This is a genomic window from Desulfosediminicola ganghwensis (assembly GCF_005116675.2).
In the GTDB taxonomy this organism is placed as follows: domain Bacteria; phylum Desulfobacterota; class Desulfobulbia; order Desulfobulbales; family Desulfocapsaceae; genus Desulfopila; species Desulfopila ganghwensis.
In genome coordinates, this window is sequence record NZ_CP050699.1 from 1,015,001 (window position 1) to 1,476,373 (window position 461,373).

Annotated in this window: 380 protein-coding genes, 5 tRNA genes, 1 pseudogene and 4 riboswitches (2 of these 390 only partly in view); of the genes and pseudogenes, 216 read left to right on the forward strand and 170 right to left on the reverse strand. The window is 48.9% G+C overall.

Going from position 1 to position 461,373, the window contains the following annotated elements:
- From FCL45_RS04400 to def, 4 genes are all read right to left on the reverse strand, one after another.
- Positions 1-1,276, reverse strand: partial view of an NAD-binding protein gene (locus tag FCL45_RS04400; RefSeq protein ID WP_136799131.1) — the 5' portion only. It extends 98 nt beyond the left edge of the window; only the first 1,276 of its 1,374 coding nucleotides appear in the window; the start codon lies at positions 1,274-1,276; its stop codon lies off the left edge, out of view.
- Between the two features lie 177 nt (positions 1,277-1,453).
- Positions 1,454-1,960: a phosphatidylglycerophosphatase A family protein gene (locus FCL45_RS04405; RefSeq protein ID WP_228721490.1), complete on the reverse strand. Its 507-nt coding sequence runs from the start codon at positions 1,958-1,960 to the stop codon at positions 1,454-1,456.
- Complete coding sequence (gene fmt / locus FCL45_RS04410) at positions 1,941-2,888, reverse strand: methionyl-tRNA formyltransferase (RefSeq protein ID WP_136799132.1); 948 nt, start codon at positions 2,886-2,888, stop codon at positions 1,941-1,943. The genes FCL45_RS04405 and fmt overlap by 20 nt, the downstream gene beginning before the upstream one ends.
- The gene (gene def, locus FCL45_RS04415; RefSeq protein WP_136799133.1) at positions 2,885-3,415 is read right to left on the reverse strand and encodes a peptide deformylase; all 531 of its coding nucleotides are present in this window, start codon (positions 3,413-3,415) and stop codon (positions 2,885-2,887) included. Before def ends, fmt begins: the two co-directional genes overlap by 4 nt.
- Positions 3,416-4,077: 662 nt before the next feature.
- On the opposite strand from def, the gene FCL45_RS04420 reads away from it, so the two are divergent.
- The 5 genes from FCL45_RS04420 (at position 4,078) to FCL45_RS04440 (ending at position 10,704) form a co-directional block, all read left to right on the forward strand.
- Positions 4,078-5,061: a TAXI family TRAP transporter solute-binding subunit gene (locus FCL45_RS04420; RefSeq protein ID WP_136799134.1), complete on the forward strand. Its 984-nt coding sequence runs from the start codon at positions 4,078-4,080 to the stop codon at positions 5,059-5,061.
- A 446-nt stretch (positions 5,062-5,507) separates the two neighbouring features.
- Positions 5,508-8,084 carry a TRAP transporter permease gene (locus FCL45_RS04425; protein WP_136799135.1) on the forward strand — a complete coding sequence of 859 codons (2,577 nt, stop codon included), beginning with the start codon at positions 5,508-5,510 and terminating at the stop codon, positions 8,082-8,084.
- Positions 8,085-8,187: 103 nt separating this feature from the next.
- Positions 8,188-8,685, forward strand: a complete 498-nt coding sequence (locus FCL45_RS04430; protein WP_136799136.1) for a universal stress protein — start codon at positions 8,188-8,190, stop codon at positions 8,683-8,685.
- A gap of 211 nt (positions 8,686-8,896) precedes the next feature.
- A complete protein-coding gene (gene plsY, locus FCL45_RS04435; protein ID WP_136799137.1) occupies positions 8,897-9,493 on the forward strand; it encodes a glycerol-3-phosphate 1-O-acyltransferase PlsY in 597 nt (198 codons plus the stop codon).
- A gap of 251 nt (positions 9,494-9,744) precedes the next feature.
- Positions 9,745-10,704, forward strand: a complete 960-nt coding sequence (locus FCL45_RS04440) for an NADPH:quinone reductase (RefSeq protein WP_136799138.1) — start codon at positions 9,745-9,747, stop codon at positions 10,702-10,704.
- A gap of 493 nt (positions 10,705-11,197) precedes the next feature.
- Here FCL45_RS04440 and FCL45_RS04445 read toward each other — a convergent pair whose 3' ends face one another.
- From FCL45_RS04445 to FCL45_RS04465, 5 genes are all read right to left on the reverse strand, one after another.
- The gene (locus tag FCL45_RS04445) at positions 11,198-12,253 is read right to left on the reverse strand and encodes a prolipoprotein diacylglyceryl transferase family protein (RefSeq protein WP_136799139.1); all 1,056 of its coding nucleotides are present in this window, start codon (positions 12,251-12,253) and stop codon (positions 11,198-11,200) included.
- Between the two features lie 24 nt (positions 12,254-12,277).
- Positions 12,278-13,297 (reverse strand): phosphatidylserine decarboxylase, encoded by a 1,020-nt coding sequence (locus FCL45_RS04450; protein WP_136799140.1) that lies wholly within the window; start codon positions 13,295-13,297, stop codon positions 12,278-12,280.
- Between the two features lie 142 nt (positions 13,298-13,439).
- Positions 13,440-15,797 carry a hypothetical protein gene (locus tag FCL45_RS04455; RefSeq protein ID WP_136799141.1) on the reverse strand — a complete coding sequence of 786 codons (2,358 nt, stop codon included), beginning with the start codon at positions 15,795-15,797 and terminating at the stop codon, positions 13,440-13,442.
- A 59-nt stretch (positions 15,798-15,856) separates the two neighbouring features.
- Positions 15,857-16,897, reverse strand: coding sequence for a glycosyltransferase family 4 protein (locus FCL45_RS04460; protein ID WP_136799142.1), 1,041 nt, complete (start codon positions 16,895-16,897; stop codon positions 15,857-15,859).
- On the reverse strand, positions 16,851-17,669 hold the full coding sequence (locus FCL45_RS04465; protein ID WP_136799143.1) for a UDP-2,3-diacylglucosamine diphosphatase: 819 nt from the start codon (positions 17,667-17,669) through the stop codon (positions 16,851-16,853). Before FCL45_RS04465 ends, FCL45_RS04460 begins: the two co-directional genes overlap by 47 nt.
- Before the next feature lie 162 nt (positions 17,670-17,831).
- On the opposite strand from FCL45_RS04465, the gene FCL45_RS04470 reads away from it, so the two are divergent.
- The 6 genes from FCL45_RS04470 (at position 17,832) to FCL45_RS04495 (ending at position 22,518) form a co-directional block, all read left to right on the forward strand.
- Positions 17,832-18,341 carry a rhodanese-like domain-containing protein gene (locus tag FCL45_RS04470; RefSeq protein ID WP_136799144.1) on the forward strand — a complete coding sequence of 170 codons (510 nt, stop codon included), beginning with the start codon at positions 17,832-17,834 and terminating at the stop codon, positions 18,339-18,341.
- Between the two features lie 689 nt (positions 18,342-19,030).
- Positions 19,031-19,606 (forward strand): rubrerythrin, encoded by a 576-nt coding sequence (gene rbr / locus FCL45_RS04475; RefSeq protein WP_136799145.1) that lies wholly within the window; start codon positions 19,031-19,033, stop codon positions 19,604-19,606.
- 280 nt (positions 19,607-19,886) lie between these two features.
- Positions 19,887-20,465, forward strand: a complete 579-nt coding sequence (locus FCL45_RS04480) for a hypothetical protein (protein WP_136799146.1) — start codon at positions 19,887-19,889, stop codon at positions 20,463-20,465.
- Between the two features lie 87 nt (positions 20,466-20,552).
- Positions 20,553-21,101: a lipocalin family protein gene (locus tag FCL45_RS04485; RefSeq protein WP_167495867.1), complete on the forward strand. Its 549-nt coding sequence runs from the start codon at positions 20,553-20,555 to the stop codon at positions 21,099-21,101.
- Positions 21,101-21,739 (forward strand): methyltransferase family protein, encoded by a 639-nt coding sequence (locus FCL45_RS04490; RefSeq protein ID WP_136799148.1) that lies wholly within the window; start codon positions 21,101-21,103, stop codon positions 21,737-21,739. The genes FCL45_RS04485 and FCL45_RS04490 overlap by 1 nt, the downstream gene beginning before the upstream one ends.
- On the forward strand, positions 21,739-22,518 hold the full coding sequence (locus FCL45_RS04495; RefSeq protein WP_136799149.1) for an FkbM family methyltransferase: 780 nt from the start codon (positions 21,739-21,741) through the stop codon (positions 22,516-22,518). The genes FCL45_RS04490 and FCL45_RS04495 overlap by 1 nt, the downstream gene beginning before the upstream one ends.
- A 3-nt stretch (positions 22,519-22,521) precedes the next feature.
- Here the strand turns inward: FCL45_RS04495 and FCL45_RS04500 are convergent, their stop codons facing one another.
- The 15 genes from FCL45_RS04500 to FCL45_RS04570 all read right to left on the reverse strand — a co-directional run bounded on the left by FCL45_RS04500 (position 22,522) and on the right by FCL45_RS04570 (position 44,756).
- The gene (locus FCL45_RS04500) at positions 22,522-23,802 is read right to left on the reverse strand and encodes a (Fe-S)-binding protein (RefSeq protein ID WP_136799150.1); all 1,281 of its coding nucleotides are present in this window, start codon (positions 23,800-23,802) and stop codon (positions 22,522-22,524) included.
- A 48-nt stretch (positions 23,803-23,850) separates the two neighbouring features.
- Positions 23,851-25,137: a glycerol-3-phosphate dehydrogenase subunit GlpB gene (glpB, locus tag FCL45_RS04505; protein WP_136799151.1), complete on the reverse strand. Its 1,287-nt coding sequence runs from the start codon at positions 25,135-25,137 to the stop codon at positions 23,851-23,853.
- Entirely contained in the window at positions 25,134-26,795 is a 1,662-nt protein-coding gene (gene glpA / locus FCL45_RS04510; RefSeq protein WP_136799152.1) for an anaerobic glycerol-3-phosphate dehydrogenase subunit A, read from the reverse strand. The genes glpB and glpA overlap by 4 nt, the downstream gene beginning before the upstream one ends.
- A 929-nt stretch (positions 26,796-27,724) precedes the next feature.
- Positions 27,725-29,329, reverse strand: coding sequence for an L-lactate permease (locus FCL45_RS04515; RefSeq protein WP_136799153.1), 1,605 nt, complete (start codon positions 29,327-29,329; stop codon positions 27,725-27,727).
- A 1,368-nt stretch (positions 29,330-30,697) separates the two neighbouring features.
- A complete protein-coding gene (locus tag FCL45_RS04520; RefSeq protein ID WP_136799154.1) occupies positions 30,698-31,105 on the reverse strand; it encodes a DUF3592 domain-containing protein in 408 nt (135 codons plus the stop codon).
- Positions 31,106-31,205: 100 nt separating this feature from the next.
- A complete protein-coding gene (locus FCL45_RS04525; protein ID WP_136799155.1) occupies positions 31,206-32,897 on the reverse strand; it encodes an L-lactate permease in 1,692 nt (563 codons plus the stop codon).
- Positions 32,898-34,110: 1,213 nt separating this feature from the next.
- On the reverse strand, positions 34,111-35,595 hold the full coding sequence (gene glpK, locus FCL45_RS04530; protein ID WP_136799156.1) for a glycerol kinase GlpK: 1,485 nt from the start codon (positions 35,593-35,595) through the stop codon (positions 34,111-34,113).
- Between the two features lie 392 nt (positions 35,596-35,987).
- On the reverse strand, positions 35,988-37,700 hold the full coding sequence (locus FCL45_RS04535; RefSeq protein ID WP_136799157.1) for an ABC transporter substrate-binding protein: 1,713 nt from the start codon (positions 37,698-37,700) through the stop codon (positions 35,988-35,990).
- Positions 37,701-37,852: 152 nt separating this feature from the next.
- Positions 37,853-38,134, reverse strand: coding sequence for a DUF2160 domain-containing protein (locus FCL45_RS04540; RefSeq protein ID WP_136799158.1), 282 nt, complete (start codon positions 38,132-38,134; stop codon positions 37,853-37,855).
- A 15-nt stretch (positions 38,135-38,149) separates the two neighbouring features.
- Complete coding sequence (locus FCL45_RS04545; RefSeq protein ID WP_136799159.1) at positions 38,150-38,956, reverse strand: carbohydrate ABC transporter permease; 807 nt, start codon at positions 38,954-38,956, stop codon at positions 38,150-38,152.
- A gap of 1 nt (position 38,957) precedes the next feature.
- Positions 38,958-39,836 carry a carbohydrate ABC transporter permease gene (locus tag FCL45_RS04550; protein WP_136799182.1) on the reverse strand — a complete coding sequence of 293 codons (879 nt, stop codon included), beginning with the start codon at positions 39,834-39,836 and terminating at the stop codon, positions 38,958-38,960.
- Entirely contained in the window at positions 39,836-40,921 is a 1,086-nt protein-coding gene (locus FCL45_RS04555) for an ABC transporter ATP-binding protein (protein WP_136799160.1), read from the reverse strand. Before FCL45_RS04555 ends, FCL45_RS04550 begins: the two co-directional genes overlap by 1 nt.
- Before the next feature lie 11 nt (positions 40,922-40,932).
- The gene (locus tag FCL45_RS04560; protein WP_136799161.1) at positions 40,933-42,030 is read right to left on the reverse strand and encodes an ABC transporter ATP-binding protein; all 1,098 of its coding nucleotides are present in this window, start codon (positions 42,028-42,030) and stop codon (positions 40,933-40,935) included.
- 112 nt (positions 42,031-42,142) lie between these two features.
- Positions 42,143-43,648, reverse strand: coding sequence for a glycerol-3-phosphate dehydrogenase (gene glpD, locus FCL45_RS04565; RefSeq protein WP_136799162.1), 1,506 nt, complete (start codon positions 43,646-43,648; stop codon positions 42,143-42,145).
- Between the two features lie 340 nt (positions 43,649-43,988).
- Positions 43,989-44,756 carry a DeoR/GlpR family DNA-binding transcription regulator gene (locus FCL45_RS04570; protein ID WP_136799163.1) on the reverse strand — a complete coding sequence of 256 codons (768 nt, stop codon included), beginning with the start codon at positions 44,754-44,756 and terminating at the stop codon, positions 43,989-43,991.
- A gap of 287 nt (positions 44,757-45,043) precedes the next feature.
- Between FCL45_RS04570 and FCL45_RS04575 the strand changes: the two genes are divergently transcribed.
- From FCL45_RS04575 to FCL45_RS04640, 14 genes are all read left to right on the forward strand, one after another.
- Positions 45,044-45,946, forward strand: a complete 903-nt coding sequence (locus tag FCL45_RS04575; RefSeq protein ID WP_136799164.1) for a DMT family transporter — start codon at positions 45,044-45,046, stop codon at positions 45,944-45,946.
- A 221-nt stretch (positions 45,947-46,167) separates the two neighbouring features.
- On the forward strand, positions 46,168-46,794 hold the full coding sequence (upp, locus tag FCL45_RS04580; protein WP_136799165.1) for a uracil phosphoribosyltransferase: 627 nt from the start codon (positions 46,168-46,170) through the stop codon (positions 46,792-46,794).
- A gap of 193 nt (positions 46,795-46,987) precedes the next feature.
- Complete coding sequence (locus FCL45_RS04585; protein ID WP_136799166.1) at positions 46,988-48,310, forward strand: uracil-xanthine permease family protein; 1,323 nt, start codon at positions 46,988-46,990, stop codon at positions 48,308-48,310.
- Between the two features lie 518 nt (positions 48,311-48,828).
- A complete protein-coding gene (locus tag FCL45_RS04590) occupies positions 48,829-50,424 on the forward strand; it encodes an ABC transporter substrate-binding protein (protein WP_136799167.1) in 1,596 nt (531 codons plus the stop codon).
- 89 nt (positions 50,425-50,513) lie between these two features.
- Positions 50,514-51,524, forward strand: a complete 1,011-nt coding sequence (locus FCL45_RS04595; protein WP_136799168.1) for an ABC transporter permease subunit — start codon at positions 50,514-50,516, stop codon at positions 51,522-51,524.
- A gap of 2 nt (positions 51,525-51,526) precedes the next feature.
- Positions 51,527-52,444 (forward strand): ABC transporter permease subunit, encoded by a 918-nt coding sequence (locus tag FCL45_RS04600; protein WP_136799169.1) that lies wholly within the window; start codon positions 51,527-51,529, stop codon positions 52,442-52,444.
- A gap of 5 nt (positions 52,445-52,449) precedes the next feature.
- Positions 52,450-53,451 (forward strand): ABC transporter ATP-binding protein, encoded by a 1,002-nt coding sequence (locus tag FCL45_RS04605; RefSeq protein WP_136799170.1) that lies wholly within the window; start codon positions 52,450-52,452, stop codon positions 53,449-53,451.
- Positions 53,448-54,416: an ABC transporter ATP-binding protein gene (locus FCL45_RS04610; RefSeq protein WP_136799171.1), complete on the forward strand. Its 969-nt coding sequence runs from the start codon at positions 53,448-53,450 to the stop codon at positions 54,414-54,416. The genes FCL45_RS04605 and FCL45_RS04610 overlap by 4 nt, the downstream gene beginning before the upstream one ends.
- A 246-nt stretch (positions 54,417-54,662) precedes the next feature.
- Positions 54,663-55,442, forward strand: a complete 780-nt coding sequence (locus tag FCL45_RS04615; protein WP_136799172.1) for an IclR family transcriptional regulator — start codon at positions 54,663-54,665, stop codon at positions 55,440-55,442.
- Between the two features lie 254 nt (positions 55,443-55,696).
- Positions 55,697-57,583, forward strand: a complete 1,887-nt coding sequence (locus FCL45_RS04620) for a transketolase C-terminal domain-containing protein (protein ID WP_136799173.1) — start codon at positions 55,697-55,699, stop codon at positions 57,581-57,583.
- A 211-nt stretch (positions 57,584-57,794) separates the two neighbouring features.
- Positions 57,795-58,421, forward strand: a complete 627-nt coding sequence (locus FCL45_RS04625; protein WP_136799174.1) for a LysE family translocator — start codon at positions 57,795-57,797, stop codon at positions 58,419-58,421.
- Between the two features lie 83 nt (positions 58,422-58,504).
- Entirely contained in the window at positions 58,505-59,191 is a 687-nt protein-coding gene (locus FCL45_RS04630; RefSeq protein WP_136799175.1) for a DUF2293 domain-containing protein, read from the forward strand.
- A gap of 351 nt (positions 59,192-59,542) precedes the next feature.
- Complete coding sequence (locus FCL45_RS04635; protein ID WP_136799176.1) at positions 59,543-60,949, forward strand: MFS transporter; 1,407 nt, start codon at positions 59,543-59,545, stop codon at positions 60,947-60,949.
- A 98-nt stretch (positions 60,950-61,047) separates the two neighbouring features.
- A complete protein-coding gene (locus FCL45_RS04640; RefSeq protein WP_136799177.1) occupies positions 61,048-61,602 on the forward strand; it encodes a nitroreductase family protein in 555 nt (184 codons plus the stop codon).
- Positions 61,603-61,677: 75 nt separating this feature from the next.
- On the opposite strand, the gene FCL45_RS04645 is transcribed toward FCL45_RS04640, so the two are convergent.
- Positions 61,678-62,673, reverse strand: a complete 996-nt coding sequence (locus tag FCL45_RS04645; protein ID WP_136799178.1) for a PA2778 family cysteine peptidase — start codon at positions 62,671-62,673, stop codon at positions 61,678-61,680.
- Positions 62,674-63,066 (reverse strand): PA2779 family protein, encoded by a 393-nt coding sequence (locus tag FCL45_RS04650; protein ID WP_136799179.1) that lies wholly within the window; start codon positions 63,064-63,066, stop codon positions 62,674-62,676.
- A gap of 489 nt (positions 63,067-63,555) precedes the next feature.
- Here FCL45_RS04650 and FCL45_RS04655 point away from each other — a divergent pair, with 489 nt between their 5' ends.
- The gene (locus tag FCL45_RS04655; protein WP_136799180.1) at positions 63,556-65,934 is read left to right on the forward strand and encodes an SLC13 family permease; all 2,379 of its coding nucleotides are present in this window, start codon (positions 63,556-63,558) and stop codon (positions 65,932-65,934) included.
- Positions 65,935-66,024: 90 nt separating this feature from the next.
- Here the strand turns inward: FCL45_RS04655 and FCL45_RS04660 are convergent, their stop codons facing one another.
- The 8 genes from FCL45_RS04660 to FCL45_RS04695 form a co-directional block, all read right to left on the reverse strand.
- The gene (locus tag FCL45_RS04660) at positions 66,025-66,972 is read right to left on the reverse strand and encodes an IS110 family RNA-guided transposase (protein WP_136800054.1); all 948 of its coding nucleotides are present in this window, start codon (positions 66,970-66,972) and stop codon (positions 66,025-66,027) included.
- A 221-nt stretch (positions 66,973-67,193) separates the two neighbouring features.
- Positions 67,194-68,438 (reverse strand): fumarylacetoacetase, encoded by a 1,245-nt coding sequence (gene fahA, locus FCL45_RS04665; protein WP_136797222.1) that lies wholly within the window; start codon positions 68,436-68,438, stop codon positions 67,194-67,196.
- Between the two features lie 70 nt (positions 68,439-68,508).
- On the reverse strand, positions 68,509-69,414 hold the full coding sequence (locus FCL45_RS04670) for a hypothetical protein (protein ID WP_136797220.1): 906 nt from the start codon (positions 69,412-69,414) through the stop codon (positions 68,509-68,511).
- Positions 69,411-70,577, reverse strand: coding sequence for a homogentisate 1,2-dioxygenase (locus FCL45_RS04675; RefSeq protein WP_136797219.1), 1,167 nt, complete (start codon positions 70,575-70,577; stop codon positions 69,411-69,413). The genes FCL45_RS04670 and FCL45_RS04675 overlap by 4 nt, the downstream gene beginning before the upstream one ends.
- A gap of 56 nt (positions 70,578-70,633) precedes the next feature.
- Entirely contained in the window at positions 70,634-71,716 is a 1,083-nt protein-coding gene (hppD, locus tag FCL45_RS04680) for a 4-hydroxyphenylpyruvate dioxygenase (protein ID WP_136797217.1), read from the reverse strand.
- A 259-nt stretch (positions 71,717-71,975) separates the two neighbouring features.
- A complete protein-coding gene (locus tag FCL45_RS04685; protein WP_136797215.1) occupies positions 71,976-72,767 on the reverse strand; it encodes a sulfite exporter TauE/SafE family protein in 792 nt (263 codons plus the stop codon).
- A gap of 30 nt (positions 72,768-72,797) precedes the next feature.
- Positions 72,798-73,805, reverse strand: coding sequence for an alpha-hydroxy-acid oxidizing protein (locus FCL45_RS04690; RefSeq protein ID WP_136797213.1), 1,008 nt, complete (start codon positions 73,803-73,805; stop codon positions 72,798-72,800).
- Positions 73,806-73,900: 95 nt separating this feature from the next.
- Positions 73,901-74,608, reverse strand: coding sequence for a FadR/GntR family transcriptional regulator (locus FCL45_RS04695; protein WP_136797211.1), 708 nt, complete (start codon positions 74,606-74,608; stop codon positions 73,901-73,903).
- A gap of 273 nt (positions 74,609-74,881) precedes the next feature.
- Here FCL45_RS04695 and FCL45_RS04700 point away from each other — a divergent pair, with 273 nt between their 5' ends.
- Complete coding sequence (locus tag FCL45_RS04700) at positions 74,882-75,934, forward strand: META domain-containing protein (RefSeq protein ID WP_167495754.1); 1,053 nt, start codon at positions 74,882-74,884, stop codon at positions 75,932-75,934.
- Between the two features lie 307 nt (positions 75,935-76,241).
- Here FCL45_RS04700 and FCL45_RS04705 read toward each other — a convergent pair whose 3' ends face one another.
- A complete protein-coding gene (locus FCL45_RS04705; protein WP_136797207.1) occupies positions 76,242-76,796 on the reverse strand; it encodes a DJ-1 family glyoxalase III in 555 nt (184 codons plus the stop codon).
- 361 nt (positions 76,797-77,157) lie between these two features.
- On the opposite strand from FCL45_RS04705, the gene FCL45_RS04710 reads away from it, so the two are divergent.
- The 3 genes from FCL45_RS04710 to FCL45_RS04720 all read left to right on the forward strand — a co-directional run bounded on the left by FCL45_RS04710 (position 77,158) and on the right by FCL45_RS04720 (position 80,567).
- Positions 77,158-77,892: a formylglycine-generating enzyme family protein gene (locus tag FCL45_RS04710; protein ID WP_136797205.1), complete on the forward strand. Its 735-nt coding sequence runs from the start codon at positions 77,158-77,160 to the stop codon at positions 77,890-77,892.
- 301 nt (positions 77,893-78,193) lie between these two features.
- Positions 78,194-78,628 (forward strand): flavodoxin domain-containing protein, encoded by a 435-nt coding sequence (locus FCL45_RS04715; protein WP_136797204.1) that lies wholly within the window; start codon positions 78,194-78,196, stop codon positions 78,626-78,628.
- Between the two features lie 328 nt (positions 78,629-78,956).
- The gene (locus FCL45_RS04720; protein ID WP_136797202.1) at positions 78,957-80,567 is read left to right on the forward strand and encodes a SulP family inorganic anion transporter; all 1,611 of its coding nucleotides are present in this window, start codon (positions 78,957-78,959) and stop codon (positions 80,565-80,567) included.
- 105 nt (positions 80,568-80,672) lie between these two features.
- Here the strand turns inward: FCL45_RS04720 and FCL45_RS04725 are convergent, their stop codons facing one another.
- Positions 80,673-80,927, reverse strand: coding sequence for a hypothetical protein (locus FCL45_RS04725; RefSeq protein WP_136797201.1), 255 nt, complete (start codon positions 80,925-80,927; stop codon positions 80,673-80,675).
- 296 nt (positions 80,928-81,223) lie between these two features.
- Here FCL45_RS04725 and FCL45_RS04730 point away from each other — a divergent pair, with 296 nt between their 5' ends.
- The gene (locus FCL45_RS04730; protein WP_136797199.1) at positions 81,224-81,784 is read left to right on the forward strand and encodes a CBS domain-containing protein; all 561 of its coding nucleotides are present in this window, start codon (positions 81,224-81,226) and stop codon (positions 81,782-81,784) included.
- A gap of 93 nt (positions 81,785-81,877) precedes the next feature.
- A complete protein-coding gene (locus FCL45_RS04735; protein WP_136797197.1) occupies positions 81,878-83,299 on the forward strand; it encodes a transferase in 1,422 nt (473 codons plus the stop codon).
- 81 nt (positions 83,300-83,380) lie between these two features.
- On the opposite strand, the gene FCL45_RS04740 is transcribed toward FCL45_RS04735, so the two are convergent.
- From FCL45_RS04740 to FCL45_RS04780, 10 genes and pseudogenes are all read right to left on the reverse strand, one after another.
- Positions 83,381-83,704, reverse strand: coding sequence for a DUF4369 domain-containing protein (locus FCL45_RS04740; protein WP_136797195.1), 324 nt, complete (start codon positions 83,702-83,704; stop codon positions 83,381-83,383).
- 520 nt (positions 83,705-84,224) lie between these two features.
- Complete coding sequence (katG, locus tag FCL45_RS04745) at positions 84,225-86,399, reverse strand: catalase/peroxidase HPI (protein WP_136797193.1); 2,175 nt, start codon at positions 86,397-86,399, stop codon at positions 84,225-84,227.
- 40 nt (positions 86,400-86,439) lie between these two features.
- Positions 86,440-86,895, reverse strand: coding sequence for a Fur family transcriptional regulator (locus tag FCL45_RS04750; RefSeq protein ID WP_228721441.1), 456 nt, complete (start codon positions 86,893-86,895; stop codon positions 86,440-86,442).
- A gap of 335 nt (positions 86,896-87,230) precedes the next feature.
- Entirely contained in the window at positions 87,231-89,084 is a 1,854-nt protein-coding gene (locus FCL45_RS04755; RefSeq protein ID WP_136797191.1) for a monovalent cation:proton antiporter-2 (CPA2) family protein, read from the reverse strand.
- A gap of 2 nt (positions 89,085-89,086) precedes the next feature.
- Complete coding sequence (locus FCL45_RS04760; RefSeq protein WP_136797190.1) at positions 89,087-89,689, reverse strand: NAD(P)H-dependent oxidoreductase; 603 nt, start codon at positions 89,687-89,689, stop codon at positions 89,087-89,089.
- Between the two features lie 243 nt (positions 89,690-89,932).
- Positions 89,933-90,316, reverse strand: a pseudogene (locus FCL45_RS24325) (peroxiredoxin-like family protein); the annotation flags it as partial.
- Between the two features lie 12 nt (positions 90,317-90,328).
- Positions 90,329-90,577 (reverse strand): thioredoxin domain-containing protein, encoded by a 249-nt coding sequence (locus tag FCL45_RS25065; RefSeq protein ID WP_217907670.1) that lies wholly within the window; start codon positions 90,575-90,577, stop codon positions 90,329-90,331.
- A 59-nt stretch (positions 90,578-90,636) separates the two neighbouring features.
- Positions 90,637-91,974 (reverse strand): aldehyde dehydrogenase family protein, encoded by a 1,338-nt coding sequence (locus FCL45_RS04770; RefSeq protein WP_136797186.1) that lies wholly within the window; start codon positions 91,972-91,974, stop codon positions 90,637-90,639.
- Between the two features lie 56 nt (positions 91,975-92,030).
- Complete coding sequence (locus FCL45_RS04775; RefSeq protein ID WP_136797185.1) at positions 92,031-92,624, reverse strand: NAD(P)H-dependent oxidoreductase; 594 nt, start codon at positions 92,622-92,624, stop codon at positions 92,031-92,033.
- 321 nt (positions 92,625-92,945) lie between these two features.
- Complete coding sequence (locus FCL45_RS04780) at positions 92,946-93,725, reverse strand: enoyl-CoA hydratase/isomerase family protein (protein ID WP_136797183.1); 780 nt, start codon at positions 93,723-93,725, stop codon at positions 92,946-92,948.
- 647 nt (positions 93,726-94,372) lie between these two features.
- Here FCL45_RS04780 and atpD point away from each other — a divergent pair.
- The 8 genes from atpD to FCL45_RS04820 all read left to right on the forward strand — a co-directional run bounded on the left by atpD (position 94,373) and on the right by FCL45_RS04820 (position 100,709).
- Positions 94,373-95,776, forward strand: coding sequence for a F0F1 ATP synthase subunit beta (atpD, locus tag FCL45_RS04785; protein ID WP_136797181.1), 1,404 nt, complete (start codon positions 94,373-94,375; stop codon positions 95,774-95,776).
- Positions 95,777-95,781: 5 nt separating this feature from the next.
- On the forward strand, positions 95,782-96,183 hold the full coding sequence (locus FCL45_RS04790) for a F0F1 ATP synthase subunit delta/epsilon (protein WP_136797228.1): 402 nt from the start codon (positions 95,782-95,784) through the stop codon (positions 96,181-96,183).
- Positions 96,180-96,452: an AtpZ/AtpI family protein gene (locus tag FCL45_RS04795; protein ID WP_136797179.1), complete on the forward strand. Its 273-nt coding sequence runs from the start codon at positions 96,180-96,182 to the stop codon at positions 96,450-96,452. Before FCL45_RS04790 ends, FCL45_RS04795 begins: the two co-directional genes overlap by 4 nt.
- Positions 96,453-97,139: a F0F1 ATP synthase subunit A gene (locus FCL45_RS04800; protein WP_136797177.1), complete on the forward strand. Its 687-nt coding sequence runs from the start codon at positions 96,453-96,455 to the stop codon at positions 97,137-97,139.
- Between the two features lie 30 nt (positions 97,140-97,169).
- Positions 97,170-97,439 (forward strand): ATP synthase subunit c family protein, encoded by a 270-nt coding sequence (locus tag FCL45_RS04805; RefSeq protein ID WP_136797175.1) that lies wholly within the window; start codon positions 97,170-97,172, stop codon positions 97,437-97,439.
- A gap of 11 nt (positions 97,440-97,450) precedes the next feature.
- The gene (locus FCL45_RS04810) at positions 97,451-98,215 is read left to right on the forward strand and encodes a F0F1 ATP synthase subunit delta (RefSeq protein ID WP_167495752.1); all 765 of its coding nucleotides are present in this window, start codon (positions 97,451-97,453) and stop codon (positions 98,213-98,215) included.
- Positions 98,216-98,373: 158 nt separating this feature from the next.
- A complete protein-coding gene (locus FCL45_RS04815) occupies positions 98,374-99,867 on the forward strand; it encodes a F0F1 ATP synthase subunit alpha (RefSeq protein ID WP_420811229.1) in 1,494 nt (497 codons plus the stop codon).
- Positions 99,864-100,709 (forward strand): F0F1 ATP synthase subunit gamma, encoded by an 846-nt coding sequence (locus FCL45_RS04820; RefSeq protein ID WP_136797170.1) that lies wholly within the window; start codon positions 99,864-99,866, stop codon positions 100,707-100,709. Before FCL45_RS04815 ends, FCL45_RS04820 begins: the two co-directional genes overlap by 4 nt.
- Positions 100,710-100,990: 281 nt before the next feature.
- Here the strand turns inward: FCL45_RS04820 and FCL45_RS04825 are convergent, their stop codons facing one another.
- From FCL45_RS04825 to mnmL, 4 genes are all read right to left on the reverse strand, one after another.
- Complete coding sequence (locus tag FCL45_RS04825) at positions 100,991-102,130, reverse strand: radical SAM protein (protein ID WP_136797168.1); 1,140 nt, start codon at positions 102,128-102,130, stop codon at positions 100,991-100,993.
- An 81-nt stretch (positions 102,131-102,211) separates the two neighbouring features.
- A complete protein-coding gene (locus FCL45_RS04830) occupies positions 102,212-102,775 on the reverse strand; it encodes a TetR/AcrR family transcriptional regulator (RefSeq protein WP_136797167.1) in 564 nt (187 codons plus the stop codon).
- A gap of 88 nt (positions 102,776-102,863) precedes the next feature.
- Positions 102,864-103,091, reverse strand: a complete 228-nt coding sequence (locus tag FCL45_RS04835; protein WP_136797165.1) for a MoaD/ThiS family protein — start codon at positions 103,089-103,091, stop codon at positions 102,864-102,866.
- A 121-nt stretch (positions 103,092-103,212) separates the two neighbouring features.
- A complete protein-coding gene (mnmL, locus tag FCL45_RS04840; protein WP_136797163.1) occupies positions 103,213-104,124 on the reverse strand; it encodes a tRNA modification radical SAM protein MnmL/YtqA in 912 nt (303 codons plus the stop codon).
- A 482-nt stretch (positions 104,125-104,606) separates the two neighbouring features.
- Here mnmL and FCL45_RS04845 point away from each other — a divergent pair, with 482 nt between their 5' ends.
- From FCL45_RS04845 to FCL45_RS04860, 4 genes are all read left to right on the forward strand, one after another.
- Positions 104,607-105,620 carry an SPFH domain-containing protein gene (locus FCL45_RS04845; protein ID WP_136797161.1) on the forward strand — a complete coding sequence of 338 codons (1,014 nt, stop codon included), beginning with the start codon at positions 104,607-104,609 and terminating at the stop codon, positions 105,618-105,620.
- A 37-nt stretch (positions 105,621-105,657) separates the two neighbouring features.
- Positions 105,658-109,116, forward strand: a complete 3,459-nt coding sequence (locus FCL45_RS04850) for an AAA family ATPase (protein ID WP_136797159.1) — start codon at positions 105,658-105,660, stop codon at positions 109,114-109,116.
- A 208-nt stretch (positions 109,117-109,324) separates the two neighbouring features.
- On the forward strand, positions 109,325-109,555 hold the full coding sequence (locus FCL45_RS04855; protein ID WP_136797157.1) for a hypothetical protein: 231 nt from the start codon (positions 109,325-109,327) through the stop codon (positions 109,553-109,555).
- Between the two features lie 40 nt (positions 109,556-109,595).
- Positions 109,596-109,766, forward strand: coding sequence for a hypothetical protein (locus FCL45_RS04860; RefSeq protein WP_153305546.1), 171 nt, complete (start codon positions 109,596-109,598; stop codon positions 109,764-109,766).
- 261 nt (positions 109,767-110,027) lie between these two features.
- Here FCL45_RS04860 and FCL45_RS04865 read toward each other — a convergent pair whose 3' ends face one another.
- The 9 genes from FCL45_RS04865 to FCL45_RS04905 all read right to left on the reverse strand — a co-directional run bounded on the left by FCL45_RS04865 (position 110,028) and on the right by FCL45_RS04905 (position 116,760).
- Positions 110,028-110,714, reverse strand: a complete 687-nt coding sequence (locus FCL45_RS04865) for an SIR2 family NAD-dependent protein deacylase (protein WP_136797155.1) — start codon at positions 110,712-110,714, stop codon at positions 110,028-110,030.
- 6 nt (positions 110,715-110,720) lie between these two features.
- Positions 110,721-111,323 (reverse strand): DUF3786 domain-containing protein, encoded by a 603-nt coding sequence (locus FCL45_RS04870; protein WP_136797153.1) that lies wholly within the window; start codon positions 111,321-111,323, stop codon positions 110,721-110,723.
- 34 nt (positions 111,324-111,357) lie between these two features.
- On the reverse strand, positions 111,358-111,777 hold the full coding sequence (locus FCL45_RS04875; RefSeq protein ID WP_136797152.1) for a GNAT family acetyltransferase: 420 nt from the start codon (positions 111,775-111,777) through the stop codon (positions 111,358-111,360).
- 176 nt (positions 111,778-111,953) lie between these two features.
- Positions 111,954-112,820, reverse strand: a complete 867-nt coding sequence (locus FCL45_RS04880; RefSeq protein ID WP_136797150.1) for an SAM-dependent methyltransferase — start codon at positions 112,818-112,820, stop codon at positions 111,954-111,956.
- A gap of 80 nt (positions 112,821-112,900) precedes the next feature.
- Positions 112,901-113,428 (reverse strand): hypothetical protein, encoded by a 528-nt coding sequence (locus tag FCL45_RS04885; RefSeq protein WP_136797148.1) that lies wholly within the window; start codon positions 113,426-113,428, stop codon positions 112,901-112,903.
- Positions 113,429-113,494: 66 nt separating this feature from the next.
- Entirely contained in the window at positions 113,495-114,097 is a 603-nt protein-coding gene (locus FCL45_RS04890; protein ID WP_136797146.1) for an NAD(P)H-dependent oxidoreductase, read from the reverse strand.
- Positions 114,098-114,115: 18 nt separating this feature from the next.
- Positions 114,116-114,691, reverse strand: a complete 576-nt coding sequence (locus FCL45_RS04895) for a PhnA domain-containing protein (protein ID WP_136797145.1) — start codon at positions 114,689-114,691, stop codon at positions 114,116-114,118.
- A 249-nt stretch (positions 114,692-114,940) separates the two neighbouring features.
- Positions 114,941-115,159: riboswitch (cobalamin riboswitch) on the forward strand.
- A gap of 266 nt (positions 115,160-115,425) precedes the next feature.
- Complete coding sequence (locus FCL45_RS04900) at positions 115,426-115,803, reverse strand: hypothetical protein (RefSeq protein ID WP_136797143.1); 378 nt, start codon at positions 115,801-115,803, stop codon at positions 115,426-115,428.
- A 15-nt stretch (positions 115,804-115,818) separates the two neighbouring features.
- The gene (locus FCL45_RS04905; protein WP_136797141.1) at positions 115,819-116,760 is read right to left on the reverse strand and encodes a DMT family transporter; all 942 of its coding nucleotides are present in this window, start codon (positions 116,758-116,760) and stop codon (positions 115,819-115,821) included.
- 508 nt (positions 116,761-117,268) lie between these two features.
- Between FCL45_RS04905 and FCL45_RS04910 the strand changes: the two genes are divergently transcribed.
- The 14 genes from FCL45_RS04910 to FCL45_RS04970 all read left to right on the forward strand — a co-directional run bounded on the left by FCL45_RS04910 (position 117,269) and on the right by FCL45_RS04970 (position 132,153).
- On the forward strand, positions 117,269-117,430 hold the full coding sequence (locus FCL45_RS04910; RefSeq protein WP_167495751.1) for a hypothetical protein: 162 nt from the start codon (positions 117,269-117,271) through the stop codon (positions 117,428-117,430).
- 76 nt (positions 117,431-117,506) lie between these two features.
- Positions 117,507-118,304 (forward strand): transporter substrate-binding domain-containing protein, encoded by a 798-nt coding sequence (locus FCL45_RS04915; protein WP_136797139.1) that lies wholly within the window; start codon positions 117,507-117,509, stop codon positions 118,302-118,304.
- A 78-nt stretch (positions 118,305-118,382) separates the two neighbouring features.
- Complete coding sequence (locus tag FCL45_RS04920) at positions 118,383-119,282, forward strand: amino acid ABC transporter permease (RefSeq protein ID WP_136797137.1); 900 nt, start codon at positions 118,383-118,385, stop codon at positions 119,280-119,282.
- Entirely contained in the window at positions 119,275-120,009 is a 735-nt protein-coding gene (locus FCL45_RS04925) for an ATP-binding cassette domain-containing protein (RefSeq protein WP_136797135.1), read from the forward strand. The genes FCL45_RS04920 and FCL45_RS04925 overlap by 8 nt, the downstream gene beginning before the upstream one ends.
- 243 nt (positions 120,010-120,252) lie before the next feature.
- The gene (locus FCL45_RS04930; protein ID WP_136797133.1) at positions 120,253-121,314 is read left to right on the forward strand and encodes a BMP family ABC transporter substrate-binding protein; all 1,062 of its coding nucleotides are present in this window, start codon (positions 120,253-120,255) and stop codon (positions 121,312-121,314) included.
- 39 nt (positions 121,315-121,353) lie between these two features.
- The gene (locus FCL45_RS04935) at positions 121,354-122,424 is read left to right on the forward strand and encodes an ABC transporter permease (RefSeq protein ID WP_136797132.1); all 1,071 of its coding nucleotides are present in this window, start codon (positions 121,354-121,356) and stop codon (positions 122,422-122,424) included.
- Complete coding sequence (locus FCL45_RS04940; protein WP_136797130.1) at positions 122,414-123,334, forward strand: ABC transporter permease; 921 nt, start codon at positions 122,414-122,416, stop codon at positions 123,332-123,334. The genes FCL45_RS04935 and FCL45_RS04940 overlap by 11 nt, the downstream gene beginning before the upstream one ends.
- 198 nt (positions 123,335-123,532) lie before the next feature.
- Positions 123,533-124,021 carry a xanthine phosphoribosyltransferase gene (gene gpt, locus FCL45_RS04945; RefSeq protein ID WP_136797128.1) on the forward strand — a complete coding sequence of 163 codons (489 nt, stop codon included), beginning with the start codon at positions 123,533-123,535 and terminating at the stop codon, positions 124,019-124,021.
- 2 nt (positions 124,022-124,023) lie between these two features.
- The gene (locus tag FCL45_RS04950) at positions 124,024-125,517 is read left to right on the forward strand and encodes an ABC transporter ATP-binding protein (RefSeq protein ID WP_136797126.1); all 1,494 of its coding nucleotides are present in this window, start codon (positions 124,024-124,026) and stop codon (positions 125,515-125,517) included.
- Between the two features lie 393 nt (positions 125,518-125,910).
- The gene (locus FCL45_RS04955) at positions 125,911-126,144 is read left to right on the forward strand and encodes a CBS domain-containing protein (RefSeq protein WP_136797125.1); all 234 of its coding nucleotides are present in this window, start codon (positions 125,911-125,913) and stop codon (positions 126,142-126,144) included.
- A gap of 87 nt (positions 126,145-126,231) precedes the next feature.
- Entirely contained in the window at positions 126,232-126,369 is a 138-nt protein-coding gene (locus tag FCL45_RS25215; RefSeq protein ID WP_419176428.1) for a CBS domain-containing protein, read from the forward strand.
- Between the two features lie 973 nt (positions 126,370-127,342).
- Positions 127,343-128,677 carry an L-lactate MFS transporter gene (locus FCL45_RS04960; protein ID WP_136797123.1) on the forward strand — a complete coding sequence of 445 codons (1,335 nt, stop codon included), beginning with the start codon at positions 127,343-127,345 and terminating at the stop codon, positions 128,675-128,677.
- Between the two features lie 111 nt (positions 128,678-128,788).
- Complete coding sequence (gene acs, locus FCL45_RS04965) at positions 128,789-130,825, forward strand: acetate--CoA ligase (RefSeq protein WP_136797121.1); 2,037 nt, start codon at positions 128,789-128,791, stop codon at positions 130,823-130,825.
- Between the two features lie 764 nt (positions 130,826-131,589).
- On the forward strand, positions 131,590-132,153 hold the full coding sequence (locus tag FCL45_RS04970; RefSeq protein ID WP_136797120.1) for an acyloxyacyl hydrolase: 564 nt from the start codon (positions 131,590-131,592) through the stop codon (positions 132,151-132,153).
- A gap of 202 nt (positions 132,154-132,355) precedes the next feature.
- On the opposite strand, the gene FCL45_RS04975 is transcribed toward FCL45_RS04970, so the two are convergent.
- From FCL45_RS04975 to FCL45_RS04985, 3 genes are all read right to left on the reverse strand, one after another.
- Positions 132,356-133,660, reverse strand: coding sequence for a (Fe-S)-binding protein (locus FCL45_RS04975; RefSeq protein ID WP_136797118.1), 1,305 nt, complete (start codon positions 133,658-133,660; stop codon positions 132,356-132,358).
- Positions 133,661-133,677: 17 nt separating this feature from the next.
- Complete coding sequence (locus FCL45_RS04980) at positions 133,678-135,069, reverse strand: FAD-binding oxidoreductase (protein ID WP_136797116.1); 1,392 nt, start codon at positions 135,067-135,069, stop codon at positions 133,678-133,680.
- A gap of 502 nt (positions 135,070-135,571) precedes the next feature.
- Positions 135,572-136,411, reverse strand: a complete 840-nt coding sequence (locus FCL45_RS04985; protein ID WP_136797115.1) for a hypothetical protein — start codon at positions 136,409-136,411, stop codon at positions 135,572-135,574.
- A 328-nt stretch (positions 136,412-136,739) separates the two neighbouring features.
- Between FCL45_RS04985 and FCL45_RS04990 the strand changes: the two genes are divergently transcribed.
- The 4 genes from FCL45_RS04990 to FCL45_RS05005 are packed head-to-tail and all read left to right on the forward strand — an operon-like array spanning position 136,740 to position 141,580.
- Positions 136,740-137,930, forward strand: coding sequence for an ATP-binding protein (locus FCL45_RS04990; RefSeq protein WP_167495750.1), 1,191 nt, complete (start codon positions 136,740-136,742; stop codon positions 137,928-137,930).
- Positions 137,931-137,967: 37 nt separating this feature from the next.
- Positions 137,968-139,344 (forward strand): deoxyribodipyrimidine photo-lyase, encoded by a 1,377-nt coding sequence (gene phrB, locus FCL45_RS04995; RefSeq protein WP_136797111.1) that lies wholly within the window; start codon positions 137,968-137,970, stop codon positions 139,342-139,344.
- Positions 139,345-139,403: 59 nt separating this feature from the next.
- On the forward strand, positions 139,404-139,826 hold the full coding sequence (locus FCL45_RS05000) for a 4Fe-4S binding protein (RefSeq protein ID WP_136797110.1): 423 nt from the start codon (positions 139,404-139,406) through the stop codon (positions 139,824-139,826).
- Complete coding sequence (locus tag FCL45_RS05005) at positions 139,823-141,580, forward strand: aldehyde ferredoxin oxidoreductase N-terminal domain-containing protein (protein WP_136797108.1); 1,758 nt, start codon at positions 139,823-139,825, stop codon at positions 141,578-141,580. The genes FCL45_RS05000 and FCL45_RS05005 overlap by 4 nt, the downstream gene beginning before the upstream one ends.
- A 112-nt stretch (positions 141,581-141,692) precedes the next feature.
- On the opposite strand, the gene FCL45_RS05010 is transcribed toward FCL45_RS05005, so the two are convergent.
- Positions 141,693-142,670 (reverse strand): malate dehydrogenase, encoded by a 978-nt coding sequence (locus tag FCL45_RS05010; protein ID WP_136797226.1) that lies wholly within the window; start codon positions 142,668-142,670, stop codon positions 141,693-141,695.
- Positions 142,671-142,899: 229 nt separating this feature from the next.
- Positions 142,900-146,511, reverse strand: a complete 3,612-nt coding sequence (locus FCL45_RS05015) for a hydantoinase B/oxoprolinase family protein (protein WP_136797107.1) — start codon at positions 146,509-146,511, stop codon at positions 142,900-142,902.
- Positions 146,512-146,754: 243 nt separating this feature from the next.
- Between FCL45_RS05015 and FCL45_RS05020 the strand changes: the two genes are divergently transcribed.
- The 3 genes from FCL45_RS05020 to FCL45_RS05030 all read left to right on the forward strand — a co-directional run bounded on the left by FCL45_RS05020 (position 146,755) and on the right by FCL45_RS05030 (position 149,904).
- Positions 146,755-147,738 (forward strand): TRAP transporter substrate-binding protein, encoded by a 984-nt coding sequence (locus FCL45_RS05020; RefSeq protein ID WP_420811230.1) that lies wholly within the window; start codon positions 146,755-146,757, stop codon positions 147,736-147,738.
- 231 nt (positions 147,739-147,969) lie between these two features.
- Positions 147,970-148,518 (forward strand): TRAP transporter small permease, encoded by a 549-nt coding sequence (locus FCL45_RS05025; protein WP_136797105.1) that lies wholly within the window; start codon positions 147,970-147,972, stop codon positions 148,516-148,518.
- Between the two features lie 78 nt (positions 148,519-148,596).
- Positions 148,597-149,904: a TRAP transporter large permease gene (locus FCL45_RS05030; RefSeq protein ID WP_136797104.1), complete on the forward strand. Its 1,308-nt coding sequence runs from the start codon at positions 148,597-148,599 to the stop codon at positions 149,902-149,904.
- A gap of 95 nt (positions 149,905-149,999) precedes the next feature.
- Here FCL45_RS05030 and FCL45_RS05035 read toward each other — a convergent pair whose 3' ends face one another.
- A complete protein-coding gene (locus FCL45_RS05035; RefSeq protein ID WP_136797103.1) occupies positions 150,000-150,527 on the reverse strand; it encodes a winged helix DNA-binding protein in 528 nt (175 codons plus the stop codon).
- A gap of 580 nt (positions 150,528-151,107) precedes the next feature.
- Here FCL45_RS05035 and FCL45_RS05040 point away from each other — a divergent pair.
- The 3 genes from FCL45_RS05040 to FCL45_RS05050 all read left to right on the forward strand — a co-directional run bounded on the left by FCL45_RS05040 (position 151,108) and on the right by FCL45_RS05050 (position 154,957).
- On the forward strand, positions 151,108-151,662 hold the full coding sequence (locus FCL45_RS05040; RefSeq protein ID WP_136797102.1) for a nuclear transport factor 2 family protein: 555 nt from the start codon (positions 151,108-151,110) through the stop codon (positions 151,660-151,662).
- Between the two features lie 597 nt (positions 151,663-152,259).
- Positions 152,260-152,733, forward strand: a complete 474-nt coding sequence (locus FCL45_RS05045; protein ID WP_136797101.1) for a pyridoxamine 5'-phosphate oxidase family protein — start codon at positions 152,260-152,262, stop codon at positions 152,731-152,733.
- A complete protein-coding gene (locus tag FCL45_RS05050; RefSeq protein ID WP_136797100.1) occupies positions 152,711-154,957 on the forward strand; it encodes a PEP/pyruvate-binding domain-containing protein in 2,247 nt (748 codons plus the stop codon). Before FCL45_RS05045 ends, FCL45_RS05050 begins: the two co-directional genes overlap by 23 nt.
- A gap of 102 nt (positions 154,958-155,059) precedes the next feature.
- Here FCL45_RS05050 and FCL45_RS05055 read toward each other — a convergent pair whose 3' ends face one another.
- The 5 genes from FCL45_RS05055 to FCL45_RS05075 all read right to left on the reverse strand — a co-directional run bounded on the left by FCL45_RS05055 (position 155,060) and on the right by FCL45_RS05075 (position 162,805).
- Positions 155,060-156,016, reverse strand: a complete 957-nt coding sequence (locus FCL45_RS05055) for a YbgA family protein (RefSeq protein ID WP_136797099.1) — start codon at positions 156,014-156,016, stop codon at positions 155,060-155,062.
- Positions 156,017-156,071: 55 nt separating this feature from the next.
- Complete coding sequence (cimA, locus tag FCL45_RS05060) at positions 156,072-157,664, reverse strand: citramalate synthase (protein ID WP_136797098.1); 1,593 nt, start codon at positions 157,662-157,664, stop codon at positions 156,072-156,074.
- Between the two features lie 385 nt (positions 157,665-158,049).
- A complete protein-coding gene (locus FCL45_RS05065) occupies positions 158,050-159,930 on the reverse strand; it encodes a bifunctional acetyl-CoA hydrolase/transferase family protein/GNAT family N-acetyltransferase (RefSeq protein WP_136797097.1) in 1,881 nt (626 codons plus the stop codon).
- Positions 159,927-162,065, reverse strand: coding sequence for an acetate--CoA ligase family protein (locus tag FCL45_RS05070; RefSeq protein ID WP_136797096.1), 2,139 nt, complete (start codon positions 162,063-162,065; stop codon positions 159,927-159,929). Before FCL45_RS05070 ends, FCL45_RS05065 begins: the two co-directional genes overlap by 4 nt.
- 227 nt (positions 162,066-162,292) lie before the next feature.
- Positions 162,293-162,805, reverse strand: coding sequence for a fasciclin domain-containing protein (locus FCL45_RS05075; protein ID WP_217907672.1), 513 nt, complete (start codon positions 162,803-162,805; stop codon positions 162,293-162,295).
- Between the two features lie 537 nt (positions 162,806-163,342).
- Here FCL45_RS05075 and FCL45_RS05080 point away from each other — a divergent pair.
- Positions 163,343-163,888, forward strand: coding sequence for a hemerythrin domain-containing protein (locus tag FCL45_RS05080; protein WP_136797094.1), 546 nt, complete (start codon positions 163,343-163,345; stop codon positions 163,886-163,888).
- A 61-nt stretch (positions 163,889-163,949) separates the two neighbouring features.
- Positions 163,950-164,768 (forward strand): family 1 encapsulin nanocompartment shell protein, encoded by an 819-nt coding sequence (locus tag FCL45_RS05085; RefSeq protein ID WP_136797093.1) that lies wholly within the window; start codon positions 163,950-163,952, stop codon positions 164,766-164,768.
- A gap of 58 nt (positions 164,769-164,826) precedes the next feature.
- Here FCL45_RS05085 and FCL45_RS05090 read toward each other — a convergent pair whose 3' ends face one another.
- Both FCL45_RS05090 and FCL45_RS25220 read right to left on the reverse strand, forming a co-directional pair.
- The gene (locus tag FCL45_RS05090; protein WP_136797092.1) at positions 164,827-166,365 is read right to left on the reverse strand and encodes a cryptochrome/photolyase family protein; all 1,539 of its coding nucleotides are present in this window, start codon (positions 166,363-166,365) and stop codon (positions 164,827-164,829) included.
- A complete protein-coding gene (locus tag FCL45_RS25220) occupies positions 166,352-166,522 on the reverse strand; it encodes a DUF2256 domain-containing protein (protein ID WP_136797091.1) in 171 nt (56 codons plus the stop codon). Before FCL45_RS25220 ends, FCL45_RS05090 begins: the two co-directional genes overlap by 14 nt.
- 65 nt (positions 166,523-166,587) lie before the next feature.
- On the opposite strand from FCL45_RS25220, the gene FCL45_RS05100 reads away from it, so the two are divergent.
- Positions 166,588-167,943: an FAD-binding domain-containing protein gene (locus FCL45_RS05100; protein WP_136797090.1), complete on the forward strand. Its 1,356-nt coding sequence runs from the start codon at positions 166,588-166,590 to the stop codon at positions 167,941-167,943.
- Positions 167,944-167,972: 29 nt separating this feature from the next.
- On the opposite strand, the gene nrfD is transcribed toward FCL45_RS05100, so the two are convergent.
- Genes nrfD through phsA form a run of 3 tightly spaced genes read right to left on the reverse strand, consistent with a single transcriptional unit; the run spans position 167,973 to position 171,799 of the window.
- Positions 167,973-168,935, reverse strand: a complete 963-nt coding sequence (gene nrfD, locus FCL45_RS05105; RefSeq protein ID WP_136797089.1) for an NrfD/PsrC family molybdoenzyme membrane anchor subunit — start codon at positions 168,933-168,935, stop codon at positions 167,973-167,975.
- On the reverse strand, positions 168,932-169,507 hold the full coding sequence (locus FCL45_RS05110; protein ID WP_136797088.1) for a 4Fe-4S dicluster domain-containing protein: 576 nt from the start codon (positions 169,505-169,507) through the stop codon (positions 168,932-168,934). Before FCL45_RS05110 ends, nrfD begins: the two co-directional genes overlap by 4 nt.
- Positions 169,508-169,516: 9 nt before the next feature.
- Entirely contained in the window at positions 169,517-171,799 is a 2,283-nt protein-coding gene (phsA, locus tag FCL45_RS05115; protein WP_136797087.1) for a thiosulfate reductase PhsA, read from the reverse strand.
- 803 nt (positions 171,800-172,602) lie between these two features.
- Here phsA and pstS point away from each other — a divergent pair.
- The 5 genes from pstS (at position 172,603) to FCL45_RS05140 (ending at position 178,789) form a co-directional block, all read left to right on the forward strand.
- Positions 172,603-173,631: a phosphate ABC transporter substrate-binding protein PstS gene (gene pstS / locus FCL45_RS05120; protein ID WP_136797086.1), complete on the forward strand. Its 1,029-nt coding sequence runs from the start codon at positions 172,603-172,605 to the stop codon at positions 173,629-173,631.
- 862 nt (positions 173,632-174,493) lie between these two features.
- The gene (locus tag FCL45_RS05125) at positions 174,494-175,195 is read left to right on the forward strand and encodes a FadR/GntR family transcriptional regulator (RefSeq protein WP_136797085.1); all 702 of its coding nucleotides are present in this window, start codon (positions 174,494-174,496) and stop codon (positions 175,193-175,195) included.
- Positions 175,196-175,629: 434 nt separating this feature from the next.
- Positions 175,630-176,703, forward strand: a complete 1,074-nt coding sequence (locus tag FCL45_RS05130; protein WP_136797084.1) for a TRAP transporter substrate-binding protein — start codon at positions 175,630-175,632, stop codon at positions 176,701-176,703.
- A 161-nt stretch (positions 176,704-176,864) separates the two neighbouring features.
- Positions 176,865-177,455 carry a TRAP transporter small permease subunit gene (locus FCL45_RS05135; RefSeq protein WP_217907674.1) on the forward strand — a complete coding sequence of 197 codons (591 nt, stop codon included), beginning with the start codon at positions 176,865-176,867 and terminating at the stop codon, positions 177,453-177,455.
- Positions 177,455-178,789, forward strand: a complete 1,335-nt coding sequence (locus tag FCL45_RS05140; RefSeq protein ID WP_136797083.1) for a TRAP transporter large permease — start codon at positions 177,455-177,457, stop codon at positions 178,787-178,789. The genes FCL45_RS05135 and FCL45_RS05140 overlap by 1 nt, the downstream gene beginning before the upstream one ends.
- 76 nt (positions 178,790-178,865) lie before the next feature.
- Here the strand turns inward: FCL45_RS05140 and rocF are convergent, their stop codons facing one another.
- Positions 178,866-179,759, reverse strand: a complete 894-nt coding sequence (gene rocF, locus FCL45_RS05145) for an arginase (RefSeq protein WP_136797082.1) — start codon at positions 179,757-179,759, stop codon at positions 178,866-178,868.
- Positions 179,760-179,903: 144 nt separating this feature from the next.
- Positions 179,904-180,995: a putative NPN-dependent ornithine cyclodeaminase gene (locus FCL45_RS05150; RefSeq protein ID WP_136797081.1), complete on the reverse strand. Its 1,092-nt coding sequence runs from the start codon at positions 180,993-180,995 to the stop codon at positions 179,904-179,906.
- Between the two features lie 357 nt (positions 180,996-181,352).
- Between FCL45_RS05150 and FCL45_RS05155 the strand changes: the two genes are divergently transcribed.
- Positions 181,353-183,533: an alpha/beta fold hydrolase gene (locus FCL45_RS05155; RefSeq protein WP_136797080.1), complete on the forward strand. Its 2,181-nt coding sequence runs from the start codon at positions 181,353-181,355 to the stop codon at positions 183,531-183,533.
- On the opposite strand, the gene FCL45_RS05160 is transcribed toward FCL45_RS05155, so the two are convergent.
- Positions 183,521-185,314, reverse strand: a complete 1,794-nt coding sequence (locus tag FCL45_RS05160; RefSeq protein ID WP_136797079.1) for an AMP-dependent synthetase/ligase — start codon at positions 185,312-185,314, stop codon at positions 183,521-183,523. The genes FCL45_RS05155 and FCL45_RS05160 overlap by 13 nt on opposite strands.
- 358 nt (positions 185,315-185,672) lie before the next feature.
- Here FCL45_RS05160 and FCL45_RS05165 point away from each other — a divergent pair, with 358 nt between their 5' ends.
- From FCL45_RS05165 to FCL45_RS05180, 4 genes are all read left to right on the forward strand, one after another.
- Entirely contained in the window at positions 185,673-186,839 is a 1,167-nt protein-coding gene (locus FCL45_RS05165; RefSeq protein ID WP_167495749.1) for an aminotransferase class V-fold PLP-dependent enzyme, read from the forward strand.
- Between the two features lie 170 nt (positions 186,840-187,009).
- The gene (locus tag FCL45_RS05170) at positions 187,010-187,873 is read left to right on the forward strand and encodes a hypothetical protein (protein ID WP_136797077.1); all 864 of its coding nucleotides are present in this window, start codon (positions 187,010-187,012) and stop codon (positions 187,871-187,873) included.
- A 340-nt stretch (positions 187,874-188,213) separates the two neighbouring features.
- Positions 188,214-188,289 (forward strand) — tRNA-Asn (locus tag FCL45_RS05175).
- Between the two features lie 54 nt (positions 188,290-188,343).
- Positions 188,344-188,421 (forward strand) — tRNA-Pro (locus FCL45_RS05180).
- An 821-nt stretch (positions 188,422-189,242) separates the two neighbouring features.
- Here FCL45_RS05180 and FCL45_RS05185 read toward each other — a convergent pair.
- Together FCL45_RS05185 and FCL45_RS05190 are read right to left on the reverse strand one after the other, a co-directional pair.
- Entirely contained in the window at positions 189,243-189,545 is a 303-nt protein-coding gene (locus FCL45_RS05185) for a hypothetical protein (protein WP_136797076.1), read from the reverse strand.
- A 207-nt stretch (positions 189,546-189,752) separates the two neighbouring features.
- Positions 189,753-190,313 (reverse strand): 3'-5' exonuclease, encoded by a 561-nt coding sequence (locus tag FCL45_RS05190; protein WP_136797075.1) that lies wholly within the window; start codon positions 190,311-190,313, stop codon positions 189,753-189,755.
- 563 nt (positions 190,314-190,876) lie between these two features.
- On the opposite strand from FCL45_RS05190, the gene FCL45_RS05195 reads away from it, so the two are divergent.
- The 6 genes from FCL45_RS05195 to FCL45_RS05220 all read left to right on the forward strand — a co-directional run bounded on the left by FCL45_RS05195 (position 190,877) and on the right by FCL45_RS05220 (position 211,513).
- Complete coding sequence (locus tag FCL45_RS05195; protein ID WP_136797074.1) at positions 190,877-193,714, forward strand: DEAD/DEAH box helicase; 2,838 nt, start codon at positions 190,877-190,879, stop codon at positions 193,712-193,714.
- Entirely contained in the window at positions 193,714-198,447 is a 4,734-nt protein-coding gene (locus FCL45_RS05200) for a class I SAM-dependent DNA methyltransferase (protein ID WP_136797073.1), read from the forward strand. The genes FCL45_RS05195 and FCL45_RS05200 overlap by 1 nt, the downstream gene beginning before the upstream one ends.
- Positions 198,448-198,479: 32 nt before the next feature.
- Positions 198,480-199,382, forward strand: coding sequence for a hypothetical protein (locus FCL45_RS05205; protein WP_136797072.1), 903 nt, complete (start codon positions 198,480-198,482; stop codon positions 199,380-199,382).
- Positions 199,375-202,893 (forward strand): DEAD/DEAH box helicase, encoded by a 3,519-nt coding sequence (locus tag FCL45_RS05210; protein WP_136797071.1) that lies wholly within the window; start codon positions 199,375-199,377, stop codon positions 202,891-202,893. The genes FCL45_RS05205 and FCL45_RS05210 overlap by 8 nt, the downstream gene beginning before the upstream one ends.
- 74 nt (positions 202,894-202,967) lie before the next feature.
- On the forward strand, positions 202,968-209,336 hold the full coding sequence (locus FCL45_RS05215) for a DEAD/DEAH box helicase (RefSeq protein WP_136797070.1): 6,369 nt from the start codon (positions 202,968-202,970) through the stop codon (positions 209,334-209,336).
- A gap of 5 nt (positions 209,337-209,341) precedes the next feature.
- Positions 209,342-211,513, forward strand: a complete 2,172-nt coding sequence (locus FCL45_RS05220; protein WP_136797069.1) for a UvrD-helicase domain-containing protein — start codon at positions 209,342-209,344, stop codon at positions 211,511-211,513.
- A 388-nt stretch (positions 211,514-211,901) separates the two neighbouring features.
- Here the strand turns inward: FCL45_RS05220 and FCL45_RS05225 are convergent, their stop codons facing one another.
- From FCL45_RS05225 to FCL45_RS05255, 7 genes are all read right to left on the reverse strand, one after another.
- Positions 211,902-212,477 carry a terminase small subunit gene (locus FCL45_RS05225; protein WP_136797068.1) on the reverse strand — a complete coding sequence of 192 codons (576 nt, stop codon included), beginning with the start codon at positions 212,475-212,477 and terminating at the stop codon, positions 211,902-211,904.
- Positions 212,478-212,818: 341 nt separating this feature from the next.
- Positions 212,819-214,111 carry a replicative DNA helicase gene (gene dnaB / locus FCL45_RS05230; protein ID WP_136797067.1) on the reverse strand — a complete coding sequence of 431 codons (1,293 nt, stop codon included), beginning with the start codon at positions 214,109-214,111 and terminating at the stop codon, positions 212,819-212,821.
- Entirely contained in the window at positions 214,108-214,800 is a 693-nt protein-coding gene (locus FCL45_RS05235) for a hypothetical protein (RefSeq protein ID WP_476700514.1), read from the reverse strand. Before FCL45_RS05235 ends, dnaB begins: the two co-directional genes overlap by 4 nt.
- 214 nt (positions 214,801-215,014) lie before the next feature.
- Entirely contained in the window at positions 215,015-215,326 is a 312-nt protein-coding gene (locus FCL45_RS05240; RefSeq protein ID WP_136797065.1) for a hypothetical protein, read from the reverse strand.
- A 219-nt stretch (positions 215,327-215,545) separates the two neighbouring features.
- Complete coding sequence (locus tag FCL45_RS05245; RefSeq protein ID WP_136797064.1) at positions 215,546-215,848, reverse strand: hypothetical protein; 303 nt, start codon at positions 215,846-215,848, stop codon at positions 215,546-215,548.
- A 282-nt stretch (positions 215,849-216,130) separates the two neighbouring features.
- The gene (locus FCL45_RS05250; RefSeq protein ID WP_136797063.1) at positions 216,131-217,015 is read right to left on the reverse strand and encodes a hypothetical protein; all 885 of its coding nucleotides are present in this window, start codon (positions 217,013-217,015) and stop codon (positions 216,131-216,133) included.
- A 62-nt stretch (positions 217,016-217,077) separates the two neighbouring features.
- Positions 217,078-218,337, reverse strand: coding sequence for a tyrosine-type recombinase/integrase (locus FCL45_RS05255; RefSeq protein ID WP_167495747.1), 1,260 nt, complete (start codon positions 218,335-218,337; stop codon positions 217,078-217,080).
- Positions 218,338-219,102: 765 nt separating this feature from the next.
- Between FCL45_RS05255 and FCL45_RS05260 the strand changes: the two genes are divergently transcribed.
- The 5 genes from FCL45_RS05260 to FCL45_RS05280 all read left to right on the forward strand — a co-directional run bounded on the left by FCL45_RS05260 (position 219,103) and on the right by FCL45_RS05280 (position 223,998).
- Positions 219,103-219,315: a hypothetical protein gene (locus tag FCL45_RS05260; protein ID WP_136797061.1), complete on the forward strand. Its 213-nt coding sequence runs from the start codon at positions 219,103-219,105 to the stop codon at positions 219,313-219,315.
- A gap of 890 nt (positions 219,316-220,205) precedes the next feature.
- Positions 220,206-220,904: a hypothetical protein gene (locus FCL45_RS05265; protein ID WP_136797060.1), complete on the forward strand. Its 699-nt coding sequence runs from the start codon at positions 220,206-220,208 to the stop codon at positions 220,902-220,904.
- Positions 220,905-221,083: 179 nt separating this feature from the next.
- Positions 221,084-222,634: a transposase gene (locus FCL45_RS05270; protein ID WP_176360001.1), complete on the forward strand. Its 1,551-nt coding sequence runs from the start codon at positions 221,084-221,086 to the stop codon at positions 222,632-222,634.
- Between the two features lie 208 nt (positions 222,635-222,842).
- The gene (locus FCL45_RS05275) at positions 222,843-223,466 is read left to right on the forward strand and encodes an HAD family hydrolase (protein ID WP_167495939.1); all 624 of its coding nucleotides are present in this window, start codon (positions 222,843-222,845) and stop codon (positions 223,464-223,466) included.
- 85 nt (positions 223,467-223,551) lie between these two features.
- A complete protein-coding gene (locus FCL45_RS05280; RefSeq protein WP_136800000.1) occupies positions 223,552-223,998 on the forward strand; it encodes a CGGC domain-containing protein in 447 nt (148 codons plus the stop codon).
- Between the two features lie 477 nt (positions 223,999-224,475).
- Here FCL45_RS05280 and FCL45_RS05285 read toward each other — a convergent pair whose 3' ends face one another.
- Positions 224,476-225,381, reverse strand: a complete 906-nt coding sequence (locus FCL45_RS05285; RefSeq protein WP_167495940.1) for a LysR family transcriptional regulator — start codon at positions 225,379-225,381, stop codon at positions 224,476-224,478.
- A 101-nt stretch (positions 225,382-225,482) separates the two neighbouring features.
- Between FCL45_RS05285 and FCL45_RS05290 the strand changes: the two genes are divergently transcribed.
- A complete protein-coding gene (locus tag FCL45_RS05290; protein WP_136800002.1) occupies positions 225,483-225,824 on the forward strand; it encodes a DUF4405 domain-containing protein in 342 nt (113 codons plus the stop codon).
- Between the two features lie 1,344 nt (positions 225,825-227,168).
- Here FCL45_RS05290 and FCL45_RS05295 read toward each other — a convergent pair.
- On the reverse strand, positions 227,169-227,765 hold the full coding sequence (locus FCL45_RS05295; protein WP_167495941.1) for an HD-GYP domain-containing protein: 597 nt from the start codon (positions 227,763-227,765) through the stop codon (positions 227,169-227,171).
- Between the two features lie 248 nt (positions 227,766-228,013).
- Here FCL45_RS05295 and FCL45_RS05300 point away from each other — a divergent pair, with 248 nt between their 5' ends.
- Positions 228,014-229,468: an IS4 family transposase gene (locus FCL45_RS05300; protein WP_217907577.1), complete on the forward strand. Its 1,455-nt coding sequence runs from the start codon at positions 228,014-228,016 to the stop codon at positions 229,466-229,468.
- 1 nt (position 229,469) lies between these two features.
- On the opposite strand, the gene FCL45_RS05305 is transcribed toward FCL45_RS05300, so the two are convergent.
- Positions 229,470-229,823, reverse strand: coding sequence for a hypothetical protein (locus FCL45_RS05305; protein WP_136798473.1), 354 nt, complete (start codon positions 229,821-229,823; stop codon positions 229,470-229,472).
- A gap of 444 nt (positions 229,824-230,267) precedes the next feature.
- On the opposite strand from FCL45_RS05305, the gene FCL45_RS05310 reads away from it, so the two are divergent.
- The 7 genes from FCL45_RS05310 to FCL45_RS05340 all read left to right on the forward strand — a co-directional run bounded on the left by FCL45_RS05310 (position 230,268) and on the right by FCL45_RS05340 (position 234,672).
- Positions 230,268-230,972 (forward strand): hypothetical protein, encoded by a 705-nt coding sequence (locus tag FCL45_RS05310; RefSeq protein WP_136798472.1) that lies wholly within the window; start codon positions 230,268-230,270, stop codon positions 230,970-230,972.
- 593 nt (positions 230,973-231,565) lie between these two features.
- On the forward strand, positions 231,566-231,805 hold the full coding sequence (locus tag FCL45_RS05315) for a hypothetical protein (RefSeq protein WP_136798471.1): 240 nt from the start codon (positions 231,566-231,568) through the stop codon (positions 231,803-231,805).
- Between the two features lie 214 nt (positions 231,806-232,019).
- Positions 232,020-232,334, forward strand: coding sequence for a hypothetical protein (locus tag FCL45_RS05320; protein ID WP_136798470.1), 315 nt, complete (start codon positions 232,020-232,022; stop codon positions 232,332-232,334).
- 160 nt (positions 232,335-232,494) lie between these two features.
- Positions 232,495-232,761, forward strand: a complete 267-nt coding sequence (locus FCL45_RS05325) for a DUF211 domain-containing protein (protein WP_136798469.1) — start codon at positions 232,495-232,497, stop codon at positions 232,759-232,761.
- An 80-nt stretch (positions 232,762-232,841) separates the two neighbouring features.
- Positions 232,842-233,426: a VIT1/CCC1 transporter family protein gene (locus FCL45_RS05330; RefSeq protein ID WP_228721443.1), complete on the forward strand. Its 585-nt coding sequence runs from the start codon at positions 232,842-232,844 to the stop codon at positions 233,424-233,426.
- A gap of 165 nt (positions 233,427-233,591) precedes the next feature.
- Positions 233,592-233,981, forward strand: a complete 390-nt coding sequence (locus tag FCL45_RS05335; protein WP_136798467.1) for a hypothetical protein — start codon at positions 233,592-233,594, stop codon at positions 233,979-233,981.
- 184 nt (positions 233,982-234,165) lie between these two features.
- Positions 234,166-234,672, forward strand: a complete 507-nt coding sequence (locus tag FCL45_RS05340) for a hypothetical protein (protein WP_136798466.1) — start codon at positions 234,166-234,168, stop codon at positions 234,670-234,672.
- Positions 234,673-234,876: 204 nt separating this feature from the next.
- On the opposite strand, the gene FCL45_RS05345 is transcribed toward FCL45_RS05340, so the two are convergent.
- Positions 234,877-237,066, reverse strand: a complete 2,190-nt coding sequence (locus FCL45_RS05345; RefSeq protein ID WP_136798465.1) for an acetyl-CoA hydrolase/transferase C-terminal domain-containing protein — start codon at positions 237,064-237,066, stop codon at positions 234,877-234,879.
- A 740-nt stretch (positions 237,067-237,806) separates the two neighbouring features.
- On the opposite strand from FCL45_RS05345, the gene FCL45_RS05350 reads away from it, so the two are divergent.
- Positions 237,807-238,526, forward strand: coding sequence for an enoyl-CoA hydratase/isomerase family protein (locus FCL45_RS05350; RefSeq protein ID WP_136798464.1), 720 nt, complete (start codon positions 237,807-237,809; stop codon positions 238,524-238,526).
- Positions 238,527-239,215: 689 nt separating this feature from the next.
- Complete coding sequence (locus FCL45_RS05355) at positions 239,216-240,049, forward strand: epoxyqueuosine reductase (RefSeq protein WP_136798463.1); 834 nt, start codon at positions 239,216-239,218, stop codon at positions 240,047-240,049.
- Positions 240,050-240,155: 106 nt separating this feature from the next.
- Here FCL45_RS05355 and FCL45_RS05360 read toward each other — a convergent pair whose 3' ends face one another.
- Positions 240,156-240,938, reverse strand: a complete 783-nt coding sequence (locus tag FCL45_RS05360) for a sugar phosphate isomerase/epimerase family protein (protein WP_217907675.1) — start codon at positions 240,936-240,938, stop codon at positions 240,156-240,158.
- Between the two features lie 479 nt (positions 240,939-241,417).
- On the opposite strand from FCL45_RS05360, the gene FCL45_RS05365 reads away from it, so the two are divergent.
- From FCL45_RS05365 to FCL45_RS05385, 5 genes are all read left to right on the forward strand, one after another.
- Positions 241,418-241,993 (forward strand): TetR/AcrR family transcriptional regulator, encoded by a 576-nt coding sequence (locus tag FCL45_RS05365; RefSeq protein ID WP_167495820.1) that lies wholly within the window; start codon positions 241,418-241,420, stop codon positions 241,991-241,993.
- A gap of 142 nt (positions 241,994-242,135) precedes the next feature.
- Positions 242,136-243,905, forward strand: a complete 1,770-nt coding sequence (locus FCL45_RS05370; RefSeq protein WP_136798460.1) for an acyl-CoA dehydrogenase family protein — start codon at positions 242,136-242,138, stop codon at positions 243,903-243,905.
- A 287-nt stretch (positions 243,906-244,192) separates the two neighbouring features.
- A riboswitch (TPP riboswitch) is annotated at positions 244,193-244,307 on the forward strand.
- Positions 244,308-244,362: 55 nt separating this feature from the next.
- Positions 244,363-245,691 carry a phosphomethylpyrimidine synthase ThiC gene (gene thiC / locus FCL45_RS05375; RefSeq protein WP_136798459.1) on the forward strand — a complete coding sequence of 443 codons (1,329 nt, stop codon included), beginning with the start codon at positions 244,363-244,365 and terminating at the stop codon, positions 245,689-245,691.
- Between the two features lie 372 nt (positions 245,692-246,063).
- Positions 246,064-246,139, forward strand: a tRNA-Asn gene (locus FCL45_RS05380).
- 394 nt (positions 246,140-246,533) lie between these two features.
- Positions 246,534-247,349 (forward strand): crotonase/enoyl-CoA hydratase family protein, encoded by an 816-nt coding sequence (locus FCL45_RS05385; RefSeq protein WP_136798458.1) that lies wholly within the window; start codon positions 246,534-246,536, stop codon positions 247,347-247,349.
- A gap of 319 nt (positions 247,350-247,668) precedes the next feature.
- Here the strand turns inward: FCL45_RS05385 and FCL45_RS05390 are convergent, their stop codons facing one another.
- The 4 genes from FCL45_RS05390 to FCL45_RS05405 form a co-directional block, all read right to left on the reverse strand.
- Complete coding sequence (locus FCL45_RS05390; RefSeq protein WP_136798457.1) at positions 247,669-248,241, reverse strand: OsmC family protein; 573 nt, start codon at positions 248,239-248,241, stop codon at positions 247,669-247,671.
- Positions 248,242-248,702: 461 nt separating this feature from the next.
- A complete protein-coding gene (locus tag FCL45_RS05395; RefSeq protein WP_136798456.1) occupies positions 248,703-249,455 on the reverse strand; it encodes a 4Fe-4S dicluster domain-containing protein in 753 nt (250 codons plus the stop codon).
- Positions 249,452-250,291 (reverse strand): 4Fe-4S binding protein, encoded by an 840-nt coding sequence (locus tag FCL45_RS05400; RefSeq protein WP_136798455.1) that lies wholly within the window; start codon positions 250,289-250,291, stop codon positions 249,452-249,454. Before FCL45_RS05400 ends, FCL45_RS05395 begins: the two co-directional genes overlap by 4 nt.
- Before the next feature lie 10 nt (positions 250,292-250,301).
- On the reverse strand, positions 250,302-251,228 hold the full coding sequence (locus tag FCL45_RS05405; RefSeq protein ID WP_136798454.1) for a DUF362 domain-containing protein: 927 nt from the start codon (positions 251,226-251,228) through the stop codon (positions 250,302-250,304).
- A 271-nt stretch (positions 251,229-251,499) separates the two neighbouring features.
- Between FCL45_RS05405 and FCL45_RS05410 the strand changes: the two genes are divergently transcribed.
- Both FCL45_RS05410 and FCL45_RS05415 read left to right on the forward strand, forming a co-directional pair.
- On the forward strand, positions 251,500-251,745 hold the full coding sequence (locus FCL45_RS05410; protein WP_136798453.1) for a DUF3179 domain-containing (seleno)protein: 246 nt from the start codon (positions 251,500-251,502) through the stop codon (positions 251,743-251,745).
- Positions 251,746-251,869: 124 nt separating this feature from the next.
- The gene (locus FCL45_RS05415; protein ID WP_217907676.1) at positions 251,870-252,103 is read left to right on the forward strand and encodes a response regulator; all 234 of its coding nucleotides are present in this window, start codon (positions 251,870-251,872) and stop codon (positions 252,101-252,103) included.
- A 120-nt stretch (positions 252,104-252,223) separates the two neighbouring features.
- Here FCL45_RS05415 and FCL45_RS05420 read toward each other — a convergent pair whose 3' ends face one another.
- Positions 252,224-252,874: a flavodoxin family protein gene (locus tag FCL45_RS05420; RefSeq protein ID WP_136798451.1), complete on the reverse strand. Its 651-nt coding sequence runs from the start codon at positions 252,872-252,874 to the stop codon at positions 252,224-252,226.
- 675 nt (positions 252,875-253,549) lie between these two features.
- On the opposite strand from FCL45_RS05420, the gene extKL reads away from it, so the two are divergent.
- Positions 253,550-254,893 (forward strand): multiheme c-type cytochrome (seleno)protein ExtKL, encoded by a 1,344-nt coding sequence (extKL, locus tag FCL45_RS05425; RefSeq protein WP_267314008.1) that lies wholly within the window; start codon positions 253,550-253,552, stop codon positions 254,891-254,893.
- A 139-nt stretch (positions 254,894-255,032) separates the two neighbouring features.
- On the forward strand, positions 255,033-255,479 hold the full coding sequence (locus FCL45_RS05435; protein WP_136798448.1) for a hypothetical protein: 447 nt from the start codon (positions 255,033-255,035) through the stop codon (positions 255,477-255,479).
- Positions 255,480-255,596: 117 nt separating this feature from the next.
- Here FCL45_RS05435 and FCL45_RS05440 read toward each other — a convergent pair whose 3' ends face one another.
- Positions 255,597-256,493, reverse strand: coding sequence for a YitT family protein (locus FCL45_RS05440; protein ID WP_136798447.1), 897 nt, complete (start codon positions 256,491-256,493; stop codon positions 255,597-255,599).
- Between the two features lie 983 nt (positions 256,494-257,476).
- On the opposite strand from FCL45_RS05440, the gene rsgA reads away from it, so the two are divergent.
- A complete protein-coding gene (gene rsgA / locus FCL45_RS05445; RefSeq protein ID WP_228721444.1) occupies positions 257,477-258,595 on the forward strand; it encodes a ribosome small subunit-dependent GTPase A in 1,119 nt (372 codons plus the stop codon).
- A 114-nt stretch (positions 258,596-258,709) separates the two neighbouring features.
- Here rsgA and FCL45_RS05450 read toward each other — a convergent pair whose 3' ends face one another.
- From FCL45_RS05450 to FCL45_RS05460, 3 genes are all read right to left on the reverse strand, one after another.
- A complete protein-coding gene (locus tag FCL45_RS05450) occupies positions 258,710-258,937 on the reverse strand; it encodes a hypothetical protein (protein ID WP_136798446.1) in 228 nt (75 codons plus the stop codon).
- Positions 258,938-259,475: 538 nt separating this feature from the next.
- Positions 259,476-260,807, reverse strand: coding sequence for a hemolysin family protein (locus tag FCL45_RS05455; RefSeq protein WP_136798445.1), 1,332 nt, complete (start codon positions 260,805-260,807; stop codon positions 259,476-259,478).
- 47 nt (positions 260,808-260,854) lie between these two features.
- Complete coding sequence (locus FCL45_RS05460) at positions 260,855-261,823, reverse strand: calcium/sodium antiporter (protein ID WP_136798444.1); 969 nt, start codon at positions 261,821-261,823, stop codon at positions 260,855-260,857.
- Positions 261,824-262,294: 471 nt separating this feature from the next.
- On the opposite strand from FCL45_RS05460, the gene FCL45_RS05465 reads away from it, so the two are divergent.
- On the forward strand, positions 262,295-262,999 hold the full coding sequence (locus tag FCL45_RS05465) for a TVP38/TMEM64 family protein (protein WP_136798443.1): 705 nt from the start codon (positions 262,295-262,297) through the stop codon (positions 262,997-262,999).
- The gene (locus FCL45_RS05470; RefSeq protein WP_136798442.1) at positions 262,992-263,657 is read left to right on the forward strand and encodes a VOC family protein; all 666 of its coding nucleotides are present in this window, start codon (positions 262,992-262,994) and stop codon (positions 263,655-263,657) included. Before FCL45_RS05465 ends, FCL45_RS05470 begins: the two co-directional genes overlap by 8 nt.
- 85 nt (positions 263,658-263,742) lie before the next feature.
- Here FCL45_RS05470 and FCL45_RS05475 read toward each other — a convergent pair whose 3' ends face one another.
- Entirely contained in the window at positions 263,743-264,312 is a 570-nt protein-coding gene (locus FCL45_RS05475; RefSeq protein WP_136798441.1) for a ferritin-like domain-containing protein, read from the reverse strand.
- Positions 264,313-264,801: 489 nt separating this feature from the next.
- Here FCL45_RS05475 and hypD point away from each other — a divergent pair, with 489 nt between their 5' ends.
- The 8 genes from hypD to FCL45_RS05515 all read left to right on the forward strand — a co-directional run bounded on the left by hypD (position 264,802) and on the right by FCL45_RS05515 (position 275,406).
- Positions 264,802-267,165 (forward strand): trans-4-hydroxy-L-proline dehydratase, encoded by a 2,364-nt coding sequence (hypD, locus tag FCL45_RS05480; RefSeq protein WP_167495821.1) that lies wholly within the window; start codon positions 264,802-264,804, stop codon positions 267,163-267,165.
- A gap of 185 nt (positions 267,166-267,350) precedes the next feature.
- Entirely contained in the window at positions 267,351-268,259 is a 909-nt protein-coding gene (locus FCL45_RS05485; RefSeq protein WP_136798439.1) for a glycyl-radical enzyme activating protein, read from the forward strand.
- 741 nt (positions 268,260-269,000) lie between these two features.
- Positions 269,001-270,215: an NAD(P)-dependent oxidoreductase gene (locus FCL45_RS05490; RefSeq protein WP_136798438.1), complete on the forward strand. Its 1,215-nt coding sequence runs from the start codon at positions 269,001-269,003 to the stop codon at positions 270,213-270,215.
- A gap of 132 nt (positions 270,216-270,347) precedes the next feature.
- On the forward strand, positions 270,348-271,367 hold the full coding sequence (locus tag FCL45_RS05495) for an amino acid ABC transporter substrate-binding protein (RefSeq protein WP_136798437.1): 1,020 nt from the start codon (positions 270,348-270,350) through the stop codon (positions 271,365-271,367).
- 175 nt (positions 271,368-271,542) lie between these two features.
- Positions 271,543-272,709, forward strand: coding sequence for an amino acid ABC transporter permease (locus tag FCL45_RS05500; protein ID WP_136798436.1), 1,167 nt, complete (start codon positions 271,543-271,545; stop codon positions 272,707-272,709).
- Positions 272,710-272,718: 9 nt separating this feature from the next.
- Positions 272,719-274,158, forward strand: coding sequence for an amino acid ABC transporter permease (locus tag FCL45_RS05505; protein ID WP_136798435.1), 1,440 nt, complete (start codon positions 272,719-272,721; stop codon positions 274,156-274,158).
- Positions 274,159-274,264: 106 nt separating this feature from the next.
- The gene (locus FCL45_RS05510; RefSeq protein ID WP_136798476.1) at positions 274,265-275,029 is read left to right on the forward strand and encodes an amino acid ABC transporter ATP-binding protein; all 765 of its coding nucleotides are present in this window, start codon (positions 274,265-274,267) and stop codon (positions 275,027-275,029) included.
- A gap of 170 nt (positions 275,030-275,199) precedes the next feature.
- Positions 275,200-275,406: a hypothetical protein gene (locus tag FCL45_RS05515; RefSeq protein WP_136798434.1), complete on the forward strand. Its 207-nt coding sequence runs from the start codon at positions 275,200-275,202 to the stop codon at positions 275,404-275,406.
- A gap of 97 nt (positions 275,407-275,503) precedes the next feature.
- On the opposite strand, the gene FCL45_RS05520 is transcribed toward FCL45_RS05515, so the two are convergent.
- Positions 275,504-276,841, reverse strand: coding sequence for a BamA/TamA family outer membrane protein (locus FCL45_RS05520; RefSeq protein WP_217907677.1), 1,338 nt, complete (start codon positions 276,839-276,841; stop codon positions 275,504-275,506).
- 478 nt (positions 276,842-277,319) lie between these two features.
- On the opposite strand from FCL45_RS05520, the gene FCL45_RS05525 reads away from it, so the two are divergent.
- Together FCL45_RS05525 and FCL45_RS05530 are read left to right on the forward strand one after the other, a co-directional pair.
- On the forward strand, positions 277,320-278,225 hold the full coding sequence (locus FCL45_RS05525; RefSeq protein WP_136798433.1) for an OmpA family protein: 906 nt from the start codon (positions 277,320-277,322) through the stop codon (positions 278,223-278,225).
- A 412-nt stretch (positions 278,226-278,637) separates the two neighbouring features.
- The gene (locus tag FCL45_RS05530; RefSeq protein ID WP_136798432.1) at positions 278,638-280,671 is read left to right on the forward strand and encodes an SLC13 family permease; all 2,034 of its coding nucleotides are present in this window, start codon (positions 278,638-278,640) and stop codon (positions 280,669-280,671) included.
- Between the two features lie 141 nt (positions 280,672-280,812).
- Here the strand turns inward: FCL45_RS05530 and FCL45_RS05535 are convergent, their stop codons facing one another.
- Entirely contained in the window at positions 280,813-281,814 is a 1,002-nt protein-coding gene (locus tag FCL45_RS05535) for a zinc-binding alcohol dehydrogenase family protein (RefSeq protein ID WP_136798431.1), read from the reverse strand.
- 144 nt (positions 281,815-281,958) lie between these two features.
- Between FCL45_RS05535 and FCL45_RS05540 the strand changes: the two genes are divergently transcribed.
- Positions 281,959-282,822, forward strand: coding sequence for a LysR family transcriptional regulator (locus tag FCL45_RS05540; protein WP_136798430.1), 864 nt, complete (start codon positions 281,959-281,961; stop codon positions 282,820-282,822).
- Between the two features lie 560 nt (positions 282,823-283,382).
- Positions 283,383-284,282: an OmpA family protein gene (locus tag FCL45_RS05545; protein WP_136798429.1), complete on the forward strand. Its 900-nt coding sequence runs from the start codon at positions 283,383-283,385 to the stop codon at positions 284,280-284,282.
- Positions 284,283-284,391: 109 nt separating this feature from the next.
- On the opposite strand, the gene ygiD is transcribed toward FCL45_RS05545, so the two are convergent.
- Together ygiD and FCL45_RS05555 are read right to left on the reverse strand one after the other, a co-directional pair.
- On the reverse strand, positions 284,392-285,216 hold the full coding sequence (ygiD, locus tag FCL45_RS05550) for a 4,5-DOPA-extradiol-dioxygenase (RefSeq protein WP_136798428.1): 825 nt from the start codon (positions 285,214-285,216) through the stop codon (positions 284,392-284,394).
- Between the two features lie 160 nt (positions 285,217-285,376).
- Complete coding sequence (locus FCL45_RS05555) at positions 285,377-285,973, reverse strand: YceI family protein (protein ID WP_136798427.1); 597 nt, start codon at positions 285,971-285,973, stop codon at positions 285,377-285,379.
- Between the two features lie 124 nt (positions 285,974-286,097).
- On the opposite strand from FCL45_RS05555, the gene FCL45_RS05560 reads away from it, so the two are divergent.
- The 11 genes from FCL45_RS05560 (at position 286,098) to FCL45_RS05610 (ending at position 297,452) form a co-directional block, all read left to right on the forward strand.
- Entirely contained in the window at positions 286,098-286,997 is a 900-nt protein-coding gene (locus FCL45_RS05560) for a LysR family transcriptional regulator (protein WP_167495817.1), read from the forward strand.
- A 319-nt stretch (positions 286,998-287,316) separates the two neighbouring features.
- A complete protein-coding gene (locus FCL45_RS05565) occupies positions 287,317-288,399 on the forward strand; it encodes a YeiH family protein (protein WP_136798425.1) in 1,083 nt (360 codons plus the stop codon).
- 272 nt (positions 288,400-288,671) lie between these two features.
- Positions 288,672-289,121 (forward strand): universal stress protein, encoded by a 450-nt coding sequence (locus FCL45_RS05570; protein WP_136798424.1) that lies wholly within the window; start codon positions 288,672-288,674, stop codon positions 289,119-289,121.
- A 45-nt stretch (positions 289,122-289,166) separates the two neighbouring features.
- Positions 289,167-290,039: a phosphate/phosphite/phosphonate ABC transporter substrate-binding protein gene (gene phnD, locus FCL45_RS05575; RefSeq protein WP_136798423.1), complete on the forward strand. Its 873-nt coding sequence runs from the start codon at positions 289,167-289,169 to the stop codon at positions 290,037-290,039.
- On the forward strand, positions 290,036-291,553 hold the full coding sequence (locus FCL45_RS05580; RefSeq protein WP_136798422.1) for a sensor histidine kinase: 1,518 nt from the start codon (positions 290,036-290,038) through the stop codon (positions 291,551-291,553). The genes phnD and FCL45_RS05580 overlap by 4 nt, the downstream gene beginning before the upstream one ends.
- A complete protein-coding gene (locus FCL45_RS05585) occupies positions 291,525-292,877 on the forward strand; it encodes a sigma-54-dependent transcriptional regulator (protein WP_136798421.1) in 1,353 nt (450 codons plus the stop codon). The genes FCL45_RS05580 and FCL45_RS05585 overlap by 29 nt, the downstream gene beginning before the upstream one ends.
- Before the next feature lie 149 nt (positions 292,878-293,026).
- Positions 293,027-293,692: an HAD family hydrolase gene (locus FCL45_RS05590; RefSeq protein ID WP_136798420.1), complete on the forward strand. Its 666-nt coding sequence runs from the start codon at positions 293,027-293,029 to the stop codon at positions 293,690-293,692.
- A gap of 268 nt (positions 293,693-293,960) precedes the next feature.
- Positions 293,961-294,290 (forward strand): hypothetical protein, encoded by a 330-nt coding sequence (locus tag FCL45_RS05595; protein ID WP_136798419.1) that lies wholly within the window; start codon positions 293,961-293,963, stop codon positions 294,288-294,290.
- A 554-nt stretch (positions 294,291-294,844) separates the two neighbouring features.
- Positions 294,845-296,248, forward strand: a complete 1,404-nt coding sequence (locus FCL45_RS05600; protein ID WP_136798418.1) for a sigma-54 interaction domain-containing protein — start codon at positions 294,845-294,847, stop codon at positions 296,246-296,248.
- Positions 296,249-296,517: 269 nt separating this feature from the next.
- Positions 296,518-296,742, forward strand: coding sequence for a hypothetical protein (locus FCL45_RS05605; RefSeq protein ID WP_136798417.1), 225 nt, complete (start codon positions 296,518-296,520; stop codon positions 296,740-296,742).
- A gap of 131 nt (positions 296,743-296,873) precedes the next feature.
- A complete protein-coding gene (locus tag FCL45_RS05610) occupies positions 296,874-297,452 on the forward strand; it encodes a DUF2179 domain-containing protein (RefSeq protein ID WP_136798416.1) in 579 nt (192 codons plus the stop codon).
- Positions 297,453-297,592: 140 nt separating this feature from the next.
- Here the strand turns inward: FCL45_RS05610 and FCL45_RS05615 are convergent, their stop codons facing one another.
- A complete protein-coding gene (locus FCL45_RS05615) occupies positions 297,593-298,087 on the reverse strand; it encodes a GNAT family N-acetyltransferase (protein ID WP_136798415.1) in 495 nt (164 codons plus the stop codon).
- Between the two features lie 580 nt (positions 298,088-298,667).
- Positions 298,668-298,814, reverse strand: coding sequence for a hypothetical protein (locus FCL45_RS05620; protein WP_153305558.1), 147 nt, complete (start codon positions 298,812-298,814; stop codon positions 298,668-298,670).
- Between the two features lie 444 nt (positions 298,815-299,258).
- On the opposite strand from FCL45_RS05620, the gene FCL45_RS05625 reads away from it, so the two are divergent.
- The 4 genes from FCL45_RS05625 (at position 299,259) to FCL45_RS05640 (ending at position 302,895) form a co-directional block, all read left to right on the forward strand.
- Positions 299,259-300,200, forward strand: coding sequence for a Bug family tripartite tricarboxylate transporter substrate binding protein (locus tag FCL45_RS05625; RefSeq protein WP_136798414.1), 942 nt, complete (start codon positions 299,259-299,261; stop codon positions 300,198-300,200).
- An 88-nt stretch (positions 300,201-300,288) separates the two neighbouring features.
- Positions 300,289-301,803 carry a tripartite tricarboxylate transporter permease gene (locus FCL45_RS05630; protein WP_167495816.1) on the forward strand — a complete coding sequence of 505 codons (1,515 nt, stop codon included), beginning with the start codon at positions 300,289-300,291 and terminating at the stop codon, positions 301,801-301,803.
- Complete coding sequence (locus FCL45_RS05635; RefSeq protein WP_136798412.1) at positions 301,803-302,282, forward strand: tripartite tricarboxylate transporter TctB family protein; 480 nt, start codon at positions 301,803-301,805, stop codon at positions 302,280-302,282. The genes FCL45_RS05630 and FCL45_RS05635 overlap by 1 nt, the downstream gene beginning before the upstream one ends.
- A gap of 262 nt (positions 302,283-302,544) precedes the next feature.
- Complete coding sequence (locus FCL45_RS05640) at positions 302,545-302,895, forward strand: hypothetical protein (RefSeq protein ID WP_136798411.1); 351 nt, start codon at positions 302,545-302,547, stop codon at positions 302,893-302,895.
- A 221-nt stretch (positions 302,896-303,116) separates the two neighbouring features.
- Here FCL45_RS05640 and FCL45_RS05645 read toward each other — a convergent pair whose 3' ends face one another.
- From FCL45_RS05645 to FCL45_RS05680, 8 genes are all read right to left on the reverse strand, one after another.
- Complete coding sequence (locus tag FCL45_RS05645; protein ID WP_136798410.1) at positions 303,117-304,130, reverse strand: alpha-hydroxy-acid oxidizing protein; 1,014 nt, start codon at positions 304,128-304,130, stop codon at positions 303,117-303,119.
- A 70-nt stretch (positions 304,131-304,200) separates the two neighbouring features.
- A complete protein-coding gene (locus tag FCL45_RS05650) occupies positions 304,201-305,559 on the reverse strand; it encodes a dihydroorotase (protein WP_136798409.1) in 1,359 nt (452 codons plus the stop codon).
- 260 nt (positions 305,560-305,819) lie between these two features.
- A complete protein-coding gene (locus tag FCL45_RS05655) occupies positions 305,820-306,680 on the reverse strand; it encodes a MurR/RpiR family transcriptional regulator (RefSeq protein ID WP_167495815.1) in 861 nt (286 codons plus the stop codon).
- A 46-nt stretch (positions 306,681-306,726) separates the two neighbouring features.
- Entirely contained in the window at positions 306,727-307,956 is a 1,230-nt protein-coding gene (locus tag FCL45_RS05660; protein ID WP_136798407.1) for a cysteine desulfurase-like protein, read from the reverse strand.
- Between the two features lie 52 nt (positions 307,957-308,008).
- Entirely contained in the window at positions 308,009-308,743 is a 735-nt protein-coding gene (locus tag FCL45_RS05665; protein WP_176360002.1) for an ATP-binding cassette domain-containing protein, read from the reverse strand.
- Complete coding sequence (locus FCL45_RS05670) at positions 308,740-309,414, reverse strand: amino acid ABC transporter permease (RefSeq protein WP_136798406.1); 675 nt, start codon at positions 309,412-309,414, stop codon at positions 308,740-308,742. The genes FCL45_RS05665 and FCL45_RS05670 overlap by 4 nt, the downstream gene beginning before the upstream one ends.
- Before the next feature lie 127 nt (positions 309,415-309,541).
- The gene (locus FCL45_RS05675) at positions 309,542-310,324 is read right to left on the reverse strand and encodes an ABC transporter substrate-binding protein (RefSeq protein ID WP_136798405.1); all 783 of its coding nucleotides are present in this window, start codon (positions 310,322-310,324) and stop codon (positions 309,542-309,544) included.
- Positions 310,325-310,836: 512 nt separating this feature from the next.
- Entirely contained in the window at positions 310,837-311,715 is an 879-nt protein-coding gene (locus FCL45_RS05680; RefSeq protein ID WP_136798404.1) for a radical SAM protein, read from the reverse strand.
- 131 nt (positions 311,716-311,846) lie between these two features.
- Between FCL45_RS05680 and FCL45_RS05685 the strand changes: the two genes are divergently transcribed.
- Positions 311,847-312,002: a hypothetical protein gene (locus FCL45_RS05685; protein ID WP_153305557.1), complete on the forward strand. Its 156-nt coding sequence runs from the start codon at positions 311,847-311,849 to the stop codon at positions 312,000-312,002.
- 96 nt (positions 312,003-312,098) lie between these two features.
- Here the strand turns inward: FCL45_RS05685 and FCL45_RS05690 are convergent, their stop codons facing one another.
- From FCL45_RS05690 to FCL45_RS05715, 6 genes are all read right to left on the reverse strand, one after another.
- Positions 312,099-312,485 (reverse strand): cytochrome c3 family protein, encoded by a 387-nt coding sequence (locus FCL45_RS05690; protein WP_136798403.1) that lies wholly within the window; start codon positions 312,483-312,485, stop codon positions 312,099-312,101.
- A gap of 22 nt (positions 312,486-312,507) precedes the next feature.
- Positions 312,508-314,034, reverse strand: a complete 1,527-nt coding sequence (locus FCL45_RS05695) for a flavocytochrome c (RefSeq protein ID WP_136798402.1) — start codon at positions 314,032-314,034, stop codon at positions 312,508-312,510.
- Positions 314,035-314,369: 335 nt separating this feature from the next.
- Positions 314,370-315,668, reverse strand: coding sequence for a PAS domain S-box protein (locus FCL45_RS05700; RefSeq protein WP_136798401.1), 1,299 nt, complete (start codon positions 315,666-315,668; stop codon positions 314,370-314,372).
- Positions 315,669-316,042: 374 nt separating this feature from the next.
- Complete coding sequence (locus tag FCL45_RS05705) at positions 316,043-316,252, reverse strand: hypothetical protein (protein WP_176360003.1); 210 nt, start codon at positions 316,250-316,252, stop codon at positions 316,043-316,045.
- 268 nt (positions 316,253-316,520) lie between these two features.
- Positions 316,521-318,023, reverse strand: a complete 1,503-nt coding sequence (locus FCL45_RS05710; RefSeq protein WP_136798400.1) for a methylenetetrahydrofolate reductase C-terminal domain-containing protein — start codon at positions 318,021-318,023, stop codon at positions 316,521-316,523.
- 343 nt (positions 318,024-318,366) lie between these two features.
- Positions 318,367-318,936 (reverse strand): lysophospholipid acyltransferase family protein, encoded by a 570-nt coding sequence (locus FCL45_RS05715; protein ID WP_217907678.1) that lies wholly within the window; start codon positions 318,934-318,936, stop codon positions 318,367-318,369.
- Between the two features lie 479 nt (positions 318,937-319,415).
- On the opposite strand from FCL45_RS05715, the gene FCL45_RS05720 reads away from it, so the two are divergent.
- Positions 319,416-319,871 (forward strand): nuclear transport factor 2 family protein, encoded by a 456-nt coding sequence (locus FCL45_RS05720; protein WP_136798398.1) that lies wholly within the window; start codon positions 319,416-319,418, stop codon positions 319,869-319,871.
- A 151-nt stretch (positions 319,872-320,022) separates the two neighbouring features.
- On the opposite strand, the gene FCL45_RS05725 is transcribed toward FCL45_RS05720, so the two are convergent.
- From FCL45_RS05725 to FCL45_RS05760, 8 genes are all read right to left on the reverse strand, one after another.
- Positions 320,023-320,688, reverse strand: a complete 666-nt coding sequence (locus FCL45_RS05725) for a DUF2459 domain-containing protein (RefSeq protein WP_136798397.1) — start codon at positions 320,686-320,688, stop codon at positions 320,023-320,025.
- A 68-nt stretch (positions 320,689-320,756) separates the two neighbouring features.
- Positions 320,757-322,784: a CocE/NonD family hydrolase gene (locus FCL45_RS05730; protein ID WP_136798396.1), complete on the reverse strand. Its 2,028-nt coding sequence runs from the start codon at positions 322,782-322,784 to the stop codon at positions 320,757-320,759.
- Entirely contained in the window at positions 322,771-324,066 is a 1,296-nt protein-coding gene (locus tag FCL45_RS05735; RefSeq protein WP_136798395.1) for an ATP-grasp domain-containing protein, read from the reverse strand. Before FCL45_RS05735 ends, FCL45_RS05730 begins: the two co-directional genes overlap by 14 nt.
- A gap of 87 nt (positions 324,067-324,153) precedes the next feature.
- Positions 324,154-324,228, reverse strand: a riboswitch (cyclic di-GMP riboswitch).
- 167 nt (positions 324,229-324,395) lie between these two features.
- Positions 324,396-324,836: a DUF1499 domain-containing protein gene (locus tag FCL45_RS05740; protein WP_136798394.1), complete on the reverse strand. Its 441-nt coding sequence runs from the start codon at positions 324,834-324,836 to the stop codon at positions 324,396-324,398.
- A gap of 140 nt (positions 324,837-324,976) precedes the next feature.
- Positions 324,977-326,401, reverse strand: a complete 1,425-nt coding sequence (nhaD, locus tag FCL45_RS05745) for a sodium:proton antiporter NhaD (protein ID WP_176360101.1) — start codon at positions 326,399-326,401, stop codon at positions 324,977-324,979.
- A gap of 802 nt (positions 326,402-327,203) precedes the next feature.
- The gene (locus tag FCL45_RS05750; protein ID WP_136800038.1) at positions 327,204-327,644 is read right to left on the reverse strand and encodes a DUF1499 domain-containing protein; all 441 of its coding nucleotides are present in this window, start codon (positions 327,642-327,644) and stop codon (positions 327,204-327,206) included.
- A gap of 208 nt (positions 327,645-327,852) precedes the next feature.
- Positions 327,853-329,277, reverse strand: a complete 1,425-nt coding sequence (gene nhaD, locus FCL45_RS05755) for a sodium:proton antiporter NhaD (protein WP_176360102.1) — start codon at positions 329,275-329,277, stop codon at positions 327,853-327,855.
- Between the two features lie 78 nt (positions 329,278-329,355).
- Complete coding sequence (locus FCL45_RS05760) at positions 329,356-330,843, reverse strand: SLC13 family permease (RefSeq protein ID WP_136799934.1); 1,488 nt, start codon at positions 330,841-330,843, stop codon at positions 329,356-329,358.
- Positions 330,844-331,535: 692 nt separating this feature from the next.
- Here FCL45_RS05760 and FCL45_RS05765 point away from each other — a divergent pair.
- From FCL45_RS05765 to FCL45_RS05795, 7 genes are all read left to right on the forward strand, one after another.
- Entirely contained in the window at positions 331,536-332,753 is a 1,218-nt protein-coding gene (locus tag FCL45_RS05765) for a response regulator (protein WP_136799933.1), read from the forward strand.
- 70 nt (positions 332,754-332,823) lie between these two features.
- Positions 332,824-333,264, forward strand: a complete 441-nt coding sequence (locus FCL45_RS05770; RefSeq protein ID WP_136799932.1) for a response regulator — start codon at positions 332,824-332,826, stop codon at positions 333,262-333,264.
- 229 nt (positions 333,265-333,493) lie between these two features.
- Complete coding sequence (locus tag FCL45_RS05775; RefSeq protein ID WP_136799931.1) at positions 333,494-334,885, forward strand: sigma-54 interaction domain-containing protein; 1,392 nt, start codon at positions 333,494-333,496, stop codon at positions 334,883-334,885.
- A 10-nt stretch (positions 334,886-334,895) separates the two neighbouring features.
- Positions 334,896-335,255 (forward strand): hypothetical protein, encoded by a 360-nt coding sequence (locus FCL45_RS05780; RefSeq protein ID WP_136799930.1) that lies wholly within the window; start codon positions 334,896-334,898, stop codon positions 335,253-335,255.
- A complete protein-coding gene (locus FCL45_RS05785; RefSeq protein WP_136799929.1) occupies positions 335,252-336,982 on the forward strand; it encodes a sensor histidine kinase in 1,731 nt (576 codons plus the stop codon). Before FCL45_RS05780 ends, FCL45_RS05785 begins: the two co-directional genes overlap by 4 nt.
- Entirely contained in the window at positions 336,963-337,349 is a 387-nt protein-coding gene (locus FCL45_RS05790) for a response regulator transcription factor (protein WP_136799928.1), read from the forward strand. Before FCL45_RS05785 ends, FCL45_RS05790 begins: the two co-directional genes overlap by 20 nt.
- A 500-nt stretch (positions 337,350-337,849) precedes the next feature.
- A complete protein-coding gene (locus FCL45_RS05795; RefSeq protein ID WP_136799927.1) occupies positions 337,850-339,055 on the forward strand; it encodes an outer membrane protein transport protein in 1,206 nt (401 codons plus the stop codon).
- Positions 339,056-339,144: 89 nt separating this feature from the next.
- Here FCL45_RS05795 and FCL45_RS05800 read toward each other — a convergent pair whose 3' ends face one another.
- On the reverse strand, positions 339,145-339,756 hold the full coding sequence (locus FCL45_RS05800) for a DUF6515 family protein (protein ID WP_167495930.1): 612 nt from the start codon (positions 339,754-339,756) through the stop codon (positions 339,145-339,147).
- 572 nt (positions 339,757-340,328) lie between these two features.
- Between FCL45_RS05800 and FCL45_RS05805 the strand changes: the two genes are divergently transcribed.
- On the forward strand, positions 340,329-340,781 hold the full coding sequence (locus FCL45_RS05805; RefSeq protein ID WP_167495929.1) for a universal stress protein: 453 nt from the start codon (positions 340,329-340,331) through the stop codon (positions 340,779-340,781).
- 450 nt (positions 340,782-341,231) lie between these two features.
- The gene (locus FCL45_RS05810) at positions 341,232-342,179 is read left to right on the forward strand and encodes an IS110 family RNA-guided transposase (protein WP_136800054.1); all 948 of its coding nucleotides are present in this window, start codon (positions 341,232-341,234) and stop codon (positions 342,177-342,179) included.
- 108 nt (positions 342,180-342,287) lie between these two features.
- On the opposite strand, the gene FCL45_RS05815 is transcribed toward FCL45_RS05810, so the two are convergent.
- The 4 genes from FCL45_RS05815 to FCL45_RS05830 all read right to left on the reverse strand — a co-directional run bounded on the left by FCL45_RS05815 (position 342,288) and on the right by FCL45_RS05830 (position 346,524).
- The gene (locus tag FCL45_RS05815) at positions 342,288-343,703 is read right to left on the reverse strand and encodes a sigma-54-dependent transcriptional regulator (RefSeq protein ID WP_136798833.1); all 1,416 of its coding nucleotides are present in this window, start codon (positions 343,701-343,703) and stop codon (positions 342,288-342,290) included.
- Between the two features lie 9 nt (positions 343,704-343,712).
- Positions 343,713-345,167, reverse strand: a complete 1,455-nt coding sequence (locus FCL45_RS05820; RefSeq protein WP_136798832.1) for an ATP-binding protein — start codon at positions 345,165-345,167, stop codon at positions 343,713-343,715.
- Positions 345,168-345,645: 478 nt separating this feature from the next.
- A complete protein-coding gene (locus FCL45_RS05825; RefSeq protein ID WP_136798831.1) occupies positions 345,646-346,032 on the reverse strand; it encodes an Hsp20/alpha crystallin family protein in 387 nt (128 codons plus the stop codon).
- Between the two features lie 45 nt (positions 346,033-346,077).
- On the reverse strand, positions 346,078-346,524 hold the full coding sequence (locus FCL45_RS05830; RefSeq protein WP_136798830.1) for an Hsp20/alpha crystallin family protein: 447 nt from the start codon (positions 346,522-346,524) through the stop codon (positions 346,078-346,080).
- 494 nt (positions 346,525-347,018) lie between these two features.
- Here FCL45_RS05830 and FCL45_RS05835 point away from each other — a divergent pair, with 494 nt between their 5' ends.
- The 3 genes from FCL45_RS05835 (at position 347,019) to FCL45_RS05845 (ending at position 349,968) form a co-directional block, all read left to right on the forward strand.
- On the forward strand, positions 347,019-347,711 hold the full coding sequence (locus FCL45_RS05835; protein WP_136798829.1) for a J domain-containing protein: 693 nt from the start codon (positions 347,019-347,021) through the stop codon (positions 347,709-347,711).
- 283 nt (positions 347,712-347,994) lie between these two features.
- Positions 347,995-348,765 (forward strand): acyl-CoA dehydratase activase, encoded by a 771-nt coding sequence (locus tag FCL45_RS05840; RefSeq protein ID WP_136798828.1) that lies wholly within the window; start codon positions 347,995-347,997, stop codon positions 348,763-348,765.
- 42 nt (positions 348,766-348,807) lie between these two features.
- The gene (locus tag FCL45_RS05845; protein ID WP_136798827.1) at positions 348,808-349,968 is read left to right on the forward strand and encodes a double-cubane-cluster-containing anaerobic reductase; all 1,161 of its coding nucleotides are present in this window, start codon (positions 348,808-348,810) and stop codon (positions 349,966-349,968) included.
- 81 nt (positions 349,969-350,049) lie between these two features.
- On the opposite strand, the gene FCL45_RS05850 is transcribed toward FCL45_RS05845, so the two are convergent.
- Positions 350,050-350,973: a 4Fe-4S binding protein gene (locus tag FCL45_RS05850; RefSeq protein ID WP_136798826.1), complete on the reverse strand. Its 924-nt coding sequence runs from the start codon at positions 350,971-350,973 to the stop codon at positions 350,050-350,052.
- A gap of 420 nt (positions 350,974-351,393) precedes the next feature.
- On the opposite strand from FCL45_RS05850, the gene FCL45_RS05855 reads away from it, so the two are divergent.
- From FCL45_RS05855 to FCL45_RS05870, 4 genes are all read left to right on the forward strand, one after another.
- Positions 351,394-351,876, forward strand: coding sequence for a hypothetical protein (locus FCL45_RS05855; protein WP_136798825.1), 483 nt, complete (start codon positions 351,394-351,396; stop codon positions 351,874-351,876).
- A gap of 305 nt (positions 351,877-352,181) precedes the next feature.
- Positions 352,182-352,508: a hypothetical protein gene (locus FCL45_RS05860; protein ID WP_136798824.1), complete on the forward strand. Its 327-nt coding sequence runs from the start codon at positions 352,182-352,184 to the stop codon at positions 352,506-352,508.
- Between the two features lie 118 nt (positions 352,509-352,626).
- Positions 352,627-352,857, forward strand: coding sequence for a dissimilatory sulfite reductase D family protein (locus FCL45_RS05865; RefSeq protein ID WP_136798823.1), 231 nt, complete (start codon positions 352,627-352,629; stop codon positions 352,855-352,857).
- A 181-nt stretch (positions 352,858-353,038) separates the two neighbouring features.
- Complete coding sequence (locus FCL45_RS05870) at positions 353,039-355,057, forward strand: hypothetical protein (protein ID WP_136798822.1); 2,019 nt, start codon at positions 353,039-353,041, stop codon at positions 355,055-355,057.
- 118 nt (positions 355,058-355,175) lie between these two features.
- On the opposite strand, the gene FCL45_RS05875 is transcribed toward FCL45_RS05870, so the two are convergent.
- Both FCL45_RS05875 and FCL45_RS05880 read right to left on the reverse strand, forming a co-directional pair.
- Positions 355,176-356,210 carry a TOBE domain-containing protein gene (locus tag FCL45_RS05875; RefSeq protein ID WP_136798821.1) on the reverse strand — a complete coding sequence of 345 codons (1,035 nt, stop codon included), beginning with the start codon at positions 356,208-356,210 and terminating at the stop codon, positions 355,176-355,178.
- A gap of 56 nt (positions 356,211-356,266) precedes the next feature.
- The gene (locus FCL45_RS05880) at positions 356,267-357,187 is read right to left on the reverse strand and encodes a sulfite exporter TauE/SafE family protein (protein ID WP_136798820.1); all 921 of its coding nucleotides are present in this window, start codon (positions 357,185-357,187) and stop codon (positions 356,267-356,269) included.
- Between the two features lie 151 nt (positions 357,188-357,338).
- On the opposite strand from FCL45_RS05880, the gene FCL45_RS05885 reads away from it, so the two are divergent.
- Together FCL45_RS05885 and FCL45_RS05890 are read left to right on the forward strand one after the other, a co-directional pair.
- Positions 357,339-358,691 (forward strand): radical SAM/SPASM family putative metalloenzyme maturase, encoded by a 1,353-nt coding sequence (locus FCL45_RS05885; RefSeq protein WP_136798819.1) that lies wholly within the window; start codon positions 357,339-357,341, stop codon positions 358,689-358,691.
- An 84-nt stretch (positions 358,692-358,775) separates the two neighbouring features.
- Positions 358,776-359,153 (forward strand): hypothetical protein, encoded by a 378-nt coding sequence (locus FCL45_RS05890; RefSeq protein WP_136798818.1) that lies wholly within the window; start codon positions 358,776-358,778, stop codon positions 359,151-359,153.
- A gap of 45 nt (positions 359,154-359,198) precedes the next feature.
- Here the strand turns inward: FCL45_RS05890 and FCL45_RS05895 are convergent, their stop codons facing one another.
- Positions 359,199-359,663, reverse strand: coding sequence for a hypothetical protein (locus FCL45_RS05895; protein ID WP_136798817.1), 465 nt, complete (start codon positions 359,661-359,663; stop codon positions 359,199-359,201).
- Between the two features lie 109 nt (positions 359,664-359,772).
- Complete coding sequence (locus FCL45_RS05900) at positions 359,773-360,591, reverse strand: SGNH/GDSL hydrolase family protein (protein ID WP_136798816.1); 819 nt, start codon at positions 360,589-360,591, stop codon at positions 359,773-359,775.
- A 594-nt stretch (positions 360,592-361,185) separates the two neighbouring features.
- Between FCL45_RS05900 and FCL45_RS05905 the strand changes: the two genes are divergently transcribed.
- A complete protein-coding gene (locus FCL45_RS05905; protein ID WP_136798815.1) occupies positions 361,186-361,557 on the forward strand; it encodes a DoxX family protein in 372 nt (123 codons plus the stop codon).
- A 156-nt stretch (positions 361,558-361,713) separates the two neighbouring features.
- Here the strand turns inward: FCL45_RS05905 and FCL45_RS05910 are convergent, their stop codons facing one another.
- The 6 genes from FCL45_RS05910 to FCL45_RS05940 form a co-directional block, all read right to left on the reverse strand.
- Positions 361,714-361,899, reverse strand: a complete 186-nt coding sequence (locus FCL45_RS05910; protein WP_136798814.1) for a hypothetical protein — start codon at positions 361,897-361,899, stop codon at positions 361,714-361,716.
- Between the two features lie 308 nt (positions 361,900-362,207).
- Positions 362,208-362,774 carry a dehydroquinate synthase/iron-containing alcohol dehydrogenase family protein gene (locus FCL45_RS25455; protein ID WP_136798813.1) on the reverse strand — a complete coding sequence of 189 codons (567 nt, stop codon included), beginning with the start codon at positions 362,772-362,774 and terminating at the stop codon, positions 362,208-362,210.
- 23 nt (positions 362,775-362,797) lie between these two features.
- Positions 362,798-364,264 (reverse strand): sulfotransferase, encoded by a 1,467-nt coding sequence (locus FCL45_RS05925; RefSeq protein ID WP_136798812.1) that lies wholly within the window; start codon positions 364,262-364,264, stop codon positions 362,798-362,800.
- Entirely contained in the window at positions 364,261-364,467 is a 207-nt protein-coding gene (locus FCL45_RS05930; protein WP_136798811.1) for a hypothetical protein, read from the reverse strand. Before FCL45_RS05930 ends, FCL45_RS05925 begins: the two co-directional genes overlap by 4 nt.
- The gene (locus FCL45_RS05935) at positions 364,458-365,747 is read right to left on the reverse strand and encodes an arylsulfotransferase family protein (protein WP_167495844.1); all 1,290 of its coding nucleotides are present in this window, start codon (positions 365,745-365,747) and stop codon (positions 364,458-364,460) included. The genes FCL45_RS05930 and FCL45_RS05935 overlap by 10 nt, the downstream gene beginning before the upstream one ends.
- A gap of 476 nt (positions 365,748-366,223) precedes the next feature.
- Positions 366,224-366,793, reverse strand: a complete 570-nt coding sequence (locus FCL45_RS05940; RefSeq protein ID WP_136798809.1) for a BPSL1445 family SYLF domain-containing lipoprotein — start codon at positions 366,791-366,793, stop codon at positions 366,224-366,226.
- A 503-nt stretch (positions 366,794-367,296) separates the two neighbouring features.
- Between FCL45_RS05940 and FCL45_RS05945 the strand changes: the two genes are divergently transcribed.
- The 10 genes from FCL45_RS05945 to FCL45_RS05990 all read left to right on the forward strand — a co-directional run bounded on the left by FCL45_RS05945 (position 367,297) and on the right by FCL45_RS05990 (position 376,946).
- Entirely contained in the window at positions 367,297-368,334 is a 1,038-nt protein-coding gene (locus FCL45_RS05945) for a TRAP transporter substrate-binding protein (RefSeq protein WP_217907680.1), read from the forward strand.
- A gap of 110 nt (positions 368,335-368,444) precedes the next feature.
- Entirely contained in the window at positions 368,445-368,951 is a 507-nt protein-coding gene (locus FCL45_RS05950; protein ID WP_136798808.1) for a TRAP transporter small permease, read from the forward strand.
- Complete coding sequence (locus FCL45_RS05955) at positions 368,945-370,225, forward strand: TRAP transporter large permease (protein WP_228721445.1); 1,281 nt, start codon at positions 368,945-368,947, stop codon at positions 370,223-370,225. The genes FCL45_RS05950 and FCL45_RS05955 overlap by 7 nt, the downstream gene beginning before the upstream one ends.
- Before the next feature lie 33 nt (positions 370,226-370,258).
- Positions 370,259-371,629, forward strand: coding sequence for an FAD-binding oxidoreductase (locus tag FCL45_RS05960; RefSeq protein WP_136798807.1), 1,371 nt, complete (start codon positions 370,259-370,261; stop codon positions 371,627-371,629).
- The gene (locus FCL45_RS05965; RefSeq protein ID WP_136798806.1) at positions 371,629-372,921 is read left to right on the forward strand and encodes a (Fe-S)-binding protein; all 1,293 of its coding nucleotides are present in this window, start codon (positions 371,629-371,631) and stop codon (positions 372,919-372,921) included. The genes FCL45_RS05960 and FCL45_RS05965 overlap by 1 nt, the downstream gene beginning before the upstream one ends.
- Before the next feature lie 58 nt (positions 372,922-372,979).
- A complete protein-coding gene (locus tag FCL45_RS05970) occupies positions 372,980-373,552 on the forward strand; it encodes a helix-turn-helix domain-containing protein (protein ID WP_136798805.1) in 573 nt (190 codons plus the stop codon).
- A 1,062-nt stretch (positions 373,553-374,614) separates the two neighbouring features.
- Complete coding sequence (locus FCL45_RS05975; protein WP_136798804.1) at positions 374,615-374,815, forward strand: cold-shock protein; 201 nt, start codon at positions 374,615-374,617, stop codon at positions 374,813-374,815.
- A gap of 207 nt (positions 374,816-375,022) precedes the next feature.
- Positions 375,023-375,796 (forward strand): DUF1538 domain-containing protein, encoded by a 774-nt coding sequence (locus FCL45_RS05980; protein WP_136798803.1) that lies wholly within the window; start codon positions 375,023-375,025, stop codon positions 375,794-375,796.
- Between the two features lie 11 nt (positions 375,797-375,807).
- Positions 375,808-376,608, forward strand: a complete 801-nt coding sequence (locus FCL45_RS05985; RefSeq protein ID WP_167495847.1) for a DUF1538 domain-containing protein — start codon at positions 375,808-375,810, stop codon at positions 376,606-376,608.
- Positions 376,605-376,946: a P-II family nitrogen regulator gene (locus tag FCL45_RS05990; protein WP_136798801.1), complete on the forward strand. Its 342-nt coding sequence runs from the start codon at positions 376,605-376,607 to the stop codon at positions 376,944-376,946. Before FCL45_RS05985 ends, FCL45_RS05990 begins: the two co-directional genes overlap by 4 nt.
- Before the next feature lie 96 nt (positions 376,947-377,042).
- Here FCL45_RS05990 and FCL45_RS05995 read toward each other — a convergent pair whose 3' ends face one another.
- The 5 genes from FCL45_RS05995 to FCL45_RS06015 form a co-directional block, all read right to left on the reverse strand.
- Positions 377,043-377,609, reverse strand: coding sequence for a flavodoxin family protein (locus FCL45_RS05995; protein WP_136798800.1), 567 nt, complete (start codon positions 377,607-377,609; stop codon positions 377,043-377,045).
- A gap of 324 nt (positions 377,610-377,933) precedes the next feature.
- Positions 377,934-378,908: a GGDEF domain-containing response regulator gene (locus tag FCL45_RS06000; protein ID WP_136798799.1), complete on the reverse strand. Its 975-nt coding sequence runs from the start codon at positions 378,906-378,908 to the stop codon at positions 377,934-377,936.
- Positions 378,909-378,912: 4 nt separating this feature from the next.
- On the reverse strand, positions 378,913-380,262 hold the full coding sequence (locus tag FCL45_RS06005) for a response regulator (RefSeq protein ID WP_136798798.1): 1,350 nt from the start codon (positions 380,260-380,262) through the stop codon (positions 378,913-378,915).
- Complete coding sequence (locus FCL45_RS06010; RefSeq protein ID WP_136798797.1) at positions 380,249-382,228, reverse strand: sensor histidine kinase; 1,980 nt, start codon at positions 382,226-382,228, stop codon at positions 380,249-380,251. Before FCL45_RS06010 ends, FCL45_RS06005 begins: the two co-directional genes overlap by 14 nt.
- A gap of 5 nt (positions 382,229-382,233) precedes the next feature.
- On the reverse strand, positions 382,234-382,458 hold the full coding sequence (locus FCL45_RS06015; protein WP_136798796.1) for a hypothetical protein: 225 nt from the start codon (positions 382,456-382,458) through the stop codon (positions 382,234-382,236).
- A gap of 493 nt (positions 382,459-382,951) precedes the next feature.
- Between FCL45_RS06015 and FCL45_RS06020 the strand changes: the two genes are divergently transcribed.
- From FCL45_RS06020 to FCL45_RS06050, 7 genes are all read left to right on the forward strand, one after another.
- On the forward strand, positions 382,952-383,761 hold the full coding sequence (locus tag FCL45_RS06020; RefSeq protein ID WP_391899371.1) for a methyltransferase domain-containing protein: 810 nt from the start codon (positions 382,952-382,954) through the stop codon (positions 383,759-383,761).
- 228 nt (positions 383,762-383,989) lie between these two features.
- Complete coding sequence (locus FCL45_RS06025; RefSeq protein WP_136798794.1) at positions 383,990-384,676, forward strand: outer membrane protein; 687 nt, start codon at positions 383,990-383,992, stop codon at positions 384,674-384,676.
- Positions 384,677-385,312: 636 nt separating this feature from the next.
- The gene (locus tag FCL45_RS06030) at positions 385,313-385,936 is read left to right on the forward strand and encodes an outer membrane protein (protein WP_136798793.1); all 624 of its coding nucleotides are present in this window, start codon (positions 385,313-385,315) and stop codon (positions 385,934-385,936) included.
- Between the two features lie 408 nt (positions 385,937-386,344).
- Positions 386,345-386,833 (forward strand): HPP family protein, encoded by a 489-nt coding sequence (locus tag FCL45_RS06035; protein ID WP_136798792.1) that lies wholly within the window; start codon positions 386,345-386,347, stop codon positions 386,831-386,833.
- A 41-nt stretch (positions 386,834-386,874) separates the two neighbouring features.
- Complete coding sequence (locus FCL45_RS06040; RefSeq protein ID WP_136798791.1) at positions 386,875-387,192, forward strand: hypothetical protein; 318 nt, start codon at positions 386,875-386,877, stop codon at positions 387,190-387,192.
- A 147-nt stretch (positions 387,193-387,339) separates the two neighbouring features.
- Positions 387,340-387,759, forward strand: a complete 420-nt coding sequence (locus FCL45_RS06045; protein ID WP_136798790.1) for a hypothetical protein — start codon at positions 387,340-387,342, stop codon at positions 387,757-387,759.
- Between the two features lie 2 nt (positions 387,760-387,761).
- Positions 387,762-388,286, forward strand: a complete 525-nt coding sequence (locus tag FCL45_RS06050; protein ID WP_136798789.1) for a hypothetical protein — start codon at positions 387,762-387,764, stop codon at positions 388,284-388,286.
- Between the two features lie 31 nt (positions 388,287-388,317).
- Here FCL45_RS06050 and FCL45_RS06055 read toward each other — a convergent pair whose 3' ends face one another.
- Positions 388,318-388,803: a cupin domain-containing protein gene (locus FCL45_RS06055; protein WP_136798788.1), complete on the reverse strand. Its 486-nt coding sequence runs from the start codon at positions 388,801-388,803 to the stop codon at positions 388,318-388,320.
- Positions 388,804-389,016: 213 nt separating this feature from the next.
- On the opposite strand from FCL45_RS06055, the gene FCL45_RS06060 reads away from it, so the two are divergent.
- The 8 genes from FCL45_RS06060 (at position 389,017) to FCL45_RS06095 (ending at position 397,910) form a co-directional block, all read left to right on the forward strand.
- Positions 389,017-390,240 (forward strand): amidohydrolase family protein, encoded by a 1,224-nt coding sequence (locus FCL45_RS06060; protein ID WP_136798787.1) that lies wholly within the window; start codon positions 389,017-389,019, stop codon positions 390,238-390,240.
- A 345-nt stretch (positions 390,241-390,585) separates the two neighbouring features.
- Positions 390,586-392,292 (forward strand): aldehyde ferredoxin oxidoreductase C-terminal domain-containing protein, encoded by a 1,707-nt coding sequence (locus FCL45_RS06065; protein WP_167495843.1) that lies wholly within the window; start codon positions 390,586-390,588, stop codon positions 392,290-392,292.
- A gap of 9 nt (positions 392,293-392,301) precedes the next feature.
- Positions 392,302-392,526, forward strand: a complete 225-nt coding sequence (locus FCL45_RS06070; protein ID WP_136798785.1) for a MoaD/ThiS family protein — start codon at positions 392,302-392,304, stop codon at positions 392,524-392,526.
- Between the two features lie 280 nt (positions 392,527-392,806).
- Positions 392,807-393,655 carry a rhomboid family intramembrane serine protease gene (locus FCL45_RS06075; protein ID WP_136798784.1) on the forward strand — a complete coding sequence of 283 codons (849 nt, stop codon included), beginning with the start codon at positions 392,807-392,809 and terminating at the stop codon, positions 393,653-393,655.
- Positions 393,656-393,771: 116 nt separating this feature from the next.
- A complete protein-coding gene (locus FCL45_RS06080) occupies positions 393,772-395,160 on the forward strand; it encodes a tryptophanase (protein WP_136798783.1) in 1,389 nt (462 codons plus the stop codon).
- A gap of 241 nt (positions 395,161-395,401) precedes the next feature.
- Positions 395,402-396,319, forward strand: coding sequence for a DMT family transporter (locus FCL45_RS06085; protein WP_167495842.1), 918 nt, complete (start codon positions 395,402-395,404; stop codon positions 396,317-396,319).
- 187 nt (positions 396,320-396,506) lie between these two features.
- On the forward strand, positions 396,507-396,968 hold the full coding sequence (locus tag FCL45_RS06090) for an Lrp/AsnC family transcriptional regulator (RefSeq protein ID WP_136798781.1): 462 nt from the start codon (positions 396,507-396,509) through the stop codon (positions 396,966-396,968).
- Between the two features lie 30 nt (positions 396,969-396,998).
- Positions 396,999-397,910: an AEC family transporter gene (locus FCL45_RS06095; protein ID WP_136798780.1), complete on the forward strand. Its 912-nt coding sequence runs from the start codon at positions 396,999-397,001 to the stop codon at positions 397,908-397,910.
- Positions 397,911-397,969: 59 nt separating this feature from the next.
- Here the strand turns inward: FCL45_RS06095 and FCL45_RS06100 are convergent, their stop codons facing one another.
- Both FCL45_RS06100 and FCL45_RS06105 read right to left on the reverse strand, forming a co-directional pair.
- Positions 397,970-399,577 (reverse strand): protein adenylyltransferase SelO, encoded by a 1,608-nt coding sequence (locus tag FCL45_RS06100; RefSeq protein ID WP_136798779.1) that lies wholly within the window; start codon positions 399,575-399,577, stop codon positions 397,970-397,972.
- A 343-nt stretch (positions 399,578-399,920) separates the two neighbouring features.
- Positions 399,921-400,775, reverse strand: coding sequence for a helix-turn-helix transcriptional regulator (locus FCL45_RS06105; protein WP_136798778.1), 855 nt, complete (start codon positions 400,773-400,775; stop codon positions 399,921-399,923).
- 276 nt (positions 400,776-401,051) lie between these two features.
- Here FCL45_RS06105 and uvsE point away from each other — a divergent pair, with 276 nt between their 5' ends.
- The 7 genes from uvsE to FCL45_RS06140 all read left to right on the forward strand — a co-directional run bounded on the left by uvsE (position 401,052) and on the right by FCL45_RS06140 (position 408,355).
- Positions 401,052-401,975 carry a UV DNA damage repair endonuclease UvsE gene (gene uvsE, locus FCL45_RS06110; protein WP_136798777.1) on the forward strand — a complete coding sequence of 308 codons (924 nt, stop codon included), beginning with the start codon at positions 401,052-401,054 and terminating at the stop codon, positions 401,973-401,975.
- Positions 401,976-402,282: 307 nt separating this feature from the next.
- Positions 402,283-403,068 (forward strand): DUF1295 domain-containing protein, encoded by a 786-nt coding sequence (locus tag FCL45_RS06115; protein ID WP_136798776.1) that lies wholly within the window; start codon positions 402,283-402,285, stop codon positions 403,066-403,068.
- Positions 403,069-403,076: 8 nt separating this feature from the next.
- Positions 403,077-403,490, forward strand: coding sequence for a DUF2177 family protein (locus FCL45_RS06120; RefSeq protein WP_136798775.1), 414 nt, complete (start codon positions 403,077-403,079; stop codon positions 403,488-403,490).
- 66 nt (positions 403,491-403,556) lie between these two features.
- Positions 403,557-404,798, forward strand: a complete 1,242-nt coding sequence (locus FCL45_RS06125) for an NAD(P)/FAD-dependent oxidoreductase (protein ID WP_136798774.1) — start codon at positions 403,557-403,559, stop codon at positions 404,796-404,798.
- Positions 404,798-405,541: a DUF1365 domain-containing protein gene (locus tag FCL45_RS06130; RefSeq protein ID WP_136798773.1), complete on the forward strand. Its 744-nt coding sequence runs from the start codon at positions 404,798-404,800 to the stop codon at positions 405,539-405,541. The genes FCL45_RS06125 and FCL45_RS06130 overlap by 1 nt, the downstream gene beginning before the upstream one ends.
- 37 nt (positions 405,542-405,578) lie before the next feature.
- On the forward strand, positions 405,579-406,850 hold the full coding sequence (locus FCL45_RS06135) for an SAM-dependent methyltransferase (RefSeq protein WP_136798772.1): 1,272 nt from the start codon (positions 405,579-405,581) through the stop codon (positions 406,848-406,850).
- Between the two features lie 182 nt (positions 406,851-407,032).
- Entirely contained in the window at positions 407,033-408,355 is a 1,323-nt protein-coding gene (locus FCL45_RS06140) for a putative sensor domain DACNV-containing protein (RefSeq protein WP_136798771.1), read from the forward strand.
- Positions 408,356-408,705: 350 nt separating this feature from the next.
- Here FCL45_RS06140 and amaB read toward each other — a convergent pair whose 3' ends face one another.
- Positions 408,706-410,241 carry an L-piperidine-6-carboxylate dehydrogenase gene (amaB, locus tag FCL45_RS06145; protein ID WP_136798770.1) on the reverse strand — a complete coding sequence of 512 codons (1,536 nt, stop codon included), beginning with the start codon at positions 410,239-410,241 and terminating at the stop codon, positions 408,706-408,708.
- A 335-nt stretch (positions 410,242-410,576) separates the two neighbouring features.
- A complete protein-coding gene (locus FCL45_RS06150) occupies positions 410,577-411,674 on the reverse strand; it encodes an AI-2E family transporter (RefSeq protein WP_228721446.1) in 1,098 nt (365 codons plus the stop codon).
- 362 nt (positions 411,675-412,036) lie between these two features.
- Between FCL45_RS06150 and FCL45_RS06155 the strand changes: the two genes are divergently transcribed.
- From FCL45_RS06155 to FCL45_RS06170, 4 genes are all read left to right on the forward strand, one after another.
- Positions 412,037-413,119 (forward strand): branched-chain amino acid aminotransferase, encoded by a 1,083-nt coding sequence (locus FCL45_RS06155; protein ID WP_136798769.1) that lies wholly within the window; start codon positions 412,037-412,039, stop codon positions 413,117-413,119.
- Positions 413,120-413,361: 242 nt separating this feature from the next.
- Positions 413,362-413,652 (forward strand): co-chaperone GroES, encoded by a 291-nt coding sequence (groES, locus tag FCL45_RS06160; RefSeq protein WP_136798768.1) that lies wholly within the window; start codon positions 413,362-413,364, stop codon positions 413,650-413,652.
- A 67-nt stretch (positions 413,653-413,719) separates the two neighbouring features.
- Positions 413,720-415,369 carry a chaperonin GroEL gene (gene groL, locus FCL45_RS06165; RefSeq protein ID WP_136798767.1) on the forward strand — a complete coding sequence of 550 codons (1,650 nt, stop codon included), beginning with the start codon at positions 413,720-413,722 and terminating at the stop codon, positions 415,367-415,369.
- A 175-nt stretch (positions 415,370-415,544) separates the two neighbouring features.
- A tRNA-Met gene (locus FCL45_RS06170) sits at positions 415,545-415,621 on the forward strand.
- A gap of 119 nt (positions 415,622-415,740) precedes the next feature.
- On the opposite strand, the gene FCL45_RS06175 is transcribed toward FCL45_RS06170, so the two are convergent.
- The gene (locus FCL45_RS06175) at positions 415,741-418,845 is read right to left on the reverse strand and encodes a DEAD/DEAH box helicase (protein ID WP_136798766.1); all 3,105 of its coding nucleotides are present in this window, start codon (positions 418,843-418,845) and stop codon (positions 415,741-415,743) included.
- Positions 418,846-419,096: 251 nt separating this feature from the next.
- A complete protein-coding gene (locus FCL45_RS06180; RefSeq protein ID WP_136798765.1) occupies positions 419,097-420,080 on the reverse strand; it encodes an HNH endonuclease in 984 nt (327 codons plus the stop codon).
- 986 nt (positions 420,081-421,066) lie between these two features.
- On the opposite strand from FCL45_RS06180, the gene FCL45_RS06185 reads away from it, so the two are divergent.
- The 4 genes from FCL45_RS06185 to FCL45_RS06200 all read left to right on the forward strand — a co-directional run bounded on the left by FCL45_RS06185 (position 421,067) and on the right by FCL45_RS06200 (position 425,256).
- Positions 421,067-421,324, forward strand: a complete 258-nt coding sequence (locus FCL45_RS06185; protein WP_176360004.1) for a hypothetical protein — start codon at positions 421,067-421,069, stop codon at positions 421,322-421,324.
- Positions 421,325-421,403: 79 nt separating this feature from the next.
- Positions 421,404-422,114 carry a GAF and ANTAR domain-containing protein gene (locus tag FCL45_RS06190; protein WP_136798764.1) on the forward strand — a complete coding sequence of 237 codons (711 nt, stop codon included), beginning with the start codon at positions 421,404-421,406 and terminating at the stop codon, positions 422,112-422,114.
- A 375-nt stretch (positions 422,115-422,489) separates the two neighbouring features.
- Entirely contained in the window at positions 422,490-424,130 is a 1,641-nt protein-coding gene (locus FCL45_RS06195; protein WP_136798763.1) for a glutamate synthase-related protein, read from the forward strand.
- A gap of 178 nt (positions 424,131-424,308) precedes the next feature.
- A complete protein-coding gene (locus FCL45_RS06200) occupies positions 424,309-425,256 on the forward strand; it encodes an IS1595 family transposase (protein WP_176360005.1) in 948 nt (315 codons plus the stop codon).
- Between the two features lie 31 nt (positions 425,257-425,287).
- Here FCL45_RS06200 and FCL45_RS06205 read toward each other — a convergent pair whose 3' ends face one another.
- Positions 425,288-426,538, reverse strand: coding sequence for a cupin domain-containing protein (locus FCL45_RS06205; protein ID WP_136799990.1), 1,251 nt, complete (start codon positions 426,536-426,538; stop codon positions 425,288-425,290).
- A 1,250-nt stretch (positions 426,539-427,788) separates the two neighbouring features.
- On the opposite strand from FCL45_RS06205, the gene FCL45_RS06210 reads away from it, so the two are divergent.
- On the forward strand, positions 427,789-428,811 hold the full coding sequence (locus FCL45_RS06210; protein ID WP_136799991.1) for an L-tyrosine/L-tryptophan isonitrile synthase family protein: 1,023 nt from the start codon (positions 427,789-427,791) through the stop codon (positions 428,809-428,811).
- Here FCL45_RS06210 and FCL45_RS06215 read toward each other — a convergent pair.
- Entirely contained in the window at positions 428,808-429,698 is an 891-nt protein-coding gene (locus FCL45_RS06215; RefSeq protein ID WP_136799992.1) for a hypothetical protein, read from the reverse strand. The two genes, FCL45_RS06210 and FCL45_RS06215, sit on opposite strands and share 4 nt — an antisense overlap.
- Before the next feature lie 1,345 nt (positions 429,699-431,043).
- On the opposite strand from FCL45_RS06215, the gene FCL45_RS06220 reads away from it, so the two are divergent.
- The 6 genes from FCL45_RS06220 to FCL45_RS06245 all read left to right on the forward strand — a co-directional run bounded on the left by FCL45_RS06220 (position 431,044) and on the right by FCL45_RS06245 (position 444,679).
- Entirely contained in the window at positions 431,044-432,498 is a 1,455-nt protein-coding gene (locus tag FCL45_RS06220) for an IS4 family transposase (RefSeq protein ID WP_217907577.1), read from the forward strand.
- Between the two features lie 775 nt (positions 432,499-433,273).
- Positions 433,274-438,463 carry a RecQ family ATP-dependent DNA helicase gene (locus tag FCL45_RS06225; RefSeq protein ID WP_136798559.1) on the forward strand — a complete coding sequence of 1,730 codons (5,190 nt, stop codon included), beginning with the start codon at positions 433,274-433,276 and terminating at the stop codon, positions 438,461-438,463.
- Between the two features lie 612 nt (positions 438,464-439,075).
- Positions 439,076-439,149, forward strand: a riboswitch (cyclic di-GMP riboswitch).
- A 240-nt stretch (positions 439,150-439,389) separates the two neighbouring features.
- Positions 439,390-439,917 carry a hypothetical protein gene (locus FCL45_RS06230; RefSeq protein WP_136798560.1) on the forward strand — a complete coding sequence of 176 codons (528 nt, stop codon included), beginning with the start codon at positions 439,390-439,392 and terminating at the stop codon, positions 439,915-439,917.
- A 767-nt stretch (positions 439,918-440,684) separates the two neighbouring features.
- Entirely contained in the window at positions 440,685-441,698 is a 1,014-nt protein-coding gene (locus FCL45_RS06235; RefSeq protein WP_136798561.1) for a histone deacetylase family protein, read from the forward strand.
- Between the two features lie 331 nt (positions 441,699-442,029).
- The gene (locus tag FCL45_RS06240; protein ID WP_136798562.1) at positions 442,030-442,467 is read left to right on the forward strand and encodes a hypothetical protein; all 438 of its coding nucleotides are present in this window, start codon (positions 442,030-442,032) and stop codon (positions 442,465-442,467) included.
- 364 nt (positions 442,468-442,831) lie between these two features.
- Complete coding sequence (locus FCL45_RS06245; protein WP_217907681.1) at positions 442,832-444,679, forward strand: SLC13 family permease; 1,848 nt, start codon at positions 442,832-442,834, stop codon at positions 444,677-444,679.
- 114 nt (positions 444,680-444,793) lie between these two features.
- On the opposite strand, the gene FCL45_RS06250 is transcribed toward FCL45_RS06245, so the two are convergent.
- Positions 444,794-445,639: a cytidylate kinase-like family protein gene (locus FCL45_RS06250; RefSeq protein ID WP_136798563.1), complete on the reverse strand. Its 846-nt coding sequence runs from the start codon at positions 445,637-445,639 to the stop codon at positions 444,794-444,796.
- A gap of 388 nt (positions 445,640-446,027) precedes the next feature.
- Here FCL45_RS06250 and FCL45_RS06255 point away from each other — a divergent pair, with 388 nt between their 5' ends.
- Positions 446,028-446,819, forward strand: a complete 792-nt coding sequence (locus FCL45_RS06255) for a lysophospholipid acyltransferase family protein (RefSeq protein ID WP_136798564.1) — start codon at positions 446,028-446,030, stop codon at positions 446,817-446,819.
- A gap of 74 nt (positions 446,820-446,893) precedes the next feature.
- On the opposite strand, the gene FCL45_RS06260 is transcribed toward FCL45_RS06255, so the two are convergent.
- Positions 446,894-447,181 carry a hypothetical protein gene (locus tag FCL45_RS06260; RefSeq protein ID WP_167495825.1) on the reverse strand — a complete coding sequence of 96 codons (288 nt, stop codon included), beginning with the start codon at positions 447,179-447,181 and terminating at the stop codon, positions 446,894-446,896.
- Positions 447,182-447,405: 224 nt separating this feature from the next.
- On the opposite strand from FCL45_RS06260, the gene FCL45_RS06265 reads away from it, so the two are divergent.
- Positions 447,406-447,503: transfer RNA gene (locus FCL45_RS06265), tRNA-Sec, on the forward strand.
- 414 nt (positions 447,504-447,917) lie between these two features.
- Here FCL45_RS06265 and glyQ read toward each other — a convergent pair.
- The gene (gene glyQ, locus FCL45_RS06270) at positions 447,918-448,784 is read right to left on the reverse strand and encodes a glycine--tRNA ligase subunit alpha (RefSeq protein ID WP_136798566.1); all 867 of its coding nucleotides are present in this window, start codon (positions 448,782-448,784) and stop codon (positions 447,918-447,920) included.
- Between the two features lie 265 nt (positions 448,785-449,049).
- On the opposite strand from glyQ, the gene FCL45_RS06275 reads away from it, so the two are divergent.
- The 3 genes from FCL45_RS06275 to secB all read left to right on the forward strand — a co-directional run bounded on the left by FCL45_RS06275 (position 449,050) and on the right by secB (position 452,988).
- Positions 449,050-449,472 (forward strand): CoA-binding protein, encoded by a 423-nt coding sequence (locus tag FCL45_RS06275; RefSeq protein WP_136798567.1) that lies wholly within the window; start codon positions 449,050-449,052, stop codon positions 449,470-449,472.
- A 41-nt stretch (positions 449,473-449,513) separates the two neighbouring features.
- Positions 449,514-452,375: an excinuclease ABC subunit UvrA gene (uvrA, locus tag FCL45_RS06280; RefSeq protein ID WP_136798568.1), complete on the forward strand. Its 2,862-nt coding sequence runs from the start codon at positions 449,514-449,516 to the stop codon at positions 452,373-452,375.
- Between the two features lie 133 nt (positions 452,376-452,508).
- Positions 452,509-452,988, forward strand: coding sequence for a protein-export chaperone SecB (secB, locus tag FCL45_RS06285; RefSeq protein ID WP_136798569.1), 480 nt, complete (start codon positions 452,509-452,511; stop codon positions 452,986-452,988).
- A gap of 92 nt (positions 452,989-453,080) precedes the next feature.
- Here the strand turns inward: secB and FCL45_RS06290 are convergent, their stop codons facing one another.
- The 7 genes from FCL45_RS06290 to pilM form a co-directional block, all read right to left on the reverse strand.
- Positions 453,081-454,097 carry a hypothetical protein gene (locus FCL45_RS06290; RefSeq protein ID WP_136798570.1) on the reverse strand — a complete coding sequence of 339 codons (1,017 nt, stop codon included), beginning with the start codon at positions 454,095-454,097 and terminating at the stop codon, positions 453,081-453,083.
- Between the two features lie 49 nt (positions 454,098-454,146).
- Positions 454,147-455,826, reverse strand: a complete 1,680-nt coding sequence (gene mshL / locus FCL45_RS06295; RefSeq protein ID WP_136798571.1) for a pilus (MSHA type) biogenesis protein MshL — start codon at positions 455,824-455,826, stop codon at positions 454,147-454,149.
- Positions 455,827-455,895: 69 nt separating this feature from the next.
- Positions 455,896-457,806 (reverse strand): tetratricopeptide repeat protein, encoded by a 1,911-nt coding sequence (locus tag FCL45_RS06300; protein ID WP_136798572.1) that lies wholly within the window; start codon positions 457,804-457,806, stop codon positions 455,896-455,898.
- Between the two features lie 3 nt (positions 457,807-457,809).
- Entirely contained in the window at positions 457,810-458,343 is a 534-nt protein-coding gene (locus tag FCL45_RS06305; RefSeq protein ID WP_167495826.1) for a pilus assembly protein PilP, read from the reverse strand.
- A 23-nt stretch (positions 458,344-458,366) separates the two neighbouring features.
- Entirely contained in the window at positions 458,367-458,987 is a 621-nt protein-coding gene (locus FCL45_RS06310; RefSeq protein ID WP_136798574.1) for a type IV pilus inner membrane component PilO, read from the reverse strand.
- A gap of 17 nt (positions 458,988-459,004) precedes the next feature.
- Positions 459,005-459,592, reverse strand: a complete 588-nt coding sequence (locus FCL45_RS06315) for a PilN domain-containing protein (protein WP_136798575.1) — start codon at positions 459,590-459,592, stop codon at positions 459,005-459,007.
- A gap of 29 nt (positions 459,593-459,621) precedes the next feature.
- Complete coding sequence (gene pilM / locus FCL45_RS06320) at positions 459,622-460,680, reverse strand: type IV pilus assembly protein PilM (RefSeq protein WP_136798576.1); 1,059 nt, start codon at positions 460,678-460,680, stop codon at positions 459,622-459,624.
- A 400-nt stretch (positions 460,681-461,080) separates the two neighbouring features.
- Here pilM and lepB point away from each other — a divergent pair, with 400 nt between their 5' ends.
- A protein-coding gene (gene lepB, locus FCL45_RS06325; RefSeq protein ID WP_136798577.1) for a signal peptidase I crosses the window boundary here: on the forward strand, positions 461,081-461,373 show its 5' portion. It continues 352 nt past the right edge of the window; the window shows 293 of its 645 coding nt (coding positions 1-293); the start codon lies at positions 461,081-461,083; its stop codon lies beyond the right edge, outside the window.

The window sequence follows — 461,373 nt, forward strand, 5'->3', positions numbered from 1 at the left end:
CAATGCCGATCTTCATTGCGGTTGTTTTTGTCTCTTCATCTTTATGCTTGGTGAAGAGGATAAGCTTTATAGAGTTTAAGTTCTTGTCAGCTCGCAATCTTTTGCAGAGGTCAAGGCCTGAGATATCAGGCAGGTCATGATCTATTATAGCGCCATCTGGTTTTTCAGTGATAATTCGTGCCAATCCATCTGTTCCATTTTTGGCCGTGAGTATGTGGAAGCCTGAACGTTGGAATATCCTGGTGTAAAGGCGGCGAATCACGGGGTTGTCATCCACGAGAATGATTTTTACTGCATCTTTAACGGTACATGATGACGGATTTTTTTGGCAGATGCTTACCGTTAACAGTCTATCCCCCAAGAGTATTTCCTCATCCGGGTGCGGCATAAGGATATTGCTTTCGTCTCTCTGGATTCCGACGATTTTAGATTCCAGAAAAGAATTGGCCGTATCTACTACATGGCCTGCAAGGTCAGATTGAGGTGTCACGTCAATCCAAGCGGGTTCCTGGTCAAGTTCGGTAATGGGGATCGGTTCTTCTTCCAGCTTGTCTGATAGCTTTAGAATTTTTTCTGCAACGCTCCTGCCTGCGGCTGCGTAGGGTGAAATTATTGAATCTGCCCCTGCTCTCAGCATTCGTGATTCGGAAGTCGCCATTTCTGTTCTGGCTATAATGTGCAGGGTTGGGTTGAGTTCTCGAGCGGTTAATACCGTGAACAGGTTTTCCGGATCTGAGTTGAGCAGGGCAAGGAGGCCGCTTGCCTGTTTGATGCTTGCGGCAAGAAGGGTGTCTTCTTTGGTTGCGTCGCCAGGCAGATAGTTGAAATGGTTCTCGGAGATCAGCTTAATCTGTTCATCATCGTTTTCAATAACAACGAATTCCGTGCCTGTTGAAGCAAGATGTTCTGTGGCTGATTCGCCAACTCTTCCGTAGCCGCAGATGATCACGTGATTCTTGAGCTCTTTTATCCGTTTCTGCATGGTGCGCTTCTCCATATTGCCGCTGGCCGCCCGCTCGACCAGTGCTTCTGTGAAAGTGTGTGCCAGAAAACCTATGGAGCCAAATCCGAACAGAATCAAAAGAATAGTGAAAACTCTCCCCGTTTCCGAGAGGGTATGAACTTCTCCAAAACCGACAGTGGTGATCGTGATAACTGTCATGTAGAAGGCATCCAGAAATGAATAGTCCTCTATAATGGCATACCCGGCTGTGCCTGTGAGCAGGAAGGTTACAGTAAGCAACAAACCGATAAAAAGTTTCCCGTGATAATTCATCCGGAACCTCTCTGCCAGCGGGCCAGCAACGGGTCGATTGGGTGGTTTTCTTTTAATCTTGTTTAATTATAGGAAAAGCAGGCTGGAAAGAAAAGAGAACAGCAGGTGGGGAATGAAGAGCAAATCTCTTATTCAGCGTAAGTTATTGGCAGGCTGAATAAGAGATGAATGTATCATTTATAGTATGGGCCCGATAAACAGCCAGATGATTTGCAGGCAGATAAGGGCATAGAGTCCGGCGATAACGTCGTCCATCATAATGCCGAAGCCGCCGTGAATTCGTTGGTCAAACCAGGAAACCGGGAATGGTTTGGCGATATCGAATATACGAAACAGGATAAAGGCGAGCGCCAGGGCTACCGGGTGATTGGGGCAGAGTAGCAAGGCGATGAACATGCCGAGAATCTCATCAATGACGATAGGCCCGGCATCTGCCCGGTCGAGAATCTTTTCGGCTGAGCCGGCAGCAAAGAAACCTATGATAAAAACACCAATCAACGTCAGCAGGTAAAAGGGCAGGGTGAGCCCTTTTATGAGCAACCAGGGTAAAAAAGCAAACAGTGAACCCCAGGTGCCGGGAGCTTTGGGGAGAAAGCCAACCCACAGGCCTGTGGCGATTGCCATGGTAAGAGTTTTCATTCGATAAATAGTGTGGTCGGGGATGTCAGGATGTGAAAACTGCACCGTTTTCAATGGATCTGCCGCAAAGCAGTGCTTCGACCGTCATGCGTTTTTTGCCCTCCGGTTGAACTTCCTTTATCAGCAGGCAGTTGTGGCCGGTGGCAATAAGCAGACCTCGTTTGTCTGCAGAAAGGATTGTGCCGGGTGCGGCTTCAGGGTCCTTATTGCTGATTTCGGGGGCAAAGAAGCGGAATCGGGTGCCTTCAAGAAAACTGTAGGCGGAGGGCCATGGATCGAGGCCCCTGATGAGGCAGTGAATCTCCCTGGCGGTCTTGCTCCAGTCGATTATGCCATCTTCTTTTTTCAGCATCGGGGCAACAGTTGCCAGGGATTCGTCTTGTGGAGTGGCCGTTAGTTTGCCTTCGCGCAGGAGGGCCAGTGCCTCAAGCAGCGTCTTGCCACCGAGTTCTGCAAGCTTTGGGTAGAGACTACCTGAAGTTTCGTTCTCGTCAGGTGTGATAGCCGCCTTCAGGAGGATATCACCTGTATCCATACCTTCGTTCATCTGTATAATGGTAATCCCTGTTTCAGGGTCTCCGTTTATGACAGACCATTGGATCGGTGCAGCTCCCCGGTGAGCCGGCAATAACGAACCATGAACGTTTATGCAGCCATGGGGTGCGAGGTTCAGGATATTAGTGGGGAGAATGCGACCGTATGCTGTCACCACGATAACATCAGGCTCAAATGCGGCAAGCTGATCGTGGAACTCCTGGGTTTTGATTTTCGTTGGCTGCAGTACGGGCAGTCCAGCCTGTTCGGCTAGCACCTTCACCGGTGGAGGGGTGAGTTTTTTACCTCGTCCCTTGGGTCTGTCGGGTTGAGTTACAACTGCTACCACAGAATCGGGGCCATCCAGCAAGGCTTGAAGAGTAACCTCGGCAAAGTCAGGGGTTCCCATGAAAATAATGCGAAAAGGGCGGTCTGTCATGCGGTCACCTTGGCTTTCGGGTTGTCAGCCAGCCATTTCTTTACTTTCTTTTTGTAGAGGTTGCGCTTGAGCGTGCTCAGGTGGTCGATGAAAAGGATGCCGTTCAGGTGGTCGATCTCGTGCTGAAGAACAACTGCAAAGCGATCTTCAGTCTCTACTTCGAGCTTGTTGCCCTCAAGGTCCTGGTAGGCGACAGTGATTTTTTTAAATCGCTTGACCTTGGAGGTGAGTTCCGGCACGGAAAGACAACCTTCTTCGTCGAGCTGGTGGCCCTCATGGGCGATGATTTCAGGATTGACCATGGCCATGTATTCCTGCCCTTCTTCGCGGTCCTGGGAAATGTCGACGACAATGAGTTTGCGCGATTCACCTATCTGTGGTGCGGCAAGGCCTATGCCGGGGGCGTCATACATCGTCTCTGCCATGTCTTCGACAAGCTTTTTCAGCTCATCATCAAACTGCTCTATCGGTCGTGTTTCCTGCCGGAGAACCGGCTCGGGGTATTGGTAAATTTTACGTATACTCATCGGTGTTCTTGTTCCGTTTCTGTTTTCTGTTTTCTGTTTGTACCGGGTTGCAATAAAGCAATATAGTATACCATAAGGTAGCCCTGATGGCTACGGAGCAAATATAAGCACATGCACAGCTAAAATACACCTAAGCATGTTTAAAAGACCTGTTCAGAGTAAAGCTGGGCATCTGGTACTCAGGGTGCGTGTGGGCTCAGAGCGTTAGGGCGAGAAGGGGTGTCGCTGGGAAAACTGGACTAAGCAAAGTGATAAATGGAGTATGTAAACCAGGGAATATCTCTCAAAAATGTAAAGATACCATAAAACAGAATGATGTTTTCGGCCAGTGATGTTGATGCTCTCACCTGAATCGAGCCGGAAGGCGTGGGGTGTGGCTACCCGCACTGTATCGAATGATTGTATACAATATCTGTTTAACTCTCTGGGGAAAAATGATTTTTAATCAGCAAAAGGGCTTGACTTATCGGGTCATATGTTGTGATTTAATAGCTTTAAATTTATCACAAAAATGTAATCGATATCGGGTGTTGCGCCTTAGTGGTTGTAGTTGGCGCAGGACCCTTGCATCGTTTGGAGGATTATGGCGTCAATGAATCTTCACTGCTCGTGCTAACGTTTGGTGGGGGGTTCTTAAACACAAAAAAGAGAGGAGAAGACGAATGAAAAAAAGTGCGTCCTTAATGGCGGCTGTTGCTTTTGGTTGCGTAACCGCTTTCAGTGTAATGAGTGGAGCAGCTTTTGCTCAGGATCAGAAATTTGTTACCATCGGAACCGGTGGTGTAACCGGTGTTTACTACCCGACTGGTGGTGCAATTGCCCGTCTGGTAAATAAAGGCAAAAAAGAGCATGGAATTCGAGCTACTGTAGAGAGTACTGGTGGTTCCATCTACAATCTCAATGCTATCAGATCCGGCGAACTCGATATGGGTGTTGCCCAGTCTGATTGGCAGTATCATGCATACCACGGTACCAGCAAATTCGAAGAAGCTGGCCCTAATAAAGATCTTCGCGCAGTATTTTCCGTACACCCAGAGCCTTTCACCGTTGTTGCCCGTGCAGACTCCGGTGTGAAGAACTTCACCGATCTCAAAGGCAAACGCGTAAACATTGGTAACCCTGGCTCCGGTCAGCGCGGAACCATGGATGTTGTCATGACCCAGCTCGGATGGACTCTTGATGACTTCAAACTGGCTTCCGAGCTCAAGCCTGCAGAGCAGTCCAAAGCTCTTTGTGACAACAAGGTAGATGCAATTATCTACACTGTTGGTCATCCAAACGGATCTATCCAGGAAGCTACCACCGCTTGTGATTCAGTTCTGGTAAATGTTGATGGTCCCAAAATTGAAGAACTGGTTGCTGAAAAGGATTACTACCGCATCGCTACCATTCCTGGCGGCATGTACCGTGGTTCAGATGAAGACACCACAACTTTTGGTGTTGGCGCTACCTTCGTTTCCTCTGCAAACGTACCTGAAGAAGTTATCTATAATGTAGTGAAGGCTGTATTCGAGAACTTCGACCAGTTCAAGAAACTGCATCCCGCTTTCGCCAATCTCAAGAAAGAAGAAATGATCAAGGATGGTCTTTCTGCTCCTCTGCACGATGGTGCTGCGAAATACTACAAAGAAGCAGGCCTGATGTAATTTGCTCCTTGTTGTTCAGATGTTGGAGCCAGATCGCTGTTTCGCTTTGAAGCAGCGATCTGGCTTTTTTGTGTAGGTGTACGCGACCGTGATTCTGATTGTCACCAGCTGGCACATACTAACTATTTGGACATTCCATCCTTATTGTCTCGGGTGGGATAGGTATAACCTGAGCCGTCTGACCTGCTGCGTTGTGTCTTTCCAAAGGCGTTCCCCTGGAGAAGTCTTTCACTACCAAATCGATCAGGGATCAGTAGGTTTTTTTTTGTTCGTGGAGTTTCCCGGCAGGCTCAGTGGGGCGCAGCTTTTCGCCTGTCGTGGGATCACAGATTGTGATCTGCCAATAAACTGCACTCTGTAAAATTCATAGTATGGACAGTTATAGATGCAGGGTGGGATGTCGGTAATTGCACTCGAGATTTATTAGCACAGGAGGAGTCAGAAGTATGACGAAGCCGAAAGAGAAACCGCTATCCGATGAGCGAATTCATGAAATGATCGCAGATGCGGATATCGGAGCGCGTATTCCAGAGGGAGCTATCTCCAAAAGAGTGCTCTTCTTCGTACCGCTTGCCTGGACATTGTTTCAGCTGTGGTATGCGTCACCGCTGCCATTCATGTTGAATCTTTTCGTTCTAAACGACACTGAGGCGCGGGCGATTCACCTTGCTTTTGCAATGTTTCTTGCATATACCGCCTTTCCAACCCTCAAGTCTTCCCCCAAACGATATGTTCCGATTCAGGATTGGGGGATAGCCTTGCTGGCGGCGTTTTGTGCTGCCTATATTTTCTTATTTTACGCCCAGCTTGCCGATAGGCCAGGAAACCCGACCACACCTGATCTTGTTATCGCGGTAATCGGTCTGGTGCTGCTTCTTGAAGCGACAAGAAGAGCCCTGGGGCCGCCGCTTATGATTGTGGCCATTGTGTTCATTACCTACACTTTTGCCGGGGCACACATGCCCGAAGTCATATCTCATAAGGGCGCCAGCCTGGTCAAGGGCATGACCCATTACTGGCTGACAACCGAGGGTGTCTACGGTGTTGCCCTGGGTGTTTCCACCAGTATGGTGTTCATGTTTGTTCTTTTCGGTTCACTGCTTGAAGCGGCCGGTGCTGGTAATTATTTCATTCGTACCGCATTTGCCGGTCTTGGCCATATGCGTGGGGGGCCGGCAAAAGCTGCAGTCGTTTCTTCGGCAATGACCGGCCTTGTGTCGGGCTCATCGATCGCCAACGTGGTAACCACCGGAACCTTCACTATTCCACTTATGAAAAAGGTGGGATTCCCAGCGGAAAAAGCGGGTGCGGTTGAGGTCGCGTCGTCAACCAATGGCCAGCTCACCCCGCCGGTCATGGGCGCCGCCGCGTTCCTCATGGTGGAGTACGTCGGTATTTCGTATATCGAAGTTATCAAGCACGCATTTCTGCCAGCGGTCATTTCGTACATTGCCCTGGTCTATATCGTACATCTTGAAGCGTGCAAACTGAATTTGAAGGGGATGAAGAAGAGGTACAAGAAGACTCTTGCCCAGAGTCTGTTAAGCTTTGTCAGCACCATGTTAGTGATGATTGTGATTGGTGCGGCCACATACTACGGATTGGGCTGGATAAAGTCGGTTGCTGGCGGTGCGACTCTCTGGATAGTGATAGCACTGTTGGTCGTGGCCTACTTGTTGCTGTTAGCTTTCGCCTGTAAGGTGCCCGAACTGGAAGTTGACCATGAGATCAAGGAACTCCCGGATCTTGGCTCGACCGCCCAGGCCGGTCTGTATTTCCTGCTGCCCATCGTGGTGCTGATGTGGTGCCTCACGGTTGAGCGGTTGTCGCCGTCACTTTCCGCTTTTTATGCGACTGTGCTGTTGATGGTGATCGTGATCACTCAGCGCCCGCTGAAAGGCTATTTTCGCAAAATGCACGGAGATGATTTCTCAATACGACGTGGGTTTGCTGACCTGATTGATGGTATGGTCTCCGGGGCACGAAATATGATCGGTATCGGTGTCGCCACAGCCGCCGCCGGTATTGTGGTTGGCACGGTAACCCTTACCGGGATCGGCCTGGTAATGACGGAGTTTGTCGAGTTGATCTCCGGTGGCAATCTGATGCTGATTCTCATTTTCACAGCAGTCATCAGCCTTATTCTTGGAATGGGATTGCCGACCACCGCCAATTACATTGTTGTTTCGACTCTGATGGCACCGGTTATCGTCAATCTTGGCGCCCAGAGCGGTTTGATTGTTCCCCTTATTGCCGTTCATCTCTTTGTGTTCTACTTTGGCATCCTGGCAGACGATACTCCCCCGGTAGGGCTTGCTGCTTTTGCGGCGGCAGGCATCTCGGGCGGTGATCCCATTCGAACAGGTATTCAGGGCTTCACCTATGATATTCGAACCGCGATTCTGCCATTCATCTTCATTTTTAATACCGAATTGCTGATGATCGGTATTGGCAGCCCCTTGCATTTTGTGGTTGTTGTTTCTGCGGCTGTCGTCGCCATGCTTGTTTTCGCTGCAGCTACCCAGGGCTATTTTCTTACCAAAAGCAGAATCTGGGAAACGGCAGCTTTGCTGCTGGTGGCGTTCATTCTCTTTAGACCTGGTTTTTTCTGGGATAAGGTGTATGCACCTATTGAAGAGCTGCCCGCCGCTCAGTTTGAGCAGGTGCTCGGTGATATGGAGGCTGGCAAGCAGTTCAAGATAGCACTGAAAGGTGAAAATCTGCGTGGAGATGAATATATTAAAACAATCATGCTGCCTGTTGGCGAAGGTGAAACTGGCGCCGATAAACTGATGGAGATTGGTATCGAGACTCGCGTGGAAGAGGGGAGAACCTTTATCGACATGGTTGGGTTTGGCAGTCCGGCCCAGCGGGCCGGTATTGATTTTGATCAGGAAATTCTCAATATTCAACTGGATGCCGACAGGCCACCGAAACAGTTGATGTTTATTCCTGCTTTGCTGTTGCTGGCAGGCGTATGGGTGTCGCAACGCAGGAGAATTACAAAACATGCTGCGGCTTAACCGAGAATCGGGTAGAAGTTGCTGTCAGTAATTGGTGCCGCTATCATAACAGATGATAGCGGCGTACTGATATGAGAAGGACGTCGCTCTTACGGAGTTGAAAATGATTAAAAAGATACTGGTCCCAATCGCATTTTCCCCATATTCCAAGGAAATACTTGAATACGCCGGTTCCATTGCCGGTCCTGTCGGCGCGGAGATGATTATCGTCAATGTCATCAATGAACGGGATCTTGAGGCTGTCGAGCGAATAGCTTCCTACGGGTATAAAGTTGATGGTGAACATTATGTGCACATCATTCAGGAGGAGCGCAGGAAAGAACTCGAGCAGCTTACCGACAATCTGACCCTTGCTGATGAGAAGGTTTCCTTTCAGTTTCTGGTTGGCGACCCTGCTACGGAACTATTGAAGATGGTCGTGGACGAGGAGATTGATATGGTCGTCATGGGAGTGAAGGCCAAGGACATCAAGCATATGTTTACCGGTTCGGTGGCGGAGCGGCTTTTTAGAAAATGCCCGTGCACGATTGTCTCTTACCGTGACACCGGTACTGCCGAGCGCTTGAGAAGACGTATCGAGAGACACCGTCATAAAGCGTGACCTCCGCTCATCGGTAGGATCTGTTGCAAAAGAACGACATCGCCTCACAGAGTGACTGCAAAATCGAGTTCTGTGGGGCGAATTGCGTTTAGGGAAAGTTAATAATGCATGAACATTGCCATTGCCTATAAAGTGCGGTAGGTTGCTGCAAAATCAGTAACCTGGTTCAATCTAACACATCGCAACATATCTATTTTTATAACGGTTTTCTATGTCATATCTTTTAATTATCTTGAGCTACCTGCTCGGAGCGGTTCCCTTCGGACTATTGATCGGCAAAATGGCCGGAAAGGATGTCAGAACCGAGGGAAGTAAAAATATCGGCGCGACCAATGTCAGTCGTCTTCTGGGGAAAAAACTGGGTTTTGTCACTTTGGTCTGCGACTGCCTGAAAGGTTATTTGCCGATGCTGTTGGCTGCGGCAATTTTAAAAGATGCGCCTAATAGTGAAATCATCGTTCCCCTTTGTGGTGTCGCTGCGGTGGTTGGGCATATGTTTCCTGTTTACCTGGGCTTTAAAGGTGGCAAAGGCGTCGCCACAGGACTGGGTGTTTTTCTCTACCTCTCTCCTGTTGCAATACTGATCAGCTTTGTGGTGTTTGCCGCGTCAGTCGCCTTGAGCGGTTTTGTTTCGGTGGGTTCACTGCTGGCATCGGCCTTGATGGTAATCTGGCTTTGGCTGCTGGGGCACTCAGCAATCCAGATATTGACGGCTGCCGTGGTCGCCGGTTTGATCTGGTTCAAGCATCATGAAAATATCGGCAGATTGCTTAAAGGCGAGGAAAAGAGCTGGAAAAAGAAAGCCTGATACTGAAGTCCTGAGCAACCCTTTCTAAGGGGTTCAGAGGGTATCTTTGGGGATGAACGTCATAACGTTCATCCCTTTTTTGTTTGCAGATATCTGCAAACAAGTCATCACAGCAATAGATTTCCCTTTAATGTTCATGGCCTAAGCTGAAAAATGATTATGATTGAGGTTAACTACCTATCAGCCAGCTATCTTCCGGCTGTGGATTAAACTGATGCGCGGGTTTCATAATCTGAAGAGTGAGGTGAAATATGCGGATAATAGAAGTGAGGCAATTTGGTGGGCCTGATGTACTTACCCTGGTAGATCGGGATATACCAGTTCCCGGCAAAGGGCAGGTTGTAATCAAGGTCGAGGCGATCGGGGTCAACCCGGTTGATACCTATATACGGGCCGGTACCTATCCCGTTTTGCCTGAACTCCCCTATATACCGGGTGGTAATGCGGCGGGCACGGTACAGAGTTGCGGTGAAGGTGTGACTGAACTGTCACAAGGTCAAAGAGTCTACACTGCCTGCACCTTCGGGGCTTATGGAGAATATTGCCTCTGCGATGCCACACAGGTTTATGATCTGCCGGAGGAGGCAAGCTTTGCGCAAGGGGCGACGCTCGGTGTGCCGGGAGCTACCGCCTGGCGAGGGCTTTTTATCAGGGGCTTGGGTAAGGCTGGCGAGAAGGTGCTGGTACATGGAGCCAGTGGGTCGGTCGGAGGTGCTGCATTGCAGCTTGGTCGTGCGGCGGGCATGGAGATGTATGGTACGGCGGGTAGCGAACAGGGGCTGAAAATTATTGATGAGCTGGGGGCCGTGAAGTCAATGCTGCATCAAGGTGATTATGTTGACAGGCTTCGCGCTGCTGTACCTGGAGGGTTTGATCTGATTCTTGAAATGCTGGCAAATGTGAACCTTGAAACAGATCTGTCATTGCTGGCACCTCATGGCAGGGTTGTTATCATTGGCAGCCGTGGCAGAATTGAGATCGATCCGCGCTTAACCATGGGCAAAGAAACGGACATCAGGGGGCTCGCCCTTGCCGCCGCGAGTTCCGTGGAACTCAAGCAGACCCATGCTGCACTGGCTGCCGCCGTGCGGGCAGGCGTGTTGAGGCCGTTAATCGCTGCGACTTTGCCCCTCGAAGATGCGCCCAGAGCTCATCAAAAAGTGCTTGAACCTGGCCTCAACGGTAAAATTATTCTTTCTCCAGGCCTTTGATTGGAATGTTTCATAATATGTTCAGCCAACTGTTAACTAGCCCCTGACCTACTCGTTGCGCGGTTTTTCGAAATCCGATGAGAAAAAGTTCTCATTCTGGACGACTCGTTCCAACACCCTGGATATTTATGCTATGGAGGCAGAGAAAAAGGTTTAAGAAGAAATCAAGGCTGTTGGTGGTCCGGAGCTTGTCCAGGTGGTTGAGAACCGGGTTAATGGATTTCTTTCAAAGTGGCACATACTCGTGCCGGGTGGAAGATGGTTTTTCTTGGGGTATCAGGCTGCGCATGGCCCGGTGGGAACCGGAGTGACAACTGTGCATGTCACTTCAGTTAACGAAACAAATACAATATGTGAACTTGAGCAGTGTTCTTTGGCAAAGCTGCGGCTGACAGGAAATTACTGATTCAGTGAGAGACAAGATGCAAACAGCCGGAAAAGGTCCTTCCAATTTCCGGCTGTTATTCAGATAAGAATACAATTCTGTTCAGATCTAAATTCTATCTTCAAGCAAGGTGAACGATACCGTTGAGCAGGTTACGGTGGAACGGCCGAAATAGATGAAAAAAACTACCCAGGCAAGCTGCAGGCCAATGATGACTCCCGGCGTCCAGACATTTTGCAACCCATGGCTGATGAGAGGCTGAACGTTTGTCACGCTTGTATTCAAGAGGGCAAGGCCAATGGTGTAGATAACAGCAATGGCGCCCATTTTCTGATAGACACTCACCTTGCCAAAACCTCGGAAATCAGCACGTAGCACCTCAGAAAGAAGGCGCCAGATCTGAGTTACAGCCATACAGAGTACCAGGGTTGCAGTAAAGAAACTGTTCAAAAAGAGCCAGCAACCCATCAATGCGGTAGCTGTATAAATGATACAGGTTATGGCCTGGATCGGGACCAATCTTTCGCCTGCAAGGTGGCTCTCGTACTCTGCTTTTTTGATGTTGCCGTAAAAAATTACTCCGGTACGTTTGAAGATGGATTGTATCAGTGCGCTGCAATCCTTAAGCGGCTTGCCGTAGCAGCAACCGTAACTGAGGCAGGCGAGTCTGCCAAGGCCCTCTCCCAGTGAATACGCAATCGCCATGGCGGCAAGAACCGGCATCATGGGCAGGTAGCAGTCGCCGAAATTGCTGCAGATGAGCCCTGCTGCCAGAATAGCGAATGGCGCCAGAACGATACCGACGAACGAGGCGCCGCCAATAGTAAAGGTATGTCGCTTTTTCTCGACGATCATGGCTACAATGCGGGCTGCCGGCAGGCAGACTGCAAGCAGCATTGCTGTTGCCAGCGCCGTTCCGGTGAGGGAGATCTCCATGGCGCCCAGCAGAATAAGGAGCAGGGTAATCGCCAGCAACTGACTGGTGGCAATGAAAAAGCCGTAATAGGTAAGGTTGGTCCCCTGCCAGTTGGCTGAGTCGCCATGTTTAACTTTGGGGACAATGGCCATCATCTGCCAGCGTTCACCCGGCAGGTATTTGAAACCCCAGAGCAGCAGACAGCCGAGGAGTATGCCGGTGATGATAATGAATAGTAGGTTTGTCATTGCTGCACTCCTTGTGAAGGGCTGTTAAGGCAGTTTGCCGGCCACTGTGGATCGAACTGATACCTCTGTTTCCACCAGCGGACGGCCGACTTTATTCGTAAATCTGCTCTGCACATCATTGCGTTTGGCATTGGCGAGAATATCAGGCGAAAAAGAGATCCTGTTCGGTTCAAAGACCAGAATATCGGTTGAACTCCCAGGTCGGTAGAGGCTTTTGGGACATCCTTTTTCCAAAAACATTCCGGCCTGGACAGGCTGTGGGTTGTGATATTGCAGTTCGCTGTAGGCCTGGACGATATCACCGATCATCAGGGCCACGACTTCAATCATGGCGACCCTACCAACCCCGGAGCCGCCCTCGACATCGGTGTCTATGATGGTGACCACCCGCTTGTTCCTGGCATACAGGGAAGCAAGTGCAATCTGGGCCGCAGGGTTGCAACTGTGGTAGGCGCCATCGATTTCGTAAATATCGAGGACAATGCCGCTAACCGGCACATGGTTATAGTGATATTTGTCTGGAGTGAGGCGGAACACACCGAAATCACCTTCAGAAAAAACATTATGCCACTTGCGATCAGTACCAAAGAGTTCTTCTGGCGAGAAAAACTTCTCCTTGATAAAAAGTTCTGAAATATCAGTGAAAGAGCCGACAAGCACCCTGGAATCTGCAGGTGAGACGATTGCCTTGCGGTCTTCCTCCATCGGGCGGAGTTGCCAATAGCGAATCTGACGTTCAAACACTTTTCGCGGGGTATCGTAGCAGTCCGGTGCGGCGACGCATTCTGTGAGGTCGACAGCTAGGCTCGCAATCATCCTGGCCGCTTTGAACTTCCTGGAATCGAGAAAATCGTAATGGTAGAGGCTCAGCAGGCTGGACATTCGGGCAGAGGTGAGGGCCCGGAAAAGTGCCGGAGCGTTCTCTCGCAAGGTGTTGTAGAGGAACGAAACCGATCTGTCCCCAAAGAGTTGCTCGGTGACGATGGCATTGGTGGCTCTTTCTATGTACTGGTGAGCGGTTGATGGTGTTACTGCCTGGGGCATAGGGAGTTACCTTGGAGTTGAAGCTGGTGCCGCATGGGTTGAGCCTGGGTGGACATTGTGCCAGAACCAGGACTATCCGTTTTCATGTTCAGCGGTTTGATTTCCTTTTTATTTTTTATTTAATGATCATGAGTAATTCAGGTCAGCGCTGGGTATTGAGGTCATGAACGACTGCGAGACCGAGATGCAGAAGCAGTACAAGATCTTCAGGTGCGGCGGTCTCTTCAAGAACATCGTTTCGTATTTGATCGAAAAAGCCGGTTACTGATCTCGCTCGCGCCTGTGTGTTTGTGCACATGATCTCTGCTATAATGGGATTGCCGCTCTGTTCAAGCCGCAGACAATCTTCTTCAAGTACTGCCAACCCTTCGCTGCATTGGGCTTTTTTCAGGTCGTTACGGTAATATTTTTCGCTGGCAGCATTAAAAATATCGGCTGGTATTTTAGTTGGCTTCCTCCTATCGCCACTGGTGGCAATTGAATTGTAAACAAGTCTCCCTGAGGCGGAATACTCCGGATCTGCCAATCTCTCATGAAGATTATCGAGCAGGGGAGTTGCCTGTAGCTGATCGGTCAATTCTGCCCCTTCGATTTTGAGAAAGCTGATCAGCGCCTGTTGGTAATCACTTACCTTGATGCGCAGGTAGTTGCGGTACCGTTTACTGTGCCGCTGTTGTTTTACATGTTTGAGGATTTTTACCAGAAACATGTTGCTGGTGTTGGTACGGATATAGACCGTCGGCACCCCGATTGCGGTAGCGAAAAACATTTGTCGTCGTTCACTTTCCACGGGTGGTAAATCAGGAATATCCTGATGCACAACTTTACCATCCAGCACCATCGAGTAGGCGACAGCGGTAACCAGGTTTTGCAGCTCAACGGCCTGGGCCATATCTTCGAGAAAACTCGGGAAAAGAGAATATATTCTGCCTTCAAACCCTGAGTAGCCCATCTGTGACTGGGCACGCATTCGATAAGGCAGGTAGATAGACATGCGGCTGTCGAAGATGCCGATCTCTGCGAGTTCTGCTTTCAGTCGTTCCTGGTTGCCGGGCATACCGTCGAGAGCAGGGCAACTTTCGGTGGAGAGTAAGGTGATAAAATAATCTATCAGCCTGAAGTCCGGGATCAGGTCACCGCTCAATCCCAGTACTTTCGACAGCATATTGTCGAGTTTACGTGGGCCAAACGGGGTGAATGAACGGCCGCAGAACTGAATATCAGCCTTTTTCTTCCAGCGTCTCCACAACATCCTGAGATGGGTGTAGTCGAGTTCGTGGGGGAGGAAACCGAGCACGCTTTCAGGGTGAAAATCGGCAAAATCAACCCTGTATGGAGCAGCAGTATAGGTGCCCGCGAAAAGTGGTAGAAAATGTTCGACAATCTTGATCACCAGATCCCCCATATACTTCTCAACCCCGGGCGTAAAACTTGAACCAGGATCGGTTGCCAGCCGGGTCAGTGCGGAACTCCCTAAAGAGACATGGGTTCCGTTATTGGCGAGGCAGGTGTTGGAGGTGTTTGGCAGCACGATCAGGTTGTTGGTGATGATGCCGGCATCTTTCAGCTTGCTGATAGTATTCAGCTGGCTGCGGGATAAGGTCCTGTGGCAGAGGGCCATGTATTTATGTTTTTCCTCGCCGCGCTCCCAGCCGGAGAGGCATGGGCTCATGAAAAGATGCCGGTAGTACCCGTCAGGGACCAGATCGTTGAGGCGTTTTTGCCGGTAAGGAGCGTGGGGTGCGTTGTAGATGATTGCCCGCTGGCCTGATTCCTTCAGCCCGTAATGACTGTTGGCAAACTGGCCCAGCAACTGGGTGAGAAGAAAGGTGCGTGCGGTTTCTCTAGCGGCCAGGGGACCTATTGCGCCAGCCTGTGCCGAGGGGATGGTAAATGAAAGAATTTCCGGTGAGGTATTATCACTTTGAAAATAACTGAACAGAGAATGGCCACAGCTCTCCAGCGACTCCGGCAAGGAATTCCGGTCGAGGATTTCTGCAAAGGCGAGTTTCAGCAGATAGCTGATCGGTATCCTGATATGGGAGCGGTCATTCTGCTGAAAATGAAAGCGTTGACTGTCACCCCGTTGTGGTCCTTTAGGGTATTGTTTGTCGGCAAGGAGATCTGTTGAGAAAACTCGGGATGCGAGAGCGCCGAGGCGCTCTTTTTTAATTCGTACCCAGCTGTTCTCCCAGACATTGGCACGGTTCTCATCGAGAAACTGCCTGATATCCTCAATAGAGCTTGGCGGCAGGTCTCCCCGGCCCACCCGTTTTTCAATATTGCGGAAGAAATTAGACTGGTAGATGGATATGGGCAGATCGACGTCAGCTGCTTTTCCCTCAACTGCGACCTGTAGTTCATATTCCATTCCTGCGCTACTGTCGCCAGAACCAAAAGGAGTAATGCCAAGGGCCTTAAGCTCCTGGCTGAATTGTATACTGCCAAGCCTCAGCGACTCGGCATTATTCGAAACCAAAACTGGTGGACAGGATGTCATGCTGGGGGTTGTCTCCGGAGCTGAAACAGCATTTTTAAATTACCTCACTCTGCCAGGCATCAGGCGTTGGCTGCTGAAGCGTGATTCGAACTGCCAAATGGCTCGACTATTTCCAGGTTATGGAAAAACTGTTCAGAGCATGCTTTCCACGAGTATTGTAACGCGGTATTTCTGCATGACTCCCTGGAAACCTCCATCGCTTTGTGCACTGCAATTTGCAGATCTTGATCAAGCCAGCCGTTCACACCATTTTTTACCACGTTGATCGGCCCGGTTACTGGATATGCCGCAACGGGCACACCGCAGCCGTTTGCCTCAAGCATTACGACTCCAAAGGTGTCAGTAAGGCTAGGGAAAACCATAACATCTGCGTTTGCGATATAGCCGGCCAGTTCTTTGCCTCGGCGATAACCGGCAAAGAGAGCCTCGGGGTATTTTCTCTCCAGCTCTTTTCGGGCAGGGCCGTCACCGACTATAACTTTGGTTCCGGGCAGGTCGAGTGAGAGAAATGCCTCAATGTTTTTTTCTACAGCGACCCTTCCTACATAGACCTGAACCGGTCCTTCTACCCCCAGGTCTATTCGGGTATCCGGTTGAAAGAGTTCGGTGTTGACCCCTCTGGACCATGGTGCAGTATTGGGAAAGTTGCGCTGGCTGAGTTCGTCCCTGAGTGCGGGGGTGGCGACCATCACCCGGGTAGCCTGTTTGTGAAATTTGCGAACCACCGTGTAGGACCAGGAAAGCGGGATAGGAATCCGTATTTTGATATATTCAGGGAACCTGGTGTGATATGAGGTCGTGTATGGAAACTTTTTATTTAGACAGGCCGAACGTGCCGCCCAGCCCAGTGGTCCTTCCGTGGCAATATGAACCGCGTTTGGAGCAAACTCGGCCAGCAGTTTTTTCAGTTGATGTGTCCACGCCAGTGCCAGCCGTATTTCAGGGTACGAGGGGCAGGGAATAGACCGGAAAAGCTGAGGATTAATAACTTTCACCCGGTGGCCCATATTCTCCAGATGCTTGACGGTCTGGGTCAGCGTGGTGACCACACCATTAATTTGGGGATGCCAGGCATCCGTCACTATAGCGATCTTGTTCATATTCTTCGTCGGTTGTCAGCTCTTTTACAGGATTCTGCTCAATCCATTGGATGATGCCAATGGTGCCATTGCTGTTTTCGGCCAGGGCGGTGCAACTTTCCACCCAGTCTCCTGAGTTGCTGTAGAGGAAATCACCCATCGCCTTGATTGATGCGTGGTGAATATGACCGCAGATAAGACCGTCCACCTGGTTTTTTTTGATTTCGCTTATCAGCACCTGTTCAAAATCACCAATGTAGTTGACAGCCTTTTTGCACTTATGTTTCAGCCAGGCGGAAATGGAGAAATAATCTTTGCCCCTGAAAGAGCGGTACGTGTTGACCCAGCGGTTGAGTATCAAAAGTGAATCGTAGAGGGTTGAGCCTATGTTGGCGAGCCATTCACTATTTTGCACTACACAGTCAAACTTATCGCCATGCAGCACGAGATAGCGTTTGCCGTCGACGGAGGTGTGCACAATTTCTTCGCAGATCTGTACACCATGAAAAGAAGTGCCGGTATAGCGACGGACGATATCGTCATGGTTACCGGGGAGGTAGTACACTTTGGTGCCATTTTGGGCCTTATTGATAATGAGGTTGACGATATGGTCATTAATTTCAGGCCAGTGCCAGTTGTTTCTGAGTTTCCACAGGTCGAAGATATCTCCCACAAGATAGAGATTGTCTGATTCGGTGCTTTTCAGAAACTCGTAGAGTTGGTTGCTTTTCAGGTTCCTGCCGCCTAGGTGGGTGTCGGAGATCCAGATACTCCTGAAGTGCAAATGCTGCATGTATACCTCGCATGTTGTATTGTTGTTGCCTGGAGAATAGGCTGGCAGTGTTACAGGTCAGTAAGATGATGATTATAATTGCATTCGTTTGTTGCTCAGGCTGAAGCGTGTGGCCTTCCAGCTTTAAGCATCGGTAGAGTGGACCTGGGAGAGGGCCAGAAAATGAGATTTTTGCCAATCAAAGCGGTAACTGTATTTGTGTTATTGATGCTCTGTGGCTTTCGTTTTTCCCTTCTTTTTGGCGAGCTGAGTTGGGAGAAGATTGACGCTGTGTTAAGCGAGGATTTCCCTGATGTTAAGATTATGGAAATTGATGAGTTATCCAATCGGCTGGAGGCAGGAGAAAAGCTTTATCTGGTGGATGTAAGGAGTCGCGAGGAGTATCTGGTAAGCCACATTCCCGGCGCTGTGCTGGTAGAAGAGTTTGCTGTCAACAGTCGTCTACCAGGGGTGGTCATTGTTGCTTATTGCTCGGTTGGATTGCGTTCTGCAGAGTATGTACGAAAACTGCAAAATGAAGGTGTCAAAAATGTCTACAACCTGCGAGGGTCTATTTTTATGTGGGCAAACAGGGGCCTGGCTCTTGATTCACCGAAAGGAACAGTTGACGAGGTACATCCGTTTAGTCCCAGGTGGGGAAAGCTACTCGACAAAACACTGCACGCCCGCTAGCCTGACACATTGAAAGGTCAATTTGCTTTTTGGATCGAAATATTTTGAGAGGGCCCAAAAGGCAGGTCCATTGTCAACAAAGGTCTGCTTCTGCTGTGGGGGAATTTCCGCAACACTTTGATGTGGCGGTGATTTATATGGAAAGGGAGCAGATTTATCTTGTGAATTCAATTTTTAGCTGAAAGATGAACCTGACTTTCAACAATCTGATGGAAGATGCTATCTGCAAGTGTATATATCCAGGAGCAGTGCCATAAACTATTATTGCCGTTCCCGCCAGTTGGTTGGAAGCTGCTACCATATCACTTGGGGCCATGTCTTGATGGTTGCGTTCTATTTATGTGCTCGGTATATCTTTTTGGGGCTAAAAGTCTGTCGCGTGCATCCAGCAAATTAATTATATCTAACAATGTCGACGATTGGACTAGGGTACTACTGTTGGCCCTGGTAATGCTGGCTGGGTGAGTACAGCCCTGTTGCATGACATTTGGGGGTTGAAACAAAATTCAGCCTTTTTCTATAGTCGCTAACTAGTTGCTATAGGGCAAATGCTGAAGGGTCTGTGATTGCAGTGTCTCGAGCTCTTTCGTTTTTTAGTGTGGTGTATTCTTGTGCTTGTATGCTAATATGGCGAAAAATTTACTGCCTGATTACAACAGTAAAACCCTAAAAAAAAGAGGAAAGAGATCATGGCTAGTTTGAAAGGAACTCAGACCGAAAAGAATATACTTACCGCTTTCTGCGGCGAATCACAGGCTCGCAATCGCTACACCTACTATGCATCCCAGGCCAAAAAAGATGGATATGTACAGATTCAGTCCATCTTCGAAGAGACAGCCAACCAGGAAAAGGAGCACGCCAAACGCCTGTTCAAGTTGCTTGAAGGTGGGGATGTTGAGGTATCCGCTTCGTTTCCTGCAGGTGTTGTCGGTACTACCGCAGAGAATCTTAAAGAGGCGGCAACGGGGGAGAACCACGAACATACTGTGATGTATCCGGAGTTTGCCGAGGTTGCCCGGGAGGAAGGGTTTGCCAATATCGCCGATATCTTTATGGCAATTGCCAATGCCGAGGCGCAGCATGAGAAGCGTTTCAAGGACCTGCTCGGCAACATCGAGAAAGGCTGTGTTTTCAAGCGTGACGAAAAAGTGGTCTGGAGATGCCGTAACTGCGGCTACCTGCACGACGACCATGAAGCTCCGGAGATTTGTCCGGCCTGTGCTCATGCCAAGGCCCATTTTGAGTTGCTCGGCGAAAACTGGTAGCTTAAGGCTTCTGTTTTTATAGCGTAAATTCTCTTTTCCCTGAATGATGATAAAAAATCAGAGCCTCCGGAGATGAGCAAATCTTCCGGGGGCCTTGTTTTTTCTACCTCAATTTGGTTTCACTTTTTTTTCGTACCTAATCAGGGTTGAAAAAAAAGAAGCGTCACTATTCTCTTTCAATTTCAAGTGATTACAGTGTTGACATGCCACAATGTGGGGGCGCATGGGGGAGAGCTGGTATACCAGGCGTGCTGGAGTTGCAGGAGAATGGGAGGACGTTATGGAAACAAATCGCAGAGATGTTACGATTCATGTACCGGATAAGGTGTATAGTGGTTATATCGACGTCCCTAACGAGACGCTTCGAACCATAGATATTTTTAACAGTACCAGTGGGTATTGGAAAGATCCCTCTGAAAAGGGGTTTGATGATGCATTATTGTTAAACAGTGCGACGGTGACCCTGGATAGCGATACCCCTTTGCTCGAACTGGACCGAATCCAGATCAGGCTCGCCGATATTCTGTTTTTTTTCGATGATGAACTGGGATGTGGAGACAGCAGTGAGAAAATCCGGGCAGAAGCTCTGAGCGCGAGAAATGGTGAGAAAATTTCAAAAGTTTATATCATTACGCATATGCAGGGGGATTCCTTTTTCTATATCTCCGGTCTCAGCCACGGTCGTTTCAGGAGTAAGACCAAGCATCGCTATATTCCACTGACCAACCCTACGATTACTGAAGTCCACAGGGCTGGCCAGGGCTGGAAACAGAAAAACATCCCGGTGCAGGGCGCATTTGTCGGTGTGAATACAGCTCATATCGAAGCATGCACGTTTTCAGGTGTCGGAAAGCATTGACGATTGGTGGCTTTGCTCTGAAGAAGTAAATTTGCCTGACCTTCAAAACAGGTTCAAGGAGGTGCGATGGGGGGGATTCATGACAGGTTGCGACTGTTACTTTGTTCGTTGTCTCTCACTGTTCTGACAGGTTGCGCCGGATTACCCAAGGGAATTGAGCCTGTTCAGGATTTTGAGCTGAACAGGTATCTTGGCAGGTGGTATGAGGTTGCCCGGCTGGATCACTCATTTGAACGGGGACTGACCAGGGTAATGACCGAGTACAGTATGCGTGATGACGGGGGCGTCAAGGTTGTCAACAGGGGCTATCAGGCTGAGAGCGGAAGTTGGAAAGAAGCTGTGGGCAGGGCGTACTTTGTGCGCTCACCCCGGGAAGGTTATCTGAAGGTAAGCTTTTTCCGGCCATTTTACGGCACCTATGTGATTATGGAACTTGATCAAGGGTATGAGTATGCTCTGGTTTGCGGGGCGAACCGAAAATATCTCTGGATTCTGGCCAGAGAGCCGGATCTGGATGAGGTGGTTAAGCAACGTTTGATCGCCAGGGCGAAAGAATTGGGGTTTGCTGTCGACAAACTGATTTATCCGCAGGTAGGTGATCCCCGAACTTCAGCTGCAGCTCAAGTCGATTTGTAATGAAACCTGATTTCCTGTTCTATCTTGGCATTGCCTGGGCTGCCTGGTGTTGTATGCATAGCCTGCTGATTAACCGATCAGTCCAGGATAATACGGAGAAGTTTTTCGTAAGGATGGGCTTTCCCGGTTTCAGGTATCGCCTGTTCTATACCATTGCAGCCTGCTTGAGTTTGCTTCCCCTGGTCGTGCTGACAGTTATGGTTCGAGGTGAGGTGGTTCTGGTTTGGCGCGGTCTCTGGCATCTGCTGGAGCTTGTGTTGGCAATCGGTGCGCTCGGGCTCTTTTGGTGCGGATCCAGGCAATATAATCTCCATGACATGGTGTACGGTAGAAAGACGGCTGCCGGGAAAAGGGATGACGTTGAATTTTCCAGGGACGGTGTGCATGGCGTGATACGTCATCCCTGGTATCTCGGATCCCTGCTTTTTTTGTGGTCCTGGCCGGTGTATCACGAGGCGACCATTCTCTCCGCGGTGATTCTCTCCTGTTATTTGCTGATCGGCGCCTTCATCGAGGAGAGGCGGCTGGTTGCGGAGTTTGGGGAAAAGTACCGACAATATCAACAGGAGGTTTCCATGCTGATTCCCTGGAAGTGGCTTTCGAAGAGAGTGTCACAAAAACTAAAAAGGCGCGATTGATGACACCATGGGAACGGCTTCAGGAAGCATGGTGCCGGGTGCGCGGCTGGTACCCTGCCCGGGTCGCAGGCCGACAGTTGCGATGCGATCCTGATCACATCAGCTTCTGGTCCAAGGTTGATAATGGCAGCTGGGAGCCGCAAACCTTTACGGTGCTCGATTCGATCCTGGCGCCAGGTGGGATCCATCTTGATGTCGGTGCCTGGATAGGGCCGACGGTGCTGCATGCGGCCCACTGTTCGAAAAAGGTATTTTGTTTCGAACCGGATAAAGTCGCCTATATGTACCTGCTCGCCAACCTGAAACTCAATAAGCTGGACAACGTTATCCCTTTTAATATGGCGGTTGCCGAAAAAAGCAGCATAAGCCGGATGGCCAGCCCCCGTGGTAAGCGAGGGGACTCCATGACCAGCCTGCTCTACCCGGACGGCAAGGCAGGTATGGAGGTGGTGGTGATAGCCTGGCAGCAATGGCTGGAGCTCGTTGGACGCCCGGTTTTTACGAGCATAAAGATGGATGTAGAGGGAGGCGAGTTTACCCTTCTTCCTGCTATGAAGAGTTACCTGCAGCAACAGAAACCAGCACTGTATCTTTCACTGCACCCGCATCTGCTGCCCGTCGATAAACGACAACAGCAGATGACCGCAATGGTCGATCTGCTGAGTCCTCTTTACGAGCTGGCAGATTCCGGCTCAGGTGAGAGGCAGCCTGTGGGAAATCTCCTGACAGCAGAAAGAGTGGACCGTGGGGGCTCGTACCTTCTGCTGCCGGTTGCTTAAAGACTAAAGACCGATGTTGGCCAGGTCCGGCCCAAGATAGGTCCTTTCGTTTTCGCCAAGAATTCCCAAAGAGAGACAGATAAGGGTCCAGAAGTGGACCACGTTATACGCCCCGCCATAATGATGGCCGATGTCTTCCATCTGGGAGTGGCAGTTGTGGCAGGGGGTGAGCACGTAATCCGCCTGGGTAGCCATTATCTGGTCAAACTTCCGCTTGCCGTAGGTGCGTCGATGCTCGGTCATGCCAGCCTGCAGGAAGCCACCGCCACCGCCACAGCAGTAGTTTGCGCTACGGTTCGGCTGCATGTCGATAAAGTTCTCTTCACCGACCAGCTTTTTGGCGACAAAACGTAGATCATCGGCGATAGAGTCCCCGTAGGCTTTTCGCACGATCTGGCAGGGGTCCTGCACCGTAAACTTGATATTGTTGGTGTTCCAGTCTGCGTTGACCGGCAGTTTTCCTTCGCGTATCCATTTCGCGTAGTAGCTCACCAGACTCTCAACCCGGAAGTTGGCTTCCATGCCGAAGCGGTTCACCGCGTTCCACATGGTGTAATAGGAGTGTCCGCACTCGGTGTTGAGCCAGACCGCGCACTCTAACTCGTTGGTGGCATCGACGCGGGTTTTGATGACGTCGTACCATGCCTCTTCATCACCGGAAAACATACAGAAATTTTCCGCAGCCCAGCCTTTGGAGGCGTAGGTCCAGTCGGCTCCGACCAGGTGAAAGATTTTCCAGAGTGGCACCATCTCATCGGGTTCGCTCATCGGCTCCCTTGAGTTCTGGTTAACGAAAAAATGTGCTCCTTTTTTATCGATCGGGGCAACCATGTCTTTGAATTGGGGTTGCTGCTCGCGAACTTCCTCAAGTACGTCGTTGACTACGAAAACAAAATCATCAGGCGGCAGACCCATGGCGCTCGTGGAATCGGTTGAGCGGGTCAGCTCGCATGATCGCACGATGCCGTTCGGTTTTTTCTCTTTCGGCCAGTTGCCACGGGCGAGAAAAACCAGTTGGGAAATATCGATGTTCATCGGACAGACATGTTGGCAGCGCTTGCACTGGGTACATGTCCAGACCCACGGGGTGGTGGAAAGCTCTTTGTTCATGCCGAGCATCGCCATGCGGATGAACTTGCGAGGGTCCATGTTCTCAATCCCCGAAGCCGGACAGCCCGATGAGCAGAGGCCGCAGGTAAGGCAGGCGTCAAAGCTGGCTCCCTCGGGCAGAAGTTCGATTGCCTTTTCCTTAAAATTTATAGTGGGTGTTATTGCATCAGACATATTCATTCCTTTGGCTGCGAAATGTATCGCTATAAGGCCTTACTCTACTCATGCTGCTTTGAGGAGTTTATGCGCTTCATTGACTGCTCTGTAGGCGGTTGCCAGGGCAACGCCTGCACCGCAACGGCCACGAATCCAATCTTGATGGGCAAGAATTACGCCGGCCGCAAAGAGCCGCTGGTCGATAACTTTCCCATCGGCATCGATAGGGTGGAACTGGTCATCCACTTCAATTCCTGAGAGATGAATGGAATGCCCGGCCTTGTCCAGGTAGTTGTGGCTGTACCAGTCGTCGCGGTTTTCCGGTTGGTTGACATGAAGTCCAAGCAGAGGCTCGGTGATACCATCATGGTGGGCCTGGAGACCACCGCTTAAAAAGCGACCGGTGGCAAGCAATACCGTCTTGGCAACTATGTCGATGGGACCGAAATTATCACGCAGCGAGAGTGTAATTCCATCCCGGCCGAATTCTACGTTGGTGACTTTCTGCTGGGGTACCAGTGTGAGCCCTTTTTCGGGAAATACCTGTTCGAACATTTCCCGCAGACGAATGCCTGGAACAGAGGGTGGCATAGTCGGAATTTCGAAGATCGGCACACCTATGAGTCTGGCAAGATCGGCCATGACCTGATCGGGTTTGTGCATGCCGAGTACCGCAGGCATGCCGATGACCTCACTGTCCCCGGCGACCTTTTTGATCTCTTCTGCCAGAGCCTCCCTATTGGCAGGCACTTCAAGAGCGCGGGCCATAACCTCAGCATAGATCTCGCCGTGCTCCATATTGGGAAAGGTGACCCGACGAGCCTTTAACAAAGGCCATTCCTTTTGCAGATTGGCAACGCACTGTCTGGCACTGAAACCGCGCAAGCCTTTGAAGTCAATTATAGTGCATTTGCTTTTAGCGGCAAAAGCCTCTACCCCGGCCTGCATTGTGGCCGGGACGCTGAAGGTCGGTTTGCTCGTTCCCGCAGGAGTCAGTGCCATCACATTGCGTTCCTGTGGTGTGCCGTATTTGATTCCGCAACTGCCTATAAAGGCGGTGAACTCGTCAAAGCCGGCGCGTATTTCCTCATCGGAAACCCTGCTCAAAGGGTGGCGCGGCTGACTTGACCGCAGGCTGGCAAGAGCATGCCAGGGGTCGTTGGAGAGCGGTGAGTTGCTATCAGCCTTACCCAGCAGATCGAGATAGCCTGTGGTATAAGCGATAGCACCGGTGTTTCCAGCAAGAGAAGTGGAGATGCCGCGGTTAATGGCAAAAATAGCGGCAGCCATACCGGTAAGGCCTGAGCCGATGACCGCAAACTCCGTGGTGAATAGTCGTTTATCCTCAATCATTTGGTTTTTCCTGTGCTGGTTGGGGCGATAGTGTTATCTGCCGCTGCATTCACATCTTCATCTAAGCAGTCAAGGCCCAGTAAGCCGCAGTGCAGGGCTTCTGCGAGTTCCATCTGGGCAGCCTGCTGGCCCCAGATCACTGTGCGCATACCTTTAAACCGCTCGCTGAAGAAGTCGCGCATGTGATTCAGGCCAGTCTGGTCTGTGTAATACCCTCTGTCGTACAGATATGAACCTATGCGAATGCCGCAGAATGAGCCCTGACAAGGCCCTTTGCCCGCCCTTGATCGAAGGGCGATGGCTTCAAGGGTCATCTCTTTTTCAGCACCGGGAGCGCACTGCACAATCTGATCGATGGCAGACTGCGGCACCATCTCACACTCGCAGAGAATCATGTCATCGGGGTTATTGGCTTCATACCAGTATTTAGGGGAAGCGCCGGGCTCTGTCCATTTGCATGAGGTGCCAGCCGGCATAGGGGTGACCCTGGTAAGGCAAGGGTTGGTATTGCCGAGTCGTTGCGCCACAAGGTCTGCGGTTTTTTCCGCCATCAGTCTGAAGGTGGTGAGTTTACCTCCAGTGATTGTGCAAAAATTCGAAAGATTCTGGTCTTCGTGATTTTTTAGGGAAAATGATCGGGTAACGCTTCGGTCATTGTTGTCATCACCTTCCTGTACCAAGGGGCGGACCCGGGCAAATGCCCTGATATAGCGGGCATTGCTCAATGCCGGAATCATGGCTGATCCCTCGGCAACGTTTTTATTGACCTCGTCTATGGTCGGCCGGGAGTTTTCGGGAGTATCGGTTCGCAGGGAGGTGGTGCCAAGAACTGAAACCGTACCGCCGGGGACAAGAATATCACCATCAGCAGGTGGGCGAAGACGATTGATGACCCTTTTGGTTAAACGGTCATTGGTGACGAGCAGAGTTCCTTTGGAATAGAGAAGGCTTACATCATTGCATCCAGCCATTTTGGCAATGTTCATGGCCCAGGCACCGCCTGCGTTTACATATTGCTTGGCAACGATTTTCAGCAGCTCACCGCTATGGTAATTTTTACAGATTGCAGCCTTGATTGTTCCATTTTCTATTTCAAAGTCTACAACTCCGGTGTGAGAGTGGTAGACGGACCCGCCCAGTTCATGAGCGTGGTTGACATTTTCTAAAGCGAGGCGGAATGGATCGACAGTTGCATCTGGAACCTCGAACGCTTTTATGGTGTCTCCGGACAGGTGCGGCTCAAGCTGGAGAGCTTCGTCGACGGTCAGTTCCTTGCAGGTGATTCCAGCGGCTTTACAGAGTTCCGGAAATTTGGCGGCGTACTTTTCATCATCTCCGGCAACGGCAACAAAAAGGCCGCCGGTTTCTTCTACGCATTGGGGAGCGAGGCGTTTGAGGAGATCTGCCTCCTCGCGACATTCAATTGCAGAGTGGGGATCACTGAAAACATAGCGAGCGCCCGAATGCAGGAGGCCATGGTTACCACCGGATGCACCGGCGCAGAGATCTTGTTTATCAATGAGGTGGGACTGGATAGATCGCAGAGCAAGATCACGCATGATCCCCGTTCCGGTAGCACCACCGCCAATTATGAGCACTTCAGTTTCAACGGTCCGGGAAACTGAAAGAGGCTGGCATGCTCTCTCTGGTGAGTTCATTTTAGATGTCCTGTGAATTCAATTAACGTGCTGTTTTTTTATAGTTAATATGCGAAAGAGATAAAAACGTAAAACTGGTAATGAATGGTATCCTACATCTCCCCTTTTGCGCAATTATACAAGAGAATAGATAAAAAGCTTGTCGAAAATCTTCAAATGAAAAGAAATTGAGCGATAAGTGAAACTGCGAAAGGTTTAAAGCGAAAGTCCTTAGGGTCTGTATTATAGTTATATGAAAGTTGTTGTGCCAGGTCTTGCACAACATGGAGGGCAGGATGCTGGGAAGCTGGCTTTGGTGTCAGGAGGTGTGGAACAGGTGTCTTTTTTGACCATGAGATTTGAATAATTTTAAATCTTCCAACTAGCAAAATTGTATTGGGCTCTTTTTATGACAATTCTGATAGTCGCCAAATTTAACCTGGCAAGCCGGGCAAGCCGCTGCTTACCACTAAGACTCAGCTTCAAGGCGTGGGGAGAAAGACGATAGGAGTATCAACTTAAAGCAAAGAAACACTTCTCCATAAGCCTATCGCTGAATTATTCCAGGGATTGGTCACCTGCTAATCCGTCGCGTCTCCCCTCTACGTCTATCACGTCACGTTTTCGAACTGAAAATTGGGGGGTAATCAGAATTATAAAAGAATCAGCTGCGATCACTGTTGTCGGGGGCGATCGAAGAAAGAGAATTCTGGTTGGAAGGATATGCATGACAGCAGGCCGGTATTGCCTTTGCTGAGCAATACAATGGCGAAGAGAAAATAGTGTCAATGCAGATTAGAAGCGGTGATTCAAGAGAGCGTGATTGGATGGAACTTTTAATCCGCCTGGGATTACAAGTGCTGATTCTGAAAAATATTAAAAAAAAGGCAGCTTCAACGGGCGGAAGCTGCCTTTTTTAAAGGACTGATGTTGAACGGATTATTCAATCATTAAGCAAAGCCAAGGAAAGCGATGAAACCTGCTACGAAGCAGTAGAATAGAGCCGGCAGTAAGGTGAAACGAATTATCTGTCCTTCCTTTCCTACCATGCCAACAACAGAGGCGGCTGCAACAACATTGAGCACGCATATCATATTACCAGCATTGGCACCAATAGCCTGAAGGGCGAGTGTTGTGGTCTGGGAGAAGCCTACGGTGTCTGCGGTGGCGTACTGCAGATTGCCAAACATCATGTTGGAAAACGTCGCACTACCAGCAATAAAGGAGCCGAGGCAACCGACCAGCGGGGCGAAAATTGGCCAGAAACCTGAGAAGGTTGCGGCAGCGAGTTGACCAAGTTCGATCGGCATACTCGCAAGAGCAGCAGTGTTCACATCGGAGTGCAGGAAGATACGGACCATTGGTACTGATGCACCGAGAGCGATAATAGAAGGTCCGAGTGCCTTGATGGATGTCATCCAGGCGGTCTTGATCTTGCGTGGTTCCTTCTTGTGGAGAAACGCGGTGAGGATTACCACGAATACGAATATGGTGCCTGGCAGGTACAGGGTGTGTGCAGTTACTGAAACAGAGGTGGAGAGAATGTTATTCCAGCTGACCTGGGCAGCAACCATCCATGCTTTGAAAGGGAGAAAGTCAAGCCTGGTGAGAACCAGAAAACAAACCACGAGAATGTACGGAGTCCAGGCAAGCCAGAGAGGCATGGACTTTTCTTGACAACCTTCTTTGGCTTTCATGCTCTCTGCCTGGGAATCGTTTTCGAAAAGCCAGGTTGTCTTTGGCATGAGGAAGCCTGATCGGGCAGCACTGATACAGATACCAAGAGCGATGAGTGCACCAAGTATAGAAGGGAATTCAGGTCCGAGAAAACGAGCGGTGAGGTAGGCGGAACCGGTGAACGAAATACCGCCCAGTAAGGCGAACTTCCAGGCACCGAGGCCTTCGGTCCAGGACTTATTCTTACCGAAGAAGCGGGTAAGGATGGCAACCATAATCAATGGGATGAAGGTTGCTACCATTACATCGAGAGTAATGGTTTTAACAGTAACAGTCAGCAAGTCTGCCGAGGAAATCCCCTGTACACCCTGGCCAATACCCACGAGGATCGGTGTGCCAACGGCCCCGGTAGATACTGCGGCACTATCAGCAATAAGCGCCAGTACAACAGCGGCGAGTGCAGGGAAACCGAGTGCAACAAGGAGAGGAGCAACAATTGCGGCTGGAGTGCCGAAACCAGCTGCACCTTCAAGGAAAGACACGAATAACCAGCCGATAATGACGACCTGGATACGACGATCAGTTGTTATTTGAGAAAATCCATCTCGAATAACTGAAATTGCGCCACTTACCTTAAGGGTGTTCAAGAGGAGCAGGGCGCCGAAGACAATCCATAGAATGGTTAGTGAGATGGCCCATCCCTGAAGAATCGAGGCGGCCACCTGAATGGGCGTTACCTTCCAGACAAAGACTGCCATTACTGCGGTAAGCAGCAGGCTGATGGGCATTGCCCGAGTCGCAGGAATGCGTAAAATAATGAGAAATAAGAATACTGCGATTACTGGAGTTAATGCAGCAAAGACTTGAAGTAATGTCATAATTCTCCCCAATACCCTGAGATTGATGGTGTGTATGTTGCTTTCAACTGGTTATGAGCGACAGGAGTACCTTTGGGCCAATGTCGTATAAAACCGAGGAAAGGCATTTCGCATGATTCCCGATTTGCATTGGTATTGGATACGTTCCATCATCGACGGGAGTTGGAACGAGCCTGAATGCGCACGGCGGTTTTCATCAGTGACTTGTACAAGTCTGCTTAAAGTGTGGCCAGCAGTTGCGGGTGGGGGGTACAACTATGACGCAGTTTTGTCTTTTCTGGGTTTTTTCCAGTCACATTGATTCCGGAAGGGGAGAATTCATCTGGCAAGACCTACTCTCTCCCGGCGTGCAAACATGGTTTCTGTTGCATTGAGCCGAAGCAAAACGTTACACCTCTGTGACTTCGAAAGCCTAACGTGCCAATGCTCTCGAAGAATGCATTTTCACGATAATTAACGCCCTGTTGTAAGGTTGTTATAGTGGTGTTTGATGCGGTCTATCCTGGTTTGCTCCTGAGCATGCAGCTGTGATTAACATCAAATATTGCAATGTGCAAGCAGAAATGAAGTCGGTGGTCTGACTAAGGGCTTTATGGCCTGTGTAATTTAAGGGGAACCATAAGGCTTATCCGGTGGGGTAAACGAAAAATATCACGAAGAAACTTGCCTAATGGGCCCTTCGGCTATTGCAGTAAAAAAAGAACGAAGAAAAAACTTTCCATATGGCTGGACAGACCAGGAAACCATGGTTCACGTTCAAGTCTTAAGGTGGCAGGTTCGCGGCAGATGGCAATGGGAAACAGATGGTGGTAGTTGCGTGACATATTGATACGTAACTGCACAGAATATAACACTAAATGAGGGGGGATGCTTTGTGTGATGATGGGCAGTGGTCGAATGCGGTTCGCTTTGAAAAACAGTTTATGCCGGAAGGGATACAGTCTGGCAAAAAGGCTGTTTTGTGAGTGGGCTGATCTGTAAGTTGTGTGGAAGGGGTTGGATGAGAACTGGGTTACGGTACAGGTTGTGGTTTGAAGTGCATACGCGTACCAGACAGTGACAGGACTGAAGGCAGGCGGCGGGGAAGCTGTGGGAGTACGGGAGATTGAGACAAAAAGGAGTATATACCCGGATGACTGATCTGGCTTGCTGCAATGTGAGGTTGTGCAAACAGGGACAACCCTGGGGTGCTCTGGCAGTTCAGGCTTCGAAGTTGCAGGTCAGGCAAAGAAAGATAAGTTTAGCACGACAGGGTCACGGGGGGAAACGGAAATGGCCCCTTTCCTGCTTGCTGAGGATAGGGGCCATTCTTGGGAAGTATCCCAAAGCTTGGGAAAAAAAGACTACTGGGCCAAGCTTTGGTTGTGGTTAAGCAGTGTATTTAACCAGTACGCAAAGAACTCCTACGGAAACCATTACAACTGGTGTTTTGAAGATGAGGGAATAGTTCTTAAGCATCGCTTTACCAGGATTTGTTCGGTCGTATAGGACAGATACTTGGTCCCCGATTTCGGCGTGAACATTCTGCTCTCCGGTATCGAGCCTGGCGCTGTGCTGCCTGCCATTGTGGTCAGAGAAGACAACTTTTGGATTGTTCACTACCTGCACGCGTCCTGCGTAATCACCAAAGCCCACGAGCGCATTCTCGGATTGTTCAAAATCAACAACTTCTGCGAAGGTTGATGTAGAACGTTGTGTCAGATGAATTTTGAGCATTAATACAATTAAGCCTACGCTCAATAAAACTTCTGGTAAATGAATAATTGCTCTTTCCATGTCGGCCTCCCCTTGATTGCATTAAACCCCCGGATGAAACAGGTTCAACCGGGGGGGGAATAGATGTTAATCCATCTTTAAAATGACCGTCGCTTGGCTATTAGCCCACAAGTGGGTCGGTGATACCGAGCATATAGATGGCGACCATGCCGATGGCGCCTGCTACAAATACGTAGTAGAGGGTCGGGATGATGGTCATACGCAGGGTTTTACCTTCCTGGCCAAGAAGACCAACAGTCGCAGAAGCGGCAACTACGTTGTGGATTGCGATCATGTTACCCGCAGCAGCACCAACAGCTTGAAGTGCAACCATCAGGCCGCCGGAGATGGTCAGTGCCTCAGCTACTTCAAACTGGAACTGGCTGAGCATCATGTTGGAAACGGTATTGGAGCCAGCGATAAAGGCACCAAGTGCACCAACACTGGAAGCGAACATCGGGTAGATGGAACCGAATGCATCAGCTACGAAGGAAGCCATGGCAACTGGCATGGATGCGAGTTCTGCACCGTTTACGCCAGAGTTGATCAGGATACGTACCATCGGGATGGTGAACATCAGAACAAAACCTGCAGAAACCAAGGTCTTACCAGCGTCAGCAGCAGCGCTTACCAACTGGGCAGGCTTCATTCTATGCAGGAACATGGTAAGGAAACATACGAAGAGCATGATTCCACCTGGTAGGTAAAGTGGCTGAATTGCAGCACTTACACCAGCCTCACCAAGAATATTCTTCATGCCGAAGGAAAGGCTTTTGGTAAAGCCTTTCAGTTCTGGGGATACACGGGTGAGAACCAGGATTGCAGCAACGAGCAGGTATGGGGCCCATGCCATTGGCAGGGAGATTTTTTTCTCATCAGCTGAAGGTGCTTTCGGAGTGATGGTGCCGAACCAGCCTTTTGGCCATTCGCTCTGTTCTGGGAAATCCCAGGTGGTCTTAGGCATGAGGAAACCGGCCTTGGCAGCAGGTACCACGATAGCCATACCAACCAGAGCACCGATCAGGGATGGGAATTCAGGTCCAAGGAATATACCGGTAAGTGCGTATGGAATGGTGAAAGCAAGACCTGCAAAAATTGCAAATGGAGTAATGGAAAGTCCTTCAGACCAGCTCTTGTTTTTACCGAAGAAGCGGCAAAGCATAACTACCATGAACAGCGGCATCAGGGTGCCGATGATGGCATGGATGATGGCTACTTCAGAGGTAATGAGCATGTAAAATGCATCCCAGCTGGAACCGGCAGCGGTAAGATCTGCGCTGATTCCGGTAAAGTCGAGACCATTTTTGACACCGATTACAATCGGGGTACCAACAGCACCGAAAGAAACCGGGGTGGACTGGATCATCATACCGATCATGACCGCGCCCAGTGCAGGGAAGCCGATGGCAACCAGCAGAGGTGCAGCGATAGCAGCAGGAGTACCAAAACCAGACGCGCCCTCAATGAAACAACCGAACAGCCATGCAATGATGATAGCCTGGATACGACGGTCAGGGCTGATGTCGGTAAAGCCTGCGCGAATTGAGGTGATTGCTCCGGAATTCTGGAGGGTGTTCAGCAGCATGATAGCGCCGAAAATAATCCAGAGAACCGATACCGTAATGATTGCGCCCTGGATGGTAGAGGCGAGGACACGGTTCATTCCCATATCCCAGACAAAGAGTCCGATAGCTGCAGCAACGAGAAAACAAATAGGCATTGCGCGTCTTGCCGGCCAGTTAAGACCTACAAGGAGTATGGCGGCAACGAAAATAGGCATCGCAGCCAGAAGGGCCAAAATGGATGTTGACATAACTTCCTCATTCTAAGAAAAATGATTGTTCCGCAAAATTAGTGGTGTTTCTTCCACTGATTTCGATACAGACAGCCTGACTATCCTGAAAGGTCTGCACAAACATCGTCAAAATCAATTACTCATTTGTGGCGCTAGGTAATCAATAGCATTCCCAGGCGGGGGACCATGGTAAAGCTTTTGATCAACAGGAACCACTGACCGTTTGAGTTGCTGGTTTCCGATATTGTTCCTTCAGGCAGGCTGAGCTGCGCTTTCAGTTCCTCCGAAAAACGACTTCGTGGCAACTTATCGCTCTGGCAAACGATGCATTGCAAAACTGATCGTGCAGTACACGTCTGGTGATTTGTAGACCTGGTTTCAGGAAGGTTGTCGAAGAGTCTGGTTTCTCATCTGGAACCACGGTTTCCTGGTCTGACCACAAATACCTAACGGGTGGGTAGTAATGCATAATCAACATTCGGAGCAACATTATTCTATCAGTATAAAGCTTGTCAAGTAGAAATAAATAGGCTGAAAGCTAGATAAATCAAGGATAAGAGTATATTTTGTCAGGACTCTGTGGCTAACAGCTTGTAGTAAAGTCAAAAAATATCAAAAGGTATTAAATGAAGACCAGCGGTAAAAAAAAATACCACGTCGTGGTTGGGCGAGTAAGGTTGGTTGGGTCGAAGGCATGGTGTTAACCGTTTGCCTTTGATCATAAGATCCCGATAAGGCATTAAAAGATCTGACGTTGGCGTCGTTTGGCAATTGAAGAACTGAATCAGCTCAATAGATTGGTTCATTGCGTGGTCCGTTGCCGGAATACAGTGATGCATTATAAACCACTATAAAAACAAGTATATATGGCGTTTAATCGTTTTGGTTGCAGTTGGAAGCTGGTCGCGTCTGAAAGTTAGAATTTTCGGAAGGGCGAGATGGTTGGCAGAATCTATTGGATTGTAATAAAAATCAGGAGGTAAATGCGGGTTATTGCCGTGTTGGTACATTCTGGATAAAAGGCAGTGGCGGTAATGGCAGAATGGGGTCTGTTGACTGTTTGATTCCGGTCTTTCGGGAAGTGAGCGAGGGAAGATTTGAAGTCTTTTGTCACGGGAAGCTGCCAGGTAATGTGTATAATCAATGGATTAGCACAATCCTGGCAGTTTCTCTTTTTTTGTGAACTCTGGTTTCCGGGGAGGGGCAAGTCCTCATGCTTCCTTAACAACCCCTAGGTCAACGTCCTGCGTACAGCATCCTTCCAGCCTTTGTATTTTCTGGCCCTGATTTCATCATCCAGAGCTGGGGCAAAACGGCACTGGCGTTTCCATCTCTCAGCGAACTCTTCAGGGGGAGGGAATATGCCTTCGTAAAGGCCGGCAAGGTAGGCTGCGCCAACCGCTGTTGTCTCAAGAATTGCAGGTCTGTCTACTGGTGCATCAAGAATGTCAGCCAGAAACTGCATGGTCCAGTTTGAGGCAACCATGCCGCCATCAACACGCATTATAGTGTCTCCTAAATCTGCACAGTCGCCGGCCATTGCTTCAAGCAGGTCGCGGGTCTGGTAGCAGACAGACTCAAGAGCAGCGCGAGAGAGCTCTGCAGGGCCGGTAGCGCGGGTGATACCGAAAATAGCACCCCGGGCTTCAGGATCCCAATGCGGGGCTCCAAGGCCGGTAAACGCAGGGACCAGATAGACATCCTGATTGATATCAGCCTTGCGGGCGAGTTTACCTGTTTCGTTGGCCGCTTCGATAAGGCCCATGGCATCTCGCATCCATTGCACGGCCGCGCCGGCGACAAAAATCGAGCCTTCAAGGGCGTAGGTGGTTTTGCCATTCAACCGGTAGCCGATAGTGGTTAGCAGGCGATTTTTTGATTGAACTGCAATATCACCTGTGTTCAGAACAATGAAGCTACCTGTGCCATAGGTTGATTTGATCATACCAGGTTCAAAACATGCCTGGCCGACCAGGGCAGCCTGCTGGTCACCTGCGATACCGCGAATGGGAATCGCCGCACCGAACAGGTTCACATCGGTTTCACCAAAATTGTCTGAAGAATCTTTAACTTCCGGCAGCAGGGAGGCGGGGATGTTGAGCAACTCGAGCAAATCGTCATCCCAGCGGTTTTCATGGATATTGTATACCATGGTGCGCGAGGCATTGGTGGCGTCAGTGGCATGGACTTTACCACCCGTGAGTCTCCACAGCAGGAAGGTGTCGACAGTGCCGAAGGCGAGTTTGCCAGCCTCTGCCTTTTCCCTGGCTCCTTCCACATTGTCCAGCAGCCAGCTGATTTTAGTGCCGGAGAAATAGGCGTCGAGCAAAAGGCCTGTCTTGGCGGTAATCATCGGATTGTGGCCGCCCTGGGAGAGGGTGTTGCAGTAGTCTGCTGTGCGGCGGTCCTGCCAGACGATGGCTTTGTGAATGGGTTCGCCTGTTTCACGATCCCAGATCAGGGTGGTTTCACGCTGATTGGTGATGCCGATTGCGGCAATCTGCTCAGCGTTCAGGCCAGCTTCTGAGAGTGCCTGCCGGCAGGTGGCGAGGGTTGAGTTCCAGAGATCTTCAGGAGCGTGTTCCACCCAACCAGATTTGGGGAAATACTGTTTAAACTCCTGCTGGGCCACAGAAACAATATCAAAATTCTCATTAAAGATAATTGCTCTGCTGGAGGTCGTTCCCTGGTCAATTGCCAGGATGTACTTGGTCATGGTCTTCTCCTTGATCAGGATCGGTTGTGCGATTGAGGCCGGGCTAATAATTTACTAAAATAACATGGGAATAATAATGTGGCTTATAAGCTTACGGGACAAAGCCCTTGCTGCTCATCCATTCATTTATTCATCGAAAATCATTCAGGTACTGTCAAGGCAAGCGGCTTTCCCCGTTTTCCTGATGATTCCTTCTTCTGAGACAAAGTGGCCTGATGGCTCGACTCCGACAGGCTACACAAAAACGTAGTAATAATCTGCTGAGATAGAGGTTAAGCGACTTGCGTCTTCTCTAGATAAAAAAACAGGCTGGAGATTGTCAAGTCTCCAGCCTGTTGTGAGGTCAATCAGTCTGCATCCGGCCAGAGTATGGCACAGCTGTCAGCTTTTGACTATTTCTTCGCTGCCTGCCAGCTTTTTACGAGCTCATCGTAATCGATGGTCATGCCCTGCGGCTTCTCGTTATCCAGCTTTGGCTTTGGAGAGCCTGGCTGATTAAGCCAGAAAGAAGGATCTTTTTTCTCGTTCAGCTTCGGACCGCATTCGCCCTGGATACCGGCACGCTCCAGACGCATCATCACTTTATCCTGCTGAGCGGCCAGAGAATCCATAGCCTCCTGTGGGGTCTTGTCGCCGGTTACTGCATCGGCTACGTTCTGCCACCAGAGTTGGGCCAGTTTCGGATAGTCAGGTACGTTGGTACCGGTCGGAGTCCATTGAACGCGTGCAGGACTGCGGTAGAATTCTACCAGACCACCAAGCTTTGGAGCACGCTCGGTGAAAGACTCATCCCAGATATCGGATTCACGAATCGGGGTAAGACCAACATGGGTCTTCTTGAGACTTACGGTTTTAGAGATTACGAACTGCGAGTAGAGCCATGCAGCTTTACGGCGATCAACCGGGGTAGACTTCATCAGGGTCCAGGAACCAGCATCCTGATAACCGAGTTTCATGCCCTCGGTCCAGTATGGGCCATGTGGGGACGGAGCCATACGCCATTTAGGATTGTCGTTTTCGTCAACAACCGGGGTGCCGGGCTTGGCCATATCGGCGGTGAAGGCGGTATACCAGAAGATCTGCTGAGCGATAGCGCCCTGGGCCGGAACGGGACCAGCCTCGGAGAAGGTCATGCCTGCTGCTTCAGGTGGCGCGTATTTCTTCAGCCAGTCAATGTACTTAGTGAGAGCATATACTGCTGCGGGGCCGTTGGTGGCACCGCCACGCTCAACAGAAGAACCGACAGGGGAACAACCTTCTACGCGGATGCCCCATTCGTCAACAGGCAGACCGTTGGGAATGCCTGCGTCACCGGCGCCGGCCATGGAGAGCCATGCATCGGTAAAACGCCAGCCGAGTGAAGGATCTTTTTTACCGTAATCCATGTGGCCGTAAACGCGCTCTCCGTCGATCTCTTTAACTTTTTCAGAGAAGAATTCGGCGATATCGGCGTAAGCGGACCAGTTTACAGGTACACCGAGGTCGTATCCGTAAATATCTTTGAACTTTTTCTGCAGATCAGGACGCTTGAACCAGTCGTAGCGGAACCAGTAGAGGTTCGCGAACTGCTGATCAGGAATCTGGTAAAGTTTGCCATCAGGACCGGTGGTGAATGATATGCCGATGAAGTCATCGAGATCAAGTCCCGGGTTTGTTACGTCCTTGCCTTCACCTTCCATCCAGTCGGTGAGTGGCACAACCTGCTGGTAGCGGAAGTGGGTACCGATCAGGTCGGAGTCGTTAATGAAGGCATCGTAAATGTTTTTGCCTGACTGCATCTGGGTCTGCAGTTTCTCAATAACATCACCCTCACCGATCAGGTCATGGGTTACCTTGATACCGGTGATCTCGGTAAATGCCTTGGCCAGAGTTTTAGATTCGTACTCATGGGTGGTGATAGTTTCGGAAACAACGTTAATTTCCATACCCTTGAATGGTTCAGCTGCCTTGATGAACCATTCCATCTCACTCATCTGCTCTTCTTGCGAAAGAGTAGATGGCTGGAATTCACCCTCGACCCACTTTTTAGCCGAATCCATGTCGGCTGAAGCGGGCCCTGCCATGAGAGCCAATACCGCTGCTGCTGTCGCAAGCTTTTTGATCATTTCTTTTCTCCTCAGTTGTTTTGCGAGTAAGCTGCCGTGTCTATTCGAAACGGCAGAACAAAAACAGCTATCTCCAACCTGCAGCCAGCGTGCTTAATTACGACGGTTGCAGGATTGAAAGTGATTACAACTCAAAGCGATACAGCAAAAAATTAGACAAAGGTAAAGACAAACAGCGCAAAAACTACTGCGATTGCCAATGCCCACCATAGGCTCAGGCTGGTAAACGCCAGCCAGAGTATGTTGATGTAAGCTGATCCAAGCAGCGAAATGAAAAGCCTGTCGCCGCGGGTAGTTTCAAAGCGCAAAAGCCCTTTGCGCGGTGCTCCGCCGGGCACGAGCAATTCCCAGACGGTGAGCGTGACCAGAAAGCACGCTATAATGATAAAGAATATTGCCGTGGGTTTGGTCCAGGCCATCCAGCTAAGATCCATGGCGATGCCTCCTTCTTAAACTCGTCCAAGAGCAAAGCCCTTGGCAATGTGGTTGCGGACAAACCAGATAACCAGCGCACCGGGTACGATGGTTAGAACACCAGCCGCTGCCAGTACTCCCCAGTCGAGACCTGAGGCGGAAACTGTTCTGGTCATGATGGCCGAAATTGGCTTGGCGTTTACCGAGGTGAGAGTTCGTGCCAGGAGCAGCTCAACCCAGGAAAACATGAAGCAGAAGAAGGCGGTGACACCGATGCCGGAGGCAATATTCGGGATGAATATCTTGACGAAAAAGCGGGGCCAGGAATAGCCGTCGATAAAGGCTGTTTCATCGACTTCCTTGGGCACGCCTGACATGAAACCTTCGAGAATCCAGACAGCGAGCGGCAGGTTGAACAGACAGTGGGCCAACGCTACTGCAAGATGGGTATCGAAGAGGCCTACGGACGAATAGAGCTGGAAGAACGGCAGCGCGAAAACGGCGGGCGGTGCCATTCTGTTGGTCAGCAACCAGAAAAAAAGGTGCTTGTCACCCACGAAACTGTAGCGGGAGAAGGCGTAGGCGGCAGGCAACGCGAAACTGACCGAGATGACCACGTTGATGGAAACGTAGATCATGGAATTGATATAGCCGGAGTACCAGCTGGGATCGTTGAAAATGACCCGGTAGTTGTCAAGGGTGAGGTCTTTGGGCCAGAGACTGAACACTGAAAGAATTTCGGTATTGGTCTTCAGGCTCATGTTTATAAGCCAGTAAATCGGCAGCAGTAAAAAAATGATATATACAGTTGGAACTATCCATTTTAAGCGTCTTTTACGCATCTTATGCACCTCCCTTGCTCTCTTCGCCGATATTGCTCATCACTGTGTAGAAAACCCATGAGAGAAGCAGGATAACGAGGAAGTAAATAAGTGACATCGCCGCGGCCGGACCGAGGTCGAACTGACCGATAGCCATCTTCACCAGATCGATGGAGAGGAAGGTGGTCGAGTTACCGGGTCCTCCGCCTGTGATGACAAAGGGTTCGGTGTAGATCATAAACGAGTCCATGAAGCGCAGCAGCACCGCGATCAGCAAGACACGCTGCATTTTAGGGAGCTGGATGTAGCGGAAGACGGACCAGCGTGAGGCGCTATCGATCTTCGCTGCCTGGTAGTAGGCGTCAGGAATGGAGCAGAGGCCTGCGTAACAGAGCAGTACCACCAGGCTGGTCCAGTGCCAGACATCCATTACTATTACAGTGATCCATGCAGCAAGCGGGTCCTGGGTGTAGTTATAGTCGATACCGAGAGCGGCAAGGGTGTGACCGAGCAGACCGATATCAACACGACCGAAAATCTGCCAGATGGTGCCTACTACGTTCCAGGGAATGAGCAGCGGCAGGGCCATGGTGACCAGGCAGACCGGCACTCCCCAGCCTTTCTTGGGCATGGCGAGGGCAATACAGATGCCGAGCGGAATCTCGATCGCCAGAATGATGCCGGAAAAGAGCAGCTGGCGCATAAAGGAAGAATGGAAACGATCGGAGTGAATTATTTCCTTGAACCAGTCGAGACCGACCCAGAAGAATTGGTTATTGCCGAAAGTATCCTGCACCGAATAGTTGACCACTGTCATCAGCGGTATGATGGCACTGAAAGCTACCAGCAGGAAAACCGGCAGAACCATAAACCATGCCTTTTGATTTACCTGTTTCTCAATCACTGCACTTCTCCTGTCACACGATGTTCATCAACGTAAATGTTGATATTTTCAGGGTTGATGATGAGCGAGGCTGTATCAGCAGTCATGGCGGCAAGTTCGGGCATGACCACGTTCATTTCGCTTTCGCCCAGTGCCACTCTGACGATCTTGTGGCGTCCGATATCATCCACTTTCAGAATTTTCACCGGCAAGCCCTCCTGGTCTGGTGGCACGATGGTGAGATGTTCCGGCCTGACACCCAGTTTGACATTGGCTGAGGCAGGTGTGGCATAGGATGAACCGAGTTGAATCTGATGGCCGTTGATACGGGCTTTGTCGCCTTCGAGTTTGCACTCCAGCAGGTTCATGCCGGGGGAGCCGATAAAGTAGCCGACAAAGGTGTGTTCCGGGCGCTCAAACAGATCCTTGGGAGTACCCACCTGAACGATTTCACCTTCGTACATCACCACAACTTCGTCGGCAAAGGTCAGGGCCTCGGTCTGGTCGTGGGTGACGTAGATCATGGTAAAGCCGAACTGTTTGTGCAGGTGCTTGAGCTGGGAACGGAGTTCCCACTTGAGCTGTGGGTCGATAACAGTCAGCGGCTCATCGAACAGGATGGCATTGACGCTCTGACGGATGAGGCCCCGGCCGAGGGAAATCTTCTGCTTGGCATCTGCGGTAAGATGTTGTGCCTTGGTATAGAGGCTCTCCTCCAGCCCAAGCATTCGGGCCAGTTCGATAACCCGCGGTTTGATCTCTTTTTTAGTACGACCCCGGTTTTTTAAGGGGAATGCCAGGTTCTCATACACCGTCATGGTGTCGTAGATTACCGGGAACTGGAAAATCTGGGCGATATTACGCTGTTCAGTGGGGAGCGAGGTGACATCCGCATCGTTGAACAGGATCTGGCCGCGGGTTGGTTTTAACAGCCCGGAAATAATATTTAAAAGGGTGGTCTTGCCGCAACCTGAAGGGCCGAGTAGGGCGTATGCACCGCCGTCACGCCAGGTGAGGTCCAGCCGTTTGAGCGCGAAATCATCCGGGTTGTCGGATTCTCCGGTGTAGGAGTGTGCAATCTCCTTTAAGGTGATATGTGCCATGGTGATCTCCTCTATGCCATTGCAATTGACTCTGGGGTTACAACGAGGCGATCACTGCTGTCGAAGACATAAAACCTTGCTGGATCAAGATAGACCTCGATATTGGTGTCGATGTCGATGTTGTGGATACCCTGGGCAAGAACTACCCAGCGCAGGCCAGCCAAATCAACATGAACAAAGCTCTCTGAACCGGTAATTTCAGTTACAGCGACCCGGGTTTGAACAGCGATATCATTTTCAGACTGTCTTTGCAGGGTGACATGGTTCGGTCGGAAAGCGACGGTGTAATTGCCGTTACCTAAATTGGCCAGCTCACTGCCGCAGGAATCAAGTGATACCTTGATATGCCCGTTGAACTTCAGGTCATCATTACTTTTGACCATTGGCAGCAGGTTCAGGGGTGGATCTGAGAAAATTTGGGCTGTTATGAGGTTGTCAGGCCGTTTGAAGACCTTGAGAGTTTCTCCAAACTGGGTTACCCGGCCCTCATGGAGGGGAGCGCTGTTGCCACCGAGTAGCAGCGCCTCGCTGGGCTCTGTGGTGGCGTAGACGAAAATCGCTCCGGTGGCGGCAAAGATTCGTGGAAACTCCTCGCGCAGTTCTTCCCTGAGTTTGTAGTCAAGGTTGGCCAGCGGTTCATCGAGCAGTACCAGGTCGGCACCTTTTACCAATGCCCTGGCAAGAGCTGTGCGCTGCTGCTGGCCGCCGGAGAGTTCCTGGGGAGTTCTCTGCAGCATTTCTGTCAGCTTGAGCAATTCCGCCATCTCCATTACTTTTTGTTGAATGATGGCTTTGGGAGTCTTGGCAATGCGCAGTGGTGATGCGATGTTTTCATATACCGTCAGGTTCGGATAGTTGATGAACTGCTGGTACACCATTGCCACGTTGCGTTTCTGCACCGGCACACCGGTTACATCCTTGCCATCGACCAGCACCTGACCGGAGGTGGGCTGTTCGAGACCGGCCATCAGCCGCATCAGGGTAGTCTTCCCTGATAACGTGGGGCCAAGCAGGATGTTGAGTGTCCCGGCTTCCAAGGTCAGGGAGACGTCACGGATGTGATGTTCCTTGCCGACCTTTTTGCAGACATTTTGTAACTCGAGCTGCATTGTTTCGCCTTTTATGGTTGTAGTTTATTGATATCTTAGTCGTATTCCTGACTAGCCGCACTTTATTTTGTTTATAAAGGGTCCCCTGCCGGGACGCCTGCTTTACCAGTTCTTATCGTTTAAACTCTTTCATCCAGTTTTCGAGCTTCGCTTTTTGTTCATCACTGAACTCCAGACCAAGTCTGGTTCGCCGCCAGAGAACATCGTCAGCACTTTTGGCCCACTCGTGCTTCATCAGGTATTGCACCTCAAACTGGTAGAGGTTGGAGCCGAAACATTCACCCATATCTTCTCTGGAAGTTATGCCGGCAACCATGGTTTTTGCTCTGGTGCCGTAATGACGCACAAGTCTTCTGGCATGTTCAGCATCGAGAACGGGGCAGCATGCTCGCAGTGAGTTCACTTCGTCCTCAAAGCCTGAATGGGGGAAGTCTCCTCCGGGCAGACTGGCTCCAGCGGTCCAGGGGGCACCCATCTGTGGGAAATATTCTTCCAGCTTTTCCAAAACTGATTCCGCCAGTTTGCGATAGGTAGTAATTTTTCCACCGTAAATGGAAAGCAAAGGGGCTCTGCCGTTTTCTTCATCGAGTTTCAGCACGTAGTCGCGAGTGATTGCCTTGGCATCGCTGGTGCCGTCATCGAAAAGAGGGCGGATTCCTGAATAGCTGCTGACCACTTCCTGGGGACTGATGTTTTTGGTGAAATACTCATTTGCCGCAGAGCAGAGATACTCTGTTTCTTCAGCGCTGATTTCGACGAGGTCGGGATCGCCCTGAAAATCGACATCCGTGGTTCCGATCAGGGTGTAGCGGTTGTTTTCATAGGGGATGGCGAAAATAATACGACCATCGCTATTTTGAAAAATATAGGCTTTTGAGTGGTCAAAGAGTTTATCAACTATAATATGGCTGCCCTTGACCATCCGGATGTGTTCCGTGCCGTGCTTGTACTCGATGCCGGCGAGTGTTGTATCCATCCAGGGGCCGCTGGCATTGATAAGGCACTTTGCCTGGATCTTGTGTTGCTCTTTTGTCTCATTGTTTTCAAGAGTAATGTTCCAGAGGTCGTTTTCACGATTTGCATGGATACAGCGGCTGCGGGTTTCCACCACAGCGCCTCGTTCGGCGGCATCCATGGCGTTCAACACCACCAGCCTGCTGTCATCAACCCAGCAGTCGGAGTACTCGAACCCCTTATGGTAGTCACCCTTGAGCGGGATGCCGGTCTCATCATTTGTCAGGTTGACTGTGGATGTGGCAGGCAGGATTTTTCGACCACCTATATGATCATAAAGAAACAAACCAAGACGTATCAGCCAGGAAGGGCGTAATCCCTTATGGTGTGGCAGGATAAAACGGAGTGGCCAGATGATATGCGGGCTATTTTTCAGGAGAACTTCACGTTCGGTCAAAGACTCTCTAACCAGTCGGAATTCATAGTACTCAAGGTAGCGCAGGCCACCGTGAATAAGTTTGGTTGAAGTAGACGAGGTGCCGTGGGCAAGATCGTGCTGTTCGCAGAGATAAACGGACAGGCCTCGGCCTGCGGCATCCCTCGCAATCCCACATCCATTAATTCCACCGCCGATGACGAAGATATCATATACCGGGCTATTCATGGTGCTTCTCTCAACGCATCAGTCCCAAAGTGCAGAAACCTGGTTTCGTCTTTAGCTATAAATACTTTCGATATTTGATTTAAATGTTACTTAATCGAAATAAAATATCTATTCAAGCGAAAATGTGACGGTTTTTTTAAATCCCGTGGGCAGGCAACAAAGGTGAGGTTAGGAAGAGTCTTTCGAGAGTGTTAACTACCCTTGCGAAAGTTGGCTTTGCACCCGTTTTCGACTTAACAGACTTTTGGGGGATGGAGCGAAGAAACAGTGAGATAAAATTTCACTTTAATCTTAGTCGAAACGTTCTGTGTAAAGATACATGCAACTCCTCGTTCTCATCCTATGGGGTGACCACAATGACTTCAACTCCATGGTCTCTGCAAATGGAACATAGTTTATCTGGGAGTTCCCCGTCCATTACTATAGTGTTGATTTGTGAGATGTGCCCTATACGAACCGGAGCGTTTCGCCCGAGTTTCATTTTATCTGCAACCAGGATCACATGCCGGGCATTGGCGATAATAGCCTGGGCGACACGTACCTCCCTGAAATCATAATCAAGAAGAGAGCCGTCCTCGTCAATGGCAGAAACACCTATGACTGCATAGTCGACCTTGAACTGGTTGATGAAGTCGACGGCAGCGACCCCGACAATACCACCATCGGAGCGCCGGACCAGTCCGCCTGCGATAATGAGTTCAATGCCCATGAAATTTTTCATGATATGGACAGCATTGACATTGTTGGTGATAACCAGCAGGCCGTGATGGTCCTTGAGAGCGTGGGCGACCTGTTCGGTAGTCGTGCCGATGTTTATCAGCATGGAGCTGTTGTCAGGAATAATCTGTGCAGCTTTGGCACCGATCGCCTTTTTGCTGGAGGGTGCCAGCAGGCGTCGAGCCTCGTAGCTGACGTTTTCTATCCCTGAGCCGACGATTGCCCCGCCATGTACGCGTTGGAGCAACTGCTTTTCGCAGAGCTCGTTCAGGTCTTTACGGATGGTCTGGGGAGAAACGCCAAAGGAGCGAGACAGTTCTTCGACGTCTACGCGGCCGTGTTCTCGAGCGATGGCCAGAATTTCATTTTGCCGGGTGGAGAGATATTCCATTCGTCTACCTAAGCTGGTTTCTGTCAAATGAGTTAATAGCGGCCATTATTGTGTAATTACCAGGCAATGTCAAATTGAATTTCGAATGAAACCGGGAAGGTGTTAAAGTGAGTGGTCGCGTTGCAAGAGAAGGGCTAAGTCGAAAGGTTTATGTCGGTTAAACTGGAATTCGGCGCCTTTTTTACAGCCATACTTGTAAATTCCGCTTTAGCCTGTATACTGCCTTGCGATTTTTTTCAGGGACCACAGTTGACAATTTCCCAGACATACTTTTTCCCGAGGTGGGTATGAACCGTATTCAAGCCAATTTATTACTTCTCCTTGCTGCGATGATTTGGGGTAGTGCCTTTGTCGCCCAGCAGGTTGGTACTGGCAGCCTCGGCACCATATCTTTTACTGGCGCCCGCTTTATGGTGGGAGCGCTCGTTGTGCTTCCTTTTGCGCTACTACAGTTCAGGCGGGTTCATAACACAGAGAGAACTTTCGTAAAGGGGGACTGGCTGATCCTGGCGGTAACAGGCATGGTGCTCTATCTGGCCGCGGCCCTGCAGCAGTATGGGATTCTTCATACCACCGTCACCAACGCCGGATTTCTTACCGCGATCTACGTACCCATGGTGCCGGTGATCGGCCTGCTGCTGCTCAGGAAAAAAGTGCATTGGTCAGTATGGCCTGCCTCCATCGGATGCGTTATCGGTACCTATATATTAAATGGCGGCAGGTATGCAGAGCTGCAGATGGGAGATTACTGGGTATTGACCAGTACTCTTTTCTGGGCCAGCCATGTACTGCTCGTCGGCTATATTGTTTCAAGAACCAGGGCACCACTAGTGGTGGCGACTACCCAGTTTTTTGTCTGTGGTTTCGTCGGACTGGGAGTGGGATTCATTGTTGAACAGCCTGCTCTTGCAGATTTTACTAGTGCTCTGTTCGGTATCGGTTATGTGGGGATTTTCTCCGTTGGCATGGCTTTTACCCTGCAGGTTGTTGGTCAACGCTACACCCCGGCGGCTGATGCCGCCATTATTCTTAGTTCGGAGACGGTCTTTGCCGCGATTGCCGGAGCTTTTTTTCTCGGTGAGAGACTTTCCCTGTTTCAGATGTCCGGTGCAGCACTTATTCTTTCAGGAATCGTTGCGGTCGAGCTTCTGCCGCTCACCCGCCTGGGAAAACCAAAGCCTCTTGAGTGAGGTTGGGTTGCGATTCCTAATGAAAACACTTGCTTTTTTCAGATAAGTCATTTATGTGATGACCAGTCATTACCGGAGAAAGCTTGAGAAAAGATTCAGGTAGGTGACCGAATCCGCGAGTATATATATGTGTTGCCGGCGGGAGCTGTTTTTAGCCGGTAAATGCTGTGGATGTCTCAGGTCATCACCGCAATCATTAAAGCAAAAATCAGGAGACTATTATGGCCGTTCATGTACCGGATCATCCGCTCATCAAACATAAGCTTGGTCTGATGCGCCAGCATGACATATCTACCAAGGATTTCCGTGATCTTTCCTCAGAGGTGGCTCGACTTCTCACCTATGAGGCCTCCAAAGATATGGAGACCCAGAAGAAGACCATTCAGGGCTGGGCCGGACCAGTCGAGGTTGATGAGATCAAGGGAAAGAAGATCACCATTGTACCGATCCTGCGTGCAGGTCTCGGCATGATGAATGGTGTGATCGACCTTATCCCGTCCGCCAAGGTCAGTGTTGTCGGTTACTACCGTAATGAAGAGACCCTGATGCCGGTTGAGTACTATGTGAAGACTGCATCACGCATGGAAGAACGTACCGCGCTTATTCTTGATCCGATGCTGGCCACCGGTGGAACCCTGCTTGCAACCATCGATACCCTGAAAAAGTCTGGTTGTAAAAAGATCAAAGGGCTTTTCCTGGTGGCGGCCCCGGAGGGGATCGCCAAGATAACCTCTGCTCATCCTGATGTAGACATATATGTTGCGGCAGTTGACGACAAGCTCAACGATGTCGGATACATACTACCAGGCCTAGGTGATGCCGGAGATAAGATCTTCGGCACTAAATAGCCAAAAAAGTCATTACAGTTTCTGTAATGACTTTTTTTTTGCCGGTTGTTCCGGAGGGAACCCGGTTTTTTCATGAATAGTGTTTCATCGTCATGCTGTTCATGGGATATGCGAACCAACGGAAAATCCCCCCTGTCAGGTAAACAGGGGTGTTGTAAGAAATTTGAAATACGTAATAATGGGAGGGAAATTTATGTCTGTAGAAACACCGAATACAGAGTACCAGTTCAGGCTTGGTGACAGTCTGCTAGGTGCCCAGATGTTGTTTGTGGCATTCGGCGCATTGGTGCTGGTTCCGATTCTGACCGGTCTGGATCCGAACGTCGCACTTTTTACCGCCGGTTTGGGTACACTTATCTTTCAGGTAATCACTAAAGGTAAGGTTCCGGTATTCCTGGCTTCATCTTTTGCTTTTATCGCACCGATTATTTACGGCGTGCAGACCTGGGGCATTCCGGCAACCATGTGTGGCCTGGCTGCCGCTGGTGTTTTCTATGTGATTTTGAGTTTCCTCATTCGCATTTTTGGCTCACAAATGCTGCACAGGCTGCTGCCTCCCATCGTTACCGGTCCCATCATCATGGTTATCGGTCTGGTGCTGGCCCCCGTTGCAGTGAATATGGCCATGGGTCTTACCGGAGATGGTTCTGCCTGGCTGGTGCCGGGGAAAACTGCTGCGATTGTTGCCGGTGTTTCTCTGACCGTGACCGCACTGGTCTCCCTGCTTGGCCGTGGCTGGATTAAGCTTATTCCTATTCTCTGCGGTATTATAGCAGGGTATGTAACTTCCCTGGCCCTTGATGTGACCGGCTTTACAGCCAGTGTTCAGGCATCGTTTGCGCCTGGTGATCTGGCAAATTATACCGCCCCTGCGCTTATCTCCATGGCGCCTGTCGGCGATAAAGCATGGTTTGCAATGCCTTCCTTTGTTTTTCCTGAGTGGAGCTGGGCGGCTATCCTCTTTATTGTTCCGGTTGCCATTGCCCCGGCTATTGAGCATTTCGGTGACGTACTGGCGGTGGGTTCTATTACCGGCAAGGACTATGTCAAGGATCCTGGGATCGAGAACACTATGCTCGGCGACGGTATCGCAACTTCTGTTGCTTCACTGCTCGGTGGGCCGCCAAATACCACCTATTCTGAGGTGAGTGGGGCCGTTGCGCTGACCAAGGCTTATAATCCTGCGATTATGACTTGGGCTGCGATCTGTGCTATCCTTCTTTCATTGGTCGGCAAGGTCGGTGCGCTTCTGGCGACCATTCCTGTGCCGGTTATGGGCGGTATCATGATTCTGTTGTTCGGTATGATCACCGTGGTCGGTATCAACACTTTGGTTAGATCCGGCAAAGATCTGACTACCCCGCGCAACCTGATCATCGTTGCTGTTATTCTGGTCTGCGGTATTGGTGGTATGAAGTTCACTGCAGGGAATTTTGCCATTGAAAAGATTGGTCTTGCAGCGATTCTGGGTCTTCTTCTCAATCTGATCCTGCCACAGGAGCGAAAGGAATCCTAACCCGTACTTCTCATCGGCTCAGGTAGTGTCAGGTTCGAAGTTTTGGTAGTAAGCCATCGGAACCCATGATCACACCTAAATAGTCGAGATGACGAGGTCGCATGGACCGTGGCCTAAAGGCTTCGAAGTCCATGCGTATCTCTTGCAGGGCAACTGCGGTGAGCATTTTGTCGAAAAAGCCGAGGACTCGTGTTGTGTAATCGTTGAAAATCAAGTGCTTTTATATGTCGACACATTGCTCCTGAAGAATTTGTCCTGGGCTTCCGATGGAGTGCTATCGAGGTGCTTTTTCCTGTGCTCAGCTGGAATGTTTTGCAAAGATTTTGGAATTGGACTAATTTCATCCTTTGGGAATTATAAGGATTTTGTTGCGGAATCCGTATTTTCCCCCTGTATTGAATGCTTAAACCGCGAAAGTATGGTCGAAAAACTGTCGCGGTTTGAACATGTTACATGATGAATATGTCACATATCGCGAAGTCATCTGTAAGAAACAACACAAAGAGGAGAGAAAGAACATGAAAAAGTCAAATTTGTTGGCCGCTTTTTGTGGTGTATCATTGTTGACCATGGGAGCACTCGGCGCCCAGGCAAAGACACTGGTATACTGCTCTGAAGGTAGTCCAGAGGGTTGGAACCCGTCCTTGTATACCGCAGGAACCACCTTTGACGCCACTTCCCGCCAGATTTTCAACAAGCTTGTGGAGTTCGAGCGTGGAGAGACCAAGATTGTTCCCGGCCTGGCAGAGAGCTGGGAGGTTTCTGAAGATGGTCTGGTTTACACCTTCAATCTGAGAAAAGGCGTAAAGTTCCATACTACCAAGGATTTCACCCCGACCCGTGATTTCAATGCCGATGACGTTGTTTTCAGTTTCATGCGTCAGCTTGACAAAGAACATCCATTCCATAAAATATCAGGTGGCTCTTACGAGTATTTTGAGAGTATGTCCATGCCTGATATCATCAAGTCTATCGAAAAAGTTGATGACTATACCGTCAAGTTTGTTCTCAACAAGCCTGAAGCTCCGATGATGGCCAACCTGGCTATGGATTTCGCCTCAATCTTCTCCGCAGAATATGCCGATAATCTGGTGGCTGCAGGTACCCCGGAAGCTATTGACCAGAATCCAGTAGGAACCGGTCCTTTCCAGCTGGTTGCGTACCAGAAAGACGCTGTTATCCGTTACAAGGCCAATCCTGACTACTGGGCGGGCAAAGCAGCTATCGATAACCTGGTATTTGCCATTACTCCTGACGCATCCGTACGGTACCAGAAGCTGAAAGCCGGCGAGTGTCATGTAATGCCTTACCCGAATCCTGCAGATCTGAAGGCGATGGCTGAAGATAAGGACATCAACCTGATGGAGAAAGAGGGACTGAACGTGGGTTATCTTGCGTACAACTCCCAGATGGCTCCTTTTGATAACCCGGTTGTCCGTAAGGCGCTGAACAAGGCTATCAATAAGCAGGCTATCCTCGACGCGGTATTCCAGGGTGCTGGTAAAATAGCCAAGAACCCGATTCCGCCGACCATCTGGTCGTACAACGACGCGGTTCAGGATGACAGTTATGATCCAGAGGCTGCTAAAAAGATGCTTGCTGATGCCGGTATCACCAGCATTGATACCAAGATCTGGGCAATGCCTGTACAGCGTCCATACAACCCGAATGCCCGCCGTATGGCAGAGATCATTCAGGCTGACTGGGCCAAGGTTGGTGTAAACGCAGAGATCGTTTCCTACGAGTGGGGTGAGTACCTCAAGCGCTCCAAGGATATGGATCGTGATGGTGCAGTACTGTTGGGCTGGACCGGTGATAATGGAGATCCAGACAACTTCCTGGCAGTTCTCCTCGGTTGTGATGGTGTTGGAAGCGCAAACCGTGCCCAGTGGTGTCATCAGCCTTTCGAGGACCTGATCCAGAAGGCGAAGGTTGTTTCCGACCCTGCCGAGCGTACCAAACTCTATGAAGAGGCGCAGGTTGTATTCAAGGAGCAGGCTCCTTGGGCTACCATCGCTCACTCAGTAGTATATGAGCCGATCCGTACAGAGGTTCAGAACTACAAGATCGATCCTTTTGGGGGTCACATCTTCTACGGTGTTGATCTGAAATAGTCCAGTCATATCTGGGTCGGGTACCTTAAACGGTATCCGACCCAAATCAATGGGCTGATATCCTGAATAATCATAAGAAGTAATTTCTGATGTTTACATTTCTATTAAGGAAACTGGGCGTAATACTGCCTACTTTTTTCGGGGTTACTCTGGTGGCGTTTGTCTTTATCCGTATGCTGCCGGGCGACCCCGTTATGCTGATGGCGGGCGAGCGCGGCATGTCTGAAGAACGGCATGCCCAGATGATGAAACAGTTCGGATTCGATCGCCCCATCTGGGAACAGTATCTCTCCTATGTTGGTGATCTTGCACAGGGTGACCTCGGTAATTCGATTATTACCAAGAAGCCGGTTGCGGAGGAGTTTTTTACGCTTTTCCCGGCGACTATGGAACTTTCCCTGTGTGCGATTATCATCGCGGTCTTTATTGGTTTGCCAGCGGGAATGCTAGCCGCGACCCGGCGAGGGTCGGTGTTTGACCACACGGTGATGGCCGGCGCCCTCACCGGGTATTCAATGCCGATCTTCTGGTGGGGTCTGCTGCTTATAATTTTCTTCTCAGGTATTCTCGGGTGGACTCCTGTTTCCGGTAGAATTTCGCTGATGTACTATTTTGAACCGGTGACCGGGCTGATGTTGATTGACAGTCTGCTCTCCGGCCAGAAAGGTGCATTTGCGTCCGCTATCTCACATCTGATTCTACCCTCTGTTGTTCTGGCCACAATCCCGATGGCAGTGATTGCCCGTCAGACCCGGTCAGCCATGCTGGAGGTCCTGGGTGAGGATTATGTGAGAACAGCCAGAGCGAAAGGACTTGGACCTGGTCGGGTCATTGGTCTGCATGCGCTTAGAAACGCGATGATCCCGGTAATTACTGTAATCGGTCTACAGGTTGGCGTACTCTTTGCCGGTGCGATTCTCACCGAGACTATCTTCTCATGGCCCGGTATCGGCAAATGGATGGTTGATTCTATTTTCAGAAGGGACTACCCGTCAGTACAGGGTGGTCTGCTTATGATTGCGGCCATTGTTATGACGGTCAACCTGATAGTAGACATACTCTACGGCCTGATCAATCCACAAATTCGACACACAGATTAATTATGTCAGATGCTTCTTCACTTCAGGATACAGTGATCGATACCCGCCAGGGGGGCCGTATGGCCCTTTTGAAGGAGTTTTGGTCATATTTTAGCGAGAATCGTGGTGCGGTAATCGGGCTGATCTTCTTTGTCTGTATTGTGCTGATCGCCATTTTTGCCGATTTTGTCGCTCCCCATGCACCTAATCAGCAGTATCGTGACGCCTTCCTGCAGCCACCTTTCTGGCTGGATGGCGGAAGCCTGCGTTTCCCGCTGGGCACCGATGCGGTTGGCCGTGACCTGTTGTCACGACTTATTTACGGTTCGAGATTCTCTCTTTTTATTGGCTGCGTTGTTGTTTCCGTATCGCTCTTCGCCGGTATAGTTCTCGGTCTGTGCGCCGGATTTTTCCGGGGCAGGGTCGATACCTTCATCATGCGCATCATGGACATCGTGCTGGCCTTTCCAAGCCTTTTGCTTGCACTGGTTCTGGTGGCGCTGCTCGGGCCAAGCCTCATTAATGCCATGATAGCGATCGCCATCGTGCAGCAACCACATTACGTGCGTCTGACCCGTGCTGCGGTGATAGGCTGTATGACCAAAGACTATGTGACTGCCGCACGAGTGATAGGTGTCAGCAGAATGCGCCTGATGTTCGTGACTATCCTGCCCAACTGCATGGCACCACTTATCGTTCAGGCTGCGCTTTCCTTTTCCACCGCGATCCTTGATGCCGCAGCACTCGGCTTTCTTGGAATGGGTGCTCAGCCTCCGACTCCGGAGTGGGGCACCATGCTGGCGGAGGCGAGGGAATTTATTTTGCGGGCATGGTGGGTTGTCACCTTTCCGGGACTAGCCATTCTGTTGACGGTGCTTGCTATCAACCTCATGGGTGATGGTCTTAGAGATGCACTCGATCCGAAACTCAAACGGTCATAGAAGAGATGTCATTACTTGAAATAGAAAATTTATCCGTCTCCTTCCTGACTGCCGGCGGGCAGTTCAAGGCGGTTGACGGTGTAACTTTAAATGTCAATCCCGGTGACGTCGTTTCAGTGGTAGGCGAGTCCGGGTCGGGCAAATCGGTCGCGATGCTGGCGCTGATGGGGCTTCTGCCCTGGACCGCCACCGTTACGGCAGACAGGCTCTGTTTTGACGGCAGGGATATGCTTACCCTGGGCCGCAAGGAGCGTCGTGCTATTATCGGTTCCGAGATGACCATGATCTTCCAGGAGCCCATGACCAGCCTTAACCCCTGCTTTACCGTGGGCTTTCAGCTTACGGAATCGCTCAAGGTACACAAGGGAATGGATCGTAAGCAGTGCCGGGAGCGTGCTATCGAGTTGCTGGAACTGGTTGGTATTCCAGAACCGAAGCGTCGCCTCAACGCCTTTCCACATCAGCTGTCTGGTGGTATGAGCCAGAGGGTGATGATCGCCATGGCGATCAGCTGTAACCCCCGCCTGCTCATTGCCGACGAGCCGACTACCGCACTCGATGTGACCATTCAGGCCCAGATTCTCGATCTGCTTTTAAAATTGCAGAAAGAGAAGGATATGGCGCTCATTCTTATCACCCATGATATGGGTGTTGTTGCTGAAACAGCGGATCGTGTCGTGGTGCAGTACGCTGGTCAGCAGGTTGAGAAGCAGGATGTGAAAGGTCTCTTCAGTGATCCGCACCATCCCTATGCCGCAGCGCTTCTGGCTTCATTGCCTGAGAGGAGCAATGCCAAGATACTGCCATCCATCCCGGGCGTTGTGCCGGGCCAGTTTGACCGGCCTGCTGGTTGCCTTTTCTCTCCCCGTTGTTCCTACGCGACGGAGCTGTGCAGGACAACCGCCCCAAAAGAGTCGTCAATGGAGCTTGGAAGGGCCTTGTGCCATTATCCACTGGTTGGTGGTAGACCCACAGGACATCCTGAGAAAGGGGAGGATGCGGCATGAATGGCAATATAGTTCTTGAAGCGGAAAATCTGAAAAAGCACTATGAGGTTCGGCGGGGCGCCTTTAAGGCCCCTGCGGTTGTGAAAGCCCTTGATGGTGCCTCCTTTAACCTGGAGCGTGGTAAGACCCTTGCCGTGGTTGGTGAGTCCGGCTGTGGTAAATCTACATTGGCCAGGCTGGTGACCCTTATCGAGGAGCCGACCTCAGGTGTCATGAAAATTGATGGTGTCGATCTCGCGTCTATAAGCGCTGCCGAGCGCAGGAAGTATCACGCCAAGGTGCAGATCGTTTTCCAGGACCCGTATGGCTCGTTGAATCCACGTCAGAAGATCGGTCATGCCCTGGAAGAACCGCTGCTGGTCAATACCGACACACCGAAGGTTGAAAGGGAACGATTGGCTCGGGAGATGCTTGATCTTGTGGGATTGCGCCCTGAGCACTATGATCGTTATCCACACATGTTTTCCGGTGGTCAGCGACAGCGTATCGCGGTTGCCAGAGCGCTTATGCTTGAACCGGAAATTCTGGTTCTCGATGAGCCCGTCTCAGCGCTGGATGTCTCTATTCAGGCCCAGATCCTTAATCTGCTGGCTGAGCTGCAGGAACGGATGAACCTGGCCTATCTCTTTATCAGCCATGATCTCTCGGTTGTACACCATATCGCCGATGAGGTGATGGTGATGTATCTCGGTGTTCCGGTCGAGTCCGGTAACAGGGAAACCATTTTTAACAATCCAAAGCATCCGTACACCGAAGCCCTCCTTTCAGCGACCCCGGTTGCCGACCCGTTTAAAGAGAAGAAGCGTATCGTACTGACTGGTGAGTTGCCTTCGCCGATGAACCCGCCGAGTGGCTGTACCTTTCACCCACGTTGTCCGAAAATGATCGATATCTGCCCTAAAGAGGTGCCGATGCCTCGTCAGGTCGGGGAGAGTCTTACGGCCTGTCACGTAGCAAAGCCCTGAAAAGATACTAAAGGTTGTCCAGCGCGACGATTTTCGTCGCGTTGGGGTCGGGTTTTTGTTGACATATGACGGAATATTGATCATTTTCCTTGGGGGTTTCTTGACTGAAACTCCAATGTGGAGCACTGTATATATGTGGTCTGCCCGAAATAGGGGTTGTAATTTCACTGGGTGCGTAGCCCCGGATAGCCAACTCTTTCTCAGCCGATTGGATTCGGCTGTTTTTTAACAGTATTGTTTCACACCATGCCAAAAAAAGTATATGCCGTTTCGGCACTCATCAAAGCCAATGAAATTCTAGAGTTTCTCCTACAGAAAGGGGAAGCCTCGTTCACAGAAATTCACACTACCCTTGGACATCCCAAGAGCAGCACATACAAGACTATCAGCACTCTCGAATCGCTGGGTTTTATCAGGGAGGTTGGAGAAAGCGCCAGGTATACCCTGGGACTCAGACTGATAGAACTCGGTGCCAAGGCGGCGGCTCATGTGGATATGACCACAGAGGCCAGACCTTTGGTGAAAATGCTCTCAAATGATACCGAGCGGACTGTCCATCTTGGTATCCTCGATGGTACCGAAGTAATCTACCTGTTAAAAGAGAACGTTCACGGTTCCATTTCCATCGATACCTGGGCCGGAAAACGGGTAGGTGTCCACTCTACTGCCATGGGTAAAGTGCTCCTCGCCTGGAAGACAGAAAAAGAGATTGACCGGATCCTGAAAGGTGTTGACCTGGTCAAGCTCACCCCCAACACCAGAGTTAATGCGGAAGAGGTGAAGTCAGGTCTGCAGGAGGTTCGGAAACGCGGCTGGGCGACGGATGACGAAGAGAACTGGAAGATGGTTCGTTGCGTGTCGGCTCCGGTACGCGACAATGCAGGGAAAGTCTGTGCTGCACTCAGTGTTTCTACGTTGACTGACCTCGACAGCTACGAGCAGATGCTGGGTATCACCAATAAAGTTATAGAAACCGCACGGGAGTTATCACGACGACTTGGTTCTCCTGTATCTGTGGAAAGCTAACGAACGTTAGGACATTTTTGACGAAATTAGACATAAAAAATCATTTCGCACAATAAAGAGTTTTTTGTCCTGCACTGTTTTATGGGTATGTGCTCACTTTTTCTGCACATACCCATAGTTCATTTCATCGGCACGGCTTTTGCTGAAGCTGCAGTGAGCTTTTGGACAGCAGGCTAAATAATTTGCTGCGACATTCCTATAACGAATAAACCTCGAATACCCCTTTTTGAGTTGAACTTCCCTGGAGGAAAGAAATGAAATTCCCGATTGATTTAAGTGGCTACACTCCGCTACGGTTGGATCTGAACCAGACAGAACTGACAGGCGAACAGCGTGCGACCTTACAGGAAAACATCCGCATCGTTCGTGACAGTCTGATATTTTTTACCGCTCTTGCAAATGTCAAAGGTCTTGGCGGACATACTGGCGGTGCATACGATATCGTGCCGGAGTTGCTGATTATCGACGGATTCATGAAGGGTTCCGATAAGGTTCACCCTGTATATTTCGATGAGGCTGGTCACCGGGTGGCTATCCAGTACATGATGGCTGTATTGAACGGTCATCGCGAAGTGGAATCTCTGCTTCATTACCGCGAATATGACAAAGGATATTACGGTCATCCTGAGCGTGAGGATGAGGAAGGGGTGTTCTTTTCTTCCGGTCGTCTTGGCCATATGTGGAGCTATGTGAACGGTGTTGCCGAGGCTGACAAGGAAAAGATCGTGGTAATGTTCGGCTCCGACGGCTCCCAGATGGAAGGTGACGATTCCGAGGCCGCCCGTTATGCGGTGATGCGCGATCTGAACGTGAAGCTGATGCTCGATGATAACGATGTCACCATCGCCGGTCATCCGACCCAGTACATGAAGGGCTATGATCTGGTGAAAACCCTTGAAGGCCATGGCCTTGAGGTGAACGCCGGTGACGGTGAAGATCTGGATGCACTCTTCGGTCGCATACAGCAGGCAATGGTAGCGGACGGCCCGGTTGCCCTGGTAAACCGCCGCCTTATGGCTGTTGGCGTTCCCGGAATCGAGGGACTGCCGAAAGGTCACGACGTTATTCCGGTCAACCTGGCTATCGATTATCTCAAAGAGCGTAATTACGATGAGGCTGTGGAGGTGCTTGAGACCTTCAAGGTGGACAAGACCAAGCAGACCTATATCGGTTCCACTCCCGAAATGGGCAAATGCCGTGACGACTTCGGTAAAGTGGTTTGCGAGATCCTTGGTGGTATGGAAGATATCAGCCAGAAAGTTCTGGTGGTAGACTCCGATCTGGAAGGTTCCTGCGGCCTGCATCATATCCGTAAAAACTATCCGGAAGTGTACGTGACCGGTGGTATCATGGAGCGCAACAATTACTCTGTTGCGGCCGGTTTCGGCTCCGAGGCCGGGCGTCAGGGAATCTTCGGCACCTTCGCCGCATTCCAGGAAATGGTCATCTCCGAGATCACCATGGCGCGCCTGAACAAGGCTAATGTGCTGGCACACTTTTCTCACTCCGGCGTTGACGATATGGCGGATAATACCTGCCATTTCGGTATCAACAATTTCTATGCAGACAACGCTCTGGCCGAAGGTGATACCACCCGTCTCTATTTCCCGGCCGATACCCTGCAGCTGAAATCCATGCTGAACGCGGTATTCAATGATCCGGGTCTGCGCTTTGTTTACACCACCCGCTCCGCTACTCCCTGGATCTTAAATGAAGAGGGCAGCAAACTCTACGATGAGGGGTACACCTTCGTGCCCGGCAAAGACGAGGTTGTCCGTGAAGGTTCTGCCGGATATATCGTCAGCTATGGTGAGATGCTGTACCGTTGCCTCGACGTGGTCGAGCAACTTAAAGCTGAAGGCATCGATGTCGGCCTGATCAACAAGCCGACCCTCAACGTTGTCGATGAGGAAATGATGGCGAAGATCGGTAAGTCCGGCTTTGTTGTCACCGTCGAGACCCAGAATGCCAAGACCGGCCTTGGTTCCCGTTTCGGTACCTGGCTGCTCGAGCGCGGTCTGGCGCCTAAGTTGGGCACCATGGGTAGCTGCAAGATCGGCCATGGCGGCCTGAGCGAGCAGATTCCGCATCAGGGTATGGGCGCGGATGATATTAAGGCTAAGGTTCGCAGCCTCATCTAAGTATAAATCAGCCAGGGAACGCATCTCCTTTAGTATTTCACCAATGGACAGAGTAATGCTGTAGTCCATCGGTAAAAACTTCGAATATGGCGTCCCCTGGACAGATTTTGAAAAAGCAGAATATTCTTACCAATTCAATGTGAAATGGTTGGGCGGATTGGGGAAACCCTTTCCGCCCTTTTTGTTGATACAGGATTCCTAGGAGACGTTCATGTTACCGTTCGATGTTATCTTGCTGTTTTTTACTTCGTCAATTCTGCTGGCCATGGCCCCAGGGCCGGATAATCTTTTTGTTTTGGCGCAGTCGGCGCAGCACGGTAAAAAGGCCGGCATTGTTGTGACCTTTGGCCTTTGCACCGGTGTACTGGTGCATACCGCGGCGGTGAGCATGGGGGTTGCTGCAATCTTCCAGACTTCGCAGTTGGCTTTCAATATTCTGAAATATATCGGTGCGGCGTATTTGATTTATCTGGCGGTGATGTCCTTTAGGGCGAGCGGTGCCGCAGGTGGTCCGGGCAGGGTGGAAAAACTCCAGTACCGACGTCTCTATGGACGGGGGGTGATTATGAATATCACCAACCCGAAAGTTTCGATCTTCTTTCTGGCATTTCTGCCGCAATTCGCCAGCCCCGCTCATGGGCCGATTATTCCACAGATGCTGATGCTTGGAGCGCTCTTTATTGTTTCAACCATCCTTATTTTTGGGGCAGTTGCTCTTTTGGCGGGATCATTTGGCGAATGGCTCGCTCAATCGGAACGGGCCAGCAGGATACTCAACCGAACTGCCGGAACGATTTTCGGAGCGTTGGCTATCAAGCTGGTAATGTCTGAACGTTAACTGTATCAGTCCACACATTTTCACCGTCAGTAACAAGTGACGCAAAAAATCTCTTTCTTGTATTGGAGACAAATACTCTACCCATGCCTCATCAGAATAGAATAGTACAACCCGGCTTTAAAAAAGGCACAGTAATCTCAGAAGAAGATAATGTACTTACCCCCCCGGCAGACTGGAAGTTTCTCGGGGCGGGGGATGCTCCGCTCACCCGTAATGTGAAGAAAATGGGGCCCAGCTGGCAGGTGCAGGTGCAAAGAGGGCGCCGCAAGATATCCAAAGGTATCTGGGCACCCGCTGCGAATATCGATACCGCAACAGAGGAGCTTGAAGCAAAGCGTTCCACACCTGAATATGCCAGAAAGCGTACTACGGATTTAAAGCGAAAAGAGCGGAAACATAATCAATATGTCGACGAATTTTATGCTGCTACCTTGCAGTTTCTCAACTTTCATCCTGATTATCGGCAGCATGCTGAAAATCTGGCCAGGGCTGTAGCGGCCCATGCAACTCCTGTAGGTTCAGGTACTGTTGCCAGAACCGAGCGTATATCGTTGGCAGAGAGAGTGCAGGCGGCTGTAATTGCCTGGATGCGTCACCAGACGACCAGTTATGATAACATGTCCATTGCCCGTATAAAGGGTAAGAGACGAGAGGTTAGGAGAATGCTGGCAGAGCGTTCAGGGAGGCTATTGTCCCGTTACAGATCAGGCCTGCCCGTGGAGGAGGGGTGCCCCCTTTACAAAGCTCTCACCAGCTTGGACAATAGCTGAGGTCAACCGAATTCTCATAAATACTTTGTCGAGAGAAAGACAACTCGTTTGATTTCAGGTAGTGGCTTTTAATTGGGTCTCTGCTCTTTCACAATGATGGCAACGGGAGATCTGTCGGGGAGCACATCTGCTTTACTCCTTTTGCAGTAGCAGGAGTCAGGAGTGTTTGGCAGGAAAAATATCGAAGCTTGTGACGTCTGCATTACAAAAAAGATATCCGGCTAACTGTTAAGCATAGCGAGAGAAAAAGCTTGTGAGCATTTGTGTTAGAGTATAATTTCCAGTTGTTAGGTACGTGCTTGTTGCCTGGGTGTGGTGATTTGGTGTAACAAAAGATCATGCGAGGAAACGATGGGTAAAGACGATAAGAGTGCGGTTGTACAGACGACCCGGGAGCGCTCGGCGCTTCTGGTAGCAACGCTGACCTCGTTTATCGGGCCGTTTATGATATCCTCGGTCAATGTTGCCCTGCCCGTGATTCAGCAGGATCTCAGGATGGACGCGGTGGAGTTGAGCTGGATTGCTACATCCTATCTGCTCGCCATAGCCGTATTCCTGCTGCCTGCGGGAAAACTTGCCGATATCCATGGCAGAAAGCGTATCTTTGCCGTGGGCCTGGCTATTTATACCGTCGGCGCCACTTTGGCAGCCTTTGCCAATTCAGCTGCCATGCTGATTTCCATGCGGGTGATTCAGGGGATTGGCGGGGCATTGTTCGTGACCACGGGCATGGCGATCCTTACCTCAATTTTTCCGCCGCAAAAGCGCGGGCGGGTCATTGGTATCTATGTATCGGCAGTCTATGTCGGTTTATCAATGGGACCTTTTGCCGGCGGCTACATCACGCACTATCTCGGTTGGCGGGCTATATTTTTGTTGATGGCACCGTTTGGCGCCTTCTCTCTTTATATGACACTCAGGCATTTGAAGGGGGAGTGGTACGGCGCAAAAGGAGAAAAACTTGATGTGCCGGGTTCCTTTTACTACGGTTTCTCCATCATCGCTTTTGTCTACGGCGCAACAAAGTTGCCTGAATTGACCGGGATTATTCTTTCAATTTCAGGGCTTTTGGGGTTAGTCTTTTTCATCTGGCAGCAAAAACGCTCAAGCATGCCGCTTTTCCATATAGAGCTTTTTTCAATCAACAAGGTATTTGCCTATTCAAGCTACGCCGCGTTGTTGAATTATTCGGCTACATTCGGCATAACATTTATGGTTAGCCTGTATCTGCAGTTCATCAAGGGCATGTCCCCCCAGGCGGCCGGGAGCGTGCTGATGGCACAGCCGGTAATGATGGCCCTGCTCTCACCGTTGGCTGGCAGATTCTCCGATCGTATCGAACCGAGGATACTTGCCACCGCAGGCATGACTATTACCGCTATTGGCGTCCTGTTATTCAGCAGGTTGGGCGAGACAACCCCCGTTGGCCTGATTATTGCCAATCTTATTTTTCTGGGCACTGGCTTCGCCCTGTTTAGTTCGCCCAATATGAGCGCCATGATGGGTGCGGTGGAAAAGCGTCATTATGGGTTGGCTTCGGGGCTGGTGGCAACCATGAGGCTGTTGGGACAGATGTGTTCCATGGCTCTTGCCACAGTGGTTCTGGCTCTACTGGTTGGGCGTGAGGCGATCGCACCGGAAAACTACGATCGTTTCCTGGCAAGTATTGAGATAATTTTTGTGATCTCCGGTTTCCTCTGTATCCTAGGTGTATACTTCTCCTGGTCAAGGGGGAGACTGGCCAGACCCGGCAGATAGGTTGCAAAGACGGATGACGGAGCTGATGGCTCCTGGAGTAAAGGTGCCCTGGCTGTGTGATGCAGGGAATATGAAAGACAACAGCAAGGAGGAGATGCATGCAGAGCTTCATGGAAACAGCAATGGCACGAAGAAGTATCAGACGCTTTGAATCCAGGTCGATAGAAGAGGACAAGCTGGCAAGAATCCTGGAGGCAGCGCGCTGGAGTCCCTCGTGGGCGAATACCCAGTGTTGGGAAATTGTTGCTGTTGAATCTCCAGAGACATTGGAGAAACTCGGTGCAGAACTGTCACCCAAAAACCCGGCAACTCTGGCGATCGCAAAGGGGCCACTGACCCTGGCAATCTGTGGAGAGAAGGAAAAATCAGGTTATTACAAGGGAACAAAGTCGACCAAATTTGGTGACTGGCTGATGTTCGATCTCGGTCTGCTTACCCAGACCATTTGCCTGGCTGCCCATGAAGAGGGGTTGGGCTCGGTTATCGTCGGTTCATTCGATCATGACAAGGTTAACGCTCTATTAGAGATACCTGATGAGTACGAAGTGGTTGCTCTGTTGCCTATGGGCTATCCTGATCACGCACCTTCACCTCCAAAGCGTCGCGAGTTGTCTGAATTTTGCCACAAGGAAAAATTTGGCCGGAAAGGCTGATTGTCCAGGTTGTATCATTTCGAGGAGTGATGTTCCGGCACACCTCGAAATGATACTGCTGAAATAGTTTGTGAGTTACATCTCCTCAATGGAAATTATCTCACTGCAGTTTTTACTTTTTCGGGATTCGTGTTTAATGCTGATCTCCGCCCTGGTGTTCCGGAGATGTTCAGTCATCCTGGAGTGCGGGTGCTTTCGTTCAAACCCTGAACAGAGAAAGATATCGATAAGCTCCAGAGCCTGCCCGTAGCATTGCATGGCAGCGAGTGACTCGGCGAGATTATTGATCACCGCCGGGTTTTCCGGCTCCTGGTCGAGTAGCTGTTTATAGAATCTTGCCGCAGCCCGGTACTGCTCTTTGCCATACATGGTGTTGGCAAGACCAAAGAGCGCTGTACGATTGTCCGGCTGGCTTTGCAGGAAGGCGATATAGCTTTTCTCGGCAAGTCGCATATTGCCTGACTCTTCAGCTTGAGATACCGCACTCATATACTTCTCCACATTGCCGTCAGCCGGCATCTCCCCAGGCTTGAGCGCTACAATGCCCCAGCTTTCAGCCCTCTGCCAGCTCCTCCAGAATTTCTTTTTGCTGATCATGAGTCTTTCAGTGGTACCGGATCGGAGTATGAATTCATCCTGGTCGGAAATGCCTATTACTACAGCGTAGTGATAGGCAGGAAGCGTTTTCAAACCGAGGTTTTGCAGCACCAAAACGGTACGGCCCGTAGCTATTTCGTCGGCGATTGCCTCAAGCGTCGGTTCGATGACATAGGGAATGCGGCCATGTCGGCGCGTGGTGGCAATTATTTCCAGCTGCAGGGAGCCCTGGCGGCCGGGAATATACACTTCATCGACAAGAAGGTCAGGTAGGGTGATAACATCAGAACTGACCAGCAACGTTGCCAGGGCGGCTGGACCGCACTGATATTCTTCCTGGGGAAAGAACGGGGTGGTCGTAAGTTCTATTGTTTGGGGCTGGTTGAAGTCGGTGACCAGTTTGGGGTGATGGCTGCAGCCGGCCAGAAACACGATCAGGCCGGCTATACCCATCAGGCATAAGTGTCTGAGCATTTAAATTTTACTAAACACATTCGTTACGCCGAGTAGATCGAGAACAAGGAGTACCAGGAAGGTGATGCCGAGAACCTCAATTACACCGGCACCTGCTGGCAGCTCTCCGATTCTTGATTGCAATTGTTCCAGCTCGGCTGGAGAAAGCGCAGCAATACGCTCTTCTGCCTTGGCCGGATCAACGCCAAGGCGAACCAGTTCTTGTGTTACATCGTCGTGGGTCAAAATCTCGCGAATCTGTTCCCTGGTGGCTTCTGTACTCTGTGCTTTCTCGGACTCGATCATAGTGTGAGTGGAGATAAGTGCAGCCTTGGCGCCGGGAAGGGAACCTGATACCAGGAAAAACTGTAATAGTGTGAAAAATATGATAGATTTTTTACAACGTGAATTCATTTAAAACCTCAGGAATAAATTGGACGCGGGGTGAAAAAACAGGGCTGAACAGAATCTACATGCGTCCGATGGAGTGTCGATGACCTGGGGGGCTGCATCGAGAGTCCTGCAGTCTGTGCGGTCTTTCATTACAACCCATGAACTTACACTTGTACACTTTCATAGGCAATTGTTTTTGACAATAAAGGATCAATGATATACCTGCGTATCAGGCCATCACGAATATTTTATAATAACTTTCAGCTCTTTCCGGGTATATCATATATCAGCACTGTATGTACCCCTGTGGTCATTCTTTTCAGGATGATAGGTTGCCCCCGTTGCTTGCAGCCCGGGTACGCCTGTTGATCTCATATTTCTGGTTATAAATGCTTGCGACTGTTTGGTTGCTGTCCTGATTGCCGAAATCAGCAAACAGCTGAATGCCTGGCTCGCAAGTGAAGAAGTTATAAAACCGGTGGCAAAATATAATCTGGAGAGTAGCAAAAAATGTCAGCTGAAATTCTATTAGTTTTTGGAATCCTGATAGTTGTAATAGGGGTGCTGGTAACAGAGGTGATGCCGCTTGAAGTGCTGGCTATGCTGGTGCTTGGTGTACTGGCGGTGACGGGTTTGGTGAGCCCCACCGAAGCCCTTGCCGGTTTCAGCAATCCGGCAGTGGTGACTATCTGGGCAGTGTTTATCCTGAGTGGCGGGCTTACTCGCACCGGAATCGCTAATATTCTCGGCAGGAATTTGTTAAAGGTTGCCGGCGAGGGTGAAAGTCGCCTGATTCTGCTCGTTATGTTTGTGGCTGGTGGGCTTTCAGCCTTTATGAATAATGTGGCAGTTGCGGCCCTGATGCTGCCGGTGGTGATGGATATCTGTAGAAAGACCGGTCATCCGCCTTCAAGGATGCTCATGCCTCTGGCCTACGGATCACTGTTGGGCGGGTTGACAACCATGATCGGTACCCCGCCTAATATATTGGTATCCGAAGCGCTTCGGGCCAACGATCTCACGCCTTTTGGTCTCTTTGATTTTACTCCGGTGGGTATCATCGTGATGGTGAGCGGTATGCTCTTCATCACCTTTGTCGGTATTCGATTGTTGCCAGAGAAATCGGCCATGGCAGATGGTGAGGCAGCTGGTACTGGAGACGTGAATCTGATGCTCGAGCAGTACCATCTGGAAGAACGTCTGTTCCGCATTCATATTCCTAAAGACTCTCCACTGGTGGGACATACCCTTGCTTCAAGTCATCTTGGTTCCAGACTTGGTCTGAACGTGGTCGGTATCAATCGGGGCAGACGCAGTTTTTTAGCCCCTGCAGCGAGCGATGAGATCATGGGGGATGATGAACTGATCGTAGAGGGGAGGCTGGATCGTATCCAGGAGATGAATAACTGGGGACAACTGCTCACCCTCAGCGATCTGAGCAGGGAAAACATTCTGATAGAACATGGCATGAAGGTCGCAGAAATTCAGTTGGCGGCAGGTAGCCCGTGGATAGGCAAGACCCTGTCCGGGCTCAACTTTAGAAACATGTTCGGTCTCAATGTTCTCGAGTTGAGAAGGTTTGAACGGAGGATAGAATACAATGTAAAATCCCAGCAACTCAGGGCGGGTGATGTGATAGTTGTCCATGGCCCGGCAGATAAAATCAGCGAACTGGTGCAAGTCGAAGGTATCATGGCGCCAGTAGTGCTGGGATTGTCGGATATTCATGAGGATTATGCGCTGGGCAGGAAGGTGCGAATCCTCCGTGTTCCCAATCGCTCCCGGCTGCTCGGCATGTCTGTTTCTGAGAGCAGGCTGGGTGATGCCCTGGATGTCCAGGTCCTCTCAATCATCAGGGAGAGTGGTGAAGCCATCATTCCCGCTTCGGACACTATTTTCGAAGCAGGCGATATGCTTGTTGTTTCGGGCATGTCAGACCTGATTGCAGTGCTGTTGATGCAGGGTCTGGAAGCGGTGTTTGAGAAGGGGACGGACGGAGTAAACGATATTTCCCTGCTCGAAGATGATAAGGTCGGTGTGCTCGAGGTGATTGTTTCGCCCCACTCCAACCTCAACGACCAGACTCTGGATGAGATAAACTTTCGTGAAAAGTTCGGCCTCAATGTGCTGGCAGTGTGGCGAAAGGGCAGAGTTATTCGAACGGGTCTCCGTGATCTGCAACTGCAGTTTGGTGACGCCCTCCTGCTCTTTGGTTCCTGGAAAAAACTGGCAGTCCTGGGACGTGAACCGGACTTTGTGGTGCTGACAGAGACAATGCAGGAGCCGGCCCGTGAGGAAAAAGCCAAAACAGCTTTGGCTATTATGGCTGCCGTGCTGTTGCCGGTGATTTTTGGCTGGGTGCCGATATATATCGCAGTGGTGATCGGTGCGGCGTGTATGGTACTCACGAAATGCCTGACCATGGATGAGGCGTATCGTTATATTGAATGGAAGGCTGTCTTTCTTATTGCCGGGATGTTGCCTCTGGGGGTGGCTCTGGATAAAACCGGAGCAGCGGCCATGGTCGCAGAGAATGTGATCACAATTATGGGTCCCTTCGGCCCTTATGGCGTACTCTTCGGGCTCCTGTCGATCACTTTTGCGGCAACCAGCATTATTCCCACTGCTGCGCTTGTGGTGCTTATGGTGCCCATAGCCCTCCAGACCTCGGCGGGGCTTGGCATCTCACCATACCCGCTGATGATGGGTATCGCCATGGCGGCATCCTCGAGCTTCACCTCACCGATTTCACATCCGGCAAATGTGCTGGTGATGGGACCGGGCGGCTATTCATTTATGGATTATGTCAAATTGGGTTTGCCGTTGACCGTATTGATATTGGCGCTGTTGATGATTGTTATTCCAGTATTCTGGCCCATGACTGTTTGAAGGGGGGGTGAGAGCAACTGTGTTCAAAGTCAAACCTAATCGTACAGATGAAATCTGCAACTGACTCAGAGGTAAGGGTTTTAAATTTCATCATCTTTGTTCAGCATAAGTAGGCGACCAAGTGGTTTGATTTCTCACCATGACATTTAGGATGGTTAAGAGTTTCCGCATGCATGCCGTCAGAGCAACCTTAGGCTTTTTTCCACGAGCAATTAATTGCTCGTGGAAAGTCCTGATGACAGGGTTGCAGCGTGCGGCTGTCAAAGCCCCCATGTACAAGACAGATCTTATCTGGGCTCTCCCTCCCCATATTCTTCGGGAACCGCGAAAAAAGCCGCTATCTCGATTGAGTGGAGCTACTCCGGCCAGTGCTGCCACCTCTTTTCTGTTGAGTTGGCCCAACTCAGGCAAGCCTGCTAGGAGTGCAAGCGACAATACTGGTCCTACACCTGGCACGCTTTGTAATATTTTATCGTTTACTCGCCAGACATCTGATTGCTGGATGAGCTTTTGGAGATCCCCATCAACGTTTTGCAAACGTTTTTCCAGCCATTTGATATGTGCTTCAAGATCTTTGCGAACATGTTTTGTAGAGCATCTAAGGCGATTTTTTTCCATAGTTAACATGTCCACAATTTGCCTGCGGCGCACTAGAACAGCATCCAATTCTCGAGCTTGCTCGTCTTTGATCGGTCGAGGTTCTGGTCGAATAGCTTCACCAAATCGAGCGATTATTTCAGAATCGATAGAATCTGTTTTTGCCAACTTGCCAGTAGCTTTAGCAAAGTCCCTCACCTGTCTGGGGTTTACTACGACAATGGGTAGGAATTTCTTGGCAAGTTCACTTACGAGGGGAATCTCAAGGCCGCCCGTTGATTCAAGAACAATCAATGTAGGCTGTAATTCCTCAAAGCGTTTTACCAGAGCGGAAATTTCCGTTGGAGCATTGGCTGTACTCCATTTTTCCTTGGTTGGCCGAACGGCGATGTCCAGCTTAGTTTTTGATACATCAATTCCAATAAATATCTGTTGATCCATGTTAGATTTCCGTTTCCCAGCCTTGTGAAATGCGGGCTCTTAGTAAGGCCCCGGCAACTGTTCGGGTTAAGCAGAAAGGACCATAACGACCAGCGCTCACACACGGGCTCGTAGTTTAATTGTCCCAAGGAGTGGTCGATCTGTTACGGTCATGTAGCGAAATATGTTACTTAGTAAACTATGTAGGAGTATGGGCGCAACATACAAGGAGTTAGGAGTGGTTAATATGGTGGGAGAATTGTCCCCCGAACTTCGCCAAACCCGACGCGATACCCGTCACCCTGGCACCAGCCGGTCATGGTGACAGTGTCGCCATCCTGTAAAAAAGTGCGTGTTTTTCCCTGGCCTATGGCAACTGGTTGAGTCCCCTTCCAGGAGAGTTCAAGCATACTGCCGAAGCTTCCCGGTTCGGGGCCACTGATTGTACCGGATGCCATCAGGTCTCCCGGCAGGATATTGCAGCCGGTGGCGGTATGGTGGGCAAGCTGCTGACTCATGGTCCAGTACAAATTCCTGAAGTTACTTCGGCAGACACGATTATTGCCAATATACACTTCAAGGTTGATATCGTAGGTGCAGCGTTCCCGGCTTTGCAGATACGGGAGAACCTCGGGAGATTGTACCGGGGCGTCCCTTCTGAATGGGGAAAGAGCTTCTATGGGAACCACCCATGGCGAGATGGATGTGGCGAAGTTCTTCGCCGTGAACGGGCCGAGTGGCTGGTATTCCCATTTCTGGATATCCCGTGCCGACCAGTCATTTACCAGCACCATGCCAAATACATGATCCATTGCCTGCTGCATGGTGACCGGCCTGCCAAGCGCGGAACCAGGGCCGATAAAGAAACCCATCTCAAGCTCAAAATCCAGTGATCGGGTGGCGGCAAATTCAGGTATCGGGCTGTCATCCGCCTTGACCTGGCCCACCGGCCGATGAATCGGGGTGTCACTGACCACCACAGAACTTGAACGGCCATGGTAGGCTACAGGCAGGTGCAGCCAGTTGGGCATGAGGGCGTTCTCCGGTCCCCTGAACATGGTGCCGACGTTGGTGGCATGCTCCCTGGATGAATAGAAGTCGGTGTAGTCGCCGATAATTGCCGGGAGGTGCATTGTCACATCCTTTACAGGCAGCAACGCGCTTGAACGGAGTTGATGATTATCGCGCAGCGTTGGTTCCTGCTCATTCAATAACCGTGAAATAATTGTGCGAACCTGGCTCCAGGCAGAGGGGCCTGCAGCGAAAAAGAGGTTGAGCGAGTTCCTGTTGAACAGTCTTGGCAGAGGTACGAAGAAACCCTCGGTTTCAAGCAGGGCCAGATCCAATACCAACTCCCCGATGCGGGCTCCAATACGTGCCGTGCCATCGTGGGAAAACACCCCGTACGGCAAGTTCTGGATTGGGAAATGACTGTGCTGGTCATAATCAACGAAGGAACGCAATGTCGGGTCGGTGGATGCTGTCATTTGATCACAACTACCTCGTATATGATGACGTAATGAGAAAATCTATCTGGTTCAATTCGAAATATTCGGGTTACGCCTTCACGTTATCAGTAAGCAGACCGAGATTTTTGAGCCCCTCAAGGGGCTCAGCAAAAGAACAACTGCCAAAGCTTATTACTCTGGTTGTGCGGAATCTTTTCAGTTCCGCCAGCGGCAGAAAGTGGTTACGCCAATGAATGCCATCGGGGGCGAAAGTGAAATTCCCGTCGTTTTCATCGGTCAGACAGGCGGAGATATCATGCTGTTCAATGGCCTCTCCCTGGTAAAGCAGAGTGGCGAAAAAGATGTTGAGAAAACCGTGCTGCATTATATCAAAAGTTGAGGATACATTGCGTAAGGGATGGTGCAGTCCGGCAGTAAACTTGATGGGAACATCCTTTTTCTTACAAAGGGTGATTGCGGTGGCAACTTTTTTCACAGACGGGAATGCGCTCGCCATAACCCCACCGCATCTCAGTTTGAAACCGGCCTGGGCGGAAGAGGATGTCGCTCGGTTACTGCCGTTAAAGATCGCCAACGCATCTGTTGCTGTCTCGAGGTCAGAACTCTCAAAGAATAATTTCACATCACCTATCCCGGCTAACTTCAGGAAGTTGTGCAGCCGTACAATACGTTCCAGGCAACGATCCCGGGAGAGGCAATTGCCGGGGATGGTGGTCTCGACTGCGTTGATGACCTCGCCAAAACGTTTTAAGAAGGCATAGTCGGCGGAATCACCGTCCGGAGGGATCAGAACACTTAAGGGAAACGAGTTGTCGATTCCTGATTCCTGGAGCCGGGCGGCAGAGATGATAAATCTGCCGAGCATCCATCCGTGGGGGCTTTGCCGGGCGCTTCTGTACTCTTTTTCGGCATGGCTGATATCGAGTGCGGCAGGCGGGAAAAGACCTGCATAGTCGATAAGCGAAGTCATGAATGATCGAAATGTTGGGTTCATAGTTCTTCTTCAACCCAGGAAAGGTGGTAATCGCTCTCCTCGCAGGGGAGTAGCCCTTTGGCAACGTGCAGGGGCTCGAACGTATCTATCATTACTGCCTCCTCTTTAGTCGCTTTTTTGCCGATAGAATCTTCAACTTTTCCCGGATGCGGGCCATGGGGGAAACCGTCGGGATGAAGGGTGATAGAGCCGAATTCTATACCTTTTCTGCTCATGAATGTGTCACTGCAGTAGTAGAGCATTTCGTCAGAGCCGATGTTGGAATGATTGTAGGGCGCGGGGATGGCCTCGGGGTGATAGTCGAACAATCTCGGTACAAAGGAAAAAACTACAAAACCATCGCTCTCAAAGGTTTGGTGTACCGGCGGGGGCTGGTGGATACTGCCGGTAATCGGCTCGAAATCGGAGATGTTGAAGGCCCAGGGGTAGTAATAGCCGTCCCAGCCCACAGTATCTATCGGGTGATGGTCGAGCACGGTCCGGTGTAATGCGTTTTGCGCTTTGACGATTATCGGGAACTCCCCACGTTCATCATGGGTATAGAGCAGGGTGGGGGGACGAATATCGCGTTCGCAGAAAGGGGCATGCTCGTGGAGTTGTCCATGGGAATTTCGGTATCGTTCAGGTGTCCGGATATAACCGCGGCTTTCGATAATGAGAAAAATGTTCTTGGTATTGGTGAACCGGTATCTGTGGGTGATACCTTTAGGCACCACCAGAAAATCACCTCGCCGGAAATCCAGCTCACCCATTTGCGACTCGAGAACCCCTTCTCCCTGGGTGACAAAGACTATTTCGTCTCCCTCACCGTTACGGTAGAAGAAGGGATCGTCCATGGCAGGCCGGGCAAACGAAATCGCCACATCATCATTAAAGAGCAGGGGGATGCGGTCGAGAGTAGGGCTTGGGCCGGCGGTGGGGAGCCGGTGGGTATGAAAGAGACGCAATTTCAGCATCAGGTTTGGGTCAACTTCCCATTTCAGTTCTTTTACAAATTCAACCCGCTTGACGGGGGTGGGCGGACGCAGGGTATAGAGCAACGACTTGATGCCTGCAAAACCGAGTGTGCCCATAAGGTGTTCGTGGTGGAGCGAACCGTCCGGTTTGCGAAAAACGGTATGTCGCTTATGTGGAATCTTGCCAAGCTTGTGATAAAAAACCATGAGTCCCCCAAGAAAAATCACCCTGGCTCGTGGGCCAGAAAATTATTACCAGGTACTTACAGGTTACCCCGCCTCCTCTGTTCCATTTCCATGGATTCGAACAATGCCTTGAAGTTACCTTTACCAAAACTCTCACAACCCGCCCGTTGGATAACCTCGAAAAAAAGTGTAGGGCGGTCCTGCAGGGGTTTGGTGAATATCTGCAGCAGATAGCCGTTTTTGTCGCGATCGATAAGGATGTTGTTTTCCCTGATTTCCTTTCTGTCTTCCTTAATAGTCCCTACCCGGTCCCAGACAGTGTCATAGTACGTATCTGGTATCGAGAGGAAATGCAGGCCATTTCCCCTGAGTTTTCTGACAGTTGTTACAATGTCGGCGGAGTAGAGAGCGATATGCTGAACACCTGCCGAATAGTGAAAATCTATATACTCCTGGATCTGACTTTTCCGCTTAGCCCTGGCAGGTTCATTGATCGGCAGTTTGATATTGCGCGAATCGTTGGCCATGACCTTGGAACGCAGGGCAGAGAATTCTGTTGAGATGTCTTTGTCGTCATAAGAGACAAACTGATGGAAGCCGAACACCTCTTTATAAAAGTCACACCACCTGTCCATCTGGCGCTGTTCGGTATTGGCGACGACATGGTCGATCCGGCTGATCCCGACAGATTCCCCGGCAAGCTCCGCCGCCTGATAGCCGGGCAGAAAAGGCCCGTTGTAATTATTCACAGAGACAAAGCTGTGCACCACGTCACCATAGGTGTGAATAGCGGCTCTGCGGATACGGCCGTTACCATCTTCAACGTCATGGGGAAAGGTGGACGGTTCGGCACCGCGTGCCACTGTCTCATGGAAAACACCATCTACAGAGTCCACCTCAAAACAAATGTCTGCGACACTGTCTCCGTGCAGGGTGAGGAAGATATTGCGGGAATCGGCATAGTTCAAAGGGGTGGTGAGTACGAAAGTCACCCTGCCCTGTTGCAGAACATACGATGCTCTATCTGGAAAGCCGGTCTCCGGTCCGAGGTAGGCAACCTGGTTGAACCCTAACGCTTTCCGGTAGAAAAAGGCGGACTGGAGGCTGTTTCCCACGAGCAATTCAATGTGATGTATGCGTTTGACAGGCAATGATCCCATTACTTTCTCCAATATCACCGAGGTTATGGCGTGATATCTGATTCAGTCCACATCAAGAGCGTTGCAAAATTGCATAGAGAGGGCAAAAATACAGGTGCCTCTCATGCTCCTAAAGGATAGCGCAAAAAAAGAGGGCAAGGCAAGGTAAATGGGCTGGAGAGTGCGAAATTGCTAGATTTGCACAAATGAAAAGCCTGACAAAACTGATCCGGCAGAGCAGGTCGTTTTGTCAGGCGAGGAAAGGGGGGCGGCTCAAGCTCTACAGGCCACCGATCAGCATCTTGGTGCCTACCACGTAAAGCAGAATAGAGAAAATCTTCTTCAATCTGTCCACCGGGAGGGTATGGGTCAGCCTGGCGCCGATTGGGGCGGTGCAGACACTGGCTAGGACGATACCGAACAGACCCGTCAGGTGGATATACCCAAGGTGGGGAGCTGCGATGTCGATCCCCATACCGTTAACGACATAGCCAGCTGTTCCGGCGATGGCGATGGGGAAGCCGATTGCGGATGAAGTGGCAATAGCCTTGCGTATCTCGGTATTGCACCAACTTAAAAAAGGTACCGAGAGGGTGCCGCCGCCAATACCCACCAGGCTGGAGAAGATGCCGATGGTACCTCCAGCGCCAAACATACCGACGCTGCCGGGCAAGGTCCTGTTGGGTTTGGGCTTGAAACCAATGAGCATCTGGGTTGCAACGAATATGAGAAAGAGCGCAAAAAAGATCTTCAGGAAATTGGTAGAGAGCTGAGCTGCGATCCAGGCACCGAAAAAGGTTCCGGCGAGAATGCCCGGGGTGATCCGGGTTACAGCCTGCCAGTTCACTGCCCCTCTCTTATGGTGAGCCCGCACACTGGAAAGTGAGGTGAAGACAATACTGGCCAGCGAGGTACCAAGCGCCATATGCAGTACATACTCATGGGGCACGCCGTGGGCAATAAAGGTGTATGTAAGCATGGGTACTATGACCATGCCTCCACCGATACCGAGAAGCCCGGCCATGAGCCCGGCAATTGCACCGGCACCGAGATACATTGCAAAAAACATCATACTTACATACTCCTGTAAAAAAAATACTGGCTAAGCCAGGATTTCGCGGCTCACGTTGCCGGCGCTGGCTGTGCCGGTAAGAACCATGGTCTGGATCAACTCACCGCGAATCTTTTCAAGATATGCCTGAACTCCATCCTGCAGTCCGCCTACTGCGGCAACAGAGACCGGGCGCCCTATCATGACAGCGTCTGCGCCGAGGGCCAGAAGCTTGAGCACATCTCCACCGCTTCTCACACCGCCATCGGCTATGATGGTGACCTTGCCTTTCACGGCATCGGCGATAGATGCAAGTACATCTGCGGCGCCTGGGGCAAAGTCGAGCACGCGGCCACCATGGTTGGAGACAACGATTGCATCCACACCAATCTCGGCTGCCATCTTCGCTTCATCCACGGTCATTACACCTTTCAGGATGAACTTCATGGAGGTGGAGTCGATGATCTTTTTGAGAGCCTCGGGGGTTTTCGGGGAAACAGGACGGCCCATCTGGCGCAGGGTAACGAGACCGGCTGCGTCTATGTCCATGCCAAAGATTTTGGTGCCGGATTTGACAGCCTTTTCAATTTTCTGGTCGAGCTCTTCATTTTCCCAGGGCTTGATAAAAGGAATACCCTTACCATCGTTTTTCTCGATGGCGGAAAATCCGGCGCTGTGCAGCCATTCAGGTACACCGTCACCGGTACAGCCGAGAGTGCCGGCGGCGAGACAACCACCGATTACTGAATCTATATATTCTTCCTCGCTGATACCTCCGCCCATGTTGAAGCTCACGCCACCGATCGGTGCAGCAAGTACAGGCATAGAGAGTTTCTGGCCAAGAAAATCGATGCTGGTATCCGGTGCGGTGACATCATGAATCAGCCGCATGTTGAATTTGTAACGCGCGAGCGCCTCAACATTTGCGGCGAAGGAGGAACCGGTGCCAAGCCCCCCCATGCCTGGAACCTGGCCTACACAGGCCTTGCCGTTGCACTGCGGACAAACACGGCAAAAGCCTTTCATTTTCTCTCTGGCGACATCGTAATACTCTTTCACGTTGATTCTCCTTTATCAATTTAACGGGTTTTCCTGCGAAGGTGGTGGGGTGCAGTAAAAACGTCTAAATTCTATGTGTAAGGTGCGTTGAAGTGTTATCGGGTTTTCTTGATAGCTGTGAACTTATCCTGCGGCCGCTCTTCTGTCAGATGGGCGAGGTTCTGTTCGACCTGTACCATATGCTCCTGCATGTGGCGGGCTGCATCGGCGGAAGATTTTCGTTGCAGGGCATCGAATATCTGTTGGTGATAGCCCAGAGACATCACGCTTCTTTCCTGGCTCTGAAGCTCATTGACGCGACTCTCAGCCAACACGTCATGAACGGTGTCATAAATATCAAGCAGTACCCCATTGCCTGTGGCGCGAACAAGAAGCCTGTGAAACTGTTCGTCGTACGAAGCCCTGTCCCGGCCGCTGGCCACGGCCTCAGCCTGCACGTTTAAAATTTCTTCCAGCTCTTTCAGGGTCTGGTCGTCTATGCGGTTGGCGGCGAGCGCGGCTATCTGCGGTTCGAGCATGGAACGCAATTCGATAATCTCGTTGATGCGACGTTTTTTTCTGGTAACACCGTCTATCATGCAGCTCAGGGCGCCTTCGGCAACAAAGGTACCGGCACCGCGTCTGCTGACAACCACAGCTTTTTCCGCCAGTGCCTTTATCGCTTCGCGCACCGTATTGCGGGATACCTGATATTTTTCAGCCAAGTATCTCTCGGAGGGAATCCGGTCACCTGCGGCCAGTTCTCCGGTCCTGATGAGATCTTCGATCAGGCTGACAATTTCGTCGTGTCTTTTCTGGGTCATGGAGCCTCCTCAAGGGGTCATATTGGCCCAACCAATAGCAATAATTGCCGGGGATGTCAAGATTAATAACAGTAGAAGAAGCGGGCAAGACCAGCCAATCCTGGTAGGATAGACAGAAAAGGGTGGGGAAGCTTCTGGAAAAAGAGCTATTCTGAAACTACGATGGAATAAGAAACTAATACAGAGAACAAAATACAAGGCCGGTATAAATAATACAAGGGGTGGAAGATGAATCCTGGTGGGAGAAGAGCAAGCAGGGGAGTTACATTATGGGTGTCAATATTCCTGATGATGCTCTGGGGGTGTTCTCCGGTTGCTGACGAGGTAGCAGAGGGGCAGTTACAGGAGCCATCTTCGCAGTATGTGCAATACACCAGGCTGAGTCTGCCGGCCACTTTTGTCGGCTCTATTCCCTGCGAGGATTGCGTTCGAGTTGATATCGTACTGAATTTGCGCCCGGATCAGCTCTATCAGCTTCGTAAAACCTACATTTCCAGTGGTCAGCGAGTGAAGAAGGTGGAATCGCAGATGCGTAACTGGCGATATTCCAGCGACGGCAGAATGATAATTCTCGGCAAGCAGAAAGGCATGCTCAAAACCTATGTGGTTGCTGATGATAATACCCTGGTTTTTCTGGAACTGGAAAGCGAGCGGGGTAAAGATCCTATCACCTATACGCTTACCCGGTCACCTGGATACGATCCCTTCAGCGACAGTGTGAAGATGCTGGGAATGTTCAGTTTAAGCGAAAGCGGCGGGACAATTATTGAGTGTTCCAGCGGTGAAGTGTTCAGTGTTTCAAGATCTGGTGATTTTGAAAGGATGGCAAAAGAGTATCTGCGAATGCCGCATAACCAGAGCGAACCTTTACTGCTATCATTTACGGGGACAATCCATGGTACAGGCGAAAGTTTTGGTGACAGCATCACGATAAATGATTTTAACCGTCTGTATCTTAATGGAAATTGCCTGGGAGAGCAGCAAAGTAAAAGTCTTACCGACTCAGTCTGGACGTTGGAGACAATCGGAAACAGGGATATGGCCGGTTATGAATACAGGTCTGCTCCCTACCTGATCTTGCGCAGGGACAACACTCTTCAGGGGTTTGCCGGTTGTAATGATATCTCCGGCACATATCTGGTGCGTGGTGATGTATTGCTCTTTAAAAGGATGATTCAGACCAGATTGGCCTGCTTTGAGGGGAATGAGCTGGAGAGCCTTTTTCTGGAGACTCTCGATAATGCCGAGCTTTTTACGATTGAGGAAGAAACGATGACAATTCTTGACCAGAATGGGGAGGTTCTGGCCACATTCACCGGCACATAATGTAGTCTGAGCAGATACGACCCGCTATTTATTGCCGCGTTTTGATTCACATACTGAAAAAAGAGTGAATCCCAAATGTCCCCGGTTAGCAGGTCGTTTCAACTCCTGAATGGGTAATGCTTTATTCCGGCCACGAGAAAATTAAAAGTCTGTTCTGATCTTCAATAGAGCTTTTACTCTGAATAAGCAAAATAGCCAGAATTATTAAAACACACCCCACTCCTGTCTCTTCACCCGTGACTTCCCGTTTACAGAAAATGATAGTGAAATAGATTGAGGTAACATGTTTCTCAGCGTAGCAGGACTGTTAAACCTCAACCACCATTCCCGCGGCTACCTCCTGCTTCTTCTCATCACCCATTAGAATACCCAGCAGCTCAAGGGAAAACTCCACAGCTGTACCAGCACCGCGACTGGTTACGCAGTTTTGGTCCATTACTACGTTTTTCTCAGATGTTTTGCCACTTTTCAGGCCACCGATAAAGCCGGGATGGCAGGTGGCGGATTTACCTTCGAGAAGACCATTCTCACCAAGAACCAGCGCGGGTGATGCGCAAATAGCGCCGTAGAGCTTGTTGGCCTTGTTCTGTTTTTTAAGGATATCGATAAGTGGTTTGGAGTCTCTTAGATGTTCAGCACCGGGAATACCACCAGGAACCACTACCAGATCATATTCTTCATCCATGCAGTCACTGATACGTTTATCTGCATGAATCTTCACACCATGAGAAGAGGTTATAACCAGGTCATGGACTGAAGCGATATCGACATCTGCACCTGCTCTTCTGAAAACATCCACGATGGCAAGGGCCTCGACCATTTCAATTCCGTCCGCTACAGGGACTAGTATTCTCTTTGTCATTTTTATGTCCTTTTAGGTAGAGGTTATGAATTCGGAGCCTGACCACGAGGATGATTGTAATCGGAGGTGTGAAGTGCGGCAAGGAGGAAGTTTGTTGAGTAGAGTAGATGGATTAGTAGAATAGCTGTAACGTTTCAGTAAGTTTTACAGATATAGTCGGTTTTTTGGGGTTGGAGTGTTTAGGGTGGTCGCCTCATAGTCGCTATTTAGAGAGTGAAGATAAACAATCAATGAGCACGTTTATTCTGGTATCGTAAATGATCACTTCGGCAGGTTTAATTAAGATCTTTTATCATCGTAATCCAAAGGTGAATATAACTCATTCATAACAAACCCTTTGCGCGGAATCGTTGGCTCTACTATGAAAAAATTAACAGGAATGCTTTCAACAGCATTGATCTTACTGATATCAGCATGTGTAACCAGGCAACATGGCTATTTCACCGGCATCAACGTACCGCCGATGGCTGAAGTACAGGCAGGGAGTTTTAATATTGGCGAGGGTGGGAATTGGCCTTGGGCGAATGGGCCAAGACCAATACAGAAAATCACAATCGGCTATGACTACTTTATAAGCAAAGAGCCTATAACGGTAACTGATTGGGATGAATGTGTAAAAAATAAGATTTGCGAACCATTGGATGGGCAAAATCGGGGTCATGGTGCGGCACTGGTGAGTTGGGATGGAACTCAAACCTATATATCCTGGTTAAACAGCAGTACCGGGAAAAATTTTCGCCTTCCCTCTGAATCAGAGTGGGAGTATGCCATTAAGGGACCAGAGCCTCTGCCTGACTCATGGTTTGTCATCAATAGTGGCAAGGGAATGCAAATGACCAGAAAGTCCTATGTCAATAATTTTGGTCTATACCCAAGGTTGGGGATGCATGGTGAATGGGTAGAGGATTGCTGGAATAACTCCTATAGCGGGATTCCATTGGATGGCGCCCCCCGTGCTGTTGGAGATTGTCAAAAACGAACGTTCAGGAACCGAACGGGAAAAGATGATTTTATCTATATGGTAAATGGCCGGGACTCTTTCTATAAGGATATCAGAGGATCCAATATTACATTCAGGATAGTCCATCTAAAATGAACTCTATCTTTAAAGCTAACCGGTGTGGATTTTCTGAACCAACTCTATGAGCCTTTACGATCTGGAGACTCATTATCTATAATCTCCAATTTTGTCATGACTAAAATACCTCACTTTGTGATTGTAGCGCTTTGAGTAGGTATCTCCCTTACCGGGTGAAAGAAAACTGAAATGACCGGTAATCAGTACTTTACGGTTTCGGATAATCTGGTATGATACTTTAAATAGTAATGATTATTATTGCTGAATCGATGTGACTTGGAATTTGCATCATCAAACCAGATACCAGGGAGAATTCGTAATGTCTAAAGCACTCATCGTTTACTCAAGTCGTACAGGTCAGACCAAAAATATTGCCGAACTCATAGCGGAAGGATTACGACTTTCAGCCATTGATGTTGCCATAAAGGATGTAACCGAGATTAAGCGGGAGGATGAACTTGCAGATTATGACCTCTATGTCTTCGGTTCCTCGACCTACCATGGCGCGATGATGGATAGGATGAAGTCCTTTCTTTTTCTTGCTGAAAGAGCAGAGTTACATGGCAAGCCTGGTGGTTCATTCGGTTCGTTTGGCTGGAGTGGTGAAGCTGCAGAGCGTATTTACGATACCATGAAAAACATCTACGGTATGGACATGGTGAGTACTCCGCTGATGTTGAAGACCGGCGCGGTTGGAGGTGGGATTAAAGTTGCCCACGATTATGGCAGGGAGCTAGCTGCGAAGATCGCATAGCAGGAAAGAGGGTGGCGTTTCGAGAGCTGAGACTCCCCTCTGCCCGCAATTTCACCTTGTCACCGGTCGAAGACCTGGCAACCACCCGAGCAGGGTTGCGCGTCAATCGGGGAGATCCCACGATTGATTATTCGTCATGCCTGATCGATCCTAGGCTGCCCCCGATAACGTGCATTGAACGTTGACTTGTATCTTAATTTAATTTAATACTAAAACAATCTATTTTACCTATCATCAAGCTTCTCATTATACCTCTGGCATGCACTGCACTGAAAGAACTTGGCTGCAGTCTGCCTGTTAATCTATTTCATGCGGAAGGTGATGCAGAATGAAATCGGGATACAATCTTTCGGTGCTGAAAGGTGACTTTTTTGGAGGGTTGACGGCCGGTATAGTTGCCCTTCCCCTCGCTCTTGCCTTTGGCGTTTCCAGCGGGTTCGGCGCAGCTGCCGGCCTTTACGGAGCTATTGCCGTGGGTTTTTTTGCAGCTCTCCTGGGAGGCACATCCACCCAGGTTTCAGGGCCCACAGGGCCAATGACTGTTATTTTCGCAGCTACGATAGTTGCCTTCCCCGATAATATTCCGGCAATCACAGCAGTCGTCTTTCTGGCAGGCATATTTCAAATTCTGCTGGGGTATATGAAAGTAGGCGGATTTGTCAGATATATCCCCTATCCGGTCATTTCAGGCTTCATGAGCGGCATAGGCGTTATCATTATCCTCATTCAACTTCATCCGATGCTCGGTGCGCCCGGAGTAAAATCACCTCTCGAAGCTGTGATAGAACTCCCGGCTGCAATGGGGAATATTAATATTTACAGTCTGCTCATTGCACTTTTTACCATGGCTGTGGTCTTTCTTACCCCGGCAAAAATAAGCAGCAGATTTCCATCACCATTGCTGGCTCTTGTCAGTGGCACCTTGCTGGCTGTAATTTTTGATCTGCCGGTCGAGATTATCGGAGAGATCCCATCGGGTATCCCCGAATTCAGGCTGTCTTTATTCCCTCTCGATCTCTTGCCGAAGATCGTCCCAATGGCTCTTGCTCTCGCCGCATTGGGGACAATCGACTCTCTTCTCACATCGGTGGTCGCAGATTCCATGACCAAGACCAGGCACAACTCAAACAGGGAACTGGTGGGTCAGGGTATTGGCAACATTGCCGCCTCGTTCATTGGTGGTTTGCCCGGAGCCGGTGCGACGATGCGTACCGTCGTCAATATTAAAGCGGGAGGTACAACAAAGGTTTCGGGTATAACGCACTCCTTGTTCCTGTTGGCAATTTTACTGGGAGCCGGACCATATGCATCAGTCATTCCATTGCCTGTGTTGGCAGGTATCCTGATGAAGGTGGGGATAGACATTCTTGATTACCGGCTGTTACGCATGATTAACCGTATCCCCAAACCAGATCTGGTTGTTATGCTCAGTGTTTTTGTAATCACGGTTTTCGTCGATCTTATCATGGCCGTTGGAATAGGTATTACCCTGGCGTCCCTGTTGATTACATATCGAATAGCCTCACAATCAAAAATTGATGTGAGGGGGGTGCAGCATCAGGAATGGCACAGGGATCTCGAAAAGAGTCTGGAAGAGGAGACAGGGTACCGCATCCGAACCATATCCGTCATGGGGGCATTCTTTTTCGGGACAACATCGAAAATGCAGGAACATGTCAGTAAATTGATCGGCACCAAGGTCGTCATTATCAACCTCCTTGACGTGCCGTTCATGGATTTGTCCGGATATTTCGCTTTAAGTGAGATGATTGACAGGTTGAAAAGAGAAAATATCAAACCGATCGTCGTGGTCAATGAGGGGGAAGGTATCCGGCGGCAGATGTTTGATATGGGCTATGGTGATCTATTGGGAGTTGATGGTATTCACACCGACTATAACGATGCTCTCCATCTGGCCTGGGAATACATAGAAGATTGAGTAGAAGGCTCGGATTCTGGTACCTCGGTTATCGAAGGACAACATTTTAAGCCGAAGCGATGAGATTGGGCAGAAGCTTTGCTTCAGGACGGAAAATAACCGGGATTAGTGGACTATACCCTGGTGCTCCAATGAAAAAACAAACCACTTGTGTGAGTCCTCCTGCCTGACAGGGAAAAGCGGCAGCTGTATTTCGATAGCGTTGGGAAATCTATTTTTCATGAAGTGTATATAACCGATGGCCTCCTCCTTCTTCTTAAACGGACCCATTTCAATATCAGGAGCCATCCCTGCATGTATTGTCAGTAAATACTCTCTTGCGCAGACCAGGTCCTGAGTCATACCAATATAGATAGCCATTGTTAAGTACCCTTTGCTAAGTCATATTTCAGGAAAAACCAAGAAAAAAGTCAGTGTTTGTAAAGCATTGAGGAGCATTGGTGCGGAAACCATACCACGCTGAGTAGATTGCCGCCATGAGATATTTTCCCTAGCCCATAGAGGGTGTTTAAATCACATTGGTTGCCTAATGGGATGGTGTTATGTATAACACTGCAATAACATAATTTATTCAGATCTCTGATTTCGTAGATATATCGAGGCGGTTGACTTTGCTGAAATCGATTCAACAGAAAAATTCTACTCAGGAATTGTTTATGGAAAAGAAGACAGTGAAGGATTTGATGGTACCCATTGAAGAGTATGCGACTGTTAAGATCGGTACATCTTTGCTGGGGGCCATCCTGGCTTTGGAAAAGGCGCAAGAAGCATATACCGACAGCAAGTATCAGCACCGTGCAATTCTTGTCATGGATGAGAAAAATAAAGTCGTCGGTAAAATCGGACAGTTGAGGGTGCTCAAGGCAGTCGAAACACGATACGACCTGAATGAGGAACTTGATGATTTGGGGAAATTCGGTTTCAGTGAAAAATACCTCAACAGAAGCAGGGAGATCTACCGGCTTAAAGGGCCAATCTTGAATAAAGAATCTCTAAAATCGGCGGCAGAAAGGCCTGTAGAGGAGTTTATGCAGCAACCAACTCCCGGAGAGTTCGTCTCTGAAGATTGCTCACTGGACATTGCCATTCACAGACTTGTCGCCGGTACGCACCTCTCACTTCTGGTCACAAGGGAGGAGGAGATCGTCGGAGTACTCAAAATGGCCGATGTCTTTGCAGCAGTATCCCATGAAATGAGAGAGGCGGCCATGGAGTAGATCCGAATGGCTCTACCTCTATTCCTGCCCAAAAATAATATGGATAACTTGGAACAATCTATCTTGACCAAACATAAATAGTGAAGAGGGAAGATGAACGAGTTAGAGAAGCTCTACGACAGAATCATTCAGAGGCTGAACATAAATCTGCGGGAATTGAATTTTGATGCTGAACCATACTCCTCAGGTCTCATTGTTCCGGAACAGATGAACAAATTCTATGCTTTCTACGGGATCTCGACTGACCACCCGTTGAGCCTGGAAATCAGGCACTCGGGTCTTGCCGGCAGTTATTTCTTGGGGAAGTGCCGTGTCTCGAACTCCCTGCTGTATAAAACCGACATCCGTGGTGATGAACTGAAGCGAAAGGGGAGTATGTTTGCTTGTCAGGGATTTGACATAACCATCACGCAAGACGAATGTGTAAATATCGCTCACAGTGCCCTTGTGAAGACACTTGTTCATAACTTTTCGCATGACCCCGAGACTCCCGAGGAATTCTTTATCAGGGATACGCTGGCTATGGATTATGCGAACATCCACGGCGCTCCCACTGAGGGAGCATTCCTTGGGCCGTTTGCAACCGTTGACCTCACGACCGTCAGGGACTGCGTGATCGGAACATACTCATATATACAGGCTGGTGAGATCAGTCATATGACTATCCCGCCTGGTACCGTCTGGGTTAACAGCCCAGGCAACTTCAACTTTTATTACAGCTATGACCAGGCCTTACTCAGCAGCTATGCAAGTGTGATCCCCGGAGATCTTCCACATGGCTATATCATCGATTTTATAGGCAAGCACGAAGCAGCTTTTCAACGGGTTTTTGATACGGTAAACCTTGAGGCGATAGAGTCGATACCCAAAACAGCATCACTTGATCGCTACGCTGTTGTCCTCCCCAAAACAAAGATAGCTGACAACGTTCTTGTGTCGCAGAGGGCATATCTCAGCAACTCCTCACTGGGAAAAGGCTCTAACGCACAGGAAAACTGTTATATAATTAATTCAAATCTCGCAGGGTTCAATGTAACGGCCCATGGGGCAAAGATTATCGAGTCGGAGCTTGAACGAGACATATTCGTCGGGTTCAACAGCTTTCTATTCGGCAAGCCCGAGAGCCGCATCAAGATCGGAAAGGGTTGCATCGTTATGCCCCACACAATTATCGATATTAATTCACCATTGCAGATCCCTGAGGAACACCTTGTCTGGGGGCTTATCCGCAATGAGCAGGATTTAAAGGAGAACAGTATTTCAATAGCTGAACTTCAGGAAAGGAAGTCTGGATTCAGCAAAGGGCGACTCAACTTTGAAGGTGATGGTGGACTTTTTGTAAAAGCCTTCAAAGATCGTATACACCACATCCTTGATGTGAATGGGGCGTTTTTCGATGGTGAAAAAAATATGGGTCATGCCCAAAGAAATCAGAATCTCTCACTGAACACGATTCAACCCTTTCAATTCGGGGAAATGGAGGGATTGTATCCAAACATAACCATAGGATTGTAGTGATCTGCAGTTATTGTCCTAAAACTGTTGCACCCGGCCCTGACAGCATGAGGATGTCATGCGTGGAAGGGTCGGGTGATGTTATCTGTGCACGATCTTGTTTCGCCTGCGTGTCTGGCGTAATTGAACTCCGATGAACCCGGCCAGGCCAGAGCCGAACAGCACCATGGGAGCAGGCTCTGGAACCGGTTCCGTTGCAAAAGTAAACTTCCCTTCGATGTTGTCAAACAGTTTGTTTTCCCAGTCGAAAACACTGTAATAATAAACGGAGCCCGTCCAGGCCCCGCCCAGTTTTCCCTCCACCGTGAAGATTTCCTGCCACCATTCATACTCCACACCCTCTCTGAACCTGAACCAGTCATCTGGTATCACGTTGTCAAAAGGATGGGTATAAGCGACCTCCATTGTTTCAGGGTTGTAAAAAAAACTCAGGATTGGAGGTGGTGCTTGTCGTCTGGTGAGGTTCGGCGCTGAATGATGGGACAATTTTCATGGGGAAAGTAAGTGATACTCTTCAGGCTTGGCCTGACCCTGAACACGTACAAAGACATGATTCTTAACTACTTGAACATCCGATAACAAACGCAGTGGTGGAGGACACAAATAACAAGACCAAACGCTGAAACGACAGGCATACGGTTTGCGGGATATGGAGTATTTCAAATTACGATTATACCACCTTCACAGGTCAAGGTACTCGTTTGCCGGATGAACCTTTTAATAAAAATACTCAACAGGGCTTCTGATTGCCCCTGCCCCCTGTTTGCCACACCTCACTGCGTGAGTTTTGTTCTTTGAAAAGGAAGAGAGTGAGACGGACTATTTTCATGAAATTGACAAGTTAGTACACCACAGCCTTTCAAGGGTTGCTGAAAGGCTGTGGTGGAGGAATAGTAACCGGTGAAATCTTCGGGTTTCGTATCACTTATCTGAGGTCAAAACGATCCAGATTCATCACCTTTTCCCATGCTGCCACGAAATCCTTAATAAACTTTTCTTCGGCGTCAGCACAGGCGTAAACTTCTGCCAAAGCTCGTAATTCTGAATTTGAACCGAAGATCAGATCGACACGGGTACCGGTCCATTTGAGCTCTCCGGTGGTACGATCGCGGCCTTCAAACTCATCCCGATCCTCTGAAACCGGGGTCCAGACAGTGGACATATCGAGCAGATTGACGAAGAAGTCATTGCTCAGCGTTTCTGGGCGGTCTGTAAAAACGCCATGCTTGGTTCCTCCATAGTTTGTGGCCATGGTACGCATACCACCCACCAGAACGGTCATCTCCGGAGCAGTCAGGGTAAGGAGTTGTGCCTTGTCGACCAGCATTTCCTCGGCTGGAACTGTGTACTTGGTTTTCAGGTAGTTGCGAAAACCGTCTGCTTCAGGCTCCATTACAGTGAAAGAGAGAACATCTGTCTGTTCCTGCAAGGCATCCATGCGCCCGGGAGAGAATGGAATCCTTACGTTGTGACCAGCATTCTTCGCGGCTTGTTCGACCCCTGCGCAACCGGCGAGCACGATCAGGTCTGCCATGGAGATTTTTTTGCCAAAACCGTTTTTGATGCTCTCCAGTGTTTTCAGGACCTTTGAAAGCTGAGCTGGTTGATTTACTTCCCAGTCTTTTTGAGGCTCCAGGCGAACACGGGCGCCATTAGCACCACCGCGCATGTCTGAGCCACGAAACGTCGAGGCGGATGCCCAGGCGGTTGAAACGAGTTCAGAAACGGAAAGATCTGTGGCGAGGATCTGGTCTCTCAAGGTTGCAGCATCCTTGTCGGTTATCAGTTCATGGTCCACGGCCGGAATCGGATCTTGCCAGATAAGCTCTTCTGCAGGAACTTCAGGGCCGAGATAGCGCGTCCGCGGCCCCATATCACGGTGGGTCAGCTTGAACCAGGCACGGGCGAAGGCGTCTGCAAATTCCTCGGGGTTTTCATGAAAACGGCGGGAGATCTTTTCGTAGATCGGGTCCATCCGCATGGACATATCTGCGGTGGTCATGATGATCGGCACCTTCCTGGTGGGATCATCCGCTGCAGGGGCCATATTTTTGTCGGTTGGGTTTTTCGGTGTCCATTGCCAGGCTCCGGCAGGACTCTTGGTCAGCTCCCACTCATTGCCAAAGAGCATATCGAAATAGCCCATGTCCCATTGGGTCGGGGTCGGGTTCCAGGCACCTTCCAGGCCACTGCCTATCTGATCCCCACCCTTGCCGCTACCAAAGCTGCTTATCCAGCCGAAACCCTGCTGTTCGATACCAGCAGCTTCTGGTTCCGGGCCTACGTGGGCGGCATCACCGGCGCCATGGCATTTACCAAAGGTATGGCCGCCGGCGGTCAGCGCTACAGTTTCTTCATCGTTCATGGCCATGCGGGCAAATGTTTCACGTACATCCCGGCCTGATGCTATCGGGTCTGGCTTGCCGTTTGGTCCCTCTGGATTGACGTAGATCAGACCCATCTGGACGGCTGCAAGCGGGTTCTCCAGATCACGATCGCCAGAATACCGCTCGTCTCCCAGCCAGGTTGTTTCTGAGCCCCAGTAGATATCTTTTTCCGGCTCCCAGATATCTACCCGGCCGCCACCAAAACCAAAGGTCTTGAATCCCATAGACTCCATAGCCACATTGCCGGTCAAAATGATAAGGTCGGCCCAGGAGATTTTTTTGCCATATTTTTGTTTGATAGGCCAGAGCAGCCTGCGGGCTTTGTCGAGGTTGACGTTGTCTGGCCAGCTGTTGATCGGGGCAAAACGCTGGTTACCGGTTCCTCCGCCGCCACGTCCGTCAGCGGTTCGATAGGTGCCTGCACTGTGCCAGGCCATGCGGATGAACAGTGGCCCATAGTGACCGTAATCCGCCGGCCACCACTGCTGGGAATCTGTCATCAATTTTTCCAGATCTTTCTTTACCGCTGCAAGGTCAAGAGTGTTGAACACTTCAGGGTAGTTGAAGTCCTCGCCCATCGGATCGGATTTGGAGGAATGCTGCCGCAAAATATCCAGCCGCAGCTGGTTTGGCCACCAGTCCCTGTTTGTTGTTGCTTCTGCCAGCCTTTTGAAACCTTGTCCAGTCACAGGACACTTACTCTCACTGCTCATGTTGCATCCTCCGCTTACTTGTAAGGTTGTTGGATGATCTTTAGCCCTCTTTTTTAATACATGTCGTGCAAATACCTTCCACTTCGACATGTGTTGCTTCAATCTCACCGAATGCGTTTACCGAGTCGGGGAGCTTGATGCTATCAAGATCCGTGCTGTAAAAGTCACGGGTAATACCGCATTTTTTGCAGACGAAATGATGATGAGGTGCCAGGTTGGCGTCGAAACGGGTACGCTCATGGCTTAATCCCAGGGTTTCCACCAGACCGAGATCATTCAGCCACCACAGCGTCCGGTAGACAGTGTCAAGCGAGACTGTGGGGATACGCTTCCTTACCCGCCTATAAACGGAGTCAGCATCAGGATGTTCTCCGGTTTGAGCGACTTCCCTGTAGATCTCGATTCGCTGGTGTGTAAGCTTAAGACCTTTATCCCTGCAGACGCCCTTAAAGTGGCTGATTCGCTGTTCGACTTCCTGTTCAGTTATTTTCATCATAATAATCCAGTAGTAATGATTACTATTTAATAGTCAACGTTAAATAGCCCGCTTTGTCAAATAGGGCATGAATAATTCACCACCAGGAGAGGGTCGGTTAAGTATTTGTTTTTGCGTCATCAATTAAGTGCATCGGGGCGAGGGGGAGGGGTCGGTGCTTAAGCCGATGCCCGTAAGCGAAGGACATTAAGGGGAATTTAGTAGAGAGAAATTGTTAAAAAAGAATCCTGAAGACGACCAAACAGCATATCTCACGAGTTCAGGAATACAGCCTGGAGCCTCTTGCACCAGTGAGCAAGGAGGCCCAGGCTATCATGGTATGAAATTGGGAAGTTCTATTCTTCAGGGCTGATGCTGAGCCAGGCCTTGTTCAGTTCTTCCATATCGGCTTGCATGTCCAGAGCCATTAATTTTTCCAGGTCGGCGTTGTGCTTCTGGTACATGCTGATGTACTGCTCTTCGTCCTTACGGTGAATCTTGTACAGCTCGGGCATGGTCTCTTCATCTTTCTTTCTGAAAAGTCGTTTTAGTTTATATGCCTCGTAGGGGTGCACACCGAGTAGCCTGAGCGTGTCCTCGCCAAGTGAGAGTGCACTGCCGAAGGTTTCACGCCGTATGGTGGTAATCCCGAGATCCATCAATTCATAAACCGAACCGCGGTCCAGGGCATTGGCAGCAATCTTCAGGTGGGGGTAATGTTTTCGAACCAGTTCTATCAGCTCCCGGGTCTTTTCAATATCACCGATGGTGATGACCAGAACCTCTGCTTCGGCTGCACCGGCAGACTCCAGCAGATCGAGTCGGGTGATATCGCCGTAGTAGACTTCGAACCCGAATTTTCTCAGCACTTCAACATTTGCCGCGTCATGGTCGAGGATAACCGGCCGGATACCTGCCGAGATAAGCAGACGTCCAAGATCTGTCCCCATTCGGCCGAAGCCGGCCATGATAACCTTTTGTCCACCTCGTTCTATATGATCGGCTTCTGCCGTTTCGGGAGCTGGTGTCGATTTTTCGGAGATCTTTTCATAGGCGATAAAGAGCAGTGGTGCCAGAAACATGGAGATGGCAACTGCGGAAATCAGCGGATCGATAGTTTCAGCGGTGAGTACTCCGTTGGCCTTGGAAAACTGAAAAAGCACAAAGGCAAATTCACCTCCCTGGGCTAAAGCTACAGCAAAGAGTGAGCGTTGTTTGCCACCTATTTTGAAGATCAACCCTGTGGCTATCAGTATAAGCCATTTAATCGCGATCAGACCCACCACCAGGGCGGCGATCAAAGTTATTTTTTCCAGGATCATGGTGAAGTTCAGGCTGGCACCGATCGAGATAAAGAAGATACCGAGTAGCAGCCCCTTAAATGGCTCGATGTCGCTTTCAAGCTCGTGGCGGTATTCGCTGTCGGCCAGCACCACACCGGCCAGAAAAGCACCAAGTGCGGGAGACAGACCAACTGCGATCATCAGTAGCGAAATGCCCACCACGATGGCAAGGGCCGCAGCAACGAAAATTTCGCGTACCCTGGTGGCGGCGATGGTGCGGAAAATTGGGCGGGCGGCGAACTTACCGAGAAAGAAGATAGAAAAAATAGCTCCAAGCGTAACCAGTATGCGAAGGTAGCCGGGTAGGGCGGCAATATCAAAGAGCGCAGGGCCATGGTGGTCTGCTCCATGGGCAACGACGGTCGCCAGCAGTGGGAAAGCTGCCAGCATCGGGATGACCGCCAGATCCTGAAAGAGCAGCACGGAAAAAACCGAACGCCCGGCGGAGGTGTTCATCAGCCCTTTCTCCCTGAGGGTTTGCAGAACAATGGCGGTGGAGGAAAGGGAAAGGGTCATGCCGATGGCCAGTGCCTGTTGCCAGGGCAGGAAAAAGGCGGCGATTCCGGCAATGGCCATGCTGGTGGCTATAACCTGAAATCCTCCCATACCAAGGATGGGCGTGCGCATTTGCCAGAGCAGGGAGGGCTTGAGTTCCAGGCCGACCAGAAAGAGCATCATGACCACGCCGAATTCGGTGAAATGCATGACCTGCTCAATATCAGCGATCAGCGATAATCCGAAGGGGCCGATCAAAATGCCGGCTATCAGGTAACCCAGTACGGAGCCCAGCCCGAATTTCTTGGCAATCGGCACGGCGACGGCTGCAGCAGCCAGAAAGATAAAGAGTTGTAGCAGAAACAATTCCATGGCTATCCCTTGAGTACCCCTTTGAGGTCGCTGTTGATGTGTGAAGATTTAACCGCTTTGCCAAGATTGATGCGATTATCACGTAGGGCAATGATGAAACGCCTGTAATCCTCGGCATGACTGTTGATTTCCTGCTGCGGCATGCCACTGTGGGCGGCAAGCACGGCAAATGGTGGCAGCCAGGTCATCTTGCAGAGTTTGGCAGTGGCACAGAAAGGGGAGAGCAGATGTTTAAGGGAGAATGGATTGTCTCCTTTCTTCAGGTAGGTTGCCTGATCTCCGGCGCTGAGTACATTCAAAAATAGTTTGCCGCTTAAGGCGTTGCCCTTGGAACCATAGGCCCAGCCGTGCTGTAGTACCAGATCGAGCCATTCCTTCATGATGGCCGGCGTTGAATACCAGTAGAACGGGTGCTGGAAGATAATCACATCATGAGCTTCACAGAGTCTCTGCTCATGATCCACATCGATTAGAAAGTTGGGGTAACTGGAGTAGAGATCGTGGAAGGTGATATTCTCAAGATTCTCGACGGCCTTACGCAAAGCGGAGTTGATACAGGAGCGATTAAAAGCCGGGTGTGCAAATACTATGAGTATTTTTTTCATGGTGATTGAGTAGTGTTTAACGCCGATTTCTCATGACAGCCTGTAAGTTTTGCTGATTGTATCAGAGTATATCATGAGCTTGAATATAGGTTTTATTCGTTTTCGGATAACGGGTTGCAGCTGTCGGTAGGGAGCATATCCGCCCTTCAGCACTGTCTGCTGAAGGGTGGATACGGTATCCGGCTGGTAAGGGGTAGTGGTTTTCGAGCCGGTAATCCTTTTGAATGTTTAGATACTCTATTTTCAGATGGTTTTCAGTAGTTCGACTATCCTGGTCGGGTCTGGGCGCCATGTGTAATCCGGGTGGACTTCCACGTTTTGTATAACCCCATCTGTGCCGATAATGAAACGACCCGGCAGCGGCAGTCGCCAGAGATCATCACCGTTAAACCGGTCCAGTTCGATGCCGAAACTGGTGTAGATGGTTCTCAGATCTTCGGGCAGGCTGAAGACCAGACCATAGAGACTGGCCACATTGTTGCCGGGATCTGCCAGGACAGGGTAATCGAGCCCATGCTTTTTGATTACCTGCTTGGAGTATTTCGGCAGTTGCGGCGAGATGGCAACGAGGCTCGCGCCAGCAGCACGGATATCGTGAGCGACTTCCTGCAAAGCTTCCAGCTCTGCATTGCAGTACGGTCACCAGACTCCTCGATAGAAGGTAAGCACCAGCGGCCCCTGGGAGAGCAAATCTGCTGAGCTGATATCATTGCCATTCTGGTCACAGAGGGTAAAGGCCGGGGCTGACGCTCCAACGTTCAATACGTCATCCATGATACCTGAGCTCACCAGCTCCGCCGTTGAGTTGTGCATGATTGCAAGGGTGTCCGCTGGGATACCGGCTTCTAGTTGTTCGCGCAGATTATCGAGTTTATCCTGTAGATTCATTGTGACCTCCTTGGTCATTGACTGACTGATCAGATCAAACTGAACTCAGCTGAAGAGAATTAACGATTTACAACCCTCACCTGTGCAAACTGTCTATGGCCTTCGGTTGAACCGTGAAAACCAAGCCCGCTCTGTTTTGCTCCAACCCAGGGGGAGTCTCCTTCGCCCCCCACACCCTGGTTGATACCGATCATTCCAGCTTCGAGCCGACCGGCAATTGTGTTTGCGCCGGAACCGCCAAAGACCACAGCTCCCAGGCCATAGTCACTGTGATTGGCTCGTGTTATGGCATTTTCAATATCGCTATAGGTGCTGATGCAGATCAGTGGCCCAAAGGTCTCTTCCTGCTCGACCCGCATGTCTGGTGTCATGCCTGCTATTACGGTGGGCTGGATATAGGGTGGTTGCTGGTCGTCAGAGCCCAACAGCAGCTTTGCGCCCTTTTCAACAGCATCCTTTATGTGGGCCAGAACTGTGCGATGCTGGCGGTGATTGACAATGGGGCCGATGTTGACGTTGTCCATGTTCCATGGGCCAACCCTGTACTGACGGGCGTAACCTACCACCAACTCATTGAATTCGGCGGCCACAGTTTCATCCACGTAGATTCGCTCGGTGGAGGTACACATCTGGCCAGCGTTCTCGAAACTGCTGGCAACGGCAAAACGAGCGGCGGCGGCGAGGTCGGCATCGGCCATGACGAGCATCGGGTCATTGCCGCCCAACTCCATTACCAGGCGTTTAAGACTTGTGGCGGCTCTTTGCATGATATCTTTACCTGCGGCACGGGAGCCGGTAAACGCGATCATGTTCACATCGCTCTCTACCAGCATTTTGCCCTGTTCTCCGTCGCCGTGGACGATCTGCAGCACATGTTCAGGTAGTTTTCCTGCCACCAGGTCGAAGAATGCCTGGGCGATGAGCGGCGTTTCTTCCGATGGTTTCCAGATGACAGTGTTGCCTGCAACCAGGGCAGGAATCAGCAGGTTGTTAGCCATTGCCAGTGGATAATTCCAGGGGGAGATCACTGCCACGATCCCGAAGGGTTTGTATTCAATTGTTGTTCGCCCAATAGAGGAAGGCTGCAGGGCGTTCGCTACCGCCTGAGCAATGTAGGGGCCGCCGTAGATGGTGCCGCTTACTTCACCGGTGGCGCGACGGATATCCTTCCCCATCTCCCGGCCGAGAAGCTCCGCCAGCCGGTGAAGTTCCGGCTCGGCGGCGGCCCATGCCTTCTCAACCAGGCCGGTGCGTTGTGCTGTGCCGAGATCACTCCACTGGGCGGAGGCTGTTCTGGCCTGGATAACCACTTGCTCTATCTGGTTCTCCGTTGCCACCTCAACCGCCCCGAGCAATTCACCATTGCCGGGATCAAATGATTGCAGTTGTTGACTCATAATCTATTCCAATCGCTGACTGTAATTTCATAAAGGTAAGGTGTCCTGCTCGTTTGTTAACCGACGGGTGGAAACTGATCGTTCATGTGGTCGGTAAATCGTTTGAAATCATTCTCAACATCCGGGTTCTTGAGGACATCGTAGCAGGCGAAGGTTTTCAGTGGTTCCATGCCGAAAAACCTGAAGTTCAGGTGGGTCGGCCAGAACAGCTCATCATGCCCTTTGCCTTCAAAAAAGGTCTGTTCAGAGTTGTCAAAAGCAATGGCCGGAGCGTTGTAGGTAAGAGAGATCATATACTTCTTTCCCGCCAGCGTGCCGCCGCTGCCATACTGCTTTGCCGGGTCTTTTCTGGTACGGCCGTCGCCATCGCAGAGTCTGCCATCCATGCCGGCAGTGTACACTTCATCCATATATTTTTTAAAAGTCCAGGGCACACCCATCCAGTTTGCCGGAGTCTGCAGGATGATGACATCGGCCCATTGATGTTTTTCGATCTCCTGTTCAACCTCATATTGGCTCATGGAACTGTGTTGAATAGTATATCCCCTTGTCTGCAGGTTCTCTGCTGCCATTTCAACCAGGGTTCGGTTGAGTTTTCCTTCTGAGAAAGGATATGGTTCGTGGGTGTTGATAATCAGTACGTTTTTCATAGAATTTCTCCTGTGTGTTGTATCGTTGACCGGTAGCGGGTTGTCTCAACAATACCTTTCAGCATTTTCACAACCTGTCAACCTACTGAAAGGTAGGCTGCCTTGGTAAGTGTATTAACCACTGAAAATCAGTTCAGCGACGCTAAGGGTAGCTAACTTGAGACAGCCTGTCAACCAATCAGTAGGTAGGCAGTGTGTTTTTATTTTTCTATCTTTAACGTTACTTCTGATATCTTGAGGGATATTGGGCAACTGGCAACTTCAATTTTTAGAAAGGGTAAAGTTGCCCAATGTGCGGCTTTGTTTTTCAGCAGGAGCTTATCAGCGTCCCTGCCATTCGGGCTTTCTTTTTTCCAGAAAAGCGCTCACCCCTTCATGGGCGTCGTGGGTGGTGCACAGCCGGGCAAAAGCGTCATTCATATAGTCGAACTGGTTGAGGTAGCCCAGGTCTTCGGAGCCGTAGAAGCCTTTTTTGGCAATCTGTACCGCTACCGGGCTTTTCCTGGCCAGCTCCACAGCCCATTTGTATGCCGCATCATCCAGTTCTTCTTTGGGGACCATACGGTTGATAAGGCCAAACTTAAGGAGCTCGGGTGCCTTGATGAGGTCGCCGTAGAGCAGCAGTTCCAATGCCTTTTTCCTGCCGACAACCCGGGCCACGGGAATAACCGGGCCAACACAGTTCAGGCCGACATTGATGGCGGTCAGCCCCATCTTGGCATTCTCTGCAGCAATAGTCAGGTCGGCCGAGACGGCCAGCCCCATACCGTTGGCGGCAGCCACGCCCTGCACCTTGGCTATAACCGGTTTGGCAATTTGAGCAATAGCGACCAGGGGCCGTTCCATATGCTCTATCCAGGCCTTGTATTCCAGCGCTGTTTTGCCCTTGAGTTCGTTGATATCGATGCCTGCGCAGAACGCCTTGCCTGCACCCTGGATCATAATGACCCGAACATCATTATTCCGGTCGAGGTCAGTGAGGGCCCTGTAGAGTTCATCCGCCATGTTGCTGGTGAATGTATTCAGTGCATCAGGTCGATTGAGTGAGATGATAGCAACATGGTGTGTGTCAACTTCAACAACAAGATTTTCGTAGCTCATGGGCTCTCCTTTTTATGAAATTGAGACAGGGCTATAACTTTTTTGAAGCGCCAAACATAATATCCGAGCGGTTGTTCGGTTTGACTAGCATAATCCTTGCAAGGCCAGACTGTCAACGCCTTATAAACTCCAAAATTTCAGGGTATGCAGTCTGTACTGCCCTACCAATCTCTGCGGTATAGCCATACAATTAAGCTATGCTATTTTCTGAAGCCTGCCGAACCACGTTCTTTTCTCTCCAAATCTGCCTTATTGAGAGAAAATTACTATACACCGACAGACATTTGAGTGGAGACCGTCGGTCAGGTTGGTGCTGAAACACATGCTCTGTAGCGATTGTTGACCTTTGGGCTTGGTCAGTGCCACTTGATCTAAACCGAATTTCTCATGAGTATTTTGTCAAGGATGAGAAAAAAACGATTCAATTCAAGCGCATTGATACCATTATTGTCGTTTTTGATATCTGCAAAATGCTCATCGCAGGTGGTTCCATGCGGCACTATTTTCTTCAGTATTTCAGCAATAAAAGGTTAGCGCAGACTTCGCAGTTCTCTATGGTTTTTTTGCTAAAGGCGTTGAAACCCGTGCCGCCAGAACTTGTTAAAAATCCGGGCTAATAAGAATTATCCCATTTCTGATTCAATACGATGACCGCTGATTTTCTACATGAAAATTCCTGGCAGGCTGATGCTATTGGCTTCATTGCCGCAGTTCACGGACCTGTGGTGGAAGTCAACTGTCGCATGCTGCCGCCATTGCGGCGGGCACTCATTACCCAGGTGGATGGCGAAACTTTTATGTTTGAGGTGCATCAGCATCTAGATCAACACCATATCCGCGCCATAACACTTCATGAAACAGGTGGCCTGTACCGCGGCATGCCGGTGTATGACAGCGGAGCATCTTTGCATGTACCCGTTACTGGGGATTGTTTGGGGAGACTGCTCAATGTTTTCGGAGAGCCGCTGGACGGCGGAGAACCGCTGGCAGCCGAAGAATTTCGCAATATACATACTGGGCCTCCTCCTCTTGCTGCCACTCTTGAGAATCGTGGAATTATCGAGACCGGCATCAAGGTTATAGACCTGCTTTGCCCCTTTGTTGCCGGAGGAAAAACCGGACTGTTCGGAGGCGCCGGGGTGGGAAAGACGGTATTGGTAATGGAGTTCATGCATGCGATTGCCGCAATTCATCATGGTGTGTCTGTGTTTGCAGGAGTGGGGGAAAGGCTGAGGGAAGGGCATGAACTGTGGACCGAGATGCGCAAGGCGGATGTGATGCGCAATACCCTGATGGTTTTCGGGCAGATGGATGAGTCTCCCGGGGTACGGTTTCGAGTTGGACTTTCTGCGCTGAGTTATGCCGAATTTCTTCGGGATACCATGAAAAAGGAAGTGCTTTTCGTGATGGATAACGTATTTCGATTTGTTCAGGCCGGCAGTGAGATTTCTAGCCTGCTCGGGAGAATGCCAGCGACTGTTGGTTACCAGCCGACTCTGCATACCGAGGTTGCTGAGCTGCAGGACCGAATACTTTCCACAGACAACGGCTCTATCACCTCGGTCCAGGCAGTCTATGTCCCGGCTGATGACATGAGTGATCCTGCGGTCAACGTTATCCTTAAGCATCTTGATACAACAGTTATCCTCTCGCGCCAGCAAGCGTCCAAAGGAATCTACCCGGCAATTGATCCCCTCATCTCCACCAGCAAGCTGATGGATCGATATTCATTGGGCAACACCCATTATGCCGTTGCAGAAGGAGTCCGTGAAGCCATGGCGAAATATGCGGAGTTGGAAGACATCATAACCATGCTGGGCATAGAAGAACTGTCAAAGCAGGACAGGATGACAGTCCTGCGGGCAAGAAAGCTGCAAAGATATTTTACCCAACCGTTCTGGGCAACTGCAGCCTATACCGGGATGGCGGGGAAATCAGTTCCCCTCGCGGCTACCCTGACCGATTGCGAGGCGTTTCTGTTAGGCAAGTTTGATGATATTCCGGAAGAGCGATGCTATTTCCAGGGCAGTATGCAGGAGGCCTTGCAGTGAGCACCATGACCCTGAAAATTCTTGATAACCAGAAGAGCCAGACGAGAGACGGGGTGATCTCTTTTGTTGGCGAGGATAGCAGTGGCAGCTTTGGAATTCAGCCGGGCCATGCCCGGATGATGACCGTGCTGATCTTCGGGTTAGCCCGTTTTTGCTGTGAAGGCGGGTCCTGGGAGTACATTGCCTTGCCCGGGGCAGCACTCTACTTCCGAGAGAATGTCCTCTATCTTGTTACAAGTCATTATCTTGTGGATACGGAATATTCACGGATCTCCAAGCGACTTGCCGAGGAGTTGAGAGTTGAAGAGGAAGAATTGAAGAACGTTCGCCAAAGCCTCAAAAACATGGAAGAGGCCTTGCTGAAACAGATATGGGAAATGCGGAGGCAAGGGGTAAGCCTGACATGAAAGAGAGAAAACAGCTGAGCAGGGATGTGGATCGTAAGGTTGAACGGATGAAAAAAGCCGAAAAAGAGCACCACACCATTCTCGGCCAGACCATTTACCTCACCACGCTGGGGCTGGTGCTTGTACTGCCGCTCATTGCAGGAGCATACCTTGGCCGTTGGCTCGACAGTATGCTGGAAGGATATTCGATTCGCTGGACTCTCAGTCTTCTGATTATCGGGCTGGTTGTAGGTGCAGTCAATGTCTACTTGTTGATTCGGGGGCGTTGAATGGGTGATGTTACAATAGGGGTGGATACTCTCTTTTTTGTAGGACCATTTGCCATCAGCACCAGTCTGGGAACAAGTCTGCTACTGACGGCCGTGGTGAGTTTGGCGGCCTGGTTGATGGTCCGCCGTATGGGGGGAAAGCCGACTCGGCGGCAGGCGGTTACAGAGGCGATTGTGTCCGGTTTGGAAGACGCGGTAAGGCAGGTCGCAGGTGTGCATGCAGAGCGCATTATGCCCTTTATTTCGACCCTGTGGGTATTTCTGATCTGCGGGAATCTGTTGGGACTCGTACCGGGAATGGACTCTCCAACGCGCGATCTGTCGGTGACAGCTGCTTTGGCGGTTACTGTTTTCCTTTCAGTTCATTGGTTTGGTATCACGACGCAGGGATGGGGCAACTATTTCAGGCATTACCTCAGTCCGAATCCCATTATGCTGCCATTTCATATCATCAGTGAAATTACTCGCACGGTGGCACTTGCGGTACGGCTGTTCGGGAACATGATGAGCCTGGAGTTGGCGGCCTTTCTTGTGCTGATGGTCGCCGGCTTCCTGGTGCCAATCCCGATCCTGATGCTCCATATCGTGGAGGCGTTGGTTCAGGCGTATATATTCGGGATGTTGGCTCTTATCTATGTTGTCGGAGGCATCCAATCCCATGAAGAACGTTCGAATTCCTCCAGGTAGTGTGAATGCCTGGCAGAAGAGGAGGAAGATATGGCAGAAATGAATATGATTGTACAGATTTCAACTCTCGCGGCTGTTATAGGGCTTGCCATTGGGGTACAACTGCCGGCGCTTGCCATGGGGAAGGCAATAACCAGTGCTCTGGAAGCACTGGCCCGACAACCTGAAGCTGAAAAAGCCATTATGCGGACCCTGTTCATCGGCTTGGCAATGATTGAATCTCTCGCCATATACGTGTTGGTTATCGTCCTGATCATCCTATTTCGTAATCCATTGCTGGAATATCTGCTTCATCCTTAATGAGGAGTACCGTGGAACTGAACTGGACGACTTTTATTCTTGAAATACTGAATTTTCTGGTTCTTGTCTGGCTATTAAAGCGTCTTTTTTATAGGCCGGTGCAGGAGATGATTGAAAAGCGCCGTAAGGGCATTGAACAACAGTTTGAAAATTCCCGAAAGATCCAGGAAAGGGCGGAAAATCTCCAAAACCAATATGAATACCGCCTGGAGGAGTGGGAAAGTGAGCGGCAGGCGGCACGTTCCAACCTGGAAAACGAACTGGCTAAAGAGAGTCGGAGACTGTTCGACAAGCTGCAGGATGAACTGGAGGCTGAACGAAAAAAGCAAGAGGTTCTCACTGAGCGTCAGGTAAAGGAGCAGCTGGAAAAGGCTGAAATCCGTGCGTTGGAGCTAGGGGCCCGTTTTGCAGCGTCTGTTTTGAAAGAACTAAGGGCGGAACAGTTGGAGGCACGAATTATTGACCTGTTGCTGCGGCAACTAGGGGAGATTTCAGGGGAGAAACTGAACGGTCTGGCCACCGTGAGTGAGCAGGGGCGTCAGCAGGAAGTCTATATTGTCAGTGCATATCCTCTGAACCGTATTCAGCAACAGAAACTTGAAGAGTGCCTGCAAAAATTGCTGTCTGCCCCGTTGGCACTAAGCTTTTCAGAAGATGATGAGCTGATTGCCGGGTTGCGTATGACTATCGGGCCGTGGGTGATCCGTGCCAATCTTAAAGATGAGTTGAAGACCTTTGCTGACATGGCCCGAATCTCGGGTAAACATTTTGTCTAAAAACAGGAAAAATATTTTTACTTGCAACCATTGCAATGACCACAAGCAAAGGTGCAATTCGACAAGATGTTCAGGGGAAATGCGGGATGGCCCACAGGCTCCTAATCCCGATATTTCATAACTACTTTTCAGATGAAGAGGGCATTATGCCAGACAACATGCCTGTTTCCGGAACCGGCGCCAGCCTTCTGCAGCGCCTCGAGTCCTGGGTTGCCGATTATCGCTTTCGGCCAAGGTTCACCGAGCAGGGGCAGCTGGTTTCAGTTGGTGACGGTATTGCCTGGATCAGCGGGCTGCCATCCGCAAGAATGAACGGACTTGTCATGTTTGCCGATGAAAGCCGGGCTATGGTCTTTGACCTTTCCGTTGACCGTGTGGGGGTGGTGCTGCTTGATGACAGCCAGGAGCTCACCTCGGGCATGCCGGTTTATCTCACCAATGAGCGGCTCAGTGTACCGACCGGAAACGGGCTGATCGGAAGGGTTGTGGACCCATTGGGGCGGCCGCTCGACGACGAGGGTGAGCTTGGTGATTGGGTTCTGCGTCCAATTGAGCAGAAATCACCACCGATAATTCACAGGGATTTCGTAAATAACCCGCTCTATACAGGTATTAAGGTGATTGACACCCTCATCCCGATCGGCAAGGGGCAGCGTCAGTTGATCATCGGCGATGAGGGGCTGGGGCGCAGCTCTCTCGCCATTGATGCCGTTATCAATCAGCGCGGTCTCAAGGTGTTATGCGTCTATGTGCTGGTGGGGCAGAAACGCTCTTCGGTAATCAGCACCATTAATACTCTGCGTAAATTTGAGGCGATGGAGTATACGACAATTGTTGTAGCCGAGGCCAGCACCTTGCCCGGGATGCAATTTCTTGCTCCATTTTCAGGCTGCACCATGGCGGAATCATGGATGCATACAGGGCATGACACTCTCATAATCTACGATGACCTCAGCACGCATGCGAAGATTTACCGGGAACTGTCGCTTCTTTTGCGTCGACATCCCGGCCGGGAAGCATATCCGGGTGACATCTTTTCAATACATGCCGGTCTGCTTGAACGCAGCACCACCCTTTCTGCAGAGACCGGTAGCGGTTCAATGACTGCCCTGCCGATTGTTGAGACAGAGCAGGGGGATATTGCCGGTTATATCCCTACCAACCTTATTTCCATTACCGACGGCCAGATTTATCTCGATCTGAATCTGTTTTCTGCAGGCTATCGTCCGGCTATTGATGTGACCAGATCGGTTTCGAGAATTGGCGGTCAGGCACAGCATTCGAAGATCAAGAAAGAAGCGGGAAGAATGAAGCTCGACTATCTGCAGTTTCTGGAACTTGAAATGTTTACACGGTTTGGTGCCAAGCTGGAAGCCTCGATGGAACATGCCATTCGCCGGGGGCGAATTTTGCGGGAAATACTTAAGCAGGAGCAGCGCAACCCTCTTTCGGCTGAGTTTCAGCTGGCCTGGCTCATTGCTTATAACACCGGTCTATTCGATAAGCTTGAACACTCTGAGGTGCCGAATGTACTGGAATACCTTGCAGGAAAACTCAATGATGAGCCGCTTAGTCTTGAGGCGAGCAGGGAAAGCTGGCTGGAGAAAGTGAATTTCTGGCTCAAGAACTTTCCACGACAGAATATGATATGAGCAAGTTCAGAAAGGTCGAATACCACATTCAACAGCTGCGGGAGTTGCAATCGATCATTACCTCAATGAAAACGCTCTCCCAGCTGGAATTGCGGAAACTGACCGGCCGGGCAGAGCATTATCGGGAGATCGCACGGGTCCTGCAGGAAATGGTTGACGATTATATGGTGAATTTCCCCCAGCCGCACCCGATTGCAGGTGATGATTTGGTTATGGTTATTGGTTCTGAGCGGGGATTTTGCGGCCCCTTCAATGAACTGCTTGGGGAAGCGCTCCTGACAGGTCAGGCGAGTGTGAAGGAAAAACCGTGGCGGGTGCTGGCAATAGGCAGAAAACTCTGTAGCCATCTTGATGACCGGCTACCGGGATACATACCATTGGCAGGGGCCGGAACCAGTGAAGAGCTAGCTACTGTATTGCCTCGGATAGTCACAACTGTGCAGCGTCAGATGGGTGAACAAAAATGCACTAAGCTTCTGGTTCTCAGTCATGGTGATGATGAAGGGGTGGTGGCAGTCAGTCACCTGCTGCCTCCCAAGCCGGTTCAAAAGGAGAGGGAGAAGCTGATTCCGCCACATCTCTACCTGGAACAGGCTGTTTTTTTTCGTGAGTTCCTCTCACATTACCTGTACCTCAGCGTTATCCGGCTATTCACCGTCTCACTAATGATTGAAAACCGTTATCGGGTCGAACACTTGGGGGGAGCAGTGCACAGGCTCGACGAGCGGCTGCAGACACTGTGCACCAAGGCAAGATCGTTGCGTCAGGAGGAGATCACAGAGGAGATTGAGATGATACTCTTAGGTAGCGGCACCTTTGATGCTGGATTGTCTGGGTTCTGAAAGTGCATTGAGCAGATCCACAGCTTATGAGTTTTGAGGAACGAATTGGCAGGGGGAAGAGGATGGACGTATTACAGAATGTCACTTTGAAATGTTCAGGAGAACTTTTGTCTGAAGAGATTTCCTCTATTTTTGTGACACAAACAAGAAAATGTTGTTGGCAGGACTTTTGCCTTCATTACTTGCAGCCAGCTGTCGCACTAAGCCTTTTCTGCGGAGTCCCGCAAAGCTCGTTTACCTGATTTGGCGAAAAATTGTAATAGCCCGACAGGCTCCTGACGTTATATATATCGCTGCATGATCCTGTCGATCACCTGGTCCATATTATCGACCCGGACCCCGAACTGGTCGCACATCTGCTGGGCATAGCCGCGGGTAACAGGGCTTTTCAAATCTCCTATGCTGGAGATGCGGTGGGTACGGCGTCCTATGCAGAACAGGAGCTGTTCTTCAGGTTCCAGTTCAAGGAATTCCCGGACAGGCCTCATCATCTGTTCTTTATCACCGGGCAATACTCCATCAACTTCCGGGAAAAGGTTGAGCACATGGTCGCTCCTGACCGTACTGGTGATGCCATCAAGCGACTCAAGGAAGAGCAGCAGCTCGCGGGAGGTGTCTACCTCACCCATTTTGTCGAACTCGTTATTCCTGAACTGTTGGGTCAGCGGCGCGGCGGTCGGCATGGCAAGGGTTCTCAGCCTGATAAAGTCCGGATTGATCTGATTCAGGGCGTCTGCAGTCTCTTCGGCATTTTCCTGCCAGAGACTCTTGCCGCCCAGGCCAGGCATGTAGTACTCAGAAAGTTGCATGCCGGCTCTTTTAATCTTTTTTCCGGCGTGTATCTGGGTGGCTTTGTCGGTACCCTTTTTCACCATTTTAAGGACTTCATCGGATCCTGATTCCATGCCGATATGAATCCGGTTGAGGCCGGCTTCTGCCATTTGAGCCAGATGATCGTCACTGATTCTGGCAATGGTATGGCTGCGGGCATAGGAGGTAACTCGCTCTACATTGGGAAACGCCTGACGGAGGTGGCGCAGGATACGGATAAGATCATCCGGCTTTATGATGAGACTGTTCCCATCCTGCAGAAAGATCGATTTCATGCCACCGGAGATGAAGTTGTATGCTCCGTTTATGGCATAGTTGTCCTGTTGCTGGCCTGGAGGGGCAATGTTTTCCAATGAACTGCCAGTTCGCCGAGCCTCAAGAATGGCGTCTACATACCACTTCACTGTATCTATGTCCCGAAGCACATGTTCAACAGGACGCAAGCTGAATGTCGTGCCTTTATAGACTGGGCAGAAGGTGCATCGGTTCCACGGACAGTTACGGCTAATGCGGATAAGTAAGCTCTCCGCTTCACTGGGGGGGCGAATTGGCCCCTGTTCGAAACCTTTATATTCTTCTACTTTTTTCATTGTATTTCGAAACCTCAATACAGATTCACGGACATTGCACCTATCGGTAGGTAGGTGCAATGTTCGCAAAAAAAATCCCTGTCAACACTCAAGGGCCTTGATCATTATTTCCGCAGCTTTGTTAAACATGTCATCTCCGCCGTGAGATCGTGCAACGATCTGGGTTCCAACCAGAAAAGAGAGAAAGGTGTAGGCGACCTCTTCATCTGTTCCGCTAATACGTAATGAATTATCCTCTCTTCCCTGGGCAAAAACGGTGGCGAAAATCGAAACAGTCATTTTTATGGAATCCTTCAGGATGTCGCAGGAATGTGCTGGCAGGGTGTTTTTATCGGTGCTTATCGATCCCACCAGACAAAGTTTGTTCTGCAACAAGCCCTGTTCAAAGACTCCGGCGAGCTTTCTGAGCTTTTCCGGAGCGGTCCCGTCTTCGTCCACTATTGCGCGATAGTTTTCACCGTATGTTGTTTGGCAACGCTTAAGCAATTCATCCACCAGGTCTTCCTTCTTGGGAAAATGATGGTGAATGCTGGCTTTTCTAATGCCGACGGCTTCGCTTATATGCTTGTAGCTCATCGCGTTGACACCAACGGTCTGAACAAGATCCTCGGCCACATCTAATATTTTGGTTCGTGTATCACTCATAGCTGACAACCTGCCAGAAGGTAGGTCGCTTGTCAAGCGTAGATCGAAATGGTGCAGGTTGCGCCAATATTCGTCGGAGAGTTTGGGATCATCCTCCAACTATGTCTGACATCAAGGTTACCCTGTCACCGTCATCAAGAGGATGTTCGAAGTTGGAAGCTTTGCTGTTAACGGAGACTGCTCCGATATGCCATGGTGTTAGCTCGATTGTATCTAAAAGCGAATGAATTGTTGCTGGCTCCTCAAGCTGGATGAGGCGATTATTGAAGCGGCCAATTTCTAAACTCGCAAGAAGGCGGACATCTACTTTGATCACAACGGTACTCCTAAAAATTTAAGACGAGAACTGATAGGCGTTCACCAGGCATCCTACCAGAAGGTAGGCAGGGTGTCAATGATCATTGATCAGGGTAAGATTGTAGGGCCTGTATTGATAATTACCGCAAATTTGCAGAGCCCTGAAAGAGGCCGTTATGCTGCAATTTTTTTTGCAATTTTTGACTCAAATGGGTGGCGAGTATATCCCATCTGGGAGCAACGAGCAGTTCAGGGTGAGAAGTAGCCCACAGGCGGTGAATTGTGATATCGGAAGGGATGCGGACCAGTGCTTTCTGAAGGAATTCAAGATAGCCGTCTAAGGTGAAAGGGGAGAATTGGTTGTGCTGATACATCTTCTCTAGTTCAGTACCCCGGATAACCTGGAGATGATGCAGTTTCAAAGCATTTATGCCGAGTTTGCAGACCTTATCCACCGATACGAGCATTTCTTCTTCATTCTCTTTTGGGATACCGAAAATGAGGTGTACGCCGATCTCAAATTTTCCGTAACCTTTTATGCGGTGAACACAGTTGGTAAAGTCATGATAGCTGTGATTTCGGTTAAGAAGTTGAAGACTTTTGTCATGAACAGTTTGTAACCCCAGTTCAAACAGACATTCTTTCTTCTTTTCAAAAATCAGTGAAGCCAGGGGCTCCAGCAAATCATCGTTTACGTAATCAGGCCTGGTGGAGAGGATGAGCCCTATACAGTCTGGATCTTCCAGGATCACAGAAAGTGCCGGCAGGAAGGAGTCGACGGGTACGGCCGTGCAGGTTTCCTGCTGGAAATAAGCGAAGTATTTACTGAATCGGCCTTTCAGTATAGTGTTTTTGCCACGCTCAATCTGTGTCAGGTAGTCATCGGTGCCGTCGAGATACCCCGGAGTAAAGCTTGCCGGTCTGCAGAAGATACAGCCACCTTTTTCCCTGTTGGGGCAGATCATACCGGTGTCTATGGGGATTTTCCCTACTGGCACCCCATACTTTTGCCGATAGTGGTGGCTGAAGGTTCGTATGATTGGCTGGTTCATTGCTGGCTGGTGACGGTTTATCGATTTTTCTCAATATTAGTAAATAAAATAATTACAAAAGGCCTGACAGGATATACTAGTATTATCAATCTCTGTCGATTTTTGTTTTTACTTTACCTTCCCTGCCGTGAGATGTGGTGCATGCAGGTGGTTGCAATAGATCAGTTTGTATGAGTTTTTTGTGTTTTCTACCTGTCTTCTGTGCCTTGGCGGTTATTTGACAGTGTACAACAATATCCGATAAGCTTTTGTTAGAATACTCTTCTGTTAAATCGTTTAACCCTCATTTTTTCATGAACATTGTGTCAGTTACAGCTGTGCGCGTGTCGTAGCGTTTATGAGCCGGTCGGTAATGGTTGGCAAATCACGACAATGTTAATGAAAAATATTTCTAATAATCATCAGTTGGGACCGGGCATGAATGTCAGTTGCAAAGCTCCATGGCCCCGATAGTCCGGTAACTCATTGGTGCAGGAGACTTTATGTCGAAAAAGCCGGTGTGGAATATCTTTCAGCGTGGGTTTGCATTACGGATTGGGCGACTGGTGGTTTTGTCAACGCTTCTTGTGGTGCTGGTGTACGGCTGTATCGCTACAGTATATGCCAGTAAAACCATCTTCAAAGTAAAGAAGAATTATGCGGTGGTTCTCGAAAAGCTGGGGGGAGCAAGGGAGGCGGTAACTGACGTCGGCTGGCATGTCCGCCTGCCATTATTCACCAGGATTGAGCAGGAAGTGACATTGATGAACCAGACACTTTTTCTGGGTGGCTCCAATGATCCCATGCGGATTATTACCAGGGATAATGTCGCGCTCTGGACTTCTGCACTACTCACCTACCGGATTCGGGATTTAAAGATATGGGCCATTGAGAACCTGCAGCCAATGACGCTCTTGCAGGGAGATTATGATGGCATAGTGAAAGACCTGATGCAGGCAGAGACCGTGGTCCATCTCATCAGCGAACGGCATCAGGTCAAAGAGGATATCTTCAAGGCTTTGAAGTCCAGGCCGATAAATGAAGGCGGCCCGACCCTTGAGGAGAAGTACGGCATAGAGGTTATCAGTTTTGTGTTGAAGGAGACACGATTTGGCGACCAGCTGGTGGCGGCATCGGAAGAGAAGAAACGAAGGGAGCTGATCGCTGAGGCGGAGAACTACGCAGCGGATCAGGAGGCGAGCAGGATACGAAAACTCTATGCTGCCTACCTGGATGGTATCTCGACTCTGCAGGAGGCTGTGGGACGACCGGATGGCTCAACCGATATGGCGCTATTGAGATTCCTGGTGCAGCAGAAATGGGCCTCTGCCTATGAGAAGAATCAGACCGGTCAGAATACGGTGGTTATTCAGAATACCAGCAGCGATGGCCCGTCAATTACCCTGCCGCTTTTGGGTGAACACCCAGGAGAGAAGGATGGTGGTGGGAAAAATCAGCAGCTGAACGCCGTGAGTTCAACGCCATCAACCATTCTTGCGCCGACTGTCCCAAAGTAGTAATGCACTCGCGTAAGGAGCAACCTGGCTGGTAATTATGCCCCGCAGACTGACCAAAAAAATAGAGTACATCCGGCTACCGGAAAAGCGCATTCGTGAGATGGAGGAGATCGTCGCGGCCTGGCCTTTTGAAACCAAGGAGTTCATGCGGGCGCGGCTCAACCAGTATCGACCACCATCTGGTGTGTTGTGGCGTCTGAAGTTGATTGGTAAGTGGGTGGTGCCGTTTTCCGGTGGTGAAGAAAACGAACGGAGAAAAGACAATTTTACCATTCTCCGTGATCCGGAAATTATCACAGATTGGCAAAAGCGGTTTGAAATGTCGGGCCAGGCTTCTCCGCGAAAGGCATGGAACGCCTTACTGGAGCGTGAAGTGAGCAGCAAGGATCGCGCATTTCTGCTCTCGCTGCTTGACCAGGAGCTTGCCGATGTTCACCTGCCGGAAGAGTTGGCCCGGCTTTTTGAAAAAGTTTACCGGGCTCATATCCTGAAAGAATATGTGACAGATCCTGAAACACCGCAATCTCCGCTTATACTGCTGATCGGCGGTAGTGGCAGTGGCAAATCGGCTACTGCGGTCAAGGCGATTGAGCAGGTGTTTTTTGTCAATCAGGTGCGTCCGGAAGTCGATCTGGAGCGCAAGAAGGCCAGAATTCTTGCCAAGGTGCCGTTCTGGAAAACTCTCGATGATGTAGAGCCGGAGTTGGCTGACGAGATTCGCCGCAGACAGCGGTTGCGACGCTATCAGCGCTACTCCCGCATGCCAATAGTGCGTTTCCTGTTCAAGAGACAGATTGGCAGAAACCTCAGTGATCTCGAAGAACAAAGTCTGGTCGTCGATTATGCGAAAATAACCCCCAATGATTTTCAGACTTCGCTTGCCGGTGAGCCTGGCAACTATCTGAAGAAAGCTTTTGGCAATCCTCTCCGGACATCTGTTCGCCACCTCGAAGAGGCGCACAGCGCTTTTGCCCGAAAAGAAAGCACCGGTGCCGGTGGAGGCGGGGTGGAACGACAGCAGGGCACGCTGGTCGATACCTCGAATATCATAATCGATGAGATTATCAGCGGTAGCCGCGACTGTGTGCTGGTTGCCACGTCGGATCAGCCGGAAGTATTCGATTCAGCGATCTACCGGCGTTTTGCCGAAAAAGGGATAGTGAAAGATGTTTCCGAATACTGGCAGAATAAACGCAATCTCAAGGAAATAATCCGCATTGAGCTTATGCGGCACAATATCCGGGTGGCGCATAAGCTGGAGCAGTTTGAGCACGATACCATTAAATGGATTTCGCCGGACAGCCTGATGGTTGCGGTGGGCAAGGTGTATCGCGTCTTTGCCGAAAGATCGCTGCAGGTGACGCCGGCCTATGTGCGGAAACTGGTCGGGTTTATGGTTAATCTCAAGGGTGATTTTCGCGCAGAGTATATGGATGACGGGTTGTTGGTGCGGAACGCGTTCGAGATGGTGGCGCGTAATGCCTTCGGTGACCTGTTCAAGAAGGTGGTCAACCGGATCGACCGGACGGCAATCTGGGATGACTATGTCGGAGACATCAAAAATACCTTCTCCGAGATGGCCAACAATTGCCTGCTCTACAATGTAAATGAAGAAAAGGGCGTGGTATTAAACGGTCCTCCCGGCAGTGGTAAAACCTTTCTGGTGCGTAGCTGGCTCAGCGAAAATGAGTCTATTCATGATATCAGTGCCAGCCCTTCAACCCTGCACAACCCGGCAAACCCCATAGACGGTACGGTGACTAATCTGACCAAGGTCTATGACATTGCCAAGATGATCGCCCCTGCGGTGGTCTTCTTTGATGAGGGGGATGCCCTGGCACCTCGGCGCTCGGCAACAGGCGGCAGCCCTTCGGATCGTTTGACCAACAAATTCCTGTCAATCATCGATGGGGAGACGCCACTTTCCAAAGTGCTGACCGTGCTCACCACGAACCGCCTCGATCTGCTGGACCCTGCATTGATTCGTTCCAAGAGGTTGAAAGTGATGGAGGTCTCCGGGCAACTCGGCATGCGCGATATCAGCGGCATAATTGAGGCAGCACTGCATGAGATTCCTGTGGCGCAGGGTTTTTCTGCTGAGAACGTGATAGAGGCCGCTAAAGGCATTTGCCATACTCCTGCGGATTATTCCGCATTTGTGGAGAAATCACTGGCCCTTCGCTCAACGGAATTGACAGTGTTGAAGAAGTTCAGAATGCTGCCTTCTCTGCCTGAGGACCAGCAGCAGAATTTTTTAAAATTCAACATCAAGACCTTGAGCGGAATTCTGCAGGCAATAGGCGAAGATACAGGTCTTCAGCAGGCTTTGAAGGATTCGCCGACAAGTTTTTTAGAAAGATATGATGAGGTAATGAAAAAGTTTGAGACCATCGGTGCAGACGCGGATTATCCGCTCTGTGAGTCCCATTTGAAGAACGCCCGATTCGAACTTTCTCAAAGCCCTACCAGAAAGGGCAAGTTAGAACTGGATGATTATCTGGAGACCGAACTGAGCAAGGAACCACAGAAGGGTTTTATTGTGGGAGTTGGCGCAAACGATACGGAAGGCGTGTTGTTGCCCATCGCCACCAGCCTCACCTATAGCCTCTCGCCGGAAAAAGTGCTGGTGACAGGAGCAGTCTCGTCCTCAGGGGGCGAGGCCGCGCAGATGGAGATGGCGGTGCAGATGACCCAGCAGTCGGCCCAGGAGGCGCTGACCCTGGTGAAGAACTACTTCCAGGCTCTTCATCCTGATATAAGCATGGTGAAACTCCTTGGTGAATTTCTGGTTAAGTATACCATCCATCACCAGTTGCTCTCTGCTTCCTATAATGTCGGTGGCCCGTCGGCCGGTTATGCCCTTGCGCTGAATACCTTATCGGCGATTTTGCATATCCCGATCTATCCCGATTTCGGTATCACCGGCGCGCCCTGGACCAAGGGTGTGACCAAGGATACAGTTGGTGGCTCGGTGATCATAGGTGGCCAGAAGAAAAAGGCTGAGAAGGTTCTGCAATATCTTCGCAGGATGTATATGCCTCGTCAGAATTACAAAAGTCTTGAGCTTGATTTCCTGATTGGCTACTGGAGCCAGAACAAGGATATCCTGGCAGTCAGTTACTTTGGCGAACTGGTGCCGGAGACAATCTGGCTTGGAGACGAGTATGAAAAGATGCTGCTCGAGTTGATTGAACTGCGGATACAGTACAAGCTCAAAAAATACCAGAAGAATGAGCGTGATGATGCTGCAAAGGAAAAGATCATCCGCTATCGGGCAACTCTCAGGCAGCAGGCAGAGGCAGAGATTATTCGCAAGCTGGAAGCGATTCGTTACTATATCAGCAACCCGGACAACGACCCCTTCACCTCCATCGATGTGATTTTTGCCAAGCAGGGGCGAAGCCCTATTGCACCGGTCAAAAAAGCGCTCAGCACCTTCGAGAGCCTCGCAGGTTTTTTTAAGAAAGAGAAGCTAGAGAATGTGATTCAGAAATAAGTATGAAGGCAGGAGCCGAATAGCTCGAGTTGATTGGCAAGCATGCCCGGGATGTCGCTGAAGATAAAATTGTAAGAAGCAAAGCATACAACTTAACAACAGGATTCGTCTCGGAAGTGCGGTGAGGGTAGCTTACTTGGCGGCACGACGTTGTCATGATCTGTGCCGATGGTGCAGCGAAGCACATGACATGGAGGGATTGATCATCATGGCCAGAAAAAAGGGGCTGGGGAAGCAGGGGGTGCTGAAAGAAGCACAACAGACCGTTGAAGAGATTGCGGATATGGTCCTGAAGCAAAAGGCACCGCCAGGTACGCCGGGTGCGAAAGAGTTAAAAGACAAAGAGTCAGCTCAAGACAATGACTACGCTGAGGATAAGCCGGATACGGAAAGCCAGGAGCGCACGCCATATACCGGGGGGACTGCAGACGGTGAGTAGATTCTGGAATTCTTTCATATACAACAGATTTGAAGCTGGTATGAGGGTGCTCTGTCGTTACATTAATCCAAGCCAGATAGGTGATGATGGCCCTTGGGAGAACCCCACGCCTTTTCTGATGTACGCCTACAATACTTTCCAGACCCAGCAGAAATTTGGTGTTCGCCTGAGCAGTTCTATGCGTGATTATTGCAGCATAGAGATCATGTAACCATTCGAGGTATCAAATTGGGCAGGTGAGACAGCCCGCTTCCAGCCATCCCCTTATTCATATGGTCATGGGGATGGATGAAAGCGGGCATTTTTAGGCCGAACCAAATTGATGTTGTGGTAAACCCGCTTTAAAGCGAGTGGCCTGCTGTGCTTGAAGGGAAGGGGCGAATGCTACGTCCGGGCGATGAGCTGGTTATCCTCTCTAACTCCTAAGGATAATGAGGTTATTACCCCACATGCGCAGTCTGAGAGGTGAGAGTTATTTTGCAAGAAATTCTTTTGCGAGCTTTGGCAGCAGAATATCCACAGACCCGCACAGGTGCTGAAAATCCTCGGGAGCATTTGGGCTGCCGGGATCAACAAGATATCGTCTGGCTGCGGGTGGCGCATGGAGGATCATGGCTGCCGCTGGATAGACCTGCAGAGAGGTGCCGGCAACAATTACGATATCACAGTCGGCAATTGCTGCACATGCCTGTTCTGTATGAAAAATCTCTTCGCCGAACCAGACCACATGGGGGCGGAGCTGGCTGCCTTTCTCACAGAGATCGCCCGGGTTCAGGAGACCTGGGCCAATATCGTAGACCAGATCCGGATCAATGGTGGAGCTGGCTTTGGTCAATTCACCATGGATGTGCAGCACGGAAGTTGAGCCGCCACGTTCGTGGAGGTTGTCCACATTCTGGGTGACGACGGTTACTTTGTATTGCTGTTCGAGTTCGGCGATGGCCCGGTGTCCTTCATTGGGTTCGACCTTGGCCAGCTGTGTACGGCGAACGTTATAAAACTCCAACACCTTTTCCTGGTTGGTGGCCCAGGCTTCAGGCGTAGCAACTTCTTCGACCCGGTATCTGCTCCAGATGCCATCAGGGTCCCGAAAAGTGGCAAGACCACTGGGGGCGCTCATCCCTGCTCCGGTAAAAACGACGATATGCTCTTTCTTCATGGTCCTTTACTCTATCCGGGTATTTCCCAGTTCCATGCACATGCCAACCGCCAGGGCATAAATAATATCCAGGGCAAAATGGCTGTTGATCGAACGGTCAAAGAGCAGCTTTGCCTCAGAAGGGAAGTCCTCGTCGCCAAGCCAGTAGAGTATCGCCACAGGTATTTTCTCGGTTACCTGAAATGAATAGGCAGCATCTGCCATGTCGAGGGAGGAACCTCCCCGTTTCCGGCAGAGTTTACGAAACGTTTCAAGGGAATCGGCAACATTGTCGGTAATCAGCCGGGTGGGAATTTCATGGGGACCACGGAAGAAGGTCGCACCGCCAGGCAGATCCTTTTCGGAAATCCATTCCTTTTTCGGCTCAACATTCTGGCCGGTCAGCAGATAATGAACGGCGAACAGGTTGAAGTATTCGTGGAGCGGCGGGAAACCATCCTGGGGTCTGACGTTGCATTCCTTCGGCGAGATCAGGCACCGGCTGTCGAGAATATCAAGCGCGTAGTTCTGTTCCTGGTCAACAGAGACAGCCGGTACTCTGGCGCTGACTTCGCCGGCATCCAACCCGGCCAGATTCTGATAATGCCCCCTGTCAATAAGCTCAGACATAATTCCCTATCCCTGAATGAAGTTTGTTCAGTCATTAACGATCGTTGATCAGCCTCTTTCCCATCACCGTTACAGCTTCTGCAGCATATCCGAGAGACTGGTAAAAACCGATAACTTTATAATTGGTACTTCGTACCATCAGATCGATCTTCGGCGCACCTTTGGCAAGCAGCAGTTTCTCAGCCTCAAGTACTATCACTTTGCCTATCCCCTGGCCTTGATGCTGCGGGCTGACAGCCAGATAATAAATCCAACCCCGATGACCTTCATAGCCTGCCATCACTGTGGCGACCACCTGTCCATCCTTATCACCGACCAGAAACAGATCCGGGTCCACCTTCATCTTTCGTTCGATATCTTTTAACGGATCGTTGTGGCTGGCAATGAGTTCACACGCTCGCCAGAGTGCTATGGTCTGTTCTGTGTCTGCTAAGGTGAAGGGCCGGATAATCATTATTGAATGTGGGAAGAATCTTTAAAATAAGTGTTGGTTGGGGCTACTTTGGGCCAGGATGATTTCATGGGTCTTGAGCATTGCGAGAGTCAAATTTCATGTAAGTCAATCAAGGGATTTCGAGGCTGTCAGTGATTCATACTTTTGCATCATAGAATGCTCACGAGACATTCGGGCTAGGGGACTCGGGCATGGGCTATGGCAAGTATCGGCGTTGCCTGCCGCTCTTCATCATCCTGGTAATAGGTTTTATTAAAAAAGTCACTGCTAACCGTGGTGATGTCGGTGAAGCCCCTGCGGCTCAGAAAATCGTCGACTGCGTCGTCTTCGATACCAAACAGGAGTGGTTCATCTGATTTTTTGGTTATCTCAAGCCACGCTTTGGCTTCTTTTCTATCTATCGTGTTTTCCAGAACACCGGGATAGGTATAGTCAAAAATGAGGCGACTACCTTCTGCGCTGTTTCTGGAGATGAACAGTAACGTTTCGTCAATGGCCTCAAGGTCGAGGTACATGATGACGCCTTCCATGATAAAGAGACTTTTTTTGCTGCGGTCGTACCCGTAGTCAGACAATAGCTCCAGGTTTTCACGGTGAAAATCGATCGGGACGTAGCTGACATGATCGGGCAAAGTGGAAAACAACTCCTCAACTTTGGCTTTTTTGATTGCCTGGGTTGCAGGGTGATCCACTTCAAAAACCCGAATCGCGCCTAACTCCTCGAAGCGGTGGGCGCGAGTGTCGAAGCCCGCCCCGAGGATGACCAGCTGTTCCAGGCCGACAGTGAGTTGCCCCGCGAGATAATCGTCGATATATCTGGTGCGGGCCAGAAAAAATTCGTGAAAACCGGGAACGAGATCCCTGAAGATGGCAATTGTCTCCTCGCCAGGGAGCTCTGATTCCCCGATAACGGAGAAATTGTCCGGCAGAAATGATTTGGCATATTGGTCGCTACAGATCCGATTGGAGTCCGTTCGAGAATATTCATAGGCCCTGTGCGCTGCTATTATCGCTGCTGAACGACTCGCTTTGTCACTGTCCATGCTCTCCCTCCCTGGGCCTGCAATGATCTGGTATAATTAGTCACTTGGCAACCGGGCATACTCTACCTGGTCTATGATGACTATCCTATCAACTCCCCACTCGATTTTTTCATCAGCCAGCTTTTACTTTTTTCTATGTAATGATCCAGTTCGTTATACTGGTGGTCGTTTCCGGGAATGGTGAGCAGGTTTGCCGGTTGCAATTCTAACAAGAGTTTTGCGTGACCGAGTTTATCCTCCTGCTGCTGGATGAGTAAAAACGAAGAATCGGCGAGCTGCTTGAAGGCTTCTTCTGCCTGAAACCCTTTTACATCGGTGGCGATCTTGATAGGGATGCCGAACAGGATGGCGCTGTCACAGCTTAAACGGCCCTCGAGCAGTGCCTGGAGCAGGACGAGGGTGCCGAATGACTTGGCAATAATAAGATCAAACTTTTGAGCCGGGAGTCTGCCGATTTCTTTCTTAAGGCTCGGCTTGTCGTCCTTGTCGGACCAGAAGGAATATTCAAAAGGAAAAGGTTGCTTGGAACTCAGCTCAAGCTTGTGGAAAACAAGATCGAGCCATTCTATAGTTGCGGGATTCACCCCGGGGAGTAACAAAGTTTTCATGGCGTATATACCTGTGATAATTGATACGATGAGTCAGGGTCCTGTTTTTGACCTGATGTTATCGGTTCATGTCACGTTACGTGGGAACTTCTCTGTTACCAGTGTTTGTACTTCCTCAAGCCACTGCCGGCGCTGGTCCTCACTGCTGGTCACCACTATGTTAAACATGCGCCGGTGAAAGTCACGGCAGCCGCAAAGGTCGAAGATACAATTTCTCCAGATGGTCTCAAGAGGGTCGCCGAAGACCTGCTGCTCCCGTTCACTTTCGGTGTTGGAGGTGTTGAAGACCAGAGCGGTATCGGCCTTGAGCAGACCAAGCGGAACTCCTTCCCCCTGATCCTGTTCGATGAATTCATAGGCGACACCGGGGCGGATGACTCTGTCAACCCAGCCTTTTAATATCGCCGGCGGCATTCCCCACCAGTTGGGGTGAATAATGATAACTCCATCAGCCTCGCCTATTTCACGGCAGTGGTTCGCGATGATTTCCGGCAGATCAGCGGTTCTTGCGATTTCCGCGGACGGCAGGTTCGGAGGGAAATCCTCGGCGTAGAGGTCGTGAAAGTGGACCTGATGGCCACTGTGTTCCAGCGCGGTCACAACCCGTGTTGCGATAGCATGGTTGAAGCTGTTTGAATCGGGATGGGCGAGGATGACAGAGATATTCATTGGTCAGAATTTCGGTAATTACGCTTTTTTCACAAATTGGGTGAGGATAACGATCTGCTGTCCACTGACCCGGCCCTCGATCTGTTCGGGGTTGTCGGCAACAAGGCTGATGTTGCGGACGGTGGTGCCGCGTTTTGCAGTGAAACCGCCACCCTTGACGTTGAGGTCCTTGATAAGGGTTACACTATCTCCGGCCGCAAGCAGGGCGCCGTTGCTGTCTCTATGTTCAACCCCACTCTCTTCTCCTTCGTGCTGGCCTTCTTTCGCCCAGGCAAGGGTCTCTTCTTCGAGGTACAGCATGTCGAGCAAATCCTGTGGCCAGCCCTCGGCCCGGAGGTTTTGCAGTATGCGCCAGACCATCACCTGTACTGCCGGTACCTGGCTCCACATGGTGTCGTTGAGGCAGCGCCAGTGGTTGGCGTCCATTGATTCCGGTGTTTCTATCTGGTCAAGGCAGACTTTGCAGATCATGACGCTCTGATCTGCGCTGCCGTCTGAACTTGGTGGTACTTCGTAAGCAGAAAGGTTTTTGTCAGATCTGCATAATTCGCATTGTGCCTCGCAACGGGCGAGCAATTCATCGTGTACACTCATTTTGGATAATCCTGGGTTCAGCTTTGAAAAAGGGAAAAGAAAGGAGCCTCCTTTTCTTTCCGGGTAAATCAATGGCATCGAGCATGCTCTTTGCCGGATGGGCAATACAATATTGGATTAGAAGTTATCTGTCCACTTTTCCACTAAATTTTTTAAAAATACAATCAGGAAGAGTAGAAGGGATAACCGCGCGCGGAAAAAACGGCGATTTGGGGAATTATATTGACAGGAATCAGAGACCTGGGGTAGAGTTTCGAATACATATCAGGCTCCACTTCGGTGGATGAAAAGGGAATCCGGTGAAAATCCGGAACGGGCCCGCCGCTGTAATCCTGCCCCGGCATTTGTACTATGCGCCGGGGAACGTTTCTGGCTGGAAGAGTCACTGCTCAGACCATATTCAATCGAGTGGGAAGGCTGTTGGAAACGGGGGAAAGTCAGAAGACCTACCTGAAGACATAATTAGGAATCTCGTGGACCAGCTATTCCTGAACCTATCCGAGTGGACAACAGGGCATCCCCGGCGCACCATGCAGAACACATTGCATGATGGTCCGGGTTTTTTTATGCCCGGGCAAGTGAGAACGTAATTGCGTTGCGCCTCCCCGCGACCTTGCTCCTACGCCACCCAACCCATACCTGGGGAGCAGGGTCGTGGTTTTTTTTACAGACTCTCTATTCTTATCCGGAAGTCCGAATCTGAGGTAACCGGAACTGGTCAGATGAATTGCAACCTATCCGGCATTCCTGAAAAATATTAACAAAACCCTCACTGAAGTGATGAGCGCAGCGATTGAGGTCGCAACGAATAGAATACAGACCAGCCAGTACCAGGACCTGTTTAATTTGTAGCGGATTCCGGCGAAGAAACCTGGCTTGGTGATAAGCGGCCCCGGCACGTTTTTGAAGGTGGCGATGAAGAAGTAGCCGCAAAAACCCCACAGGGCGCAGACAATCGATGGAATTATCAGGTTCTCACCTGAGATGAGTCCCTCGAAAACTATAATGATGCAGAGCAGCAGTATGCCGCCGATACCCAGCAACAGGGCAGGGTATTGCAGTAAACGTATGGTTCGTGCTATTTTTCTGAATGTGTCGAGCATGTTGGTCATATGATTTTGGAGTTTTTAACTTTCCTGCAGGACATCCTGCAAAGCTTCTGGTTCGTGGTCCTGGCTGGAATAGTTTGCCAGATATACGGCGGCCAGTACTATCCCGCCACCTGCCAGTTGCAGCGGTGCCAGTGATTCACCAAGCAGGATCCAGGCACCGAAGGCCGTGACCACCGGTATACTGTTTATGCAGACCGCTGCCCGGGCAGCAGGTATCCTGCTCAACGCATAATTATAGCAGAGAAATGCGCCAATGGTGGCAAATATAGTGAGTGCCGCCAGGGCGATTATGCCTTCATAACGAATTTCCCCCCAGCTCACCTTTGGCAGATCGTAGAGAAAGGCAGGGAAAAAGATGATAGCTCCGAAGATAATCTGCATACCGGTTATCTGAACCGGAGTGACAGACTGGCCGAGATGGCGGGTGATGATCATATATACTGCGGCGGAAAGTACTGCACCGCAAATCATAAGGTCACCGATCAGCGCACCGCCTGTTGTGCCGCCAGTTGTCTCACCGAAAACCAGCAGGCAGACTCCAATCATGGAGATGCAGATGCCTATGGTGTTTACCCGTCGCAATCGCTCTTTGAGGAAAAGAACAGACAGCAGCAGCACCACGATAGGAATGGTGGCGATGATCAGTGAGGTTTTGGTTGCTGTGGTGTACTGCAGGCCAATGGTTTCGAAGGTGAAATAGAGACCGGGTTGAAAAATGGCTAGCAGCGCCAACATCTTCAGGTTTGGCCGGTTCAGTTCAGGGAAGCCTGTACGGTTGAGCAGCCAGACAAAGAAGATGGCGGCCACGGCAAAACGGAAAAAGATAAGGCAGAACGGAGTGAAGCTGGCGAGTGCGACCTTGGTGGCAATAAAGGAAAAACCCCAGAAGATCATGGCGAGAGCAAGGGCCAGATATGTGAAAAGGGCCGGACAGGACTGGTGGGGAATACGTTTCATATTCAATCTATTGGCATTTGGGGTAGTGTTTTATCATTCGCAGCACGAGTTCAGGGTGCAACAGCGAAAGTGGCCTGAGGATACAGCGAACTCCGGGCGTCGGGCGAAGGGCGGGCGGGCTGCAGCAGGTGCCCGAACAGGTTGAATCGTCAACGGTCGAAATTACGCCGATTTGTTGATTTTGTCCAGTAATCATCTTGGCATGATTATAAGCGGCTGAAGGGAAGAGTTTTTTCGGCGGTTTTTTAAAAAATCGGATCGTTTTGTGACAATCTGGTTTTTAAGCAATCGAGATTAAATAAATTGTTGTAATGTCATGAGAATGGTGCGGGAACTGAGCGGAACCAAAGGATCTTACACCCACAAGCCTTTTAACAGTCGTATTTCCGGTATGGTTTGTGTTTCGCCCAGCCAAAACAAAGTTGTCCTGCGTGCCTGTCTGTGTTAATAAGACCATTTGGGAAACTGGCATTTTACGGTAGCGAAAAACCTGTATGAGGTGAGAATCATGCGTGGTGAGAACGAACCTGTTTTGCTTGTGTGTCCAAAGTGCAGGGAAACAAAGATAGTTTACCTGCCCATCGAAGATTTGCCTCCCTGTTCCAACCCTGAGTGCGAGGGCACAAAAATGGTGATTGAGGAACTGCTGGATGAAGGCAAGTCCTATTGATGGTTTCGTCAGTTGGTGTGAAGGGTCGTGGTGGACCCTTTTTTTATTCGTAAATGACGCAACAAGAGGAGATGAAATGAGAAAATTATCTGTATTGTGTGCCCTGTTGGTGGCAATGGTGCTTACCGCTGGTGTTGCAATGGCCGGAACTCTGGAGGATATCCAGAAGCGCGGTAAACTTCGTGTTGGTATGGAGCCAGGCTACATGCCTTTTGAGCTGACCAACCAGAAAGGTGAGATCATCGGTTTTGACGTTGATATGGCGAAGCGTATGGCTAAAGCCATGGGCGTTGAGCTGGAAATCGTTTCCACCGCCTGGGATGGAATTATCCCTGCCCTTTTGACCGACAAGTTCGATATCATTATGTCAGGTATGACCCTGACCCAGGCTCGTAACATGAGCATCAACTTCGCTTCTCCATACATCGAGATCGGTCAGTCCATCATCGTGTCTAACAAAATTGCCGGTGAGATCAAATCTTACAAAGATCTCAATGATCCAAAGTACACTGTTGCTTCCAAGCTTGGCACCACCGGTGAGCAGGCTACCAAGCGTATGATCGGTAAAGCCAAATACGTAAGCTTTGAGACCGAGCAGGAAGGTGTACTCGATGTTGTAAACGGTAAGATCGATGCGTTTATCTATGACATGCCATACAACGCCGTTGCAGTGAGCCAGCGTGGCCAGGGTAAAGTCACCCATCTTGATAAAGCCTTCACCTTCGAGCCGCTTGCATGGGGTATCCGTAAAGGTGATCCTGATTTCCTGAACTGGCTGAACAACTTCATGTACCAGATCAAGAATGACGGCGTATATGACAAGATTTATGGCAAGTGGTTCCAGAGTGATGCCTGGCTGAAAGAAATTCAGTAAAAGAGGATATCCAGACTAGTGAATGCCACAGATAAAACGTGGCCCTGGAAAATCTTGCTTGCGGTCATCCTGATTGGGATGGCCGCATCAATTTATGGGTCCGTAAAAAAGATTGATTACGAATGGCGGTGGAACCGGATCCCCCAGTATTTTGTCTATCAGGGAACTGACGCTCACAAAATACCCTTTGACGGTGTTATCACAGAGATTACCCAACAGAAAAAAAGCTCAACGATTGTTATGACCTCCGAGTCCGGGGATGTTGAGACTGTTGTGGTCGACAGTGATAGTATCCGGGTTTCTGCAGGGGAGGATCTCTTTGAAGGAGATACAGTAGGCTATACTTCAGACTGGTATCTCGGCCCGTTGATGAAAGGACTGTGGACCACCATCTGGCTGTCGGCGGTTTCAAGTGTCATTGCGCTTTTTATCGGGTTGTTTACCGGGCTTGCCAGGGTAGCGAAAAATTATGTTGTTAGCATGCTGGCGGCCATCTATGTCGAAATCATTCGTGGCACTCCACTACTGGTTCAGATATTTATTGCCTATTTTTTCATAGCCACTGTCTTTGACTTGAGCAGAAACGTCGCCGGTATCGGAGCATTGTCCCTGTTTGCCGGAGCCTATGTGGCCGAAATTGTCCGTGCGGGAATTCAATCTATTCCCAAAGGCCAGATGGAGGCTGCCAGATCGCTGGGTATGACCACTCCACAGGCCATGAAGGACATTATTCTGCCGCAGGCGTTCAAGCGAATTTTGCCGCCGTTGTCCGGCCAGTTCATCAGCCTGATCAAGGATTCGTCTCTGGTCTCCGTCATTGCCATTACCGATCTGACCAAATCAGGTCGGGAAATCATTACCAGTACGTTTGCGCCCTTTGAGGTCTGGCTGGTTGTTGCGGCCATGTACCTGATTATCACTTCGGTGCTGTCGCAGCTGGTCTTCTATATGGAACGGAGGCTCGCAGTCAGTGATTAAAGCTCAGAACGTTTTGAAAGTATTTACCGGCCGCGGTGTAGAAGTCCGGGCGGTGGATGATGTCACGGCCGATGTGGGCTCTGGCGAGGTGGTTGTCGTCATCGGGCCGTCCGGGTCTGGTAAGTCCACCTTTCTGCGCTGTATAAACGGGCTGGAAAAGTTTGATAGCGGTCATATCATCATTGACGGGGTTGACCTTGCCGACAAAAAGACCAACATCAACCACATCAGAGCTGAAGTTGGTATGGTGTTCCAGCAATTCAACCTCTTTCCCCACAAGAGCGTGTTGGAAAATGTAACACTCGCTCAGATGCGGGTGCGAAAACGCTCCAGAGCCGAGGCTGAGGAAAAGGCGAGAAGCCTGCTTAAAAAGGTGGGTATCGCTGAAAAAGCTTCGGAGTATCCATCACGTCTCTCCGGTGGTCAGCAGCAGCGTGTTGCCATCGCTCGCGCCCTGGCCATGGACCCGAAGATTATGCTCTTCGATGAGCCTACTTCGGCGCTTGATCCTGAAATGGTCGGTGAGGTGCTCGATGTCATGAAACAGCTTGCCCGTGAAGGTATGACCATGGTTGTGGTAACCCATGAGATGGGTTTTGCCCGTGAGGTTGCCGATCGTGTCATCTTTATGGATGAAGGCAAGGTGGTAGAAGTCGGAACTCCTGAGCATTTCTTTACCGACCCGCGTGAGGAGAGAGCAAAACTCTTTTTGAAGCAGGTACTGTAGCAACGCATTGAGGGGTGAGAAGTGGAGAGTGGGGAGAGAGGTTTCTCCATACTCTATACTTTTCACCCCTCACCTTTTTAAATGTCTTACCATGTAATATCATATCCTGTAGTTTCCGATGAAGTGTCTGGAGTGTGGATTCTGGCTCCGCTGCGGAGTCGTTGATTCCCCATTTCTGACCCTTTACATGATGTGCGGGTTATCGCTAAAATAATTTATCCCTACAACATACTGGAGTTACAAATGGATCTGGTGAAATCTCTTTTCGCCCTTGCTGCAGGTATCGGCATGTTTGCTGCTACTGCTTCAGCCAAGGATTTGCAGGTTGGTTTTGTATATGTTTCCCCCATTGGTGATGCGGGCTGGTCGTACGCCCATGATGTCGGCCGCCAGGAAATCGACAAGATGGATGGCGTGAAGACCTCGTATGTCGAGTCTGTTGCCGAGGGACCAGATTCAGAACGTGTTATCCTGAATATGGCCCGCAGAGGGTATGACCTGATTTTTGCCACCTCTTTCGGCTATATGGACCCGATGCTGAAAGTTGCCCAGCAGTTTCCTGACACCACCTTTATGCACTGTTCCGGTTTTAAATCCGCTGATAACATGGGCAACTATTTCGGTCGCATGTACCAGGCCCGTTATCTCTCCGGCATCGTTGCCGGCAGTATGACCAAATCCAACACTATCGGCTATGTTGCCGCCTTCCCGATCCCGGAGGTTATCCGTGGTATCAACGCCTTCGCCCTCGGTGTGCAGTCAGTGAATCCCGATGCCACCGTACGCGTGGTGTGGTCCAAAACCTGGTATGATCCCGCCACTGAGAAAGAGGCTGCCAAGTCCCTCCTCGATGTTGGTGCAGATGTGATTGCCCAGCATCAGGACTCCCCCGGTCCGCAGGAAGCGGCTCAGGAAAGTGGTGCGTATTCAATCGGCTACAATACCGATATGTCCACATTTGCTCCCAAGGCGCATCTGACCGCACCAGTGTGGAACTGGGGACCGTACTACAAAGGAGTTGTCAAGGCTGTGCAGGACGGTACCTGGAAATCAGAGTCTGTCTGGCCCGGCATGGAAGAGGGGCTGGTAGATCTCGCACCTTTCGGCCCGATGGTGCCACAGGATCTGCAGGACAAGGTTAACGTTGTCAAAGATGAAATCGTTGCCGGCAGCAATACCATCTTTACCGGCCCCATCAAAGACCAGCAGGGTAATGTCAAGATTGCTGAAGGTGTTACTGCCACAGACGAAGAACTGCTTGGCATGACCTGGTTCGTTGAAGGCGTAATCGGTACAACCAAGTAAACGGAGCATCCGGTGTAATGCCGGATAGCATAGAACCATATGATCCGTCTGCGGATAATTAAAAGACAGGAGCCTCTCGGCTGGCGCTCCTGTCTTGTTTTATTTTCAGCCATTGCCTTATCGCTTTTTTTGAGTGGTATTCTGCTCTGGCTCAGGGGGACACCACCCATTGAGGGCATTGTCTCCCTTTTCAGTGGTGGTTTTGGCTCCCGTTGGGCCATTGAGGACAGTCTGCTCAAAGCGATACCGATCTTTTTATGTTCTCTGGGGGTTGCGATTGCCTTCAGATTGCAGATCTGGAATATCGGTGCTGAAGGTCAGTTTGCCCTGGGCGCGATTGGTGCGACCTGGATGGCACTCAGTTTTCCAGAGCAACCGGCCTGGGTGATATTGCCGCTCATGATCATAATGGCGATGATTTTCGGCGGCATGTGGGGCGTGGTGCCGGCGGTGCTACGGCAAAAGCTGCAAACCAACGAGATCATCGTCACCCTGATGATGAATTACATAGCCATACTGCTGCTCGATTATCTGGTTTTTGGTGTCTGGAAAGATCCAACCTCTTTTGGCTTTCCCATGACACCGACATTTTCTGACGCTGCCATTGTAGGCAAAATCGCTTCTACAAGTATTCACTGGGGCTTGGTGCATTGTGTGATCCTTGGCGTGCTGGTTTGGGCTTTTTTCAGATTCACCAAAACCGGTTTTGAACTCAAAGCGAGTGGTGATTCTGTGCGGGCCGCACGTTATGCAGGTTTACCCTACAACTGGCTGGTCGTGCTGGTGATGGCCATGAGCGGTGCGCTGGCAGGTTGGGCCGGTTTTCTCGAGTCTTCAGCCACCATCCATCGCCTGCAGCCAAGCATTATGGTCGGCTATGGCTATACTGCCATTGTCGTCGCCTGGCTGGCGCGGCTGAATCCGCTTTCCATCGGCATTGCCGCTTTCCTTCTGGCAGGCCTGAGGGTAGGAGTTGAAAGCATGCAGCTCGACCTGCAGGTCCCTGCCGATTTTGGTGGGATCATGGAAGGCCTGATTCTCTTGAGCGTGCTCGCCGGCGGGCTGTTTACCAACTATCGTTTGAAATGGGAGAAGAAACATGACAGTTGAAATGCTCATCCCACTTCTGGCGGCTACGGTGCAGTCGGGTACCCCCATTCTTTATGCCACTCTCGGCGCGATTTTTAACGAGAAGTCTGGTGTGTTGAACCTGGGGGTCGAAGGCGTGATGATAATTGGAGCGCTTGCAGGTTTTGTTGCGGCCCAGGCCACCGGCAACCCTGCTCTGGCATTTCTGCTGGCCGGCCTTGCCGGGACTGCTGCTGTGGCCATTCACGGTATTGTCTGTCTCTGGTTTCGTGGTAATCAGGTCGTCTCCGGGCTGGCGTTGACTATTCTTGGTGTGGGCTTTGCCAATTATCTTGGAACTTCGCTCGTCGGTCAGTCGGCGCCGGGTTTTTCGAAGATGCCCATTCCACTGCTTTCAGATATTCCGGCTATCGGCCCCATCTTTTTCAACCATGACCCGCTAGTGTATCTCACCTATCTGATACCCCCCTGTATGTGGCTGTTTCTCAACTTTACCCGGTTTGGTCTCGGTCTCCGTGCTGCTGGAGAATATCCGGCGGCGGCCACTGCAGCGGGTCTTAATGTCCAAGGGTACCGCTGGGTTGGTATCCTGGTGGGCGGCTTTTTCATGGGACTTGGCGGTGCCTATCTCTCTCTGGCCTATACGCATCTTTGGACCAACAATCTTACGGGAGGGCGGGGCTGGATTGCCGTGGCGCTGGTGATTTTTGCATTCTGGCGACCGGGAAGAGCAGTATTTGGTGCGTATCTGTTTGGTGGTATTATGGCTCTGCAATTGCGTATGCAGGCACAGGGAACGGCGGTACCATCATCGCTGCTGCTTATGTTGCCATATGCGTTGACAATTCTGGTGCTGGTTTTTTCCTCCTGGCGGCGCGGGGTATCTGATGCACCTGCCGCACTGGGAACCAATGTGGAACCTGCGGATTGATGTAAATTGCACATGGAGCTGTTTTAGTAACAGATATTGACAAGAAAAAGGTTGATCAACGGACGCCTGATATTTATCAATTATCTGCGATACATGCTCAATTGTATTTGTGTTGTCTAATAAAGGACAAAGGAATAACCAATAAGCTGTCTGCCGGGGTTCTGGCGGAACCCGGCGGCAATGAACAACGAGGGAAAAATGGCATCGAATGATCAGTATAAGAAAACATATCCGATTAGTTGGGAGCAATTGCATCGTGATTCCAAGGCATTGGCCTGGCGGCTTCTCGATCGTGATTATTTCAAGGGCATCATAGCAATTACCCGTGGCGGTATGGTTCCTGCGGCGATTATTGCCCGTGAACTTGACATTCATCTGGTGGATACCATTTGCATCTCAAGCTATGACTGGAAAGACAAAAAGGGTGATGCAGAGATGCTCAAGCGTTTTGAAGGAGATGGTGAGGGCTGGCTGCTGGTGGATGACCTCGTCGATACCGGACGTACCGCCAAGGTTGTAAGGGAAATGGTACCCAAGGCTCATTTTGCCACGATCTACGCCAAGCCTGCCGGTCGCCCGCTGGTGGACACCTATGTTACCGAAGTGAGCCAGGATACCTGGATTCTCTTTCCCTGGGATACCGAATCTCAATTTTCAACACCCCTCGTTGGCAGGGAGCGAGAGTAATAATGGCGCAGTCAGCTTTGCCGCATATACGCCTTGAGAACATCTCCAAATCTTTCGGAGATGTCCAGGCAAACAAAGATGTGAATCTTGAGATCGTTCCGGGCAAAGTATTGGCCCTGCTCGGTGAGAACGGGGCAGGCAAATCTACCCTGATGTCCATTCTGGCCGGTCAGCTGCAACCCACCTCAGGTACCATTTATCTGGACGATGAAGCAGTGGCTTTTTCCTCGACAGAAAAGGCCATTGAGGCGGGCATCGGTATGGTCTATCAGCACTTTAAGCTGGTGGAGGCCATGACGGTTGCGGAAAATATTTTCCTGGGACAGCGTTCAGGGTTCTGGATGCGCTCCCGCACCATGCGTAAGGAAGTGCAGAAGCTGGCTGATCTGTACGGCATGAAGATTGACCCTGCGGCTCTGGTATGTGATCTCTCAATGGGGGAAAAGCAGCAGGTGGAGATATTGAAACTGCTGCACAGGAAATCGAATATCCTCATCTTTGACGAGCCCACTGCGGTGCTTACACCTTCGGAAGCTGAGACTCTTTTTACAACCATGCGGGTTATGGTGCAGGAGGGCAAAGCCATTGTCTTTATCAGCCATAAGTTGGAAGAGGTTATGGCTGTTGCCGATTATATCGCCATATTGCGGAGGGGAGAAATAGTCGACCGTGTAGCGACCCTGGATGTCTCTTCGACTGTGGAACTGGCCGAGAGAATGGTTGGTCGTGAGGTTCTGCTTGAGGTGAATCGTGAGCCAATGGCACCCCGGCAGATCGTACTCAAGGTTGAAAACCTTGCAGAGGACCGCCTGAAGTCGGTGAGTCTCGAGCTTCGTAAGGGCGAAATTCTCGGTATCGTGGGCGTCGCCGGGAACGGTCAGAAACCGCTGGTTGAGGCAATCTGTGGTCTGCGCAGGCCGAAACAGGGCTCTGTGCGGATTCTTGGTAAAGATTGGGCTGAATTTTTCAGCTCAAGAAGCTGGGATCATGCGCTCAGCTATATTCCTGAAGATCGTCAGGGGTTGGCGACCTGCCAGGGGCTTGATCTGCTCGACAATTTTTTGCTCACCACACGTGGCGGCTTTGTAAAAGGTCCATGGCTGCAAAAGGAGAAAGCGCGAGAGAAGGCTGAGCACCTGATGAAGGAATTTGATATTCGCCCTCCGAATCTGGAATCTCTTGCCTGGCAGCTTTCCGGTGGCAATCTGCAGAAGATGGTTCTGGCCCGTGAATTTTACCGCAAACCGCGACTGATTGTTGCCGAACAACCGACCCAGGGGCTAGATATTGCTGCCGCAGAAGATGTCTGGAATCTCCTGCTGAAGGCCCGTGAACAGGCAGGTATTATGCTGGTGACGGGAGATCTGCCCGAGGCCCTGGCCCTTTCGGATCGTATTGCCGTGATGTACAACGGCGCAATTGTTGACTGCTTTTCTCGTGAAGATGAAGAGAAGGTAGCAGTAATTCCTCAAATGATGGCTGGCCTGAGTATATGAAAGTATAGCCCGGATTTCTTATGGACACTGTGGCAATGGATTTCGATTTTACCATTCCGCCATGTTCATAAGAAAGAAGAGCCCGCTCATTTATTTCCAACCGCCTGCCCCAGGCTTGTTAACTAGATCATTCCCTGACAAGATTAAAGAATCGAGACTATATCCCGGCTTGATCTAAGAGATACGGGCTAGCCACAGTTTGGCTGAAAATCTGGTTTTAATCATATGTCACCATCAGATTGTGCTGCCGGGGGAGCATATGTTTTACGTCTATGATGTTGATGGGTTGCGTAATGAGGGGTCAACGGAGTCCCTGATGAGGAAGAAAAAATTCAGGGCCAGGGTAAGCCTCGTCAGGCTCAGCATGTCCGGTCTGAAAAGTACGGAGACTCTTTGCCAAACGAAATCCCTGGGGTCAGCCATGAGGTTGCCAGTTACCAGAAACTTGCTCAACCCGAAAATGTGTTGGAACCGGTTCTCCGCATCAGTCAGATCATGACCCGTCCGGTTTTCACTATAGATGCAGGCTTTCCTGTCGATAGCGCATGGCAAAAACTCGCGGAATACTCTGTTTGGCAGCTGGTGGTGACCTCGCCGCTCAATGAGGTTCAGGGTGTTCGTTTCTGAAAGGGGATGTCTTGAGAACGCTCGATATCCGTATAACCAGGACAAGTCACGCAGATCAGGGGGTGTAGCATCATATTATACAGCAGGGTGGCCCGTGTCCTTGCCCTGCATCATATAGACTCCATGCCTGTTACCTGTAAAGCAGGATATCTTGTCGGAATTGTGACCAGAGGTGATATTCTCAGAAGTTCTGCCGAAAACCCACGTCTCGATCTCTGGGGTTAATGCTCTAATCCGGTACGTTGCTTATTAATCCGCACCGCTGACTCATCCCTCCTCACGATTTGATTCATGCAGCCGAGCTCTAGGGGTAATCAGATTATTTTATTGCAAATTTTTTATGAGCATCACCAGGGGCTTAAAACAGCTATGCCAGACTCCGGGTTTGTGCCGTAACGTATCGACATAACAAATAGAAACCAGGTTTCTATTTGTTATGTATTTGTATTAATGTGATTTATTATCATTATCACCAAGGAAAAAAACCAGAATAGTTGATTTTATCCTTGAGTTACTGTGAAGTGTTTGATAAATAAAATTGATAGATGACAAAAGTTGTTTAACGGGCTATTGTCATCGACCGATCTTAAATGCCTGGGCAGTGCATAGAGATCGGGTACCGGCAAGATAACAGCAAGGTAGTAAAAAGTAGCTGTATAATAAGATGATTGCCGGAATACAGGGGCCGGGTTTTATAACTCGAACGGTTCAAGTTCTCTTTTCATTTAGTACCATAATGTGCTTTATCGGGCGTGATATTCTTCGAAAATCTGCTGTTATGAGTTTTCAGTAGGACTGAAAATACGGTTAGAGGGATGATCGACAATCACAAATCGATTCTTATTAGAAACCAGGTTTCAAATAAGAATCGATAAGCCCGGTCAGTATGGTAATCATAGACGTTTCGTATTGTTGCAAGATGTACTACTGACACAAGGTTTGGCTTGTCTGAATAGGGTGTTCATCGCTTACATGGGCGAAAAGGGGCCGGTTGATACCGCTGTTCAGATATAAATCAATTAAATGTGCGGCCAAGATAGGGTCGCCAGAAAATTCGGAGGTGAAAACGTTCAGGTAGCAAACGGATGTATCGAATGGAGAAGGTCGACGAAGCTCCTGGTGAATCATTTTTAATCACTATCCTGGTCGGCTAAGAATGGTGGCTACTCAACCATAAAATACAATCAAGGAGAGGCAAATGATGCAACAGGATCAAAAAGTACCAATCCAAGCGTGGATCACGACATTTGCCGGAACATCGATCAATCTATGTCTCGGTATCCTCTACGCATGGAGTATTTGGAAATCTGCATTGGTGAATGTGGATCTGGCAGGCCAGCAGTTCCCGGCCGACAGCATGAACGCGGGGTGGACATATCTTACGAATGCCCAGGCGGCTACCCCCTTCACCATGTGTGTAATCATTTTTGCTATTTTCATGATTCCCGGCGGCAAAATCCAAGATAGGATCAGCCCTAAATTTGGTGCCACACTGGGTGGCCTTTTGCTGGCTGTCGGCTGTATCATCGCCGGACTGATGAAGTCTTATACCGGTCTTCTTATTGGTTTTGGACTCTTCGGCGGAATGGGCATGGGTATCGGTTACGCAGCACCGACCCCGGCTGCCCTGAAATGGTTTGGCCCGAAAAAACGTGGCCTTATCGCAGGACTTGTTGTCGGTGGTTACGGTGGAGCCGCTCTCTATATCGGCTACCTTGGCCAGTACCTCATCGATAAATATGGTGTTACCGGCAGTTTCATAGGTTTGGGAACCTTCTTTGCGGTAGTCGTCATCATCGCCGGTCAGCTTCTGAAAACTCCTGAGGAAGGCTACGTGCCTCCGGGAGTCGACACAACAGCGCTCAAGGATCAGACCGCTGCCCAGAGAAATGCCCTGGCAAACTGGACTACCGGTGAAATGGCCAAAACATGGCAGTGTTATGCACTGATTTTCATGTTCATCCTTACCACTCAATCCGGTCTTCTTATCATCAGTAGTGCCAAAGGTATACTTTCCTCAACTGCCAAGGACATCCCATTCTTTCTGGCGAATGCCTGGCTTCTCGTTTCATTCGGCGGCTTTGTTAATGCATCAGGGCGTGTCGGTACCGGTTACTATTCCGATAAGATCGGCAGGACCAATGCCTATGCTCTGAACTGCTCGATTTCGGCACTCTGCCTTTTCTCGCTGCCGATGGTTATCGCCAGTAAAAATGTGGCGCTGCTCTTTTTGGTAGTCGGTATTGCTTACTGGCAGTATGGCGGCGGTCTGGCGTTGATGCCATCGTTTACCGCAGACTTTTTTGGCCCGAAAAACCTTGGCGCAAACTACGGAATCGTTTTCCTGGGCTGGGGTTGTGGTGTTTTTGTTGCTCGCCTTGGTGGCTGGATTCAGGATGTTACCGGTAGTCTGAACTACGCCTTCTATCTCTCCGGGGCCTTGCTGGTACTTGGTGTGATTCTGGCAGTCTCCGTAAGAAAGCCTGACTACGCGAAATTCAAGGGTGAGGATGTGGAGCGGGTGCAGGTCTAGTACAGACACACTTTGAGCAAAAAGCTGAATTAAAGATTTAGGAAATCGTAGGGGACGGGAGAAAACCGTCCTGGGCATTAACTTTTCAATATTCACTAAAGGAGTGATTGAATGAGCGAGGAAAAACAAATTGTTGAAACTTCTGAGGCGCAAATCGCTGTTCACTGGAAAGAGGAAGAGTATATCAATCCATCAGAGGAATTTATCGCCCAGGCTAATCTGACCGATAAATCTATTTTCGAGCGTTTTTCACTCGATAACTTTCCTGACTATTACACCGAGTTTGCAGACATGCTGACCTGGTACAAAAAATGGGATGAGGTTCTCGACACCAGCGATGCTCCAAGCTTTAAATGGTTTAAAGGCGGCAAACTGAATGCAAGTTACAACTGTATCGATCGCCATCTCGCCAAAAACAAGAACAAGACCGCAATTCACTTCGTCGCAGAGCCGGAAGATGAGCGTGTAAGTCACATCACCTATCAGGAGCTCTACACCCGCGTCAACGAATTCGCAGCACTATTGCGCGATACAGCTAAACTGAAGCGCGGTGATCGTGTAACCATTCATATGCCTATGTCGGCAGAGCTGCCGATCACCATGCTGGCCTGTGCCCGCCTTGGCGTTATTCACTCGGTGGTGTTTGGTGGTTTCTCCGCCAGCGCCTGTGCCGATCGTGTTATCGATTCCAACAGCCGGGTACTTATCACCATGGATGCCTATTACCGCGCTGGTAATCTGCTGGATCATAAAGCGGTGGATGATGAGGCATGCAAGCTGGCTGCAGACGGCGGTCAGAAAGTTGATACTCTGTTGGTATGGCAGCGCTATCCTGGCAAGATGTCGAGCGAAACTCCTATTGTTGAGGGCCGTGACATAATCGTCAATCAGGAGCTGAAAAAGTATTACGGCGCTATCGTCGAGCCGGAAGAAATGCTCTCTGAGGAGCCCCTGTTCCTGATGTACACCTCCGGAACCACCGGCAAGCCCAAAGGCTGTCAGCATGGTACCGGCGGCTACTTGAGTTATGTAACCGCAATGTCCAAGTACATCCAGGATATTCATCCTGAAGATGTTTACTGGTGTATGGCGGATATTGGCTGGATCACTGGACATTCCTTCATCGTTTACGGGCCGCTGGCACTCTGTGCTTCTTCCGTAATTTATGAGGGTGTACCGACCTATCCGGACGCTGGTCGTTCATGGCGTATCGCCCAGGAGCTGGATGTCAATATCTTCCACACTGCTCCGACGGCAATCCGCGCTCTGAGAAAAGTCGGGCCGGATGAGCCAGCCAAGTACAATTATAAGTTCAAGCATATGACCACCGTTGGTGAGCCCATCGAGCCTGAGGTATGGCGCTGGTATTACAACGTTGTCGGTCGTGGTGAGGCAGCAATTGTCGATACCTACTGGCAGACAGAGACCGGTGGTTTCCTCTGCTCAACAGTTCCGGGAATGCAGCCGATGAAGGCTGGTAGCGCCGGTCCTGGTGTTCCGGGTATTCACCCAATCGTCTTTGACGAGTCTGGTGATGTACTTGAGCCTGGCTGCGGTAAGGCTGGTAACATCTGCATCCAGAACCCATGGCCGGGCATGATGCAGACCGTCTGGGGCGATCGTGAGCGCTTTATCGAGAGCTACTTCGGCATGTACAACAAAGACCGCAACTCCAAGGATTGGCGCGACTGGCCATATATGACCGGTGATGCCGCGGTGCTGGCGGGTGACGGTTATGTACGTGTTCTCGGCAGGATCGATGACGTTATCAACGTCTCCGGTCACCGTCTTGGTACCAAGGAGATCGAGTCTGCAGCACTGACCGTGCCTGAGGTTGCCGAGGCTGCGGTTGTACCTGTGGCCCATGAGATCAAAGGCAAGGAGCCGGAGCTGTATGTATCTCTCAAACCAGGTTATGATGCAACTCCGGAACTGCAGCAGAAGGTCGCAGATGCCATCACCTTCCAGATTGGTAAGATTGCCAAATGTAAGAACGTCTGGATCGTACCCGATATGCCGAAGACACGTTCCGGTAAGCTGATGCGACGTGTCCTTGGCGCCATCTCCAATAAAGGCGATGTCGGCAACGTCATGACACTGGCCAACCCGGAGATCGTGGAAGAGATCCGCAAGATGGTTCAGGGCTGATTGAACCGGTAATTGTAACTAAACCTAGGAAGCACGGTTCCTGCTCGGACTGTGCTTCTGTAAAAAAACATTGGACGTTGGATGTTGGACGTGGAAGTAAATGGGTCGGCTTCGGTATGTGGTGCGGTCACGTTAGCCGAGGTGGCTCAATACAAGTCTTACATTCAAAAACAATAGCCAGAGGTGAAATTGCATTGTTCATAGTCGAGGCCTCCAAGGTGAAGCCGCAGTAATTTTGCCGCGATGCCTGGATAATCGATTATAACCTCGAGTAAAAAAGAACAGAGGTGAATCTGAAAAGGTCATAGTCGAGGCGTAGAGAGTGAAGGCGTAGTTGTTCTACGTCGAACTCTCTACAACGAAGAGAATGACCTTTTCAGAACACCAAATTGCAGGCACGGGCATGTGAGCAGACAGCGCCTGTGTGGGTGAGGGAGGCCGGTTTTACTGGCTTCCCTCATTTTTTTTGGCGAAAAGCAACATCACGCAACTAGCTTATCTGAATCCTATTTACGAAATAAGTGGAATGGCTGCATCGTTGATTTGGATGGGAATTTGTGTTTAATCCTTTATCGCAACGGCCAGAGGTGTTGAAAATACAATGCCTTTGCGCGGTGGTTGAATCATGTGTAAATTTCTTTATCGTTTAATCAGATAGTAAGTCAGTGCCTTACCAGAGTTTGCAAAAAGACGATTACGTGCGATAGGCTATTTAGGAGGATTTCCCTGAAATAGCTTTAATCACAATCGATCTGGAGGCTTTGGTGAAAGAACGTCTGCTTATCGTTTTAACCGTATTGGTGATTTTCTCTTCTATTTTCGGTGAAGGAATTGCAAGTGAGGGGAAAGGTGATTCTACTATCGTTTCAGAGATACGGTTTGGTCTGCTGAGTCATGATGTAGGTGTCTTTGCCCAAAGTTTTGAGAATGGAGTAGACATAAATTTTGATATCTTCTTCAAATCGCCAGACAAGTCATTCTTCCGTAAATTCAGTTCTCCCAGACCAATGATGGGGACTTGTATCCACTCAGATGGGCAGACCAGCCAGGTTTATGGGGGCCTTGCCTGGGACTTCAGGACAACGGATAATATTCTGCTTACTTTTGGGCTTGGTGGCGCAGTTCATTCTGGTGAATTGGATAGCGACGATCCGGGTGAACAACGTCTGGGCTCAAGAGTCCTGTTCAGGCTGGCAATGAATGTTGGCTATTATTTCAGCGAAAGATGGAATGCTTCATTTTACTGGAACCATATTTCCAATGCGAGTCTGGCTACCCCGAATTACGGCTTGGATAGTATGGGGCTGCAGATTGGTTATGTCTTCTGATTACATCGCTTATTACCCTGGCAAATATTTGAAGTAGCCTGTGCGGGCAGCATATCAGTTTGTGTTTGCAATCACATAGCTCTTCAGTTGACATGTATAACAAAAAAAAGCCCGGACCCCATCATAAGATGGCGTCCGGGCTTTGGGTACAGCAGAGGTTGTACAGGCCTCAGGTTGTTACACCATGAACTATCTTTCAGGCTTAGATAGTCTTGGCGGCGCGCAGTGAATCTGCGAGAATCTCAACCACGAAGCGGACGTTCTCGTCGCTTTCGTGCTGGGAGAGATTATCGGAGATGTGCATTACGCAGGTCGGGCAGCCGGTGGCGACCATATCGACCTTGGCATCCTGAATATCCTTGATCTTGTGGTTGTTGATCTTGATCGAGGTGTCGTAGTGAGTGATGCAGTAACTACCCGCAGAGCCACAGCAGGTGTCGGCATTCTTCATCTCGGTGAACTCTACACCCGGGATCATTTTCAGCAGATTTCTCGGCTGATCTTTAATGCCCTGGCCGCGAACCATGTGACATGGATCGTGGTAGGTCACTTTGTATGGCAGACGTCCCAGTTCTTCCTGCTTGAACTCGATGTTCTTTTCGATGAACTCGTTGATGTCAAATACCTTACCGGTAAACTCACGCAGCTCGGGGCTGTCGTCGACGAATACCTTGATCTCTTTCTTCAGCGACATGCCGCAAGAGGAACAGGCAACAACGATGGCGTCAAACTTCTCTTTATGGAACAGTTCGAAGTTGTGCTCCATAAGCCGCCTGGCGCCCTCGTAATCACCATTGGCGAGAACCGGGGTGCCGTTACATTTCTGGGCTTTGGGGATGACAACCTCGTAGCCGTAGCCGGTGAGAATATCCACAACGGACTTGGCGACGTTAGTGTAAATCAGGTTGCCGGCACAGCCGGTGAAGTAACCGATGCGGCCCTTCTTGGCGCCTCTCTTCGGTGGATTCACCTCGGGCAACTGGCGCTGGGCGCTCTTGATTGCCAACTGCGGGAAGTTTCTACGTTTGGAGAAACCGAGCAGTGGATAGAGGTGACGAACCGGGTTCTTCGGGCCTATGCCAAAGAGCATCTTCTGGGCGATACCGCCAAGAGCGCAACCGATGGTGATCGGCCATTTTCTCCAGAGCAGCTGACGGAAAATAAGCGCCTTGAAGAAGTGGAGACCTTTCTGGGTGGTGATATACCACCTGAGGCGCAGCACAACGTGCTCGGGGCTTACACCAGCCGGGCAGTTGGCAGAGCAGGTCTTGCAGTTCAAACATTCATTGATGGCCTGTTCAACCCTCTTGGTGATCTGAATATCACCGGAGACGATTTTCTCGGCCAGTTTGTTTTTGCCCCTCGCCACGAAAAGCTCATTGCCGAATTCCTTGAAGACAGGGCATACACTGCGGCATTTACCACATTGCATACACTTCTGGAATTCTTTGGCAGCTTCGAGGAGATGGTCTTCCGCGAGTTGTTTTTGTGAAATATGTGCGTTCATCAGTAGGTCACCCCTGCTTAAGCTGCTTCACCCGGCATATCGAACATCTTGCCTGGGTTGAGAAGGTTTTTCGGATCGAACATGCGCTTGAGATCCTGGAGCATCTTGATGCCGGCTGCGCCGATCTGGGCCTCAAGGTATGGTTTCTTCTCAAGGCCGATGCCGTGCTCACCGGAGATGGTGCCGTCAAGATCGATTGCCAGCTGGAACAACTCATCTACAGCCTTGTGGCAGCGGGCCATCTCTTCCTTATCGCTCTGGTCGATCAAAAAAGTCGGGTGCAGGTTGCCGTCTCCGGCGTGGCCGAAGATACCTACCTGGATGTCATATCTCTGGGCGATTTCAATGATGCCGCGAACCATGGCAGGCAGATCGCTGCGCTTTACGGTGGCATCTTCGAGAATCAGGTTTGGTTTAACAGAAGCAAGTGCGTTCAGGGCAACACGGCGTCCGGCGAAAAGCTTGTCGCGATCTTCGCTGGTCTTGGCGCGGGCAAACTCCCGGGCGTTATTCTTGCCAACCTGCTCTTCTACAGTGGCAATCTCGGCCTTGGCAGAGTTCTCCTCACCATCGGTCTCGATCAAGAGTACCGCCTGGGCGTCGCGTGGCAGGCCGCAATCCTTGAAATTCTGAATGGCGTTGATGGTGGCGTTATCCATGAATTCCATGGTGGAAGGGGTAACACCGGCGGCAATAATGTCAGATACGGTCTGGGCAGCGTCATCAAGGGTGTCGAAGATCGCCAGGGCAGACTCACGGTGCTGCGGGATAGGCAGCAGGGCAAGAGTTACCTCGGTGATCACACCAAGCAGACCCTCGCTACCAACAAACATCAGCTCGGAGTTGAAACCGGCAACGTGCTTTACGCATTTAGAGCCGAGGGTGACGATATCGCCCTGTGGCATCACCACCTTGAGCATCTTGACATAATCTTTGGTTACACCGTATTTCAGGCCGCGCAGTCCGCCTGCGTTTTCGGCAACGTTACCGCCGATGGTGGAAAACGCTACAGAGCCTGGATCCGGTGGGTAGAAAAGGTTTGCTTCACCGATGATAGGATCGATATCAGCAGTGGTAAAACCAGCTTCGACAGTAATGAGTCTGTTGGCAGGGTCGAACTCGATGAGGTTCTTCATCCTGTCCATGGAAAGAACGATACCCTGCTTGAGCGGAATTGAACCGCCGGAAAGACCGCTTCCCTGACCGCGAGGAGTCACTGGAATCTCTTCGCGATATGCCAGCTTCATAAGTTGACTGACCTGCTCGGTGGTAGTCGGAAAGACAACCGCTTCAGGCTCTATTTCTACAGGCGCAGCGTCATAGCTGTAGGCAATCATGTCCTCACGCTCGGTGAGAACGTTTTCCTGGCCAAAAATTGAGACCAACTCGTCGATAATGCTCTTCTTCATGGTTGTCATAACTCCATTCGATGAAATAGTCAGGGATACGGTGGGTAACTCACTAACTGCCGTTTTAATTAATTATATGAGGGGAAGTTTCTGAAGCAGAGATGACAGGTATGTATCATCCGTTTTGGAAACCTGATTTCAGGATGTGGTACGCGGTTTCCGTAGAAAGCCCCTCAAAAGGTCAGACCAATACTAGGAGATACCAATAGCGATGTCAAGAATAATTGAGTTGAGAGGAATTCCTGATAGGTTGCAATTGCCAGTGCTATTAGGTGATCGGAGTTTCGGGGGGATACGGGTTTGACAGGGATGTCCGAAAAAACGGATTGGTATTACCAATGACCCGAGGGCGGTTTTGCCATAGATAAGGGCCTAAAATTGCACATACTGTAAAAATTGGCAAAATATCACGAATAAACACCAACAAGATAGTGGAGCGGATAGCGAAGGGAAGAAATTGGAGTTTCCCTGGAAATAATCTGGTTTCTAATTGGAAGTCAGATTATTTCCAATTGTGCATTTCTGAGATAATCTGTTCGACACCTTTTTTCTTCTTCTTGAATATCCGGCCTATTTCATCAGCGGTGGAAGGGAGCGATTTGTTGGCGTCGTAGATGTCCATCAGCTCGTTGTAGTATTTGTAAAAGAATAGAAAAAGGTCCTGGTAACAGTCTTCGGGAAAAGAGCTGGCGCTCACCTTCACCAGCTTGCCATCTCTGCCGGCTACCAGCTTGGTGGTCTGGAACGGCTCAATGGTCTCCTGAAAGATACGAGTGAGGTGTTCAACGTCCGTTGCCGACTGGATCAGCTCAAATTCGTCCTGGAAGCGGGCAACAGTTGAACAGACAAAACGGGTTATCTTGTTCTGGTCAACAACCTTTTCAGCCTTTGATAGTGCGCTCTCGAATAATCCCTTGCTGCTGGTGCTTTCAATTTTTGCTTTTCTCTCAGCATCGGCGACGCGCTGGCGAATAATTTGTTCGAGATGGGCTTCGCGCTCCTCCAGTCTGGTGACGCGAGACTCCACTTCCTTAAAAAGACCGCTGAGCGCTTTTTTGCAGATTGCCTCGTCAAAATATCGGTCGAGCTCGTGAGCGATTAAGGCAATCTCCTTGATTTCCTCCGCCTGCGACAGGCCCAGTTCTTTTGAAAGTATTCCATCGAGATGATCTGTTGCGTCAGATATTCGTTCTCTGCTCTTCTGGATATTTTGCACAGACTGGTTGGCTGCGGCGTGAACCATGGAGGTCAGGTTGGCCATGGCCTTACGGACTTCATCATTTTCAGATTGCAGGTAAACGTTAATCGCTTCCGCGCCGGTCAATGAGGTGACACTGCTCATTCACTGTCTCCAAGCTGGGCTGTATAAATGGGGAAAATCTCCAGGTCAAAACCTGAAGGAGCCATTATTGACTCAGAGCCGCCAGGGATCAACGTGGAGTTTGCATCGTACTGTATATAATTGAGGATATACCTAATACCGCAAATTTTTTCAGTAGTTTCCTTGAATGGCACCCTATTTCTACGTTAGTCTGATAATAGACGGCTTCGGTCAATATTAAGGATCTCTTTCGATTTTGAATGCTTTGTACTGATTGTTCAAAAGCCGTTATACGGCAGCCAGCCAGCTGTGCAGCTAAACCACGCGATTGAAGGAGATGTCTTGTGATATGCCAGTGTACAGCGTAAATGGAAAATCAGCCTCCGAGCGGGGGAATAACGTTTGCCCAAGGCAGGAATTGCAGCGGGTCAATGTGCTGTTTATTGGTGGCGGCCGCGGCTGTTATGAAATCCTGAGACTGCTCGATTCATATACCCCGGTACGCATTCAGCCCAACGTGGTGGCGGTGATAGATTTGAACCTCAATGCCATGGGGAGTAAATATGCCCGCCAGCTTGGAATCGATACAGTTACCACCTGGGAGAAGTACGTAAGGGATGAGCGGATTGATCTGATCATTGAGCTTACCGGTGATGAAAGAGTGCTGGCGAAGATAGTTGCAGAGAAACTGCCGGCAGTGAAGGTGCTTGATCATCTTTCCGCACTGTTTCTCTGGGAGATTATTGATATCCAGGAGCAGAAGCTGCAACTGGAAGCAAAAGTATCTTCTCTCGATACAATGGCGGCGCTCGGAGAGATCGCCTTTCGCCTTACCCATGAACTGCGAAATCCGCTACTCATTGTCGGGGGGCTGGTCCGCAGGATGATGACCAGGCCGGATTTGCCCCATGGCGTACGTAAACGGTTCAAGCATCTCGCCAATCACGTACTGCACATGGATACGGTGCTCTCTGATATTTGTGATGTGGTCCGGCCCATGAGCCCCCATTATGTACTCACCGATATGAATGACTTTTTTGAAAAATGGTGTACCACCGTCAGGACTGAAGCACGGTACATCGGAGCGAATCTTGAAGCGTCAATAGAAGATGATTTACCGTGTATGTACATCGATCCAATTCTCATCAGGCAGGCGCTCTGGCATATTCTGGAAAACAGTCTCGACGCCATTGGTGAAAAGGGTGGTGGCATCTATGTTACTGTGCAGATATGCTGGGATGAGATCGATATTCAGTTGTCAGATTCAGCCGAAGAATTTTGTGCGCTTTCTCCGCTGAAGGCGGTTCAACCCTTCACCACCACCAAGTCAGGCCGGATGGGGCTGGGGCTTTCGTTGTGCCGGCAGATCATTCTGGATCACGGAGGCGATTTGAAACTGGTGCAGAGAGCTGATGGGGGGTGTATTGTACTGGTACAATTACCTATACGTTTCAGGGAACCCAAAACTGTTGGCACTTCGGAATCGGATGGGGTGGTTGTTGATAATGGTGGAGCGGTTGAGGAGCCTGTGGAGTGCTAGTGGGCAGGAGGTGATATGAAAGAACAGGTGACCAGGGATGGTAGAACGTTTTCGGGTTGATCAGCGCAGGGTTAAGCGGGTTCGTAAGGGGCACCGGGGTGAAGGCCCTGTACTCTACTGGATGAACAGGGACCAGCGGGTTGAGGACAACTGGGCACTCCTGCAGAGTCAGGATCTGGCCTTGAGCGTAGGTCGTCCCCTGTTGGTGGTATTCTGCCTGCCGGACAGGTATCTGAGCGCCAGCGCGAGGAACTTCTGGTTTACCATAGTCGGGCTTGAGGAGATAGTGGCCCAGCTGGCACGACTCAATATCGACATGCGTATTCTCTATGGTTCTTCGGTGAAGGCCATCGCGAATTGTGCGAACAGTCTCGATGCCTATGCGGTGGTTACAGATTTTAATCCGCTTAAAATACGCAAACGCTGGTTGTTTGAGATGGGAACCCAGGTGCGTGTGCCGGTGTATGAGGTAGATGCGCATAATATCATTCCCTGTTGGTACGCTTCTGACAAACAGGAATATGCTGCCTACACTTTCAGGCCGAAAGTAGCCAGGCTACTGCCTATTTTTCTTAACGACTTCCCTGAAGTGAAAAAACATCCATACCGGGTTGAAAACCTGGATAAAGCTCTGGCCCCGCCAGACTGGCCTGAATTATATGCGCGATATCCGGATACGGACTCCAGAGAGAGTTATCCGCGGCCGGGATCTGTACAGGCGAAAGAGGCGTTGAAGGAGTTTATAGCAAAACGTCTCAATGGTTATGACCGAAAGAGGAACGACCCCCTTGCCGAGTGGACTTCACGACTGTCCCCGTACCTTCACTTTGGTCAAGTCTCTCCACAACGGGTGGCCCTGGCTGTTCAGGCTGCGGCCGGGATACCGGATGAGGACAAGGACGCCTTTCTGGAAGAACTCATTGTTCGCAGGGAGTTGAGCGACAATTTTTGCTATTATTGCGATGACTACGACAGTGTTGACGGGTTTCCCGCCTGGGCCATCAGGACACTGGACGAGCATCGTCATGATCAGCGGAAGTATGTGTACACGGAAGAGGAGTTTATCTTCGGAAAAACCCATGAACCGCTTTGGAACAGCTGCCAGAATGCGCTACGGGAGACAGGCAGATTGCATGGTTATCTGCGGATGTATTGGGCGAAAAAAATTCTCGAGTGGAGCGCTATCCCGGAAGAGGCCTTACGAATCGGCAACCTGCTGAACGACACCTTCGCCTTCGACGGCAGGGACCCGAACGGCTATACCGGGGTGAGCTGGGCAATCGGTGGGGTACATGACCGGGCCTGGAAAGAGCGCCCGGTTTTCGGTAAAATTCGATATATGAATGAGGCGGGTTGTCGTCGAAAATTTGCGGTGGATGACTATATCGCCAAATATGGTGGTGAAGAACAATAGCAGAGATTGGTTTACGCTTACGTCCCTACAGAACAATCCTCAATACAGATGAGTTGCCTATGAAACTGTTAACCACACCGAGACTCGATCAGTGTATTGGATGTCATTCCTGCTCATTGGCCTGTGCACGGCTGGTACATCGTCGGCTTTCATGGTCAACTGCGGGAATACGAATAAAGTCCTCAGGCGGTCTTTCAACCGGTTTCCTGGCAATCCGCTGTCTTGCCTGTGACCCGGCGCCTTGTGTCGAAGTCTGCCCAACAGGCGCCTTCAGTCAGCGAAAAGGCGGTGGGGTGGTGGTCAGGAAGAAGCTCTGCATCCGATGCGGAAAATGTGTACCGGCCTGCCCGGTGAATGCCATTTATGAAAACGACCTGGGGGAGGTGTTTGTCTGCATCCACTGCGGGAAATGTGTGGAGTTTTGCCCCCAGAGCTGTCTGGAGATGCGTGAAGCCAGTGAGATCGAGGAGGTGCTGCTATGATGCGCGAACAATTCAGGGTGCTCGTCTACGATCTTTCGTCAGGCAGTGGTCAGTTTGTGGAGCTGGATGGACGTGACCAGGTGGCGGGTGGCAGCGGCCTGGCGGCGCTGCTCTATATGAAATATGGTCATCCGGATAAACCGTGGCATCATGAGGAACAGCCGCTGATCTTCGCCATCGGGCCTCTGACCGGTTTGTTCCCGTTGATGTCAAAGACAGTCTGCTCCTTTCGTTCCTCCTATCACAACGAGTATACCGAAAGTCATGGTGGTGGCCGCATGGCGCTGGCCCTGCAGTTCTGCAATCTGGATGGACTGGTGATCGTCGGCAAGGCGAAGCGGCTGTCATGTCTCACCGTGGGCGCAAGGGAGCTGGAGCTGAAAGATGTGGAGTTCATGCGGGGGATGAATGCTGAAAATACCGGCAAATTGCTGCGGCGCATGCATGGCAGGTCTTCGGGACATCGCTCCATACTCCGTATCGGTCCGTCCGGGGAGATTGGTTCCGGCATGGCCTGTATCAACGTCGAGACCTATCGGCACTTCGGTCGCATGGGTGGCGGGGCTTCAATGGGGGCTAAGAACCTCAAGGGTATTATCGTCAGCGGAGAAGGTGAGCTGGAGCTGACAGCGGGTAAGGAGTACCGGAAAGTTTTTCAAGAGGTGTACTCCAAGGTAACCTCAACCGATATGTTGCGAAAATACCATAATCTGGGAACTGCGGCCAATCTGCAGACGTTGAATGATATCGAGGCATTGCCGTGGCACAACCTCCAGCGAACAAGCCACTCCGAAATCGACAAGGTGACGGGCGCAAAATTCGCAGATGACACTCTGCTGCGTAACGGTGCCTGTGCCGGCTGCCCGGTAGGCTGTATCCACATAGGGTATATCCGGCAAAAAGCCAAGGTGGACAACCGCTATCATTATCATCAGGTCGCCTATGATTATGAGCCGATCTTTGCGGCAGGCACCATGCTCGGAGTTACCGATACCTTTGGGGTGCTGCGGATTCTCGATGAGATTGAGAAGGTGAGTCTCGATGCCATGTCGGCAGGGGTGGCCCTGGCCTGGGCGACTGAGGCTACAGAACGTGGCCTGGTGAGCGAGAAGGAGACCCTGGTTCCCCTGGCTTTTGGAGATGTGTCGGGATATCAGCAGGCGGCTATGCATCTTGGTCGCGGCACCAATGAATTTTACCGCCTGCTCGGCCAGGGGACATTGAAGGCGGGAAAAGAATATGGTGGTGAGGCGTTTGGCTGTGTACTTGGTCAGGAGATGGCGGGCTATGCCACCGGTGAGCTCTATTTTGCCGCCCAGACCCTGGGGTTTCGCCATTCACACCTCGACACCGGTGCCTATAGCTACGAGCAGAAAAGCACGGATAAAGATCTGCAGAAGTCGGTGGATTTCCTGATGAACGATGAGCCGGGCAGGGCTTTCCTTACTTCAATGGTCTCCTGCCTCTTTGCCAGATCAATCTATACTGATGAACAGTTGCAGGAGTGTCTGGCCAGTGTTGGCTACGGCGCACTGGCCGGGACAATAGCTGAAACGTCCGAGTATATTCGAGGGCTTCGCTGGAAGGTGCGTAGTGACACCGGTTTTAAGCCTGAGAACTTCTCGGTACCGAAGCGGTTCTACTCTGTTACCACCTGGAAGGGGCCTGTGGATGGGGCGTATCTGGATCAGGTGAAGGCTGAATACGGCAGGCGGATTGTGGAGCTGGTTGATGGGTTTGTTGTGAAGGAGTGAAAAGCTGGGGTTGGACGTTGGACGTTGGATGTGGGACGAAGCGGCAGAAGCAAAAAAGGCGCGGCCCGTGCGGGCTGCGCCTTTTTTCTGCCTGCAAAGAAGAACGGAGATCCTAGAGCATTTCTTTGATTGCTTCGCGCTCAGATACCAGTTCGTCCTCGGTTTTCTTCATCATCTCGCGGCTGAAGTCGCTGACCTCAAGGCCGGTAACTTCTTTCCACTCGCCATTTTCCGTGACGATGGGACGGGAGTAGACGATGTCCTCATCAATACCGTAACTGTTGCCTTTAGAGTAAACACCCATGCTTACCCAACTGCCGTTGGAGCCGAGGGCCCAGTCGCGCATATGATCGACGGCTGCAGAAGCTGCAGAAGCTGCACTGGAAGCGCCGCGAGCCTTGATGATCGCCGCACCACGCTGCTGAACGGTAGGGATGAAATTTTCTACATACCAGTCGTTGTCGACCTGCTCTTTAACTGCCTTACCTTTTGCGGTGGCGTAGCTGATGTCGGGATACTGGGTCGCGGAGTGGTTACCCCAGACAACCATCTGCTCGATGTCGGTGGTGGCACAGTCGAGTTTGTCGCCGATCTGGGAGAGTGAGCGGTTGTGATCGAGGCGCATCATGGCGGTGATGTTCTTCGGATCCAGATCAGGTGCGTTTTTCAGGGTGATAAGAGCGTTGGTGTTGGCCGGGTTGCCGACTACCAGCACTTTGACGTTGCGGCTGGCGTTATCGTTCAACGCCTTGCCCTGTACTGAGAAGATCTGGGCATTGGCCATCAGTAGATCGCCGCGCTCCATTCCAGGTCCACGAGGACGCGCGCCAACCAGGACTGCGTAGTCGGTGTCCTTGAAGGCAACGTTTGGATCGTCAGTTGCGACGACGCCTGCAACCAGTGGGAAAGCACAGTCTTTCAGCTCCATGACCACACCCTGGAGGGCATCCATTGCGGGTGGGATTTCAAGAAGCTGGAGAATTACAGGCTGATCTTTACCAAGCATGTCGCCTGCTGCGATACGAAAAATGATGGAATAACTGATCTGGCCTGCTGCACCGGTAATTGCTACGCGTACAGGTGTTTTCATCATTACCTCCGTGGGATGGAAAGTGTTACGTGAAAAATTCACATAATAGCGCCTGAGCGGCAAGGCGGGTTCTGGTTCATTACGCCGGTTGTCGCACTCGTTATAGCGGTCAGGCGGTAACCAAGTTTACAGTAATGCGCCAGCACGATAACACAATGTCCTATAAGAATCCAGAATGAACCGGGATTCATTCAGGAAAAATATGAATGGCGTTACTAAGGATAATTGATCAGGAGGCTCCGAAGCCCCCGCCTCCCGGAGTTTTTATGACGAATACATCACCTGGCGCCATGCCTGTCTCAGCATTGCCGTCAAGTTCTTCGGTGGAACCATTTTTACGGATAACGCTGTTACACCCAGTGGCTCCATCACACCCTCCGGCCAATCCGTAAGGATGTTCCCGTCGGTGCGAAGAGAGAATGGTAGCAGTCATCTGCTCAAGAAAACGAATTTTCCGGACCACGCCATCGCCGCCACAATACCTGCCAGTGCCACCTGAATTTCTGCGGATTGAAAACTCGTCAATACGTACCGGAAAGCGCCACTCGACCACTTCGGGGTCTGTCATGCGGGTGTTGGTCATATGACTGTGTACCGCACTGGTGCCGTGGTGATCGGGCCCTGCGCCGGTGCCGCCGCAAATTGTTTCATAATTCTGCACTTTCTCATTGCCATAGACAAAGTTGTTCATGGTGCCCTGGGAAGAAGCGAGAACACCCAGTGCGCCGAAAAGAGCATCGGTGATCGCCTGGCTCACCTCGGTGTTGCCGGAGATGACGGCCGCAGGGTAGCTCGGGCTGATCATGGTGCCGTCCGGGATTATGATCTTCAGCGGTTTCAGACACCCTTCATTTAAAGGGATATTATCTTCAACCAGAGTTCTGAACACATAGAGTACAGCGGCTTTGCACACCGCGGTCGGGGCGTTGTAGTTGCCTGCAGACTGCGGTGATGTGCCGGTGAAATCGATTGTGGCCTCCCGGTTGGCGCGATTCACTGTAACCTTCACTTCTATTCTGGCCCCGTCATCCATGGGGTAGCTGAATGCCCCGTCTTGTAATACGTCGAGCACTCTGCGGACGGACTCCTCGGCATTATCCTGTACATGGCGCATGTAGGCCTGCACCACTTCAAGAGAAAAGGTGTCAACCATTCGGCGCAGCTCCCTTTCTCCTGTGGCGTTGGCGGCGATCTGGGCAGCCAGGTCCGCCATATTCTGTTCAATGTTTCGACAGGGATAGCGACCTGAAGAAAGCAGTTTTCTGGTCTCTTCGTCTTGCAATTTCCCTGACCGTACCAGGAGAAAGTTGTCGATAAGCACGCCTTCTTCTTCAATATGCTGAGAATCCGGAGGGGAGGAGCCGGGGGTCCGGCCACCGATATCCGCGTGGTGTCCCCTGGAGCCCACATAAAAGAGCACTTTGTCGCCAGTGTCATTGAAAACGGGGGTTATCACGGTGACGTCGGGAAGGTGGGTGCCGCCATTGTATGGGGCGTTCAGCATGTAGACGTCGCCTGTTTGCATGGTGTCGCTGTTTTCCCTGATGACCGTCTTGACGGACTCGCCCATTGAACCGAGGTGCACGGGGACATGCGGGGCATTGGCCACCAGGTTGCCGTCTGCGTCGAATAGGGCGCAGGAGAAGTCAAGCCGCTCCTTGATGTTGACGGAGTAGGAAGTGTTGGCCAGGGTCGCTCCCATCTGCTCAGCGATGGACATAAAGAGGTTGTTAAATACCTCAAGCATTACCGGATCAACGGTGGTGCCGATTGCCTCGACTTTCCTGCGTGCTATATACCGCTTGAGAATAAGGTGCTGACGGGTGTTGAGCGTGGCCTGCCAGCCTTCTTCTATCACCACAGTGCCGGTTGATTCTGCAATAATGGCAGGGCCATTGATCACATGCCCGGGGAGCATCCGGTCCCGCTCGTAAAGTGGGGTCCGGTGAGCTTTGCCGTCACTGAAGATTTTCACCTCGTCTGTTGCCACAAGGTCTTCCGTGGCTTTACTGGTTGTTTCAGGGTCGAGGGTCGGCTCATTGATGCCAATTGCTTCAACGGAAATGGCCTCAATCACCAGTCCGCGGTTTTCGGCAATGAAACCGAAACGCTTTTTATGGGCGCGTTCAAAGGCGTCCTGCATCTGCTTGATGGTGCCGCAATCCACGAGCAGGGCAGTGTCTGTGCCTTCATAGCGAAGGTGGGTTTTCAGTACAATGGAGATGTTGGCCGCATCGACACCCTGGCTGATGACTTCTGTGCGCGCCTCTTCGATCAGCGGTCTGGCCGCTTCTCTGGCTATGGATTCAGCATTGGCGTCAAATGGCTGCTCCACCTGTTTTTCCCGCATGGATCTGATGTCGGCCAGTCCCATGCCATAGGCGGAAAGTACCCCTGCATATGGATGGAGAAATACCTGTTGCATTCCCAGGGCATCGGCCACCAGACAGGCGTGCTGGCCACCGGCTCCGCCAAAACAGTTGAGGGTGTAGTGGGTTATGTCATAGCCTCGCTGAACCGAGATTTTCTTGATGGCATTGGCCATGTTTTCGACAGCAATGCGCAGGAACCCCTCTGCAACCTGCTCCGGTGTGTGGAGGGCCGCCCCGGTGGCCGCGGCGATTGATTCCGCCAGGCGGCTGAAACCTTCGACGACTGTCTCCCGGTCCAGGGGCTGGTCGGCTGTAAGGCCGAAGACTTTGGGGAAGTGTGCGGGCTGAATCTTGCCAAGCATGACGTTGCAGTCGGTCACTGTCAATGGGCCACCACGCCGATAACAGGCCGGGCCGGGATTGGCCCCTGCGGATTCCGGCCCAACCCGATATCTTGAGCCGTCGAAATGGAGTATTGAACCACCGCCGGCGGCAACGGTATGGATGTGCATCATCGGCGCACGCATTCGAATGCCGGCCACTATAGTTTCGAAGCTGCGCTCGTATTCGCCGTCGTAGTGGGCCACATCGGTGGAGGTGCCACCCATATCGAAGCCGATGAGACGGGTCAGCCCGCTCATGGCGGCGGTACGTGTCATTCCCACCACGCCACCGGCAGGGCCGGAGAGAATGGCGTCTTTACCCTGGAAATAATTGGCGTCGGTAAGGCCTCCGTTTGACTGCATGAACATCAGGCGGGGGCCATTTTCGTCGTTTATGTTAAGCTGGTTTGCCACCTGGTTGACATATCGGCGCAGAATGGGCGAAAGGTACGCGTCCACGACTGTGGTGTCGCCTCGGGAGACCAGCTTGATCAACGGGCTGACTTCATGGCTGACAGAGATCTGCTCAAAGCCGATCTTGCGGGCTATTTTCGAAAGGAGCTGTTCATGCTCCGGGTAGCGATAGCCGTGCATGAGGACAATTGCGACAGAGCGGATTCCTTCATCATACGCTGCCTGAAAGTCCTGTCTGGCCTGTTGCTGGTCCAGTTCGATCAGGCACAGACCGTCTGCCCCGATGCGCTCGATAATCTCAACACTTTTTTCATAGAGCATTTCCGGCAAGACGATGTGGCGTGCGAAGAGGTCCGGCCTGCTCTGGTAGCCGATGCGAAGAGCGTCGCCAAAGCCCTGGGTAATAGCCAGCAGGGTGCGCTCACCTTTACGTTCCAGAAGAGCATTGGTGGCAACTGTGGTGCCCATTTTGACATGTTCAATCGATTTGGACGGCAGCGGGGCGTCTGTGGGTATCTGCATGAGATCCCGTATGCCCTGAATTGCTGCATCTTTATAGTTCTCCGGATTTTCGGAGAGCAGTTTGTGGCTTACCAGGGTGCCGTCCGGACGTTTCGCAACGATGTCGGTGAAGGTGCCACCTCGATCGATCCAGATTTGCCATTGTGGCATGGTTCCGCTCCTATTTGGGTTTGATCTAAAAATTTAATATATCGACTAATATGGTTAATTCGATTACAAATTCGTTATATAAATATATTTTTTATCGACAAAATGTCAACGTTATGGAATGATGTCAATATCGTATTGAAAAGTCAATGTAAATCTTGCAATATTGTAACTCCTGCGGATTCCTCGCAGGGGCCACCACTCCGTTCGGGGTGAAAATCAATTCAGGAGGAGAGAACGATGAAGATGCGTAAGACACTGATGTCCGCCCTGTCTGGAATGGCGGTAGCCGTGGGCATGACCGGACTGGTTGCGACTGCCCAGGCAACAACCTGGGATATGCCGACGCCATATCCGGATAAGACCTTCCATACCCAGAATATTTTGCAGTTTTCCAAGGATGTGGAGGCGGCAACGGGTGGGGAGCTGAAAATCAAAATTCATTCTGCAGGGTCGCTCTTTAAACATCCGGAGATCAAGAACGCTGTACGTGGCGGACAGGTACCCATCGGCGAATTTTTTCTTTCCCTGCTCTCCAACGAGCATGCGGTATTCGGGGCAGATTCCCAGCCTTTTCTGGCGACAAACTATGATGAGGCGGCAAAACTCTGGAACAGCCAGCGCCCTGAAGTTGCCAAGCTGTTGGACAAACAGGGCCTGATGCCGCTCTTTTCTGTACCCTGGCCACCACAGGGGCTGTACACCAATAAAGAGATCAAGACTGTAGATGACCTCAAGGGTATTAAGTTCAGAGCATATAACGCGATGCTTGAGAGTTTCGCCAATAAAGTTGGTGCGGCACCGACCCAGGTCGAAGTACCTGATATCCCACAGGCATTTGCCACGGGCCGGGTTGAGGCGATGATCACTTCACCATCAACTGGTGCCAACTCCAAGGCCTGGGATTTTATTTCCCATTTCACCGATATTCAGGCCTGGGTACCGAAGAATATTGTCGTGGTCAGTAAAAAAGCTTTCCGCAAGCTCGATAAACCTACCCAGGAGGCTGTCCTGGCAGCAGCGGCAGAAGCAGAGTTGCGCGGTCTTGCCATGAGCAAGAAGGAGACCGAAGAGAAAATAAAGATCCTGAAGGATAACGGGGTCATCATCGTTGCTCCGAGCCCGGAACTGATGGCTGGTCTGAAAGAGGTCGGCAAAGAAATGCTGGTTGACTGGAAGCAGGACGCCGGTGCAGAGGGTGAGGCTGTGCTGAGCCATTATCAGCAGTAACAATTAGGTAAAGTAGAAGAAGTTTTTTGAAAACCCGGCTGCATCCCTGTTTTATAAAATGTTGCCGGGTTAATTTGTATTTTTTATCAGTGCAGAGTTTATCGCATGGGTTGTTCCCCATGGCTGTCCGTATCGGGCACATTTGGCGAGCATTTCAACTATAAAACGAAAACGTTGGATTGACCGGCGAGGTAAATGCTCTGACTAAGATTTTCCAGTGAGGTAAGGGAGATGGTACGTAACTGGTTGAACCGGCTTTACACGACAAGCGGCTGGCTGGCGGCCTTCTTTGTCGCCGCGATATGTCTATTGGTCGTGGCACAGGTGATGCTCAATCTCATCGATCGTATCTGTACAGTGATGACTGGCTCAGCCATTGGTCTCACTATTCCCTCCTATGCCGACTTCACCGGTTTTTTTCTGGCTGCGGCTTCGTTTCTGGCGCTGGCCCATACCCTGCGTGAGGGGGATCATATCAGGGTAACGCTGCTGATAAGTAACCTGCCGGGAAAAATCAGGCGAATCGCTGAGTTCTGGTGTCTTGGCGTTGCTGCCGGCATCTCGATGTATTTCAGTTACTACATGGCACTTCTTACCTGGGAATCCTGGAGTTACAACGATCTTTCAGCTGGCCTCGTCGCGGTTCCAATCTGGATTCCCCAGTGTGGGATGCTGATTGGTTTGCTGGTGCTGACCATCGCGGTTATCGATGAGTTTATCGAAGTGCTCATGGGGAGGGCACCAAGCTATTCGAAGAAAAAAGGGCCGAAGAAGGGTTAAGAAGTTTCAGAGCATGGGGAGAGTACCCATGTCGACTCGAAAACCTGTTTGCAAAAGGAAGGGAGCTGAGAGGTCGTTATGTCGGAATTATCGATGATTGTGTTGTTGCTGCTGGTACTTTTTGCGCTTCTGGGCAGCGGCATCTGGGTTGCTTTCTCACTGCTTGCGGTCGGTATGACCGGCATGGCAATATTCACGGAGGCACCCGTCGGTGAGGTGCTGGCCACAACGGTCTGGGGTGCGTCGAACAGCTGGGCACTGGCCGCATTACCGCTTTTTATCTGGATGGGTGAGATTCTTTTTCGTTCCAGATTGTCAGAGGATATGTTCAGTGGCCTGTCCCCCTGGTTGTCAAAACTTCCGGGCAGATTGCTTCATGTCAATATTCTCGGCTGTGGAATCTTTGCAGCAGTCTCCGGGTCATCCGCCGCTACTGCCGCCACCATCGGCAAGATGTCTATCCCGGAGCTTTCAAGGCGCGGCTATCCCGAGAAGATGATTATCGGCACCCTGGCAGGTTCAGCAACCCTTGGCCTGTTGATCCCACCATCCATTATCCTGATTGTGTACGGGGTCGCGACGGAACAGTCCATCGCCCGACTTTTTATTGCAGGGCTCCTGCCCGGTTTGATGCTGGTGGCACTTTTTATCGGTTATGTGGCTACCTGGTCGCTGCTCAACCGTCAGTCCATCCCGGTCGGAGAGTGTGAAGCAGACCTGCCGTTGGCAGAGAAGTTCAGACGGTCGAAAGGCTTGATCCCTGTGGTGCTGCTGATTGGCGGGGTCATCGGCTCCATCTACTCCGGCATTGCCTCGCCAACTGATGCTGCTGCGGTCGGGGTGGTGCTGGCGCTGGTTCTCTCGTGGCATTCGGGAACCTTGAGTAAACAGACGTTTTTTGATGGCTTGCTCGGTGCCACCAGAACTTCATGCATGATCGCTTTTATTCTGGCGGGTGCTGCCTTTCTTACAGTTGCCATGGGTTTTACGGGTATACCGAAAATGCTGGCAAGCTGGATCGGTACCATGGGCCTGTCGCCCTATGCCCTGCTGGGAGCGCTGACCATCTTTTTCATCGTCCTTGGTTGTTTTCTGGATGGCATCTCGGTGGTGGTGTTAACAACATCGGTGATTATGCCCATGGTGGAGCAGGCTGGAATTGATCCGCTCTGGTTCGGCATCTTTGTGGTGATCGTGGTGGAAATGTCCCAGATTACCCCGCCCGTCGGTTTCAACCTGTTCGTGATTCAGGGGCAGACCGGGATGAATATCTTACGGGTTGCGGTTGCAGCCTTACCGTTTTTCCTGCTGCTTCTGCTGGCGTTGGGCATAATTGTGGTTGTCCCGGAGATTGTTACGATTCTACCTGATATGATGGGGCGCTGATTGTTCCAGCACCTGTTTCATGATGTCTCTGGAAACAGGTGCTTAGTGGCTTGAAACCACTGGCAGGATCGATAGGGAAAGAGGCCCTGAAAGAGTTATAATGAAGAAGCAGCCCTGGAAGCCTGATCATAAATGCCCGACATCAAACGTAGCAGCGCTGCGGCCTGACTCATCTCGTCATTTTCCTGATCCATCGCCCGGTACGTCGAGGTGAGACATTTCTCCCGAATTTTTCTATACTGCGCGCACGCGGCATCGCCTTCTTCAGTGGCAAAATAAAAAATCTCCTTCCCTCGTTTTTCCCGGCCTACCAGACCTGCCTTAACCAGTTTTTTAAGCGAGTAATTCACCGTGTGATGATCCTCGACATGGAGCACGAAGCAAATATCTATCAATCGCTTTTCGCGTTTACGGTGATTGACGTTGTGGAGCACCAGGATATCCAACGGACTGAAATCCACATATCCGGTGGCGCTCATGCAGCGCATCATCCAGCGGGCGAAGGCGTTATATGAGATGATCATGCCATATTCAAACTCACTGAGCTGCCAGCTGTCAGGGGAGGCGAGATGCTCTGAGGATACAATTGGGGTGGGTTCGTCCTGGTCTTTACTCTCTGTCATGATGTTGGCAAGGTTGAATGGTTAGGGGTATTAAAGTTAAGGAATCAGAATCAATTTATAACATGTTTCTGAAAATTTCTGAAGAGAAGATGGAGCGTAACTGGTGAGGCGAGCGGCGCGCGGCGTGGCGGCTTGGTCAGTGGTTTCTCCATGAATCGATTCATTTGTAAAAATCATGACTCGATCTGATATTAACATCCAGGAAGATTAGATCGAACCTAACCGTAGTGTCGATAAAAGGAAACCTGAGATTTACGGGAAAAGTGTCAATTAGCAGTTTTACTTAAAAGCGTAACTATTGGTAATGGACTTCTTTCGCCAGCCTTATGGTGTACCACTGTGTCTCATTGACATGGTTCAGAGCCCAGAGGTACCATGAATTCAACTACAATTAAGGTAATCTAATTTTGATAAAGCCAATCCTGTTGCATGGTAGGTTAGTGAACTCCATGGGTCTTAACAGGGAGCAGGGGTACTTTTCAACACGAGGTAGCTCTTGCTTGAAGATGCAATTTTTTTATGGTGCCTAGAAGAACACAATTACTTAAAATTCATCACCACAAGAAGTGGGAGGCAAAAAATGAAGACTTTCATCAGAACGTCCGCAGTGCTCGCTTGCATCATGCTTTTGCCTATGATGGCCAGTGCGGAAAGTAATTCGAGTCAACTCAACCGTATGCGATTGGAAAATGGACGTGCGCTCGTCGAAGTGGATTCCGTGAATTGGTCAACCGTAGTGCCCTATTACACCAATGACATTGAATACCACGATCCTATTGTAACCATCCAGGGCATCGATGAGATGACGGAATTCCTCTCGAGATTGTTTACGAGTTCCCCAAATCTAGTCACTACGGTTGAAGACGAGATTTGCATTGATGACACATACACGGCTGCCTGGACGATGACCGGTTATTTCAACGGAGTGCCCTATACTGCTAAAGGCATGTCGATCATCAAATTCCGCCCCAAAGAAAGTCAGGCGTATTATCAGAGGGACTACTATTCAGAAGGTGATATTATGATCAATATCACGGGTGGTTTTGCCGAGCCGGTTGAAGCTTTCAGGCAATACTACAGGTGCGCCGTGGATCCCGATCCCGCGTTCGTTTGCCCCTTCTACACCATAGAGTAAGCGGCTTAGGGAAAGGTAGAGAGGGAATCCACTGGGGGAGATGAGCACCCAGGTAGAAAATATCTGGGTACGAGTTTCGCCAGCCCAACGGTCAACTGTAACACGTCGTTCGAAAAATGCGGGTGGTTGAAGAGTCTCCGCCCCACAAGCATCGAATCACCTGTTGTTATAGTAACTCCCAAATCGAAGCCGCCTTTGCCAACATCATCCCTCTAAGCAAAATTGCAATTTGGTTACCAGGCGTAGGATAACTTTATCTGTACATCTCTTAACGATAAAGTTGCCTGCACCGATTAGACCTTACAACTGCGAGCCGGTTTTCGAAGACGGGGCCCTGAACAATTACCATCTTTTAGTTCCAATGATCTGGCTGCCATCCATGCATTTATCTTTTCAGGTTTAGTCATAGTTGATTCCTCCAGTGGCATAACAAGAACATGAGGTAGGTGGGGGGAGCAGCGATCACCGGTGGAGCTGTCATTGCACGACTTATGACCAACCGCCACCAAAGATGCCTGACAAATATCTGTCCCTTCTGTGGAGTTCTTTGTACAATTGAAATGATCAGGGCTGACATCTTTTCAAGGGGGAGAGCGGATGCAATCAGGAGAAGCGGATGTACGTGAGAGAATAGTTCAGGTTCTGGAGAGTCAGCAGCTGGGAGTGCTGGCCACCGAGCGCAACGGGCAGCCTTATACAAGCCTCATGGCCTTTGCCCATACTCCGGACCTGACCAGGATAGTGGTGGCGACAGGACGTGCGACCAGAAAACACACCAATCTGCTTGAGCAGTCCCGGGTCTCTTTACTTATCGATACCCGGTCGAATACTGAAAAGGATTTTCATGCAGCGGCTGCGGTAACGGTAATTGGTGAGGTGGTAAAATTGTCTGAGGAGGAGCAGCAGACCTATCAAAGCCTCTATCTCCGTCACCACCCATATCTGGAACGGTTTGTAGAAGCTCCAAGTACCACGATGTTGTTGATAAAAGTTCGTCATTATCTGATAGTCAATCGATTTCAGAATGTTATGGAGCTGCACTTAAGTGATGAAACAGATATTTTTGCTTGATACCAAAGATCAGTTATTCGCAAAAGATGTGGGCGGCAAAGCTCTGGCGCTGGCAAAGCTGCTTAATGCCGGAGAGCTGTTGCCGAAAACTGCCTGTCTTACCACGGCAGCATATAAGGAGTTTCTGGAGATTAATCGTTTAAGCGAAAAAATACAGATGGAGCTGAACACCAAGGAGTTCAGTGACATGCGCTGGGAGGAGATCTGGGACATTTCGTTGCGTATCCGTCAATTTTTCCTGGCCACCAGTTTGCCGCGTACACTGGCTTCAACTATACACGATTTTGTTCGAACAGAGTTTGGTGAGGTTCCACTGGCCGTGCGCTCTTCGGCCACGGAGGAAGATGGCAGCACAGCATCATTTGCAGGCCTTCATGAATCGTATCTGAATATACGCTCCCAGGACCAATTAGAGCGGGCTATACGAAAAGTGTGGGCCTCTCTCTGGTCTGATAAGGCTTTACTCTACCGCCAGGAGTTGCAGCTGGCTGTGGGCTCCAGCGCCATGGCCATTGTCATTCAGGAGTTATTGCCAAGTTCATGTGCGGGCGTGGGCTTTACCCATGATCCGATGGATAGCAACCGTATGGTAATCGAGGCGGTCCATGGTCTGAACCAGGGACTGGTCGATGGTGAGGTACCGCCGGACAGGTTCCAGGTCAACCGGGAGGATTATAGCCTCGTTGCCCATATTCCCCCTGAGAAGAGGGAAAAATATGTCATAGCTGACCAGAGCGAGAGGGAAGGAGTTGAAATTGCGGTGTTGCCGCCGGAGTTGGCTGAGCAAAAGCCACTGGACATTGAGGAATTAGAGACCCTGGTTCAGGCCATGGATCGGCTTGAAAAAACGTTCGATACCCCTTTGGACATAGAGTGGTGCCGGGTAGAAGGCCAATTGTATATTCTCCAGGCAAGGCCCATTACGGCGATTTCTGACGACAGAACCGATCGAAGGGCGTGGTATCTGAGCCTTCACAGGAGTTTTCAGAATCTCCAGGGGCTATGGCAGGTAATTGAAAAACAGATGTTGCCTCAAATGGAAGATGATTGGAGAGAAATGGCTGTTGTCAACCTGACTGGCAGCTCTGATAATGAACTTGCCGGGATAATCAGGCACAGGTTTGAGCGGGTATCCTATTGGAGTAAACGCTATTGGGATGACTGCATTCCCTTTGCTCACGGAATTCGCCTTTTTGGGGAAATATTCAACGAGGTAATGGCGCCGGCAGACCCATATCTGTTTGTCTCCCTGCTGAGTGGCGAGGAGATGCTCAGTACCAAAAGAAATGCCATGCTGAAAAAGCTGGCAAGTATGGTTCGTGCCCATCCGCAGATTCAGAGCCAGTTCAATACTGGAGGATTTGCAGGGATAGAAGACGAACGCTTTTGCCGCGAACTTGAAAAGGTGGAAAGCATCTTCGGTAATTTTTTTATTCAGCAAAACATCGGCAGCAGAGACTCGCGGGACAATCTGGTGAAAGTTATTTTGCAATATGCCACGCTTGAAAACGATAAAATTGATGATCGCGCATCAACCCGGAGGAACCTTGAGAATCAATTTCTCTCAAAAATCGGGGAGACGACCTTGAACATTGATGGTGAGCAACTGCTCTCGCTGGGCAGGGCAAGTTACCGGATGCGCGATGACGACAATATCTATATGGGCAAGATTGAGCAGCAACTTTCCCTGGCAGTAGCAGAAGGCCGCAGTCGCCTTGCCACCAGGGGAATGGCAGAGATCCTGGCAACTCCGGAAGAAATTGCCGCCCTCCTTGCCGGTGAACAGGTGGAGTTGATCAGGCCGGCTGGGAAAAAGCCTGAAAAAGCAGAAGAAAGCAGCAAAATTAGATTGGCAAAAGAGACGGGGCCTTTGATCCGGGCCAGGCAACTGCAAGGCCAGCCTGCGTCACGCGGCTTTTGCCGTGGTAGGGCCAGAGTCATAGAGCGACCGGAGCAGATGCCGGAATTCAAGGTTGGCGAGGTGCTGGTCGTGGACAGCATTGATCCCAATATGACGTTTCTGGCACCGCTGGCCCTGGGGATCGTGGAGCGACGGGGAGGGATGCTTATCCACGGAGCCATCATCGCAAGGGAGTATGGAATCCCGTGCGTTACCGGTGTGTCAGCTGTTCTGCGTTATATACGTACAGGTGATATGGTCACTGTTGACGGCTATCTGGGGCTGGTGATTGTCGACAGGGACACAGATAGCCCGGAAAAATAATCAGATTCCCCCCTGGCTCCTTCTCTTAGCCACGTGAAGCGGAACTTCAGGGGTAAAAAGAAAAAACAGGTCGTGTGTCGTAGCGGTAATGACGCGGATTTTTCAGGCGTGATTACGGAGTTTCAGCTCAATGGGGTGTGGGTTCAGGTAGTATTGCTCGGCCAGATACTCCTGATTGTATTTGCGGACATAGTGGTTTATCAGGGTTATCGGCACAATGAGGGGTACCAGGCCAGCCCTGTACTGGTCGATGATTTCCAGCACTTCCTGCTTTTCATCCGCGCTCAGATTCTTTTTGAAATAGCCAAGCAGATGCATCAGTACATTACTGTGGTTTTTCAGGGTGCAGCGCAGTTTGAGTGCGCTCATCAACAGTTGCTCGTATCTCTGGTAGAGTTCATCGGCGGGAATCTGCTTAGCCTTGGCCACCAGCGGCCCCATTTCCCTGTAAATCTTCTCGCCATGGGCCATGATAAGTAACTTGTGTCTGGTGTGGAATTCCACCAGGCCGCCGACAGTTTTCTTTTCGGCGAGCAGCTTTCGCCATCTTCGATGAACGAAGATTCTCTCGATGAAATTTTCACGCAGGATGAGGTCGTGCAACCGCCCATCCTCTTCCACCGGCAGGTTGGGGAAATGCTCCATGAAGGCGCGGGCAAAGATGCCCACTCCTTTCTTTTCGGCCATACCCTTGCCACTGGCAGGGTAGACTTTGACCCTCTCCATGCCGCTGCTCGGTGAGCGGTTCTTGAAGATAAAGCCATCCAGATCTTCAGCTTCGAGTTTTTCCAGCTCCTGGGGGATCCAGTCCAGCATCTGGTCTGTCATGTCAACATTGGAGCGGGAGGTGACCAGGCGGGGACTTTCAGCCTCACCGACCAGCCGCATCGCCTCCCTTGGGATAGACATACCGCATTCCACTTCCGGACAGACAGGAACAAAGTCCACATAGTTGCCAAGAGTTCCGGTTATATAGCGATCATGTTGGTGGCCGCCATCAAAGCGTACCAGATTACCCAACAGGCATGAACTTACTCCCAGGCGAATCTTGTCTTCCATAATGGTCTCCATCACCCCAGTGAAGTGAGAGAAGACAACCCGGAGGGCAGGAAAACTACTTGCGGTTATCCTCTTTCATCAGCTTATAGTTGATACTGTCAACCAGAGCCTGCCAGCTTGCTTCTATTATATTAACAGAGACACCGACAGTTGACCAACTGCAATGCCCATCGGTACTTTCCACCAGAACGCGAACCTTGGCTTCGGTGCCATGCTCGCCGGTGAGAACACGGACCTTGTAGTCGGCGAGTTGCATCTCCTCCAGGCAGGGATAAAAGCGCACCAGCGCCTTGCGGATTGCATTATCAAGCGCGTTAACCGGGCCATCGCCCATGGCGGCGGTGTGGACCTCGTCACCTCCCACGAAAAGGCGGATGGTCGCCTCGGTGAGCGGCGGTTTATCCATGCGGTACTTGTGGTTCATAACCCTGAAGGTTTCGAACTTGAAGTAGTTGCGTTGCAGGCCCATGGCCCTGCGCATCAGAATTTCGAAACTCGCTTCAGCGCCCTCAAAGGAAAATCCTTTGTTTTCAAGGTCTTTCAGCTCGCTGATGATGGCGTTCAGAACGGGATCGTTGGGCGCAATTTTCAGCCCCCAGAGATTGGCCTTATGCAGGATGTTGGAGCGGCCGGCCTGATCAGAGATCAGGATACGGCGGATATTGCCGACTTTATCAGGGGCAATATGTTCATAGGTTGTCGGATTGCGTTTGACCGCGCTGACATGGATACCGCCCTTATGAGCAAAGGCCGACTCACCTACGTATGGCTGGTACCGGTTGTGGGGGAGATTGGCCAACTCGTTCACTAGCCTTGAGGTTGAGTAGAGCTGGTCGATATTACGCTGCACCCCGCAATCGAGGCCCATTTTGAAAATTATGGCCGGGATGATCGAGGTGAGGTTGGCGTTACCGCAGCGCTCGCCAAAACCGTTGATGGTGCCCTGTACATGGTCAGCCCCGCAATCAAGGGCGAGAAGGGCGTTGGCCACGGCTGATTCCGAATCGTTATGGGAGTGGATGCCGATTTTTACCCTGTGGCCATGATCTTCAATATGTTTTTTGACATGCTGAACGATCGGACCGACCTCCTGGGGAAGGGTGCCGCCATTGGTGTCGCAGAGTACCAATGTTTCAGCGCCTCCTTCAGCCGCCTTGACCAGGGTGGCGAGTGCATACTCTTCATTATTTTTATAGCCGTCGAAAAAGTGCTCGGCATCGTAGATAAGGTGTTCAACCTGGGGGTGCAGGTAGGCCAGGGTGTCCTTAATGATCTGCAGATTATCCGCCAGTTCGATCTTTAGCGCCTCGGTGACGTGGATGTCCCAGCTTTTACCGAAAATGGTGATCGCCTGCGGCTTGGCATCGAGGAGAGCCTGCAGGTTTGGATCATCTTCAGGGGCATTCTTGAAGTGGCGGGTTGAGCCGAACGCAGCCAGTTTGGCGTAGTTCAGCTTGATCTTACGCATTTGGGCGAAATACTCGGCGGAAACCGGGTTGGAACCGGGCCAGCCGCCTTCAATGAAATCGATACCGAGTTTATCGAGCGCCTGGGTAATTCGAATCTTGTCCTCAACCGAAAGATTGAAGTTTTCCGCCTGGGTGCCGTCACGAAGGGTGGTATCGTAAATTTCTATTGATCTCCCCATCTGCAAAGTTCCTCGTTTGATGATTGGTGGGTATTCCGAAGGAGTTCGGTAGGATTATAACTGATTTTCTACTGGAACCGCTCATGATATAGAAAAAAAGCGAAAATGCAAGCCATTAACCTCTCCTCATCAGCAATCCTGCTACGCTCTTGCGGAAAAAGTCCGGAAAGCCGGGCAAATTGGCACGGGCATAGAGGTGTGCATCTGATTCGCTTTGTCCGGGGGGATTGCAGCGAGTCATGGAGAGCCAACGGTGTCTGAATGTATACTCTTCAGGATATAGCCCGGAACCATTATAGTGGTTTGCTCATCGTGCCATTACCTTGAGCGGTTTGCAGTGCCAGCATCACTGAAAAAACATCCAAATGCTCATTATAAATTCGGGTTAGAAATCTATGACAAAGTCATACATGCCCTGATTGAAACTGCTGGTAACCTTGTGGCCGGAATGGTTGAATATGATCTGCATTCGCTGATTTTCACGCAGCACTTTGGCTGTAAAGCCTATTATGCCATTGGCGATAGCCAGCTCGGCCAGATACTCGTAGAGCATGGTGCCGACACCCTTGTTTTGCCATGTGTCGCGGACCACAAGGGTGATCTCGGCCCTGCTGCCTTTCTCGGGCAGCAGATATTTGCCAACGCCTATGAGGTGCTCGCCATACGCCTCGGGAATGGATGCGACCACGGTGGTTTCGTGACGATGGTTGACGTAGACAAACTGGTGGATCTGCTGCAGGGAGAAGTTGGCCTGCCTGCTCATGAAGCGGTGATAGACTGTCTGTTCTGAGAGGTTGTAGAGCAGATCGCGCATACCGGATTCATCCGTAGGCTCAACAGGGCGCAGGTCGATCTGGCTGCCGTCCGGGAGCAGTCTGGTAGTCCGCAGATTCTTGTCGGGTGGGATGAAAAAGGCGTGGCCAATCTCCGAGAATTCCGGGCGCAGAAAGTGGGCTTCGATGGCCTGCTGAAACAGCTTTTCCCTGAAATCAGGATGGGCTATGGAGATCAGTGCCATAACCCGTTCCTGGATTGACTTGCCATGGAGGTAAGCGACACCATATTCGGTAACCACATAGTGGACATCGCCCCTCGTCACCACCACGCCAGATCCTTCACTCAAATGGGGCACGATGTTGGATCTGGTTACCTGGGGGTCGGTGGAGGGCAGGGTGATGATAGATTTACCATCGCGGCAGCGGGAGGCGCCACGGTTAAAGTCGATCAATCCACCGATGCCGGAGTAGAGTTGACCCTGCTGGGAGTCGGCGGCGATCTGGCCGGTAAGATCTATTTCCCGGGCAGGATTGATGGCGATCATCTTTTTCTGCTGACTGATGATCCTGCTATCATTGACATACTCCGTCGGCCTGAAACTGAAGGTTTCGTTGTTGTCGATGGCATCGTAGAGTTTACGGGTGCCGAGACAGAAACTGGTGACGATTCGGCCCCTGTCGCTGCTCTTGCGGCTACCTGTCACTGCGCCTGATTTCACCAGCTCGAGGATCGTATCGGTGATCATTTCGCTGTGGACACCGAGATCCTTCTTGTGGTGGAGAAACTCAATGGTGGCGTGGGGGACGCGGCCGTAATCATCCAGTCGGCCAAAGCCGAACTCAATGGTGGCACCGTCAGGTATCAGTTCAGCCACCCTTCGGCCAATTTCCCGGCTGATCGGGTGCACCGGCTCTACTTCCCGTTCGAGTATCGGCACATCCACCGGGACCAGAATATCCAGATCATCGACATCGACCTGGGAGTCGCCAAGGCTGCATGGCATCCGTGGATTGACCTGGGCTATGACCAGCGAGGCATTTTCTATAGCGCTTTTGACTATATCGACGGAGATGCCGAGGCTTACCATCCCTTGCTGGTTCGGCGGGCTAACCTGGATAAGCGCCACATCGATCGGCAACCTTCCCGAATTGAACAACTGCGGAATATCGGAGAGCAGCATCGGTGTGTAATCGCCCATGCCTTCCTGGATCAGGCTTCGGACATTCTGGCCGATGAAAAATGAGTTGATACGAAACGTGTCACTAAACTCGTCACGTGCATACGGGGCATCGCCTTTGGTGAAGAGCTGGATAATTTCCACATCGGCCAGATCGTCAGCCCGTGCCACCAGAGCGTCCACCAGCACAGTCGGTTCAGCGCAGCCGGTACCGATAAAGACCCGTTGTCCGGAGCGAACATTACGAAGCGCTTTTTTGGGGCTCTTTACCATGGCCCGAAAGCTATCCTGCCAGTTATGATCGAAGTTCATACGTACCTCTGCCTAAACTCGGTTATCCGTGAGCGCTTTGATATGGGAGCCAGCTGAATTCGGGCATCGGCCACCACGGGGTCTGTCCCGAACTGGCCGACAAAGAAAGGATTGATCTCCAGTTCAACAATTTCAGGGAAGTCGGTGGTGAGTTGGCTGATTCGTTGCAGGGCGGTGGCGATAATATCGATATCGACCCCTTTTTTGCCGCGTTTTTTCTCGAGCACGGCAAACGATTTGGTAGACGTCAGCATCTGCAAGGCTTCATCGTGGGTGATCGGTGCCAGGTGAAAAGTGACATCTTTCATCACTTCGATGAATACGCCGCCAAGACCAAAGGTCAGCATGGGGCCGAACTGCGGGTCACGGTTCATACCCAGGATAACTTCAATGCCGTGGTCGGCCATATGCTCCAGATAGATACCCTTGATGCGCGCCCGGGGGGCATTTTGCGAGATGCGGAGCATCATCAGGTCGTAGCTGTCCCGCACCTGCTGCAGGGTGGTGATATTCAATCGTACCCCGCCAATGCTCGCTTTATGCAGAATGTCCGGTGAAACGATTTTCATGGCCAGGGGAAAGCGGATACGATCGGCATTCTCCAGTGCCTCTTCAACGGTACTGACCAGAGCCCCCTTGGGGATAGCGAAGCCGTATGCTTCGAGTATTTTTTTGGTTTTCACTTCGCTGAGGGTGAAGATGGCGTTGGCCCGACTTCGCTTGATGATATGGGCGACCCTGCGTCGGTTGACCCTGAATCTGGTGACTACCCGCGCTGGTCTGGCCCGCCAGGTTGCATATTCATACATTGCCTTCAGGGCAGCCACTGCCCGCTCAGGGGATGGGAAGTTGGGGAGTTTCGCTTTGGCCAGCTCGCTACGGCCAACCACCACACCTTCTCCGCCCATGAAGGTGATCAGAATCGGTTTCGAACCGTCGCTGACCCTGGCAATGGTCTTGGCAGTTTCCTCGGCGTCGGTCATGGCCTGCGGGGTGAGCACGACAATCACTGCGTCTACCTGGCCGTCAGTCAGGGCGGTTTCAAGCGCGGCAGCATACCTCTCGGGTGGCGCGTCACCTAATACGTCGATGGGATTGTTGACGCTGGCGGCCACAGGCAGCCTTCCTCTAAGGGAGGCGGCACTGTTGCTTGCCAGCTCGGCCACTCTCATTCCGGCATGTTCAACGGCATCTGCGGCCATGGTACCGGGGCCACCGGCGTTGCTGATGATGAGCACCCTGTTGCCACGGGGCAGCGGCTGCATGGAAAAAGCTGCGGCGAAATCGAAAAGAGCCTCAAAGGTATCGGCCCGCACGATGCCAGAGCGTTTGAAGGCGGCGGCGTAGGCGGTGTCTTCCCCGGTCATCACCCCGGTATGGCTGGCGGCGGCTTTTCGGCCAACTTCACTGGTACCTGACTTCAGAATGATGATCGGCTTCTTCTCAGCGGCCTGGGTGGCTATTTTTATAAAGCTGTCACCTGAGACGATATTTTCCAGATAGCCCACTACCACATCTGTCTCCGGGTCATTGCCGAAGTAATCCAGCATGTCATCTTCTGTGAGATCTGCTTTGTTGCCGATGCTGACAAGCTTTGAGACGCCAAGCAGCCTGTCTGCAGCTACATCGAGAATAGAGGAGCAGAGGGCGCCGGACTGGGAGAATATGCCTATCCTGCCGCTTATCGGCATGGTACCGGCAAAACTTGCGTTCAGTTTATGACTGGTGTTGAGCAGCCCCAGACAGTTGGGGCCGAGCAACCGTGCCCCGCTGCGCTTACAAAGTAAGGCCAGTTCCTCTTCCCGGATGGCGCCATCCCTGCCGGTTTCCTTGAACCCTGCGGTAATGACCACAATGGATCGTGCCCCTTTTTTCAAAGAGCGTTCGGCGGCCCCGATGAGATGTTCTAAGGGCACGGCAATTATGGCCATATCTATGCTGCCGGGGATCTCCTTGACATTGGTGTAGACCGGCAAATCAAACAGATTGTCGCCGCCGGCCGGGTTCACCGGGAAGATCTCTCCGGCGAATTCGCCGGCAATCAGGTTGGCGAGAATATCATGGCCGACCTTGCCAGGGGTTCTGGAGGCGCCGAGCAGGGCTATTTTTTGTGGAAAAAAGAAATGTGTAAGCATAGTTGCAGTAGGTGAATATGCAGAGATGACAGTCTTAGGATAACCAGTGATTTAAACCCTTTGCCATAATGCATTTAAAACAGGAACTGCATGCCATGTCCAGAAATATAAACTGCTTAAGAGGTTGGTGACTGGCCAGGTGTAAAGTGCTGAAGGGTGTGGAAAGATTACCTTGGGTAACCTTTCCACAATTTAAAATGAAGTAAACCTGTTCAAATTAATTACCATTACTCGGGAATCAGCACGCTGTCGATGATGTGGATGACCCCGTTGGAAGCAGGAATGTCAGTCTTGGTAACCATGGCATTGTCCACGTAGACCATATCCCCTTCTACTTTAATAGAAAACTCCTTGCCGTTAACAGTCTTGGCCGAACTCATCTGGACTACATCCGCTGCCATCGCTTTGCCTGGAACCACATGGTACGTCAATATTGCCGTAAGTTTTTCTTTGTTTTCTGGTTTTAAAAGGTCCTCAACAGTCCCTGCCGGGAGTTTGGCAAATGCCTCATCGGTGGGAGCCATCAGGGTAAACGGTCCGTCACCTTTGAGTACCGGGGTCAATCCCGCTGCTTCAACCGCTGCCAGCAGGGTTGTAAACTGCCCGGTGTGATCAGCGAGTGCCACGATGTCCATGGAATCTTTCATGGAGTCATCTTTCTTGTCTCCATGATGTGCTGCAAACGAAGATACCGCAGAGAGGAGTGCAAAAATAAGAGTCGAGATGATGATTTTTTTCATATGATTCTCCATAAATTATCTGATGTTAGGAGTATGGTATGCAGAATAGGCAAATACCTAAAAGAGCCTCAGCATACCGCCCATTAGAAGCGCAGCATGAGTTACATCACTCCTGTAGAGACGTTTCATTTGGTTATCTCAAGTGTAGGTTCTTAGGAATGCCTGTCAAGAAAAGTCATCCGAATAGTGAAAGAACTGGAGTTGCGTTCCAATATATCCTGAAGTTCCTCCGGAACTCATAACAGGTTGAAAAATGGATGCTTATATTCCAGAAATTTTTCTTATTGATCTTCAAAATCATTGCTGAATTAATTTTCTTGAAATAGCAATTTCAGGGCGTTACCTGGAAGATTTTAATTATCGGAAAAAAACCTTTGCACTTGCAATGTTTCGAAGCCAATAGCAATGCTTGTAAAATTTGAGTTTGACCAAAGAAGAAGATAAGCTTTTGATAAGAGATTTTTAAGATGACCTGAAACCTGAGACATAACGGGCCAGAATTATGTAGTTACCTGAAATTCATGTGTAGGAGGCAGTATGAACATCGTTGAAGCGTTGACTGACCATCACGATACACTGCGTTCGCTGTATGGGCAGGCGGAGAATGATCCTGCACTATTTGAGACGTTCGTCCATCACCTGATTGTGCACCACACCATGGAGGAGAAGTATTTTTATGATCTCCTCAAGCAGTTTGAAGAGGCGGAACACGACTCTCTCGAGGCGGTCAATGAGCATCACATAATTGAACTGATAATCAAGGATGCCCAGGGGTTTCCACGAGATCATTCCGGATTCCCTGTGAAGATAGAAGGATTGGGCGAGTATACGGTGCACCATCTGGAAGAGGAGGAGCTGGAAATCTTCCCCCTTGCAAGCAGGCTCTTTTCCCTGGAAGAAATGACCACCCTCGGTGCCCTGTTTGAAGAGGCCAAAGAGCAATTGCTGGGAGTCTCCCTGCCGGAGATCCCCAAAGCACTGGCCGGTAAATTTGCAGAGCCTCAAGTGGCCGGCGTCAGAACGGCGGGCGGTGGTTCATTGATGACAGCCACCGCAAGAGGCTTGGGCATCGGCAAGCTCTGATCGAACAATGGATGAGGATACCGCGTTATACGAGCCATAACTCATAACCGAGGATCACAAGATGGATTTTCTAAGACGAGAACTGGCCCCGATTCCCATGGAGGCGTGGGCGGAGATTGATGAACAGGCAACCAGAAGCCTTACCGCGATGCTCTCGGGCAGAAGGGTGCTCGATGTTACCGGTCCAATGGGTACCGATTTTCCAGGAGTGCCGGAAGGGCGGCTCGATTATCCCAAAAAGCAAGCCAAGGGTGGACTGAAGTATGGTATTCGCAAGGTTCACCATATCGTTGAGGTGCGTGTGCCTTTCGAGCTGGAAATCGCTGAACTGGATAACGTGGTTCGCGGTGCGAGGGATGTTGATCTGTCGGCACTGGAAGATGCGGCGAAAGAGGTAGCACTCTTTGAGGAAAAGGTCATATACCATGGTTTGCCCGAAGCAAATATAACCGGGCTCTACCTTTGCCAGGGTGAGGAATGCTTAACTATTGGTTCTAAGCCAGAGCAACTGCTGGAAGGAATTGCTGGTGGAGTGACGGAATTCAGCGGTCGCTCAATCGAAGGACCGTACAGCTTTATCGTGGGGCCGAAGTTGTGGAGCAGGATGTCCTCTCATATTCAGGGCTATCCTGTAAAGATGCAGGCGGAGGCCGTGCTGGGCGGGCAGGTGCTGCTCAGTTCCTATTTAAGCGGTGAGCATGAGAATCAGGCTTTTATGATGAGCCAGAGAGGCGGAGATTTCGAACTCATTCTGGGCCAGGATCTGGCGATCGGTTATGAAAGCCATACAGCGGGTAAAGTACGGCTTTATTTTACCGAGTCCTTTACCTTCAGGGTCTTTGAGCCATCAGCGGTGTTGAACTTTACTGCCAGAAAATAGATTCTAAAGTGCGTAGGCGGTCAGTCAGGGAATCTTGGTAAGGGCAGGGTCCTGTTTCTTACAGTTTGTCGATCCCTTCAAGGTACTGCTCTGCCTGCCTGAGAATTGCCTTCTGTTCATCCTCGGTTTTTCTGTCCCAGGTTCTGTAAACCATGCCTATCCTGGGATTGTTCTCCAGTAATTCGCGGTGACGGTGGTGAAAATGCCAGTAAAGACTGTTGAACGGGCAGGCTTTAGTACCATGGCGTTCCTGGTGCCGGTACCGGCAGTTTGTGCAGTAAGAACTCATCTTATTGATATAATTAGCGGATGAACAGTACGGTTTGGTGCCGACGATGCCACCATCAGCGAATTGGCTCATACCTCGGGTGTTGGTGATTTCAACCCACTGGATGGCATCGATGTAAATGCCAAGATACCAGGCATCTATTTCCTCTGGTGCGATGCCTGCAAGTAATGCAAAGTTACCTGTTATCATCAGGCGCTGGATATGATGCGCATATGCGTACTGGAGTGATTGGGATATGGCATGATGCAGGCAGTTCATGTCGGTCTTGCCTGTCCAGTACCAGGAGGGGAGCTGGCGGTCGGCCTCAAAATAATTGAGGTCGGTAAATTCCGGCATATGAGCCCAGTAGACACCCCGCATATATTCACGCCATCCGATGACTTGCCGCACAAAACCTTCAATTTGGGCAATGACTATTTCATCCTGCCGTTTACTCCACTCCTTAATTGCCCGTTCAACCACCTCCAGTGGGGAGAGAAGTTTGCTGTTCATGGCTGCCGAGATTCGCGAGTGGTATAACGACCAGTATTCCTCGCTCATGGCGTCCTGGTAATCGCCAAAGTGGGGGAGAAGTTCAGCGGTGAAATACTCGAGTAATTCAAGACATTCATCACGTGTCACGGGCCAGATGAAGTTTTTCTGGTCAACCTCGCCGATCGTTTTTATGCCGGCTTTATCGAGTAGCTTCACCAGATCGGATACATCTCTTGAAAAGAGAAGGGGGGCTGGTATTTGGAGGTCAGCAGGGAGTTTTTTGCGGTTAGCGACATCGTAATTCCACTTTCCCGTGAGAGGTTTGCCCGTGTTTTCCGGATCCATCAGGATGTCAAAACGTTTTCGTATATCACGGTAATAGGATTCCATGAGGTAATTCTTCTCACCAAAAAACGCGGCCAGCTCGTCACGTTGGGTCAGGAAATGCTCGGTATCAAACATTTCTGCAGGAATGTTGAGCGATTTCGTTATTTTGCTGAGTTGCAGTTCAAGCCGGTACTCATCCGGCATGAGATACTCGAATTTTTCGATTTTATGCGTGCTGATGAGGAGGGAGATGTTTTCTGTCAGATCCTGTTTGTTCTTGTTGTCATTGAGCTTCAGGTAAATCACTTGGTGACCTCGCCCACGAAGTGTTTCGGCAAAGCTGCGCATGGCGGCAAAAAAGAAAATGATCTTCTGAATGTGGTGAGTGACATAGTCGGTTTCCTGACGCATTTCGAAAAGACAATAGAGAATCTCATCATCGGTTGTATTAAGCCATGAGTGGTTGATGTTAAGCTGGTCACCGAGAATGAGCCTAAGTGTTTTCATCGCCATTTTTCCTCTTGAATCCGGAACGTCTGCAGCGTTCACTGCAATAAACGATCTCCGGCCAGTTGCGCCGCCACTTCTTTCGCCAGGAGAAGGGGCGATTACAGACCGGGCAGATTTTTGTCTCTAACGGTTTTCTGGCCATCGTAACTATCATATACTTTCAGTAGCAAGGTTGAAAACGATACTGCTGGGATACCCAAGTTCAATACGAGGATAATTATGCTACGACTGCTCATTATCTGGCATTTGAAATATTTTGATTTTCATATCCCCCGACTGCATCTGATTAAGCATTATAACATGCCGGTGGCGCCACGGGGATTGATCACGGCTGAATCAAAGTGTTCGGCAGCTGAACATGGTAAAAGTTTTCTGGGGATACCAAGAGTGTCGGCTCATCGCCTGAATTTTTACGACGCGTGCGTTGAGGAGTTGGGCAAACAATATGCTGCGGCAAATCTGCCATTGGAGATAACGGAAAAGAAGGCTGCGGAAATTTTTATTGAACTGGCGGAGCGTTATGATGAGGTCGAAGTCTGGGTGCCGGATCAACCCGGGACTGAAGAGGTTGATTTCCTGCTGGAACTGAAGAACGTCCTACCTGCAAAGGTGGTATTTCACCAGTTACCCTCAAATACGCTTTTGCAAGCGGATGAATTGCCAATGGAGGTCGGGAAAATCCCGCGGACCTTCAGCGGCTTTCGAAAGAGGGTGGAGAAAAAGGGGTATCATCAATATGGCTTTAGCAGGATGCAGGAGGTGTCGGATTTCCTGCCAACCAGGTTTTCTCCTGCAAGACAGCGGGTGAAACAATATATCTTCGAGGACCAGCACATAATAAACTATAAATACACCAGAAATGGTCTGGGGCCAGGAGATTATTCAAGTCGCTTTGGGAAATGGCTTGCTGCGGGGACCGTCAGCGCGGCGGAGATCGGGGCGGCTATTCTGAAGTATGAGAAAGAACGGAAAAAAAACATCTCAACCTACTGGCTACTGTTCGAATTGCTCTGGCGGGACTATTTTCATTTTCTCCACAAAAAGATTGGCGCGCAGCTTTTTACTCCGCAAGGGATGAAACAGCGGAGGAGCCCGGGGTTAGTCGATTCTATAGCGTGGCGTTTTACCGGCAGTAATGTGGCGATGCAAATCCCTGCGGCTCACCGAAAAGAGGCAGAGGAGCTGTGGGGCGCTTTTCGTTCCTGGGCCCTGGCCTCAAACGGCATGGAGTTCATCGATGCCATGATGCTCGAATTGTATGCGACAGGTGAACTGAGTAACCGTGGGCGTCAGTGTGCGGCAAGTTATCTTATCCACGATCTTCATGTCCCCTGGTGGTGGGGGGCGCAGTGGTTTGAGTATTTACTGACCGACTATGATGTTTCGTCGAACTGGGGAAACTGGGCGTATATTGCTGGTGTGGGAGCAGATTCCCGGCCGGTTCACCGATTCAACATCACCAATCAGGCCCGGAAATATGATGCGGACCACTTCTACCGTGATTGGGTGAAGGAGCAGAAGTGGTCCGTTCCCGAGGATGCCCTGCCCGAAGAGTTCCCTGGGGAATTCGTCTGAGCGAACTACTTTTCGAACAGGGATGGGGGTCAGCTTATATAACTTTGTCCGGCGTAGAGGATAAAGTGTCTCAATGCCAGGACCCCGACCAGGCTTGAACATGCAGCAATTATGACAATGCCTCTGGAGTGCTTGAGCGCTTTGGGTAGAGTCATGGTGAGAAGCGGGATGCCGAAGCCGATCGCCACCACGCAGATCCAGAAGGTCCTCGCCCAAAAACCGTTACGCAGCGCGCCAACGGCCTCGGCAGCTGCCCCACCGGCGAAATAGAGTGCCATAAAAAGCATGAACAGAAACATCACTTCAAGGAAGATAACCACTCCTTCAAAGCTATGTGTTTGTTGCATTTCTCGTTCATCAGCTTTCCCCTTGAACATGGCTATTGCCAATAAATTGTTGGCAGCGGCTCCGGCCGACAGTGCTGAAACCAGAAAGAGCGCCGGCAGTATTGCGGTGTTGAGCATTGGGTAGGCGTTCATTGCCGAGAGCAGAAAGCCGGTGTATGCCGCGACAATGATGGCCATGAGAAAAAGAAATACTTCAAAGGGCCCCCGTATCGTTTCGACGATGACGGCTATTTTTCCCAGCAGTGGATAGCGCGGTACAGGGCTGTCCTGCAGTACCAGGATGGCGTAGAGAAATGCCACCGGTGTATAGATCAGCAGGGCAATCACACCGAGGGACATTACGGACGACAGGTTGTATTTGACAAGTATAACCCAGAAATTGAGCGGCTTGGTCAGATCCAGCACCAGACAGGCGAGGCCAACAGTGATCGTTAGCGGGGCGATAAAGGCAGCAGCTTTCAGCACCGGTGGTTCGCTTATGGTGCCATCCGGTCGCAAATTGCCACTGGTACCGTTGTACCATTTGAGACCAATTCCGATAAGCAGGCAACCGGCTGAAAGGCCTGCAAGAAACAGATAGACGGCGATAACCCAGTTCCAGACAACAGGGTCGTACTGGGCAACACTTCCCCAAACGCTATTCATAATGAAATCCTCCCCTTTTTCGTCGGTACGACATAAAGCTTCGGCCTGGTGCCGAGGTGGGTCTTGTTACGGTGGGTAGCGATGGTGTCGAGTACTTTAGCCACCTCGCTTTCGGGGTTGTTGGCGTCACCAAACATCAACGCTCCGGTGGGGCAGATTGACACGCAGGCGGGCTGTTTGCCTTCTTTCAAACGTGTTTCCTTGCAGAAATTACACTTGTCGGCACCTTTGTGGACCGGATTGATGAAACGAACCTTATATGGGCAGGCTGCGAGACAATACATACAGCCGACGCAGAGTTTCTGTTTGATGCTCACTATGCCGTCTTCTTTGCCGATATAGGAAGCTCCGGTGGGACATACCGTCACACATGGTGGGTTTTCGCACTGTTGACAGGATATCCTCGGATATTTGAAATGCAGGTTTGGGGTGGCACCGAAGGGGCCTTCGATATGAACCTGGAGACGGGAAACTGTCTCAGGCACCTGATTGACACTCCGGCAGGCAACGCTGCAGGCCTGACAGCCGATGCATCTGTTTTCATCGTGAAGCATTACATAACGCGTTTTCATTCAACTCTCCTATATTTTTTCTATCTTCACACCGCTGGTGTGGAGATTCATACCGCATACCGGTGCTGTGATGTGGGGGAGCAGATTACCGCAGTGGATACCACGGTCATAAGCCCGTTTCAGTTCTTTGTTTTTGGAGCCGAATCCCATATAGGCGAAAACCGTGTCCGGTCTGATGCCCGGGGTGACAAGGGCAGATCCCTCCTCGCTGCCGAGATCGTTGTAGATACGAATTTTATCACCAGTAACGATCCCCATTTTCTTTGCGACTACCGGGTGAATCCAGAGGCCGTTGTCAGACATCATGTTCGAGAGCATTGGTACGTTATGTGTGGCACCATTGGTGTGGATAGCGGTTTTCCCTTGAATAAAATAGAGTTCATCATCTTTCTTCAAGGTCACCGGGCGATAGCGGATGATGCCCCGGCCGGGTGCCATCTCTTCAACTTTGGGTGAACTGAGCTCTATTTTGCCTGTGGGGGTATTGAATTTGAGTGACGAGCTGTAGGTGCCATCGTAGTCTGGGGTGCGGGCATTCGGGAAAGCTTTGACAAAGTTCGAAACTTCACTCTTTTCTCTGGTGATTAAAGGTGCTTTGCCAAATTCAATCCAGCCATCTTGTTTAAGTTTATTGAGCGTTGCTGCATCTCCCTTGAACTGGGCAAGTTGAAAATCGTCGATGTCATTCCAGCTTTTATAGTATTCTCCCAATCCCATGGCGAGACCGAGTTCACGCCAGATCTGCCAGCCGGGTTTGGTGTCCCCGATGGTTTTAACTACTGGCTGCCTGATTGAGAACCGAGGAAATTTACCGGATCGGTCGAAGATGTCCTCAGCACGCTCAAGGTAGGTGGACTCGGGTAATATGATATCGGCAAATGCCGCAGTTTCACTTATGTACACATCACAGGCAACAACAAGGTCAAGAGCCTTGAGGGCCTCCTCCACCCTGGCACGATCGGTCATCGTCTGCATCGGGTTGGAGCGGGTAATAACCCAGGCTTTGAGCTGATACGGGTCGGCAGAAAGCGCGGCGTCCAGGATTGACTGGTAGACCCCGCCTGACGACCAGAGCAGATAATATTGGGTGTCTGCCTGATCGATGCGCTGGGCTTCAACCTTCGGCACTTTGTCAAAGGGGCCTGCCGGCACCGGCGCGACTTCTTCCCCGGCAAAGGTATTGTATTTAGCAGGATTACTCGAGAAGTAGAGGCCGCCTTTACGTTCAATGTTGCCAAGCAGCACATTCAGGGCATACAGGGTGCGGCGCAGATCGAACTCTTCGGTGGTAAAGGTGGTGCGGTGGCCATAATCAATCAGGGCATGGGGGGCGTGGGAGGCAATTTCGCGGGCTATACGCACTATATCGGCCGCTTTGACATCTGAGAGTTCTTCCGCCCATTCGGGTGTATAATTGGCAACAGCCTCGGAAAATTCCTCAAAGCCATGGACATAGCGATCGACAAACTCTTTGTCGTAAAGGTCTTCCTCTATCAGCACCTGGCACATGGCCAGGGCCACACAGATATCGGAACCGGGTCGTATTGGGTGCCACTCGTCTGCTTTGTCGGCCAGAATTGAGAAGCGTGGCTCGAAAACAATCAGTTTTGCCCCTTTTGCCCGCTGATTTTCCATCATGCCGATTGTCTCAGGCATGTTGATGCCTTCGTAGACGTTGTGGCCAAAATTTATGATATAGCGGGAGTTGCCTATATCCCGGCTCAGACTTCCGGCAAACATAGCCCTGCCCGCTACCTGATAAGCGCCTGGACAGGTGGTTGCGTGGGTAAAGGTATTCGGGGAACCGTACGCTTGTGCCAGATGGAAAAGATGACTCTGGCCAGATCCGGACTTTGTTGAAAATGCAACAGATTCAGGACCATGCTGCAACTTTATGGCAAGGAGTTTTTCAGCAATGTATGAATATGCTTCTTTCCAACTGATCTCCTCCCATTTTCCTTCTCCCCGTTCTCCAACCCGCCTGATTGGCTTAACCAGTCGATCAGGATCATAGAGCAGACTGTGACCGGCACCTCCCCGCGCGCAGACGCTGCCACCAAAAGATTCGGCTAAAGGATTGCCGCCCAGGTAGACATTTTTACCGTTGATGATTTCCGCCGTGATGGGACAGCGGGTAGAACACATTTCACACATACTATTTATGTGTTGGGCTACCAGCTCCGGCGTTTCAGCATAGAGGCTCGCGAGGGTGCCGGGCACGGCCCCGGACAGAGCACAATAGGCTCCGCCAATGGTAGCACTTTTGAGAAAAGTGCGTCTGGTGATTTCCATTGATTAGCTCCTTGAATCTTTCTTGGTTAAAACAGTTGGTTGAAGCTGCAGCCTGGTGGAGGGTGGGTGATGTTGCAGTTCTTCGGAATTGCTCAGCTTGTTTCGTACTTATTTGATGCTACTGCTTTTAAAATCAAGATGTCAAATAGATGGAGCGATTTAACAGTGGCTAATGGGGGCGAAATTGTCGTTTGGTTCAACCTCGATGCCTACGAGAGAATTTTTTTCCAGCTGACTGTTTAACTTTTAAATCGCATGGCCAGAATAATTCTAAACAGATGAGGACAGGCTTTTTCACCAGTATGATGCACTTTCTCATGTCGGCAGGGTGTAGTTGCTATAAGTTTCGTCTTTGGCAGACAGGTTTTGTGCCGACGCAAATAGTGGTCATGTACCTGGCATGCCGGAGAGTGTACGGAGGTGTAGAGGGGAAGCAGGGGCAGGTCCGGTGATGGCTGAGTCTGGTGCGATGACCTGCATGGTGAAAAGGGAAAATCGCAGCCGGTTTTGTAAGGGAAGAGTTAAAAGCGTATTAGGATATTGTTGGTAGTTCTTCAGCCCCTTAAGATAATGGTTTGTATTAATAGCATGTTGGGCGAAAAGGGCTGTTTTGGTCCAGCCACCGGTATATTTACAATTATATCCTTTATGGTAGGTTGCCGTTCAAGCAGATTGCTCATAATAACATCTTTAAATAACAGACTTTTGCGGTTGCATCTATGGCGCTCGTTGTACCAACCGTATGTAGGTTGTGTCTGTGCAATTATAGTGTTTCATTACCACATATCTTTGGGGGGGAATAAATGAAAGTTCGTGCACTGCTGCGTCTTACTGTGCTGGGTCTGGCTGTGCTGGTTTCCGGTACAGGGCCTGCGTATGCTGATTTGAATATTAATGGATCAGGCGCAAGTTTTCCGTATCAGACATATTCATTGTGGTTCATGCTGTTTAACAGGGACCACAAGGGAGTCAATGTAGACTACGTTGCCAAGGGTTCGGGAAATGGTATTAAAGATTTTCTTGCTCATAAAGTTGATTTTGCTGCCAGTGATGCGGCCATGAAGGACAAGGAAATCGCCCAAATCAAGGAAGGTGTACAGCTGTTGCCGATGACCGCGGGCCAGGTGGTGGTTGTATATAATATTCCGGGAGTGAAACAGCTGAAACTGTCCCGCGAGGTGTACTCAAAAATTTTTCTGGGCGAAATTACTAACTGGAACGATCCACTCATAGCTGCAGCCAATCCCGGGCTGGAATTACCCGATCTGGAGGTCACGGCAATTACCCGTGCAGACAGCTCCGGTACAACCTTTGTTTTTACCAACCACCTCTGTGCTATTTCACCGGCGTTTGCCGCGAATGTGGGGAGTGGCAAAAGAGTACAGTGGCCCGAAGACTTAAATATGAAAAAGTCTCCAATCAACGCGGGAGTGGGTGCCACCCTAAACCGTACTCCTGGTTCCATCGGTTATCTTGATTATGGTTTTGCCAAAATCGCCAATCTGGATATGGCGATTCTTGAGAACAGGGCAGGCAAGTATGTAATGCCAAGTCTGGCCAGCGGTCAGGCTGCGCTTGCCAATGTTGAACTACCCGAGAACATGATCGCCTGGTTGCCTGACCCGGAAGGCGATACTTCATATCCGATCACCACCTATACCTGGATGATGTTTTATAAGAAATATGATGATCCAGCCAAAGCAGAGGTGTTGCGGAAGATGATCGAGTTCGGCATAAATGAGGGGCAGAAGATCGCCCCCAAGGTGGGGTATATCCCTTTGCCGGAGAAGGTGGTGGAGCGGGCGCGGGCGGTGATTGCCAATATTGAGTAATGTGAATTAAGAGTACCGGCGATGCCTGATTGATGCGATCGATTGTCGTTCATCAGTGTTGATTGTGATGAACAGACCATCCCGGTCGCCACCGGCACCAAACACAGCAATACGGTTTCTTGTGTACCATCTCTGACAGAATGCTTTCTGTCCTGATTAGCTGAATACTGCCATGGCGCTACGAGCAGCCTGAGAACGCGCCTGGTAATAGCCAACCCAATCCCACTCCTTGCAGAGCACTCGAATTTCCCGTCTCCTGTCGGGAAATACGAGTGAGCATTTTCTCGAGTTCCTGTGATTCGCCTACCGGAAATCCAAATTTAGAATTCTCGTTCAAAGAATCTCCATGTCCAAAGTGTGACAGGGTAAGTAGCGGTGATGAATGCATAAAAAATAGGTTTCGCGTGAGCTGGTTTGTGTGAGGGATGTGCTACTAGCGGTATGGTGAAAAACCACGCAGGGTCGGGAATGTGTGGGTTTGGTAATACCAATATGGTGGTTAACTGCTCGTGACCTTTTCTTTTGGACGTCTTGTCAGTTGCAATCGGTTGTTCTATCGGTAATAATGCCTCTATCAAAAGGTGTTTTAGATGTGGTTGATTGGTACTTTTATGACCCTAAATGGTCGTACCAATACGGGATTTGGTGGTTCAAGACCCCAGAAATTCACACCTGTACGGTGGTTGCTCGGCTTTCATCCGGTTTTTTTCTGACGTGTAATTATCAGAAAAGGTACGGGGAAGTGACACAAATAACTGAATTCTAACAGGCAATGTCCGAAGAATGCGGCAGGAAATCAACAAGGCTGCATTCGGCTATAAATGATGTTGTTTGAAAATATATTCTAACAGAAGAAGGTATCATGAAGCTTAAACCCATCAAACCCAAGAGAATATCAGATCAGGTATTCGAGCAGATTCGAGAGCTTATCTATAAAGGTGAGTTTAAACCGGGCCAGCAGATTCTGCCTGAGCGTGAGCTGGCTGTTTCCATGGCAGTCAGTCGAACTTCAGTGCGCAATGCAATCAATAAGCTCGTCACCATGGGGTTGCTTGAGCATCGTCAGGGGCAGGGAACTTTCGTCAGTTCCCCGGACAGCCGCAAAGGCAACCCCCTTGCCGCGGTAATGGCCACTGAAGATGCAACGCTGGATGACCTGCTCGAAGTTCGCCTCGGTCTGGAGGCCAACGCAGCGGTTCTCGCAGCCCAGAGGGCAAGCGATAATGATGTCCTCGCTATGGAGAGGGCTCTGGAGGAAATGACTGAATCCCTTGATTCCAAAGACCGGATCAGTACCGAATCCGATGCCGCATTTCATATGGCCGTGGCCTTTGCCAGCAAGAATCCGGTACTCATCCACCTGATGAGAAATTTCTATGATTTCCTGTTTATCGGCATCAAGAAGAATCTCGCTCATATGTATCAGGATGTCGATACCTTGCATGATGTGCTTGAACATCACAAGGAAGTCATTTCTGCTATCCGGGCTCATGAACCGGAAAAAGCCGGGGAAGCCATGCGTGAACACATGCAATACGTGAAAAAATATTTTCGCTCCCGCTGAAAACCTCTCCTTCCATGTTGCAGCCTGAGATTTGTCTGACAACTCAGGCTGCAGCTTAAGAAAATTTCCCTCAAGCCTGCAAAGCTTAATATAATTAGGCCAAATCCAATTATGTCCTGAATTGTGAGGGTGTTTTGCCTCGAAAAAATTACTTTCCTTATGTAAACCGCGTTTCTGTACTTGCGAAACCGGTTTGAAGTGTATTAGATATGTGCCGGGAAAAGCACTAATCCGTGTGCGCAGAGGCGCACTGGCTCGTCGGAATTTCTTGTTAGTTTTGGCGAATATTGTCTCAAAATCATGCGTGTCAGCTTTTGTCTTCAAAAGTTGCAGCGAAACCTGCTGTACATGGTTTGGTTCAATGTTCGTGGGAAATTCGGGATAGGATTAGGCTAGGAGGGACAGATACGTCGTAATACAGCACAGGAGAGAAGATGAAACGCTTTACAAAAGTAGCGGTAGTGGCTGCAGTGTGCCTGCTCGCAGCCTCCCCGGCAATGGCAGCAAAGAAGATTCGCTGGAAATTGGCGACCACTTGGTCATCAACCCTGACACCTTTGGCATCGGTTGCTCCACAAGTAGCTGAGATGGTCAAGGAAATGAGCGGCGGTAACTTTGAGATCCGTGTAGAAGGTTCAGAAAAACATAAAGCTCCTCTGGGAATTCTCGACATGGTTAAGGGCGGCCAGTACGAAATCGGCCACTCTGCAGCGTACTATTGGAAGGGCAAGGACATCACTTCCGTTTTCTTTACAACTGTACCTTTCGGTATGACCGCAGCTGAGCAGCAGTCCTGGCTGTACTATGACAAGGGGATGGAGCTGCAGCAGAAAACCTTTGATAAATTCGATGTGCTCTCGTATCCAGGCGGCAACACCGGTGTTCAGATGGGTGGCTGGTTCCGTAAGGAAATCAATTCTCTTGAAGACCTGAAAGGCCTGAAAATGCGTATCCCGGGTCTGGCTGGTGAAGTTTTTGCCAAGCTTGGCGTTAACGTAACCAACATTGCTCCCGGAGAACTTTACACCTCTCTTGATCGTGGCACCATCGATGCCCTTGAGTGGGTTGGTCCCGGTATGGATATCAAGATGGGTTTCCACAAGGTCGCCCCGTATTACTATACTGGCTGGCATGAGCCTGCCTCCGATATGCAGTTCCTGATCAACAAGCGTGCCTACGATAAACTGCCTCCTGAATATCAGGCGATCCTGATAACAGCTATCAAGGCAGCCAATGCAGACATGTACTATGAAAACTTCAACGCTTCTGCCAAAGCCTGGGCCCAGATGAAGGCAGAGTATCCGAACATTAAGGTAAAGACTTTCCCAGAGGAAGTTCTGAAGGCGATGAAGAAAGCGACTGACGAGGTTATGACCGGTTATGCCGCTGGCAATGCGGACTTCAAGGAAGTCTATGATTCCCAGCAGGGTTATATGAAAATGGCACGTGAGTGGACTAAAATGTCTGATTATTACTATATCCAGACAAGTGAAATGGTTGAAGAGTAAATCTGATATTTGCTGATCCAGGAGTAAGGTGCAAATCTTTATTCCCGTATCAGAAATACGGTTACTCAGCATTTCCGGTTTGAAGTGCCGGTAGTTGCAGTGCTTTTAGCCGCCCCTCTTCCGCTGCCGGAGGATGGGCGGTTTTGTTATGATGGTGTTGTATGTCGGAGAGCGAAAAGGATACCGGCAAACGCCAATCTCAATGGAGCTTCATCATGTTGGTCAGGGTCGAGCAATTTTACAAGCGGATAAACCGGGTCGCCGGGCGGGTACTGGCGGTTGTTCTGGTGCTGATGACGGTCAACGTCTTTTTCGATGTCATCATGCGTTACTTTTTTCACAACAGTTCTGTGGGAATGCAGGAGATGGAGTGGCATCTCTTCTCCATCGTCATTCTTTTCGGTGTTTCTGTTTCTCTGTTGGAAGAGGAACATGTCCGGGTGGATTTTCTTTACGACAGGTTCAAACCTACCACCAGGGCCTTGATCAATATCTATGGCACCATTTTTCTGCTTTTGCCGTTGGCTATGCTGATCTTTTTCGGTTCATTCGGCTTCGTCCGTGATGCCTGGGAGATCGGCGAAATCTCCGAAGATCCGGGCGGGTTGAAATATCGATGGCTTATCAAGGGAATGATCCCGATGGCCTTTGGCTATCTGATTTTTTCTTCGGTGGGGTATTTGGTGAAAAACATCAATCTCTACCGGGTATTTCGGGAGAATGCGTCCGGTTCAGCTGGGGAGGTGAAGTAATGGTTGGTATTGTCATGTTCGCAGCGGCATTGATGATGCTGGTTGTCGGCTATCCGGTGGCGTTTACCTTCGGTTCTGTGGCGATTTTTTTCGGTATTTTCGCAGCGATTGTCGAACTGGTCCCTGATCTGAGCGTGATCTATGTGGCGGAAGAGTTTCTGCAGATGTTTTCCATGATGCCCTTTCGTATTTATACCATCATGAACAACACCATCCTGATGGCGGTGCCGCTCTTTATCTTCATGGGCATTATCCTGCAGAAGTCGGACCTTGCAGAACGTCTGCTGGAAGCGATGGGTACCCTGTTTGGTAAAATTCGTGGTGGTGTTGCGGTGAGCACCGTACTGGTGGGAACGCTCCTGGCAGCTTCCACCGGTGTTGTTGGCGCCTCCGTCGTGGCAATGGGCGTTATTTCCCTGCCGGTTATGCTCAAGTACGGTTATTCCAAGCGTCTTGCCACCGGCACTATCTGTGCTTCAGGAACCTTAGGGCAGATTATCCCGCCTTCGATTGTACTGATCATTCTTGGCGACGTCTTTCAGCAGCCTGTGGGAGATCTGTTTCAGGCAGCTGTGAAGCCGGGCCTTATTCTGGTGGGTTGTTACATAATCTATATTCTCTGCATATCTTTTCTGGACAAGAGTGTCGCTCCGCCACTGCCACCGCGGGAAGGAACCAGATCGGCCAATATCGGTAAGGCGCTGAAGGCCATAGTTCCCCCCCTCACTCTTATAGTGATGGTGCTCGGTTCGATCTTTGCCGGTATCGCCACTCCGACGGAGTCCGCCGCAGTGGGTAGTATAGGTGCTATGACGCTGGCGGCGCTGTATCGTAAACTTTCCCTGAAAGTTGTCGAGCAATCGGCACTTGAGACAGTCAAGATCACGGCCATGGTGTTTGCTATCCTGATTGGCGCGACAGCCTTTTCCATGGTTTTTGTCTATTCAGGAGCAGATTATATAGTTGAAGATGCGCTGACCAGTCTTCCCGGCCAGAAATGGACCTTCCTGATTCTGTCGATGCTGGCGATTATGTTGCTCGGTTTTTTCATCGACTTCATCGAGATCAGTTATATCGTGGTGCCGATTCTGTTGCCCATATCAGCTGTGATCGGCCTCGATCCACTCTGGTTTGCTATCCTGATCGCCATGAATCTGCAAACCTCTTTTCTAACGCCGCCTTTTGGTTTTTCACTCTTTTACCTGAAGGGGGTCTGCCCCCCCGAGGTGCGAACCACCGATATTTACAGGGGAGTGATACCCTTTATCATTATTCAGGTAATGGTGTTGCTCTCCATCGTTGTCTTTCCGGCTTTTTACGGTTTTAACGTTTGATAGCTGATTAAAAGAGAAAACAGAAAAGGCGTCTGCTTGCAGTTGAGCAGACGCCTTTTCTGTTTCCGGCAGACGGCTAGATAATTGATTTGCCAAAGAGTGAAGCTACCAGTGAGACTGCCATCTCGGCGGAGCGGTTACTGATATCGAGAATCGGGTTAATCTCCATCATGTCCAGGGAAATGAGTTTATTTGAGTCGGCGATAGTCTCCATAATGAGCTGGCCTTCCCGGTAGGTAAGGCCGCCAAGGGAAGGAGTGCCGACCCCCGGCACCTCGATGGGGTCCATCGAGTCCATGTCGAAGCTGACATGGATTTTTGGCAGATGTGAGAGGGTGTCCAGCGCTTTGAGCAGGATAGTGTGCATGCCGAGCTCATCAATATCGCGCATGGTGAAAATGGTGCAACCCGATTTTTTCATCAGCCTCTTTTCCGGCGGATCGAGATCGCGAACACCGATAATCACCACATGCTCAGGGGCAATTTTGGCACCGGGCCGTCCCAGGTTGACGAGTTGTTCCGGGCCTTGACCAAGGAGCACAGCTAAAGACATTCCATGCACATTCTTGCTTTCAGAGGTGTCTGGTGTATGGAAATCACCGTGGGCATCAATCCAGATTATGCCCACAGCCTCGTTATGCGTTATACCGCCTATGGTGCCTATGGAGGCAGAATGATCACCACCCAGAAAAATTGGGATCTCGCCATTTTGCACCGCCTCTCTGCCAAGCTTATAGGCTGATTCGCAGGCTATCCGAATCGGTTCAATGCGATCCTGCAGCCCGGTTGTTTTAAGGCTGTAGTGGCCTGGAATGACGATGTCGCCGCTGTCGGTTATGCTGTGGCCAAGTTCCTGCAAGGTGTGAGTCAGCCCCGCATAGCGGATGGCGCTCGGCCCCATATCGACTCCACGCTGGCGTTGGCCCAGATCCATTGGCACGCCGATAATACGAACCTTTCTGCCTTTCATCCGGTTCACCCCACAGGAGATGTTTTTTTTTCTTTCTGTTCGTTCCTCTTTCTTCTAACTGTCAAAGTCAGATAAGGATCTTTTCATTGCAATTCTGATAGCCATCAGATCGCCCTGGCTGTGGCTCATTGGGGTTTCCTGTCACTAACATTCCTGAAGATGGTTCCAGAGATTGACAATGAAATCCTGTACATTGGTCAAGATTGCCTTGGCCTGGGCAGAACCGCGGTTGGCAAGCTTGTCGGCGCTGAACTCTGACATGTCGACAATATAAAAGTAGACCGGGCGGATGGTGCCATCGTCCTGAATCTTGTAACTCGGGGTCATATTGCCGAACGCGATGGAGTGCAGCTGGGTGGCCATGGTGATTACCGTGGTGGCGCGGCGGGCGTGCTTGCGCATACTATCCTGGGCGTCGTAGACGTTGCCGATTACCTCGGGCATGGGGCCGTCATCCCTGATGGAGCCGGCCAGGATGTATGGTACGTTCTGTTTTTCACATGCGTACATGATACCATCCTTGATCTCCATATCTTCCAGCGCCTGTTTGATGGACCCGGCCTTGCGAACATCATTGAGAATATCGAGATGGTTGTAATGCCCGAGGGGTTGCAGCGCCTGGCTGTAGATATTCTGGCCGAGACCGGTGCCGAAATGCGCTGCCTCAATGTCGTGGGTGGCAAGTGCATTTCCGGCCAACAGAGCGTGGCAGAAACCGTTTTCAATCAGCCCCTGCATGGCGTCGCGGCTGTCCTTGTCGAAGGCGACAGCCGGTCCCAGCACCCAGACGATATGGCCATGGTCCCGGTCATGTTTCAATATCTCGTAGAGGCTGTCGTAAGAGTGGGAAAATGGGGTCTCTCTGGTGCCGCGCGATCTGAATGTGAACTTGTCTTCGCTCTCTTTTTTCTCGCTGAAGCACTTGTCGTGGACATAGATGCCTTCTTCGCCATTTTCGGTTCTGCCTGTGACAACCATATCTCCATGCTGCAGGCGTCTTGCCTCAACTACCTCGAACTCCCCATCTTTGAAGACCAGTACCGCATCCATCCGCCCTTCAGGAGCAAGTTTCCACTCACCGCTCTCAATTTTGATATATTCCGGAAAATTGGATGTGGCATGGTAGTTGGCTGGAGCGATGCCGCTTGCGGGTGCTGGTCGCATCTGGGCTGCAGGTGCATCCATGAAATGCGATTGGCTGAAATCGGGGGTGTTGTAGAAGAGAGTAAGTGCCATTGATCACCTCGTGAGCTGAAAGTGCAGTGAGCGACGTCCTGTGGACGTCTGGGTTCAATACCATGAGTATACTCGTAAATATAGAAAAATACATGGTTAAAGACAGGTCGGCCCGGGGCTGTAACGTTCTGTTCCGGCCCTGCAATTGGCGGCGCTGCTTCCCTCATTTTCCCTGGTATTCGCCCGTGGTGCAAGTCGGCGGCTCCCCAGTCGACAAAATATTTCAAAAGACCACCCCACCATTTAGCCACCCTGCTTGACCAGTAGAAATAAGATGACATATAGTTATGTGATGACACAATTTTTCCGGTGGATTGTTTATATATCTGTAGGCTTAAGTGTGCGGGGGCTTCGTGTATGAATCGATCCGCGTATCTGACCACTGGCCTTGCCATTAAAGCACTCTCCAACCTGACCAAGGCTGATGTTGCCCTGCACGATATCGAGCATATTCCCGATGCGCCGACTATCTTCGTGATTAATCATTTCACCCGGCTTGAGACCGTTCTGCTCCCATATCATATTTATAAGCTCACCAATCTTCCTGTATGGTCTCTCGCTCACTCCGGTTTGTTTCAAGGTGGCCTTCGCACCTTCCTTGATATGGTGGGCGCCGTTTCCACCGACGATCCCAAGCGCGACGAGTTGATCGTTCGCAGCCTCCTTACCGGAGAAGCACATTGGATAATTTTCCCCGAAGGCAGCATGCTCAAGACCAAGCAGATAACCCACGGCGGCAAGTACATGCTCACCTCGGCCACAGGAGTGCGTAAGCCGCATACCGGAGCTGCCGCCCTGGCTCTTCGCAGTGAACTGTTCCGGCAGTTTCTCTGGCAGAAAGCAGAGGATAAAGAAGATGACTCAATGGAGTTGCTGAATTTTTTCAACCTTGAGTCGATTCATCAGGTACGTAAGGCAACCACCCATATTGTACCGGTGAATGTCACCTATTACCCGATACGGGCCAGGGAGAACCTTCTCTCAAGTCTGGCCTCCAAGATGGTGCGTGATATTTCGGAACGGACGGTAGAAGAGATCATGACCGAAGGCACTATGCTGCTGTCCGGTGTGGATATCGATGTGCGCTTCGGCAAGGCGATCGCTATTTCTGAATATCTTGGTAATGGCAGGATCAAACGCGAGCTCGCAAAAGAAAAAATCGACGGGTTCCTGCTTTCACCTGAGCTGAAGAGTCGAATGCGTGAACTTTCAGAAAAGATCATGCAGCGATATATGGGGGATATTTATTCACTGACGACGGTGAATCACGAGCATCTTTTCGCTTCAGTCCTGAGGCGTTATCCCCAGGCAAAAATTACGGAACTTGAGCTGAGGCAGCGGGTTTTCCTGATGGCCAACCGGGTAGGTGAGATGAAGAACTGCGAAAAATGTCTGCACAGTACTTTGCAGGGCAGCCAGTCTCACCTGTTGACTGATGACAGGTACTCAAGTTACGAAAATTTTCTGAAGCTGGCCGTAGATAAAGGGGTTCTGGTCCGTGATGGGGATATGCTGTACCAGGACAGAACCCGCCTAACCACCCCGATCAGTTTTCACCGTGGCCGGATAGACAACCCCATAGAGGTGATGGCCAACGAACTGGAGCCGCTTGAGTGGTTGAGCGGGCCTCTCAATTATCATGCTCTGCAGCCGGCATCGATGCTCCGCTTCAACATCGCCCGCTACCTCCTGGCCCGTGATCGCCGGAGGTTTGAGGAGGATTACCATGCGTACGGGTACGGGGATGACCTGGAGCGCAAGAGTTTCGGTAAGCCGTTTCTGCTGCCAAGTTGGCGCGGCTGGCGGCGTAAGCTCGGAGTAGTGTTGATTCACAGCTATATGTCGTCACCGGAAGAGATGCGAAGTCTTGGCAATCACCTCCGGCGAGAAGGTCTGTGGGTATATGTTGTGCGGCTACCCGGCCATGGAACCTCGTCCCGTGATCTGGCGATACGCTCCTGCGATGAGTGGACAGAGGCAGTAGAGGACGCCTATGTACTGATGAGCACGATCTGTGAAAAAGTGGTCTTTTGCGGCATCTCACTTGGTGCGGGGCTGGCCCTTGATGTCGCAGGCAGGGCGCCGGCGGCAGCCGGTGTGGTGGCAATCTGCCCACCCTTGAAGCTCAGTGATTATTCCACCAATTTCATGCCCGCGATCGACGTATGGAACAGAATGGTCACCAGGGTCCGAGGCACCAGTACCGATCCCTATTTTGAATTTGTGGCCGATAATCCGCATATCGCGTACCGACGTAACCCTTTTACGGGAATACGGGAAGTGGGCAGGTTCCTGGTCAAGATGGAAGATATCCTGCGGGCGGTGCGGGTGCCTTCATTCGTTCTTCATACAGAGCAGGACCCGGTGGTCAGCAAGAAGGCGGGCAGAAACGTCTATAAAAAGTTGCGGGTTGAAAATAAGCAGTTCACTGTCTTTAACCTGAAACGCCATATTATCATCAACGGTGAAGGGGCGGATCTGGTGCACCGGAATATTAGTGATTTTATAAATCAGCTCAGTCGGCCTCAGTCCCCGTAGATCGTATCGATTTCATCCTGCAGGTGGTTCATGATGCTTTTGCGTTTCAACTTCATGGTGGGAGTTAACAGCCCGCTCTGCACTGTCCATGGCTCAAGCGAGAGAACCGCATGTTTGATAAAGGTGGGGCCCGGCAGTCCATGGAGCAATTTCTCAACCCGCGAAAGGATAACCTTCTGCACAATCTCCTGATTCAAGGCCGAGGCGTCGTGGGCAACTCCAATCTCTTTAGCGAGTATTTCCCACCGATCCCTGGCGAGGACAGCCAGGAGCACCAGATAGGGTTTGCCTTCACCGATAATCATTGTCTGTTCAAAAAGCGGATCAAGGGAGATTGCCTGTTCGACATCGCCGGGTGAGACCTTCAGGCCATTGCTGAGCACGATGATATCCTTCAATCGCCCGGTGATATAGATATGTTCATCAATGATTTTCACCTTGTCACCGGTGTGAATCCAGCCCTCAGTGTCAATAGTCTCTGCGGTAGCTTCCGGTCTGTTCCAGTAACCGAGCATAACAGATGGTCCGCGGGCCAGCAGTTCATCGTGTTCTCCGATTTTCACCTCGAAGCCGGGGATTGGGCGGCCGACGCTGGCGGGAATGTTATGGGCGGGTGTGTTGACGCTGATAACCGGGCTGGTTTCGGTTAAGCCGTACCCTTGATAGATGGGCAGGCCGAGACCGATAAACACCTTGGCGATATCGGCTGAAAGAGGCGCACCGCCACTTATGATGACCCTGAGCCTGCCACCGAGCCTGGTGCGCACCTTTTTTGCTACCAATAGGTCGGTCAGCGGTTGCAGTAACTGGCCCGGACACCACTTGGCCCGGTTCTGGCTGATTTCGAATTTATGCCAGCCGAGACGTACCGCAGTCTCAAAAAGCTTCCTGATTACAGGTGGTTTTGCCTCCAAGTCATGCTGTATTTTGCTGTAGATCTTTTCGAATATCCGGGGCACGGATACCAGCACGGTGGGTTTTATGTGGCGTATATCTTCGGCAAGATCTGGGATAGAGCGGGCAAATGCCACGCTGGAACCAGACATCATCGGCATATAATAGCCGGCGCATCTTTCCAGCATATGGGAGAGAGGTAGAAAGGAGAGAAAGATGTCGGAAGGATAGCAGTCGATGCACTGCAGGCCGGTATAGGCGTTATTGATGATATTGTTATGGCTGAGCATAACTCCCTTGGGCCGGCCGGTGGTGCCTGAGGTGTAGACAATTGTTGCTGTGTCTTCCGGGGATACCGATAACTCGGGGATGTCTTCCGCCTTCTCTGGTAGCCAGTCTGAAATGCAGGCTATACGAGGGTCGTCTTTTACCTGGTGACAGAAATCAATGGTAATTATTCGTTTCAGGCTCTCAATCTGGTTGAACACCGGAGAGAGATGATCCCAGCAGGTCGATCCCGGACATAGAAAGAGCCTGGCCCCGGTGTCTTTCATGATATAGCCGATGTTTTCGGGTCGATCATTGACATAGAGCGGAACCACGATCAACCCCAGCGACTGGGCTGCGATATCGAAATAGACCCACTCCGGGCAGTTCGGCAGCATCAGCGCGATTCTCTCTCCGGGTGCCAACTGTTCACCGGCCAGGGCTGCGCGCCATTGCGTTACGTGCTGGTATGCTTCCTGCCACTTCAGGGTGTGCCATTGACCGCTGATTGTGTTGCAGTAGCGGTAGGCTTTACCATGGGGAGTGCGCTGCACGCGCTCTTTGAACAGATCATAGAGGGTGGGGGCTTCCCGGGGAGATATGAGGTCAGTGTGTGTCATTGCATCGTGCTCCTTGTGCGTTCAGATCGTGAAGATAGCTCTTGTCGACTGCAAAGCACCTGCGGATGATCCTGATTCAAGCTGTATATTTTCAGTATATGTCAACTGGGAAGAAATGGATAAAAAAACGTTTAGAGCCAGACGATTGCATTCCTCGAGAGAAGGTTTGCGTGGATCTTTATCGGTTGTGTGGTTTTCTTGTATAATATCTGACCACAAGCTCTATAAAATGGGCAGGGATGTGGGACTAGTAATTGTGATAAGATATCCTGTGGCACGTGTCGGCAGAGAGTCTGGAGAAAGTCATGGTTTTAGGTAAAGTTTTTCAAATATGAGATCAGGGGAAGGGCAGAACCATATGATAGATAAATGTACCGAATTGTTTTCAAGTGATACTGACAAGGTATTTCTGGGGCACTGTGCCATATCCCCGCTCTTTGCAGGAGCACGGGACGTGATGCAGAGTTATGCAAAGGAGATGGCAGCAGGTGGCGTAACCGCGCTTCACCAGTTTCTCGATTATATTCCCAGGCTGCACAACAGCGCCGGGGCAATGATGAAAACAGGCGGCGAGAATATCTCCTTTGTCCAGAATACTGCTACAGCTTTATCCATGATTGCGGGCGGCTACCCATTTGAGCCGGGTGATCAGATTATCAGCTACGTCCACGAATATCCGAGCAACCATTACCCCTGGCTGATCCAGCAGAGCCGGGGTGTGGAACTGGTGTTGTTGCCGGATGTGGGGGAAACCGGGGGTAACGGCACTTTACTCGGCTGGTCAATGGGAGATCTCGAAAAACTGGTGACCAGCAGAACCAGGGTTATTGCCATCAGCCATGTACAGTTTGCCAGTGGTTTTGCTGCCGACCTGGTTGAGCTGGGAGCGTTTTGTAAGGAGCGGGATATCGATCTGGTGGTCGATTGCGCCCAGAGTTTTGGCTGTCTGCCGGTCTACCCCGAAGAATGTAATATCGCTGCCATCGCCACCTCGGGCTGGAAGTGGCTGATGGGCCCTTTTGGCGCGGGCCTGATGTACACCTCGCCAGAGTTTCGTGCCAAGTTACGTATCACCATGGGTGGTCCGTCGATGATGGAGCAGGGGCTCGATTATCTTGATCTGAGTTGGCAACCTCACAAGGATGGCAGGATGTTCGAATTCTCAGCCTCGCCCTTTGATCATATGGCGGCGCTGGCGGAAGTAATGGAGAATGTTTTTGCCAGAAACTCCATGGAGCAGGTGCGTGACGAGGTGTTTCGCCTGCAGGACCTTTTTGTGGCAGAGTTGTTGTCTCTGGGCGTTACCGGGAGGGAAGCGAAAGTGCTGATGCCGACTCAAAAGCATCGATCGGGTATCGTGCCGATCCAGGTTGCAGCAGACCCGCAGGCCGTCATGGCCAAGTTGCAGAGCGAGGGGGTGACGTTCACCGGGCCTACAGGCGTTCTGCGCCTGGCACCTCATTTTTATATGAGTGATGCGCAGATCGTAAAAGCGGCTCATGTTTTCAAAAACGTTGTCGGCTGAGGGGCGAAATGTACGGAAGACTCCATATAATAGAGAATTGGAGTTGCAGGGTAGAGAGAAAATAGAGCGTGTGATACGGTTATAGTTTGTTATGACATTGTCCGGTTCAGGCCATTCATCCGTTAAAATTACTTGTGATAACGAATTCAGACGCACAACAGGAGGCGCATGTGAAACTCAGACACCTGGTTGTATGTATTTCATTATTGGCTCTGGCTGTGACTGCAGACGCTAAAGACAAGAACCCTTTTCTCCAGAACCTGCCGTTTGAAAGCGGTAAAATTCAGTACGCAATATCGGGAATGGAAGAGGGCACCGAGATTCTGTACGTTCGCGGCTACGGTGAACAGACGGCTACGTATCGCCAAACCATAACCAGTATGATGGGGATGAAGGTCGAGAACAAGACCCTTGAAATCACAGACCCGGAGTGGGTTTACAGTTACGATCTGAATGAAGAGAGCGGGGTGAAGAGTGTCAACCCCATCAGGCTCATGGTGGAGGAGTACGAGAAGCTGAGCGGAGCAGAACAAAACACGGTGCAGCAGAACTCAGAGCGGTTTGGCATGAGCGTCGTCAATGGTCTGGGCGGCAGTGTCGAGCAGTTCGCGGCGCGTATTCTCGGCTATGATTGTGACAAATCAAGCGCCATGGGGGTCACGGTATACTCCATACGCGGCTCGTCATTGCCTCTCAAGACCGAGTCAGACCTGATGGGCATGAAGATGGACATGGTGGCAACCTCGCTTGACAAGGGAAGGGTGGATGGCAAATATTTTAAACATCCGGCCGGGATTGAGGCCATCTACGATAAAGAATCGGAAATGATGGCGAGACATATGGCCCAGCAGACCATCGCCTGGTTGAAAGATCCATACGGTTCATCTTCACCACAGATGAGAATGATGCAGTCTGGTCCGACACAGCACGCCGGTGGTCGTATGCACCATGTGGCCGAGGACGAACAACCGTCTATGGATGAGGCCATGAAGCTCCTCAAGGGCATGTTTGGCGATCAGCCGCAGCCAGAGTGAAACTATCTTCTTGGAATTGCTGGAGGCTTTGTGAATTCAGGTGTTCGGCCCTATACTTTGGCCTGATCTGTGCTACAATATTTAGTGCACGATCTATGAAGATACAGTGGTTCGGATTGAAGGTTTATGCTGACGGTGACCGCAGCAGAAAAGGGCGTCAGCAGGAAAAACGCAAAAGAGTTTGAAGGTCGGTCGTTGAAATTCCGTGAGTTTTGCTGATTTGGCGAGAAAGTAGAAAAAAAGGGTGAAAAAGTCGTTGACACTACCCCCCCATTCGTCTATATTCTCGCCTCATCCGGTTGCGACGGGCAAAACGAATTGTCGCTGGCGGATAGTTTAATCCTCGGTAGCTCAGTTGGTAGAGCAGGTGGCTGTTAACCACCCTGTCGGCGGTTCGAGTCCGTCCCGGGGAGCCAACAAATACCTAGCCCGGTTGATTGTTTGAGATCGGGCTGTTTTTTTGATAGAGTCGGGGCGTAGCGCAGCCTGGTTAGCGCGCCTGCCTTGGGAGCAGGAGGCCGTAGGTTCGAATCCTACCGCCCCGACCATCGATTTCAAGCACTTACGGCAATATGCTGTAAGTGCTTTTTTCGTTTTTGCAGACTTTTTGCAAACAAATGGTGGTCTATTTAAAGTGACTTCCAGGTCTTAAACGAAAAGTTCAAATCCTCTGGAATCTAGCATATAAAACATTGGGCTTCAGCTAATTGGCTGAAGCCCAATGTTCATTTCTTGTGTATTCTTCACGCGCTATAGGTTTCGAACCATATTTCCAACAGTGTTGAGGCTCTCGTAAAAGAAAAACCGGAGTTTCATGATTCAACTGATCGAGGAGGGGACGGGCATTGGTTATCCCTTGGTAAAAAAATCCCTTAGCTACAAGTTTTGTGATTGCTGAGAAGCGGTTTGTAATGCTTACGTCAATTTTGTAGCTGGTCTTGGCACTTCTACTCGCTGCCGGGGGCGCCTTCACTGAAAGTGATGTTCTTTTCCTCTGTAAGTCTCCAAATTTTGAAAATGTTTTTTCACCACCCCTTCCTGGATCAGAGAATCTTTTTGGGTTCTTTACGGAGCCTGACCGGATGTGGCTGGTGTAGTGGGGGGCCTTGGTGGAGTCTCTGGCAATTGACAACTCCCTCGCCGGTGTAACGCCTTTCTGAAGGTGTTGAGAATATCGTCCCAGTCCCACAAGTATCGAGCCAGGGGCTTTTGCTCTTCGGTGGGGCGCCCTGCGCTTGTTTTGCTCAATGTCTTTCAGGGGCTAGATAGCCGCGATGTTGTAGCGGAACTTGACCGATTCGCCACCTTAACCCTGGTGGACGTCTTCGGTGATCCGGACATTGCTGAGGTGTTGAGGTCAGTTCAGGTACTACAGCTCCGACCAGTCGTTCATCTCTTCCTCCGGTTCTAGCAGGATGTACTCTCTCAGTACCACCTCCTCAGCTTCGTGGTTCTGATACCCTGCCCTCAGCAACTGCTGAATCTCCCTATGCGCCCTTTCCGCCGCCTTTTGGGCGTCGTACCTGAGTCTCCCCGCCTCCTGCAGTGCCGCTGTCTCCTTCGGACGCCATTCCTTCCAGTGCCGAAGCGCCAGGTTCCGCAGTTGCGGTATCGTCTTGCCGTATGGAGCCCCCATCGCGGCCATCGCCTGCTGCATGTTCGTTATGGCCATATCCCCTCCCTTACTTTTATAGGCCGAGGTAGTTAACCTGTTCTTTGCTGAAAAACGTTCTGCTAATTTCGACAAGCGATTGCCAACACCTTCAATGCTAACCTACATCTTTTGAAGACGCTGCAGGCTAGCTAGAGTGCGTCTTCTATCATTGTTTTGTATCAGATTGATTTACACCGGTCACCATTAAGCACTTTAAATGTTCAGTTACAAAACAAAATCTCCCATCTGGTAAAGTTTGTGCACTAAGCGAGCCTCATGCATGGCATCATCAGCACCACGGTGAGCTTCGACATATGGTTCTCCTGGAAAAAAATGCGCCCATGCTTCTTCAAATTTTGGCCACTTGTATTTCCCATGACTAGGGTGGCGTGAGGGTAATCCGCAGATAGGTGTCGCTAGTTTCATAGGGCATTCCAACTCTTTCGGAATGGATATGCTCCTTGAAGACAAAAAATCAAAATCAAAATTTTTGTTATATGCGGTGACTCCTAACGGATAACTATTAAGAGTATTTTGGATAACTTCTAATAGGTCTTGGAGTAATGGAGCATTTAATACATCGTCAATGCGCATGTCGCTGTTTTGAAAAATCCATGCATTGAAGGGATTTGATCGAAAAGGCTCTTCTACACACAAACTGTCAAAAACTACTCGCCTTCCTCCAGTGTTGAGATCCAACTCAACAATCCCAACTTCGCAGATAGTTCCACCGTCATTCAAAAATCCTGTGGTTTCTATATCTACTACAGCGATTTGTTTGGACATATATTCGTTCCCTTATGATTTTGAATGTGCTGATTATTTGATGTGTTGTTAGCACGCTTGGCGACCGTAAAGTTCGCGCCCTTATCACTCATTTATTACTTGATTACTCAATAATCGTTGCGTGAACGATAATAGATGACATCCCTGGTGGCCAATTGCCTGATTGTCTTGGTCATAGGGAGACCTTAGTTGATTACCTCTTCACATCCATTAACTTGGCAATGATGTCTTCCGGGCGATGACGCTTCTTGGTCATGACCTGAGCCCTTATCAATATCAGGTTCAAGCTATATTTAACACTACAGCACATGAATCCCAAAAGTCTGACGGACTCATAGGGGGGATATTGTGCAAGCAGTTAAATAAATATAGAAAGCAATATCTTAATCGTCACGACTGCATTTGTGTAGTATTTTCGTGTTAGGCACAGCGATATAGTTCTCTGAAGTTACAGTACAATTCAATTGACTGCGGCGGTGGGAGTAGTAGGATAATCCCACGCAAAATGTATTGTTAGATGGGGTAATTAGAGCGCAAACGTCAACGGCAGGCTGCCTGAATATATGGAAAATCAAGTACATTATGCACCCGGAGCGCGGGTGGTTATAAGAGATGCCGAATGGCTGGTAAGAAAAGTCGACCGTACCTCGACGGGTGGTCAGGCGATTACTGTGGTGGGTATATCCGAGCTTGTAAAGGATAAGGAAGCTATTTTTTTGAGCCGTATTGATACAGATATCGAAATCCTTGATCCTGTCGATACCAAATTGGTGCAAGACACCTCCAGTGCCTACCAGGCTTCAATGCTCTATATGGAAAGCTTGTTGCGCCGTAAGGCACCTACCGATGCCAGTCTTTATGCAGGGCATAAAGCGGCTATGGATCTTGTTCCGTATCAGCTCGACCCTGCAATACAGGCGTTAAAGCAACCACGGCAACGTATTCTTATCGCAGATGCTGTTGGTCTTGGTAAGACGCTGGCCAGCGGGATTTTGATGAGCGAGCTGATTCGGCGCGGACGCGGCAAGCGTATCCTGGTGCTGGTGGTAAAGTCCATGCTCACCCAGTTCCAGAAGGAGATGTGGAGTCGCTTTACCATCCCACTGGTGCGTCTCGACTCTGTCGGTATTAATCGGGTACGCAATAGAATCCCGACCAACCACAACCCTTTCTACTATTACGACAAAGCCATTGTCTCTATTGATACCCTGAAACAGGATACCGAGTACAGAACTCACCTCGAAAATGCCTACTGGGATATCATTGTAATCGACGAAGCACACAATGTTGCTGAGCGTGGCAACGGCAAGTCGCAAAGGGCCAAGTTGGCCAATTTGCTTGCCGACAGGTCTGACACCCTTATCATGCTCTCGGCAACCCCCCATGACGGCAAGGCGAGAAGCTTCGCCAGCCTCATGAACATGCTTGACCCCACCGCAATTGCCAACCCGGAAGATTACGGGCCTGAAGACATTAAAGGGCTCTATATCCGGCGCTTTAAAAAGGACATTCAGGACCAGGTACAAAACGCCTTCAAGCCCCGTGAGATCAGCAAAGCCTACTGCCAGGCCTCACCTCTTGAAGAGCAGGCATTTGATGTGTTTGCCCGGCTCAAGTTCGCAAGACTCGATCAGCGCAAAGGGGCTGGGCAACTTTTTAAGACCACTCTTGAAAAAGCGCTGCTCTCGTCTCCTGCAGCTTGCCTGCAAACCATCAATAACAGGCTCAAGCGGCTTGAAAACGATTCAGGTAGAGAAGCATATAAGGATATTGAGAGCCTCACCGAGCTTGCCGAACAGGTTGAGGCTATAACTCCCGATCAGTTTGCCAAATACCAGAAGCTAGTTGCCGTCATCAAAGACAAGAAAAAAGGCTTTGGCTGGAGCGGCAAAAAGAAAGATGATCGCCTGGTTATTTTCACAGAGCGAATTGAGACTCTTCGTTTTCTCGAGGCAAACCTTACGGGGGAATTGGGGCTAAAAGAAGATCAGGTCGAGATTCTCCACGGCTCAATGGCCGACATCGAACAACAGCGCATCGTGGAGGATTTCGGCAAGGAAGAGGCAAAAGTCCGGTTGCTGATCGCGTCCGATGTTGCCTCCGAAGGTATCAACCTGCATTATCTCAGCCACAGGCTCATCCATTTCGATATCCCTTGGTCGCTCATGGTGTTCCAGCAGCGTAACGGCCGTGTGGACCGTTATGGCCAGGAAAAGGCTCCCCAGATTCTCTACCTCGTCAACCAGAGTGAAAACCCGAAGATCAAGGGCGATATGCGTATACTTGAGCTTCTTATCACCAAGGATGAGGAAGCGGTGAAAAATATCGGTGATCCTTCCGCCTTGATGGGGGTCTATGATATCGATGCAGAAGAGAAGATCACCGCAGATGCCATGGAGCGAGGCCTGAGTGAAAACGAGTTCGGACAGGAGCTGGAAGCTGATGATCCGCTCTCGTTATTTTTTGAAGATGCAGATAAACAGGATGAACAGAACGACAGCGCGGTGGATGCAATTCGTTCTATGTCGAGTCTTTACCAGAACGATTACCACTACCTGAAAAGCGCAGTTAACTACCTGCGGGAGAAAGATAAGCTGCAAATCAGCTTTGATGACGACAATCAGGAAATCGAACTTTTTGCCGGGGAGGATCTGAAACGCAGACTCAAATATGTTCTGCCGCGCGAGGTATGGCCTGAGAAAGATAATTTTATTCTTTCTGCACAAACAAACACAATTCAAAACGAAATCAAGCGCAGCCGAAAAGACGAAAACGCCTGGCCGAATGTCCACTATCTCTGGGAGCAGAATCCGCTGGTCGAGTGGATTAACGACAAGGTCGTGGCAGGATTCGGCAGGCATGAAGCTCCCGTACTGACTCTTCCAGGTAGGCTGGCTGCCGGAGAGGTCGTGGTACTGCTCTCAGCACTGATCCCCAACCGTAAGGGACAACCGCTGCTGCATTACTGGCTGGGGGTGAACTTTAATCAGGGTATTTTTCAAGAGATTGAGCGGCTTGCACCGCTTCTGGCCCGCACGGGTTTTGGCACCAGAGAATTTCCCAATCCGGATCAGGAGGTGGATCTCGATAATCTCAAAAGGTTGCTTCCTGAAGCTGTCAAACAGACAAAAGCCTTTATGACCACTGAACGGGCAAGCTTTGAGGAAGATATCAATACTAAACTGCAAACACACCTCGACGCACTGGAGAAGCTGAAAGGCAAACAATACCGCCAGCTGGACCTCTTTTTCGAAGAAAAACGTCAGCTCAGCAAAAAAGAAGAGAAAAAACGCGAGATCGATCGCAAGTTCGACGAATTTATGCGCTGGGTGGAAGACAGCATGACCACTGAGGATAACCCGTTTATCCAGGTTATTGCCGTACTGAAGGGAGATTCCTGATGACTATCGATATTACTGGTATCAGCAACGAAAACGAGTTCTATACCCATCACTATCTCTCGGCAATTTTAGAGAATGACCTGAAATCGGTCTTTGCAGGGTGGAAGCAAAGAGAAGAGGAAGAAGCGATTAAGCAGCCCTACAAACAGCTGCAGTCTCTTCGTCAGCCCTATTTTTCCATGCGCGCCAGCCTGGCGAAGGTAAAAAGAACCGCAGACAGGCTTACCGTGCAGCGCGAGTTTATAGCAGCTTTGCTGGATGCTTTGGGCTATCGGTTTGAGCCGCAGTTTGCCGATACCGAAAACGGTGCCATTCTGCCGTTGATAGGCGGGGTAAAAAGAGCGGATGGTTCTCCCGAGCTATGGATTGTCGAGGCTGTGGATATTCACGGTGAAGAACTTGACCCGTTTGAGCTTTCTTTTTTCCCTGAGCAGTATCCGGCCACAACAGAAGACAAAGATCGGATCGAAGACCTTCTTGAAGAAGTGATTACCAAAGTAATCTTCAGTCGAAGCGAACCGCCTCGCTGGGTGATTCTGATAAGCTCTAGCCAGCTCCTGCTGCTGGATCGAACCAAATGGCATGAGAAGCGCATCCTGCGTTTTGACTTCCGCGAAATTCTTGATCGCAAGGAACCCTCCACCCTTCAGGCAATGGCTGCCCTGCTGCATCGTGAGTCAATTTGCCCGCAGGACGGTACGCCGCTGCTCGACACCCTTGATGAAAACTCCCATAAGCATGCCTTCGCAGTTTCTGAAGATCTGAAATATTCGCTGCGTGAGGCTATCGAGTTGCTGGGCAATGAAGCGCTCTGGTACTTAAAAGAAACAAGAAAGGAAAAAGTTTTCGGGCTCGATCGTGCCAACCAGCTCAGCCGTGAATGTCTGCGCTATATGTACCGCATGCTTTTTCTCTTTTATATCGAGGCACGGCCTGAGCTTGGCTATCTGCCGACAGAGTCGGAGGAATACCGTAAAGGCTACAGCCTCGAGTCGCTGCGCGATCTCGAGATGGTACCGCTTACTACCGAGGAATCACGTAACGGCTATTACCTTTATGAGTCGATCGCAACACTCTTCAAGCTGCTCTACGATGGCTTTCAGCCCAAGCAGCTTGATATGTATGCTGATTCCATCCACCATACCTTTCGGATGGCCCCACTCAGATCGCATCTTTTCGATCCGGCCCAGACGAAGATCCTGAATAAGGTCAAATTCCGCAACCATGTTTGGCAGAGAATCATCGAGCTGATGTCGCTCTCCCGTCCCAAGAAAGGCAAAAAAAATAGACGCGGCCGCATTTCCTATTCCCAGCTTGGCATCAACCAGCTGGGTGCAGTCTATGAAGCGCTGCTCTCCTATCAGGGGTTCTTTGCCGAGACCGATCTCTATGAGGTGAAAAAGGCGGGTGATACTCACGATGTACTTGCCACCGCCTATTTCGTACAGGCGGAGGATTTGGAGCAATACACGGAGGATGAGCGGGTCTTCAATAAGGACGGTAGCCTGATGGTCTACTCCAAAGGCACCTTCATCTACCGACTTGCCGGGCGAGACCGGGAAAAATCCGCTTCCTACTACACCCCAGAGGTGCTCACCCAATGTCTGGTGAAATATGCCTTAAAGGAGCTGCTCAAAGATAAAACCGCAGACGGTATCTTACAGATCACCGTCTGCGAGCCCGCCATGGGCAGTGCGGCGTTTTTAAACGAGACGGTCAACCAGCTTTCCCGCGCCTATCTCGATCTTAAGCAAAAAGAACTCGGCACCACCATCCCCCATGAGGAGTACCCGCAGGAACTTCAGAAGGTGAAGATGTATATCGCCGACAATAATGTCTATGGCGTTGATCTGAACCCTGTGGCGGTGGAGCTGGCGGAAGTCTCCCTTTGGCTCAATACTATTTACAAAGGGGCTTATGTGCCCTGGTTTGGTACCCAGCTGGTCTGTGGTAATTCTCTGGTGGGCGCGCGACGGCAGGTCTATAGCTCAAACCTGCTGAAAAAACGACAGCGTGGCGACAATCTCTGGGTCGATGAAGTCCCCGAGCGGGTAATGCCGGGTGAGGAACGCCAGCCTGACACAGTCTACCATTTCCTGCTGCCGGATAAATCCATGGCCAACTATACCGATAAGGTGGTCAAACAGCTGGCAGGAGAGCAGATAAAAGCAATCAATGAATGGCGCAAGGAGTTTACCGAGCCGTTCCAGCAGTATGAAATCGACCAGCTGGAAAAACTCTCGGCAGAAGTAGATAAGCTCTATAAACGCCATGTACAGATGCAGCGGGATATCTGCCGCCGCACCACCGATCCGCTTAAAGTCTATGGCCAGAATGAGATCGATTCTGAGCTGCGATTAACCACCACCGAAGCAAAGGACCGGATTTATAATCAGGAGGTGCTTGCCAAAGATGTACGCAACTCCAGCCCCTATCGTCGGTTGAAACTGGTGATGGATTATTGGTGTGCGCTGTGGTTTTGGCCTATCGAAAAGGCGGATCTGTTGCCGAGCCGTGCCGAGTTTATGTTTGATATGAGCCTACTGCTTGAAGGGAATCTATTTGAGGCTGAGCAGACCGATGCTGGTGGGCAGATGCGGCTTTATCCGGATACCAGACCGAAACAGATGTCTATTAATCTGGTGGACGAGCTGGGTTATGTGAATGTGGATAAGCTGTGCCGGGAGAATGACAGGCTGGGATTGGTGCAGGAGCTGGCTGGGCGATATCGGTTTCATCATTGGGAGCTGCATTTTGCTTCGATGTTTGCTGATCGGGGTGGCTTTGATCTTATTCTGGGGAATCCACCGTGGTTAAAGGTGGAGTGGAATGAAGGTGGGGTGATGGGTGACAAGGATCCGCTTTCAGTATTGCGGAAACTGTCTGCCTCGAAAATGGCGGAAAAGCGGCAGGAGGTTATAGGGAAATATGGTTTGCTCAGTGGATATCTTGCTGGCTATGAAGAGTCATCGGCTACCCAGAATTTTCTGAATGGTTTTCAGAACTATCCACAATTGAAACGAATGCAGACCAATTTGTATAAATGTTTTCTACCACAGGCATGGGCAATTGGCGCAGGAAGAGGTGTGGCTGGATTTCTTCATCCAGAAGGGATTTATGATGATCCGAAAGGAGGAAGTTTTCGACAGGAGGTATACCAGAGACTTCGGTATCACTTTCAGTTCCAGAATGAACTAAGTCTTTTTGCAGAGGTGGACCATCATGCGAAATTTAGCGTGAACATCTTTACCAACACAGCAGATGAAGACAACCTTACTCTTGATGTCTCATTTGCTCATCTTGCCAATCTGTATATTCCCTCAACTGTAGACGCCTGTTTTGACTATCAAAGCCAAGCACCGGTTCCTGGCATAAAAGATAATGAAAATAAATGGAATATTGCAGGGCATCGTGAGCGGATCATTCATTGCTCAGAACAAGAGCTGGAACTTTTTGCTAAACTTTATGACTCTGAGGGAACACAAGCTCTACAGGCTCGTCTTCCTGCCGTGCACTCAAACCAGATTGTTGAGGTTTTGAGAAAGTTTGCTGCTCAACCAAAAAGATTAGGAGATCTGCAGGGGGGGTATTACTCAACTGAAATGTGGCATGAAACGAATGCCCAAAAAGACGGTACGATCAGTCGACATACTAGCTTTCCGGAGGATGCCACACAGTGGATTCTGTCTGGGCCACATTTTTTTGTCGGGAACCCGTTCAATAAAACGCCAAGGGCTGAATGCACACAGAACTCTCATTACGATATTTTAGATTTAACAACGTTACCCGATGATTATCTGCCAAGAACCAATTATGTGCCTGATTGTGATGCAGCTGAGTATCGAAGGCGGACGCATAAATTTCAAAAATCAGAGCTCCCTGTAACTGATTTTTATCGGCTTTGTTGCAGAAGGCAACTTAGTCAGTCGGGCGAGCGCACATTAATTTCATCTATATTTCCTAAAAAAACAGCACATATTCACCCCGTTATATCGTTAACTTTCAAGGATGAGAATGTGCTGGTTGAGTATGCAGTCTTGTGCTACTCACTGGTGTTCGACTTTTTTATCAAGACTACAGGTCGCAGTGATCTTTATGAATCAACTTTGCGACTGATGCCGTTATTACAAGAGTCATCAAGCTCTTTAGTGGTAAGGGGGCTTGGTCTTTCTTGTTTGAATTCACATTACGAAGAGCTTTGGCAAAATTCTTGGAGGGCCGGATACAAATCCGACTGTTGGGCTAAAAACGACCCTCGCCTCCCCAACGCCTTTTTCACCGACCTCACCCCTACCTGGAACCGCAACTGCGCCTTGCGCACGGACTACGCACGTCGCCAAGCCCTCGTCGAGATCGATGTCCTCACCGCTATGGCTTTGGACCTCACCCTCGACGAACTCAAAACCATCTACCGCGTCCAGTTCCCGGTAATGCGCCAATACGAATCCGACACCTGGTACGACCGCAACGGCCGCATAGTCTTCACCTGTTCCAAAGGCCTCCCCGGCGTAGGTTACCCCCGCAACAAAACTAAAACAGAACCCATAGGCTGGAATGATATAAAAGACATGCAATCCGGCACCGTTGAACGCACCATCATCGACGACACCCAACCCGGCGGCCCGAAAGAACGCACCATCGTCTACGAGGCCCCGTTTGACCGTTGTGACCGCGAAAAAGATTATGAGATTGTTTGGGCATCATTTGTAAAAAGATTAAAAACCTCCAAATAGTATTGAAATGAATGAGTATTGATTAGGGCGATATGTCAAAAAAATCAGCTGAGAAACCACAATTACCAAAATTTTCGCAATGGTTGAATGTAGACCCCACTGTGAATGGAAAGAAATATCTACATGTTTTGCTGACTGAACTATCTGGTGTTCCGGATGAGTTTTGGCAGGAGCTTGTGGCATATATCGACCATGCGCATCAGGGAGCGAGAAACGTTTTACGGGCACCGCTTGGTGATAGTCTAAGCCCGGTTCATTATGGGAAGAAAATAGATCCCGCATTTGGGTACCCCCATAAATTTGACATTATTGCTTTGCAAGGTTTTTTTGGAGAGATTCTCACTGGAATTATTGCCGAACATATCGATTTATTGGATGACGTCGATTGGGAGGTACCAGTTTATCTGTTTCGAGCCCATACAACTGCATTTCAACAGTTAGAAGAAATAAAAAATACAGGTGAATGGGGAAAGAGAATAATGGGGAGAACCGGCGATGATGGACTGGCTTTTGCCCGTGATGAAGAGGGCAACATTGTTAGCTGGATGGCTTGTGAAGCAAAATGCACAAGGGGACATAGTGCCGCATTGATTAATGACAACCATGAAAAGCTATCGAAATCTGCGGTTAAAAAACCTGTAGATTTGTTACGAACTATAAAGGCATTAGAGGATTATGCCGATGATGATTATGCAAAAGAGTGGATAGACGCTTTACGAAAACTCTATTTTGAAAACGGTAGTGTGAAACGTTATGATTTTAGCGTCTATGTATGTGGGAGAAAGCCTGTAAGAGAAACAACATGGATACCGACTGATAAACCTCACACGAGCTATGCAGCTAAGAGAAAACTCAATGCTGCAGAAATCCAGATCTTAGAGGTCGTAGATAAGATAAAACGAATTTACAAAAAACTGGGGGAGATCCATGACTGATTTATCTCCAGAGCTTCTCGAATTGATTCATGCAAAAGGGGAACGGCTGGCCGGTGATAAGATGGCCAGGTCTATAGCTAGGCTCTATAGCCATCAAACACGATATCAGGAGAGTAGTGTTGGACTACTGTCCTGGAAAGCTGGTGAAGCAAAGCAAAGATTACAAGATGCAGAACAGTTGTTGGAGGCAGGATTACTCTTAAGAGAAACCGACCAGAACCAAAGTAAAAGGTATTTACGCAGAGCTGCTGAAATTTATGAGTGGTTGGGGGGAGTACAGGAAAATCCATCCGACGTAAATCTATACTTTTTTGCAGCTGCTTCATATCAGTTAGCAGGGTACTCGGCTAGAGCGCTTGGAGTTCTGAGTAAGGACCAGAGTAGAGGTGGGTATTCCAGAGCAATTTTTTATTTTTTAAAGGGTGATTATAAGAATCTTCAAAAAACAGTAATACTGGGTGTAAGGAATTTACAAGAGGCAGCAGAGCAGGCAGAAGATGTACAACTGAAATACGGTATTGATCTATCAATTGATGTTTTGAGGTGCTTTGGCATTTTCTGTTCCTGGCTTAGATGGGGTGAAGAAGATCGTATTGAACGGATTTTCGACGATATAGCGAGAATAAGTAAAGCTATGTTGTATGGTGATGATACGCATTCATGGCTGCTTGCAAGACTAATTCATATTATTTTTAGAGATAATCATGAAAAATCACTCAGAAGATCGGTGCAGGTACTGATTGGTACCGTAAATGAAACAGGACAAAAGGCGTTTGAAAGGTATGTCCAGAGATCGTTCAACTCAAATACAACCATAACTTGGCCGTCACAGTTAGCTGGTATTCAAGAGTTGTCAGCCAAAAATTCATTCGCACTATGCACTCCAACTGGATCTGGGAAGACAAGGATCGCCGAACTGGCAATACTTCAAAGTCTCTTTTCAACGAAATTTACTAGTCTTAGCGATACATCACCCATAGTTCTGTATCTCGTCCCTTCTCGCGCTCTTGCAATGGAGGTTGAAGCTACTATTGCCGATGTATTTAGAAGAGTTGGAATCGCTGATGTTTCTGTTTCATCAATGTATGGGGGAAATGATTGGGGCCCTTCTGATGCGTCAACAAATATTGAAAACTCCTGTGTATTGATCTCGACCCATGAAAAGGCTGAGGCATTGTTGAGGTTCTTGGGCTCTGGGATTGTTCAACGAATATGTTGTTTGATCGTTGATGAAGCCCACACCGTTGCGTTTGATGATAATATTGAAACGTTGAAAACGTCGAAAAATCGATCGCTCCACCTTGAGTCACTTGTCGGGAGAATATTTTCGTTAGTTGATCGTGACAAACTGCGTGTAGTTGCCTTATCTGCCGTTGCATCCAATGCAAAAGCAAACCTTGCCCAGTGGGTAACGGGAGAAAAAGAGAGTGCTGCGATTGCCACCCGATACCGTAGTACCCGACAATTAGTTGGTCGATTACTGTGCAACAGTAATGGTCGGACGAAAATCGAGTATGACATGTTGGATGGCCAAAGGCTTGTTGTGCAAGGAAGTTCTGAGGAAGAACGGCCATATATTGTCAATCCATTCCCCCAACATCCCCCTACTGGAAATGCATTTGCAGCGAGTGCAAGTTTAGAGGTGAAGATGCGTGCACACCTGTTGTGGAGTGCTATGCATCTTGCAGCAAAGAAAGAAGAGGGTGATAGCTTTCATGCTGTACTCGTATCAATAACAGCTAATCCTGAGCATTATGCAAAATCGTTTTTAGACTTATTGAGCAGGGACTGGAAAGATGTTGATAAACCAATATTTTTTCTCCAACCAGAAGAAGGGAAAAAGAAAAAATTATACGAAGACTGTTTAGCAACATGTGCAGATTGTTTTGGTGAAACATCCAGGGAGTATAAGCTGTTAACTTATGGAGTGGTATTGCATCATGGCAAAATGCCTTCCGTAATGTCGAATATGCTTATTAAGCTCATTCAAAAAAAGATAATAAATATCGTTGTAGCTACTTCGACTATATCAGAAGGTGTTAATTTACCTTTTGAGACAGTACTCTTGCCAACCCTTCATCGTTATCCTGGTACGCTTTCTGTAAAAGAATTTGCAAATTTAATCGGTCGAGCAGGTAGGCCGGGAACATCTATTGAGGGAAGGTGTTTAGTCCTATTCAACCCGTCATCTAGCAGCGTATCACATTTTCGAAGTTTAGAGGCATATGAAGAGTGTGTTGAAGAACTCGTTGGCTCAGTAGGCGAATTAGATGATTCTGATGAAGATACAAAGTATGGGCCACTTGCAGAGCTGATCAGATATATTTGGGAGCAATGGAAACTGCTAAGTAAATCTGGAGAGGTGGATTTGTTCTTTGAATGGCTCGAAACCGCAGTTTTTGAGAATGATGCTCCAGAAACTGAGAATTATGCCCTGTTGGCTTTAGATTCATTTGATGAGTTTTTACTTGCTGCTATATGCGAGCATGAAAATGATGATATGGATGAGGATCTTGAAACTCATCTTGCAGATTTATGGAAGCAGACTTTTTCATATTACTCAACCTCATTTAATGATGTTTTTCAGGAATGCGTGACCGTCAGAGGTAAGGCCATTGTAGAGAATGTTTATCCTGACCCTAAAGAGCGTAGATGGTTATATAACACATCATTACCCCCTCGAGATGGTAAAATAATTCTTAAAAAGCTTGATGATATTATAAAATTACTAGAATCTGCAAAAGATTATGTTGAATGGGATTCGGAGGAAAGGATCTCTTTCTTTCTTGCTTTAATGGATGAAGTTCGGGAAATACCGTCTTTTCACTTTGAAGACGCAGGGAACTTTACACGTGCTGATGTGCTTGGATGGTGGATGAAAGGGTATGGGCACACTCTTAATAGGCAACCGGCGGTTGCTAGTATCTCTCGTTGGTATAAATATGGCTCTGTAAACTTCGCGTATTTATTCAATTGGGGCGTTGGGTCTATTGTCGGCACTTTACTTGGTGATGTCGATTCAGATAACGGAACCCTACAACGTTGGGAGAATGCTGGTTATCCTTGGGCTGTTTTATGGATTAAAGATATGATTTCCTGGGGGGTGCTTGATCCTGTCGCGGCTTGGTTGATGAACGAAAGAAGAGTAATAACCAGGGATGATGCAATAGAGGAAGCACAGAAATATTGGGATGAACATGAATCGAACATTGATGATTCGCTTCTGGATCCTCGTTTAATTAGGAAGTGGTTTATTTCAGAGAAAAAAGAAAAGAAAAAAATCAGAAAGAAAAGGACAGGTATTCCTATAGAACAGATAGTAAAAATAGATTTGTTGCCTAATGATAAATGGAGAGTTCTGCCGATCGTTGTTGGGGATAAAATCCTATGGAATGATTCAGCTTGCTATCCCCTAGTTAAGTCAGATATCCCGGCAGATTGGGAGAAAATTGCTAAACGGGAATTTATTTTGAATGTTAAGAAACGGCAAATATCTGTTCTCAAGAAGTAAATAAATATCAATGCACTGTTATCGAACTGCCTGCATGAGTCGATTGCAAAGATGGTAAAAGGAAGAGTAAACATATGATCCCTTCAGTACTGGCCCAACATGTTGAGCAGGGGGTAAAGGATTTTCTGCGCACCACCTTTCCTGTAACGACTCCGCATTTCGATGAAGTACTTGAGCGTTTGCTCGAAGAGCCAGGAAACGTGTTTAAAGGGCCGTATCTGGATATACAGCTGCCTTTTCAGCAGGGTAAGGGCGGTGTTGGGTATTTCCCTGACCTGCCAATGAAATATCCTCCGTATCTCCATCAGGAAAAGGCGTTTGATCGGTTGTCCGGAGAAGATCCCAAGGCCACTATTGTTGCTACAGGTACAGGTTCAGGTAAGACCGAGAGTTTCCTTTATCCTATTCTCGATTACTGCTACAGGCATCGTAATGAGCCGGGTATCAAGGCCATTCTCATATATCCGATGAATGCGCTGGCATCAGATCAGGCGGGACGACTGGCGAGTCTTATTTTTAACAGTAAGGCGAAAGGGCATGTTACCGCCGGTATCTATGTTGGACAGCAGGAGAAAGAGCCTACCAAAGTGATGCAGGAGGAGAGGCTGATTTCAGATAAGAGTACAATGCGTCTCTCTCCACCGGATATTCTGCTTACAAACTATAAAATGCTCGATTACCTGCTGCTCCGGCAGGAAGATAAAAAACTCTGGGAACATAATACACCTGACAGTCTCAGGTTTTTGGTTGTCGATGAACTCCATACCTTTGACGGGGCGCAAGGCGCTGACCTGGGTTGTCTGATACGTCGTTTGAAAGCAAGGCTTGCGATAGAAGAAAAATACTTATGCTGTGTGGGCACCTCTGCTACTTTAGGTGATGGCGGCGTGCTGGATGAACTGCTTGACTACAGTTCCGCTGTATTTGGTGAGGAGTTTACGAGAGCCTCTGTAGTAACTGAATTCAGGCGATCTGCCGGTGAGTTTTTGGCCGATGGTTTGATAGCTCGTTCGGATGTTATACCTGCAGCACGGGTGGACATGCTAGATCCTGAATCGTATGAATCCTATGAAGAATATATCAGGGCCCAGCATGAGCTGTGGCTCGATGAGGAGATTAAAGGCGACTTTGCAGAAAATGGTTGGCGGATCAAGCTAGGCGAGCAGCTAAAGCAACACCTATTTTTTCACAACCTTATCAGGATCCTTAAAGGCGGTGTAAGCAGCTACGAAGAGATTTTCCTGCAGTTTGAAAAGATTAATAAAGAATTTCGGGATGGGGACAGAAAATATCAGCAGAATTTGCTGAACAGTTTGCTGGCTCTCATCTCTGAAGCCCGGGCAATCGTATTGAGCTATTCTTCTGATGGTAGTACAGAGGAACAGTACATGCCTTTTTTGAATGTGCGTCTTCAGCTTTGGCTCAGGGAATTGCGACGCATGGTATGCGAAGTTGCAGAGCAGCCTGTTCTGCGTTTTGCCGATGACCTCAATGATGAACAATTAAATATCCATCTACCGCTGGTTCATTGCCGTGAATGCGGCAGTATGGGGTGGACCGGGCTGAAGAAACAGAATAACACGGCAGTGATGGGGGAACTGAAGAGTTTCTATCAGGCCTTTTTTAAGCATGACCCAAAAGTTGTATTTATTTTTCCAGAGAAAAATGATGTTCGGGAGCAGGCTCCGCGGGTTGGCATGTATTATTTCTGCCCGAGATGTCTTCATGTAACTGCAGAATCACGCTCCGGTGGTTGCGGCCATTGTGATCATACGTCGTTGCTGCTGGTCTATATGCCGGATACGAGAGTAAAAAGGAAAGATAAACAAGCAAGTGTCAATGACTGCCCATATTGCAACAGTCGAAACAGCCTAACTTTGCTTGGTTCTCGTGCAGCCAGCCTGACCAGTGTAATGATTGTGCAGCTTTTTTCATCGACGTACAACGATGACAAGAAGCTATTGACCTTTTCCGATAATGTACAGGATGCAGCACATCGGGCTGGATTCTTTAACGGCAGGACATATCGATTTAACTTCAGGGCTGCCCTTCAGCAGTTTATTTTGGCCGGAGGGGATGGCCTCCCGTTAGCATCTGTCCCTGATGCTTTCATAGAATACTGGAAAAAGTGGGTTGATCAAAACCAGTATATATCCACTTTTCTTGCCCCGAATATGGAGTGGTTTAAAGATTATGAAGTGCTGCAGCAAACCGGGACATTGCCTAGCGGATCAAAACTGATTGAGGATATAGATCTCAGAATCGGTTGGGAGATCAACTGTGAGTATGGCTACCAGGCCAGGATTGGTCGAACATTGGAAAAAACTGGTTCTTCAGTCGTCCACCTTGATCAGGATTTGCTGGATAGGGTTGTTACGCGCCTGCTACCAATTCTACAAAACGAATTTGGGCCACTACGCACATTGAAAGAGGAAATGCTTGGGCGGTTTATTCTGGGCTTTCTTGTGAACTTAAAGAACCAGGGTGGCATTTTTCAGCCTTCTCTCAGGTCGTATGTGGTTGATTACGGTAATACCTACCTCTTGAACAGAATAAACTGGCTACCGAATTTCGGGAGAAATTCACGATCCCCATCTTTTCTTACCACAAAGTCACAAACTCGATTTGACACACTCCACAGCACCGGGAAAACGCACAGGACATGGTACCTGAACTGGGCGGATAAATCTTTTGCAGAATTAATTACCCTTGTGTCAGGAGGCGAAACTGTCTCCAGAGACATTTATAAACCGGTACTGGATGCACTGGTTGAGGAGAAAATTCTAGTAGAGCTTGAGTCCAAAAAGGACAAAATTTGGGGAATCTCAACAGATGCGCTAAAGGTTTCTCTGCGTGTGAGCCAATATCGGTGCAGTGAGTGCGGGCACAATCTCTCAGTTGCTGAAGAAGAGGAATCGTATTTTGAAGATGGTAATTGTCTGCGTTTTTATTGCCCTGGTACATACAGCAGACTTTCAAATGGCGTTGATTATTATGGCAAACTCTATGCAACTGGAGATGTTGCCAGGATCTTTGCCCGGGAGCATACCGGACTTTTGGCAAGAGATGTCCGAGAACAGTTGGAAATAGATTTCAAAACTGAAGAAGACGAGCGGAAGCCCTGGTATCCTAATCTGCTTTCTTGCACCCCGACCCTGGAGATGGGTATTGATATCGGTAGCCTTTCATCACTTGTGCTCTGTTCGGTACCTCCACGGCAGGCAAATTATGTGCAGCGTATTGGCCGGGCAGGTCGACGCGATGGTAATGCCCTGAATCTTACGGTCGCCAATGCTCGGCCTCATGATCTGTATTTCTTTGCCGATCCGAAAGAGATGCTGGCCGGACATGTTGAATCGCCGGGCATCTTTCTTGATGCATCTGCTGTGCTTGAGCGACAGGTCACAGCTTTTGGTTTTGACCGGTGGGTTGCTCTTTCGGATATCGCTCTTGTTCCTAAAACTTTGGGCAAGGTCCTGGGTAATCTGGACAAAGTGGACCCCAGTAAGTTCCCCCATAATTTCATAAAGTTTATAGAAACACATCAGGTTGATCTTTTTCAGCAATTCCTGGCCCTGTTTGTTGGTAGGTCACAATTAAGCGATGAGTCTGTAGAAAGGCTGAAACGTTTTGTTGAGGGAGACAGTAAAGGGGAAAGCGGACTTCGCCTTGCGATTATGAATGGTTTGCATGCCAGAAAACTGGAACGGGACTCGCTGCAAAAAAAGACCCGTACGCTTACCAAAAAGATCAAGGCGAAAAAGGGTGGTCCAAAGGATATGAACTATGAGGAGGAACTTCGGGATCTCGAGATAGAAAAATCGGCTCTTCAGTCTCTTGTAAGAAATATCAAGAACCGGGACACCTTTAATTTTTTTACCGATGAGGGATTGTTGCCGAACTATGCTTTTCCTGAGGTCGGCGTCATGTTGCGTTCATTAATCTACCGGAGAAAAAGTAAGGTTCAGACTGGTGAGAGTAATTACGAGACCTGGCATTATGACTACGAGCGTCCGGCAGTGGCAGCCATTCAGGAACTGGCCCCGGCAAACACCTTTTACGCAGGAGGACGGCGTGTAACGATCGATCAGGTTGACATGGCTGTATCAGAAGTGGAAGCCTGGAGATTCTGTAATAACTGTGCGCATAAAGAACAGGTTGGTACTGCAGAAGAAAGGGAGAGTTGCGTTGTCTGTGGAAGCCCGATGTGGTCCGACAGTGGTCAGAAAAGGCAGATGTTGAAGTTGAGGCAAGTGTTTGCCTCGACAGCGGATAACAAGAGCCGGATCAGTGATGACAGCGATGATCGTGATCCGGTCTTTTATAACAAGCAGATGTTGGTGGAGTTTGACGGTAAACATGTGCTTGATGCGTTTAAGATTGATGCGGATTTTCCTTTTGGTTTTGATTTCATTTCAAAGGTTGATTTTTGTGAAATCAACTTTGGTGAAGTGAGCGAGATTGGCAGCAAAGACACCATTGCAGGTAAAGAAGCAGTTCGCAAAGGTTTCTCTCTGTGCAAGGTGTGTGGAAAGTTGCAGGAGAAGCCGGAAGAGCCCGTGCATGATTTATCCTGTACTGCTCGTGACAAGACTTCTGAGAAGAACCTGATAGAGTGCATATATCTTTACAGGCAATTTACCTCTGAGGCGATCAGGATACTGCTGCCAGTTTCTATAATTGATGAATCTGAGCGTAAGCTGCAATCACTTATTGCTGCAATTCAATTTGGTTTAAAGCTCAAGTTTAAAGGGAAGATCGATCATCTGCAGTCGACGGTGGCAGAGGAACCTTTGCCTGATTCGGCCTTGAAACGAAAATACCTTGTTATATACGACAGCGTACCTGGTGGTACAGGGTACCTGAAGCAGTTGATGCGCTCAGATTCACAGCTGATGGAAATTTTCGATATTGCTTTAAAGGCGTTACGTGCGTGTAACTGTAACCAGGTTGAAGGTAAGGATGGCTGTTATCGTTGTCTCTATGTGTATAAAAACAGCTTTTATATGCCTGAGACTTCAAGAGATACGGCGATTGACCTTCTCTCTGAAATATTGGGCTATCGTGAGCAGCTCGTTCGAACAAAGAGCCTTTCATCAATTTCCTTCAATTCGTTCCTGGAATCTGAGCTTGAAGTCAGGTTCATAGGGGCATTAAAACTCTATGTAAAGGATGCTGAAGGGACCTTTAAAAATGATTTGTTGAATGGCAATAAACCAGGCTATTTCTTTAGTTTTCAAGATAAGGCCTATTATGTAGAGCCTCAGGTTGAGTTAGGCTCTGCGGATGGTGTGGCCATAGCATCAAGGGCAGATTTTGTCATTCGGCCTGCACGATCTGGGCAGGGAGGAAAGCCGATAGCTGTTTTCCTTGATGGATTTGCTTATCATCGCGACAGAGTCGGCCAGGATATGGCGCAACGAATGGCCATAGTTCAGAGTGGTAAATTTCATGCATGGTCCCTGACATGGTACGACGTTGAAAACAAGTTTGAATCAAAGGGTGCCTACTGGCAGAAGATGTTGGAAATCAGTTCATTGCCCATGGGCAGCAAGTATGATGTGCTGTTGCAAAGTTTTGGTGTCACTGGCTTTAAAGGGTTGGAGCAGCTTAACAGTTTTGAATTGTTATTTAAATTTTTAGAGAACCCGGATAGCGACCTCTGGGCGAAGTATGGGTTTACCCTGGCTACTCTTTTTAGTGATCATGCAAGATTCAATAAGCCTGGCGCTTTGGAGGAGTGGACGACGGAACTTGAGACTCGTTTCCCATATACGATTTCTGACGTTGTCAAAGAAAGTGAATGCCCATGTCTTTATGGTCATCGTGAATATGAGACTGACGTAGACGGCAAGAAGATAATGAGCCTGTTGATGGTTGCAGAGCAGGCAGCTATCAAACCACCGCAAAATATGAATGGTGTTCGTCTGGGGTGTTGGCTGGATGATAGTGAGAAGATAAGGACAGATGAAGAGTTTCGTTCTTTCTGGAATGGGTATTTAGCTCTTTATAACATATTTCAATTTCTTGGTTATTCCTATTTCGTGACCCGGGAGGGTGTTGCGGATTCGGTGTATGGTGAATTGAAATTGGCTGTATCTGCCTCATTTACTGAAAGGACTTCAGAACTGTCCGCTGCAGATGATCCCGAATGGAGCGAAGTAAAGGAGCTGACGGATGATTCACTGCATGAACTACTTAACCTGTTGAGGGGCGCTGGTTGGCCAATACCGGTCGTGGGATATGAGTTGGAAGGCGAAGATGGAGAAATTATGGCCTCTGCCGAGCTTGCCTGGGAAGATGCATCAATAGCATTTCTCGAGGAGAGTGAATTGGAGTTTCAACCAAATTTCACCAAGAAAGGGTGGGGCACCTACTCCATAGTTGAGGTGTTGGAGAATCCTGAGAAGCATTCAAATTTATATACGGATAAAAAGGACTAAAACAGATGGCATCAGCGAATGCAGCAAAGGTAGCGATAGCATCGGAATTTTTGAATGCCTTTTCGAATATTCCGAAAAAGCAGCAGGGCAAGGTTATGGAATTTATTGCAAAGTTTCGGGCAAACCCGCTTGCTCCCTCTATCAACTATGAAAAGATCGCATCTTTCAAGGATCAGACTTTACGTTCTGTACGGATTGATAAAGTGTATCGCGGGATAGTAAAAAAACCTGATACGAGTAACGTATTTCTGCTGCTTTGGGTTGATCATCATGACAAAGCCTATCAGTGGGCGGAGAATAAGAAATGTACGATTAACCCGGAAACTGGAAGTCTTCAGGTATATGAGGTTGATGAAGTCAGTCTGCAGGAAGCTGATAGTACTAAATACCACAAGCATGATAGTGATTCAGGTGAACAGCCATTATTTGAAGAATATCGTGATCGTCAGTTGCTGAAACTCGGTGTCCCTGAAGAATTAATCGTACTTGTTCGTAAGATCATAACAGAAGATCAACTTGATAATGCAGCCAGGCAGCTTCCGGCAGAAGCAAGCGAAGCTTTGTTCGCTCTTGCAATGGGGTACTCGTTGGAAGAGGTTTATCAAGAGATTGGCCGGTCTGAAGCTGAAGAATTTACAGTCGATACTGAAGATTACGCGAAAGCACTGGAAAACGCGGATACCAAGCGGCGTTTCTTTGTAGTTGAAGACGATTTGATATTGCAGGAAATCCTTGATGCACCTTTGGAAAAATGGCGTGTATTTCTCCATCCATCACAGCGCAATCTCGTAGAGCGGGACTGGAATGGTCCGGTACGTGTTTTAGGCGGTGCGGGTACGGGTAAGACGGTTGTTGCCATGCATAGGGCAAAGTGGCTTGCACAGGAGCGATTCATTCGCAATGAAGAAAAAATCCTTCTGACCACGTTTACTCGAAATTTGGCAGCCGATATCAAAGAAAATCTTGGAAAAATCTGTTCCGATGACACCATGAAACGGATCGAGGTGATCAACCTTGATCGTTGGGTAGCCCATTTTTTGAGAAAGCACGATTATAATTATGAAATTGATTACGGGAAAAAATCCGCCCCACTCTGGGAAAAAGCCTTAAGCCTTGCTCCTGAAGAACTTGGTTTGGGTGATCAGTTTTATAGAGAGGAGTGGGAGCGCATTATCCAACCATATCGGATCAGTACATTCGCTGAGTACGCAAAAGTTTCTCGAGTAGGGCGTGGAACCCGGTTGAATAGGAAAGAGAGAAAACTGATTTGGCCGGTGTTTGAAGAATATCGATTGTTGATGAATGAGAAAGGTCTGCGTGAGAATGTCGATGCTATAGGTGATGCCAGGGCGTTACTGAAGGATAAAGGTGATATCCTTCCATATAAGGCTGTGATTGTTGATGAAGCCCAGGATATGAGCGGACAGGCATTTGAGTTAATTCGACAGATGGTCCCCGGTGGTAATCAGAAAAACGATATCTTTATTGTGGGTGACGCCCATCAGCGCATTTATCGGCATAAGGTTGTTTTGGGACAGTGCGGTATCAACATCGTCGGCAGGGGTAGGCGGCTCAAAATCAACTATCGAACTACTGATGAAAACCGCAAGTGGGCAGTTAACCTTTTAAAAGGCGTGAGCTTTGATGATCTGGATGGCGGGCTTGATGATCAAAGAGGGTACAAATCCCTGGTATACGGAGAAGCACCAGTTGTGAAAGTATTTACCTCATTTCAGGAGGAAATTGAATTCATCAATAACTATCTGGAAAGAGTTGAAGCTGAAGGTGGCGCTTTGAATGAGGTATGCCTGGTTGCCAGGACTCATGAGTTACTGAAGCAATATGAAGGTGTACTGACAGCCAAGAGTCGAGAGACATTCTTTATACATCGGAGCGAAGCCGAAAATCGCAAAATTCCAGGGATTCGATTGGCAACAATGCATCGTGTGAAAGGGTTGGAATTTGACCGGGTTGTTATTGCGGGTGTTAATGATGGAATGGTCCCTTTTACAAGGATGAGTGAAGGAACCTCTGATAAGGTTGTTGAGAGAGAAAGTGAGATACAAGAGAGAGCTTTGCTCTATGTTGCGGCTACGCGTGCTAAACGCGAGGTTGTTGTGACGAGTTTTGGCAAGGTGAGTAAGTTTCTCGGGCCGCAGCAACTTTGTAAGGGGTAGTTTTACGATTGGTTGAGTGATAAGAAGAGTATCGGACATGTCCTCCACATTCTTATGGATTGATCATGACTCGAAAGCTCGGGAACGCACGTTTTGAATCTACATTTAGGGGAGTTTGATGTATTAGTGATTCATCATTCTAGCTCGGATAATTCACGGGGCAGGCTATTTCATGTGCAAGGCATCAATGGTGAAGCTGAAGTAGCCTACTGCAACTCCCAGATAATGCCGCACATGATCCTGTCAGGCTCGGTCGAAGGGTGAAAGCGCCAAATCTATACCCACCGGTACAAACGGTAATTGTAAAATATCTAGTAATTTCGATCTATTGTTACGAAATTAAAAGATAAAATAAGAATCATGCAGTTGTTTTTATGACGTTTTCGGGCTAGCCCTTAGGTAGGCCTTTACTTGTTCCGTCTATCGAACTGATGATGTCATTGATCACCTGCTTTGTCGTGTCTCCTAGTTCAATCTCTCGTTTTTCTTGCCATGCTGAAACATTGACATGGCGACCAATAAGTTCCAAGACCTTAAGTTTGTCTGGCCATCGTATTTTCTTTAATTGGCCAATTGATGAGCGGCGAGCAGGCCCAGTTCCTTTAAAAATTTCCTTAAATTCGACATTAGAGACATTCTTTCGCCAAACGTCCGGCCATTCTTTAATAGGCTTCACTATCCCTTGGTCGGTAAGAATGTCGGCAACATCCATTTCCAGAATTTCAACCAGTCTCATAAGCTCAAGCTCTGCGTCCATCTGGACCTTTTCACAACGATTTTTTTTGGCTATTTGAATGGCGTTGAAAACGTGAGGTTTGGACTGACTATTACTGACCCAAACGTATGCTTTGTTATCTGCTGTGCTCTTTGCATAGCCAGCAACTATGGCTGCTCTTTTCGGATTGAGGTCCACCAAATATTCATTTACGAACCTCTGTTCTCTTGCATTTAATTTCGGATTCATTCCAATTTCCTCCCGGTAGAAGTAGTAATGCGAAAAGACTAAAATTCTATGTTTAAGTGTGATTCTAGCCAGCCTGGGTCCCTATGACATTGCCTTGCACTTGTGTTTTAGTTTCACCCACCTCTGGTCGCCACTTTTAGATTCATTCCAGGTGATTAAGTCTGGATCGAGATCTTTTTGTCGCGTTATTCCGAAGGCTTGCCGGGCGCCTTGAGAAGTCGTGCCATAAATCAAACAGTATAGTGTGGATGGCTAATTTGTTTGAAATGTTGCATAACCAGGCCTTGGTCCCCCGGATGATCTGGAATAGTGAGAGTGACACCGTTTCTTCTCGTTCATTCTTAGGATGAAGGCGTGAACTCCGAATAACTGAACCGGTTTGTGCCCAATTTGACATTTCCAGTCGGTCCGGAACGATTCTTGGAAACGATGAACTCAGCTTCCCCTTTGCGCGGATTATTTTGACCTGTGTTGTAAACCTCATCCCGATAGATGAAGGTGACAATGTTGGCATCCTGTTCGATGGCGCCAGAATCCCTCAGGTCTGCCAAGGTGGGCCGTTTGTCCGTCCTGCTTTCAACACCTCTATTGAGTTGCGAAAGTGCTATAACAGGTATTTTTAGATCCATAGCAAGGCATTTGAGGCCCCTGCTCAACGAGGCAACTTCCTGTTCGCGTGTATTGCCTTCTCCCCGCATAAGTCCCAGATAATCAACGATGACGAGACCTAAGCCATGCCTCATATGAAGGCTTTTGGTTGTAGCGGTAATCTGATGTATGGAGAGTCCTGGTTGGTCGTACAGAAAGAGAGGAACTGTCCGGAGCTCATTGGCTGCATGTTTAATCCTCTCGCGTTCCTTTGACGAAATGTGCCCGCTACGGATTCTTGTCAGCGAAACCGACGAGGCCCTGGAAAAGAGCTTTTCTGTTAGTTCTCCCCTTGCCATCTCCATGCTGAAGAAACAGACTGGCGCTCCTGAACGAGCAACATTTTCAGCTATATTTAGCGCTAGGGTAGTTTTCCCCATAGAAGGTCTTGCAGCCAAAATAATTAGATTGGTTGCAACAAGTCCACCAATGAGATTGTCAATGTTTGTATAGCCTGTAGGCAATCCAGGTAGGCCACCACCGTTGTCGGTTCGCTGAAAGATGTTTTGCAGGTCTTCCGTAATAGTGTCAGCTAGTAAAGTGGCTTTGCTTCCCTTCTGGACAGTTCGCAGAATCGCCGGGGAAAAGTCTTCAATGACGGTGGCTATGTTTTGACCAGCTAAAATTGCGTTTTTTGCTTGATCAAGATCCTGCAAAAAACTTCTGGTAGAGGAAAGCCGTTTAACAGTGTGGCAATGCGAAAGACTGGGAATGAATGCCCATGAAGTAAGAGAAGCTATATGCTCTGCATCGTCTGCTTTAAGCTTTCCCGATTCACGCAAAGCATTTAGCAAGGAAACCATATCAACTTCATTGCCTGTCGTGAATGTTTGTTTGATTGCCTGGAAAAAGCGCCTGTATCGGCTTAGCGTGAAATCATCGTGGATGAGGATATCGAGCGTTTCAGGAACCAATACCGGCTTCAGAAGCAATGAACCAATAGCTCCCCGTTCAGCCTCTTCGCATTGTAGAGCCTTCTGGATCATATTCCTGCCTCCACCGTCTGGAATGAGTCACAGTTTTCAGGGTTGAAGTCAGGTTTGCTGAGATTGGGGCATGGTTTGGGATGGTTGTAATTGCATCGGGTGCAGTCGTTACTAGTGGTCATGCATATTTGTTCTTCATCCTCCCAGCGGCGACCGCCAATCCATCCTTGTGCCATTTTTGGGGTCTGGCCTTTTGCAATGAGGGTTTGTCGTTTTATTGCTTCACGCTCCGCACCTATAAGAATGTCCTCGATTAGATCAGGCTGATAGACGGTAAGGAAAGCGTCTGCTGCCTCTGCCTTGCCTTTGCGATAATCGAAAGTTTTCCAAAACAGGTTAAAGTCCCATAGGATTTGTCCGGTTAGTTTCTTCTCTTTTTTCGAAAGGTAGAAATCTTCATACACATCATCTGTATCGGAAGATGCAGTATTAGTTTTATCTATACTTTCCTTTAGTTTACTTTGTTGCATTCTCGCTCCAGAGTTCCCCGTAATCTCTATACTGGTTGAGTTTTCTGCCCGAGAACTATCGTTTTCAGAACGAGAATTCGGTTTTTCAGGCAGGGGGGTTCTCCGCTTGAGGTAGACTGGTTCAAGGTTTTTGACAAAATTATCACACCAGATGATTTTGTTATCATAAAGCTGTGGGTCAATTGCTTGCAATTCGGAGAGAAAATCCAATATCTGCATGGTTTTTTCTCCGGAAACTTTCCACAGTGCCGCGAGGTAATAGAGGTCTGCCGGTTCTTGGATGCTGTAACTGTGTCCATGAGTTCGGCCCAGAAGCTCAAGGAGTTTGAACCAAGCGGCGTAGCCGTCATTACCGAAACTGTTTTGTAGTGAGTAGAGAGTCTTCCCATGGTGTACGTCGTGTGGGAAATATTCGACAGTTTCTTTTCTGGGTCTAGCCACACTGTACCTCCTTTTCGAGAGTCTCATCTTTCTCAGCAGCAATTGGTGGAATGCAGATAGTGAGGGTAACGGTATCAAGGTCGGTTTCTACTTTGAAGCCCCAAGTGCTGCCATGTCGCTTGAGTTTGTTGGCTACGTCCTTTGTTTTTGTTATCCCAAGTGTTGTTTCGCAATAACTGATGGGCAGGCACCCATTAGAAGTACTGCTCAGCAAATATGCCAAGAGAGTTCTTTCGTCTCCTGACAGTTTCATTTGAAGGGTATGGAGACGGATCATTACTATTGTAGGGATATTCACAATCATTAGACGCCCTCCTTGTTTACCATGCTGGGGGCTTGGCTCCTTTCCCTAATGTTGTATGTCTTCTTAATGCGATGAAGTAGTCCCAGAATTTCAGTATACTTGTCAGTTTCGGAGTATTGAGATGTTAGGTGAGGTGCTTTGTTTTTTTTCTGTAATTCCGAGGCGGCCTCTAAGCTACCAGGCTTGTTCGCTGGGGCCGCTTTAGCGGTGTTTCGCATGTTACACCTCCAACCTATCCAGCAGAAACTGCACACTGCTGGATTTTGGCAGAATAGTGTTTCTTCCTAACTTGAACGCTCCGCTAGGCCCCTTATCCTGGGACAGCAGATTGGCTATGTATCTGGAGGAGTATGCTCCGGCTGAGAACTCGCCGAACTTTTTGAGGGGAACAATTTCCCCAGGCCACGCTTCAGCATGTTTCAGGATCGTGTCTATTGCTTTTCTACGTTTTCTTTCCTGGTCTTCTTTTGTTGAATTACTTGGGCTTGCATAGTCCACCACTTGTACGTTTAGGGTGTTCATAATTCTCCATGATGATCTAAGTCAGAAGTTCAGGTGTCGACCCCTGAACTATGAATCGCATGCGACCTCATTTAGGCCAACTCTATCATCAAAAAAGAGTCTGTCAATTTTAAAAATCACGTTAATACGGTGATATATGTGGAAATTGTGTGGGTCGGGCAGATGTGAGATGAGGAAATCTGATATGATCAAGAAAGATGCGGAAATGACAATAGTACAACGAGATAAAAGTGAATGTTCATGTGGAAAATTTTAGGGACGTAATGGTAGGTGATAGGGAAATTATTTTTTTTTTGATTTATTAGAAGTACGCTTGAAGATAAAGTCTCTCAAGTCATTAGCAGTGACTGTAGGGATTTTTTTGGCTCCGAGCGGTTTGTAATTTATCCTAAGCCCTTCTTTTTTGTAATTCCTCATCTGTCTAGGGCTGACCTTTTTTTGGCCTAGGGAGGCCCATGCAGCTATAATTTCTATCCATCCGGTGTACTCTTTATTGTGTTGTTCTGATGAATTTTCATGAGCAATTGTACTCTTGGGCATAAGGTGAGGGAATTCTAATTCAAAATCAGGCCACCAAGGAATGTGTTGGGTGATGTCGCTATTTACTGCCCATTGGAAGTAAAACTCTTTATATTCTAGTCTTTTATCGTTTTCTACTATCGCTTCGGTTCCTTCTGATGTTATCCATTCCTCAACAATGATATTGAAAATTCTCTCACTTTCTTCATAATACTTTAGCCAGCGTTTACAGTTTTTCATGATGTCCTGGTCTATGAAGTTGTTCAAGCAAAAGGAAGGTACCACATTAGATTTTGTCAGCATGATGAAGTCATTCCTGGCTGAAAGAAGACAGTTCTCAGCTTCTTTCCTATTTGACTTTATCTCATTCTCAAGCTGTTCTTTGCTGTAAAAAGAGTACAAATCATGAATGTACTCAGATCCAAGCTTATTGATATGCTTGAGCTCAGCAAAATTCAGCAATCCTCTCCATTTAATTTCAGCTGGAGTTACGTCCAAGCCAGAAAATAGTAGTATAGCCATGAAAGGGTTCCATTTTTTTTTCAAGAGCCATTTGTAGGGTGGAGGGCTATGCCATTCCCCGTTTTCATATGCGGTTAAGCACTTATTTACATTTTCTTTATGTAGAGAGCCTGCTTTGGTTTTCATCGTCATAGGTATTTATCCTGAAAATTCGTTACAATTTAACTGGGCCAGGAGTATAAATTTGGTCACGCAGTTTTCAACTCGATGATTTTGGCAGTTTTCTCTTTGCCTAAAATGCGGTCAATTTCGTTGGCAAGTTTGTTGAGCGCATCAGCTTTTTCTTGCAAGTAGTCATATCTGTCGTAGACGCCCTGAATTCCTCCCTGCGCATGATTCAGAACCCTCTCACGGATGTGGTGCTTTATATTCAAGCGACTCATGATTGTTCGAGCCGTTCTCCTCAGATCATGTGCCGTCCAGTCGGTCACGCCAGAGGCTTGTTGGACTTTCTTTCTGGCTTCCTTGGTGGATTTGGCATGTCCGCTATTGGCCCCTTTGTTCAGGTTGTACCTGGAGGGGAACACAAACTCACTCTCTTTCATCCAGAGCATTTTCTTGGTAAAGCCAACACCTTCTTTCCTATCTCTCAAAATTGACAATACTTGGTGAGATAAGGGAAGGAGGTGGTCATTCCCGTTTTTGGTGTCTTTGAGGGTCCATACACCAGAATTCAGGTCCAAGTGTTCCCATTTCATGGCCAATATCTCTCCTGGGCGTTGTGCTGTGAGAATGCCAATTTTGAGTATATCTCTTGGGTTGGGTCGGAGCCTTTCGAAGTGAGGCCATAGACAACGGATTTCGTCATCAGTGAGAAACCGTTTTCTGGCAGGCTCAGAACCTCCGGGTTTGTCGAGCCATTGCATTGGGTGGATGTTTATCCAACCGTTGGCTAGCGCGACCTTAAACATCACTCTAAGCAATGTATGGAGTCTGTTTGCTGATATGGGGGCTTTTGCTGCCACCTTGTTCAGGAGAGAGGAAATGTGGATGGGTGTAATATCCTCAACTTTCATGTCGCCAAGGGCAGGGGATATGATCTTTGTCCATCGGCGATTTTCTTCGTATTCCGTACTAGCTACTTTCTTTTTGGCTTTTCTATTGAGGGTCGCTTGATATTCTTCCCAGAGGTCAGAAACAGTGGGGGCTGACCTCCTGATAACTTGCTCTTGCATAGGGTCATGGCCTTCATGAATTCTAGCCATGGTGTCTGCTGCAAGCTTCCTGGCATCCTTCAGACTGAGTTTTGGGTAGGTGCCCAAAGTAAATCTCTTCACCTTGTTGGATTCAGTTTTGTACATGATGAACCAAGTTCTTTTGTCCTTCGGGCTGATCCTTAGCCCAAAAGATCCTTCACCATGCTTGCGACCTTGCTCGAAGTACTCAACTGTTTTTGGTTCTGCCTTAAGGTTCTTGATCGTTAAGGGGGTGAAGTTTATTTTCGGCACCTGTTTCTCCTTCAGGTTCGGGAAAGGAAAATTTGCATGCAAACATTTTGCAAACTTTTTATAGGTTATTGAGGATGAGAACAAGTGATGCTATATGAAGTAGCTTTAACACTAAAATGGTGCTAAAGCAATGAAAATAGGATTTATTTATATTGCTTTGTGACGGTAAATGAAATTGTGTGAAATTGGCAAAAATGATAGCAGTAACTGACTTGGGAGCAGGAGGCCGTAGGTTCGAATCCTACCGCCCCGACCATCGAATATAAAAAGGGTTCCAGCTTTTAGCTGGAACCCTTTTTTCGTTTGTGCAGAATTTGTGCAAACAACTGCCAGTCTATCCGAATTGACTTCTGATCCTGTAGGGCGTACCAGATACTACAGTCATTTAGTCTCTATCGCCATAACCTCAGCAGTCCTTACTCTTTTACCTTTCAGCCACCATCTTCTAACGATTTAATGGACATCTAAGGCCAGCTGATGGCCAAATTCTTTGGTGTTACTTCTGAGAACACGTTTCCTGGTTAAAGATCCCATGATTTTCTTAGCGAAATTCTGTGGTCTGACTTCCCAGGTTTTATTGAATTTGGGTGTTACGTCCGTTGGCAAAAGAGGATCTGTGATCACCGGATAGCCAAAATTCAAGACCTGACTACGCTCATGTTGTGACCACGCTCATGCTGTGTGATCACCGGCACCTCAATTGGAGTTCTTGCCGCCTATCGAGGGGCCACCGTCATCCATGCCTAGGTATACGATCAGCAGGTTATGCGCCGCCTATCCTTATCCTTTGGGGTCCATGCCGATTATATCCACATGGATCTTGGCAACGGCACCGCCTTGCAGTCGTCAATCTGCAGTCTTGTAGCAGAAAACCGTTTTCACGAAGACGACCTGTTCGTCATTCTCGCAGGCAGTTTCGGTCCCCGCCAGGGAGCGACCTATATCGGGATCAGCTACAACAGCGAACTTCAAACTTAAATGTCGCTGACAATATTTTTTCTGATTCCCGCTCATCTACGGCTTGAAAATGTGAGGAGAGAGGTGTGAGGTGAGGCGTAGCAGATTGACAAATGCCACCCCTTGAAATGGATTCATTTTATCGAGTTGAAGGGAACATTTTTGTAGGTTTAGGCTTTTATTCCTCCCCCTAACTCCTTGCTTCTCACGCCTTGATTCGTGAAGCTGAGCTTTTGGGGGAAAGCATATATTTTAGAGAATATATGCTGATGAATTGAGAGAGTTAGAAAAAAAGAACTCGTGCTACGCTGAGTACTGTCTTGCATGGCAAAAGGGCATTCTGACTCTTTCTGCCCTCAAAAGGAAATATTGAATTACAACCAAACGATACTGTCTCACTATCAAGAACTACTCTTCACGTGCTTGTTTCGAACGTAATGTAACTCCCAGCCTATAAAGACTGACAAAACACTGTTTACTGATCTTTTTGTATACTATTCGACATAACACCAATTGATGTCACTGGCGATTTGACAAACCAACTAAATGTAGTTGTACGATATCGTAGTACACAATATGCAAGGTTAGGAGAGTCTAACGATTATTGAAGTTGCGTAATATACCCATACTCCTATATCACGGATATTTGCGTATTATAGGAACTCCCAGGAGTTGCCTGATTAACGCTTGCAACTTGAAAATCAATCGCCTACTATGCAATAAATGAATGACATTATAACAAGATAAGCAGTTTGTTGCACAATCCGAAAAGAAATATACCACAACGGGTAGCTACCCGTTGTGGTAGTCGTATTTACTTAAAATGATGCAGAAATCCCCAAAAAGGGAGTACTCCTATATTACACGTTATGTGATCAGTACAGTACATGGAATCAACCAGATCATTAAAAATGAAATTAGTCAAACATTCTAAATGGTTGTTTTTAAGCTGCTCTTTACTAGGCATTTTTTGGTATTTCTATCCATGTATCTTGTTTGTTTGGCTATGGCATTTCAACTATAATGATGAATTTCGTAGTTATGTTAACTGTGTGCCAGAAGAACAATATGTTAATACAGTATTCCGCAATCCTGATACGTATGAAAAATTTTATGATGTCAAAATTAATTTGTTTGAATTTGGAGCAGATCAAATAGAGAGAAGTGAGAAGATAATTCAGCTAAAAATGCCGAAAGGTAAAGCTATTATATTTCATAGTCCCTACCTATTGCAAGGCTCACAAAAAACTATAGCAGGGCAGTCTATAAATTACTTTGATCTCCAGGATCGTTTAAATATTATTAACCAGACATCAGGCGACATTTCCATCTTTAACAACAGGAACAGAAATGTAGAAATTCTTCAAAATATAATCTTGAAATCGATTGGAATAACCAAGGGTGGTTATAGTAAAATCTTATTAGTAAAAAATGATTATTTTGATACAATTTGTAAAATATCCATAAAATCTGATAATGGATATATGTGCTTTGTATACATTTTTCAAGATGATATTGAGTTGCCTGTAAGTGTTGTAATGAAAGATTATGAAAATGTTAATGAAGTTGAAAATGACTTAATTAAATTAATTCGTTTGTTTAAAGCGTAAAAAAAACAAAGGTAACATAACAATTCGTTAGAGAGGGACGCGCAAAAGGCGCGCGCCCCTCAACTCCACGTTGAACCTGTAGAAAAAGGTATTGGTCATAGCAATATCAGGCATTTAGGGTTATATTTAGCTTCATTCGATGGTAATCAACCCCTTAACCCTGCCGAAAGTCGGAAGCCATGGCCAAATACAAGCCGTATTCATACGCTCAGGGGATGTTCATACCAGTATTCTTCAATGAGCAGATACAAAAAGGGACTTTCGAGTACACCCTGAACTATCTGGTCGATCACGAACTCGACCTTTCCATCTTTGATGCCAGGTTCACCAACGACGAAACTGGTGCCCCAGCCTATGACCCACGGATTTTGCTGAAGATTATCCTGTTTGCCTATTCACGAGGTATTACTTCTAGTCGTGCAATTTCCGAGTGCTGTGAGAAATACATCCTTTTCATGGCCCTTTCAGCCAATACCAGACCCCACTTCACAACAATTGCCAGTTTCGTCTCCAGTATGGACAAAGAGGTTGTCTCTCTCTTTCTTCAAGTACTGCTGATCTGTGACCAGCAGAACCTTATTGGCCGAGAGATGTTTGCTATTGATGGCTGCAAACTCCCAAGCAATGCCTCTAAGGAATGGAGTGGCACCAAAGCCGATTTGACCAAAAAGGTTGAAAAGATAGAGCGAGCTCTGCACAGAATGATCATCCGTCACAAGTCCATGGATCTTGAGAAGATAGAGCCGGAAGTTCGGGATCATGAAGAGAAATATAAGAAGAAACTACAAAAAAGTGCTGCCAAGATAAGGGATTGGCTGAAAGACCATGATGACCGACGTGGCAGTGGCGGCAAACCGGTTAAATCAAACATTACCGATAATGACTCTGCCAAGATGGCTACATCGAAAGGGGTAATACAGGGGTATGTCGGTGTTGCCTCAGTGGACAAGAAGTACCAAGTCATTGTTGGAGCAGAAGCCTATGGGCAGGGCAGTGAGTCCAATCTCCTTATACCTTCGCTGAAGTCGATACAGTCTAACTTGGAACAGATAGGCGACCAAGATGTATTTGGTAAGGCCAAAGTTGTAGCGGATAGCGGTTATCATTCCGAGAAGAATCTCGAGTACCTCTATACAGAGAATATAGATGGGTATGTTGCGGATACTCGTTTCCGCAAACGAGATCCTCGCTTTGCCACAGCAGAGCGCTATAAAGATCTCCCCGCTTATCACTTTGCGACCAGGGCCGGTGGAAAGCGACTCTTTCGGCCTGAACATTTTACTTTCGCTGATGATTTGAGCCACGCTATTTGTCCGGCCGGCAAGAAACTCTACCGCAATGGCTGCAACGCCAAGGTGAAAGATTATCAGGCCTACAAGTTCAAAGGAGCTAAGCGAGACTGCCTCCCATGTCAATTGCGACGTGAGTGTTTACGCAAGCCAGAGAAAACCGAGGCCCGCCAGCTAGCTTACTTTCCGGGGAAAAAGCGTAACGGTAATGAGCGATTCACAGAGAAGATGAAACGAAAGATTGATTCAACCATTGGTCGAGCAATCTATGGCATGCGACTCGCTGTTGGTGAGTCACCCTTTGGCCATATACGGTCAACCATGAAACTTGATCGATTCAGTCTTCGAGGAAAACGAAAAGTGAATGCGCAGTGGAACCTGTTCTGCATGGTCCATAACCTGAAAAAGATCCACTCGTATGGAGCGGTAGTAGGCAGCTGACAGGTAGATCGTAGAGGAGAATAGTCCCAAGAAGGTTCACAAATGGACTGAGGGCAAATAGAGCAGGGTAAAGAACAAGTGGAATCGAAATAGGCGGCTAGGAAAGTAGATTTTTGGAACCCTCCTGAAATCGGTTGAGGGAATCTTCGGGATTTTGAACTGCATTTTTCTACAGGCTCGTTGTGCTACCAAAAACATGAAACACATAATGTTCGATATAGATGGTACTTTGTTGGAATCAACTGAAATTGATTCCATTTGTTTTGAAGCGGCTGTTGTGTCAGTAACAAAAATACCCATCAGAAAAGATTGGCATTCTTATCACAATATTACTGATTCTGGAATATTAAACGAGTATTTCAAAGATAATAACATTCAAAATCAAGAAAATACAAAACTAAGAATTAAAGAGAAATTCATTTCAAACCTCAAGCAAGCACTATCTGTAAATTCAATTACGGAAGTTCCAGGGGCGAAAATATTACTAAGAAATTTGCTATGTAAAAACAACATTTCTCTCTCTATTGCAACTGGCGGGTGGCTAGATAGTGCAGTTTTAAAATTAAATTCAGCCGGAATATCAATAGAAGAGATACCTATAGCTACTTCCGATGATCATTACAAGCGCATCAAGATAATGCAAATTGCTAAATCTAGATCAGTCGGTAATGTGAATTGTGCTTGTACGTATTTTGGAGATGGTGTTTGGGATAAAATGGCTAGTCAAGAACTAAAATACAAATTCATAGCTGTTGGCAATAAGGTAAATCATTCTGTAAAAGTTGATAATTTTTTAAACTTACAAGAAATATATAGGCTACTAAATATATAATAATTGCACAACAAAGCGTTAGAGAGGGACGCGCAAAAGGCGCGCACCCCACAACTTCACGTTATCGACTTAAAGGAATGATCTAATGGCACGCATAGGCATATTAACTTGTTCAAATTGCACTCAAGATGCGAATTGCGCTTCTGTTGTATGTTTAAGAGACCTGCGTAAGCGAAAAGGTCTATTTGAACAATATAAAGAAGATGAAAGATTAGACCTGATCGGCATAATTAATTGCGCTGGTTGTCCAACTAATGCTGCAACTGAAAAAATTCTTAAAAGAACAAAAGCACTTACTGAATATAGACTGAACGCATTACATTTTTCATACTGCATGACAGCTTTATGTCCTTTTCTGAAAAAATATGAAGCTGTAATCCAAGCTCAAAACCCAGATTTAAAAATTGTCCATGGTACGCATCGTCCAGGAGACAATAATCTATTCAAAAGACAAATTAAAGAAATGGTATGTCCTCAAATCATCATTCCTCAAGATATGAATGATGTAATAACTGGCCGTTTTAAAATATAATATTTCTATAACAAGGCGTTACCTTTAGGCGAATAAAGTCAAGCATCAGTGCATAGCTGTTCGCCTACTTCTCCCATATTTTTCTTCAGATCCGGTTACTCCAGTTCCCAACCGGCAACGTTACCATGCTTCGGTCCTGGCCCAATGAGGGGGCGGGACATCCATACTTCATCGACCATGTTGTGAACTCCCGGCCCCAGTGACGTGTGTAGAGATGATGATTTCCCATAAGGAATCACAAACGAGTTGCGGTCATCTGTGAATCAATTGAGGGCAGACCACGGATATTGAGAAACAACCTTTGATGACCAAGATTGTTTTACTCCTGTTTCTTTCCCTTCGAATCAAGAAGAGCCCTGGATTCAAAGGGAAGAGCGGTGTCTGGTCTTGAATTTGGGTGTTACGTCTGTTGGCAAAATAGTATCTGCGACCACCGGATAATTAAAATCCAATACCCTGACCACGCTCATGCAGGATTTATTTCTCCGGGAGTGAATCAACTACTTTCATTATCTCCTTTCTCAGCCATTTATGGGGTTCATCATACTGATAGGACTGATGCCAAATCATATTCATTTTTCCCGGCGAAAATTGAAATGGTAGTGGAGAATATGCAAAATCCCTCATCTCGGTGAGTCTCATCAGAGATGGCAGAGTTGCAAGCATGCCTGTTCCTCTCAAATAGCATGCAACACTAGAAAAATTTGGAGCAGTAATTTCAACTTTGCGACATAGTCCCTGGCTAACTAAAAAATCATCTAATCCTCCCTTAAAATTCTGGAGAAAAGAAAGCCCTATGTGTCCAGAGTCTAGGTAATCCTGTATATCTCCAGGGGCATCCCGCATAGATGGATCATAATAAACGACTGTGGTCATGTTGAAGAGAGGCCTTTGCATTATGTCGGCTGAGTTGGGGCTAAATCCGACAATGGCTAGATCGCACTTCTTCTCACGTAATAGTTCAACCGTGGGTATTTGAGGCGAAATAACTTTAAGGGTGAAACGCTTAAGTTTCCCTTTAACCTGTGCATAGAAACGGGGCATGAGTAAACTGCTCTGGAAATCGTTGGCAGCGATAACGAGATCCATTTCACATTCAGCGGGCGAAAAGGTGGGTGTTTGAACAAGCCCTTTCAGGTCACCGAGAACTCTCTCAACTTTTTCCGCCATCTGTGCAGCATACGCTGTCGGGGATATGGTTCTTCCAGCCCGTATAAAAAGGGGATCTCCCACAATCTCACGTAGTTTCTCCACAGTATGACTCACGGCAGACTGAGTAATACCAAGTTTATCAGCTGCGCCAGTGATAGTACCGACTTCCATTACAGTGAGAAATACACGCAGGCTTTTTCCATCAAGAGACAACCAATCGATTTTATTCATGAGTAACATGAAAACACATCTATTGGTTAGATGCAACAGGTCGTGCATAATATGATCACAACAACACGGCATCGATAATTCAAAATAGAGGGAATACCAAAATGCTGCGACAATTTGTATCAATCACACTTGTAATATCATTTATTGCGCTTGGCCTTTCAGGAATACTGATGATCATCCTGAACAGCTTTACCTTTCAACTGCAGATGCACCCTGTGCATAAAATATTCGGGGTCATCATGGTTCTCGCAGGTTGTCTTCACGTATACCTGAATTTAGCGCCCATCAAGAACTACCTGAAAAACAAGAAAACACTTGTTCTCGGTGTGACCCTGTCATTTGTTCTCATCTTCCTTTGTATCATTGGTTTAAACAAACCGATGGATACTACAAGCGTTGAAAAGATTGAACAGTTGATGTTGCAGATGGGGTCCAGGCAGTAAGTCGGGCTTGGTTTGCACCATCGTGCCCCTGCCCATTAACAATGATTGGAATTCAAGTATAAGATATTATATTGAAAAGAAATTTGTGTAAAGTTGCTGTTGAGTATCTGGAAGATTCAAAAGGGAACACCGTTGAAGCCACTGCTGTCTCATAAATAATAATGCGATTACGAATGCATAAGACCTGACTCCACCTTCAACTACCACATTTTCTTTATTGGATAACTTTTGCCCACCCAACCTTAAAATTACCCTTATTCATTTAACACCACAAAATAATTAACGATACAAGATCGTAATGTTACGATAATGCGGCTCACTGCGACTATGTGGCACGAGATTTGTGTATTATGAATCTGACGGTTGTGAATTACCTCACCCCCAAAAAAGCTGAACTGATATGTGGGGAGAGAGTTTTGGTGAGTGGGCTTACAACATTTGTGGCTCCGGACCAGCGTTTGGACATGGACCTTGGTTTTCCCTTTGTTATTCTGGGTGAGCATTGTTTTCGCTATTTATGCAATTGCAAAATCGTTACTTGTTTGGCAAACAGGAGTCGGCAGGAAGATAGTGCCCTGGAGCTATTGAGGAAGCGATTTACTTCTGGTGACACCAGCGAAAAAGAATTTACCGGTCAAAAAGCCGATCTCAGTATACGGTGACACCAGCGTTCCGATTAAAGAGTTGCAGGTAAAGCTCGCTTCCTTGCCGAACTGGGCAAATCGCCGATATTTAATTCAAATTATACCACCGCTACTTGACGAAAGCATACTGCTTTGGTAGCTTAGAAATAGTGCCACAATGTGGCACTATTTCGGTCGGCGGTCTTATCCCTTAACTGCCCAAGTTAATCACTTCCGCTGCCTCCCCCTGCTGGTATCCTGGCAGGGGGATTTCTTTTGGGTATGGTATGATTTTTACCAGTTCCTGGGGCGGTTGAGAAGAATAAGCCCGTAAAAGGCTCCTGGCTACTTGTAGCCTGTCATTTTAGCAGTAGCTAAATACTCAGATGTTTGCAGTGGTAATATAAGACCGCGAGAGCTGTCTCCAGAAATTGGATATCGACGAATCTGCAATTTAGCTTTCACGTCTGATGAATACTTTATTTTCAAAACAAAAGCACAAGCTATCATTTTGGCCTGATTTGTGCGTGATCTAATCATATGCGCTATCCTGGGGTATGGCGGTCCCGGACGACTTTCTTGAATTTAGCGCAAGTCACCACTGTTCTAAAACTGGAATGACCGCTGTTTCAGTGAATCGTGGGCGATTTCAGCAGGGGCCTGCATGCACAGGAAGCACCTCAAGCTAGAGGGGAAGACTAGACGGCTTATCTTTGTCCTGTCAAGGAACCAAGTTAATTTGCAGTGAGCTGAAAATACCCAGCAGCGCAGGGTCGAAATGGTTACCGGCATCCAGTTCCAATACACGAATGGCTTCCTCGGTATGTGTGGCTTTGCGATAAGGTCGGTCTGTTGTCAAGGCGTCAAAGGCGTCAGCAATTGCGATGATCCTCGCCTGTAGTGGGATCTGTTCTCCAGCCAGGCCATCCGGATAGCCGCTGCCGTCAAACCATTCGTGATGATGAAGCACTCCTGGAACCACCTCTTGCATCTCGTCGACATATTGAAGAATATTTGCCCCAATCCGGGGATGGTTATTCATTACCCGTTTTTCTTCTGCTGTCAGTTTTCCACCCTTTTTCAGGATGTTGTCATCAATGCCTATCTTCCCTATATCATGCAAGGTGGCAGCAAGGCACAGAGTCTGTTTTTCCTCTGCCGTCAGATCAAGAGAGTCTGCCAAGAGGAGCGAATATTTCTGCACACGCCTGGTATGGCCTCCGGTGTATGGATCACGGCTGTTGATTGCTTCTGCCAACGCTTCTGCTGTGTGTAGAAAAGTCGAATGCAGTCGAGCATGCAGGCTGGCGTTCTCCATTGATACAGCTGCCTGACTGCCTATACAGCAAAATATTTCAAGTTCTATTTGGGAAAAACTTTCGCTTCTCCCGGCAACTCCCAATAATCCATATGTCTCGCCCTGTACTTCGAGAGGAGCAAAAAGCATCTCAAGTAATTGAGGACAGTCCCGAATGGCGCTAGTTTAAGCGTGTTTTATAGGTGAAAAGCAACTGAATATATTGGCAAAAATTGGTATAATTTGCTATGCGAAACCAACACCAAATCATGCCAATGTTGCCCGGTTTTCACCTTCCCAAACGAGGTAGAAAACCTCATAGCCAACAACAAAAATTTGCTCGAAAAATCACTTCCCTCAGACAGAACTCTTTTAAACAGATAGGAGAGATTTTTGGGCAATTCATTCCCACGAAATTGCTCAAACAGGATCCTTCGGGAAAGATGAGCAGACGACGTTTGTTTACCAAGGAAAACACTTTTTGGTCCTTCTTAGGCCAAGTCCTTGATGCAGACGGTGGATGTAGAGAAGCTGTAAAAAAGTTGCAATCATATGCATCTAACCACGGCCTTCGGCTTCCATCATCATCTACCGCTTCATATTGCTGTGCACGTAAGAAATTAGATGAAAATCTGCTTGTTGAGGTGTTTCAACATACTGCTAAATGGTCCGGAGCACGACGTGCATCTCATTCATTAAATGATCGCCAGGTAATTGTTGTTGATGGGACAGGTGTTACAATGGCGGATACAGCAGAAAATCAAGAGCTTTGGCCACAGTCATCGAACCAGAAACCAGGATGCGGCTTCCCCTCAGCACGAATATGCGCATACTTTTCATTGCAAACCGGAACAATGCTCAGCTATGCCATCGGTAATAAAAAGAGTAACGAACTTCCATTGTTCCGTAAGCAGTGGTCCACCTTTGAGGCTGGTGATATCTTTCTTGGTGATAAAGGTTTTTGTAGTTACTTCGATTTAGCCGAGCTGAAAAAACGCTGTGTTGATAGTGTGATAACACTTGCTCGTAGAAAACCAGTCGGTAGGAAAAACTGCATTAAAGAATTCGCTCCTGATGATCTACTGATTGAATGGAAAAAACCAGTATACAGGGAAATGGTGTCGTATTCGCGGAAAACCTGGGAGGACCTTCCCGACAAACTCGTTATGAGACAAATCAAAGTAAAGGTGACTCAATCAGGGTTTAGAACAAAAGAATTTCATATTGTTACCACGCTAATCGATCAAGATCAGTACCTGAAAGACGAAATTGCAGCGTTATACCTTAAGCGTTGGGATGTCGAACTTTTCTTTCGTGATATCAAGACAACGATGGGATTTGATATCCTCCGGTGCCAATCGCCTGAAATGATAAAGAAAGAAATTTTAATGTACTTCATAGCGTACAACTGCATCCGGCGCATAATGTTACAAGCGACACAGCTGGTAGACATTGATATCCGGTCTATCAGTTTCAAAGGAAGTCTACAGGCTATTAGAAGTTGGGAACCACGGTTGGGGTCCTCTAGGTTGAGCACAAATGAAAGACAAAACATGCTCTCAGATTTATCCTTTGTCGTGGCTCGTTGCAAAGTTTTCGACAGGCCTGGACGAAGCGATCCGCGGTGTCTTAAGCGAAGACCAAAACCTTATCAGTTACTCAACAAACCTAGAAGTGAAATGGTCGAAATACAGCATCGGAGCAGATATGAAAAAAAGGCTTAAACTAGCGCCATTCAGGACAGTCCCGCTGTAATAACTGCTTGCCCGGTTTGGTGATGAGTTCTTCAAGGATGATAACGCTTCCTTTGTGGACTATGCAGTGATCAAATGGTTGAATATTGTCGATTCTTGTCAGCAGTAGCTCTTCATGGTCAAATCCGATGTAATTATGTACAGATAATGACTGTTTATGTTCATCCAGCAACAGGATGAGTACCTTGGGTGACCCCATAAGTTGGGATGTTTTTCGCAGAAGCATTTCCTCTACACGGGAGATGTCCAGAGTTGAATTGATGGCTTTCGATAGATCATGCAACGTTCGTATGGACTGAGTGACTATTTTGTTGTCGGCATTCATCTGCTTTCCCCATCCTGGGTCTTGATCAAATAGAGATCTTGATCTTGGCTGCCTGATGCGATGAACCTGAGCAGTGCTCCATACTCCTGTGCAAAATTTTACCAAACTATCATGAAATTTCGCAGCAGGAACATGCTCTCTTGAAAGCTTATTAGAGAAAAACACCAAAACAGAACTCTACTGATTGATTTGATGAAAAGAATTGACGAATAAGCAATAGAGCCAGAAAATTTGGGTACACTAAAGTTAAGCTCTTGCCTTTATGGTGGTAGCGAGACAAAGCTCTCGAGTACCATGAAGCTGTAAGGAATTGTTGAATTCTAACTATATATTCTCCAGTTAGGTAGGTAGTGGGCATCCTGAAACTATCATGATTATGTTTTGTCTCAATGTACTACTTCGCCTAGTGGTACGGATAGGGGTAAACCTAAAAAGGAGGGTGTCGTGAATAAAAATAATTCCAGCTTCGCATATTCAATTTTTTACTTAGCTTTTTGTATTATTTTCGTACCATTTTTAGCTCAGGCTCGAGATTTTCACAAATCTCCGCGGGATTTTCTGTTCGGCAATCATCTTGACACACACCAAGAGACCAGATTAACACTTGCCAGGGATGGCTCCCCAGAAAGCCTGTCAGGGTTATTGTATATCATTTTCACTGAAGAGATCGACACCGTTTCAGGACTGCCAATAGCCAGGCATCCAAGAGGTGCTGCTCAAGGTGAAGATTGTAATGAGGATGCAATTGATTGCGTAGTAGGGTGGCAGATTGATGGTCTGCCGGCAGTTGCTAAATTTCTTTTTTCCACAGGCATAAACGGTGAAGATCATCCTGTGTGGCTGGTAAACCGCGCCGATATTGTCCAGCCGGGCAGTTTTACCCACTTTCACTGGATAGGTCAGGATAGTACTGATCCAGGAAGCGTTACTGTCCCAAACGAATGTGATGCAGATACCGCAAGAGAGTTAGAGGACTCGGCTGAAGATAAATATTGTCCAGGCTGGTTTTTGGAGATCAAGGCATTGCGTGAATTCGTTTTTGATCATGGAGGTGAGAAGGTAGTCGTAAGACCTGGTATTGACAACACCACCCATCTGAACCTGGTGACGAATTATGATGAAGTACCGGGTATAACCCGTTCTCGATAATCAAAGAGAGGACAGGTAAAGATAACAAGGATTCTCGCAAAGAACATGCTAGATTTTCCTAACAAAAAATGTTTCCAGTAGCTATCTTTAATTTATTAGATGGCGGCAAATTGTAGATAGCTACTGTGCATCACCGATCCCGAAGCTTTGGGTCGGTGATCGATCTCAAGCATCCTGGTCACCTGAGGAGCATCAGGAAACATATTTACTTCCCTCATTGGCCAATAACCTTAGATTGGCGAAAAACATCTCCATACCCGCTTGCATGGTTGTGTCGTGCTATATTGCAGCGGCCCTGACAATTAAAGTTCTCATTTATTCAGAGGCATTGTACTTATGGCCCCTCACCAAGGATTTGCCGAGATAACCTTAGATACGAGTTGACATCCTATGCCCATTGTCGTTCGCATTCCGTTTTTAAACTACATTGATTGGCGAGAAGCTACTTGGATTCAGTTGCAATCTTTCTGTATAACATGTGTTTTGAGATGTCATACAGATCTATACAATTATTTGTTAAATCTGAATAAAATGAAAACACATGTCATTCTGCTAATAATTCTGCTCATTTCAACACCCTGTTTTCAAAAGAAATGAAAGAATATAATTTTGTAATGTCATTAGATGATGAATTCATTGTCAGAGAAACCGATGATCTAAATGTTGATGTGCAAAAAGAACTAACCTTAAAATTTGCAGATGTAAAAATTACTCCAAAACAAGATAATAGTTTTAGCATGATATTGTACTTTAAGTGCGACACTAAAGATCTTGCTCAATTTGATTCTTTGTCAAAAATCAAAAAATCAGTTAAGCGATCGTCTGAAAAATAGGCTCCTCGACGTTTTGAGTGGAAAACCGCAAAAACAGTGACATGGCGTCGCGTCATAGCCCAAAAATCTCGAATACAGCCAGTTACCAGCACAAAGCAAAAATCTTCTTCCAGGCTGGCTAGAACATTCGAGCGTAAGTTAGTAAATTCGCAAAACCCCGTGCCCTCGCATGTTTTGCTCTCTCAATCAACCCTCTTGCCAGATTGAGAAGGGATTGATTGAGGGAGTAAAACATGCCTTAATCCACAGGAAATGTCGAAGAACCGAAAAATATTTGCCATATGTTTTTGAAAAAGAAATTAAATTGATAGACGTTAACTGGAAAGGGCAATATGGCAGTTATTGCATCCTTACTGACTCTGCGCTGGCGAACGCTAAATCAATACCACCAAATCAATTCAAATATCTTACAAGAGGAATGGTGCGCCTTTCAGAAGACTCAGCTCTTGGTTTTAGTTTAATGACTAACGAAATTAATACTGAGAAATATCAGGAAATGTTGTCTCATATAAAAAGCTGGATAAAATAATATATTGATTTAACAAACCGTTTCAAGAGGCGCGCGCCCCTGAACTCATCGTTCGATCGCATAAAAAAAAAATAGGTGCAGAAAATAGAAATTAAAAATAAGCAGTGAGATATTAAAAAGGCGTAAAATCTAATAGATCAAAACCTTTTGAGAATCACTCATGACAAAAACACTCAGAATAGTACTTGATGTACTAAAACCACATCAACCAAATGCTTTGGAATTTTCTTCTGCTCTTGCTGATCTGGGGGAAGATTATAGAGTGAAATTAACAGTCACTGAGGTGGATAAAAAAACGGAAAGCACAATTGTAACTATTGAAGGCGCTGATATAAATTTTGAGAATATTAAAAATGCTATCGAAAAAATGGGGGCATCTGTTCATAGTATTGATGAAGTAGAAGTGTGTGGAACTAAGTCAACATAACTTTCTCATTAGTCTTCTACATGGCCTTTGATAGCGCGAATGTCGTATCTAATTAAGTTATTCTGTGTCGTTCACATCACATGATCTTTAATAAAAAACAACTGCTACTGCATGTCCTTCGTGCCAGAAGTATTGCACGGCGCTATTTATTTACCAATGGTTTTGACGGTTCATTAACCATGCTGGGCATGGTGACTGGTTTCTATGTAGCTGAGATGAAAGACCTGTCGGTGGCAATCAGTGCTTGCCTGGGCGCAACAGTTGCTCTGTTTATAAGCGGATTAAGTAGCGCCTACTTGAGTGAGAAAGCAGAGCGTGAAAAAGAATTACGTGAGCTGGAACAGGCCTTGTTGGTCAACCTGAAAGAGAGTGACTACGGGCATGCAAGCCGATATCTACCAATACTTGTGGCTCTGGTTAATGGACTCGCACCATTGGTGCTATCTCTGGTGATACTCTTACCTTTATTTTTTGCAGAACAACTCCGTTCGCTTCCTTCATCACCTTTTTTAAACTCTATTTTTGTAGCACTGATATGTATCTTTTCTCTTGGGGTATTTATAGGTAAAATCAGTAAACAATTTTGGTTATGGTCCGGGTTGAGGACATTGATAACCGCCATAGTAACGGTGATAATTATTCTTCTTTTTGGCCTCTCTATTTGAAATTACCAAAAAATTATCAGATCTATTGAATTCATAGAAAGCGAGGAAGCAAACGACAAAATCTGGATGAGTACAATAAGTGCAACAGACCAGGAGGCGCGCAGTTGATTCCCGTAATAGTTTGGTGGCTAGCGGGTGATGGAAACGTTATAGATAAAGACGACCATGAGCTTTACTGTAGATCTGATACTAACTGATGTACCCAGAGATAACGGGACTGCGTGGAGATACATAGAGGCACTCCGGGACGAGTATTACGAAGACAAGTCTGGTGCTCACGAAAAGCTTAAAAAGTTGCATGCAGTGCTTATCCAAAAGTATCCCTGTTTATGTAGCTACGCCGATGATGACCCGGAGATGGATAATAGCCCTTGGGCAGATGGTCCAATCATGGATAACTTCGCAAGTAAAATGGGAATGCTCGCCATTGTTTACTCTAGAGCCAACGAGGTTTTTCCGTTGATCTTAGAAAAGGCATTGGCACTGGATATCATCGTTGCAGATGGTCAGAGCGAGAAAATATACCGGCCTGGTGAAGAGCAAGAACCAAATTAAAAGCCTTGGTGAAAATTTTGGTAGTTACCTATAACAAAACAATTACAATAAGGTAGGCAAACGCGTCCCACTTTTTGTCTTCGCAAAAACTGCGCCCCATTTGTCTGCTAGTGAATTGAGCGCTAGCAAAATTGAAAATTCAATCTGTCTTTATATGTAAAATCAGAAATGATAGAGGGGAGAAATGAAAAAACTCAGCTCGAAGGGTCAAAAGTGGTTGAAGTGTTTACACATATACTCTGGAACTGTTTGGGTTGGATGTGCAACCACTTTGGCTATTATGCAGTTTTTCGTGAATCCATCGACCGGACCTGAGCTCTATGGAATTGTCGCAACTCTAGATTTCATCGATCTATTTATTCTGGTGCCAGGAGCAATTGGAACTTTTGTAACTGCGTTGGTTTATTCAATCTGGACACACTGGGGTTGGTTTAAACATAACTGGATTACAGTGAAGTGGATTATTTGCATTTTTGGGCTGGTATTTGGAACATTTGCATTGGGGCCTTGGACCAGTGAAATGGCTGTGATAGCAAAAGAGAGGGGCCTTGATGCATTAGCTGACACCCAATATTTATCAAATAAACAAAACTCAATGATATTTGGTACCATCCAGGCTTTGACAGTAATATTTGCTGTTTTTATTTCAACACTAAAACCCTGGAAAAAAAAAGGTATTACCCAAAATTAATTTGCTACTACTACTAAGGCAAGAGTGGAGTCAGGTCTTGAAGTTGGGTGTTGCGTCTGTTGGCAAAATAGTATCTGCGTTCATCGGACAGGCAAAATTTGAGACCTGAGTTTAGGCATTTATTCGGGATTGCAACACGAATAAATGCCGAAACACGGTGACAAATTTGTCCCCAGTTACCCCCGAAAAGGTTGGAGTTCAATACTATGCGAGTGTATTGTCTTCTGAACCTATTTGGCCGTTGGCCCTTATGGCTGAAAGCACAACTTTTTGGAGTATCATCTCTTTTCCCAGCCCAGGCTTATCGAGCTGCATTCTTTTCAGATATGATTTCGCCAGCTTGGGGACCGGCTTGAAGATTTCTGCAATAAGACATTTTGCAACAGCAGTTTTTTTCTTTGCCGCCAGTTGTTTCAGTGATCCACCAATGGCTATCTCTTCATCGGTCAGGTCTGTTCCAAATGGAAATGGCGCAAAGTGACCTTCATCCCTGAAGGGTTTGAGCAACGATTCAATTTTTTCTGGATAATTCTGTTTATACTCGGGTGCCAGCTCAAAGTCTGCCGCCAGTTTGCCATTAAGTTTTGCTTCCCTGATCAGCTCATCCTGAAAACGTGAATCTGTGATCTTCAGCATCTCCTCAATAGTTTGTGAATCAGATTTCCCCCTGATATCGGCAATACCATATTCAGTGACAATGATATCTCTGAGATGCTGCGGTATCGAGGTATGTCCATAGGAGTAGACTATATTCGATTTAACCTTTTTCCTGCACATTCTGGTACTTCGTATCATCATGACCAATCTGCCATCTGGAAGGGCATGGGCCATGGAAACAAAATTATACTGACCGCCTATACCGCTGACCACGCGTCCGCACTCCAGGCTATCTGAGGTTATGGCCCCAAAAACATTTGCCATCATGCCGGTGTTGACAAAGCGGCCATCTTTTCTCTGCAGGGTACGGAGTTCTTCGTCGCCATAGAGTTGATTTACTTTTTCCACGCCAGACATGCCAAACTGCATCCGCTCTTCTTCACTCATGGAGTTAAGCGCCTCATAGAAGGCACGGGGGCCGATAAAGAATGCTCCAAGGATGACCTTTCCGTGCCTGAGCCGTTTGCCAAGTAGGGCTTTTATGGCTTTGAGGTTTTCCTGACGGTTAAAATCTGCCTGGATACTGATGTCATGACCAACAATAGAACCATTTGCGAATTCCACTCCCTCTTTCAAGATCCCGTATTCGGATAGCATGGTAAAATCTTTTTCGGTCAGGGAAGGGGAGATACCTTCAATTTCTATCAACAGTTCAATAATGTTGTCTGGTATTTTATCAGCAGCGAGTTTACCGGAGTTTATCAATTTCATAAGGGGTATGCTGTCATACACCTTTCGCTTTAACACCCCACTTCTATAGAGTTGGTAGAAGGCGTCCACCAGCATCTCAGATGACCCGTAAAGCCCTTGTCTAAAGGTACCGGTCCCACCGATGTTTTTGATCAGTTCCGGGTATTTCTCCGTTATTCCGGTGGATTTTAACACCTGGTTGTATTCTTTATTTTCATTCTGGCGCATACTCAAACCTGCGGCTATTGCATCACCAAGTGCGCCTATCCCAACCTGCAGGGTTCCACCATCTTTAATGAGCGTGCTGACATGGAGACCAATGGCGTGATCTCTGAGGCTTACTGAATCTTTCGGTGGTCCAAATAACGGGTAGTTAAATTCCGGGCCCTGGAGCAGTATGTCATATTGCTCCCCATCAACAATTGCATCACCGTACATAAAGGGTAATTGTGTGTTCACTTCGCCGATGATAGCAACCTTCTTGCCCGCTTCTCTCTGCTTGCGAAGTTCCTTTATAGCCTCAATGCAAATATCGGTATTACAGCTCATGGAGTAGAGCAGTTTCCCGTTAATTTCCCGGCTGGTAATAAGCTGGCCAAACACATTGCAGCCAAAATCGATAGCATCACGAATTACATGGGTATAGTTAGAACTCAGGTGGTTTCTTTGTGCTGCCGGAGTATTGAGGTAACCACCTGCTTTGCTGAAAAATTCAAATATTTCAACATTATCGGGGAGGAGTCCTGATCGGAAATCCTTCATGTAATCAAATTCAGGAGTCCCCTCAAATATTCGGTCTACAAGAGGGGATAAAAATCTTTTCTCGATCTCACCTTTCACTTGTGGGCGTTCCAAAGCAAGGGCGGTGACTATGTTCAGCTTTATTGAAGGGTCTTCTTTGGCTCTTCTGTAGAGTTCGTTGATAAATAGAATTGGTTTACCAAGGGCCAGAGTCATGGCGAAACTGATCTCTTTCCCCACAAAGTTGATTACATCGTCAACACTTTGCTCGACATCACTACAAATCACTCCGGTTTTTCCATTCATCACACCCTCCTGCCATTGATGGTATTGCTAGGTGAGTCAGATAGCACCGGGCGACCATTCATATCCCGGCACTGAGTTCTTTTTTCGCAAGCCAGTCACAAGGGGACAAGCGCCCTCTCATCTCTCCGGTTGATCGGGGGGAAAAGATTCTCTCAAGAGAGATTTCCTGTCTTTGTGAAAGGTGAAGTTGAAGCTATGAAACGTAGCCGACTGAGAGTGATTCTGGAGAAGCAGAACACCGCGGGCATTGGTAGATGTAGGTTGGTTTGGTTTGATGAGTTTCATAATGAGCCCTTTATTTCTGAGTACGATCATCTTGAAAATCGAACTCAGCAATATTAGCCGAAGCTTTGCCCTTACACAATGTTTATGTTTACGTAATAGTTAAATAAAGGAGGTGGTTGAATAGTTCGCTCGCCAAAGCCTCCCGGTCGCAAACAAGCTGGCAAAGTACAGTTGGATTTTGATCACCCATTAAGCGGGTCCTGGAATTATTTTGATTGGGATTTTTTTGGCTTTTCATTAATTATCCATAATAACGGTTTGTTGAGATGCTTAATTCATCAATTCATCTTTGGATTCGGACAAGAGAGTTACCTTCAATTTCCCAGTCCAGGATTTAATAACCCTTCTGGTTATAGTATGTTGGCGAGTACAAAAAGCGTGGTTCATCCAATTTGATTATGGTAATGTTTTGCTATTACTAATACGTAAACGTTAACAAGGCTAAAGGGGGACAGATGGAAATCGTTCAATGGGAAAGGCAGGGACACGTTGCTGTGATCACCATGTGTAATGGAGCAAATCGACAGAATTTGGCATTTGCAGAGCGGATGAGCCAATGTTTTGATCAAATATTGGATGAACAATCGATTCAAGCCATAGTACTGACATCTTCTGATGAAAAGAACTTTTCCCAGGGGATTGATGTGGAATGGCTGATGCAGAAATTTGCCGCAAAGGACTACGATACAATAAAAACCTTCATGTATGCGATGAACACAGTTTTCACACGTCTTCTTCTTATGCCGCTGCCTGTTGTTGCGGCCATTAATGGTCATGCCTATGGCAATGGGGCTATTATCTCCTGCGCCTGTGATTTCAGGTTCATGAGAAACGATAAAGGCTTCTTCTGTTTCCCGGAGGTGGATGTAAATATTCCGTTTCTGCCCGGTATGATTGCCTTTGTGAAGAAAGCTATCCCGGAGGCTCTTTTTAATGAAATGCTGCTAACAGGAAAGCGGGTTACGGCAAAAGAACTCGAACTGCACAACGTGATAATCAGCTCCAGCGAAAATCAGGATGAACTTTTAACACAAGCGATGAACTTTGCCGGGACTTTTAACAAACAGCGACCCATATTTGGTGAGTTGAAAAAACGCAAACATAAAGAGGTGGTTCGTGTCATCGAAGAAGAGGATCCGGAATTCATCGAACCACTGAACTTAATGATGAAATAGCCCTGTCCTGAGCGCCTTTTCGGGAAAGACCTCAATTTCTCAAAAGGTAAACATTCTGAGTATCAGGACTAGAGCGTGTATGGCTCAGAATGTGTTGCGGGAATACTCCTGCAACACATTCAAGATCCAATGCATAACCCTCAGCAGTAAAAAAGGGAGGCTTACTCTGCTCCCTCTTCGTTACTCCTTGTGTTAACAGAATTCAAACTACACGGCATGCTCTGTTATCATGTCAGGAGGGTGAGTATTGCAATTGTCTGGGATGCCATTTCTCTTGCTGTAACCGCTTCTGGACATGTGCCCGGTACTGGCTACTGCTCCAGTATCTTAATGCATTGCCATCACATGCTTTTTACCTTGAAGCGCACCTTTCTGTTCTTGGTAACAAAGATAGCTCATAAACAACTCAGTTCTGTTTCCAAATATGTACATCCTTAACTCCAGCGATAACCATGTGTTATTGAAATCAGACGATGATATGGTATAAATCCGTAAATTGAATAGCCGATATGCGAGCTGATGGAAAAGCTTATAGATAACAGCATAATCCGCCGAGCCTGTTTAAGTGCAATGCCGGTTGATCTTTTTTTTAGTAAAAAAAATACGAATCTCATGAGTTACGAAGTTTCCGGTGGAATGCCCCTTCGTGCTGTATAAATTGATCATGGAAGATAAGGAGGGGAATATCGATGGCCCGAAAAAATAGCTTTTGCCATACCGGAGGATTGGCTGGACTCATAACAGACAAGGCCAAAGCCTGCGGGGCCGATTTAGCGGGTATTGTAAATCTCGAAGAACTGAGACGTTCACCTTCTTATACAATAATTCCCAGGATTGGTTACTTCGGTGATGGCGATAAGGAAAACCAAAGAACGATTGTGCGGGATTCGGTGCAATGGCCGGAAGCAGCAAGATCAGCAATAGTGATAGCTATATATCATCCTGCTGAGAAACCTGAATTGGACTGGTGGGTTAGCAAAAACGGTTCCGTTGGAAATACTGAAGGGAATAGACTGCTCATCCGGGCAATGTCAAGTTTGGTGGAATGGCTTGAAACCGAGCAGCACATCGATTGCTTCAAAGTTCCCTATAATGTCGAACGTGGCGGTGTATTTATGAAAGATGCGGCTGTGTTGTGCGGGTTGGGTTGTATTGGGAAAAATAATATGCTGATCACGCCAGAGTATGGTCCCAGAGTAAGGTTGCGGGTCATCCTGTCGGCAGAAGACATACCCTCCACCGGTGGTCTGGACTTTGATCACTGCGGGGAGTGCAGCATGCCGTGTCGCAAGGCATGTCCCCAGGGAGCATTTTCGCAACAGGTTTACTTTTCAGATACCTTGGGTGTTGAATCGCTACCCGGCAGAAGTGGTGTATACGATAGAATATGCTGCAATTTGCAAATGGTTGAAAATGAGTCAAAAGCAGAATCGACAGGCGCTGATGAGCATGCAAACGGCGCAATGGAGCTGGTTCAATACTGTCGTAAATGCGAGCTGATTTGCCCGGTCGGTTCTGCCTGAATACTACCTGCGGAAAGGATTCAGGCCAGAACGACTACAGATGCATCTTTTCCGTCTTCGCGGCAACACTGCTTACCGATGAGTGGATTCGGGGCATGGGTTGCCGCTACCGGTTTTCGAGCATCGCTTTGATTTGCTCACGGCTATCAACAAGCATGTTGCGATTGGCATCGAACACTTCGAGAGTGAGGGTGTCGTCGTATCCGACGCCCTGCAGGCTCCGCACCAATTCATCAAAATTGACAGATCCTTCTCCAATAGCCAGGTGGTCGTCCCGTCTGCCGTGATTGTCACTGAAATGAAGATGGCCGATGCGGGCGCCATGCAGTTGAACGAATTTTTGCAGACGACTTTTCTGGTGGTCATGGATATTGGCGTGTCCGGTATCCAGCGTTAGTTTGACAGAAGGGAATAGCCTGAAGATTTCTTCAAAGTCTTCAGGTTCCACGCCCAGCAGGTTACGTGAAAACATGTTTTCGAGACAGATAGATATCTTCAAGTGCTGGCTGACGGTGACCATTTCGGACAAAAAATCAAAGAAATGCCCTTTGACTGTTTCCAGAATGAAGGAGCCCATGCCAATAACCATGCTGGGATGAAGGACAACCTTCTTCACGCCCATTTCGGCCGCAACGTCGAGGGAACGGAGCATTTCTGTAAATGATGCCTGACGGAGGCTTGCTGTGAGGTCGGCAGTTGTCACGAAGGTGGGCAGGTGACAGACTAATCCCAGCCCGGAATCTTTCAGAGCCCGGGAGATGGCTGCCTTGTTCGATGCCACGATACTGTGATGTGCCATGGGGGGATCCATGGCAAGCTCGAGATAGTCGAACCCCAACCGTGAAATTATCTCGATTTCTTCCAGTATCGGTCTGACTGGAAAATTCATGGCACCATATTGCATGTAACACCTCAGCTGAAAGTGAGAATGTCTCTGAAAGAATAGCACGCATAGAAGAATTTAATCCATCTGAGCGTTTAGTCCCAGCTATATATAGTAAAGCAAAGATGGCCTGTTAGAAAATCCGACTAGCTTCTTGCCACCCCAGGGTAAGATTTGTCAGGGGCAAGAGCAGTGCACAGGTTTTCAATCATCCATTGGATATCTCTCCCTATCTCTACGCAATAAAGTCTATAAAAGTGTAGACTGCTCGGCAGAGTGAACCTCCCCCCATTTTAACGGACACGTTGAATACGTATCATCTGCTCTGCAGGGGAGTGTTTCGGCCAACCATTCCTTCCTCCTTGTTGATGCAGGAAATGCCCGGCAATATCACTGGTCGGTTAATTCACTGTAATTGTTTTGATTAAAAATGCATTTGAGAAAATTCTTGCCATACATTTCAGGCTATGTTAACAGCTGTTAACATGATTGGAACAAAGCAAACAATTCTCCATGCGGCTTGCGACATTTATCTGCTTGAAGGCTATAAGGGCATGAGCATGCGCAAGGTCGCAGAGAAGGCGGCCATCTCGGCCACCGCCATCTATCGTCATTTCGAGAACAAGGAGGCCCTGCACCACCAGGTGTTGCGGGAAGGTTTCAGAACCTTCGATTCCTACCTGCAGCCGGCCCTGCTCGGCACAACCGGGATGGAACGTCTCGATCTCGCAGCCAGGCGTTTTTTCGCTTTTGCCACCGAGCAGCGGAAATATCATGAGATACTCTTTCTGACCATGGATCACACCGTCGAGCATAAGGTCAAAGGGGTACTGGCCAAAGACGCGACCGTAAGCCAGAAATTCATGGTGGAACGAATTCAGGAGTGCATGGCTGAGGGCAGCCTGCGCCGCGATGATCCGGAGGAGGTCGCCATGTTGCTGCTCTGCACCTGTAACGGCTTTTTCGCGCAGTATGTTTCAAAAAAGGTCGTTGATGTGCCGACGATAATGAAGGAAAAATATTGGCGGATGTATCAGCGCCTGCTGCATGGCTTGAAATAACAAGGATAAAGCGAAAATCGGTTCCATGCCGGAGCAGAGGCATGCTGATTTTTTTTTTAGCCCACAAAGTTAACGCTTGTTAACCAGTTTATATCAGCGGCTTGTTCATCAGTATCATCTATAACCTGAAGGAGGTATTGCCATGTTGCTCAATAGCGGGAATGCAAAAACCAACCAGGACTCAGCGCAGGATGAGAGTATCCAGGTAACCAGAAACCTGCTCCTGAACCCTAAAACTGTGTCCTACGAGCATCTTGACAGCGAATCCAGGCAACTGGTGCTGAAGACCATCGAGTTTTTTGAGACCAAGGGCAAGGAGCAGCTCAAGCACGACGATCACGAACGGGTCTGGTACGCCGACTTCCTCGAATTCTCGCATCGGGAGCAACTCTTTGCCACATTTCTTACTCCTGCCAAGTTCGGTGATGGAGCAAAACGTTGGGATACGTCCAGGAATTGCGCCATCAACGAGGTTTTGGGCTTTTACGGTTTGAGTTATTGGTACACCTGGCAGGTGACTATTCTTGGTCTTGGCCCCATCTGGATGAGTAACAACGAGGAGATTCAACATAAAACTGCGCGCCTCCTGGGAGAGGGTGAGATTTTTGCTTTCGGCCTCTCGGAAAAAGAGCATGGTGCAGATATCTACACCAGCGACGTCGGGCTTACCCCACAGTCTGATTCGGGCTGGCTGGCGAATGGTTCGAAATATTATATCGGCAACGCCAACGAGGCGGCCCTGGTTTCAACGTTCGGCAAGTTCAATGATTCCGGCGACTATGTCTTTTTCGCAGTCAACTCCCAGCACGAGAACTACGAACTCGTAAAAAATGTCATAAATTCGCAAAATTACGTCGCAGAATACAAGCTGAACGACTACCCCATCAGCGAGAATGACATTCTGGCCAGGGGGCGGGATGCCTGGGATATGGCGCTCAATACTGTCAACGTCGGCAAATTCAACCTCGGCTGGGCCTCAATAGGCATCTGTAGCCACGCCTTCCACGAGGCAATCAACCACGCTGCCAACCGCCATCTTTTCGACCATTACGTCACCGATTTCGTCCATGTTCAGCAGCTTTTTATTGATGCATATGCGCGGCTTACGGCCATGAAGCTTTTTGCTCTCAGGGCCATCGACTACATGCGCGTCGCAGGTACCGAGGACCGGCGCTATTTGCTCTTTACGCCAATGGTCAAGATGAAGGTGACGACCCAGGGCGAAGATGTCGTCAACGCACTGTGGGACGTTATTGCCGCCAAAGGTTTTGAAAAGGATATGTACTTTGAGATGGCTGCCAGAGATATCAGGGCGCTCCCTAAACTTGAGGGTACCGTTCATGTAAACATGGCGCTTATTATTAAATTCATGGCCAATTATTTTTTCAAGCCGGGCAGCTATAGCGAAACGCCGCGGCAAACTGCGCCGGTAAATGACGATTTTCTTTTCAGGCAGGGGGCGACCAAGGGCCTGGGCAAAACACGCTTTCACGATTATCGCACGATTTACAAAGAGTTCAACTCGCCCAACGTCAAAATTTTCAAAAAGCAAATCAGGCTGTTAAAGATCCTGCTGGTTGTCGGCAAGCCCAGCAAGCAACAGATCAAGGATTTTGATTTTCTGCTCAACCTCGGCGAACTGTTCACCCTCGTGGTGTATGGCCAGTTGATCCTCGAAAACGCCAAGTTGATGAAGATTGACCCGGCACTCATCGACCAGATTTTCGAGGTCATGATCCGGGACTTCTCGAAATTTGCCCTGCAACTCTATACCAAAGGCTCCACCAGCTTCATCCAGCAGAAGATCTGTACCAGGATGGTAAAACGCCCGGCAGTGAACCCGAAGCAGCTGCAGCACATCTGGGAAACGTATGTGTATAGCATGAAAGACCAGTACGAGATGAATCCATGATCTACGGCATAGCCTGATAAAGTGGGGGCAGGTTATCGCCCCACCTTTGTTTGAAGCAGGTGACGATAAAAGCTGGTGCCCGCGCCATTCGAGATCGGCCACGATTACAGTGGTCGATTATTTGTGGGAAAGAACTCTGATTGGACATTGGTTATTTTGTTTTGCAGGCCAGGTTCTTATCCACACCATCCTCAACGCTCTCCACAAAAGCTTGACCTGGCGAGGAGCGACTGGTAGTTTCCCGGGAAAATGTTCAATGCAACTGTCCATCAGAAAGAGTTGCATGCTTATTGACCTGGGGGAGTCTTCGGACTGAGAGTTTCGTTTTTCGTAGAATAACGAATCGACCCTTTGAACCTGATCCGGATAATACCGGCGGAGGGAACGGTCGAATCGTCCGCGGCATCCTGCCGCGCCCCGATCGAACCCTTCGATATCTTCACTATGGGGCACAACAATGTATAAAACACAGATGGAACTGGCGCGTGAAGGATACGTGACCGAGGACGTATCGATAGCAGCCGCAGAAGCCGGTCTCGACCCGGAAATACTTCGAGATCGAATCGCTGAAGGGACGGCAATAGTATGCCGGAACAACAGGCGAACGAGCGGAAAGCCGCTGGCGGTAGGGAAGGGAATCCGAACCAGGGTCAACGCTAATATCGGCACCAGTAAAGACGATACCTCCATTGAGAACGAACTTGCCAAGGCAAAAGCAGCAGTAGCCGCAGGTGCTGACGCTATAATGGACCTCTCCACCGGCGGACCGATCGATGAAATCCGGGCGGCAATCATTGCCGAAACCGATATCTGTATCGGTTCCGTTCCTCTTTACCAGGCAGCATGCGACACCGTTGTTCGAAAAGGAAAAGCCATCGTCGATATGAGTGTGGATGATATTTTTGACGGTATCAGGAAACATCTTGAGGACGGCGTCGATTTCATCACCGTTCATTGCGGTGTTACCCGGGCAACACTTGAGAAGATGGACAACGAGGGACGCATCATGGAGGTTGTCTCCCGCGGAGGCTCCTTTACCTGCGCCTGGATGCAGCACAATAATGCGGAAAATCCCCTGTATGAATACTTTGACCGCTTACTGGAATTGGTAAAGCCTTATGACGCAACTCTGTCGCTGGGTGACGGTTTCCGCCCGGGCTGTCTTGCCGATGCAACAGACAGGGCCCAGATCCATGAGCTGTTGACCCTTGGTGAGCTGACGCAGCGTGCCTGGGATGCCGGTATACAGGTGATGATCGAGGGACCTGGCCACGTGCCGCTTGACCAGATCAAGACCAACATCCAGTTACAGAAGAGACTCTGCCATGGTGCGCCGTTCTATGTTCTCGGTCCCCTGGTGACCGATGTCGCACCAGGCTACGATCACATAAGCTGTGCAATCGGCGGCGCTATAGCGGCAAGTGCCGGTGCGGATTTTCTCTGCTATGTAACCCCCAGCGAACATCTCTGTCTGCCGACCATAGAAGATGTGCATGAAGGTGTTATGGCAACCCGCCTAGCGGGTCACGCTGCTGATATTGTAAAAGGTATTCCCGGTGCGATGGAGTGGGACAACAAGATGTCACGGGCCAGAAAAAATCTGGACTGGGAAAAACAGTACGAACTCGCGCTTGATCCAGATCTGGCCAGAAAACGAAGAGGTGCAACAGCAGAGCTGGCAGAAGCCCATGGTGCGTGCACTATGTGTGGTGAATTTTGCGCGTATAAAATGATGGATCAAAGGAAAGAAGCAAGCAAGGCTACGGCCTGCAAGTCAGCTCAATAACAGCGGAAGTACTAGCTTTTTAATATCATTTTCGGGACAGAGCCGAATGGAGTTCCACTGTTCGGCTCCGACCTTGGCACCAAACAATAAAGCCGCAATCTGAACAGTCTGGGGATTGGGGTTTTTGTTGTTTTTATCAGTAACCAAAACGAATCGAGTTACAGGGCGCATTTTTTTCCTATTTCCTGCCTGAAGCCAGTATGTACAGCGGTTGTTGGGGGCTACTTTGCATGCTTTGGTGTGAGAAATTGAAAAGAGAGAGTGAAAAAACTTGCAGCCATAAAAAAAATGGTGTAATTTGCCCTCCCCTGTCTGGGGGTGCAACGTTTTTTCCAGGATAAATCCACGTATTAGTGGAGTTATTTCGACTAATCCTCGGTAGCTCAGTTGGTAGAGCAGGTGGCTGTTAACCACCTTGTCGGCGGTTCGAGTCCGTCCCGGGGAGCCAGTGTCCACTCAGCCCGATTCCGGAATCGGGGTGTTTTTCATATAGGCCAGAGGGGTTTCCCCTGGCCAGCATTGCCGAAAAGGCCGAACATCCAGAGGGTGTTCGGCCTTTTTTGCGTTCTATCTCAGTTCTGGTTGCTGCTTTGAGTCTGGACGTTAAAGCTGTCAAACCTTCTGTGCCTGTTTCTCCTTCACTGTTTCTTTTCAGAATGCCGAAGGGTGCCGCTGAACAATAATAGCTATATTACAGCTGATTGAGCCAAAAGTTTTATTTTTAGGTTCATTGACGTTTCGAGTGAAAATTACCAGAAAATACGGGCAAATGAATTCACATTTTGATAAATATATTACGTGAACGTAAACGGGATGTTTCTAATCAATACTAGTGAGCCGCCATGACCGATACCGACAGAGTACAGTTAGAAGTTCGTGATCACATAGCTTATGTGACCCTAAACAGACCGGATAAACATAACGGCCTGGATGAAGCGATGTTGAAAGCGATCATCAGTACCGCCCGGACGATTCGTAAGGACCGGTCGATTCGTTGCGTCATCCTGAAAGGTAATGGGCCTTCTTTTTGTGCAGGCCTCGACTTTGGGTATGTGGCGAAAAATCCACTTATGGTGCCGAAATTCTTTGCCAAGCTGCCATGGACGAAAGACAACGTATTCCAGCGCGTTGCCCATGTCTGGCGGGATATGCCAATTCCGGTTATCGCCGCTGTGCATGGCAACTGCTTCGGTGGAGGCATGCAGATCATTCTGGCCTGCGACTATCGTATTGCCACTCCGGAGGCCACACTTTCCATCCTCGAGATGAAGTGGGGGCTGATCCCCGACATGAGCGGCATGGTGACCTTGTCCCGCCTGACCAGGGTCGATATTGCCCAGGAACTGACCATGACCGGCCGTTTCTTCTCAGGAGTTGAAGGGGCGGAATATGGGCTGATCAGTAAGGTGAGTGATGAGCCGTTGGCTGAAGCGGAAGAACTTGCCCGGACAATCTGCGAAAAGAGCCCGGATGCGGTTGCAGCAAGTAAGTTCTTGCTCAAAAAGGCCTGGAAGAAGGACACCAGGATGGCGCTTTTGTGGGAACGGTTGACCCAGTTACGTCTCTTTATCGGCAAGAACCAGCGGATCGCTATGTATAACGGCATGAACAAGGAGAAGGGGCCGAAACCTTATATGATGAGAAAGAGTTTCAGATAGAAGAGAGGTGAGGAAGGGGGAGAGGTCATCTTGTTCATTAAATGTCAAACTCGTGAACTGGCTGGACACATCCTGGCAGCAAGGCTCGATTTTGCCTGATACCTCTTTTGTAGCAAGTCTCAATACTTTCAGGAAGTATCTTCAAAATCAGAATATGAATCTACACAACTGGGTGTGAATCATGTGTGTAGAGCGAAGATATTCATTGCAGACAGAGGTATGTTCAGTCTTGCGGTATCGCTTTAACTGTCAGATGCATTCAATAATGCAGTTTGACCGTATCCTAAGTCAGAGAGGATATAATCCTCTATCATGGGGTTCACATTTCAATCCAATTGCTATCCAGTTCCACGGATACCGCAATAGGCTTGGTAATACTATTATAAACTGGTGAATACTTCTGAGCCATCAGAAGCAGTTCCTCCTTTTTACTCTCTGAAACATCTGCATCAATTGAAAAAAACACACGAATATTTTTGTATCCAACAGGAACTTCCTCTGATATTCCAAGAAATCCGCGAAGGTCTAAATCTCCCTCAAATCTGGATTTCACGCCTTTGATTTTAACCCCCAATGCTGCGGAATGTGCTATCAGACTTGTCGTCAAGCAACCTGACAGGGCCGCAAGAAGATACTCAACTGGATTGGCACCCAAATTGTTTCCGCAAAGAACAGGTGGTTCATCTATTTCGAAAACTATAGGGTCTCGGGTATCATCTTCCTGACAGGCACCATAAAAACTCTTTATCGTCGCTCTATTATGAGTACCGTCGATCCATCGATTTGTTGCACAAAATTTAAACTGAGCAATTTCTGGTTTTTCTTTAATGAGCTCTATCGTACTGAATAACTGGTCTACATTGATTCCATTGATTTTCTTTTCCTGTTTCATCGTAATATCCTCCAATAAGATGGATATAAGTTGTCAGTATGTACTCCTGCATTCAAATTGAAAACCACAATTGCTCAACACAATAGACTTATATAAATTTTGCAAAATGATGAGCGATTTCAGGTGGAAACAACTTGTCAGGGAGGAGTGGCCGGAATCCTTGTAATTTCTCATCATGAAGTACAAAAGTTGCAAAGTAGGCATACACAGTTTTTATCAAGCAAGATAGACTGACTGTCATTCTTACCATATCAAGACAGATAAGAACTGCCCCTAAGCCAAGCAACACTTCAATTACTTTTCGTTAGTCAAGCCGATGCGTAAGTGCTTAAATCAGGCAATAAGGCCTATAGAGCGGTCGTTGATGTTAACAAAGCCAATAGCTGGAAATACGGTTATATAGCGCAACATTTCAGAGATGACTCATATTGCCAGAAAATGAATTCGAGCATGGAAATGAGTTAAAAACCAAAGTCTTCGACGCCAATCTTCTCTTGTTTAAAAACTTTAGGCTTTTCTGCCTTTTCATGAATATCCATCCGGTCGATGTATATGGCGATTTTGCGTACCGGGCAGATCGACTCGCAACCACCGCAACCGATGCAAGCCTCTTTGTGAACTATCTCAGGCTTGGTAATACCCGGCTTATAGGGCACCATTTTAAGGGCGCCTGTGGGACAATGTTCAGCGCACGCCCCACAGGCCTTGTCGTCTTTTTTGACAATACACTCATCTATTACCAGCTTTGCAATGCCGATTCTGGTTACTTTCTTTTCTGCCAGGGACATTGTGCCAAGTGCCTTGGTCGGGCAGATCTCAATGCATTTTCGACATTGGTAGTCACAGAAGTGGTGGATTCCATATTTGAGTACCGGTTGCATGAATCCAGCGATACCGTTTTCAAGAAAAGCCGGTCGTAGTACTCCGGAAGGACATTGACTGACACAGAGTTGACAGGCAGTGCAGCTCCTGCGGAATGCCTTGAGGGATCCGGCACCGGGTGGAATGGGCGCAGAACCTTTACCTGATGCCGATATCGTTGGTGCATTGGGTGTATCAAGTAGATTCGGTGGGGTTGGTGGGGCTCCACCTTCCGCTGCTGTCGATAATCCTGGCAGGGGAAGTGTGCAGACGACAACAAGGCCGGTATGCATCAATTTAAGAAACTGCCTTCTTCCCATTTGAGCCGTCGTACTCATATCGATTGAACTCATACCGATTTTCTCTTTATGGGGGAGTTATAAGAAATTGCTTCATAATTACAGACGGGCAGGCAGTTAAAGCAACAAACACAGTTACTGGAGTCCACCTGCTCTGTTTGGAGGGTGATTACCCCAGCTTTACAATGTTGCTCGCAAAGACCACAGGAAACGCATCTCTCATCATTTATGGTTACTCGAACAAGAGGTTTTATAGCAGCCAAACTCAGCACTGTGCCTACAGGACAAATGGTATTGCACCAGAACCTTGGTCCATAAGCATAGAGAAAGTAACAAATAAGTGACAGTGAGAGCACTGCGACGAGAAGCACGGAAATCCCTGCAAAATGATAATCTTTGGCCACAACACTGTATATGCCGAACTGATTGAGCACAACAGAGAGCTGGTTATTGGCGAAGGTGAGTGGGGGGACTGCAAACGTCGTGGTCAAGCGCCCGAAAAGAGACCATGGATCAACAAGCAACAATGCCAGCGACGCCCCGGAAAATATCGATATAACGCATACGGTAAGGATGCTGTACCGTACTATCGCCGGGCCTTGGCTCGTGTTCTTGACCTTTTTCTTTTGGAACCGGGCCAGAATATCATGCAAGATACCGAGCGGGCAAAGAAAAGAACAGTACCAGCGTCCGAAAATCACTGTAAACAAAGTGATTGCAATAACGATTGCAAAAGAACCCGCCATCAGGGCTGGAATGAATTGAATGCGACTGAGCAGGGAAGGATCAAACCCGTAAATTTCGGAAAATGTCCCACCAACATATAAAAGCAGCAGTAGAAAAAAAGATCCGGCAAAGATTCGCCGGACCAATTGCAGAGTACGACCCATAACCGAATTGTTACAGTTTAACGCGCATGATATTTAAAGAAGCCAGGTCAGTTGTGCCAAGACCGCTCTCTTCCCCTTTCTGGATGTGGCTGACGTCGCTCACATCCATTGGTCGTAGCTGGGAGAAAAACTTTGTAGCCGCCGTATCCACAGCAACGGGGTCAGATGAGGTGAACATTGCCCTGGTCTGAGCCACATCTTCAACACTGATGCCGGATGGCCCGTTGCGCACCATTGTGCGAAAACCATCAACAATATTGAGCGTAGGCTTTTTTTCCCAGGTGCAGAGATCGGCAATACATTGTTGCAAACCGGATCTGTGGAAAATTCGCCTGTCCCAGACTATGCCCATATTGTTTTTCATGGCAATAGACATGCTCGCACCGCCGTGGTGTTTGAGGGTGGGAACATTGAACCAGACATCACTGTTAATCAGGGATTTATGGATCTTTGTCTCTTTGAGAACTTTACCTTTTGGTAGTGAAACCGATGTATAGTATCGTTCATTGTTGCCGGGAACCATGGTGCCACCATGGGACTCAACGGCCTCTTTAATGCCACTGAGTTCATAGCAGCTTTTCCACTCCTGACAGGTGTGGTCGAAAACTTCAACTCGACCAGCGCCAGCTTCAAAAGAGAGCTTAACCAGCTCACCAATAACTTCCGGGCTGGTATTGGCACCAAGTTCAGGTGTTTTTGCCCAGCCGATATTGGGCTTTATAACTACCCGGTCACCTTTCTTTATAAATGCCTCAATACCGCCAAGCTCCTGGACAGTCCGTTGCAGCATATCCACCGGGGAATTGCCACCCAAGACCGCTACGAGATCCTTGCCATTTTCTGCGAAGGCCTGTCGTACCCAGAGGGGTAAGCCAAAATCAAGTGAGGTTGCTGCTGTTACCACCATTCCTGTCTTAATGAAATCACGCCTGTCCATACTCACCTCCAATTGTCTTGTGGCAGCCAGTGTAGCATGTCTGAAAAGTATACCCGCTTTTTATAAAAATCGCCGAACCGATCGGGTGTCAATTAAAATGACGGCCATACAATATGATGCGGTCACTGGGATTATGCGGATTGTGGTAGGTTATTTCTGGAGTTCAGAGGAGGGCAGTGCCCACGCATATAGTGTCAGGAAGTTGAGCCGACACGAGATTGCCAATACAATCATCGGTGGTAGGCCTATTGCGGCAGGTTACTGACCCCTTGTGGATCTGGAGGCTGTGTACAGTCGCATACTGGATGGTAAGATACTCACCCTGGCTCCTTCGGGTTGGACCTGTAAAAACACCTTCCTGTTATATGACAAAGAGACTATGAGCCTCTGGTGCCCTGAACGTAAAGGATTACGCGGTATCAGCGGTGAACACTACGGCCAATATCTGCCTCTGATCGAGTCGGAAGACACCAATTGGCAGGAGTGGGTTGAGAAACACCTGATTCAAAACTGTTAAAGTGATTGCCGGGCATTTGTTTAACAAGGATTTCCTAATGACTGTCTTGATCGCTGGCTGTTCCTGGTTGAGCGGGAGAGTGTTTTAACAACCTCGTCCAGCCAGGATGAGCCGCAATTCGTGCTTGATAAATATAGATCTTCTACTGACCGATGTGATTATGCCTGGTATGAACGGCAGGGAGTTAGCGGATGGATTCAAGGAAATAAATCCGAACCTGAAATGTATGTTTATGTCAGGGTATACCGTCAGCGGCGTCACTCACCCGAATATACTGGGCCCGGAGGTGAATTTCCTGCAAAAGCCGATTAGCAATAGAAAGCTTGCTCCGGGGATCAGGGAATCCCAGGATAGCTGAAGCACCAGTTCGTTTAAGCGAGGGAGTTCATGGTGATCGCCGCCTGCAAGTATGCAATTGATTAGCCTGCAAAATACCAAACACTTTGTGGTATTTTTCAGGCCTTTTGCATTTACGTTTCTATGGGGTAAGGGTTATCGCTTTGGCCAGGTTTTCCCCAGCCTGGATGACTTTGTCCAGTTGTTCCTGATCGTTTTTTACCTTGCCCCGGTGAAATATCCTGAAGATTGCTATCTCATCTACTATTTCATAACCCAGGGCTTGAAGCGGCATACGCATCGCCTCCAGGGTAAATCCCATATCCTTTTTATTTTCCTGTTCACAAATAGCGACAATGACAGCTTTACGATTTTGTTCTGCCAGATTGCTGGACCAGGCTCTGGGAATGGTATCCTGAAAGTTGTATAAGCAGTATAGCCTGTCAATGAAAGCCTTCATCCAGGCGGTGATGTTGTAGTTGTGAGTAGGGCAGGCCAGCACAAGCCCCTTGGATGAAAGCAGCGGTTGATACAGCATCGACATACCATCGAGAAGTCCTGTACAGATCTTATCCTTCCGGCACATCTCACAACCGATACAACCTTGAAATTGGATATCCCTGAGTTGATACGATTCAGATTGCACTCCCTGCCGGGAGGAACCTTTGAGGGCATTTTTCAACAGTATGTCTGAGTTGCCGTTTCGTCGGGGACTACCGCCGATGCCGAGAATCTTATTATCTGGTGGGGTGGAGGTCGAAAGCTCTTTAAGCATGGCGTGTATTGAATTCATAGAGAAGCCTTGAAGACGAATTGGGCTGGTGAATCAGGGGAATTGAGAATGAGGTACACACTGGGCGATACAGTTGCAATGTATTCTGCTTGAAAGGTACATCAGAACGCAGTTGATGGTAATTGAATCGCCAAGTGGATCAATTTGAAATCATAGCAGAGAGTAGTGCCACCCCTATTTTTGTTTCAGCAGTCATGTGCCGGGAAATCGGTCAGCGGTATCAATATGCCACTGCAGAATAGCATAGTGCCTGACAAGTATGTGCTGGACTAAAGTGTCTGGCCGTTGTAGAAAAATATATGTAATAACGATTTTTTGTCTGGTACTTTGTGGGGTTTTCGATGGAGGTGAATATGCAATCTCCGCTTGAAGGCAGACCACTAAGTTATCCTGCCCGGTTGTCTGCCCGAGTACAGGCTGTAAGACAAAGTCCGGGATACATGCGCCTGACGGTTGGCACGGGTCTTTTTACCGGTGTCGGGCAGGGGACGAACCATTCTGCCTTCTCCACGAATTTCAGTAAGACCTCCTCTCAATTATGTTTCTTCACCCTTCAATTACAAGGGGTTCCGCGTCGGTCAATTGCCGCTGGAGTCATTAAGATCATCTGCTGCAGTACTAAGAACGCATCTGGCAAAAAGCTGTTCAACTTTCACTTCAACCGCAGGAGGAAGTATGAAAATTGCTTTTAAAACAATTGTTGTAGTTTTCGCTGTGGTGGCATTTGCACCATTCGGCGTATATGGGGCCGGGGGCCCCAGGCCCGAACCTCCTCCAAAGGCGAAAACTATCGCCGAGCTGGCAGAGCGTTATGATTCGGAGAGATGTGCCGACTGCCATGAAGATGTCCATGACGAATGGTCTGAGTCGCTCCACTCGAAATCTATTCTGGGTTCTCCGCGTACAGCGCCAACTATCATCACTGCCATCGAAAAGGGGTTAAAGCGTTTCCCGTATTCGGGTGTGAAAGAAGATTCTGATATCACGGTGGAACATCTGATGATGTGCATGAAATGTCATCTTCCCCAACTCGATGAGGCAACAGATGACGTTGCTCGTGAGATCGTCGCTACCATCAGGGGTTGGCAGCAGGCATACAGGGATGGAGATGAAGACAAGGCAGAAGAACTGGAAGAGACAATCGCCAGCCTGAATATCGGTTGCATGGTTTGCCATAACAAGGTGGCAATCATTCACAAATATGCAGATGGCTACCCCCAGCCGGATACGGTATACGGTGCTCAGGAAGGTGAGCATGAGGACGAGGAATATCAAAAGATGGCAGAGGCTCCGGCACTTGGCGAGTCTATCTTCTGTGGGCAATGTCATGGTCAGGGGCCGAACTTCGAGTTGGACCATCCCTCGCAGTGCGCCACCGCCTATGGCAGTTATCTTTTTGCCTATGCAGCCCATGGAGGCTCCGAGTCGTGCCAGGAGTGCCATATACACAAGTCTGAGCTTGGGCATAACATGCAGTCGTATCGTAATGATGCCATGATCGAGATGGCGCTCGATGTCCGCGTCGAGGGCCGGTCGTTATTCTGGCGCAAAAACAAGACAGAGGGTGTATTGCCTATCGGTATTATCGATGTTGAGATCTACAATAAGACGGGACATGGCGTCCCGGATGGCTGACCCACCCCGAACCGGCTGGTCCTGGATGTGACCGCGAAAACAATGGATGACGAGGTGGTGTTTAACGAGCAGAGAATTTACATGCCATTCCCAGGTCGTTTTGGCAGGGGCAAGGAGATGGGCAGAGGGCCCTACGAGAAGAGTGGGTTGCTTAGGGAAACAAGCATTCCGCCGCTTGCCAGGGTGCATGAAACATTTGAAATCACCTACCCATTTGAAGATGTCGCTAAGGGCGATTCCACCCGCAGAGAGTTGGTAAATGACGAACTGAAAGTCTCTGTGGTGCTGTGGTATGTGCCCTTTGGCGAGTTTGACGGTAATGAAGTCGCTTTTTTTGAAGAAGAGAGAACGCTCGACCTGAAGACCGAGTGGGTCTGGAGATAAGGGAGGCTTGAGCTATTCGATGATCCGGCCCGTGCGTACAGTCGTGAACTGCTACGTGCGGGTTGCAGTGCTGGTACAGAGCTTATTTGTGAGATAACGTTCTATCGGTTCCCCAAAATTGAAGAAAAGGGGGCGTTACATGAGAATTCTCATCGCGTGTGTTCTGTTGGTGCAGGCTGCTGTGTGTTTCGCGACTGAAGATTGCCCAAATCATGACGCATTCAGGGAACAAGGTTGGGTAATCCATGATAAGGAAGAGTTCAATCAGATACTCACCCAGCGTCTGGAGGACTTTTTACCACAGGTGGGTCAAGACCTGGTCCTCGATCAGGATGAGTACTATAAATCATGTTATTGCTATGATGACTACCTGATAATGCAGATCGTTATTTACGACCGGCTTTCAACCTGTCGGGATGAGATGTGGGGCGATGTGGCCTTTGCCCTGACTGGTAATTTCGACGGAGATTACGTTGAACTGCGCTGGTATGATCCGGTGTCGAAAGAAAAACATATTGTGTGCAACCCAGATTATGTGTGCTGTGTAACCACCAAGGTGCCTCTGGCGGTGAATACTATTTTTTAGGTTCGGCTCTGGGCGCACTTGCATTAGTAGGAAAACGGCACCAGCTGGACTCGCAGGGGGATGTGTCAAACCAGTACTATTGATCCCCGCCGCCTTTACTCGACCCATTCAGCATTTTCAGCCAATGGGGGCAATATAGTAGCGGCCGGAGACGCCCTCAATATCATGATGATAATAGAAACATTCGGGATCGGCCCCTTCAACAGCTTCTATGAGTTGGGGTAATTCTTCGTGGGTGATAATGGTTCTTACCATCTTGAATGATTCCCCGCTGCGACCGCCCAGCCCGGGTTGTACTGTATAGGTACGATGGTCGAGGGTGGAGGTGATCGTTTCTCCGACAATTTCGAACTTCCGGGTTATTATCGCGACCATTATGATCTTAAATTTTCGATAGAGATTATTCAGCGTCTGGGTAGAAATGAAAATGTAAATACAGGTGTACATCAGCGTGTTTATAGCGGCTTCGAAGTTGCCGTTTTTCATGAAATCCATGAGCAAACCGAAGCTGGTCGAGCCGATAGCTGCAAAAACGGCGATTGAGCCGACGGGTTTTAAATACTTCATGGCAAAGTAGGCGCCCAGTATATCTTCGTCACCCGTTGAGCCCCGCCTTTGGAAGGCAATTGCCTTTGCCACACCAGCCAGGAGACCACCAAATATGACGAGTATGATGCGCTCATTCTGAGGTTCCGGTTCCGCGAATTGTAATTCAGGCAGGAAGGCTAAAAAGAGTACAACGGTTATAACGATAATGAGTGAGCGCGTGGCAAACATGGAGCTGACTCGAAGAAACGCGAAAATCAGTAAAATGAGTTGAAATACTAGGTATAAGGCGATGAATAACCAGTAACTGTCGAAATAATAGGAGAGAGCGGAGGCGACTCCTTCAGTGCCTGTCAAAATCACTTTTGAGGGTAATACGAAGTACTTCAAGGCGATAGCGTACAAGGTGCCGGCACCGATAATCATCGAATAATCAACCAGACACTGTTTGATTGTTTTAAGTTTCATTTTGCGATTCAGCTCACTCGGTGAGTAACATGCCGGGCATTTTTGTCAGTTCAGGCGAAGGGAGGTCTTCGTTGAGTCGAGAGATTAACTGCTGTTTCCGGCATGAGTTTTCCAGAAAAATGCACGGCAATGAATAGGGAGTATGCTTTGATTGTACGCTGACAATCACTTGAACTACAGGATATTCTGATAGCATGCACCATTTGTTGGTTGCGCATTCAGGTTGAGCCTGAACCGGTTAGAGAAGGCTTCATTGAGAATAGTTGTAATGCGAACAACGGTTATTGCGTTGGAATGTTGAGTTCCATGTCGTTGATCGAAGAGGTTGCCCGGGGGGAATTGAAAAGCACCAATAGGCTTGATTCACTGTTTTGGCTCATCGCCGCCAGAGTAATTGGATTTGCCCTTTTGCATAGTGATTTTAGATGATAAGTGAAATCAGGCAAGTTTCAAGTTCTGAATTGTTTACCTTGTTGACAGGTTGAAATGGGCTTACTATCATGAAGTTGATAACGTACAAGGAGGTTTTATGCTGAACAGTTCAATGGATCTTGTGGTTGCAGTTGCTGGAAGGAATGCAGCTCAGCGCACAGGCAATTGATCAAGCAATTTGTAGTATTAAATTCCAAAGATCGTAGATGATATCTTTGAATTACCCACTCCGAGTTGGTTCGATCGAACCTATGCACCATTTTTGCGTCTTTTTTCAGCAACACTTTTCCGATAGTAACTACAGTATCTTTGAGGTGGCTGCAGGCAGCAGAATGGATGTTGGCAATCAGGCCGAATATTTCATGAAAATGAGCCGGGATTATTCGTTGTCAGGGATCTGCAGTAAACAATTAGAGCTGCATCCTTGATGCCTTAATCGTGGCAGAAGCAAAAAACGTGAGATATTCGGGATAACGTCAATTGCTCTCCTACATGCTTCTGACAGTGGCCGATCATTGTTTGTCAAAAACAAACGACTATTTGGAAGTGCAATGAAATCAACACAGAACAATATGCAGACAATTTCACAGGGAAATACCACCCACCTGAACCGTCTTGGCTGGTCTCCATTTTTTCAGGATCAGCTGGGCAATGAGGATATTGCATCCGGCATTGCAAGGGTCATCGGAGTGAGGAGAAACAGCTTGGTGGTGAGTCAGGGGGCCAGCGAGATGCTGGTGACTGTCTCCGGAAGTATCACTAATACCCGCGAAGCTGCCTACCCGGCAGTCGGGGACTGGGTTCTGTTGCAGGACTCTTTTATTATAACCGTTCTTGCCAGGCAGAATGCTCTTGTGAGAAAGGAATCCGGCAGAAAAAAGCATAAGGAAAACGATAGGTTGGGTCAGGATCAGGTTATCGCCGCAAACCTGGACAGAGTTTTCATTGTTTGCGGGCTCGATCGGGATTTCAACCTGCGGCGAATAGAACGGTACCTTACCCTGGTTTATAACTGCGGTATTTCACCTGAAATCATACTGACCAAAGCTGATCTACATCAGAACCCGGGTGAATGTCTCGATGAAGTCGAAACCGTGGCCTGCGGTGTGCCCGTTTACCTTGTTTCAGCTCGGGACGATGAGGGCGTGCTGGCGCTGAAATCGAGTCTTCCGGCCGGTGAAACTGCTGCTTTGATAGGTTCATCCGGTGCCGGTAAATCCACCTTGATCAATCGGCTATATGGCAAAGATATACAGACTACCGGCTCGGTGAGTGAGAACCTTGGTAAGGGAAAACACACAACTACCAACCGTGATCTCATCATCCTGCCGACTGGTGGAATGTTGATTGATAACCCGGGAATACGGGAGGTGGCGCTGGCAGCAGGAGATGCGAATTCGCTTTCTGCCTTTCCGGATATTGAGAAAGTGGCGAGATCCTGCAGGTATCTGGATTGTACTCATACCCATGAGCCGGGGTGCCAAGTATTGATAGCTGTTTCCAACGGGGAACTGAACGACGAAAGGCTGAAAAGTTACCAGAAAATCCGTGATGAACTCAGGTATATCTCAGATCGTGAGGTGAAAAGTGCCGCGCGGGTGGAAAGGGAACGATGGAAAGGGGTAGCACAGAAAATTAAGACCATTAACAAGAAGAAATATCATAGATAATGCTCTTTTTTGCTAAAGAGCGAAAAAGCTACAGCCTTGTTGCGTTGCTGGTCAGCGGGGCTGTGGCAACGTAGCAAAAAGCAGGTCTTTTTTGATGCAACAGGCATATCAGCCTTATTTCCTGACTTCTCTGATTATACTGTCGGCCTTATCGCTCTGGTGAGGCAGAAGGTGCTGTGGACAGTGGTTGGCACCCACTTCCACAGCAATCCTGTATCGAGCACATTTCTGATAATTTGTATTGCAATATTCCTGCTTACGACGATCGAGGAGTTCGGGGATCTCCTCAAAAACTCTGCAATTGAAGTAGTCGCAGACGTCAGCAAATTCACACTTATCCATTGTACGCTCCATGCACAGTAGTTAATACCTACACTCATTTTATCCCAGGCCCTGCTGCTTTTCAAAGTCTGTATCAAAAAACAGGTGAGAAGTGATATAGAGGTAAGGTGCATTTTCGTAGGTATGTTTTCTGATTGGATTTGATCCTTGCCACGATCTACCAGAAACCTGCGATTCAGAGACTTACGGTGTCTCGTTGAGAATGTTGTTTTCATCGGGCATTTCAACGATTGCAGGGTACATTCCCGAACAATTCAGCCGGTAACAACGAGTTGAGGAAAAAGGGCTTAGTCTGACAGGCTCCTGGTGTAATGCAGAAACGAAAAAGAGACAGTAACGCTGCAGGTGGCAGATGAAGAGGAGGCTGCAGCGTTACTGTGGTGTAGGCGAGTAACACAAAATCAGAAAAAGTGTTACTCGTTATGTTGCCGGAATATCAACAAGCTGTCAAGAAAAAAAACTTCGTGAGTTTAGAGGATCATTATCGAAGTGGTCATTATCGAAGAGGTACTGCCCAGGATTAATCCCGTCTGTCGTCTCACGAATTGTCGGCCTCATCGGACCCGTTTGCACCATTGGTATCAGCTTCAGGTAATCGACTTGCCATGACTTTATCAACACGATTGCCGTCAAGATCGACAATTTCCAGCCGCCAGCCCTGCCATTCGGCAACATTCCCGGAATGTGGGACTCCCCCAAACAAGCACATCATCATTCCACTGAGTGTGTGATAGCGTTTTTTCTTCTCCTCGGGAACACTCTTTAGTTCAAGGAGATCTTTGAGTTCCGGGACAGGGATTAACCCGTCTATCAGCCAGGATCCGTCTTTACGTTGTACTGCCCAGACATCTTCCCGATCGTCAGGCTTGAATTGTCCCGTCAATGCTTCAAGAATGTCCTGCAAGGTGATCAGGCCAAGAATCTGGCCATATTCATCAACAACAAAGACCATTTGGATATCCGATTCGCGGAACTGTTCCAGCAGTTTCATGCCCGAGAGTGACTCGGGTACATAAACAGCCGGTAGTAGATGATCGGTAATATGTTCAGTCAATTCCCCTCTGAGGTGCTGCTTCAATAGCTCTTGCGCGGTAATTACCCCGAGGAGATTGTACATTCCACCACGGCAGACAGGGAGGCGGGAGTGATCGGAATAAGCAAGCATTTCAAGGTTTTTCTGAAATTGCTGCTCAATATCCAGGAATACAATTTCGCTGCGAGGTGTCATGAGGGAGGCAATCTGGCGGTCATCGAGGCGGAACACATTGCGCAGCATTTCGTGCTCTTTCTCTTCGATGATTCCCGCTTGGGAACTTTCCTTCAGTATTGCCCGAATGTCCTCTTCTGTGAGGGATGCACTGTTCAAATCCTTTTTACCGAGGAGCTTCAGAATAATATCGGTTGATTTGGAGAGCAGATAGACAAAAGGCCTGGACAGTTGCGCCAATATCGCGATGGGGCGGGCCATCATCCTGGCGATTCCTTCGGCGTTGAATTGAGCGAGTCGCTTGGGTACCAACTCGCCCAGCACGATGGTCAAATAAGTAATAGTGACCACAACGATAGTGGTTGCCGCAATCGCACTGCTCTTTGGCGCCAGGCCGAAACCTGAAAGCAGTTTGGCCAGGGGACCGGCAAGCGCAGCCTCACCAACGATACCATTCAGGATGCCGATGGCCGTGATTCCGATCTGAACGGTGGAGAGGAACCGGGTAGGCTCCTGACCAAGTTGTATGGCAACAGCAGCTGAGCGGTCACCCTCCTCGGCAAGCCTCTGCAGACGGCTTTTTCGAGCAGTGACCAGGGCGATCTCCGACATGGCGAAGATACCGTTGAGAAATATAAGAGTGATAAGTATGGCGATCTCCAAGTATCTTCTCCTTTAAGTTAAATGAGTTTATTCCAAGGTATCCTGTCTTAACCAAACGTAGTGCTGACCAGATAGACCGTATACCCGGCATAGAAGAAAAGCAGCAAAATTCCTTCAATACGGTTGATACGGCCGGGGCCGCGGAACCCATAACCGATGGCAAACAGTGACAGGGTCAACACTGCCAATACCGGCATGACATGGCCTAAAACTTCAGGCCCTATCGAAATCGGATGAATGGTCCCGGCGATTCCAACCACCGCCAGGGTATTAAACAGGTTAGAGCCAATTACGTTTCCCAGGGCGATGTCGTGCTCTCCTTTGCGAGTGGCGATAACAGCCGATGCCAGCTCTGGAAGAGAGGTGCCGACAGCGACAATGGTCAGACCTATTATCAAGTCGCTCACGCCAAAACTGTAGGCTATTTCCACGGCACCCCAAACCAGAATTCGGGAACTGATGATCAGCAGTATCAGTCCTGCTGCTAGCCAAAATAGTGCTCTCTTGATTGGCATGGTAGTTGTTTTCAGCTCCTGCGCCATTTCGACTCCCAGGGTATCCTGACTTTTATGTAGTCCCTGCCGGATGGTCCAGATCATCAGCCCAGCAAACAGGAAGAGCAATATCGCCGCATCCACTCTGGAGAGCATTCCATCCCAGACCTGCCAGGTGGCGAGAGCGGTCACAGCGGTTAGAATGGGCAATTCTTTGCGCAATACCTGGGAGTGAACCGCGATAGGGCTTATTAATGCAGTGAAGCCAAGGATAAGTGCGATATTGGTGATGTTTGAACCGTAGGCGTTACCGATTGCAATGCCAGGGCTTTCCTCAAAAGCTGCAAAAGCCGAGACAACCATCTCAGGTGCGGATGTGCCAAACCCGACCACAACCATACCGATTAAAAGCGGAGGCATGCCGAAATGGCATGCTGTAGAAGCGGCACCTTCGACAAAACGGTCTGCGCTTACGATGAGCAGTATGAGTCCCAGGACCAACGCAAGACTTGGTAGTAGCATTTTTTCCTCAATAGTCGTGCTTTTTTCAAATATCATCCTGCTATTTCGTGCCGATTATCAGAAATGCAGCATGTATCCATATGATAAAGGTAGACGGGTATGCCTGGCAATGGTATGTGTCCGGCACCTGACAGCCTGGATCGGTCTGGCATGATATCGTTGAAAGAATGCGAATTAATTCCAATGCACAGCTGAAGATTTGTGAACGGTGAGGCGAAAGGGCGATAGTAAATCCTCGGATATTGTTTATTTTGTCAGGGGATTGTTTGGGAAAGTCTCCCCAGGATAGGCAATGCATGTGCTACGCTATGTTCCAGGTCTCACTCTTTTTTCTTTCAAATCATCGGTAAACGCAATTAGTGAGCAACGGGGAATACCAACAACCAATTGGAATCTGCAGGCTCACTCAGATATACTTGCCGGAATTTCAGGAAATGGCGTATATAACAACCTTGGCGTTTGGGAATGAATATGGTGAAAAACAAGAAGTTCAGTCAAGCAGTGTTCTTAGGTTTTCTGGCGTTGATGGGGATACTGTTCTTCGGCTTTGACCTTCATCATCTGCTCACTTTCGAACGTTTGAAAGCATCCCAGGCGGAGTTCGCCGCCATGTTCAGCGATGAGCCGGTGAAGGTGATCGTTGCCTACTTTGCAGTCTATATCCCCTATGTTGTCCTTAACCTTCCGGGAGTAATCATTCTCGGGCTTGCCGCCGGTGCCATGTTCGGAGCCGGACTTGGTACTCTCATTGTCTCCTTTGCAAGTACGATTGGCGCTGCACTTGCTTGTATAATTTCACGTTACCTGTTGCGAGACTGGGTGCAGGCCAGGTTTGGCAGCAAGCTCGACAGTGTGCATCGGGGAATCGCAGAGGAAGGACATTTTTATCTTTTTTCTCTTCGCCTTATTCCGGTGATTCCGTTTTTTGTGATCAACATGGTGATGGGGGTGACCCATATGCCGCTGCGCACGTTTGTCTGGGTTTCCATGCTTGGCATGTTGCCGGGTACTTTTGTGTTTGTTAATGCCGGTAGCCAGCTGGCCAAGCTTGACTCTGGTACCGGAATACTTTCCCCAGGCTTGTTGCTTTCATTTGCCCTTCTTGGTAGTTTCCCCCTTGCTGTCAAAAGAATGTTGTGTGATTACAAGAGAAGGAGGCGTTGGAAAGATGAGTAGTGTGAGGAATACCGGGCTCGACCATCTGGTGATTGCTGCCCATACCCTTGAACATGGCGTTAACTATGTGGAGAAGCAACTTGGTGTAACTTTGCCGTATGGTGGCGAACATCCAAAGATGGGTACCCATAACCATCTGGCCAGGATTGGTAATGATATCTTTCTGGAAATTATCGCTATTAACCCGGCCGTCGGCCATCTTGAGCGGCCCAGATGGTTCAACCTTGATGACCGGCGAATGCAGCAGAGCCTCAAAGAGTGCCCGCGGCTGATCAGCTGGGTGGTGAACACCGGTGATCTGGGCAGCCTGCTTGAGGGGGCGCACTGTTCCTTCGGTACACCAGAGCCGATCAGCAGGGGGGAACTCAGCTGGCATTTCGCGCTGCCTGCAGATGGCAGGCTTTTAGGGGGTGGCTTTCTGCCGTACCTGATTCAGTGGCATGTCGATAGCCATCCGGCCGGGAGAATGGCGGAGGTGGGGCTGCGACTGAAGTCGCTTACTTTGTATCATGACAACCCGATGTGGTTGCTGGGCATGCTGACCTCTATCGGAGCCGATAGGCTGGTTGAGGTCAAAGGAGCATCAGGGGCGGAGCCGCAAAGCATTCGGGCCGTATTTGACACCCCTCTGGGAGAGGTGGAGCTAAGCTCCTTGTAAAGAAAAGGTGGGGCCGGGGTGGCGTTGACCCCATCCTTTTTCAGGAAATTCTTTTTTGGCGGAAGAATCCTGGCCTGGCATGTTTTCAGCCACCCCAGGGCATCTCAGTGTACTCTTGAAAAATCTTATCGTGTAATTCTTTAAAAAATACTTCGTGACCACGCTCCCATTTGGCAAGCATTGAAAGTGCCTGTTTGGCGTTGCCGGTGGCTTTTTCTGCGGCGTGTCTGTAAAACTCGGAGAGATCTTTTTCGATCAGGTAGGCGGTACGCAATACGGCTACATCGGGGATCATCGATTCGATCAGGGTCTGGTCGAGTAGCTCTTTCTGGGCACGCCCCTCAAACCAGCCATCTTTCTCCAGAGCGGCAGCAACCTTTCCCACCTTTTCGTCGGAGTTGCTGAGCAAGCCCTGGATGTATTCAATATGTTTGAGCTCTTCTTCTGCCAGCTTGGTAAAAACAGCAGCGATCGTTGCATGCGATGACTTATCGGCGTTTGATTTGAAGAACTGGTACCCCTCTTTTTCTCTCTGCAGGGCATATTCGTATATTTTCTGTACGTTCATGCTGTCACCTCCTTGAGCCTTGGTGGTCTGATGGAAAGGTTTCCGGCAGTTATCCAGTGTCTCGCACCTGGAAGGGTATATACACATTCGTAATCTATCGAAATTATATCGTTACAATACGCTAATTGATAATAATTCACAACTAGCATGTTATTTTATTTTCTTGCCGATACTGGTGTGGTATATTTCTCCTATCTGAATTTGAAGGGATTCTTATCATAGGGATTTCACCATGACACGCACTGTAATTACTGCAAATCTTCGTAAGAGCTATCGCTGCCTGTACAACTGTTGCATGTTGTACCACTGACCTCTTCTTCTCCCCACGAACAATTCCGTTATTAAGGGGTACGCCTTAAAGCGTGCTCTAAGTTCATTTGTAGTTACTTGCTATTCTACCACTCCTGCAGATATTTGTTGTAGGCGGAGAAAGCAGGGACGTTTCAGATCTATGGAGAAAAAGTTATGTTTGAACAGCTGAAAACCACCAACACCACACCTGAGCGGGCCGCTTCCGCAGAAGGAAATTTCTACCCTTCCACGGAGAATTCAGCATGCAATACGATAGGGCCGGGCATGAATACGCGCATCCAGCGGTTGCGCAAACTGTCCGTTGATACCGTCCCGACTATTTCCATTGAGCGTGCCCTGCACGAGACCGAATTCTATAAAGAAAATTACGGAAAGTATTCTATTCCTGTGCTGCGGGCGCTGACCTTTCTTGATCATTGTCAGAGAAAAACGCTCTATCTGGGTGATGACGAGCTGATTGTCGGAGAGCGCGGACCTGAGCCGAAGGCGATCCCGACTTTTCCTGAACTGACCTGCCACAGTGTTGAGGATTTTCATGTGCTCAATACCAGGGAGATGCAGCGCTATCTCACGACCCAGGAGGATATTGATACGTACGCGCGAGAGGTAATTCCCTACTGGCAGGGTCGCACCCAGCGTGAACGCATTTTTTCCCATGTGCCCGAAGAGTGGAAGGCGGCCTATGAGGCGGGGCTCTTTACCGAGTTTATGGAGCAGCGTGCTCCCGGCCATACTGTACTGGATGGTAAAATCTATCAGCGGGGTATGCTCGACTTTAAACGGGAGATCGAGGAAAATATCGCGGGGCTCGATTACCGGAACGATCCCGAAGCCACAGATAAGGCCGAGCAGTGGAAGGCCATGGCTATTTCCTGTGATGCGGTGATTGTTTTCGCCGAACGGCATGCTGAACTCGCAGAGAAGATGGCCGCAACCGAGCAGAACCCGGAAAGGGTGGCTGAACTGAAAAAGATTGCCGGAGTGTGTCGCCGCGTTCCTGCCCATAAGCCGGAAAATCTCTGGGAAGCTTTACAGATGTACTGGTTTGTCCACCTTGGCACCATCACCGAATTGAATGGCTGGGACGCCATGAATCCCGGGCATCTCGATCAGCATCTGGAGCCGTTTTACAAAAAGGAACTGGCTGCGGGCACTCTTACCCGTGAGCAGGCCAAGGAGTTGATTTGCTGTTTCTGGATCAAGGTCAACAACCATCCGGCACCACCCAAGGTTGGTGTGACCGCTCGTGAAAGTGGCACCTATAACGACTTCACCAATATTAATATCGGTGGTGTGAAGCGGGACGGTTCCGATGGCGTGAGCGAGGTATCCTATATTATCCTGGAGGTGATAGAAGAACTGCACATCCTGCAGCCGGGCTCCTCGGTGCATGTTACTTCTAAAACCCCAGACAGCTTCCTGCATTCTGCTGCCAGAGTTATCCGTCAGGGACATGGCTATCCCTCGGTATTTAACCCGGATACGTACATCATGGAGATGGTGCGTCAGGGCAAGTCCCTTGAGGATGCCCGCGAAGGCGGTTGCAGTGGCTGTATTGAGGTTGGCGCTTTCGGTAAGGAGGCTTTTCTGCTGACGGGTTACCTGAATGTGCCAAAAGTTTTCGAGGTAACCCTCAATAACGGTATCGATCCTGTTACCGGCAAAAAGGTCGGTGTCGAGAGCGGTGATCCCCGGGAATTCAAGACCTATGAGGATCTTTATAACGCTTTTCTGGAGCAGATCCACTTCGTTGTTGACCAGAAGATCAGGGTTTCCAACTACATTGACAGGATGTTTGCCAAGTATGCACCGGCACCGTTCCTGTCAGTGGTAATTGAGGACTGCATCAGCAAGGGACGCGACTATTATGATGGTGGACCTCGTTATAACACCAGCTATATCCAGTGCTGCGGGTTAGCCACAGTTGCCGACAGCCTGGTGGCAATCAAGAAGCACGTTATTGAGGATGGCCGATTCACCATGGACGCATTGCTGAACGCCTGCGCCAACAATTTCGAGGGTGACGAGTTCATGCGGCAGACCATCATGAACAAGACCCCGTTTTTCGGCAATGACAATGACTATGCCGATGATATCGCGGTGAAGGTCTATGATGACCTGGTTGCGGCGATTGATGGTAATGACAACATCAAGGAAGGTGGTAAGTATCACCTGAATATGCTTTCCACCACCTGCCATATCTACTTCGGCAAGGTCCTTGGGGCTACCCCGAACGGGCGAATGGCCGGTAAGTCTATCTCTGATGGTACATCCCCATCACATGGTGCAGATACCAGCGGGCCGTCGGCGGTGATCAAGTCGTTGGGCAAACTTGACCAGATGAAGTCTGGAGGAACTCTGCTCAACCAGCGCTTTCTGCCAAGCCTCATAAAGCGGGACGAGGATATCGTGAAACTGGGTCAGCTGATTCGTTCCTATTTCTCTCTGGGGGGGCATCACATTCAGTTTAACATCGTTGACACCGCGACTCTTCTGGCGGCACAAAAATGCCCGGATGATTACAAGGATCTGTTGGTTCGTATGGCGGGGTATAGCGATTACTTCAATGATATGAACGGGGATTTGCAGCAGGAAGTGATTGAGAGAACGGAGAATGACGCCTTTTAGGCTGATTTTTTCATGAGCATCAGAGATGCGCACCGGAGGTCAGCCCAGATATCGTCATCTTTTTCAGTGTTTAAGCAGCATGCATAGTTTACTATAGCGTGCTGCTTTAAATTTCGAATCTGACGCTTTATGAATTGATGAGAAACAAGACTAACAAGTTACAAAAGTTTATAGGTACTGTAATTATGCAATCAGGTTTGATTTTTGACATAAAACGTTATGCGATCAACGATGGGCCGGGTATCCGGGCCACGATATTTCTAAAAGGGTGCCCGTTGCACTGTGCCTGGTGCCACAACCCGGAGAGTATCTCGACAAAAATCCAGAAAATGTACAACCGGGACAAGTGTATAGGCTGCAAGGCCTGTGAAGATGCCTGTCCTGAGCACGCCTGTGCATTGACGAAAGAGGGCATTGTCACTGATCTGAGTTTGTGTACCAGCTGCGGTGATTGCGCCGAGGTGTGCCCGACCCTGGCAACCGAGATGTCAGGTCGGGTGGTTACCGTAGAAGAGATGGTGGCCGAGGTGGAAAAAGAGCGGGTGTTCTTTGATCAGTCCGGCGGCGGGGTGACTGTCTCAGGCGGTGAGCCGCTGCTGCAGAGTGATTTTGTCTGTGCGCTCTATGATGAGCTTGGCGCAGGAGCCATTCACCGGGCAGTTGATACCACCGGCTTTACCAGGACCGAAACTCTGCTTGAAGTGGCGAAACGGACCGATCTGTTTCTCTACGACCTGAAGATGATGGACTCCGAACGTCATAAGAAATGGACCGGTGTTCCCAATGAACAGATTCTGAAAAACCTCAAAACCCTGGCTGAAACTGGAGCTGATATCAATATTCGCATCCCGCTGATCAAGGGCGTCAATGCGGATGATGCAAACATAGAGCAGAGCGCGAATTTCATAGCCGGGCTGCCAGGTGTCAGGCCGAAGGTCAATATCCTGCCCTATCACAACATCATGGCCGGTAAATATCTCAGGCTGGGGGAAGCATTCGATTCCACCGGGCTCGAAGAGCCGGACGAGGCGATGCAGGAACGAGTGCTCGACCAGTTCAGGGCTGTCGGCCTTAAGGCAATGATAGGCGGCTAATAATCACATGATTGGGCTTACACATATGGTGTAGGCCCAATCATTTTGTTCCTCTCTTTACATTTGGTGTGACCGCCAAATGCTCCATTGTTCGCAAGCATGTCAATCGGCAGGCCTGCCTCTTCTGTGTCAGCAAATACTTTTCCAGCGGAACCCGCCTGACCGGACGTATTATGGCAGAAGGTGTGCCATAGGGTATGCTGATGGTGTCAATTTTGAGAGGGTCTGGTTGTGCGAATTACTTCCCATCCACGAGTCTGTAGGACTAAGCCCTTTTTAGCCAACTCATTGTTATCGAGGAAAAAAATAATGCTCGCAATATCAAGAATATGGCTTCGCCAAATTTTCCTTCGATGCCTCGACTTGAGAGAAAATTGCGATAGTCCGATAGGCTCCTGGGAATTGAATTTTTCATACCTTGAATACTTCTATTCGAAACAACATTCGCGTTATGACCATTGGTTAATGATAGAGAGTGTTGAGTCTCTATCATTATCAAAAAAACTTGCATTTATGCCGAGTGCGTAATAATTATAAATGTCTGCGATAATATCATTATAGAGCTGTGTCATTTTTTGGGGGGCGATAAGGTCCCCCCATGGCATTTTTAAACTGTTCAGCTCTTGTCTCATGAGTTGTCCTGAAGTAGATGCATTCCCACCCTATCGTATAGCCCTCCAAGGTGAAATACGTTCAAAATTTCTGAAATTCCAAAGCCGATAAGGAGCTAAGGGGTCCGAAATGGATAAACTTAAAATAGGAATAATCCGAGAAGGAAAAGTGCCAACTGACAAGCGGGTTGCTCTTCCGCCGTCTCATGCCAGAAAAGTGCAGGAAATGTTTCCCCATGTAGAAGTCGTGGCGCAAAAAAGTGAGATTCGCTGTTACAATGACGACGAATATCGTCAAGCGGGGATCAGGGTTGTTGACTCTCTTGATGAGTGCGATGTGGTAATTGGTGTGAAAGAAGTACCGGTCTCGGATCTGTGTGCGGAAAAAACATACTTTTTCTTCAGTCACACAATAAAGAAACAGGAGTATAACAGGGGATTACTGCGTGAGGTTATCCGCAAAAATATAACTCTTGTCGACTATGAAACAATAACAGATCAGAGCGGTAAAAGAGTTATAGCATTTGGTCGTTGGGCTGGTATCGTGGGCGCGTATAACGGTGTCTGGGCCTATGGACAACGTTATAATCTTTTCGATACCAGGCGTGCCTGCGACTGTTTTGATTTGGAAGATTTGAAAAGTGAATTGGCAAAAATAGATTTGCCGCCAGTAAAAATTCTTCTCACGGGCGGTGGCCGGGTTGCAAAAGGCGCAATCGAAGTTCTTACAGGCATTGGCGTGAGACGAGTGACTCCCCGGCAATTCAGAGAAGAATATTTCGATTTTCCGGTTTTTGCGCTGCTCAATGCCAGGGATTACAACTTGAGAAAAGATGGCGGTGAGTTTAGCAGAACTACATTCTACGGTAGTCCCCAGCAGTTTGAATCCAACTTTTTACAATATAGCAGTGCAGCCGACCTGCTTATTGCCTCAGCGTATTGGGATCCAAAAGCGCCTGCTCTTTTCGAACGAAAAGATATTATGAGTGATGATTTCAAGATAGCAGTCATTGCAGATATTACCTGTGATATTGACGGTTCCATCCCATCTACAAAACAGGCTAGTACTATCGGCGAGCCTTTATATGATTACAACCCATGTGACGACAGAGTTGAACCTCCACTGACTGATGAGGGAAATATTACTGTAATGGCAGTTGATAACCTGCCATGTGAACTTGCTCGTGATGCTTCAGAAAGTTTTGGTACGATGCTTTTAAATAACGTCTTGCCGGAGCTTATTACTGGAGACAAAAATGGCATTATCGAGAGAGCAACTATCGCCCGAGGTGGGAAGTTGAACGAGCGGTATACCTATTTGCAGGATTATGTGGATGGCAACTAAAAGCAAATCTCTCGCTGATCGACGTGGGGGCGGTCAGTTGGGAAGATAAACAGCCTGAGTTGCTCTCAGGCGAATGGCATTATCACAGCGGCAACCGGCCGCAATATGAAACTAAGAAGAAGGAGAGATGAGATGAAAACAATCAAGTCACTGATGGCTGCATCTGTAGTTGCGGCCATCTGTTTGTCCGGAACCGCCTTTGCCAACACCTTGGAAGAGGTTAAAGCGAAAGGCTATGTGAACTCTGGTGTTTCCGGAAAAGTTGCTGGATTTTCAGCACCTGATGCAAAAGGACACTGGACTGGACTGGATGTAGATTTTACCCGCGCGGTAGCCTCTGCAATTTTTGACGATCCCAATAAGGCACGTTTTACCCCTGTGGCATTTAAAGAAGCGTTCACCGCTCTACAGTCGGGTGAGATTGACATGCTGACCCGTAATACAACCTGGACCTTCCAGCGTGACGCTAAACTCGGCCTTGAGTTTGTTGGAACCATCTTTTATGACGGCCAGGGTTTTATGGTCAGAAAAGATCTTGGAGTAAAAAGCGCCCTTGAGTTGGATGGTGCCAGCGTATGTACCCAGGCTGGAACCACGACTGAGTTGAACCTTTCTGATTATTTCCGCTCAAAAGGCATGACCTATAAGCCGGTAGTGTACGAGAGTGCAGATGAAGCGACTGTAATTTATGAATCAGGTCGTTGTGACGTTTACACCACCGATACCTCAGGCCTTGCGGCTAGAAGAACTACTCTGAAAGCAACTGAGGACCACATGATACTTCCTGAAGTGATTTCCAAGGAACCTCTCGGACCTGCAGTTCGGCAGGGCGATCAGCAGTGGAGTGATATTGTCAGGTGGACTCTCTTTGCCCTCATTAATGCTGAAGAACTTGGAATTACCTCTGAGAACGTCGATGAAATGCTGAAGTCAAGCAATCCTGCTGTCAAGCGTCTGCTTGGTGTTGATGTAGATTTCGGTCAGCATCTCGGTCTGACTTCAGATTGGGCATACCGCATTATCAAGCACATGGGCAACTACGGCGAAATGTATGAGCGGAACGTGGGTGTAAACACTGTTCTTGGTCTTGAGCGTGGCGTGAATGCACTGTGGACCGAGGGTGGATTGATCTACGCTCCTCCCGTGAGATAATTGTGCAACAAAGCAGTATGGGGCCTTTCAGTTGAGCTGAAGAGCCCTCTATTGCTTTCAGTAAAGGTGACTAAGACCGGCCGCACCACATCCTGGTGCGGCTGAGTTGTTCCTTGAGTTCTGATATGAATCTTCATGGGATTGCAGAAATAGGTTGGTTAACTCCGGTGGCGAAATGTATGAACAAAAGAGCACACTGCTCAATGACGCGAGAGTAAGGGGTTGGATAGCACAAGCTCTTGTACTGATTATTCTTTTGGGGCTCTCTTGTTATGGCATCTATAACGTAGGACAAAATCTCCAAAAGTCAGGAATAACAACTGGTTTCGGCTTTTTGTCTGAGCCGTCAGGATTTGATATCAGCCAGACGCTTATCCCCTATTCAAGCAAGAGTTCATATCTTGATGCTCTTAAGGTCGGTGTTCTAAACACTCTGCTTGTTTCCGTTTTCGGCATTATCGCTTCCACGATGCTGGGCTTCTTCCTCGGAGTCATCCGTTTGTCTCCCAATTGGCTTGTTGCCAAGATGGCAGGGGCGTACACGGAGATGATACGTAATGTGCCGTTGCTACTTCAGATCCTCTTTTGGTATCTCGCAATTCTGGCGCCCTTGCCAGGGCCTAAAGCCGCGTTGAATTTCCAGGATGTCATTTTTCTCTGCAACCGGGGTATGCAGATTCCCAAACCAATTTGGGGGCCTGGTTGCGAAGTGGTTCTCGCCAGTCTGATCGTCGCTGTTTTAGTGTCCATCGGCCTCATAATCTGGGCTGGGAAAAGACAGAGAATGACAGGTAAACGCTTTCCCGCTTTCTGGGTTTCCCTGATTCTGGTTGTCAGTGTGCCGTTCACGGTTCTTGCCGTAACCGGTTTTCCTGTTGGTTGGGATGTCCCGGCACTTCGCGGCTTCAATTTCCGTGGGGGGGTGACAATTTTACCTGAACTTATAGCCCTATGGCTTTCTCTGACCCTGTATTCTGCAACGTTTATTGGTGAGTATGTGCGCGCGGGCATCATGGCTGTTGATAAAGGGCAACGTGAGGCGGCACAGGCTCTGGGATATCGTCCCTGGCTGATGTATCGGATGGTAATTATTCCGCAGGCGATGCGTGTGGTTACCCCTCCCCTGATTGGCCAGCACCTGACCCTTATTAAAAACTCTTCACTGGCGGTTGTGATTGGTTATCCTGATCTCGTTCATGTCTTTGCAGGCACTGCATTGAATCAGTCAGGCCAGGCGGTTGAGATAATTTGTATTACTATAGCGGTTTACTTGACCATAAGCCTTGTCATTTCAGCCTTTATGAACTGGTACAACAATAAATATGCCCTTCGTGGTCTGTAAGGAATAGGTATGACCAAAGAAAAATGGCAGCCGAGGCCCTCTTTACCATCTCCAAATTTCGGTACGGGGGTGGTCGGATGGTCAAGGAAAAATCTGTTTTCAACTCCCTGGAATTCGCTTCTCACCCTATTGGGAGTCGCCATTCTTGCGATATCGATTCCACCTTTTATCCAGTGGGCAATATTGCAGGCTAACTGGCTCGGAGATTCTCGCGAGGTGTGTGATGCTGCGGCGGCAAAAGGCAGTGCAGGTGCCTGCTGGGTATTTATCAATGTAAGGAAGGATGTCTTCCTTTACGGATTTTACCCTGAATTGGAGCGCTGGCGAGTCAATTACACCTTCCTGCTATTGGCTTTCAGCCTTTTGCCCTTACTCCTGCCAAATTGGTTTAAGCGTTTACAGAATCAGTTTGCGTTGGGAATTGCGGCAATATTGTGTGCCTTTATTATTTTTGGGGTGAAGGCAGCTGTCTTTACAGGTGCGTATCTTTTCCTGCCGATAATCATGGCCAGACTGGTTGTGCAGAACATCGGTGGCCTCGGCAATGGAAATGGCAGGTTCAACACCCTGCTGCGGCTTGGTTTGACGGTAGCTGTCGGGCTGGTTGCGTACTATTTTGTTTTTGCCCTGGTCGACCCCAATGGCGCGCTACCCATAGCCATGGCTGTAGCAGTGATAGCCCTGTTTCTGCTGTTTATGGGAAAACTGGATATAGCCATCTGGCGCTGGATTTTTCTTTTCACCGTATTTCCGGTAGTCGCCTTTTTCATGTTGTCCGGTGACGTCTTTGGGTTGCCACTTGTAGAAACGCATTACTGGGGTGGTCTCTTCCTGTCACTGGTTGTTTCGGGAACCGGGCTTGGTACAGCACTTCCTATTGGTATTCTGCTGGCTCTGGGCAGGCGGTCAGAGCTTCCTGTGATACGAGTGGTATGCGTTACTTTTATTGAGTTTATCAGAGGTGTTCCGCTGGTCAGCGTATTGTTTCTGGCATCGGTCATGTTTCCACTTTTTCTGCCGGACAATTTCAGTATTGATAAGCTGCTTCGGGCGCTTGTGGGAATAGCATTTTTTTACGCGGCGTATATGGCAGAGGTTATTCGTGGTGGCTTGCAGGCTATTCCAAAGGGACAATATGAGGCCGCAGAGGCCCTCGGCTGGACCTACTGGAAGATGATGGGATTAATCATTTTACCCCAGACCCTGCGAGTGGTTATTCCGGGCTTGTCGAATAATTTCCTGTCACTTTTAAAGGATACCACCCTGGTGGCCGTTATAGGATTGCTTGATCTTCTGGGAATTGCCAAGGCAGCTATGGCTGATACCGAATGGCTTGGCTTTACCAAGGAGGCGTATATTTTCGCGGGAATTGTTTTTTGGATTCTCTGTTTCGCCATGTCCCGCTATTTCGTGTATTTAGAAAAAAAATATCACATGAATTACCAGTAGGGAATTCGTGGAAGATTGAATTTGAGAGCTGCAAGGGTGACCTTGTTGGGCAACCAGCAAGACAACTCGTAAGATTATTACCACGTGGCGAGGTGCAGGTAACATGATGTCAGAACAGGATACTAAAGTGAAAAGCGAAGAGATTATCACCATTTCCAACCTGAACAAGTGGTTTGGTGACTTTCATGTCCTCAAAGACATAAATATGACGGTTGGCAAAGGGGAGAAAGTCGTTGTCTGCGGCCCATCGGGGTCTGGCAAATCGACACTCATCCGTTGCATAAACAGGCTGGAGAAGCATCAGCAAGGGCAGATTATAGTTAATGGGGTGGAGTTGACCAACGACGTCAAGAGGATCGATCAGGTTCGTAGGGATGTCGGGATGCTGTTTCAGAACTTTAATCTGTTTCCCCACATGACCGTTTTGGAAAATTTGACAACATCTCCAGTCTGGATCAGCAAAATGCCGCTTAATGAAGCACGGGAACTCGCCTTTCATTACCTTGAACGGGTACAGATTCCGCAGCTTGCTGATAAGTTCCCCAGCCAGTGTTCGGGTGGACAGCAACAGCGTGTCGCCATTGCCAGATGTCTTTGCATGAACCCCAAAGTGATGCTTTTTGACGAACCGACTTCCGCCCTTGATCCAGAGATGATCAAGGAGGTACTGGACGTAATGGTTGACCTGGCCGAGTCGGGCATGACTATGATTTGTGTAACGCATGAGATGGGCTTTGCCCGTACAGTTGCTGATCGCATAGTCTTTATGGATTGTGGCGAGATTGTCGAACAGAATGATCCTGAGAACTTTTTTAATAATCCTCAGTATGATCGCACCATCAATTTCCTGGGCCAGATCATCTCGCATTAGGGGGCTCGATTTTACGAATTGGGTTCCTTTCTTGTTGCTGGCGTGAGGGTATTTCCACCAAAATTGTTGGTTCGGTTTGATAATTTTGGTGGATTCTGTTTATCTGCCCGTTCGTAACATAGACGGTCTGGGTTTCAAGATATCTATTATTTTTGTACAGGATGCCAGCGATGAAAGATGTAGAAAAGCTCAAGGAGCAGATTGCCAAAACCGAGAAAATTCTGGTGGAGGCAAAAGAGAATTACGAAAAGAACCCTGAAGAATATAGTGCACAACTGCTGCTGCTGAGTACGGAGAATTACCTGAATGATCTGCTGCAGCAACTCGATTTTCTCATGTTGCAGAACAAAGACTGGAGCGTCTGCAAAGATTCCTGATGCCTGTCAGGTCCGGTTCCTGTTTGTTGATGATATACTGCTGACCTTGCCGTATACGCCCGATGGCGAAAGGGGAAGGTCAGCAGGCAGGGGGTAGCTAGAAGGGATGACCAAACATGGCCCACATCGAAACTCCTTCCTCTGATGCCGCCACATCGAGCCGGACAACCGCTCCGGCGGTCATGGCCCGAAGGCCGACACCGCCGTCGTACTTCCAGTCGGAAAAGAGTTCACCGAGATCATAATCGCCTGCAACCCGGCCACCTTCGGCGAATGCCACCACCTGGAACCAGTCGAGCTGCAGCCAGTTCAGCCAGTTTACTCCTTCGGCCGGATTCCACTTCAGGGTATGGCGATATTCAGCAGTGGTATAAATGACCGATCGGTCATTAAAACGATTGTTTGGGTAGGCACGCATGCGATAGAAGCCTCCCAGACGGGACCCCTCGAAGAACGGTGGATTTTTACTCACAAATCTGTCACCGTTCTCATCGGTTTCCTCTGACCAGGAGGGTGAGGTTCCGGTCCAGAAGTTCAGGGCCAGAACCCTCTGTCGCGAGCTCTCGGATGTGCCGAGATCGATATACTTGCTCGCTTCAAATTCAATAAACGACCAGTCGCTGGCATCTGAATCCTTGCTGAAGTCCTGGGTGAAAGCGATATATTGCGAACTTCCCCGGCTGGGATTGGTCGGAAAGTCGGTATTGTTGTAGAGAAAACCGACCCGAAACGGGGTGGTGTCGGCATCGTAGGTCAGTTCATCACTCTTATAGCTCTGATACCTGCCTTTAAAGCCGAACATCGCAACAGAAATTCCGGAAGTCAAAGGATTCCAGGCATCACCGCCGGTGGCGCCGGATTGCAGAATGCCGTTTTTCAAATAGTACTCAGCTATGCTCGAATGCTGCATACTGCCTATGGGCAGCACATATTCCAGTTTTATTTCAAGCCAGTTATCGTCCCCATTCTCCTCAACGTAATCATCTTTATCGGAGTCGTTTGAGCCTGGCGGGGCAGGTCTGCTGCCGGATGGCCTTCTCGGCAGTTCTGTATAGGCACGTTGGTTGGGGAAATTGGAAATGCCACCGAGCATGGAGAAGTACAATCGCTCCGTTCCAGGAATCCTGTAATCCCAGAATGCCCCTATAAAACCTTTGGCGTCTTCGTTGCTGCCGAAAACAGTCCCGGCTATGAGAAGCTGGTCCTGGTGGTAACCTTTCATCATCCCGCCCACGCCTACTGTGGTTCCCAATGAGTCCGAAGGGAAAGCATAAGGTATGATGAGTTTTTCTTTGCCGCTATTGGCCCTTTCGTCTCGGTTTACCGAAGATTTTACCGATGCTGCCGGTTTGCCGAGACAGGGATAGGTGATTCCGAGAGTGAGGACAGAACTCAGAAAAACAATGGTGTAATAATGCATTCTTTTATTTGTCATAAGTATTTATAAACCACTTCCTGAAAATCTTTTATCAACAACAATTGTCGGATGGTCTTGAAAGGTGGAGCTGGTTTGAGCTGCATGAGAAACGATTTTTATGCAAATGCGTTGTTGTATCCTTAATACAACGTACACCGTCTATAGGCCTGAACCTTCACTTCAAATGTGCGGAGTTGCCTGGGGGGGCTGATACCAGAAAGCATTTGATGATCTATCATACTATCGCGGAACTCAGCAAACTGTGAAAAGTATATCACGGATTAAATACCAGGCGGTTAGTTTTCCGAAACATCCTGCAAAAGATTAGCTGCAGCGATGTGGCCAATTCCTCGAAGTAATATTTCATCATTTTTCATACGCAGATAAGCATTGTTATTCATTTCAATGACATACTTTTGTCTCATAGTGCTGGTCAGTTAACGATTAAACAATTGATTCATTCACTGACGAAGATATTACTACAAGGAGAAAGAGTATGTGGAAAAAGACAATGTATATGGCACTGACGGCCTTGATGTTCGGTTCATCAGCGATGGCAATTGAAATCCCTGAAAATCCGGCAGTCAATTTCAATAAGGAATCGACCGCATATTCATCAAATGGGTTTAATCAGGTACTGGAAGCATATGGTCTTTCATTCATGACCGAGCTTGCGACAGAAGTCCCTGCAGGTTATGCGAAAGTACAGGGTGCAGAGCCTGTCTTTAATGATCTTGGTACAGCATATTCACCGAAGGACTACCATGATATCTTAACTGCATATGGCCTTGAACTGACGGTTGAAAATGCTGGCGGGATTGTGGTGCGACCATACGTGCAACTCGTTGCGGAAGGGCGACTGGAATTCGAAGATAATGTATCAATAGCCTATGCCAAACAGGAGTGGCAGAATATTCTAAGCGCGTATTCCCTTGCAATTGTGGAAGAAGTCGCTGTCACCGCGGTGACTGAAGAGTTTGACAACTCGTCGGAGCAGTCAGCAGTTATTGCAGTTGATTGTCCTGAAGCACCGGAAGGTGCCAAGGTGAATGAACGTGGTTGCTGGGAATATTCTTCGGATGTTCTTTTTGGTTTCGACAAGTCCACCGTGAATCCTGATTTTCATGTGGGGTTACGTGATATTCAGAGAGTGTTTGAACTGAATCCCGGTTTGAAGATTGTCGTGGAAGGGTATACCTGCAATGTAGGCAGAAGTGAATACAATCAGCTTCTCTCAGAAAGAAGAGCCAAGGCCGTCGTCGACTATCTGGTTGATGTGGTGGGTGTTCATCCCGACACTGTTACCTGGACAGGCTTTGGTGAAGATCGACCCGCATACAGCAATGAGACCGCAGAGGGCAGAGCGAAAAATCGCCGGGTCGAACTCAAACGCTGGGAATAAGGTTTTTTGAAGCTGTATAACCATGAGTCCTCCTTGCCTTTGGCAGGGGGGATTTTTTCATTGATGCCTATCCTCTTGATGCGCTGAAGCTGTTTCTCCACTCCTTTCTGAATTGATGCCGACGACCCTGCCTTCTGACATGCACGCCTGGTGGTGGAAAAAAGACGAATCTTACAGATCATATACACAATAAAGGTTGCTTAGATTCAATCTAGCCAGTGGCTAAATTTAATTCATTTGACACTGCATTGGTGCAGCGCTAAGTTCGGCCAGGACATCAGGATATTCTAAAGGAAATTGATGATATTTATGCTGATAGGTATGTTGAATATACCGATCATTGATCTGTTCCGCGACCAAGATTTGCTCCCCCTTTTATGCTACTCATTCTCTGATCAGAGGAAGGATTGTAATGTCACAAGTAGTCTTAAAATCAAGCAGCCCCCTGTTATCCATCCTGGCAAGCTCCAAAGACAGGGTGAAAATTCGCATTACAAGCTCAAAATCATTTCAGAAAAATACCACAGCTGCTGTTCTTTTCATGATGGTGGCAGCCTGCCTGGCATTTTATGTACCCTCTGTGGAGATTGCCTGGATCACGACCATCTTATTGTTGACCATTTATCTTTTTGCCTTTGAAATTGTTGAAATAGATGTGGCTGCCATCACCATTCTGGTATTGCTTGGGCTAAGTAGTTGGCTTGCCCCTGTGATGGGGCTGGAACATGGACTGGTTACACCTGACAAGCTGTTTGACGGATTCTCGAGTAACGCAGTGATGTCTATAATCGCTGTGATGATCATTGGTGCGGGGCTGGATAAAACCGGTATTATGGGTAAGGTTGCGTCTTCTATTCTCAATATCGGCGGAACGTCTGAAAAACGAGTTATTCCTATTGTGTCGGGAGCGGTTGCTATTATCTCATCGTTTATGCAAAACGTTGGGGCAACGGCTCTATTTCTGCCGGTTGTATATCGTATCTCCCAGCGTTCCGGTTTACCCATGTCGCGCCTGCTCATGCCAATGGGCTTTTGTGCCATTCTCGGCGGCACGGTCACCATGGTCGGCTCTTCACCTCTCATCCTGCTCAATGACCTCATCCTTGCCTCGAACAGTACTTTGCCGGCTGAGCAGCAGATGCAGACCTGGTCGCTGTTTTCCACGACACCCATCGGTCTTGCCCTGGTTGCTGCCGGAATTATCTATTTCCTCATTGCTGGTCGCTTTGTATTACCAGCCAGTAAAAAATCTGATGACACAGGCCGAAAGGGCAACACCATGCAATATTTCAATAACGTCTATGGCGTTGACTATAAGATGCATGAAGTGGTTGTTCCGACACAGAGCTTTCTTATTGGAAAAACATTATCGGCGATAGAAGACCAATATGCCATTCGCGTCATTGCCACTCAACTGCCAGGAAGAGACACGAAGGTAGGTCCGGGGGCGATGCATTGCCAGACCGTCATTTCTGCGGGGATGGTGCTGGCCATTGTCTCTGAAGAGAATGGCCTCACTGCGTTTGTAGAAACCTACCGCTTGAAAGTTCGTGACAAGCTGCAGACATTTGCAGAAGATCTTTCGGCAGGTAAGGCCGGCTTTGCCGAAGTTGTTCTGCCTCCGGGTTCCAGTCTTATCGGTAACACGAGCCGCGATGCGGGGTTACGCAAAACCCACGGCATTGCCATGCTGGGCTTGCATCGTGATGGCAAGACCATGCATGAAGACGAGGATATCAGTCATGTGGAGCTGCATTCCGGCGATACTCTGGTGGTGCATACCACCTGGAGCAGTCTGATGCGGTTGGAAAAATCTGCTGATTTCGTGGTTATTACCAGGGAGTACCCGCGGGAAGTGGAGCGTCCCCACAAGCTCGGTTTCGCAGCGCTCTTTTTCGCGATTTCTCTCTCGATGGTGTTGTTCACCGACATTCGCTTATCTGTGGCTCTGCTGACAGGCGCAATCGGTATGATCTTAAGCGGTGTTTTGAGTATGGACGAGGCGTATCGCTCGGTTTCATGGAAAACGGTGTTTCTGCTTGCGGGTCTCATACCCCTGGGACTTGCTGTAGAGCAGACCGGTACCGCCCGGTGGATAGCAGACCAGACCATTATGGTGGTGGGTGAAATGCCTGTATGGGTTATTCAGTTCGCGATTGCCATGCTGGCGACATTCTTTACCCTGGTTATGTCAAATGTCGGAGCAACTGTATTGCTGGTGCCTCTGGCTGTAAACATTGCTTTGGGGATTGATGCGAACCCGGCTGTCTTCGCCCTGACTGTCGCCATCGCCACCTCAAATGCCTTTATTCTTCCCACCCATCAGGTCAGTGCGCTTATTATTGGCCCTGGCGGCTATAGGGTTTCAGATTTTATTCGGGCGGGCAGCTTTATGACCATCCTCTTTCTGGTGATTTCCATAGGGATGATGAACGTGATTTTTTAGGAAATAGTGCTCGACTCCGAATGATTACGATGTGGGCCTGTCTGGGATGTTGCACAGGTTCAAACAATCCCCCTTATCTTCTCCAGAACCGGGATAAGGGGGATTTTATGATGCTGTTTTTCAGCTCTGAACACGTTCTTTTTAGAGAACCAGTACCTGCTTACCCATCATCGTGCCGCTTTCCTGCTTGATGTGCATGGCCTGGATATTTTCAGGGGTCAGGCCATGCAAGGTTTCCTGACGGGTACTTATCAGGGTACCGCCATCAAGTAACTCGGCAACTTTCGAGAGGAGCTTGCCCTGCTCCGCCATGTCATCGGTCTTGAACATCGATCTGGTATACATGAACTCCCAGGAGATGGAGACGCTTTTACGTTTGAAGACAGTGATGTCCAGTGGCTGGGTTGGATCATCGATAAGCACAATCCTCCCCTGGGGGCGAATGCAGTCGGCCATGGCTTCCCAGTGTCTTTCCATCTGGGTTGTACAGAATATGGCATCAACTGTTTCGGTTCCGGCGGCTTTCAGCTCTTCGGCGAGATTATTTCTGTGATTGATGGTAACGTCGGCGCCGAGTTTTTTACACCAGTCAACGGTTTCCGTTCTTGAGGCGGTTGCGAAAACCTTCAAACCTGCCCAGTGAGCCAACTGTGTTGCTACGGAGCCAACTCCGCCCGCACCACCTACGATCAGGATGGATTTGCCTGTATTGGCGTCTGCTTCCGGAGTAAAGCCGAGTCTGTCAAATAAACCTTCCCAGGCGGTGATCGATGTTAACGGCATGGCAGCCGCATCTTCAGGGGAGAGTTTTTCAGGAGCAATTGCGGCTATCCGCTGATCCACCAGATGGTATTCGCTGTTGGTTCCCGGGCGGGTGAGATCGCCAGCATAGTACACAGTATCCCCTTTCTTGAAACACTCCACGTCATTGCCGGTTTTTTCTACAACTCCGTAGGCATCCCACCCAAGCACGCCATCAGCTGGCATTCGTTCGCGAACCTTGGTATCCACCGGGTTCATACTGATGGAAACTACCTTTACCAGAAGATCCTGAGCTCCTGGTTCGGGTATTGGTTGATCTGCGAGGGTAAAGGCATCTGTATCCTGTGCTTTACTACCAGTTTTTGCGATTATAGCTTTCATGTGTTTCTCCAATTCAGATTCTATCGATTAGATGATTGACTATTCACCTGGATTGTATGCCGGTGTTAATCAACTCTATTACCTTTCGCTCATCACGCAAATTAATAGTTGTTATGCCAAACATGACTGATTATCATCGATGCTATGATGCAAGTAAACCTCGATATAGATATGCTCCGCTGTTTTGTGGAAGTTGCCCAAACAGGAAGTTTCACCAAGGCAGGAAAGAATATTGGCTTAACCCAGTCCGGCGTGAGTGTAAAAATACGCCGCCTGGAAGATCGGTTAAGTAGACAAATATTCAATAGAAAAAGTAAGAAGCTATCGCTCACCCTTGATGGCGAAATTTTACTGGAGCATGCCGGGCGCATTCTGGCAGTCCATGACGAAGCGGTGATCCGTTTCACAAGGCCCCAGGCTTCCGGGGAACTGCGAATAGGGCTCATTGATTACTTTTTACCGGAACTTCTCCCCACCATCCTCAGCAAGTTCAGAAAGCAGTACCCGAATATCCATCTGAAAATACAGACAGGTGTCGGCATAAATCTCATACCGCTCTTTGAAAATGGAGAACTGGATTTGGTTGTTGCCGGCAAAGATTCCTATCATGGCAGAAGCCGGGTCCTTGCCCGGGAACCTTTAGCGTGGGTTGTAGGCAAGGACAGCGACCCAGCCATGGAAGAGCCGTTAAATCTTGTAGCATTACCATCTCCCTGCAGTTTTCGAAAAATTGCCACAGAAAGTCTTGATAAGGCAAAACGGAAGTGGGAGGTTCTTTTCACCGGAACATCCATTGCCAACATCCAGGCTGCAGTTCAGGCTGGAATGGGGTTGTCGATTCTGCCCCAGGGAGCTGTAACGGAAGGTCTGAGAAAGGCGCCATCCCAACTTGGATTGCCGGAATTACCAATGTACTCGATTGCGCTTATTATAGATGAGCAGAAGTCCAACGAGGCCAGAGATGTGTTTGTCAGCTACCTGGAGGCCGAGCTGAATACTCTCCGGTGAAAAACCGCATTGCCATTTAGCGTGCAATAGCATGTTTTCTCCATCCCTACTCTCTCCATCATTCACCTGCTACCCCCTTAGAAGCCAAAACAGCAACGAAAGGTTCTGGAGCATGTCCTGTAGTAGTTTGTAATTGTTTGTAATTATGCTGCTTGTCAGGCGCTACGCTGAAGTGTGGTTAGGGTTCAGAGTAGCGCCTTGAGCCATCCTGTCGATTTTTAAGAGTTGAGTCGTTCCGTGGTATTATCTTAAAAAAATATCATTTGTTTCGAAAAAATTATTGTTGCTGCATGATTTGATGAAGCCACTATGAAGACAAATGCAATTTATAAATTGTCTGCCAGGAACAGGTGTATATCGTGTAATTATCTATGTTTCCAAGGCAAACCACCCCTTGTGGTGGCTTCAATATTGTTTATCTTCTTCCGAAAGTTGCTCCTTTTTGCAGGAATGCTGAAGTCGAAATCATGGTTGATCGTGATAAGGAAGCAATGTGTCAGAAAAAGGATGGTTGAAGAACTAATAGATAAGATTGATAAAAATGTGTTTAGGAGAAAAGTATGTGGAAGAAAGCAGTATATGTGTCACTGGCAGCCTTATTGTTCAGCTCACCAGCCATGGCTATCGAGATGCCTGCCGATCTGGCTGTTACATTTAACAATGAATCATCTGCTTATCCTTCAAATAAGTTTGATCAGATACTGGAGGCGTATGGCCTTTCATTTATTGCCGAAAATGGTGAGACTGTTCCAGTTACTTACGCAAGCGTAAACGGTGAAGAGCCAGTTTTTAACGATCTCAGCATAGCCTATTCTCCGAAAGACTATCATAAAATTTTTACCGCCTACGGGTTGGAACTCACCGCTGAGAAGGCAAGCAGCTTAATGGTTCAATCCTATGCCAGAGTGGTTGAGGATGAAGTTGTCTTTGGTGATAGTGTATCCATAGCTTACAACAGTTGGGAGTGGCAGGATATCCTGAGCGCGTATACTGCAATATCAGCCAAGGAAACCATGGCGGTTGCAGCGGTTGCTGAACCCGACACCGATGGTGACGGAGTAATTGATATTCGTGATGCCTGCCCTGACACTCCTAAGGGTGTCCAGGCCAATGAGCGTGGTTGCTGGGAATATTCGGGCCTTGCTTTCGAGTTGAACAGTGCTTCTATTAAACCGGAATATTACGAGACATTACGTGGTGCAAAAAAAGTATTCGATCTCAATCCGGGTCTGAAGGTGGTTATTGAAGGTCACACCTGTGATCTTGGTGCTGCTACCTATAATCAGGGCCTTTCCGAAAGACGTGCAAAGGCTGTAGCGGATTATCTGGTCAACGAGGTAGGTGTTGATGCCGATTCTGTAAAATGGGCTGGCTTTGGTGAAGACCAGCCTGCTTACAGCAATGCCACCGAAGAGGGCAGAGCGAAAAACCGCCGGGTTCAGTTCAAACGTTGGGAATAAGCAGAGATGAAATAGAAAGTAATTGGTAATACTCAATTCTTTTATCCCCCATGTCCTTTTCCTCTTCGGGCATGGGGGATTTTTGTTTGTTGTAAACCAGCATATGACTTCAGCCAATTTTAACCGAAGTCATCGAGAGTGAGCCCCCAACCGGCTGATCATTGAATAGGGTAATCTCATCTTTACCATCCGTAAGAGCAAGCGCGTACAGAAGTGGCAGATAGTGCTCGGGCGTCGGGATTGCGAGTCGGAACGCTTTGCCAAGCTTTGAATAGTCGATCAGTTTTTGATGATTGCCATCGAGGATGTATCTTTTCATCCGGGTCGATGCTTCCTCGGCCCACTCATGCGCATAGTTCTGGTCCAGCTTATCCCATGCTATCAGTTCCAGGTTATGCACCAGATTACCGCTGCCAACGATGAGTATTCCTTTCTGGCGCAGCGCCCGGAGTTCTCCGGCAAGTTCATAGTGATACTTCGGACCCTGGGTTGAGTCGAGGCTGAGCTGGATTACCGGAATATCCGCCTTGGGGTACATGTGTCGGAGTACTGTCCAGGCCCCGTGATCGAGCCCCCATTTATCATCGAGATGTACCTCGGTTTTTGTAATCAGTTCTCTGGTATGTTTGGCAAGATCGGGACTGCCGGGCGCTGGATAGTGAATTTCATAGAGTTCCTGGGGAAATCCATAAAAATCGTGGATTGTGACCGGTGCCTCCATGGCCGTGACCATGGTTCCCCGTGTTTCCCAGTGGGCAGAAATACATAAGATGGCATTCGGCCTTTCGATCTGTACTGATACCTTTCTAAGACCCTGCACAATCTCATCATCTTTGATGGCATGCATCGGACTGCCATGTCCCAGGAAAAGCACCGGCATCGTGGTCGTGCTTTCAAGGGGTTCTGCAATATTGTTCAGATCGTTCAGTTTCATAATCACCAACCTTGCACCAAGAGCAGTGCGTTGTAAAGACAAGGTGCTTTTTCAGGTGAAAAGATTGTAAATTCGGCTCATTATTCTGCCGAACAGATAATGAGCCGATAGAGGCATCGGCCCCTGGGTGGGGCAAGTACCCACCCAGGGGGCCGATGCATCAGTTCTGGATAAACTCAAGGTCTACGCGCACTTCTGCGATATCGCCAATCAGGAGATTGCCACCTTTGAGGACTGAGTTGTAAATGATGCCGAAATCTTCACGGTCAATTTCACCAGTAATCTCCGCACCTTTACGGTTATTGCCCCAGGGATCTGTTACTTCAACGTCTAATCCTTCCAGTAAAACCGAGACGGTTTTGGTTATGCCGTGCATATCCAGTGTGCCTTCAACCTGATATTTGCCATCGGCCACGGCAACAACCTTGTCGGAAGTGAAAAGGATGTTCGGGAACTTCTCGACATCAAAAAAATCGGGGCTTCTCAGGTGGTCATCGCGCTTTTTAACACCGGTATCGACGGATACGGGATCAATGGTAATCTCCAGAGTAAACGGGTTAGGTCCGGACTCGTGAAATTCAATAGTTCCTGCTACATTGCTGAAAGTCCCTTTGACCTTACTGATGGCCATATGCTGAATGGCAAAATTGGCAGCCGAGTGATCGGTATCAATCTTCCAGGTTGAGGAGTATGCCCCGGTAACTCCGCCGGCCAATATCAGTACTGCACTTATTGCTACCACAACTATTTTTCTCATTTTCAATTCCTTTAATAGAGTAAGGTTGACTGAAGCTGCTTAAGAACAGCGTCTCTTGTACCACAATGTAGTCTGTGCTAAGATGCATATCAATTCGCAAAAAACGCAAAAGAGGATTGCAAAAATGCACAACAAGGCCAACTGGGACAACTATCTCTATTTTCTTCGGGTGGCACGCCTTGGCTCTCTGAGCGCGGCGAGTAAATCCCTGCAGGTGAATCACTCTACGGTGTTGCGTCGAATTAACAGCCTTGAGGAAAAACTTGAAGCCAGGTTATTCGAGAGGCTGAATAGCGGATATGTACTGACGCAGAGCGGTAAAGAGATTCTGAGCCGTGTCGATCATATCGAAGGGGAGTTTCTGGCGATTGAGAGAACGATCTCGGGTAGAGATATTCGCTATGAGGGGAAAATTAAACTCTCTACCACAGACACCCTGGGAGAGTATTGGCTACCGCCATACGTGAAAAAATTCAAGGAACTGCAACCCGGCATTCAGCTGGATATCGATATCAGAACCGATTATACGGATCTGACCAAAAGAGAAGCGGATATAGCCCTGGTGGCAGTGAATCGTCACCCGGAATATGTAGTTGGTAAATCCCTGGCCCCAATCAGGCTCAAACTCTATGCGACCAGGGAATATATACAAACCCATGGAAAGCCAACCTCCCATGAACAACTGGCTGAACACAGAATACTCATCCTCAACGAGAGACTCGGGCGTATCGGCTTTAATGAATGGCTGAAGAATCTGGTGCCCAAATCCGCAATAGCCCTGAGTTGTAATATGCTTACTACTCTTTACCACTACACTCACCAGGGATTGGGCATAGCCCCATTACCGACCTATGTTGGTGATCAGGACAAAGACCTGGTTGCTGTTCTGGATGTGCCTGAGAAGTTTCACCATAAAATCTGGATGTTGACACACCCTGACCTGAGAAATACCATGAGGATCAAGGCGTTTATGCAGTTTATGTACAACGAGACTGCTGTTAAGGGAAAAAGCGCCTCACGTTGATAGCTACTGCGAAGGTAATGTGTCGATTATTCTCAATCCGCTGATGCTGTTCCCGATCGGGAACAACCCTCCCCTGTGTTTGTTCCAAACCCGGAACAGAAACTCATTTTCGGAATCGATCTGTTCTGAATAAGATCTAAGATATCAATTGCATAGCGATTGTTGTGGTAGCTGGCATACGGCTTGCGATAGTAGCTCTCAAGAAATCAGGACGTGCGTGATAGGGAAATGCCTGCTGTATACGACAACCCGTTCGAGCATGGAAATACGCAGAGGTGAGTGTAACTCACTTCTGCGGAAGTTTGATAATGAGGAAACTATGTCACAAGCAAGTCACACCATCAGCGGTGTGAGCGCTCAGCGCTCATTGTTTAACACGGTGGCTGAAAGTCTGCCCGGCCTGTTACTGGTGGTATCGGTAGCGGTTACAGCATATCTGACAGCACCGCTTCTTCAGCAGTATGATTTTTTTAAAACCTATCTGTCGATTAAGGATTTTATTCTGGCGATTCTGATAGGTATCGCAATCCGCAATACTGTCGGCGTGCCGACCATGCTGCAGCCGGGTCTGCGCTATTCAACCATTATGACCAAGACCGGCATTGTGGTGATGGGCGCCAAGTATTCGCTTGCAGGGCTGGTCACTGTTGGCAGTCAGGCTTTGATTATGATTGTGGTGTTCCTCTTTGGCTCCGCGATACTGTTGATGTGGGCCGCGCAGAAGATGAATATGTCCACTTCACTCAGTGCCTGCATCGCGGCAGGGTTGTCAGTTTGCGGTGTATCAGCAACAATCGCAGTGGCTCCTGCGGTGGGTGCCAAAAAAGAAGAGATGGCCTACTCGATTGCGGTGGTGCTGATGTTCGGTCTCCTGGCACTGATTGTATTTCCGCTTGTGGGTAATGTCCTGCAACTTTCCGATGCTCAATATGGTGCTTTTGCCGGTGTGGGCATCGTCAACTCGGCTCAGGTACTGGCGGCTGGTTTTGGTTACAGCGACGGAGCCGGTCTTATCGCCGGTGTGTACAATATCGGCCGGGTGATTTTTCTCCCCTTTGTCGTTTTGATGCTGGTCATTATGGCAGCGTCGCGGGAAGCGACGAGCATGGGCAGTCAGCAAAGCGTCAACAAGTGGCGCATAATCGTCGATAAATTTCCGGTCTTCGTACTGGGCTTTCTGTTCGTGGTGTGCCTCAATACCGCAGGGATGCTGAACGAGGCGGATATTAACGTGGCGAAGACGTTCATGAACTGGGCGTTCCTACTGGGTTTTGCCAGCATAGGTTTGACCACCAGACTCTCTGATTTGAAGGCGGCGGGCCTTTCCGGTTTTGTTCTTGGCTTTTTTATCGCGTCTGCCAAGGCAGCCCTGGCTCTACTGGTAGTTCTCTACTTTTTCTAATACCCAAAATTTTATAGAGGAACAGTTATGTTAAATAAAATTAAAAGCCTTTCAGCTTCACGAAAACAGGATCTCGCAGTGTGTATTATCGCTATTTCTCTGATCTGCGTTTCGAAGGTTGTGGGCGGTTTTATGGTTTGATTGTTTCAACGAATTATCTACCGATGGAAACAGGCAAGGACGGAGTGCTGCAGCAAAATCGGCTCTACCAAAGGGGTTTTGGCACTTCTGTCCTGTCCTCCATCTACTAACAGATAGATACCAGGTGAAAAATGAGTAAAAAAGTGCTTCTGGCCACCAAAGGAACACCATCTTGTTCTAACGCAGAAAAGTCTGCCATTTCGTACTGCCGGGCAAACGACGCTGAGTTAGTGGTTCTCCATATTGTGGATTCTTCCCTGAAGCACTTTGGCCAGATAGATCCGCTTGCGACAGAAATTGACAAGTCACATTTTGTGGAATACATAGATAGGCTCTGTGAGTATGAAGCAAAGGAACGGTTTGAAAGTCTCAAGTCTCTGGCGGATTTGTCTGCTATACCTCTTCAGTTAAGGATATGTGATGGCTCACCGTTGCAAACAATCGTGCAGACTGTCAGAGAAGTTGAGCCGGAGCTCCTGATTATTGGTGGTAAAGCCAGACCAGCATATCGTTTTTTCAGTTTATCCAACAGGATCCACCGCAAAGTTCGCTGCCCGGTTCGCCAGGTTTATTATGCATGATGGTAAAAGAAGAAAAATAATTTTTATGAAGAACAGGTTGCTGAAATGCGACGACTTGTAGTGGCACTGTGTGTCCTTCTCTTTTGCCTGACCATTACGAACTCCACTGCGATTGCCCGTGACGTCCTGCGGTTCGGAGTCATTACCCTCAATCATCCGCTGGTGATGTACCGGCATTACCTCCCGTTTACCGATTACTTAGCCAAGCGGCTGGGAATAGAGATAGAGCTTGTGCTCGCGGCAGATTATCAGGGGATTGTCGATGCCATGGCAGAAGAGCGGGTTGACATTGCTCTTTTGGCAGGTGTCTCTTACCTCAAGGTTCAGGAAACTACAGCCACCCGTTTGATCTGCGCAGTACGTTCCCAGGAGGGAACGCCAACCAGTCGTTCTGCGATTGTAGTACGTGCTGACCGTCAAGACATTCGCTCTCTTCATGAATTAAAAGGCCATTCTTTTGCGTTTGGCTCAAAGGATTCGACTTCCAGCTATCTTGGGCCTCTGGGGTATTTGGTTAAGCATGGAATTACCCCGGAAGATTTTTCCCACTGGCAGAATTTCAGGACCCATGATGCGGTGATACGAGCGCTGTTGCTCGGGAAGGTTGATGCCGGCGCGGTTTCCAAAGAGGCATTGGCAAAATTTCCTGCAGAAAGTCTGAAGGTTTTGGCCATAACACCTCAACTGCCTGGTTTTGTGCTGGTCAGTACTGCAAATGTTCCGGAAGATCTTCATGCCCGGTTGCAGACCCTCTTGCTGAATCTTAACTATCAGGATCCAGAACTGGCCAGTTCCCTTGAGCGCTGGAGTCCGATGCTTCGTGCGGGATTTACCGGAGTTGATGAAAGTCATTATGCTCCGGTACAAAAACTGATGCATGAACTCGAGGCACAAGGATTTTATGGTGATAAACGATGATAACCGCAGGGGGGATTCGGGCAAAATTTGTTCTGCTGGCATTCTTTTGCGTGTTCTGCACGGTAGCGAGCATCAGCTATAAGGTTTTTGATCGGGAGCGGAATCTGCTTGAAAAAAATACGGAACAACAAGCCCTGCTTTTAGCAAAAAGCTCTGCGATTCTTTTTATAAACGCTCTTGTTTACGAAGAGATAGGCATCGCAGACAACGATGACATAACAGAGTTTCTGGATTTTTACGTGTCTGATGTAATGGCCATGGATTCGCGAATCAAATCTTTTATGGTTTTTGATCGCGAACTTCGAGTTGTGAGTCATGATGATCTGAAATATTACGGCACACAGCTTAAAGCGTCAAAGTATCGGCAAGTACTCAGCAGTAGCGAGGATAGAGTAGAGCGTTTCAGTAGAGATGGGTGGCCAATGCTTGAAGTTTTGGTTCCTCTGGCTATCGAATCTAAAAACTGGGGTGGTTGCAGAATCATTTTCTCGTTGAGTGAGATAGAGGCGGCCAGTCGCGATTTGCTCAACAAGATACTTGCTGCGGCCGCAGTAGCTTTGCTGATGTCTCTGATTATCATAGGTTTTGCCGCAGAATATTTTATTCGGCCCATTAAACGGCTTTCAGACAGGATGGAGCAGATGACCTCCGTGGGAGATGTCTCAACGCCCATGCCTGACTTACCGGCCAGAAATGATGAAATAGGGCAGTTGCAACAGAGCTTCTCCTGGATGGTGGCCCGTCTGCAAAAAGAGGAGCAGCGCCGCAGGCAGACGCTGGAGAAGTTGCTGCATACAGAGAAGATGGCCTCGGTAGGTCAGCTGACAGCTTCTATCGCCCATGAAATTAATAACCCTTTAGGTGGTGTGATTCTCTGCTTCAATAACCTTGTTGACGGCAAACTCGACGAAAAGAGTCGACAGCAGCATATCGAGGTCATTCAGCAGAGTCTGGACAGGATGCGCGATACCATGCGCGGTCTGCTCGATTATTCGCGCCAGCCTGAGTTGACCTTGCAGAGAGTGTCCATAGCCGAGGTTATTGTTAAATCGACAGCTCTATTGGAAACGATGCTGCGGCGCAGGGGAATCGGGCTGGAGGTGAATCTGGAAGAGGGGTTGCCGCTGATGTCGATTGACAGTCTGAAAATTCAGCAGGTCATCGTCAATTTGCTACTGAACGGGGCTCATGCTATCGAGCGCCGGCAGCAGGCCTGTGAGGGGGGAGTGCTGCGTATTGAAGCACGACAAACTAACGATAGCGTATTGCTTTCTGTGTCTGACAATGGTCATGGCGTACCCGGGGAGCTTCAGGAGAAAATTTTCGAACTTTTCTTCAGTACCATGCAACAGGGCAAGGGAACCGGGCTGGGACTGGCTGTATCCAGATCCATTGCCGAGCAGCATGGCGGTCGGCTTTGGCTCAGTGAGAGCAGTGCCGACGGATCAACTTTTACACTTTCGCTACATATTGAGGACGAAGCAGATGGAGAGCAGGCGTATACTCCTGGTTGAAGATGAACTGGCAATGCGCATAGGCATGCAGCAGACCCTGAGTACAGCAGGATATGAGGTGGACGCATATGAAGACGCCGAATCTGCCCTGCAGACGCTGCGTTCAGTAAGTTTTGAACTGCTGATTACGGATGTGCGCTTGCCGGGTATGTCCGGGTTTGATTTGCTCGATCAGGTCCATGAACTCTACCCAAACATGGGGACCATCCTGATTACCGCTTATGCCGAGGTAGAACTTGCAGTAAAGGCCATGCGCGGTGGAGCGTATGATTTCCTGTGTAAGCCGTTTTCGAATGACGGTCTTCTTATTGCCGTGGAGCGTTACTTCAATTTCTGTGAGCTTTCCCAGCAGAATCAGCAGTTGAAAGCAGAAAAAGGGCTGGAGGATATGGTTGGCGGTCCTGCCATGCAGGAGGTCTTCAACCGGATTCGTGCCGTTGCCGACTCTTGTGTTCCCGTGCTTATTCAGGGGGCGAGTGGCACCGGCAAGGAGCTGGTGGCAAACGCACTGCATAGGCTCAGTTCACGAAGGAACAATGAATTTTTGAAAATCAACTGTGCTGCATTGCCTGAACTGTTGTTGGAATCAGAACTGTTCGGTCATGAAAAGGGGGCCTACACCGGGGCGCACAACAGGCGAATAGGAAAGTTTGAGGCAGCCAATAAGGGTACTTTTTTCTTTGACGAAATAGGGGATATGCCCTTGGCGCTGCAGGCGAAACTTTTGCGGGTTCTCGAAGATGGTGAAATCACCAGGTTGGGCGGTAATGTGCCTGTTAAGGTAGATGTGCGGGTGATATTTGCCACGGCTACGGATATAGAAGAAGCTGTGGCAAGAGGTGAGTTTCGCGAAGATTTAAGCTATCGAATCAATGTAGTGCCAGTGCGTTTGCCCGCACTTCGTGAACGTGGAGATGACATCATTGCCCTCATAGACCACTTTCTGCGTGAATCATCACAGCGCTATGGTAAGCCGGATACGGTGCTTTCTCCACAGGCTGCAGAAGCACTCCGGCTTTATGATTACCCTGGCAATATCAGGGAACTACGGAATGTTTTTGAGCGGGCGGTGCTTCTGGCACAGGATGGTGTGATAAGGCTTGGTCATTTGCCGAGAAAAGTTCAGGAGCATGGTGCTGTTGCAGAGCTATGCCGTGATGCTGAGAAGGGACTAGGCCTCGAGGAAGGGGTGCATCGCTATGAACGAAACCGAATAATCGATGCGCTGGAAAAAGCCGGGGGTAGAAAACAACGCACTGCAGAAAGCCTTGGCATCAGCAGAAAGGTGCTCTGGAAAAAGATGAAAGATCTAAATATTTCCTGACACTCGACAAGAAACAAAGGTGTACGACTACCCTTGCGGATTCCCATCGAGTCACCATTGTTTCTTCAGTTTCGATTTCATCAAGAGAAAATTTATTTCGTTTATGCTTCAGCTGTTTGACGGCAGGTGGAGCGTGAGGTTCACATATAATGATAAAGGCATTCATCTTCGATATGGATGGGACTCTTGCAGATACAGAGCCCCAACATTATCGGGCTTGGCGGGAGATCCTGCTGAAAAATGGGGCAGGGGAGTTCAGCTTTGAAACATTCCTCACCTATGTCGGTACCAGTAATGAGAAAGTGGCGGGTGACCATATTGAAAATACGGGTATTACCAAGAGTGTTGAGCAGCTCATCCGGGAGAAACAGGAACTCTACCTGGAGATGATCCCGGAAATTCAGTTGTTTGCAGGTGCAAAGCAGGTAATTGAAACCTACGCAGATCGGATGACCTTTGCGGTCGCCTCATCGTCCCACCATCGCGAGCTTACTGAAATTCTACGTTCTAACGGCATTTTCGATTTTTTCAGCTCAGTGATCGGTGGAGATATGGTGAACAGGCGTAAGCCTGATCCGGAGATATACCTGAAGACAGTTGATGCGATCGGTGTTCCGGCTGGTTCATGCCTTGCCTTTGAAGACTCGACCCACGGAGTGAATGCGGCAAAGAACGCGCAAGTCCGCGGTATCGCCATCCCCAATGAGTTTACCCGTAATCACGACTTCAGCCGTGCCGACCGTATGATAACCAGTTTCCATGACGTAAATGATGAGCTGCTGCAAAGTCTCATGGAGGGTAATTCGGGCTTCTAGGAGCCTTTTCAGCAGGTCGCTGTTCCCCTCACCTCTCAATTTTTACTGAAATTGTAAATCTGTTAGGAGAAAGAGCTCTTTAACTACTGGAAAATTAACTCAAATATCTCTGAATGTTTCAATATCAGGGAGCTTTGTGATACCTTTATAGAAAAAGAATTTCCCGCTGTACTTTTTCATCTTTGAAGTATCAGTAGAATCTCGGAAGTGTTTCCCTGAACTGATTCATTCCAACCCGGCACCTTGGATCTTTGGATGGAGAACGCATATGAGTATTGTTCTGGCAATTGGATTTTTTGTTACGATTCTTTATCTCTTCATTCAGTTTGCACGGCAGGAATACCTGCAGGAATATTATGAAGAGGCTATTTTCGATGTTGAGGGGCGTCTCGAATGGGCCCGCACCCGGACCTCATTTCCCTTTGGCATGAAAGCGCAGATGGACGTATCACTGGAACTTTTGCGCAAATCCCAAAAGCTTTGGGAAGAGAACAAATGGGACAGGGCATATCTGGTATCCCTGCAGTCCCGGGAGGCTATGGATAAGGCTCAGTCCATTTACAGTTCAGCTATCAGGGCTCGCCAGAGGAAAGAATAAGAGTTGCCCTGATCCGTAACCATGACTCACCTGATATGGCGTTGGGCAGGCGGTTGCTTTGTTCAGAAGGGTAGAGCAATTCCACTTGAGCTTGTCATGCATTGTTTTTGACAAGCTTGAGATGGTCTTTAGATATCGTGGCCAAGTGTGTCGAATCCACTTGGCCACGATATTTTGGTGATTTCAACTCAGTATGAGTTCCTCATGTGATTGTCACAAATCCTCAGCTTAAGATTTGTGAGGGGCAGGAAAAAGGTGACAGGAGTAACAACGTAAAGCCGTAAAGCCCTTCTCCACAAGCCGGTTGCATTATGATTTCAGGGATTGGTCACTTGCCAATCGGTCACGTCTCACATCTCGCGTCTATCACTTCACGTTTTCAAGTTGAAGATTGTGCTGATCAGATTTTTCATTACAGCATTTCTGGGGTAGGCACATAGTGTCTGAATCAAGCTCCGGGCCTGATTGATCTCTCGTAGACGGTTATGGAAAACAGGGGTACAATGATTGGATAAATTAAGATTTTCTTACTTTTTTTAACGTGATCTGCTGCCATGTATAATATCTTTGTTTTCAGTTCCGTCCAGGTGCTTGAAAAGTTGCGTGCCGAATTTTCATCATCCACCTGCAGGGTTATCCATATAGAAAAGGCGCTTGAGTTCTATTCCATCGCCTTCTCCCGGGTGTTTGATCTATGGATCTTTGAAGCTTCCCATCCCGGATTTAGTGAACTGACTCTTGATGAAGTGGTCAGTATCCAGAACGTTCCGCATCTTTTGGTCCTGGGCGCGGATGACAATATCAAAGCCCAGGCGACACCGTATGCCGATAAAATCAGTTTTGCAGAGTCAGACGATATTGCAAAATGTCATGCCCTCTTTCTGCAATTGATGCATAACAGACAACAGCAAAACCGTGAGCGTTATCTGGCAGGGTTTATCCAGCAGTATCCAGGCCTCGAGACTCTGGTTACCCAGAGCCCTCTGATGGAAAACCTGATTGATCTGGTAAAGGATGTGGCTCCTGTTGAGTCCCCTGTTTTTTTGATTGGTGAAACCGGGACAGGTAAAGAGCTACTTGCTAATATTTTTCACAATGTCTCGCGCAGAAAATCCGGTCCATTTATGGCGGTCAATTGCGGAGCCTTGCCTGACGCCCTTCTTGAGTCAGAATTGTTCGGATATGAAAAGGGGGCGTTTACCGGTGCCTCGGAACGACGCATAGGCAAGATTGAACATGCTGCAGGGGGAACGCTCTTCCTTGATGAAGTTGAGGCGATGTCTTCTGCCATGCAGATTCGGCTTTTACGGGTTCTGCAAGAGCGAACCCTGCAAAGACTTGGCAGTAATGTGGACATAAGTGCTGATTTCAGAGTGGTTGCGGCTACAAATTCTGATCCCGTTGAATTGCTCAACAATGGTACCTTGCGTTCAGATCTCTATTATCGTTTGTCCGTGTTTCAGATTCATATTCCACCTCTTCGTGACCGAACTGAAGATATTCCTATCCTGGTACAGCACTTTATCAACCGCAAGAAGAGGAACGGTCGTGAATACGTTAAAGGTCTTGATAACCAGGCAATGAATCTGTTGCTTTCAGTACCCTGGTTTGGCAACGTAAGGGAATTGCAGAACGTTATAGAACGTGCTGTTATGCTTGCGGTATCAGACACAATTACCGCAGATCTTATTCAGATTCCAGGCGTTCCCATCAGCGACACCTCAGTAGATGTCGGCAATCTGACCGATACAGCTTTCAGGCCGGGTACTACCCTGAAATCGTATAAAAACCTGCTTTCACAATCTGCAGAGAGAAAATATCTGGTGGAGTTACTCGACTACACGGATGGACGCATTGGTGAGGCTGCGCAATTGGCCGGCCTTACACCGAGGGCTCTCTATAATAAAATGAAGATCCACGGTTTGAAGAAAGAAGATTTCAAAAAATCGGAAAAATAGCGACACTTCGGAAAATTCTGTTCAAACAAGAAAAAAGAGCGTCATAGCATCTTTCTCCCCCCTATCCCGCCTGATTCATCGGAATATTTTGTTCACAACCCCTGTTGATAGTCTGTCCAGTTAACCCATTGTAAGTAATCGGAAAAATTGCTTTTTTTCGCTTTGGTTCTTCTGGCATGATTTTTGGTATATCGTTTTTTGAAATTTGTAGATTGGTTTTGGATTTAACCTCAAGGAATTTAACCTGCGAATACGCAATGGAGGCGGGGATGGGCAAATTCAATAAGCATCAGAGCGACAGAGAGAGGTTTGGCAAATGCCAGATATGTCTGTGCTATATCCCGGTCGAATACTACTTTGGTCAGGGAGATGAAATTGTCTGTTATGAGTGTGGAACGGAATACACAATCCTTTCCAAGAATCCGGTCAAGTTAGCAATGATCGAGGATAAATATCATGATGAGTTTTATGGAGAAAATCTATTTGACGATTGATGATGGAAATGGGCTGCGCTGGGCCTCCGGATACATGCTTGTTGCAGCTGGATAACGTGTGTACTTGATTGAAGCAGGAAATTAATATTTCCTGCTTTTTATATGAAGCATCCTATAAAGTTTTGTTAAGAATGGATTTTACAGAAATATTTTATAATACAGACTGGGCTTACGGGTTCCTGATTTTTGCTGCGCGGGTGGTTGATGTCTCCCTGGGTACCTTGAGGACTATTGCCATTGTTCATGGCAGAACGCTCATGTCTTTCTGGCTTGGATTTTTTGAAGCTGCAATCTGGCTTGTGGTCGTATCCGGTATTGTACAGGTTGTCACTCAACAGCCAGCGCTTGGCCTCGTCTACGCTTTTGGGTTTGCCACTGGAAATCTGGTTGGCATCAAGGTGGAGAAGTTCATCGCCATGGGGCATATGATTCTCAGGGTAAACAGCAACAACGATGCAGCTGGAATTGCCAAAGCCATGAGAAATCAAGGTTATAATGTTACTTCATTTACGGGCGAGGGGCAAAAAGGGCCGGTTACGGAGCATTACGTGGTGTGCCGTCGCCGGGAATTGAAAGAGTTACTGGCAACGGTTACCGCTCTGGACCCATATGCGTTTTACGTCACCGAGCAGGCGGGGTCGGTGAGCAGCATCACTCGACCGATCATGCAACCTGTTACGGGCTGGCGGGCTGTGATTAAGAAAAAGTGACCCCCTTGGATTTGTGGGAATGTGCTTCGTGAGCGCTCTACAAAAAATTAGAGGCGCTCGTTACCTTGTATGGCAGTTAACAATTCCGATCTCAATTGATATTGAGATCGGAACTGTTTTGGGCTGAATAGGGTTGTCGCCTAAGAATTTATTTCTTCTTTATAGATCCGCATGCCCCGTGCCTGATAATTTCTCAGTGCGCCTGGATGATCGAGGGTGCAGGTATGCACCCAGACTCGCCTGACCCCTTCCCAGCTCCAGGCTTTTCTGATGGCCTCGGTTAGCAGATACCCTCCACACCCCTTGCCAATGAATTGTTCGGCAAGCCCGAAGTATATTATCTCTACCTCATCACCTTCTCTGAGTAGTTCAAAATACCCGGCAATGGCACCGTCCTTATACGCGACCCAGGTGCGCAGATTGTCGCTTGCCACATAGTCCTGCCACTCTTCATCGCTTAAGGCGAGCTTGTCCGTCCAGAGCCATTTCTCGCCGATAAATTGATAGAGAAATTTGTTGTACTGATACTGACGTATAGAGCATTCGCGAATATCTATCTCGATCTTTGGCGATGAGGGACAAAGTGCCTCAGGCTCAGTCATTTGCAGGTAATAGATGGTTACTGGTTCATTCATGTTCATTTCCTGAATCATTTTTTCCGTAGTCAATATAGCCCCGGCTGCCGGCAGCACTGTCTGATATTCAGCTTGCAGACAGTCAGGGAACAGATTATCGCGGCAGACCATACCCCGCATCTGTAAGCTGACGACCCGTTTTTACTCTCAGCAGGGGTATGATTTTTACGCGTTCATCCTGTCCTTCGTCTCACTCAAAGTAAAATACCCTGATAGTTCAATGAATGGAACCCGAGCCCACCGAAGTGAGACAATAATCAACCTGCGACAGGTACGGCGAGTGCCAGCGAAAGAGCTGGTGATTAAGGCCAGATTCCAAATTATTGCACCGGCTGAAAGAGTTGACGTTGGCGTTGGGAATTAGAGGGCAATGCTGTCCTCCAGATTGTCGGGAGAAACAAGCGGTGATGGTTTTCGCTTCTCTCAACCCCATAGGGACAACGCTCATACAGCTTCTCTGGAGTTCAGCCACGATTGCAATGCTGAAGTTGCTGTGTTTGCGGGGCCTCCAATGATTTGAAAGAAAGACCTGCAGCGCCTAACATAGGAAAAGAAAGGTAAGGCTGCGACTAAAGGGCGATTAATTCAGATTTTGACCTTCCTGGCGCCATAAATCATCTTTATGACCGTACTCGGTGCCCATGCGATCGCCAGCACCAGGCTCGATGTCTGGATCATGTTCATCTTTGGTATCATCAGTTTTATCAGCAGGACGCTGAATTTTCACCCTGCACCTATCGTTCTCGGTCTGATCGACCGTGCCTTTTTTTCAGTGCTGACGATCAATAGGTATTCACCAAACTGGAGTACATCACCTTCTGCGATTCGGTGATTGAGTCAAACAGCATTTATCCATACGTAGTGCCAAGATCGCTTCGTTGAAAGCCGTCCAAGCATGTGGGCGGCTTAATTTATCCATTTTGTTCGATAGCTTGGATGTGCCGAACCTGGTCCAACCAATATTGGGCACAGTGGTGAATATTCGGCATCAAATGCGATAGGCAGGGAGGGCGAAAACCTATTAAACTCCCTGAATTGCAACAGTTTTAAAGGTTTGGGGCAAGTAGGTCTGGTTTTTGCTTTATAAAACTCTGTACTCACCGACAATCTGGAAACCTGGTTTTCCGATCTAACGCAAGTAATTGATCCACACTTTAAGGAGGAAGTACTAATGAAGAGTTTTCTTTTAACCGCAGCTGTAGCATTTGCCACTCTGATTACCAGCCCTGCAATGGCTGCTTTCCCGGAAGAGCCAATCACCTACCAGATTCCATTTGGTCCCGGTGGTCAGTCAGATCTTGAGGCTCGACGCCAGCAACCTATGCTTGAGGACATCCTTGGCCAGAAGGTGGTGATCGAATACAAGCCGGGCGGCGGTGGTTCTCTTGGCTGGTCTGAGCTGGTGCGCAAGAAGCCGGATGGTTATTACATTTCAGGAATCAACGTCCCACACATCGTGCTTCAGCCACTTGCCCGTGGTAATGCCGGTTACTCCACCGATCAAATCAAGCCGGTAGCGTTCTTTCAGGCTACGCCAATCGGTCTGGCGGTAATGAAGGACAACCCTATCCAGTCGCTAGAGGATCTGTTGGCATTTGCGGGCAAGAATCCTGGTGGCATGATCATTGGAGGTTCCGGTACCTGGTCTGGTCACCACGTGGCACATCTTCAGCTCTCCAAGCTGGCTGAAGTCAACATGACCTATATCCCAAGCACTGGTGCCGCCCAGAGTATTGCTGATTTCCTCGGCGGTCATGTACAGGCGGTATGGGCCAATAGCAACGACCTGGTTCAGCATGCGGACAAGATTCGTGTTCTTGCCTTTGGCTCCAAGGAACCTTTTGAAAACATGCCAGAGGTTCCGACTTTCAGTAGCAAAGGTTATGAAATGTATGCCTCAATCGACCGTGGAGCAGCAGTACCCCAGGGGACCCCGGATGAGGTTGTAGCCGCGCTCGAAAAGGCATTTATCGCGATTGCCTCAGATCCGGAAGTTGTCAAACAGATGCGCGAAGACGGTTTTGTTCCGCTGACCATTGGTGCCGAAGAAGCACAGCAATATATCGACGAGAAGGTCAAGCAGTGGGCTCCGATTGTTGAAGAGTTCAAGTAGGATCAGATCTATCTGATCAAATTGTAGTTCAATATGCCCGGTACGCCCTATCCGGCGCACCGGGCGATTTGCTTTGATGAGGCGTGATATGTTTGATGTTGTTTTACAAGGCCTGCAGCAGGTCTTTGTGCCGCTGAACTTCATCCTGCTTTTTGGGGGTGTTTTTCTGGGCATCACGTTCGGGGCGCTACCCGGTCTGACTGCGACCATGGGACTTGCACTGCTGGTTCCTTTTACCTTTACCATGTCACCGGAAACCGGACTGATCATGCTGGCCGGAATTTATGTAGGTGCCATGTATGGCGATGCTATTCCGGCCATCCTGATCAACACTCCGGGCACACCATCCGCCATTGCCACCACATTCGATGGTTTTCCCCTGGCACAAAAGGGTATGGCCCAGCATGCACTGGTAACAGCCGCCCTGGCCAGTACCGTCGGTTCATTGCTGGCCAATGTGGTGCTGGTTGTGGCCGGGCCACCCCTGGCTGCTGCCTCCTTAAAATTTGGTCCACCCGAATATTTCTGGCTGGGTATCTTCGGCCTGACCATTATCAGTGCCCTCTCTTCCGGTAGTGTGATTAAGGGCTTCCTGGCCGGTTGCATAGGCATGGTGTTGTCTGTGGTAGGTATGGCAAGCATCGGCGGCGATGTACGTTTGACCTTTGGTTTTCCGGTCCTGCAGGGTGGAATTGACCTGATCGTTGCCCTGATTGGTTTCTTCTGTCTGCCGGAGATACTCTCCAGCGTTATTGGTAAACGTCAAAAAACCTATACCGATAAGGCGGTTGAACCGAAACTGGGGGTTATTGGTGAAGTGGCCCTGCAAGTGATCAAAAAACCGGTCTTGCTCATTCGTTCGGCAATCATTGGCACCATTGTAGGTTTTGCGCCTGGCGCAGGTGGGAATATTGCCAGCATGGTCTCGTACAACGAGGCGCGTCGCTGGAGTAAAGACCCGGATAAATATGGCAAAGGCACCATTGACGGTGTTGCCGCCAGTGAGTCTGCCAATAGCGCCATGGCCCCTGGTTCACTCATTCCGCTGCTTACCCTTGGTATTCCGGGTTCACCGGCTGCGGCAGTAATTCTGGGTGCGCTGATGGTGCATCGCCTTAAGCCGGGCGCAGAACTCTTTACCGGGCCGGAAGCGCCGATTATCTATTCCTTTCTGATGGGTCTTTTGGTTGCAGCCTTTCTGGTGAGTTTCATAGGCGCATTCGGTAGTGTCATTTTTTCGAGGATCATCAATATTCCTTCTCGTTACCTGGCACCCGGAATCATCTTTATGACCGTACTGGGTGCCTATGCGATCCGTAACTCCATGCTGGATGTCTGGATAATGTTCGTCTTTGGCATCATCGGTTTTATCAGCAGGAAACTGAATTTTCACCCGGCACCAATCGTGCTTGGTCTTATTCTCGGGCCATTCATCGAAGAGGGTCTGGTGAAATCTGTACTCGCCGGTCAGTTCCAGGGCGTGTTCAATTACATGGTATTTAGACCGATCAGCGGTTTTCTGATTGCTCTGTGTGTGCTCTCGCTGTGTTGGCCCCTTATTGCCTCCTGGCGTGCGAAAAAGAACAAAGGCGAGGTGGCGTGATGAGCGATATCCAAAGTGATGGAAACCAGAAAAAGATTAACAGTGATCTGGTAATTTCGGTTATCGGTCTTGTTCTGGCTGCTGGGGTCTACTATTTTACCCGTGACCTCAGCCGGCTTGGTGTGATTTTTGTCAATTATGTTCTGATCGGCCTTACTGTTTTTTCGATGCTGACACTGATTACGGCATTCACCAAACCGGAGTATATTACCTTCTTCGATTCGGTGATCGAGCGAAACAACATTGTCATAGGTGTGGGAATACTGCTTTGCTATCTGCTGATGTTACCTGTGATTGGCTTTTTGCCCTCGAGTTATATCTTCTACTTCGCCTTTAATCTCTACCTGTCGGAAGAGCGATTCACCCGCAAGGGAATCCAGACTTCGCTGCTGTTATCAGTTGTCGTGGTGACTGTGTTCTATTGCATCTTCCAGCTGGGGCTGGGAGTGCCGTTGCCGACGGCTATGTGGGTGGATTAGTTTCAGGCGGAAAACGTTGTATTCCCTCTAACCCTTTTTGCTCGGTTTGGAAGGATTGCTCAGGTTTCTGAATGAAACCAAGCTCATGTAGGATTCAACCTGATTAGTAATCACGGCATATGCGAATTATGCCACAAGGCCGCCCAATTACTTTGGGCGGCTTTATTTTTCTCCAAACATCTACATGGAGCTTCAAAAAGCTTGGCAACTGCGCTACTATTTTTCTAATAGTACACAAACTCAAACCCATAAGGAGGTGTGTATGTCAGGTGCAGCCGTTCATATGAGGTCCATCAACATTCCCAAAGCTTCAAGCGGTAAAGGATTGCGGGAAGAGATCAAGGCGCTGGCAGATGCCAGGGCGGTAACTGTTTCAAAAATTTTCAATCAGGTTCTGGGGTATGCCTTGAAGAACCGTGAGGATTTCCCGGGCGAAATCAGCCCGAGAGAAAAGCCGGGTAGGCATATTGCCACCAAGGTTTCTGTGTTTAGAGCAGAAGAGCTGCGTGAGTGGGCAGAGGAGCTTGGCAGAAGTCGTACCGCCCATTGCTGTTTTCTGCTGGAAGCGGTGATGGCAGATGAGGAGTTGAAAAAGAAGGTGTTCCCGAGTTAGTAGGATTGCTTGTCAAAAGAGTTATTTGACAGAATGTAACTATCGTTCATGGACTCTACGGGAAGTAGTAGAAATATAAAATGCCGCTATTTGCTTTCGCAGATAGGGGCATTTTTTTGATTTCACCTAACCTCTAACCTCTGGCATCACGCTTCATTCCATGATGCCGTGAATGTTGCTATCGAGAAGATTATGGTGTGAGAAAATACTTGGTCGGGAAGTTATCCGTTGAAGAGTATTTTGCTATCAACAGCTGAGGCCTTGCCGGTACCAGTCAGCACCATCGCCTGTTTCAGCTCACTGTGGATGCTATCAATGTAGCTTTCAACTCCGTCTTGCAGGCCACCTACTGCGGCAACGGAAAACGGTCGACCTATCATTACTGCATCCGCTCCCAGGGCAAGCATCTTCAGTACGTCATTGCCAGTGCGGATACCGCCGTCTGCGAGAATTGTGATTTTCCCTTTCACTCTTTCGGCAATGGCGGGCAGTACTTCAGCAGTTCCCGGCGCGTGATCGAGCACACGCCCCCCATGATTGGAGACGACAATAGCGTCGGCTCCGGCTTTACATGCAAGCTCGGCTTCGTCCGCGGTCATTACCCCTTTGAGGATAAATTTCATCCCAATCTTTTTGATGATGTCGGTGAGTTCAGCAAGTGGTTTAGGGGATACCGGACGTCCCATTTTTCGTAACGTGATGAGGCCGGCGGCGTCGATATCCATGCCTATTGTGTCTGTCCCGGTTGCTTTGGCCAGCTCGATCTTTTGGAAGAACTCTTCATCTTCCCATGGCTTGATGAATGGTATACCGTATCCATCGGCCAGTTTAACGGCGTTGAAGCCTGCACTGGAGAGCCACTCCGGAACCCCATCCCCGGTGCAGCCGATGATGGACCTGGCCTTACAGCCGTTGACGATTGACTGGATATAGTCATCCTCGCTGATTGCCTCGTTCATGTTGAAGGAGACACCGCCGATGGGGGCGGCAATAAGGGGCAGGGCGAGCTCTTTTCCGAGAATACTTACTGTGGTATCCGGTTCGACAACATTATGGATCAGTCTCATGTTCAGGCGAACGTTTTCAAGAGCTGAGAGGTTGTTTCTAAAAGAGGCGCCGGTGCCGAGACCGCCCATTCCAGGTACTTGTCCGGCACAGGCCCTGCCGTTACAGACTGCACATACCTTGCATTGATTTCCCATTAATTTTCGCGCATTATCTCGAATTTCTTTCACGATCTACTCCTGCAGTTATGTTGTGATATTTCATAATCTTCTCTGGCAATGAGGTTTGAAGCATCCGGTGTTATTTGCTTCGTGGCAGGTAGGTGCCATATCCGGGTTCCACCAGGATCTCGCCCTTATGGGCGACTACTGTTCCCCGGATGACGGTCATCACCGGCCATCCGCTCAGCTGTCTGCCAAAGTACGGTGACCAGTCGCATTTGGATTTTCGATCAGCATCGGTAAAAGCTTTAGTCAAGGAGAGGTCTACGACGGTGAGGTCGCAGTCTGAACCAACCTGAAGGGCACCTTTTTGCGGGTGAAAACCGTAAAGTTTTGAGGGATTGAAACTGGTGATCTCCACGATCTTCTCAAGGGAGGTGTAGCCTTTGCTGACACCGTCAAGGAGAACAGGCAGCATCACCTCCAGGCCGGGAATGCCGTTTGGTGCCTCGAAAATATTGTCAAGGCCTGCTTCCTTTTCTTCCCGGGTGAATGGGCAATGGTCCGAGCCAATGGTGTGAACATATCCGGCATCGAGTAGTTCCCACATTTTCAGCCTGTTTTTTTCGTCGCGCATGACTGGGGAAAACTTGAGGAAAGGGCCGTGTTCGTTCATGTCTTCACGGATAAAGGTGAGAAAGTGCGGACAGGTTTCAGCCCAGATGCCTATTCCATCGTTGCTGGCTGCACGGATAAGTTCAAGGCCTTCTGCTGTGCTGACGTGAACGATCAGGGCTTTGGCGCCGGTCTGCTTCAAGAGCTGAATTGTTTTGTTGATTGCGGCAATCTCGACTTCTTCGGGGCGGGATTCATTGTACGCCAGGGGATCAGTTCTGCCCTCCCTGCGGAGCCTTTCTTCCTCTTTGCTGATCATCTCGCCATCTTCGCAATGAATCATGGCCAGCCCGTTATTTTGGGCTACGTGGGTCAGGATGTCGCGCATGCTGTCATCGTGAACAAAGGGGAATTCCTTTACGGAAAAGCACATGAACATCTTTATAGAGACTGCGCCGGTCTTGTTCCAGAGATCTGCGATAGAGTTGACATTGTCGCGGGTTCCTCCACCGTGAATCGCGTAATCTACGATGGATTTTCCTGAGTATGCGGCACGATTGATCTCGAACGAGTCGATATCGAGCACTGCCGGATCGTTGACTGGGTGTGATATCGCTGTGGTGATCCCTCCTGCCGCACATGCAGCGGTACCGTGTGCCATATCATCGCGTTCGGTGAATCCAGGGTCCTGGAAGTGGATGTGCCCATCGATTACACCTGGGAGTACGTGGAGTCCGGCCAGGTCAACTGTTTCCGTGGCTTCGATCCCTTCTGTCGAGGTTTCGATACAGGCGATCCTGCCATTGACTGAGCCTATGCAGCCGATAAATCTGCCGGTGTGGGTCACAATTGTTGCATTGATAAAGAGTTTATCTACTTTCATTTGATGTACCTCATCTGTTCTGCCTAAAAGCCCGACAAAAATGCGGGTATGCCAGGGACAGTCGTTGGGTCTTCTCCGGAATATCCACCAGGGATGCAACTGCTACAGCTGAGTGCAATCCTCTGGTGAAAGAGAGATGACGTGAACAGTAATTTCTGGGGTTATCGGAATATTGAGTTGCCCCGCACTCTTATGGGAACTGGGGGAAGCCATCACAGCAAAGGCTGCAACTCAAGACGATAAAGGGGTTAACAGGAATATCAGCAGTCGATCTCGTCGAGCAGTATTTCTTCTCCGTTTAATCGTTTTCTATAGCCGATGCCGATAGCCAGGGATTGCACAATGCACATGGAGGCTGTCAGGGAGCGGAAGCCATGGAGCACTGCGTCATGCACCTCGATGATCTGTTCTGCTTCATGGGCAATTATGCCAAGGGGGTCGTCGGTTATTGCCAGAATCCGAACACCGGCAGCTCTGGCCTTTGCGCAGAACTCGACGGTGGCCTCTGCGTAAGGCGGGAAGCTCATGACTATCAGCAAGTCGCCGGCCTGCATGAGATCGAGCTGGTCCTCGGCGAACCCGGCAAGCCCGGTGATCAGGGTGTTGGCGATTTTGAAACGATACAGTGCATAGCTGAGATAGGTGGCAAGAGGGAAAGAACGGCGCAGGCCCAGGATGGAGATACTGGGTGCTGCAAGTATCAGGTCTATGGCTTTATCCAGCTCAAGATCCTCCGAATTTTCCCGAAGATAATCCAGTGAAATCTTATTGGCTCTGGCGAAAGAGTCGATCAAGGCCCCACCATTATTGGGGTCTGAGAGGTGTTCTTCACCCTGGCAGTGGCGGATTCGCTCCGAGTAGCTCGGGGTACTTTTTTCTATGAGGGGCTCGCGAAAAATCTTCTGCATTTCGCTGAACCCCTTAAACTCCAGCGCCTGCGCCAGGCGAACAAACATAGCGGTGGCAATTCCGGACAGTTTGGATATTTCCGTCAGGGAGTTGAAGGCAAGATCATTGGGATGATTCAGCGCGAAGTCGGCTGCTTCCAGCTGACGTGCTGTCAGCATGGCCCTGTTTTTAAGGACTGTATCTTTGAATTCAGAAAGATTACCGGGTTTCATTTTCTCCACCTGGGGGCCTTGGGATAAATATCTGCTGCGAATACAGTTAGGCCAAAACCTTCTCGAGCGCTTCTGTAAGCTGATTGAGTTCATCGAGGCTATTATAATGGGCCATGGAAATACGCACCACTCCATTTTGTTTATTGAGATCAAGCTCTTCTATGAGTCTTTTGGCATAAAAATCACCATAGCGAATACCTATGCCGTAGCAGTCGACCGCATCGACGATATCCTTGGACATACGCCCCTTGACCACAAAGCTGACTGTCGGCAGCCTGCGGCCTCCTTGTACGGACTTTTCGCCAATAATGCGAACGTCATCCCTGCCGTTCAGGTAATGGAGCAACTTTTCGGTCAATTCATTTTCATGGCTTTCAAATGCGTCAAAAGCTGCCTGCATCATCTCTCTCGGGCTACCTGAGCAGCCTAATTCTTCAGCGATTGAAAGCAGGTAATCGACAATGCCCATGCAGCCGTAGGAGAGCTCGTAATTGACATTCCCAGGCTGCAGTTTGTACGGCATGACATCTTTGCCGATGAAATAGTGGTTGAGGCTCGGCAGGCCGGCGAAAAGTTCACCATCACACCAGAGAACGGCAAAATGCGGGCCAAATGTCTTGTAGAAGCTGTATACATACATGTCAGCTCCGGAGGCCTGGACATCGACCAGGCGATGGGGGGCATAGGCTACGCCGTCGACGCAGAGCTTTGCTCCTGCCCCGTGGACAAGCTGGGCGATTTTCGCTACCGGGGTTACAGAACCAAGAATGTTCGAGGCGTGGGTTACGCTGACCCAGCGGGTCTTTTCGGTCAGCAAATTTTGAAGTTCCTCCAGTTCAAGCTCAAAGCTTTCTGGATTAACGTTCCAGAATTTGATGACGGCACCATGTTTGGCGAGGTTGAGCCAGGGGCCCACATTAGCTTCGTGGTCAACGTTGGTGACGATGATTTCGTCGCCCGGTTCAATGGTCTGGCCGATGGCTTCACAGGCAAGATGGAGCAGGAGGGTGGTGGAACCGCCCATAACAACTTCCTGGTCATGGGGAGCATTAATAAGAGACGCGATAGCTTTTCGTGCCTCAAACACCCGTTCCTGGGCGATAACAGAGTCGCGATAGGTTGCTCCGGTTTGCACACTGGAGGTGAGCAGGTAACTGCTGATCCGTTCGGCAACTTGCCGTAATACGGCAGAACCTCCGGCATTGTCGAAGAGTATGTCGCTATGGGCAAGCGCTGGAAAGTGACTTCGAACCACATTGATATCTAAAGACTTCATGATCTATCCTGTTGTTTTAATAAGGTTCCGGTGAGAAAAACGCTGAAAGAGCTCAATGATTCTGAACAGCCTGCTGAAATGTCCTGAGTCGTTCATTGGTTGAGTTGTCGAAAAAATTTTCAGGGGTCTCATCGACGAGGATGCGGCCAGTCTCCATAAAAAGAACCCGGTCTGCAACTTTTCTGGCAAAGCCCATTTCATGGGTGACGACAATCATGCTAACCCCTTCCGCGGCAAGATTCTGCATTACCTCCAGGACCTCTCCAACCATCTCCGGGTCAAGGGCGGAGGTGGGCTCGTCAAAAAGGAGCACTCTTGGTTTCATGGCCATTGCCCTCGCGATTGCGACGCGCTGCTGCTGGCCGCCGGAGAGCTGATCCGGATATTTATGGATGTGGTCTTGTAAGCCAACTTTTTCGAGGAGCATCATTGCCCGCTCCTCTGCCTCAGCCTTTCCCAGGTGACGTACCCTGATTGTGGGCTGGGCAACATTTTTCAATATCGTCATATGAGGGAAGAGATTGAAGCTCTGGAAGACCATGCCGATGTCGGCCCGGATGTCCGGCAACTTCGGCCCGTCTTCAATCGGGTACTCATCGAGCAGGATCTTTCCCGCTGTCGGCTTTTCCAGATAATTGATGCAACGGATCAGGGTGGATTTGCCGGAGCCCGATGGCCCTACGATAACGATGACCTCTTTTTCATACATGGTGAGGTTTATGTCGCAAAGTGCGTTGAAATTGCCGAAATTTTTATCTAAGTGTTCGATCTCGATTATAGGTCTCATCGTTTCTTACCCGTATTCAGATAGGATTCCAGTCTGCTCACCAGGTGGACCAGTGGCAGGAGTAGTATCAGGTACATGAGTGCTGCCCCGATGAGTGGTGAAGGGTTGGCTGCAAGGGCCTGGGCCTGTGTTGCCTGTTTCAGTAGATCGGGCATTGCAACGACCGAGGCAAGGGCCGTGTCTTTGACGACGTTGATACAGTTGCTTGTCAGCGGTGGTATGACGATCTTTAGCGCCTGGGGCAGGATGATGTCTACCAGTGAGGGGATGAATCGATATCCCAGGGCCTGTGAGGCCTCGATTTGGCCACGTGGAATTGCTTCAATCCCGGAGCGAAAAATTTCTGCAGTATAGGCTGAAGAAACAAGTGAAAGTGTGACGACTGAAGCGGTGAATGCCGAGAGACGAATGCCGACAAAGGGCAACGCGTAATAGATAAGAACCAGGAGCACCAGAATTGGGATTGACCGAAAGACATCGATATATCCACATGCAATCAGACGCAGTATGCGGGGTCCGTAGATTCTCACCAGGGCCAGAACAAGCCCGGCCACCAAGCCAAGTACGATGCTCACGGCACCCAGGGCTATGGTGATTCCGAGTCCCCGTAGCAGCATAGGGAAGGAATCGATGAGTACCGGGATATTAAAAAATGTATCAAAAATATTCACGTAATCCCCTTGTTGCTCTCGAAGAAGCTGTTGGTTGTCTCCAGGCGTAAGCGACCTGATGAGAAAAACGGGCTGTCTTTTCAGATGGTTTGTCGACAGCCCGATCAGGCAATTACAGCATTGGCTGCTATTTGCCGGGAAGTGGTCTCAGCTCGACAGTCGATGATGTCTCCGGGGCTGGGAAGCCGAACCATTTTTCATGTGTTTTGGCTATAAAGCCCTCATTTTTCAGTTCGGTAAGGATAGAGTCAACTTCTGCTACCAGCGGAGCATCTTTAGCCAGCATCATTGAATACTGCTCACCTGTAGGGATGCGCTCTGCGACAGCATATTGTGGTTTGTCCTGGATGTAGTACTGTACTGCCGGGATGTCGCTGATATAGGCGTCAATTCTGCCTGCAGCAAGATCGAGCATTGCCGGAGCAAGGCCCTCGTAACGGCTGATGCTTTTCGGTTTGTACTCATCTTTACGTTCAGAGATCCACATGTCACCGGTAGAACCAGTATCAACACCTACGATTTTGCCTTTCACCTCGCCGAGGTTTGCAACTCCATTTGAGCTGCGGGTGGTCAGGGACTGGTCGCTGTCGTAATATGGCTGGGCAAAGGAGACCGACTCCAACCGTTTGGCGGTGATAGTGATCGAGGAAACTGCAATGTCGATACGACCGGACTGCACTGCAGAAAACAAGCCGTTGAATGGGATGTTCTCCACCACGACGTCTCTGCCCAACCGCTTGCCGACTTCCTCTGCAAGGTCAATTTCAAAACCTGCATTCTGGTTGTCTTTGTTTACAAATTCCCAAGGTACATTTCCGAGATTGGCGCCAACAACAAGATCTTTTGCAACTGCAGTCTGTGCCATTGTTGCGACCAGGATACTTCCAAGCAGAATACTTCCGAGTTTCATGTTCTCCTCCAAATCGTTCGTGTGATGTGTACCACCTGTAATAGATGATGCAAAGTAGCAGGAATTTCGCCGTCAATGTTGAGTGAAAAAAATATTTCACTCAGGGGGCAATTAAATGATCGGTAAATACCCTTGAGCTAATAGATACATCTATGCAAGTGCTGCGATGATGTATGAGATAAGCATTGCAAATATTCGTCCAAAATAAAACATTTTGAAAAAAATATTTCAGCAGGATTGGGGAATGACAGAAAAATAGTGAGATGGCGTCCTGGGTGGAGCGGTGTCCTCTCAAAGGAGGGGGGGGCGCTTGGGATTAATCCCGGCTGAATTTACATAATTGTTGTTAAGTGTGCAGGTAAAACACAAAAATGTCCCGTATCTACACCTGCCAGTTGCGGAAGAGAGTAGCACCGGGTTGGAAAATCAAAAGTGTCTGGGGGAGAGAGTGTGGAAAATTGGATATGAGGTCGCCGTGAGTGGCTGGAAGACAACCCACGGCGACAACTGGATCAGATCATTGAACGAACGTGAACCCGGTCCAGATCACCTGCATTGCCGCTATCAAGCGCCTGCTGCAGAGTGCCAATGAAATGCTCGCGATCAGCAGGGATATTGCCCGAAATCGAGACGGTGTTGGTGGGGTGATTGCCTAAAAAGACCACGTCGTCCAGTTCAATAAGCGATATCACCTCTACCTCTTCTTCGAGTATCTCGCGGGCGGTTGCCTCCTGGAAATTGCCGTTTTCCCGTTCATGCCAGAGATCAGTGTCTTTAGTAATTGTAAGGCTGCCGAACCAGATCATCTGAGGTTTGGTTCTATTGATAAACGCAGCATTCTTTCGAGCGTTCTCAATCCCGTTGCCGGTACCGGCACCGCCCAGAATATACATGTCACGGTGGTTGATGCCAAACCTGTTCAACCTCTCCATCTGGCTGTATGCCTCTTCAGCAGTGTGACCTTTGTTCATCAGGTTAAGCACTTTATCCCAGCCACTTTCTACGCCAACATAGAGATCATTGATGCCCGCAGCCCGAAGTTGAATCAATTCATCGTCACTCTTGCTCATGATATTACTGATCGATGCATACATGCTGACCGTCTCACATTCTGGCGCATGCTTTTTGATCAGCTCGACTACTTCCAGGAGCCTCTCAGCCCGCAGCACAAAAGGATCACCATTGACCAGATAGATCCTGGGCATTCTGAAATGCATGAGTTTCAGTTCGATGATGTCCCGTTCTATCTGTTCGAGAGTCTCAACAGCAAACTGTACATCCCGGTACATATCACAAAACGAACAGCGGTTATGCGCACAACCGGCTGTTACCTGCAACAGCGGGGTAAAGGCTTCCGGTGGTGGGCGGTATGTTGTTCCTGTATATTTCATGGCTCAGTTACCCTTGATGTGGATAGAATATCTGTGATGCGAAAATATGGTTAGAGCAATAGGTTACACAATAAACAGAACCAACAACCACGAAAGAGGGGGATGAGCTTTTTTCAAAGAGAAAGTCGTGCATGGGGTTTCCGAGGATTCCCGGTCAGGTCGGGAAGTTTGAACCGCTCAGCCAGCGCTACTCCCCTATTTCACTGCTTATCTCTGGTAAGCGTAACAGCGAGCTTTGCGAAGAAAAAAAGGACTGTCTCTATCAAGACAGCCCTCCTCTTATTTGATGGCCACTATGCCATGTACCCTGGAACTCTCTCAGGCTAAGTAGTTTTTCAACTCGTAGTTATCAGAAAAAAAATAGCGCGAAAGGATCTCAGGCTTTACTTCTTGAAATTCGGATAGTCGAAAAAATGACAACCGGCGCAGAGTACCTTTCTTTCCGAGTGTTCTCCATGACATTCCATACAGGGAACGTCTTTGGCGTAATGCATGTTGTTGTGGGGATTTTGCCATTTGTCTTCTTCAGGTCTGGCTGTGGCCTGAACAAGTTCATCGGAGTCGTGGCAGTCAAGACAGACAAAATCAGGAGGATAGGCTTCCGGCTCGGCATTGACGTGGCAGGAATCACATGCATTATCGGCATATAAGTCGGCGTGAAAACTTCTTCCCTGGACGCTGTCGAATTGCTGCAAAGTCTCTGCAACTAAAGATCCTGCCATAAGCACCACTGCTGCGGCAATGATCAGTACTTTTACTTGCGGTTTCATAAATACTCCCTCCGGGCAGAGATCATGATTTCATTATTGTTCGTGCGGCAGTCATCCCCATAACCATGCAGTCAGGAATCGAGCAGCTTCCAAGTCTGCTCACTCCGTGTACTCCGCCTGTGACTTCCCCTGCTGCATACAGCCCGGGAATCGGCTTCCAATCTGCGGAATTGATCACGCGTGCCTGGACGTCTATCTTTACTCCGCCCTGGCAATAGTGGACCTTGGGCCAGTTACGTACAACCACAAAGGGTGCTTCGATAAACTTACCCTTCGCTTTTTCCATGGGCTTACCGAACTGCTCATCGACACCGGATTTCACATAACCGTTATATTCTTTGATTTGTGCTTTGAGCGGCTCAAGCGGCACATTGAAACGGGCGGCAACCTCTTCAATGGTCTCGAATTTCCAACCTACACCATATTTGAGAACTTTCTTCATGGTGGGGTGTTCTTTGGCATGTATATAGCTCGTAATGGTGATCGGCGGTAGCGGGTCACCATTATCATCACGGCAAGAAAGCTGTGCGTCTGCACGGGTTTTGCGGTCGGCGATTTCATTCATGAACCGCTTACCGGTTTTGATGTAAATGGAAATGGAGTGGGCGAAGTTGTAGATGGAGTAGTTTGAGACATAGCCAAAGCCATCTTCGTCAGGGGATGCCCAGGGACCGGTCTGGATATAGGCCATGTGGACAGGGATGGCGCCGATCTTGAACATCTCCAACAACGCTTCACCGGTGGCGCTGGGTGGGTTGGTCGAGGTGACCTCTTCAGTTAATGTAGGATCCTGGGCCTGGCGCAAGTTGATGTTTCTGGCAAAGCCTCCTGTTGCCACCAAAATACCGCGTTTAGTCTTGATATTCATCGGGGTTCCTTCCTGGTCCCTGCCGAAATAGTGACCCATGAGCATTTTGGCGCCAATGACTTTGCCATCGTCGTCAAAAATGAGAGTGTCGAATTTGGCACGGGTGACGAGCTTGACCCCAATTTTTCTGCACTGCTCAACCAGGGGCCGAATGATACCGCCACCGCTGGCCACGGTGGTCTGATAGGTCCTCGGGACCGAATGGCCCCCAAGTTGCTGCAGATACGGGAAATATTCGCTTCCGGCATCAAGCGACATCTGCAGGGCTTCGCCGGCGTGTTCTGCTACATGGAGTAAGAGCTCCTTGTCCGCTACTCCACGACCGGCTTTAAGTTGGTCCGCCGCCATTATTTCAGGTGAATCCTTGATTCCCTTCTCTTTTTGCAACGGGGAATTTGGTACGGCAAACAGGCCTCCGTTGTAGGTCGAATTACCGCCGAAATATGGCATCTTGTCATAGACAACAACGTCTTTTGCGCCGAGTTTCTTTGCTTCGATGGCGGCTGCTAACCCGGAGAATCCGGAGCCGATAATAACGATTTCGTGTTCTTCAGCCCAAACAGTCGAACTGTCTGCAGCCATGGTTTTCAGCGCCGGTGCAGCTATGGTTGCCGCTCCGGCCAAACCCATGCTGACCAGAAACTTCCTGCGATCAGCTTGATACTCTTTGTCATTTCCCATTATGTCACCTCGCATGTTGTGGCAATTTTTTCTGACCTGTAGTGTTTGTTCAGATTGCACCAGGCTGGAATAGATGTATGCCGATATATACATTTGGAGCATATCCTGACACCTAAGAAGATTGTAGGGGAGGTTTCGGGGGCATATCGGGTAGTGCTGCATCCCCTGTATCTGTTCATGGAATGCTGAACGTTCTGGAATAACATAGAGAAAAAGGGTAGGCACGGGGTCTGCTATTTCTGTCCCTTAAAGATGTTTTGGCAACCGTTATAGGAAAAAAAAGACACTCTATATTGGCCTTTCCAGCGGTTGTTCTGAAGCTATGCGAGCGCAAGCTACCACGTCCTGTTCGCAAGAAAGGTTTGCAGGTTAATCCCCTTACCCTGCAAATGAAGTTTTTTCCGAATGTTTTTCCGGTGGGTCTGTATCGTTTCAAACGATACATTCATTTCATGACAAATTTCCTTTCCGGTCAGGCCGGATTTTATAAATCGGCAGATCCGCAGTTCGGTCTTGCTGAGTTTCAGAAGATCGTCATCCATTCCTCTAGCAGCACCCTTAGTCATCACATCGGTTGTCAGAGATTGAATCCGCTCCTGGAGAAGGGACGAGTAGTGCGCGTGGTTTTCTTCATCCGCTTCCCTACAGATCCGGGTAATGGTTGGCTGCAGCGATGAACTGATACGTGATACGAGGTTTGCCTGAAATTCTCGTTTCTCGTTTTCAATGGATTTCAAAACATTTCTGAGTGTCAGGTTCAGTTCTTCCGCATGTCGTGCTTGTGCAACAGCTTTTGCTTCCTGTTCCTTTTGGTTGGTGATGTCCCGGATGATGACCAGCCAGAAAGGTTGAGTATCGATGTGTATGGAGCTTATGGTCACCTGGGAAGGGAATTTTCTGCCATCTGCATGGGTACTTGTGCAGTCGATGGTATGTATCTCGCCTTTTGCAGGATTCCCGCAGACGCAGGAGAGAGCATGCACTCCCTGGCCATCGATCAGTACATGGCGGAAACCGCCTGTGAGGATTTCCTGGGCAATCCCATAGAATTCAGAGGTCTTAAGGTTTGCCTGGATGATGGTAAGTTCAGGGTCGAGTAGGAGAATAGCTTCCCCGACGGATTGAAAAATGGCATCGAGAATCTTTTCCGATTTTTTAAGGGACCGGGTACAATCAAAAAGTCTTTGTTCAAGTTCCCTGAGTCTATTTTCCGCGCGGTGTTCAGTGGAGATCGCAGTTTCAATGCAATCCGTTACCCGGTGCATGGTCTGTATTGCCGAGAGCTTATGTTTGTCTTTGGCTAGGCACTTCTTGATGAAATATTCAAGGGTGGACCGCAGAGTTGCAATGCTGTGAAGAATAGGTCCCAGGTCATGCCCATTGTCGCGCATATTCGCCGTAAGGTCATGAAAAAAAGAGATTTCCTCAGAGAGAATGTTGGCAATGGTTTCTCGATCTGTCTTTTTCTCAGTATATTTCCTGCTCCCTGTAAGTAATCGAAGAAAGGCACTGTTTGCACTATTGCCTGAAATGACAGGAGTATTAGTAGAGGCAGAAGTTTGATGCTTCTGAACCCAGAAGCCCACTATTTTCGGTAGATTGTCTTCAAGTTGTTTTTCGATATCTTTGAGCATGCTGGATATAACCAATTTCCTGTATGCCTGTATGGCATCTGTATGACCTCTGTGTGGCAATGCATACGACCAATTGGACCCGAGAGGCAGAGGAGCCTTCACGGTGCTCACCCAACAAGGACTATATATATTTTTGTCGATACACGACCGAGAAACAAGGTCGGAATATATGGCTGCCAAGGAAATCAGGGGGGGATGAAAATGCTATTAGGTTTATCTGTTCGGTGTTAGTGAGAAAAATATTATATCCAGCTCCGCTGAACGGTTGTGCACGATTTTTCACCAATACCGTAAATTTTATTCAGCATCGACGGGGTTATGATGGGATACTTATTAGGCTGCACAGATAGAATATTGTGGCAAAAGGTCACGCATTACGTAAAAAAACTGTGGGCCTGGATGGCGTCGTGGGAAAAGTTCCAGTCGGAGGTGAGAAAATTCTTTTTATAACTATGCACTTTCAGATCAAAGTTTGTGCCAATGGCTTGCTCTTTCCATGCCCCTCTATTCCTCTGGTACTGTACGAAAGTTCTGCTCCCCAAAACTGAAATCACCTTTACGATTTGCAGGAACTCAATTTTCATGTCGCTTATGGCCATCCTTGTTCAGGCTTATACAGGGACAGATCTGTGATGAGCTTCATGTCGACCGGGGCAATCGCGTCAACCAGCAGGAGTAGATCGCCAGCCCGAAACCTTTTCAAGATTTTATATATTTGCAGGGTGGAGAGGACACCTGCAGAGTGCCTTTCAAGAGTCTTGTACAACAAAACGGTCACTGGCACCCCCTTTCTGATTGTGAGCTGCCAGCAACCGATTGCAAAAATAGGTGGAGTAGTCTGTATGGTAGCAGCTATGCTGCTTTTTCCTCTTTCTGGTGATCCCGGTCAAGGTGGAAATTAATCCAGGACGAGGTACCTTTCAACTCCCATAGCCTGGGGGGAACGAATTCGGCGGCCAACTGATCTGTTTCGTTGTAGCGTTTCATGCGTTGATAGGCTCGAACCCAGACACATTTTTTCTCAGTGTTGACCTCGCAGAAGCCGTCACGGCTGCCGCCGCAGGCGCCATTGCGGGAATGTTTCGGGCAACCGGATTCCGGGCAGATAAAGCCCACATGCTGGATGCCGCAATCACCACACTCCTGACAGGAGAGCACCAGCTTTTTAAAGGGGTCTTCAAGAAAAGATTTCAACATCCATGAGGCGTTGTTCGCATCCAGGGTGCCGGAGATTTTTCTATACATCGGGGCAAAGGATGCAGATTTGTCAAAAAACAGGTCGTGGGCGGTGCGCATGAAAAGATAGAGTGCACTTTCCCCCATTCCAGAACTCGTGTCGTCTTCAGCTTTGACTGTCGTGTTGCCGTTGGCGGCAGGGTAAAGGTAATACCTACCAGCAGGCTGCTCCCTGAATTCTTCCAGACAATCCTGCCAGTTATGTTCCAGTTCCTTCATTCTGTCCAGGATGGCTGCGACAGTATCGAAACTTTTATGGATTCCTCCTATGTGGATGCCTTTGTAGCCAATTCCTTTAAGGGCAGCGCCGAGTCTGGCAGTGCGCTCAATAGCCATTTTGGCGCCTCTGCCTTTAACCTCGTATTCGGACTCAATCTGTCGCAGCAGCTTGTCTGAGACATACACGCCAGGCACTCGCTTATTGAACATGGCCTTGGCAGGGCCTTTGCCGAGCAGGTAGAGAGATGCGAGCACCGGCTTATTGATTGCATTTTTCTGGTTGAAGAGCAAAAGCTCCTGGTATTTGTCAATGTCATAGCCGAGCTGGGTGATGACAAAGGAGGCACCAGCTTCGAATTTGCGTTGCAGCTTTCGGTATTGCATCCAGCTTTCCGCCTCGGTGTATTTGAACGGCGAGACGGCACAGCCTGTAAAAAAGATTGGAGAAACTCCACGCTCAACCAGCCTCTGATTGAGGTCGTTGAGCATCGCGGTCAAAACAACGGAATCGAAATCAAATACCGGCGTGCCGCGACCACGATAACCGTTTCCGGAATAGTCGCCGGTGAGAGCCAATACGTTTTTCATACCGAGCCTGGCGAGCTGCAGGGCGCGGCTTTCCATACCTACCCTGTTGGTGTCCCGACAGGTGAAATGGACAATTACATCAAGGCCATAATCGAGGATCTCCCGTCCAAGTGCATCGGGGCTGAGGGCCGGGTTGCCTCCGGGATTATCAGTGATGGAAACTGCGGTGATTCGGCCGTCGTCGTAGGCGTCTTTTGAGATTTTTTTGATGGTGTCTGTGGCTGCGCCGCTGAATTCACGTCCGGGAACCAGCTCGAGTGTAACTACAAACTTGTCGGGGGTAGAAAGATCTTCAATGAAACTGTGTACCATTAACTGCTCTCCTTACTCGTACTGGCAGATCCAAGAAGTCTATGGCCTCCTGATCTGCCTACATCGAAAGTCGTACAGCACGTAATTCTTTTCCAAATACACATCCATACATCGTGATACCTACCACCCAGTAGTACATAATTCTGTCATTCTGTCGAGGGAAAAAGAATAATAAGTTAAAGCTTTTCAGTATTTACTTAAATTATGGGAGGGTCTAGCAAAGCAAGGGGATAACCAACAGGGATCAGATCACGTTTACTAGTATTTTCGAGCTAGTAAATGTGGTCTGTTCCCTGTTGGTTTCTTATTCGTGCAGTTGAACTTCAGGAGCATCAGGGGAGGATCAGATATCACATTGGCTGGAATACTTTCCTGAAATTCCGGAATACAAGGTACGTATTTGCGCAATGTCTGTTTCGGCATCCCCGGTAGGTTCGAAGGTTGACAGGAACCCACCTGTTTTATTGGCGTAATCAAGAAACGCGAGAGCTATAGGGATTTTTGCGCCAAGAGCGATATAGTAGAATCCGGTCTTCCACTTATCGACTTTAGACCGTGTGCCTTCTGGTGGTACAGCTATGACTAATTGCTCACTTTCATTAAATTTTTCTATGGTCTGCTCTACGACATTGTTTGATGATGACCTGATAATGGGAATTCCCCCCATCCACCTCATAATAGGGCCACGCCAACCTTTGAATAGCGAGTCTTTCCCCATCCAGTGCATATCAAACCCATAAACAAAAGCCATTGCTAATGATATCGGAAAATCCCAGTTACTCGTGTGGGGGACTGCGATTAAGACATATTTGGCTGCTGATGGGGGTTGGCCTTGCAGTTTCCAGCCAGCAATTTTGAGAGAAAATTTACATAGCGGCGTAACAATGGAGCGAATTATCGGAGTGTTGTACATCGTCAACTTCACAAAATCATACCTGTGTATAAGGATAAATTGGCTCTGTAAAAATAGGTTACCTTGGAGGATTGCCTTGCCCTACAAGCGCCAAGATATCGTTTACCTGACAGCGGTTGAGAATATCATCTTGATAAGAAGGTAGAAACTATTAAATTAATTAAATTTTCCGGTTTGTTGTCCGCGGTGAAATCTGAGAGAGGTGGATTCTCCACTGCCACTTCACAGGATGGCTGGTTATGGTCTACTAATCCGGCGGCAAGAAAGATATGAGCCTGACAAAAATGTTAATTAAGCATGATGTTATTGCGCTATTTGTTCCTTCAGCCAAAAATGAGGATCGCACTCTGCACTCTTCTACAATCCCACCCGTGGGTCTATTGTTACCATTTTCAGGGTTGTTTCAACCTCTGCCAGTCCCTGCTTAGCGGTTACCTTCCTCCTCAGTTTTTTACCCCCAAACATTCCTGGAGGGGAAAATGAAAAAAATCGTAACTATAGCTGCTATACTGTTTCTGACCAGTGCGTGCATGGCAGTCAAACACAAGGGACCTGGTAAAGTTGAATTGACCAACAAGGGAAAAGCTGCTGCAGTCATTGAGAGTATTGAGATCGGTAATCCGGAACCTATCGGTTACATTGACCCCCATAAGTACATCCAGCATGACCTGGCCGTGGGCGACGGCTTAGCTGGTCTTGGAGAGGCCCTTGAAGCAATGGCCGTGGCGGGTACCCCGATGCTGTATACGAAAACCCATATGATTTTTGGTGAAGGGAATTTCGTGCTCGCTGTATCCGAAGGCAAGTTTCTCGGAAAACACGCTGATTTTTACGACCTGTTCCGTATCGAATCCGGAAAAATTGTTGAACAATTTGATACCATAGAGGAAATTCCTGCTAAAGAGCTGTGGAAAAACAGCAACGGAACGTGCTGAACTTAACGCTCTTTTTAGTGATAGCGAATAAAAGACAGTGGCTCAATCCGGTTTCGATGCTGCAAATGATCGAGGCCTGATTGTTATGGGAATAACTATTGGGCAGACCACGTTTACTTGTATTTTATCGCCAGTAAACGTGGTCTGCCGCTCAATGCCGGTCGGGTTTTTTCTGCTGAACCTTTCCCAGGTTACGTAGCTGGGAGAGGAGACCATCTACGGTAAGGGTCGGGTTTACCGGGCATCCTGCTGCCTGCAGGACCACCGCAGTCCAGGAGTTACATGTCATAAGCAGGTGGTATTTCTCTTCTGAAGCGAAAAATCGGCTGAAACCATAGAGGCCTGGCCCCAAGGAAATGACCGAACCGTTCTCATCGCGCGAGAAGCTCTGGGCGATTCGCCTGATCATTTGCGCCAAACCGACAGCTGAGAGCTCTATCCTGATAATCTCGCTATTTGGAAAGGTAGCCTCTGGCGGCCTGTTCATACCGACGATGTGCAGAACACTTGTTGTAGGAAATACCAGGGCCTGGGCACCAAGAAACAGTCCCGGCTCCGGGGACCTGTAATATGCTCGATCTCCCCAACCGATTTCCAGGTAGTCCATATGAGCGAATTCAGCCAGTTTCGGCCAATCTGCCTGGTGAATGTCGGACTGCTGAACGACGATACCCGCATGCCAGTCGTGACTGACAACGTGGATTATCCTGGTCGGCTCACCTGGCAGAGGCGGGAAAAGAGTGTTGGAGCCGGTGGCGGAACAGGCAGGCAAGACTGCTATAAGGCAGAACGTTACCCGGACCAACAACCACCACATAGGCCACCTCCAGGATGAGTGATACGTCGCGAAAATCTCAAAGCGCGGCCTGATGGTCTCTTACACAATCAGACAAGATCACGGGGTATCACATAATCCCAATTTTGTGAGTAGACACGCTTATCTCCTTCATAGGCATCAAGCTCCGCCCTGAGATAGAAATATTGCGATGAAGAACTCAGTACGGTGCGGCCTTTGGTACGAATGGACCAGTTGTTCCTGATAAATGATCTCTCCCAGGTGGTTTCACCCTGAACGGAATCGAAATCGTCGCCTTGATACGTGTACCATTCTTTCGCTGTGCGACTGATTGTCAGGTCAATTCTCTTGATATACTGTGATCCGTTGTCGTTGATCACCTTCAGCTGAGATACATCCGTAGCAAGATCCCGGATCACGGTCCAGTTGTGATATTCCGGTCTGATCACCTCCATCCTTTCAGGGGGAGCTGCTTCCGGTAGATCCAATTGACGAAGTCGTTTGTCTTCAGGCTGTGGTTTTCGAGTGGGTAGCAGCAACCTGCTGTTACTTGTATACAACTTGATTCCGGCTGACTCCGGTGCAGGCCACGCCATCGGCCAATACGAAGTGGAAACAGCCACACGTATTCTATGACCGGCTGGAATCGCCTGGCCAATATAATTCAAATCCACCTTGACGGTATAGTGTTTGCCTGGCTCTAATGGTTCGGGGAATTCGCTGCTGTTTCTGTGTGTTAAATTGAGGAGGCCGTAGGAAATCCGGGTTGCTTTATCGTCCGGTGCTATATCGGACAGTCTGACAGCGATCATTGCAACGGGTTTGTCTGCTTCAAGTTCGAGCTCTACCCGAGGAGCCCCCAGTATCTCGATCGATTCCTTCAGTGGAGCACTGTCATAAACACGGGCGCCCCCGTCTTCCTGGCGCTGATCATGCGGCAGATCCGGGGCGGCTGCGTAAGAACACCATTTCCCTGCAAACAGCCCCAGTCCAAGTGGAGACTGGAGTCGACAGCATTCATTCTCGCCGCTTGGTATGGCCGTGGGATCAAGCAACCGTGCCGGTGCCATGGAATAGATTGTTGTATTGATATTTGACGAAGGCCAGGATGTTTCCCCAACCCATCTTCCCCGTCGACACTCATAACTGGTGGTGGGCGGAACACTCTCCTGCATCCAGACACGGAGCATGGGTTCAGCCATTACTCCTGTATCGATGCCCTTCAGCCATGTGTCCCACCAGCGGAGCGCTTCCTGCAGAAATCCGATTGCCGGCCCGGGTATACCGACGTGGGGATATTTATGTCCCCAGGGACCTATAAGCCCTTTCCGTGGACCGGTCAGCCCGGTGAGTAGGCGAAAAACGGCGTTGGAATAGCCATCCGCCCATCCACTGACAGCCATCACCGGACACTCGATGGCTGCGAAGTTTTCGCACACCGAGCCGTGTTTCCAGTATTCATCCCGTCTCTGGTGTCGGAGCCACTTTTCCAGCCATAATCCACTTCCACGCAAACGCTCAAACCACATCTCGCGCCATTTTTCACCGGCAATTTCCGGGTCAGGCGGGCAGGAGTTGTAAGCAAACATGGTCGATGCCCAGGAGAGATTGTCACCCAGAAGACATCCCCCCATATGGTGCACATCATCTGCAAAGCGATCGTCTGTCGAGGAGGCTGTAATAATTGCCGCAAGCTGAGGTGGTCGCATCGCCGCAATCTGAAGTCCGTTAAAACCGCCCCAGGAGATCCCCATGATGCCAACTTTTCCGTTGCACCAGTCTTGTCGTTCCAGCCATTCAAGGATGGTTATACCGTCATCAAGCTCCTGCTGCAGATACTCATCCGCCAGAACTCCTTCCGAGTCGCCGCTGCCACGAAGATCAACCCTCACACCGGCGTAGCCATTTCCCGCGAAATAGCTGTAAATCTGATTGTCACGGCTGCGCATGGAGTCCCGTTTGCGATAGGGGATATACTCAAGAATAGCGGGGACAGGATTTTCTTCGGCACTTTCCGGCAGCCAGAGCCTCGCTGCCAGCCTGACTCCGTCCTTCATCGGGATCCAGACATTCTCATACTGAACGACTTTGTGTGCAAATTCTCTAACGATCTTCATGGGATTCTATTTTGAAAGGCAACATCGCCAGGGCCGTCTGATAGTTCGCCGATAACTGCTCGTGACTGTCCGCCCCCATATAAAGAGCGGCAATCTCAAAGCTGTAACTATCCTGATCAAACAATTCGGAAAGGCGCATGCCTTCCTGAATGTGGACAAGCACCTCCGTACCCGGAAATTTCTGCTCGACCTGTCTGATGTCTTTTTTACCTGGTACCGCAACAACCCGACCATCCTGAAAAGCTCGAACCATAAACTTTGCAGCCACCTTCATCGGCCCTTGACGATATGGGAAATCAGGACGCTGCCCCAGGGCAAGATCAATCAGCACCTTGTGATGGTATTCGCCGTCAACCAGCTTGAAGAGCGGACAGTGAGATTTCGAAATTCGGGTATTGATCTCAAGGAGGTGGATGGTGTTTTTGTCTTCATTCCAATAAAACTCTATGTTGAATGGTGCATTATCGTATCCGATATGAACCATGACTTTTTGGGTTGCCTCTATCATGCGGTGTTGCACATCGGCAGGGAGGTTTGATGGGTACTGGTAACGTGTAAATGTCGAACTGTGGATGCTGTCACGAAGAGAATCTATAACTCCGTATATATGAACGCTCCCCTTATACACATACCCCTCAAGTGTGCACTGCTGACCGTGGGAGATAAGACCTTCGGCAATGCAGTGGTACCCGTCAACAGCTCTGATCCCTTCGGGCAGCTCAGCTTTGCTCAGGATTAAATTAAAAGGCTCTGCGTATCTGGCAATATTTTTACGAATAATATCAAGGCTGGTTTCGAACTCTCTGGTATCGCGTATCAGAAAACCGAGATGGGACAGTACTGACTTGACAGGTTTGAGCCAGAAAGGAAAGTCCAGCGTGCATTGTGCAACAGCATCTTCCCGAAATGGATAAATTTTCTGAAATGGTGGAACCAATTCCGGAATAACTTCTTTTTGAAGGAGGCGGCTCCAGTATTTATGCTCGCATTTAAGCACAGAGATAAGGCTTGGCCCCTCCAGGCCTATCTCATCTCGAATGAGAGGTAATGTCGTGCTGACAGGAAAATCCCAAAACCCGATAACAGCGTCAACAGTACCGTCAAATTCCAGCAATACTCTTTGTGCATGCTCAAGAAGTTCTTGAACAGGAAAGCGTTTCACACGTTTTATCTCCTGGTAAGATAAAAGAGTATGAAAGCGGTATTGATCTGAAGACTGCACTTCCTGCAGCTGGGCAAGGTGAAAATCGTCGAGACCTACCACAAAGATAATCTTAACCATTATTATTGGTACGTTGTGATTAATGGGTATTCAGGAAGTCTGCATATTTCCATCACCTTTATAAAAAAAACCGTGCCACCTGAGTTTCAAGGCAACCCGGCTATCTAAACTAAACCCGCAGTTTTCCGTCCCTGTCTTGCGGCAGGTTTGGCTTTATCGTATATCGAATACACTTACATAATTAATTTTAGGTAAGAAGGTCACCACATGTCAATGCACTGAAAAAAACAACAGCGAGTCCACACTGACATGTGTGGACTCGCTGCTATTTGAGAAAAGTGAGACTGAATTCTTATGTCGCAGGAGATGCTTTTTTGTTCTTGTCCCTTCTAATACAGGGCAACAATCTGCTCATACCGATCCCGGCTGGCATCGTGGTTAAAGGTGTAGAGCCTTGGCGCGGAACGGAAGTGAACCACACCTTCGTTGGCATCCAGGTAAAATTCAATATCGTCACTCGTACCGAACAGACCGCTTTTGCTGAGTGCGTGAATATAAGGGCCTTCCACCTTACGCAGTTCGATCCGTTCAAACCTTTCCAAAGCCTTCAGGATAGCTTTTTGGGTTTCTTCGAGGTTGCTTTTGAAAGGCATTGGTTCGACTTTATGCCGGGCTTGTTCTGTCTGGCTGGAAACAGCGTTCAAATAACCCGGAATAGGTGCCAGCTTACCGTCTTTCACTCCAATACAGGAGGGCACAATTGCGTTTCTCATGAGAACCAGACTTGCAACCACAACTACCACGGCAGAAACACCTAATATTGATCGCATACTCTTCTCCACTTTGAAAGTATTTCAGATTTGCTGTTGTACTTGTTGTATTTCGCTTTTCAGCTATATCTTTAATTTTTCAATAACATTATCTGTGGTCGGAGACCGGTTACATTGATCCGGCCTCCGACAGCAATCTGTTACATCAGCGAGCCATTGACCAGGAAATGGGCATAGATGCTGGCGATGTAGCCAAGGGCAATTACCGGGGTCCACTTGAGGTGGCCCAGGAAGGTGTACTTGCCGCGGGCAGCACCCATCAGGGCCACGCCTGCCGCGGAACCGATGGAGAGCATTGAGCCACCGACACCTGCAGTCAGGGTCACCAGCAGCCACTGGCCATGGGACATTTCAGGCATCATGGTGAGTACGGCAAACATTACCGGGATGTTGTCGACAATGGCGGAGAGGATGCCGACCAAAATGTTGGCGGTGGTTGGTCCGAGATCGAGGTACATGAACTTGGAGACCATCGCCAGGTAGCCCATGAAGCCGAGGCCGCCCACACAGAGAATGATGCCGTAGAAGAAGAGCAGGGTATCCCACTCGGCGCGGGCAACTTTGGTGAATACATCGAATGGAACCAGATCGCCGATGCGCTCGGCATCTTTTTCGGAACTGAAGGTGGCCTTGTTCTTTTTGTGGGTTTTATGCAGGTAGTAACCAAAGATCTGCAACAGGGCCAAACCAGCCATCATACCGACCATTGGCGGCAGGCCGAGGAAGTTGTGGAAGCTCACCGCGGTGGCGATGGTCCAGAGGAAGAGGCCCATGATGACGAAGGCTCCACGCTTAAGCTGGATGTTGCCGACATTGGAGTCAGGCTGGGCCTTGGGCACGGCAAAGTGCATGATCGCCGCAGGAACAAGCCAGTTAACCAGGGCTGGGACAAAGAGTACCAGGAACTCCTGGAACTGGATGATACCTTTCTGCCATACCATCAGGGTGGTGATGTCGCCGAACGGGCTGAAGGCGCCGCCGGCATTGGCAGCTACAACGATATTGATACAGGCGAGTCCGACAAACTTCTTGTCTTCTTTGCCGATGGCCATGACCACGGCACACATCAGCAGCGCGGTGGTGAGATTGTCGGCAACGGGGGAGATAACGAACGAAAGGGCACCGGTTACCCAGAACAGTTTCCGGAAAGAATAGCCGGCGTTGACCAGCTTCACCCGGAGCACTTCAAAGACTTTACGCTCTTCCATGGAGTTGATGAAGGTCATGGCCACCAGCAGGAACAGGAACAACTCGGCAAACTCGAGAATGTTGTGCCTGATGGCGACCTCGGCGGTGTGATCAACGCCCTTGATCGCGTAAATGAGTCCAATAAGGCCCCAGATGACGCCTGCAGCCAGCAACGCCGGTTTCGATTTTCTCATATGCGTTTTTTCTTCAAGCATGACGAAGGCATACGCAATGACAAAGGTTAATATTCCGACATAGCCAACCCAGTGCATGGTCAGGTCGAGCTGGATACCTGTATCCCCGCCTGAAGCCGCCATGGCCATCGAGCTGCAACCCAGAACGGTGCCGAGGGTAACAAATAACTTAATAAGACTCATCTTCTGCATTAAATCTCTCCTGTGGTGATGCTTGTAAAAACGTTCCTCGTTGGCAAGATGGCGAACGGGGGGAGCGCATGTGTTGTAGAACGCTGTATTGTCATTTGCTGCTACACGCCCTTGCGTTTCAATCCGTTACATCGGTATGTCTCAGTTCGACGTGTTGATGCATGTGATCTGATCCCATACTGTTCCAGGATGTTGAAGCCACAAAGTGTAACACTGTAGGTATAGCAACTGACATGCCAGGGCGTGATGAATCGTAACTAAGAGGGATTGTGCAAGGAGGGTTCGACCGGCGTGATTCGAATGTCACGATCGAAGAAGGGAGGTTCCGGCATTAGAGTGTGCAGTTTTAAGAGGCTGTCCGTGCGTGCTAATTGTCGTGTATGTTATGCTCTCGCATTTTGAAAAAGAGGTGTTGGGGAGGTGTAACAGCACGGAGTGTAAAGCGTGAAATTTTTCGGTTCCGGCCAGCATTCGCTGTAAAGGTATTGGGATTTGCTAACCATCGGCAGGAGAATGGAGGGTAAAAACCTTTTACAGGTTGCAAAGATTTCAGACAGGTGGAACTTTCGATCACTCCCCGGCTAACAGGATATTGGTTGTGATATTGCTTGAAGCAGAGGGGGAGGACAGCTCAATGGAGAATGTGGATATACGGAGTGACGCGGGAGGGGCGTTTTCTGGTGTATCTTGTTGAGGCGGGTGGTGAGGCTGCCTGAAAGGTGGCGGGATACATGCGATGGAAAGCAAATATAACGAGTTCACACTGATGTGAACTCGTTAAGTTTGTTTGCCATCAGTACAGCGCAACGATCTGTTCGTAACGATCCCGGCAGGTTTGTTTACTGAAGGTATAGAGTCTGGGCGCGGAACGGTAATGAACCACCCCTGCGTTCTCATCAATGTAAAACTCGATATCGGTGGATGAACCGAATACGCCATTTTTACTCAAAGCATGTATGTATGGGCCTTCGACTTTCTGCAGTTCAATGCAATCGACTTTATCAAGTGCTTGTAATATAGAGCCCTTCGTCTCTTCGAGATTGCTTTTGAATCGGAGCGGCTCGACCCTGTTCCGGGCAACCTCGGTCTGGCTGGACACTGCATTCAGAAAGCCGGGAGGTGGGGCGAGTTTGCCGTCAATAGCTCCAATGCCAGAGGGTATAATCGTGTTTCGCAGTAAAATGAAACCGGCGAAAACTGCTGCAGCTGCAGAAATACCTATCAATGCTCTCATAATACCTCCTGTTCTCGGTACGTTCAGATTTTAGCTCAAATGTACCATGATCATTTCGTCTAAATAAAGAAAAACATATGATGTTAAGCTGTTATCGTTTTTCTGAATGATCGTTTTTTCGAGAGATACTCAATGAAGGTATCTGTAAGTATAGATTTTTGCTCATTCGGAGGCCGGCTGTATTGATCCGGCCTCCGACAGCAATCTGTTACATCAGCGAGCCATTGACCAGGAAATGGGCATAGATGCTGGCGATGTAGCCAAGGGCAATTACCGGGGTCCACTTGAGGTGGCCCAGGAAGGTGTACTTGCCGCGGGCAGCACCCATCAGGGCCACGCCTGCCGCGGAACCGATGGAGAGCATTGAGCCACCGACACCTGCAGTCAGGGTCACCAGCAGCCACTGGCCATGGGACATTTCAGGCATCATGGTGAGTACGGCAAACATTACCGGGATGTTGTCGACAATGGCGGAGAGGATGCCGACCAAAATGTTGGCGGTGGTTGGTCCGAGATCGAGGTACATGAACTTGGAGACCATCGCCAGGTAGCCCATGAAGCCGAGGCCGCCCACACAGAGAATGATGCCGTAGAAGAAGAGCAGGGTATCCCACTCGGCGCGGGCAACTTTGGTGAATACATCGAATGGAACCAGATCGCCGATGCGCTCGGCATCTTTTTCGGAACTGAAGGTGGCCTTGTTCTTTTTGTGGGTTTTATGCAGGTAGTAACCAAAGATCTGCAACAGGGCCAAACCAGCCATCATACCGACCATTGGCGGCAGGCCGAGGAAGTTGTGGAAGCTCACCGCGGTGGCGATGGTCCAGAGGAAGAGGCCCATGATGACGAAGGCTCCACGCTTAAGCTGGATGTTGCCGACATTGGAGTCAGGCTGGGCCTTGGGCACGGCAAAGTGCATGATCGCCGCAGGAACAAGCCAGTTAACCAGGGCTGGGACAAAGAGTACCAGGAACTCCTGGAACTGGATGATACCTTTCTGCCATACCATCAGGGTGGTGATGTCGCCGAACGGGCTGAAGGCGCCGCCGGCATTGGCAGCTACAACGATATTGATACAGGCGAGTCCGACAAACTTCTTGTCTTCTTTGCCGATGGCCATGACCACGGCACACATCAGCAGCGCGGTGGTGAGATTGTCGGCAACGGGGGAGATAACGAACGAAAGGGCACCGGTTACCCAGAACAGTTTCCGGAAAGAATAGCCGGCGTTGACCAGCTTCACCCGGAGCACTTCAAAGACTTTACGCTCTTCCATGGAGTTGATGAAGGTCATGGCCACCAGCAGGAACAGGAACAACTCGGCAAACTCGAGAATGTTGTGCCTGATGGCGACCTCGGCGGTGTGATCAACGCCCTTGATCGCGTAAATGAGTCCAATAAGGCCCCAGATGACGCCTGCAGCCAGCAACGCCGGTTTCGATTTTCTCATATGCGTTTTTTCTTCAAGCATGACGAAGGCATACGCAATGACAAAGGTTAATATTCCGACATAGCCAACCCAGTGCATGGTCAGGTCGAGCTGGATACCTGTATCCCCGCCTGAAGCCGCCATGGCCATCGAGCTGCAACCCAGAACGGTGCCGAGGGTAACAAATAACTTAATAAAACTCATTTTCTGCATTTAACCTCTCCTGTGGTGATGCTTTAAAACGTGTCCCGCAAGCAATCTCACCTGCGGGACGGATTTAATCTAACTAGTTGGAATTATGGTGGTCATTCCCATTAGTGGCCAGATTATGGTGACAGCCAGCCAGGTTACTGCCATGAGCAGAATTGACGCTGGTATGCCATATTTTACGAATTCTCCTGTGGTGAACTGCCTGGAGTTGTAGGCAATGGCGTTCGGTGCCGCCCCGACCAGGAGCAGAAACGGCATGCCGGCAACAACCAGGGAGGAGAAGAGTATGACTTCTCCGCTTACGCCGAGATATGGTGCAATAACAAGTGCAACAGGCAGGGAAATGGCGATTGCCGCGACGTTCATGATGAAGTTGGTCATCATCATGACGAAGAAGGCCATGCCCATAATGAATACGATTGCCGGAGCATTTTTGAACAGCTGCAACCAGTTGACGGCGAGCCATTTAGCGGCACCGGTCTCCCAGAGGCAGAAGCCGATGGACATTGCACCGGCAAAGAGCAGGATTATGTTCCAGGGCACCATTTCAAGATCATCGAGATCAAGAATATTCAGAGCAAAAAAGGCGATTGTGGATAAGAGCATAACCCCGGTTTTATCAAGTGACGCAAAGGCCGGGACAAAACTCTTGAGGGCAATAACAAGAATGGTCGCTACCACAATGAGTACGGTCGCTATTTCATTACGGCTCCAGGAGCCGAGCTCGACATACATCCGCGCCGCCCGCTCTTTGAGGCCGGGAATGCGATCTTTCTCCGGGCGGAAGAAGACCATGACAAATCCCCAGAGCAAAAACACCATCAACCAACCGATGGGGAACATGTACATGGACAGCTCGAAAAAGCTGATGTTCACACCCATAATGTCCCTGTAGAATCCTAGTGCTACAGCACCACGGGCAGCGCCGAGCAGGGTCACGATACTTCCCGCTCCTGCGACATACGCCATACCTATAAAGAGCCCCTTGCCGAATTTGGTCGGGTTGTCGTCGTCCGAGTAGAGCGCATGGATGGTCATCAGCAGCGGGAACATGGTGGCAGCCACCGCGGTGTGAGCCATCAGGTGGGTCAATGCTGCGGTCATGACAAAACATCCCAGGTAAATCATGCTGGTTCGTTCACCAATGATGGACAACATCTTGTAAGCCAGTCTCTTGGTGAGGCCTGTCTTGGTGAAGACCATGCCAATGACTATGGAGCCAAAGATGAACAGTACTGATGGGTCCATGAAGTCGCGAAATGCCGTGGCCGGGTTACGGATCAGAAAAATAGCCTGCAGTGCGCCTATGGTAAGGCTGGTGATACCGATCGGAACAACTTCGAATACCCACCAGGTAGCAGCCAGGACAAAGATTGCCAATGCGCCTTTGGCCTCTTTACTGAGGACAAAGTGTTCTCCAAGTGGATCGATAGCATCCGGCCAGGGCGGACACCAGTAGACAAATGCAAAAAGACCAATGCCAAGCAGCATGAAGAAGAGCCGCTTAAGATCGAATGTGGAACCTCTGGCCTGCTGCTGTACCGCTGTTGCTTCACTCATAATCTTTTCCTTCAGTCCTTAAATATTGTGAGCGCCGAGGTTCGGGATGCTGGTTTCATTTACTGCACGTCTTTTAGCGAGGCGTATCCCGGCAGCGCTGTGTTTACTTTTCCCGGTTACTCATTGGTCTGTTGCAATGTGTAACGGAACACCTCAAAGCAACCGATGTGCCAGTATTGTGATAAATCGTATCGAAAGGAAATGGCGGTGGGGCTGGATCTGTTACTAACCTGTCTGGTGTGAACTCCCGGATTCGAACAGCCAGAGAGTGACAGTTGTTGAATTAAGTGAGCGATTTTATGTGTATGTGATTGTGGCGTGGAGGGCTTTCAGAGCTTGTGAAAAGAGTGCCGGGAGCTGCACAAAAGAGGGTGAGGGAACCGGGAAAAATCACGTAATCGCGTGTACCGGTGACAAGCGTTCAGGGTTAGGTGAACCTGTCAGAAAGGTATGCAGGCGTCAAATCTCTTTACAGTTTGCAAAGTAATCGGACAGGTAGTAACGCCTTTTTTGCTAAATCTCTGGAGTTGTGAGGTTGGGCTACCATGTTTATTCGGCTGATTTACGGCCGTTAGGAGGCCATAAAGGGGTCGGTGATACAAAATGGTATGAAACATGCACAAGAAACCACAGCGAGGCTTTGATTTGTGTAACGCAGGTAAAAAAACAACATTTTCATAACGAGGAACACCATGTCATCAATAGCGATCTTTCCATGCATATTTACACCGGCATCCGAGGTGGCTGAAGCCCTTGCCCGCACACATGACCTGAGAGTGTATCGTGATCAGCAATTACTCGAAGATACATCTAAATTATATGGAACAAGCCTTGATAGACTGAACGGGGCTCTTTATGGCAGGACCTCTGTTTTCAATAAATTTACATTAGAGAGAGAAAAGCACCTCAATCAGCTCAAGAGCGTCCTGGTTGAAAAGATCGTCCAGCCCCAAGGGTATATGTTCTTTGGTTACATGACCTCCCTGATCTCTCCTCAAATCTCGCATATTTTTAAAGCGCTGATTGCAGATAACAGGAAATCACGCATCGAGGCAGCACTTGCTGCAGGGCTTTCTGAGCGCTCAGCGAAAAAACAGATCCATGACGAAGATCTGAAAGCTTTTAACTTAACCGACTTTTTGTATAAAAAAGAGGCGTTTGACAGCTCACTTTTCGATCTGGTTGTGCCGGTGGAAGGTCGCTCTGCCGATACTCTTACCGGGGTAATCTCAAGCTATTTTCAAAGAACATCCCTTCTCAGAACCGAGCAATCCGAGCAGGCTGCAGTTGATATGGCGGTGCAGGCTGAAGTAGAGCGAAAGCTTCTGGCGGCCGGCCATAAAATGAATGTCTCTGTCTCTGGTTCCAAGGCGACTCTGGGAGTGGAGAAAAGTGTTTTGAACTTTGACAGGCTGGTCAACGAATTGAACAACCTGGTTCTTGACGGGGTAGCAGCCATTACGGAAGTGCAGGTTGAAAAAAGCATTCACTACAATGATTCGATTTACCGGAGGCAGCGTTTCGATCTGCCATCAAAAGTTCTTTTCGTCGATGACGAGCGTGAGTTTGTTGAGACCATTTCTGAACGTCTGATAAGTAGGGATGTCGGCACTTACGGCGTGTTCAATGGTGACGAAGCTTTGAGTCTTCTCGAAGAGGATTGCCCGGATGTGATGGTGCTCGATTTGAAAATGCCGGGCATGAGCGGGGTTCAGGTACTTCGGGAAGCCAAGAAGGTGGCACCGGATGTCGAGGTTATCATTCTCACCGGCCATGGTTCCCAGCAGGATATGCTTGATTGCATGGAGCTTGGTGCTTTTTCGTATATGAATAAACCAGTTGATATCGCAGAGCTTTCAGCAACCATTAAGGAAGCTCACAAGAAGGCGGCATCCCATCAGCAGGACTGATCTGCCGGCTGACAGATTCCTGGACAAGAGATATTCAGAAGAACAGAAAATTAAACAGAACGAGGTTCGCATGGTTGAGATTCAGAATACGAGAGTTCTGCTAGTTGATGACGAAGATGACTTCTTAACGACGTTGGCAAGCCGATTGGAATTACGGGATTTGAAGGTGAGTACCGCTACCAGAGGTGAAGACGCACTCGAGGTTATGAGTGGGTCAGATGTGGATGTGGTGGTGCTTGATCTATCGATGCCCGGCATGGATGGCCTGGAAACCTTGAAGCGTATCAAGAGCCAGGTTCCTGAGGCGGAGGTACTCATCCTCACCGGGCACGGTTCAATCCGTGCCGGAGTGGAGGCAATGAAGCTGGGAGCCGAGGACTTTATCGAAAAGCCTGTGGATATCAACGAACTATTGGAAAAAATAGAAGATGCAAAACAGAAGAGGGTACTGGTGCTGCAAAGCAAGTCCCGGGAGCAGATAGATAAAATCCTGAAGGCGAGACCCTGGTAGGCATGCCATGAACTGTGAACTTTTCATGGTTCATGGTCTGGACCCATTCTGGGTGCAGGTCGCAAGAAGGTCTCGATTATATGCAGTTTTGGCTGATCCGGATTTCTCATGAGCGTTGTGTTGCCGGGAAAGAACAACTGAAAATTTCAAAATGTTTGAAAATGCCAGGAAGTTGGATGGATTGGAAGGTGATTCATGGTAAATTCGGATTAAAGGAGCCACTGTAACCATGAAGGACGCATCGGTAAATTTTGAAATGCAGACAATCCTGGAGGGTATTCCGTATCCTGCCATGATTCTGGACAGGGGATTTCGCATCGTCGACATGAACCGGCGACTCGAAGCCCTGACCGGCTATGAGGTCGACAGCGTGCAGGGTATTTTCGGTGAGTTGGTTGTGCGAAGCAACACCGGCAACTCCAGGGGGCAGCTCTACATCCGGGCTGTGGAGACCGGTAAATCGTTCGCAGTGGCAGGTGATATCCTGAGCCGTTTCCGGACAAAAATCCCGGTTCTCTATAATATTGCACCTCTGAAAAAAGATCAGGAATGTCAGGGATTGCTGGTGATTGCCGAAGATATTTCAGCACGGAGCGGTGGGGGGGAGAGCACTGCCGCAGCAATTGATACCAGTGACCTCATCGCACAAAGTTCGAAGATGCAGAAGGTGCTCGATATGATACCGCTTCTGGCTCATACTGACGCTTCTGTGTTGATTACCGGTGAGACCGGTACCGGCAAGGACAAGATTGCCGAGGTTATTCATCGTGAGTCCGAGCGGGCAGGCCAGCCTTTTATCAAGGTGAACTGTGGCGCACTGCCGACAGAATTGCTGGAGTCTGAACTGTTCGGACATGTCAAAGGTGCCTTTACCGGGGCTACAAGAAATAAGCAGGGCATGTTTAAGCTGGCAGACAGAGGAACTCTCTTTCTCACAGAGATCGGTGACATGCCTCTGTCGCTGCAGGTGAAATTATTGTCAGTACTTGATGACAGGAAGTTCATTCCGGTTGGGGGAGAGCAGAGTGTTGAGGTGAATGTCAGAATTATTGCCGCAACTCATCGCCCTTTACGGCAGCAGGTGGCCAGGGGCGAGTTTCGGGAGGATCTCTTCTACCGTCTTAATGTCCTCCATGTACACCTGCCTCCAGTAAGGGAGCGGCAACGGGATGTGGAGTTACTGCTCCATCATTTTCTGCATACGTACAACCAACGATTAAATAAAAGTATAACCGGCTTTTCCGCAGGGGTCAGCAAGCTGCTTCATAACTATAAATATCCCGGTAATATCAGGGAACTTCGCAATATTGTTGAATACTGCGTCAATGTTTGCCCGGAAGAGACGATCCGTCGGCAGCATATTCCTGTCTTTCTGTTCAATGCAGTTGAGGAGAAGCGTGAAGTTGTTACCGACGAAAATACTCTGTCCCGGGTAGAGACCTGTGCTCCGCAATCCCGGAATGACGAGATAAAGGCGGGGGAGAGTTGGGGAGCTATCGAGCGGCAGATGATTGTCGAAATGCTGACGAGGCATGGCGGCAGCAGAAAACTTGCGGCGGAGGAACTGGGGTGGGGACGCATGAAGCTCTGGCGACGGATGAAAAAGTACGAGCTGTTGTGAGAGGTGTTTGATGAAACGGAAACTTTTGATGACCATCCAGGGAAAATATGTTGCGCCGCGATTCGATCTCGCTACAGAACTGCTGGTCGCGAGCATTAGTGACGGCAAACTGGCTGGCGAGCCGAAGACCATCATCATGGATAAACCGTCCGATGAGAAGCTGTGTAAAATGATCCTCGAGGAAAAAATCACCGACGTGGTCTGCGGAGGCATCGATGAAATGCACTTTAACTTCCTGCGCTGGAAACAGATCAGTGTTGTGGATGGAGTCATCGCCGACTGGCGCAATGCCTTGAATATGCACCAGGCAGGCTTACTCAGGCAGGGGCAGATACTGTTTGATGGTACCGGTCAAGGTGACGAATCATGAGAGGAATCAATACATCGCTTGATTTTGAACGGGTGATTCCCGATTCTCTGAAACCCGGTCGATTTGTCGCTTCCAAGCGTAATTATCAAAAGCTGCGTTATGCACTTTTGGGCGCAATGGTCGTTATAGCCTTGGTGCCGGTGAGCATGGTATCGGGGCTGAGCTACTATTATTACCACAACCTGCTGGTCAAGGCAGAGTCTGAACAGTTGAACTGGCAGCTCGATGGTTCGGTCAGCGCTATGCAGCACATGGTCGACAGTCTCAGCTCAGTGGTTGAATTCGTAGCCAGGGAAGATCGCTACCAGGAACTGGTGAGCGGCCATAACCTGATGGAGGTACTCAAGAGAAAACGAGAACATTACGGATTCTTTGCCGACCTCGGGGTAATTGACAGCGTTGGCATCAAACAGGCCTATTATGGTCCCTATGACCTTGTGGGCAAGGATTATTCCAAGGAGAGCTGGTACCGGGAGGTCATGGCCAGCGGGCTCCATATCAGTACTGTCTATATGGGATATCGCCAGACTCCCCATTTTGCCATCGCCGTCAGCAAGATCGACCCGAAGACGAGAAAACCATGGGTGCTCAGGGCAACCATTGATGCGCTGACTCTGCAAAAGTTTGTCAATACCATCAAGACCAACGCCGCAGCAGACTTGTTCATTGTCGATGAGTCGGGGGTACTACAGACTCCATCGGTCTACTATGGAGATACCTTTCAGAGCTATCCAATGGCGATTGCGGCCGGTACCCATCATACCGTGGCGGAAAATGGCGAGGCGATTTTTGAGGCGATAGGCAAAATACCGAATACGCCCTGGTCGGTGGTTCTGGTGAAGAAGCATTTTATTCACCAGGCGGATTGGGTGGCTTTTAAAAAGCAGCTTCTGTACATCATACTCGGCAGTATCATTCTGGGTGTTTTTATTATTCAGTACCTGGTCAGCTATCTGATCAACCTTATCCGCAGCGCGGATGAAATGCAGATGTCGATGCTGAAGGAGGCGGAGCATAACGACAAGTTGGTTTCAATCGGCCGACTTGCTGCGGGCGTAGGTCATGAAATTAATAACCCACTGGCGATAATCAATGAGAAAACAGGGCTTATAGAGGATCTGCTCACCATAACGTCTGACTTCGAATATAAGGCTACCATCGAGAAAAACCTGAAAGGGATAAATACCAGTGTGAAGCGGTGTAAGGCTATCACCCACCGGCTTCTCGGTTTTGCCCGGCACGGCGAAGTGAGGGCTGAGAAATTTGAGATTAATGACCTTATTTGCGAAGTGCTCACTTTTCTGGAAAGCGCTATGCGATATAGCCGTATCAATACAAGTCTGCATTTTGGTGATGATTTACCGACGATTGAAAGCGACAGGATGCAGCTTCAACAGATATTTCTGAATATCATCAACAATGCCATAGACGCCATCGGCAAGGATGGTGGAATCACCATTACCACCAGTCAACTTGTGGGGGATATCCAGGTAACAGTGCAGGATAACGGGCCAGGCATGGAGCAGGAGGTGGTGTACCGGATTTTTGAACCCTTCTACACCACTAAGGAGCAGGGTAAGGGCACAGGGCTGGGGCTTTCCATAACCTATGGCCTGATCAAGAAATTGGGCGGTGATATTACAGTGCACTCAAATCCCGGCAAAGGTACCGCATTTACAATCACTATTCCGATAGAGGGGGAACAGCATGATAGCGAAGAACGGTAAGGTCTTGCGGATATTGATTGTAGATGATGAGGTGGAGTTTGCTCAAACCCTTGCCATGCGGCTGGAGTTGAGAAAATTTCAGATCGGGATCGCACACAGTGGGCGCGCCGCACTGGATATCATGGCTCAGGAATCATATGACCTGATGCTGCTCGATTTAAAGATACCGGATATTGGCGGGCTTGAAGTAGTAGGGATTTTAAGGGATAGAGGCACTTCCGCCAGGATTATTGTTGTTTCCGGTGACGGCCCGGCAGGAGAGGATCAGGTCAAGCTGGAGGCGCCTGTGGCCTCTTACATGGCCAAGCCGGTGGAGTTGAACGCGTTGCTGAAGAATATCAGCCTACTCTTTCCTGATGACGTATGAGTGGCGCTCTCCCCGCTTTTTGCAGTGATTTTATGTCGCGATGTCAGGTGACCAGCTGGGTTGCCATGCCGACTCAACCCCGCGACATGGTTTCGACTCTGTCGATCGATTTCCGGCAACAGTTTTACTGATCTTTTCCCGCAAGCAACCCTGGTTGTGTGCCGGGCTGTCGTTGAATGATTTGAAGCATTTTACCCGATTTCGGTATTGACCGGCTAACTCCCCGTATACTTTCCTTTAGTCGTTTACTTCTCCTGTCTCCATGGTATAGTCCCTGACTTTTTGTTTTTTGGGCAAAACGATATACCCGAAACAGTCTTAATCTACTGTTTTTATTGCTACATTGTTGTTTGGCTCAAAAGGAGAGTAAGGGCGGGTTCGAAGCTCGCCAGTGGAGAGAGATATTAATTACTCGTTCTTGCGTCCAATAGTTCAGGTATGAAGCGGGACGCTCATGTCAGGGTTGATGAGAGAGCGGAAGTCGGTAAAGGGAGTTCCTAATGATAAAGAATACACATCTGTTGAAACAGTCAGTGATCGTGGTGACAATAAGTCTGGCTTCGGGCCATGCCATGGCCGCAGGCTTTCAAATTAATGCTCAGTCAGCAACCGGCATTGGTCGCGCCTTCGCAGGTGATGCTGTAATCGCAGATAACGCCTCTGTAGTGGCCCGCAACTCTGCAGCCATGGCACTTTTTGATGAAACGTCAATGTCGCTTGGTTTTGAAACGATCACCTCCCTGATTGAAGTCAAAGATGCCAGCTATAATGGCGGTGCCATTGGAACTGTTGATGATGTCGGTGGCACCTCCATTGCCCCCAATTTTCATCTCATCGTGCCAATCGATGATAAATTTGCCGTGGGCGTTACCGCCTATTCAAACTTCGGCACCAAGACAGAATTTCCCGATTCATATCCGGCAGGCGAGTTTGCCGGCTTGACCGACGTGAAGAGCTATAATCTTGGATTAGCAGGTTCCTACCGCATTAACGAGCAATGGAGTGTCGGGGCGGGTCTGGACCTTATCTACGGTCAGGGCTCAATGAGACGTGCCGTTACCGGAGGTCCAACTGTTCTTGATGTGGATAAAGCAGATGGCTGGGCTGTGGGCTTTAATCTTGGCACCACATATGAGCTGAATGAAAACAACCGCTTCGGCCTGTCATATCGCTATAGCCCCACCATGGATACTGAAGATGACAAGGGCCAGAAAATCAGCTTACCTCTGCCGGATATAGCGGAATTTTCCGGTTATCATAGAATCGAAGATACCAAGTTCGCGGTGCATTACAGTATCCAGTGGATTGGCTGGAGTGCTTTCGATAAGATTGAATTTCGTGATTTAGATGGCGGTATGGTTGGCCCAAGTTATGATAAGGACTATGCCTGGCAGGATGGCTGGCATTTTGCCCTCGGCGGTACTTATTACCTGAACGATACCTGGACGCTTCGTGCCGGCTATATGTATGACACCGCCGCCCAGGATGAGGTTACCTCTATTTCCGTACCCGATTCAGATCGCCAATGGTTTTCCGCCGGCTTCACCTATGCCCTCAATGAAAAATCTGATATTGATTTCGGCTTTACCTACCTGTTGGGTAAGGATGTGGCCGTAACAGAAACGACAGAGCTGGGCACTTCTGTCAACGCAACCACCCATGCGGATGCGATTTTAATGGGTTTGCAGTATAACCGTTCATTCTAAATACTTCGGTTTTACGGTTTTACGGTTTTACGGTTAGGTGGCAAGGGGGCATGCACTCCCTTGCCATTATTTTTGGGAGCGGTAACCCGCTAAGAAGTAAATCTGCTGTTTACCCAACCGAAAGAGCCGTTTGGCAGCCGTACATAATACCAGCCATTATTCTTGGCTCTCACTGTGAGCTTAGCCCCCCGATACACCCTGTCAGTGACGGAAGAACCCATTGCCGGTGCTGTTCGCACGTTGAGAACAGGTGAATCGACTTTGACCATAAAGGTCTTTTTCAGGTTCTGTTTGGGAGAGGTGATCTTAATTCCCCTTGGTCTCTCAATGACCACATAGCCATTCCTGGATTTCTTATAATACACGCCGTAGTAATTATAATAGACGTCCGTGCCGATTTTTACCGATTGAGCGCCGGACGGCAGTTTTTTGATGGTAATGCCAACGGGTGCGGTTACAACATTAAAACCGTTTCTGTTTTTCTGGTAGTAATAGCCATTGTGGAAGTAGTAATTCTTGCCGCTATGCTTCACCACCATGTGACCTTTAGGCAGCATCTTTACATGATGCCCGGGAGCGTAACCGCTCTGGGAAGGGCCTGCTAATGCAGTTTGTGCTACGGCCACAGTGAAAACCATCAGCAATACAGCAAATGCCGTAAATTTTCTGTAATCTATATATGCTACGTGCTCTCTGTTCATCTCACATCTCTTCATGTTAACTTTTATCACTAATGTCCCGGAGTGTATCTGATAACGTTTTCGGGCTGACTTGCAGAAAACACCAATCAATTCATGTGCCAGAATGGGCATTGATCTGGCTGAAACGGTTATCGCCCTGAACTATCGAATCGAACTGGCGGGGGAAAAAATCTTGCAGTAAGGGCAGGCAAAAGAGTGGTGAACAGTTTTTACTCACTCATCTCTGCGATGGGTAATTTTTACACCTTATGCTGCGGCCCGACGTTTTGGAAAATTAACGATAGCGAGCCAGCAGAATTGCCCGAATGCCGATCGGTGTTTCTTCATCATCCCAATGCACCCGGTGCCCGGGAGTCCGGGCATCATCATTTGGGGAATGCCTGTATCAATGGGCTGTTCGGCCGTAATTCCCGGTCGACTACGTTCATTTGCTCAGCCATGATATAATTATTCTCAATAGATGGCAGGAAATATGAGAGGCATAGTTAAAGTATTGCTGTTTTTATATGCCTCTTGCGGTTTTCAGATTTTGTGGAAGCTCTAAGATTATTTCACTGTAAAGAGAGATGAATATGGAGATCCTGAAAAAGATTGTTGTACCCGTAGATTTCGAGGATAACACAGAGTATCTGGTTGATTATGCCTCTGAGTTGGCGAGAAAATTTGATGCGGAAATGTATCTTATCCACGTCATTCCCATGGGGTACAGCCTTGGCGGGGAGATGGTCGTAAGGTACTCAGCCATTAAGGAGGATGAGTACAAAAGTTCTGTTGAAAAAATGATGGAACGGCTGGTTGCCGTAACAGGCAAGGATGGCATCCGGTGTAATGGGAAAGTGTTTGTCGGTGATCCTGCTGAAGAAATTGTGCAGTATGTCGATGATGTTGGGGCAGATATGGTGATAATCAGTACCCACGGTACCAAAGGTCTCGAAAAGATTCTGCTGGGTAGTGTCACCTCCCGGGTGGTTAAACGTTCTAACTGTCCGGTATTGAGCATGAATCCATATAAGATGAAGAAGTAAATACTGCTCGTATCGGTCCGATCCGGCTGGCTTGTACCGATAATGGAGTGACGAGGGGGCTGAACTGGTTTTGCCGGCAGTCCAGTCGATTCAACATGCGGTTGTCCTGCGGAGAGGTGTGTGGTGGTGCCTTGGGAATGTGTCCGTTCAGCGAGGTGCTGGTTCAGGCTGGTTATCAGTTCATGGTCAGAACAGGCTATTACTTCTGATGTTGTGCGAAGGCGAAGCACCAGCCGTTACTCCTTGTATGTTGCGCCCATACTCCTACATAGTTTACTAAGTAACATATTTCGCTACATGACCGTAACAGATCGACCACTCCTTGGGACAATTAAACTACGAGCCCGTGTGTGAGCGCTGGTCGTTATGGTCCTTTCTGCTTAACCCGAACAGTTGCCGGGGCCTTACTAAGAGCCCGCATTTCACAAGGCTGGGAAACGGAAATCTAACATGGATCAACAGATATTTATTGGAATTGATGTATCAAAAACTAAGCTGGACATCGCCGTTCGGCCAACCAAGGAAAAATGGAGTACAGCCAATGCTCCAACGGAAATTTCCGCTCTGGTAAAACGCTTTGAGGAATTACAGCCTACATTGATTGTTCTTGAATCAACGGGCGGCCTTGAGATTCCCCTCGTAAGTGAACTTGCCAAGAAATTCCTACCCATTGTCGTAGTAAACCCCAGACAGGTGAGGGACTTTGCTAAAGCTACTGGCAAGTTGGCAAAAACAGATTCTATCGATTCTGAAATAATCGCTCGATTTGGTGAAGCTATTCGACCAGAACCTCGACCGATCAAAGACGAGCAAGCTCGAGAATTGGATGCTGTTCTAGTGCGCCGCAGGCAAATTGTGGACATGTTAACTATGGAAAAAAATCGCCTTAGATGCTCTACAAAACATGTTCGCAAAGATCTTGAAGCACATATCAAATGGCTGGAAAAACGTTTGCAAAACGTTGATGGGGATCTCCAAAAGCTCATCCAGCAATCAGATGTCTGGCGAGTAAACGATAAAATATTACAAAGCGTGCCAGGTGTAGGACCAGTATTGTCGCTTGCACTCCTAGCAGGCTTGCCTGAGTTGGGCCAACTCAACAGAAAAGAGGTGGCAGCACTGGCCGGAGTAGCTCCACTCAATCGAGATAGCGGCTTTTTTCGCGGTTCCCGAAGAATATGGGGAGGGAGAGCCCAGATAAGATCTGTCTTGTACATGGGGGCTTTGACAGCCGCACGCTGCAACCCTGTCATCAGGACTTTCCACGAGCAATTAATTGCTCGTGGAAAAAAGCCTAAGGTTGCTCTGACGGCATGCATGCGGAAACTCTTAACCATCCTAAATGTCATGGTGAGAAATCAAACCACTTGGTCGCCTACTTATGCTGAACAAAGATGATGAAATTTAAAACCCTTACCTCTGAGTCAGTTGCAGATTTCATCTGTACGATTAGGTTTGACTTTGAACACAGTTGCTCTCACCTCTCTTCTAGCTTCTAACCCCTGACTAATTGTCTTCCTGACCACCCAACTGATACTTATCCATCTTCACATGGAGGGTTGGGCGGGATATTCCGAGCATTCTTGCGGCCTGGGAGCGGTTGCCGCCGGTGAGGTCGAGTGCTTCCCTGATGAGAGTAGAAGTGATGTGGTCGATGCAGAAGTCATGGGCCTTGGGGTGCTGACCGGAGATGAGGATCGAGCGTGCCCAGGTCTGGATGGATTCCTCATGACTCATTGCGAAGGTATCATGCTGGAGTTCGCCCTGAAAGTTGATTTCTTCAGGCTGAACCGCTGCTCCTCTATTGAAAATCAGAGTTTTCTTGAGGGTATTTGACAGCTCCCGGATATTACCCGGCCAGTCATAATGGGTAAGCTTTTTCAGAGCATCCTGGGAGATACCGGGATTGGTAATATCCATGTTTTGGGAAAGCTTTGAGAGCAGATAATGCACCAGGGATGGGATATCATCCTTCCGCTTCCGGAGCGGCGGCAGGGTGATGGTCACCACTCCCAGACGATAATAGAGATCTTCGCGGAAGCTGCCATCACGCACAGCCTGTTCCAGGTCACGGTTGGTGGCGGCGATGATACGAACATCCACGGCAATCTGTTCTTTTCCGCCGATCCGCTCGATGCTGTTTTCCTGAAGCAGTCTGAGAAGCTTGGCCTGAATAGAGAGCGGCATATCGCCAACCTCATCAAGAAATACTGTGCCACCCTTCGCCTGCTCGATTTTACCGATCTTCCTCTGCATGGCTCCGGTGAAGGAACCCTTTTCATAGCCGAACAGTTCGGATTCGAGCAGTGTTTCTGGGATGGCCACGCAGTTGATCACGGTAAATGGTTTATCCACCCGGTGCGAATAGTTATAGATGGCACGGGAGGCGAGTTCTTTACCTGTGCCCGATTCACCACGAATAAGCACGGTGGCGCTGGTATGGGAGACTCTGCCGATGGATTTATAAACATCGAGCATCTCCTTGCCGCTGCCGATAATTGCTTCATGACCGGTATAGGTTTCCGACTCGGGGTTGACCGCAATTGGCGAAGACATGGCGCGGCCTGTATTGAGCCCTTTTTCAATCAGCTCAAGCATTTCCGGGATATCGAAAGGCTTGTAGATAAAATCGTAAGCGCCTTTCTGGATGGCACCGATGGCGGTTTCGGTGTTTTCGTGGGCGGTGATAATGATAATCGGGATTTTAGGGCGTTCGGCGTGGATTTGTTCGAATACCTCGATTCCACTCATATCGGGCAGCCGTACGTCGAGCACGATCAGCTCCGGATTGGTCGCCAATGCCTGTTCTATACCTTCCTGACCATTGAAGGCAGAGTCGGTCTGATACCCTTCCTGCCTGAGGATTTTGGAGAAGCTGGCGTTGAGCTGGTGGTCGTCGTCGATGATAAGGATTTCTGACATGGGTCCATCCTACATGGGGAGTCTGATTCGTATCTTGGTGCCGGTGTTTGTGGGAATAATTGACAACTTACCGCCATGTTCACGGGCGATGCGGTCGACAATACTCAAGCCAAGACCGGAACCTTCATCCTTGGTGGTGAAAAAAGGAGAGGTGACTTTGTCTCTAATAGATTCCGGGATGCCTGGGCCGTCGTCCCGCACTGTTATCTCAACAACGTTACCGTCGTTCGGATCATAGCCGCTTGCGGTCCGAATAACAATCCTGCCGCTGCCGACAAAGGCTTCGCAGCTGTTGGTCAAAAGTCCCAGCAGTGCTTCGCGCATTCGGTCATAATCTATCAGCACCTCGGGAAGGTCCGGCTGAAAGTCATAGGTTAGCTCGGCATTTTTGCCTTGGAGCTTAAACTCCATAAGCTTGCCAACAGATTGAATTACTTCTTTTAAATCATGCTTTTCCAATTTTATCTTCGGAGGGCGGGAAAACTCAAGAAAGCTGGTCACCACATTGTCTATCCTGTCGATTTCCTCAGAAATTACCTTCAGATCTTCTGTCTGGTCGTTGGACAGTTGTGATGAACGTGACAGTGTAAACATTCTCATTTTGATGGAGGTAAACGGGTTACGGATGGTATGGGCAACGCCTGCTGCCAGTTCTCCAACCATGGCCATTTTTTCCGCTTCGACAAGGTTTTTTCGGCTTCGGGTCAATTCATCATTGGCTTGGTCATACCCCTTTTTCATGTTGCCCAGTGATTGCTCCAACGAAGCTATTTCGTTTTGAGAGCTTGCCTGGAACGTGCTGCCGGTTTGAAGGGCCATATCGCGGATGGGGCCGAGAATTTTTTTGTAGAGCAGGAAGAAAAAGAGTGGGCAGAGAATCGTGAAAGAGATGATTGCCAGATATCCTGCTTGTTTAAACACTTCCGAACGTTCAATTTCACGAATCTCCTCTTCGATAATATCGTCCCATTGTTCCGTTCCCAGTTTGGCGCATAGGTAGAGCAGGTTAAAGTGGTGATCTCTTTGCCGCGCATGGGCTTCGGATATATTTATCGTGGCCGGATTTTCAAGATACTCTTCAACTGCGTGCAGGGTCTCTGTTTTGTAAATGATGTATTTTTCGGAAATCTCCTGCAGAATTTGTCGTTGCCAGCTACTCAGGTTCATGTTCAGAACCTGGTTGAGTTCCCGTTCAAAATCGGTCTGGAATGTTTCCAGCGAGTCGAGCCATTCCTGGTTGCCATCAACGAAGAAGAAGGTCAGGAGCCCTTTCTGGTTTGCCAGTGAAACTTCCAGTTTCTGAGAAATTTTATAAATAACCAGCTCTTTCTGGACCATTCTCTTAATGAGATTGTTGATTTCGGTGGCATGCCAGAGCATGGCGATACTGCAAATAAACATCAGCAGGCTCATGGTGCCGAATATGGCAAAGAGCCGGACCCGTAAACTGACGGAACTCAACATTGCTGTACTTCTCCTTTGTTAATCAGGTTATTGCTGACCAGGATCAGCGACCAGTGTTCACAAATACAGTGCTAAGCACAATTTGACAATAACAGAATGGCACATTGTGGCGGGTGGTTAGCGTGTGTTCCCCAAAAAGGATATTGTGCTGTTTACAGGCAGGTGGCGATTAGATGGCGAAGGGGAGCTCGGAGTGCTGACCTGAAAAATGTATATGGAAAGTGGTGAATAGCCGTCTGAAAAGAAAATATTCTGCAGGATTGCTTGGGGATTGAAAGCCCAGGCCAGGCAGCCCAGGTTCAACTATACGCTTGAGGGGGCTGGGAGGGAATTTAGGTGAATCCCGTGTGGGTTGCAAAAAAAGAATGAGATCGTTCAGGGATTCGATGGCAAATACCTACAGAATGTCCTGTCAGGCATGGCAAGAAACAGCGCCCGAAAATGTGCCAAACATTCCGGGCGCCGGTATCCATAACTGTCAGGCGGAACGGATTTCTATAACCTTGGGCTTTGCTGCTTCAGCCTTAGGCAGGTAGAGTTTGAGTACACCATCCTTCAGCTCCGCATTGACTTTGGGTACGTCAATTGACTGCGGGACGGAAAATACCCTTTTGTACTCGACGCTATCGAACTCTTTCCAGATCTCTGATCCGGAGGTGTCCAGTTTCCGGACTCCGCTGATCTCAAGCCTGCCATTATCAACATGCACGCTAATCTGTTCTTTGGCTACACCAGGCATATCGGCATGTAATAGGATCTGATCGTCATTTTCAAAGATATCAACCAGCGGGGCTATTACCGGCAGCTCTTTGGTGCGTTCCGGCATGCTTTCCTCTTTCAGAATCATTTCTTTTCTATCGCTCATGACTGTCCCTCCATTGAAGTTGTAAATGCACTTATGGAAGATCTATCATTTAATGGTGATTTGCTTGAGTTTGGCAGCTTCAGCCTTTGGCAGACTCAGGGTCAGGATGCCTTCTTTCAGCACCGCTTCAACCCGCTCCGCATCAACCTCCATTGGGAGAGTGAAACTGCGGGTAAACGAGGATGTCCCACGCTCCAGTCGATGCGCTTTGTATCCTTTCGGTAATTCGGCCTTTTTTTCGCCACTGATCTCGACATAGTTTCCCTGGATGCGAAGGGTGATATCCTCCTTTAAAATGCCGGGAAGTTCAACAGCGAGCTTCAGGTGCCCACCCGTGTCAGAGAGGTTTGTGAGCGGACCGCCCTCAAACGGCCTCCAGTCAAAATCCTTGTCATACGATCTGTCAAAATCCGAAAAGAGCCGGTTCATACGATTGCGGAACAGATCCATGGCGCCAAGCATACGGTCAAAGTCACTCGCTCGAGTCCACATAACATTCCTCCTTTTCTGAAGTCAGAAATATGTCGTATGTGCACAAAAATGCGGAGAAAAGTTGTTGTTTTATGTGCTCTCTCCTGTGTTTCTCAGAAATTATGAACGATTGTAATGTCTGTCAATATAGCTACCGGCGTCACGGATGTATTTTCAATTTTCATCCCGATCATTATAAATATTGGCAGAGTAATATTCGGCTCATACCGAGGCTTGGCAGAGTATTCTTGATGCATAAAATATTAAAAAGGCAGGAGAGGGACGAGTTGATATTCGCTGATTATGCCGGCATGCTCTCCGCTTGTTAAACATTCATGTTTTCAGAGGGGGGGGATCGAGCTGCCGGGCTGAAGCAGAATATTTTGAAGATTACTGATACCATGAAAAAAGGAAATGTCGTGGAGGATTGGTAATCCTTCCCCAAGAGGCTCAGCAAGCCAGGAGGAAAACAGGCCGTAAACAGCTTATGAGAAGTAACAGCAGGAGGATCTGAAATGCCTAAAAATTATTATATTATTCTTGGCGTCCCAGAGGATTCAACTCAAGCAGATATCAAAAATGCCTATCGCAAACTCGCAAAAGAATTTCATCCTGATCACCACGGGAACAACCAGTCCCGATTCCAGATAATACATGAGGCGTACAGGGTCCTGAGTGACCCCACCTTGCGCCGTAATTATGATAAGATACTTAAGGGCAGGATTCAGGTTGAACAGCATCGGCGCGCTGGATCTTCGTCACTGGGCAAAGATGATATGGTTGAGCCCCTGATTCCGGAAGAGCGGACTGCCGAGAGTACGATAAGAGCCGTGGACAGATCTATACACCACTATGGCTTTCTCTTTGACAGCCTGTTTGACAGGATGCTGACAGATTTCACCGAATCGACCATGGCAGAGGGTGTTCGCCTGAAGAGTATGACCGTCGAAGTCCTTCTCACCAGAGAACAGGCTGCCAAAGGTGGTAATGTTCATATCAGGGTTCCTGTCCGTTTGCGCTGCCCAAGTTGCCGGAGTCAAACCGGGACCGGTTTTCACAACTGCTGGCGCTGCAGTGGAGCGGGATATCTGACGGGGGAGAAAACTGTTCTGGTCAATTACCCGGCAGGATTGCAGTCTCAGCATACCATGTACATCTCAATTGGCCCTGATGGGCGCAGGCTGGAGGTGATTTTTTCCATCCAGTAATATCCTGCTCTCAGGTAAACCGTGTACGTTTGATAGTTTTTGCAGTTTCTCCGGGCTCTGGCAATTCCAAAACTGCATTTCCGGCTTACTCCGCTCTTTCGCTTCTTTTCAGAATAACTATCGAGAATTCAATTGATTGCATCGATATCTATTTGAATTTCCTATTTGACAAATCGCCCAGTCTAATGCAGTTTGCTGGCTGGCGAAGTTCTGTATGAATACTCCATCATTTTGGGGCAGACGGCGTTATCATGCCGGTAAGGCGAGAGGAGAGAAGCTGTAAATGGGTCAACATTTTGCAGGAATAGATATTGGTTCACGGACCATCGAACTGGTGATAGTCGATAAGGCCGGCACCATAATTGAGAACTTCCAGCGGGACACCGGTTACAACCCCATGAGTGAAGTGGATAGCCTGTTGTCGCAGGTGTCCTATGATGCGATCATGGCCACCGGGTATGGGCGAAATTTGTTTGAACTATCAATCGAAGCCCGGACAGTAACCGAAATCAAGGCGCATGCACGAGGCGCAATGGCCACTTTCCCTGGAGTCCGGACGGTGCTGGATATTGGCGGTCAGGACAGTAAAGTCATCTCTCTGTCTGAGACAGGACGAGTGAGCAGGTTTGAGATGAATGACAGATGTGCGGCGGGAACCGGGAAATTTTTGGAGATCATGGCCAAATCTCTGGGATACCGCATAGAGGATTTCGGAAACGAGGCCCTGGCTGCAAAAAAAGATATCACAATCTCTTCCATGTGTACGGTGTTTGCCGAAAGTGAAGTAACCAGCCTCATAGGCCGGGGCGAAGATTGCAGGGAGATAGCCTTGGGCTTGCACGACAGCGTGGTGCGGCGAGTCAGTGGCATGATTCGAAGAGTCTCGGCAACAGATGCGGGAGAGCTGGTCTTTACCGGCGGTGTGGCCAGGAACCCGTGCATCAGGATGTTGCTTGAGAGAACCCTTGACAGGGAAATACAGGTAGCTGAAGACCCGCAATTAATTGGCGCCTACGGCGCGGCTTTGCTGGCGCTGGAGAGTGCGCTCCAGTAACAGGTTCAGGGAATTGAATATATATTATTAAGGAGAACGTAGATGGAAGAGATGATTCCGCTGTTTGAGGATGAATATGCAGGTCAACCGGCTCCAAAGAGAGTGTTGGCATATATGCAGAAAAAGCAGGAGAACGACCAACCCATCGTCGGCACCTACTGTGCGTACGCTCCGATCGAGATAATGCAGGCCATGGGGCTTACGCCGGCTATTCTCTGCGCCTTTGCCAAAGCAACAATTGCCAGCGCAGAGACTGTTTTGCCGGCGAATCTCTGTCCTTTGATCAAGTCGAGCTATGGCTTCATTCAGGAAGGAAGTTGCCCATTTTTCTCTATGGCCGGTGCGGTTGTCGCTGAAACCACATGTGATGGCAAAAAGAAAATGTTTGAGCTGGCGGCAGAAGTTAAGCCGCTCCATGTGATGGATTTACCGCAGTTGCCGGACGAGGTTGAAGCCAAAGAGAATTGGACCAGAATGATTCGAAAACTGCAGGGTTTTCTGGAGGAGACGTTTAACCGCACGGCTACCGATCTGCAGATCGAAGAGAGCATTAAAAAGAGTAACAAACGAAATCAGCTGATGCGGAAAATCTTTGACTACGCAGCGATCCATCCGCCAGTTATCAATTGGCAGGAGATGTTTGATATCAGTTTTATGGCCCTGCCGTATGATGTTGATGATGCCGTTCCGGTACTGGAGGGGATTATCGAGCGGTTGGAACGGCGTGTAGCCGAAGGGGTTCACTACGGCAGCCAAAACTCACCAAGGGTACTGGTGACAGGCAGCCCGGTTGGTGGAGATGCTTTGAAAATCTACAAGATTATCGAGCAGTGTGGCGGCGTGGTTGTCACTCCGGATTGCTGTACCGGCCTCAAACTTTTTGCGAAGGACTTCGAAGAAGATATGGCGGACCCCGCCGAGGCGCTTGCGAAAAGGTATTTGCAGATTCCATGTTCCTGTATGACACCCAATGAGGGACGTCTGGAGGCGCTCAGTGAAATGATCGAACATTTCAAGCCTGACGCAGTGATCGACTTTGTGCTCACCGCCTGTCATTCTTACAACGTCGAGTCCTATAAGGTCGGCCAGTATATCAGCGAGAAGCACGACATGCCGTTTTTGAAAATTGAGACAGACTACTCCGATAATGATGAGGGCCAGATCCGTACCAAGGTCCAGGCTTTATTTGAGATAATCGACTGATCCCAATCGAGCTGAAAGGTGTTTTTTTGCCAGGAGCCTGTCGGACCCCAGCCCGCAATCGATGATTCGATTGCGGGCTTTTCAATTTGTGAGCGCATCAAGATCAAGCGGGGTTCCCCGTGACGGGTCCAGCTCCAGCCAACGGGCGTTTTCCTTACACTTGCTGACACAGACCCCGCATCCCAGGCAGCGTTCTTCATCAATCACGATACGGCCATCTTCGAGTGAAAGTGCGCCGAACTGGCAAAATCTGACACAGACTCCACAACCGGTGCAGAGACTCTGGTCGGCCTTGCAAACGTAACCGGAGGAGGCCAGCATGGGAGTACCTCTCTGCCAGGCTTGCAAGGCGCCGCAACAACAACCGCAGCAGTTACAGATTGCATAGAAACGGCCAAACAGGTCAGACTTGAAAAATGCATGGTGAACATGACCGCGCCTGTGTTCAGCCTCTGAAATTTCCACTGCTTCTTCAACACTGATTTTTCTGCTCTTGTCAGGATGGTGCTCAAGTACAAAGCTGGTGAAGACTTCTCCGGCAATGATACAGACATCAACAGGTTTACAGTGCTTTTGACGGACCAGGCGGCAAGGGCAGTCGAGCACTGCCAGGTGCAACGGGTTTTCGAGAATTATTGAGCGGGCAAGTTTGTAGGGGATGACCTGTTCCAGATCCTGGATGTCGATTTTTTTGTTTAAAGTGACGATTTTTTTTGCCTCGTCAAGGCAGATGACTTTGCCGTGGTAGGTGTCGGCAAAAGTGACGGGTTCATTGTCTGCAGTGGATTTGTTGGAAGGGTTGAATATTTTGAAGAGAAAGCTGGTCAGCGTCGGAAACCTGCGGGTAAAGCTATGTTCCCGGGTGCCAAAGCCTATGTAATGGTAGATCCAGCGCCCGTAAATATAACCATTTAACAGGTTCTTTAAGGAAAAATTCATGGTGCGACGTCCCACCCGGAAAAACCTTCTGGTGGAAGGTAAGAGAAAAAAAACGGATTTTTTCATGGTCAGCCCGCAGGTAATAGTGATCTTTTTTTTAGTATACCTTGGTAATTGCGCGATATCAAAATGTCGGATGGCTGGTTAAGTCCCCGATAATCTCCTTGAGGTGAGCGAGAAAGAAACGTACTGCTTTTGTTGATCATTGCTGTGTTTACCGACCCCTGGGAAGTGTGTTCTGTGGCCATAATGACCAGGGCTGAGAATCTGATGCTGAATGTTGTGGTTTTTATCTGAAATATCGGTAGAAAAAATTGTGCAATGAAGTGCGAATTCGTCTATCTTTGGTTTGACGCCTAACTATTATAGAGATCGTGTTTGTGACCATCTCTTTGAATCTCACTGGAAGTCATAGTACAGTTGTGTAAGCGCAATATGCCCGTACTTTGGAGTCGTGTAAGGTTCAATTTTATCTGAGTTGAAGCCATGAAAAGAACACAATCGCTATGGTGGTTGCCGGTACATCTTCTGCTTGATTTTTCTCTTGTCGGACAGGCTGTCTCGGCAGAGCCTGCCCAAAAGGATCTGAGCGCATCAGTTAAGGTGAACCAGGCAGGGTATCTGGTTGACGGCAAAGGTTACGATATCGTCTATCCCGCCCAGGCTGGTTTGCTTGAGATAGAAGATCTGGGACGGGGAAGAATTGTTGCCCAGCTCAAAGCAGTACAGCCGAATGAACCGCTTCGTCTGCCCGAACTGGACACCGGGTGGTTTTGCCTGATGGGCGAGGATCAGGTCTCGGTTCCGATCAGGGCGACTGATGACGTTCTTACATCTCCTTTGCAATTGACTACAGCGGAGCAGCAATTGGCCTGGCTGCGACCCTGGAACACGCCACCTTTGGTGCCCATTCAGCCAAGAAGAGCAGTAAGGCCCGGGATGATAACAAGGGTTGACTCCGGCAAATGATGCCAGTTGAAGATGTGCTGCCTTTTCGGTTTGATTTATACTCTGTACTTCGTTTTTTACAGTCGCTTTGACCAGGGCAAGATAGGTGTTGTAAATAAAATTAGGACATGCTAACAGTGTTTGATATTCCATAGGTGAGGCTGGTCAACCCCTGATGATCTCCGCTCTTTGAGGCCGATTTGAACGGTGGGGGCGGCGATGGTACAGAGTGATGCAAATATTGATAATGATTGAGTTGGTATAGAATTATGAGGCAACAACAGCAGTGAGGGGATTGGGGGCCGGAGACAGAGGCCGGAGGAACAATGAATATCCGTGTGCGGGGTAGATTCAGTTCAGTTATGGCGATGGACTTGAGCGCGTTTATGAAGAACACCTATCCGGGACAAGGCTATATCATCATCGATACCGAGGAGATCGAGGCTATTGAGATAAAGGCGGCCCAACTCTTTGTAAAATGCCAGGATGTGCTTGGGCTGCCTGTGGAGAAGATATTTTATACCGGGCGAAGCGCTTTGCAGATAAGCGGTCGTGAGGAAGCGGTAATGCATAAGCCACTTCCAGGAGGAGATGGAAAGATTGTCTCCGGTAACTATGAGAAATTCCTCGATGTCAGGGGCATGATTCACTGATGAGTGGGGCGGGGGTGTGATTTGATCTGCTGAACAGAGCGGAAACGAGAATCCGCTGGTAGCATTTAATTTCAATTGGTTATCAGCTTACTGGGAACCCTAAAAAATGGAGAAACAAATGGCACTATCCGTGGAAGAGTTGAAAGATGCGATTGAGAAAAAAGCAACGACTTCTCCCAAACCGCAACTGTACATCAAGGATTTTTATAAATGTGACCCGGACGCCAAGCCACGAGTCATAAAGAACGTGGCAAATGAAATGGTGCGTGAGGGTCGACTGGTGTTCTGGTCATCAGGCTCGACCACCATGTACGGTATCCCATCGAGAATCCAAAGAGAAGAGGGTTAGGCAGTGAGTGAGGCAACTAGCGCCGGAGCAGTTGAGAGGTTCGACGCTTGTTGCCGCGCATTTTTTGCCAACTGATAAAACCTGCGGAGTAAGGGCCAGGCAGCCTGATGTTCGCTCAATGTAGTCCGATAGATACTAAACAGGGTAGTAACAAGACCAACACATTCACGGAGGCGACTCTATGTTGACAAAAGAGGAATTGGAAGAGCGGGTAGACGATTGTCAGATGACGGAAGACTATGTCGCGGTCGTAGCCGATATTGTTGAGAATATCGGAGATAAAGAGTGGGCTCTGGAAGTGCTGGAAGATGGTGCGGATTGGGCAGGTTCGGCCATGGAGTTCCTGCAGTTTGCCGAAAGCGCCAGCAAGGTGTTGGAAAATAATGAAAAGGCAGGAGAATATATAGAAAAAGCCAAGGAGCTTTGTCGCTCTGCAGAGGAACTCATCAAACTGGCGGATGCCGTGCATGGGGCAGGTGATGCTGAGACGGCAAAGGCCACCTACACTGAAGCTGCCGGAAAATGCAGCAAAGGCATAGAACTTCTGGAATTAAGTAAGCATGTCCTTGACACCACGGGAGAAAAGGAGCTGGCTGAAGAGATTTCCTCCCAGGCAACAGCAAAATGTACCAACGCCTCAGATTTTGCGGCCCTGGCCCAGGGCATTGCTGATAAGATTGGCGACAAGGCATGGGCTCGTAAGGTGTTTGACGAAGGACGTGCACTGTGCAAGAGCAGTAAAGACTTTCAGGACATGGCGGTTGCAGCAAGTCAGAACCTTCAGGATGCGGGACTGGTGCAGGAGGTTGTCCGGGAAGCGGCTGAAAAGTTGGAAAAGGGTTCAGAATTGCAAGGGCTGGGACTGGTCTGCGCCAAGGAATTGAATGACAGGGATAACGCAGTCTCTCTGTTGAGGGCGGCCAGCGAAAAGTTTGAAGGAGGTGCCGAGCTGGTTAAGCTGGCAGAAAAGACCCTGGAGGAGCTTGAAGATCTGTCACTGGCTAAAGAGTTTTATAGAAAGGCGGGTGACATCTCCACCAAACATTCTGAACTGCTGCAGTTGGCGGAGTCGGTACGGGTCAAGGCCGATGATAGTGAGTTGGCTGCAGAGTTCTATGTTCGTGCTGGAGAAGCAGCCGACGACTCATCTCAGATGCTTGCCACGTCTAAGGCTCTTGCCGAAAATGCGGGCAATCTTGATGGTGCCTTACGACTGCTGCGCTCTGCAGAGAAAAAGGCTGCTACACCAGCAGCTTTCGAGCAGGTGGCGCAGGCTGTACTTGAATATGCCACAGACGATGAGTGGAAAAGTTCCATCAGTCAGCAGCTTGAAAAACGGCAGGCAAACCCTGATAAGTATAAGAACTTCATGCAGCAGGAGATGGAGTGCGTGACCAGCGGAGCCTTTCGTAACCTGGCGGTTGCCGTGAACAGTGAACTCGCAGATGAACCGTATTGCAGGAGGCTATTGGAAAAAGGCGAAAAAGTGAGCAGCACCTTCGACGAGTATCTGAGTCTGGCCGGTGAGATCGGCAATCAGTTGTGTGATGCGGAATGGGCAAGGAGCATATTCGATTACATGCTTTCCCGCTGGCAGGATCTGCCCAGCGTTAACAAGGTAGTGGCAAGCGGCATCAGGCAATTGTCTGATGGTGAGGCGTTTGCTCGCACGGTCTATAGTGAGCAGGAAGAGGGGTTGGTGAAAGGTGGTGACTTTGTGCGCCTTGGCAGATCGATTCTGGCAAATCTCAAGGATAAAGAGTGGGCCACAAAACTCTACCGTCAGGCCGAAGAGCATTATGAATTGCGTGATCAGTTTGCCATGTTGGCCGGCGCGGTTCAAAAGGATCTTGGAGATCAGGCCTGGGCCCAGCAACTCTATCGTAAAGCTTTTGAACTTTGCGGTAATTCAGCGGAATTCAGCCAACTCACTCAGCTCCTCAGTAAGGATGAAGGTGCGGGTAAAGCTGTAGTGAGGGACCTGCACGCAGAGGCTGAAAGCAAATTCACCAGTGCCGAGGATCTCTATCGGCTTGCCGAGTCCACCTATTGTTTCTTTCAGGACAAATCCTGGGCTACCCGTCTTTATACCGCGGCCACTGAAGCCGGCGATGCCAGGGAGTTGCGGTTCACTATCGCATCATCTATTGAGAGTGTGCTCGGAGACAGAGGGTGGGCCGGTCGGGTAAGAACGATGTGATGATGATGGATCGTAATTAACACGAACAGCTCATTTAACAGCGAACGGACCAGAGCATGGTCCGGTATGAAGACGCGATACCTTCGGATAAACCCTGCTTCAGCCCATGGAGCGGGGTTTATCCGTCCAGATGCAGGATGACACCATAGCAGTTGAACAGTGCCCACACCTCATCACCCGCTTTCAGGCGGAGAGCCCGGCCGCTCTCGCTTGAGATGACGGCGCAGAGTGTCGTGCCGTCGGCAAGTTTCACCACATATTCACTGCTCACTTTACCACTGTTGATGGTTTGAATTACGCCATTCAGCACATTGTCAGCGCTGCTGCCAGGCCGCTCGGATGAATTTTGCAGAATAACCCAGGGTGCCTTGACTTCCGCCGTTATGAGTTGCCCTTCGCTCAGACCAAGATTTTCCAGACTGTTAGTGGTGATCATGGTAGTGATGGTGTTGCCACTGAGGGTTGCAAGGGTAATGGTTGCCTGAATTTCACCTTTGCGGATGGCTTGTATTTTGCCGAAAAAGGAATTTCTGGCACTTGTCTTCCTGTTTGCTTCACGCTCAATGTATACCCGTGTTAACCGATCGATCTCGTCAGGTGTGAATGTGACATAGGCCGAGGTGAGATTTGGTGTTGACTGACCGAGCATCTCCTGTACTGCCGGCATTGGCAGGTTGCCGCGCATCAACTCTGCTGCACGGGCTCCACGTATCATCTCCGGTCCGGCAAGCTGCTTGTCGAAGCCGCATTCATGGGCCCGCTCGTAAAATTTTCTGCGGATAAAGGCGGGGTCTACATCCAGGGAATTCAGTAGAGGAGCAAACTCCGGGAGGTCGAGCACCTCCTGCAGCTCAATGGCAAATTGTTCAGAGATATGGACCTTTCTGCTGGAAAGCGAACCATCTGCCCTGTCTCCCTTGAAGCTGATCTGATGATTGGCAAAATCGATATCATTTGCCGGAGTGAGTGACAGTACCTCGCTCAGCTTTGCACCGGTATAACGGATAAGCAGGAAGATAATGAGAATGCGCTGGCGGGAGAGACGAACATCGTCTCGCTTTGGCGCTTTGGCCCACTCGCGAAAGCGTGTTTCCAGGGTGTGCAGCTGTTCTGCATCCAGATAACTGCGCTGATCTTTAATTGCAACTTTCACGTGAGAACTATTGATGATTTTTTATGAAAAATACCTTTCACATCTCTTTATGATTATCACGATAATATGAAGTCAGCGATATATTTTACGGCTGTAAATATGATTACCACAGCGAGCATAAGCTTGATGTGTGTGGCGGAGACATACTTCTGACAGCGGGCCCCGAAGTAAATGCCCAACATTCCGCCCAGGCCGAAGAGCAGCCCTAAGGCCCAATCCGGAGAAACAGCAGTTTCAGGGAAAAATGGAGCAATGGCCTGGTAAAAAATGACTCCGGCCACTGAGGTGACGAACGTTCCCATGAGAGCGGCACCTGCCACGGTATGGACCGGGAGCCCAAAGAACGTGACCAGAAATGGGGTAATAATTGAGCCGCCACCTATACCATAGATGCCGCCAACCACCCCGACCACGAGACTGAGCATGAAAAGTGATATGATTGAGACCTCAAACCCGGTCTCATTGAAGGAATAGCACATGCGAGTCCAGCTCAGGTGCGTAACCCGAACCTGGGAGCCGATGATCTCGGTATCTTTGGCAACATTCTCCCGGGCCGCAACTTTTGAGGCCCGTTCCCGTCGCATTTGCATCAGGCTTTTTACCATCCTGATACCTATGTAGATCAGCACGCAGGCGGCAAAAAGTTTGAAATATCTGGGGTCCGGCAGATAGAGAACCCTGACTACAGCGCCAATGAATACGCCAGGTAAGGTACCGAGGATGATGATCCAGGTCAGCGGCCAGACCATTCGGCCCTCCTTGCAATAACGGTAGACGCCGCTGGGGATGGCTACAATGTTAAACAATTGGTTGGTGGCGCTCACGGAAGGAGCTGTATATCCAAGAAATGTCATTTGGTATGGCAAGAGCAGAAACGCTCCGGAGATACCTCCCATCGAAGTGAAAAAGGAGATAACAAAGGCCACCAGTGGGGGAACCCATAAAGAAACCTCAACTCCGGAAATGGGGAAAAACATGGATAACCTCGCAAATGATAATTGGTAGTGACACGGTAGTTATAGTTTTCGTGTCATGGAAAATTATCATGCCTGAATGATGGAAGTCAAGGGAAGTTAGTGGTGGAATGCGTGGAATTGTGGAACTATAGAGTGCTGTTTGGTTGAGGCGGTGACAAAAACGGAAAAGGAAAAAGTGTTTGGTTTGATGGAAAATAGATTGAGTTGCAATCCAGAGAAGGTTTACGCAGAGCTTACCACGCGCTGCAATCTGCAATGTGAGATGTGTGTTAAATATATGGAGGGCAGCAGCATCGTTGAAGATGATATGTCTCTTGCTACCTTCAGCAGGCTGCTTCCGGCTCTCGCTCACGCAGACGCTCTTGTCCTGAATGGCATAGGGGAGCCGTTGTTGCATCCTGCCCTTCCTGAAATTGTTGAAATGGCGGCGAAAGCGATGAAAGCAGACTCTTCCATCGGCTTCCAGAGTAATGGTCTGCTTCTCGATGAGTCACGTGGCCGGGAACTTGTTTCGGCCGGGTTGGGAACTATATGTCTTTCTGTGGATAATTTTTCTGAACCTGGAGATGGTATCGGTAATGCGTGCGGGACCAACGGGGGTAAGGAACACTCGTTTATCTCTGTTCAGCGTGGCTTGAAAAATCTGGAGGCTGTACGAAAATACGCGAAAACAGGCTTTCGCATCGGGCTTGAAATCGTATTGACCAGGGGAAACTACCGGCAGCTGCCAAAGTTCATTCGTTGGGGGGCAGAGAACGGGGTGGATTATATTATTACCACCAACCTTATTCTCTACGATGGCCAAAGTGAGCAGGCAAGTCTGTTCAATCCCAGTTTCCAAGGGGCCATTGCGCTTTTTGAGCGTTATAAAACCAGGGCGAAAGAGCAGGGTGTAGAGTTGGAAAAGGCCTTTGCCAATTACCGCAGGTTCGCGGGAACACGGTCCACTGCAACAGAGATGAAAATCCTTACACAACTGCAAAAGGAAGCCAGGGAACACGATGTCCGGCTGAACCTGGAAGGATTGTTTCACTATTCCGGCATATCGCTCAAGGAGGTTGAGCAATACTGTAAAGAGGCTTTCAGTATCGCTCAACAACATGGGATAGAACTTGTGTTGCCTCCATTGCAGGCCCAGGATCAGCGCAGCTGTCCCTTTATTGAAGAGAAAACTGCCTGTATAAATGTCAGAGGCGATGTGATGCCTTGCCACTTTCTCTGGCATAATTATTCGTGCCGGGTTTCGCAGGAAGAGATTCAGGTCCGGGAGCGAATCATGGGCAACATAAACAACATGAATCTGACGGAGATCTGGCAGCGGGGTGAATTTCGGCAATTTCGGCAAGAGGCTGGAGAATATGAGTACACCCCGTGCTGGAGCTGTTCCATGGCACCATGTGTGAATCTCATAAACGAAAATGCCAGCGGGGCCAATGACTGTTTCGGTAGCCAGGTTCCCTGTGGTCATTGTCAATGGAGCCTGGGAGGGATACGTTGTCTGTAGCAAAGGATGTGAGAGTTACGCTTTTTCTATCGATGTTGAGCAATTGTTTGCCGGCCATTGGTATGCCCGGCAGGGGAGGAGGAGATGACAGCTTTTTTTGATCTTGCCAACATCGCGGCGGGAGTGATTCTGGCTATTGAGGTATTGAGGGATATTCAGGGCGTTGGTTGGCGATTACAAAAGCTCGAGTGCTGGCTGAGAGAGTATCAGCAGTATATTGGCTGGGCTTGTCTGGGCTTCGGGGCATTCTTTCTGCTGCTCAAGCCGGGGTATGTGGTCCACGACCTGGTTGGAGTCTGTGCCGGCTTATTATTGCTGAAAAGTAAGGTGCTGGTTATTCCGGGAATAGGCGGTTATCTGGAAAAAGCTGCCGAAAAACTGAATTCCCTGGAAGTAGCGGTAGGAATTGCAGCTATTGTGGTTGGATTGTTTGGACTACTGAAGATCCCGATATTTGCCTGATGATTTTGGCGGGCAGGGATCATGCAATTCGTTTTGAAGGTTCTCTCAGAAAAGTTTCTGCCATTGCTCACCTTCCATCTCGATAAAATCGTCGCCGAGTCGCCAGAAATGGACTTTGTTGAGATCGGAGATTGAGTAATACGCACCTGCAGGAATTCTTTTGTGGGATTTTTTCGAGAGGAAGAGCCCACCGAAAAGGAACCTGCGATCCGGTTCGTTGTCTTCTCTCAATGTTCTGTATTCGATATAGTCAGGCGCTGCGAAATAGAGATAATTTCCAGACTCTGCCTCAAGTTGATAAATTCCCTGGGGCAGAATAATGCCTGATTCCGCATCTCTGCTGTCAAGCCATATCATCGGTTCCATAAGAACTATTTTTTTGGTGCTGTAGTCAATGCTTTGCACTTTCTGCTCAAGATCTTCAATGGGGCTCAGTCTGGTGACGCCACATCCCCCCAATGTCAGCAGAGGGATGAGTATGGCCACAAGGCCCCAGATTTTTTTGAGCATGGTGTCTCCGCGATGAAAACGAGGATTCCGGTAAGAGAGGACACCTAAAGTATACCGATGGCAGAGCAACTGTACAACCTGCCATCGGCATGAGAGCATGAAGTTGAGTTCAACCGGCACTATTTTTCTTTCTGCGACCTGCAATGCCAGCGATTGCAAGGCCTGTGGAGAATAGCAGGCAAGTGGCAGGTTCCGGAACCGGGTTTAAAACCTGAAGGGCGCTCTTTGCGATAAGTTCATGTCCGGTTGCGGATGGGTGGAAGCCATCTATCCAGAAGAGTCCTGATCTCTGCTCTTCCGGTATAGCTGCGAAAATAGAAAATGCATCAAGGAAATAGAGTGTTGTGTCAGAATGAATGTTTACAAATTCCTGCAATTTCGTCTCGAGTTCGCTATTGAACCATAGAGTCCATGCTGTCGCATTGGCTGCTGTATCGGTACCTTGACTCATAAATGCTGGTGTTGCACCAATGTCGGGTAGATTCGGGACCAGGATTTCCCGGGCCCCTAATGTGTACAGCTTTTCTAGTGCACTGTAGATATTTACAGGGCCGTCATAACGGGGTCCAATGAGCAGGTCGTTGGCACCGGCCCAGAGTGTAACGAGGGTGTCAGTCGGGGCAACTCCGGAAAAGGTCCAGGCATCGATCTGTGCCTGCAGGCCGGAGTTTGGGATTCCAACATAATTGTCATAAGCGGTGGTACCTCCTCCCACTGAATAATTGATGAGAGTTGCGGCATCAGAATGTGCCATTGTTTCAACCCAAACGAGTCCGTCGGTGAAACGTCCGGCGTTGCCGGTATCGGAGAGACTGTCACCGAATGAAAAGATTGTGGAGTAGGCATGTGAAGTTGTCGCTGTTGCGGCCGAGAGAATAAGAAAAACACCGAAAATAACGGACGGTACTGACGAATGTTTTCTTTTCATTGAGTCACCCTTGGGAAAAATGATGGTTAACGGTGAATGCAGATGTGAAAATAAAACCTATCAAACAAAAGGTGCATTGCGCAAGCGATATTATCAGTAGTTTTGAATTAAAAAAGCCATGATTTCAGCGGAGTCTTTTATAATCAATGCTGGGTGAGCGGAACCTGTCGATTGGCTTGAGGTGGAAAAGAAGGCTGGGTGTGCCAGCCTTCCTGAACAGAACCCCTGGGGGCGGTTGGAGGATTGTTTTCGCTTGATTTGTGCTGGACTGACGGTATTGTGTGGTACATAGCAGAATTTTCGTTATCCCAGCGAGCATGAGTTACTGATTCTGCAGATGTTAAACATCATATCCAGTCTCAATTTCAGGTGAAGCAATGCTTGAGAAGATGGCAACTGCTTCCGCTTTGAAACGGATTGGACACCAATCTGCCAAAATGAAGGTGTCGTAGTTCATTGTCTGGTTTTTAATGACTTTTAATCGAAAATTAGCCGCAATGGTCATGATTGGTGAGAAAAGACACTATGAAAAATGTGTAGCTGAAATTTTCTGAATGCTAAAGAGAATAGCACGAGATATGGACAAATAATATAATGGAAACATTGAAAATAATTATGTACGTGGCAAGGCAGCTTGTTATCCCCTTTTTGTTGGCAGCGTTCTTTATTGCAGCCGGTTATGTCAAGTTGGATGGGGACCCGGGGATGGTTGCGAATTTTGAGCGTTGGGGCTATCCGGCATGGTCGATGTATCTGGTCGGGCTCATCGAAATCCTTGGTGCGGCACTGCTTGTGTTTGCCAGGGCACGCTTTTATGGAGCGCTGGTTATTGTTGTTACTATGACTGGTGCGTTATTGACGCATTGGCAGGCAGGTGAAATGGAAACAGCCAGCCCGGCAATGATACTCTGGGGTCTGGCAGCGATAGAATTGTGGCGTAATCAGAAGAAACGATTGAAAAGATAAGTCATACAGGCAGGCAATAGCAGGTCTGAAAAAGAATTGAAGGCATGGCATTTCAATTCAGGTTTTCACCATTTACGATACAGGGCAAATCGCTTGGTATTGAGAACCCGCTTGTACCGCCCTTCTATAAAATGCTTATGAGAAGGGCGGTATTGATCAGCTCAACTGTTCATACTCGTCCTTCGAGAAAGCTTTGCGAAGTAGATGAGTTACTTTGGCAGCAATGACTTCATCATGCAGATGATGAAATTTGCGATTCTGAAGATCGAGCTCCTCCAACGTGATGACATTGTTTGTGGTCCGGATCTCAAGGTGGTCTGATGCAGGCTGTGGGTAGCTCATCCGAGTCTCCTTTTTACACTCCATTTTTATGGAATTGCACACGCACTGAGTGATGTGCAACAAAAAGATACAGGGTGCGGCTATACCTTGAATAAGATGCTCGAATAATTGATAGCAGAGATGATGTCGCCTGTCAAATTGACAGAGTCCTTATGTTGCGACAGAAGTGGTTGCCGGGATTGACCTCTTGATCAATTGCAACCACCCCTGTTTTTGGGCCGGGAAGGCGAAGGATTACACCGAAGTCTGCATGATTGCCGATTGTAATTGTGCCATGCAGCTCCGTGTGATTTTATGAAATTTTCAGGTTAAAGTGCGGTCCGCAGTATCTCACGGCAAGTATCCAGACTCAGGTCCTGGGTCTCAGAGAGTAGTGCTGTCATGCCATGATTTTCAAGGGAAGTGACAATCCGCTCTATTCCATCTTCTCCGATATCGTAATCAGAAAGCAGTGTTTTAACGCTTAGTTGCTGGAAGAACTCTTCAGGCATGGTAATGGCGCTTTCAATGCGGGTGTCCTCATCGCCTTTGGTGATGCCCCGGATCCTCTTTCCATATTGGAGCAGTTTGCCGCGTTTACGGTCTTTCCGCACACGCCACACGGCAGGTTGAATGATAGCAAGTGATTTGGCGTGATCCAGTGCGGGACTCGGGTGAATGAGGTGGCCAGTGTGGTGGGCTATGAGAGTGCGGCGCAATTCAGCCGGGAGTTTAATCGTTATTTTGGCAACAGCCCCAGAGAATTTGCCAGGAGGGAGCTTGCCGGGATTGTTTAACGAGGGACTCTTATGAAACAGTTGGGTGTATAACCGAAGTTGAGAGTGGTTTTCTCGCTGAGAATGGATGGTGACCAGCTTGTTTTGCTTTGTTATCACTCAGCGTGCACGCAGGGGGCTGGTTAAAGAGCAGCCTGGGTAAGTTTCAGGTACACCGCTTGGGCTTGAGATACATTCTCAGGCTCTATGTCATAATCATGAGCGTAGCTTCGGGCAGGGAGTATTGACTTGGCAAATCTACCGAGTTTATCCGGGTCCAGATCAAGGAGTGCTGCAAGCTTGGTAAGCTGAGTATCCGGGGAGTTGCAAAGCGTGTCGTAGTTGAAAAATACTAGCTGGTGGGAGTGATCATCAAGAAGTTTTCTGTATGAAACGGTCCAGTAATGAAGCCAGAATTCGATGGAGTGAGCAGGCCTCTGAGCAGCCGCCGGGAATGTGCTGTCGATTTCAAATGGTTTGATGTTCTCCCCAAACTCATGGTGGCCTAACCAGGTCATGTACTTACGTGCAAAAGGAGTCTCCTTATGAATTTGACAAAAGTGCTGATGTTGTTTGAGTAGGGAACTGGCGTGATCGATTGGCTTCCGAAACGGTACCAGAATAACGCCATCGGGAAATGCTGCTGTGATTAATTCGATTCTTAGTAAATTATTATTGTTTTTGGCGAGATACCTCGTCCCTGTTTTTGTGCTTGAGGACGCGGCGAGAATGTTGTTTACATATTTTCTATATTTTTCTTCAAGCTCTTTGTCTCGACTCTGAAATGCTAACGAGTTTTTCTGAACATACTGTTCTTTGCTGAACGTAAGCCAGAATATCTCTTCAAACGCTTCAGGGCTATCAAAGTTTACCTCTAATCGATCGCCGTGGGCACGTTCTTTTTTCTCTCCGGTTTGATAATAGTTCTGAGAGATTTTTGGCCAGAGATAAGGCGCTGTAACGAATGGCATATTACGGTATGTGAGGGTCGAAAAGACTCCTGTACTGTACAACGCCTCAAGCAATATGGTGGTGCCACCTCTGGCCAGTCCGGAGACAAATACAGGGGGAGGAGATGGCTGATCTCTCTTGGGAATTACGGCACAATCCAGATCGAATGCCAGTTCCCGGACCACCTTATAATTCAAGCTAAGATGATGCAGAAAAGATGATGATCTTGAGTAGGCATCAAGCTTACTGTGCTTGGAGTCGGTGAATTTCGTTCTCAATATGGCGTAGAGGGTGCCTACCAGTAACGCCGAAATTTGAGTGTCGACTCTGAGGAAAGAGTTGAAGGATTGTGTGAGATCGGTTTTCAGAAGATATCCTGTGGCAAGATATGTGAGAGTAAAGACTGAGCAGCAGAGTAGCAGGAAAAAGCCAAGCAAGCAGGTTGATTGAAGTATCAGCCTGGCATAATGGGGAATGACCATCCCTTTCCTGTGATCACTTATTCTGCTGGAACGGATAACGGAAACAGATTTCGTAGAATGTTTACGCAGCTTGATCAGTTCAGCATTAAAGGGCAATGCCCTGAACGATTCGATGAAAACAATACAGGGGGCGATTACGACTGCTAGTAGTGTCGGCAGAGTCTCAAACGATATCATGATGCCGGTTTATCATTGGTCCGGATTTTTTTGTAGACCCTCTTGAGCGGGTACCAGAAGATGCCGAATATCGCCAGAACGATAGAGAAGATGACTCCTAAAATGACTCCGACTACACCCATGCCAAGCCCCGGGCCAATATAGGCGTGGGCGGTTTGGGGTAACATGATGAGAAGTAATGATAAAAGTAGAATTATCTGCATACGGGGAGCTCCTCGAAAAAGTTGGTGGGGAGAAACCTGGCTTCGGATACTTTAATAAACTGCTTTTTGCCTCCGTAATAATTCAGGAATTCAAAGACAATTTCTCCGTGCTCATCTACTTCAAACACCCAGCCCTGCTGTGGAGAGGTGACAAGGATGCCATTATTTTCCAGAAACTGGTGTTTGCCCTGGTGCCAGGTGTAAAAATTATACTTTTCACCGTCAACCAGGGTTTTATGTTTGTAGCTGACCGGGTCGATCTCCATGATGCTCGAAAAACCACGGTGCATATTGTTGTTGAAAATGGAGATAGTGCCTTTACTGTTCCAGTCGGGATCATGTTGTCGGCGTGCCAACCCCTGTCGCCACCATTTCACCTCAAGTGTGTCAGGGTTTATGATGAAGATGAGGTCCGGAGAGCGCAAACTGACCAACAGGTCACCTGGTTCGAACCCTGGGTATTGTTCTATCCATTTTTCAGGCAGGGGTTCGATATCATTGGGATGCCAGCGATCAGGCACCCACTTGGAACCATCTCTACTGTCTTGCTGTAAGATACTAAAAATATCGATGCTTGGATTGGCCTCCATTATTTCCTGTAAAGGAAAGGTTCTGATAACTTCGCCAGAATCGTAGTCGACCTTAGTCAGGTTCATCCCATAACCTTTATCTATTCCAGGGATTCCCCACGCCCAGACGGAGTTATCGTTATCCAGGGCGACGGAGTGGTGAAAGTTTCCTTTCAACCGCCAGACTTCGTTGCTGCAGTAGTCATAACGGGTAAGCGAAGTTCCAGAGTCGTATGCAACCACGATGGAGCCGTCGCGGCCAATCTCTATGCCGTGCGGGAACACGTTATTATCGGGTCTGTGCTTCCATGAGACATTTTCCTGACTGATATTCCACATATGGCTGACTTTACCTTGATTGTTCAGCAATATGGCACCATGAAATGATTTTTCCATGTCAAAAGCACCATATATCAGGCGGTATCCTTCGGGTGCCTGTGGGGAGAGGTATATGAGGGGTTTTGATCTACGGGATTTTGTCGGAATATCAGTCAGCGAAGTGTATTTTCCTGAAAATAGATCACCCCTGTCTGAGTTTATGATGTGGCGTTCCGGTTTGAAGTTCAGGTCGTTTTTCACCTTTTCCACCAAGGTTTTTGTTTCCTCCTTGTCGCCGGTGATGAACTTTTCAATCTCTGCTATGAGTGGATAAGGCCATTTTTTTGTCGCGTAAACATAAACACCAATGGAGAAGGCTGATAGTATAGCCAACCAACTGCAAGAAATGATGAAGATCAATTTACCTGGACCGGATTTGGATTTCATGGCTGTATGTGACTAGGGTTATGGGAAATGCTTGTACTCGACTTGGCAAAAAATGATTTCAGGGTGGTGCAATTGGATTAAATCCTAACTCATAAAAGGACCTAAAACAAGAAGTTCCGGATATGGGTGTTGAATAGTTAATGGCTATGTGACCAATTCGAATTATTTAAAATATCTGTATTAGAGGGGCTTTTGTAGAATTGGCAGGAAATTTTCAAAAACTCAGACGAAGTCAGATACGAAATTTTGACTGCAATGTATGGTTAGCGATTTTTACAGACAAAACACTTGAGAAGATTCCACTGCATTGAAGAGGCTTGGTATGCGAACTTGAGGAGGTTGGGTTTTGAGAGTTGAACGATTTGCCGGGAAAAGAGAACCGGAGCAGCCATATGGCTGCTCCGGTTTGTAAGACTGATTTTTTAACGGCGGATTTTGCTGAACTTGGAGCCTTCCACAGTAAGGTTGTACATCAATCCCTTGTTGTTGAATACAAAACCTATGATCGGGTCCTGAACTTTGGTAGTGCTGAGGTTCTTTGCCGCACCCCATTCCACCAGGGCGACAGAACCATCAACTCCCGCTTCCCAACCGTCGCTGGCACGAAACTTATGTAGTGCGTAATCATCCATAAACACCATAATGATGGTTTTAGCCTGGGCACCAAGCTGGAAGCCTATCGAGGCGCTGGCTGTGTTGTAATAATCGACGGTTTTGCCACCAACAAGCAGTGCTCCTTCACCATACTCGCCACCAACGACAAAGCCGCCCTTGAGCACGCTCGGGAACACGAGTACTCCCCTGGCGCTGTTCAGGAATTGCTGTCCTCCGCTGACGTTCAGGGTAAAACTTTTGAGAGCCGCATCAACCTCAATATCGATTTGACGGGCTGATTTAGCCTGGGCAAAAGTTGAAAACGAAAGAAATGTCAGCGCGATGAGAGCCAGGAGCGCAAAACGTGATTTGGGTTCGACTGCTTTTATACTCTTCATGTTCAAATCTCTATTGAGTTGGTCCATTACGACATCTCATATGGTCACGGAGATGGTATGTAATATACGAAAATCTAAAACATTTCAAACTGCATTAATATAGTAGGCAAGGCCGCTATGGCAATGTTTTAGGCTAAAAAAAAATCAAATTCTCGTGATAACATATTGTTAGAAGTCTGTTGCGGGGAGGGGTATCTGCAATTTGCCATTGGGGATAAACGTGTCAAAATGTTTCCATCTGGGCAACACCTCGTTGGTGGGAAAATCCGAAAGTGAATAACTGGCAATTTGACTGCAGGCAAAACTTATAAAATTAGTTTATCGGGTGCTGATGGTGAATTAATTTCTGATTGTTGCTTGAAATCAAGTTGACAAAGAGAGAACTCAAGGTAAGATCGGCCTGAAAGAGATGTGGCTGGAGTGGAATTTTCCCTGACAGGAAGATGCTCTTCAGACTGAATTATGGCAACAAGTCGGAAACGCAAATTATCAGGGGATCTGCAATGAAGAATAGAGTGATGACAAACGTCAGAAAACTGGCGTGTGGAGTAATTGGCCTGGCACTGGTGTCCGGTGTTGCGGTATCTGCCCAGGCGAGTGTGAAGTTTGGACATGTGGCACCACCATTCCATGGTATGTCCAAAGGTATCGATGATTTTGCTGCCTATGTGAAGGAAAAAACTGAAGGCCGTATCGATATTCAGACATTTCCGGCCGGACAGCTTGGTGGCGAGCGATCAATGGCTGAACAGGTGCAGAGCGGTACATTGCAGATCGCCTCAATAACCACCGCAGTTCTTCAGAATTTTGTGCCCCAGGCTGCTATCATGGACATGCCGTTTATCTTCCCGAACAGGGCAACGGCTTACGCCACCCTGGATGACCAGGAAGTGCAGGAAAAAATCTTTTCCTATTTCCCCAAGAAAGGTTTTGTCGGCATCGGTTGGACCGAAAACGAGATTCGTGATTTTGGCAACAGCAAGCGACCTGTCCGAACCCCGGAAGATGTAAAAGGTCTGAAAGTCAGGGTGATGAATTCACCTGTTTTCCTCGACACCTTCAAGGCACTCGGTGCTTCTCCGGTTGGAATTCCTTTTCCTGAGACCTATAACGCTCTTCAGGCAGGTGTGATCGATGCCCAGGAAAACCCCGTTCTGACAATGGTCCTGGTTAAATTCACTGAGGTTACCAAATATGTGACCATGACCCAGCACAGTGTTACCGAGTGTGCCATCATTGTTGGTATCGACTACTGGGAATCTTTAAGTGATGCTGACAGACAGATCTTCAGGGAAGCTGCGAAAATTGCCACCGATACCAATCGCAAGGTCAATGCCGAGTTGCATAACAAACTGCCGAAGTCCGAGATCTCCATTGAGGAATATGCCAAAGCCAACGGGGTTGAGATTGTTCACCTGACCGATGCCGAACGCGAAAGTTTCAGGGAGGCTGTTCAGCCTGTGTGGGATAAATACCGCAAAAAATTTGGTGATGATCTGTTCGATTTCATGCTCGACAAAATCAATGAGCATAAGCAGTAATTACGAAACCGCAGTAAGTGTGAAAGATATCCAAAGCTGGCCGGTTGCTGTGAAAGTGACCGGCCAGCTTTATCTGTTTTCAGCATGAATCAAATCAGGTGGTATGTGTGATGATTGAGCGAGCAGTGCAATTGGTCGACAGGGTGGAGAAATTTACCCTGGTCTGGACCATTCTTGGCCTTGCCTTGGTCGGCTTTGTGGAAGTTTTTACCCGATACCTGTTGAACTATTCCTTCACCTGGTATGAAGAGGTCGGCCGTTATCTCGGCGTGTTTATAGCTTTTCTGGGTGGCTCAATTGGTGTGAAGAGCGGCAGTCATTTTGTGATGGATCTTTTTGTGACCAGAATCGCTTCTCCCTGGCAGCAATTTTTGCGAACCATTACCTCGTTGTTGTCCGGAACGTTTTTCTTTCTGGTGGCGTGGTACGCATGGAAGATGGTGACCAGACTGTACGGTTTTGAGACCACTTCTCCAACCTTGGAAATGCCGATGTATATAGCGTATCTGCCAATCCCTTTTTTCTCTGTGGTAATGGGGTTGCGTTTCTGCGGCCAGGGGTTTGGGCATCTGCGTAATGGCCTGAGAGTTGTGAGGGACGGAGGGGTGAAATGCTGATTGCTGCGGTTTGTATTATCTTTTTTGTATTGCTCTTCATGGGGGTTCCCATTGCGGTTATCCTCGGCGTCAGCACAGCCGTATGTCTGATGCTTTTTACCTGCACGCCTCTGCACATTGTTGCCCAGCAGCTTTTTAATGCGCTTGATAACTTTGTATTGCTAGCCATTCCGTTCTTTATCCTGGCGGGCTCGATAATGACTCGCGGCGGAATTGCCCGCCGACTGATTGAATTTGTCAATGCGCTGGTGGGCTGGTTTCCGGGTGGGCTTGGTATGGCAGGTATTCTGGCCTGTATCTTCTTTGCGGCCATCTCCGGTTCATCACCAGCCACAGTTGTTGCCATTGGCTCCATCATGATTCCGGCCCTCATTAAAGCTGGCTATGGTGAAAAATTCTCGCTTGGTCTGATTACCGTCTCCGGTTCGCTTGGTATCGTCATTCCGCCATCCATCCCGATGATCCTCTACTGCCTGGTGATGAACGTTTCCGTGGCAGAGATGTTTATGGCTGGCATATTACCCGGCCTTATGATCGGTGCGGCCCTCATGGCCTACACCTATGTTGTGGCCCGCCGCAATAACTGGCGTATTGAGAAAAAATGTTCTGTTGAAGAAATCATAACCACAGCCCGCCGGGGGGCCTGGGCCTTGATTCTGCCGGTGCTGGTGCTTGGTGGTATCTACTCAGGGCTTTTCACCCCCACCGAAGCTGCGGCGGTGAGCGTGGTTTATGCGCTCTTTGTCGAGATCTTTATCTATAAAGAGTTCAAAATCAGGGATATTACCAATGTCTGCCAGGAGGCTGCTGTGCTTTCAGCCTGTCTGCTGTTTATTCTTGCCTGCGCCATGACCTTTCTCTGGTTACTGACCGCAGAGCAGATACCCCAGCAGCTGGCTGATATTATCGTGCAGCATATCAACAGTCCCTGGATGTTCCTGCTCTGTGTGAACCTGCTTTTCCTTATTCTCGGCTGCTTCATGGATGATGTCAGCGCCATGCTCATTCTGGCACCGCTCTTTTATGAGACGCTGAACCGCTATGGTATCGATCTGGTGCATTTTGGTGTGGTGATGGTACTCAATATCCAGATGGGCATGTTGACGCCTCCGTTCGGGCTCAATCTTTTTGTTGCCTCAGGAATAACGGAACGACCGCTGATGACTGTTGCCAGAGGGGTCATGCCGTTTCTGGGCATTATGTTGTTTTGCCTGCTGCTGGTCACCTATATTCCATCGATCTCACTGCTGCTGCCGGAACTCCTTCTGCGCTGATGCTTTATTATCTGTTAACAGGACGAAGTTATTATGCTTGAACACGCCGTTAAATCAGAACTCATTGCTCTTTTAGGAGACAGGTTCAGCGATGAGCCTGAGATACTCACCTGCTATGCGTACGATTCCTTTTTAGAAGAGTCGATGCCGGATGCGGTGATTTTTCCAAAAACCACCGACGAAGTTGCAAAAATCATGGCGCTGGCGAACCGGGCCAAAGTGCCGGTTACCGCAAGAGGGGCCGGGACCAGCGTTTGCGGGGCACCCATTGCCGCTGAGCATGGCATTGTGCTCTGTTTTTCCAAGATGGATAAAATTATGGAGGTGAACACCGCTGACCGTTATGTGGTGGTTCAGCCGGGGGTGATCAATGGTGACCTGCAGAAGGTGCTGGCTCCTTCCGGTTTTTTCTTTCCACCCGACCCCGGCAGCATGAACTTCTCGACCATCGGCGGCAATGTGGCCTTGAATGCCGGTGGCCCACGCTGTCTGAAATACGGGGTTACCAAGGATTATGTGCTGGGCATGCAGGTGGTGCTCGCTTCCGGCAAAGTGGTACGTTTCGGCTCAAAGAATATCAAGGATGTAACCGGTTATAACTTCACTTCACTGTTCTGTGGCTCTGAAGGCACCCTGGGGATGGTGACCGAGGTGACCTTGAAAGTCATCGCCAGGCCTGAGACAACCCAGACCCTGCTGGTTACGTTCGCAGATCTCGACTCAACCGCGAGAGCGGTGTCAGACATCATTGGTTCCGGTATCCTGCCGGTATCCATGGAGTTACTGGACAAGATGACCATTAATGCCATTGAGGATGCGGTTCAGATGGGGCTGCCGAGAGAAGCTGGCGGAACACTCCTGATTGAAGTCGATGGTAGTCGTGAAGCATGTGATCGCGAGCGGAGCCAGATCGTCCACAAAGTGAAAGAGCACAATGTCATGGCGGTGGAGGAGGCTGAGGATGAAGCGGATCGCAACAGGCTGTGGGCAGCCAGAAGAGCAGCCTATGGAGTATTTGCCAAGATCGCTCCTGATATTCTCTCAGAAGATGTTACCGTGCCGGTGAGCAAGGTCCCGGAGATGATTCGCCGCATTTATCAGATAACTGAAAAGTATAACCTCAAAGCGGGCGTTTTGGCCCATGCCGGTGACGGCAACATGCATCCGCTTATTTGCGCCGATCGCAAGAATAAGGAGGAGTGGAAGTTGGTGAAAAAGGCTTTTCGAGAGATCTTTGTGGCCGGAGCCGAGCTCGAGGGCACTCTCTCAGGTGAGCATGGTATCGGTCTTGCCAAGGCGGAGTTCCTGCCCCTGGTGATGGACCAGGAGTCCAGGGACTTCATGGCATGTATCAAAAAGGCCGTAGATCCCAATAATATTTTGAATCCCGGGAAGTTTGTCTAATGCGTGAGTCGTCTGGAAATTGTGGTAAATGCGGTATCTGTCTTTCTGTATGTCCTGTTTACAAGGTCCTCAAGGAGGAGCAGGCCTCACCCCGAGCCAGGGTTCAGCTGATCAGGGCTTATGGGGAAAAACGACTGGCTTCAACACCTCTATTGAAGGAGTTGATAGCAAAATGTCTGATGTGCGGCAGCTGTGCTGCCAACTGTCCTTCAGGGGTTGATCATTACAGCTCATTCATGGAGATGCGGTCTCGCCTGATTGACGATCATGGAGATCGGCTGGAGATCCGCGGCCTGGTCTACCTGCTCGCGAGGGAGCGCCGCCTGCGAATGGCAATGGGGATGGCGCGAATGGGGCAGGGAGTGCTGCCTGATCGGGTTGCAGCCCGATTCAAGTTGGGCAATATTGCAGTTGACCGCTTTCCCAGGCTGAACAGCAGACAGTTCAGGAAGACTGTGCCCGAAGAAATCGCTCCGGCGAAGGAGGCGGGACAGGAACGGGGTACAGTGCTCTACTTTACAGGCTGCGCCTCCAATTACATTTATGGCGAGACCGGTGAGGCTGTAGTTGGGCTTCTTACCCGTTTGGGGTACAGGGTAATTATTCCCAGGGAGCAGAGCTGCTGTTCGGTACCTATGCTTTATCACGGGGGTGTTGATGAGGCGCTGACCAATATTGAACAGAATATTAAGTCGTTTCATCGACCCGATATTAAGGCGATAATTGTGGATTGCCCCACCTGTGGCTCGGCGTTAAAGCATGAATTTGCAGCGATGATGGAGCGTTTTGACCGGGGAGAGTTGATGCGGCAAAAGGCATTGGACATAGCCGAAAAAACGCTCGATATTATGTCGTTTGTGTACAGCCATCTGTCAGAGATGCGATTCTCCCGTGATTCATCCACCCCTATTCCTGAAGGTCCGGTGAGTTATCATCTCCCCTGTCACCTGAAAAATTCCTTTGTCTCAGCTGAGCGGGTGTTAAACAATATTGCCGAGGTGGATTATGTGGCTGCAGAAGATACGAGCGAGTGTTGCGGTGGAGGTGGTACCTTCTTCTATGAGTACCCTGAAGTCGCGGGAAAAATAGCCGGCAGCAAGATCGACAACATCCGCCGGACAGGGGCGAAAACCTGGCTCACGGATTGTCCGGTATGTCGTATCAATCTCTCGGCGAGGCTCGATTCGGCAGATGATATCACCATGATGCATCCTGCTAAATATCTGCAGCAAAAGCTGGTGGATGTAATCCGTGAAGAAGATGGAGACTGTGACAGCTGCAACGGGCTTTAACCTGATTTTGTTAAATGCAAAAATATAGGGGAAACCGGGATCCGGGGCTTTAGAAATCATGGATGAACGAATAATAGCGACCAATATAAAAAGGATCAGGACAGCCAGGAATATAACCCTGCAGGAGCTTGCAGACCGGACCGGTCTCACCAAAGGCTACCTGTCCAAGGTTGAACGATCGGAGAAGGCACCCCCCTACTCGACACTCAGCAAGATTGCCGGCGCGCTTGGCTTTGAGACCACCGATATCTTAAAAGAAGAGATTGGATTACCGCAGGATCAACCTCTTTTCTTTGCGAAGAAAGCTGACGGTAAAATTATCCGAGAGAGTCGTCATTACGTAGGCTACGATTATGAAATTCTTGCTTCGGGAAAGCCGGGTAAGAATATGGAACCATTTATAATATATGCGCCTGATGAGTTCACCTCGATGTTTCAGCACGAGGGGGAGGAATTCATTTATGTGCTGGAGGGGCGTATGGAGTTCCGGTATGGTGAGGAGACCATTTTTATGGAAGCCGGAGATCATGTCTATTTTGATTCCTGTACCCCCCATGCCGGTCGAAGTGTCGGTGAGCAGAGGGCAAAACTTATGGTAGTTATTTACTTTTATAAGCGCAACAGGCAGTAGGATTTCATGCATTGGCTCTATTGGCGGGAGCAATCACAGTAGGGCTCAAGACCATCAGCGGCAATGTCCGGAAAAAATATCAGCAGGTAACTGTTGGATAATTTTTCTTAAATGGTATAAAGGTTGAGTGGCTGACCAGATGTGATGTTTTTCTCTTGTACAAAAGCAGACAATTGCCTATATTCAGTCATTGCAGAAAAAAGTAGTACCATTTTCTACGTTGCAGTCAAACTTACACATTTTCATAAGGTGTGTTGCTGAGAATTGTAACAAGGAAAAGCTTTACCAAAAAACTTTACAGGGTATCAGGATATTGCACCATTTCCCGGTTGTACAGATTTTCCCAAGCCGACTTGAACAGAAATTTTACGCTCATTTCAGTCGTGTTCTCATCTTGTGGCAGGCGATACCAGCCGGCCAATCTCTTAATGCAGTCATAGCGGATAGTCTCTAATCTGACCGGTGTGATCGTATGTTGACCTTTCCCAACGAGATAAAGCGATTAATGATAGTTGTACAGTTAACCGGAGGGAGTTTTTTCGGTTTTTTGGTACGACAATTCTTTATTGCCTCTAATGTTGTCAGCCACACATGCCGGCAGGCGGAAGAAACGACTGCCACGAGATCCTGGAACTATACCAACCAATTGCTTAATTGTTGTTTTTCCTCGAAGTTATCAGTAAACACTTTTACAGGAAAGACTACAGAGCATCCGGGTACACGCAGCCGCTGCTTACCGAAAGGAAATACAGGGAAAAGAATAGAAACTTTCAGAAGATTATTTTTACTATCTTCAGAAAGAATAAAATATTTTCGGCAAGACGGAGGAATCACTCAACCTTGCTGAACAGAGACGGCAAAGGCAGAAATGCTCTGCAAAGAGTTCGTTTTTGCCACGCAGGATCAGTGTCGCCCGGTTATCCTGGTAGCCTTTTCCTGTACCGTATACCGTTCATTTCAGTCGATTGATATCGGCGGTAAAAGACGGTGTAGTATAATGGTTCTGAGGAGGAACCGAAGAAGAACAGTGCACTTTGAGCACGATCAACTAGGAGTAGTAAAATGGCAGAAGGTACAGTTAAGTGGTTTAACGATTCTAAAGGTTTTGGTTTTATCGAGCAGGATGGTGGTGCGGATGTTTTCGTACATCACTCCTCTATTCAGTCTGATGGCTTCAGATCTCTCCAGGAAGGCGAGAGAGTGAGCTTCGAGATTGTTGATGGAGCTAAAGGACCGGCTGCGTCCAACGTCGTTAAGCTCTAATGAGCCGATAGCTTATTGCTTATCGAACCCCGCCCTTGTGGCGGGGTTTTTTTTTGTCCAAAATTGGCGGGATGAGTTTGCCGGTTTTACGGACACTCCTCTGGTCCGGTAGCAAAACAGATTTGCATATTGGAAGGTGTCGGCTATAATCACCCGAAATTATATTTTAAATTCGAAGTATTTACCCGTGAGTTGAGTGAGCCAGTAATGAGTAAGCAGAGGTTGAAGATATTCTATCGTTCAAAGACCCTCATCTACATTTTAGAGCGGTTGCGACAGGCTGTGATAGACCTGCTGCCGATCATAATGGTGATAGCATTTTTCCAGATAGTGGTGATCCGCCAGCCATTACCACAACTTGGCGAGATGCTGGTTGGGCTGGTAATGGTTATTCTTGGTCTCAGCATGTTTATCCAGGGGCTTGAGATCGCATTATTCCCAATTGGCGAGTCTATGGCCCAGGCGCTCACCAGGAAGGGAAGTCTGACCTGGCTGCTTTTATTCGCGTTTGCCCTGGGGTTTTCCACCACGGTCGCGGAACCCGCACTGATCGCCATATCCAAAGAAGCTGCAAAGATTGCGGTGGAGGGTGGTCTGCTTGAAAATTCGCCTGAAATTATGGCTCGCTATAGTATTGGGCTCAGGCTTACTGTGGCGTTTTCCGTCGGGTTCGCAATTCTTATCGGTGTACTGAGAATCCTGCTCAACTGGCCGATTCACCTCATGATTATCGGCGGTTACGTGCTGATTATGCTGATCACTATTGTCGCTCCGGAAGAGATAATCGGCATCGCTTATGATGCAGGAGGCGTGACCACCTCGACCATCACTGTACCCCTGGTAACAGCCCTCGGCGTTGGTCTGGCAACGGTTATCCGTGGCAGAAGCCCACTGCTGGACGGTTTTGGGCTGATAGCCTTTGCCTCCCTTTTACCTATGATGTTTGTCATGATCTACGGTGTAATCGTCTTTGGTGTCTGAGGTTAATTATGATTGAACTTATCACTGATTTCAGTAAAGTCCTCCTCCTCACCTGTCGGGATTTGCTACCAATCGTCCTGCTCTTTGCCTTTTTCCAGCTGGTGGTCATCAAACAGAGTATCCCTAACCTGACGCGAATTCTGGTTGGCAGTCTCTATGTGCTGTTCGGTCTGACCTTTTTTTTGACCGGTCTGGAGGATGCCCTGTTTCCGCTCGGCAAGATCATGGCAGCCCAGCTCACCGACCCGGAATTTTTAAAAAATGGCGCGGATGCTGTTGATTTGACTGATTGGAAGGTATATGGCTGGATCTATCTTTTTGCCGCTGCCATCGGTTTCGCTACGACAGTGGCAGAACCTTCTCTGATTGCGGTTGCCTACAAGGCGAAGGAGGTGTCCGGTGGTGCCGTCAGCGAGTGGGGGCTGAGAATCACCGTGGCAATCGGGGTGGCATTCGGTATCAGCCTGGGGACCTTTCGAATCATCACCGGCACTCCGCTTTATCTTTACATAATGGCTGGCTATCTGGTGGTAATCGTACAAACCTTTTTTGCACCGAAGACTTTGATTCCGCTCGCCTATGATTCCGGCGGCGTGACCACTTCCACAGTGACTGTCCCCATAGTGGCCGCACTTGGACTCGGTCTTGCAGCCTCTGTTCCCGGCAGGTCACCGGCAGTTGATGGTTTCGGCCTTATCGCTTTTGCCAGCCTTTTCCCAATAATAACAGTGCTTGCTTATGGGCAAATAGCTCAATATAAACAGGGGCGCAACCTAAGAGTTACCGATACCAAAATGAAGGAGAACACATGAAATTCAAGATAATTCTGGCATCGGTCAAGACCACATTGACCGATAATATTGTTGATGCGGCTAAAGCCTCAGGGGCAACGGGGGCGACAATCATCCCGGCCAGGGGAACAGGCATCCGTGAGGCGAAAACCTTTTTCGGTTTAAGCCTGGAAGCGCAGACTGATATTATTATGTTTCTGTTGGAAGAGCACCTTGTTGAGAAAATTCTCGAGACCATCGGCAGGGTTGGTGAGTTTGAAAAACCGGGCACCGGAATCGCATTTGTCATGCCTGTGGACAATGTGATTGGCCTCAATTCCCAGATGGAGAGTTTTAAGAAATACGCCGGCGAGAAATAAAAAACCGGTGTTATCCGATATCAGCTGGATAATCACCGGTTCCAATCCGTATTTCTGCTACACAATGCGGGTAATGTGAAAGAGCGGTTTTGAGCCTTACTTCGTGTAAAGGGCTACTCCCAGTTCGAATGCACTATCCAGGCTCTGCTGGTCGCGATTGATGGCGGCGTGATCAGCAATTCCCATTACGCTCAGGCTGCCGACTACCTGCACATCAAGGTAGGAGAGGATCTGACGGAGGTCGTCACACACTTTTTCGGCCAGGTTCACCTGGGGATTACCACACACGGCTGCCACCACTGCACGCTTTCCGGAAATTCTGGAGCTGTAATCGGGGCGGAGAAAGCTTCCCCAGTGGTCGATGAATATTTTCATGCAGCTTGACATTCCCAGCCACCAGACTGGCGTGGCGATAACCAGACCATCCGCTTCTTCAATTCTTTGCAGTTGTCTGGAAACTTCCGGGAATTGCAGGCACTGGCCGGCCGTTCGGCAACGGCCGCAGGCACAGCAGACATATTTCTGCATTTCCACCAGATCGATCTGCTCAATTATATCATCTTCCGCGCCCACAGAACGAATACCCTCAACGATTTTTTGGGCGAGAATATCCGTGTTGCTCTGCAATCTCGGGCTTCCCATCAGAATGATGGTTCTTTTCATTGGTTCCTCCTTGCTTTTATCCAGTAACTCCCCTTCTTCAGTCAATCTATTTATACTGTACTTCGCCTAATTCTGCAAAATCATAGAAGTTACCAAGGCATGCAAACGAAGGTGATTTTTAATAAACTGTTGTCAGGCTAACGGGTTCAGCCCGGATTTTTCATGAACATTAAGACAAAGAACAATTCGATTGCCAAGAAAGCCCAACACGGACCAGTCAGGAGTGAAGTGTGGTGGATGTCGCCCCTCACGCCGTATTTTTCCACAGTGTTCACCTGGGCTGAGTAGTAACCCTTGGTTGAGTTCAACAGGAGAAAAATGATATTAGTCCGCCATGATTATTCTGTCGCCGCCTTCCTGTTGCGCCTTTTCAAGTTGGTTGTTGACGATGGTGAGGATTTCACGGCCGGAGGTCGCTTTACAGGTAGAGTATGAGGTGAGGCCTATACTGACAGTGACATGCTGGTGGGCGTCAGTACTTATAACGGGCGCTTCCCTGCAGATCTGCAGAATACGGGCGGCTACGATCTGGGCGCCGCTGATACTTGTCTGCCGCAGTACAGCGAGAAATGTGTCGGCGCTGACCCTGAAGGCGAGATCAACCATCCTCAGGGTATTTTTCAGGTGTCTGGCGAACTGATGAACAGCTGCATCCATGAATTCGCCACCATGGTTGCTATAAGCAGCGTTGTAATCATCCAGGGCGAACATTAAAACTGAGAAGTCGGTGCCATAACGCCTGGCCTGGAAATATTCGTTATCGAGATTTGACTGTATGTTTTTGTGGTTATAGAGCCCGGTAAGGTCATCAACCACGGAGAGTAGTTGTATCTTGTGTTCATTGTCCTTGTTACGCTGCTGCATGAAATACAGCTCTTCACGGGTTTCCTTTAACGATTGTGTGAGTTCCGATTTTTCTTTTAACAGATCGCTCAGCTGCATGGCATCAGAGAGTGTTCGAAAAAGTTCCTCCTTGCTTACCGGAATCCGAATAAATCGAAAGATGTCTCCGCTGTTAATCGCCTGTAGAAGACGTAAAGGGTTTGCACTCTTTATCAGGCAGACCCGCACCATTTTAGGGTAGAGAATACGGGCCAGTTTATGCAGTTCCAGTCCCTCGCCATCTGTCATGTGCAGGCCGCTGACCAGGATTGCGATGGGATGCTGTTGGATAATCTGCAGGGCTATATCGGCATTTGCTGCAAAGTGGCAGGTGAAATGCTCTTTGCGCAACATCCTTTTGATTGCGTAAAGCGTCGGTTGGTCACTGTGGACGAAGAGGAAATGAGGATCACGCATTATATTACCCGCTGGTAGCACCTTGCAGGCCGCTTTCGGCCGTGTATTTATATGAGGTTGCTTTCTCTGGAACCCTCAGGGCGAGGCAGGTCAGGTTAGAGTCCTGCTCACCACCTTCGGGGTTATTCAGCAGCCGCGGTCCAAGCTCATAAAGTGGCGGCCTGACTTCGAGCTCAGCGAATTCCTGAACCGTTTCAGCAAATTTACCGTCGCTTATCTGCCACTCGAGCTGTACACCGTCTAGTGGGGTAGTGTGCAGATAAAAGAGCAGAATGTCTCCCGGTGCCAGGGCAAGTGACTTTGTGTTGTATCCTGTGCCTTCGAGCAGGCCGAGAGGCGGATTGCCGCCTTTATGGACTGCGTAGCTACCGGTGGCACCTTGATAATGAAAGATGTTGATCTTGCCGCAGTCGATATAATGTAAGTTGTTTTTGTTGTATCTGCTGTAGAGCATGTTCATGGAGAGGCCAAGAGCGCGCAGTTTCGGCAGCGTTTCCCGGTCAATGTCACCAACCAGGTCAGCCAGGTCAGCCGCCTCAGCCCCTCTCCTCGTGTTATCGCTGTAACTCTGGATCACCGCTTTCAAGATGATATTTTTAAAACCCAAACCGAGCAGGGGAGACCTGTTGGAACCGGTAATGATGTTACCGAGCAGAATATCGGTGCAGTCAGAAGCGGTGACAAGACAATCGGAGAAAACGGTATTGATTGCCTGACTCGATTCCGTCACAGTTGCAACTTCTATATGGGTCTCCTGCTGGGGTTGCCCAGTTCTCAAAAGTTCAAGGCGTACCTGCTTTTCATATTCATTTTCAATACGATGGCTTACCTGCTGCCCCTGATCTGTGGGCACTATACCTGTTGCCGTTTCAGGCTTTACAGGCCGATCCCCACAGCTTGACTCCAGTTCCGGCAGGGTAGTGGTGAGTTCTGGTGTTCCCTCGGCGGTAACCGTTTCCCAAAGCTGGGCCATGCGGTAATACTCAACCGCGTCATGCAAGATTGAACGGAACAGTTTCGGGTTGAGCGGTTTTATGATGTAGCGAAAGATTTCTCCGCTGTTGATACTGGCCATGGTCTGTTCAAAATTGGTATTTGCACTCAGCACCATGCGTACGATAGAGGGATAATGTTCTTTGGCATACTGCACTAGCTGCGTACCGTCCATACCCGGCATCTGCATGTCAGTGACCAGGATGTTGATATCTCCTCTTTTCAGTCGCTCCAACGCCTCGAGACCGCCACTGACGAACTCCGCGACATATTCTTCCCTTTTAAGAAACCTCTTGAGCGCGTTCAGGATATCCGGCTCGTCATCGACAAAGAGTATGGTAATCTGTTCAATGGGAATCATGGGTTACTTCCTCCTTCTGGTCCACAGGCAGGGAGATGGTAAAAATTGAGCCACCTTCGTCCGGGCAGTGCAGGGAAAGCTCGCCACGGTGTTTATTGACGATGATGTCATAAGAGATCGACAACCCGAGTCCTGTTCCTTTACCGGGGGCTTTGGTTGTGTAAAACGGCTCGAAAATCTGGCGGCGCTGCTCAATCGGAACACCGGGGCCGTCATCACGAAATTCACAGAGTATGGTATTTCCTTCCTGCCAGGTCCGTATGGAAATCAGGCCCTTGTCTGTTCGATCCTGAGAGGCGATGGCATGGGCGCTATTGACAATCAAGTTGAGAAACACCTGGCTTAATTGCTCCAGAGAGCAATGGATGTCGTCAACATCTCCAAGCTCTGTGTGTACATCAGCATGATATTTATATTCGTTTCTGGCGATAATCAGAGTGTCCTCAATGCCGCTATTGATATTGGCCCAGGAGAATTCGCCGCTGAAATCGATTCGGGAGAAATCACGCATTGATTGAATGATCTGGGCAATGCGGACAAAACCACGTTCAGACTCGTCAAAGAGTTGGGGAATATCTTCAAGAAGGTGCTCGATACCGAGTTTTTTGTGCAGCATCTGCACTTCGGCCGCGGGTTCGGCCAGGAGCGGATTTTCGGCGGCTTTCTGGGTGAGGATCTCATATTTGCTGTGGATGAGCAGCAGGTCATCAAAATCTTCGACCAGGGTGGCGAAATTGGTTCGTACGAAATTTATCGGATTGTTGAGTTCGTGGGAAAGGCCCGCCGCCAGTTGCCCGACTGAGGCCATTTTCTCCTGCATAACCAGCCTGTCCTGGGCTGTTTCCAGTTCAATGGTTCTGTCAGAGATCTGTTCCTCCAGCCCCTCATTGAGTATGCGAAGCTGCTCCTGGCTTTCCTGTAGTTCCCGGGTGCGTGCCTCTACTGTGACTTCAAGATTCTCTTTAGCATCCAGAAGTGCTTTCTCCCGGGACTGGATCTGACGTGTCAGCCTGTTATATTCCTCAGCGAGTGCGGATATTTCCAGAAGGCGCTGATCCGTTGGCAACACATTATCGGTTGGATCGTTGTACATCTTCAACACCATCTGTCGCAGGTTTTTCAACGGTTTGGCATACAATCGGTTTGCGAAATAGAGCGAGATACATAGAAAAGCGAAGGCCGTGGCCATCAGTGCCAGGCTGACCTTAACAACTATACTCATTCTGGTCCGGTTAAGAGCAGTGTCATCCATGCGGCACAAGATGAGCAGGTGCGGATCAGCCATAACATGCGTGTAGGCTAAGGTGTCGATTCGCGGCCCGAAGGTGGCAACGCTCTCTCCGTGCTGGATGATCTCAATTTCTATATTTTCGGCAGTGGGAAGGTGGGAGTGAAATGTATTCAGTCCGGTAAGATCAATTTCCGCAACCAGAATTCCTTCCGGTTGTCCGCCGAACAAGACAGGTATGGCGATACGCCAATAGCGTCTTGGGAGTATGGTGGTAGTGGAGCTGATCTCCCAGTGATACGCGATTTTTCCACCAATCAGCTTTTGTACCCAGTGCTCACCGGTGTAGTCAAAAACTGGTAATGGCCGGGATGAGTTGATGCTTCGCCCCTTGAAATCAAGGAGGTTGAGCTGGCATTCTGTGCCGATGAGGGTCATGCCTTGCATCGCATCTATCAGTTGCGGGCGCATCTCTCCGGGTTGCATGACACTTTGGGTAATGAGCGGACGCTGGGCCAACTCCTTGAGAGCCTCCTTTTTATCGGAGAGAAAAGTCTTTATGGCTTTACTGACGTCTTCGGCATCCTCCCGGGTAGTTCGTTCCTGGAGATCTTTGATGGCAGAACCGACCTGGAAGTTGATACTTCCGGCGATGACCACAACCAGGATCATGGCTATCACAATTGAATAGGTGATCAATGCTCTGCTGATCGGGAATTGGGAGGGGAAAAGTTTCATTTAGCCTATTCCCCCATGAGTATAACGTCACGGTTTCTCGTAAATTTGTCCATTGTAAAATCTTCTTTGCCGAGTGCTTCATTGGCGTCCGGGTCGTCGGGGGAGTATGGACGGAAAGGTTGTTCATAGGTTTTGGCTGACCGGCCAAGGCTGTCGATTGAGTAAGGAACCATGACAGAGAAAAGAGAGATGAGAATGTTCCATCCCCAATCAAGATATGCTTTTCCCATCAACGTCCTCTGGTTGAAATATAGTACGGATGATGGTTGCTCCGGGTAACTTTGTCACGGTTTCTGAGGTAAAGTAATACCGTGGTTGGCCTCGTGAAGGGCGTGGAGCCGAGTGCCTGTCTGTCAACTGCTGCTTCTTCTATTATATGGTGCTGCTAAGCGAAGTCCAGTAAGTGAATTTAGGCCATATAGCGAGTTATTATGCATTCCCTATGCGGAAAATCCACAACCCGTGACCCTTGGCCATAACAGTTCGCCTGCAAATCATTGTTCAGGCTCTGATGAAATTGGTCGATTACCAATTGACGAGGCGTTACTACAGAGTCATAGTATTTCCAGGATGATTTGATCTTGCTGGGGGAACCGCAAGAATGTTCACTGAGGGTCTGGTAGACCTTCAGTTATGACAGAGTGAAATAAAAGACTTATTGAGGATGATATGGGTGATTTTCCTAAGTGCGACCTGAAAACCGGAGTGTGAGCTCCACCTGATTTGGCCGGCGGTCTGCCGGTACAGAATACGTCACAGCCTGTAAAGCATGTTGATCAGGTTGCTGGCGAGGCCTTTGGTGTAGGTGAGTTAAAAAACATCGCCTCTGCGGTGCACAGCAAGTACGCATCCGTAGCGAATTCTGCTGAAGGGATGTTTCGATATCCTACCGGGCGTGAAGGTGCGGTGAAGTTGGGATATGATGAGGCGATTCTTGCAGAGATGCCCGTAGAGTCACTGAACAGTTTTTGTGGCGTTGGTAATCCCCATGCCATTGCACCTGTTGTGGAAGGTGCTCATGTGTTGGATGTTGGTTGCGGCGCTGGTTTCGACCTGATTGTTGCCAGAAAAACCGTGGGTGGTTCAGGGCGGGTTTGCGGTATTGACATGACCCCGGAAATGCTGGAGCGTGCCAGGAAGAACTTTTCCGAACTAGGTGTCCAGAATATCGAGCTGGAGCTGGTCGATTCAGAAAAAATACCCTATCCGGATGAAACCTTCGATGTGGTGATCTCCAATGGAGTAATCAATCTCTCTCCGGCCAAGCTCGCGCTCTTCAGGGAGATTCGCAGGGTACTGAAGCCGGGAGGCAGGCTGCAGTTTGCTGATATCGTGTTGGCTCAACCGTTGCCTGCTGCCATGAAAGGTAATCTCGACGCCTGGGCCCAATGAGTGGGTGGCGCGGTCTCCGTGAGAGACCAGATTGCACTGATGGAAAAAGCTGGTTTCAGCAATGTGGAGTGTGTCGGTAACACAGGTATCAGTACTTCTCAATTTACTGAAGGAGCATTGTTTATTGCAGTAGCCCGATAGAGCTATCTCATTTCTTATTGTTTTTGGACCATCTCTTTCACCGTACGGCCTGCTACATTTTTGTAGTGGGCCGTATCTTTTTCTGCTGCCAGGAATAAACATGATGAATGTTTGCGATATTGCCGTTATATCAATTGTTTATGTTTTTTTTTCTGCGTATTTTTATTGGTGTCTGCAGTACGGTGAAAAGTAGTTAACAGCAGTTTAAATGAGTACTAGAGGGAAGAGATGAAAAAGTTTTTTGTTGGTGCCTGTATAGGTGGCTTGCTGATCAATTTTGCAGTGAGCGATGCAGAGGCGGCAAAACTGTATGTCAGCGGCCATCTTGGGGCGGCGTTTGCCGATGATTCAGACTGGGATTTGCCTGCTGGTGTGCCCTTTTCTTATGTGATAGGGTACGACACCGGCTGGAGTGGTTTGGCAGCGGTGGGTTATGAGTTTGAAAAAATCAGGCTGGAAGCGGAAATTGGCTACCAGAACAATGGGCTTGATTCGTTGAACGTTGTAGCATTCGGCGATGGTTCTGATGGTCCTGATGTTCCCGATGGTTCTATTCCATTGACAGGAGACCTGAATCTGCTGACGATGATGGTGAATGGTTATTACAGCTTTGACAACTCATCAAAGTTTACCCCGTATATCAGCGCTGGGTTTGGCTTTGCCTATGTCGAGTTAAAAGATCTTTATGCTGAAACTATGGATGAAGATCAGAGTAAATTAAATTTTTACGATACTGTTTTCGCCTATCAGTTCGGTGCAGGTGTTGAATACGGTATTTCTGAGCAGCTGTTTCTTGACCTGAGATATCGTTATTTCGCCACTTCTGATATTGCATTGGACTTCGGTCGGAGCGATACAGTTGATATGGAGTTTGCCAGCCATAACCTCTATGCCGGCGTGCGTTATCTGTTCTAGGAGTCTGTCGGACGAAGCCCTTTTTAGCCAACTCATAGTTCTTGAAGGAAATTTAATGCTCGCAGATAAGTGAACGAAGTGAGACTTTGATATCAAGCGTATGGCTCCGCTTAATTTTCCTTCGATGCCTCGATTTTGATTGACAATCGAATAGTTTGACAGACTCCTAGGCCGAATTTCTGCTGAAGTGTGACGGGGATTGCCATTCCGGGTGTTCCCCGTTTCTTTGTTTGTTACGCTCCTGCTGTGTTCAATCCCTTTATAAAAATATCTCCTTTGTCTAATACTTGCTTTACGGTGTTTCTCTATCTCTGTTTCCTCTGCAGAATGCTTTTTACTTGAAAAGATTTAGCCCCTTATTTATCTATACGCCCGTTCGCAGTTGCGGGCAGGCAGTACCTTGGTTCTTACACGTTGCAGTTGTTCCGGTTGTTTCTCTTGCTCCCGTCACAGGGCAGCAACTTTCCACATTTTTCGTCACCTGCAGAGGGACGAACACTCGGTAGTTTCAACTGATATATTTCAACAATTCCAGGTTCTTTGGGCTATAATGCCCGACATGTCCTTGCCGTGCGGCTGCCTGACTACCCCAGGTCATAAATTCGTAAATTATATAATGATGTTTTGGAGATATACGTGAAAAAAACAATGATTACGGCTGCTGCCGGTACCCTGTTGCTTATCTCATCCTCTATGGTAAGTGCCCAGAGCGGTCCCTACACCAGCATACATTTCGGCATGGCAATTCCGGACGATACCGATACCAGCTGGTCCGGAGTACCATTGGCAACAGTGTCAGCAGATAGCGGTTATGCCATGACGGGTGCCCTTGGTTATGACTTCGGTGGATTTCGCCTTGAAAGTGAACTCGGCTACCAGGACAACTCGATCGACACGGCTCGAGTAGGCGGTCTTTCTCTGCCGGCCAGTGGAGATATGACTATCTATTCCGGGCTGTTGAACCTCTATGTTGATTTTCGCAATGAGAGCAATATAACCCCATATATCACCGCTGGTATGGGTCTGGCACATGTGGCTATGGACAGTTTTGATGTTGCCGGAATTGTCTCATCAACCTCAAAGTACACAGATACTGTGATGATCGGCCAGGTTGGTGGGGGGCTTGAGATGGCAGTGAACGAGAACCTGGCACTGGATGTGCGCTATCGTTACATGATGACGGAAGAGGCTCACCTCGGTTACCTCAACTCCGAACTCTCCAGCCATAATGTGTATGCCGGCCTGCGCTTTAAATTTTAGCTGTAAATCCTGAAAGGGCAGTACAGTAACCCTTGAAGCAACACTGTGGGCATGTGAAACATTACCACAGTGTTGCGACGCAATAATCTCAAATATCTGCTGTTTCGCGCGGCAGCCATCACTTTACAGCCATCAGCGTTCTCCGTGACATCACCCTGTCAAAAATCCAGCTCCATGTACTTTGCCTGACGAGTTTGCCAGCTCTGGCTGTGCAAAAAAAGATATTGAACTCCACTGTCAGTTGCGAGGGTTTCCGACGTTTCTCTGTTGCCGGGGCATGTCCCTGTTTCCACCAGGGTAATTGATCCAGGTCAAGGCGGGAGGCTTTTCTTTGTGTTACTCAGGCGAGCATTGTTACATTTTAAAGGTGTGTGGTACACGAAAAGAAAAGAATCACGGGAAGAAAAAATGAAAAAAAATGTCCAGGTTTTCTGGTCCTGGCTTGGTGCATTTATCGGCATAGGTCTGGTCTCCGCTGTAACCAGGTTCGTGCTTGATGGAACCGGGCTTACCCTTGTCATCGGCTCCTTCGGGGCGTCTGCTGTGCTCATTTATTGCGCCATAGAGAGCCCTCTGGCCCAGCCTAGAAATGTTATGGGCGGGCATATTCTCTCGGCTCTGGTCGGTGTTGCCGCCTGCCAGCTTTTTGCAGATCAACTCTGGCTGGCGGCCCCTTTTGCTGTCGCCACGGCCATTGCCGTGATGCAATTGACGGCGACAGTCCATCCGCCAGGGGGCGCGACTGCGCTTATTGCAGTGATCGGTGGGGAGAATATCCATCAACTCGGTTATTCGTATGCGCTGTTTCCGGTTGCAACCGGGGCATTGATTCTGTTGGCGGTGGCACTTGTAATCAACCGGATCGCCCCGGGCAGAAGTTATCCAAAGAAGAGTTGAATTGTGGGCATTTCAATTACGGTTTTTGAGGTTCATTTGTTATGAAGATGGTGCGTATCATTCCTGCTATTCTAAGTTTTTTACTCATCGCCGCCCATTTGTACCGGGCAGGCTTGCCAATCTTTGCCGTCGCCGCTGTGGCTGCTCCTGCGATCCTCATCATTCCCCAATTCTGGAGCGCTCGAATCGTGCAGTTACTGCTGGTTCTTTCAGCGCTTGAATGGGGCCGGACTTTGTTGAACCTTGTGCAGCTTCGAATTGAAATGGGTATGGACTGGATACGGCTGGCGGTGATCCTGGCGGCGGTGATCCTCTTTACTCTGATCTCTGCGATGGTTGTGCAGTCGGCAAGGAAATAGTTTTGAAGAGAGAGGTTAGAGGTGAGGGGGGGGGAGAGGTGAGGGGTGAGAAATATAATGGATTATCGGGTGTCTCTGTGGTAGTGAGGGTATGGGTGATTGAGAGTTGAAACAGATAATTACGACTGAGTCATTTAGAGGGACGGGATGAACGAGCCGGCAGAAAAAAACGCTGAAAAGAAGGCGAAACGCAGCAAAGTGCCACAGGGAAGAATTGGCAACAGACCGTACTGGGTATTGCTCCTTTCGATCCTGGTTCGTACGGTTCATCAACTGGGAGCAGCTGTTTTTCTGGTGTTCTGTCTTTTTGGTGATGTGGTGTCGGTCCCGGGCATGTATCTCTGGCTGGCGGTGGTGAGTGGTGTCATCCTGGTTTTTACCGAGTGGCTGAGACACCGCGAGCTTTATCGTGAGTTTGCCGGAATGGCCACTCTCATCAAATGTCTGCTGCTAGGTGCCGCTATCCACGCCTATCTGCCCACTGGTCCTGCGGTGCTGGCGGCCTTTGTATTAGCCTCTATCGGTGCCCATGCTCCCAAGGAAATCCGTCACAGGTTATTGTGGTGAGTGTGAAAGTACGAGCATCTTCAGCTCAGGCCGATATCCCCTGGCAGGGAGAGAGTAGTTGGCAGGAACTGAGGACAGCAATTACGGCAATCTGCGCCGGCCTCGGGGAGAAGGAGGCAGAGATACGAGAGATCGCCCAACAGATGCAATATGGCTATCGGCAGCTCGATGAGCCGATGGATGTGCTCTGTGGCAGGAGTTGCATAACTTGTCAGGAGATATGCTGCCGGAGGGCAACACTCTGGTATGATTTGCCTGATCTCCTGTTTATCTATCTCATCTCGGCAAAGTTGCCTCCAAGGCAGATATCCAGGGTGTCTGACGGAGCCTGCTGTAATCTGGGTACAAGGGGATGTGTGCTGCCACGCTGGCAGAGACCCTTTATCTGCAGTTGGTATCTCTGCGGAGCCCAACAGCTTGAACTGTCGTCAGTACCGGAAGGCGGGCAGTTAAAAGAGCAGATCGAGTGTCTGAGGAAGTCAAGAAAACAGCTATTCGCTCACTGTGTAGAGGCTGTATCCCCGTAACTTGGATTTTTCATGACAACTTCAGGCTGACCTACTTTTGATTTCCCCTTTTCTGGGCTGCACGTTCCATCCGCTTTTTCAGTTCCTGGTTCCTTTGAATGATATCTTCCCGGCCTTGATACCACTCTGGAATTTCGTCATAGTTCGGAATACCGTCATCAATCATGTAGCGTGATTCCGGGTTGTGGGGATAACCCATGGGCACTGCGCCGCAGCAGACTGCCAGCAGGCCATTGTCATGGGCCTTCAGGGCACGGCTGGCGTGGGGTGAAACCCTGATGCAGTCTCCGCGCACAAGCTCTGTCAGATCCCCGTTTACACTGATGCAGCCACTGCCCTCGATCACCAGATAGACTTCTTCCTGCTTCCGGTGGGCATGGGTGAAGGTGTACCCTTCATTCGGGGGCAGGTTGATAAGCCCAAGGGCGACCCCTTCCAGCTTAAGTTTTTTGCGGGGGCTGGTCAGCCAGGGGAGGGAGGCAAAATCAAAGTGGGTTTTGGTAAAGTCTTCCGCCATGGGATGCTCCGTCAGAAAGTGTTCCGGTAACAGGAGATTTCGTTCATTCTCTACGAAATATGCGGCCTGAAGAGATGACTGGCTTGAGATAAATGATATCCGAAATTACGGAAAAAGAGTGGGATTTCCTTGCGGGACCGGAAAAATGCGTACACTATGTAAACGTGTTGTGATTTGGCAGCTAAATTGTGTTTTCGGGCAGGAGAAGAGAAGATGAAGCAGGTTGATGACTCTACAAGCTATATCAGGGCGGGCTGGCTGATAGATGGCAGCGGAAAGGCTGCGCAAAAAGATGTACTTCTGGTGGTAAATACAGGGCAAATAGTCTTTATAAAACCATATGCACCGGAAATTATCCCTGCCAATGGTCAGCTTACTGATCTGAGCTTTGCCACCATTCTACCTCCTCTTATCGACAGTCATCTTCATTTGAGCATGTCCGGGGCGGTTGATGCGGCTTTACGAGAAAACCAGCTGGTTGCAGGGTGTGAAGAACTGTTACCCTATATCCACAGGCACTTAAAGCAGCTTTTCGACCATGGAGTGCTTGCGGTGCGTGATGGTGGAGATCGTCATGATTGTGTGCTGGAATTCATGGCAAAAGGTATGAGCAATTATCCGATAGCAATCCATTCCCCGGGGAGAGCGTACCACAGGGCGGGACGATACGGAGGCCTCATTGGCAGAGCGGTGGCTGAGGGTGACTCGCCGGCAGAGCTGCTGATGCGTCGAAATCACCAGCAGGATTATCTGAAAGTTGTGAATTCAGGATTAAATAGCCTGAAAGAATATGGTCATGAGACACCTCCGCAGTTCTCGAAGGATGAACTGAAAAATCTGTGCGAGCTGGCCCACAGTAAGCAAATCAAGGTAATGGTGCATGCCAATGGCAGAGTGCCGGTACAGCAGGCGATTGAGGCAGGTTGCGATTCAATAGAGCACGGTTTTTTCATGGGCAGAAAGAATCTTGAACGTATGGTGGAGTACGGTTGCACCTGGGTGCCAACCGTTGTTACCATGAAAGCATACGCAGAAGTGCTGGAGTTCGAGGGGAATATTTCCGGGGCAGCAATTGCCGCCAGAAATTATGAGAGCCAGCTGGAGCAGTTGCGGCAGGCAAAAAAAATCGGAGTGAAGGTGGCGTTGGGGACCGATTCGGGCAGCCCCGGTGTGCTGCATGGTGAATCTGTTTTCGAAGAGATGAAACTTTACGGCAAAGCGGGGTATTCGCTGGTTGAAACAGTGCAATGTGCCACGGCAAACGGGGCGGAACTGCTGGGACTTGCCGATAAAGGAATATTACAGACGCAAGCTGCGGCAAATTTTCTTGTAGCCCGTGGTACCCCGGCACAATTACCGAGAAAACTCTCATATCTTGAGAATATTTTTATTGCCGGCAAGCCCTCAGCTCTGTACAGAAAGAATCCTGTCAAATAGCAAGTTGGTTTGTGTTAGTCACATGAAAACAGGTGATTAGCTGCTTTTGTCCGACAATGGAAAAACTTTGCCGATACCCGGGACTGCAGGGCTTCCACCTTGCAATTTGATGGAGATAAAAAATATCCTCGGGCAGGCTGTCATGCAGCGCGATAACTATCTCATAAAAGGACATAAAACGAATAAAGTGCAAAAGTTACTTGACCTGTACCTCTCATAACTATAATGTGGAATGTTTTTAAAAGTTGTATACAATTTTTGTCTGAGGACTGACGGCGAGGTTTTTTTCGTTCTGAAATAGCTTTGCCGACGGTAACGAAAATTTCTATGAGCACGAGGAACACGATGTTTTCCATTCTGAGAATCAATACCGCGACAGGAGAAACCAAAAGGGAAAGTTTTGATACCAAAGAGTATCTCCTTGGTGCGCGTACCCTGAGCTCCCGCCTGGTCAGCCAGGAGGTTGAGCCGACCTGTGATCCGTTCGGGCGTCACAACAAACTCTTTTTCTGTACCGGTGCGCTGGTTGGTACCACCGTTTCAAGTTCAGACAGGATCAGTATCGGCAGCAAAAGCCCACTGACCGGTGGTATTAAAGAGAGTAATGCCGGCGGTATTGTTGGTACTCGTATGGCTGAGCAGGGTCTCCGTTGTATCGCTCTGGAAGATGCGCCGAAAGCGGATGCGGGCTGGAAAATCATCGTAATCGGCAAAGACAAAGTCGAGATGATTGATGGCGAGTTTCTTGTAGGTAAAGGCGTGTATGAAAAGTCTGATCTCCTGAGCGAGAAATTCGGCAAAAAAGCAGGTTGTGTCACTGTTGGACCAACCGCTGAAAAGCTGCTGCTTGCTTCCGGTATCGCCTGTTCCGATCCACATGGCGTCTGTTCCCGATATGCTGGTCGTGGCGGACTTGGTGCGGTAATGGCGAGCAAGAAGATAATCGCCATGGTTGTATTGCCAGATGGCGAAGTAAAGCCTGAGATTGTTGACCCGGAGGCGTTCAAAGCCGGTGCCAGGAAGATTGTTCAGCTGCTGAAGGAAAATCCGGTGTCCTCCAAGTTCACCAAGTATGGTACTGCGGCCATGGTAGACATCTGCCAGGCATTGAACGTGCTGCCGACCAAGAACTTCCGTCAGGGTACCATGGAAGGTGCAGAGAAGATCAACGCCCAGTCCATGTACGACACCATCAAGGAGCGCGGTGGCGAAGGCCGGACCCAGCATGCCTGTATGTTGCCTTGCGCAATCCAGTGTTCAAACGTCTACCCGAACGAGGACGGTTCACTGCTCTGTTCCCCGATTGAGTATGAGACCATGGCGCTGATGGGCTCCAACCTCTGTTTGAAAAATCTCGACACCATCGCCATGATGAACCGCATCTCCAACGATGCCGGTGTTGACACCCTCGAAGTGGGTGCGGCAATGGGTGTGGCGCTTGAGGCCGGTGTTGCCGAATTTGGTGACGACGAGGCTATCCTCGAGTTGATGCAGGAAGTTCGTGACCTGACCCCGATGGGCCGTATCCTCGCTTCCGGTTGTAAGGTTGCTGCTAAGGTTCTCGGCGTACGCCATGCGCCGCACGTTCTCGGCCAGGGTATCCCTGCCTACGAGCCGCGTGGTACTAAAGGCATGGCTATGACCTACCTCTCTTCACCGATGGGTGGTGATCACACCTTCGGTTTCACCCTGCGTGACGAAGATGTACCGACCAGCAAAGAAGGTAAGGTTGAGCTTTCCAAGAAGTTCCAGGTTATCGGCTCCCGCATGGATGCCATGGGAACCTGTAACTTTGTTCGTTACTCAGTGCGCAACGATATGAGCCCGCTCCTCGACCTGATGAAGGCCATGTACGATGTGGAGATCACCGCAGAGGAATTCGACGAATTTGTTAAAGAAACCCTGCGACTCGAGCATCAGTTCAATACCGATGCCGGTATTACTCTGGCACACCACCGCCTCTGCGAAACCTTCTACGAGGAAGCGCAGCCAGAGACGGGTGAGAAAATCGATATCACTGATGAAGAGGTGGCAGAGGCTTGCCGCTGGTAATCAAGAGAGATGAGCGTGGTAACTGTTACCTTCAAACTCAGCGAGGCGGCACCTGTCTCGCTGGCTATCGATACGCCGCAGCCGCTGCAGTCTGTTCTCGAAGAGGCGGCGCGTAAGGCAGACATTGTGCTGGGCGGTTTTATTGCCGTCTGCAACGGCCGGGTGATTACCGGTGAAGAACTGGTGTCTGAAGACGATGCTGTCGATGTCTTTCCTGCTATTTCGGGAGGCTGACAGTTACTGCTTCGCTGTACCTCTAACAGCTCACATCTCAAGCCGCATCATCTATCCGGGTAAATCAGGATAGACGGTGCGGCTTTTTTGTTTTAATCACCTGAATTTAAAAAGTATTGGTTCTTGATTTACCTTGAATTGTCGGGCTCTGTTCTTAATGTAGTGCACTGTATTGAACCGGATGTCTCATGAACATTTGGGTCTGTGATATCCCGAAACAGTATTGGTGCCCCTGGCCGGTACAAAATCCAGCAGTGGAAAAAATTAACCAATCGTACTCATGTCCTCTCCATCAAACAGAAGTTCGCTGCTCTGCCCGAACTGTAAAAAGCTGGTAAGCCGCAACGCGCCGGCTTGTCCCTATTGCGGCCTGAAGAAGCCTGGCTCGCTGCTGAAAGATAACTTTTTAACCCGCAGCATGGGCGATGGTCACCAGGTGATAAAGATTATCCTGATGGTCAATGTGGCTTTTTTTGTCTTTTCACTCCTGCTTGGACTGGGCCCCCATATGTTTTCCAGCAGCCCTTTTGGCTTTCTCTCTCCAGGCAATAAGAGCCTTCTGGTCTTGGGAGCAACTGGTAGTTATCCGTTTTTTTATCTCGATCGCTGGTGGACACTGGTTTCGGCCAACTACCTGCACGGTTCGCTTTTGCATATAATCTTTAACATGATCGCCCTGAATCAATTGGGGCCGCTTATTATCCGGGAATACGGCGTATCACGGATGATAACTATCTATACCCTGAGCGGTGTTGGAGGTTTTCTGGTTTCGGTTGTGGCGGGTGTGTCTCTTACCATTGGCGCTTCCGCTTCCATCTGCGGCATGATCGGTGCCGCTCTCTACTATGGTAAGAGTCGTGGCGGCACCTATGGCGAGGCTGTATTCAGCCAGCTCCTGGGGTGGGCGATCTCCATTGCAATCTTTGGTTTCTTTGTGCCGGGAATAAACAATTGGGGGCATGGCGGCGGAATGGTTGCCGGTGCCTTGCTGGGTTTGCTGCTCGGCTATAAAGAACGAAAGAGGGAAGGGTATCTGCACAAGATGCTGAGCACTGCCTGTATTCTCCTCACCGCCGGTGCCCTGCTGCTTTCTGTTTACAATGGTGTCTGGTTCATCATGAACAGGTGATATTTGCGGGTAGAGGCAGCCTGTGATAGGTGTAAGTAAGGAGTAGAGTCGAGGAGTGGCTGGGGTTCCACCCAGCCATATGGCATGACTTCATTTTACTTTTCCAGGAGCGTTCAATGAACCTCAAGGATTTCACGCCCAGAACCATAGTCGAGCCGTTTCGTATCCGTTCGGTTGAGCCCATAGGTTTCACCACCCGCCAGGAGCGTAAAAAAGCTCTGGAGGCTGCAGGGTACAATCCTTTTTTACTGCGCGCTGAAGATATCCTGATCGATCTGCTCACTGACAGCGGTACCGGGGCGATGTCCTCAAGCCAGTGGGCGGCGATGCTGGCCAGCGACGAATCATATGCCGGGGCCAGATCCTACTTCAAGTTTGAACGGGCAGTACGTGAAATTACCGGTTTTACTGAGGTGATGCCCACCCATCAGGGGCGGGCCGCAGAACATATTCTCTTTCACTCTATCGACGGTGCCGGCAGGGTTATCCCCAACAATACCCATTTCGACACCACCAGGGCACATGTGGAAAACTGTGGTGCCGAGGCGCGTGATCTGCCATCCCCGGAGGGTCGGGACCCTGCTACTCCGGCACCTTTCAAAGGGGATATGGACCTGGCGGCGCTGAACGCGCTTATTGACGAGAAGGGTGCGGAGAATATCCCCCTTATCATGCTGACCGTAACTAACAACTCCGGTGGCGGTCAGCCGGTGAGCATGGGCAATATCAGGCAGGCAAGTCAGGTAGCGAAAAAGCATGGCATCCCCTTGTTTTTAGATGCCTGCCGTTTTGCGGAAAACTGCTGGTTCATAAAGAGCCGGGAGCCGGGCTATAAAAGCCGGTCCATCCATGAGATAGCGCTCGAGATGTTCAGTTATGCAGACGGCTGCACCATGAGTGCCAAAAAAGATGGTATGGCAAATATCGGCGGCTTTCTGGCCATGAATGACGCTGAGCTGGCTTCCCGGTGCCGGAGTTTCGAGATTCTTATGGAAGGCTTCCCGACCTATGGCGGCATGGCTGGTTATGATATGGAGGCCATTGCCTTGGGGCTTTATGAGGCAATGGATGAGCGTTATCTGGAGTACCGGGTCCGCTCCATAGAATATCTTGGCGAAAAGCTCATCGCGGCGGGCATCCCGATCATTCGCCCGACCGGTGGTCATGCACTGTACATAGACGCCGGCAGGATGCTACCCCATATTCCCTGGCACCAGTACCCGGCCTGGAGCCTGACCAACGGGCTCTATCTGCTCGGTGGTGTCCGTGGTGTTGAGATAGGTTCTGTGATGTTCGGATTGCAGCCGGACGGTTCGGAAAAAGCGGCGGCTCTGGAGCTGGTCCGTCTGGCTTTTCCCAGGCGTGTCTACACCCAGAGCCACGTGGATTATCTGGCGGAACTGCTTATTGAACTCAATGAGCAGCGTGAGTCACTCGGAGGGTATTCAATTACCAGGCAGGCGAATGTGCTGCGCCATTTTACCGCAGTGCTGGAGCCGGTCTGAGAGCAAAATCGGGTTTGGATCCTGCTGGTGCTGGTGTCGCCCTTGCTGGATAAAAGAGTGTGGTAAATTGATGCCGATTGAAGCCTGGCGTATTATCTGGTAAAGAGAGTCGCTTTTGCTGAAATTGGAACGTGGCGTGGCGTATATTCGCTGTCAGCCTCCCGTGAGTATGTTTCTAACGCACAGGAAGTCTTAAAGGATTTTGATGCTGCGTCCTGGTTGGTGGGTCTTGAGAGGTCTTTTGAATTATACATCCTGCATGGCGATTCTTGCCTGCCTGCTCTGGTCTTCTGCTTTTGCAGGGATCAAGATCGGCCTGCTCTATACCACTCCGCTGCATTTCGCCGGTGTACGTTTTATGCTCGCCGGGTTGCTCGTGCTTCCCTTTTGCGGCAATATCTTTTCCACCCTGGCCCAGATTCGTGCCCATCTTGGTACGGTGCTGATAATTGCTTTTTTTCAAACAACGTTTCTTTATAGTCTCTTTTACCTTGGGCTCGATCTGTTGCCGGGCGCGGTAGCTGCAATCGTCATTGGCACCCAACCCCTGGTGGTTGCAGGTGTGGCGCATTTTTTCGCGCCCGCAGAACGTATGACCACCAAGAAGGCGGTGAGTCTTCTTTTTGGCGGAGCGGGGGTGCTGGCCATTGCGGCCAACAGGGGTGAGATCGCAATTGAAGGTCCTCTGGCGCTGCTGGGGATCGGGCTGTTGCTACTTTCGAATTTTTCCGGCGCGGCGAGCAACTTGCTGGTCGCCAGAAAAACAATGGATATCAACCCGCTGGTGTTGAACTCCGCTCAGCTTATTATTGGAGGTGGATTCCTGTTCCTGCTGTCAAAGATTATCGAGGATCGCAGTCTGGTGAACTATGAAGCTCCTTATTTTGTCTCCCTCGCCTGGCTCAGTTTTCTTTCCGCCGCGGCCTTGTCGATCTGGTTTCAGTTGCTGAAACGAGATGGCGTGCGAGTCTCCGACCTGAATATCTGGAAATTTCTGATACCGCTTGCGGGCGCCTGTCTGAGTTGGTTGCTGGTCGAGGGCGAGTCTCCCACTCCGGGAGTTTTGGCTGGAATGTGTTCCATCGTGGTGGCCTTGCTGGTACTGAATATAAATGGTCGTTTCTGGCGAACGTTCAAGAAAAAGCATGATTCTCATTAGCTGTAAAATATGTCAATTTCAGGGAGCGAATGGCAAGGAGCTAAAATATTGATGAAATGTTGAAAAGTGTTGTCATTCAATGCAAAACTAAATTAAGTATTTGTCTTGGATCATCGAATAAAATTAATTATAGTGTACAGGTTCTGGTTTGCTTTGGCAGAATCTTTTCTTTGATAGAGGATATCGTATGGATAGAACCGATAAACGTATATTGAATATATTGCAGCGCAATGGCCGTATTACCAACTCGAAGCTGGCCGGGGAAATAGGTATTTCTCCGCCCGCCATGCTGGAGAGGGTCAAGCGCCTTGAAAAATCGGGTATGATTCGTCAGTATGCGGCTCTTATCGACCGGGAGAAAGCAGGGTTCAGCCTGCTTGCAATGATAATTATTTCGGTAAGTTTGAATGAGATTAAATCTCTGGAAGATGTTAAGGATAAGTTGATTATCCTGGATGAGGTACAGGAATGCTACCAGTTGACCGGCGATGTTGACTTTCTGCTCAAGGTAGCTGTGCGTGATATGAGCAATTATACCACCTTCATCAATGCAAAACTTACTGGAATTCCGGGTATTCAGAATATTCGGACCTCGTTTGTGCTGGAGACAGTAAAAAGCAGTACCGTGCTGCAGCTGGACGAGGATTGATTGTAACCATGGCGTAATACATATGAAATCGTGATAGTACTCAATGCGCTGTTCCCGGCATTTTTTCTAATTTTTCTGGGGGTGGCGCTCAAACGGGCGGGGATTACCAACCAGACGTACCTGCAGCAGTCGGATCAGCTGATTTATTATATTTTCTTTCCGGTCATGCTGTTCTGGAAGATTGGCGGTGCTTCTTTTGGTGGAATTGACTGGACTTTCTGCCTGGTAACCCTGCTTATTCTGGCTGTGCTCTTTGTTGTCAGCACGGTCGTTATCCATGCGGTTCCCATCTCCCATTTTCAGGCGGGTTCTTTTTCTCAAAGTTGTTACAGGTTCAACACCTACATCGGTGTGGCGGTTATTCTCAACTGCCTGGGGGCCGAAGGTGTGGCTCTGTTCGGTATCATGATCAGCCTGGCAATACCTCTTATCAACATTTTTGCAGTATCCACACTCATCTACCATTCCCCTAAAGAGAGCAGCAGCGGCAACAGGGCCAGGCAGTTTGGCAGGGCGCTGGCTGCGAACCCGCTTATTCTGGGGTGTATCGCTGGTATTCTCTATTCAAAAATATTTGGGGAGTTTCCAGTTTTTATCGACAATTCCCTGAGTCTTGCCAGTATGTTTACGCTGCCCATGGCGTTGCTCTCCATTGGCGGGTCGCTTTCTTTCAACGGAATTCAGAAAAATCTCAAGACCTCCCTGCTTGCCTCCGGGCTGAAACTGGTGCTGATGCCGCTTTTGGGCTATGGGGCCTACAAGCTGGCTGGAGTTGATGGGCTGGCCTTCAAGGTGGGCATGATTTTCTTCTGCCTGCCGGTATCAACTACTATCTATGTGCTTTCCTCCCAGATGAATAGCGATACCGAACTTGCCTCCTCTGCCATAGTGGTTTCTACCATACTCTCTTTCTTTTCATTATCGGTGGCGCTCTTAATATGATGCTGTACGGGGTTCGGAATAGTTTGGGAAGGCACAAACTGTGCCTTAGCTCAGGAGCTTCAAGAGAGCATTGAGCACCCCACTTTATGCCTGGCCCATTCCGGCCGTTTCTGAAAATACTTTTCCCTCTCTGGTTGTTCATCATACGGATGACGCAGCAGGTCATGAAGCTCATGGATCAGGGAAGGGTCACCGTCTTCAGCTTTATCGATAGCCAGCTGAGCCATATAATTCCGTAATACATATTTTGGATTTATCCGGTTCATCCGGGATTTCCTCTCACGCTTATCAAGGTTATCAGCCTGCAGTCGCCTGCGGTATAGGTTGAGCCAGTTCTGCAGTCTCTGCAGATACTTCCTGTTAATCGCCTCAGGCTGATAGTACGCATCCGCGAGTTCAGAGGGGAGCTGATGTAAGCCGGTGCCGGGGGCATCAGCCGGGCTGACATCAGCAAGATTCCTGAAGAAAATCGTCATATCCGTTTCAGCGCTTGAGAGGATATCGAGCAACTCGTTCACCAGGTCGTCATCGGTGCTGGTGTTGAAACTCCGCAGGCCAAGTTTACCGGCCATAGTGTTCTGCCAGCTTGTCAGAAAGACCCGGCGATAACTGTTGTTCAGAATTTCCTGGAGGCGTGCGGCCTCTCCGGTGATTGAGTGGAATGCATTTGCCAGCTGAGTCAGGTTCCAGAGGCCTATGTGAGGCTGGTTGCCGTAGCTGTAGCGTCTCCCTTGAAAATCTGTGGTATTGGGCGTCCAGGTAACATCATATGGCTCCAGCCAGCCATACGGTCCGTAGTCGATGGTGAGTCCGCTGGTGGACATATTGTCGGTGTTCATTACCCCATGCACGAAGCCAACCCGCATCCAGTGGTCGATCAGGTGTGCGGTACGTTCACATATTTCGGCAAACATCTGCGGTACCGCGTCCGGGGCAGAGGCGTCGAGATGGGGGAAATCCGTCGCCAGGGTATAATTGATGAGCGTCTGCAGGGTTTGGGTATCGTTTCTTGAAGCAAAAAGTTCAAAATTACCAAAACGTAGAAAGGATGGCGAGACCCGGCAGACAACCGCACCGGGCTCCATGCCGGGATGACCGTCATAGAGAATATCACGCAGCACCTGCTCACCTGTGGTTATAAGGCTCAGCGCCCTGGTGGTGGGGATACCTAGATGATGCATCGCTTCACTGCAAAGAAATTCGCGCACAGAAGAGCGAAGTACCGCCAATCCATCGGCGCGTCTTGAGTATTGCGTCGGTCCGGCACCTTTAAGCTGCAGTACCCAGCGGTCACCCCGGGTATTAATCACCTCACCGAGGTTGATGGCCCGGCCATCACCCAGTTGCCCGGCCCAGTTACCGAACTGGTGCCCACCATAACACATGGCAAAGGGCGACATATCGGGGAGCACTGTATTGCCGGCAAATACCTCGGTAAACAGGCGTGAGTTGCAGGCAACGTCATCAAGGTCGAGCAACCGGGCAACTTCGGGTGAGTATGCCAACAGCTTAGGTCCACTGACCGGCGTGGGTTGTACTTTCGAATAACAGGCTTCGTAAACCTGCCTCCTGTTATTCGAGACATCGGTATCGCCGGGGAGGTTATTGACAAAACTGTTGTCAAACTGGAGGGCTTCAAGTTTCGCTGGGATAAATCCGTTTAGCATATATGCACATAGGTTGAGTTTTGAGATTGGTTCTCAAATAATAGTCATGTGCATTGCGTGGGCAAGTGAAAATGTATAAAATATAGCTCGCTTACAGGGAATTGACAGGCGCAGAGTATGATGATTTGTTTTCATCTTTTCAGGAAGGAGCACTATTGTCGCTGGTTAGCGGAAAAATACTACAGTCCATGTCCACCGCAAAATTCTGGAAGAATTGGAGCTAGAATAATGTCTTGCGATGGACATTACGGAAATTAGACAATTGCTGCAAGTGAGAGTACCAATCTGATTCCCCGGTATCATGAAATACATGAACACCATGTTCATGAGAAATGCTGGCTGATTATTTTAAAGAGAGCAGGTAGGTTCGAAGGTTCTGCTTTCGGTCCTCAATACCCAGCTTTTTACGCAGCTTCTTTCGATGAAAACTGACTGTGGCTACTGCAATATTGAGAACGTCGCTGATCTCCTGGCTGCTTTTCCCCTGCCGCACAAGAAGTGCCACTTCAAGTTCCTGGGGAGTGAGCAGCAGGTGTAGAGACGACAACCGGTGCAGAAATGGGCTGCTGATATCATTGAGGTGGTTTTCGATTATGGTGATAAGGGCTTTCTCGCGCTGTTGCAATAACCCTGTTTTCATTTTATCGATGTAAGGGAGAACCAGGTCGCGAATGTTGGCAAGGAACCGATCTTCAAGTTCCTGTCGATCACGACTGCGATGATCGAGGAGAACTTTCATGGCGATATTGGTTTCAGCCAGTTTTTCTGCCTCGATCTGGAGTTGTTGCTCCTTTCGTTCCAACTCTTTCTGGATGCGTATGAGAGGAGTGATATCATCATGGGTGACGATAACCCTGGGTTCGCTCTCTGCCTGATATGGCAATACCTTCAACGTGAACCACCGCTCTTCGGTAGGCGAATGGCAGGGGTACTGGATTGAATAGTCTTTAAGGTTGCCTTTTATGATCTGTCGGATGGCGCTGGCCACTGCCCCGGATTCTTGATTTTCATCACTGTCGCTATCACAGACATGGAAATAGTTCAGGCCAACACAATCCACCGGTCCGCTCATGCCGTTTTCACGGGCGAACTTCTGCCATGCCCGGTTGGTCTCCAGGATGACCCCCTGCTCGTTCAGCACCGCTACATGGGTCACCAGGGAGTTAAGAATCACCTGGTACATGTCTTGTGTACTCATTCGTCCCTTCCTTAGTGGTCGTGGATAGTCTACTCGTATATTTCCCGGGTTGATCAGGTTCATGAAATATGCGGGTAAGATGATAGCTTTTACTATCATTATACTACTTTTTTCTGCCTATTGTAGGCCGCCGTTGAAACGTTACTGTTCTATTAGGGTCTGAAAAATCTGAAATGGCCGGGGTATAACGGCTCCGGCTTTTCCACGCACAACAGCTCTCAGTGAAAACCACTGGGGGAATAATGATGCGCTGCTTCAATAGACGGAGAACAAACAATGTATAATGGCAGGCACATGCGCCTGGGGCTTTGCTGCACTTTCAGGGAAGAGCAAATATCCTTCAAATCGCGACAGGCTACCTACCTGAAGAAATTTCCCGAAAAGGAACGGCTCAGTCTGATATCCACCACAGTTTTGCACAATGCCACAGCGCTGATGCAGGCACTGGAGTTCTGTGAAGAGAATAGTATTGGTTCTTTTCGAATAAATTCTAAATTTCTGCCCCTTAAGGCACACCCTGAGCTGGGATACAGGCTGGAAGAGTTACCCGATATACTGTTGATATCTGAACTGCTCGATACCGCCCGGCTGTTCAGACACACCAGGAATATCCGCCTCACCTTTCATCCGGACCAGTTCATTCTGCTCTCATCCCCTCGGGATGATGTAACCGAATCATCCATCGCCGACTTGGAGTACCATGCCGAGCTGGCGGAACTTCTGGGTGCGGATGTAATCACGATCCATGGCGGCGGTGCCTATGGAGACCCGGTATCGAGTCTCGCCAGGCTGGAAAAGAATGCAGACCGGTTATCGCAAAGCGTGAGGGAACGGATCACCTTGGAAAACGATGATCGTGTATACACCCCGGAGCAGCTTCTATCCACCTGCAGCAAACTCTCCATACCCTTGGTTTATGATGTTCATCATCATCGTTGTCTGAAAGATTCTCTGAGCATAGATGAAGCAACGGCAGCAGCACGAACGACCTGGGACAGGGAACCGCTCTTTCATCTTTCAAGCCCGAAAGATGGATGGGCGGCGCGCGACACGAAAAAACATCACGACTATATAGACGCAGGTGATGTTCCGGCTGCCTGGCAGGGATTTGAGGTGACGGTGGAAGTGGAAGCGAAGGCAAAGGAACTCGCTGTAAGACAATTGCGGTACGACCTGATAGAAAAAAGAAATGCGGCTTGATTTTTGACTCACTGAAATCAGCTGATACAATGAAAATGTCAGGTTACTTACGATACTTGAGCGCACCGCCAATGTGATGAGCAAAATCTTCAGGGTGTTACTGGTCAGATCCGGCCCAAGTCCCTGATAAAATATACTATTGATTGGGCCTGCAGGCAGGGATGGTGAAACTCATACTTCTGGCTCGAATAAATACAACTTTGCGCCGGAATCCTTTGTAACAACATACCGGCTCGCCTGGCATCGAAGGTGTAGGCTGGCTCTTTTGCCGATTTTCATGAAACATCCTGGTTGATCGGAGGCTGCCATGTTGCACATGCTGCTCTTTACCTCTGTGATTTTGTTGTTTTTCATGACCATGTGGTTTCTTGTTTCTGTAGCCATGAACCGCAATGATATCGCAGATATCTTGTGGGGAGCAGGTTTTGTACTGGTGGTATTGAGTTGTACACTGATGGTTGAGGCTACCACTGCCAGGGGAGTGTTGATGGCGCTTCTGGTTACGATCTGGGGAGTACGGCTTTCAGTTCGAATCTTCATGAAAAATCGTGGTAGGGAAGAGGATTTTCGTTACCGGAAATGGCGTGAAGAGTGGGGCGACAGATTTCTTGTACGAAGTTACTTTCAGGTCTTTGTGCTGCAGGGAGTGTTGATGCTGGTGGTGCTTACTCCGGTCTGGTACGTGATCGGCAGACAGCAGCTTTTGCCGCTGAATATTCTCGATATGTTCGGTTTACTGGTTTGGTGTGTAGGATTTTATTTCGAAGTGGTAGGAGACTATCAACTGGATGCATTCAAGAAGAATCCGGAAAACAGCGGTAAAGTACTCCAGGACGGTTTGTGGAAGTACAGTCGGCACCCGAACTATTTCGGGGAAGTTGTAATGTGGTGGGGGATTTACCTGATGGCGCTACCGGTAAGCGGTGGATTCGTCACTATCATTGGCCCGGCGGCTATCACGTTTCTCATCTTAAAAGTCTCTGGAATTCCTCTTCTGGAAGAGCATTATCGTGATAATCCCGTTTACCAGGCATATAAAGAGAAGACAAGTGTGTTCTTCCCCCTGCCGCCCAAAGCTGAACCAAAGAGGTGATGAGAGCCATGGCATTGATAAAAACATTCTTCTTACTGCTGCCTGTCATTTTTCTGATCGATTATATCTGGCTCGGGAAATTAATGGGGCAGTTCTACATCCGTGAGTTGGGGCCGCTGGCACGTTCATCTGGGGAAGGGTTTGCGCCCGTTGTCTGGGCAGCGGTACTCGTGTATCTGTTTATTCCTCTGGGGATACTTGTTTTTGTCCTGCCTTTGCTCCCCCCGCAGGGCTATCTGCTGCCGGCAATTGGTTATGGTGCATTGTTCGGATTAGTCCTTTACGGGGTATTTGATATGACCAACTATGCCCTGCTGGCTAACTACAGTCTGAAAATGGCTCTGGTTGATATCGGCTGGGGATGTTTTCTAAACAGTGCCGCGACAGTGGCTGCAGTTGTCATTTATCGATGGGTGAGCTGAGTGTGAGTAAATCTAACAGAATGTGTAGTTGCAACTTCCATAATTTGAACTGTGACAGGAGGATAGATGAGGATTGCAATCGTGGGAAGCGGCATTTCCGGGCTGGTTGCGGCCTATCTGCTGCACGAGATTCATGATATCACCCTGTTCGAGGCAAATGATTATGTGGGGGGGCATACTCACACTGTACCCGTCAAGACACCTTCGGGAGATTTTGAGATCGATACCGGTTTTATTGTGTTCAATGAAACCACTTACCCCAATTTTCTCAAAATCCTTAACAGGATAGGGGTGGAGAGTCAGCCGAGCTCGATGTCTTTTTCGGTGAAATCACTGGCGGACGGGCTGGAATTTAACGGTAATTCCCTCAACACCTTTTTTGCCCAGCGGGAGAACATCCTGCGGGCGACGATGTATAAGATATTGTGGGACATGATGCGCTTCAACAGGCAGATCGATCAAATCATACAGGGCACGACAGATAACCGTTCACTGGCTGATTTTCTTGAGTCAGAGGGCTATTCTGAAGAATTTTTACGCTACTTTATCCTGCCGATGACTTCTGCGCTCTGGTCCGCTCCCCCCACGGAGGCGCGAGAGTTCCCCATTGCGCTTTTTGCCAGATTTTTTCGAAATCATGGCATTCTGAATCTGCGCAAGAGACTGGCGTGGAGGGTAATTAAAGGCGGGTCAACCCGTTATGTGGAAAAGCTGATAACATCCTTTGCCGACAGGATCAGACTCAACTGCCCGGTGCAGTGGGTTACCAGGACCCCCGATCATGTGGAGATAGCCACGGCTCAAGGTGTGGAACATTTCGATCAGGTCATACTGGCTGTACACAGCGACCAGGCTCTCAATATGCTTACCGACCCGTCCCGGGCAGAAGAAGAAGTGCTCGGCTCCATTCGTTATCAGGCCAACAGGGTACAGCTGCACACAGATACCAGGCTGCTGCCGTCCAAACGTTCGATATGGGCAAGCTGGAATTACAAGATTCCCGTGGATGAGACACTCAGTTCCACCGTGACCTACGACATGAATATTTTGCAGTCGATCACGGCAAAAGAAGAATTTCTGGTCTCGCTCAACCAGCTGGAGTCAATCAATCCTGAAAAAATCATCGGCAATTACCTCTATGACCATCCGGCATATACGCCTCTGGTACCGCCGGCTCAGGATCGCCACAACGAAGTGAGCGGAGTTAACCGTACCCACTACTGCGGTGCATACTGGGGTTATGGATTCCATGAAGATGGGGTTCGTTCTGCGCTGTCGGTGTGCAAGAACTTCGATAGGGGTTTGTAATGAATAGCCGTATTTACACCGGGCATATCCGGCACATGCGTTACCGGCCGGTGAAAAACAGCTTCAGGTATCGAATATTTCTGATGTACCTGGATCTCGGGGAGCTGGATCAGGTCTTCAGGGGACGCCTGCTCTGGTCTGCGAAAAAGATGAACCTGGCTTTTTTGCGTCGTAAGGATCATTTCGGAGACCCGAGAATAACAATAGAGGATTCTGTTCGGCTGCTGGTGGAAGAAAAGACCGGGAAACGTCCTGAAGGTGCTATCAGGATGCTCACCCATCTCCGCTATTTCGGCCATTGTTTCAACCCGGCAACGTTCTACTATTGCTTCGATGAGGGCGGTGAGCAGGTTGAGACAATCGTGCTTGAAGTGCATAACACCCCCTGGGGCGAAGTGCATTGCTATGTAATACCATGCAGTGAAAACAACAGTGATGGCAAGAGCTGGAGGTTCGCATTGGCCAAAGAGTTCCATGTGTCACCCTTTCTGCCCATGGATATCGATTACGAATGGTCGTTCACACCTCCGGGAGAGCAGCTGCAGGTCCTGATGGTCGACTATCATGAGAATAAACGGATCTTTGAGGCGGAGCTTGAATTATCGCAACTTCCTATTACCGGCGGTTCACTTCGCAGGATGCTGGTTGTCTATCCACTGATGACGATGAAGGTGACCGCAGGCATCTACTGGCAGGCGTTGCGGCTCTGGTTGCGGGGAGCGCAGTTTTATTCACATCCATGAATGGAAATATCGGGCATATAACTGATACGGAGATACAATGAGCGATTATCAGACTCAGGGAGAGCGGGAGCTGTCAGGAACTGCGGTGACCGGGCCGGGGGAAAACACCCTGAATCGCTGGAGCAGGAGTATGCTCACCAGCAGGCTCAGGGCCATTCGCAAAGGATATATCGTCTTACGTGAAGATGGGAAGGTGGAGACTTTCGGCCATAACAGCTCGGAGCTGTCGGTGACCATTGATGTCTATAACCTGGAATTTTACCGGCGGGTTTTGTTTGGTGGCACGGTCGGCTCCGGTGAGGCCTATATGGATGGTCTCTGGCGCTGCAGCGACCTTACAGCCCTGATTCGTATTGTCATTATAAACAGCGAGTTATTGCTGGGCATTGATTCCGGCTGGGGCAGGCTTACCATGCCTCTGCACTGGCTGTATCACCTGGCGAGAAAGAACACCAGAAAAGGGAGTAAAGAAAACATCGCTGCGCACTATGATTTGGGCAACGATTTTTACTCACTCTTTCTCGATTCGACCATGGCCTATTCCTGTGGTTTTTTTGCAAGTGAAAAGAGTTCGTTAAAAGATGCATCGTTGTGCAAGTTCGAAAGAATCTGCGAGATGCTTGAATTGAATGACAGCGACCATCTTTTGGAGATAGGCACAGGCTGGGGAGGGTTCGCGGTCTACGCCGCCGCCAATTATGGATGCCGGGTGACCACGGTGACCATCTCCAGGGAGCAGTTCAAATTCGCCCGGCAGAGAATTGTTGACGACAAGCTTGAGAAGCAGGTGACAATCGAGCTGATGGATTATCGGGATATTCGCGGCTCGTTTGACAAGCTTGTTTCAATTGAGATGATAGAGGCGGTCGGGCATCACTATTTCGATGCTTTTTTCGGTTGCTGCAGCAAGCTGCTCAAGCCGACCGGGCTCATGGTGCTGCAGGCAATCACCATCAGGGACCATCTTTACCAGGCGTATCTGAAAGAGGTGGATTTTATTCGCCGCTACATCTTTCCGGGAGCCTGTCTCCCGTCCCTGAGTGCTATTATGCAGTCAGTTGCCAGGGTAACCGACATGACAGTAGTGCAGCTGGAAGATATCGCCCCCCATTATGCCAGAACTCTGAACATCTGGCACCAGCGGTTTGTGCAGAAACTGGCCGAGGTTCGAAAACTCGGGAAAAATGAGCAGTTTATCAGGATGTGGGAGTTCTATTTCAGCTATTGTGAAGCCGGCTTTCTAGAACGCCATCTTGGTGATTTGCAAATAGTTTTTGCCAAACCAGGTGCCCGCCAGTTGCTGAAATAGCAGGTATAAGCGGTCTGTTTACCAGTTAACGAACTGTCTTTTTTACAAATCCTGCCAGTTATTTTCGTCTGTCTATTTCATAATCTTCCCGATTGCCGTATCCTTAAAGCAAATGGAGAGAGGAGATTGCAGCACCAATCGCTGCATCGTTACAAGGTTTCTACAGCATCGATTTATTTCGTATGATTCATAGCTATCCACACGATCTTGTCGTCAGCCTGCAACAGAGATGGTCGTATACCGTGCTTGACTCTAAAGACGACAAGAAGACATATGCGCTGCCAGCCACAGAGGTCCTCAATGACCTGATTTCCACGTGCTATCAGGTGAGTCAGATGCAGGAGGAGACCAGACAAATCCGTTTTCGGTTGATGATGGCAGAACCCGATGATTACGGCAGCGCCGATGCCGGCCTGTTGCAGGGTCTTTTCGTGATGAAATTCACGAATCAGAGGCCATTCAACACCTATGAGCTGCTGAAGCTGGCACCGGCGTTAAATTTCAACAACGCCATGATCGGGGTACGTTTCAGGGAGAAGGACGGGCTGCAGATATGGGGTGTTATTCACACCGGTTCGCGCTGGACCCAGATTATCCACGGTGGGTCAAAGACTGCCGTGCCATTGCCCAAAGCCCTGGCTGTGCACGTGATGGGGCCGGGCAGGCTGACTGTTTTCCGTGGTCATGAAATTCTGGTGCAGTTATCGGCCGGTAAAATTATCTCGCCTGCTGTTAACGTCTTTCAGGCAGAATGGATGACCACACGTTTTTCCCAGGTGCAGAAGCGACTTTCGGCAATACACGCTCAAAATCCGGAGTTGGTAAAAAACGAGTGGGCCAAGGTCGATCCGGATTTTGTGGGCAAACTCTACCTGGAATTTTTCAAGCACGTTATCAGTACCGTAAGGCGGTCGGGCCATGGCGGTATGATTTTGTCTTTCCCGGCCGGTATGGCCAACCTTATTTCAAAGGATAACCCGTATATATCGATTAAATACCGTTTCACGGAAGGTGGCGCCAGCCAGCAGTTGAAAACCCTGGTGCTGGAGATCATGAAAGTCTTGTCGATAGTTTGTGGCCGCCGCTATGGGCCTGATTATGTGGCAGGGTGGGATGATTATGTGGAGTTACAGGGGAAACGGCTGATCCCTCTTGATGAGCAGGTATTTAAATACGCACGTTTTGTCGCCGGGCTTACAGGCGTTGACGGCGCGGTGGTCACCACGGAAGGGCCGGAGTTGATCGGCTATGGAGGTATTATCCAGGGTAATTTCGAGATGGGTGAACATGTAGCCAAGGCCCTGGACCCGGAAGGAATACACAGGAAGATCGAACGAATAGAGAGTGTCGGCACCCGCCATCGCTCATGCTATTATCTCTGCAAGAAGCTGCACGATGCCCTCGGTATAGTTGTCTCCCAGGATGGGGAGGTGCGGATTGTTACCTGGGGAGAGGATTCTGTACTCTACTGGGATGTAATTCCCATAGATTTCGCCACAGACTAGGAAATCAGTTCATATACCGGCATTCTCTTCAGTGTTTTGTTGTGCCGCATGGGAAAAACATAGCGGCACAACAAAACTTAGAATATGACGGCATCTGAACTGATTTGGAAAAGTTAGGGGAGAGAATTTTTAAGTTAGGGGTTAGGGGGGAGAGGTTAGGCGGCGGTAATCGTTTGAATATTCAATAGAATGAGCGAAACGATCCAAAGATCGTTGTTCGAAAATCTCTACTATTTCGCACTTCCCAAGGTGATTCAGACAGTTCCAAGTTCGAAGTTTTTTGAGGTCCACTATAGTTCTGCTATGTGGACCTCAAAAACACTGAAGAAGTTGGTGCTGTATGAAGCACCTTAACCAATATCAAAGTTGATGCCCTGAGCCAGCGGCAGGCTACTCCCATAATTCACCGTAACAGTCTGTCTGCGCATGTACGCTTTCCAGGCATCCGAGCCGGATTCCCGCCCGCCGCCGGTCTCTTTTTCACCACCAAACGCCCCGCCTATCTCCGCTCCGGAGGTACCTATATTAACATTGGCGAGACCACAGTCGGAACCTGCCGCAGAGAGGAACCGCTCTGACTCACGCAGATCCGTGGTGAAAACTGCCGATGAGAGTCCCTGCCGAACATCGTTCTGGATAGCGATAGCCTCATCAATATCACCGGAATACTTCATAAGATAGAGAATGGGGGCAAAGGTCTCTTCCTGGACTATCGGAGTGGTAACCTCAACTTCGGCTAAGGTTGGTTCCACGTAGCAGCCTGATTCATAGCCGGGGCCGAAGAGTACGGTGCCGCCGTGGAGAATCCGGCCGTCCTGGCCGGTGATGGCCTCGATGGATTCGCGAAAATCATGAACGCTCTGCAGATCTATCAATGGCCCCACATGGTTGGTTTCATCGAGCGGGTCGCCGATATTCAGGCTTTCGTAGGCACGCTGCAGCCTGGTCACTACTTCTTGATAAACACTTTCGTGAATAATAAGTCTGCGGGTGGAGGTGCATCTCTGGCCGGTGGTGCCGACCGAGCCGAAAACCACCGATGGGATGGCCAGTTTCAGATCGGCGCTGGGCGCGATGATTATGGCGTTGTTGCCGCCCAGTTCGAGAATTGTCCGGCCCAGCCTTCTGGCGACAATCTCTGCCGCGTGTTTGCCAGAGGCTACTGAGCCGGTAAATGAGATAAGCGGAATCCTGCTGTCGCCGAGCATTTTGTTGCCAACATCATCCCTGCCGCCCACGAGCAGATTGAAGATCCCTTCGGGAAGATCGTAATCCGCCACGACCTCGCCCAGAATCTTCTGCATGGCCATGGCTGTGGCAGGTGCTTTGGATGAAGGTTTCCAGATGATTACATCACCGCACACTGCTGCCAGCATGGTGTTCCAGGAATAGACCGCCAGCGGAAAGTTAAAGGCGGTGATAACCCCGACGATACCCAGAGGATGGTACTGGTCGTAGAGTTTGTGCATGGGGCGTTCCGAAACGGTGGTCATGCCGTAGAGCATTCGTGATTGGCCCAGGGCAAAGTCACAGACGTCGATGGCTTCCTGAACCTCGCCCAGCCCCTCCTGCAGGGGTTTACCCGTCTCGTAGCTTATGAGTTTGCCAAGCGGAATTTTATAGTCGCGCAGCCTGACACCGATCTGGCGGACTATTTCACCGCGAACCGGAGCAGGGGTGTCGCGCCAGACCGGAAAAGCTGCGGATGCGGTTTCCAGCACCGTGTTATATTCCTTCTCAGTTGCCAGGGGAAGTTCGAGGTAGGTGGTGCCGTCGACAGGCGAGAAAGGGCAAAGAATATTGTCGGAGGTGGGTTTATACCACGAGCTGCCGGTGGAAACGGTTGATAGGTCTGTATCCAGACTGAGTTCTTTGAAAAAGTTCATAACGACCTCGCTGGTAACGGTTTGGAATTGTGGGGGATGACTCTTGTTTAGTATTGCATTGGCGGATAGTAGAGTCAAGGTGCTGCCGTGGGCAGGTCGGAGAGAGGAGGTCGGAGGGAGGTGTGAGGGGGAACTGCTTGACGTTCAGGGCTGTTCCCGAGTCCCCCCAATGCTCATGTGAAATCCGGGCCAGGGCAGGGGAGCCGTAACTTAGGGTATTCTGGGCAGACCTCTGGTGGGCATTGTGGAGATTTGCCAATCACTATCATGGGTTGAACCTATGTTACAAACCAGCAGAATTGTGAAATCGACACAATGCTCATAAGAAATCCGGGCTACGTTTGTTGGATATATGAATCATACTTCTTCAGATATATATCAGACAGCGTCAGAAATGCGGTGATAATCAGTGGCCCGTAGATAATTCCCAGTATGCCGTATACGCTCAGTCCACCGATAATAGAGAGAAAGACCAGCAGGGTATGCATCTTGACCTGGCTGCCGACAAGCTTTGGTTTCACCAGGTATTCCATGGAGAGCGAGAGCACCAGATAGAAGATGAATACGAAAATACCCAGACCGATGCTGCCGTTGATGGCAATAACCAGGGCGGCGGGGATCAGGACCAGGCCGATGCCGAAGATTGGCAGAAAGGCGAGAATGGCCATGATACAACCCCAGAGGATGGGGGAGTTGAGGCCCAGAATGGAGAAAAGCACACCACCCAGGATACCCTGAACCAGTCCGCAGATGCCGTTGCCTTTTAAGATGGCGTTGGCGATCTCTTCGAATTTGGATACCAGCAACCGGTCTTCGTCATCAGGCAGTGGTGAGAGCCGCACCAGATACTCAACGAGTTTTGGTAGATCGATCAGCAAAAAGAAGATCACCAAAATCATCATGAAAAACAAAAAAACAAACTGCATGATGTTGGCAGCCCAGGCGCTGGCCTGGTTATAGAGCATCAGCCCGCCTTTTTTGGCAACATAGGAGACGAAATCTATAATCAGCTGTGGCTTGAAGTTGAATCCGAAGTCTGCCATGTAATCCTGAAACTTCATCATATATTCGCTGTCCTGCAGGAAACTGACAACTTTCAGCCCAACCTGGCTGTCACGGCCCCAGTTGTAGAGCGAGAGCGCTTCGTTGGCAAGCGAGCCGATGAAAAATATTATCGGAATGAAAACGATGGCAACAATCAGCAGACAGGTGAGCACCGAGGCCAGGTTCTGATGCATCACCTTGCAGAAAAACAGGTGAATTGGTCGAAAAAGATTGGTGAGCAGGAACGAGAGCACCAGTATCGACCAGAATGGGTAGAGCACTTTTCCCAGGAAAAATATTGAGACAAAGAAGACGAGCACAAAGTATTTGATTTGCATCGGGCTCTGTGTCGGGCCATTCAGATCATTGGCTGGTGAAGTATTGCTCATACGGCTCTGGCTTTGAAGTTAACGTTGAGGTATCCTGAACTGGTATTTTCGCGTCCGTACCCTCTGGCTGCTGTGGTTGCGCGCTGATCGGAGAGATAAACATGAAATCGGAGAGATGCATCAGTATAAACACATGATAATGGTTTACTGTTGCAATTGTCCAGATACCTGAGTTATCGTTATAGATTGCCGCAATTGCTGTCGAACCGGTATGTTATTCCGGTCAGGCGTGTTCATGCATGCGTTTCTATGCGACAATGTTCTTCATTTGAGATATCAGGAACAGTCCCTGTCGCCCGAAAGTATATATCCTCTTGGTTATTAAGAAAAGAAAAATAAGTGCAGGTTAGGAGATTGCTATAATGTGGGAAGATCTTGAAGTTACACTGGAAAAGTTGGCTGATGATAAAAGTAAGGAAAAACCTTCACAGGACAAGCTGGGCTTTGGCCAGCACTTTACCGATCATATGTTCCTGATGAAGTGGAATCGCGAAAATGGCTGGCATGATGCAAAGATCTGTCCCTACGGCGATTTTACCCTCGATCCTGCCGCGGTGGTTTTCCATTATGGTCAGGCGATTTTTGAAGGCATGAAGGCGTACAAAGGTGATGGTGGCCAGGTATACCTCTTCAGACCCGAAGACAACTTTGAGCGAATGAACTCCTCCGCCATTCGCATGTGTATGCCGCGAATCCCCGTAGATCAGGTTCTGAAATCCCTGAAGGCGTTGCTCTATCTCGAAAAAAACTGGATTCCGGAATCTGAAGGGGCATCTCTCTACATCCGTCCGACCATGATCGGCACCGAGCCGTTTCTCGGTGTACGCCCTTCGGCCGAATACTACTTTTATATCATCTTGAGTCCTGTCGGCGCCTACTATTCCGAAGGTTTCAATCCCACCAAGATCTATGTAAGCGACGAGCATGTACGCGCCGTAAAGGGTGGCGTGGGCAATGTAAAGACCGCCGGTAATTACGCCGCATCGCTCTATACTTCTGAACTTGCCAAGAAAGAAGGATATACCCAGGTACTCTGGCTCGACGCATGTGAGCATAAATATATAGAAGAGGTTGGCACCAGTAATATCTTCTTCATGATCGGTGACGAACTGGTCACTCCACCACTGGAAGGGTCTATTCTCGGCGGCATCACCCGTAACTCGGTACTGAAACTTGCCGAAAGCTGGGGTGTGAAGACCGTTGAGCGCGAGATTGCAATCGATGAAGTTCTGGCGGCAACTGAAGACGGTAGCCTGAAAGAGGCCTTTGGTACCGGCACAGCGGCAGTGATTTCGCCGGTGGGAGAGCTCTTTTATAAGGATAAAGCCTATTCCATCAACAACGGGGAGACGGGCGAACTCTCCAGAAGGCTTTTTGACGAGCTGCAGGATATACAGGGCGGACGCAGAGAAGATCCTTTTAATTGGGTCGTTCGTGTTGGATAGTGTTAGAAAGTGCGATTGAAAATATCGGAAAAATGAGCGCTTGGTCGTCGGGTGGAGGGTGTCGTAGGTGCTGGATTTTTTTTTTATTTGTAGCCTTGATTTTTGAAAATCCGCGTTTATTGTAATGCAAGTTTTAGATACCCGCCCAATTTACGGGGCAAAAAATAACGAATTGGGGAACCATATCCATTCTTTCAATGGGCCCGTTCGGTTAACAAACACACAATTTTGTAGGAGGAAGTATGAAAATTCGTCCATTGAACGACCGCCTTCTGGTGAAGAGACTGGAAGAAGAAGAGAAGACATCCGGTGGTATCATTATTCCTGACAGCGCGAAAGAGAAGCCGGCTGAGGGCCAGGTAGTAGCGGTAGGCCCAGGCAAATTGAATGACAAAGGCGAAAGAGTGGCACTGCAGGTGAAAGAGGGTGATCTTGTCCTTTTCTCCAAGTATGGCGGTACCGATGTGAAGCTGGATGGTGAGGACTTCCTCATCATGCGCGAAGACGATATTCTTGGTGTTGTTGAGCAGTAATAAACTGACTACTACTTCTTGCTGCCCGCATTGCTGCGGGAGAAATTGATTATAGGAGAAAATAATAATGGCTGGAAAAGACATTAAATACGGTGTGAAAGCCCGTGAGTCAATCCTTGAGGGTGTAAACACTCTCGCCAACGCAGTTAAGGTTACCCTCGGACCGAAAGGCCGTAACGTACTGATCGAGAAATCTTTCGGTGCTCCTACCATCACCAAAGATGGTGTAACTGTTGCTAAAGAAATCGAGATCGAGAACAAGTTCGAGAACATGGGCGCACAGATGGTTAAGGAAGTTGCTTCCAAGACCTCTGACGTTGCTGGTGACGGTACCACCACCGCTACCGTTCTCGCTCAGGCGATCTACACCGAAGGTGTCAAGCTGGTAGCTGCCGGCGGCAACCCAATGGAGATCAAGCGCGGTATCGATAAAGGTGTTGCGGTTGTAGTTGAAGAGCTCGCCAAGATCGCTACCCCGACCAAAGAGCAGAAAGAGATCGCTCAGGTTGGTACCATCTCTGCTAACAGCGACGAGACCATCGGTAACATCATCGCCGAGGCTATGGACAAAGTTGGTAAAGAGGGTGTTATCACCGTCGAGGAAGCCAAGTCCATGGAGACCACTCTCGATGTAGTTGAGGGTATGCAGTTTGATCGCGGTTACCTTTCTCCGTACTTCGTGACCGATCCGGATCGTATGGAAGTTGCTATGGACGACCCATACATCCTCCTCGTTGAGAAGAAAGTTTCCAACATGAAAGACCTCCTCCCATGTCTTGAGTCTGTTGCCAAGATGGGTAAAGGTCTGATGATCATCGCTGAAGATGTAGACGGCGAAGCACTCGCAACTCTCGTTGTGAACAAGCTCCGTGGTACCCTGAACGTTGCTGCTGTTAAAGCTCCAGGCTTTGGCGATCGTCGTAAGGCAATGCTCGAGGACATCGCTATCCTCACCGGTGGCCAGGTAATCACCGAAGACCTCGGCATCAAGCTTGAGAACGTAACCATCAACGACCTTGGCACCGCTAAGCGCATCGTTGTAGACAAAGACAACACCACCATCGTAGACGGTGCCGGCGATCCTGCTAAGCTCCAAGCTCGTGTTAAGCAGATCCGCACCCAGATCGAGGACACCACCTCTGACTACGATCGTGAGAAGCTCCAGGAGCGTCTTGCCAAGCTGATCGGCGGTGTTGCTGTAATCAATGTTGGTGCTGCCACCGAGATTGAGATGAAAGAGAAGAAGGCTCGTGTTGAGGATGCACTCAACGCTACCCGCGCTGCCGTAGAGGAAGGTGTTGTTCCTGGTGGTGGTGTTGCTTACATCCGTTGCCTCGCTGCTCTTGCTGCTATCGAGCTCGAAGGTGAGCAGAATCTCGGTAAGAACATCCTGCTCCGCGCTCTCGAAGAGCCGGTACGCCAGATCGCTTCCAACGCTGGTGCCGAGGGTTCCGTAATCGTTGAGCACGTAAAAGGCCAGGAAGGCCCAATGGGCTTCAACGCTGCTACAGAAAAATACGAAGACCTCATCGCAGCCGGTGTTATCGATCCTGCTAAAGTTACCCGTACTGCACTGCAGAACGCTGCTTCCGTTTCCGGTATGCTGCTCACCACCGAGTGTGTGATTGCAGACAAGCCAGAAGAGCCAGGTGCTGGCGGAATGCCACCAATGCCAGGCGGCATGGGTGGAATGGGCGGCATGGGCGGCATGATGTAATTTGCCCCTCGCTGACTGCCCGATCATAAAATCGGGCAGTTAGATACGCTCATCGCTTAGCGTACGAAGTTGGCAAAAGGCCTTAGTTATAAGGCCTTTTGCTCTTTAAAAAAAAGTGATAAAAATATATTGACAGTGAGCTCCGAGTACAGTATTTATAGGGCCTCGCAAGCAAGGCGATGTAGCTCAGTTGGTTAGAGCACACGGCTCATATCCGTGTTGTCCGGGGTTCAAATCCCTGCATCGCCACCAATTGAAAAAAGGGGTTTCAACGATTATCGTTGAAACCCCTTTTTTGCGTTTTGGGGCTTGTTGTGTACCCGCTATGTTATCAGATTTTACCTGACCACCTTCCCGGGTATTTAATTTCTTTAAGGCCTAGCCTCTTCAAACATAGCTGCAGGCATCGGATATTCCAACTCCCAAACCATACTTATGGGGCGCTCTCCTTCATAAGAAATCAATTTAGCTGCAGGCCCCAAGTAAACAAACGGAGCGGTCTCACCCTCAATCTGTTTCTCTACACGAGCAAAAAACAAAACGGTATAGCCTCGTTCCCTGATGTGGATATAATTCTGACCGGTGGCAGTTTTCTGAGTGGCAGTGGACTGGCTTTCCCAATGCATAAGGGTTCTGCTGATCGGATAATCTTTGTAGAGAGTCGTTGGTGAGAAATCCTGCTCGACCTTCCTAAAAGTGACCAAGTGAACATAAACTTTAAGTTCGATATTGTGCATCACCCCCACTCCTGTGGGTCCGGGTTTCTGAAAACTGTTCAACCCCAAAGCTGCTTTTATCTCATGAGAACCATATGCCGCATGCAACTTCAGATCGCAGGGAAACGGGAGCTTGATGTTGGTGAATGGATACGGCTGATTCTGAAGACGCCACTCTGCGATTTCCGCTGCATCAGCAGCTACGGTGGTATTTCTTGACCACTTCGCCATAGAATCTTCGAGGCTATCAACACCTGCCACGTCTGCTTTTTGTCCCCAAAAAAGATAATGTAGAGCTGTTTTTCGGGATGTTGCATACGGCCCATCCGGCTCTAGTACCCTATTTTCCTTTGCGAGTGTCTTCACCGAATCCAACAGATTCGGATCTGACCGTAATGCTAATCGCAGCAATCCTTTTCTTGCCTTTACAAGGTCAGGGTCTTCCAGCGCAGATTGCCCTTTTGCCAGAGCTTTCCATTCAGACCATGTACGTTTTCGCAACACCTCGATCGGAGACAAGCAGGTCTCCTCGATAAAATTTCCGAAGGTTAACGGCTTTGCTGAATGTCTGTCCCATGTCTGAATGACCTCCGGAATAAAGTTCTTCAAATCTCTTAAGGCAAACTTAATGTTCTTGAGCACTGTTTCGCGCGCAACCCGCTCAAAAATGATACTGCATCCAGAAGGCAGATTTGGGAAATCATGTTCAATTTCACGATCAATCCGCTGTCTTTTTCTAGACAGTAAAGCCCCATACTTCGTGTCTAAACGATACTTGCGATGGGTTTGACCAACAAAGTCAAGAACCGTTAAACAGTCTTTATTCGGAGCATGACGTAATCCACGGCCCAACTGTTGTAAGAAAACTGTCAGGCTCTCCGTTGGCCTCAAAAAGAGAACCATATTGATTTCGGGAACGTCTACACCTTCACTCAATACATCAACTGCAAAAAGGAATTGAATGTGTCCTTCCCGAAACTCTTTTAACCGTGAAGCACGCTCCTCCTTGCCGGTCGTACCTAACAGTACACTGGCGGTTATACCGGCTTTCTTAAAATGTTCAGCCATATACTTTGCATGTTGAGTTCCGGAGCAAAAACCAACTGCCCGAACACCTTCGAGTTCGGGTTGGTATTTACGTATAGCCTGTAGCACAAGATCCACACGTTGTTTTGCCCGAATGTCATCCCCTGTATATACCTTTTCCAATTCCCGCTGATCGTACTTGCCATTTTTCCAGAAACGCTCTTCGTCCAAATCAATGTTGTCTGACACACCAAAATAGTGGAACGGACACAGGAGCTTTTCTTCCAGAGCCTCTGGCAAGCGAATCTCTGCAGCAAAATGGCCACCAAAATCAGGCAAAATTGGGGAGCCATCCATGCGTTCGGGAGTTGCAGTTAACCCTAGTAAAATATGCGGATTTAGAAGATTGAAGAGGGGGAGGTAGCTCGAAGCAGCCCCGTGGTGAGCCTCATCGACGATTACAAAACGAAAATGATCTGCACCTAAAGACAGCCATGGCTTTTTGGTCCGAAGGCTCTGAATCGAGGCAAATACATGTTCCCATTCTGTCGGCTCTTGACCATTAACCAAAAGCTCTCCAAAATTCTGATCACGTAATACAGTACGGAAGCATCCCATGGCCTGTTCGAGGATTTCTTTTCTATGAACCACAAAAAGTAATCGTTCCTTCTTCCCTACTTGCTCAGCATGCCGCTTATAGTCCAAGGCTGATACCACAGTTTTTCCCGTGCCTGTTGCCGCGACAACCAGGTTTCGCATCGAACCATTTTGACGAGCAGCTTCCAATGCCTCTAATATTCGTTCTTGAAAAGGTCGCGGAGTAATATCTGCAAAAAATTGTGTGCTTCCAATTTCACGCTGTTTGTAGCTGTTAATCGCCTTACGAAATCGCACAAACTGTTGCTCTGTATACAACTCAAATTCTGGACTTTCCCAATAGGCTGAAAAATCGGCAATGAATCTGTTTAAGATATGCGGCATATCCTGTGCTGTAATTTTAACCGTCCACTCCAGGCCTTGTGTCATCGCAGAATGGGACATATTGGCCGAACCTATATAGGCAGTGGAAAAACCACTCTTACGAACAAAGTGATAAGCTTTCGCGTGAAGACGCGTTCCGCCTGTATCATAAGAAACTTTGATCTCAACGTTCCCCTGCTGAGCCAACCATTCAAGCGCCGCCGGATCACTTGCGCCCATATAACTGGTTGAAATAATACGAACCGGAATGTTCTCTTTGGTCAGGCGATCAAAAGCAGGCATCAACAGACGAAGCCCTGACCATTTAATAAAGGATATCAGTATGTCCACTCGATCAGCCGTCAACATTTCCGCTCGCAACTCATGCTCCAAAGGCGGATCAATACCCTGTCCCGTTAGCAGTGCGCTGGAAGAAAGCGGAGTCACTGGCCGAACAAGGCCCCTCTCAGAATTCCGTACTTCGGTTAGTAGGTTCTTATCGTCTCGAAGCAATGTATGTCGCAGAATATAATCTAGGCCATCCGTCTCAGACAGTAACTCTATCAATCTATTTACGATTTCGGTTCGCTTATCCTTCTTCGTGACTTGAAGAGCCTTGCCCACAAGGTTTCCTAAGAATTGAGCATAGATTTGAGGAGATTCTTCATCATCAATCTTGCGAAGAACAGGCTTCAGATCAGGATTCCGATCAAGCAACTCTTTCAATTCTTCATCTAAGAGCTTCTCATAAATACCAACTGGCAAGCCACTCATACGAACCTGTCCTCTTCAACTAGGGGTTCAATAATCTGAAGGCATCGATCGGGGGCACCCCTCGATTGATGCAATGGTAAAGCGATATGATAGTGATGTGAAGGATGATAAATACCCGAAGGGTTGCCTGTCTGAGCCTCGGAGTTTGTTGCTTGTGAGGTGCAACGACAAAGCTTAGTTTGAACTTTTTGTGCTGCACCATCAACAAAGAAAGACTGAATACGCTCGAGTCCATTAAGTGACAATGGCCATCACCGTTCCTTTCGAAATATCTTCTTCCTATGCCAGTCAAAACTCTCCATAGAAGGCCAGTTTTGACTCTCTTGGGGCCGAAACATCAATCTGTTTGAAAGTGTCAGTATATGGCCCGGTAGGTTGGTGTCTTTCATCACCGCCCTGGATACCATTACGTGGTATTTATCATCCACCGACATTAATCCCTCATCAAAGGACCAATGGCAGAGTTTGCACAGGGCAAGACCGTTGGTTGGGTTATCATTCTGACTTTCCCTCCAGGGAATTATGTGGGCGGCATCAACGACAGTATGTCCTTCGGGTGTTTGCATTTTTATCCCGCATAACGCGCAGCGGTGGGTGTAGATCTTCACTATGGCTTGCCTGAAGCCATAGTTGCGAACTTTGTATTGTAATTCTGGTGGTGTGTCTTTAGAGCGATAATTTACTTCCAACTCTGTTGTAAGAAGCAAGTTTGAATAGAATTTTGCTGCTTGGTTAACAAGGGCATGCTGTACGAGTGGAGCCCTGAAGGGTGGCTGAAAATATTTCTCTACTATGGCTAAACGGATTTTCTCCCGGCTCGTCTCCATCTGGAGAAGTTTAAACAGGTCCTCATCAAGCTTTACGGCCAGATAAATTTTTCGGAGTTGCGCCACTGAATTGATTGATCTGCCGGTATGATGAACTTCACCTTCTCTTGGCAACATATGCCAGAAGCCAGAGCGCTCAAGATGATAAAAGGGCAGTGCCATGCTGGCTTTGCGACCAGTGGGAGGCAGCAATTCGATATAGCTTTGAAAGGTTTCAGCCAGTTCAAAAGAAGGTTCTATAAAATTGCGGGTGATGATACCGGATGCGATATGATCAAGTATCGAAAGCAGCAGAAATGGTTTGTATGGCGAGCAATGATAGGTGTAATCGGCCCATGATTTTTTATTCTTATCAACCCGTAGGTTGGTAATCGCCTGCAGATACGTGTCGAGTGTGCTGCATGTCATGTTGTTGCCGAGGCTAAAGGGTATATTTCTTCTGAGCCCTGCGTTAGTGAAAAATTTAATATTTATAGACTATTATCATAATCGTTGGCTTGGTGCCAGCTTCAGTTCTAAATGCTAACGATGATTTCATGAGTACGCTAAATGGATATGTAGCTGCAAACTCGTGGCGAACTCCGGAGAGGCAACCCGGGATAGACCACGATTGTTTTATTCCTGTTGATTTTTCTTCGCAAGAATGGCGCAAAGTCTTGAATTTTGGTGTTACATCTGTTGGCAAAATAGTATCTGCGTTCACCGGATAGTCAAATTTCAAGACCTGACTCGGCCCCATACGCCTTTAAATAATGGAGGCCTATGCATACGACACTAAAGGGTTGGGTTTAAGCCACGAGATCTGTGCAAACACTTGGACACAACATGGCACCGATAATTTTCTGGGTCCGCGAGTACGCGGACAGGGCCCGGTTGAAGGCTAGATTGCTCCACTGCGAGATGATGCGCGGGTATCTCAGTTCCGCAATGTGCCCTTCAACCTACGCCTCGATCCTGATAGGTGACTGGTGCGGGAACGATTTTTCCGACACGTTACACCGAAAAAATGGGTGGGAAAAAGATCTGTATTCTGCACGTCAGGTGTTTCATTACAAGTCCGAAACCCTTGACAAGGAAAGGAGTTATTTCCCTTGTAGGGGAGTATTATCCATTGACAAGGGGCCTTTTAATGAGTGCCCCCAACACCCATATGAAATTCCTACCACATCAAATATTTTGGACATAGCTTTTCATGGATGTTCAGGTTTTTGAAAGCAGTAGCCTTCAAAAAAATTATTATCGCTACATATATTAAACAATATTAATTTGTAATTAATTTATTATTTGCGAATTACCGCATTATATTATAGGTTTACTAGCTTAATGATAGCTAATAAAGAGAAATATCCACGAGTAACTTGGCTCTGACTTACCACCCCCCCCAGGAGGTCGCTATGTCACTACACCACCATAAGCTTCAAGTTCTTGCCATTCTTTCGGATAATTTGCGAATCCCCCAGCCTCAATTGGTTCCCACTGTTACTATTGCAAGGCAAATGGACATATCGTTGCCGAAACTCAATCAGATTCTGAAAACCATGGACGGCCTGGGTATAATCCAAACTGATTCAGACTTGCAATACAGCCTAATCACACCAAAAGGATTGAACTATCTCAGTGAACGACAACTGGTTGTTCCCACAATCTTCTAGTTTATACCCGTAACCAATAAACCGGCATGCGCGACTGAAGTTGACGCTCCTTGTCTAGCTTTCTAACACATGGGTTTTCATGAACACATCTAGTCAACACACCTATGATCACTACGTAAAAGCTCTGATGGATATAAGCCAAGCAATCACCTCTGATGTATTTTTAGAGGATTTGTTCAAGCTCATAGTAATGGTAACCGCCAAGGTCACAGACGTTGAGATATGTTCGCTATGGCTTGTTGATGAAAACGAGAATCCTCCCCTTATCAAATTAAAGGCCACTCAGTCCTTTGAGCCGGAATATGTAAAGGACAGGGCGTTGCGACTTCATGAAGGCGTAGTTGGATATGTGCTTTCTACTCAGCGTCCCTATGTGATTGATGATGTGAAGAATCATGACAAATTCAAGGAAAAAGAGATGGCCAACAGCCTGGGCCTGGTCTCAATGGTGAGCATTCCATTGCAGGGCAAGGAAGACAAAGTTATAGGTGTACTTAACTGCTTTACCAGCCAGCCCCATGAATTTTCTGAAACTGATATCAATATGCTCAGCGCAGTCGCGAGTCAGGCGGCAGTTGCCATCCACAACACTGAACTTATAATAAAAACAAGGGTTATTGAACAGGAACTCCAGACCAGGAAGCATATCGAACGGGGAAAAGAAATTCTGATGGACCGTCGCCGAATGAACGGCGAAGAAGCATATCGCTGGATTCAGAAACGAAGCATGGATACCCGTAAATCTATGCTGGAAATTGCTGAAGCGTTGATCTTGTCGGAAGCTTTATAACCCTTAAACTTCATTGATTTCAATTATTTCTAACAGGTTTTTTCTTGACAACATAATTTAGTGCAGCTACATTAGTTGGTCAAATATTAATGAAAACTGCACAAAGGCGTGTAGTTTATTCGTGCTATTGAGACAACGGCGTCTGACTCCTCTATCCTGAGGACAGATGCCTTTTTTTTTGCTCGCGCACAATTACGCGTTAGGCGACTGTTCCCTGAAAATCATCACTTTCAACCGGAGATCGCTATGGGTAAAAAAATAGTTTTTTTCAATTTTCGTAATATTTACCCTCCTCACACCGAACATCACTTCACCTGGATTGACTCATAAAAAAATGATTTCAGTATTCATTTAACCTGAAAAGGAGACGACCAAATGATTCAATGGCCCAAAAACAATGACGCTCTCGGTACTGTGAACAGAGGCAATCCCTGCGAATCCGGATTGTGCACTCTTTGTACCTCTGACTGCAAAGGCAAGTGTGAAACCTGGATGTCTTCCTTAAGAGGTCGTAAGATCCTCTATCCCAGAAATTTCGGTAAAATTACTTCTGGATCAAGCAATGTAACCTCTCTTGGCCTAGGGTATCATTCCCTTAGGATTCAGGGGTATGCATATGGGTCCAGTGGGTTAAGCGAAGGGATGACCAAAGATGCTGATGACTGCGTTTTCCCCAACGTCAATACCGAAACGGTTTTCGGCAATGAGGTTAAGGTGAAATGCCGTGTTCCCATTATGACTGGTGCTTTAGGTTCAACTTTTATAGCTACAAAATATTGGAATTCATTTGCAACTGGTGCTGCCATTTGTGGATTTCCCATTGTTATCGGTGAGAATGTTGTCGGTGTTGATAAAGAATCAAAATTAGGTGGGGGAAAAATATCCTCAGCGCCTGAATTGGATAGACGCATCGACATATTTAAACGTTATGATGATGGCCATGGAGCTATTTTCGTTCAACTCAATGTTGAAGATACCCGAAATGGGGTAGCGGAATATGTCATTAACAAATATGGAGATGACGTAATAATCGAGCTCAAGTGGGGACAAGGCGCCAAGGTTATCGGAGGTGAAATTCAGGTCAAATCAATTAATTATGCGCTCTTTCTTAAAGAGCGGGGGTATGTTGTCGATCCCGATCCGTCAGACCCTAGCGTACAGGCTGCCTTTGAGCGTCGTGCCATTACCGCCTTTGCCAGACATAGCAGGCTTGGGGCTACCGAGTTGGATACCGTAGGTGAAGTACGCGAATCCTTTATGAAATCAGTTGATTATCTAAGAGGTCTTGGGTTCAAGAGAATCTCATTAAAAACAGGATCATACGGGATGGAGGCACTAGCAATGGCCATTCGATATTCTGCGGATGCCAAACTTGACCTACTGACCATTGATGGTTCTGGTGGCGGGACTGGCATGAGTCCGTGGAATATGATGGAACACTGGGGGGTTCCCTCCCTGGCTCTGCATGCCAAAGTCTATGATTATTGTAAGATTCTTGATGATCAAGGTATCAAGGTACCAGATATCTCCTTAGCAGGTGGTTTTGCCCGTGAGGATCATATTTTTAAAGCTCTTGCTTTAGGCGCACCGTATACAAAACTGGTTTGTATGGGCCGTGCACCAATGATTCCTGGATACCTAGGTAGTAACATTGAAGGAACTTTTTACCCTGAGAGAAGAACGGAAATAAATGGAAATTGGGACGAACTGCCGCAAACCGTAAAAAGCTTTGGCAAGTATCCAGAAGAGATCTTTTCGGCCTGGGAGGATGTAAAACAAAAAGTTGGCGCTGATGAAATGAAGAATATACCTTTTGGTGCAGTGGCCATAGCAGGCTATGTTGATAAGCTCTCTTGCGGCCTGCAGCAGTTGATGGCAGGTGTACGAAAATTCAATTTATCAGAGATTACGAGGGATGAATTGTTTAGTGCTAACCGTGAGACAGAAAGTGAAACCGGCATTCCGTTCCTGACGGAAGCTCAAAAAGAATCTGCTGAGAGAATTCTCAAAGGATAATATCAAGTTAGGATGTTTTACAGGGCACATCGAGATACCTGCTCGATGTGCCCCGTTTCTTAATTTATAATCTGATTACCCCTAAAGCTCAGCATTTAAAAACCCCTTGAGGGTGGTCACTCTGTGATACCCCTGGCATGTCATAATCCCTTGGATAACCTTCATAGGGAGAAACGACATGCCAAAGAATACAGTTCAATTTCAAAAAGGCCTCAGCTTGAAGAGATTTCTCGATACATATGGCGCTGAAGAGCAGTGCCGAGAAAGGCTATTCAATGCTCGTTGGCCTACTGGGTACAAATGTCCGAGATGCGGTCATACCAAACACTACCTAATCTTAACTCGGAATCTCTATCAGTGTCGCAACTGTCGTTTCCAATGCTCACTTACAAGCGACACTATATTTGCCTCCTCAAAACTGCCTCTTACTACTTGGTTCCTCGGGATTTTCTTTGTTACCCAATCGAAAGAGGGTATGTCAGCGCTCAATCTGCGACGATTACTTGGTATTTCAATCAATGCTGCTATGAAAATGAAGCACAAGCTCCAGCACGTTATGAAAGCAGCCGATGACAGTCTTGCCCTCAATGGCCTAGTTGAACTTGATGACGCATATTGGGGTGGTAAAAGATCCGGTGGTAAGCGTGGCCGGGGAGCCCCTGGCAAAACCCCATTTCTTGCTGCCATAGCCCGCAACGAAAAAGGCCATCCGATTCATATGAGAATGAGTAAAGTGAACTCCTTTTCCTCCCAGGAAGTTCGCAAGTGGTCGTTGAAGCATATCCACCACGAAAGCGTTGTAATTTCGGATGAGTTCGGCCCGTTACGAGGAGTTGCTGACAGCGTTGCTTTCCACGGCGCTATCAATACAAGTGAAATTTATCACAATCCCGACAACAAGATTTTCCATTGGATCAACACCATGATCGGCAATGTCAAAAGGGCCATACATGGTACATATCATGCTGTGAGTTCAAAGCATTTGCCAAGGTATTTGGCTGAATTCTGTTTTCGTTTCAACAACCGTTTTTATATGGGAGCCATGGTCGGCTCACTTATTCGATATTCCACAGTTACTAAGCCAATGCCTCAGCGTATTTTAAAGTTTGCTGAGGATGAGGGGTAATCAGAATTTATAAAAGAAAATATGGGATTTGTTATTCTTTGAACTTCAGCCAGAGAAGCTCAGCAGGCTGTTCAGAGGGATTGCTCCAACTTCCCGGAATATCTTTCTGCAGATAAATTGTATCTCCCGGATTAACCTTGTACGATTGACTCTCGACTGTCATTTCCAATTGGCCAGAAATGAGATAGCCCAACTCTTTTCCTTTATGCGCAAAAAAATGCCCGCCCAATTTTTTACCTGGACGAATTCGTATAATTGTTGCTTCTGTCGGTGTATCGATGTCTGGCGGCAACAACAATTCGGCTTCGGCGTTGTCTTTGACAATTTTTGCCAATGAAGTAATTGATCGGCTGTCTGCAGGGTACAAAAAGACGTCTTGGTGAGCTCCAGATTCCTTGAATAACGTGGCAACTTCGACAGAAAGACTCTGGGCAATGCGAAACAGAGCGGGAAGTGACGGATAGATGAGATTCTTTTCCACTTGTGAGATTGTACTCGGGGTCACCCCCGTAAGCCCTGCTAACGCCTTTTGGGAAATACCACGCATAAGTCGAGTGGATTTTATTTTTGCTCCAAGGTCAAATCTGGGCTTAAGCTGCCTCTGGCTTTCGAAAACTATATTGGACCCTTCGCAGAGATATTGATGATGCTCATTGAGGAATTTAGAGTTCCGTTTTTCTGCTTTGAGAATCTTGAGCGTCGATTTTCCTCGGCGCACCGAAAGATCAATTGCAACCTGTGCTATCTTGTTGATGTTTGCTTTCAACCTGTTGGAGTGCGCTCCTTTCTCGATCAGCCAGTAAGCGATAGTATCCAGCTCGTAGAGTCGCGGACAAGTTTTGGCATAAAAAGCAATAACGTGATCTTCCCCACCCCAAAGCGACTGCATGCCGGTGAGACTATCGAGGATAAAATGCACTTCACCAGATAAAGTACTGTGCAGACCGTATATGGCCTCGCCGACCTGGTCCGGGCTCGTCGGGTCATTCACTTTTATGACTTTATAGGGCCAGAGGGCTCCATTTTTTTCATAGAACTTATTGAAGATTTCTGAGCGATCCCCTTTGCCGTTAGTAAAACAATCGAGAATCGTCAGGTTCTGGCTTTCCGCCTGCGAGCCGAGAAAAGATACTACATTTTTAGGCGAACGATCAAACGCCACATAGATTAGTGGCCTCTTCCTGTTCAGTGTCTCTTTGATAAAACACTGGCAGAATGCAGATGAGAAGCTACTGACATCTTCATACCAGAGAACATTATCACCAATAAACAAGTCCCCCATGAGCCGGTCTAGCTCAGGTATACCCGATGAAACACGCTTCTTTTTAGAACTGGTTAAGGATGTTTTGCTCAAGGTATTATTAATGTCAATGAAAAACAGTGAGTAAAAAGTCTAAAGCAGCAACATTAAACTAAAAGTACAGTTATAAGATCGAGTTAAGCCTAGCAAATTGGTTGAAGTTATTCAATGTCTTTCCCGCACCTGCCCAGCTCACATGCCAGTTTTGATAGTGTTTGTGCTAATAATAAAAGGAAAAATAGAATATGGTACACGGAGTTCCTGAAACGTGATCTTTCCACAATAACGTGGAACCATGGTCAAGCCGTTTTTTCCCTATCCCACCACTCCTGCTCAAAGAGAGTTGGTGCTTTGTAGCCATTCGTAGAGTGCTTCCTCTGACGATTAAAATAGACCTCTATGTAGAGCCTCCTCAGAAAGAATCAACAGTGGTCTGACCCCGATACTTTCTCAAGTCGCTCATCTGTTGTAGGGTATACTGTATGGGCTGCATGAGTTAGACGCCAGACCAGCAGCACGCTGATTTCCTGGTGTGACGGGCACCGCGCCTTTCCATGGAACCAACACTTTACCATGGCGACCTTGCTAAACAGCAAGAGCCTTGCTTCATGATCCTCATCGCTGGTCATAGAATATTTTGTGCTTATATCACAAAATATTGCCTACAAAATTCCCGAGAAGCCCAACAATCACTTGCAGTATTTGTTGGAAGCCGTCATACTTTTTGAAGAAATCTAAATTGCAAACGGTATTGACTGCAGAAAATAGGTGTTTGACCATGTTGAGAAAAATCTATTCAAAGCTCATTTCAAACAGGATTGGCCAAGTTCTGATGAGAAATAACACACCTCTCCCCTGAATTATTAAAAATATAAAAAAAGAAAATTTAAAAATTTAATTTTCGTGAAAGCGATGAGGTAGCTAAAATAGTGGACGGTGAGTCTGGCGGTCTGATTAAGTTTAATCTGGGATAAGTATAATTATACTTATTGCTCAAAATAAACATATATACTGGATGAATCTTCTGTAGGCTGAGGGGTAAAATTAAAAAGCTGTTGCAAGAAAAAAAATCAGATGATTTTGTATTAATGTCTCAACTGCAACCTTATGGGTAGTGAATGCGTAGATGAGTCCTTGGGTTAAGCATAATTGTACTTATTTGGTCTATTGCTGACTTTCATGCATTGTATTGACGTGATTGATAATAACTAAGCAGAGAGGTCTAGGAAACTGTGAATAGCGCTAGTCAAATAAGCACTGTGTTGGATAAAGAAAAAGGTTCTGATGTTTATGGTTCAGTTTTTCTACAGGTTGAGGGGTATGTTAGTGATATGAAAAAATCTGTGAAGGGAATAGAATGTATTGATTCTGCTTGTTGTGTAAATGGTTTTATGGGTGAAGAAATATTTTCATTGTTGACGAGCAGGAAGTTCAGTTATATGACCCGGAGACATTCAGATTTATACAAAGATAAAACAATTCCATTAATTACACAGTATACTGATCAAGAAGAGCCTATTAAGTTTTATTATGATTTTGGACCAGGGTACCATGCAAGCATTGATCCCCAAAACCATGAATTAAGTTTCGAGGTAGGATTGTCCGAAATCTTTGCAATTAGACAAATGTTAATGTTTTGTGAGAAGATTAAGCACGTATATAAGGCTGGAGCGAAATTTTTTATTATAATTGACAACTTATGTGCATACATTACAAATGATATCCCTCTGCAGTTGACGAATAATTATGTTATGCAGTTACGTGCTTTGATTGATGAGGTGAAAGCAAATGATTCGATTTCAGTATTAGTGGAATCCGAGCTTTTTTCATTAGGAGAGTATCTTTCTCTGTATCAAAAACAAAAAAATCGTTTGGTTAGCAAACAATTGTCTCAACTTGAGGTTGATAATGTTACCCGGTTTTTAGGCAGAGAATGTTGTATCAACGAAGCTACAAAAAGAGTGGCCCGTTACAAGAGGGCCGGGACCGTGACCGAACTTTTACTTTCGAAATTGGTAGATGGAGTTCGTCTCACACAAAGAGCAACAAGTGAGACATTGGCATTTCGTTCTTTCCCGGGGGGGGATCAGCGAATTCAGGTTGGTAGGATGGCTCTAACCATGAATCATAAAAGACGCATTGTTCCTCTTCTTGTTACATCAAGAAATTATAATAACTACAGATTGTCTGAATTGGTCCTTGACGGTATTCCTTCGCAAACAGTGATAACTGTTTTGTATGCTGCCCCTCTTTAGAGGTTGAACTGGATGTTTTTCTTATCATTGAAATAGTCATACAATCCCATGGCTAAAAATTTTCTTGTTTCATTGAGTTGATCACTTTCTCGGTAACCCGATGTGGCACCTATCGTCTTGTTGATATCCAAGAGTACCGGGTTCTCATCGTGCATCACATAGTCAATTTTCCCATAATCAAGGTTGTAGAACTCGCGCCACTTATGAATTATTGGGTGGGGTTCAACTTCCATGGTGTTGATACTGTTGTGGGCCTTTATGATCGCCTTATCAGATGACATCTTGGTACACTTAAATCTCTGACCTAAAACTTGAACGATGTGTAGATGGTATAAGTTATTATCATACTCAGGTAGAAACTTTTCTATCACAACGTCATTGTATGAAAACCATCTTTTAGGTATTTGTTTGAGAGAATCGTATACTGTATAATTTTTTGCTTGATCTACCGGAAACCATAGTTTTTCAAAACGTCTGACAACTTTCCGTAACTGACTTACTCCAGGGAGTTTTTCTCTGGCATCAGTTTGTTTTAACTTCTGTTCTGGTGATCCGTAAAAATTATAATTTGACTTGATGATCACTTTCCCTTTCCATGTGTCATTCGGGCCGAGCAAGTTGCTGCTAACATGAGATTTACAGATATTATTTAATTTCCCGTTGAGGGCTATAGGATATTTTCGAGCAAATTCAAGATACATATCTGGTACTATCGACAAATCAACATGAACTATAATGATATCCGCAGGCACGAACTCATTACAACCAATAAGATACTCAACCTCATGGCCATCATCCCTCCAGTATTTTGCTAAATGATGAATAACAAATTTGGCCGGTCTCTCTTGTTTCTCGTGAAACAAAATTACGATACGCTTTTTGCTCATTACTTGTCCTTCGTTCGTTTGAATATAGGTAAAGATGAATCCTTGGTTCTGATCTGACCTTCTGAGTTATGATTAATTAATGAAAAATGTGGTTAAGTGATCGCCTTTTTTCGAGTATCGATTAACAAATAGTGTTGGCCGGTACTGGGCTTTACTCAACAAATATAAGCCTATCTCACGGATGGTGTAAAAACAAGATCCTTCTCTTCACTCTCAGCGTTCGTGTGAGAACCATAAATCAGATTTGCCCTTTGGTTGCTAGAGCTGTCAGAATTTGTCAGCGTCTCTTGTTTGATAGGTAGGCGGGCGCATCATTCATTCCCGGCCCTTGTATTTGCAGTTCAAATTCACCTTCTTCACAATTGCGCAGTGCCGCAACGAGCAGTTCATCCCTTTGCCTGGCTTGACAAGGCCATCATCGATTCGATATGGCTGTCCCCACCGTTTTGGCTATCGAAATAACAGGCCAGAGTCACACAGGGAAGCGCAGCAGCACAAAAACGAGGAATTTTTCCATGGCGGCATGGGGATGCAGCTGCTCAAGAAGTTCGAGCCCGTATAACAGGAGGAGGGTGAGTTCCAAACTATTCAAAAGCCCGCTGTTGAAAGAATGGGGGCTAAAACGCTACCGTAACGACATCTAAACACCGCGGTCCAATACCTCGACGGCAAAATTGAATCTCCCGCGATACCAGTAATTCTGTCGCCTGCAAAGAAATCGCAACTAGAATCGAGGGCAGACCACGATAAAAGCACTGATATATAGTAAAGGTGTAAAGCGGGTATGCCGATAATGCCAAAGCTGCAGGATTGTCTATATAATCGACATCGTATGATTTTTGCTGTGTGGTTCAGATTTCGGCTCCGATCTCTGGTAGCCACAAGTTGAGAGGGTGCAATCTCAAGATATTGAGGTTTCACCCTTGTTTTGTTGTCTCGGCTTGGAAATCGTGGTGTGTCCCGGGTTTCCGTATTCGATATATCTCAGCTGAGCATTGGTGTATAGGCTTTCAACTCTCTTAGGTTGCGCAGGAAATGATGCTGGCAGAGAGCTTCTAATGCCCGGCTACTGATATGGGGCTCGTTTTTGGTCATCATTTTTGCCGCTTAGGCAATCAAATGCTTTACCAGGAGAGGAATATCCTCTCTTCTATCACGCAAAGGAGGGACTTGGATCAGATGAGTGCTCAGGCGATAATACAGATCCATTGTCGCCGTGATATGATCGTGATCAATTCGGGTCAGACCAGAATGGCGCTAGTTTAAGCGTGTTTTATAGGTGAAAAGCAACTGAATATATTGGCAAAAATTGGTATAATTTGCTATGCGAAACCAACACCAAATCATGCCAATGTTGCCCGGTTTTCACCTTCCCAAACGAGGTAGAAAACCTCATAGCCAACAACAAAAATTTGCTCGAAAAATCACTTCCCTCAGACAGAACTCTTTTAAACAGATAGGAGAGATTTTTGGGCAATTCATTCCCACGAAATTGCTCAAACAGGATCCTTCGGGAAAGATGAGCAGACGACGTTTGTTTACCAAGGAAAACACTTTTTGGTCCTTCTTAGGCCAAGTCCTTGATGCAGACGGTGGATGTAGAGAAGCTGTAAAAAAGTTGCAATCATATGCATCTAACCACGGCCTTCGGCTTCCATCATCATCTACCGCTTCATATTGCTGTGCACGTAAGAAATTAGATGAAAATCTGCTTGTTGAGGTGTTTCAACATACTGCTAAATGGTCCGGAGCACGACGTGCATCTCATTCATTAAATGATCGCCAGGTAATTGTTGTTGATGGGACAGGTGTTACAATGGCGGATACAGCAGAAAATCAAGAGCTTTGGCCACAGTCATCGAACCAGAAACCAGGATGCGGCTTCCCCTCAGCACGAATATGCGCATACTTTTCATTGCAAACCGGAACAATGCTCAGCTATGCCATCGGTAATAAAAAGAGTAACGAACTTCCATTGTTCCGTAAGCAGTGGTCCACCTTTGAGGCTGGTGATATCTTTCTTGGTGATAAAGGTTTTTGTAGTTACTTCGATTTAGCCGAGCTGAAAAAACGCTGTGTTGATAGTGTGATAACACTTGCTCGTAGAAAACCAGTCGGTAGGAAAAACTGCATTAAAGAATTCGCTCCTGATGATCTACTGATTGAATGGAAAAAACCAGTATACAGGGAAATGGTGTCGTATTCGCGGAAAACCTGGGAGGACCTTCCCGACAAACTCGTTATGAGACAAATCAAAGTAAAGGTGACTCAATCAGGGTTTAGAACAAAAGAATTTCATATTGTTACCACGCTAATCGATCAAGATCAGTACCTGAAAGACGAAATTGCAGCGTTATACCTTAAGCGTTGGGATGTCGAACTTTTCTTTCGTGATATCAAGACAACGATGGGATTTGATATCCTCCGGTGCCAATCGCCTGAAATGATAAAGAAAGAAATTTTAATGTACTTCATAGCGTACAACTGCATCCGGCGCATAATGTTACAAGCGACACAGCTGGTAGACATTGATATCCGGTCTATCAGTTTCAAAGGAAGTCTACAGGCTATTAGAAGTTGGGAACCACGGTTGGGGTCCTCTAGGTTGAGCACAAATGAAAGACAAAACATGCTCTCAGATTTATCCTTTGTCGTGGCTCGTTGCAAAGTTTTCGACAGGCCTGGACGAAGCGATCCGCGGTGTCTTAAGCGAAGACCAAAACCTTATCAGTTACTCAACAAACCTAGAAGTGAAATGGTCGAAATACAGCATCGGAGCAGATATGAAAAAAAGGCTTAAACTAGCGCCATTCGGGTCAGACCACGGATACTGGTATAATCTGATAATTCTTCATCACTGTTAAATGCACTGGTCTGTTTCCAGAGCCCGTTTTCTTGCACGCCGACTATCGGATCAGTGACAGAACTGCCGTCAGTGCTTTTTATACGAATTACCAGCGCTATGCCCTCTTTGTAAGGGAACTGGTCGACGACAAAAAACTGATCTTCAGGCGAAGTGTAATGTGCCTTTTTCCTTGTAATCGTTGGCGACTTTACAGGGGAACTGTCTGTGTTTTCCCGAAGCTATCTGGCAGATCGTTCAACTCGACCTTGACCTTTAGCACAAATTTTTCATAAGCATTTTGTTGAAATTGAGATAATGGTTAGCTTTTCAAATTATTGAAGCTAACTAAAATTTCCATTCACTTCGACAAAATGCTCAGCAGAGGTCAGGCCATGCGCTACCATCTTCTCCAGTATTTTCGTTGAAAATAGACTTTACCATGATTTACAGCCAAAGCCTTCGAGCCTGACACTGCCTGAACAGACGAAAAAAATCGGGTTAGCCTTGGGGAGTTGCAGGGTGAACCAGAAAAAGCCATTTGTCGAAAAAAGGGAGCCGATTTGACATATGGTATTTGGCATGTCAAATTGATCGCTAAAGAAAACCGGATTATTGGTAAGCGGCTTGTAACGATCTAATATGTTTTGAATAAAACCGCCAATGATGTACATTGTGCTTTGTTTTCAAATAGTTGTCGTTCACATGTGCCTTATATGTTTCCTATTAATCAATGACCGAGCCAGAGCTGCAAAATTTCCTGAATCGTTGTCTGCTTCTTGACATCGAAATAAACGAGAAGGGGAAGATCTATGCTCTTGGTGCAGTTTTTCGGGATGAGACCATTCAGGTTGAAGCTGGCCAGAAGATTGATAGTAATATTCTGGCTGGGTTAGACGGGCTCAGTAAAAGCGCCGACTTTGTCCTCGGTCATAACATTATCGCCCATGACATCCCCCAGCTGGCTGCCCTGTATCCGCAGTTAGCCCTCCTGAAAAAACAGCTGGTCGATACCCTCTATATCTCCCCGCTTGCCTACCCGGAAAACCCGTATCACAGGCTGGTTAAAGATTACCAGATTGTGCGCGACAGCGTGAATGATCCTGTGGCGGATGCCCGTTTGGCCGCACGAATTTTCAGTGAACAGTGGCAGGTTCTCTGCGAGCAGATCAAGTCGGGTGCAGAGCGAACTGTTTTTTACAGGAACTTCCTTGAGCGTGATTCTAACCTCGTCGGCACGGCCAGGGCTTTGGCGGCGATGTCGATTCCCCGATTGGATGACTCTGATCTGCCAGACGCCTTTGCCTGGTTTGCAAAAAAATATGCGTGCTCTACCGCAGTAGAGCGGTTGCTGGAACAATTGCACGATGCCGATTTTTATGCCCCGCAACTTGCCTATGTTGTGGCCTGGCTTTCGGTGGCCGGTGGAAACTCTGTGCTGCCGCCCTGGGTTCGCCATCGGTTTCCTGAAATTTCCGCCATCCTTCATTCTCTGCGCGAGAGTTGCTGTGAGGACCCGGCCTGCAGCTATTGCCGGATGCATCACAACCCTGGCCATTTCTTACAAACCTATTTCGGCTTTAAAGAGTTTCGGCCCACGCCTGCAACGAAAGACGGTAAAAGCCTGCAGGGTGAAATTGTTTCTGCCGCCGCCAGGAGCGCGACCCTGTTCGCTACACTTCCCACCGGTGGGGGAAAGTCGCTCTGTTATCTGCTGCCCGCGCTTATGCGTTATACGCGGCGCAATTTACTCACCATCGTGATATCGCCACTGCAGGCGTTGATGAAAGATCAGGTGGACAATTTTTCTGAAAGTACCGGCACCAAACTGGCCGCAGCACTCTATGGTATGCTTACCATGCCGGAGCGCAGCGAAGTGCTGGATTCTATCCGGCTCGGTGATATCGGCATTCTCTACGTTTCTCCAGAGCAATTACGTAACCGCTCCTTTGTTCAGACCATAAAGCAGCGCGAGATAGGTGCCTGGGTGTTTGACGAGGCGCACTGTATGTCTAAGTGGGGGCATGATTTCAGGCCCGATTATTTCTATGCTGTCCGTTTTATACGTGAGTTGGCCGGCAAGACCAACTCCCAGGTTCCACCGGTGCAGTGCTTTACTGCCACCGCCAAAAAAGATGTTCGGCAGGAGATCATAGACACGGTTCAGAGTGAGCTTGGGCTGCAGGTTTTGCAATATGAAGGGGGGCACGAACGGACCAACCTGAACTACGAAGTCTATAGCGTCGACAGCTATGGTAAGGGTCAGGTTATTATCGACTTGCTGCGCTCGCGCTACGACGACGAGGGGAGTGTGGTCATCTACTGTGCAACCCGAAAAAACACAGAGACACTGGCCGCCGATCTGCAAAAGGTTGGGTATACCGTTGAGGCTTTTCATGCGGGGCTGGATGTGTCGCTCAAAAAGCGTATCCAGGAGCAGTTTATCACGGGTGAACTGCCTGTGATTTGCGCAACCAACGCCTTTGGCATGGGGATCGATAAGGACGATGTGAGGCTCGTCATCCATGCCGATATCCCCGGCTCGCTTGAGAATTATCTGCAGGAGGCAGGGCGGGCAGGGCGTGACAGAAAGGCCGCTGAGTGCATTCTCGTTTTTGATGAGCAGGACATCGAGGGGCAATTCAGGCTCGGCTCCATGTCACGACTCACCAGGCGCGAAATAGCCCAGATGCTGAGAGGGATACGGGCGGCTTCCAGGGGGGAGCAGCAGGTAATACTCACAGCAGGAGAATTGCTTCGCCGGGATGATGTGGATATCGACCCGGATAAACTGAACGATGCCGATTCCCGGGTTCGCACGGCAATAGCCTGGTTGGAGCGGGCTGGGTTTATAAAGCGAGATGAAAATGAAACCCGGGTGTTCCAGGGGAAGCCCCTGGTGAAAGATCTCGAAGAGGCAGCAGGCAAGATCGCGGGGCTCAATCTCTCAAAACGGCAGGAGCAACGCTGGCTCGATGTGTTGAGTGCTTTGATGGAATCCGGGAGTAATCGTGGTTTTTCCGCCGATGAACTGGCGGGTATGTCTTCGTTTGCCACGGCGGAAAACGATAACGTTTATGAAACCGAGACCCAGCGGGTATTAAGAACTCTGCACGACATGGCCGAGCAGGGAGTGCTTTCTAAAGAGACGACCCTCTCTGCCTATCTCAGGTATAAGGTGAAAAATGGTGCGCCACTGCATTTGCAGCGGTTATGTGAGCTGGAGCGACAATTTATCCGGCTTATGGAGGAAAACGCACCGGAAGTGGAGACGGAAACATTTCTGCAACTTGATCTGCGCCAGATAAACCAGCAGCTTATAGATTGCGGCAATGAAGATACAACCCCCCATGTATTGAAACTTATTCTGTACGGCCTCAGCCGCGACGGTAAGGGCCTGGCGGGACAGGCGGGCAGCATCACCACCAAATCCCAGGCAAGTAATTGCTTCAGTATCTATCTCCACCGCGACTGGGATTCGTTGAAAAAGACCGTGGAAATACGCCAGCAGGCGTCGCAGGTGGCGCTCAGGAGTATAATGGAGGGGATAAAAGACGGGGAAAAGCCAAATGGCAGTCTGCTGGTGGAGTTTACACTGGAGCAGATAGTGGAGGCTTTTAAGAGGGATCTGTTGCTCTTTCCATTACTCAAAGATCCGTTGGCGGCAGCTGAGCGAACCCTGACCTTTATGCACGAACAGGGCGTGATTGACCTTCAGCATGGTCTGGCCATTTTCAACCAGGCTATGACTCTGCAGCTGCAATCGGAGGGAAAGGGGAGACGGTATACCAATCAGGATTTTTCTCCTTTGAAAACCCACTACACCGAGCGAAATTTTCAGATCCATGTGATGAATGAATACGCTCGTAAGGCTATGGAGAAAGTGAGCTCCGCCATGCGGTTGGTCTCTTCCTATTTCAATGATGACAAGGAAGAGTTTGTGTTGCGCTATTTTCCCGGCCGGGAAAAAATGCTGGACAGGGCAACCAGCCAGCAGTCGTACCAGCGCATTGTTGATGACCTGAAGAACAAGGCACAGGCGGCAATCGTTTCGGCTCCCGCCGAGAAGAATATGCTGGTGCTGGCCGGTCCCGGAGCGGGCAAGACCAGGGTGGTCACCCATCGGGTTGCATATCTGTTGCGGGTAGAGCGTGTAAAGCCGCAAGCCATACTGGTGCTCTGTTTTAATCACTCGGCCGCCGTGGGGCTCAGGAAGAAGCTACGTGATCTTGTGGGTAATGAAATGGCCCATGTGACCACCCTGACCTACCACGGGCTCGCCTTGCGTTTGAGTGGACGTTCTCTTGCGACAGCCGGCAGAACGGGAAGCGGTGAAATTGATTTCGGTAAAATAATCCCGGAGGCGATAGCGCTGCTCAAAGGGGAAACTGAGGCCCTGGGTTTTGAGAGTATTTCTGCAAGGGATGCGCTCATCGGCAGGTTCAGCCACATATTGGTGGATGAATATCAGGATATTGATGCCGGGCAATATGAGCTTGTATCGTTGCTGGCCGGGAGAACTCTTCTGGAAAATGAGCAGAAGATGACAATTCTGGCTGTTGGTGATGACGACCAGAATATTTACGGCTTTCGGGGAACGAACGTTGGCTTCATTCGCAGATTTGAGGAAGATTTCACCGCTGAGAAAAAGTACCTGATCGAGAACTATCGTTCTACGGCAAACATTATTAGTGCAGCGAATAGCCTGATCACCCATAGCAGTGACCGGATGAAGGGAGAGCATCCGATAAAGGTCAATTCGGCACGCCGTATGTTACCTGTGGGTGGCAACTACCAGATCAATGACCACATTGCCCGGGGCAAGGTGCAGATTTTCGAGGTGGCAAATGCGGAAACGCAGGCGCGGGCGGCTGTGGAAGAGATCAGGCGTTTGCAAAGCCTTGAAGGGCATTTCGATTTGAACAATTGCGCAGTGCTCGGTAGAAACTGGAAAGATCTTGCTCTTATCCGCAGTACTTTTGAGGCAGAAGGCATAGCGGTAAACTTTAATTGGGGAAGAAGCGGCAACAATGGTTTTCCCGGTTTATCGAGAATCCGCGAAAATGCAGTGTTTCTCGAACAGCTGAGGTTGCGACGAACAGAGTCTCTCAGGGCTACAGACCTGTTTGTGATGCTGCCCGATTGTTCAGAATCGGAGAATAACAATCTCTGGTTGAGCAATCTCCGCAGTTTGCTGACCGACTGGCAGGAAGAGACCGCGAATACGGGGCAGCCGGTTTCGGTCATAGAAGATTATCTGTATGAAGCGCTTTCAGAGCAGGGGCGCTCCCGTAACCTCGGTAGCGGTGTTTTTCTTTCTACAGTTCACTCTGTCAAGGGGATGGAATTCGATCACGTCTTCATGCTCGGCAATGGCTGGCAGTTCAAGCAGGGGAATAATGAGGATGAGGAGCGCAGGCTCTATTATGTAGGGATGTCCAGGGCCCGGCAGACCCTGCAACTCTTTTCCCTGCCGGGAGGAGGAACGTCTTTTGCCGGCCAGGTACAGGGTGATTCAGTCATAAAACGGACAATTCCGGCAACAGATGGTATTAAATTGCCCGGCACAAGCTACCATCTCCTTGGCATGAGAGATCTTGACCTTGGTTTTGGCGGACGATTGAGAAGTAACCACCCGACATTAAACGCTCTCCCCGCTCTGAAGCCCGGTGATAGCCTTGGTATGGAGATTCGTAATGATCATGTCGAGATTGTCAACAGCGAGGGCGTTTCTGTTGCCCGTCTGTCCCGAAAAGCACGGGCCGAGTGGTCGAAATGGTTGAATGAAGTTCGTAGCGTTACGGTTGTGGCATTGGTCAAACGTTATAAGAGTGATGTGAAGGATGAAGAATATCTGAAGTATTGCCTATCCGATGTTTGGGAGGTTGTTGTTTGTGAGGTGCAGCGACAAGAGTCGGGCTGAATTTCCCTCGATGCCACGATTTGAGTGAAAACGCAGTAATCGGGAGACTTTTGCGGCTGGCTGAGGCAGAATCTGCATAAACAATCACGTGGAATTTCATCATGATTCTCTATGACCAGAGTATACCGGCAAGTAGAGAAGAGTTTGGATTTCAGTTCCCTGTGCGGGACAGTCGGGTTATCAACACATTTTGTCAAGTTCCCTGATTAAGGAGAAATCTGTCGGGGTCAGCCTCTTGCTTGATGCAGGCTCTGGTCTGGCTGGGCTTCTTTGAGAGCGAAATAACGAAAAAGGGTAGCCCCGATTTCTCGTGAGCTGCCTTTTGAATATGTTACAAGTCTCGGCCTGGAAGCATGGGCATATCGGATAATCTAACTGGGGGCGAATCGGGCGACTGGTAGATGTGTAGGGGCTGATTCTGTTTATTTGCTGAGTAGCAGATTCGCTGCATTTTTGGGGCTATGACTTTCTCGATTTTAGAAAATTTCACTATGAAGTCGAATAGATGTATTCAAAGCTTACCATTGCAGTACTTGTGCCACTGGATGCCTTGACCAGCGGTGTCCCCATGACGATAATCTGTGTATCGATTTAAAAAAATAGTGAAGCCATAAAAGATAAAGCCAAACCTGCCGCAAGGCAGGGACGGAAAGTCACGGGTCTTAAATGATAGCCGAACTGCCTTTGAGAAGGTGGTTCGGCTTTTTTTTATTGTCAGTTTGCTTGTTGCTGAAAGGGTATTGAGGTGGAACGACAACATTTCCGGTATGCCTTCGGCATTAAGTTGTGTGGAGATAGAGAGGGGGATGAGAATGCAGCTGCTTTATCAATGCTTGCCGGCGGGACAAGAGGCTGCTCCGGAAGCTTTGCCTTGCTACTTTATTCCCGCTCATTGACAACGTATCAGAATACAACTGGAGGACACCATGAAAACTTCAATTATCAGTGTCTGCATGTTTTTGGGGCTGCTTGGTGGCAACGTAGCACTTGCAGATAACACAAGTGAAATGATTGCCAGTGCAGAAAGCGCGGCTCCCCCTGTCGTTACTGGGGATGCCACCATAAAGGCATCGGACGGTACTGTTCTGCGCGAAGGTACAAACGGCTATACCTGTTATCCGCAACAAGAGACCATGGGGCCAATGTGTAATGACGCGGTTTGGGATGAGCTCATTGACGCGATGGTGAATAAACGGGATTTCCAGGCCAACAGCGTCGGCATTTCGTACATGCTGGCAGGTGAAGGCACTGCCCTCGGAGTAAGTAACAGCGACCCCTATCTCAGGGAACCAAAAGAAGGCGATGACTGGGTAAAGGAGGGACCTCACCTGATGATTGTTGTTCCTGACCGTACCATGCTCGACGGTCTGTCAACGGACCCCAAAGACCCGGTCTACGTGATGTGGAAAGATACGCCATACGCACACATCATGGTCAAAATCGCACCTGAATAATGCGGGATTACAGGCATAGGCACTCGCTTGCAAGTGTCTATGCCCTAAAGGGCTGTGGTTTAAGTAGAGTAATCCGGGAGGGCAAACTGGATGGAAAAGTCTTCGGCTGTTACACGTAGGGGGAATTGCTGAGATACAAAGAGGTTAGCAACAGTGCATTATAATTGAAAGGTACCCTATTATTTTGGCTGATTGATAAGAGTCGGTTCTCGTCAGTTGACATGGGAGCTTCAAGGTTGTCGCTGAGTTATTCTTTTACTCTTGGAAAACCGCCTCATCTATCATTAGAAGTTCAGTACTAAAGAGGAAGCTGAGAAAAACTATCTGTTTACATCTGGGATGTACTACATGCGTAGTAGAAAGCGCTCGGCTAATGGCTCTAAATCTCAAGCCGAATTTGAGGCCAGTAGCGAGTTGCTACTGAAGGTGGCTTAACTTATCCTCCACATTATTGGGAAAGAGAATTAAATTCTATTCCCCTTGTGTGATAGGTATTATAAAGAGTAAAGAGTAGTGGCTGGGATTATGTCGGACCAGGCCTTTCTGCGGAGTCCCGCTCCGCTCACTTACCTGTTCAACTGGTTGTTATCGGTTGAAAATTAATGCTTGCAGATAAGCGAACGAAGATAGATATCGATATCAGACCCATGGCATCGCTTAATTTTCGTTCGATGCCTGAATTTGCGAAAAAATTTGCAATACCCTGAAAGACTCCTGGATCCGGTTCGAGCTGATATCTGCACAAATACTCAGAAGGAAATCAAACCATGATTCTCTACGATCAGAGCATACCAGCCAGCATTGAAGAGTTCGGAGTTCAGATTCCTGTACGAGACAGTCGGGTCATAAAAACCTTTCAGGCCCTCTTGGACGATTCCCAGTTAAAGGCCAGGCAAGCCGACTGGCATGTCCCCAAAATTGCCGAACAGTTAAGGCGTGAAGATCTGTTGCGGGCCCACTCTGAGGAGTATGTGCAACGGTTGTACTCGGCCGGGCTTGAGCAGGAGATTATCTCTACCTTCGAGTTGATTGATGAAGAGGGTAAATATCACCGTTACGACCCGGATTCGGCGATAAGGCCGCTGACCGATCTTTTTGACCGACTGCTGAAAAAAACTGCGGGGTCGGTTCAGGCTGCGCGTCTGGCATTGCAGCATGGGTTCTGTTTTTCTTTCACTGGTGGTGCTCATCACGCCCAGCACAACTATGGCAATGGCTTTTGCTTACTCAATGACATTATTATCGCCTGCCGTAAGTTGCAGGCCGAAGGGCTGGTGCGGCAGGTCTGGGTAATCGATGTCGATGCTCACAAAGGCGATGGTACCGCTGCCCTTGCCGAGCATGATTCTTCAATTCGCACCCTGAGCATACACATGGCAAAAGGCTGGCCGCTGGATGGGCCGGAGAAACTCGCAGACGGTAGCCTTAACCCCTCTTTTATCCGAAGTGATATCGACATACCAATCGAAAGCGGCGAGGAAAGCCTTTATCTGGACAGGCTACGCATGGGTTTAGATACTCTGGAGGAAGTAGGCCGGGCCGATCTGGCCATTGTCGTCTGCGGGGCGGATCCGTATGAGGGCGATGAACTGCCCTCTGCTGCACTGTTGAAGCTCAGTCTGGAACAGATGTTCGAACGCGACAGACTTTTATATGAGTGGCTTGCCGCGCGAGACGTACCGGCGGCTTTTTTGATGGCAGGAGGGTACGGCGATAAGGTGTGGCGGGTCTACAGCCAGTTTTTGTTATGGGTACTGCATAAGCGTTTTGTTGCTGCATGAGTGGCTAAGTGTTGAACGTTGAATAGATAGTATGGAGCTGTTGAGGTGTTGACTCAGCAGGTCAATCTTTTGCGGGTTATGAACATCTGGTACTGGGCAGAATGGTAACTAGCAATGAAGGAAAGGAATCTCCCAGCAGTTATAGACCTGAGAGGGCCCCGGGAGACTTCGAATAATAGACATTTCAGTCTCTCTGAGTATTCTAATAACATAAGATTGAAGCGAATGAGAATGTTCTCATCTTGTTGCTCAGGCAGGAGATGGTCAATCTCCCGCCCAGTAAAACACGCAAATGAAAGATAACGTCACTTAACAACTATGGAGGCTTCCGATGAGCGCGAATTTGAAAAAGCTTTTGATTGTTTTAACAATTGCTATGTTTTCAATGATTGTGACTGCTTGCAAGGACAGCACTGAAGAACCTGCCGAGTCCGCTGTTGGAGAAGCGGTTGAAGAAACTGGCGAGGCCATGCAGGATGCAGGTGAAACTGTGATTGAGAAGACCCAGGAGGCAGGCGAGGCAGTGCAGGAAAAAGCTGAGGAAGCCGGTCAGGCGATGCAGGATGCCGGTACCGCCACCCAGGAAGCTGCTGAAGAGGCGGCCATGAAGACTGGGGAAGCCATGGAAGAGATGGCTGATCAGAGTGCAGATGCTATGGAATCGGCGGGGGATGCAGCCAGTGATGCTATGCAACCAGCCGATGAAAAAGTCGACGAGACCATGGAGTCTGCTGAAGGCGCGATGGAATCGGACCAGAAGACCGAGTGATTCGTGACTTTTGATATCCTTATTACGCACCATTTCCCTGATTTGCCTGGCGCCGGGGCCTGTAAGTCGTGGGCAATTTCTCCTGATAACCCGGCGTTGTCGGATTAAAAATAATGCTCGCAGATACACCAAGGAAATGAACCTGCGCTAATAGGGATATTAGGGGGCTCTGTCTGATTTACATTCGATACTCCGGAGTCTCGCGCTCGCTTACTTGATTTATACGACAGAATTGAGATAATTCGGCAGAAACATGCTTTGAATCTGTTGTGGTGTCTCTGTTTTCATCTGCCCGGATGTACTTTAATTGTGGCCTGGCAGGGAAATTCTCGTCAGCGCTATACATCTGCACGGAGCGTCGCTCATGGATAACTCTGTTTTGACTTCAGAGATGCTGATTGTTTTCGGACTGCTTGGTTTTGCCATAATTTTATTTGTCTTTGAATTACTGCGGGTAGATATTGTCGGTTTACTTATGATGGTTCTTTTGCCTCTGTTGGGGGTGATAGAACCTCAGGACGCTCTGGCTGGTTTAAGTTCTAACGCAGTTGTATCTGTTATCGCGGTGATGATAATCGGCGCGGGCCTGAATCGGACCGGGGTGATGAATGTGGTCGCCTCAAAGATCATTAAACTGGCCGGGCGGGGAGAGAAACAGATCATGCTGGTGGTGGCCACTGTGGTGGCGATCATCTCCAGCTTTATGCAGAATATAGGTGCGGCAGCCCTGTTTTTACCGGCTACCATGCGAATATGCCGCCGCCTTAATATCTCCGCCAGTCGTATTATTATGCCGATGGGCTTTGCGGCAATTACCGGTGGTTGTCTGACCCTTGTCGGCTCCAGCCCCCTGATCATGCTCAACGATCTGATGGCGAGCTGGTGGGCAAATAATAGTGAAGCGGTTGGCGGCTCTCAGTTTGTACCTCTCGAATTGCTCTCAATTACTCCTGTCGGGCTGGTGTTGCTGGCCTGCGTCCTGGTCTATTTTGCGGTATTCGGGAGCAGGTTGCTACCGGCAGATATGTGTGAGATTGATGAAGACTGCATGGATAAACGGCTGCAGGAAATCTATGGCAGTGTGGTCGGGGATGGCTATGAACTTGAGGTTCCACTATCATTTAGGCCCAAAAGTCTTGGGGAGCTGGAACTTCGATCACAGTTTAACATTACCGTTGTGGGTATAGCCAAAAATGAAGGTTATGTGAAAAATCTGGCACCCGTGATGGATTCGGTTGTAGGCCCCGGTGATGTGCTGTGGATCATCAGCTCAAAAGAAAAAATTGAGAAAGTAGCCGATGCTTACGGCTGGCGAATAAAGAAGCAGCATGAAATATTTGCCGAGGAAAACTCGCCGGATGAATCGGGTGTCATCGAAGGGGTAGTAATTCCCCACTCCAATCTCAGTGGTCACACCATGGCAGAGCTCCGCTTTCGCGACCTTTTTCAGGTGAACCCGCTGGCTATTGTGCGAGGCGATGAGATCATCATGGAGAATATCAATGTCACCACCCTTCTCCAGGGCGATACCATACTCTTACAGGGGCGGTGGCAGAGGTTTGAACTGCTGCGCCAGAAGATGGATATCGCCTTTATCGAAGAGGTAAAAGGGGAGCAATTTCTGCCTGAGAGAACGCGCTCGGCGATGTTTTTTGTGGTCCTGTCCCTGGTGCTTGCTCTCAGCTTTCATATAAAGCTTTCCATCGCCCTGCTTACCGGCGCCCTCGGGATGATTATTACCGGGGTGATAGCTGCAGACCGGGCCTACGAAGCGGTGGACTGGAGAACGGTTTTTCTGCTTTCCGGCCTGATCCCCCTTGGCGCAGCCTTTGAACAGACAGGTGCCGCAGCATATCTGGCAGAGCGTGTGATGAGTGTGGTCGGGACGCCGAACTCGCTGGTATTGCTGCTTGTAGTCTCAATGCTGAGCGCGTTTTTTTCTTTGCTGGCATCCAATGTGGGGGCGGCAGTACTGATGGTGCCCCTGGCCATGAACATGGCTGTTGAAGTGGGAGTAAACCCGGTTGTTGCAGGCATAGCCGTTGCTATGTCTGCGTCCAACACCTTTATTCTGCCCACGCACCAGGTAAATGCTCTCTTGATGCGTCCCGGAGGGTATAGAACAAAGGATTACATGCGGGCAGGCATCGGCATCACCATAATATATACAGTGGTGCTGGTTGCCTGCCTTGCAATGTTTTATGATCTGTAAGTGTCAATCTACGCAGCGTCATCATCTTCCCTGTTTCGGTAGAAAGCATAGCTACTGTGGCTTACCGCTAAAAGCTTGGAACCTGACGTTGCCTGAACCGATGAGAGAGGTATGTCAACTGAGGTTGAGGTTATAAAAGGTGTTGATGTAGGCCTTTGGGGCAACCGTCTTTTTCTGAAAGACAACATCTTTGATGTGAAGATCCCTGATGAGGTTTTCGGTAAACTTCTGCCTGGTATACTGATCGGTTTTCAAGCCGCCTCCCAGGTTGTCGAGGGCTATGATACCGTCATCTATCAGGCTCACCGTGATCTTTGGCGAATGTTTGGCAACCCTGGCCTGGACCTTGGCTAACAGGGTTTTCTTCTCCAGCAGTTGCGCTGATTCACTCGTTGTTTGGAATTGCGGCATCCTGGCCATGTGAACAAGCATATCGGCAGCCTCATTGATAGAAAGCCGATCGAGATTGAGCACGAGATCGTAAAGGCGGCTATCCCAGGCATCCTTGCCATAGATCCTCAGATTCCATTTTTGTCTCTCTTCATCGTCATGTTTCAGTCTGTCCCTGGCTTCTTCCTGAGTCCCGCCTTCGCGCGTCATTTCTTCCTTGATTCGCGAGCCCTTGCTGGCGATTATGCGAACTTTCAGCACGTGAGGAATATCTTCGAGAAAAAAATGGCCTGCAAGACCATGGTAAACGACATTATCTCTGGATACATGAGAGAGCAGGGCGGATTGAAAATAACGCAGATATCGTTCCCGATCGTAATAAAAGCGGTCGAGCATGGTGGGAGGGTCGTGCAGGATTTTGGCGATTTTTGACTCCGGGACATTGAATTCATTTGCGGCTTCAAGCAAAACCTCACGCGATGTGCAGATATATCCGAGCTTTTCTGCAAGCGCTTCGGCAACGTCCTTACCTTTACTGTAGCTCCCTCTGGAAATGGTAATGATCGACATGTTGAACCTCAAATTTGGGGGATATGGAAAACAATGCGTAGAAATACATCAGAGCCTAACATAAGCATTGTGACATCAAATGCATGCGGCGTTCTGAAGGTTAAGCGAGTTGAAGAACTATTGAAAAATTCAACGAAGCAGAAGATTGGTAGATATTCATGCACAAAATTAGTAACATAAGATGTTGTGGCAGGTGGACGAAGTGTTTTGGACCAGGCTGAATGAAATATTTCTGGTCAGCTCAAGGGTAAGCTATAATTGTTGCAGATGACCAACTAATCATGATACTTTCTCAGGGTCATTGCAGCGCACACTGTCATGGCATATTTTAACCAATTATATGTGCTTTTTTGCGTAATTCGCAATTATTGATGATCAGCAGAAATATATGAAACAGGAACTTTTAAAAGATTACCGATACGTCAGTGCTGGTACCCCGCCATCCTTGGTTGGCCGCACCTTTCCTTCACTGATTTTTTATATTCGCTTTATTCGCATAATTTCTCAATGTGCCAGCATGGCAAAACGGGGGGAGTTTGGCGATCAGCAGTGGCTGGAGAAGAGCTGGCAGGTTGTTAAAGTACTGGAAGATGTCGGTGTTCGGGTAAGAGTTACAGGGATGGAGCATGTCGAAGCGGATGGAGGCCCTTGTGTTTTTATCGGCAATCATATGAGCTTCCTGGAAACGGTTATTCTGCCTGCCATAATTTTACCCAAGCCTGTGACTTTCGTGGTTAAGCAAAGCCTGCTGGAATATCCAATATTCAAACATGTCTTGGCTTCCCGCGATCCCATTGCGGTTACCAGAACGAATCCACGGCAGGATCTTAAAGCGGTACTCGATGAGGGAGTAAAACGGTTACAGCAGGGAACGTCTGTTGTGGTGTTCCCACAATCGACCAGGTCACATGTATTTGATCCTGCCAAGATGAGTTCAATAGGCGTCAAGCTCGCCAGAAAAGCCAATGTACCCGTAGTGCCTATTGCCTTGAAAACAGATGCGCTGCAGAATGGCAAAATGCTCAAAGATTTTGGAAAGGTCGAACCGAGTCTTTCCATTGAGTTTGCCTTTGGTGCGCAACTGACAATTGAAGACCGTGGCAATGGCGTGCAGGAAGAGGTGAACAGCTTTATTGAAAAGAAGCTGGACCAGTGGGGAAAAGAACTGCTTTCCGTTTAACTGGAAAACAGGTAGCAAAAAAAAAGGATGAGCTTCGGCTTTATTGATACCGAAGCTCATCCTGGAAGAAAGAATCAGTCTTTGGAGAGTTCTGGTTCCTGCTCGAAATCGTCGTCATCGTCATCATAAACGTCTTCTTCCTCATCATCGCTGTCGCCGTCGTCTTCTTCTGCGGCTTTCTGCTCTTCGTGCTCCTGGATTGCAGCTTCATTCTGCATCCGGACGGCCTTAGGAATTTTCGATTCAGGAAGAATCATTTCGGTGATTTTTGCGATCTCATCGTGGACATCGTTGTCTTGTTGACAGATCGGGCATTCATCTACATGGCGCTCCATAAAACCAACCATGCGGGCAGGCGCCATTGTCTCGTCTCTGACGCTTACGAACCATTGTTTCGTCAGTTTTATTAATCGTTCACACTGCATTTTGTTGTATTTTACCTATGTTTTAAGATAGTTACCTGTGGCCGTATGTGGCCTGCAGGGTAACACTTTTTTGAAAAAACGATTTGAAGAATGTATTATAATAAAAACTTGTTTTCGAGGTCAATACTTATTAGTATGTCGTCTCCGTTCAAATCGCCAACGGAAGTGGACAGGGCACTGGTGGCCCTCCCGGACTTCAAATCCGGTGTAGCGGGTTAATAGCCCGCTAGGTGGGTTCGATTCCCATGCACTTCCGCCAAGATATATTTAAGCGCCTTATGCCTCGTGCATAAGGCGCTTTTTTGTTTCATGAGAACCTGCCTACATGGAACAACATTTCACCTAAAATTAGGTTTCCTGGTCGCAAAAATCAAGGTGCACCGCCCTAATGTGCTGTTTTGGTACATAATTATCAAATGGCAGGATTCTTTGGCTGAAAACGGATTCTGGCATTAAGACCTTTATCGATGATTGTTTTCGAGAATGAGAACAGCCCATACACCGCTCTTGAATTTACTATATCACGACACGGGTGAAACCAGAGCACAAGAATTGAAAATATATGAAGGGTCCCAAGTGTTAGGGTGAAGCTTTAACATTCCATATGCAAATAAAAGCATAAGGCGCCTGCAGCTCAAGACTGCAGGCGCCTTTGTCAGACTGCGGGAACTTCTTATTTGATAAGAGGATGCCCCATCTCTTCGCGCTGAAGTACGTAACGCTCAGCAACCTTTCTGGCAATATTACGGATTCTGCCAATGTAACGGGTACGTTCTGCAACACTGATTGCCTTGCGAGCGTCCAGCAGGTTGAAGGTGTGGGAACATTTCAGGCAGTAGTCGTATGCCGGGAGGATGAGTCCCTTCTCCACCAGCTTCAACGCTTCTTCTTCAAATGAATTGAAAAAGCCGATCATCTTTTCAACGTTGGCCTCTTCGAAATTGAAGGTCGAGAACTCGACTTCAGCCTGATGGAAGATTTCGCCATAGGTGACGTTATCGTTCCACTTGATATCATAGACACTCTCAACCCCCTGGAGATACATGGCGATGCGTTCGAGGCCGTAGGTGATCTCCACAGTGGTGGGGTGCAGCTCAATGGAACCAGCCTGCTGAAAGTAGGTAAACTGGGTTATCTCCATGCCGTCGAGCCACACTTCCCAACCCAGGCCTGATGCACCGAGTGTTGGGGATTCCCAGTCGTCTTCTACGAAGCGGATATCGTGCTCAAGCAGATCAAGGCCGAATTGTTTGAGACTGCCGAGGTAGAGTTCCTGAACATCTAGTGGCGAGGGTTTCAAGACAACCTGGTACTGATAGTAATGCTGCAGTCGGTTCGGGTTGTCTCCATAGCGACCATCTGTAGGGCGGCGGGATGGCTGCGGGTAGGCTGCTTTCCACGGCTCGGGGCCAAGTGCCCTGAGAAGGGTCGCGGGGTGGAAGGTGCCGGCTCCTACCTCCATATCATATGGTTGCTGGATAACACAGCCCTGACCTGACCAGTAGGTGTCGAGCTCAAATATTATATCTTGAAAGTTCATGAAATTCCCTCGTAATTCGTACTGGGTATTGAAAAGAAAAGTTACGGATTCTGCGATATCAACCCATGCCGGCGCTTTGGCAGATTGACGGGCAGATTAGCGATATATAAACACAATGCAAGTATAATTGCTCCCTTGACTTTTGTCTATTGGATCATAATTATATGCGCTTAAGCTACCACAGCAGCCCCAGCGGGTAAATATTTTTCTCCGGTGAGAGTTTCTGTATATTTTCTCTATTCCGTTACATTTCAACGGCTTCTAAATGCTACATATCCCCAGTCACAAAGATTATTCGGCAATACTCACCAGCGCAAAAAACATTGCGGTGGTAGGCCTTTCACCAAAAGCAGCGCGCCCGAGCAATGATGTCGCCCGCTACCTGATCGGGGTTGGGTATACAGTTTACCCGGTTAATCCAGGCCAGGATTCCATTCTGGGTTTGAAATGCTATCCCAGTCTGGATGCACTTTCTGCTTCAATTGATATCGTCAATATCTTCAGACGATCCTCTGAAGTGTTGCCGATCGTTGAAGCGGCGGTGGAAATTGGCGCATCCACAGTCTGGATGCAGGAGGGCATAGTCAACACCGAGGCTGCCGACTATGCCGAGGCTCACGGCCTGCAGGTGGTGATGGACAGGTGTATCAAGATAGATCATATGAACCTGGCGCCGATAGCACACTGATTCAGAACCTCCGCTGAAAATCCTTATACCCCTTTCTTTTTATGGAACCAAAACTGCTTAGCATACGCGGTGCGCGCATGCACAACCTGAAAAATATCGATGTTGACCTCCCTAGAAATAAACTGGTTGTTTTTACAGGTCTTTCCGGGTCCGGCAAATCGACCCTTGCTTTTGATACCCTCTATGCAGAAGGTCAGAGGCGTTATGTCGAGTCTCTTTCCACCTATGCCCGCCAGTTTCTCGGGCAGATGGATAAGCCGGATGTCGACTCGCTGGAAGGGCTTTCCCCCGCGGTTTCCATAGAACAGAAAACCACCAGCAAAAATCCGCGTTCCACTGTGGGAACTGTAACTGAGATTTATGATCATTTGCGTCTGCTCTATGCGAGATGTGGTCGGCCTCATTGCCCAGAGTGCGGTTCGGAAATTCAGGCCCAGTCCATTGAGGATATGGTCAATACGCTGATGGCTGAGCCGGAAGGCAAGAAAGTTATACTGATGGCCCCTCTGGTTACGGCCAGGAAAGGCCGCCATGAGCAGATACTGGCAAGAATTCGCAAGGAAGGTTTTGTCAGGGTTCGGGTCGATGGTGAGATTTACCATGCAGACGAGATCACTGCGCTTGAGAAGAATAAACGTCATACAATCGAAGTGGTCATTGACAGGCTGGTCATTAAGCCATCCATCAGGAGAAGACTGTCAGACTCTGTCAGCACAGCGGTGAAGGTGACTGATGGCTTTTTGCTGGCCAACTACCCTGATGACAATTCAGAACAACTCTTCAGCGAGCATGCGGCCTGCCATAGTTGCGGAATTTCCATGCCGCAGATTTCAACCCAGCTCTTTTCGTTTAACAACCCCCAAGGCGCGTGTCCTGAATGCAGTGGTCTTGGGGTAAACCAGTTTTTTGACGCATCTCTAGTAGTTCCGGATCAAAGTAAGTCTATAATTGATGGCGCTATCGCTCCGTGGGGGTGGCGTTCTGAGTCTACATATACTGGACAATTGCTCTCGGCTGTGGCCAAGCATTATGGATTTCGTCTGAGCACTCCTTTTAGCAAGCTTGCACCTGAACACCAGAAGGTCATTCTGTTTGGGACAGGGGATGAAGAAATTCATTTCTATTACCAGAAGGGGCGGCGGGTAATGACCGCCGAAAAGAGTTTTGAAGGGGTTATTCCCCAGCTCGACCGGCGTTTCCACGAAACACAATCACCGATGATCCGCGATGAACTCTCTAAATTCATGAATGAGCAGACCTGTTCGAAATGTAAGGGAGCCCGCCTGAAACCAGAGGCACTTGCGGTAAAAGTTGGCCCACATTCCATCTATGAGTTGACCAGATTTTCAATAGGCAAACTGCTCAATGAACTGCCGCTTCTGCCGTTTAACTCCAGGGAACGGAAGATCGGTGAACCGATTTTAAAAGAGATCGTAGACAGACTTTCATTTCTGGAAGATGTCGGCTTGAGCTATTTATCCCTGGAACGGCGGGCAGGGACCCTTTCGGGCGGCGAGGCCCAGCGAATTCGCCTGGCATCCCAGATTGGTTCCAGGCTTGCAGGTGTCTTATACATTCTCGATGAGCCAAGTATAGGTTTGCACCAGAGGGATAACCAGAAACTGATTAATACCCTTATCGAATTGCGTGATCTTGGCAACAGCGTGATTGTCGTCGAGCACGACACGGATACTATTCTCGCCGCGGATCATATACTCGATATGGGACCTGGTGCCGGAATCCATGGTGGAGAGGTGGTCTACGGGGGCGATGTGAAAGGGCTGCTGGCCGACGACACATCGGTAACAGGGGCGTATCTTTCCAATCGTAAACGCATTGAGGTTCCTGGAAAGCGCAGAAAAGTACACAAGAAAAAGTCGAACAACCTGGTGGTCAAGAACGCTACAACCAACAACCTCAAAGGGATTACCGCCAATTTCCCTATTGGTGTCATGACCTGTGTAACAGGTGTCTCCGGTTCTGGTAAGAGTTCTCTGGTAATTGAGACGCTGTATGGGCTGGCCAAGAAGGGTCTGTCGCTGAGGCAGAATAAATTTGAAACAGAGGCTGGTGAAATTTCGGGGCTGCAGCATATTGATAAGATTGTCGATATTGATCAGAGCCCGATTGGGCGTACCCCGAGATCAAACCCGGCGACGTATGCTGGAGTATTTACGCCGATTCGAGAACTGTTTTCCCGCTTGCCCGAATCTCGTGCCCGTGGATACAAGCCGGGACGATTCAGCTTCAACATCAAAGGCGGACGCTGCGAGGCCTGTGATGGCGAGGGTGTAAACAAAATTGCCATGCACTTTCTACCCGATATTTATGTGGTTTGTGAAACTTGCCAGGGCAAACGCTATAATACTGAGACCCTCGATATTCTCTATCGTGACAAAAACATCCACGAGGTTCTCAACATGACGGTGGCTGAAGCTCTGGAATTTTTCCAGAACATTCCGCCAATAAAGAACAGGCTCCAGACATTGTATGATGTGGGGTTGTCTTATATTAAGCTTGGGCAGTCATCAGTTACGCTCTCGGGCGGTGAGGCACAGCGGGTGAAGCTTGGCCGGGAACTGTCTGGCCGGCCAAGTGGTAAGACACTTTATATTCTGGACGAGCCCACAACTGGTCTTCACCCTGCAGATATTCAACATCTACTCAATGTTCTTGGACGGCTGGTTGAGCATGGGAACTCTGTTGTGATAATTGAGCATAACCTTGATGTTGTAAAAACAGCAGACTGGATTATCGATGTCGGGCCGGAAGGCGGCGATGATGGTGGCGAGATAGTTGCGTGTGGCACCCCTGAAGATATCTCGTCAGTTCAGAATTCACATACAGGTCAATTTCTGCTGCCGGTTCTGGAACAGAATGTTACCGAGAACAGTTTGAACTGAAATCTGTCGAAAAGCTTGAATGATGTGGTCAAGTGCGGTTAAATGCCATCCGACCACTTGAATATGCGTTGGACGAAACATTTAAATATCCAATACATCAATTACATAACTATAAAGAAAAACGAGGGAGATAATGGCTGAAAATACCGACAACCAACAATCAGCTCCACGTCCGGAGTTCCGCATGCAGAAAATGTTCATCAAAGATCTTTCCTTTGAGAACCCAAATGCTCCGGAAGTATACATTACCCAGCAGAAATCTGAGCCAAAGGTAGAGCTGAATCTCAACCTCAATCACAAGAAGATCGATGATGATCATTTTGAGGTTGCGTTGCAGGTTTATGCCAAAGTTTCTTCCAAAGATGATGATAAGGCGCTTTTTATTCTCGAGATTGAGCATGCAGGTATTTTCCTGGTAAAGAACATCCCTGCAGAGCATGTGGAGATGGTTCTTGGCGTTGACTGCCCAACCCTGCTGTTCCCATTCACCCGCCAGATCGTCAGCCAGATCACCGTGGATGGTGGTTTCTCTCCATTCCTTATGGAGCCTGTGAACTTCATGGCTCTTTTCCAGAATGCCAAGGCGAAGAAAGAGGCAAGCCAGAACAATTAATCTGTTCAGGTTTCCTTGAAAATAGAAAAGGGGAATGCTCAATTGAGCATTCCCCTTTTTTCGTTTGGAGAGACTTGTATTAAGAGTTCCAGCTAAAGGAAGGTGTAGATAACAAAGTTGTCTACAAGCGTAGTTACACCTTTCTCGATGGCTTTGTTGAACAGGGTGTCATACTGGTTGTCGGCATAAACAGATTCCGGAGATACCAGCACTCTTATGCGGTTGGTGTATACCACGTTTCCGGTTGCTGCTTCCTGAACCCAGATACGGAGCTGGACGGCTGCCTGGTCGACACGGTTCTGGTAGGATTGCTTGCCGGCAAACATACCGACAGAGCCCCAGAGGATGGCATTGGCGGTATCTCCACCGCTGATACCGAGAATCTCGTCACCCTCGCCCCACGGTGAACCAACATTGTGACCGATGATTCCACCTAAAATTCCGCCAGTGAGCATGTTGTTGGTTTCATCGTATTCATCGGAGCTGGCAAAACCAAAGGCGAGGCGATTGGCACTGTTGTTGACGAATGGAATTATACCTTTTTTCCAGGGAACCCATTCTGTATCCTGACGGGTCTTGTATTCAAGGATACGACCACGGACAATGTAATCAGCGTCGAATTGGCGACCGATCTTGGCGACAGTCTGTTTGGTGAGGCCGTGGGTGCCTGGACTGCTAACTGCCTCATTCTGATTTTTAAAGGATTGTTCGTTGTAATGAGTCAGGATTGAGGTCATGGTATCAGACCAATCCCCTGAGTTGATTTCCTGGCTGAGTGAGCTTGAACCAATTGACTCGTACGGCATTAAGGCAATTACATTTTGGTTCACTAAATATTGAAAGACATCTTCCTGAATCGGCAACCCAAAACCGTTAGCAGACAACCTGTCGACAAGCGTCTCGGTGACCATCATGTTGCGTCGATGGGCGGAGTCTATCGCATCGCCTTGCGAATAATCCGCAAATGGTAGAATAACTACTGTCTTGCCGTAACCTGGGGCATTGGGGCCTGGGTTTTCAGGTACGTTCAGGGTTTCTATCACTGTTTGTCCACAACCTGTAAGAGCCAGTGTAAGAATACCTAATAAAAAAATTCTGAGCCTCTCCATGATCAACTCCTAACGTGTATTTGATAATTGATGTCCGATAAGGATGTATTTAGATGATTACTGGGCGCAAAAGAATTATAAGCTCTCGCTTAGTTTTAATTTTCTCCTTATAGCCGAATAAGTACTTAATAACTGGTATATCTCCAACTACCGGAGCAAATGCGTCTTGAGTATCATCAACGTTACTAATCAATCCTCCAATTACCAGCATGTCACCATTTTTAACACGTACTGTTGTGCTCATCTCCCGGACATTGACAATTGGTAAGCCGACTTCGGCACCATCAGGTCCAATGGGCTGATATGTAATAGGTTCTTCAAGTTCAGAGGTTACAGGAACAAGGTTCATGATAATTTCATCATCATCAAGAATGGTAGCGGTCAGTGCCATTCCAATTCCAGATAGTATTCGTTCTGTTTCAGCAGAGTATGTAGTGATACCATTTTCTATATCTCTGTCGGCCTCTACTCTGTCAATGTAGGTAACGTTACGGCCAACGGTGATCAAGGCTGGTTGCCCGTTCATTACACTGATTTTCGGGTTAGACAGTATTTGGGTATTACCTTGTTCTTTTAGGGCGTTAAGGAAAACGCCAAATTCAGCTGATTTTAAGGTGATGCTTGATATGAAATCGCTGCCTGCAGAAGGATAGATTTGCCCTGTAACGGGATCGCCGAAGTTAACCATACCTGAAACAGGGAAGTCTTTAAGAACGCTGCTCCAATTAATGCCAATTGATGATGAATCGTTTAATTGAACTTCGACTATCTTTGCCTCAATAGTGATCTGCTTATAAAGTTCTTTTTTAAGAGTAACAAAATAAGCGTCGAGTCGTTCGAGTAAGGGGCGTGGAGCAGAAACGGTTACAACGCCTATGGGCTTGTCGATGATGTACATCGAGCCACCGCTGGAAATTTGACGGGTCGCTAATTGACCATCACTATCGGTTTCCTGATCTGTTGTATTAGAATTATCGGTAGCAGCAGGGGGGGCAGTAGCCTGGGTAAAAGCTCGTGTGTTCCAGGTGTTAATGATTGCATCCATGTTGTCCTGAACATTCTTCCAGATATCAAATTCATTATCAGAGCTTTTTAATGATATCGTTCCATCTATATCTGTTCCGCTTGAATCGCCGCCTAAAACATTACCGCCAGTACCGGTGGAGTATCTCTGGTTGGTAAAAGGCATGGCAATATGATAGCGGCGGGTTTCTTTATACTTTACGACAACTGTATTTCCCTGTACCTCATGGAAGTAGTCGACCTGGCGAAGCAGGTTGTCGATAGAGTCGTAGAAATCGTCGTTGGCACTGATATCGACGTCGACCAGTACCTTCTGGTCAACATCACTGGCCCAGGATACATTCATTCCCTTGAGTGCGGCGAGGCGTTTGAGGATATCCCAGAGAGGCTGGGGGCCCCGGGTGGATCGAATTGAGGCACCCACCTTGATCGAGGTGATCTCCTCTTCTTCCAGCGTATCCTTACCTTCCATATCGAGCATATAGCTTGGAGTCTGATAACGGACTGGTAGAGTAAGTGGCCCCTCGGGTGCTTGTGCCAATACCCGGGGTTGGGCCAGTGGTTCTTCAACGATTGCAGACTGTTCTGCAGCCGGTGCGGGTGCAGGGGTTGCATCTGCCCCATCGGGAGAGTGCTTGCAAGCATTGAGGCTGGTAAGAAGAAGTACCAGGCTGCCGGCTAGAAAAATGTTTTTTATGGACATCATAAAAACCTCGTGGTGCTGTCTATCAATTGTAAGAGAAATTGACCAAATTTATTCTGGAACTCGAACCTATTAATTACCTGCCGCAACACGTTCTTGAATATACTCCTTCAAGTCTGGACGAAGTTGATATCCGGAAGTAATGATCGCGCTGTATTCTTTAACTGCCTGTTCACTGTTCCCGATCTTATCGTATATACGGGCTCTGGTGAGCATGGTGTCGAGAGTCTCACCATAATATTTGTGATATTGGTTGATCAATTTAAGTGCAGCCTGATGCTGATTGTTGGATTCATTGAAGGCTGCAAAACTGAAGAGAGCTTCTTTCAGGGGAGGCTCCTGACTGACTGCTTGCATGAAGTACTCTGAAGCCTCACCAGTGCGTTGCATATTGGCAAGGCCGATTGCAGCATAGAGGGCGGCACGGCTATTTGTTGGGTCGGCTTCGAGTGCTTTTTTTGCGCAATAGACCGCTTTGGCATTCATGCCCATATGAACGAGGTAGATTGTGGCCATACGGTTGTGGATGTTAGAATTCGTAGGCCACAGTTCGACAGCTTCTTCATAGAGTTTGACTGCTCGCTCATAATTCTGTTTGTCATCCGCAGCTTTTGCCACCTTGAGAATCTCTTTTGCTTTCATGAGTTCAGGTGTTTGAGTCGCTGTCTGTTCGATGATGAGAGCTTCCTGTTCAACGACCTGCAGGTCAGCTTCAAAAGAGAGATTGTCAACCGCTCGTTCAGGCCACTCAAAAGCTTTCTTTTTTGGGTAGATAACGATGGTGTTAAAACGCTCTTCCTTGACCAGGTCATGGAGGTTCAGGATCACATCCAGGGCGAAATCCCAGGGAACATCGCTTAAGGCAAGGGTCACGGTGCCGGCAACACCTTCGTCTACGATGATGTTGAGATCTGTGATCTGCCTGAACAGACGGAAGACATTGTGAATGTCAATTTTATAGAAATCGACACTGATCCGCTGATTGTTGTAGCCGGAGAACGCAAAAGTGTCCTGAAGGGATGGTACCGTATCTGCTTTTGGAATGCCTGGAGATGAGCCTGGCTTGACTTTCGCAAGAAGGTCGCTTGATGATTCGATCAACTCATCGAGGGTTGAGTCAGCGTTGGCAGGCACTGAGGAGCGGCTGCCGGTTGCCGAGACAGTTCCAGCCCCGAGGTTGTTTTTGACAATGACTTTGAGCCCCTGTTCGGTGTTTTGAATGTCGTAATCAAAAATTTCAGTCGTGGCTGAATCAAAGACTATCCTTGCACCTGCTCCGCGTTCAGCGACCCGGATTTTGTCGACAGCGGTGCCAACGTATTTCTCACGAAGTAATTCGATGATAGAGACGTCTGAAATATCGATGAACATCCTGGCGGGTTTGTCACCTTCACCGGCCAGTGTGGCAGTTTTGTAGCTTGTTACCGGAGCTGTCGAAGAAAGCAGAATTGTCGTTTCCATCTCATTTTTGCTGATTTGAAAATCGGTAATGGATGGAACCGATGGGGTGTTGAGTTTCAATCGCTCATTGCGATCCTCATCGGCCGGTGCTATGACAATCGAGATATTGTTACCGTTTCGGTTAACGGTATAGTCATGGGAATCGGCGATGGCGATTTCAAAGCGAGTGACCTGCGGGTCCTGATCAGAGAGAGTGGTAACAGTCATCTGGCCCACAGGGTTTTGGACAATCAGAGGGGCGGTGGTTGACACGCCTTCATCAAAAACAGCACCTGCGACATTGACAACCACCCTGAACGGAGCAAACAGCTCTGACACCGTGTATGGTGGGATAGATTTACCAACAATGTCTATTGAAAGAGTGTTGTTTGCAAATTTTGATTCAAGTGCGGAAATGTGATATTTCTGCAGTGCTGTAGCATTTTCTGCCTCCTGAGCGAAAACCTCGGCTCTACCGGATAGCAGGATAATGGTCAGCACAGAAAGAACGGCCAATTGGGAAATTGCAGACCTCGCGTACATTATTTACTCCTCTCCCTCTTTCTTGAGAACCATAACGGTTTTAGTAACTATTTTTCTTCCGGATCGGGTTTCCGCTGTTTCCTCGATAAAGACTTTGTTCGGAATGATGTCTATAACGGTGCCACGCCTTCCGATTTTAGTCCCTACTGAAATGATGTATCCCTTACCGGTAAAATCCTCGACCATGGCGAACTGCTTTCCGCCACTTTTCAACATTCCCACTAGGTTGAGCTGGCCCGGCTCAAAAAGCTGCATGCCGGTTAACGTGACTTTCTTTTCGACAATTTCATCTGGTTGTACTTCGTTGGTAGTCGATTTGGTTGAGATAAAAGGCACGAATGGGTCTTTACGGTTCTCCAGGATGTATTCAAAATTCTCCTGAGAGGTTACAGCGGCGATCTCAATTTCACCATTTTGAGATTCTGCTGCTGAACCTGGCAATGGCAAAGAGATCAGCAGAGCGAGTGTAGACCCAGCAAGGCAGGTTCTCTTGCCTGTTTTGTGCGGGAAAAGAAATCCGAGTATTGAATGTTTCATAGAATACATCTTCCAGTTAGCTTTTATCTCTTCTTTTTGTTCTGCTTTGGAAGCTCTTTATTGGTAAACTGATACGTTACCAGCCTGCAGTCTGAATTCAGTAGCATTTCACCGCCTTCAAGCTTAGGCGAACTCATTTTTACATTGGAAACCGAAACTATGCGCTCGAGCTTGCTGACCCTGTCGAAAAAAGCCCCGACGTTGTGATATGGGCCACGTACGTTTATTGAAACTGGTATTTCGGCATAAAAATCTCTCGGTACGCTTGGCATTGGTTTGAACTGGATGAAATCCAGGCCGGCATGTCTTCCGAGGGACGAGATATCGCGAAGGAGCTGGGGGATTTCTTTTTCTTTCGGAAGAAGCAAAGATTTTTCAGCAAACTCATTTTGCACCTGTGCAAGGTCTGCCTCAAGCTTGGGGAGATCTTTAGCTCTGTTCTGTACTTTGTGGAGTTGAGTGGTGAGTTGGCGTTTTTTGTTCTCAAGTCTTTCTATTTCTTCAAAGTTTGGGCTGAGAAAAAAGAGATAGAAAATAAGTGCTGGAAGGACGAATACAGCAACGGCCAAGAGAATCTTGAATTTTTTCTCGAGGGGAATGTATTTGGTATCTATGAAATTATTAATTGCTTCGTTCTTTTTCATACCGTAAGTACTCGAGGTTATTTTTTCGCTTTAGCGACACTTTCTTCACCAGCCTTTGGCTGTGGCTGAGCGACACTGCATCTTAATGAGAAACTTTTCAAATCCCTGCCGGCGATTTTCTTCAGCGACGAGTCAGTGAGATCAACTGATTTTACAAAATCAGAGGCTTTCAGTATGTCCATGAACTGCGCCACAGTCTGATTATCGAGTGCGACACCAGACAGTTGGAGTGAACTACCCTGCTGGTTGAGAGAAAGCAGCCATAAACGCTCATTGTCGACTCTGTTTGCAACCTCATCAAGTACTCTGACTGTAAGAGAAGAGTCTGATTTCAGTTTGTCGATTACCGCTGTCTTTCGCTGAAGTTCCGCCATTGTTTTCTCAATTTCCTTGATTTTTGCCAGCGGTTTATTGTATTTGCGAATCTCAGCATTAAGAGTGTTGATGTTCCCATTCAGGGAATTGACTTTTCCAGTCTGGATAGAAAAGACAATCCCGAATAGGCCGAGAAATAAAACAAAGCCGGCCAGGACAGCAAAGATCTGACGGAGTGCATTTGCCCTTTGTTTAAGTTGCCGAACAGGGAGCAGGTTGATTCGAATCATAACTCTTCCATGATCGGGCCCACTGGCCCTTAAATTACAGATGGTCTAATGGCAATCCCGGTTGCAATGGCCATTTCAGGTCCGATACTGTTGAGATAGTCAGTGTCTATTTTTTTGGGGTCAAACCCCATATTTTTGAACGGGTTGAATAAGTTGACTTCCAGGCCTGTCTCCTGGGACAGGAAGTCGCACATGCCGGCAACTTTGGCACCGCCGCCACTCAGTACGATCTGTTGGAGCGGCATGTCGGGGTTGTTAGCATGGTACAGGTCAATAGCCTTTTTGATCTCAAGAACCCATTGGGTGCAGGTCGAGAGAAAAATTTCTTCGATGGTCTCCTGGTTTTCGCCGGCGGGCTCCTGACCGAGTTTGATCGCTTCCGCGTCTTCATAGTCAGTGTCAAGCGAGGCCTGAATCTGCTCTGTGAGCTGGCGGCTCCCTACTACGATATCCCGCGCCACGACTGATAGGCCATCGGAGATGATATTGATGTTCATTTTTGAAGCGCCGATATCAACCAGGGCAACGTTGGTGAGGTCTCGGGAGCATTGCTCGAAGGTGTTTTCCATTGCGAATCCATCGACATCCACCAGGACCACCTGAAGGCCGATGCCCTCAAGCATCTGCAGGTAATCGTCTATCACCTCTTTCTTGGCGGCGACCAGCATGACGTCAGTGCGCTCTTCACTTTCTTCCTGAGGTGTTATACGCTGAAAATCGAGGTAGACGTCTTGTATATCAAAAGGTATATATTGTTCTGCTTCGGCCAGAATATGCTCTTCGAGCTGTTTGTCGTCCATGGCATGCAGGTTGACCTTTTTAACGATCACAGAATAGCCGGAGATTGAAATGCCGACTTTTTTGGTTCGTATTTTCAGGTTGGAAAACAATTCGGCAATGGTCTTGCCGACTATTTCCGGCTCTACCAGAGTGCCATCGTCGACAGCTCCTTCGGGTAGCACAGCACTGCCGACGGAAATAACCTTGAATCCATTGTCTGTCTCCTTAAGTTGACAGACTTTTATTGCATGGGATCCAATATCCACGCCAATGACGAGATCCTTTTTTGATAGAAACGGCAAATTCATGGTCAATAGTTGGGCATTAATTTTTAAACTATCAAATAACCGAATTTAGCAGTACTGCGCTAAACTCCAGATTTCTCATACTTAGTCGTTATTAAGGACACAATTGAGTTGAATTGTCAAGGGAAACAGCAGGGCCAAAAGGTATTAATTTCTTTTTTTAAACAGTGATTTAGCAGGCACTGAGAGGGTGCTGAGAGTCATTCTCCACAATATATTGTCTACCAACCGCCCGATTACTCTCTATATAGTAGGTGTTGTTGGAAAAAATGAGTATTACTAGGAGCTGCAGGGAATCTGAAAATTGTCGGGGCAATGTCGCTTGTATTTAAAGTCTGGATAATGTAGCCTTGCTTTGTTTCTATCATCATGAATACTTTTCAAGCCGAAATGAGGTTCGAAGTTGACTAAAACGAACAATAAAAAATCTCTTGTCAGGGAATATATTGAAGCCATAATTATTGCAATACTCCTTGCATTATTTATTCGCACTTTCATCGTGCAGGCCTTTAAGATTCCTTCGGGTTCAATGTTGCCGACATTGAAAATAGGTGATCATTTACTGGTAAATAAATTCAGCTATGGGCTTAAGTTGCCTTTCACCGGCACAGTGGTGATCCCCTGGAAGGATCCGCAACGAGGAGATGTTGTGGTGTTCAAGTTCCCAAAAGATCGTTCAATTGATTATATAAAGCG

Excerpts from the sequence above, each read along its gene's own strand:
- FCL45_RS05965 (WP_136798806.1), top strand. The coding sequence starts at position 371,629 with ATGCGTGAGTCGTCTGGAAATTGTGGTAAATGCGGTATCTGTCTTTCT.
- phrB (WP_136797111.1), top strand. The coding sequence starts at position 137,968 with ATGGTAGAACGTTTTCGGGTTGATCAGCGCAGGGTTAAGCGGGTTCGT.
- FCL45_RS04640 (WP_136799177.1), top strand. The coding sequence starts at position 61,048 with ATGCAGAGCTTCATGGAAACAGCAATGGCACGAAGAAGTATCAGACGC.
- katG (WP_136797193.1), bottom strand. The coding sequence starts at position 86,399 with ATGAGCAGTGAGAGTAAGTGTCCTGTGACTGGACAAGGTTTCAAAAGG.
- FCL45_RS05845 (WP_136798827.1), top strand. The coding sequence starts at position 348,808 with ATGGAAGAGATGATTCCGCTGTTTGAGGATGAATATGCAGGTCAACCG.
- FCL45_RS05000 (WP_136797110.1), top strand. The coding sequence starts at position 139,404 with ATGAAACTGTTAACCACACCGAGACTCGATCAGTGTATTGGATGTCAT.
- FCL45_RS05815 (WP_136798833.1), bottom strand. The coding sequence starts at position 343,703 with ATGTCAGAAATCCTTATCATCGACGACGACCACCAGCTCAACGCCAGC.
- FCL45_RS05495 (WP_136798437.1), top strand. The coding sequence starts at position 270,348 with ATGAAAACAATCAAGTCACTGATGGCTGCATCTGTAGTTGCGGCCATC.
- FCL45_RS06060 (WP_136798787.1), top strand. The coding sequence starts at position 389,017 with ATGAAGCAGGTTGATGACTCTACAAGCTATATCAGGGCGGGCTGGCTG.
- FCL45_RS05665 (WP_176360002.1), bottom strand. The coding sequence starts at position 308,743 with ATGAGACCTATAATCGAGATCGAACACTTAGATAAAAATTTCGGCAAT.
- FCL45_RS04630 (WP_136799175.1), top strand. The coding sequence starts at position 58,505 with ATGCCTCATCAGAATAGAATAGTACAACCCGGCTTTAAAAAAGGCACA.
- FCL45_RS05940 (WP_136798809.1), bottom strand. The coding sequence starts at position 366,793 with ATGAAGAGTATAAAAGCAGTCGAACCCAAATCACGTTTTGCGCTCCTG.
- FCL45_RS05825 (WP_136798831.1), bottom strand. The coding sequence starts at position 346,032 with ATGAGCGATAGAAAAGAAATGATTCTGAAAGAGGAAAGCATGCCGGAA.
- glyQ (WP_136798566.1), bottom strand. The coding sequence starts at position 448,784 with ATGAACTTTCAAGATATAATATTTGAGCTCGACACCTACTGGTCAGGT.
- FCL45_RS05625 (WP_136798414.1), top strand. The coding sequence starts at position 299,259 with ATGAAGAGTTTTCTTTTAACCGCAGCTGTAGCATTTGCCACTCTGATT.
- FCL45_RS05070 (WP_136797096.1), bottom strand. The coding sequence starts at position 162,065 with ATGCTTACACATTTCTTTTTTCCACAAAAAATAGCCCTGCTCGGCGCC.
- FCL45_RS04870 (WP_136797153.1), bottom strand. The coding sequence starts at position 111,323 with ATGTCTGAGCTTATTGACAGGGGGCATTATCAGAATCTGGCCGGGTTG.
- FCL45_RS06175 (WP_136798766.1), bottom strand. The coding sequence starts at position 418,845 with ATGAGTGGCTTGCCAGTTGGTATTTATGAGAAGCTCTTAGATGAAGAA.
- FCL45_RS06315 (WP_136798575.1), bottom strand. The coding sequence starts at position 459,592 with ATGATTCGAATCAACCTGCTCCCTGTTCGGCAACTTAAACAAAGGGCA.
- glpB (WP_136799151.1), bottom strand. The coding sequence starts at position 25,137 with ATGATTGAGGATAAACGACTATTCACCACGGAGTTTGCGGTCATCGGC.
- FCL45_RS04935 (WP_136797132.1), top strand. The coding sequence starts at position 121,354 with ATGATCCGTCTGCGGATAATTAAAAGACAGGAGCCTCTCGGCTGGCGC.
- FCL45_RS04670 (WP_136797220.1), bottom strand. The coding sequence starts at position 69,414 with ATGAACCCAACATTTCGATCATTCATGACTTCGCTTATCGACTATGCA.
- FCL45_RS05760 (WP_136799934.1), bottom strand. The coding sequence starts at position 330,843 with ATGAGTGAAGCAACAGCGGTACAGCAGCAGGCCAGAGGTTCCACATTC.
- FCL45_RS05035 (WP_136797103.1), bottom strand. The coding sequence starts at position 150,527 with ATGACAGAGAGTAAAGACCAGGACGAACCCACCCCAATTGTATCCTCA.
- FCL45_RS04975 (WP_136797118.1), bottom strand. The coding sequence starts at position 133,660 with ATGAACGCACATATTTCACAAAAACAACTCGCGGAAGACCATCTCCTC.
- FCL45_RS04660 (WP_136800054.1), bottom strand. The coding sequence starts at position 66,972 with ATGGATCAACAGATATTTATTGGAATTGATGTATCAAAAACTAAGCTG.
- FCL45_RS05700 (WP_136798401.1), bottom strand. The coding sequence starts at position 315,668 with ATGCTCAAAGATATCGAAAAACAACTTGAAGACAATCTACCGAAAATA.
- FCL45_RS05600 (WP_136798418.1), top strand. The coding sequence starts at position 294,845 with ATGTATAATATCTTTGTTTTCAGTTCCGTCCAGGTGCTTGAAAAGTTG.
- FCL45_RS05615 (WP_136798415.1), bottom strand. The coding sequence starts at position 298,087 with ATGAATGAACCAGTAACCATCTATTACCTGCAAATGACTGAGCCTGAG.
- FCL45_RS05010 (WP_136797226.1), bottom strand. The coding sequence starts at position 142,670 with ATGAAAACACCTGTACGCGTAGCAATTACCGGTGCAGCAGGCCAGATC.
- FCL45_RS05525 (WP_136798433.1), top strand. The coding sequence starts at position 277,320 with ATGTGGAAAAAGACAATGTATATGGCACTGACGGCCTTGATGTTCGGT.
- glpD (WP_136799162.1), bottom strand. The coding sequence starts at position 43,648 with ATGAATAGCCCGGTATATGATATCTTCGTCATCGGCGGTGGAATTAAT.
- FCL45_RS04950 (WP_136797126.1), top strand. The coding sequence starts at position 124,024 with ATGGCGCAGTCAGCTTTGCCGCATATACGCCTTGAGAACATCTCCAAA.
- FCL45_RS05290 (WP_136800002.1), top strand. The coding sequence starts at position 225,483 with ATGCTGCGACAATTTGTATCAATCACACTTGTAATATCATTTATTGCG.
- FCL45_RS04515 (WP_136799153.1), bottom strand. The coding sequence starts at position 29,329 with ATGACATTACTTCAAGTCTTTGCTGCATTAACTCCAGTAATCGCAGTA.
- FCL45_RS05855 (WP_136798825.1), top strand. The coding sequence starts at position 351,394 with ATGAAAAGAACACAATCGCTATGGTGGTTGCCGGTACATCTTCTGCTT.
- FCL45_RS05435 (WP_136798448.1), top strand. The coding sequence starts at position 255,033 with ATGAGAATTCTCATCGCGTGTGTTCTGTTGGTGCAGGCTGCTGTGTGT.
- FCL45_RS05545 (WP_136798429.1), top strand. The coding sequence starts at position 283,383 with ATGTGGAAGAAAGCAGTATATGTGTCACTGGCAGCCTTATTGTTCAGC.
- phnD (WP_136798423.1), top strand. The coding sequence starts at position 289,167 with ATGCGACGACTTGTAGTGGCACTGTGTGTCCTTCTCTTTTGCCTGACC.
- FCL45_RS04880 (WP_136797150.1), bottom strand. The coding sequence starts at position 112,820 with ATGGACAGTGACAAAGCGAGTCGTTCAGCAGCGATAATAGCAGCGCAC.
- FCL45_RS05155 (WP_136797080.1), top strand. The coding sequence starts at position 181,353 with ATGAATCGATCCGCGTATCTGACCACTGGCCTTGCCATTAAAGCACTC.
- FCL45_RS05870 (WP_136798822.1), top strand. The coding sequence starts at position 353,039 with ATGTTGACAAAAGAGGAATTGGAAGAGCGGGTAGACGATTGTCAGATG.
- glpA (WP_136799152.1), bottom strand. The coding sequence starts at position 26,795 with ATGAACTCACCAGAGAGAGCATGCCAGCCTCTTTCAGTTTCCCGGACC.
- FCL45_RS06040 (WP_136798791.1), top strand. The coding sequence starts at position 386,875 with ATGAAGATGGTGCGTATCATTCCTGCTATTCTAAGTTTTTTACTCATC.
- FCL45_RS06135 (WP_136798772.1), top strand. The coding sequence starts at position 405,579 with ATGAGCGATTATCAGACTCAGGGAGAGCGGGAGCTGTCAGGAACTGCG.
- FCL45_RS06100 (WP_136798779.1), bottom strand. The coding sequence starts at position 399,577 with ATGCTAAACGGATTTATCCCAGCGAAACTTGAAGCCCTCCAGTTTGAC.
- FCL45_RS04480 (WP_136799146.1), top strand. The coding sequence starts at position 19,887 with ATGGAAACAAATCGCAGAGATGTTACGATTCATGTACCGGATAAGGTG.
- FCL45_RS04990 (WP_167495750.1), top strand. The coding sequence starts at position 136,740 with ATGCCAGTGTACAGCGTAAATGGAAAATCAGCCTCCGAGCGGGGGAAT.
- FCL45_RS05165 (WP_167495749.1), top strand. The coding sequence starts at position 185,673 with ATGATAGATAAATGTACCGAATTGTTTTCAAGTGATACTGACAAGGTA.
- FCL45_RS05505 (WP_136798435.1), top strand. The coding sequence starts at position 272,719 with ATGACCAAAGAAAAATGGCAGCCGAGGCCCTCTTTACCATCTCCAAAT.
- FCL45_RS05690 (WP_136798403.1), bottom strand. The coding sequence starts at position 312,485 with ATGAAACCGCAAGTAAAAGTACTGATCATTGCCGCAGCAGTGGTGCTT.
- pstS (WP_136797086.1), top strand. The coding sequence starts at position 172,603 with ATGAAAGTTCGTGCACTGCTGCGTCTTACTGTGCTGGGTCTGGCTGTG.
- FCL45_RS05565 (WP_136798425.1), top strand. The coding sequence starts at position 287,317 with ATGTCACAAGCAAGTCACACCATCAGCGGTGTGAGCGCTCAGCGCTCA.
- FCL45_RS06140 (WP_136798771.1), top strand. The coding sequence starts at position 407,033 with ATGATTCATAGCTATCCACACGATCTTGTCGTCAGCCTGCAACAGAGA.
- FCL45_RS05050 (WP_136797100.1), top strand. The coding sequence starts at position 152,711 with ATGAAACAGATATTTTTGCTTGATACCAAAGATCAGTTATTCGCAAAA.
- FCL45_RS04695 (WP_136797211.1), bottom strand. The coding sequence starts at position 74,608 with ATGACCCAGAAAAGACACGACGAAATTGTCAGCCTGATCGAAGATCTC.
- FCL45_RS04570 (WP_136799163.1), bottom strand. The coding sequence starts at position 44,756 with ATGGAATATCTCTCCACCCGGCAAAATGAAATTCTGGCCATCGCTCGA.
- FCL45_RS05720 (WP_136798398.1), top strand. The coding sequence starts at position 319,416 with ATGAAAAAAATCGTAACTATAGCTGCTATACTGTTTCTGACCAGTGCG.
- FCL45_RS04800 (WP_136797177.1), top strand. The coding sequence starts at position 96,453 with ATGGGTGATGTTACAATAGGGGTGGATACTCTCTTTTTTGTAGGACCA.
- FCL45_RS05880 (WP_136798820.1), bottom strand. The coding sequence starts at position 357,187 with ATGTTTTTCCCCATTTCCGGAGTTGAGGTTTCTTTATGGGTTCCCCCA.
- FCL45_RS04500 (WP_136799150.1), bottom strand. The coding sequence starts at position 23,802 with ATGTCTGATGCAATAACACCCACTATAAATTTTAAGGAAAAGGCAATC.
- FCL45_RS04430 (WP_136799136.1), top strand. The coding sequence starts at position 8,188 with ATGATTAAAAAGATACTGGTCCCAATCGCATTTTCCCCATATTCCAAG.
- FCL45_RS04725 (WP_136797201.1), bottom strand. The coding sequence starts at position 80,927 with ATGGCTATCTATATTGGTATGACTCAGGACCTGGTCTGCGCAAGAGAG.
- FCL45_RS04705 (WP_136797207.1), bottom strand. The coding sequence starts at position 76,796 with ATGACAAAGAGAATACTAGTCCCTGTAGCGGACGGAATTGAAATGGTC.
- FCL45_RS06220 (WP_217907577.1), top strand. The coding sequence starts at position 431,044 with ATGCCAATGTTGCCCGGTTTTCACCTTCCCAAACGAGGTAGAAAACCT.
- FCL45_RS04730 (WP_136797199.1), top strand. The coding sequence starts at position 81,224 with ATGGAAAAGAAGACAGTGAAGGATTTGATGGTACCCATTGAAGAGTAT.
- FCL45_RS05775 (WP_136799931.1), top strand. The coding sequence starts at position 333,494 with ATGAAGGACGCATCGGTAAATTTTGAAATGCAGACAATCCTGGAGGGT.
- FCL45_RS04890 (WP_136797146.1), bottom strand. The coding sequence starts at position 114,097 with ATGAATATCTCTGTCATCCTCGCCCATCCCGATTCAAACAGCTTCAAC.
- FCL45_RS05140 (WP_136797083.1), top strand. The coding sequence starts at position 177,455 with ATGGTTGGTATTGTCATGTTCGCAGCGGCATTGATGATGCTGGTTGTC.
- FCL45_RS04440 (WP_136799138.1), top strand. The coding sequence starts at position 9,745 with ATGCGGATAATAGAAGTGAGGCAATTTGGTGGGCCTGATGTACTTACC.
- FCL45_RS05840 (WP_136798828.1), top strand. The coding sequence starts at position 347,995 with ATGGGTCAACATTTTGCAGGAATAGATATTGGTTCACGGACCATCGAA.
- FCL45_RS05300 (WP_217907577.1), top strand. The coding sequence starts at position 228,014 with ATGCCAATGTTGCCCGGTTTTCACCTTCCCAAACGAGGTAGAAAACCT.
- FCL45_RS04445 (WP_136799139.1), bottom strand. The coding sequence starts at position 12,253 with ATGACAAACCTACTATTCATTATCATCACCGGCATACTCCTCGGCTGT.
- gpt (WP_136797128.1), top strand. The coding sequence starts at position 123,533 with ATGGCATCGAATGATCAGTATAAGAAAACATATCCGATTAGTTGGGAG.
- FCL45_RS06225 (WP_136798559.1), top strand. The coding sequence starts at position 433,274 with ATGACCGAGCCAGAGCTGCAAAATTTCCTGAATCGTTGTCTGCTTCTT.
- FCL45_RS05835 (WP_136798829.1), top strand. The coding sequence starts at position 347,019 with ATGCCTAAAAATTATTATATTATTCTTGGCGTCCCAGAGGATTCAACT.
- FCL45_RS05015 (WP_136797107.1), bottom strand. The coding sequence starts at position 146,511 with ATGCCACAATGGCAAATCTGGATCGATCGAGGTGGCACCTTCACCGAC.
- FCL45_RS05850 (WP_136798826.1), bottom strand. The coding sequence starts at position 350,973 with ATGAAAAAATCCGTTTTTTTTCTCTTACCTTCCACCAGAAGGTTTTTC.
- groL (WP_136798767.1), top strand. The coding sequence starts at position 413,720 with ATGGCTGGAAAAGACATTAAATACGGTGTGAAAGCCCGTGAGTCAATC.
- FCL45_RS05130 (WP_136797084.1), top strand. The coding sequence starts at position 175,630 with ATGAAACGCTTTACAAAAGTAGCGGTAGTGGCTGCAGTGTGCCTGCTC.
- FCL45_RS06290 (WP_136798570.1), bottom strand. The coding sequence starts at position 454,097 with ATGGAGAGGCTCAGAATTTTTTTATTAGGTATTCTTACACTGGCTCTT.
- FCL45_RS06015 (WP_136798796.1), bottom strand. The coding sequence starts at position 382,458 with ATGGGAAAAGCATATCTTGATTGGGGATGGAACATTCTCATCTCTCTT.
- amaB (WP_136798770.1), bottom strand. The coding sequence starts at position 410,241 with ATGAACTTTTTCAAAGAACTCAGTCTGGATACAGACCTATCAACCGTT.
- FCL45_RS05205 (WP_136797072.1), top strand. The coding sequence starts at position 198,480 with ATGTCAAAAAAATCAGCTGAGAAACCACAATTACCAAAATTTTCGCAA.
- FCL45_RS05110 (WP_136797088.1), bottom strand. The coding sequence starts at position 169,507 with ATGAAAACGCGTTATGTAATGCTTCACGATGAAAACAGATGCATCGGC.
- FCL45_RS05685 (WP_153305557.1), top strand. The coding sequence starts at position 311,847 with ATGGGGTTTCCGAGGATTCCCGGTCAGGTCGGGAAGTTTGAACCGCTC.
- FCL45_RS05185 (WP_136797076.1), bottom strand. The coding sequence starts at position 189,545 with ATGGCCATAACGAACATGCAGCAGGCGATGGCCGCGATGGGGGCTCCA.
- FCL45_RS05315 (WP_136798471.1), top strand. The coding sequence starts at position 231,566 with ATGAAAGAATATAATTTTGTAATGTCATTAGATGATGAATTCATTGTC.
- FCL45_RS05125 (WP_136797085.1), top strand. The coding sequence starts at position 174,494 with ATGAAGCTTAAACCCATCAAACCCAAGAGAATATCAGATCAGGTATTC.
- plsY (WP_136799137.1), top strand. The coding sequence starts at position 8,897 with ATGTCATATCTTTTAATTATCTTGAGCTACCTGCTCGGAGCGGTTCCC.
- FCL45_RS05660 (WP_136798407.1), bottom strand. The coding sequence starts at position 307,956 with ATGAAGTCTTTAGATATCAATGTGGTTCGAAGTCACTTTCCAGCGCTT.
- FCL45_RS06035 (WP_136798792.1), top strand. The coding sequence starts at position 386,345 with ATGAAAAAAAATGTCCAGGTTTTCTGGTCCTGGCTTGGTGCATTTATC.
- FCL45_RS04885 (WP_136797148.1), bottom strand. The coding sequence starts at position 113,428 with ATGAAAACTTTGTTACTCCCCGGGGTGAATCCCGCAACTATAGAATGG.
- FCL45_RS25065 (WP_217907670.1), bottom strand. The coding sequence starts at position 90,577 with ATGAATCTACAGGATAAACTCGATAATCTGCGCGAACAACTAGAAGCC.
- FCL45_RS04605 (WP_136799170.1), top strand. The coding sequence starts at position 52,450 with ATGTCATTACTTGAAATAGAAAATTTATCCGTCTCCTTCCTGACTGCC.
- FCL45_RS05695 (WP_136798402.1), bottom strand. The coding sequence starts at position 314,034 with ATGGGAAATGACAAAGAGTATCAAGCTGATCGCAGGAAGTTTCTGGTC.
- rbr (WP_136799145.1), top strand. The coding sequence starts at position 19,031 with ATGGCTAGTTTGAAAGGAACTCAGACCGAAAAGAATATACTTACCGCT.
- FCL45_RS04470 (WP_136799144.1), top strand. The coding sequence starts at position 17,832 with ATGAGATTTTTGCCAATCAAAGCGGTAACTGTATTTGTGTTATTGATG.
- FCL45_RS05465 (WP_136798443.1), top strand. The coding sequence starts at position 262,295 with ATGGTGAAAAACAAGAAGTTCAGTCAAGCAGTGTTCTTAGGTTTTCTG.
- FCL45_RS04685 (WP_136797215.1), bottom strand. The coding sequence starts at position 72,767 with ATGATGTTTTTTGCAATGTATCTCGGTGCCGGTGCAATTGCCGGGCTC.
- FCL45_RS05995 (WP_136798800.1), bottom strand. The coding sequence starts at position 377,609 with ATGAAAAGAACCATCATTCTGATGGGAAGCCCGAGATTGCAGAGCAAC.
- FCL45_RS05490 (WP_136798438.1), top strand. The coding sequence starts at position 269,001 with ATGGATAAACTTAAAATAGGAATAATCCGAGAAGGAAAAGTGCCAACT.
- FCL45_RS04860 (WP_153305546.1), top strand. The coding sequence starts at position 109,596 with ATGAGGGTGCTCTGTCGTTACATTAATCCAAGCCAGATAGGTGATGAT.
- FCL45_RS05555 (WP_136798427.1), bottom strand. The coding sequence starts at position 285,973 with ATGAGAAAAATAGTTGTGGTAGCAATAAGTGCAGTACTGATATTGGCC.
- FCL45_RS04740 (WP_136797195.1), bottom strand. The coding sequence starts at position 83,704 with ATGGAGGTCGCTTATACCCATCCTTTTGACAACGTGATACCAGATGAC.
- FCL45_RS05635 (WP_136798412.1), top strand. The coding sequence starts at position 301,803 with ATGAGCGATATCCAAAGTGATGGAAACCAGAAAAAGATTAACAGTGAT.
- FCL45_RS04655 (WP_136799180.1), top strand. The coding sequence starts at position 63,556 with ATGTCAGCTGAAATTCTATTAGTTTTTGGAATCCTGATAGTTGTAATA.
- FCL45_RS04790 (WP_136797228.1), top strand. The coding sequence starts at position 95,782 with ATGACCCTGAAAATTCTTGATAACCAGAAGAGCCAGACGAGAGACGGG.
- FCL45_RS06150 (WP_228721446.1), bottom strand. The coding sequence starts at position 411,674 with ATGAGCAATACTTCACCAGCCAATGATCTGAATGGCCCGACACAGAGC.
- FCL45_RS05735 (WP_136798395.1), bottom strand. The coding sequence starts at position 324,066 with ATGGTTAAGATTATCTTTGTGGTAGGTCTCGACGATTTTCACCTTGCC.
- FCL45_RS05710 (WP_136798400.1), bottom strand. The coding sequence starts at position 318,023 with ATGGTACACAGTTTCATTGAAGATCTTTCTACCCCCGACAAGTTTGTA.
- FCL45_RS05580 (WP_136798422.1), top strand. The coding sequence starts at position 290,036 with ATGATAACCGCAGGGGGGATTCGGGCAAAATTTGTTCTGCTGGCATTC.
- FCL45_RS05020 (WP_420811230.1), top strand. The coding sequence starts at position 146,755 with ATGCGTAAGACACTGATGTCCGCCCTGTCTGGAATGGCGGTAGCCGTG.
- FCL45_RS05970 (WP_136798805.1), top strand. The coding sequence starts at position 372,980 with ATGGATGAACGAATAATAGCGACCAATATAAAAAGGATCAGGACAGCC.
- uvsE (WP_136798777.1), top strand. The coding sequence starts at position 401,052 with ATGTATAATGGCAGGCACATGCGCCTGGGGCTTTGCTGCACTTTCAGG.
- FCL45_RS04560 (WP_136799161.1), bottom strand. The coding sequence starts at position 42,030 with ATGCAGCTCGAGTTACAAAATGTCTGCAAAAAGGTCGGCAAGGAACAT.
- FCL45_RS05750 (WP_136800038.1), bottom strand. The coding sequence starts at position 327,644 with ATGAGAGCATTGATAGGTATTTCTGCAGCTGCAGCAGTTTTCGCCGGT.
- FCL45_RS06255 (WP_136798564.1), top strand. The coding sequence starts at position 446,028 with ATGAAACAGGAACTTTTAAAAGATTACCGATACGTCAGTGCTGGTACC.
- FCL45_RS04420 (WP_136799134.1), top strand. The coding sequence starts at position 4,078 with ATGAAAAAAAGTGCGTCCTTAATGGCGGCTGTTGCTTTTGGTTGCGTA.
- FCL45_RS06075 (WP_136798784.1), top strand. The coding sequence starts at position 392,807 with ATGTCCTCTCCATCAAACAGAAGTTCGCTGCTCTGCCCGAACTGTAAA.
- FCL45_RS06130 (WP_136798773.1), top strand. The coding sequence starts at position 404,798 with ATGAATAGCCGTATTTACACCGGGCATATCCGGCACATGCGTTACCGG.
- FCL45_RS05135 (WP_217907674.1), top strand. The coding sequence starts at position 176,865 with ATGTCGGAGAGCGAAAAGGATACCGGCAAACGCCAATCTCAATGGAGC.
- FCL45_RS05900 (WP_136798816.1), bottom strand. The coding sequence starts at position 360,591 with ATGAAAAGAAAACATTCGTCAGTACCGTCCGTTATTTTCGGTGTTTTT.
- FCL45_RS05650 (WP_136798409.1), bottom strand. The coding sequence starts at position 305,559 with ATGAAAGTAGATAAACTCTTTATCAATGCAACAATTGTGACCCACACC.
- FCL45_RS05830 (WP_136798830.1), bottom strand. The coding sequence starts at position 346,524 with ATGTGGACTCGAGCGAGTGACTTTGACCGTATGCTTGGCGCCATGGAT.
- FCL45_RS04875 (WP_136797152.1), bottom strand. The coding sequence starts at position 111,777 with ATGATTATCCGGCCCTTCACCTTAGCAGACACAGAACAGACCATAGCA.
- FCL45_RS05630 (WP_167495816.1), top strand. The coding sequence starts at position 300,289 with ATGTTTGATGTTGTTTTACAAGGCCTGCAGCAGGTCTTTGTGCCGCTG.
- FCL45_RS04855 (WP_136797157.1), top strand. The coding sequence starts at position 109,325 with ATGGCCAGAAAAAAGGGGCTGGGGAAGCAGGGGGTGCTGAAAGAAGCA.
- FCL45_RS05800 (WP_167495930.1), bottom strand. The coding sequence starts at position 339,756 with ATGAACAGAGAGCACGTAGCATATATAGATTACAGAAAATTTACGGCA.
- FCL45_RS06250 (WP_136798563.1), bottom strand. The coding sequence starts at position 445,639 with ATGTCGATCATTACCATTTCCAGAGGGAGCTACAGTAAAGGTAAGGAC.
- FCL45_RS05245 (WP_136797064.1), bottom strand. The coding sequence starts at position 215,848 with ATGAACACCCTAAACGTACAAGTGGTGGACTATGCAAGCCCAAGTAAT.
- FCL45_RS05540 (WP_136798430.1), top strand. The coding sequence starts at position 281,959 with ATGATGCAAGTAAACCTCGATATAGATATGCTCCGCTGTTTTGTGGAA.
- FCL45_RS05365 (WP_167495820.1), top strand. The coding sequence starts at position 241,418 with ATGATTGGAACAAAGCAAACAATTCTCCATGCGGCTTGCGACATTTAT.
- hypD (WP_167495821.1), top strand. The coding sequence starts at position 264,802 with ATGAATACGCGCATCCAGCGGTTGCGCAAACTGTCCGTTGATACCGTC.
- FCL45_RS04625 (WP_136799174.1), top strand. The coding sequence starts at position 57,795 with ATGTTACCGTTCGATGTTATCTTGCTGTTTTTTACTTCGTCAATTCTG.
- FCL45_RS04845 (WP_136797161.1), top strand. The coding sequence starts at position 104,607 with ATGTCGAAAAAGCCGGTGTGGAATATCTTTCAGCGTGGGTTTGCATTA.
- FCL45_RS05930 (WP_136798811.1), bottom strand. The coding sequence starts at position 364,467 with ATGCAGATAATTCTACTTTTATCATTACTTCTCATCATGTTACCCCAA.
- FCL45_RS05215 (WP_136797070.1), top strand. The coding sequence starts at position 202,968 with ATGATCCCTTCAGTACTGGCCCAACATGTTGAGCAGGGGGTAAAGGAT.
- rocF (WP_136797082.1), bottom strand. The coding sequence starts at position 179,759 with ATGAAAGGCAGAAAGGTTCGTATTATCGGCGTGCCAATGGATCTGGGC.
- FCL45_RS05325 (WP_136798469.1), top strand. The coding sequence starts at position 232,495 with ATGACAAAAACACTCAGAATAGTACTTGATGTACTAAAACCACATCAA.
- FCL45_RS05305 (WP_136798473.1), bottom strand. The coding sequence starts at position 229,823 with ATGAATGCCGACAACAAAATAGTCACTCAGTCCATACGAACGTTGCAT.
- FCL45_RS06070 (WP_136798785.1), top strand. The coding sequence starts at position 392,302 with ATGAGCGTGGTAACTGTTACCTTCAAACTCAGCGAGGCGGCACCTGTC.
- FCL45_RS05765 (WP_136799933.1), top strand. The coding sequence starts at position 331,536 with ATGTCATCAATAGCGATCTTTCCATGCATATTTACACCGGCATCCGAG.
- FCL45_RS05560 (WP_167495817.1), top strand. The coding sequence starts at position 286,098 with ATGCACAACAAGGCCAACTGGGACAACTATCTCTATTTTCTTCGGGTG.
- FCL45_RS04520 (WP_136799154.1), bottom strand. The coding sequence starts at position 31,105 with ATGGAAAGAGCAATTATTCATTTACCAGAAGTTTTATTGAGCGTAGGC.
- FCL45_RS05210 (WP_136797071.1), top strand. The coding sequence starts at position 199,375 with ATGACTGATTTATCTCCAGAGCTTCTCGAATTGATTCATGCAAAAGGG.
- FCL45_RS04540 (WP_136799158.1), bottom strand. The coding sequence starts at position 38,134 with ATGGATCTTAGCTGGATGGCCTGGACCAAACCCACGGCAATATTCTTT.
- FCL45_RS04760 (WP_136797190.1), bottom strand. The coding sequence starts at position 89,689 with ATGAAAAAAATACTCATAGTATTTGCACACCCGGCTTTTAATCGCTCC.
- FCL45_RS05440 (WP_136798447.1), bottom strand. The coding sequence starts at position 256,493 with ATGAAACTTAAAACAATCAAACAGTGTCTGGTTGATTATTCGATGATT.
- FCL45_RS05340 (WP_136798466.1), top strand. The coding sequence starts at position 234,166 with ATGAAAAAACTCAGCTCGAAGGGTCAAAAGTGGTTGAAGTGTTTACAC.
- FCL45_RS06245 (WP_217907681.1), top strand. The coding sequence starts at position 442,832 with ATGGATAACTCTGTTTTGACTTCAGAGATGCTGATTGTTTTCGGACTG.
- FCL45_RS05360 (WP_217907675.1), bottom strand. The coding sequence starts at position 240,938 with ATGAATTTTCCAGTCAGACCGATACTGGAAGAAATCGAGATAATTTCA.
- FCL45_RS06240 (WP_136798562.1), top strand. The coding sequence starts at position 442,030 with ATGAGCGCGAATTTGAAAAAGCTTTTGATTGTTTTAACAATTGCTATG.
- FCL45_RS05470 (WP_136798442.1), top strand. The coding sequence starts at position 262,992 with ATGAGTAGTGTGAGGAATACCGGGCTCGACCATCTGGTGATTGCTGCC.
- FCL45_RS04900 (WP_136797143.1), bottom strand. The coding sequence starts at position 115,803 with ATGACCAACATGCTCGACACATTCAGAAAAATAGCACGAACCATACGT.
- FCL45_RS06305 (WP_167495826.1), bottom strand. The coding sequence starts at position 458,343 with ATGAAACATTCAATACTCGGATTTCTTTTCCCGCACAAAACAGGCAAG.
- FCL45_RS04635 (WP_136799176.1), top strand. The coding sequence starts at position 59,543 with ATGGGTAAAGACGATAAGAGTGCGGTTGTACAGACGACCCGGGAGCGC.
- nrfD (WP_136797089.1), bottom strand. The coding sequence starts at position 168,935 with ATGAATAGCGTTTGGGGAAGTGTTGCCCAGTACGACCCTGTTGTCTGG.
- FCL45_RS05570 (WP_136798424.1), top strand. The coding sequence starts at position 288,672 with ATGAGTAAAAAAGTGCTTCTGGCCACCAAAGGAACACCATCTTGTTCT.
- FCL45_RS05975 (WP_136798804.1), top strand. The coding sequence starts at position 374,615 with ATGGCAGAAGGTACAGTTAAGTGGTTTAACGATTCTAAAGGTTTTGGT.
- FCL45_RS04425 (WP_136799135.1), top strand. The coding sequence starts at position 5,508 with ATGACGAAGCCGAAAGAGAAACCGCTATCCGATGAGCGAATTCATGAA.
- FCL45_RS04590 (WP_136799167.1), top strand. The coding sequence starts at position 48,829 with ATGAAAAAGTCAAATTTGTTGGCCGCTTTTTGTGGTGTATCATTGTTG.
- FCL45_RS05080 (WP_136797094.1), top strand. The coding sequence starts at position 163,343 with ATGAACATCGTTGAAGCGTTGACTGACCATCACGATACACTGCGTTCG.
- FCL45_RS05485 (WP_136798439.1), top strand. The coding sequence starts at position 267,351 with ATGCAATCAGGTTTGATTTTTGACATAAAACGTTATGCGATCAACGAT.
- mshL (WP_136798571.1), bottom strand. The coding sequence starts at position 455,826 with ATGATGTCCATAAAAAACATTTTTCTAGCCGGCAGCCTGGTACTTCTT.
- FCL45_RS04775 (WP_136797185.1), bottom strand. The coding sequence starts at position 92,624 with ATGAAAAACGTACTGATTATCAACACCCACGAACCATATCCTTTCTCA.
- FCL45_RS04535 (WP_136799157.1), bottom strand. The coding sequence starts at position 37,700 with ATGATCAAAAAGCTTGCGACAGCAGCAGCGGTATTGGCTCTCATGGCA.
- FCL45_RS04850 (WP_136797159.1), top strand. The coding sequence starts at position 105,658 with ATGCCCCGCAGACTGACCAAAAAAATAGAGTACATCCGGCTACCGGAA.
- FCL45_RS05345 (WP_136798465.1), bottom strand. The coding sequence starts at position 237,066 with ATGAATGGAAAAACCGGAGTGATTTGTAGTGATGTCGAGCAAAGTGTT.
- FCL45_RS04645 (WP_136799178.1), bottom strand. The coding sequence starts at position 62,673 with ATGCTCAGACACTTATGCCTGATGGGTATAGCCGGCCTGATCGTGTTT.
- FCL45_RS05075 (WP_217907672.1), bottom strand. The coding sequence starts at position 162,805 with ATGAAAAAAATCATCATCTCGACTCTTATTTTTGCACTCCTCTCTGCG.
- FCL45_RS05200 (WP_136797073.1), top strand. The coding sequence starts at position 193,714 with ATGACTATCGATATTACTGGTATCAGCAACGAAAACGAGTTCTATACC.
- FCL45_RS06080 (WP_136798783.1), top strand. The coding sequence starts at position 393,772 with ATGAACCTCAAGGATTTCACGCCCAGAACCATAGTCGAGCCGTTTCGT.
- FCL45_RS04750 (WP_228721441.1), bottom strand. The coding sequence starts at position 86,895 with ATGATGAAAATAACTGAACAGGAAGTCGAACAGCGAATCAGCCACTTT.
- FCL45_RS04805 (WP_136797175.1), top strand. The coding sequence starts at position 97,170 with ATGGCAGAAATGAATATGATTGTACAGATTTCAACTCTCGCGGCTGTT.
- FCL45_RS05805 (WP_167495929.1), top strand. The coding sequence starts at position 340,329 with ATGGAGATCCTGAAAAAGATTGTTGTACCCGTAGATTTCGAGGATAAC.
- FCL45_RS05730 (WP_136798396.1), bottom strand. The coding sequence starts at position 322,784 with ATGAAGATCGTTAGAGAATTTGCACACAAAGTCGTTCAGTATGAGAAT.
- FCL45_RS05715 (WP_217907678.1), bottom strand. The coding sequence starts at position 318,936 with ATGTACAACACTCCGATAATTCGCTCCATTGTTACGCCGCTATGTAAA.
- groES (WP_136798768.1), top strand. The coding sequence starts at position 413,362 with ATGAAAATTCGTCCATTGAACGACCGCCTTCTGGTGAAGAGACTGGAA.
- FCL45_RS06090 (WP_136798781.1), top strand. The coding sequence starts at position 396,507 with ATGGATAGAACCGATAAACGTATATTGAATATATTGCAGCGCAATGGC.
- FCL45_RS05520 (WP_217907677.1), bottom strand. The coding sequence starts at position 276,841 with ATGACAAATAAAAGAATGCATTATTACACCATTGTTTTTCTGAGTTCT.
- FCL45_RS05220 (WP_136797069.1), top strand. The coding sequence starts at position 209,342 with ATGGCATCAGCGAATGCAGCAAAGGTAGCGATAGCATCGGAATTTTTG.
- FCL45_RS05390 (WP_136798457.1), bottom strand. The coding sequence starts at position 248,241 with ATGAAACAGGAAAAGAAAATCAATGGAATCAATGTAGACCAGTTATTC.
- atpD (WP_136797181.1), top strand. The coding sequence starts at position 94,373 with ATGACCGCTGATTTTCTACATGAAAATTCCTGGCAGGCTGATGCTATT.
- FCL45_RS05675 (WP_136798405.1), bottom strand. The coding sequence starts at position 310,324 with ATGAAACTCGGAAGTATTCTGCTTGGAAGTATCCTGGTCGCAACAATG.
- FCL45_RS04715 (WP_136797204.1), top strand. The coding sequence starts at position 78,194 with ATGTCTAAAGCACTCATCGTTTACTCAAGTCGTACAGGTCAGACCAAA.
- FCL45_RS05680 (WP_136798404.1), bottom strand. The coding sequence starts at position 311,715 with ATGAAATATACAGGAACAACATACCGCCCACCACCGGAAGCCTTTACC.
- acs (WP_136797121.1), top strand. The coding sequence starts at position 128,789 with ATGAGCGAGGAAAAACAAATTGTTGAAACTTCTGAGGCGCAAATCGCT.
- FCL45_RS04525 (WP_136799155.1), bottom strand. The coding sequence starts at position 32,897 with ATGTCAACATCCATTTTGGCCCTTCTGGCTGCGATGCCTATTTTCGTT.
- FCL45_RS04465 (WP_136799143.1), bottom strand. The coding sequence starts at position 17,669 with ATGCAGCATTTGCACTTCAGGAGTATCTGGATCTCCGACACCCACCTA.
- secB (WP_136798569.1), top strand. The coding sequence starts at position 452,509 with ATGGCTGAAAATACCGACAACCAACAATCAGCTCCACGTCCGGAGTTC.
- FCL45_RS04650 (WP_136799179.1), bottom strand. The coding sequence starts at position 63,066 with ATGAATTCACGTTGTAAAAAATCTATCATATTTTTCACACTATTACAG.
- FCL45_RS05895 (WP_136798817.1), bottom strand. The coding sequence starts at position 359,663 with ATGCTCAAAAAAATCTGGGGCCTTGTGGCCATACTCATCCCTCTGCTG.
- FCL45_RS05860 (WP_136798824.1), top strand. The coding sequence starts at position 352,182 with ATGAATATCCGTGTGCGGGGTAGATTCAGTTCAGTTATGGCGATGGAC.
- FCL45_RS04920 (WP_136797137.1), top strand. The coding sequence starts at position 118,383 with ATGGCCGCATCAATTTATGGGTCCGTAAAAAAGATTGATTACGAATGG.
- FCL45_RS05990 (WP_136798801.1), top strand. The coding sequence starts at position 376,605 with ATGAAATTCAAGATAATTCTGGCATCGGTCAAGACCACATTGACCGAT.
- pilM (WP_136798576.1), bottom strand. The coding sequence starts at position 460,680 with ATGAATTTGCCGTTTCTATCAAAAAAGGATCTCGTCATTGGCGTGGAT.
- FCL45_RS06125 (WP_136798774.1), top strand. The coding sequence starts at position 403,557 with ATGAGGATTGCAATCGTGGGAAGCGGCATTTCCGGGCTGGTTGCGGCC.
- FCL45_RS05890 (WP_136798818.1), top strand. The coding sequence starts at position 358,776 with ATGACAGCTTTTTTTGATCTTGCCAACATCGCGGCGGGAGTGATTCTG.
- FCL45_RS05160 (WP_136797079.1), bottom strand. The coding sequence starts at position 185,314 with ATGACACACACTGACCTCATATCTCCCCGGGAAGCCCCCACCCTCTAT.
- FCL45_RS05190 (WP_136797075.1), bottom strand. The coding sequence starts at position 190,313 with ATGTCCAAACAAATCGCTGTAGTAGATATAGAAACCACAGGATTTTTG.
- FCL45_RS04795 (WP_136797179.1), top strand. The coding sequence starts at position 96,180 with ATGAAAGAGAGAAAACAGCTGAGCAGGGATGTGGATCGTAAGGTTGAA.
- FCL45_RS05420 (WP_136798451.1), bottom strand. The coding sequence starts at position 252,874 with ATGAATTCAATACACGCCATGCTTAAAGAGCTTTCGACCTCCACCCCA.
- FCL45_RS05535 (WP_136798431.1), bottom strand. The coding sequence starts at position 281,814 with ATGAAAGCTATAATCGCAAAAACTGGTAGTAAAGCACAGGATACAGAT.
- FCL45_RS05355 (WP_136798463.1), top strand. The coding sequence starts at position 239,216 with ATGGCCCGAAAAAATAGCTTTTGCCATACCGGAGGATTGGCTGGACTC.
- FCL45_RS06025 (WP_136798794.1), top strand. The coding sequence starts at position 383,990 with ATGAAAAAGTTTTTTGTTGGTGCCTGTATAGGTGGCTTGCTGATCAAT.
- FCL45_RS05795 (WP_136799927.1), top strand. The coding sequence starts at position 337,850 with ATGATAAAGAATACACATCTGTTGAAACAGTCAGTGATCGTGGTGACA.
- FCL45_RS05785 (WP_136799929.1), top strand. The coding sequence starts at position 335,252 with ATGAGAGGAATCAATACATCGCTTGATTTTGAACGGGTGATTCCCGAT.
- FCL45_RS05395 (WP_136798456.1), bottom strand. The coding sequence starts at position 249,455 with ATGAGTTCAATCGATATGAGTACGACGGCTCAAATGGGAAGAAGGCAG.
- FCL45_RS04460 (WP_136799142.1), bottom strand. The coding sequence starts at position 16,897 with ATGAACAAGATCGCTATAGTGACGGATGCCTGGCATCCCCAAATTAAT.
- FCL45_RS06235 (WP_136798561.1), top strand. The coding sequence starts at position 440,685 with ATGATTCTCTACGATCAGAGCATACCAGCCAGCATTGAAGAGTTCGGA.
- FCL45_RS05925 (WP_136798812.1), bottom strand. The coding sequence starts at position 364,264 with ATGATATCGTTTGAGACTCTGCCGACACTACTAGCAGTCGTAATCGCC.
- FCL45_RS06300 (WP_136798572.1), bottom strand. The coding sequence starts at position 457,806 with ATGTACGCGAGGTCTGCAATTTCCCAATTGGCCGTTCTTTCTGTGCTG.
- FCL45_RS05585 (WP_136798421.1), top strand. The coding sequence starts at position 291,525 with ATGGAGAGCAGGCGTATACTCCTGGTTGAAGATGAACTGGCAATGCGC.
- ygiD (WP_136798428.1), bottom strand. The coding sequence starts at position 285,216 with ATGAAACTGAACGATCTGAACAATATTGCAGAACCCCTTGAAAGCACG.
- FCL45_RS05040 (WP_136797102.1), top strand. The coding sequence starts at position 151,108 with ATGAAGACTTTCATCAGAACGTCCGCAGTGCTCGCTTGCATCATGCTT.
- FCL45_RS04830 (WP_136797167.1), bottom strand. The coding sequence starts at position 102,775 with ATGAGTGATACACGAACCAAAATATTAGATGTGGCCGAGGATCTTGTT.
- FCL45_RS04720 (WP_136797202.1), top strand. The coding sequence starts at position 78,957 with ATGAAATCGGGATACAATCTTTCGGTGCTGAAAGGTGACTTTTTTGGA.
- FCL45_RS05005 (WP_136797108.1), top strand. The coding sequence starts at position 139,823 with ATGATGCGCGAACAATTCAGGGTGCTCGTCTACGATCTTTCGTCAGGC.
- FCL45_RS05295 (WP_167495941.1), bottom strand. The coding sequence starts at position 227,765 with ATGGAGAACGCCAGCCTGCATGCTCGACTGCATTCGACTTTTCTACAC.
- FCL45_RS05195 (WP_136797074.1), top strand. The coding sequence starts at position 190,877 with ATGGAAAATCAAGTACATTATGCACCCGGAGCGCGGGTGGTTATAAGA.
- FCL45_RS06205 (WP_136799990.1), bottom strand. The coding sequence starts at position 426,538 with ATGGGGGACTTGTTTATTGGTGATAATGTTCTCTGGTATGAAGATGTC.
- FCL45_RS06230 (WP_136798560.1), top strand. The coding sequence starts at position 439,390 with ATGAAAACTTCAATTATCAGTGTCTGCATGTTTTTGGGGCTGCTTGGT.
- upp (WP_136799165.1), top strand. The coding sequence starts at position 46,168 with ATGGCCGTTCATGTACCGGATCATCCGCTCATCAAACATAAGCTTGGT.
- FCL45_RS06045 (WP_136798790.1), top strand. The coding sequence starts at position 387,340 with ATGAACGAGCCGGCAGAAAAAAACGCTGAAAAGAAGGCGAAACGCAGC.
- FCL45_RS06180 (WP_136798765.1), bottom strand. The coding sequence starts at position 420,080 with ATGACATGCAGCACACTCGACACGTATCTGCAGGCGATTACCAACCTA.
- FCL45_RS04980 (WP_136797116.1), bottom strand. The coding sequence starts at position 135,069 with ATGAAGAAGAGCATTATCGACGAGTTGGTCTCAATTTTTGGCCAGGAA.
- FCL45_RS04985 (WP_136797115.1), bottom strand. The coding sequence starts at position 136,411 with ATGAGCAGTGTCACCTCATTGACCGGCGCGGAAGCGATTAACGTTTAC.
- FCL45_RS05350 (WP_136798464.1), top strand. The coding sequence starts at position 237,807 with ATGGAAATCGTTCAATGGGAAAGGCAGGGACACGTTGCTGTGATCACC.
- FCL45_RS04610 (WP_136799171.1), top strand. The coding sequence starts at position 53,448 with ATGAATGGCAATATAGTTCTTGAAGCGGAAAATCTGAAAAAGCACTAT.
- FCL45_RS06055 (WP_136798788.1), bottom strand. The coding sequence starts at position 388,803 with ATGGCGGAAGACTTTACCAAAACCCACTTTGATTTTGCCTCCCTCCCC.
- FCL45_RS04865 (WP_136797155.1), bottom strand. The coding sequence starts at position 110,714 with ATGAAGAAAGAGCATATCGTCGTTTTTACCGGAGCAGGGATGAGCGCC.
- FCL45_RS06065 (WP_167495843.1), top strand. The coding sequence starts at position 390,586 with ATGTTTTCCATTCTGAGAATCAATACCGCGACAGGAGAAACCAAAAGG.
- FCL45_RS05960 (WP_136798807.1), top strand. The coding sequence starts at position 370,259 with ATGCTTGAACACGCCGTTAAATCAGAACTCATTGCTCTTTTAGGAGAC.
- FCL45_RS05810 (WP_136800054.1), top strand. The coding sequence starts at position 341,232 with ATGGATCAACAGATATTTATTGGAATTGATGTATCAAAAACTAAGCTG.
- FCL45_RS04960 (WP_136797123.1), top strand. The coding sequence starts at position 127,343 with ATGATGCAACAGGATCAAAAAGTACCAATCCAAGCGTGGATCACGACA.
- mnmL (WP_136797163.1), bottom strand. The coding sequence starts at position 104,124 with ATGAACCAGCCAATCATACGAACCTTCAGCCACCACTATCGGCAAAAG.
- FCL45_RS05085 (WP_136797093.1), top strand. The coding sequence starts at position 163,950 with ATGGATTTTCTAAGACGAGAACTGGCCCCGATTCCCATGGAGGCGTGG.
- FCL45_RS06200 (WP_176360005.1), top strand. The coding sequence starts at position 424,309 with ATGCCAAAGAATACAGTTCAATTTCAAAAAGGCCTCAGCTTGAAGAGA.
- FCL45_RS05265 (WP_136797060.1), top strand. The coding sequence starts at position 220,206 with ATGAAATTAGTCAAACATTCTAAATGGTTGTTTTTAAGCTGCTCTTTA.
- FCL45_RS06120 (WP_136798775.1), top strand. The coding sequence starts at position 403,077 with ATGGCATTGATAAAAACATTCTTCTTACTGCTGCCTGTCATTTTTCTG.
- dnaB (WP_136797067.1), bottom strand. The coding sequence starts at position 214,111 with ATGATCCAGAAGGCTCTACAATGCGAAGAGGCTGAACGGGGAGCTATT.
- FCL45_RS06115 (WP_136798776.1), top strand. The coding sequence starts at position 402,283 with ATGTTGCACATGCTGCTCTTTACCTCTGTGATTTTGTTGTTTTTCATG.
- FCL45_RS05865 (WP_136798823.1), top strand. The coding sequence starts at position 352,627 with ATGGCACTATCCGTGGAAGAGTTGAAAGATGCGATTGAGAAAAAAGCA.
- FCL45_RS05780 (WP_136799930.1), top strand. The coding sequence starts at position 334,896 with ATGAAACGGAAACTTTTGATGACCATCCAGGGAAAATATGTTGCGCCG.
- FCL45_RS04585 (WP_136799166.1), top strand. The coding sequence starts at position 46,988 with ATGTCTGTAGAAACACCGAATACAGAGTACCAGTTCAGGCTTGGTGAC.
- FCL45_RS04710 (WP_136797205.1), top strand. The coding sequence starts at position 77,158 with ATGAAAAAATTAACAGGAATGCTTTCAACAGCATTGATCTTACTGATA.
- FCL45_RS05225 (WP_136797068.1), bottom strand. The coding sequence starts at position 212,477 with ATGAATCCGAAATTAAATGCAAGAGAACAGAGGTTCGTAAATGAATAT.
- FCL45_RS05275 (WP_167495939.1), top strand. The coding sequence starts at position 222,843 with ATGTTCGATATAGATGGTACTTTGTTGGAATCAACTGAAATTGATTCC.
- FCL45_RS05450 (WP_136798446.1), bottom strand. The coding sequence starts at position 258,937 with ATGGATAAGTGTGAATTTGCTGACGTCTGCGACTACTTCAATTGCAGA.
- FCL45_RS06185 (WP_176360004.1), top strand. The coding sequence starts at position 421,067 with ATGTCACTACACCACCATAAGCTTCAAGTTCTTGCCATTCTTTCGGAT.
- FCL45_RS05950 (WP_136798808.1), top strand. The coding sequence starts at position 368,445 with ATGATTGAGCGAGCAGTGCAATTGGTCGACAGGGTGGAGAAATTTACC.
- FCL45_RS05905 (WP_136798815.1), top strand. The coding sequence starts at position 361,186 with ATGGAAACATTGAAAATAATTATGTACGTGGCAAGGCAGCTTGTTATC.
- FCL45_RS06000 (WP_136798799.1), bottom strand. The coding sequence starts at position 378,908 with ATGCGTGATCCTCATTTCCTCTTCGTCCACAGTGACCAACCGACGCTT.
- FCL45_RS06310 (WP_136798574.1), bottom strand. The coding sequence starts at position 458,987 with ATGAAAAAGAACGAAGCAATTAATAATTTCATAGATACCAAATACATT.
- FCL45_RS05090 (WP_136797092.1), bottom strand. The coding sequence starts at position 166,365 with ATGAAAACACTTAGGCTCATTCTCGGTGACCAGCTTAACATCAACCAC.
- FCL45_RS05955 (WP_228721445.1), top strand. The coding sequence starts at position 368,945 with ATGCTGATTGCTGCGGTTTGTATTATCTTTTTTGTATTGCTCTTCATG.
- FCL45_RS04820 (WP_136797170.1), top strand. The coding sequence starts at position 99,864 with ATGAGCAAGTTCAGAAAGGTCGAATACCACATTCAACAGCTGCGGGAG.
- FCL45_RS06005 (WP_136798798.1), bottom strand. The coding sequence starts at position 380,262 with ATGATTCCCATTGAACAGATTACCATACTCTTTGTCGATGACGAGCCG.
- FCL45_RS05530 (WP_136798432.1), top strand. The coding sequence starts at position 278,638 with ATGTCACAAGTAGTCTTAAAATCAAGCAGCCCCCTGTTATCCATCCTG.
- fahA (WP_136797222.1), bottom strand. The coding sequence starts at position 68,438 with ATGACAGCATCCACCGACCCGACATTGCGTTCCTTCGTTGATTATGAC.
- FCL45_RS06190 (WP_136798764.1), top strand. The coding sequence starts at position 421,404 with ATGAACACATCTAGTCAACACACCTATGATCACTACGTAAAAGCTCTG.
- FCL45_RS04815 (WP_420811229.1), top strand. The coding sequence starts at position 98,374 with ATGCCTGTTTCCGGAACCGGCGCCAGCCTTCTGCAGCGCCTCGAGTCC.
- FCL45_RS05400 (WP_136798455.1), bottom strand. The coding sequence starts at position 250,291 with ATGGGTCGTACTCTGCAATTGGTCCGGCGAATCTTTGCCGGATCTTTT.
- FCL45_RS05240 (WP_136797065.1), bottom strand. The coding sequence starts at position 215,326 with ATGATTGTGAATATCCCTACAATAGTAATGATCCGTCTCCATACCCTT.
- nhaD (WP_176360102.1), bottom strand. The coding sequence starts at position 329,277 with ATGAGTTTTATTAAGTTATTTGTTACCCTCGGCACCGTTCTGGGTTGC.
- FCL45_RS04620 (WP_136799173.1), top strand. The coding sequence starts at position 55,697 with ATGAAATTCCCGATTGATTTAAGTGGCTACACTCCGCTACGGTTGGAT.
- FCL45_RS05250 (WP_136797063.1), bottom strand. The coding sequence starts at position 217,015 with ATGAAAACCAAAGCAGGCTCTCTACATAAAGAAAATGTAAATAAGTGC.
- FCL45_RS05055 (WP_136797099.1), bottom strand. The coding sequence starts at position 156,016 with ATGGAAGACAAGATTCGCCTGGGAGTAAGTTCATGCCTGTTGGGTAAT.
- FCL45_RS04675 (WP_136797219.1), bottom strand. The coding sequence starts at position 70,577 with ATGGTTTTTTATCACAAGCTTGGCAAGATTCCACATAAGCGACATACC.
- FCL45_RS04905 (WP_136797141.1), bottom strand. The coding sequence starts at position 116,760 with ATGAAACGTATTCCCCACCAGTCCTGTCCGGCCCTTTTCACATATCTG.
- FCL45_RS05770 (WP_136799932.1), top strand. The coding sequence starts at position 332,824 with ATGGTTGAGATTCAGAATACGAGAGTTCTGCTAGTTGATGACGAAGAT.
- FCL45_RS06155 (WP_136798769.1), top strand. The coding sequence starts at position 412,037 with ATGTGGGAAGATCTTGAAGTTACACTGGAAAAGTTGGCTGATGATAAA.
- FCL45_RS04780 (WP_136797183.1), bottom strand. The coding sequence starts at position 93,725 with ATGAGCTACGAAAATCTTGTTGTTGAAGTTGACACACACCATGTTGCT.
- FCL45_RS05640 (WP_136798411.1), top strand. The coding sequence starts at position 302,545 with ATGTCAGGTGCAGCCGTTCATATGAGGTCCATCAACATTCCCAAAGCT.
- FCL45_RS04575 (WP_136799164.1), top strand. The coding sequence starts at position 45,044 with ATGAACCGTATTCAAGCCAATTTATTACTTCTCCTTGCTGCGATGATT.
- rsgA (WP_228721444.1), top strand. The coding sequence starts at position 257,477 with ATGAAATCAACACAGAACAATATGCAGACAATTTCACAGGGAAATACC.
- FCL45_RS05820 (WP_136798832.1), bottom strand. The coding sequence starts at position 345,167 with ATGTTGAGTTCCGTCAGTTTACGGGTCCGGCTCTTTGCCATATTCGGC.
- FCL45_RS04545 (WP_136799159.1), bottom strand. The coding sequence starts at position 38,956 with ATGCGTAAAAGACGCTTAAAATGGATAGTTCCAACTGTATATATCATT.
- FCL45_RS06105 (WP_136798778.1), bottom strand. The coding sequence starts at position 400,775 with ATGAGTACACAAGACATGTACCAGGTGATTCTTAACTCCCTGGTGACC.
- cimA (WP_136797098.1), bottom strand. The coding sequence starts at position 157,664 with ATGGGGAGATCAATAGAAATTTACGATACCACCCTTCGTGACGGCACC.
- FCL45_RS05270 (WP_176360001.1), top strand. The coding sequence starts at position 221,084 with ATGGCCAAATACAAGCCGTATTCATACGCTCAGGGGATGTTCATACCA.
- FCL45_RS05285 (WP_167495940.1), bottom strand. The coding sequence starts at position 225,381 with ATGAATAAAATCGATTGGTTGTCTCTTGATGGAAAAAGCCTGCGTGTA.
- FCL45_RS04490 (WP_136799148.1), top strand. The coding sequence starts at position 21,101 with ATGAAACCTGATTTCCTGTTCTATCTTGGCATTGCCTGGGCTGCCTGG.
- def (WP_136799133.1), bottom strand. The coding sequence starts at position 3,415 with ATGAGTATACGTAAAATTTACCAATACCCCGAGCCGGTTCTCCGGCAG.
- FCL45_RS04915 (WP_136797139.1), top strand. The coding sequence starts at position 117,507 with ATGAGAAAATTATCTGTATTGTGTGCCCTGTTGGTGGCAATGGTGCTT.
- phsA (WP_136797087.1), bottom strand. The coding sequence starts at position 171,799 with ATGGAAATCACCAGACGCACTTTTCTCAAAAGTGCTACCATTGGCGGA.
- thiC (WP_136798459.1), top strand. The coding sequence starts at position 244,363 with ATGTATAAAACACAGATGGAACTGGCGCGTGAAGGATACGTGACCGAG.
- FCL45_RS05910 (WP_136798814.1), bottom strand. The coding sequence starts at position 361,899 with ATGAGCTACCCACAGCCTGCATCAGACCACCTTGAGATCCGGACCACA.
- FCL45_RS04755 (WP_136797191.1), bottom strand. The coding sequence starts at position 89,084 with ATGGAATTGTTTCTGCTACAACTCTTTATCTTTCTGGCTGCTGCAGCC.
- FCL45_RS06195 (WP_136798763.1), top strand. The coding sequence starts at position 422,490 with ATGATTCAATGGCCCAAAAACAATGACGCTCTCGGTACTGTGAACAGA.
- FCL45_RS05590 (WP_136798420.1), top strand. The coding sequence starts at position 293,027 with ATGATAAAGGCATTCATCTTCGATATGGATGGGACTCTTGCAGATACA.
- FCL45_RS05790 (WP_136799928.1), top strand. The coding sequence starts at position 336,963 with ATGATAGCGAAGAACGGTAAGGTCTTGCGGATATTGATTGTAGATGAT.
- FCL45_RS05945 (WP_217907680.1), top strand. The coding sequence starts at position 367,297 with ATGAAGAATAGAGTGATGACAAACGTCAGAAAACTGGCGTGTGGAGTA.
- FCL45_RS04555 (WP_136799160.1), bottom strand. The coding sequence starts at position 40,921 with ATGGCACATATCACCTTAAAGGAGATTGCACACTCCTACACCGGAGAA.
- FCL45_RS05045 (WP_136797101.1), top strand. The coding sequence starts at position 152,260 with ATGCAATCAGGAGAAGCGGATGTACGTGAGAGAATAGTTCAGGTTCTG.
- FCL45_RS05100 (WP_136797090.1), top strand. The coding sequence starts at position 166,588 with ATGCTACGACTGCTCATTATCTGGCATTTGAAATATTTTGATTTTCAT.
- FCL45_RS06010 (WP_136798797.1), bottom strand. The coding sequence starts at position 382,228 with ATGAAACTTTTCCCCTCCCAATTCCCGATCAGCAGAGCATTGATCACC.
- FCL45_RS04600 (WP_136799169.1), top strand. The coding sequence starts at position 51,527 with ATGTCAGATGCTTCTTCACTTCAGGATACAGTGATCGATACCCGCCAG.
- FCL45_RS04595 (WP_136799168.1), top strand. The coding sequence starts at position 50,514 with ATGTTTACATTTCTATTAAGGAAACTGGGCGTAATACTGCCTACTTTT.
- FCL45_RS05065 (WP_136797097.1), bottom strand. The coding sequence starts at position 159,930 with ATGAACTTCGATCATAACTGGCAGGATAGCTTTCGGGCCATGGTAAAG.
- FCL45_RS05500 (WP_136798436.1), top strand. The coding sequence starts at position 271,543 with ATGTATGAACAAAAGAGCACACTGCTCAATGACGCGAGAGTAAGGGGT.
- FCL45_RS05740 (WP_136798394.1), bottom strand. The coding sequence starts at position 324,836 with ATGCGATCAATATTAGGTGTTTCTGCCGTGGTAGTTGTGGTTGCAAGT.
- FCL45_RS05510 (WP_136798476.1), top strand. The coding sequence starts at position 274,265 with ATGTCAGAACAGGATACTAAAGTGAAAAGCGAAGAGATTATCACCATT.
- FCL45_RS04940 (WP_136797130.1), top strand. The coding sequence starts at position 122,414 with ATGACAGTTGAAATGCTCATCCCACTTCTGGCGGCTACGGTGCAGTCG.
- FCL45_RS04895 (WP_136797145.1), bottom strand. The coding sequence starts at position 114,691 with ATGAGTGTACACGATGAATTGCTCGCCCGTTGCGAGGCACAATGCGAA.
- FCL45_RS05610 (WP_136798416.1), top strand. The coding sequence starts at position 296,874 with ATGGATTTTACAGAAATATTTTATAATACAGACTGGGCTTACGGGTTC.
- FCL45_RS05605 (WP_136798417.1), top strand. The coding sequence starts at position 296,518 with ATGGGCAAATTCAATAAGCATCAGAGCGACAGAGAGAGGTTTGGCAAA.
- FCL45_RS05980 (WP_136798803.1), top strand. The coding sequence starts at position 375,023 with ATGAGTAAGCAGAGGTTGAAGATATTCTATCGTTCAAAGACCCTCATC.
- FCL45_RS04910 (WP_167495751.1), top strand. The coding sequence starts at position 117,269 with ATGCGTGGTGAGAACGAACCTGTTTTGCTTGTGTGTCCAAAGTGCAGG.
- FCL45_RS04770 (WP_136797186.1), bottom strand. The coding sequence starts at position 91,974 with ATGAGTCAACAACTGCAATCATTTGATCCCGGCAATGGTGAATTGCTC.
- FCL45_RS05335 (WP_136798467.1), top strand. The coding sequence starts at position 233,592 with ATGAGCTTTACTGTAGATCTGATACTAACTGATGTACCCAGAGATAAC.
- FCL45_RS05475 (WP_136798441.1), bottom strand. The coding sequence starts at position 264,312 with ATGTGTATATACCCTTCCAGGTGCGAGACACTGGATAACTGCCGGAAA.
- FCL45_RS04930 (WP_136797133.1), top strand. The coding sequence starts at position 120,253 with ATGGATCTGGTGAAATCTCTTTTCGCCCTTGCTGCAGGTATCGGCATG.
- FCL45_RS05280 (WP_136800000.1), top strand. The coding sequence starts at position 223,552 with ATGGCACGCATAGGCATATTAACTTGTTCAAATTGCACTCAAGATGCG.
- FCL45_RS04455 (WP_136799141.1), bottom strand. The coding sequence starts at position 15,797 with ATGACATCCTGTCCACCAGTTTTGGTTTCGAATAATGCCGAGTCGCTG.
- FCL45_RS04825 (WP_136797168.1), bottom strand. The coding sequence starts at position 102,130 with ATGAAAAAAGTAGAAGAATATAAAGGTTTCGAACAGGGGCCAATTCGC.
- FCL45_RS25220 (WP_136797091.1), bottom strand. The coding sequence starts at position 166,522 with ATGATAGTTACGATGGCCAGAAAACCGTTAGAGACAAAAATCTGCCCG.
- FCL45_RS05705 (WP_176360003.1), bottom strand. The coding sequence starts at position 316,252 with ATGAAAATTGAGTTCCTGCAAATCGTAAAGGTGATTTCAGTTTTGGGG.
- FCL45_RS06215 (WP_136799992.1), bottom strand. The coding sequence starts at position 429,698 with ATGAGCAAAAAGCGTATCGTAATTTTGTTTCACGAGAAACAAGAGAGA.
- FCL45_RS04450 (WP_136799140.1), bottom strand. The coding sequence starts at position 13,297 with ATGCCCCAGGCAGTAACACCATCAACCGCTCACCAGTACATAGAAAGA.
- FCL45_RS05595 (WP_136798419.1), top strand. The coding sequence starts at position 293,961 with ATGAGTATTGTTCTGGCAATTGGATTTTTTGTTACGATTCTTTATCTC.
- FCL45_RS05515 (WP_136798434.1), top strand. The coding sequence starts at position 275,200 with ATGAAAGATGTAGAAAAGCTCAAGGAGCAGATTGCCAAAACCGAGAAA.
- FCL45_RS05725 (WP_136798397.1), bottom strand. The coding sequence starts at position 320,688 with ATGTGGTGGTTGTTGGTCCGGGTAACGTTCTGCCTTATAGCAGTCTTG.
- hppD (WP_136797217.1), bottom strand. The coding sequence starts at position 71,716 with ATGGGATCATTGCCTGTCAAACGCATACATCACATTGAATTGCTCGTG.
- FCL45_RS05030 (WP_136797104.1), top strand. The coding sequence starts at position 148,597 with ATGTCGGAATTATCGATGATTGTGTTGTTGCTGCTGGTACTTTTTGCG.
- FCL45_RS05235 (WP_476700514.1), bottom strand. The coding sequence starts at position 214,800 with ATGCAGATATTGGATTTTCTCTCCGAATTGCAAGCAATTGACCCACAG.
- FCL45_RS05385 (WP_136798458.1), top strand. The coding sequence starts at position 246,534 with ATGACCGATACCGACAGAGTACAGTTAGAAGTTCGTGATCACATAGCT.
- fmt (WP_136799132.1), bottom strand. The coding sequence starts at position 2,888 with ATGACAGACCGCCCTTTTCGCATTATTTTCATGGGAACCCCTGACTTT.
- FCL45_RS05330 (WP_228721443.1), top strand. The coding sequence starts at position 232,842 with ATGATCTTTAATAAAAAACAACTGCTACTGCATGTCCTTCGTGCCAGA.
- FCL45_RS05655 (WP_167495815.1), bottom strand. The coding sequence starts at position 306,680 with ATGAAACCCGGTAATCTTTCTGAATTCAAAGATACAGTCCTTAAAAAC.
- FCL45_RS05150 (WP_136797081.1), bottom strand. The coding sequence starts at position 180,995 with ATGGCACTTACTCTCTTCTACAACACCCCCGATTTCAGCCAATCGCAT.
- FCL45_RS04495 (WP_136799149.1), top strand. The coding sequence starts at position 21,739 with ATGACACCATGGGAACGGCTTCAGGAAGCATGGTGCCGGGTGCGCGGC.
- FCL45_RS06275 (WP_136798567.1), top strand. The coding sequence starts at position 449,050 with ATGCTACATATCCCCAGTCACAAAGATTATTCGGCAATACTCACCAGC.
- glpK (WP_136799156.1), bottom strand. The coding sequence starts at position 35,595 with ATGACCAAGTACATCCTGGCAATTGACCAGGGAACGACCTCCAGCAGA.
- nhaD (WP_176360101.1), bottom strand. The coding sequence starts at position 326,401 with ATGAGTCTTATTAAGTTATTTGTTACCCTCGGCACCGTTCTGGGTTGC.
- FCL45_RS05025 (WP_136797105.1), top strand. The coding sequence starts at position 147,970 with ATGGTACGTAACTGGTTGAACCGGCTTTACACGACAAGCGGCTGGCTG.
- FCL45_RS05260 (WP_136797061.1), top strand. The coding sequence starts at position 219,103 with ATGCGCCGCCTATCCTTATCCTTTGGGGTCCATGCCGATTATATCCAC.
- FCL45_RS05460 (WP_136798444.1), bottom strand. The coding sequence starts at position 261,823 with ATGCTACTACCAAGTCTTGCGTTGGTCCTGGGACTCATACTGCTCATC.
- FCL45_RS05370 (WP_136798460.1), top strand. The coding sequence starts at position 242,136 with ATGTTGCTCAATAGCGGGAATGCAAAAACCAACCAGGACTCAGCGCAG.
- FCL45_RS06260 (WP_167495825.1), bottom strand. The coding sequence starts at position 447,181 with ATGGCGCCTGCCCGCATGGTTGGTTTTATGGAGCGCCATGTAGATGAA.
- uvrA (WP_136798568.1), top strand. The coding sequence starts at position 449,514 with ATGGAACCAAAACTGCTTAGCATACGCGGTGCGCGCATGCACAACCTG.
- FCL45_RS05405 (WP_136798454.1), bottom strand. The coding sequence starts at position 251,228 with ATGGACAGGCGTGATTTCATTAAGACAGGAATGGTGGTAACAGCAGCA.
- FCL45_RS04615 (WP_136799172.1), top strand. The coding sequence starts at position 54,663 with ATGCCAAAAAAAGTATATGCCGTTTCGGCACTCATCAAAGCCAATGAA.
- FCL45_RS04735 (WP_136797197.1), top strand. The coding sequence starts at position 81,878 with ATGAACGAGTTAGAGAAGCTCTACGACAGAATCATTCAGAGGCTGAAC.